Consider the following 455,045-nt stretch of genomic DNA (forward strand, 5'->3'; position numbering starts at 1 on the left):
CGGCACCGCGCACGCCGAGGTCGACGCCCTCTCGAGGTTGTCGCCGGATGCCGCGCGCGGCGCCACCGCCGTCGTCACCCTCGAGCCCTGCAATCACACCGGTCGCACCGGGCCCTGTGCACTCGCGCTCATCGAGGCCGGCATCGGCCGCGTCGTCTACGCCCTCGACGACCCCACCGACGCCGCGTCGGGTGGGGCAGACCGACTGCGCGCGGCCGGGGTCGACGTCGAGAGCGGGGCGGAGCGCGAGGCGGCGGAAGCGCTCGTGCACGACTGGGCCGTCCTCAAGCGCACCGGTCGCCCGCACGTCACCGTCAAGTGGGCGCAGAGCCTCGACGGCCGCGCCGCCGCCGACGACGGCTCGAGCCAGTGGATCACCGGTCCCGCCGCGCGTCGCGACGTGCACGCCCGACGCGCCCGGGCCGATGCGATCGTCGCCGGTACGGGAACCGTGCGAGCCGACGATCCGGCACTGACCGCGCGCGCCGATGACGGTTCCCTGCTCGAGACCCAGCCCGTGCCCGTGGTCGTCGGCCGCAGCGAGACGGCCCCGGATGCCGCCGTCCGCCGCCACCCGCGCACGCCCCTGTTCTACGACTCGCACGACCTGGCCGCCGTGCTCGCCGACCTGGGCGAGAAGGGGATCCAGCGGGTGTTCGTGGAAGGCGGGCCGACGCTTGCGAGCGCCGTCGTCCGCGCCGGTCTCGCCGACGAACTGCTGGTCTACCTCGCCCCCGTGCTGCTGGGCGGGTCGCGTCTCGCCCTCGGCGACGTGGGGGTGCCCACCATCGCGGATGCCCGTCGGCTGGCCGTGGCATCCGTCCAGAACCTCGGCGATGATCTGCTGATCGTCGCCCACCCCAGCTCGGATCGAGAGGGAGAATCCTGATGTTCACCGGAATCGTGGAAGAGATCGGTGCCGTCACCGCCGTCGAACCCTCGGGCGACGGCGTGCGGCTGACGTTGCGCGCCCCCCTCTCGGTATCGGATGCCGGCCACGGCGATTCGATCTCGGTCAGCGGCGTGTGCCTCACGGTCGTCGAACAGGGCGAGGACTGGTTCACCGCCGACGTCATGAAGCAGACCCTCGACATGTCGACCCTCGCCGATGTCGCTCCGGGGCGCCCGGTGAACCTCGAGCGGGCCACCGCGGCCCACGGTCGCCTGGGGGGTCACATCGTGCAGGGGCACATCGACGGCACCGGCGTGGTGCGCGACGTGCGGCCCGGAGCCCAGTGGAGCGTCGTGCGGGTCGGCATCCCGGCCCACCTGGCTCCCCTCGTGGTCGACAAGGGGTCCATCGCGATCGACGGTGTCTCGCTCACGGTGAGCGCCGTCAGCGAGGCCGACGAGGTCGAGCCCTGGCTCGAGGTGTCTCTCATCCCCGAGACCCTCGAGGCGACGACGCTCGGCCGCGCCGAGGCCGGCACCCCCGTCAACCTCGAGACCGACATCCTCGCGCGCCACGTCCAGCGCATGCTCGCCTTCCGTACGACAGAGAATCCCGCGGCGACCGCCGCACAGACCGAGAGGGGCTCCCGATGAGCCTGTCCACCATCCCCGAGGCCCTCGAGGCCCTTCGTCAGGGTCGCCCGATCCTGGTCGCCGACGACGAGAACCGCGAGAACGAGGGAGACGTCATCCTCTCGGCGCAGCTGGCCACCCCCGAGGCCCTCGCGTGGACCGTGCGGTGGTCGAGCGGGTACGTGTGCGCGCCCATGCCGGCCGAGTGGGCCGACCGCCTCGACCTGCCGCCCATGGTCGAGGTCAACCAGGACGCCCGCGGCACCGCGTACACGGTGAGCGTCGACGCCGCGACCGGTGTGACCACCGGCATCAGCGCTGCCGACCGCGCGCGCACGCTGAACGTGCTGGCCGACCCCGAATCGGTCCCGACGAGCGTCATCCGCCCGGGTCACGTCCTGCCGCTGCGCGCCGTCGACGGCGGCGTCCGCGAACGCGCCGGTCACACCGAGGCCGCGGTCGACCTCATGCGCCTCGCGGGCCTGGAGCCCGTCGGCGCGATCGCCGAGGTCGTGGCCGAGGACGGCAGCATGATGCGCCTGCCCGGGCTCTTCGAGCTCGGCGAGCGCGACGGCATCCCGGTCATCACGATCGAGCAGCTCATCGGTTACCTGAACGACACCGATCCGCTGCCGGCGACCGCCCCCGCGCGACGCCGCGTGAGCCTGCGCGCCGAGTCGAACGTCCCCACCTCGCACGGCACGTTCCGCTTCCTCGCCTACAAGGACCGCATCACCGGCACCGACCACCTCGCGGTGGTCTCGGGCGACCTCACCGAGAAGGCTCCTTTGGTGCGCGTGCACTCGGAGTGCCTCACGGGCGAGGCGTTCGGCTCGCTCAAGTGCGAGTGCGGTCCCCAGCTCGAGGCGGCGCTCGACACGATCGACCGCGACGGCGGCATCGTCATCTACATGCGCGGTCACGAGGGTCGCGGGATCGGCCTCATCAACAAGCTGCGCGCGTACAACCTGCAGGAGCGCGGCCTCGACACCGTCGACGCCAACCTCGCTCTGGGCCTGCCCGCCGATGCGCGTGACTATGCCGCGGCCGCCGGCATCCTGTCGGACCTCGGGGTCGACAAGGTGCGCCTGCTGACCAACAACACCGACAAGGTCGCGCAGCTGCGCGGCTTCGGTCTGGACGTCGTCGAGCAGGTTCCGCTGCTCGTGGGCGTGGGACCCAACAACCACCAGTACCTCGAGACGAAGCGCGACCGCATGGGCCACGTCATCGCCGAGGACGACCTGCGCGACGCCCTCGCGCACATGAAGGAAGAGAGCGCCTGATGGCTGGCAGTGGAGCACCAGAGACCGGCGGCATCGATGCGTCGGGCCTGAACGTCGTCGTGATCGCCGGCACCTGGCACGAGGTCATCACCGACGGGCTGATCGCCGGCGCGAAGCGGGTGCTGGATGCCACGGGCGCGACGTACCGCGTCGTGCGGGTGCCCGGTTCGTTCGAGCTGCCCGTGGCCGCTCGCGCGGCCTTCGAGGGCGGGGCGGATGCCGTGGTCGCCCTCGGCGTGATCATCCGGGGCGGGACGCCGCACTTCGAGTTCGTCTCGTCTGCGGCGACCGACGGTCTCACGCGCGTGGCGATCGACGCAGGCAAGCCCGTCGGCTTCGGGGTGCTGACCCTCGACGACGAGCAGCAGGGTCTCGACCGCGCGGGCCTGGCCGGCTCGAAGGAGGACAAGGGCGCCGAGGCCGCCGACGCGGCCCTGCGCACGGCGTTGGTGCTGCGCGACCTGCGCGGCTGACGCGCGGCGGCGGCGGCCGCCCCTCGTCTCATTCACCGATGATTTGTCTTTTCGTTTTCTGGACGCCGTTCAAAAAACGAGGCATGCGTCTTAACTTCTTCTCGTCAGTGTTCGCCGGCGACCCGAGCACGACCCGGGCTCCGACGGACTCATCGCCCACGAAGGAGAAGAAACCATGGTGGAACTGAGTCGACGCGGTCTGATCCTGGGGGGCGCAGCGAGCATCGCCGGCGCTGCTGCCCTCCCGCTCTTCGGACCGCCTCTCGCGGCCAACGCCGCCGCGGAATACCTGGAATGCACGTTCTCGGGATTGCCGGGCGGCGACACCCTCACCTTCACCAACTACGGCGTCGACCGGGTCATGGCGACCTGGACCCGCGACGGCCAGATCCTCGAGCAGAACCGTCTCGATTGGAAAGGCGACGGCACCGACCTCCGGTGGTGGAACCGAGACCCGCACCAGGGGCGCGTCCTGCCGTCGTACCCGATCGACCCGCAGACCGGGATCTTCAGCGAAGCCCGCGGCGACGAGCAGTACCGGATCAACGTCAACGGCTTCGGCATCATCGTCATGCGGGGCGCCGGACAGATCGTGCGCTTCCAGGTCGTCGGCAACAACGGACGCCACCACTACGGCGAGGCTCCCCGCAACGGCTCGCCCGCTGCGGTCTCACGCCTGCTCGACACATTCATCGATCAGACCCACACGCTGAACAACCAGTTCACCGCCTACCAGACCGCCGTACGCCAGTACGTGGGGATCGGCATGGCGTCGCTGGCGACCGGCATCGCACTGCTGGTGGTCAACGGCGCGAACCCGGTCGCGGCGATCGCCTTCGTCGCCACCGTGACCGCGGTCGGCATCAACGGCATCGCCAACATCCGCAACGCCCAGAACGCCTACATGGGCACGTACAACAACATGATCACGACGTTCAACCGGATCACCGAGGCGCTCGGGTTCGGGGCCGTCGACATCCCCTACTTCAACATCGGCGCCGTCACCTGGAACAACGCCGCACAGCAGCGCCGGCCGTCGCCCAGCTACGTGCTCTTCCCCGCTTCGGGGTCGAACGGCTGAGACGCTCCGGCGCGTCGATGGCGCGTCGCCTCGGCGGCGCGCCATCGCGCCGGGCGGGCGGGGCGGGCACCACGGCCGCAGCCCCCGGATGCCATGGCGCTGAGGGCGGCCTTGCTGGCGACGGCACCGCGGTTTCTCTAACGTGACGGACATGGAGATCCTGCGCAGCGTCGTCGTCCTCGTCCACCTCGTCGGCTTCGCCATCCTCTTCGGTGCCTGGGTCGTCGAGGCCGTGGCCCGCCGCGTACGCGTGACGCCGGTGATGAACTACGCGCTCGTCATCTCCCTGGTCACCGGTCTCGCCCTCTCCGCGCCATGGGGCCTCGACCATGACCTCAATTACGCCAAGATCGGCATCAAGCTGGTCGTGCTGATCGTGATCGGCGCACTGCTGGGCATCGGATCGGCCCGTCAGAAGCGCACGGGCACGCTTTCCCCCGCGATCTTCTGGCCCATCGGCATCCTGACGCTGCTCAACGCCGGTCTCGCGGTCGTCTGGCACTGACGAGACCGGCATTCGGCGTCCGCTCAGCGCGCGCATAGACTGGAGGGTCTAGACGCCCCTCACTCGGGGACGTTCCCGGTGCTCCTTCGCGCACCCGCTCACACACACCCCCGTGATCGCGGCGCGCCACCGCTGCGCCCCATCCCGGACGCGATTGATCGACCTTCTCGTCAGGCAGTCATGACCACCTCCTCTCCCTCCACCCGATCGGCCTCAGCACCCGCGAACCCCCGTTCGCGCGTCATCACCGCGAGCCTCATCGGCACCACGATCGAGTTCTACGACTTCTACGCGTACGCCACCGCCGCGGTCCTCGTCTTCCCGATCCTCTTCTTCCCGACCGGCAACGAGACCACCTCGCTGCTGCTGTCGTTCAGCGTCTTCGGCGCCGCCATGGTCGCGCGCCCCCTCGGCGCGATCGTCTTCGGTCACTTCGGAGACCGCTTCGGCCGCAAGGCCACCCTCGTGGCCTCTCTGCTCACGATGGGTGTCGCCACCTTCCTGATCGGCTGCCTGCCCACCTTCAACGAGATCGGCGTGTGGGCCGCCGTGCTGCTGCTGATCATGCGTCTCGCGCAGGGCTTCGCGCTCGGCGGCGAATGGTCGGGCGCGGCCCTCGTCGCGACCGAGAACGCCCCGAAGGGCAAGCGCGCCCTGTTCGGCACGTTCCCCCAGCTGGGCGCCCCGATCGGCTTCATCATCGCCAACACGGTGTTCCTCGTCATCAACTTCGCGCTGCCGCACCCCGACGGCACGGCGCAGCGGTCGGTGGAGTTCCTCACCTGGGGCTGGCGCGTGCCGTTCCTGTTCTCGGCCGTGATGGTCATCGTGGGCCTCTACGTGCGCCTCAAGCTCGTCGAGAGCGAGTCGTTCGCCAAGGCCGAGAAGAGCGGCGCGATCCGCAAGTTCCCGCTCGGCGAGGTCATCCGCCGCAATTGGAAGCAGCTGATCCTCGGCACCTTCATCATGCTGGCCACCTACGTGCTCTTCTACCTGATGACGAGCTTCACCCTGTCGTACGGCACCAAGCCCACCGCCGAGGGCGCGGCCGCCGCGGCTGAGAAGGCCGGCACCGCGTTCAACGCCGCCACATACGTTCCCGGCCTCGGCTTCGGCTACACCGATTTCGTCATCATGCAGATCATCGGTGTCGTGTTCTTCGGTGTCTTCACGATGCTCTCCGGCCCGGTGGCCGACGCGATCGGTCGCAAGCGACTGCTGATCGGCGTGACGATCGGCATCATCGTGTTCGGTCTGCTGTTCTCGGTGTTCCTCCTGCCCGCCGCCGATGCGAAGTTCACCGGCGCCCTCGTGCAGGCGTTCCTCGTCTTCGGGTTCCTGCTCATGGGTGCGACGTTCGGCCCGATGGGCGCGGTCCTGCCGGAGCTGTTCCCGACCAACACCCGCTACACCGGCTCGGCCATCTCGTACAACGTCTCGTCGATCCTCGGCGCGGCCCTCGCGCCGATCGTCGCCGTGGCGCTGTGGGCGGCCGGAGACGGCAACCCGTGGCTGGTGGGCCTGTACCTCTCGGCCATGGGCGTGCTGACCCTCGTCGCGCTCGTGCTCTCGCCCGAGACGAAGGACGTCGACTACGACGACAACATCGCCGCCGGAGCGACCGCGCCGTAACGCGTCCGCCTTCGACACACCGGATGCCACGGGGCCTGTGCCTCGTGGCATCCGGCTTTCTGCTCATCGCCGAGAAAGGCGACCGACGGGGTCGGTGGCGCGAGGTACGGTCGAAGCAACCCCATTTTCTTCCCGAGGTGAGCATGTCCGTTCCCGCTCCCGCGCGCGGTCGGCGCGGCCGCCGTGTGCCCGAGGGCCCGCGCGCGTCGTTCCGTCAGCTGCTGCCCTTCCTTCTCGAGCACAAGCGCACGCTCGCCGTCGTCGGGGTGCTCAGCGTCCTCGGCGCCGCCGCCACCCTCGCGCAACCCCTACTCGTGGGCCAGGTCATCTCCCGCGTGCAGAACGCCGTCCCGCTGGGAGCCCTCGTGTGGCTGCTGGTTGTATTCGTCGTGCTCTCGTCGGTCATCTCGGGCTTCCAGCACTATCTGCTGCAGCGCACGGGCACCGCGGTCGTCTTCTCGAGCCGGCGCCGGCTCATCGGACGCATCCTGCGCCTGCCCATCAGCGAGTTCGACGCCCGCCGGACGGGCGACCTCGTCTCGCGCGTGGGCACGGACACAACGCTGCTGTATGCCGTGCTCACGCAGGGATTCGCGGATGCCGTGGGCAACGCGCTCATCCTCGTCGGGGCGGTCATCGCGATGGCGTTCATCGACCCGCTGCTTCTCGTGCTCATCGTGGTGGTCGTGGGCGCCTCGCTCGCGGTGGTCGTGCTGCTGAGCACACGCATCCGCGCGGCCTCCGCCGTCCAGCAGGCCAAGGTCGGCGAGCTGTCGTCGGGAGTCGAGCGGGCGGTGGGCTCGATTCGCACCATCCGCGCGTCGGGAGCCACCGATCGCGAGATCGCCGCCGTCACCGAGGACGCCACAGCCGCCTACGCGGCGGGGGTGCGCATCGCGCGCGTCTCGGCGCTGATCGTGCCGATCGCCTTCGTCGCCCTGCAGGTGTCGCTGTTGGTCGTGCTCGGCGTCGGCGGGTACCGCGTGGCATCCGGGGCCATCGACGTCGCCTCTCTCGTCACGTTCGTGATCTTCCTGTTCCTGCTCGTGCAGCCGCTCGCCTCGGCGATCGGTGCGATCACCTCGGTGAACCAGGCGCTCGGCGCGCTCGGTCGGATCCAGGAGGTGCTCGACCTCCCCCTCGAAGACGACGACGACCGGCCCTCGACGGCCACCCCGGTGCCGCATGCCGCCGCCCTCGAGTTCCGCGACGTGCACTTCCGCTACCCCGATCACGTCGTGAAGGCGCGAGAGGCCGCCGCGCAGGAAGCGCGCTCGGTGCTCGCCGAGGTGCACCTGGATACAGGCGATGCGGAGCCGGAGAGCGACCACGAGGTGCTGCGCGGGGTGTCGTTCACCGTCCCGCGAGGAGCGCGCGTGGCGCTCGTCGGCCCCTCGGGCGCGGGTAAGAGCACGGTCCTCTCCCTCGTCGAGCGCTTCTACGACCCGACGAGCGGGGCGATCCTCGTCGACGGGACCGACGCCCGCGATCTCGCGCGCGCAGACCTGCGCGCCCGCTTCGGCTACGTCGAGCAGGACGCCCCGACCCTCGCCGGCACGATTGCCGACAACCTCCGCCTCGCCTCGCCCGACGCCACGGATGCCGAGTGCGAGCGGGTCCTTCGCGCGGTGAACCTGGGCGACGTGCTCGAGCGCAACACCCTCGGCATCGACGCCCCCGTGGGCGAGGACGGCGTCATGCTCTCCGGTGGAGAGCGTCAGCGCCTCGCGATCGCGCGCGCCCTGCTGGCCGCTCCCCCGGTGCTGCTGCTCGACGAGTCGACCTCGTCGCTCGACGGCGTCAACGAGCAGCGCATGCGCGAGGCGATCGACGCGGTCGCGACCGACCGCACGCTGCTCGTCATCGCGCACCGTCTGTCGACCGTCGTCGACAGCGATCTCATCGTCGTGCTCGAGAACGGCCGGGTGGTGGGCCAGGGCACGCACAGCGAGCTCGTGGCATCCACTCCGCTGTATCGCGACCTCGCGAAGCATCAGCTGCTGGTCTGAACGACGGCTCAGTCGCGCACGACCTGATTGAGAGCGGCCCAGCCGAGCGCCGGCGACGACGGGGCGACGCTCTCCGGAGCGCTGAACATCGTCGACGCCCAGTCGTGCGCGACGCTGTAGGCGGCCTCGGCGATCGCCGAGCCCGCGCTGACGCGACTTGCTCCGGCACGGGCAAGCTCGCCGATCGACAACGTCCCGGGCCCGAACGCGACGTTGACCGGCAGCGTTGTCGCCCCCACGAGGGCACGGACGGTCGCTGCCGACAACGCGCCGAGGACGAAGATGCCACTCGCCCCCGCGTTCGCGTAGACGGCCGCACGCGACAGCGTCTCCGCCATCCAGTCGTCGCCTCCCGGCTCTCCCAGGCGGTGTGTGTCGATGCGGGCGTTGATGAAGAGCGGTATTCCGGCGTTCTCTGCAGCGGCGCGGGCCGCGCTGATGCGTTGCTCCTGCTGCGCCATCGGCATAAGAGAATCCTCGATGTTCACGCCCGAGACGCCCATCTCAAGGACGGAGGAGATGGTGGCGGCGACGTCGCTCGCCGTCTCACCGTAGCCACGCTCGATGTCGACGCTGACCGGGACGTTCACCGCTGCCACGATCCGTCTCAGGGAGTCGATCGCCCCGTCGCCGGTCAGCTCGTTCCCGTCCCGTTGGCCCCGCGACCACGCGACACCGGCGCTGGTCGTGGCGATCGCCCGCGCCCCGGCAGCGAGGACCACTCGTGCCGATGCAGCATCCCAGACGTTGGGCAGGACGATCGGCACGCCGGGCACGTGCATCGCGTGGAATTCCCGGGTGCGCTCGAGGTGCGTGGTCATCTCACAATCTCAGCACACCCCTTCATCACTCCTCGGACGATCGGATCCGCGCACGAATCCCGGTCTGTCATCCAGCCGAACGGTGATCTGGGAGAGGGGATCGACATTCGATGCGTCCCCTCCGCCATCGACGCCGGTGTCCCCCATCGAGAACGGGAGGGGCGTCGATACGAGGGCTCGCCCCGTCCGCACGAAACGGGCGGGGCGAGCAAGCCGGTCTCAGGACCGCTGCAGGCGGTACCGCAGGGCGGCGAGCTCGGCGCGCAGGGCGGCCGGCAGGTGCGCACCGAAGGTGTCGTAGAACTGTTCCGTCAGGTCGGCCTCGGCGAGCCACGAGGCGCGGTCGATCGAGAACAGCTCTTCGAGATCCGCAGCGGGAAGGTCCAGACCCGACAGCTCGAGGTCCTCGATCTTCGGGAGGCGTCCGATCGGGCTGTCGACGGCGTCGACCTGGCCGTCGACGCGACGGATGATCCAGTCGATCACGCGGGCGTTGTCACCGAATCCGGGCCAGAGGAAGCGTCCGTCGTCGCCCTTGCGGAACCAGTTGACCTGGAAGATGCGCGGTGCGCGGTCGAAGCGCAGCTTCTGGCCGACCTTCAGCCAGTGGCCGAAGTAGTCGCCCATGTTGTACCCGCAGAAGGGCAGCATCGCGAACGGGTCGCGGCGGAGCTCGCCGACCGTGCCCTCCTGCGCCGCCGTCTTCTCGCTCGACACGGTCGAGCCGATGAACACGCCGTGCGACCAGTCGGTGGCCTCGACCACCAGCGGCACGTTGGTGGCGCGGCGACCGCCGAACAGGATCACATCGAGCGGTACACCCTCGGGGGCCTCCCAGTCCTCGGCGATCTGCGGGCACTGCGCGGCCCCCACGGTGAAGCGCGAGTTGGGGTGCGCGGCGGGGCGGCCCGACGCGGGGGTCCAGGGCTTTCCCTCCCAGTCGATGAGGTGCGGGGGCGCCTCGTCGGTCAGGCCCTCCCACCAGACGTCGCCGTCGGGGCGGAGAGCGACGTTCGTGAAGATCGTGTTGCCCCAGAGCGTCTCGATCGCGGTGACGTTGGTCGACTCGCCGGTGCCGGGCGCGACGCCGAAGAAGCCGGCCTCGGGGTTGATGGCCCACAGGCGCCCGTCCTCGCCGGGGCGGATCCACGTGATGTCGTCGCCGAGGGTCTCGACGCGCCAGCCGGGAATCGTCGGCCGCAGCATCGCGAGGTTCGTCTTGCCGCAGGCCGAGGGGAACGCGGCAGCCACGTGGTACGCCTTGCCAGCCGGGTCGATCACGCGGATGAGCAGCATGTGCTCGGCGAGCCAGCCCTCGTCGCGCGCCGATGACCGAGGCGATGCGCAGGGCGAAGCACTTCTTCGCAAGGATCGCGTTTCCGCCGTACCCCGAGCCGAACGACCACACCTCGAGCGTGTCGGGGAAGTGCACGATGTACTTCTCGTCGTTGCAGGGCCAGGCGACGTCGTCCTCGCCGGGGGCGAGCGGCGCCCCGACCGAGTGCACGGTCTTGACCCAGGGCGCTCCGTTCGCGATCTGCTGGGTGACCGAGGTGCCGACGCGGGTCATGACACCGATGGATGCCACCGCGTAGGCGCTGTCGGTGATCTGCACGCCGATGTGGCTGAGGGGCCCGCCCACCGCGCCCATCGAGAAGGGGACGACGTACATCGTGCGCCCGCGCATCGAACCCTCGAAGACGCCGTCGAGGGTCTCGCGGATCTCGGCGGGTGCGATCCAGTTGTTCGTGGGGCCCGCATCTTCCTCGCGATTCGAGGCGATGTACGTGCGCGACTCGAGACGGGCGACGTCGCCGGGGTGCGAGCGGGCGAGGTACGAGCCGGGGCGCCATTCGGGGTTCAGCTTGATGAGCTTGCCCTCATCGACCATCTCGCGAAGGAGCGCATCGTTCTCGGCCGCCGAGCCGTCGATCCAATGGATGCGGTCGGGCTGGGTGAGGGCGGCCACCTGGTCGACCCAGGCGATGAGGGCGGCCAGACCGGGGCCCTCGACGGCGGGGCGAGCGCCATGACCGGCGCGGTGCGCGCGGTCGACGCGTGCGGTGGGCGCTACGGTGCGCGGGGTGGAGTGGAAGATGTCGGCGAGTGCCATGTCGTTCTCCTCGGTTGAGAGCGAAATCGGTGGTCTTCCTCCATGTTGGGCGCCTGCGCCGGTTCTTTCTGAGAAAAAGTACGTTAAGAATCGCGTATTTTTCGATATGGTCAAGGAATGGCATCGTCGTTCGAGCTCACGACCCTCGGTCACCGCATCCGGCACCACCGTCTCGCCCGCGGCTACACCCTCGACGAGCTCGGCGCGCTGGTCGGGGTCGCCGGCAGCCAGCTGAGCCTCATCGAGAACGGCAAGCGCGAACCCAAGCTCTCGCTCCTGCAGGAGATCGCCCGCGCCACCGAGACCGAGGTCACCGAACTGCTCTCGCGCGAACCCCCGAATCGCCGTGCCGCTCTCGAGATCGAGCTTGAACGCGCCCAGACCAGTCCGTTCTTCCGGCAGCTCGGCATCCCTCCCGTCAAGGTCACCAAGGGAACGAGCGACGACACGATCGAAGCCGTGCTGGGTCTGCACCGCGAACTCCAGCGGCGCGAGCGCGAGACGATCGCGAGCCCCGAGGAAGCCCGCCGCGCCAACACCGAACTGCGCCTGCGCATGCGCGAGATGTCGAACCACCTGCCCGAGATCGAACGACTCGCAGAGAAGCAGCTCAAAGCCGCCGGGCACTCGACGGGCGCCCTCACCCACCGCACGGTCAGCATCATGGCGGAACAGCTCGGCTTCGAGCTCATCTACGTCAGCGACCTGCCGCACTCGGCCCGCTCGGTCACCGACCTCGAGAACGGGCGCATCTATCTGCCGCCGGCCTCGATCCCCGGGGGACACGGACTGCGCTCGATGGCGCTGCAGGCGATGGCGCACCGACTGCTCGGACACCGCCCGCCCACCGACTACGCCGACTTCCTCCAGCAGCGGCTCGAGATCAACTACTACGCCGCGTGCTGCCTCATGCCCGAGACGAGCGCGGTCGCCTTCCTCACCCAGGCGAAGAAGGATCGCAACCTCGCCGTCGAGGACTTCCGCGACGCGTTCGGGGTGACCCACGAAGCCGCGGCCATGCGCATGACGAACCTGATGACGGTGCACCTCGGCATCCGCCTGCATTTCATGCGCGTGGACGGCGACGGCGCCATCTCGCGCGCGTACGAGAACGACGACCTGCCGCTTCCGACGGACGTCACCGGTTCGGTCGAGGGCCAGATCGTCTGCAAGAAGTTCTCGGCGCGGTCGGCGTTCGACGAGCACAACCGCACCACCGAGCACTACCAGTACACCGACACCCCCGCCGGAACCTACTGGTGCTCGACCCAGACGGGCAGCACCTCGAGCGGCGACTTCTCGATCACCGTGGGCGTGCCGTTCGACGACGCCCGGTGGTTCCGCGGACGGGAGACCCCCACACGCGGTGTCTCCCGCTGCCCCGACGAATCGTGCTGCCGCCGCCCCGACACCGAGGCCGCGGAGCGCTGGTCGGGCAAGGCGTGGCCGAGTGCCCGCGTGCACCAGTACATGTTCTCGCCGCTCCCCCGCGGCATGTTCCCGGGCGTCGACGACGCCGAGGTGTTCGCTTTCCTGGATCGGCACGCGAACGGCTGATTACCGTTCGGTGGGTCCGGGTGAGCCAAACTCCTGACAAACAGGGCTGGACCGCCGCAGATCGCCCCACACCACGCTCCACTCCCCGGAGACTCAGGAGCCTCGGGCGGTCGAGGGGACGAGAACGACGGATGCCACGACCCCAGCCCTCGCGGGGCGCCGGGATCGCGGCATCCGGTGTCGTCAGGCGTAGGGGTTCGCCGTCAGCGTGTACTTCGTCTGCAGGTACTCGTGGATGCCCTCGTCGCCGCCCTCGCGGCCGAGGCCCGACTGCTTCCAGCCGCCGAAGGGGGCGGCAGCGTTGGAGACGACGCCGACGTTCAGGCCCATCATCCCCGTCTCGAGCTTGTCGATCATGCGCTGTCCGCGCGCGAGCGACTCGGTGAAGACGTACGAGACCAGGCCGTACTCGGTGTCGTTGGCGAGGCGCACGGCGTCGTCCTCGTCGTCGAAGGCGACGATCGCGAGGACCGGTCCGAAGATCTCCTCACGCAGGATGTCGCTGCCGGGCTGCACGTCCGCCACGACGGTCGGCTCGAAGAAGGTGCCGGGGCCGTCGACGGGCGCGCCGCCGGTGGTGACGGTGGCTCCGCGCTCGACGGCATCCCCCACGAGGGTCTTGGCCTTGTCGACGGCACGGTCGTCGATGAGGGGGCCGATCTGCACGCCCTCCTCGGTGCCGCGGCCGATCCTCATCGCCCGCACGCGCTCGGTGACCCGCGCGGTGAACTCCTCGACGATCGAGCGCTGCACGATGAAGCGGTTTGCGGCGGTGCACGCCTGGCCGATGTTGCGGAACTTCGCGAGCATCGCGCCCTCGACCGCCTTGTCGAGGTCGGCGTCGTCGAACACGACGAAGGGCGCGTTGCCGCCGAGCTCCATCGAGGTGCGTAGCACACCGGGTGCGGCCTGCTGCAGCAGCTTCACGCCGACCGGGGTCGAACCCGTGAACGACAGCTTGCGCAGCCGCGGGTCGGAGATGATGCGCTCCGAGACCGGGCCGGTGTTCGTGGTCGTGACCACGTTGACGACTCCGGCGGGCAGCCCCGCGTCCTGCAGGATCTGCGCGAAGAACAGCGTGGTGAGCGGGGTGAGGGTGGCCGGCTTGATGACGACCGTGCACCCGGCGGCGAGCGCGGGCGCGATCTTGCGGGTGGCCATCGCGAGGGGGAAGTTCCACGGGGTGATCAGGTAGCAGGGCCCCACGGGGTGCTGCGTCACGATCATGCGACCGGTGCCCTCGGGGTTCGCGCCGTAGCGACCCTGGGTGTGCGCGGTGACCTCGCTGAACCAGCGGAGGAACTCCCCTCCGTAGCCGACCTCGCCGCGCGCCTCGGCGAGGGGCTTGCCCATCTCGAGGGTCATCAGCAGCGCGACGTCTTCCTTGCGCTCCTGCAGCAGGTCGAAGGCGCGGCGCAGGATCTCGGCACGCTCACGAGCCGGGGTCGCCGCCCACGACGGGAACGCCTCGGCCGCGGCATCCATCGCGGCGACACCGTCGTCGACGCTCGCGTCGGCGATCTCGCGGATGACCTCGCCGGTGGCGGGGTCGTTGACCGCGACGGTCTTGCCCCCTTCGGCTGCGCGCCACTCGCCGTTGATCAGCAGACCGGTGGGCACGGATGCCAGCAGCTCGCTCTCGCGCGAATCAGTCATGAATCCTCCTGGATCGGGGCGGGGGTATACCGCCCATTCTTCTCAGCACGCGGGTGCGTGCCGATATACCTGGCGTACAAGGGGGTGGTTGCGGTCGCCGTCACGGCGAGTCCATACGCCGTATGGATGCCCGTTTCGTGTGCGCACGGCCGGCGGGCCGGCGTTACACGCACGCAGAAACGCTTCCCGCACGCGGAAACACGAGGTGCTCGCGTTTCTGCGTGCGGATCGCGTTTCTGCGTGGGTGGGGCGGATGCCTCACGACGCCGGGCTGCGAAATCCGGGCGGCTTCGGCATCCGCGCACCGCCGGCGTCACGCATAAACGCTTCCCGCACGCGGAAACACGAGGTGCTCGCGTTTCTGCGTGCGGATCGCGTTTCTGCGTGGGTGGGGCGGATGCCTCACGACGCCGGGCTGCGAAATCCGGGCGGCTGCGCAACCCAGGCGCTCCGGCATCCGGGCGCTGCGGCATTCGGGCTCCGGCATCCGGGCGGCTTCGGCATCCGCGCACCGCCGGGTCCACGCAAAAACGCTTCCCGCACGCGGAAACGCGAGGTGCTCGCGTTTCTGCGCGCGGATCGCGTTTCCGCGTGAGGCAGGGCGGATGCCGGGCCGGGGCGTCAGCGCGATGCCGCGGCCATCGGCGCCGCCATCGCGCCCGCCAGGAATCGCTCCAGCCCCGCCGCATCGCCCAGCGCGAGCACCTGCGCGACGTACTGGTCGGGACGCACGAGCACCACGGCCCCCGCAGCGCCGATGCCGCGCTCGGCGAAGACGTCGCTGGTCGTCCAGGCCGAGGGCGCGGCGGCGAAGACCTTCTCGAGGTCGGTGAGACCCAGCGGCCCCGACCGGGGGCGAAACAGCGAGGGGACCTCGACCACGTCCTCCCAACGCCCCGGGAACACGACCTTGACGTCGAACACCGCGTCGGGGTCGGCCCCTTCGGGGGTGAACCGCTCGACGACGGCCCGCGCGGCCTCGCCCCACTCCCGCAGCGCCGAGCCCTCGGCATCCGCGAAGGCATACAGACGCCACCGCCCGTCGGCTTTCGCGTGGTGGCCCAGGTGCACGGCGTTGCCGTCGCACACCCGCACGACCTCGACGCTGTGGAAGCGCTTTCCGACGGGGAATCCGGATGCCAGCTCCTGGGCCGCGTCGGCGGCGACGATCCGCGACGAGGCGTAGTGCGTACCGAAGCCCGAGGGGAACTCCGCGGTGGCGAGGTAGTAGGTCGCGAGCTCGTCGGGGTCGGTGATCTCGCCGGGCTTGCGGGCCATGAGCGAGGACCACTCGCGGTCGAAGTCGATGAGCTGCTGGGCGACGGGGCGGCGCTCGGCGTCGTAGGTGCGCAGCAACTCGGTGGGGGCGAGACCGGTGAGCACATGACCCAGCTTCCAGCCGAGGTTGAAGCCGTCCTGCATCGAGACGTTCATGCCCTGGCCGGCCTTCGCGCTGTGCGTGTGGCAGGCGTCGCCCGTCAGGAAAACCCGGGGGTTCTGCAGGTCGTCGACGAACTGGTCGGTCACCCGGTGGCCCACCTCGTAGACGCTGCTCCACGCGACCTGCTTCACATCGATCGAGTACGGGTGCAGGATGTCGTTCGCTCGCCGGATGACCTCGTCGATCGGCGTCTGGCGCACGCGATGGTCGTCGTCCTCGGCGACCTCGCCGAGGTCGATGTACATGCGACTGAGGTATCCGCCCTCGCGCGGGATGTGCAGAATGTTGCCGGCCGCGGCGTTGATCGCGCATTTGATGCGCCAGTCGGGGAAGTCGGTCTCGACGAGGACGTCCATCACGCCCCAGGCGTGGCGGGAGGCCGCGCCGACGTGCGTGCGGCCGATCGCCTGACGGACGCCGCTGCGCGCGCCGTCGCACCCGGCGACGTACTTCGCGCGAACCGTGCGCTCCCCCTCGTCCGTGCGCACGCGCACCTCGACGTGATCGCCCTGCACCTCGAGGCCGAGGAACTCCACGCCGTAGTCGGGAACGATGCGCGCGGGGCCCTGAGCCGCCGCCTCGGCGAAGTAGTCGAGCACGCGCGCCTGGTTGACGATGAGGTGCGGGAACTCGCTGATCTTGTAGCCGTAGTCCTCGGTGCGACTGGTGCGGACGATGCGCTCGGGATTCTCGGGGTCGGGCGCCCAGAAGTTCATCCAGCCGATGTTGTAGGCCTCGGCGGTGATGCGGTCGGCGAACCCGAACGCCTGGAAGGTCTCGACGCTGCGCGGCTGGATGCCGTCGGCCTGGCCGAGAGCCAGTCGCCCCTCGCGCTTCTCGATCAGGCGGGTCGTGAGCTGCGGGAACTGCGACATCTGGGCCGCGAGCAGCATTCCGGCGGGACCGGAGCCCACGATGAGCACGTCGACCTCGTCGGGGAGGCGTTCGGGCCGATCGATGCCGGTCCCGGCGGCATTCTGCACGCGCGGGTCACCCGAGACGTAACCGTGGTGGTGGAACTGCACTGTTTCTCCTGACGTCGATGTCGGGGTTGCTCACGGGAACGTCGTGTTCTATATTCGAACGCGACGTTCCGGTATCGAACGAGAGGTTAGTCGAGCCATGTCATCGCGGCAAGACGCAACGCCCGCCTCGCAGACGCTCAGCCGCGGCATCCGCCTGCTCGAAGAACTCGCCGACGCCCGCACCCCGCTGACGATCGACGACCTGGCCACCCGCGTCGGGCTTCACCGCTCCGTGGCCTATCGACTCCTGCGCACGCTCGAAGACCACGGACTCGTGACGAGGGATGCCGCGGGCGCGGTGCGCCTGGGAACGGGCCTGGCGGCTCTCGCCGCGGGGGTCGCCGCCGACCTGCAGGCCGAGGCCCTGCCCGAGCTCACGGCCGCGGCGAACGAGCTGGGCATGACGTGCTTCCTCGTCGTGCTCGACCACGACGAGTGCGTGACCCTCACGAGCGTCGAACCGCGTCACGCGACGACGACCGTCGCGCAGCGGCCGGGGACGCGGCATCCGGTCACCCGAGGGGCCCCGGGGCGGGCGATCCTCGCACTGCTGCCTCCGCGCCGCTGGCCCGACGCCGTCGACGCCCGACTGGCGGCCGAGGTCGCCGATGCCGCCGAGCGCGGCTGGGCGACCAGCCACGACGAGGTGATCCCGACCCTGCGCGCCGTCGCCGTGCCCCTCAGCGTGCAGGGCCGCGAGCCCGCCGCCGTCGCCGCGGTGCACGTGGCGACGGACCGCGACGACGGGGAGATCGCCGCGCGACTGCAGGCGGCGGCCGAGGCCATCCGCCGCGCGCTCTAAGACATCAGCCCGTCAGGCCGGTCCCGCACGAGGAACAGAAGCGCGCACCCGCGGGATTCTCGGAGCCGCACCCACCGCACGACGCGACCACCGCGAGCGGCGAGCCGCACTCACCGCAGAACTTGCCGCCGTGGGACTGGGCGCCGCACGCACCGCAGCGCGGGCGGGCCTGCGTCTTGAGATCGGCACCACCGAGCAGGTCGACGGTTTCGAGCCGCTCCTGCACCTGGCGGCGTCGCGCCTCGGCCTGCAGCTGAGCGAGCTCTTCCGTGGCGTTCGGCGAGCAGCGCACGCACTGGCCCACCCCGTCGTTCCAGCAGCCGTCGCCGCAGACCCAATCGCTGCAGCCCCGACACTGGTGGAACCGCGGCGCGATCTCCGCCGTCGCGGCGCGGAGAGCCTCGTCTTTCGCCGGCGAGTTGGTGCCGCGGTCGAGGAACCGGTCGGCCATCGACGCGAACTGCGACACCGGCCCGCCGAAGAGGTTTCCGATGCCGCGGGCGAGCTTCTGTCCCGCGGCCCGCGGGTCGGGCCGGAACGCCGAGCGATAGCCGTTGCCGCAGCGTTCGCAGCGGAACTCGAACTGGAACCCGTCCATGTTGGACAGGTCGGTGAAGTTGTCGGTGAACGGGACGAGGTCGCTCATGTCACTCCTGATCGAGGCGAGGGGCGCCGTCGGCGCCGTGGGGGGGATTCGGGCCGCGGCCCGAAGACGAGGTCGACGAGAGGTCCGAAGTCGTATCGATCGCCGAAGTCGGGAGCCTGCATGAGGAGCAGGTTGTTCATCAGCATTCCGCGGCCCATAAAGGCCCACAGATCGAGGTCGGAGGCGCCGGCCTCGCGCAGCGTGCGATAGACCTCGTCGAACTGTCGACGCGACTCGACACCGATCTCGGGCTCCGCCGTGGCGGCCGAGAACGCGTGCGCCCAGACGAGAACCGCGTCCGGTCGCGACAGGACGAGCGAGCGGTACGCACCGCCCAAGCGGTCCGGGTCGAAGCCCTCGCCCGTCGCTTCGCGGAAGACACGCGTGATCTCCGCTCCGGCGTGCGCGTGCGTGCGCACGAACAGCTCGAGCTTCGACCCGAAGGTGCGGATGACGTAGGGCTGCGACACCCCCATCTCGCTCGCGACCTGAGCGGTCGAGGTGCCGAAGTATCCGCGAGCGGCGAAGGCCCGGACGGATGCCGTGAGCAGCTCGTCGTCGCGCGCGGTACGGCGGCGGGGGCTCGGCATCCGTTCTCCTTACGAGAGGTTATCGCTTGATAATACTGGGGCACGCCGCCCGCACCAGCGGATCCTTCCGCGGTGACGGGAGAGGTCGCCCCGCGCCCCTATACTCGATCCCGTCAGGCGCACGGGGCCGTGCGTCGCTGCTCGAAAAAAGGGCACGTAGCGGAGTACCCGCGAGACACATACGGCAACCATCCGTCCCGTCTCGAAAGGCTTCCTCTGTCATGCCCACCGTCTCCGCGCACGTCGCGCACACCCTCGCCCGCCACATCGACACCGTCTTCGGCGTCATGGGCAACGGCAACGCCTACTTCCTCGATGCTCTCGGGCGCGAGACCTCGTCGCGCTTCGTCGCCGTGCGCCATGAGGCCGCGGGAGTCGTCGCCGCCGACGCGCACTACCGCGCGTGCGGGCGTCTGGCCGCCGCCACCGCCACGTACGGCGCCGGCTTCACCAACACGCTCACGGCGCTGGCCGAGGCCGTGCAGGCGCGCACCCCTCTCGTGCTGATCGTCGGCGACGAGCCGACCTCGGGCCCGCGCCCCTGGGGCGTCGACCAGATCGCCCTCGCCGCCGCCGTCGGCGCGCGCACCTATACGGTCGGCCACCGCGACGCCGCGGCCACGATCGTCATCGCGATCGAGCACGCCCTGACCTATCGCCTGCCCGTCGTGCTCGGCATCCCCTACGACGTCGCGACCCGCGAGGCGGGACCGGTCCCGGATGCCGACGCCCCCGGCGCCGCACCCCAGGTCACGCCCGAGCACCCCCCGCTCGGCGCCTACGCCGACGCGGTCATCGACCAGATCGTCGACGCGTTGGCATCGGCCGAGCGCCCCCTGCTGCTCGGCGGTCGCGGGGCGTGGCTCGCCGGCGCGGGAGCGGCCCTCGACGGCCTGGCCGAGACCGCCGGGGCGCTGACCACCACGAGCGCCCTGGGCCGCGGCCTGTTCTCGGACCCCGAGCGAGACCTCGGTGTCGCCGGCGGCTTCGGCGCCCCCGGTGCGATGGAGCTCGTGCGCGAGGCCGACGTCGCCGTCGTCTTCGGCGCGGGTCTGAACCAGTTCACGATGCGCTTCGGCGAGCTCTTCGCCCCCGGCACGCGCGTCTTCCAGGTCGATCTCGCGCCGACCGCGACGCACGCGAACATCGGCGGATACGTGCGGGGGGATGCCGCCGACGTGGCGACCGAGATCACGCGACGCCTGCACCAGCGCGGTGCGACCGGCTCGACCTGGGGCCGGGGCCTCGACCTCGCCGCGGCCCGCCGACAGCCCGAGGGACAGGGCACGGGCCCCGACGGACGCCTCGACCCGCGCACCGCCGCCGCCCGCATCGCGGAACTCCTGCCCGAGGACCGGGTGATCGTCTCGGACGGCGGGCACTTCCTCGGCTGGTCGAACATGTACTGGCCGGTGGCCTCGCCCGACCGCATGATCATGGTCGGAACGGCGTACCAGTCGATCGGCCTCGGCTTCCCGAGCGTCCCCGGCGCCGCGGTCGCCCGCCCCGACTCGACGATCGTGCTCACCACCGGCGACGGCGGCGGGCTCATGGCCCTCGCCGATCTCGAGACCGCGGTCCGGATCGCGGGCGGGCGCGGCATCGCGGTGGTCTGGAACGACGCGCAGTACGGCGCCGAGGTCCTCAACTACGGGGTGAAGGGACTGCACCCCGACCCCATGCTGATCCCCCAGGTCGACTTCGCCGCGGTCGCGCGCGGGTTCGGCGCCGAGGGCGTGGTCGTCGAGTCGGTCGACGACCTCGAGGCCCTGGCATCCTGGGTCGCTCGCCCGGCCTCCGAGCGGGGCTTCCTGCTGCTGGACCTCCGCGTGAGCGCGGCGGTCGTGGCGCCGTACTGGGAAGAGATCGCGGCGCGCTGAGCGCGCGGGTACGGGCCTCCGGACACTCCGGCGCGTCCGGGGACTACCGGACCGCGAGAAGCCGGGGCGGGCACCCGCCCCGACTCGTACCCAACTCCTGAACATCTCGGGCTGCGAGGTCCGGAGAACGGCCGCCTGAGGCGCGGCGGCCCGGATCTCAGGAGTTCGGTACGGCCGCAGAACCCGGGAGCCGAGGCACCTCCCCCATGCCGAAGGCCCCGCCGCGCCGGAGCGCGACGGGGCCGAACCGGACGGACTCAGACCTTCGAGAACCCCCGCACCGGACTGACCGCCTGCTCGGCCTCGTGGTCAGGGCCGAGCGGGATACCGCTGCGATCGCGGAGCACGAGCGTGGCGATCGCGCCGAGAACCACCATGCCCGCGAGGTACCAGGTCACCGACGCGGTCGACCCCGTCTCACGCACCAGCGCCTCGGCGATCGTCGGGGCGAACGCACCGCCCAGGATCGCGCCGAGCGCGTACGAGATCGACACCCCTGAGAAGCGGATGGATGCCGGGAACAGCTCGGCGTACAGCGCCGCCTGGGGCCCGTAGGTGAGGCCGAGGCCCACGGTCAGCACCACGAGCCCCAGGGTCAGCAGGCCGATGCTCGCGGTGTTGACCAGGGGGAACAGCAGGAAGACACCGACCAACAGCGCCGCCCACCCGATGAGGTAGGTGGTGCGACGACCGATGACGTCACCGATCCACCCGCCGATCCAGGTGAAGACGAGCCACGACACGGCCGAGATGGTGACGGCTCCCAGCACGTCGGCCGTCGCCAGGCCCACGGGGCCGTCGGGGTTCGTGGCGTAGCGCTGGATGTAGCCGCCCGTGGTCATGTACCCCACGGCGTTGTTGCCGGCGAAGACGAGCGCGGCGATCAGCACGAGCAGGGCGTGCTTGCGGAACAGCTGCACGATCGGCATCCGCGTCTTCTCTTTGCGCTCGGCCAGCTCGAGGAAGACCGGGCTCTCCTCGACCTTCCGGCGCACGTAGTACCCGATGAGGATCAGCACGAACGACAGCAGGAACGGCACGCGCCAGCCCCACGCGAAGAAGGCGTCGCCGGGGGCGATGACCGCCATGAGTGCGAGCATGCCGCTCGCCAGCAGCAGACCCAGGGGAACGCCGAGCTGCGGAGCGGCGCCGAAGAGGCTGCGCTTGGCCTTGGGGGCGTGCTCGACGGCCATGAGCACCGCGCCGCCCCACTCGCCTCCGGCCGAGACGCCCTGCAGCACGCGCAGCAGGATCAGCAGCACGGGGGCCGCGACGCCGATGACGTCGAAGGTCGGAAGCACTCCGATCAGGGTCGTCGAGGCGCCCATGAGGATCAGCGTGATCATCAGCACCACCCGACGGCCGTACTTATCGCCGAGGTGGCCGGCGAGGAAGGCGCCGAGGGGGCGGAAGAGGAAGCTCAGCCCCACGGTGAGGAACGACAGGATCTGTGCGACCCCGGGTCCGGCCGGGGCGAAAAAGAGCTGGCCGAAGACCAGACCCGCCGCCGAGGCGTAGAGGAAGAAGTCGTACCACTCGACGGTGGTTCCGACGACGGTGGCGAAGACCACGCGGCGGCGATCGCCGGAGGTCGAGATGGTGCCGGTCGGCGTGAAACCGTCCGAGGGGCGAGGAGATGCGGTGGACATGGGTGGGCTCCTTTGACGTCATCGTCGAGACCGCGACGTCGCTGTCGAGAGGGGGGCGGGGCCGTGCTTGCCCCCGCCTTTCGGATCATATACGATTTCGAATACGACGCAAGGGAGCTTCATGAACGACACCACCGACCCCCGGTTCGCCGCTCTCGGCGCCCGTCCGGGCAAGATCGTGGCCGTCCACCTGTCGTACGCCTCGCGCGCCGATCAACGCGGCCGACGCCCCGCCGCCCCCTCGTACTTCTTCAAGCCGTCGAGCTCACTGGCCCCCTCGGGTGTCGACATCGAACGCCCCGCGGGTACCGAACTCCTCGCGTTCGAGGGCGAGATCGCGCTGGTCATCGGCACCCCCGCGCGGTGGGTGACTCCGGATGCCGCGTGGTCGCACGTGGCATCCGTCACCGCCGCGAACGACTTCGGCCTCTACGACCTCCGGGCCAACGACAAGGGCTCGAACGTCCGGTCGAAGGGCGGCGACGGCTACACGCCGCTCGGCCCCGCGCTCATCGATGCCCGCGAGGTCGACCCCGAGAACCTGCGGCTGCGCACCTGGGTCGACGGAGAGCTCGTTCAAGACGACTCGACCGCGGGCCTCATCTTCCCCCTCGCCCGGATCGTCGCCGACCTCTCGCAGCACTTCACCCTCGAGACCGGAGACGTCGTCCTCACCGGCACCCCCGCGGGATCCTCGGTCGTCACGCCGGGCCAGGTGGTCGAGGTGCAGGTCGATGCCGGTGCCCTCTCGACAGGGAAGCTCCGCACCACGGTGGTCCAGGGCGACCGGGCGTTCGACGCCGCGATCGGCTCGCTGCCCGCGGCGGACGACACCCAGCGCATCGAGGCATGGGGGTCGGCCGAGGCCGCGGCCGCCGCTGCCACGGGAACAGGGGATGCCACCGGAACAGGGCGATCCGCCGCGAATCAGCCTGTCCCCGCCGAATCCCCTGTTCTCGTGACCGCCACGCCCCCCTCCCTCTCCCCCGCCCTACGCGACAAGCTCTCGCGCGTCCCCGTCGCCGCCCTCAGCGGGCAGCTGCGCAAGCGCGGCCTGAACGACGTGACCATCGACGGGGTGCACCCGCTGACCCCGGGCAGCCGCTTCGTGGGCACGGCCCGGACCCTGCGCTTCGTCCCGCACCGCGAAGACCTCTTCGCGGCCCACGGCGGCGGCCAGAACGCGCAGAAGCGCGCCTTCGACGCGGTCGAAGCGGGCGAGGTCATCGTTATCGAGGCGCGCGGTGAGACCGGATCCGGGACGCTCGGAGACATCCTCGCCCTCCGCGCGCACGCCCGCGGCGCCGCAGCGATCGTGACCGACGGGGGCGTCCGCGACGCCGAGGCCGTGGCCGCCGTCGGAATCCCCGTCTTCACCGCGGGCCCCCACCCCGCCGTCCTCGGAAGGCGCCACGTGCCGTGGGAGACCGACGTGGCCGTCGGCTGCGGCGGCACCACCGTCGAGCCCGGCGACATCCTCGTGGGCGACGGCGACGGGGTCATCGTCATCCCGCCCGCCCTGGCCGACGAGGTGGCCGACGCAGCCCTCGCACAGGAAGAGGAAGATGCGTGGATCGCCCGCCAGGTGGCATCCGGGCATCCCGTCGAGGGCCTCTTCCCGATGAACGCCTCCTGGCGCGCCCGCTTCGACAGCGAGAAGAACGCCTGATGGATGCCAGCACCTCGGCTCGCACGCAGAGCAAGTCGCAGCAGGCGTACCGGTGGATCAAAGACCGCATCGCCTCTCAGGAGTTCACCCCCGGCTACCGGCTCGTCCTGGGCTCGATCGCCGGAGAACTCGACATGAGCGTCGTGCCGGTGCGCGAAGCGATCCGTCAGCTCGAGGCCGAGGGGCTCGTCATGTTCGAGCGCAACGTCGGCGCCCGCGTCTCGATGGTCGACGACACCGCCTACCGCTTCAGCATGCAGGCGCTCAGCCTGCTCGAGGGCGCGGCGACCGCGCTGTCGGCCCGCGCGCTGACCACCGACGACGTGCGACGCGCGCGCCAGGTCAACGAGCTCATGGTCGAGACCCTCGAGCACTTCGATCCGCGGTCCTTCACCGCGCTGAACCAGGAGTTCCACGCGATCCTGTTCGCCAAGTGCGCCAACCCGCGCATGCTCGAACTCGTGCAGGCCGAGTGGGCGCGCCTCGGCCACCTGCGCGACTCCACCTTCAGCTTCGTGCCCGGTCGCGCCGCCGAGTCGGTGCGCGAGCACGAGAACATCCTCGTGCTGATCGAGAACGGCGCCCCGCTCGCCGAGATCGAGAAGGTCTCGCGACGCCACCGCTCGGCGACTCTCGACGCCTACATGATCCACGAGCACCCCGACCAGGTGCTCGGCCTGCCCGCTTTCTGATTCCGGATGCCATCGGCATCCGCCCCCTCCGAAGAAGGAGCATCAATGACCCGCCGTATCCCCGCCGAGCTGCCCGAGCGCATCCAGCACTACATCGGCGGCCGGTTCGTCGACTCCGTCGACGGCGACACGTTCGACGTGCTCGACCCGGTGACCAACCAGACCTACGTCTCGGCCGCCGCCGGCAAGAAAGCCGACATCGACCTCGCGGTCGCCGCCGCCCGCACGGCCTTCACCGAGGGCCCCTGGCCGCGCATGCTCCCCCGCGAGCGTTCGCGCGTGCTCCACCGCATCGCCGACCTCGTCGAATCGCGCGACGAGCGTCTCGCGGAGCTCGAGTCGTTCGACTCGGGGCTCCCGATCACGCAGGCGCTCGGCCAGGCCCGCCGCGCGGCCGAGAACTTCCGCTTCTTCGCCGACCTGATCGTGGCGCAGACCGACGACGCCTTCAAGGTGCCCGGACGCCAGCTCAACTACGTCAACCGCAAGCCGATCGGCGTCGCCGGCCTCATCACGCCGTGGAACACCCCCTTCATGCTCGAGTCGTGGAAGCTCGGTCCCGCCCTGGCCACCGGCAACACCGTGGTGCTCAAGCCCGCGGAGTTCACGCCCCTGTCGGCGTCGCTGTGGGCGGGCATCTTCGAGGAGGCGGGGCTTCCCGAGGGCGTGTTCAACCTCGTCAACGGCCTCGGCGAAGACGCCGGCGATGCCCTGGTGAAGCACCCCGACGTGCCGCTCATCTCGTTCACGGGCGAGAGCAGCACGGGCCAGCTGATCTTCGCCAACGCCGCCCCGTTCCTCAAGGGCCTGTCGATGGAGCTCGGGGGCAAGAGCCCGGCGATCGTCTTCGCGGATGCCGACCTGGACGCCGCGATCGACGCGACCATCTTCGGCGTGTTCTCGCTCAACGGCGAGCGCTGCACCGCGGGGAGCCGCATCCTCGTCGAGCGCTCGGTGTACGACGTCTTCGTCGAGCGCTACGCCGCGCAGGCCGACCGCGTGAAGGTCGGTTATCCCGACGACCCCGCGACCGAGGTCGGGGCGCTCGTGCACCCCGAGCACTACGAGAAGGTCATGTCGTACGTCGAGCTCGGCAAGAGCGAGGGGCGTCTCGTCGCCGGCGGCGGCCGGCCGGAGGATTTCGCGGAGGGCAACTTCGTGCGGCCCACGGTGTTCGCCGACGTCGCGCCCGACGCGCGCATCTTCCAGGAGGAGATCTTCGGACCGGTCGTCGCGATCACGCCCTTCGACACCGACGAAGAAGCCCTCGCTCTGGCGAATAACACGAAGTACGGCCTGGCCGCCTACGTCTGGACCAACGACCTGAAGCGCGCGCACCTGTTCGCCCAGAACGTCGAGGCGGGCATGGTGTGGCTGAACTCCAACAACGTCCGCGACCTGCGCACCCCGTTCGGCGGCGTGAAGGCCTCGGGCCTCGGACACGAGGGCGGCTACCGCTCGATCGACTTCTACACCGATCAACAGGCCGTGCACATCACCCTCGGCCCCGCCCACAACCCCACCTTCGGCAAGGCTCCGAGCCCGGCCCACTGAGCGAGACCCCGCCCCGCGCACGCAGACGCAGACACACACGCAAGGACGCGACCCCATGACGAAGCACACCGAAGAAGAGAAGACCTCCTCCGGGTTCTGGGTGACCCAGGAGGCCCCGATCGTCTCCAACGACCCGATCCCCACCCCGAAGGCCCCCGCACCCGACATCCTGCGCTGCGCGTACATGGAGCTCGTGGTCACCGATCTCGCGGCATCCCGGGTCTTCTACGTCGACGCGCTGGGACTGCACGTCACCGCAGAGGACGACGAGGCGATCTACCTCCGCTCCACCGAGGAGTTCATCCACCACAACCTCGTGCTGCGTCAGGGCGATGTGGCCGCGGTCGCCGCATTCTCGTACCGTGTGCGGTCACCGCACGACCTCGACAAGGCGGTGGCGTTCTACGAGGAGCTCGGCTGCGACGTCCGCCGCGAGCCGGGCGGGTTCACCGAGGGCATCGGCGATTCCGTGCGCGTGGTCGACCCGCTCGGCTTCCCCTACGAGTTCTTCTTCGACACCGAGCACCAGGAGCGCCTCTCGTGGCGCTACGACCTGCACTCCCCCGGTGAGCTCGTGCGCCTCGACCACTTCAACCAGATCACGCCCGACGTCCCCCGCGCGGTGAACTTCATGCAGTCGCTCGGTTTCCGCGTGACCGAGGACATCCAAGACGAGGAGGGCACGGTCTACGCCGCCTGGATGCGCCGCAAGCCCACCGTGCACGACACCGCCATGACCGGCGGCGACGGCCCCCGCATGCACCACGTCTGCTTCGCGACGCACGAGAAGCACAACATCCTGGCCATCTGCGACAAGCTCGGCGCGCTCCGCCGCTCGGATGCCATCGAGCGCGGTCCCGGCCGCCACGGTGTTTCGAACGCGTTCTACCTGTACCTGCGCGACCCCGACGGGCACCGCGTCGAGATCTACACGCAGGACTACTACACCGGCGATCCCGACAACCCCGTCATCACGTGGGACGTGCACGACAATCAGCGCCGCGACTGGTGGGGCAACCCGGTGGTCCCCAGCTGGTACACCGACGGCTCGCTCGTGCTCGACCTCGACGGCAACCCCCAGCCGGTCCGCGCGCGCGAACACTCCAGCGAGATGGCCGTCACGATCGGAGCCGACGGCTTCAGCTACACCCGTGCTCCGGAGGAGCCGGCATCCGCCCCCTCCGCCGAGTTCAAGCTCGGCAACCAGCTCTGACATGCTCACCGACGCACAGATCGACGCCATCGCGGCCGAGCTCGCCGAGGCCGACCGCACGCACGCGGTCATTCCGCGCATCACGGCGAGGTACCCGGATGCCACGGTCGACGACTCGTACCGGATCCAGGGCCGCTGGCGCGACACGCAGCTCGCCGGCGGCCGCACGCTCGTCGGGCGCAAGATCGGGCTGACGTCGAAGGCCATGCAGCAGGCGACCGGCATCACCGAGCCCGACTACGGCGTGATGTTCGACGACACCGTGTACCGCTCGGGGGCCGAGATCCCCGTGGATCACTTCTCGAACGTGCGTATCGAGGTCGAACTCGCCTTCGTGCTGAAGAAACCGCTCGAGGGCCCCGACTGCACGCTCGACGACGCACTGGCCGCGATCGACTACGCCGTGCCGGCCCTGGAGGTGCTCAACTCGCACATCGAGCTCGAGGGCCGCACGATCGTCGACACCATCAGCGACAACGCGGCCTACGGCGCGATGGTGCTCGGCGAGGTGCACAAGCGCCCCGACGAGATCGACCTGCGGTGGGTGCCGGGCGTGCTCAGCCGCAACGGCGAGATCGAGGAGACCGGGGTCGCGGCCGGCGTCCTCGGCCATCCCGCCACCGGCGTCGCCTGGCTCGCGAACAAGTTCGCCCAGCACGGCGCGCGCCTGGAGGCGGGCGAGATCATCCTGGCAGGATCGTTCACGCGCCCGATGTGGGTGTCGCGGGGCGACGACGTCCTCTGCGACTACGGACCGATGGGAACGATCTCGTGCCGCTTCGTCTGACCCCGACATTCCGCGCCGCGCTCGCGGCGTCCGATCGACCTCTCGCGGGGATGTGGGTGTGCTCGGGCAGCACCGTCAGCGCCGAGATCGCCGCGGGCTCGGGCCTGGACTGGCTCCTGCTCGACATGGAGCACTCCGCCACCTCGCTCGAAACCGTGCTCGCGCTGCTGCAGGTGAGCGCCGCGTACCCGGTGACCCCCGTCGTCCGCGTGCCGTGGAACGACCCGGTCGTCATCAAACAGGTGCTCGACCTCGGCGCGCAGAGCCTCATCGTCCCGATGGTGTCCTCGGCCGACGAGGCCCGCGCCGCGGTCGCCGCCACCCGCTATCCGCCCGCCGGGGTTCGCGGGGTCGGGAGCGCCTTGGCCCGCAGCGCGCGCTGGAACCGGATCGACGGGTACCTCGCCGACGCCGCCGAGCACGTCTCGCTCACCGTGCAGATCGAGACGACCGACGGCGTCGCCGCCGCGGCCGATATCGCCGCCGTCGAGGGGGTGGATGCCGTCTTCGTCGGCCCCTCCGACCTCTCGGCATCCATGGGTCTTCTCGGACAGCAGACGCACCCCGACGTGGTCGCCGCCGTGCACGCCGTGTTCGCCGCGGCCCGGGATGCCGGAACCCCGGTCGGCGTGAACGCGTTCGACCCCGCGGTGGCCGAGGCCTACCTCGACGCGGGCGCCGACTTCGTCGCCGTCGGGGCGGACGTCGCCCTGCTCGCGCGGGCTTCCGAGGCGCTCGCTGCGCGGTTCGTCACCGCGCGGGTGGCCTCGGGCGAGCGCGACAGTTACTGACGGCTCCCCGCGAGGCTAGGGAACCCGAGACGCACCCAGCGCCACGAGTTCCGCCCGGGTCGCGACCCCGGCTTTGCGCAGCAGGTTGGACACGTGGAACTTCACGGTGTTCTCGCTGATCCCCAACTGCGTCGCGATGGCGCGGTTGCGCGAGCCGACGATGACGAGCGTGAGCACTTCGCGCTCTCGCGGGCTCAGGTCCACCGCGTCGTCGAGGAACTCGGGGCGCGCCGGCGGGTCGAGAGGAAGCCGCACCGACACCTCCGAGCCCCACCCGGGCGTCGAGGCGACGTCGAAGGCCCCGTTCAGCGCGCTCACCCGTTCAACGATCGGGCGCAGCGAGTCGTCGTGCGCGGTCAGCCGCCCCTCGCCGTCGTCGCGGATCCCGATGAGCAGGTTCAGGCCGTCGCAATCCCACTGGATGCGCACGCGGTGCGGCGCTCCACGGTCGAGCAGGGCCAGTACCGCGCTGCGGACGATCGCGCGCGCTTCGTGCGCGACCTCACCGGGAAGAGCACGCCCGGTGGTCGGCGGCTCGACGAACTGCACGTCGAGGTCGCCGTGGCGCACGAGCGGACGCAGGTCGCTGCGCAGGCGCGCGAAGGCACCGGTGACCGGCTCGAGCAGAACGCCGTGCTGCTGGTCGGTCGAGGTGCGCAGCACCACCAGAGCCGCGGCCGCGGTCTCGGTGGCGAGGGCCCGGGCAGCTCGGTCGTCGAGGCGCGATGAGCGCAGGACCGCGAGCACGGACTCGAGCGTGACCGCGTGCCGATCGGCCTGTTCGGCGACGATGCGTTCGTGCTCGGTGACGAGCGCGCGGGATGCCGGGGAGGCGAGGGCGGGTACGGACGTCACGTGTTCAACCTAGACCACGGCGTGCACCTACCCATTCGGGTAGGTGGCCCCCTGCGGTCGACCGGCCCGTGCGGCGTCCGCACCGGCGCAGCATGGGGTCATGATGTCCCGCGACGACGCCACCGTCGAATCCTCCCTCTCCCGCATCGCCGGAGAGCTGGCATCCGTCGTCGATCGCCTCGCCTCCGAGCCCGGCGATCTCGACCGCGTGCTCGACGTCCTCACCGGGGCCGAGCGCGTCTTCGTCCTCGGCGCAGGACGCTCGGGGCTGGCGCTGCGCATGACCGCGATGCGCCTGATGCACCTCGGCCTCGAGGTGCACGTCGTCGGCGAGACCACGACGCCCGCGATCGGCGCGAAGGACGCCCTGCTGACCGCCAGCGGCTCGGGCACCACCGGAGGCATCGTCCGCGCGGCAGAGACCGCGGCCGATGTCGGCGCCCGCGTCGTCGCGATCACCACCGCGCCCGAATCGCCGCTGGGGCGCGCCGCCGACGCCCTCGTCACCGTTCCCGCCGCCGCCAAGCTCGACCGCTCCGAGGCCGCCTCGACCCAGTACGCGGGCAGCCTCTTCGAGCAGGCCGTCGTGCTCGTGGGAGACGCGATCTTCGACGCCCTCTGGCACCGCTCGGGCCTCTCGGCCGATGAGATCTGGCCGCGCCACGCCAACCTCGAATGACCCACCCCGCAGAGAAGAAGGACCCCCTCATGAAGCTGCAGTTCGCCATGGACACCCTGTCCACCGAAGCCGCCCTCGACCTCGCCGCCGCCGCGGCGCCGCACGTCGACATCCTCGAGCTCGGCACCCCGCTCATCAAGAGCGAGGGCCTCTCCGCCATCACCGCGATCAAGCGCGCGCACCCCGACAAGATCGTCTTCGCCGACCTCAAGACGATGGATGCCGGCGAGCTCGAGGCCGATATCGCCTTCAGCGCCGGTGCTGACCTCGTCACCGTTCTCGGTTCGGCCGGCGACAGCACGATCGCCGGCGCCGTCAAGGCCGCCAAGAAGCACGGCAAGGGTGTGGTCGTCGATCTGATCGGCGTCGCCGACAAGCCCGCCCGCGCCAAGGAGGTCGTGGCCCTCGGCGCCGAGTTCGTCGAGATGCACGCCGGCCTCGACGAGCAGGCCGAGGAAGGCTTCACCTTCAGCACGCTGCTGCGCGACGGCGAGGCGGCCGGTGTGCCGTTCTCCGTCGCCGGAGGCGTCAACACCTCGAGCATCGCCGACGTGCAGAAGTCGGGCGCCCAGGTCGCCGTCGCCGGGAGCGCGATCTACAGCGCCCCCGACGTGGGTGCCGCGGCGGCCGCGTTGCGCGCCGCGATCGTCTGATCGCAGGGCCTCAACGAGAGAGGGACCGGGCCGAAACGGCCCGGTCCCTCTCTGACGTGGAGAGGATCACTCCTCGTCGTCGTCGTCCTCGTCGTCGTCACCGATGATCTCGATGTCCTCGACCTCGAGCTCGGGGGTGAGCTGCACGTGCACGAGGGCGTCGGGGAACGAGGTCTGCCCGGCGAACACGACGATGATCGCGTCGGCGAAGACGCCCACGCCGATCGCCTCGAGGTCGGTGCGCAGGTCCACATCGGTGTCGAGCTCGTCGTCGTCGAGGGCGTCCTCGATGTCGCTCGAGATCTCCTCGACGATCGCGCGCCAGCGCTCCTCGCCGACCGAGAGCACGTCCTTCAGGTTGCTCATGATCGCGTCGAGATCGGGCTCTTCGTCTTCGTCGAGCTCGGGGTCGAGGTCGACCTCCACCTCGACGCCGGCGGCATCCAGGTGTCCGGAACCGATGACGCTGTCTTCGTCGATCTGGGCGTCTTCGAGCAGGCCGCTCTCGGTGACGCGGCGGAGGAGGTCGTTCAGCACAGACTCAGTCATGAGAAAACCTTGCCACGTCGGTCGCGCTCGCGCCTCCCCATTGCGTGCGACGCTCCGTCTGTTCAACCGGCGGCATGCCGCGGTTCACCATCAGACGGCGGTGGCGCGCTCCGCGGCCTCGACGACGTTGGTCATCAGCAGGGCGACCGTCATGGGGCCGACTCCGCCCGGGTTGGGCGAGACGAAGCCGGCGACCTCGGCGACGTCGGGGTGCACGTCGCCGTACACGCGCGACTTGCCGGTCTCGGGGTCGGTCTCGCGCGTGACGCCCACGTCGAGCACCGCGGCGCCGGGTTTGACGTCGGCGGCGCGCACGATGTGCTTCACGCCCGCGGCGGCGACGATGACGTCGGCCTCGCGCAGGTGCTTCGCGAGGTCGGCGGTGCCGGTGTGGGTGAGGGTCACGGTGGCGTTGATCTCACGGCGCGTGAGCAGCAGGCCGATCGAGCGACCGATGGTGACACCTCGACCCACGACGACGACCTCTTTGCCCTTCAGGTCGTAGTCGTTGCGCAGCAGCAGCTCGATGACCCCGCGCGGCGTGCACGCAAGCGGCGTGAGGATCGGCGCGTTGACGTTGAGCACGAGACGCCCGAGGTTGGTGGGGTGCAGGCCGTCGGCATCCTTCGCCGGGTCGATCCGCTCCAGGATCGCGTCGGTGTCGAGGTGCTTCGGCAGCGGCAGCTGCACGATGTAGCCGTGGCAGGCGGGATCGGCGTTGAGGCGGTCGATGACGGCCTCGACCTCTCGCTGCGTCGCCTCGGCGGGCAGCTCCACCTGGATCGAGTTCATGCCGATCGCCTCGGACTGCTTGTGCTTCATGCCGACGTATAGCTGCGAGGCGGGATCCGCGCCCACGAGCACGGTGGCGATCCCGGGCACGATGCCCCGCTCGCGCAGAGCGGCGACACGCTCGGCCAGCTCCGCCTTGATCGCCGCCGACGCGGCCTTTCCGTCGAGAATCGTCGCCGTCATGGCATCCCTCTTCCTGGGTATCGATCGGGGTCGTGCGGGTGAGGTGTCGCACGCATAAACGCTGTCTGGTCGCATAAACGCGCTCTCCTCGCGTTTATGTGCGCAAATCGCGTTTCTGCGTGGGGTGGGGCGGGCGGGCGGGCTGCGATCCGGCGCCGCAGGGACGCTGCGGCAGGTGCCCGGACCGGGGCCATCCGCTGTCACGCATAAACGCTATCCAGTCGCAGAAACGCGTTCTCCCCGCGTTTTCGTGCGCGGATCGCGTTTCTGCGTGGAGTGCACGGGCCGGGCTCGGCGCCCTGGGGCGACCGGACGGGGCGGATGCCGAGACCCCGCGCGGACGCGGGGACCGGGCACCGAGACCCCGCGCGGACGCGGGGACCGGGCACCGAGACCCCGCGCGGACGCGGGGACCGGGCACCGAGACCCGGCACGGACGCGGGGACCGAGGACCGGGACGGGGCCGCACGCGCGACGCCCGCCCCGGCCGGGCTCACTGCTGCAGGTCGGGGTAGAGCGGGAAGGCGTCGGCCAGCTTCGCGACGCGTGCGCGCAGGGCCTCGACGTCGGCGCCGGGGATCAACGCGAGCGCGATGATGTCGGCCACCTCGGTGAACTCGGCGTCGCCGAAGCCGCGGGTCGCGAGCGCCGGGGTCCCGATGCGCAGGCCCGACGTCACCATCGGCGGGCGCGGGTCGTTCGGCACGGCGTTGCGGTTCACGGTGATGTGGATGTCGTGCAGCAGGTCTTCGGCCTGCTTGCCGTCGATCTCGGCTTCGCGCAGGTCCACGAGCACGAGGTGCACGTCGGTGCCGCCCGAGCGCACGGCGATGCCGGCGTTCTTGACGTCGTCCTGGGTGAGGCGGTCGGCGAGGATCGAGGCACCGCGCAGGGTGCGCTCCTGGCGCTCCTTGAACTCGGGCGTCATGGCGAGCTTGAACGCGGTGGCCTTGGCGGCGATCACGTGCATGAGCGGGCCGCCCTGCTGGCCCGGGAAGACCGCGGTGTTGATCTTCTTCGCGAGGGCCTCGTCGTTGGTGAGGATGAGGCCCGAACGGGGACCGCCGATCGTCTTGTGCACGGTGGTCGAGACGACGTGCGCGTGCGGGATCGGCGAGGGGTGCACGCCCGCGGCGACGAGACCGGCGAAGTGCGCCATGTCGACCCACAGCAGCGCGCCCACCTCGTCGGCGATCGCGCGGAAGGCGGCGAAGTCGAGCTGACGGGGGTATGCCGACCAGCCGGCGATGATGACCTTCGGCTTGTGCTCGACGGCGAGGCGGCGCACCTCGTCCATGTCGATGATCGAGGTCTCGGGGTCGACGCCGTAGGCGACGATGTCGTACAGACGACCCGAGAAGTTGATCTTCATGCCGTGGGTCAGGTGACCGCCCTGGTCGAGGGCGAGACCGAGCAGCGTGTCGCCGGGGCGGGCGATCGCGTGCAGCACGGCGGCGTTGGCCGACGCACCGGAGTGCGGCTGGACGTTGGCGAACTCGGCGCCGAACAGGGTCTTCGCCCGCTCGATCGCGAGCGACTCGGCGACGTCGACCTCTTCGCAACCGCCGTAGTACCGGCGACCGGGGTAGCCCTCGGCGTACTTGTTGGTCAGCACCGAGCCCTGCGACTGCAGCACCGAGACGGGAACGAAGTTCTCGGACGCGATCATCTCGAGGAAGCCGCGCTGGCGGTTGAGCTCGCGCTCGAGGACCTCGGCGATCTCGGGGTCGACCTCCGAGAGAGGGGCGTTGAAGTACGGATCGGTCATGCGATCTCCTTGACGATGGTTCCGGATGCCGCGGGCTCGGCGAGCCCGCGTAGATACCGCACCGACCCAGGCGTGCGGTCGAATACCGTCAAGCGGTCGCTCCCCGGTGGTTCCCCACCTCAACGCCAGTCGCGACGGTGCCACTTTAGCGGGTAAACCCGCCGCCGCCCCACGCATCTCGGCATCCACCGTTCCTCCACAGGGGGATCTCGGAGCGCGCGGTCCACTCGACACCGAGGCATCGCGGATGCCGGGCTCCGAGGCCCGCGTAAAATGGCGGAGTGACCGACTCCCGCAACGTCCGCGCCCAGGCGCCCCTCGCTCCCGGCATGCGCCCCCGGCCGTCGGCATTGGAGATCGGCAGTGTCATCTGCGGCCTGTTCGCCTTCGTGACCCTCGCCATCTGGGGCTTCCTGGCGTGGCCGTTCCCGTGGAACATCGTCGCCGGCATCGGCGCCCCGGCCCTGGCGATCCTGGTGTGGGCACTGTTCGTCTCACCGCGGGCCGTGCTCGCCGTGCACCCCTTCGTGCGCGCGCTCGTCGAGCTGTTCGTCTACGCCGCCGCCACCGTCGCGTGGTGGAGCATGGGTCAAGCCTGGATCGGCCTGGTCTTCGCGATCGTCGCCGTCGTCCTCGGCGCGCTGAACGGGCGACGGCGCCTGGCATGACCGCCGAGGTCGTCGCGCTGCTCCGGGCCGAGCTCGGCGCGCGCGTCGACACAGACCCCGCCGCCCTCGAGGCGGCTCGCGCCGACAAGTCGGGCCACGCCGCCGAGGGCCTGCCCCTCGCCGTCGTGCACGCGGCATCCGTCGCCGATGTCCAGGCGGTGATGCGCATCGCCACCGCCACCCGCACCCCCGTCGTCCCCCGCGGAGCCGGCACCGGACTCGCGGGCGGAGCGAACACCGGCGGCGGCGAGATCAGCCTCTCGGTGCGCGGCATGGACCGTGTGCTCGAGGTCCGCCCCGACGACCTCCTGGCCGTGGTCGAACCCGGCATCCTGAACGCCGAGCTCAACACGCGCCTCGAACCGCACGGCGTGTGGTGGGCCCCCGATCCGGCGAGCCGCGAGATCTCGACCGTCGGCGGCAACATCGCCACCGGCGCCGGCGGACTCCTGTGCGCCAAGTACGGCGTCGTGCGCGATGCGGTGCTCGGCGTCGACGTCGTCCTCGCCGACGGACGCCTCATGCGTTTCGGTCACCGCAGCGTCAAGGGCGTGACCGGCCTCGACCTCACCTCGCTCGTCATCGGCTCGGAGGGGACCCTCGGGGTCGTCGTGGGCGCCACCCTCAAGCTCCGCCGCCTCGTCGAGGGCGAACGCGTCACTCTCACCGCGCTGTTCGACGGTGTCCGCGCCGCCGCCGTCGCGTCCGCCGCGGTCACAGCCTCGGGAGTGCAGCCCGCGATCATGGAGTTGATGGATGCCACCAGCCTCGCCGCCGCGCATCGCCTGCTGTCCCTGCCCGCTCCTCCCGAGGGCGCCGCGCAGCTGACCATCCAGACCGACGGCCCGGTCGCCGCCGACGAGGCGGCCGAGATCGCCGAGGTTCTCCGCGAGGCGGGCGGCGCTGTCGCCGTGGCGGCGGACGCCGCCGAGGGCGAGGCGCTCCTGGCCGTCCGCCGCGCCATGCACCCCGCGATGGAGACGCTCGGCACCACCCTCATCGAAGACGTCTCGGTGCCGCGCAGCGCTCTGCCCGACATGTTCGACGAGATCGCGCGGATCGAACGGCAGTTCGGTCTGGTCATTCCCGCGGTCGCGCACGCCGGCGACGGTAACCTGCACCCGAACTTCGTGTTCGAGGGTCCCGAGGTGCCGCCGGTGGTGTGGGAGGCGGCCGAGGAACTGTTCCGCGCCGCACTCGCGCTCGGCGGAACCCTCACCGGCGAGCACGGGATCGGCGTGCTGAAGCGCCGCTGGTTGATCGACGAGCTCGGCGACGACCAGTGGGCCCTGCAGCGCGACATCGCGCGAGTGTTCGACCCGCTCGGCATCCTGAACCCGGGGAAGGTCTTCAGCGTCTGACCTCCGCCTGGCGCGCAGGCGACGTGATCAGACCGTGATATTGCTCAAGGCGTATCCGCAAGATCCGCTCGTAGCATAAGAAGACTGACTATCGGGGGGTTTGACTCATGACCGACGGCGCACCTGGCACCGACGGCGCAACCTACGCCTGGGCACCGCCCGAGCCGACGAAGCGCAAGAACCGTTCCGGCCTGTGGATCGGCATCCCCGCCGGTGCGACGGCCGTGGCTCTCATCGCCGCCTCCCTCGTGCTGATCGCGCCGGGCGCCTCGGTCGCGGGTGTGCAGATCGGCGGTCTCACCGCCGGTGCCGCGGCCCAGGCCATCTCGAACCGCCTCGCCGAGACCACGGTCACCGTCGACTCCCCCGCCGGCGCCGTCACCGTCACCGGTGCCGACCTCGGCGCGACCGTCGACGCGGCGGCCCTCGCCGACAAGGCCTTCTCCGACAACCCGATGTGGAAGCCCGCTTCGTGGTTCCCCGAGGGCACCGGGGTGCAGGTGCAGGTGAATGCCGACCAGGCCGCGACCGCGCTGAAGAACCGCGCCCCCGGCACCTACCGCGCCCCCGTCGACGCGACCATCGCGTACGACGCCGGCTCGCAGGCGTACGTGACCACTCCCGCCGAAGCGGGCGAGGGCATCGACGTCGCCGCCGTGATCTCGGCGCTGCAGTCGGCTTTCGACGCCGGCCAGCCCGCCACCACCGTCGACGCCACCCTCGTCCCCGTCGATGCCCCCGTATCGACCGACGAGGCGAACGCCGCCGTGGCCACGCTCAACGGCATCCTCGACTCGGCAGGCTTCTACGTCGGCGAAGAGCGCACCGTCCCCGTCGACCGCGCGACCGCCGCATCGTGGCTCACCGTCACCCCCGACGGCAAGGGCGACTTCGCCATCTCGGCCGACGCCGCCGCGATCCAGTCCGCCGTTGCCGGCCTGCCCGGTGCGGTCGACCGCGCTCCCGTCAACGCCGACGTCATCGTCGACACCGGCGGAGAGGTCATCAAGGCGCTCACCGAGGGCCAGACCGGTCGCACGCTCGGTGACACCAGCGGTGTGGCCGCGGCCTTCGCGAAACAGCTCGCCGAGGGCAACGGGCGTTACGCCCTCCCCGTCACCGAGACGGCCTTCGACACCACCAAGACCGAGCGCCGGATCGACGTCAACCTGAGCACGCAGACCACGACGCTCTGGCAGAACGGCCAGGTGTACCGTACGTACACGATCTCGTCGGGCGCGGGCGACCACGCCACCCACACCGGAAACTTCCGCATCGGCTGGAAGACCGCGATGCAGGACATGGGCTGCGTTCCCGGCTACGACTACTGCACCAAGGACGTCCCCTGGGTGGCGTACTTCAACGGTGACGAGGGCTTCCACGGCACCTACTGGCACAACAATTTCGGGACGCCGATGAGCCACGGCTGCATCAACATGACGATCCCGCAGGCCAAGGAGCTCTACGACTGGGCCTACCGCGGTACCGAGGTCTCGGTCCACTACTGAGCCCGGGTCTTCGAGGGGGTGGATGCCATCGGCATCCGCCCCCTCTTCCGTTTCCGTGGCCCTTGCCGGCGTCTCGCGGAGCGTGAGCAACCGCGAAGTGCTGTTCGGGCTCTCGTCCGGTGTCCTCCGTAAACGCGAAAGGGGCGGATGCCATCGGCATCCGCCCCTTTCGGGTTCCGGCTCAGCGCAGGGCGTCGACCACCGCGTTCAGCGTGGCCGAGGGGCGCATGACCTTCTCGACGAGTTCCGTGTTCGGGCGGTAGTACCCGCCGATCTCGGCGTGGTGCCCCTGGACGGCGTTCAGCTCGGCGACGATCGTCTGCTCCGAGGCTTCCAGCTTCTCGGCGACCGGGGCGAAGACCTCGGCGAGGGCGGCGTCCGTCGACTGCTTCGCCAGCTCCTGCGCCCAGTACAGGGCGAGGTAGAAGTGGCTTCCGCGGTTGTCGATCGTGCCGAGGGCACGGCCGGGCGACTTGTCGTTCTCGAGGAACGTGCCGGTCGCCGCGTCCAGCGTCTGCGCGAGCACGCGCGCGCGCTCGTTGCCCGTCGTGTCGGCGAGGTGCTCGAGCGAGGCCGCGAGTGCGAAGAACTCGCCCAGCGAGTCCCAGCGGAGGTAGTCCTCTTCCACGAGCTGCTGCACGTGCTTCGGGGCCGAACCGCCCGCACCGGTCTCGAACAGGCCGCCGCCCGCGAGCAGCGGAACGATCGAGAGCATCTTGGCGCTCGTGCCCACCTCGAGGATCGGGAACAGGTCGGTCAGGTAGTCGCGCAGCACGTTGCCGGTGACCGAGATCGTGTCCTCGCCGCGGCGGATGCGCTCGAGCGAGTACGTCGTGGCCGCAGCGGGGGCGAGGATCTCGATCGTGAGGCCCTCGGTGTCGTGGTCGGCGAGGTACTCGTTGACCTTGGCGATGAGGTTGCGGTCGTGCGCGCGGGTCTCGTCGAGCCAGAACACGGCCGGAACCCCGGTCGCGCGGGCGCGGGTGACGGCGAGCTTCACCCAGTCGCGGACGGCGACGTCTTTGGTCTGGGTCGCGCGCCAGATGTCACCGGTGTTCACCTCGTGCTCGAGAAGCACGTCGCCGTTCGAGGCGACGACCTGCACGCGGCCGGGCGCGGGGATCTCGAACGTCTTGTCGTGGCTGCCGTACTCCTCGGCCGCCTGGGCCATGAGGCCGACATTCGGAACCGACCCGATGGTGGCCGGATCCAGCGGACCGTTGGCGATGACGTCCTCGATCGTCGCCTGGTACACCCCGGCGTACGAGGAGTCGGGGATCACGGCGAGGGTGTCGTCCTCTCCCCCGTCGGCGCCCCACAGCTTGCCGCCGTTGCGGATCAGCGCCGGCATCGAGGCGTCGACGATCACGTCGCTCGGCACGTGCAGGTTGGTGATGCCCTTGTCGCTGTTGACGTACGACAGGCGGGGGCCGGATGCCAGCGCATCGCGGATCTCGGAGGCGATGGCGTCGCCGCCCTCGACGTTCGACAGACCCGAGAGGATCGAGCCGAGGCCGTCATTGGGGGTGAGGCCCGCGGCGGCGAGAGCATCGCCGTGGCGGTCGAACACGTCGGCGAAGAACGCCTTGACGACGTGACCGAAGATGATCGGGTCGCTGACCTTCATCATCGTGGCCTTGAGATGCACCGAGTAGAGCACGTCGTCGGACTTCGCTTCGGCCAACGTGTCGGCGAGGAAAGCGTCGAGGGCCGCGGCCGAGAGGAAGGTGGCATCCACGATCTCGCCCTGGAGGACCTTCAGGCCCTCTTTGAGCGCCTTCGTGGTGCCGTCGGCCGCCACGTGCTGGATCGTGAGCACGTCGTCGTCGGCGAGGACGACCGACTTCTCGTTCGAGCGGAAGTCGTCGTGACCGAGGGTCGCGACGCGGGTCTTCGAGCCCTCGGCGAACGCCTTGTTGCGGTGCGGGTGCTTCTTCGCGTAGTTCTTCACCGCGAGCGGCGCGCGACGGTCGCTGTTGCCCTCGCGCAGCACGGGGTTCACGGCGGATCCCTTGATGCGGTCGTAGCGGGCGCGCACGTCCTTGTCTTCGACGCTCGACGCCTCGTCCGGGTAGTCCGGGATGTCGTAGCCCTGCGACTGGAGCTCGGCGATGGCCGCCTTCAGCTGCGGGATGGATGCCGAGATGTTGGGCAGCTTGATGATGTTCGCCTCAGGCAGCGTCGCGAGACCGCCCAGCTCGGCCAGCGCGTCGCCGACCTGCTGCTCGGGGGTGAGGCGCTGCGGGAAGGCCGCGAGGATGCGGCCGGCGAGCGAGATGTCGCGGGTCTCGACGTCGACACCCGCCTGCTTCGTGACGGCCTGCACGATGGGCAGGAACGACGCGGTGGCAAGTGCCGGCGCCTCGTCGGTGTACGTGTAGATGATGGTGGAATCGGGCACGTCAGATCTCTCCGTAGAGGCGGCCAGGGTTGTGTTTCAGCCTATCGCACGTGGGCAAAGTCTCTTGATATCGAGATAGTTCACGGATGATCCCCACCCCGCGGGAAGCCGCATCTCAGGCGCGGATGCCGTGTTCTCGAGCGGTCTTCGGATGCGCCAGGGTGTCACGGGTGAGATCCGCAACGCGCATCCACCCGGGCCCGTCGATGCGGATACCGCCGGCGACGAGGGCGTCGATCGCGGCGTCCACTTCCCGCGGGCGCAGCGAGGGGACAGGAGGCTCCCTCGACGCATGCGGGGGCATGAGCTCTTGGGGGCGCGGTGGCGGCGCGCTAGCCTGGGCCCATGGCTGACCTGCGTCTCGTCGAACTGTCCGCCGCCACGATCGTGGCGGTGAACACCCTCTCGCTCAAGCCCGGGCAGGAGCAGTTCCTCGCTCCGGTCAGCTACGGCATCGCCGCGACGGTCAGCAACCCGCAGACCTCGTGGCAGCGCGTCGTGCTCGACGCCGACGAGGTCGTGGGCTTCGTCAGCGCCAACTTCGACCCCGAAGCACCCGAGGAGCACTTCCGCTCCGTGCTGTGGCGCATCAACGTCGACGCCGACGAGCAGGGCCGCGGCGTCGGGAGCTTCGCCATCGCCGCCGTGCTCGAAGAGGCCCGCGGTCGCGGCATGGATCACGTCGACGTCATCTACGAGCCCGGTGTCGGCGGACCCGAGGCCTTCTTCCAGCGCGTGGGCTTCGAGCCCGTCGGCGAGACGGAGTACGGCGAGATCGTCGCCCGCGTGAACGTCTGACGGCGGTCGCACCCGCTTTCGTGCGCGGCGCCACCCTTGCCGCGCGAGCGACCCCGGTGGTGGCACACAGAACCGGAGAATCGCACCGCGATCGGATCGGCGGGGACGCGGCATTCGATGTCGGCGCGGTTCTCCGCTCACGGTCAGCACGTCTGAACCGCCGGCTCAGCCGACGGAACAGACGGCAGAAGCACCGGATGCCACGCCCCCGAGGGAACGTGGCATCCGGTGTGCGGAGTCAGACCAGAGACTCCCGCCACGCCGCGTGAAGCTGGGCGAACTTGCCCGTGCCGGCGATGAGGGCGTCGGGAGCGTCGTCCTCGATGATGCGGCCGTGCTCCATGACCAGGACGCGGTCGGCGATCGCCACCGTGGACAGGCGGTGGGCGATGATGATCGCCGTGCGGTCGGCGAGGAGCGTCTGCAGGGCGTTCTGGATCTGACGCTCGCTGGGGATGTCGAGCGAGGCGGTGGCCTCGTCGAGGATCAGCACGGCCGGGTCGGCGAGGAACGCGCGCGCGAACGAGATCAGCTGACGCTGACCCGCCGAGACGCGGCCACCGCGCTTGTTCACGTCGGTGTCGTAACCGTCGGGCAGCTTCGAGATGAAGGCGTCGGCGCCCACGGCGCGGGCGGCGGCGCGGATCTCGTCCATCGTGGCGTCGGGCTTGCCGAGCGCGATGTTGTCGGCGACCGTCCCGCTGAACAGGTATGCCTCCTGTGTGACCATCACGATCGCTCGGCGGAGATCCTTCGGGTGCAGGCGACGCAGGTCGACGTCATCGAGGGTCACCGAACCCTTCGTCGGGTCGTAGAAGCGCGAGATGAGCTTGGCGAGCGTCGTCTTGCCGGCGCCGGTGGTCCCGACCAGGGCGATCGTCTGCCCCGCGGGGATGTCGAGCGTGAACTCCGGCAGGATGACGCGGCCCTCGGTGTAACCGAAGGTGACCTCGTCGAAGCGGACGTGCCCGCGGGCACTCCACAGGTCTACGGGGTCGATCGGGTCGGGAACCGTCGGCTCCTCCTCGAGTACGCCCGACACCTTCTCGAGCGCCGCCGTTGCGGATTGATAGGAGTTCAGGAAGAACGCGACCTCCTGCAGCGGCGAGAAGAAGTTGCGCACGTAGAGGACCGCCGCCGTGAGCACACCGATCTCGAGCGGCCCCGCGATCACTCGTCCACCGCCCCACAGCAGCACGACCGCCACCGAGACCGCCGCCACCGCCATGATGCCCGGCTCGAACGTTCCGAAGAGCCTGATGGAGCGCATGTTGACGTCGCGATAGTCGGCGGCGAGCTTGCCGAACTCCTGGTCGTTGCGGGGTTCTTTTCGGAACGCCTTGACGGCGCGGATGCCGGTCATGGACTCGACGAACTTAACGATCACCTGCGCGCTGATGACGCGCGACTCACGGTAGATGACCTGCGAGCGCGAGTAGAACCACCGCATGAGCAGGTACATCGGGATGCCCATGACGGTCAGGATCAGGCCCGACTGCCAGTCGATGAGGAACAGAGCGCCGAGGGTGAAAAGTCCGTACAGGACACCCGAGACGAGCTCGTTCAGACCGCCGTCGAGCAGCTCGCGGATGGTGTCGAGATCGCTCGTCTGACGCGAGATGATGCGGCCCGACGTGTACGACTCGTGGAACTCGAGGCTGAGCTTCTGCGTGTGCAGGAAGATGCGCTTGCGGAGGTCGAGCATGACGGCCTGCGTCAGACGCGCAGCGACGACGACGTACCACCCGATCAGGACGGCGCCGCCGATCCCCGCGAGCAGGTACACGCCGACGACGCCGATGGTCGGCATCCAATCCGATCGCTCGATGACGGCCGGCAGGGCGTTGTCGATGCCGAACGCGATGAGGGCGGGACCGGCGACGCGGAGCGCCGTCGATACGACGAGTACGGCGCCGGCGAGGACGAGCTGCCAGCGCAGGGGCGAGACGAGCGAACCGAGAAGGCGCAGCGAACGCTGGCGGATGGAGCGGCTCTCGTCGCGCGTGTAGTCGGAGCGGTCCTCGCCGCTGGTCCCGGAGACGGTGGCGGTGCTCATCGGGTCGCCTCCTTTCCGGCGAAGGAATCATCGTCGATGACGGGGATCGCCCCCGTTCGCGCTTCGCGCTCAGCCTCTTCGAGGCTCGAGATCACGTAGCGGTAGTGGTCGCTCTGCCGGAGCAGGTCGGAGTGCGTGCCGACTGCGGTGATACGCCCCTCCTCCAGAAGGGCGACGCGGTCGGCGAGGGTGACCGTCGAGGGCCGGTGGGCCACGATCAGGGCGGTCGTCTCGCTGAGCACCTCGCGAAGGGCATCCTCGACGAGCGCCTCGGTGTCGACGTCGAGCGCCGAGAGAGGGTCGTCGAGAACGAGCACGGCCGGGCGGGCGGCGACGGCGCGCGCAAGGGCGAGACGCTGACGCTGGCCACCGGAGAGGCTGAGCCCTTCCTCCCCGATGACGGTGTCGAGGCCGTCGGGCAGGTCGTACACGAAGTGGGCCTGGGCCACCTGCAGCGCCTCGCGCAGGATCTCTTCGGCCTCGTCGGACCCGGGCGTGAGGTCCTCGCGACCGAGCAGCACGTTGTCGCGCACGGTCTGCGAGAACAGCGTGGCGTCTTCGAATGCCATGCCCACGTGCCGGCGCAGCTCCGCGAGGGTGAGATCGCGCACGTCGACACCGTCGATCAGCACGCGACCGCCGGTGACGTCGTAGAGGCGGCCGGGAAGCGTCGTGAGCGTCGTCTTGCCCGAGCCGGTCAGACCGACGAGGGCCATGGTCTCGCCCGGGTGCAGCACCAGGTCGACGCCGTCGAGCAGGTCGCGCTCCGTGTCCGCGGCATCCTGGTAACGGAAATGGGCGCTCTCGAACGTCAGCTCTCCGCGAGGCTGCGCGATGGTGCGCGGGTTCTCAGGGTCGACGATCGTGTTCTGCTCGTCGAACACCTCGAAGATGCGATCGGTCGCCGTCCGCGCGTCAAGCAGGAAAGAGAAGAGAAAGCCGATCGATTCCATCGGCCAGCGCAGCACGGTCGCCATCGCGAAGAACGCGACGAGTTCGGGCACCTGCAGCTGCCCCAGCTGGGTCAGCACGATTCCGGCGCCCAGGCAGACCGCGAAGGCGATGTCGGGAAGCAGCACGAGCCAGAACCAGATCCACCCGACCGCGCGGGCCTTGTCGATCTCGGTCTCGCGCAGCGACTCGGCCTGACGGGTGAACTTCTTCAGGGCATGTGCGCCGCGGCCGAAGGCCTTGAGGACGCGGATGCCGTGAACGCTCTCTTCCACGGAGGTGGCGAGGTCGCCCGCCTGGTCCTGGCTCTGCCGCGTGAGCGCGCCATAGCGCTTCTCGAACCGGAACCCGACGTAGATCACCGGGGCGGAGGTGACGAGGAAGAGCGCGCCGAGCACCCAGTGCCAGCGGAACAGCAGCACGGCGCCGATGGCGATCGTGAGCATGTTGACGACGAGCAGGATGACGCCGAAGGCCAGCCAACGACGGAGCATGCTGATGTCCTGCATCATGCGCGAGAGCAGCTGGCCGGACTGCCACCGGTCGTGGAAGGCGACCGGCAGGCGCTGCAGGCGCGAGTAGAACGACTGGCGCAGGTCGTACTCGACCTTGGTTGCGGGCGCGAGGACGAACCAGCGCCGCAGCCACACCATCGCGGCTTCGGCGAGGCCGAGACCGAGCACGGCGAGGGAACCCCACACCAGGGCGGTGGGGTCGAGGGAGGCGATGGGGCCGGCGACGATCTGCTCGAGCACCAGGGGGATGGCGAGCGCCAGAAGGCTGGCGATGAGCGCGGTGACGGCACCGGCGATGAGGCGCGGGAGTACCGGGCGCGCGATGGGGAGAAGCCGCGCGAGCGCGCGCGGCGTCGAAAGACGGGGCGGATGAACGGAGGGAGTCATGATCCTCGTGGGGTCGAAGCGGGCGCCGGGATCGGGCGCAGAAAGGGGTGCCGGAGGCGCGACGAAAATCGTCAGTCGGGGCGAAGCGGTGCGTCGAAACGCGAACGCGGAGCCCTAGAGGCGTCGGCCGGGTCGTGAGACGGCGGAGGGCGCGACGACGGCCGGGGCGACGAAGGCGTCGGTCTGGTCCATGGCATCCTCCTTGTTCGATGAAGCTTCCGCGGGGGGACGGCAGCCCTCCAGAATATGCCTGAGAGAACGCTGGAAGCAAGAGTCTCTTCCCCAATTCCCGCCGGTCAGGTCGCCGATTCGCGCGACAGCAGACTCTGCTTCACTCGCGTTCCCCAGGCGAAACCCCCCATGGATCCATCCGCGCGCAGGACGCGATGGCAGGGAACGAAGAGCGCTACCGCGTTCCGCGCGCAGATGGACGCGGCCGCCCGCACAGCCGTCGGAGACCCGAGCGCTGTGGCGAAGCCCGTGTAGGTGAGGGGCGTCCCGGGCGTGATGGCGCGCAGCGCCTCCCACCCGGCGAGTTGCAGGCGCGTCCCCCGCTGAGAGACGACGACGGAGTCGATCGCACCGATATCGCCCGCGTAGTACGCACGGACGGCATCAGCGGCCGCCGTCGTGCCCCGACGGATGTCGGCTGGACGCTGATCCGGTCGGAGCCGTGCGAGAACGGCGTCGGTGTCATCGGTCCACCCCGACACGATCACCCGGTCGGCCTCATCGGCGAGGATCGCGAACGCACCGTCGGGGGTATCGACGAACTGGAGGGTGGCGGCGGTCATGCGGGGTTCTCGCTCTCTGTGACGGAATCGGGTGAGGGGGTCAGGACGACGTCGGCGCGCATGCCCGAGGCTCGCCGACGGGTGGGGGACGCCGCGACTGCGGCCGCCGTCTCGGCCGGTGCGCGCCAGGACTGGGTCACCGGAGCGGCATACCAGTAGTGCGCCATCGCGTAGCTGCGCCAGGGCGCCGATCGCTCCGACCACGCGGTGAAGCCCGCCGGATCGGAGGGGAGTCCGAGGGCTGCCGCACCGGCGCGGGCCGCGACGTCGCCGGGAAGCAGGACATCGGGATCACCGAGCACGCGCATGCGCACGTAATCGGCTGTCCACGGGCCGATCCCCCGCATCGCCAGCAGCCGCTCGCGCTGCTCCGCGCCGTCGTCGCCGGCGCCGAGCTCGAGGCGGCCGTCGGCCAGCGCTGCCGCCGCCTCGACGATGGCCCGCATGCGCGCCGCGGGCCCGCGAAGGACCTCGAGCCCGTGCTCGGCGATCACCGCCGGCGTGGGGAAGAGAGTGAGCGGCCTCGGGCCGATGGCGGTGGGTTCGCCGAGTTCGGCCGTCAGCCGGCCCTGCATGGTCCGGGCCGACGCCACGCTGATCTGCTGCCCGATCATGGCCCGCAACAGCATCTCGTGGGCGTCGACCGCACCGGGAACCCGCACACCGGGGATCGCCGCCACGGCGGGGGCGAGCTCGGGATGCCGGGCGAGAGCCTCGTCGATCGCGAGGGGATCGGCGTCGAGATCGAACAGTCGGCGAACGCGGGCGATGAGCGTGCCGAGGTCGGCCAAGGCCGACAACCGCGCGCGCAGTCGGAGCCGACCGTCGTCGGCGAGGCGCACCTCGAACCATGCCGGGCCGCCCGGGAGGCGAGCGACACGCGCGAACGAGCGGTCGCCGCCCTCCTCGACGCCCGGAATCGCATGAGCCCTCATCCACCCGAAAAGGCCGACGGTGTCGATCGGCCCTCGCACCGGCAGGGCGAGGTCGATCTCGCCCGCCGCGGCTTCGACACCCGAGGTGTGGGAGCGTCGCGCACGGAGATCGCGCGGCGGCATCCCGAACACCTCGCCGATGGTCTCGGTGAACTGACGGATGCTCGAGAACCCGGAGGAGAACGCCACGTCGGCCGAGGGGAGGTCGGTCCCCACCAGCAGCGCCCGTGCGGTGTGCGCGCGCTGCGCGCGGGCGAGCGCGAGAGGCCCGGCCCCGAGCTCGGCGGTGAGGAGCCGGGTGAGGTGCCGCGACGAATAGCCGAGGCGCCGCGCGAGCCCCGGAACCCCCTCGCGGTCGACGACGCCGTCGGCGATGAGGCGCATGGCCCGCGCGGCCACGTCCTGGCGGACGTCCCACAGGGGAGAGCCGGGAGCGGCCTCGGGCAGACACCTCTTGCAGGCGCGATAGCCCGCCTCGTGCGCCGCGGCGGAGGTGGCGTAGAAGGTGACGTTCTCTTCCTTCGGCGTGCGCGCGGGACAACTCGGACGGCAGTAGATGCGCGTCGAACGCACCGCCGTGACGAACTGCCCGTCGAAGCGGCGGTCGCGCGACTGGATCACGCGATAGCGCTCGGCGAAGCCCGCGGGCTCGGAGACGGAAGTGGTCATGGCATCCACCCTGCCATCGACCTCCGACATCGACTGGCGGAAATCGGACACGGCCGTGCGGGCCGGCTCGACCGTCCCCTCCCGGTCGTCGGGCCTGGGCGCAACCCCCGTGCGATGTCGGAGGTCGTGGGTAGCGTGAGGATCATGAGCGAACGCGAATACGACCTCATCGTCATCGGCGCCGGCCCCGTCGGCGAGAACGTGGCCGACCGGGCCGTGCAGGCCGGTCTCACCGCCGCCATCGTCGAATCCGAGCTCGTCGGCGGCGAGTGCTCGTACTGGGCGTGCATGCCCTCGAAGGCTCTCCTGCGCAGCGCCGCAGCCCTGCGCGCCGCCCGCGACGTCGACGGTGCGAAGCAGGCCGTCACCGGCGACCTCGATGTCGACGCGGTGCTCCGCCGTCGCGACACCATGACCAGCGACTACGACGACTCCGGTCAGGTCGAGTGGCTGCAGGGCGCAGGCATCGACCTCGTGCGCGGCCACGGCCGCCTGATCGGCGAGAAGCGCGTACGCGTCACCGCCGAAGACGGCGCGACGACCGACCTCCTCGCTCGGCATGCGGTCGCCGTCTGCACCGGCTCCGCTGCCCTCCTCCCCGATATCCCGGGTCTCGCCGACATCTCACCGTGGACCAGCCGCGAGGCCACCGCCGTGCAGCGAGTCCCCGGTTCTCTCGCGATCATCGGCGGCGGCGTCGTGGGCGCCGAAATGGCGACCGCGTTCCAGAGCCTCGGCACCACCGTCACCCTCATCGCCCGCTCGGGCCTTCTCGGGGGCAACGAGCCGTTCGCCGGCGAGCTCGTCGCATCCTCGCTCCGCGACCGCGGCGTCACGATCAAAGAGGGAGCGGATGCCACGTCCGCCCGCCGCGACGACGACGGGCGCGCGGTGCTCGAGCTGTCCGACGGCACCACCGTCACCGCCGACGAGGTTCTCGTCGCCGTCGGTCGCACTCCGCGTACCGGCGATCTCGGTCTGGATGCCGTGGGCCTCGACGCCGACACCTGGCTCGACGTCGACGACACCCTCCTCGTCCGCGGTTTCGACTGGCTCTATGCCGTAGGCGACGTCAACCACCGCGCCCTGCTCACCCATCAGGGCAAGTACCAGGCCCGGGCCGCGGGAGACGTGATCGCCGCTCGGGCGAAAGGCGACGAGGTCGACGACGCTCCCTGGGGCGCGCACGTCGCCACCGCCGACCACGACGCGGTCCCCCAGGTGACGTTCACCGACCCTGAGGTGGCATCAGTCGGTCTCACCGCACAGAAAGCGGAGCAGAAGGGCCTGAACGTGAAGGTGCTCGACTACGACCTCGCAAGCATCGCCGGGTCGAGCGAGCAGTCCGACGCCTACGTCGGCAAGGCCCGTGCGATCGTCGATCTCGACCGGGGTGTTCTCGTCGGCGCCACCTTCGTCGGGCCCGATATCGCCGAACTGCTGCACTCCGCCACGGTTGCGATCGTCGGCGAGGTGCCGGTGAAGCGTCTGTGGCACGCGGTTCCCTCGTACCCGACCGTCAGCGAGGTCTGGTTGCGCCTGCTCGAGACGCTCGGGCGCGGCTCCGCCTGAGACCGGGGCCCGCGCGATCGCCGAGAAACGCTCGGCCCCGCCCCCGCTCGAGGCGGGGCTCCGACGTGCGCCGAGAAGCGCGCGAACGAAACGGGCTCGCTGCGTCACGTTGTCCCACTCAGCGCGGTGTTGTTGGCGGCGGTTTCGTCCTCCACGCCCGCGCCCGCACGGCGTAAGGTCGCCTCATGCCCCGCATCGTCGCCCTCCTTCGTGGCGTCGGCGGACCGACGGCGCTGAAGATGCCCGCGCTGCGTGAGGTGTTGGCATCCGAGGGTCTGGGTGAGGTCGAAACGCTGCAAGTCGCCGGCAACATCGTGCTCGACGACGGCGGGCGCTCCCCCGTCGAGATTGCGGGCGTGATCCGCGGTGCCGTGCGCACGGCGTTCGGCTTCGACCTCCCGGTCATCGTGCGCACCCACGATGAACTCGCGGATGCGCACGCTCGGAATCCGTTCGCCGGCGCGGCCGAGGGTCGGTGGGTTCAGACCGTGTTCCTCGCGGAACCTCCGGCTTCGGGAACAGAGATCGTCGTCCCGGCGGATTACCCCGAAGAGGCGTTGCTGGATGGTCGCGAGGTGTTCGTGCGGTATCCCGAGGGAATCGGCGGCTCGAAGCTGCAGGCAGCCTGGTTCGAGAAACGCCTCGGTGTGACGGGCACCGCGCGCAACGCGAACACGGTGGCCAAGCTCGTCGCGCTGAGCGCCTGACCGCGGCCGCGCACCCGACCGCAGGCGCGAGCCCCGCTCGGGGCGCACTCCGCCGTTCGGCGAATCCCGTCCACCACCGCCGCGAAACGCGCCCCACAGCGCACACCGCGCCACCCCGACCACGCATAAACGCCATGTGCGCGCAGAAACACGAGCACCACGCGTTTCTGCGCGCGCACCGTGTTTTTACCCCGCACCCGCACCGACACCCGCCGCGCAACCCCCGCAACCCGCACCCGCTCCAAACCCCCGCAGCCCCGGACCCCGCGCAGCCCGCAGCCCCGGACCCCGCGCAGCCCGCATCCCCGCATCCCCGCGCCCTGCAACCCGCGTCTCCGCGCCCTACAGCGCACACCGCGCAACCTCGACCACGCATAAACTCCGTGCGCGCTCAGAAACACGAGCACCACGCGTTTCTGCGCGCGCACCGCGTTTCTGCCCGAAGCCCGCGCCGGCAACCGCCCCGCACACGCACCGACACCCGCCCCAAACCCCAGCACCGCCCCCGCACACGCGACGACGCCGCCGCAGCCGAAGCTGCGACGGCGTCGAACGCACCGAGAGGTCTCAGTGGAAGAAGTGGCGCTCCCCGGTGAAGAACATGGTCACTCCGGCGGCGCGCGCGGCGTCGATGACCTCGGCATCCCGAACCGAACCGCCGGGCTGGATGATGGCCGAGATGCCCGCGTCGATCAGCACCTGGGGGCCGTCGGCGAAGGGGAAGAACGCATCGGATGCCGCGATGGAGCCGCGCGCACGGTCACCGGCGCGCTCCACCGCGAGGCGGCACGAGTCGACGCGGTTGACCTGGCCCATACCGATGCCGACGGTGGCCGACCCCTGGGCGAGCACGATCGCGTTCGACTTCACCGCGCGGCACGACTTCCAGGCGAAGATGAGGCTCTCCATGTCTTCGTCCGCGGGACGCTCACCCGAGACGAGCTCCCAGTTCTTCGCGACCGACTCGATGTCGTCGGGGAAGCGGTCCGCGTCCTGCAGGAGAAGCCCGCCCGAGACGAGGCGCACGTCCATGCGCTCCTGCTGCCAGTCGGCGGGCAGGCGCAGCACGCGCAAATTCTTCTTGAGCTTGAACACCTCGAGCGCCTCGGGCTCGAAATCGGGGGCGATGACGACCTCGGTGAAGATGTCGCGCAGGTTCTCTGCCATCTTGAGCGTGACCGTGCGGTTCGCGGCGATCACGCCGCCGAACGCCGACACGGGATCGCACTCGTGCGCGCGCAGGTGCGCCGAGGCGATCGGGTCGAGGGCGTTGGGGGCCGCGACCGCGATGCCGCAGGGGTTCGCGTGCTTGATGATCGCCACGGCCGGCTTGACCATGTCGAAGGCGGCGCGCAGCGCAGCGTCGGCGTCGACGTAGTTGTTGTACGACATCTCTTTGCCCTGCAGCTGCGTGGCCTGGGCGATGCCGTGTCCGCCGACGCGCGTGTAGATCGCGGCGCGCTGGTGCGAGTTCTCGCCGTAGCGCAACGTCGACAGACGCTCGGCCTGGATCGTCAGGTGCGCGGGCAGATCGATGTCGTCGGCGAGGGTGCCCTCGGCGAACCACGTCGACACGGCGGTGTCGTAGGCGGCGGTGTGCGAGAACGCGCGGGCCGCGAGCTCGCGGCGCTGCGCGAGGGTCGTGCCGCCCTCACCCTGCAGCGCGTCGATGATGGCGGGGTACGACTCGGGCGAGACGACGATGGCGACGTTCGCGTGGTTCTTCGCCGACGCGCGCACCATGGCGGGGCCGCCGATATCGATCTGCTCCACCACGTCGTCGCCCTGGGCACCGGATGCCACGGTCTCGACGAACGGGTAGAGGTTGACGACCACGAGCTCGAAGGGGCGGATCTCCAGCTCCTCGAGCTGCGCCTCGTGCGAGGCCAGGCGCAGGTCGGCGAGCAGTCCCGCGTGCACGCTCGGGTGCAGGGTCTTCACGCGCCCGTCGAGCGACTCGGGGAAGCCCGTGACGGCCGAGACGTCGGTGACGTCGTACCCGGCGTCGCGCAGCAGAGTCGCCGAGCCCCCGGTCGAGACGATCTCGACACCGGCGGCGGCGAGTGCTGCGCCGAGGTCGAGCAGACCGGTCTTGTCGCTCACCGACACCAGCGCGCGGCGGATCGGGACGACGTCGCGGGGGCGGTAGTCGGCGGGGTCGTGGCGGGGTCCGGCCATGGCGTTCGGCTCCTGTGTCTCGAGTCGGGTTCGGATGCGCGACGGGCCGACGCCCGTCGGGCGGGTCAGGCGGTTCGGGATGCCGCGGCGGCGAGGTCGAGCTCGCCCTCGGCGATGCGGCGCACGACGTCGATGAGCAGACGTCGTTCGACGGGTTTGATGCGATCGTGCAGAGAGTCCTCGTCGTCGCCGGGGAGCACCGGGATGCGCTCCTGCGCAAGGATCGGGCCGGTGTCGACGCCGGAATCGACGACGATCACGCTCGCTCCGGTCTGCTCGACGCCCGCGGCGAGGGCGTCACGCACCCCGTGCGCCCCGGGGAACTCCGGCAGGTACGCGGGGTGGGTGTTGATGATGCGCGGTTCCCACGCGGCGACGAGATCGGCCGGCAGCAGCCGCATCATGCCGCTGAGCACGACGAGGTCGGGATTCCACACCGACAGCTGCGCACCCAGCTCGGCGCCCCACTCCTCACGAGAGGCGAACGCACCGAAGGGGACGAGGAAGGTCGGGATGCCGAAGTGCTCGGCGTGGGCGAAGCCGTCGGCCTCGCGATCGGCACCGACCGCGATCACGCGCGCCGGGAAGCCGGGGGCCGAGGCCGCCTCGAGCAGGGCGCGGAGGTTCGAGCCGGTGCCGGAGATGAGGACGGCGACCGTGAGCACGCGCTCAGTCTACGCAGGTGCGTCCGCGCGCGCGGGCCCTCGAGAGCAGCCGGGGACCGCCGGCTCGGAGCCTGCCGTACCGGCCGAGCGGGTCGGGCCCGGGCCGAACGCCCCGGGGCGGCCGGCCCGATCGCGTGGTGGTCAGCGCCTGTCGTCGGGCTCGCCGCCGTGCTCCGACCAGGCGGCGCGGATGCGCGCACGTACCTCGTCGTCGCTGAGTTCGTCGGGTGCGCCCCCGCTCGCGCCCGCCACGGGGCTCTCGGAGACAGGTGGCGCAGAGACGGGCGGCGAAGACACGGGCGACGCTGAAGAAGGGGATGATCCCCGAGCGCTCCCCCGTACCCCCAGCGCGGTGTCGGTCGCCACGGCATCCGGATCGCGGTACGAGCTCGGCCAGACGTCGTGCGAGATGCCCGCGCCGGCGGGCGAGCCGGTCGGGGTCGGGCCGGTCCAGTGCTCGTCGCGGTCGAAGGGCGTGTGCTCGCGCGCGGAGAACGAGAAGCCCCGGTCGTCGCGCTCCTCGTACCGGTCGTCGCCCTCGTACCCGCCGAAGCGCGGGCTGAGCAGCAGGATCGCGAGCCCCACCAGCACCTCGAGGCCGAGCGTCAGGGCGAGCGGGCCCGGCTGCGGGCCCGTATCGGCGAGGCGGCCGGGACCGATCGACCCCGACGAGACCACGGCGGCGAGGGCACCCATGCCGCCGGTGAGCGCCGCGACTGCGACGGCCAGGACCAGCCGGGGTCCCAGCGGCTCGGGGCCGGTGGTCGATGGCATCCGGGATCGCAGGATCCATCCCGTCAACGCGCCCACGGCGATCGGCAGCAGCACGAGCAGCAGCAGCCACGACGAGGTCGAATCGGGCACCGCACCCAGCACCGGGATGCCGGGGAGCGCACCGACCTGCGTCGCGGCCGGGGTGACCGCGGTGTCGGCGCCGAGGGCGAAGCCCGGCCCGGCGGCGAACGACATGGCCCAGAGCACGAGCGTGGGGAGGTAGAAGAGCTGACCGAGGGCGATGACGGTCGCGCCGATACCGTCGGCGTTACTGGCCTGGTACAGCCCGATCACCTGCGAAGCGCGAGCGATGAGACCCGCCAGCACGACCACCGCGCCCACCGAGACGAGCCCCAGAGTGGTGATCGCCAGGCCCCGCAGCGCGAGCGCGGGAACGGGCGCCCAGGCGCTCGGCATCCGCTCGATCCATCCGCGCACGGCATCGACCGGCCCGTCGTCGCCCACGCGCCAGGCGCCCACGACGGCGCCGATGAGCGAGGGCACGAGGAAGATCAGCGTCGGCAGCAGGATGGCGAGCCAGGTTTCGGATGCCACGAGCGAGGCCTGTGAGGTGAGCGCGATGCCCGCCGAGAGAGCCGCGAAGACGAGAGAGCCCGAGAGCCACCCGGTGAGACCGGCGCCCGCCTCTGCGGCGCGAGAGCCGGAACGGGCGGCGAAGAGGCCGGTGAAGGCCGCGAAGGCCAGGGGGGCGAGAGACAGCGTGAAGGTCGCGAACGTCGGGTCGATGCCGGTCGCGGCGAGGTAGGCGTCGGGCAGGGTGATGGTCACCGGCACGAGGTGGCCGAGGTGCCAGATCGCGGCCGACGCGGGCCACAGAGCGCTCCAGTCGGGGTCGCCGACGCCGAACACCCACAGCAGCGTGAGCGGTGCGAGCACGACGGCGATGCCACCGGCGGTCGCCAGGACGGCGTCGAGGGCGGCGAGGAGAGCGATGAGGAGGCGATGCATGGGCGAGAGGAACCCTACCCGCGCCGCCTCAGCCCGCCCCTCAGGCGCGGCGGCGAGCGCCCGAGACGAGCCTGCGCAACGCGGTGAGCCAGGCGCGCGAGGTCGTGTCGAGCTCGGCGGGCGCGTCCGTCGTTGCGTCTGAGGAGCGCAGATCTGCCCCGGCGAACGGGGCGACGCGCGCACCGCGCCATCGCTCCCACACCACCGCCGCCAGGCGCGGGTCCGCACCGATCGGGGCGGTGGTCAGATCGGCCTGCGCCTTCTCGATCACGCGCGAGAAGTGCCCCGGTGCGAGGACGTAGCTCGCGGCGACGGTGCGTCGGCCGTCCGCGCGTGCTGCGGCCACGGCATCCGGGATGCGGGGATCGGATGCCGCGGCGTAGGCCGTCACGACGGGGCCGGTGACACCGGCATCCGCCATCAGCTCCGCCATGCGTTCGACGTCGACCACGGCGCCCGGGCGGGTGGAGCCGGCCGCGGCGAGCACGACGGTGTCGTCGGGACCCGCCCCGGCGGCGCGGACGCGGTCGGCGAGGATCTCGGCCAGCACCGGGTGGGGCCCGAGAGCGGGGGCGACGGGCAGTCCGCCGGCGGCCTCCACCAGGTCGACCTCGGTGTGGTAGCCGGTCGACAGCAGCAGGGGCACGATCACGATGTCGTCCGTGCGCTCGCGAGCTTCGGCCACGACGTCGGTGACGGAGGGACCGTGCACGTCGACGTACGCCTCGAGCACGTCGACGCCCGCCGGAGCGGTGGCGCGCAGCACCTCGAGCAGTTCGCGCACGACGACGCGGCCCTCTTCGAACCTCGTGCCGTGGGCGCAGGCGATCAGTACGGCGGTCATGCGTCCTCCTCGTCGATCACGTCGAGCCGGTATCCGCGCTTGTAGACGGTGCGGATCAGGTCGAGCCCGCCGAGCGCGTCGCGGGTGCGGGCCACGGCGACCTCGACGGCGTGCCCACTCGCCTCCGAGCTCGACAGCGCGGCGATCAGATCGGCGCGCGAGACCACCGCCCCCGGCGCGCGCCCGAGCGCGCGCAGGATCTCGACGCCGGTGCGCGGCAGGGGTGTGAACTCCCCGTCGAGCACGATCCCCGATGAGCGGATGCCGAGGCGCCCGACCGTCGTGGGGATCAGCGCCGCGTCGGCTCCGCCGTAGTGCGTCACCACGGCGCGCACGAGCGCCCCGAGACGTCCGCGGTCGGGGATGAGCGGAGTGATGCCCGCCTCGAGGAGGGGACCGGCGGTGATCGGCCCGACGGCCGCGACGAGGACGTGCCCGCGGGCGGCTCGGGAGGCCACTCCGTCGAGCGCCTCGGCCCGTTCGGCCGCGAGGATCCACTCGCGCGCAGCGGGAGCGGAGGTGAACAGCACCGCGTCGATCTCTCCGCGTGCGACCTGCTGGGTAGACGCGGCGACGACCTCGGGATCGGGCGGCGGCCCCCAGCGGTAGATGGTGAGGCTGGTCACGCGGGCTCCGGCGGCTTCGAACGCCTCGTCGAGGCCGTCGGCCCCCGAGCCGTGGTGCTGCACCGCGATGTGCAGTCCGTCGATCCCCTCGGCCACGAGGAAGTCGCGCAGTTCGGCGGCCGTCTCGCTCTCGGCGACCCAGTCGGCCTCGAAACCGGCCTGCTGGATCGCGCCGCGCGCCTTCGGGCCACGGGCGACGATCCGTGCGCCGTCGAGCACGGGAGCGAGCGCATCGTGCAGGCCCGCCTCGTCGGCTGTCTCCATCCACGCGCGGAACCCCACACCCGTCGTCGCCACGACGACGTCGGGCGGGTCGGCGATGAGCGACCGCGTCTGCGCGATCAGCTCGTCGTCGTCGACATGCGGGATGATCGTGAGCGCCGGCGCGACGCGCACGCGCGCGCCGTGCCGCTCGAGCGCGGCCGACAGCTCCCCCGACCGTCGGTCGACGGGGAGCAGCACGGTGCACCCCTGGAGCACCGTGCTGATCGTCCGCGCGGGTGTCGTCACCCGATGCCCTCCGGGTGCGCCGCGACCCGGACCGGAGCGTGAGCGGGCTGGAGCGATACCGCAGCTGCCGCGGGCGACGCGGCCGGCAGCAGAAGATCGGCCCGGGCGACCTCGCCGAACACCAGCACCGCGGGATTCGCGAGGCGGTGGGTCTCGGCATCCTGGATCGCCGTACCGAGCGTGGTGCGGATCGTGCGTTGAGCGGGTGTGTGGCCGTTCTCGACGAATGCGACGGGGCGCGTCTCGGGAGCGCCGGCGGCGCGGGCCGCGGCCACGAACCGCGGCAGGGCGCTCACGCCCATCAGCGCGACGACCGTGGCGCTGTCGTCGCGCAGGGCGGCGAGGGTCGCGTCGCTCGGGGTTTCCTGACCGTTCACGACATGCAGGGTACCGGCGACGCCGCGGTGCGTCACGGGCACCCCCGCGGCCGAGGGCACGGCGATCGCGCTCGAGATGCCGGGCACGACCTCGACCGCGATGCCGGCCTCGCGGCACGCGATGACCTCCTCACCGCCGCGGCCGTACACGAACGGATCGCCGCCCTTGAGTCGCACGACCCGCAGGCCCTTCGCCGCTCGATCGACGAGGAGGGCGTTGATCTCGTGCTGCGGCACCGGGTGATGCTGCGGGCGCTTGCCGACGTCGATCAGCTCGACGTCGTCGCCGAGCTCGGCGAGTACGCCGGTGGGTCCGAGCCGGTCGTGCACCACGACGTCGGCCTCGGCCAGCAGAGCGCGGGCGCGCACCGTCAGCAGGTCGATCGGGCCGGGACCGCCGCCGACGAGTGCCACGCTCCCCACGAGCGGGCGGCGTCGGCGGCGGAGCGGAAGGGCGCCTTCGGCGAGGCGCTGTGCGATCGCGTCGCGCACGGCGACGCTGCGGCGAGGGTCGGCACCGGCAGTGGAGACCACGCCCACCATGACGTCGCCGCTCGTGGTCTCGGCGGCCAGGCGCGCGGTGCCCTTGCCGCCGTGACCCGCGTTGACGCACCAGACGCGGCGGGCTTCGGCCGCCGCGACGACGGCGGCGTCGACGGATGCCGCCCCCGTGGCCGTGTGGCAGAACCAGGCCTCGTCGAGATCGGTGTCGGCGAATCCTCTGTCGATCCACTCGATCTCACCCGCGGCGGCGAGCGCGGCGAGCCCCGGCGTCGCGACGGGGGCGATCACCCGTACCCGGGCGCCGGCGGCACGCAGCCGCGCGATGCGCTTCTCGGCGACGGAGCCGCCGCCCACGCACACGACGAGCTTGTCGGTGAGGTCGAGGCCTGCGAGAGCGATCATCGGGGGTCCCCTTCGAGCTTCACGAATACATCCCCTTCGGCGACCGCGACCGGGTGCACGGCCACCGTCAGCGGGTCCTTGCCCTGCGTGTCGAGACAGGTTCCCGTGCGCAGGTCGAACACCTGCTTGTACATGGGCGAGGCGACGGTGGGCACTCCTCCGCGGTCGCCGACGATCCCACGCGAGAGCACCGCCGCCCCGCTGAACGGATCGATCTGGTCGGTCGCGAAGATCCGGCCGTCGAACGTCCGGAACAGCGCGACCTGCCGGTCGCCGAGGAGCGCCGCGGCCCCGCGCTCCACGAGCAGATCGTCGACGCGGCAGACGCGGATCCACCCGTCGCCCTGTGCCGATGCCAAGCCCGTCGTCGCGGCCGGGGTCCCGGCATCCGGAGTCGTCTCCATCAGAGTCATGACCGCACCGCCAGCGTCGTTCCGCCGATGAGCACCGCGCCCGACGCGCGTTCTTCGGCCGTGGCGGGTCGGGCCTGACCGCGCTCGGCGACGTAGGCAAGAGAGGGGTCGGCCTTGTCGGGAGCATTGACGAAGCTCTGGAAGCGCTTGAGCTTCTCGGGGTCGGCGAGGGTGGCGGCCCACTCGTCTTCGTAGGCGTCGATGTGGGATGCCATGGCCCGGTCGAGGTCGTCGGCGATGCCGAGGGTGTCGTCGAACACGACGCCCTTCAGCGCCTCGAGACCGCCCTCGTACTCCGCCGCCCACGGGGCCGTGCGCTGCAGCCGGTCGGCGGTGCGGATGTAGAACATGAGGAATCGGTCGATCGCCCGCAGCAGCCCGTCGTCGTCGAGACCCTCGGCGAAGAGCACCGCGTGACGCGGGGTGAAGCCGCCGTTGCCGCCGACGTACATGTTCCAGCCGGCCTCGGTCGCGATCACCCCGATGTCCTTGCCGCGCGCCTCGGCGCACTCGCGGGCGCAGCCCGAAACCCCGAACTTGATCTTGTGCGGCGACCGCAGGCCGCGGTAGCGCAGCTCGAGCTGCACGGCCATGCCCACCGAATCCTGCACGCCGTAGCGGCACCAGGTCGACCCGACGCACGACTTCACCGTGCGCAGCGACTTGCCGTACGCGTGGCCCGACTCGAACCCGGCGTCGACGAGGCGCTTCCAGATGTCGGGAAGCTGGTCGAGGCGGGCACCGAACATGTCGATGCGCTGCCCGCCGGTGATCTTCGTGTAGAGCCCGAAGTCGCGGGCGACCTCGCCGATCACGACCAGGCCTTCGGGCGTGATCTCGCCGCCCGGAATGCGCGGGACGACGCTGTAACTGCCGTCGCGCTGGATGTTGGCCATCACGTGGTCGTTGGTGTCCTGCATCGTCGCCAGCTCGCCGTCGAGCACGTGCCCCGAGTACAGGCTCGCGAGGATGCTCGCCAGAGCCGGCTTGCAGATGTCGCAGCCGCGCCCGGTGCCGAAACGCTCGACGATCGAGGTGAAGGTACGCAGCCCCGAGACCCGGACCGCGTCGAACAGCTGCGCCCGGGTGAACGAGAAGTGCTCGCACAGTCCGTTCGAGACTTCTTTTCCGGATGCCGCCAGCTCAGTCGCCACGAGCTTCTTCACGAGCGTGAAGCACGAGCCGCACGCCGCCCCGGCCTTGGTGCACGCCTTGACCTCGGCGGCATCCGCGCACTGGTGCTCGGTGACGGCCTCGCGCACGGTTCCGGCGGTGACGCCGTTGCACGAGCACACGATCGCGTCGGCGGGCAGGTCGCCCTGCGGAGCCGGGGCGAGGCCTTCGGGCATGAGGTAGGCCGCCGGATCGCCGCCGAGCGCTCGACCGACGAGCGGGCGCAGCGCGGTGTACGCCGAGGCGTCGCCGACCAGGATGCCGCCGAGCAGCGTCTGCGCGTCGTCGCTCAGCACGAGCTTCTTGTAGACGCCCGACACCGGGTCGGCGTAGGTGACGTCGAGCGCGTTCGGCGTCTCGGCGAATGCGTCGCCGAAGCTCGCGACCTCGACGCCCGAGAGCTTGAGCTTGGCCGAGGTGTCGAAGCCGGGGAAGGCGGCCGCGCCGCCCAGCAGGCGGGTCGCGGCGACCTCGGCCATCGCGTACCCGGGGGCGACGAGACCGATGCACTGCCCGTCGAAGCTCGCGACCTCGCCGATCGCCATGATCGCGGGATCCGAGGTGTCGCAGCCCTCGTCGATCACGACCCCGCCGCGGGCGTCGACGCGCAGCTCGGCCGCACGGGCGAGCTCGTCGCGGGGCCGCACGCCGACCGTGAAGACCACGATGTCGACGGCCTCCCACGTGCCGTCGCGCAGCTCGAGGCCGCATACGGCGCCGGTCTTGTCGGCATCCACCCGGGTCGTCACCGAGCTCGTGCGCACCTCGATGCCGCGCGCTTCGATGAGCCGCTGCAGGGTGCGCGCCCCGCCCAGGTCGAGCTGGGCAGACATCAGGCGCTCGTTCGACTGCAGCACGAACGGCGAGACGCCCTCGGCCTGCAGCGCCCCCGCGGCCTCGAGCCCGAGGAGACCGCCGCCGACGACCGCGCCGCGCAGGGGCCGGCCGAGCTCGGCCGAGCGCTTCGCGACCCAGGCGCGCATGCCGGCGACGTCGTCGAGCGTGCGGTAGACGAAGCACCCCTGGTGGTCGAAGCCGTCGAGGGCCAGGCGGGCGGCGAACGAGCCGGTCGCCAGCACGAGACGGTCGTACGCGTGCGTCGAGCCGCCCGCCGTGGTGACGGTGCGTGCCGCGCGGTCGATCTTCGTGACGCGCGCGTCGGTCTTCACCCGCACCCGTTCGTGATCGAGAACCGCGGGGTCGAGGGCGAGGTCGTCGGGGGTCTTTCCGCTGAAGATGCCCGTGAGACCGACGCGGTCGTACGGCCCGCGGGCTTCATCGCCCAGCACCGTGACGGACCAGCGGCCCTCGGTGTCGCGGCTGGTGAGGCTCTCGACGAAGCGGTGGGCCACCATCCCCGCACCCACGACCACGACGGACCCGGATGGGGCGGGGTGGAGCATGCCGTCACGGTACGCGGCGGAGTTTGCCGCGGCGTCAGCGGCGTGTTTCGTTCCGGTTGCGGGGTTCGAGCGGGCCATGCCCCGACGCTAGGCAGCCGAGGTTTCCCCCGCCCTCGCGCCCGCGTTACCCCCGGCGAACGTTTCTCTCACGCGGGCGCGGGGGTGGTGTGAGCTTTCGCCCGCGGCATCCGTCTCCGACTCTCCCGTGCCCGTACGGCGAGCGTCGTTCCGCTCCCCCGCTGAGTGTCCAAAACACCCGGACAGATTTTCGCGACGTCCGGGTGTTTTGGACACTCGATGCCGGTCGACCGGGTGGCGACGGGCGCCACGGACCGGTGTCAGTCGACCGGCTCGAGCACGAACAGCTCAATACGGCGGTCGGTCTTCTTCTGGTACTCGTCGTAGTCGGGCCAGACCTCGGTCGCGTAGCCCCACCACTCCTCGCGCTCGGCGCCCTCGGCCTGGTGCGCGTCGTATTCCTTCTTCGTCTCGCCGTCCTGCAGGGCGACGCGGGGGTTCTTCACCAGGTTGTAGAACCACGCCGGGTGCTCGGGAGCCCCGCCCTTGGATGCCACGACCGCGTACTTTCCGTCGTGCTCGACGCGCATGAGGGCCGTCTTGCGCAGACCACCGGTTTTGGCGCCGACGGTGCTGAGGACGATGATGGGTACGCCCCGCATGTCGGCGGACTCCTTGCCCCCCGTGGCTTCGAAGGTTTCCGCCTGCTGACGGGCCCATTCGCTGGTGCTGGGTAGATACTCGCCTGAGAGTGACATAGCTCACACGATACGTCGGCGTCTTCCCCTCCGGTCTAGCCCCTCCCCCTTTTTCCTGGAGCCTTCATGAGCGCTTCCGCTCCCGAGACCACGGCCGTCCCCGAACCGAAGAACGGCCTCGACCGCTTCTTCGAGATCACCGCCCGCGGCTCGACCGTCGGCGGAGAGATCCGCGGCGGCGTCGTCACCTTCGTCACGATGGCGTACATCGTCATCCTGAACCCGATCATCCTCTCGGGCACCCCCGACGTCGCCGGCAACGCTCTCGGCTTCTCGCAGGTCGCCGCCGTCACGGCGCTCACCGCGGGTGTCATGACGATGTTGTTCGGTCTGGTCACGCGCCTGCCGTTCGCGTTCGCCGCGGGCCTCGGGATCAACTCGTTCCTCGCGGTCGGCATCGTCGGGCAGGTCACCTGGCCCGAGGCCATGGGCCTCGTCGTCATCAACGGCCTCATCATCGTGCTGCTGGCGGTCACGGGCCTTCGCCGCATGATCTTCGAGGCGGTGCCTCTCGCCCTGAAGACCGCGATCACGGTCGGTATCGGCCTGTTCATCGCCTTCATCGGCTTCGTCGACAGCGGCCTGGTCACCTCGACCGGGCTCAGCTCGCCCCCGGTCGGCCTCGGTGTGGGCGGCTCGATCACGACGATCCCCACCGCGCTGTTCGTGCTGACCCTCGTCATCACCGCCGTGCTGCTGGTGCGCAAGGTCAAGGCCGCACTGCTGATCGGTCTGCTCTCGGGCACGGTGATCGCGGTCATCGTCCAGGCCGTCACGGGTCTCGGCGCCAAGGCCGACGGCAACCCCGGCGGCTGGGGCCTGAGCGTTCCGACGCTGCCCGCGCAGTGGGTGAGCCTCCCCGACCTGTCGCTGGTCGGCCAGGTCGACCTGGTCGGCTCTTTCGGTCGCATCGGCGTGCTGGCGGCCCTCATGCTCGTCTTCACCCTCGTCTTCACGAACTTCTTCGACGCGATGGGCACGATGACCGGCCTCTCCCGCGAGGCGGGCCTCGCCGCCCCCGACGGCACCTTCCCGCGACTGCGCTCGGCGCTGGTGATCGAGGGCATCGGCGCGGTGGCGGGCGGCGCGACCTCGTCGTCGTCGAACACCGTGTTCATCGAGTCGGGCTCCGGCATCGGCGAGGGCGCCCGCACCGGGCTCGCCAACGTCGTCACCGGCGCGCTGTTCCTGCTCGCGATGTTCTTCACCCCGCTGACGAGCATCGTCCCCACCGAGATCGCCGCCGCGGCCCTGGTCATCGTCGGTGCGCTGATGATGGCGCAGATCCGCCACGTCGACCTCAGCGACATGTCGGTGCTCATCCCCGTCTTCCTGACCGTCACCGTGATGCCCCTGACGTACTCGATCGCCAACGGCATCGGCGCGGGCTTCGTCAGCTGGGTGCTGATCCAGGCCCTGTCGGGTCGCGCGCGTCGCATCAGCCCGCTGCTGTGGATCGTCGCCGCCGGCTTCGTGGTCTTCTTCGCCCGCGGTCCGGTCGAGGCCCTGCTCGGCTGACGCCGGTGCGATGGAGGGGCCCGGATGCCACGGCATCCGGGCCCCTTCTCTGTCGCGGTGCTCCGCACGGCGCGCACTTTCTCTGTCGCGGTGCTCCGCCCGGCGCGCAATGCGGCCCCGGCGGCGGCGCCCGGCTGTCAGATCACGTGACCTCGCGCGGCAAGCCCGGGCCCGGCCGCCGAGATCACGTGATCGGGGCGAGCGCACACGCCGGGGCATGTGTTCTCGGCGGAGTCACGTGATCTCGCGCCCCGTCGTCGCACGCACGCAACCCAGCCGCGCGCGAGGCCGGCCGCACCCCGCCCCCGCCGGACATGCGAAAGGGCCCGGATGCCATGGCATCCGGGCCCCGAAGAGAGTGCTGGTTACAGGCTCTCGATGATCTCGCGCATCAGGGCGGCGGCCTCGGACGGCGTCTTGCCGACCTTGACCCCGGCGGCCTCGAGGGCCTCCTTCTTCGCCTGGGCGGTACCGGCGGAGCCGGAGACGATGGCGCCGGCGTGGCCCATGGTCTTGCCCTCGGGAGCGGTGAAGCCGGCGACGTAGCCGACGACCGGCTTGGTGACGTTGGCCTTGATGAAATCGGCGGCGCGCTCTTCGGCGTCTCCACCGATCTCGCCGATCATGACGATGGCCTTGGTCTCGGGGTCGGCCTCGAACGCCGCGAGGGCGTCGATGTGCGTGGTGCCGATGACGGGGTCGCCGCCAATGCCGATGGCGGTCGAGAAGCCGAGGTCGCGCAGCTCGAACATCATCTGGTACGTCAGGGTGCCCGACTTCGACACGAGGCCGATGGGGCCCTTGCCGGTGATGTTCGCGGGCGTGATGCCCACGAGCGCCTCGCCGGGCGTGATGATGCCGGGGCAGTTCGGGCCGATGATGCGGGTCTTCTCGCCCTTGGCCTTCGAGTACGCCCACGCCTCGGCGGTGTCGCCGACGGGCACGCCCTCGGTGATCACGACGAGGAGGGGGATCTCGGCGTCGATGGCCTCGACCATCGCGTCCTTCGTGAAGGCCGGGGGCACGAACGCGATCGACACGTCGGCGCCGGTCTCGCGGATGGCCTCTTCGACCGAGGCGAAGACGGGGAGCTCGACGTCGTTGCCGGACGCGTCCTTGTGCGAGACCGTGGTGCCGGCCTTGCGGGCGTTCACGCCACCGACGACCTGGGTGCCGGCCTTGAGCATGAGGGCGGTGTGCTTGGTGCCCTCGCCGCCGGTGATGCCCTGGACGATGACCTTGGAATCCTTGTTGAGGTAGATCGACATGTTTCTGTCCCTATCCCTTACGCGTTGGCCAGTTCGGCGGCCTTGTCGGCGCCCTCGTCCATACCGGCGGCGAGGGTGACGAGCGGGTGGTTGGCGGCGGCGAGGATCTGACGACCCTCTTCGACCTGGTTGCCGTCGAGGCGGACGACGAGCGGCTTGGTCGCGGCGTCGCCGAGGATCTCGAGAGCCTTGACGATGCCCTCGGCCACGGCGACGCACGAGGTGATGCCGCCGAAGACGTTGACGAAGACGCTCTTGACCTGCTCGTCGCCGAGGATGACGTCGAGACCTGCAGCCATGACGGTCGCCGAAGCGCCGCCGCCGATGTCGAGGAAGTTGGCGGGCTTGACGCCGTTGTGCTTCTCACCGGCGTAGGCGACGACGTCGAGGGTCGACATGACCAGACCCGCGCCGTTGCCGATGATGCCGACCTGGCCGTCGAGCTTGACGTAGTTGAGGTCGTGCTGCTTGGCCTTGGCCTCGAGCGGGTCGGCCGCGTCCTTGTCTTCCAGCGCCTCGTGGTCGGGGTGGCGGAAGCCGGCGTTCTCGTCGAGCGAGACCTTGCCGTCGAGGGCGATGATGTCGCCGTCTTCGCTCTGGATGAGCGGGTTCACCTCGACGAGGGTGGCGTCCTCGCCCTTGTAGACGTTGAAGAGCTTGACGAAGACGTCGGCGACCTTGGGGGCCAGCTCGTCGTCGAACTTCGCGGCCTTGGCGATCTCGAGAGCCTTCTGGGGCGTGATGCCCTCGATCGGGTCGACCTCGATGCGCGCGAGCGCCTCGGGACGCTCGACGGCGAGCTCTTCGATCTCCATGCCGCCCTCGACGCTCGAGAGCGAGAGGTAGGAGCGGTTGGCACGGTCGAGCAGCACCGAGAAGTAGAACTCCTTGGCGATGCGGGCGCCCGCTGCGACCATGACGCGCTTGACGACGTGGCCCTTGATGTCGAGGCCGAGGATGGCCTGGGCCGCCTCGAACGCCTCGTCGGGGGTCTTCGCGACCTTCACACCGCCGGCCTTGCCGCGGCCTCCGGTCTTGACCTGAGCCTTGACGACGACAACGCCACCGAGCTTCTCAGCGGCCGCCTTCGCCTCCTCAGGGGTGTCGGCGATGATGCCGGCGAGTACCGGCACCTCGTACTTTTCGAACAGGTCACGTGCCTGGTACTCGTAGAGATCCACGGACAATCCTTCGCTGGGCGATCGGTGGTGGGAGGAGGCGAACTCTCTCGATATCAAGAGATCTTCGCCAGTCGACAACCCTACTAGACGGGGCTGAAGACCCCCGACCCTCGAAGAGAGGCATGCGCCTAGTCTGGCGATGACCCCCGACATTCGCCTCGCCGTCAGGAGCCCCCATGCCCTCTGCCGTCACCCTCATCCGCGCCGCCGCCCTGTCGGACGCGGCCGAATATGCGTACGCCGCCACCGCTCCCGCGAACGCCCGACTGATCTTCCTCGCCGGATCGTGTCCGCTGAACACCGACGGCTCGACCGCCGGCGTCGGCGACTACGCCGCGCAGGCCGCGAGCTGCATCGAGAACATGACGGTCGCGCTGCGCGCAGCCGGCGCGGAGCTCACCGACGTGATCAGCACCCGCGTGCTGGTGGCATCCACCCGTCAGGCCGATCTCGTCACCGCGTGGGAGGTCGTGCGCGACGCCTTCGGCGACCACGACGTGCCGAGCACGCTGATGGGCGTCACCGTCCTCGGCTACGACGATCAGCTGGTCGAGATCGAGGCGGTCGCCGCGGTCGTCGACTGACCGCGAGGATCACCCCACGACCGCGAACCGCTCCAACACCACCGACGTTTCGTCGTCGACGACGAAGGCACTCCCGAGCTCTTCACGCATGGCATCCGAGGTCCAGAACCGCACGTGACCGCGGCGCCAATCCGCGACGGACGCGTACCCCTCGCCCTCGTCGAGCGCATGGGCGAGCGAGACGTCCCGCAGAGCGACGATCTCCACTCCGGTCGTCTCGATGACGCACACCGGCTCACCGGCCGAGTCGACCACGGCGCCCCGATCCCCGACCGCCGGCAACGGCTCCCCCGCGACGAGATACTCCCGCACGAGCGAGCTGGTCGCCGTCTTCTCCCCCGCGCGGATCGCCGCGACGATCCGGTCGCGTCCCGCCCCGGGGAACATGAACTCGATCGGGGGCAGGTCGCCGGTCATACCGGCATCCGCTTCTCGAACCGGAACATGCGGTCGGGGCCGGGGTGATCCCCCTCGCTCCCGGCCTGGGGGCGGTGCCCCGGGTGGAAGAACTCCACGATCTGGAAGCCGCAGCGGTTGACGTAGAAGTGGATGTTGCGCTGGTCGAAGTACGGCGTCTCGGTCTCCCACACCTCGGTATCGGCGTAGCGCGCCTCGATCGCCCGCCACGCGGACGCACCGATCCCGCCACCGTGGTGACCGGCATCGATGAAGAAGAGTTCGAGGCTGCGGCGCCCGTCATCCGGTGCTGTCACGGCGGCCCCGCCGATGACCAGGTCGTCGCGCACGATCTGAAGGGTCTCGGTGCCGGGTGCGTCCAGCACCCTGTCCATCTCGTCCGCCCGGGGAATCGGCTGCTCTCCCGGCTTCAGCCCGGCATCGCGCAAGCCCGCCGCAAAGGCCGTCTCCATCCGCGCCAGCCACGCGGGGCGATCGGCCGCCTCGAGCTCCACCAAGCGAACCTCGCCCATCAGATCCATCCCCTCTCGCGCGAGTGCGTCGTCGCACGGTTCCGACCCGCGCGTCCCCGCTGTCGACCACCGACGATACGGGGTCGCGTGCCGCTCCCGTCACGGCGCGGCTGCCCCTTCCGCCCTGCGCGGACGGTCGCACCCCACTCGTCCATCGTCTCGGAGGCGCGTTCCCCTGGCCCGCCGAGTCGACGCTGCACTCGCGCGAAGACGAGGCAGAAGCGATCGTCGCCTCCGCACGAGACCCGCGCGGGCTCGACGGTCGTCGACTAGATCCAGCCCCGCTCGCGCGCGTGGATCGTCGCCTGCTGCCGGCTCGCCAGCCCGAGCTTGCCCAGCACCGACGAAACGTGGTTGCGCACCGTCCCCGCCGACAGATGAAGGGATGCCGCGATCTCCGCCACCGTCTGCCCTCGCGCTCCCGCGCGCAGCACGTCGAGCTCCCGGTCGGTAAGCGGACTCCGCTCGTCGCTCAGCGCGTCGGCCGCGATCTCGGGGTCGACGTACCGGCGCCCCGCCGCGACCTCGCGGATCACCGCCGCCACGTCATCCGCCGGCCGCGACTTCGGCAAGAAGCCGTTGACTCCCGCACCCAGAGCCCGTCGGAGCACCCCCGGGCGCGCGTGCCGCGTGACGATCACGCAGCGCGAGGGCACGCTCCGCAGGATCTTCGCGGCCGTGTCGACGCCGTCGAGCCCGGGCATCTCGAGGTCGAGCAGGCAGACGTCCGGCCTCAGCCGCTGCGCCTCGATCACGGCGCTCTCGCCGTCGCGGCATTCGGCGACGACCTCGAGGTCGTCCTCCAACCGCAAGAGAGCTGCGAGCGCGGTACGGATCATGTCTTCGTCATCGGCAATGAGTACGCGGATCATGCCGTCACCTCCTCGGGCACGCGAACGGTGATGCGGAATCGGTCGCCGAGGCGGGTGGCATCCATCGTCCCTCCCACCGGGCCCACGCGCTCGACGATCCCCGACAGTCCCGCCCCATCTCCGACCGGAGACGCGGCACCCCGCGAGTCGTTCTCGATGACCAGCACCCACGATCCCTCGTGACGGGAAAGGGAGAGGGATGCCGACACCCCGCCGCCGTGTTTCAGCACATTCGTCGTGGTCTCGCGGACCACCGGCCCGAGCACGTCGGCGGGCGCACGCCCGGCCTCGGTATCCACCAGCAGGTCGACGGTCAGGCCCGCGGCGCGCAGCAGATCGGCGGCGTTGGCGAGTTCGTCGGGCAGGGGCACGCCGCGGAATCGCGAGGCCAGATCGCGCGTGCCGCGCCGCGCCTCATCGACGCTCACGCGAGCCGCGCGGACCTGCTCGCCAGCGGCATCCGGATCCCGCCCCATCATCTTCTCGGCGAGTTCGAGTTGCAGCGCGATGACCTGCAGGTGGTGGCCCTGCAGATCGTGGAGGTCGCCAGCGAGACGTAAGCGCTCTTGAGCTGCGGCAAGGCGCCCCTCGGCGCGGCGGGCGCGGTCGAGCTCGCGCACGATGTCCCACCACCAGAGCGAGGTCGCCGTGAGCGGCGCGAGCATCGTGACGAACAGCGGCAGCGCGAAGGTCAGCGAGACGTAGCCGTCGGGGTTGAGGCGCGTCGCCTCGATCACCCACGAAGCGACCACCACGACGAGCATGAGAGCGACGAGTCGCCCCCGGATGCCGCCCCGCCACCTCACCGTGCACAGCGCCTGCGCGACGAGAGCCACGGCGACGAGGAGCGACCCGGCCCCAACGCCGAACAGCACCGCCGACGCGATCCCCAGAAGCACGAGCGTCCAGACCAGCCGCCTTGCGGAGTCGTCTGCGTCGTCGAACGGCTCGCGCCGGTAGTGGAGGAGAAGGAGGACTCCGGATGCCACGGAGCCTGCCGCCCCGACCAGGGCGAGGACGACGTCGAGCGGCGTCCCCCGCATCACCACGACGAACGCCCAGAGGAAGACCGCGAAGACGTGCAGGAACATCACCGACGCGGCCGTGTACCACCAGGTGACGCGGACGTCGCGGGCGTACGTGGCCGCGGGGCTACGGACAGGTGCGGGAGCGCTCACCCCCGCCACAGTACGGGCATGACATTCGTCACGGGCGGGGCCGGGATTCGTCCCCCGGTGCGCGCCCGCGCGCGTCAGCGGTAACTGTCGGGGAGCTCCGGCGGCACGCGATCGCGGTTCTGGGCCGTCTCGATCGAGGACGACTCCTGCTTCAGGTGCATCGAGGTCGAGGGCGTCCAGCCGTAGAACGCCGACTCGACCGCACCCGCATCGATGACGGGGCGAATCGCCTGCCGCACCGCGTCCTTCCGCCGACCCGAGCGACGCCGACCGAGCGCGACGCCGAGACGCACGAGCAGCCCCACCGCGATGACCACCCAGAAGAGGTATTCGATCCAGACAAGGCCATAGGGCATGGGTCCTCCTTCGGATCGGCCGCGGTCTTCCGCGGGGCTTGAGACGATACGCGACGTACGCGGCGCCGGGAACCCTGACATTCATCACGGGTGGGCCGTTGCATCCTCACGCTTGGTCGTGACACCACGGCACTGCCGCGAGGACTCGCACGCCGATGGGATGGAATCACCGCGGTAGACGCCGCGCCCTCATCACCTAGGAGTCCCCGTGTCGAACCCCGTCTCCGACCTCGTCCTCGGCTTCCAGGGTCTCGTCGCCGACGTGCCCGACCTCGTCCAGCCGCTCATCGTCGCCCTCGCCGGGGCCGTACCGTTCATCGAGGGTGAGGGTGCTGCGGCGATCGGCATCCTGGGTGGCATCCATCCGGTCGTCGCCGCATGTGCCGCCGCGATCGGCAACTTCCTCTGCGTGGCCGTCGTCGTGCTCGCGTCGTCGCGCGTGCGCACCGCCGTGACCGGCCGCCGAGGGGCGGTCGTGAAGCCCCCGACGGCCCGGCGCGAGAAGTTCGAGAAGGCGTACCACCGCTACGGGACCCCTGGGGTGAGCCTGCTCGGTCCCCTGCTGCTGCCGACGCAGTTCACTGCCGCGGCCCTCACCTCGACGGGCGTGCCCCCGGTGCGCGTGCTCGCCTGGCAGGCCGCCGCGATCGTTCTGTGGACGACGGTGGTGACGCTGATCATCACGGGGGTGATTCGAGCGGTGGCGTGAGGAGTGCACCGGACCGGGATGCCGCGGCTGGACGCCAGCACTTCGTTCGTCACCCGGTCAGCGAGGTCATAGAGAAGACCTCGGTCCGCGCAACCTTCGTCCGGGGCCCGCATGCCTGGATAGAGAAGACCCCGCCCGCATGCGAGAGGACACCATCCCGATGCCAGAGCAGACCGTCACCCTGACCCTCGGACAGCCGATCTACGCGCAAGCCCTCTACTACACGGCCATGTTCTCGCAGAAGCCGTTCCGCGAAGCACTGCTGGTCTACCGCCACGGTGGGACCTACACGATCCTCTCCCCCGGTGAGGATCATCACGGGTGCTGGGTGTCCGCCACGGCCCCGCTCGATCCGCCACGTCACGTGGCGTTCATGTCGTGGCCGTCGGCCGACTGGGACCACGACATCGCCGCGCACACCCTCACGTTTGCGCCCGATACGGGGGCCTTCACGCAGGAGCTGCGGCTGCCCGGCGAGGCGGTTCCGCGGGCTCAGCACGGGTTCGCCGTCGTGGTTCCCTCTCCCGAGTCGATCGACCCGAGTATCGGGTGGGAGGCCCTCCGGGAGCAGCACGAGGCGAGCTTCTGTGCCCTGCACGATCTCGCTGGCGTGCAGCGGTCCGGCAGCCGACACGACCGAACCTGACGCAGAGCTGGGCGGTGAGCGCCCGTCTCGTCATCCTCGACTTCACACGCTGACCGCGCCGTTCTGATCGCCGCGAGAGGGCGCATGAGAGCAGACGTCGCGCGAGGCCCGGACAGCTAGTCTCGACACATGACCTGCGCCGCTCGTCCCACCTACACCGAGATCCACGAGTGGGTCACCGAGTACGAGAAGCACGACCGTGTCGCGCACGCCACTGTGCACGTCCTCCGCCAGGACGACCCCGAGCACCTCGAATCCGGCATGGTCGCGATCCACCTCAACCACGGGCCCGCGTCGATCTCGCTGAACGTCGACTGCGAGCGGAAGTGGACGGCATCCCTCTCCGAACGCTCCGGCGAGTTCCCGCTCTCGGGCAGCCACCTCATCGCCCTCGGCGAAGAACTCTTCACAACCGGCAAGCTCTGCGAGTACCTGCAGTCGCGCACCGACGGCGCGGTCAGCACGGCTCCTGCCGAATTGTCGTGAAGACCGATGGCAGCGAGCCGGCGGATATCGAACCCGGCATCTACGAGCACTTCAAGGGCCAGCGCTACGAAGTCTTCGGCACCGCGAAGCACTCGGAGACCGAAGAGGTCTTCGTCTCCTACCGCATGCTCTATGGCGATCACTCGTCCTGGGTGCGCCCGATAGAGATGTTCACCGAGCACGTGGAACGCGACGGCTACTCGGGCCCGCGGTTCCGGCGGGTCGGCCCGTCGAGCTGACGCGACGCGAACCCGCCATCGGTCACGGCGGAGCGTTTATTCAAGGCTCCCTCGGCCGAACCACTCCCGTGCGAGAGTGACGGCGTGAAACTGTATTCCGACTTCGCCGTGCAGCGCGCGCGTCAGGTGACCGCCGACATCATCGCGCTCGCGCTCATCGCGCTGAGCGTCGTCACGGGGATCGCCGTCTTCTCGGCCGTCGACCAGCTCGCGCAGTTCGGCCGCCAGCTACAGACCACCGGCGTGGACTTCCGCACGTCGATGACCGACGCCGGCGCCCGCCTCGGAGGAGTCCCCTTCATCGGCGAGGGCATCAGCAGCCCGTTCACTACGGCGAGTTCCGCGGGCGACACTCTCGCGGCCGTCGGACAGACGCAGCAAGATCTCGTCCGGCAGGCGGCCATCGCCCTCGGTGTGGGAGTAGCGGCCCTGCCGATCCTCATCGTTCTGCTGGTCTGGCTCGTCCCGCGCCTGCGCTTCGTCTCGCGCGCGACGCGCACCCGCGCTCTGATGCGCGCAGGGCTCACCACCGACCTTCTGGCGCTCCGGGCACTCACCCATCAGAAAGTGGGCGCGGTGACCAAGGTCGATCCCGACGCGGTGAGCGCCTGGCGCCGAGGCGACCCGGTCGTCTTGCAACGCCTCGCCGGGCTGGAGCTGAAGTCGGTCGGCATCCGGGCTCGTTGACGTCAGGGGGGGTGAGCGGCCTCGAAATCCGTCGGACGCCGTACCTATTTCTCCATTGCTAACAAGACGTGAAACCCGTCCGGGTCGGCGAAGGCGAGAGCATTCGTCCGCCAGTAGGGGTTCGACGGCGACACCTCTCGTCCGGCAAGACGAGCCGCGATCCGCTGGCGTTCGAGGTCATCGTCGAAGTACAGAACGAGTATCGTCTCGGCATCCGGCATCGGCGCCGAATGACCGCCGCCGGTGGTGAACTCCAGATGCGCGCCCGTTCCGGGAAGGTCGAGAAACACCCCGTCGTATCCCGCGTGATCGCGAAAGCCGCCGAGTACGCGGAGCCCGACCCCGTCGCGATAGAACCGGACGATTTCCTCGAGTCGGTCAGTATGACGCGCGAAACGAACCTTCATTCGAACCATGTTCGCAGCAGAGACGCACCGACGCGCCACCGCATTCTCGCCGACATGATCAACTCGCCCAGAGCCCTGTCGCACGGCGACCTGTCACGCGTACCATCGCCGGTACGCCGGAGTCCCTCCGCGGCATCCGGTCCCTCCGTCACAACGAGCACACGGGAGAAGCAATGGACACGATGGCCATGATGAAGTCGATGGACATGGGCGAGATGACCATGGACATGGATGCCATGCAGGAATGCATGCAGTCCCTGAACGCGTGCGCGATGGCCGCGGCGATGTGCGCCGGCAGCGACATGATGCACGGCGCCGAGATGGCGACCTGCTGTGCGATGTGTTCGAACATGGTCGAGATGGCTCAGGCGACGATGCACATGATGATGCGTCCGGCCGGGATGAACATGGACGTGATGAGCGCCATGATGACCGCCTGCATGACCATGGGCAAGGCGTGCGCCGCCGAGTGCCGCGCGCACGGCGACATGGACGAGATGTGCCGCTACTGCGCCATGGCCTGCGACGACATGGTCATGAAGTGCGAGGCCATGATGGCCTCAATGACCGCCTGAGTTCTCTTCTCGAACTACTCGGCGCGCGCGGTCGTGACGACCGTCGCCGCGCTGAGCAGCTCTGCGACCGGGTGGTACGCGACCGGCTCCCCCGACGTGATGTCGACCGCCGGACCGATGACACGAAGCCGTACCGTCGCGCCACTCAGCAGCGCAACGGTCAGGGTCGCGCCGTCGACGCCGGCCACGAGGCCGTCCGACCAGGCGGCGGGGTTCGAGGCTGCCATGCAGCGCTGGATCGGGTGGACTGTCGACGAGATCGTGCGGGACATGGCTTCACCTGCCTTCGAGGGGTTTCGGTGAGACGAAGCTACGGGATGCCGGCAGTCCGGGAGCGGGGAGCGTAGCGGGGCGTAACACCTCGCCGTGCAGTTCGTCGCGAGACAGCCGGAAGACGGGCCGCACATCCTCGAGGCGGTGCCCGACGGTGTTGCGCCTCAGCCCTCGACGCGGGGAGCGGCCGTCGCCATTTGATGCCTGAGCCCGTCGAGGACGGCGCGGACGTTGACGCCGTCGCGGCGCGCAGAACGCACGGTCACGGCGATCTCGCGAAAGGCGGTCTCGTCGACGAGGCGCACCGCGACGGTGCCGGCAGGAAGGCTCCCCCGCCCGAGGCGCGGGAGAGCGGCGATGGCCAGCCCCTGCTCGACGAAAGCGAGGAGGGACTGAAACTCCGCTGCCTCGTAGACCGTCCCGGAGCCTCGGTCGAGTCCCGTGGTCGAGTCGAGCCACCGTCGGTAGGGATCGTCTTCGGGGGTCACCGCCCAGTTCTCATCGACGAGGTCGAGCCATCGCAGGCTGGTGCGGCCGGCGAGCGGGTGGTCACGCGCGAGGATGATGTCGACGGCATCGTGTCCGAGGACGATCCGGTCCAGGCCGGGGTCGTTGCGACTGGCCGATGCGTCGCCCCACGACTTCACGATGGCCACATCGGCGAGACCGAGACGCACGTGCCGGAGCCCCTCCGCGGGCTCGCGCTCGACCGGCTCGATGCGAAGAGCAGGGTGAGCGACACGCAGGGCGGAGATGAGGGGAACGACCAGCCCCCTCAGCGCCGTCGGGAAGGCGGCGATGCGCAGGAGCCCGGAAGGGCGAGCGGATGCCGCGACCTCGGCCAGATCGTCCAGTCGCAGCACGGCGGGTCGACCCTCGTCGACGAGCCGGCGAGCGAGCTCGGTGAGGACGACGCCGCGCCCCACCCTCTCCAGTAGCGGCGCGCCGACGGAGTGCTCCAGGCGTTGCACGCGCTGGGTCACGTTCGACGGGGTGTAGTGCAGGAGCCCGGCCGCTGCGGTCACCGACCCGGTGTCCGCCACCGCGATCAGGGCGCGAAGCCCCTGCACATCGATCATTCACCGATCCTAAATCCTGAGCACGACTAATGCTCGATTGTGCTTCAGGGTCATTGCCGCAAGCATCGAGAGGTGACCCAGACGACGCCCCTCGCCACCGGCATCCGCTCGCCCCGCAACCCGCGCACACGCGCGAGTGTGCTGTTGGCGCTCGCGATGGCCGGGTGGGGCACGATCGGGCTGTTCAGCATCCAGGCGGGCACCGACGCGATCACGACCACCGCGTGGCGCTGCGTATTCGCGGCGGCAACACTGCTGGTGCTGTCGCTCGCGACGCGGTCGTTCCGCACGTCGGTGTGGACGCGGCGCGCGGTCGTGTTGACCGTTCTCGGCGGTCTCGCACTGGTGGCGAACTGGGCGTTCCTCTTCTTCTCGTTCAGCCAGACGACGATCACCATCACGACCGTCGCGTATCACCTGGAGCCGTTCTTCCTCGTCGCACTCGGCGCCCTCGCCGCCCGCAAAGCCCCACGGCGTCGCGACATGGCGTGGCTTCTCGTGGCCTTCTGCGGACTCCTGCTCGCGACGCAGTTCGTCGGACTCAACGGCATCCAACCGCTCGACACCGCACAGTTACTCGGGGTCGGCGCAGCACTCGCCGCCGGCGCGCTCTACGCCGTCGCGACGTTCGCCGCGCAGCACACCCGCGGCATCCGCCCCTACCCGATGACGCTCATCCAGTGCGTGGTGGGTGCCGCGATCCTGCTCCCGTTCGCGCGAGCGCTGGACTGGAGCGACCCCTCGTGGGGGTGGATCGCGGTGATGGGCATCGTGCACACCGGCCTGCTGTACTCGATCCTCTACAGCACCGCCCGCGTGCTCTCGACCATCACGATCGCGGCCCTGTCGTTCGTGAACCCGGCCGTGGCCGTGCTCGTCGACGTGATGGTCTACGGGCACCTGCCCGATGCCCTGCAACTCCTCGGGATCGCGATCATCACCGGCGCGACGTTGGCGATGACGGTCCGCAATCGCTGACGGGCCGGCCCTCAGCGGGACGCCGGAGGAAGGTCGTCACCGTGGCGGAGTCCCCCCTCTATGCGGGCGAGCAGGGCAGCCGCCGCCTGCACTCCGGCTTCATCGCCGCCGAGCGCCTCTCGCAAGCGGTCCGCCCAATACGCATGAAGCTTCTGCACGCTTTTCTCCGCCAGAGCGGTGGGATGCAGACGCGTCACTCGAGCGTCATCCGGGGCGGTCTGACGCTCGATCAGGCCCTTCGCAACCAGCGAGCGCAGCGCGACGCTGCAGTTGCTGCGCTGCAACGCCGTCGCTTTGGCGACGGCGCTCGGTGAGGCGCCGGGATTGTGGTGCACCCATCTCATGACCAGGGCTTCCGTGCCGGTGAGCGTCACGATGTCGGGCGCCTGAGGTGCCTTCGGATCGATCTCGCGCGCGACGCGCATTACGACGTCGGCGAGCTCTGCGAGAGCACCGTCAGAGACCGAGGGGGGCACGGCTCGACTGTAACAGCCGCGCTAATCGGTTATGCTTTCATAACCATGACGATCGACACCGGTTCCCTCCGCACCCAGGCGGCATCCCTTTCCCCTCAGTCGAAGGGCATCACGACGCCGCTTCTGCTGGTGCTCGGGCTTCTGAGCGCCGTCGCCCCTTTCGCCACCGACCTCTACCTGCCGGCGTTCCCGCAGATGACCGTCGAGCTGGCGACCTCGGCCACGACCGTGCAGCTCACACTTACGGCGTTCCTCATCGGCGTGACCGCCGGGCAGCTCGTCTTCGGCCCGCTCTCCGACCGCTTCGGTCGCGTCCCGCCGCTCGTCGTCGGCGCCGCTCTCTGCGTGCTCGCGAGCGCCGTCGCGGTGTTCGCCCCCAACGTCGCCGTCCTCGTCGCCGCGCGTCTGTTCCAGGGCCTCGGCGGGGCCGCGGGAATGGTCATCGGTCGCGCGGTCATCTCCGACCTGGCGACCGGCAAGGCCGCCGCGCGCGCCTTCTCGCTCATGATGATCGTCGGCGGCGTCGCCCCGGTCGTGGCCCCGCTCCTCGGGGGCCTGCTCACCGGATCGATCGGCTGGCGCGGCCTGCTGACGATCGTTCTGGGACTGTCGGTGGTCATGCTCGTCGCCGTGCTCGCCGTGGTGCGCGAGACGCATCTGCGCGCCCGCCGCGACATGCTGCGCGCCGAGCGGGTGGCATCCGGGTCTCCCCTTCGCGCACTGCGATCGCGGACCTTCATCGGGTACACGGCGGTGTTCGCCTTCGGCTTCGCGGTGATGATGGCGTACATCTCGGCGTCTCCGTTCCTGTATCAGAACATGCTCGGGCTCGACACGGTTGCCTACGGCCTGCTCTTCGGCCTGAACGCGCTGGCGCTGGTGGTCGTGAGCGCCCTTTCACCCAAGCTCACCGCCACCCGTTCGGTCGAGAGCGTCTTGACGCTCGGGATCGCGCTGGTCACCGCATCTGCCGTCGCGTTCGCCCTGCTCGTCCTCTTCGACGCGCCGGCTTTCTGGCTCACGGTGCCGCTGTTCACTGCCGTCGGGTCGCTGGGTCTGGTGTTCGGAAACGCCACCGCCCTGGCGCTCAGCGCCGTCCCCCAGATCGCCGGGAGCGCCTCGGCCGTGCTCGGAGCACTGCAGTTCGGCCTCGCCGCGCTGGTTTCGCCGCTGGTGAGCCTGGGCGGAGAGGGCACCGCCGCACCGCTGGCGGTAGTCATGGTTGTCGCTGCCGCGATTGCGGCCGTAGCCCTGGCGGTTACGCGGCGCTCGAGGGCGGGCACCTCGGCGTCTTGACGGAGGCGGTGACGGCGAACTGCATTCCCGGCACCGAGGCCCTCTACTCGCTCGCGAGCCCGCGGACTACGTGACCCTGCTATCAGAAGTCCTTGACGATGCGACTGCGTGGATGCAGGACACGAGAGATGGTGAACCCGCCGGTTGGGTGCGGCTCACGCCCCTTGACGACGCTCTTCGCCTCGGACCGCTGATCGTCTCACGCACCGCCCACGGTCAAAGGCGGGGCGTCGCCGAATTCGGACTACTTGCAACGAACAGTCATGAACGTTGCTAGCCGCATACTCAGCAACATTCCGTTCAAGCTGATGAGCGCGATCTCAACGATGACGATGCCGAACCCGATGAGACGGCTTCCCCCTACGCAACTTCGAAGCGAAGCACGTCCCGATGCCCGATTCCCGACACAGCTTCGGTGAGCTCGGCTCCTGCTGGCGCACATGAATGCCACACTGGCGACGTGGACGAGAAGAGACGACGATGGCTCGGATCCCCGCTCGGCTGGGGCTGGCTCGCGTTCAGCGTCGGAGCCGCCCTGGCGGGAGGCGCCTTCCTCGCGTATGTCGTCGTGCTCTACAGCACTGGATGCCGACGTCCGTCGACGGGCTGGGGCAACACGAGGACGTCCTTCTGCGACGACTTTCTGGGACGCTTCATCTGGCCCTCGCTGCCGTGGGTGGTTGTCGTGTCCTTGGGCATCAGCGTCCTCGCCGGGCTCGTCGGAGGCGCGGTGGCCGCGGCGCGTCTCGAACGCCGCATGCCGGGTGTCTGGCTCGCGAGCACGGCCCTCATGTACGGCGGGTGCTTCGGCGTCCTGGCCCTCGCGCCGAACGGCGGCGACGTGGCGCCCGATGTCGCCTTCTCGGTTCTGCCCCTCACAGCGCTCGTGTCTAATGGGTTCCTTGCCGCGTGGGTGGGAATCACCGGCGGCCTCTGGGCAGTCGTGTGCGCTATGCGGTCGCGCCCGCGCAAGCGGCCGGACCGCGAAGGCGACATCGACATACCCGTTGTAGCGCCTTGACGATCGAACACGCGCGCAGGGCGTCCCGTGCGTGCAGCGGGGGTCTTGGCATCCAAGGCACCAGCCCGCCGACTCTACGAATCGGTGGGACTCATCGCCGACCCCGAGACTCTCGACGCCCCCATCGTGTTCATGGCCCCCGAGGCCTGAACCCGCCCCCGAAAGGTCGAGGCATGCGCACCGTCGTCGCGCTCGTCCGTTCAGCCGCTCTGGCCGACGTGCGGAGTACGCGTACGCCGCCACAGCCACCGGCGCATAGAACCTGTCACCGGGCGCGAAGGATCGACTCCTTCCCCGATCCGACCTGGAAGATCACCGAACCTGTCTCGACGCGTCACCTCGGCGCCGCAAGCACCGCTGCCAACCCCTCCCGCAGGTCGCGCACGAACTCCCCCGGCACCTCCAGCGCAGGAAAATGGCCGCCCGCCTCCGGCGCCCGCCATCGCACGATGTGACGGAACCGCTCCTCCGCCCAGGGCCGCGGATGCTTCTCGATGTCGTGCGGATACGTGGTGAGGGCCGCGGGCACCGCCACCCGCAGATCGGGGTCGAGCGACTGATGACTCTCGAAATAAATGCGTGCGGCTGACGCCCCGGTCCCGGTGAGCCAGTACAGGGTCACGTTGTCGAGGAAGCGGTCGCGCGAGATGGTCTCGAACGGCGAGTCGACCGTGTCACTCCACTCGAAGAACTTCTCGAGGATCCACGCGAGCAGCCCCACGGGCGAGTCCACCAGCGAGTAACCGATCGTCTGCGGAGCGGTCGCCATGACCCTCGCGTAAGCGAGACGGTTCCTCTCGAAGGCGCGGGTGTGCTCGACCCACTGCCGTTCGGTGGCGTCGAGGCCGTCGAGGCTGAGGCCGGGCGGCGCACTCGGCATGGTCGTGTGGATGCCGATGACGTGCTCGGGAAACCGGCCACCGAGCGCGATGGTGATCGGCCCGCCCCAATCGCCCCCGTGGGCGAGGAACCGGTCGTACCCGAGCCTGCTCATGAGCTGGACCCACGCGGCCGCGATGCGCTCGGTGCCCCACCCCTCTTCGGCGGGCTTGTCGGAGAAGCCGTACCCCGGCAGCGACGGGACGACGACGTGGAACGCAGGGGTCTCGGCGTCCTGAGGCTCGGCGAGCTCGTCGATGATGTCGACGAACTCGGCGACGCTCCCCGGCCAGCCGTGGGTCAGGACGAGCGGGGTGGCATCCGGCCGCGGCGAACGGCGGTGGAGGAAATGGATGCCGAGACCGCCGATGACCGTGCGGAACTGGCCGATCTCGTTCAGCCGGCGCTCGAACGGCCGCCAGTCATACCCGGTGCGCCAGTACTCGATCAGCTCGGCGATGTCGGCGAGGGGCGGGCCTTGCTCCCACCGATCGCGGCCTCGCGCGTCGCGAGGTGTCGTCGCGCGTTCGGGGAGTCGCGTCGATTCCAGGCGTGCGCGCAGTGCGGCGAGGTCTTCGTCGGTGGCGTGCGGCTTGAAGCGCTCGATCCGGTCCGTCATCATCTGGTCGCTCATCGAGGCTCCTCGTCGACCGGCGGCCGGAACCGCCTATGAAGGTTCTAACACCTCGATCGTCGAAGCGGAACCGCCTATGCTGGTTCCATGACTTCTCGCGACCCGGATTTTCGTCTCGGTTCCGTGCTCGCCACCACCTTCACGGGGACGCTCACCGAGCGGTTCGGCGCACCCGTAGAGCGGATTCCGACCCCCATACGTCTCGCGGATTGGCTGCGGGAGGTGGACCTCCCTGTCGACGCGTGCTCGCCCGCCGACCTCGCCGCCGCGGTGGAGCTGCGCGAGGCGATCCATATCGCGGCGTCGGCTCAGGCCGTCGGGCAGCCTCGTCCTCGCGACGCCGTCGAGGTCATCAACCGATTCAGCGCTCGCGGCGGCGCCGTGGCGGTGCTGGCCGAGAACGGCCGCCGACGATGGCTCCTCGGGCAGCCCGCGACCGTCGCGGCAGCCCTCGGAGTCGTGGCCGCCGACGCCATCGAGACCCTCGCCGGCGTACGCCCCGGCGCCCTCGCGCTGTGCGCCTCCCCCACCTGCCGCGCGGCGTTCTTCGACACCAGTCGCAGCCGGACGCGGCGGTGGTGCGACATGAACACGTGCGGCAACCACGAGAAGAAGGCGCGGTTGCGGGCGCGGCGGGGGTGAGTGGGGGGTCCCGTACACCGCGCCCTTGAGCCAGACATCTGAGCGCCCCACGGACCGGCGCTAAGATGCGCCTGGGACGACAAGTCAGTCGGACACCGGGCAGGTCTTCAATATGTCGGCTCCGGGAGCCTGGTCGGCTAGGACCACTTCAGGTACGAGTAAGCGCGGCCGTTTTCGAAGCCTCACCCGCGGTCCGTGAGACAGACCACGACCTCCGGAATCCCCAGCACAATGAGACCACCAAGCAGAAACTACGCGGTGGCCCAAAGTCGAAGGACGGCTCGGCTGGGTTGTAAGGCCAGCACCGCCTATGTGTGACCACAGACGCAATTCCGCTCATACGCGGCGACTTACAGCTGTCGTTTGCAAACGCAGGAGTACAAATACTCCCGGGGCGCGAGTAGCAATTTTCCGTCTCTCCGCATCCGGGGCCATCTCAAATTGAATGTAGCACTAGGGGAACCGCAGTTCGACTCCCAGCCAGCGGCAATTCGCCTTCTTCCCTAATCCCAGACGAGTTCGCGATTTGCACGCACTCCAGCCAACAGCAGCAAACATTGCGCCATGGCAAGTCGAGCCTCGGTCGAGGCGCCGTCGACGCCGTTCATAGGCCACTGCGTGACTTTGCCGCCGAGGCGCCGCCGAGTGAATGGCCCCAGTGGCGCGTCTCCCGATTGACGGAGCCATCGCGCAAACTCAACACTGCGTGAGTGGTCGTGTCGAATCCACAACCATCCGACCGCAGCCCTTCCGTCCGAGTACCGCTCGCACGCGTATCGCTCCGACTCGACTTCAACGTGTGACGCCAAGGCTGAAAAATCGTCCTCGACACCAGCAGGCAGGGCGAGCGTCGGTGACAGCTCGCGGGCCCCCGCCCCCGAGGACACGAAAGCCGTGGCCAATCGAGGCGAATCCGCAGAGGTAATAATCCACGAGGTCGTTGTAGGCCAATAGCGGCCCCAACGACCCGGAAGCGCCAGGTTTACTCCGAACTGCAACTTGCCATCCGCTGTAGTGCGCGCATCTTCGATTGCCGGGTCGAGAAGGAGGGCGGAGCACAGGGCTGCGGCGAGTAGGTGGCTATCACCTGGACGTGCGTCTTCATATCCCGCCAAGGCAAAACCTTCCGACTTCCGGTCCACGTGGAATTTGGAGAGGCAGTACCGCTCGATCTTGTCGATCTGTGACATTGGGTCGGGGTATCTACAGCCAATCGGTGCCAGCACGAAGCGAGTGCTCGCAGTGCCGTCGTCCTGCCCACTGATTCGCGTAGTACCAGCTCGCAGCTTTGCAACCGCCTGACTCGATGGATCCGCCGCAGGAACCGCCAGCGAGGCAACGCGAGGGAGCGGCGGCGGAAAGGTCGCTCCCGAAGATCCCCTTTCGAAATACGTCTCATCTCCGTAGTCATCGAACAGCACCGCGTGCCTCGGCTCACGCGCATAATTTCTATCCACCCGAAACGTATCCTCAGACGTCGGCCACCCGTAGTCGGGGGAATCCTGAAGTCGCTCGAACCACACGCCCGGACCAATAGCCGCGGTGAGTGGCAACTGGTTCCACAGATATGTTCGGGCATGTGCATCAGCGGGTTTGAATGTACCAAGGGCGAGTAGAGAGCGACGGAAAAATAATGATCTTTGCATACGTTCCCAAACGCGCTCGGGCATCGACGAGAATGTCATGACTTCCGCAGAAGACATCATTTCACGCACAGTCGGGCGAGTATATCCTGATGCCAAATCAATCGATCTGAGTGCGGTCAAGATGTCGCTGTACTCAACTCCGGCGCGGACGGTTTGCGTGGAGGACTCGATGCGACGACCAGTCTCGGGTGCGAATGGCCCTTGACTAACCTCAGTCATCTCGTCTGTGCGCGGCACAATTATCCCGCTGTGCATGCGTGATGATGCGTTTCCGTTCAGCCATAGCCAGGTTAGAATCCGCCAGCGCACCAGACGGAAGTGCCTTGACGGCATCACCAGCACCACGGGGCCGATTTGCGGATCACGGTCACCCCATCGCGCCGTGACGGTCAAGGCGTATACCCGATCCGCCAGCCCGAGTACCAGTCTCGGCACAGTGTCCCTAAGGAACCAGCGAACCGCGTGGGGGAGTTTCCCATCCGACATACCTCGACCTCTCCCCAGCCAAGAATTCATACTTCCCCCACAGCTTCTAGCTGCATCCTTCTTCGTGATTCGAGCTCGAGTACCTCATTATGGATTCACTTACGTAGTCCGCGAACTCCGAGTCGTGCGTGAGCTCACCCCCACCGGCGAAGTAGGTGCGCTCCCGCCCGCCGCGGTATCCCAGCCAGTCGAATGATGACCGAACGGTGGTGTTGTCATAGACAAGAGCGCGTGGCGCATTGCGTTTCTCCACGACTCGCAAATTTGCGAACCGCTTTGCTAAAGCCGTCAATTCGTCCCACGCCGGTCGATCAACGAAAGCCGGGTCGGATGTGTGAAGCGCGACGTGGACGAGTACATCGTCGCGCAGGCGCTGTTCTAGCAATGTCGTGAATTGCTTGCCAACTATGGACCTACGCAAGGACCCGGTGGATAGCACGATCCTGCGCTCTGCCTTCAAAAGTGCGTCGGCGAGGTGCAGGGGGTGGTCCAACGCACTAATCACCGTCGTAGATTCGGCTGGAGGCGACACTTCTGGACTTCGAACAGCTCGCATGCTGGCAGGAGCATCGCGTCGAAGACTCATGTTGAATGCCGTCGCTCCGCCAGCTTCGTCCAGTCTGTCGTTGTGACTGAAGCTTTCTTCACCTTCAACAAGGGCTAGGAGTTCCGGCCGCGCACTCACCTCGTCGGCATATAGGAGCAGTCGTATTGGTAGATATCGGTGCTTCGTCGCCCTCGTCCGTATCACGGAGAGCAATTGCATCCTCCGGGAACGAGCCCGGCCCGTGCCGACCAGGTGCTCCAGGTCGGCCAGTCGCAGGTCCCTTCGCTCAACGTGCTGAGTTCGGAGCGCGGGCAATAGCAACATTCCCCGCTCAACGGCGTCGTGACGCGAGATCAGATCTCGCTCAACGTATTCCGCCACCCTCCATATTGCTCGATCAAAGCACGCCGGTATTTCGAGCTCAACCGGCGCGAGCCCGACCATCTCGGCGGCGGTCAGCCGACCGCGGGATGTGAGATCGATGTCACCGGACTCGTCGCTGTAGGCGAGGTTTCCAGACAGCACGAGCGACGCCGCCGCGTCGGCAAGGCTCTCTCGATCAAGACCGAGTATCGGAGCGATTGCAGCCAGGTTGCCGAGACCAACCTGCACCGAGCGCAACGTGAACTCCTCCAACAATGGGAGGGGCTTCTCCTCCTGGGCCGAAACCAGGACGCGCATGGCTGTGACCGGCAGTGCAGCATGCTCAATCGCTATCAGAACCCGCCCCGGCCGCGCATTTGAGAATCGGGCGCGAATATCCTCGTCCGAGAGCGGGATCATCCTCGCATCTCGCAATCGTCGGGGTTGGCTCGCACGTACTCGACTACTTTCTTCAAGCCACCAGGTGACATTTCACAGAACTGAGCGTCCCCTACCACTGTGAGGCCATACCGCGCCCGCGAGAGCGCAACGTTGATGCGCCTCCAGTAGCTCTCGCCCAAGAAGCCGAGGCGGCCGTCCGTGTTACTCCGAGTGACCGAAAAGATCGCGAAGTCGCACTCTCGCCCTTGCACCGCATCAACTGACTCCACCTCGATGTCAAGGTGAACAAATCGCCCCCGCATGCGAGAGATTCGGCGCTCGAGCTCGTCTATCTGGCTACGGTACGGGGCGACGACCAGGAGCCGGTAGTTTCCGCGACGCGAAGGCACCAGCACGCCGCGCTTCACGGCGTCCTCCAGAAGCGTCAACCTTTCCATCACGAGCTGGGCCTCAAAGTGGTTCACGAAGCTCCCCGGCCCACGCACGTCACGGGTCTCAAAGCGCTCGGGACTAGATGAAGTAGTGATCCAAGTCACTGGTTTTCCTAGCAAGTGCGCGCCGTTAGGCAACTCCTTTGGTTCCGACTCCAGCGCACCTTCGTAGAAGCATGACGAGATCAGGTTACCGATGGCGGGAACCATCCGGTACTGGCGCCTTAAGGTAACGTGGTTGCTTTCAGGCAGATGCCTCACCAGCCGGTCGAAGAGCGTTTCCCGCACCATCTCCGGTGTCAGGTCAGAGTCCCGAAGAATGCCCGGCTCGCGTAGCAAGTCCTCATCGAGCGGGGGCAGCTGATTGGTGTCGCCAACGAGCATGAATTTGCGCGCTCTTACTAGTGGGACCAGGACCTCGGTACTCGTCGCCTTCGAAGCTTCATCCACGATACAAAGGTCATATGTGAGGTCGCGCGCTGCGCGGTGGGCAATAAAGCCGAGACATGTGCCAGCGACGACCCGACTATTGGCTAAGTACACGGAAGCGAGTCGGTCGTCGGAGGCAACGCGCTGAAGCCACTCCGACTGGAGCTTCATCAGTTCAACCAGTCGACTCGCTTCAGGCGACTGCCCGAGTATGAGGTCGATTGCAGCGCGAACATCCTCTGCCGACGCGCTTTGATCGATTTCGAGCCCGTCTCCAAGGTCTTCGCGGGCCGCGCGGAGTAGCGACTCTTCGCGTGCCTGCGCTAGGGTCACCTTCTCCTGAATAGATTCAGGGTCATCAACCAGTTCCATTCTGCTGGCGGTTGTATCTTCCGTCACATGTGCATCTGTGAGTCGTTGTAAGAGGTACTCGGTCGCGTCGCGAGCCGCAAGCCAGTCTTGGAGGTGCACCGCGGCACGGAGTTGCTGTGCCGTAAGTCCGGCTGCACTGGCTTGAGTAGCGAGCTCTGCTTCGGCTCGCGATCTCACACCTGCCGCCCATGTGCGCAACTGCACGTCCAGGAGTAGTTTCTTCGAGCCATCGGCAACGCGGTCATCATCCCGGCCCATCCGGACAACACCGGTGACCCCTATTTCTTCGAGGCGCTGAATCGCATTATCGAGCGCAACATGAGTTTGGCTCACGAGGAGAATTCTTGAGTTGGGCCGACGCTCAAGCTCCTGCCCAACGAGCTCGGCAATCATTCGCGTCTTGCCAGTCCCGGGCGGGCCGGACACGACGGTACAATCGCGGGAGCCGAGGGCTGCGCGCACCGCGTGACGCTTGCTCTCATCGATCTCCGAAATCCACCTTGGCTCGTCAATCTCGGCCGGGGTCTTCGATTCGGACGGGTCCGCCAGAACACTCAGTAACTCAGGTAAAGCGACGTTGCCGCTTTCAAGACGCTGGATTGCATCTCGCTGCCTATCGAGCGCAACCTGAGTGGGCCCGAGGTACGGCGTGAGGGTTCCACGCCCAGGAAGTTCTCTGTCATCTCGGCGCACCCACCTGATTGTCAGCTCGTCGTCCGATTGTTGGACTGCAACGCCGCGGGCCCTAGTTCTGCTCCTCTCATCGACGATTTTCCACTCACTCCCGATGAGGTCCTCGTCGATAGGTACGAGCATTTCGAAGCGTGTCTCCGCGCGACCTCGATCGACCAGTGCGCGGTAGTCCTGCGAGCCGAGCTTAGAAACACCCATCGTTTCGCGAGCAGTCAGCAATCGCCGCCAAACGCCGAGCATCTGGTTCGCGAGCGCCTCCTCCAACGTAGATGACTCATCGGCGTTCTCGTGAAAGTCCAGGAGCCGTTGGAGCAGGTCCCGCTGTCCCCGCACCGCCGCAACGGGGTTGAGCGGCGGTCGCAGCGTCCAAGCGAATAGTGAGTCGAGCCGTAGTGACGATTCCCGCTGACGTTCGAGATCCTCGTACTCAGGTAGACGGATCGAGATAATCACCAGTTGATTCGCCCCGCTGTCCAAACCCACCTTCAACCGCATCGAATCTCCGCACAGAACAAACACTGTGGGGTCGTACGCTTGCGTTTCGGGGTTCAGATGCAGCGACGCGTAAGTCACCGAGGCAAGGTCGGTCTCAACTAAGCGCTCTGCAGCCTCCTTGGTGAGGCTGGGGTCGCCGAGGTGCTCCTGCGCTCGTCGCGTCAGACGTAGGACAACTGTCGTATTGCGTGGACGGGGCGCTTCCGCATCTATCGCTTCGTCAAGCATCCGCGCAAACTCCGCGCCATTCCGCGGCCGGTCGAGCGGAGTAATGGAGATACTCGCCCTCAAGAGTCGATCGACTGCGTCGGGGAGTTGGAGAGCATCCAGGCACGGCAGCAGTTCGTGCAAGCTCTTCGCCCGCTGTTCCACCGGAGTCAGCGCTTGTATAGCGAGAACTCCAAGTGAGTAGACATCCCGTACGTAGCGAGGTCCGCGGCTCAGCTCTGGGGGAGCATAAAGCGGCGTGCCGGCCTGACCAACGGTGAGAGAGGTGTCATCGACAGCTCGTTCTTGCTTCGCAATACCGAAGTCCGCCAATACCGGGCGAGCAGACGCATCCCAAAGAACGTTCGAGGGCTTGAGATCGCGATGCTCGACCTGCAGGACGTGCAGATGTTTGATGACCTGCGCCAGGGGCCTGAGGACCTCGCGTCGAAAGTCCGACCAGGACATCGGCGGGTCCACGTCGATCACATCTTGAAGGTTCTGCTCGATCCACTTGAGCACAACGAAACGCGTTCCCGTGTCGTCAACGCCGTGATCGACGTATTCAACGATGTTCGGATGCGCCGCACGCCGAAGTAGCTCAACTTCTCGTTCGTGAAGCTTCTGCACTAGGTGGTCAGCGCCGGACACGAACTTGACCGCCACCGATCCCCCTGACTTGAGATCGACTGCTTTGTACACCGACCCCGAACCGCCTGTGCGCGCCTTCTGGTCAGGCAGAATTACGTACTGCCCCGCGATAATCTCGGGCTGCCCCATTGCCCACTGCTCCGTTCCGTTTCCCAATAGCGTCTGCGCTAATTTGACCACAACACTGCGAGTGCACTGCCCAGCAGATGCGACACCGGCACCTGCCCCGCTAGTGAACTGGTAACGAGGTGATCGCTTGATTTCAGCCTCGTCGCGTTTGGAGCCGATGATCAGAGACATGTCAGTCATGCTCGCCGCTGAGTTCCGTACTCCGTCTACGCGCGCTCCCGTGTAACGCCCACGTAAACTCCCCCTCTCCCCCACCCCCTCCGCGGGTGAAACAACCGTTACCTCCTCGCCCCCGACGACGCCGTCACGGGTAACGCCCTCTTCCTACGCTGGGCCACACGCTCCGCCGATGCGGGGCGCTGCACCTCCCCAACTTCGCCCGACGGAGGACTCCGTGACCGTAACCGACCCGCGCCCCGCAGCCGCAGGGGCCGCCGCGACTGCAACAGAGCAGGACGCGCAACTCACCCACCGCCCCGGCCGCTGGATCGACAACTGGAACCCCGAGAACCCCACCCAGTGGGCGAACGAGGGCAAGGCCATCGCCTCCCGCAACCTGCGGTGGTCGATCTTCGCCGAGTTCCTGGGCTTCGTCGTCTGGCAGCTGTGGTCGGTCGTCGTCGTCTCGCTGCCCGCGGCGGGCTTCCAGCTGTCGACGGGTGAGATCTTCTGGCTCATCTCCATGCCGAGCCTCGTCGGCGCGACGCTGCGCATCCCCTACACGTTCATGGTTCCGCGCTTTGGCGGCCGCAACTGGACGATCGTCTCGGCCGGCCTCCTGCTCATCCCGAGCATCGGCCTCGCCATCGCGGTCAGCAACCCCGCGACCCCGTTCGGCCTGCTGCTCCTCATCGCCGCCTTCGCCGGCTTCGGCGGCGGCAACTTCGCCAGCTCCATGGCGAACATCACGTTCTTCTACCCGGCCGCGCAGAAGGGCTACGCCCTCGGACTCAACGCCGCCGGCGGCAACCTCGGCGCCTCGGTCGCACAGTTCGTCGTCCCCATCGTCATCACGGTCGGCGCCGCCGCAACCCTCAACCTGCCGCTCGCGGGTCTCATCTGGGTGCCGCTCATCATCGTCGCGATGGTCGGCGCATATTTCCGCATGGACAACCTCTCAAGCGCGAAGGCCGACATCACGGCATCCCTCGCCGCTCTGAAAGAGCCCCACCTGTGGATCATGGCCGTCCTCTACATCGGCACCTTCGGCTCGTTCATCGGCTTCGCCGGTGTCTTCCCGAAGCTGCTCGCCGACACGTTCCCCGACTTCAAGGGCTTCGCGATCGGCACCGCCACCGTCACGCTCGCGTTCCTGGGCGCGCTCGTCGGCTCGCTCGCCCGCCCCTACGGCGGCAAGCTCGCCGACCGCTTCGGCGGCACCGTCATCACGATGGGCGCATTCACGGTGATGGGTCTCGGCATCCTGGGCGTCATCCTCACCCTGCCGATGCAGAACTTCGCGATCTTCCTGCTGTGCTTCCTGGTGCTGTTCGCCGCCGCCGGTATGGGCAACGGCTCGACCTACCGCATGATCCCGACCATCTTCGCCCTGCGCTCCAACAGCGGCATCGGCGCGCAGCGCAAGGCGGCCGCGGCCCTCGGCCTCATCTCGGCGATCGGCGCGTACGGCGGGTTCTTCATTCCGCAGCTGCTCGGCTTCTCGAAGACCACGTTCGGCTCGTACACCCCCGCCCTTGGCTGGTTCGCCCTCGCGTACGTCGCCTTCCTCGCTCTCACCGCGGGCGTGTACCTGCGCATGTCGAAGAAGAGCGGAACCCGCATCTGATGTCCGTGAGCTCCGCCGACACCCACTGCCCCTACTGCGCGCTGCAGTGCGCCATGACCGTGACCCACGAGGGGTCCACCACGGTCGCCGGCCGCGACTTCCCCACCAACAGGGGCGGGCTCTGCGCCAAGGGCTGGACGTCGGCGGAGCTCCTGGCATCCCCCCACAGACTCCGGATGCCATTGACCCGCCAGTCCGACGGAACCCTGGCCGAGACCACCTGGGATGAGGCACTGGATGCCGTCGCGGCGGCGTTCCGCGACACGAAGGCCACGTACGGACCCGACGCCAACGCCATCTTCGGCGGCGGCGGACTCACCAACGAGAAGGCGTACCAGCTCGGCAAGTTCGCCCGCGTCGCGCTCGGCACCTCGCGCATCGACTACAACGGCCGGTTCTGCATGTCGTCGGCGGCCGCGGCATCCAATCGCGCGTTCGGCATGGACCGGGGGCTGCCCTTCCCGATCTCCGACCTCGATGACGCCTCGACGATCCTGCTGCTCGGCTCGAACGTCGCCGCGACCATGCCCCCGTTCCTCGCGCACCTCGCCGGGGCCCGCGCCGCGGGCGGACTGATCGTCGTCGACCCGCGCCGCTCGGCCACCGCGCGGCTCACCGAAGACGGCGCCGGCACCCACCTGCAGCCCGCACCCGGAACCGACCTGCCCCTGCTGCTCGGCCTCACGCACATCGCTTTCGCCGAGGGTCTCGCCGACCGTGCCTATGGTGAGGAGCGCACGACGGGCTTCGACGCGGTGCGGCGATCCGTCTCCGCGTGGTGGCCGGAGCGAACGGCATCCACCACCGGTGTTCCTGTCGCCGAGCTGCGGGCCACCGCCCGGCGCCTCGCCGCGGGCCGCGCGTACATCCTCACCGGACGCGGAGTCGAGCAGCACGTCGACGGCACCGCCACCGCGACCGCCGCGATCAACCTCGCGCTCGTGCTGGGCCTGGTCGGCCGCGAGGGCTCGGGGTATGGCACCCTCACCGGCCAGGGCAACGGCCAGGGCGGACGCGAGCACGGCCAGAAGGCCGACCAGCTGCCCGGCTACCGCTCCATCCGCGACCCCGAGGCGCGCCGGCACGTCGCCGGGGTGTGGGGCGTCGATCCCGACGAGCTTCCGGATGCCGGCATCCCGGCCACTGCCCTGCTCGGCGAGCTCGGCGGGCCGGTCAAGACCCTGCTGGTCGCCGGATCGAACGTCGTCGTCTCGGCTCCCGACGTCGAGGCCGTGCGGGCGGGGCTCGACGCCCTCGACACCCTGATCGTCTGCGACTTCTTCCTCAGCGAGACCGCGGAGCTCGCCGACATCGTGCTGCCCGTCCTGCAGTGGGCCGAGGAAGAAGGGACCATGACCTCGCTCGAGGGCCGGGTCATTCGCCGACGGCGAGCGCTGCCGGGACCCGAGGGTGCCCGCAGCGAGCTGTGGATCCTGGCCGAGATCGCGCGGCGCCTGGGCGCGGCATCCACCTGGTCGGTGAATCCGGCCGAGGTGTTCGACGAGCTCGCCCGGGCGTCGGAGGGCGGGGTCGCCGACTACTCCGGCCTCTCGCACGCCCTGCTCGACACCGGCGTCGAGGCGTACTGGCCGTATCGCTCTTCGAGCACTCCGCGTCCGTTCATTCAACGCTTCGCCCACGCCGACGGGCGGGCGCGTCTGGTGCCGGTGGATGCCACTCCCCCGGCGCCGACCGACCGCGGCGGCGAGCTGACCCTCACCACCGGCCGTTATCTGCAGCAGTACCAGTCGGGCACCCAGACCCGCCGCGTCGCCGAGCTGAACGGCGCCCGCCCCGAGGCGCGGCTCGAGATCCACCCCGCGACGGCGTCGCGGCTCGGCATCCGCGAGGGTGCGCTGGTCGCCGTGTCGAACGAGCGGGGCGAGGTACGGGCACGGGCGACGGTGACCACCGACATCCGCCACGACACCGTCTTCCTGCCGTTCCACTACGCCGGCGACGAGTGCGCCAACCGCCTCACCGAGGCCATCGTCGACCCGACCTCGGCCATGCCCGAGTTCAAGCGCACGCGGGTGCGGGTGCAGGCGATCCCGGATGCCACGACCCCGCCGATCCCTCACGCCACGGCCTTGCCGGTCGTCGTGGCGGAGCACCCGGGTGTGGGGCCCGCGCTCGTCGGGGTCGCGAGAGGTTCGGCGCCGAGCACTCCGCCGTCGAGAACTCTGTCGTCGAGCACCCTGTCGCTGAGCACAGCGTCGTCGCGCACGGCGTCGTCGCGCACACCGTCTTCGCGCACCGAGGAGGAGACCCGTGTCTGAGCGTGTGGTGCTGGTGGGCTACGGCCCCGTCGGGGCGCGGCTGGTCGAGGGGCTCCTGCCCGCGGTGCGAGAGGGGCGGATCGACCTGACCGTCGTCGGCGCCGAGCCGCACGACGTCTACAACCGCGTGCTGCTCGCCGAGTACGCCGTCGGCCGCACCGACCGCGACGGGCTCGACATGGGCGATCGCCGCGTCGCCGAAGAAGCGGGAGTGCGCTTCGCGCTCGGGACGACGGTGGTCGGCGTCGACCGCGACCTCGGGGTGGTGCGCCTGCATGACGGCATCCGTGTTCCCTACGACCGGCTCGTGCTCGCCACCGGGGCGCGAGCGAACGTGCCGACGCTCGCCGGGCTCGAGCGGGCGCAGCGGCACCGATCCGCGCGGCCGGCCGACCCTTCTGCTCTCGATCAGGGCACTGCGCCACTCCCCCGCGGTGTCGTGGCCCTGCGCGACCTCGCCGACGCCGAGCACGTGCGCGCGGCGGTCTCGGCCGGTCAGCGCATCGTCGTGCTCGGCGCGGGAGTGCTCGGCATGGAACTCGCCCTCGCCGCCGCCGAAGCGGGGGCCGAGGTGGTCGTGGCGTACCACTCCGCCGCGCCGATGAACCGGACGCTGGATGAGAACGGCGGACGCGTGCTCGCCGCCGCGGCGAGCGCCGTGGGCGTCGAGATGATGCACCACGCGCGTGCCGAGAGCATCGTGCAACGCTACGACGACCACGGTCAGGCCTGGTTCGACGGACTCGTGTGCGCCGACGGCAAGGTGCTCGCGGGCGACCTGCTGGTGTTGTCGTGCGGCGTCGGGGCACGGACGGAGCTCGCATCGCTCTGCGGTCTCGCCACCTCGGCCGGCGTGCTCGTCGACGCAGCGTCGCGCTCGTGGACCGACCCGAACGTCTTCGCCATCGGTGACTGCGCGCACGTCGCCGACCCCGCCGGAGCCGGTGCCGACGGCCGCGTGCCGGGCGGTCCGAGCGGACTCGTCGGACCCGGCTGGCGGCAGGCCGACAGGCTCGCGGCGTTGCTGTCGTCGGGAGTCGTGGAACCTGTCGCCGTCGAACGCCCCGGCGTCGTCATGCTCAAGGCCGAGGGAATCGACGTGGTCGCCGGAGGCGCGATCGACGCCGACCCCTTCGCACACGCTCCCGGATGCCACGGCCCCCAGGTCACGCTCTGGGCCGACCCGGCCCGCGGCGCGTACGTGAAGCTCGTCACCGTCGAGGGTGTGCTGACCGGCTTCGTCGCGGTCGGGATGCCGCGGACCGGGGCCGAACTCACGCTCCTCTTCGAGCGCGGGTCGGAGCTGCCCGCCGACCGCTCGTCTCTGTTGCGCCTCGACGCACCGGACGCCGGGATGGCACTGGTGGCCGACCCCTTCGCCGCGGACGCCACCGTGTGCTGGTGCAACGGCGTGAGCGCCGGGGCGATCCGCGAGGCGGCCGCGGCGGGCGAACCCACGGTCGCGTGCGTGAAGTCCGCGACCCGCGCCGGCACCGGCTGCGGCGGCTGCGTCGGGCGGATCAGCGAGCTGCTGGCCCGCGAGGCCGTGCCGGCGTGAGGCCGCGGCCACCACGTCCGGCGGCCTCGGCGGCGGCGGGTCACGGCGGCGGCCGGGCCGAACTCCTGAGAAACCGCGTGATCACCCTCCTCTGAACGCGTCCGCGGCCACCGGCATCCTGAATCTCAGGAGTTCGGCCCGCCGCGACGCGCGCACCACCTGCCAGACGCGGGTACGAATTCTGGCCTCGGCGCGCCGCCCCGCCGCCTGCCGACGCCGGACCCGGCTGAGGCGAGGCGAAGCCGCCGGGCCAAACTCCTGAGAAACCGGGCGATCACCCCGCCCTGCGCGCGTTCACGGCCACCGGCATCCCGAATTTCAGGAGTTTCGCCCGCTGCCACGCGCGATACCGTCCCGAAACGCGACGGCAGTACAGTCCACGCATGCCTCCGATCGAGAACCTCGTGGCCTTCGTCGCCGCGTCGGTCGTCATCATCGTCATCCCGGGTCCGAGCGTGCTCTTCGTGATCGGACGATCCATCGCGCTCGGCCGCCGTGCGGGGGTGCTCAGTGTCGTCGGAAACGCGCTGGGCACCGTGCCCGCCGTCATCGCGGTGGCCTTCGGCGTCGGGGCGATCGTCGCGTCGTCGATCGTCGCGTTCACGGTGCTCAAGATCGTCGGGGCGATCTACCTCGTGTGGCTCGGCATCCAGGCCATCCGTCATCGCCACGCTCACGTCGCCGGGGCGAGCCGCGCGCCGTCGTCGTCGTGGACCCTGCTGCGTCAAGGTTTCGTCGTCGGGCTGACCAACCCCAAGACGATCGCCTTCTTCGTCGCGGTGCTGCCGCAGTTCGTCGACCCGCACGCGGGGGCGGTGTGGCTGCAACTGCTCGTTCTCGGCCTGATTTTCCAGATCATGGCGCTCACCTGCGACAGCGTGTGGGCCCTGGCCGCCGGCACCGCCCGCGAGTGGTTTGCCCGCTCACCCAAGCGCATCTCGACCCTGTCGGGCACGGGCGGTGTCATGATGATCGGCCTCGGCGGCGCGCTCGCGCTGTCGGGCGCGAAGAGTTGACCGGCCCGAAGAGCTGACTCGGGCGGTCGTCCAGGTGGCGGCCGTCGAGGTGGCGGCCGTCGAGACGGCAACTCGCTGACAACTCCGCGTCAGCCTGCAACCGGTTTGTCGCGAGATGCAGTCTCGGCGCGGCCGAGCCGAGCCCCGCCACGCCCGACGACCTCAGCGCACACCCAGATCCGCGGATGCCGCGCCCTCGAGCCGAGCCTCGCCAGGCCCGACGACCTCAGCGCACGCCCAGATCCGCGGATGCCGCGCCCTCGAGCCGCGTGCCGTCCGGGGCGTAGCGCGAGCCGTCGACGGGGCTGTCCCACGAGCGCTCCGCGTCGTTCCAGGTGAGCGGGGCCGGGGCCACCACCGCGCGCGTGCGTCCCTCGATCGTCGACACCGCCGCGGTCCGCAGCCCCTGCCGCGACACCACCCCGGCTCCCTCGGCCGGTCGCTTGACCGGTGCGGGCGCCGCCGCGGCGAAGGCGCCCGCGGCCACGCCCACCCGACGCGCGGCTTCGCCGACGCCCCGGCCGAGGTCGGCGGGAACGGTCATGCGCGTGCCGATCGTGCGCATCCACTGCGGCCGGTCGCTGCGCGAGACGCCGCGGATCTCGTCGGTCAACCGCATCGCGGCGGCGGGGGCGTTGGTCAGGCCCCACCCGGCGTATCCGGTGGCGAAGCGCAGGCGTCCGAGGCCCCTCGGCATCCCTCCGACGAAGGGCACGAGGTTGTGCGACTGGTAGTCCTGTCCCGACCAGCGGGCGATCTCCGCGCCCACCGGGAGCGTGCGGCGTGCCCAGGCGGCGAGCCCCTCGGCGAGCGCGACCTCCGAGGGAGCGGAGCCGACCGGATGCCGTGCCCCGGTCACCAGCAGGACCCCGCGCCCGAACGACGACGGTGCCGCGACGATGCTGCGCCCGTCGGCGCCGACCTCGCTCCACATGCCGCCGGGGGCCTCGGCATCCCCCTCCATCTCGAAGGCGATCGCCCAAGAACGCAGGGCGCGGGTCTTCAGGTCGTACAGACCGCGGCGGGCGATGGGCGTGCCGGTGGCGAGAACGACGGTGTCGCCGAAGATCGTGCCGTGGTCGGTGTCGGCGCGACCGGCGGGCAGAGCGTGCACGTCGGTCACGCGGACGCCCGTGTGCAGCGTCGCCCCGGCCGCCAGGGCCGCCTCGGCGAGGGAGCGCGAGAGCGCGACGGGGTCGAGGGCGAGCTGGTCGTCGAGGGCCAGGGCACGCACAGCGGTGCGGCCGCCGAGGTCTGCGGGGCCGTCTTCGCGGATGGGCAGCCCGGCCTCGCGCGCCACATCGCGTACCGCGTCGAGAGCGGTGTCGGTGGCGAGACCCCGCCCGAAGGTGAAGGCGGTGCGCCGATCGGCGGCGGCGCCGGCGCGCTCGGCGAGCCACTCCTGCCCCGCACGGTTCGCGTCGACATACGCCTTCACGAGTCCGGCCGGGTGGTGGGCGCGGAGCGCCGCGAGGGTCGTCCCCTGCAGAAGGGATGCCATACCCACCGACGCCCCGGTCGCCCCCTGCCCCACGTCGCCTGCGTCGACCACCGCGACATCGACCCCCGCCTCGGCGAGCATCACGGCGACCGAAAGGCCGGTGATCCCGGCGCCGACGATGACCACGGCGTGCCGGGCGTCGGGTTCGAACGGCGTCCCGTCGACGGACGTCTGGTCGCGGTGCCACAGGGAGGAGGTCATGCGTTCATCCCATCGCGGGCGCGAGGGTCTCGGTATGCGGTTGCCACCGACGCCCCGATCATCTACGCGACGCCCGCGTAACCCGACGCCGCGCGCGGGCGGCCCGCGGATAGGCTCGGGGCGTGACCGACAGCGCCGCCCCCTCGAGCCGCACCGCCGTCGTGTCCGCGGCTATCGACCTCTTCGTCGAGCACGGCTACGACCAGACCTCGGTCGAGCAGATCGCGCAGGCGGCCGGGGTGTCGCGGTCGACGTTCTTCCGGCAGTTCGGCGGCAAAGAAGACGTCGTGTTCGCCGACCACGAGGTGCTTCTCGCCGAGACGCGCGCGTATCTCGCCCAGCCGCACGACGATCCGTGGGCGGCCGTGTGCGAGGCGTCGGTGCGCGTGTTCCGGCACTTCGCCGCCGACCCCGAGGTCGCCCGACGCCGCTACGCCATCGTGCGGCAGATCCCGGGCCTTCGCGACCGCGAGATCGTCACGGTGTTCCGCTACGAACGCCTCTTCGACGAGTACCTGCGCGAAGCGCTCCCCGGTCTCGACCCCCTGGATGCCGTCGGCTTCGCGGCCTCGGTCACGGCGGTGCACAATCACGTGCTGCGCCGATTGATGCGGGGCGCTCGGGTGCCGGCATCCATTCTCCGTCGCGCTCTCGACGACGTGCTGCGCCGCTACGGCGTGCACCCCGACGGCGATGACGCGGCCGGCGACGACCTGATCGTCGCGGCCTTCCCCCGTCGCATGCCCGCCGCGGAGGTCACGCGGCGCCTGCGCGGGGCGCTGGGCGACTGACGCGCGGGCTTCGCGGGGGCCGTCCCTCGCGTGCCCGCCCGCCCGCCCGCCCGCCCGCCCGCCCCACCCGTTGAGTGTCCAAAACACCCGGACGTTGCGAAAAATCGTCCGGGTGTTGTGGACACTCAACGTCCAATCACGCACCGCCACCGCGGGACTCGACGTCGAATGACGCACCGCCATCGCGGGGCGGGGCCCCTGCGTTGAGTATCCAAAACACCCGGACATTTTGAAAAATCGTCCGGGTGTCGTGGACACTCGACGTCGAAGCGGGCCCGGTCATCGCGGGGCGCGCGACACGGCGCCGCGCGCACCCGGGCACCCGGGCACCCGGGCACCCGGGCACCCGGGCACCCACCCGAGCATCCGCCCGAGCGTTCGCCGCGAGTCTCTCCCGGCACGTGACACCCAGTATCAACATGCGCGATACTGGGACCCATGACCATCGACGCCGATGCCCGCGCGCTCCCCGGAGAGCGCGTCGCCCGCTACGACCTGCTGGGCCGCCGCGACACCGACTACTACGCGGTGTTCGCCGACATCCCTGACGCCGACCGCGCGATCTGGGACACCGCCAAGGTTTTCGCCGACGAAGTCGGCACGCGCATGCAGGGCGAATGGGATGCCGCGAGCTACCCGATCGACCTCGTCCGGCGCATGGGCGAGCTCGAGCTGTTCACCGACGGCATCGAGCACGACGAGCTGCCCTACACCTCGCCGCTGGCCGCGGGCCTGGTCAATATGGAGATCTCGCGCCACGACGGCTCGCTCGCCACGGCCCTCGCCGTGCAGGGCGGACTCGCGCTGCGAACGCTCGCGCTCTACGGCTCGCCCGAGCAGCAGCAGCGCTGGCTGAAGCCCCTCGCCGACGGCACCGTGCTCGGCGCCTTCGCGCTGACCGAGCCCGACCACGGCTCCGACTCCGTCTCTCTCGAGACCACCGCCACCCGCACCGACGAGGGCTGGTCGCTCAGCGGTACGAAGAAGTGGATCGGCAACGGCGCCTCCGGCGGCATCACCTTCGTCTGGGCGCGCGTCGAGAACGAGGGCGGCGACGACCACGGCAACGTGCGCTGCTTCCTCGTCGAGCAGGACACCCCGGGCTACACGGGCACCGTCATCACCGGAAAGGTGTCGCTGCGCGGCATCCACCAGGCTCACATCGCGATGGACGAGGTGCGTCTTCCCGCGGATGCCGTGCTGCCCGGCACGCACACCTTCAAAGACGCATCGGTAGTTCTGTTCGCCACGCGATCGGGCGTCGCCTGGTCGGCGCTCGGCCACGCGACCGCCTGCTACGAGATCGCCCGGACATATGCCACCGAACGCATGCAGTTCGGCAAACCCCTCGCCAAGTTCCAGATGGTGCAGGAGCGGCTCGCGCAGATGCTCGACGAACTCACCGCGATGCAGCTCTACTGCCGCCGCCTGGCCGACCTCGAGTCCAGCGGAGGCCTGCGTCCCACCCAGGCGTCGCTCGCGAAGTACCACAACACCCGGGCGGCCCGCCGGGTCGCCACCATCGCGCGCGACCTGCTGGGCGGCAACGGCATCCTGCTCGAGAACGGCGTCATGCAGCACATGGCCGACATCGAGGCCATCCACACGTACGAGGGGACCGAGAGCGTCCAGGCCCTCCTGCTCGGCCGCGACATCACCGGAATGAGCGCGTTCGTCTGAGCCCGGATGCCGGCACCCCGGCGCCCGCGCGTCGAGGGGGCTACGCGGACGCCACCGCCTCCGCTGCGGGAGCCGGGCCCGTGCCGAAGCGCGTCGGCAACACCACCGTCACCGTCGTCCCTAGCCCGGGGGCGCTCTCTATCGCGATCTCCCCGCCGTGGGCGTCGACGATCTTCTTCACGATGGACATGCCGACGCCGATTCCCTGGATGGCGTCGTCTCGCACGACCTGAGCCCGATAGAAGCGGTCGAACACGCGCCGTCGAACGTCGGCGGTCATCCCGATCCCGGTATCGGCCACCGAGATCGACAGTTCCTCGTCGCTTCGTCGCCGCGCGCTGACCGTGACGAGTCCCCCGCGCCCGGTGAACTTCGTCGCGTTGCCCACGAGATTTTCGACCACCTGCGCCAAACGGGTCGGATCCGCCTCGATGAGAAGATCGGCGGACACGTCGGTCCGCAACTCGATACCGGCGCGCCCGGCCAACACGGTGAACGGTTCGACCGCACGCCCGATGATCGATGCGACGTCGACCTCCCGAACCTCGAGCTGCACCTGCGAATCGGCGACCGTCAGCAATTCGCTGACACGATCGAGCAAGGTGTCGGTGTTGCGCAGGATCGTCGCCAGCCACGAGTCGATCCCGAGCCTCTTCGCGTCTTCCCCGAGGACGTCGACGATCTCTTCCGTGTAGCCGATGATCGATGTGAGCGGAGTACGCAGCTCATGCGACACCGTCGTCAAGAACTCCTCGCGCACCTCGATCGCCTCTACCAGCTCGGTCACGTCGTACGCGGCGATCACCGTGCCGAGGAGGGTGCCGTCTTCTCGGTGCACGCGGCGCGACGATGCCATGATGGCGATCTGGCTGCCCGGGCGGCCGAGCCATTCGATGTGATTCGCGATGATCTCGCCCCGCAGGGCACGCGGAATGATCTGGCGCTCGAGCGGAATCCTCGTCTTCCTGTCGGCCATCAATGCGTCGGGTCCTGCATACGGGGGAACGTCGAGACGGAATCCGACGACATCGACCATCTTCGCGGCGGTCGCATTGGCGAGCACGAGCTCGTTTCGCGCGTTGTAGTACGCCACGGCTCCGCTGACGGTGTCGAACACAGAACGCAGGAGCAATTCCGCCTCGTGCGACTGCTCCAAAGCGGTGCGAAGCCTCGCCGTCGCTTCCTCCGACATTCGACGCCGCATTTCGAAGTTTCGCGAGCCCAGATGGATCGCGACCGATAACCCGGTCGCGATGAAGGGGAGGGTCAGAACATTCACGAGCGCGAGGAGAGTCGTCACGGGTCGTCCGCCGAGAAGAAAGGGAAGACCGGCGATGACGATGCCGGACACGAGGATCAGCGCGAGTCCGGGCCACCCGAACCGGTACGCGATCCACGCGAAGGGGACGAGGGACAGCAGTCCCACGGACGGCAGGTACGGCAGGAGGGCGGTGCGCACGAACGCGATACTGACGATGTCGAGCACGGGGATGACGATGATCCACCCCGTGTGCATCCACGTCTGCCGCGGCGAGAGGAACAGTGCCGAGGCAGCCGCCAACACCCCCAAGCCCAGCCACAATTCCGCCGATCGTTCGAGTTCGGGAACGGCGATGAGCATGACCACCGAGAGCAGTGTGACCCCGAGCAAGAAGGGCAACTGCAGACGCACGAACAGCTGACCAGGAAGAAGGGGCGTCCAAATTGATCGATCGGGCATGCCGCCCCCTTCCGCGCGCCACAGGACGGCGCTGCCTCGTGCGATTTTGCCAGCATCTGGGATGAGGTTTTCTGCGCCGACCGTCGCGGTACTTTCCGGGCAAGATATCTCATATGGGAGCTTCGGTTGTGGTTGTGGACGACGACGATGACATCGCCGATCTGTTGCTGATGGGTCTCGACCGAGCAGATATCTCAGCCGTTCGGGCGAGCAACGGGGAGGAAGGCGTCGACGCCGTGCTGCGCGAACGGCCGCGCGTCGTTCTTCTCGATTGGATGATGCCCGTCATGGACGGCATCCGAGCGTGCGAGAAGATCAGGGCGACGTGCGGTATCGAGCAGCCCCGCATCCTCATGCTCACCGCCCGCGCGCAGTCGGAAGATCAGTGCCGAGCGCGCGAGTCGGGCGTCGACGCGGTCATCTCGAAACCTTTCCGACCGCGGGCGGTCGTCGCCCAGGTCCGGGAGATCCTCGAGGGTTGACCGAGGACTCCGGCGGAGCCGCGTCGCCGCGCCCTAATCCGCCTCGTCACCCGGCGCAAGACACACCGGCCATGTCGGAGGTCCCCAGTACCGTGTGAGCATGGGCCTGTTCTCCCGCCACCCCGCGCCGCACGACACCGTCCGTTCCGTCCCCCCGGCGGCACAGACGCCACCGAAGAGTCTGTGGTCCGACGGCTTCGGGCGTCTCGCCATCCGCGCCGTGCAGATCATCATCGTCGTGGTGCTGGTGACCGGGCTCATCTGGGGCATTCGACAGGTCACGCTGGTGATCATCCCGCTGGTCCTCGCCCTCATCTTCGCGTCGGCCTTCGGGCCGGTCACGATGTGGATGAGGCGAAAGGGCGTGCCCGCCGTCTTGGCGACGCTGCTGACGCTGCTCGCGGTCGTCGTCGTTCTCGGAGCGCTCGGCTGGCTGGTGGCGAACGCCGTCATCAATCAGTGGGACTACCTCAGCTCGCAGGCCACGCAGGGCTTCGAGCAGGCGCAGGACTGGTATCACACGCTCCCCTTCGCCGTCTCGCCCGACCAGGTGAATCAGGCCGCTCCAGGGGGTCCAGAGCTTCGTCACGAGCTCGGAGTTCGGCACCGGCGCCCTCGCCGGGGTCAGCGCTGTCGCATCGTTCGTCACCGGCTTCGTGCTCATGGTCGTCATCCTGTTCTTCTTCCTCAAGGACGGCCCCCGCATGTGGGAGTTCGTGCTGCGCCCCTTCCGCGGCAGCGACTACGAGCGCGCACGCCGGATCGGAGACAAGACCGTCACCGTGCTGGGCTCGTACGTCCGCGGCACGGCATCCGTGGCCGCCGTCGACGCGATCGGTATCGGCATCGGGCTGGCGATCCTGCAGGTGCCCCTCGCCCTCCCCCTGGCGGTCCTTGTCTTCCTTCTCGCTTTCATCCCGATCGTCGGCGCCGTCACCGCCGGGATCTTGGCCGCGCTCGTCGCCCTGGTCACCAACGGGCCGATCGTCGCCCTGATCGTGGTCGGCATCGTGGTGCTGGTCAACCAGCTCGAGGGCAATTTCCTGCAGCCGGTTCTCATGGGTCGCTCGATGAAGCTGCACTCCTTCGTCGTCCTGGTGGTGCTCGCAGGTGGCACCGCGATCGGCGGCATCCTGGGCACGCTTCTGGCCGTCCCGCTGACCGCCGTGGTGTGGGGCGTGATCAGCGTCTGGAACGGCGATGACAAGCCGGCCGAGTGGGCGCGCCGCAAGAAGCGTCGCAACCCCGTTCCGCTCGCCGGGGGCGAGAGCGAGGACTGACGCCGTGGGCTACGACATCCCCGCACCGATGCTGGCGAAGTCGGTGCCCCAGGTGCCCGAGCACGCCAAGGTCGCGGGCGGGTTCAGCTACGAACCCAAGTGGGACGGCTTCCGCGCGCTGGTGTCGTGGGACGGCACCGACGTCGAGATCGGCAGTCGCGGGGCGAAGCCCCTCACCCGGTACTTCCCCGAGCTGGTCGCGGCGTTCGCCGAGATCCTGCCCGAGCCGTGCCTCATCGACGGAGAGGTCGTGGTCGCCCGCGGCCAGGCCGGCGCGCAACGCCTCGACTGGGAGGCCCTGTCGCAGCGCATCCACCCCGCGGCCTCGCGCGTGGCCCTGCTGTCCGAAGAGACGCCGGCGATGTTCATCGCGTTCGACCTGCTCGCCCGCGGCGACCGCGACCTGCAGAACGAGCCGTTCTCGGAGCGCCGTGCGCAGCTCGAAGACCTGTTGGGCACCGTGCCGCACCCCGTTCACGTCACCCGCACGACCGACGACCCCGACCTCGCGCGCCGGTGGCTCGCCGAGTTCGAGGGCGCGGGCCTCGACGGCGTGATCGCCAAGCCGCTCGCCCAGCCCTACGCGCCGAACAAGCGCACGATGTTCAAGATCAAGCACGCCCGCACGGCAGACGTCGTCGCCCTCGGCTACCGCATCCACAAGTCGGGCGAGGGCGTGGGTTCGCTGCTCGTCGGTCTGTACGACGACGAGGGTCGCCTGCACGGCGTCGGCGGTGTCTCAGCATGGACCGACAAGAAACGGCGCGAGCTCATCGACGAACTCGCCCCGCTCGTCGAGCGAGATGCCGACGGCGCCGCCGTCGTCGGCGAGACCGACCGTTCACGCTTCTCGGCGTCGAAAGACGTATCGTTCGTCCGGCTGCGCCCCGAGCTCGTGCTCGAGGTGCGTTACGACCAGCTCGAGGGCATGCGCTTTCGCCACACCGTGCAGTTCGACCGCTGGCGCCCCGACCGCGACGCCCGCTCCTGCACGTTCACGCAGCTCGAGACGGTGTCGTCGTACGACCTGGGCGACGTGCTGGACTGAGTCCGGCGACTCCCGCACTGTCGCTCAGCCGGTGGGAGCGGCATCCCCTTCCCGCTCGGCCCGCCGTGCGATCACGACGACCCCCGCAGCCGCAGCGGCGAACATCGCCGCGAGAATCGCCCACCCGCCCGTGCCGAGATCGATCGCCGTGAGCGTCACCACGGCGGGGGCGATCATCGCGCCGACCGCGTATCCGGTGCCGTAGACGCCCTGGTAGCTGCCCATACGTTCCTGCGGGGCGAGGTCGAAGCTCAGGCTCCAGCCTGCAGCGCTCGAGGTGATCTCGGCGAGGGAGTGCACGACGGCCGCGACCAGCAGCACCACGATCACCGCCGCCACCGGGCCCCACCCCTCGCCGCCGATCCAGCCCGCGCCCGCCCAGAGCGCGCACGCCGCGACCATGAGCCACCCTGCCCTGCTCATCGCGCGTCCGGCCCCGGCGAAGGTGCCGGTCCCGCGACTCATCCGCACCTGCAGCAGCACCACGACGACCGTGTTGACGAGCAGCAGTGGGCTGACGACCACGTCGGGGGCGATCGTGTGCGCGACGACCCACAGCGGTACGCCGATCTCGAACACACCGAATTGGATGCCGAACACTCCCATGAGAGCGGTGAGCCACAGGAACCGCGGGTCCCGATAGGGACTCCGGCCTGCCTCGGCGGGGGCGTCCGGCGCGGGTTCGGCGGTGGAGACGTCGACGCGAGCCGGGTCGAGTCCGGCCACGAGCAGCGCGGACAGCAGGAAGAACGATCCCGAGACGGTCATCGTCACGTGGAAGGCGAACGGCGTGCCGAGGGCGAGCGGGATCGCCGCGACCGCGGTGCCGATCCCGATCCCGACATTGGTCACGGTCCGCATGGCGGCGCGGATGCGTACGCGGTCGTCTCCGCGGAACGCCCGCCCGACCACGGACGAGCGCACGCTCCCGCCGCCCTGTTGTGCGAGCAGCACGAGCGAGGCGACGATCACGAGCGAAGCAAGATCCCTCACGAAGAGGTAGCCGATGAGCGCCGTGCCCTGCACCACGTGCAGCACGATCAGCATCATCCGTGCGCTGACGCGGTCCGAGAGGTGACCGAAGGCGAGCGAGCTGGCCACGCCGACCGCGCCGGCGATGGTCAAGCCGATACCGACCGTCACGGGCTCGAGTCCCACGATGAGGGTGAGATACAGCGTCGTCAGAGTGAAGAACGCGCCGCGTCCGAGGGTGTCGACCAGCGTGATCGTCAGCAGGCGGCGCAGAGTCTTGTCCGTCTGCACGAGAACTTTCAGGGGGACGGCGGGGATCGTGCTGGTCACCCCTCCATTGATCCAGTCGGCGGAGAGGCGTTCAATCGATGTAGCGTGGGGCTTCATGATCCGGTACGAGCTGGAGGCCGCCGACATCTCGGCGATCCGTTTCGGTATCTCCCCGTTGTCGGAGCTGGGGCTCGGACTCCGCGCCCTGTCGCAACCGGAGGGGTACCCGCTGCAGGCTCCGTGGCTCCGGCAGATCGCAGACGTGCGCCCGCTCCTGGATCTCGAGGTGCTGCTCGCGCTGATCAACGACCGCAAGTGGACGGCCGACTTCGTCAACCCGCGGCCCGCCTCCCCTCTTACGTCGTTCGACGACGAACTGGCGGAGCTCGGCCGCATCTCGCGGGCGCGCTTGCACACCGATCTCGAGCGGGTGCACGGGGAGGTGCCGACGGTTTTCCGCGGGCGCCACGATCTCGTCGTCGCTCGTCTGCAGCGAGCGCTCGCGACCACGTGGGACCTCTGCTTCGCGCCGCACTGGGCGCGCATGAGCGCGGTCCTGCGCTCCGACATCGCCTACCGTGGGCGCATCGCCGCGCAATCCGGCATGGGTACGGTCCTCAACGGCCTGTCGGATGCCGCGCGCTACGACGGACGACACCTCGACGTGCGGTTGTGGAACCCCGAGATCCGCCGCCGACCGGTCCTCGGCGAAGGCCTCACCCTCGTCCCGTCGATCTTCACCGTCCGCGTCTCGACGCCCATCGACGACGACCTCCCTCCCACGGTGATGTACCCCGCGCGCGGGCAGGGGGCGATGTGGTCCACCAGCGCGCAGCCCGCACCCGACGCCGTCGTCGACCTGCTCGGTCGCACGCGCGCGACACTTCTCGTGGCGCTGGGTGAGCCGGCATCCTCCACCGATCTCGCCCTGCAGCTCGGTGTCTCCACCTCCGCGATCAACCAGCACCTGCGCGTGATGGAACGCGCGGGGCTCTTGAACCGCACGCGATACGGACGCGCCGTGCTCTACTACCGCAGCGCCGCGGGCGACGCGCTGAACCCCTAAGCGCCTGGGGACTTCGCCCGCGAGGGCTGCACGCGCGGCGGCTCGCCCGGCATCTTCGGGAACTCGGGCGGGAACGGCAGCTCGCCCAGCCCGGCGTCGAGGTCGCGTTGCCACCATTCCAGCAGCGTGTCGATGCGTCCGGGCTTCTCGCTGAACCCCGCCCACGGATCCCCGATAGTGCTCAACCGCTCGGGAATCGAGCGCACGGTGAAGGCGAGCGGGTCGATGTCGTCGAGTTCGTCCCAGGTCACCGGCGTCGACACGGTCGCGGTCGGCAGCGCTCGGGGCGAGTAGGCACCCGCCATCGTGCGGTCGCGGTTGGCCTGGTTGAAGTCGACGAAGATGCGCTGACCCCGCTCTTCCTTCCACCAGCTCGTGGTCACGGCATCCGGCATCCGTCGCTCCAGTTCGCGCGCGGCGGCGATGACCGCGTGCCGGACGTCGAGGAACTCGTGCGTCGGCTCGATCGGGCAGAACACGTGCAGGCCGCGGTTGCCGCTCGTCTTGATCCAGGCCTCGAGGCCCGCTTCGCGAAGGACCGTGCGCAGTTCGTGCGCCGCGCTGACCGCCTCGGCGATACCCGTTCCCGGCTGCGGATCGAGGTCGATACGCAACTCGACGGGGTGGTCGGCATCGCTCGCGAGAGAGGCCCAGGGGTGGAACACGATCGTGTTCATCTGCGCGGCCCACACCGCCGACGCGATCTCGCCGAGGAAGAGCTGCGGATGCCGGCGCCCGCTGTTGTACGTCACGGTGACGGCCTCGACGAAGTCGGGCGCCCCCTTCGGCGGGTTCTTCGAGAAGAACGCCTCGCCACCCACCCCCTCGGGAAAACGCTCGAGCGACACCGGCCGATGCCCGTTCGCCGCGATGAAGGGGTCGGCGACGGCGATGAGGTACTCGGCGAGCTCGCGCTTGGTGATACCCACCTCGGGCCACAGCACGCGATCGGGGTTGGAGATGCCCACCTCGCGATTACCCTCGGGGCCCGGCACGGTCAGCGTGATGCGGGGGGATGCCATGTCCCGACGCTAGTGCGCGGGCGACGGTCGTGTCTGCCGGGTTGCGCGAGAGGGCGGAAGCCGTGTTACCCCGGAGACGTCTTCGAGCAGAGCGGGCGCCGCCTCGCTGTCCAGCCCGAGTCCTGGCATCCGGCAGCCGTTTACGCTCGGACCATGACCTCCGCAGCCGCCCGGACCGCCCTCGACATCGCCGACTGGCGCCGACGCGTCTTCGCGCTGTACGACGCGGTGCGCGAAGCCGACGATCCCGAAGACGCCCACGAGCTGTGGCGCATCGAGCGCGACGCGCTGTTCGCCGATCACCCGGCCACTCCCCTGCTCCCGGAGCAGCGCGAAGGGTTCGTCGGCCTGCCACTCGCACCGTACGACGCCGCGTGGCGCTTCGAGGTACCCCTGCTCGACGCCGACGAGGCCTCGTTCGTGGCCACGACCGGCACCGACGGCGAGGTCGGCTTCGAACGCATCGGTCGTGTCGAACTGCCCGAGACCGGATCCCTCGACGTGTGGCGGCTGACGTCGTACGGCGGCGGGCTGTTCGTGCCGGTTCGGGATGCCGCGGCCGGCCGCCCCGGGGGCACCTACGGCGGCGGGCGTTATCTGCTCGACACCATCAAGGGCGCCGATCTCGGCCGGGGTGCCGCGCCCGACACCCTCGTCATCGACTTCAACTTCGCGTACAACCCCTCGTGCGCGTACGACCCGATGTGGGCCTGCCCGCTGGCCCCGGCCGGCAACGTGCTCCCGGTCGCGGTGCCGGTCGGCGAGCTGTACGGGGTCTGACACGGACGACGGCGGGCCGCCCCGAGAGGGAGCGGCCCGCCGTCTTGTCGTCGAGTCAGGCGGTGGGCTCGGAGCCCTCTTCCGCCAGAGCGATCACCGGAGCGAGCTCGTCGCGGTCGATGCGGATCCACGGGCCGGCAGGATCGATCAGGATGCCGGTCAGTGCGGCGTCACCGGCCAGAGCCTTCGCGAGCTGTGTGCGCTGGATGGGCAGCGGCTGGTCGCCACGTCCGAGGGCGAGGAGCTCGAGCGGGTGCGTGAAGACCTCGAGGAAGCGCTCACCCGTGACCGACCGCGACTCGGCGACACCGATCGGGCCGCCCTCCTCGGAGCGGTTCACGCCGATCCACAGGGGAGCCTCGGCGACGATCGCGTCGACGATCCTCGACGCGGTGGAGTCATCGCGCGTCTCGCACAGGGCGGTCTTGATGCGCAGTTCGGGGTCGACCTCGGCGACCATGCGCTCGAGGAGAGCCTTGGGCAGCACGGCGCGGTTCGGCTGGGAGGCGGGGTCGAGGATGATGCCCGCGTAGGGACCGGCGAGCACGTGACGCAGCAGCGCCATGACGGGCTGGCCCATCGCAGACGTGTCGCGGTCGCCGTCGGCATCGACGCTGGCACGCAGGGCGAGTCCGCCGCTGTAGGCGAGGACGAGCTGCTCGTCGCCGTTGTTCGCGACGGCGAGCGGGAGGTCCTTGCCCTCGGCGAGGAGCGCTCGGGCGTCGCCCTTCACGCGGAGGAAGACGTGCCCCTGCAGCAACTGCCGCGCGATGTTGAGCAGCTGAGCGGGCTCGGGCTGCCCGTCGACCTCGGCGAGGGCATTGCCGAGCAGGACGTTGTCGCGAAGGCCCGGGACCGTCTCGGGTGCCTCGGGGGCCTCCATCGCGCCGGGCTGGCGTGCCGAGGGACGAGCTGCCACGGGCGGAGCCGACGAGGGCTCGGGAGTGTCGGGGCCGGCGCCCACCCCGCGGAACGACGACATCGAGATGCCCACGGTCGGGGCGGCTTCGGCCGGAACCTCCGCAGCCGGAGCGGCATCGCTCGGGCCCGCGGGATCGACGGGCTGTTCGCCCGGCTCGATCGCGGTGTCGGGCCGGTCGGCCGATACGTCGTCGGAGTCGGACTTCTTGCGGCGCGAGAAGAGAGCCATTGCGCAAGCCTATCCGGGCGGTCCGCGGGCCGGGCCCGGCGGGGTGCCGCGAACGGCGTCCGCGCCCCGGTCGAGGCCGCGACCGCATCGCGTTCCTGCGCGGGACGGCGCCCTCCGGGCACCGATAAACACGATCAGCGCCCATAAACGCGAGGAGCACGCGTTTCTGCGAGTGGATCGCGTTTATGCGTGGGAGGGACCCGCGCGAGCGCCACGCCGCCGCGCCCACGCCCGCCGCACCCGCGCCCGCCGCACCCGCGCCCGCCGCACCCGTGCCCGGCCCGCGCCCGGCCCACACCCGCGGCACCCCGCCCGCGCCCGCGCCCGCGCCCGTGGCACCCCGCCCGCGCCCGCGCCCGTGGCACCACACGCCGGGCGCGGCACGCCGACGGCCCGGGCGAGGAGCCCGCCAACCGCCTCGCGACGCGTTCTACAGCTTGGTGATGGGCGCGATCTTGACGAGCAGCTTCTTCGGCCCGACCGTGTCGAAGCGCACGTGCGCCACGCGCTTGGCGCCTTCGCCGGTCACGGCGTCTACACGGCCCTCGCCGAAGTCGTCGTGACGGATGCGGTCGCCCGACGCGAGCTGCATGTCGCCGTTGTCACGGACCTTCGCGGGGATGCGGTTGGGGAACTTGCTCGGGTCGGCCGGCGCGCGCTTGGGCAGCGGCACGAGGTCGTCGCCGTAGCGGTTACCCGCGCTCCCGGCCTGGCCGGGGCGTCGTCCGCGGGCGTTGAGCGCACGCGACTGCGAGCCCCCGCGGCCGTTGACGTCGCCGGGCGACTGCCGCCAGTCGATGAGGTCGGCGGGGATCTCCTGTAGGAACCGGCTAGGCATCGCGACCGTGACCTCGCCGAACTGCGCGCGGGTCATCGCGAGCGAGAGGTGAAGACGCTTGCGGGCGCGGGTGATGCCGACGTAGAACAGCCGGCGTTCCTCCTGCGGCCCGCCCGGCTCGTTCGCCGAGATGCGGTGCGGGAGCAGGTCTTCTTCGACGCCGGTGAGGAACACCGCGTCGTACTCGAGGCCCTTCGCCGTGTGCAAGGTCATGAGCGACACCGAGCCCGACGCGTCGTCGAGGTCGTCGGCATCTGCCACGAGGGTGACCTCGGTGAGGAAGTCGATGATCGTGCCCTCGGGGTTGTTGCGCGCGAACTCCCGCGTCACCGCGACGAGCTCGTCGAGGTTCTCGAGACGCGCCTCGTCCTGCGGGTCTTTGCTCGTGCGCAGGGCGTCGAAGTACCCGCTCTTGTTCAGCAGCAGCGTGAGACCCTCGGTGACCGACGTGGAGGGAGCGAGCTCTCCGGATGCCGGGAGCATGACCGCCGTGGCCTCGGTCAGCACCGCGTCGAGCTGGTCGATGGCCTTCTGCAGCTTGGGGCCGACGCCGATCTGGGCCGAGTTGGCCAGGGCATCGCGGAAGGTGATCCCGTGCTCGGCGGCGTAGCGGGCGATGGCCGTCTCGGTGACGTCGCCGATACCGCGGCGCGGCCGGTTGAGGATGCGCCGGAGGGCCATCGAGTCGGCGGGATTGGCCACGGCGACGAGGTATGCGAGGGCGTCTTTGATCTCGGCGCGCTCGTAGAACTTGGTGCCGCCCATGATCTTGTAGGGCACGGCCGAGCGGATGAAGATCTCTTCGAGCGCACGCGACTGCGAGTTGGTGCGGTAGAACACCGCGACGCCCGAATAGTCGACGCCCTTCTTGTGGAGTGCCTCGATCTCGTCGGCGACGAACTGCGCCTCATCGTGCTGCGAGTAGCCGGTGAAGCCGATGATCGGATCGCCGGCACCGACGTCGGTCCAGAGCTTTTTGTCTTTGCGGTCGAAGTTGTTCGAGATCACCGCGTTGGCCGCGGAGAGGATGTTCTGCGTGGAGCGGTAGTTCTGCTCGAGCAGCACGACCTTGGCGCCCGGGTAGTCGCGCTCGAACTCGCTGATGTTGCGGATGTCGGCGCCGCGGAACGCGTAGATCGACTGGTCGGAGTCACCGACGACGGTGAGGGATGCGGCGTCTTCGCCCGCCGGCTCGGCGTCGAAGATCATCATGCCGCCCGACGAGAACGGCTCGGCGTCGGCGCCCGGAGGCCGTGTCAGCTCGTGGATGAGCGCGTATTGCGCGTGGTTGGTGTCCTGGTACTCGTCGACCAGGATGTGCCGGAACCGCTTGCGGTACCGGTCGGCCACCTGCGGGAACGCCCGGAACAGGTAGACGGTCTGGGCGATGAGGTCGTCGAAATCGAAGGCGTTGGCGCGCTGCAGCTCACGCTGGTACGAGCCGAAGATCTCGACGAACACGCGCTCAGCCGGGTCGCTCATGTTCGTGGATCGCGCGTAGGACTCGGCATCCGCCAGCTCGTTCTTCAGCTTCGAGATGCGGCTCTGGGTACCGGCCGGGGTGAGGCCGAACGAGTCGCCCTCGTGCTCTTTGACGAGACGCTTGATGAGGGCGCGGGAGTCGCCGGAGTCGTAGATGGTGAACGACTTGGTGAAACCGAACTGCTCGGCCTCGCGGCGGAGAATGCGCACGCAGGCGGAGTGGAACGTCGAGATCCACATGCCGTCGGCCTTCTGACCGATGAGCTGGTGCACGCGCTCGCGCATCTCGCCCGCGGCCTTGTTCGTGAAGGTGATCGCGAGGATTTGGCTGGGATACGCCTCGCGCGTGCGCAGCAGCGAGGCGATGCGCCGCGTGAGCACGCTCGTCTTACCGGAGCCGGCGCCCGCGACGATGAGCAGCGCCTGGCCGCGATAGGTCACGGCCTCGCGCTGCGGACCGTTCAGCCCCTCGAGGAGGTCGGCGTCGGGTCGGGATGCCGACGGTCCGGGACCGTCGACGATGAGGGGCGTGGAGGCGTCGGTCATGGCGGGGTCAAGTCTAGGCGGGGCCTCCGACATCGGCCCCGTCGGGCTCAGCTCCGCGCCTCCCCCGCCGCACCCGACGACAACAGCGACTGCGCGCGCGAGAAGTGCTCGGCATCCACCGTCACGTCCCAGCGCTCGGCCTCGAAGCCCTGCACCGACGAGAAGTCGCGGCGTCCGCCCGTGAACGCGTGCCCGGCGAAACCGAAGACGGCACCCCAGACGGCTCCGAGCACGAGGCCCAGCAAGACGAAACCGAGGAAGCCGTTGACGCTGAGCAGACCGATCAGCACGCCGATCATCAGGCCGAACCAGGCCCCCGACGCGGCACCGAGCCCGGCCGCGCGACCGCGCGTGAGGCGGCCCGTCACCTGCTCGACGATCCGCACGCCGGTTCCGACGATCGCGGTGTGCTCGACGGGGAAGCCCGCGTCGGACAACCGGTCGACGGCGGCTTGTGCCCCGGTGTAGTCGGTGAAGCTCGACAGGACGCGGCGTTCGGGCGTGGCCCGGGTGATGTCGGACATGGCGGTTCCTTCCCTCGGTGGCCCCACGCTAACGGCGCCTCCCGCTCGCCGCGGGGCGGTTGCGCGTCGAAGGAGCCCGGGTTAGGGGCCGAGAGTCAAACCCGCACGCCATTCAGCCGACACCTGGACGATGGAGGCATGCGCCTGATCCTCAACGTCCTCTGGCTCGTCCTCTCGGGCTTCTGGCTCTTCCTCGGCTACCTCGCCGCGGGGGTCGTGCTGTGCATCTTCATCGTCACGATCCCCTGGGGCATCGCGTCGTTCCGTATCGGTCTGTACGCCCTGTGGCCGTTCGGTCGTGAGATCGTGGCGAAGAGGTCGGCGGGAGTCGGCTCGTTCCTCGGCAACGTCGTCTGGGTGATCCTCGCCGGATGGTGGCTGGCCCTGGGCCACGTCTTCACCGGACTGCTGCTGTGCGTCACGATCATCGGCATCCCGCTCGGGATCGCGAACTTCAAACTGGTCCCGGTGTCGCTCATGCCGCTGGGCAAAGAGGTGCGTGAGATCGGTCGCGGCGGGCCGTTCGACCAGACCCTGGGACGCTGACGCTCAGCGCCCGTACACGCGGCGCGGCAGAGCGAGCAGGATGCCGACCACCAGCGCGACCCCGCCGATCACGGCCGTGGTCGTCATGATCTCGAGGGGAAATGCCCCTTCGCGTGCTCCGCTGAAGCGCGCGAGATCCCAGGGAAGCACTCCGATCTGCTCGTTCCAGGAGCGGAGCGCGTCGTGCGCCCCCATCACCGCGATGGTCGCCGCGGGCAGGGCGTAACCGACGCCCATCCCGGCGAGGGCGACGCCCGCAGCGCGGCGGCGGCCGAGCTGCGCCGAAAGCGACCACCCGGCCACGACGAACACCCACGCCACCAGCGCGAAGGCGACCGCGAGGTAGACGATGCGCACCCCCGGCTGCGCCCAGATCGTCGACCAGACGCCGTCCGGCCCCGACAACGACACGGCCGACAGCGCGACCACGCACCGCAGTACGAGGGCCCCGCCCACCGCCGCGGTGATCGGCCAGGGCGAGCGGCGCCCGAGCAGCAGACGCACCGTGGCGGCGAACACGAGCCACCCGGCGACGGCGATGAGGATGCCCCAGAGCCCATCGCGCGGCGTCTGGACGACCCGCGTCATCACGAGGAGCGCACCGGGCACGAGGATCATGAGCCAGCGGTCCAGCGGCAGCAGGCCGAGGCTCGACTCCCGCGACCGCCACGGCCGGGTGGAGGCGATCCACGACGCGCGTGCGGCAGCGGCGCCGGGTCGTCGAACCAGACGCGTGCGCGCGGCGATCGCACCGATCAGCAGCCAGACCACGCCGAAGACCAGCAGCACGCGCGCGACCCATTCCGCCGTCGGGTCGACCGTCACCTGCTCGCGCGTGAACGGATCCACCAGCACGGCCAGAACCGTGCCGACGGCGAGGAGGATCACGGCGACGCTGAGAGCCAGGATGCCTCGCCCCGCCGTCGTCGCCATGTACCCACGTTACCCGCCCGTTCCTGGGCTTCCGCCCGGCCGGCGGCGGGCATCGGAGCGGGTGAATTCGAGCGTGGGCCGGGGTGACGGCATCCGTTCCGCTCGAGCATCGCCGTCCCGCGGTGCCCACCGCCGACACGCCGTCCCTCGCCCCCGGGAACCGGCGTGTCCCGCCCCGACTCCGCCGGACGGTCCCGGATGCCGGGAACCCACCGCCCCGCCCGACCGAAGAACCCGCCGCCCGACACCGCCCCCGACCGACCCTCACGCGGAGTCCACCGCCGACACGCCGTCCACCGCCCGTGGAGACCGGCGTGTCCCGCCCCGACTCCGCCGGACGGTCCCGGATGCCGGGAACCCACCGCCCCGCCCGACCGAAACACCCGCAGCCCGACACCGCCCCCGACCGACCGTCCCGCGGAGTCCACCGCCGACACGCCGTCCCCAAGCCACGGCAACCGGCGTGTCCCGCCCCGACTCCGCCGGACGGCCCCGGATGCCGGGAACCCGCCGCCCCGCCCGGCCGAAAAACCCGCAGCCCGACACCGCCCCCGACCGACCCTCCCGCGGAGTCCACCGCCGACACGCCGCCCCCCAGCCACGGCAACCGGCGCGTCCCGCCCCGACTCCGCCGGACGGTCCCGGATGCCGGGAACCCACCGCCCCGGGCTCACCCCCTGTCGTGCACGGTGACGTGGTAGCCGTCGGGGTCGGCGAAGGTGAAGGTGCGGCCGAAGGGGCCGTCGATCGGAGCCGTGACGATCAGGTGTCCGGCGGCGGCGAGGTCGTCGTGCATCTGTTGCACCTCCGTGGCGTGGAGCCAGACGGCGACGCCGACTCCGGGCTGGGCGATGCCGGTGAGGTCGGTGCCCGGCGCGAGGTCGCGCAGGGCGAAGGCGATCGGCGCGGTGTCGAAGACGACGGCGTGGGGAGGGCCGGCGGGCGAACGGCGCAGGCCGAGGTACTTCTCGTAGAAGGCGTGGGAGGCGGCGAGGTCGCGCACCTGGAGTGAGATGAAGTCGGGTCCGGTGACGGGCATGAGGCGCTCCTTGTGTGTCAGTTATCTGACACGAAGCGTATGTCAGAATACTGACATGGCGCAAGAGTCCATCGACCTGAACACTTCGCTCGGCTACCTGCTGAAAGAGGCGGCGAGCGCTCTGCGTGCGGCGATGGAAGACGTCCTGCGCCCCCTCGGAATGACGATCACGCACTACTCCTGCCTCGAGCTGCTCGCCCAGCGGCCCGGCCTGTCGAACTCCGACCTCGCACGCGGCGCCTTCGTCACCCGGCAGTCGATGAACGTGCTGCTGCAGAGCCTCGAGCGCGACGGCATCGTCGAGCGACCGGACACCGCCCCTGTCGGCAAGGCGCTCCCCACCCGCCTCACCGAGAAGGGTCGATGCACCCTCGCTGCGGCGAGCGCCGCCGTCCGGTCCGTCGAGAAGCGCATGCTGAGCGCAATGACGGATGCCGAGCAGGCCGCCGCCCTGCACGCGTTGCGATCGATGGTGACGGCGCTTCGCGACTGAGGCGCGCGGCGACGCGAGGATTGTGTAACAATCCATGCATGCTTCCCGCCCTCGCGATCCTCGCCGCGGCACTGTGCTTCTCCACCACGGGCACAGCGCAAGCGCTCGCGGGCGTCGATGCCTCACCCCTCGCGGTCGGGGCGGCGCGGATCGTGGTGGGTGGCGGCATCCTGGGCCTTCTGGCCCTGACCCGCCGAACGCCGATGCGGGCGGCGGGCGGCTCGCGCGGGTCGACGTCCGCCCTGATCGCCGTGGCAGCGGTCGGGGTCCTCGCCTACCAGCCCCTGTTCTTCCTCGGCACGCGCGAGAACGGTGTCGCGATCGGCACGGTCGTCGCCCTCGGCTCGGCGCCCATCGCCACCGGGATCGCGGATGCCGTGCGCCTGCGCCGCGCCCCGTCACCGCGCTGGATGCTCGCGACCGCCGTCGCCCTGCTCGGGGTCGTTTTCGTGTCGGGCATGACCGGCGGCGCGACCGCGCTCGCCCCGGCGGGCCTGCTCGCCTCGGCGGGCGCGGGAATGTCGTACGCCCTCTATACGGTGTGCGGCAAAGCGCTGATCGAGAGGGGGTGGAACTCCACGCGCGTCATGGGGGCGGTGTTCGGCGTCGCCGCCGTGGCGAGCCTGCCCGTGCTCCTGCTCGCCGGAACGTCATGGCTCCTCACCCCGAACGGTCTTGCCCTCGCCCTGTGGCTCGGGGTGGTGACGACGGCGATCGCGTACCTGCTGTTCGGGTGGAGCCTGGCGCGCTTGAGCGCCGTCACGGTGTCGACGCTGACGCTGGCCGAACCCCTCGCCGCCACCCTGCTCGGCCTCTTCGTGCTGCGCGAGCAGCTCACGCTGGTCAGCGGCATCGGCCTGGCCCTCATCGCGGTGGGCCTCGCCGTGGTGTCGGCTCCGTCTCGTCGCGGTGAGGAGGTTCCGGATGCTGCGGCACGGGCCTGACGCGAACGAAGGCGCTGGGGCGGGCCGCACCCCGCCGGGAGAGGCCGAGCGCATCGCCGCGGACGCCGCGGCACTCACGACCGCAGCCGTGCGCCGATCTTCGCTGTCCGCCCCCGGCCCCCGCACCGCCGACGCGGTCGCCGCCGCCGTCCGCTCCGAGATCCTGTCGGGCGAACTCGCGCCCGGCACCCCGCTGCGGGAAGAGGATCTCAGCGCGGCTCACGGCGTCTCGCGGCACACCGCGCGCACCGCTCTCGCCACGCTGACCGCCGAGCGCCTCACCACCGCCGAGCCGTACCGCGGAGTCCGCGTGTCCCTTCTCGACGACGACGCCCTGACCGCCCTGCAGCAGTTGCGGTGCGCCCTCGAGACCGAGGCCCTGCGGATCGTGCGCGATCGCGGCATCCGCCCCTCCGCCGTCGGCGCCGCGCTCGATGACCTGGCCGTGGCCGAGGCCGCGGGCGACTGGCCCGCCACCCTCGATGCCCACGCTCGCGTGCATCTCGCACTCGTGGACGCGTCCGGCTCTTCGCGCATCGCGGAGGAGTACCGCCGCCTCGACGGCGAGATGCGGCTGCTGCTCACGCACGTGCGGCCGGCTTACGCACCGGGGGCATTGACGGAGGAGCACCGCGCGTACGTCGAGGAGGCGTTGCGAGACCCGGAGCGGGTGGTCCGCGCGCACCTCGAGCACTCGACGCGGGCGATCATCGACGGGCGCGCCGGTCGCTGACGGGCGCCCCGAGCGCCACACGACGACACATCGCGTCACGCCGCGCAACGCCTCTTCGCCCATCCCGCACCCCGGGTTAGCGTGGGGACACATCGCGGCGATCCGGGCGGTCCCGGGCCTCGGCTCATAACCGAAGGCGTGGCGGGTTCGACTCCCGCCGTCGCGTCTACGCCTCAGCGGAGACCGCGCCAGCATCGCGCACGGCCGGCCGACGCTTGCGCACCTCGCGCAACACGATCTGCTCCGGGCACACCGTCGACAGGAAATCACCCACCGACAGCGCCAGCCGTTCGCCGACGAGCGAGTACAGGATGCGGTTCGCGTCACGCCGCTCCGAGATGAGACCGGCTTGGCGCAGCACGCCGAGGTGCCGCGAGATGGTCGGCCCACTCGCGTCGAACCGCGCCGCGATCTCACCCGCGGCCATCTCGCCGTCTTTCAGATCTTGCAGGATCTGGCGCCGTGTGGGGTGCGCGAGAGCCGCGAAGATGTCGGATGCCGTGTCGGTCACGAAACCCAATCTAGCACTGTAGCTAAATTGCGTGTAGCTTCTTCGCTAAATAGCGAAGGATGACTCATGACCGAGCAGACGAACACGCGGGTCCGAAAGAACCCCGCATCCCGCCTCCCGCCGATGGCCGCGACGATCGCCCAGCGCGTGCTCGTCAACTACCGCGTCGACCCCGACGTCGCCGGGTCTCTGCTACCTCAGGGCCTGCGCCCCCAACTCGTCGCCGGCAGCGCGGTCGCGGGCGTCTGCCTGATCCAGCTCACGGCTTTACGCCCCACATGGTTCACCCCCGTGGTCGGACACCGCAGCCGAAATGCCGCGCACCGCGTAGCGGTCGAGTGGAACACCGCAGACGGCCCGCGAACCGGCGTGTACATCCCCCGCCGTCACAGCTCCTCGCGCCTCGTCCGACTCGTCGGCGGTCGCGTCTTCCCCGGAACGCACGCCCCGGCGAGGGTCGACTTCCGCACCACCTCCGACGACCTCGCGGTCAGCGTCGACGCCGACGACCTGCGCGTGCGCGTCACGGCTCGCCGGGGTCCCGGCATCCCGTTCCACAGCCGCCTCTTCGAGACGCTCGAAGACTCGTCGGCCTTCTTCCGGAAGGATGCCGTGGGGTGGTCCCCCACGCGCTCCGGCCCGCTCGAGGGCCTCCGGCTCGACACCGACGCGTGGCGCGTGGAGCCGCTCGCCGTCGCCGACCTCTCGTCGACCTTCTTCGAGACCCTGCCCGCCGGCGCCGCCGAGTTCGATCACGCCCTGCTCATGCACGACGTCCCGACGCGGTGGAGCAGCGTTTCCGAACCCGCACCGGCCCCGTGACTGCTGCCAGACTGGACGCATGACCTCCCCCGAGCCCCAGGACGTACCCGTCGGCAGCGAGGGCATCCGCCTCGGCCAGTTCATGAAGTTCGCCAGCATCCTCGACTCCGGCGGAGACGTGAAAGAGGCGATCATCGACGGCTACGTCGAGGTCAACGGCGAGGTCGACCGCCGCCGCGGCCGCCAGCTGCAGGTCGGCGACGTCGTGACCTTCGAGGGGCGTTCGTTCCGCGTGCAGGCCTGAGCCGCAGCGCGACGCGAAAGGCCCGCCACCCCGAAAGGGGAAGCGGGCCTCGAAGCACCCTGCGCTCGTGACACAGGATGCCGCTCGAGCTCAGTGCTCGTCGTAGTGATCGGCGTGCAGCGCGTGACGGTGTCCGTCGTGCACGTAGTCGGCGTGGCCGTCGTGCTCGACCTTCTCGTGACCGCAGTCATCGCCGTGAGCGTGCTCGTCGACGGTGTGCTCGGCCTTCGACTCGTGCTCGTCGTAGTGGTCGCCGTGGAGGGCGTGGTGATGGGTCCCGTGCACGTAGTCGACGTGGTCGCCGTGCTCGATCTTCTGGTGGCCGCAGTCGTCGCCGTGCGCGTGCTCGTCGACGGTGTGCTCGGCGTGGGTCTCAGCGATGCTCATTGTTCGTTCCCCTGGTCGTTCGGTTCCTGGACGTGGGCGATCGCATCGAGCACGACATGAGCGACGTGCTGGTCGGCGAGGGCATAGCGGATCTCTTTGCCCTCGCGTTCCGAGCTGACGAGCCCCGACTGCCGCAGGGTCCGCAGGTGCTGTGACACCAGCGGCTGCGAGAGTCCGGCGCGCTCGGCGAGCGCGCCGACCGTGAGCGGTTCGCGGCTCAGCAGCCAGACGAGCGCCAGACGCGACTCGTTGCCGAGAACCTTGAACAGCTCGGCGGCCTCGTCGAGCCCCGCGATCTTGTCCACGACACCTAGATCACCACACACATGCACGGATTGCAATGTGTTCACCTATCTGGGAACGGTTCTCGTTTCCGTTATCGCAGCGACCCGGCGATCACCCCTGCCGACCCTTGAAGCGCGGGTTCAGCTTGTTGATCACGAACACCTTGCCGCGCCGACGCACGACCTGCGCACCGGGCTGTTTCTTGAGGGACTTGATCGACGCTCGGACCTTCATGGCATCCTCCTTGTTGATAAGCGTTATCAATAACAAGCTAGAGTGTCCCCACTCCCCTGACAAATGAGAGGTGGATGCCATGCCCCGCACGATCGCCATCATGGGCGTGTGCGCCCCCGAGCGCCGGACCTACGCGGAACGGACCGCCGTCGCCCTGTCGCGGCCCCTTCATCTGCTGCGGTACGCCGACCTCCGCGTGCCCCACGCGCTCCCGCTCCCCCGGCCGCGCGCGGACGACACCGCGTCCGTGGTCGATCTCGGCACCGACGTCGACCTCATCCACTCGATCGCGGCCCGCGGCGGATCCGAGGTCGAAGCGGTGTGCGTCGTCGACGCCCGCCACATGATCGGCGACCTCCTCGACGACGCCCCCCTGTCGGCATCCGCGAACCACGGTGACACCCGCGGTGACGTCGGCGCGCGGGCGCGTCAGGCCGCCCTCGCGCTGGAGCTCGCGACCCGCATCGTCTGGGTGAACTGGGAGCAGGTGCCGACCCCGGCGCTGGCGGTGCAGATGGCACTGGCCTCGCACCTGAACCCGACAGCGGTCGTCCGGCTGTCGCGCGACCCGGTGAGCGACCTGCACTCGACCGCGACGCACGAGGGCGAGATCCTGGAGCGCGCCGGATGGGTGCACGCCCTCAACGGCGAACACGACCCCTACATGCGCGACAACCGCGTGATGACGCTCCGCTACGAGCAGCTGCGGCCGTTCCACCCCGCGCGCCTCTCGGCGGCACTCGACCGGCTGGACGCGGGCGCTGCCGGACGCCTGGTGCGCTCGGCGGGCTTCTGCCGCCTGGCGTCTCGCCCCGGCATCCTGGCTCGGTGGGAGCACGTGGGCTCCGCGATGTGGATCGAGCCGCTCGGCACCGACGACGGCCGCATGGGTATGGGCCAGGAGATCGTCTTCACCGGGCTCGATCTGTCGGCACCGAAGCTCGCGCACGTCCTCGACCACGCGGCCCTCACCGACGACGAGCTCGCCGCCGGGCCCTCGGCGTGGCTGGCGTTCGATGACCCCCTGCCTGCCTGGCCCGCGGTGGATTCGTCGATCCCGGATGCCACCGACTGACCGTGTCAAGCCGGTCGCCCGCACCGCACCGGAGGAGGAACGTGAGCGCATGAGCACTCCTGACATCCCCTCCCGCCACTCCGACGACGCTCGCGCCGACTCGGCCGCCCCCACCGACGCCGTCACCGACGAGGTCCGCGAAGACGCCGCCGAAGCCGAGGAGCACGTGAGCCTCGACGACCACACCGGCGACGCCCTCGACGGCGACGACGCTCCCGCAGCCGACCCCGGGTTCCCGGCGGCCGAAGGACACGCCTGAGTCTCGCAACGAACCGGAGGGGCGCTCATCCTGATCCAGGAGGGCGCCCCCCGCCCGTTCACGCGGACACGGCCACCGTGAGCCATGACCGGTGGCACGCCCAGCGGGCGACGGCGGCCGGCGGCCCGCGCTAGGCGATGCGCGTCCCGGGCGGGAGCCTCTTCGCGGGCGTGCGCGTGCGGGCGACGCCCCATGCGAGCAGACCGCCCGCCAGCAGCAACTGGACGAACAGCCCGACGAACCAGCTCGGCGCGGTGCCCGCGACTCGCTGCTCGGTGCTCGGGTAGGCATCGACGTTCCACCCGCGGGATTGAGCGCATCCGTCGAACGACGTGGTCGCGTCGGGAGCGATCTGCGCCAGACGGACGCCGGAGGCGATCTGCGAGAACAGGTCGGTCGGGTAACCGTCGACGTACGTCGGCGGAGTCGCGTCGGCGAGGATCACGAAGGGGTTCGCCGCGAGGATCCACCACACGCGATCGAAACGCGGCTGCTCGGAGAGGGTGCGGGACTCGACGCACGGCAACTGGTCGTAACTCGGGCAGTCGGTCGAGCGCACCGGGGCGCCGGGGTCGCACCCGGCAGGGATGGCGTTCCAATCGACCTCACGACTGATCGTCGTCGTCTGGGTGCGCAGAGCCGCACCCCCGAGCCCGAAGGCGATCAGCGTCCCCACCGTCAACGCCGCCACCAACAGATACGTCGACGCGACGGAGAAGATCGGCCGGGCGATCACCGCGCTCAGCCCCACCCCGATCGCTGCGACGACGCCGACCTCGATGATCAGGATGCCGAGCGACGTCACGATCGCACCGGGGTTGAGCGCTCCGGCGAGGGTCGCAACGACGAGGAACGGCAGCGCCACCACGAGGAATGCCAGTCCCGAGATCCACGCGGCGAGGAACTTGCCGATGACGATCTCGGCCGTCGTGACGAGAGTGACCTGGACGGGGGCGAGGGTCGCCGCATCCCGATCGCCGTTCACCGCGCTGCCGCTCAGCGTCGGTGAGACCAGCAGCGTGAGCAGCAGCACGAGCATGATGACGAGCGAGAAGAACCATTCGCTGCCGCCCGTCGTGAGCGAGAACGCGGCGAACGAGAGGCTCAGCAGGGCGATGAGGATGACCGCGAAGATCCCGAGCAGCACGTACCAACCGACGGAGCGCACGCGCTGACGCAGCTCGATGCCGATGATGGTGCGAAGGCGATGCAGGTTCACGAGGCGCTCCCGTCGTCGGTACGGTCGGCGGGCGGCTGCCAGGAGCCGGGTGGTGCGGGATCGACCACGGGCGTGGAAGGGCCCTCGGGGGCGGAGGCACCCTCGGGGGCGGACGGCGATGCGTCGGCCCGCAGATCGAGGAACGCGTGCTCGAGATCGCCGACGGCCGGGGCGAACTCGACGATCGGCAGCCCCGCGCTCACGAGCGAACGCAGACCCGCGACGGCGCCCGCCTCGTCGACGAAAGGCACGAGCACGTCACGCCGGTCGACGCGCACCTCGCCGGCCGTGCGCCCGAGGGCGGCCGCGACGTCGTCGCGCACGGCGTCCGGGGAACGCGCGACGTCGGCGGGGACCCGCACCCGCCACACCCGCACGCGGGTCGCCGCGGCCGCGACGCGGTCGGTGCCGACGGTGCGCCCGTCGACCAGGAAGACGGCGTCGTCGACGACCTCTTCGAGCTCCGCGAGCACGTGGCTCGAGATGAGGATGGTGCGCCCCTCGGCCGCCAGCCGCCGCAGCAGCACGCGCAGTGCGATGCGCGCTTGAGGGTCGAGGCCCGAGGCGGGCTCGTCGAGCAGCAGCACCCGGGGGTCGTGCACCAGAGCACGCGCCAACGCCAGTCGCTGCTTCTGCCCCCGTGACAGCACCCGGGCGGGAGAGGCGGCGAGCGCGCCGAGGTCGACGAGCTCGAGCAGGTGGTCGGCCCGGGCCCGCGCGTCCTCGCGCGAGAGGTCGTAGAGCTGCGCGGTCGCCACCAGCACCTCGCGCGAGGTGAGGCTCGGCCAGGCGCCGAGGGAATCCGGCATCCATCCCAGAAGACGACGCGCGCCGGCGGGGTCGGACACGGGATCGATGCCACCGATGCGCATCTCGCCCTCGTCGGGTCTCAGAAGCGACGCGAGCATGAGCATGAGCGTCGTCTTGCCCGAACCGTTGGGCCCGACGAGTCCGGTGACCCGGCCGGGCAGGGCCGTGAACGTCACCTGCTGTACGGCGTGCACCGCTCCGAAGGAACGTTTGACTCCCGCGACGTCGATACCGGCATCCATAGCCTCACCATAGAGGGAGCCTCCGACACCGCCGAGGGCTCTCGTCGTCGAGCGGCCGTCACGCGCCGATGATGGCGAGGTTCACCAGGGTTTTCGCTCGGTCGCCGCCCGCGCGTGTCCTCGATGCGCTTCAGGATGCCGCGAGCGCCCGCCCCAGCGCGTCGCCCGAGGTCCACGCGGTGCGGACGGCGGCACTGTCGCCCCACGCGTCCCCGCAGGCCGAGAGCCCCGGCGAGCGGAAGAACGGTTGCCCGGTCGTTTCGACCGGCCGGGCGAAGGTCCAGCGATGCGCGTGCGTCGACACCGGATCGACATCGATGCCGAGCAGCCGCCGGGTCGCCGCGAGCACCGGGGCGATGGCCGCCTCGGGGTCGTCGAGGTGCTGTCGGGCGCGGTCGGCCGTGGTGTGGACGACGAGCACGGCAGCGTCGTCCCCGCGGCGGTCGCCGTCGTCGGCGAGGAACGACACGTCGGCGTCGCCGTCGGCGAAGGCGCCGTGCAGGTCGGCATCCCACCGCCGCTGATCCCACCGCAGGACGACGGCGATCACCGGGCCCCACTCCTGGGCGCCGCCGGGCGCCTCACCGGTCAGCCGCGCCGCCTGCGGAGCCGGCATCGCCAGGACGACCTCGCCCGCATCCTCACCGTCGACCCGGAAGGGCCCCGCACTTTCGACGACACGCTCCGACGAGACCTCGAGCCCCTCGGCGAGGTCGAGAGCGAGCGAGCGCAACCCGGCGGGAGCGGCCCACCGCATCGGTCCGGGCTTGGGCGTGCACCCGCCATCGGGGTCGATCACCTGGAACGTGTCGGTCCACGGCCGCGCGAGCCCGCGCTCCTCCCAGTCGGCGACGACGTGGGCGAAGCCCTCCGCCTCCCCGACCACGAAGTACGACGCCCCGAGATCCACGGGCCGCCCGTCGATCGTGCGGCTCGACAGACGTCCACCCACCCGGCGCCCGCGATCGAGCACGCGCACCGCGCGACCGGCCTCGTGAACCGCCCGCGCGCACGCGAGACCCGAGATCCCGCCGCCGATCACCGTCACATCCATCGTCATGCGGCCATCCTGTCGGCTGCGCGCGCGCCGGGCGTCGGGGTTGCGCGGGGCGAAACTCCTGAGAATCGCCGCCTCGACGCGGTCCAGCGACCGAAACGACCGACACGCGAGTCAAAACTCAGGAGATTCGTCCCGCCCCGAAGAACTCGACGCCCAGATCGGGATGATCCACGAACACCCCGTCGAGTCCGGCGTCGCGCAACACGGTCCACTCGCGTCGCCAGTCGCCGAACGCGGCGTCGCCGCCCGGCCCCCGATGGGCGGGCAGCAGAAAGGCGTTCTCGGGGCGGCACGTCCACGTGAAGACCCGCAGGCCCCGACCCTGCGCCTCGCGCACGAACCGCGCCGGTCCGCGCGCGACACCACGCTCGTCGGGCGCGAGCACCGAGCGCTTGTCGGGGCTGATCCCCTGCACCTCGCCGGCGAGGACATCGAGACCCGCCGCAGTCAGCATCGAGGCGTACGAGGCGGCGTCCGCCCCGTCGCGCTCGCGCAGATCCCACGGCGCCCCCTGCGCGTCGATGAGCTGCACGAGCGGAATCCGGATGCCGCGCTCTCGCAGCCGCGCCAGGACCAGGGGCTCGAACGACTCGATGACGAGCTCGTCCTCGGCATCCCGCCATCCCGCCGCGCGCAGCTCGGCGTCGACGAGCTCGGCCAGGTCGAACCCGAGTCGGGCGAAGAACGCCGCGTGCTTGATCTCGAGCACCACGCCCACCCCGCCCTGCCGGGCGAGGTCGAGGACGTCACGAAGGCGCAGCAGCGGTTCGGTGTCGTCGTGGGCGGCGCTGGCGGGGCGGAGGGCGGGAATCCGCTCGCGGCAGTGCAGCGTCCGCAGCTCCTCCCACGTGAAGTCCTCGACGAACCAGCCGGTCAGCCGCTCCCCGTCGACGATCTTCGACGTGCGCCGCGCGGCGAATTCCGGTCGCGTCGATACGTCCGTGGTGCCGGAGATCTCGTTCTCGTGCCGCACGACCAGGACGCCGTCGCTCGAGGGGACGACGTCGGGCTCGACGGCATCCACCCCCTCCGCGATCGCCCGCAGATACGAGCCGCGGGAGTGCTCGGGCAGATATCCGGGGGCACCGCGATGACCGATGACGACAGGCACCTCGACACGCTAGCGAGACCGGGTGACGAGCGGGTGCGCTCAAAGCAGAATCCCAGTCAGCACAAGGAATCTGCCGCCCTGCTCGGCTAGTGTTGTCTGACAGCACGGTGCTGTGATCACCATCTTTGGAGTGTGAGTTCCCGTGGCCCTCAACAACCCGGCATTCAACAACCCGGCGTTCCAGGACCCTCGAGCCGGTGGCGCGAATACGCGCTACAGCCCGCCCCCGGCCGTCGATCCCGCCGCCGCCGCCTCGATCGAAGGCGCGTACGCCGCCCCGTCGGCGAGCGCCGTCGACACCGGCCGCATGACGGTCGAAGACACCGTCATGAAGACGCTCGCCCTGTTCGGCATCCTCGTCGTCACGGCCGTCGTCGGCTGGATCTGGTCGATGGCCGGCGTCAGCGCCGCCAACCCGAACCCCAGCGCTGCGCCGATGATCGTCGGTGGCCTCGTCGGCTTCGTGCTGGCGATGGTCGCAACGTTCAAGAAGAAGCCCTCCGTCCCCGTCTTCATCGCCTACGCGGCGTTCGAGGGCCTGTTCGTCGGTGGCATCTCGGCGTTCTTCGAGTTCATCTTCCCGGGCATCGTCCTGCAGGCGACCCTCGGCACCCTGTCCGTCGTCGGTGTGACCCTCGCCCTGTTCGCGAGCGGCAAGATCCGCGCCTCGGCCCGCGCCACCAAGATCTTCATGATCGCCATGGTCGGCTACATGGTCTTCGCGCTGCTCAACCTGGGCCTGATGCTGTTCAACGTCCCCATCGCGGGCGGTGCCTTCGGCCTGTACAGCATGAAGATCGCGGGTATCCCGCTCGGTCTGGTCATCGGCGTCTTCGTGGTCATCATGGCCGCGTACTCGCTGGTGCTCGACTTCGACCAGATCCAGCGCGGCGTCCGTAACGGTGCCGCCCGCGTCTACGGCTGGGTCGGCGCCTTCGGCATCATGGTCACCGTCGTGTGGCTGTACGTCGAGATCCTGCGCATGATCGCGATCCTCCGCGGCAACAACTGACGCACCGCTTCACACGAAGGGCCGTCCCGTCTCGGGGCGGCCCTTCGTCGTGGGGTGCCGGCATCCGGGATCACTCCTCCCGCGCTGGGGCCCCGCGCCGCGCCTGCCCGCCTCCGCGCGCCTCATCCCCGCCCGCCTGCACCCCACCCACCTGCACCCCACCGTCGAGTGTCCAAAACACGCGGACGCCTCGAAAAATAGCCCGGGTTTCCTGGACACTCGACAACCCCGCGACCACCCGGTATCCCGCCGCAAGGGGTGCCGCCCGCCGACGCCCCGGCGCTAGCCTCGCGCCATGAGCCCCGCGAAGACGCCGCCCGAGATCCTCGACATCGACGGCCACGAGGTGCGCGTCACGAGCCCGGGCCGCGTCGTCTTCGCCGAGCCGGGCCTCACCAAGCTCGACCTCGTGCGCTATTACCTCTCGGTCGCCGAGGGCGCCCTCCGCGGGGCCGGCGGCCGGCCGATGGTGCTCAAGCGGTTCTCGAAGGGCCTCGACCAGGAGCCGTTCTTCCAGAAGCGCGTCCCCGAGAACCATCCCGCCTTCATCGACACCGCCACCCTGCACTACGCCTCCGGCACCTCCGCCGAAGAGACGGTGATCCGGGATGCCGCGGGACTGGCGTGGGTCGTGAACCTCGGCTGCCTCGACCTCAATCCGCATCCCGTACGCGCCGAAGACCTCGATCATCCCGACGAGCTCCGCGTCGACCTCGACCCGATGCCGGGCGTCGACTGGTCGCAGATCGTCGATGTCGCCTTCATCGCCCGCGAGGTACTCGAAGACCACGGTCTCGTCGGCTGGCCGAAGACCTCCGGCTCGCGCGGGCTGCACATCCTCGTGCGCATCCGCCCCGAGTGGGGTTACGCCGACGTGCGCCTGGCCGCCGAGACCCTCGCCCGAGAGGTCGAGAACCGCGCACCCGGTCTCGCGACCGCCCGGTGGTGGAAAGAAGAGCGCGGCGAGAGCGTCTTCGTCGACTTCAATCAGAACGCCAAGGACCGCACGGTCGCCTCGGCGTACTCGATCCGCGCGCTGCCCGACGCCCGCGTGTCGACGCCGCTCACCTGGGACGAGGTGCGCGACCGCCGTCCCGAGGAGTTCACCGTGCTCACGGTGCCCGACCGCTTCCGCGCGATCGGCGATCCGCACGCGGGGATCGACGACGCGGCGGGCTCCCTCGACGCCCTCCTCGCCCTCGCGAAGGAGCTCGGCCCCGCCGAGAAACCCCCGCGCGGCTCCGACGGCTCCGGCCGCCGCGCTTCGACCATGCCGCTCATCGAGGTCGCGCGAACGAAGACCAAGCCCGAGGCGATGGAGTCGCTCGAGACCTGGAAGTCACGGCATCCGGCAGCCGCCGCCGAGCTGCACCCTGCCGACGTCCTCGTCGACGGCATGCGCGGATCGAGCTCGCTCTGGTACCGCGTGCGCGTGAATCTCCAGCACGTTCCGGATGCCGCCCGCCCGGCGCAGGAAGAGCTGATCGCCGACTTTGACCCCTGGGCGGGCCGTTCTGCGTCCTGACCCGACGTGAGCGACGCGACGAGATGGTTCCGTCCGTAACGGTAGGCCTCGTCGAGATCACCGCCGAGGCGGAAGGCGCCCGCGAGCTCCATCGTGACGAACCCGGTGGCCCAGGCCGTCAGCAGGCGGGCGGCGTCGAGCGCGTGCCCCTCCCCCACGGCCGACGTCGTCGCGCGCAGCACCGGCGCGCTCGTGGAGGCGAGGCGGTCAGCGCCGCCGCGGCCGTCCGAGCGCCTCTCGGGCGACGGCGGCGAGCGTGCGCATCGCGCGCGCCGGGCTCACGGCATCCGCCGCCTCTCGCGCCTCGTCCGCGAGGCGCTCTCGCAACGGGTCGTCGGTGAGCACCCGGCGCAGAGCGTCGACGAGGGCGTCGTCATCACCGTCGGGCACCAGGATGCCGCCACCCGAGGCGAGCATGTCACGCGGGCCGTAGCGGATGTCCCAGGCGACCACGGGCGTCCCGTGCGCGAGCGCCTCGGCGAGGGCCAGCCCCTGCCCCTCGAAGGCGGAGGTCGTGAGGTACACCGCCGCTCGGTCGAGCACGGCGCCCGGTTCGGTGGTGAGCCCTGGCAGCGAGACGGCGTGCCGCAGTCCGCGCTCGGCGACGAGGGCCTCGAGCGTCTTCCGCTGCGCTCCCTCTCCCCACAGCTCGAGTCGGGCGTCCGGCACACCTTCGAGCACGCGGGCGAAGGCCTCGATCGCGCGGTCGAGGCGCTTTCCCGGGGCGAGCCGCCCCAGGACCACGACGACGCCGCGCTGCCGCTGCGACGCCGGCACGACGGCATCCGGAGCCTTCACGCCGTGCGGCGCGACCACGTCGTTCGCCCCGGCACCGAAGCGCGCCCGCACGTCGTCGCGCTGGTAGGCGGTCGGCCAGAGCACGGCGTCGAAGCGCGGCGCGACCTCGAACCAGCGCGTCCACAGCGGGTTGAGGTCGGAGTCGGCCTGGAACGGTGGCTCGAGGTGGATCGTGTGCACCGCGTGCACGATCCGCACGTCGTCATCGCCCCAGCCCGCGATGAGCTCGCCGAGCTGCCGCGACTCGCAGATGACGACGATCGGCCGGTCGTTGTCGACACGGAGCCGGTCGGCCAGGTGCGTCAGCCACGTGCGGTACAGCGCCCCGAATCCGTCGATCACGCCGACGGGTCCGCCCGCGGCATCCCGGATCACGATCGGCGCGGTCGCGAGGTGCCAGTCGGGGTCGATGACCACGGGGAGCTCGACCGCTCCCCCGGCCACGAGGCGGTACTCCAGCGCCGGGTCGGCGTCCCCCGCGTGCGCCGCCTCGCGCAACCACGCCGCGGCTCCCCCCTCGGCGTCGACGGCCTCGTCGAAGAGGTTGCGGAAGATCCCGGATGCCGAGGCCGCCCCCCGCTCGACGAAGGTCGCGCGCTGCGCAGAGTGAGCGTCGGCGTCACCCGGGTCGACGGTCAGCAGGAGGGGGTCCGCGCCGGCCAGGGCCATCTGCCGCGCCCGCGCGAGGGTGGCGATCGTGTACCCGCCGTCGAGGTCGGGTATCAGCCGGCTCGACAGGATGAGGTACCACGCGTCGGGGAAGTCGCCGGAAGTCACGCCCCCATCCTCCCCCACCCGCCGCGTCCCCCTCGGCACGCCGGAGGCGCGGCAGCCCTGTCCTTCTTTCCGCCGGAAGCGGCGGAGCGCACGCCCAGCCGCGAACGCGAGGACACGTGACACGCCCTCCCGGGTCGATCGGGCCAGCGTCCCGGTTTTGCATACCCTCCGCGGACAGACGGAGCGCCGCCGACGCCGGACGGCGAAGGGGCACCGTCTTCGGGTCGATCGGGGTAGGGGCCCCGCTCTCGACCCGAAGGCGGTGCCCCGAAGCCGGCCGACGACGTCGGCGCGGGAGCGGGCTAGACGCTCACTCCCATTCGATCGTCCCCGGCGGCTTCGACGTCACGTCGAGCACCACGCGATTGACGTCGCGTACCTCGTTGGTGATGCGGTTCGAGATCTTCGACAGCACGTCGTAGGGCAGGCGCGTCCAGTCGGCGGTCATCGCGTCTTCGCTCGAGACCGGGCGCAGCACGATGGGGTGTCCATAGGTGCGGCCGTCGCCCTGGACGCCCACCGAGCGCACGTCGGCGAGCAGCACGACGGGGCACTGCCAGATCTCGTTGTCGAGACCCGCCTTGGTCAGCTCGGCGCGGGCGATGGCGTCGGCCTCACGCAGGATCTCGAGACGGTCAGCGGTGACCTCACCCACGATGCGGATGCCAAGGCCGGGCCCCGGAAAGGGCTGACGGCCGACGATGGCTTCGGGCAGGCCCAGCTCGCGTCCGATGGCGCGGACCTCGTCCTTGAAGAGGGTGCGCAGCGGCTCGACGAGCTCGAACTGCAGATCGTCGGGCAGGCCGCCGACGTTGTGGTGGCTCTTGATGTTCGCGGTACCGGCTCCGCCACCCGACTCGACGACGTCGGGGTAGAGCGTTCCCTGCACGAGGAAGCGCACCTGCTCTCCCTCGGCCTTGGCCTCGGCGACGAGGTCGGCCTGCACCTTCTCGAAGGCGCGGATGAACTCGCGGCCGATGATCTTGCGCTTCTGCTCGGGATCGCTGACCCCGGCGAGGGCGTTCAGGAACGTCTCACGCGCGTCGACGGTGATGAGCTTCACACCGGTGGAGGCGACGTAGTCGTTCTCGACCTGCTCGCGCTCGCCCTGGCGGAGCAGACCGTGGTCGACGAACACGGCGATGAGCTGGTCGCCGACGGCCTCGTGCACGAGCGCGGTCGACACGGCGGAATCGACGCCACCGGACAACGCCGAGATCACGCGGCTGGTGCCGACCTGCTGGCGGATGCGCTCGACCTGCTCGGCGATGACGTTGCCGCTGTTCCAGTCGGCGGGGAGGCCTGCGGCCTTGTGCAGGAAGTTCTCGAGCACGCGCTGACCGTGGTCGGAGTGCTTGACCTCGGGGTGCCACTGCACGCCGTACATGCGACGCGCGTCGTTCGCGAAAGCGGCGACCGGGGTGTGGGCGGTGCGGGCGAGCACCACGAAGCCCTCGGGAGCGCGGGAGACCTGGTCGCCGTGGCTCATCCAGACGTTCTGCTCGGCGGGCTGACCCTCGAGCAGCGTGCCCTCGGTGACGACCGTGGCATCCGTCGCCCCGTACTCGCGGAGACCGGTGTTCGCCACCTCTCCGCCGAGCGCCTTGGCCATGACCTGGAAGCCGTAGCAGATGCCGAGCGTGGGTACGTCGAGGTCGAAGACGTCGGCGTCGAGGCTGGGCGCTCCCTCTTCGTACACCGACGACGGGCCACCCGACAGGATGATGCCGACGGGGTTCTTCGCGGCGATCTCTTGCGCCGACGCGGTGTGCGGCACGATCTCGCTGTAGACGCCGGCCTCGCGGACGCGGCGGGCGATCAGCTGCGCGTACTGGGCGCCGAAGTCGACGACGAGGACGGGGCGCTGGGACGTTTCGGTCTGTTCGGTCACCGGTTGCCTTCCGGGGCGGGAACGGGAGCGGCGGCCTTCGCGGCCTCACGCTCGGCGAGATAGGCGCGCACGCGACGGGCGGTGCGCACCTCGAGGATGAAGGAGAGGAACGGCACCACGCCACCGAGGGCGAGGAAGACGAACCGGCGGAACGGCCACCGCATGAGGCTCCACACGCGGAAGCACGAGATGAGGTAGACGACGTAGAACCAGCCGTGGACCACCAGGATCGCCAGCGAGACGTTCACGCCGTCGCCGGTCGACAGGATCGAGCAGCCGTTACCGCCGGGGACGAAGAGCGAGAACCACTGGCAGTCGGGGCCGGGCACGGCATCCGCGAACCACAGGAATCCACCGGATCCGCCGAGGAACAGCTCCACGTGAATGGGCGTGTACTTCAGGATCATCTCGGCGACCAGCAGCAGCAGGCCGATACCCGTGATGATCGAGCAGATCTGGTAGAACTTCAGGGCTCCGCGGATCGCCGGGAAAGAGGCGAGCTTGGGGGCGCGGGGCATGGAGGCCAGTCTAGTCGCGGGATTCCGCGGCGCCCGCCGCGAGGGCCTCGGACTGTTCGTCCTCGAGATCTTCCACTTCTTTCTCCCAGGCGTCGCGCGCGAGGCGATACCAGAGGTACAGCGCGAAGCCGGCGAAGATGGCCCACTCGGCCGCGTAGAAGATGTTGAGCCAGTTGACGCGCGAGCGCTCATCGGGAGCGGGCGATGCGATCGCGTCGAGCGGGCCGATCGCCGTCTGCGACGCGATGTACTGCCGGTAGACATCGAGACCCTGCGTGTCGTGCCAGCGGCCCAGCAGCATGGCCGGCGACATCTTCACGAGCGTCAGAGGATCGGCGTCGGCGGGCGGAATGGACGCCCCCTCGTCGGAGATGAGACGGCCGGTGACCTCCACCACCGCGGTGGGATCGGCCTCGGCCTCGGCGCGCAGCTCATCGGCTGCTGCATCGGCCTGATCGCGGCTGCTCGTCCACCCGGTGGCGATGGCGATCGACGTCGGCTGAGCCGCGCCGGCGACGCGCAACTGCCCGGTCACCCAGTAGCCCTGGACGTCGTCGTTGTACCGCGAGGAGACGACGATGAAGTCGGATGCCACCCAGGTGCCGCTCGTCTCGACCCGCTGTCCCACGAGGGGCTCGGCAAGGTAGTCGCCCGGCTGGACGACGTCGGCGAGCGGTCGCACGACCTCGGTCTGACCCGGCTCGGGGGGTGCGGTGTCGACCGCGCGCCCCAGCTGCCACTGCCCCAGCCACGCCAGCGCGCCCGCCACGATGAGCGAGAACGCCAGCAGCGCGATCCAGCGCGGCCGCAGCATGACCTCCCGCAGCGTCGGCGGAAAGATCTGCGGCGGAGCCGGCTCGGTCGTGGGGGTGGAGGTCATGGGGCTCCGGGATCAGTGCCCGTAAGGGGCGACGACGACCTCGACGCGTTGGAATTCCTTGAGGTCGGAGTACCCGGTGGTCGCCATCGACTTCTTGAGGGCGCCGATGAGGTTGGCCGTGCCGTCGGCGACCGGCGCGGGGCCGTAGAGGACCTGCTCGAGCGGACCGACGCGGTCGACCTCGACGCGACGACCGCGGGGAAGCTTGGGGTGGTGCGCTTCGGGACCCCAGTGGAAGCCGCGGCCGGGGGCATCGGTCGCGCGGGCGAGCGCGACTCCGAGCATGACCGCGTCGGCGCCCATGGCGAGCGCCTTGACGATGTCGCCCGAGGTGCCCACCCCGCCGTCGGCGATCACGTGCACGTAGCGTCCGCCCGACTCGTCGAGGTAGTCGCGGCGAGCGCCGGCGACGTCGGCCACCGCGGTGGCCATCGGGGCGTGCAGGCCGAGGGTGGCGCGCGTGGTCGAAGCCGCTCCCCCGCCGAACCCGACGAGCACGCCCGCGGCACCGGTGCGCATGAGGTGCAGAGCGGCCGTGTAGGTGGCCGCCCCGCCCACGATCACGGGGACATCGAGGTCGTAGATGAACTTCTTGAGGTTGAGCGGCTCGGCGACCTTCGACACGTGCTCCGCCGACACCGTGGTGCCTCGGATCACGAACAGGTCGACGCCCGCGGCGACCACGGTCTCGTACAGGTCCTGCGTGCGCTGCGGCGTGAGGGCGCCCGCGACCGTGACGCCCGCGGCCCGCACCTCGGCGAGGCGATCGCGCACGAGCTCGGGCTTGATGGGCTCGGCGTAGAGCTCTTGCATGCGACGTGTGGCATCGGCATCCGCGAGCGTGGCGATCTCGGCCAGCAAGGGCTCGGGGTCGTCGTAGCGCGTCCACAGCCCCTCAAGATCGAGCACGCCGAGTCCGCCGAGGCGGCCCAGCTCGATCGCCGTGCGGGGGCTGACCACGGAATCCATGGGGGCGCCGAGCACGGGGATCTCGAAGGGGAACGCGTCGATGGTCCACGCGGTCGAGACGTCTTCGGGGTTGCGCGTGCGCCGCGACGGCACGACGGCGATGTCGTCGAAGGTGTACGCGCGGCGGGCGCGCTTGGCGCGGCCGAGATCGATCTCCATGGTCACCCCCTCAGCCTACCCGCGCCCTCCGACATCCCCGTCGGGATCGTCCACCGACGAATGTCGGCCACCCAGCGCGCGTGACAGCGGACCGTCGACGATGTACAGCAGGAACGCCCAAGAGCCCAGCCACGGGCTGAGCGCGACGACACCCGCACCGACGACGACGGCGGTGAGACCGGCCCGCCCGGCGGCGCGCGTCTCGACAGCGGAGAGGTCGGCCACGGCGCCCGACCGCGCCGCCCACAGCCATTGCAGCCAGCTGAAGAACAACGACACCAAGAACACCCCGGGCAGCACGAGTTGTCCGAGTCTCAAGTTCTCGCCGCCGTAGTTGACGGATGCCGCGAACGGCACCAGCACGACGAACAACAACCGCAACGTGTTCAACCACATGCCCAGGGTGTCCACCCGCACGATGTGCTCGAACTGTTCGACGTGCGTCATCCACAAGCGGCAGAGCACCAGGAACGCGATGACGAACGTCGCGAGCGTCGGGGCGAGCTCGGCCAGCGCGGTACCGAGCGCCGCGTCGGAATCCAGCGCCCCCACGGGGTGGTCGGTGAGCCCGAGAACGAGCAGGGTCGCGGCGATCGCGAACACGCCGTCGGTGAAGGCCTCCGTCCGGCGCGCCGACACCGAAGCTCGGGGGTGACTTCTGCGTCCGATCATGCCGTCAGCGTAACGGCGGGCGATCGGGCCCACCTCGTGACGCCCTCCCGGGTCGCAGAAGGGCCGGGCACTCGTGCACCCGGCCCTTCGCTGCGACGCTTACTTCTTGTAGTTCGGCGCCTCGACCACGATCTGGACGTCGTGCGGGTGCGATTCCTTCAGACCCGCCGACGTGATGCGGACGAACCTGCCCTTGGACTTGAGCTCCTCGACGGTGCGTGCACCGACGTAGAACATCGACTGGCGAAGGCCCCCGATGAGCTGGTACGCCACCGCGGCGACCGGCCCGCGGTACGGGACCTGACCCTCGATGCCCTCGGGGATGAGCTTGTCGTCGCTGGGCACATCGGCCTGGAAGTAGCGGTCCTTCGAGTACGAGGTCTTCTTGCCGCGCGTCTGCAGAGCACCGAGCGATCCCATCCCGCGGTACTGCTTGAACTGCTTGCCGCCCTGGAAGACGATCTCGCCCGGCGATTCGTCGGTACCGGCGAGGAGCGAGCCGAGCATGACGGTGTCGGCGCCTGCCACGAGGGCCTTGGCGATGTCGCCCGAGTACTGCAGACCGCCGTCGGCGATCACGGGCACCCCCGCGGGGATCGCGGCTTGCGCGGCCTCGTAGATCGCGGTGACCTGCGGCACGCCGACGCCCGCGACCACGCGCGTGGTGCAGATCGAGCCCGGGCCGACGCCGACCTTGACGGCATCCACCCCGGCGTCGATGAGCGCCTGGGCGCCCTCGCGGGTCGCGACGTTGCCACCGATGACGTCGATGTGATCGAACGAGGAGTCGGCCTTGAGACGGCTCACGATGTCGATGACCCCGGCCGACTGCCCGTTCGCCGTGTCGACGACGAGGACGTCGACGCCCGCGTCGCGCAGGGCCTCGGCACGCTGCCACGCGTCACCGAAGAAACCGATGGCCGCTCCCACGCGCAGTCGCCCCTGGTCGTCCTTGGTGGCGAGGGGGTACTTCTCGCTCTTGTCGAAGTCCTTGATCGTGATGAGGCCGGCGAGCTTGCCGTCGTCGTCGACGAGGGGGAGCTTCTCGACGCGGTGCTTCGCGAACGTCGCGATGACGTCGTTGGCGTGGATGCCGACGTGCCCGGTGATCAGGCCGTCCTTCGTCATGACGTCCTTGACCTTGGTCGTCTGGCGCTCGAAGCCCGAGACGAAGCGCATGTCGCGGTTCGTGATGATGCCGACCAGAACGCCGTCGGGATCGACCACCGGCAGACCCGAGATGCGGTACTGCGCGCACATCGCGTCGACCTCGGCCACCGTGGCATCCGGATTCGTGGTGATCGGGTTCGAGACCATGCCCGACTCGCTGCGCTTGACCTGGTCGACGATGCCGGCCTGGTCCTCGATCGAGAGATTGCGGTGGACGATGCCGATACCGCCCTGACGCGCGATGGCGATCGCCATGCGCGCCTCGGTGACGGTGTCCATCGCGCTCGAGAGCAGGGGTGTGGCCACCGTGATTCGGCGGCTCAGACGCGACGACGTGTCGGCCTCGCTCGGGATGACGTCGGTGTGGCCGGGAAGCAGCAACACGTCGTCGTAAGTCAGTCCGATGAAACCGAACGGTTCGTGCTGCTCCATGAATCCTCCTGCGCGCGCGGCGCCTGCTCGAAAAGGGACGTCGTCGGCCGGGGCGCGTGCGGCGCGCTCCGCCTGAAAGTGTAAGCGCCGTAGGGACCTCTTTTCTTCCCCGCTCGCGCGGTATACCCCACATCCCACGCCCGCCACTACCCCCGTTGCGCAGGGGTGAAGACGCCCCGAATGCGCAACGCACAGCGAATACATCGCGTCCGGGTATCGTTCTCGCATCGACTGCTGCAATGGAAACAACGCGGCAATAATCCCGGACTACGGTGTCCGGGCGGCGACGGTCCACGTCGTCGAACGACCAGGAGGTTTCGTGACCACTCGGCAAGCATCTCCACGGATGCCTCGCCGTCGACGCTCGATCCTGACGCTGCTGTCAGGACTCTTCGCTGCCGCTCTGGTGCTCGGGTTCGCCCCCGCATCGACGGCAGCCGTCAACGACGAGGATCTTCCCTATTCCATCACGGTGAACGTGCGCTCCGAGGGAGAGCCCGTCGCTCAGGCCAAGGTTACCGCCACCGACGGTTCCTTCACGGGCGAGGCCACGACAGACGAGCGCGGTCGCGCGACAATCAAGGTCCCCACCAAAGAGGGGTCCTGGACAGTGGACCTGGATCGCAACTCCCTCCCCTCGGGCGTGACTGTTCCGGACGGCCAGGAGTTCGAGCGGCAGGTGCAGTTCGGTAGCTCCAGCACCGTCTCGAGCAACTTCACCCTCGGCGCCGCGGAACGCCAGACGGTCGGTTTCATGGACCAGCTGCTCTCGCGCACCGTGAACGGCCTGAACTTCGGCCTCATGCTCGCCCTCGCCGCGATCGGACTCTCGCTCGTGTTCGGCACGACGGGCCTGTCGAACTTCGCCCACGGCGAGATGGTGACCTTCGGCGCCATCGCCGCGTTGTTCCTGAGCGCGGGCACCGGATGGTCGATCTGGATCGCGATCCCCCTCGCGGTTGTCCTCTCGGGGGTCTTCGGCCTCGCGATGGATGCCGGGATCTGGAGGCCCCTTCGAAGGAAGGGCCTCGGCATCGTCCAGCTCATGATCGTCTCGATCGGTCTGTCACTGGCGCTGCGCTACGTCTTCCAGATCTTCATCGGCGGCGGCACGCAGCAGCTCCCGGGCGCGTCGAGCGACATCATCCCGGGCCTCGGATCGATCCGCATCAGCGTCACCGACCTGACGAGTATGGGCATCTCGATCGTCGTCATCGCGGCGTTCGCGTGGTTCCTCACCCGCACGCGCCTCGGCCGCGCCACCCGTGCTGTGTCGGACAACCCGTCGCTCGCCGCGGCGAGCGGTATCGACGTCGACAACGTCGTGCGCATGGTCTGGATCCTGTCGTCGGCACTGGCCGGTCTCGCGGGAGTCCTGTGGGCATACTTCCGCCCCGGCATCCGCTGGGACATGGGTTCCGGCATCCTGCTGCTCATGTTCGCCGCCGTCGTGCTCGGCGGACTCGGTACCGCGTTCGGAGCTCTTATCGGCTCCATCGTGGTCGGCCTCCTCGTCGAGGTGTCCACCCTGTGGATCCCCTCCGACATGAAGTATGTGGGCGCCCTCGTCGTGCTCATCGTCATCCTCCTCTTCCGACCGCAGGGCATCCTCGGTCGCCGAGAGCGAATCGGGTAGGTAAACCATGGACTTCCTGCAGATCCTCTCGAACACGGCCTCGCAGATCCTCGCGCCGGCCACGTTCGGTTACGCCCTTGCGGCCATCGGCCTGTCGATGCACTTCGGCTTCGCCGGCCTTCTCAACATGGGCGTCGCCGGCTTCATGGCCATCGGCGCCTACGGCTTCGCGATCTCGATCCTGACGTTCGGCCTTGCGTGGCCGCTCGCCGCTCTGATCGGTTTCGCAGCGGCCGTCGTGTTCGCGCTCATCATGGGCATCCCGACGCTTCGACTGCGAGGCGATTACCTCGCCATCGTCACGATCGCGGCCGCCGAGATCCTCCGACTGGTGTTCCTCACCTCGACCTTCCGTGGCGTCACGGGCTCGGCCGACGGTCTGTTCAACTTCCAGTCGGGCTGGCGCGGCGAGAACAACCCGCTCCCCGCGGGCGATTATGGCTTCGGCCCGTGGACTTACAACGCCAACCGCTGGTACGTCATCCTCATCGGACTCGTGGCGGTCGCGGTCGCCGTCCTCCTCGTCTGGATGCTCATGCGCAGCCCCTGGGGTCGCGTCATCCGCGGCATCCGCGAAGACGAAGATGCGGTGCGCGCACTCGGCAAGAACGTCTTCGCCTTCAAGATGCAGGCGCTCGTCATCGGCGGCGTGATCATCGCCGCCGGCGGCATCATCACGGCGATGGACACGAACGTCAACCCGAACGTGTACGTCACCTCGCAGACGTTCTTCGTCTACACGGCGCTGCTGCTGGGAGGTGCGGCCACGATCTTCGGTCCGGTGCTCGGCGCCGTGCTGTTCTGGGTCGTGCGCGCGTTCCTGTCGAACCTGCTGCCGGCGCTGTCGTCCATCGGGCTGCTGCCGTTCCTCACCGCCGACCAGTCCCAGATGCTCGTCTTCGTCATCGTCGGCGTCGCGCTCATGCTGCTCGTGATCTTCCGCCCCCAGGGCATCCTGGGCAGCAAGAAGGAGATGACCTTTGTCCGATGAGTCCACGCCGGTCGTGCCCGGCGCTTCGGCGCCGCGGGTGAAGGCGACCGGGCTGCACAAGGGCGACATCGCCCCCGGCGTCGCGAAGGTCGATCCGATCATCATCGCCGACAACGTCCGCCGCGACTTCGGCGGCAACACCGCCGTCGATGTGAAGCACCTTGAGATCCCACGAAATGCCATCACGGCGCTGATCGGGCCCAACGGTGCCGGCAAGACGACGCTGTTCAACCTCCTGACCGGCTTTGACAAGCCCAACAGCGGCCAGTGGTCGTTCGACGGCCGCAACCTCGCCGGTATCCCCGCGTTCAAGGCGGCCCGCATGGGTCAGGTGCGCACGTTCCAGCTCACCAAAGCGCTGGGTCTGCTCACCGTCCTCGAGAACATGAAGCTCGGCGCGACGAAGCAGAAGGGCGAGAACCTGCTCTCGAGCATCCTCCCGTTCGTGTGGCGTAAGCAGGAGACCGATAACGACGCCAAGGCGCGCGAGCTGCTCAAGCGTTTCAAGCTCGACAGCAAAGAGACCGACTTCGCGGCCTCCCTCTCGGGCGGCCAGCGCAAGCTCCTCGAGATGGCGCGAGCGCTCATGAGCGATCCGACGCTGGTCATGCTGGACGAGCCGATGGCCGGGGTCAATCCCGCGCTGACGCAGTCGCTGCTCGACCACATCCTCGACCTCAAGGACCTCGGTATGACCGTGCTGTTCGTCGAGCACGACATGCACATGGTCCGCCACATCGCCGACTGGGTCGTCGTGATGGCCGAGGGCAAGATCGTCGCCGAGGGACCGCCCGACACCGTCATGAAGGACCAGGCCGTGATCGACGCGTACCTCGGCGCACACCAGGACGTCGACCTGGGTGTTGTCACCGGCCGCCACGAGGGCACGGTCGACTCGACCGCAGCCGCCGAGCTGCTCGAGACCGCGCAGCAGGTCGACGCCGCGATCGACGCAGAGTCGTCGCACGAGAAGGAGGACGGTCGATGACCGCCAACGTTGTCGAGCTCCGCGACGTGCATGCCGGGTACCTGCCGGGCGTGAACATCCTCAACGGCGCCAACCTGACCGCTGCTCCCGGCGAGCTCATCGGCATCATCGGCCCCAACGGCGCCGGAAAGTCGACGATGCTCAAGGCGATCTTCGGCCAGGTGAAGGTACGCTCGGGGTCCGTTCTGCTGCAGGGCGAAGAGATCACGGGCCTGCGGGCCAACAAGCTCGTCGCCAAGGGCGTCGGGTTCGTCCCGCAGACGAACAACGTGTTCCCCAGCCTGACGATCGCGGAGAACCTTCAGATGGGCCTGTATCAGCGACCGAAGGGGTTCAACGAGCGCGTCGACTTCGTCACGAGCATCTTCCCCGACCTCGCCAAGCGCCTGAAGCAGCGCGCCGGCTCGCTGTCGGGCGGTGAGCGCCAGATGGTCGCCATGGGACGCGCGCTCATGATGGACCCGAAGGTACTGCTGCTCGACGAGCCGTCGGCCGGCCTGTCTCCGGTTCGTCAGGACGAGGCGTTCATCCGCGTCTCCGAGATCAACAAGGCCGGGGTGACCTGCATCATGGTGGAGCAGAACGCCCGCCGCTGCCTGCAGATCTGCGACCGCGGCTACGTGCTCGACCAGGGTCGCGACGCCTACACGGGAACCGGTCGCGAGCTCATGGACGACCCGGCTGTGATCGGTCTGTACCTGGGCACGCTCGGCACCTGAGCCGAGCCCCCGCCGGAAGGCCCGAGTCCCCCAGGGGCTCGGGCCTTCCGCTTTGCCGCCGAGGTGCGCCCGCTCGGCTTCCCCGCCCTAACCGCTTCGAAGGTGACGACGTGCCCTTCTCGGAGGTCAGTGTGCGCCGTCGTCGGGACGCTCGTTGCAGCGGACGCGCTGTCCCGCCCGGGCGAGGCGGGAGAACGGATGCAACGGACCCGAGGCTTCTCATTCGCTCTACGGTCCGCGCCGACTAGCTGGGCCCCTCCGACGCAGCCTTGTGCTGACGACCGCGGAGGGTCTGCGCCTGCCACGAGGCCGCGGTCAGAGCCTGTGGACGCCTCACCGTCCGGGCCTTTTCGAATGCGGACGAACGCACCCCGCCCGGAACCTTCGCGGCCGACGTTCGAGGTGCGCGCCGCCCGCAGGGAGCTGAAGGCGCGTGGATGCCGTGGCCGCGCCGCGGAACGGTCTCCCCCGCGCACGGGAAAGGGCCCCGGGACCGAAGTCCCGGGGCCCTTCACGGGGAATCGATCAACCGGCGCGGAGCCAGCTGTAGTTGTTGTCGTCGCCGTACTCGAAGACACCGATGGTGGCCTGCGTCGGGTCGCCCACGTCGTTGAACGTGATCGGGCCCGAGACGCCGTCATAGTCGGCCTCGCCACCGCCGATGATGATGTCGGCGCACGCGGCGTAGGTGGTGCACTTCGTGCCACCGCCCGTACCGCCCGAGACCGCCTGCATGTTGGCAGCCACGTCGGGACCGGCCGCCGAGCCCGCCTTCAGCGCCGCGAGGGCGAGGAGGATGACCGAGTCGTACGACTCGGGGGCATAGGTGAAGTCGTCGAGCTTGGGGTTGCCCTTACCGGTCCAGAACGACTCCAGCGTGCTGCGGAAAGTCGCCGTCGAGTCGGGATCGACGCTCGGGTAGGTCCCCTTGGCGCCGGTGAGGGTGCCGTTCGGGAACTGCGTACCGAAGTTCTTCAGGTTGCCGTCGACGAAGAACAGCTTGTCCTTCGCGAAGCTGGCAGTCAGGTCGGGGATGATCGTCGAGACCTCGTCGAACGTGATCAGCGCGATCGCATCGGGCTTCTGGGCCAGGACGTCCTCGATCTGTGCCGAGAAGTTCGTGTCACCGGTGTTGTAGAGGCTGGTGGCCACGACGGATCCGCCGGCACCCTCGAACGCCTTCTTGGTGAAGCACGCGAGACCGGTGCCGTACGAGTCGTTCAGCACGATCATGCCGAGGGTCTCGTTGCCCTCGGAGGCGATCAGGTTGCCGAGGACCTCGCCCTGGAGCACGTCCGAGGGAGCAGTCCGCCAGTACAGGCCCTTGTCGTTGTACCCGGTGAAGGCCGCCGAGGTGTTGGCAGGCGAGATCTGCACGGCGTTCGCCGCGATGACCTGGTCGATGAACTGCAGCGAGGTTCCCGACGATGCGGCACCGACGATCGCCGTCGCACCCGCACCCAGCAGGCGCGGGATCTCGGTCTCGTAGGCCTTGTTGTCGGTGTCACCCGAGTCGCCCTGGAGGAGGTTGATGTTCACGCCCTTGGCGGCGGCGTTGACATCGGCGGCCGCGAGCTCGGTGCCGGCGATCTCGGGCGGGCCGAGGAAGGCGAGGTTACCGGTGACGGGCAGCGCCGTGCCGATGTTGTACGTGAGGTCTTTGGCGGGGCCGGTCGAAGTCGACGAGTACTCGGGCGTGTACGAGGCGGGTTCGGCGGCGTTGCAGTCGATCGGGAAATCGCCTCCACCGGCGGCGTTGCCGGAGTCGGACGGAGTGCTGGTACCGGTACAACCGGCGAGGACGAGCGCGGTGACGCCGACCACGGCGAAACCGCCGATGACCTTCGCCGCACGCGAACGGGAGAGGACACTCATATGGGTGCTCCTTGGTGAGTTGGAACCGCGCGGATAACCCGCTCGGATTGTGACAAACCTAATGGCGCACTTGTAGCCGCGATGTTGCAATGTGTTAACGGTCGATTACGCGACCTAATCGTTACTTTTGCGCGGCAATTCCGAGCCGCGAAACGAAAGAAACAGGTCAAACGGGCTCGGACACGTCCACCGCAGCCCGGCGATGACGCCGCGAGGCGACGACGGAGTCGACGCTGAGGATTACGAGCGCCGCCCACACGAGTGCGAACCCGATCCACCGTTCGAGGGTCATGGGTTCGTGCAGCACCCATACGCCGATCCCGAACTGGATGATGGGCGCGACGAACTGCAGCAGGCCGATGACGGTGAGCGGTACGCGCCGTGCCCCCGAGGCGAACAGCAGGAGGGGGACGGCGGTGACGGCTCCCGCGAGCAGGAGCAGAACGGTGTGCAGTGCTCCCGCCGTGCCCAGGGTGATGCCGGTGAGGTTCGCGACGAACACCAGCTGGATCGCCGCGACCGGCAGCAGCCACAGCGACTCGAGGGTCAGCCCGCTCACGGCATCCACCGCCGGTCCGATCTGCTTCTTCACCAGGCCGTAGAAGCCGAACGAGAAGGCGAGGGTCAGGGCGATCCAGGGGAAAGCCCCATAGCCGATCACGATGACCGCGACCGCGACGACCGCCAGGCCGATGGCGATCCACGGCACGACGCGCAGCCGCTCACGGAGCACGATCACCCCGAGCAGCACCGTCACGATGGGGTTGATGAAGTAGCCGAGGCTTGTCTCGATGACGTGGTTCGTCAAAGCGCCGTAGAGGTAGGTCTGCCAGTTGATGTAGATGAGCACGCCCGCCAACGCGGTGAGTCCCATGAGCCGCGGCTGCCGCACGATCGCGAGGAACGGCCGCCACGTGCGCAGCACCGTCAACAGCAGCAGGCAGAACGCGAACGCGAGGATGATCCGCCAGGCGACCACCTCGAACGGGCCGGTGGGCTTGAGCTGCAGGAAGTAGAGGGGGAGGACGCCCCAGAGCAGGTACGCGCCGAGCGCGTACAGCGCCCCGCGGGTGCTCCCGCCGGTCGGAGCGGGAGGAGCGGGGGTCACCGCTTTAGCCTAGGGGTCCCCTCGACGACTCGGAGCGCCGACCGTCGCGTCTTTCCTGCCACATCGGACTCCGGCGGCGGGTACGAAGAAGGCCCCGGATGCCGTGGCATCCGGGGCCTTCGAACGATCTCACTCGATCAGCGGACGACGACCGCCAGGACGTCGCGAGCCGAGAGCACGAGGTACTCGTCGGCGCCGAACTTGACCTCGGTGCCGCCGTACTTGCTGTAGAGCACGCGGTCGCCGACGGCGACGTCGAGGGGGACACGGTTGCCGTTGTCGTCGATGCGGCCGGGGCCGACGGCGACGACTTCGCCCTCCTGCGGCTTCTCCTTGGCGGTGTCGGGGATGACGAGACCACTCGCAGTGGTCTGCTCAGCCTCGACCTGCTTGATGACGATGCGGTCCTCGAGCGGCTTGATGGAAACCGACACGGTCTACCTCTTCTTTCTCGTTACAGAAGACTTGTCAGCACTCACGCGGGGAGAGTGCTAATTCGAGTGTAGAGAAGCGCTGGCACTCACGCAACGCGAGTGCCAGCAAGAACCCCCGCCTAGGCTGAATCAGTGGATACCAGCGAGCTGACCGCCCTGCTCACGCCCGAGGGCCTGCGCCTCCTCGACGAGGTGGGCACCCTCGATTCGATCGATGAGGTCGCCCGGTCGGTGTCGCGCCTGCGGGCCGCCGGCCACTCCCCCGATCTCGTGTCGGCCGTCGTCGGCCAAGCACGCCTGCGGGCGCGCGCGACGGCGAAGTTCGGACCCTTCGCCGACCGCATGCTCTTCACGCGCGCCGGCCTCGAGCAGGCCACCCGCCTCTCGATCGCCGCCCGTCACGCCGGCCGCTTCCGCGCCGCGGGGATCGACAGCGTGGCGGACCTCGGGTGCGGGATCGGCGGTGACGCCCTCGGGATGGCGGGTCTCGGCATCCGGGTGCACGCCGTCGACGCCGACGAGGTGACCGCGGCCCTCGCGGCCTACAATCTCGCCCCCTTCGGCGACGCGGCGACGGTGCGGCACGCCCGCGCCGAGGACGTGGACCTGAGCGGGACGGATGCCGTGTGGCTCGACCCCGCGCGACGCACCGCCGGTCATGCCGAGACGCGACAGGTGTCGTCGGCCGACTGGTCGCCCTCGCTCGAGTGGGTCTTCGAACAGTTGAGGAAGACGCCGGGCGGCGTGAAGCTCGGGCCGGGCTTCGACCGCTCGCAGATCCCCGACGAGTTCGAGGCGCAGTGGATCAGCGCCGACGGTTCGACGATCGAGCTCGTGCTCTGGGCCGGCGCTCTCACCCGCGAGGGCGTTCGCCGCGCGGCACTCGTCGTGCGCGCCGACGACGCGTGGGAGCTCACCGCCCCGGGCGACAGCCCCGACGTCGAGGAGCGCGAGCTCGGCGAGTTCGTGCACGAACCCGACGGGGCCGTCATCCGCGCGCGTCTCATCGGCGAGGTCGGTCGAGCCCTGGATGCCGGCATGCTCGCGCCCGGCATCGCCTACCTCACCTCGGATGCGGCGTTGACGAGCCCGTTCGTGTCGTCGTTCCGGGTGCGCGAGCAGCTGCCCGCCGACCCGAAGAAACTCGCGCAGGCGTTGCGCGCGCGGGGCATCGGCACGCTGGAGATCAAGAAGCGCGGCGTCGACGTCGACCCGGCGGTGCTGCGGAAGAAGCTCGCTCTGCGCGGCGGTTCCTCGGCCACGCTCATCCTCACGCGCGTGGGGTCGAAGCGTCTCGCGCTGCTGGCCGACCGCGTCTGACGGCTCCGCTCACCCGACGGCGAGCTGCGAGAAGCCCCAGACCAGCCAGCCGACGCTGAACGCGACGGAGAGCAGCGCGAGCGCCAGGGCCCACACGGCGACCCGGCGGCTGTCGTGGGCCCGCCGGAGCGAGACGATCGCGAGAGTCGAGCCGATCACACCGACCGGAAGCAGCCAGCCGGTGAACAACGCAGCCGCCAGCGCGATGACCGCCACGCCGAGGGCCCAGGGCGCGACGGACGGCGGCTTCCGAGGGACAGGCGGCGCATACGGGATCAGGTGATCGCCGAACGCCGCCATCTCGAGCTGGGCGGTGGGCAGACGGTCGTCGTCGTCCACCTCGGGGGCGACGATCTCGGACCCCGCGGCGCGGACGCCGGCGGGCAGGGACGGCACGGGGGGAAGGTCGACCGCGGGGCCGGCCTCTTCCTTGCGTGCGCGGCGCGTGGGCGGCGGCGTGTCGGTCACGGCGTCGTTCCTGCGCGTGGCGCCGGGGCGTCGGCATCCGGATCCTCCGCCACCTGGATCTCGGTGACGGGCAGCGTCGAGTCCGCTCCGAAGGCGAGGGTCGAGGGGCGGCGACCCGACGAGATGAGCTCCGCGGCGAGAGCGGCGATCATCGCGCCGTTGTCGGTGCACAGGCGCAGCGGCGGGATGCGCACGGCCACACCGGCGGCCGCGGCCCGCTCGAGGGCGACATCACGCAGGCGCTTGTTGGCGATGACGCCTCCGCCCAGCAGCAGGCGGGGAACGCCGTGGCGCTCGCAGGCGTCGAGGGCCTTGGTCACGAGCACATCGACGACGGCCTCTCGGAACGAGGCGGCCACGTCGGCGACCGGGACGAGCTCGCCGGCGGCCTCGTGCTGTTCGACCCACCGTGCCACGGCCGTCTTCAGGCCCGAGAACGAGAAGTCGTAGCGGTGGGATGCCATGTCGGAGGCCCGCGAGAGCCCGCGCGGGAATCGAATCGCGGTGGGGTCGCCCGAGGCGGCGGCCCGATCGATCTCCGGCCCGCCGGGGTACGGCAGCTTGAGCAGGCGCGCGACCTTGTCGAAGGCCTCGCCCGCTGCGTCGTCCATCGTTTCGCCGAGGAGCTCGACATCGCTCGTCAGGTCGCGGACCAGCAGGAGCGAGGTGTGCCCACCGCTGACGAGAAGGGCGACGGTGGGGTACTCGAGTTCTCCCGCGTCGGCGTCGAGGATGTCCGCGGCGATGTGCCCGACCAGATGGTTGACGGCGTAGAGCGGCTTGTCGAGGGCGACGGCGAGCCCTTTGGCGGCGCCCACCCCGACCATCAGGGCCCCCGCGAGACCGGGCCCGCTCGTCACGGCCACGGCGTCGAGGTCGCCGAGGGTGACGCCGGCCTCGGCGAGCGCCGCGTCGATCGAAGGCTGCAGCGCCTCGAGGTGGGCGCGCGCGGCGACTTCGGGCACCACCCCGCCGTAGCGGGCGTGCTCGTCCATGCTCGAGGCGATCGTGTTGCTGAGCAGCTGTCGGCCGCGGACGATGCCGATGCCCGTCTCGTCGCAACTGGTCTCGATACCGAGTACGAGGGGCGCGTTCATCAGCACCAGCCCTTTCCGGAGGCGGTCGGTGGCGTGGATTCGGACGAGGGCAGGGGAATCGCCTCTCCCGGCGCCTCCGAACCGATTCCGTGAGACCGGTCCGGTCCTTCGAGACCGGATGCCGGGATGCCCGCGGTCTCCGCCCGCCGCCCGGCCCACCCGCGCAGATCGAGCTGCATGACGATCGCGTCGACGTCGTCGGGTTGGTAGTACCGGGGGCGGCGACCGACCTCGGCGAAGCCCTCGGAGAGATACAGCTTCTGCGCGACGGGGTTGTCGGCGCGGACTTCGAGGAACACGTCGTGCACCTCGCGGCGAACGGCCTCCTCCAGCAGAGCCGTCAGCAGAGCCCGGCCCCGCCCCCGGCCGCGCGCGGCCTCGGAGATGGTGATCGTCTGGATGTCGGCATCCCGGGCCCCGCGCACCGCGCGAAGCCCCGCGTAGCCGACGAGTCGACCCGCCTCTTCGACGACGACGTACCAGCCGTGCGGTGAGGCGAGTTCTTCGCGCATCATCGCCGGGCTCCACGCATCCGTCGGGAACGAGGCGCGCTCGAGCGCCATGATGCCATCGAGATCGGCGACGGTCGCGGTGCGGGTCGCCATCAGCTCACCCGCTTGGGCGCGTGCGCGGCGACCACATCGGGGCTGCGCAGGTAGAGGGGCTCGGAGTCCGCGAGCGTGCGGCCGGCGTCGAGGGCTCGCGCCGCGGCGAGCGCGATCATCGCGGCCGACACGGTGGTGGCGTCGTATCGACGGGCGCCTGCGGCAACCAGCCGGGCGTCGAGGCCGTCGCGAGGGCTCAGCTGCGCGTCCGACACCCGCACGGGAAGACCGTCGTCGTCGATGCCCTCGTAGACGCTGTAGGCGAACTCCCTGCGCCGCGCGTCGGTGACGACGGCGAAGCGACCGGTGTCGGTCCCCGTCAACGCGTCAGCGAGGAGGAGACCGAGGGCGATGCCGTCGTGGCTCGGCACGGGGACGGCGGGGATGCCGCGGCCGAGGGCGTACACCCGAGCGGTGGCGATACCCACCCGCAGCCCGGTGAAGGGACCGGGGCCCATGCCGACAGCGACGTGCGTGGGGGCGGGGGCTGCGACCGTGGCCCGGCGCAGGAGATCGCCGATCACCTCGGCGTGGCCGAGCGGGTTGGAGCTCTGCTCGTCGGCGAGCACCTCTCCGTCGCGGGCGATCGCGGCGACGGCGGTGCCGAGGGAGGTGTCGATGCCGAGAATCACGCATCCAGCGTATCCGGCCGCTCCTCGGCGGCATCCGAACTCCCCCTCCGCTCCGAAGAAGGGGCATGGATCATGACGACCTCGGCCTCCGCCGCGTCGTCGTCCCCACCGGGGCGGCGCCGATCGTGGTGCACGCGGGTCGGCGGTCGGGGAGCCCCGTCGCCACGATCCTGCTGCACGGCGCGGCCGGGTCGTGGCGCACGTGGCGTCCGATGATCGCGGCGAGCGACCAGCTCCGCCTCCCCCTGTCGGACATCGTCGCGGTCGATCTGCCGGGCTGGGGCGAGACGCCGGGGCCGGTGCCGGAGCCGGCCGAGATCGCGGTGGCGGTAGCCGGCGTCGCCCGCGCACTCGGCTACCCGAGATGGCGCGTCGTCGGGCACTCGCTCGGGGGCGTGATCGCTCTCGACGTCGCCGCCCGCTTCCCCCGTGAGACCGTCGCGGTCGGGGTGGTCTCCCCCAGCGGCGCCGGTGCGCGCGCCGTCGCCCGGCGGCCGTTCCGTCAGGCTCCGAGGCTGCCGTGGTTGGCGGGGATGGTTCTCGCCATGCGGGTGTTGCGCGGTCTCGGCCCCCTCGCCCGCCCGCTGCTGCGCCTGCTGCGCCGCACGGGAGCGTTGCACAGCCTCTCTCGCCCGCTGTTCCGGCATCCGGAGAGCGTCAATCGGTCGGTGACCGACGATCTCGCCGACGAGATCCGTCCCTCGGCCTTCCTGTCCGCGGCCCACCTCTCTCGCGCGCACGACGACGGCGTGTGGCGACGCATCTCGTGCCCGGTACGCTCCGTCCGGGGTGCGGGCGATGTCTTCGTCGCCGAGCGCGACGCCCGCCAGTGGGAGCGACTGATGCGCGACTACGACGACCGTGTTCTGGAAGAGAGCGGGCACTTCGCCCACGTCGAGCAACCGGTCGAGACCCTGCGCGCGCTGCGCGAGGTGTGGGCTGCGGACCGCGCCCCGGCATCGCGCGGAAGAGGAGGAAGATCCGGCGGCTCCTCTGCGCGTCGAACGGGGTTCAGGGCAGACGCGAGATCGTGACCCGCCGCGGGGCGTCGGCGTCGAGTTCGACGGTGTGCACGGCGATCTCGCCGCAGGCGTTGTCGACCCCGCGTCCCCCGACCTGACGGTCGATCTCGATCTCCCACCACGTGTCGGCGAGGTACTCCGCGACGCCGCGGCCCCACTCCACGATCACCGCGGAACCCGCGACGTCGATGTCGAGGTCGTCGAGCTCGACCGCGGCCCCCAGTCGATAGGCGTCGACGTGCACGAGCGGGGTGCCCCCGACCAACGAGGGATGGGTGCGGGCGATCACGAAGGTGGGGCTCTGGACGGGACCCCGGATGCCGAGCCCCTCGCCGATCCCCCGGGTCAGGGTCGTCTTGCCGGCGCCGAGGGGCCCGGTCAGCACGACCACGTCGCCCGGGGCGAGTGCGCGGCCGATCTGCCGGCCCAGCTCCTCCATGTCGCTCGGACTCTCGATCACCCGCTCGCCGAGCAGTGCGTCGGGAACACTCACGCGCGGACCTCCCGTCGGGGCACGCGAACGCCCACGCGCGTGACGATCTCGTAGTCGATGGTGTCGGCGGCATCCGCCCAGTCCCGCGCCGAAGGCACGCCCAGGGTCGGGTCTCCGAAGAGGACGACCTCGTCGCCCACCGCGACCGGGTGGTCGCCCACGTCGACGACGAACTGGTCCATCGCGATGCGTCCGGCCACGGTGAACCGGCGGCCGTTGATCGAGACCGGCCCCCGACCCGAAGCCTGCCGGGGCACGCCGTCGGCGTAGCCGAGGGGGACCAGCGCGAGCGTCGTCTCGCGGTCGGTGCGGTAGTCGTATCCGTAGGACACCCCCGTGCCCGCAGGAACCCGCCGGACGGCCGCGACCGCGCCACGCAGGGTCATAGCCGGGCGCAGGCCCAAGTCGGCCGACGAGCGATGCTCGAACGGGGAGATGCCGTACAGACCGATGCCGATCCGCACGCACCCGAGCCGGGTCTCGGGTAGCGCGATGGCCGCGTTCGTGGCCGCGATGTGCCGCAGCGGCGGATTCAGCCCCACGGATGCCGCGAGCACCACTCCTTCTTCGAACCGGGCCAGAGCGGCGCGATCGTCGGCCTCGCTCGTGTTCGACAGGTGCGAGAACAGCCCGACCACGCGCAGCCGGCCGATGCGCTCGAGACGCGCGGCCTCGGAGAACACCATGCGCCAATCGGCGGGGGCGATGCCGTTTCGAGACAGCCCGGTCTCGATCTTGAGGTGCACGGTCGCGGGCCGCTCACCGTGAGCGGCATCGGCCGCACGGAGCAGCTGGTCGATGTCGGAGATACCGAGCTCGATCTCTTCGCGCACGGCCTCGACGAACGATGCGCCCGGAGCGTGCAGCCAGGCGAAGAGCGGGGCGGTGATGCCGGCGCGGCGCAGAGCCAGCGCCTCGTCGATGTCGGACACGCCGATGCGCGTCGCCCCTCCGCGAAGCGCGGCGACGGCCGTGCGGTGGGCTCCGTGCCCGTACCCGGCGGCCTTGACGACCGCGATGATCTCCGACCCCGTCAACGCGCGCAGATGACGGACGTTCTCGGTGATCGCATCGACGTCGATCACCGCCTCGCGCAGCACTCCCGGTGCCATCGTCATGCGTCGTCCTCTCGAGTGGGCGGATTCACGGATGCCGGGGCCTCGGCGCCCGCACGGGATTCGGCGATGACATACGCCGTCGCCAGCCCCGCGTCGTGCGACATCGACAGATGCAGGGCCGTGATCCCCCGGCGGGCGACCGTGGCGGCCGTCTCGCCGCTGAGCGAGAAGACCGGACGTCCCGACGCCTCCGAGGTGACCTCGATGTCGATCCAGTGCACGCCGTCGGACCCGCCCAGCGCCTTGATCAGGGCTTCTTTCGCCGCGTACCGCGCCGCCAGGGAGCGGGGCTTGAGCGTCCGCTCGGTCGCCGAGAATAGGCGGGGAATCAGCCGAGGGGTACGCCGCAGATGCTCCTCGAACCGCGGAACGTCGACGAGGTCGACGCCGATACCGACGATCACGTGCGCTCCCCTCTCGACTTCCCTCTTATTCTGCCGGTGCCCGCAGACACCGAGACGACGAAGGGGCCGGATGCCACGGCATCCGGCCCCTTCGATGCGGTATTTATTCGACCGTCACCGACTTGGCGAGGTTGCGCGGCTGGTCCACGTCGAGCCCCTTCGCCTCGGCCAGGCCCATCGCGAAGATGTGCAGCGGCACGACGGCCAGGAGCGGCTCGAACATCGGCGCCGCCAACGGGATGCGCAGCACCTCGTCGGCCGCGGGGAGCACGGCGACGTCTCCCTCTTCGGCGATCGCGATGACACGGGCACCGCGGGCGCGGATCTCCTCGATGTTCGAGACGACCTTCTTGTGCATCTCGCCCGAGCCGCGGGGGCTGGGAACGACGACGAAGACCGGCTGACCGGGCTCGATGAGCGCGATCGGGCCGTGCTTGAGCTCACCGGCGGCGAAACCCTCGGCGTGGATGTAGGCGAGCTCTTTGAGCTTGAGCGCTCCTTCGAGCGCGATCGGGTAACCGACGTTGCGGCCGAGGAACAGCACCGATCGGGTGTCGGCCATCCAGTGCGCGAGCTGCTCGATCCGGGCCTGCTCGGTCTCGAGCACGCGCGCGATCTTGCCGGGCACCGCCTCGAGCTCGGTCACGGCCTCGACGGCGACGACCGGATCGACCGCACCGCGGACGCGGCCGACGTGCAGGGCGAGCAGGTAGAGCGCGGTGATCTGCGCGACGAATGCCTTCGTCGAGGCGACGGCGACCTCAGGACCCGCGTGCGTATAGACGATCGCGTCGGATTCGCGCGGGATCGTCGCCCCCTGGGTGTTGCAGATCGACAGGGTCTTGGCACCGCGCGAACGGGCGTACTTGACGGCCATCAGGGTGTCCATGGTCTCGCCCGACTGACTGATCGAGACGACCAGCGTGCGGGGGGTGAGCACGGGGTTGCGGTAGCGGAACTCGTGCGCCAACTCGACGTCGACGGGGACACGGGTCCAGGTCTCGAGGGCGTACTTGCCGACCATGCCCGCGTACGCTGCCGTGCCGCACGCGATGACGAGGATACGGTCGATGTCGGCGAGGAAGTCGTCCATGCCGTCGAGCTCGGGGATCTCGACCCGGCCCTCGTGGATGCGACCGCGGATGGTGTTGGCGACGGCCTCGGGCTCCTCCGAGACCTCTTTGGCCATGAACGATGACCAGCCGCCCTTCTCCGCGGCCGAGGCGTCCCAGGTGACCTCGAAAGCCTCGACCTCGACGGGGGCGCCCGAGAAGTCCGTGACCTCGACACCCTCGGGGGTGATGGCCACGATCTCGTCCTGGCCGATGGCCAGAGCATTGCGCGTGTGCTCGACGAAGGCGGCGACGTCGGAGCCGAGGAAGTTCTCTCCCTCGCCCAGACCGATCACGAGCGGCGAGTTGCGGCGGGCACCGACGACCAGGCCCGGGTGATCCTCGTGCATCGCGAGGAGCGTGTACGCCCCCTCGAGTCGCGACACGACCGAGCGGAACGCCTGCACCAGGTCTTTGGTGCGCGCGTACTCGCGACCGATCATGACCGCGGCGACCTCGGTGTCGGTCTCGCTGCGGAACGCGAAGCCGTCGCCGACGAGCTCGCTCTTGAGCTCGGCGAAGTTCTCGATGATGCCGTTGTGGATCACGGCGAGCTTGTCGTCGTCGGCCAGGTGCGGGTGGGCGTTGGCGTCGGTGGGTCCACCGTGCGTCGCCCAGCGCGTGTGACCGATGCCGGTGGTGCCGTTCGGCATGGGCGTGGACTCGAGGTCGTCACGCAGCACGGCGAGCTTTCCCGCGCGCTTGCGCATGTCGAGCCGCCCGTCGCCGTCGATCACGGCGATCCCGGCGGAGTCGTACCCCCGGTACTCCAGACGCGACAGACCCGCCAGAAGGATGTCCTGGCTCTGCCGAGGACCCACGTACCCGATGATTCCGCACATGGATTCGAGTCTACGTGGCGGGGCTGAGCAAACCCCTCCGCGGCCACTCGGGAGCCGGGCCCGAGCGATTCCGGAGCCGCACGACGGAGACCGGGTCGCTCCCGGGCCGGCCCGTTCAGAGCTTGCGGAGCAGCACGGTCTCGACCGTGTGGTCGGCACCCTTCTGAAGCACGAGCTTCGCGCGATGGCGCGTGGGCAGCACGTTCTCTTCGAGGTTCGGCAGGTTGATCTCGCGCCAGTATCCGAGCGCACGCTCGACGGCCTCTTCGTCGCTGATGTCGGCGAAGACCTTGAAGAACGAGGTCGGATTGGTGAAGGCGTTGTCGCGCAGCGCGAGGAAGCGGTCGACGTACCAGCGTTCGATGTGCGCGGCATCGGCATCGACGTAGATCGAGAAGTCGAACAGATCGCTGACGGCCACCTCGTTCGGCGACGGCGGCGGCTGGAGCACGTTCAGCCCCTCGACGATGACGACGTCGGGTCGATGAACCGTGACGTGCGCGTCGGGCATGATGTCGTATCGCACGTGGGAGTAGAACGGAGCCCGCGCCTCCTCCGCACCCGACTTCACCTCGCTGAGGAACTCCACGAGCGCCCGCCGGTCGTACGACTCCGGGAAGCCCTTGCGGTCCATGAGACCGCGCCGTTCCAACTCGGCGTTCGAATAGAGGAATCCGTCGGTGGTCACCAGCTCCACCCGAGGGGTGTCGGGCCAGCGGCTCATCAGCTCGCGCAGCAGACGCGCGATGGTCGATTTGCCCACCGCCACCGACCCGGCGACTCCGATCACGAAAGGAGTCGTGGCGTCCGGCTCCCCCAGGAAGGTGCTCGTGTCGGCACCGAGCCGACGGGTGGCCCGCGCGTAGAGGCTCAACAGACGACTCAACGGCAGGTAGACCTCGGCGACCTCGCGGGGGTCCAGCCGGTCTCCGATGCCGCGCAACTGCACGATCTCGTTCTCGGTCAGCGGCTGCTCCAGCCCACCGGCCATGCGAGCCCAGTCGTCGCGGTCGATCTGACGGTAGGGGCTCAGCGACGGCGCGGGAGCTGCGGTCTCGGTCTCGGCGGCGGACACCCGCTCATGCTACCCGGGGCGTCACCCTCCCCCGCCGACCCCGGCCGTCTCTCCGCGGCCACTACGCTCGGGTCGTGCGCCTGGGAGTCCTCGACATCGGTTCGAACACCGTCCACCTGCTCGTCGCGAACGCCCGGGCGGGAGGACGACCGACCGCCACCACCTCGCACCGCTCCGTGCTCCGGCTGATGCGCTACCTGCTGCCCGACGGGTCCATCTCGCAGGAGGGCGTGCGGGGACTGGTGGATGCCGTGACCGCAGCGCGCGATCGCGCCCGCGCCGAGCGGGTCGACGAGCTCCTCGCCACGGCCACCTCCGCGGTGCGCGACGCGGCCAACGGAGAGGAGGTCATCGCCCTCATCGAGGAAGCGCTCGGACAGCCCCTCCAGGTTCTGGGCGGAGAGACCGAAGCCCGCTTCACCTACCTCGCGGTGAGGCGCTGGTTCGGCTGGTCGGCGGGGCAGATCCTGCTGTTCGACATCGGCGGCGGCTCCCTCGAGATCGCGGGCGGCGCCGACGAGCTCCCCGATCTCGCCGAGTCCGTGCCGCTCGGCGCGGGACGCTCCACGGTGCAGTTCCTCCCCCACGACCCTCCCAGCGGCGAGGAGATCGACGCGCTGCGTCAGCACGCGGCATCCGTCCTCGCCCCCGTCGCCGAGCGCTTCGCCGCCCTCCCGCGCCCCGACCACGTGGTGGGGTCGTCCAAGGCCATCCGATCGCTCGCGAAACTGGCGGGCTATCCCGTCCCCGGCTGGTCGGGCATCGACCGCATGGTGCTGCCTCGCAGAGAGCTGAAGGACTGGATCCCGCGGCTCGCTCGCATCCCCGCCGACGCACGCGAGGCCCTGCCGGGCATCACCGCCGACCGCACGTTCCAGATCGTGGCCGCCGCGGTCGTCGTCGAGCGCGCCATGAAAGCGCTCGATGTCGAGGAGCTCGAGGTCTCACCCTGGGCGCTGCGCGAAGGCGTCCTGCTGCGCTACATCGAATCGCTCGAGTACTGATCACCGCGGCACCCCTTCGACGGGACCTCCGCGGACGCCAGCGCCGATCGAGGACGGGGCGGGCGCGCTCGACGCACGTCCGCCACGTCCTCCGGGGTCAGAGGGCGAGACGCTCCCGCACGACCTCGGCCAGCCGATCGGCGTGTGCGCGGGCGTCCTCTTCAGAGGCCGCTTCGACCATCACTCGCACGAGCTGCTCGGTGCCCGACGCGCGCAGCAGCACACGACCGGAGTCGCCGAGCTCGGCCGTCGACGCGGCCACGGCTCGCTGGACGCCCTCGTCGCTCACGCCGTCGCGATCCACGCCGCGCACGTTCACCAGCACCTGCGGGTAGACGGTCATGATCGAGGCGAGCTCAGCCAGCGTCTTGTCCTGACGGGCCATCTCGGCCACGAGGTGCAGACCGGTCAAGAGGCCGTCACCGGTGGTGGCGAACTCGCTCATGATCACGTGTCCGGACTGCTCGCCGCCGAGGGAGTAGCCGCCCTCGTTCATCGCTTCGAGCACATAGCGGTCACCCACGCCGGTCTGCAGAACCCGGATGCCGTGGGCCTGCATCGCACGGTGGAGTCCCAGGTTGCTCATGACCGTCGCCACGAGCGTGTCATCGGCGAGCGCCCCGCGCTCCTTCATCGCGACCGCGAGGATCGCCATGATCTGATCGCCGTCGACGATCTTGCCCTGCGCGTCGACGGCGAGGCAGCGGTCGGCGTCGCCGTCGTGGGCGATGCCGACGTCGGCGCCCAGACGCACGACGGCCTCGGCGAGCACGTCGAGGTGCGTCGAGCCCACGCCGTCGTTGATGTTCAAGCCGTCGGGCTCGGCTCCGATGACCGTCACCTGGGCGCCCGCGTCCTTGAAGGTCTCGGGCGACACGCCCGCCGCCGCGCCGTGGGCGCAGTCGAGGACGACATGGATGCCGTCGAGACGGTGCGGCAGAGACCCGAGAAGGTGCAGCACGTAGCGGTCCTCGGCGTCGGCGAAACGACGAATGCGCCCGACTCCCGCGCCGGTGGGCTGCAGCCGCTCGCCTTCGAGGGCGCTCTCGATGCGCTGCTCGACGATGTCGGGCAGCTTGGTTCCGCCACGGGCGAAGATCTTGATGCCGTTGTCAGGGGCCGGGTTGTGCGACGCCGACACCATCACGCCGAAGTCGGCGTCGTGGTCGGCGATGAGGAACGCGGTGGCTGGGGTGGGGATGACGCCGGCGTCGAGAACGTCGACACCGGAGGAGGCCAGGCCTGCGGCGACCGCGGCCGAGAGGAACTCCCCCGAGACACGCGGGTCGCGCGCGACGACGGCCGTGAGGCGACGGCCCTCGGCCTTGCGCGCTTCCGCAGAACGGCCCTGGCCCAGGACGACAGCAGTCGCCTGGGCCAGGTGCAGCGCGAGTTCGGCGGTGAGGAGGCCGTTGGCCAGCCCCCGCACCCCGTCCGTGCCGAAGAGAGGCATACGGAGGATCGAACTCAGCGCTTGGAGTACTGAGGCGCCTTGCGGGCCTTCTTGAGACCGGCCTTCTTGCGCTCCTTGACGCGAGCGTCACGCGAGAGGAAGCCGGCCTTCTTGAGGGTCGGGCGGTTGTTCTCGGCGTCGATCTCGTTGAGCGCGCGAGCGATGCCCAGGCGCAGCGCGCCGGCCTGACCCGAGGGGCCACCACCGGAGATGCGCGCGATCACGTCGTACGAGCCGGCGAGCTCGAGCACCGTGAACGGGTCGTTGATCAGCTGCTGGTGCAGCTTGTTCGGGAAGTAGTCCTCGATCGTGCGGCCGTTGACCGTGATCGTGCCCGAGCCGGGAACGAGACGCACGCGGGCGATTGCCTGCTTGCGACGGCCCACGGCTGCGCCGGGAACCGAGAGCACGGGGCGCTCGGTGGCGACGACCGACTGCTCGGCCGGCGTCTCGGTGCTGTAGTTGCTGGAGTCGATGTTCGACACTGTTTCGTCCTTATCCGGCGGCGCTTACTGGGCGACCTGGTCGAAGGTGTATGCCGTGGGCTGCTGAGCACCGTGGGGGTGCTCGGCGCCGCGGTAGACCTTGAGCTTCTTGAGCTGCGCCGCGCCGAGGCTGTTCTTGGGCAGCATGCCGCGGATGGCCTTCTCGACCGCGCGGACAGGGTTCTTCTCGAGGAGTTCGTCGTAGGTGACGGACTTCAGTCCGCCCGGGAAGCCCGAGTGGCGGTAGGCCTTCTTCTGAGTGAGCTTCTGGCCCGTGAGCGCGACCTTTTCGGCGTTGATCACGATGACGAAGTCACCAGAGTCGATGTGGTTGGCGAAGGTCGCCTTGTGCTTGCCGCGGAGGAGGACCGCCGCGTGCGAGGCCAGACGGCCGAGAACGACGTCGGTGGCGTCGATAACGACCCACTCGCGCGTGACCTCAGCGGCCTTGGGGGTGAAAGTGCGCGTCACAGTAGTGCTGCTTTCTTGATCGAACGGAGGAGTTCGTGAATCCCGCTCCGGTGGTCCGTTACCCCGCCGATGGCGGGAGAACAGGGCCGGTGGAGGGCTCACGTTCGGGCGACCCGCTCGCAGAGAGGCGGGCACCAAAGATCGAGACTACGCCATTCGGATGCGATGACCAAACGCTGCCGCCTCCGCCCGGCGGGAATCGCGCCCCTCACTCCGCCCCGGCACGGGACTCCTCCTGCGCCCTCACGCGCAGATGCCCCGCCACCGATCGGGTGGCGGGGCATCTCGGCATCCGTCGCGTCCTCCGCGGGTGCGGGCGAGAGTGGGGACGCGCGCGGCGGCGGGGTCAGCGCTTCAGGAAGTCGATCAGCACGCGGTTGAACTCGTCCGCGTGACTGACGTTGACGCCGTGGGGCGCTCCGGCGACCACGTGCAGCTCGCTGCCGGCGATCGCCTCGTGGGTGCGCTTGCCCGACCCCTCGAAGGGCACGGTTCCGTCGCTGTCACCGTGGATGACGAGGGCCGGCACCGTCACGTTCGGCAGGTCTTCGCGGAAGTCCGTCGTCGCGAAGGCCTCCATCGACTTCAGGGCGGCGTGGTGGTCGGCCTGGTTGGCCAGCCGCTCGGCCTCGGCGCGCTCGGCCTCCGGGACGGCGAGAGTGCCGTCGACGGAGAAGAAGTCGGTGGTGAACTGGTGATAGAACGCCTTCTCGTCGCCCTTCAGACCCTGCTTCATCTCGTCCGCGGTCGCGTCGTCGAGCGGACCCTCGGGGTTGTCGTCGGTCTGGGCCAGGTACGGCGGAACCGCGGCCGCGAAGACGACGCTGTGCACACGGTCGGATCCGTGACGGGTCAGGTAGCGGGCGACCTCACCACCGCCCATCGAGAAGCCGACGAGCGTGACGTCGCGCAGGTCGAGAGCCTCGAGCACAGCCTCCAGGTCGTTGCTGAAGGTGTCGTAGTCGTAACCGGTGTGCGGCTTGTCGCTGCGCCCGAAACCGCGACGGTCGTAGGTCACGACGCGGTAGCCTGCGGCTTCGAGGGCGGGCACCTGGTGAGCCCAGGACTCACCCGAGAGGGGCCAGCCGTGGATGAGGACGACGGCGCGGCCCGTGCCGCCGGTGTCGTCGACGTGGAGGTCGATGTCGGTCAGAAGTCCGTGGTGTGCGGTGATCTCGCTCATGGCAGCCATGGTTCGAGTCGAAGCTGGACGCAAGGGAGCGGTTGACGCACCGCGGCCGGCTTGGTATTGACCGCGACGGCAGCGTCGGCTGGCAGAACCGCGCACTCGGCGCAACCCCGAACGAACACCGAAGCGAGACGGGGCGCTCTCACTACACTCGGTGCATGAGCCACGCCTCCGACGGTCATAGTCCTGGCGCCCGGGTGACCCCGGGCGATGTCCTCCCCCTCGTCACGGTGGTGCCCCGGTGAACGATCTCGCGCTCAACATCGTGCTGGTCGTGGTCTTCGTTCTGGTCGGCGGCGTCTTCGCGGCGACCGAAATGGCCCTGGTCACCCTTCGCGAGAGTCAGGTGAACGCCCTCGCAGCCCGCGGTCGGCGTGGCCAGAAGGTCGCCGACCTCGCGCGCAACCCCAACACGTTCCTCTCCGCCGTGCAGATCGGGGTGACGGTGGCCGGGTTCGCCTCCGCAGCGTACGGCGCGTCATCGATCGCCCCGTCCGTCACGCCCCTCTTCACCAACCTCGGCCTCGACCAGGGCGCCGCCGCCACGATCGCCACGATCACGTTGACCCTCGTCATCGCGTATCTGTCGCTCGTGCTCGGCGAACTGGTCCCCAAGCGCCTCGCCATCCAGCGCAACGCCGCGTTCGCCTACGCCGTCGCCCCGGTGCTGAACGGCTTCGCGAAGCTCATGCGACCGGTGATCTGGCTGCTGTCGATCTCGACCAACGTGCTCGTCCGCCTGCTCGGAGGCGATCCGAACAAGACCGGCGAGGAACTGACCGACGAGGAGTTGCGCGACATCGTCTCGAGCCACGAAGGGCTCCCCGCCGACGAGCGCCGCATCCTCGACGACGTCCTCTCGCTCCGGGACCGCCACGTCAGCGAGGTCATGCGCCCTCGACCCGAGGTCGTGACCCTCGACGCCGGCGGCACGATCGCCGACGCCTACGAGCAGGTCCGCGACCTGCCCTTCTCGCGCTATCCGGTGGCGGAGCAGACCATCGACGACGTCGTCGGCTTCGTCCACGTGCGCGACCTCACCGACGACCCGGAGCGCGCCCTGAGCGCGGTCATGCGTGAGATCCGCTACATCCCGTCGACCGCCCGCGTTCTGCCGACGCTCACCGCGATGCGCGCCGAGGGCAGCCACATCGCCGTCGTCGTCGACGAGTACGGCGGCACCGACGGCATCGTGACCCTCGAAGACCTCGTCGAGGAGGTCGTGGGAGAGATCTTCGACGAGTACGACACGGATGCCGAGCAGCCCCTGTCGGAGGGAGAGCACGGGACCGTCGAGGGGCGGCTGAACCTCCAGGACTTCGAGGAGGCGACGGGTGTCGCACTGGCGCGCGGAGCCTCCGACACCGTCGGCGGGTTCGTGGTCGAGCGTCTGGGTCGCCTCGCCCACGTCGGCGATGTCGTCGAGGTGGACGGCGCGACGCTGCAGGTGAGCGCGGTCGACCGACGTCGCGTAGCGGAGCTGCTGGTGACCCGGCATCCCGTCGATGCAACCGGTGACGGCGGCGAGCGCACCGATCGAGCATGATCATCCCGGCGTGAGCCGACGGCACGAACCCGTCGGCTCGCGCGCAGAGGGCGACCAGGCGCGGTCGCCGCTGAGGGGAGCGCTCGGTGCACCGGGCTCGAGATGGTGCCCGCCCAACGAGGAAGCGGCCTCGTCGCTGCGATGGGTCACGCGCCTCCTGTTGCGATGTCTCGCGGCCGAGTGTCCGGGCCTGACATCCTCGATCCACCCGAGCGATTGCGGGCAATTTGGTTGTGCACAACCAAGTTGTGTGCAATAGTTTCCTCATGCCCGCCGTCGATCAGCTCGTGTGCTTCGCGCTCTACGCCGCCAACCGCACGACGACGCAGGCCTACCGCGCACTCCTCGAACCGTGGAACCTCACCTACCCGCAGTACATCGCCCTGGTCACCCTGTGGAGCGACGGAGAGCAGACCGTCGGCAGCCTCGGCGAGGCGCTGCAGCTCGACTCCGGCACGCTCTCCCCCATGCTCGCCCGCATGGAGAACGCCGGGTACCTCACCCGTACGCGCCGCACCGATGACGAACGCGTGGTGACCGTGTCGCTGACCGAGCGAGGCATCGCCCTGCGCACCGAGCTGGCCCACGTCCCGCGCTGCATCGCCGCGGGCTCCGGCCTCACCGACGCCAGCAGCGCCCGTGAACTGATCGATGCGCTGCATCGACTCACCGACGCCATGAAAGACCTGCGCGATCACCCCGATGACGTGCGCGACGCCGACGCGGCGCGCCACCCGGCCTGACGACCGCACCCCCACCGTCCCTAGAAAGGAACACCATGGACGTTCTCTACACCGCCGAAGCCGTCTCCACCGGCCAGGGCCGCCTCGGCCACGTGACCGCCGGCACGTACATCGACCTCGACGTCGCTCCCCCCAAGGAGCTCGGCGGCTCCGGCGCCGGCACCAACCCCGAGCAGTTGTTCGCCGCCGGGTACGCCGCATGCTTCCACGGCGCCCTGCACTCCGTCGCCCGCGCGCACAAGGTCAAGATCGAGGACTCCTCGGTCGGCGGCCGCGTCCACATCGGCCCCAACGGCCAGGGCGGCTACCAGCTGGCCGTGCTGCTCGAGGTCGTTCTGCCCGGTATCGAGAGCGATCTCGCCCAGCAGCTCGCCGACGAGGCCCACCAGGTCTGCCCCTACTCGAACGCGACGCGCGGCAACATCGAGGTCACCGTCACCGTCTCGGAGGACTGACCTCTCCCGAACCCCGGGGCGAGGCGCTGAGCCCCACGTATCGCGCCTCGTCCCGGCCTGCCGCCCCTCACCCCGGGGCGGCTTCGTCGTCTCGGCGTACAGTGACTGTCGTGATCCGGGTGATTGTCGTCGACGATGAGGCGCTCGTCCGTTCCGGCTTCGCCTTCATCCTCAACGCGGCGGACGACATCGAGGTGGTCGCCGCGGTCGGCGGACCCGACGCTCTCGCCGCCATCCGCACCCTCCATCCCGACGTCGTCCTCCTCGACATCCGGATGCCGGAGCTCAGCGGCCTCGACATCCTCGCCGCACTGCGAGACGACCCGGATCGGCCCGTGGTCGGCATCCTGACGACGTTCGCGGCCGACGAGTCCATCACCCGGGCCCTGCGAGACGGTGCTTCCGGCTTCCTCGTGAAGGACACCGATCCCGCCTGCCTCGCGGCGATGGTGCGCTCTCTCGCCGCGGGTGGGGTCGTCCTGTCGCCGGAGGTCTCCCGCGCTCTGGTCGACGGTTACGCGGGAAGACCCGACCTCGACGCCGCGCGTCGTGTCGCTCTCCTGACCGACCGCGAGCGCGACGTCCTCGAGTGGCTCCCCACCGGCGACTCGAACGCCGACATCGGTCGTCGGCTGCACCTGAGCTCCGCGACGGTCAAAGACCACGTCAGCTCGATCCTGGGCAAGCTGTCGGTGTCGTCGCGGGTCGAGGCCGCCCTCATCGCGGAACGGGCCAGCTCTCCGGCTGAACGACGCTGACGCGAGCAGGGACGGCTCAGATCAACCGGAGCTCGCCCTCCGTCATGCCGTACGAGCGACGCAGCCACTGCCCGAAGCCCGGTTGGGCGAGGCAGGCCGCTGCGGTGTCGCACGTGACCACGGGGTCCTGCGCCGCATAGGTCGCGTAGACCTCGACCTTCGCATCGAGGACCTCCCCCTCGACGTTGATCGGCTCGTGCTGCGAGGGATAACCGATGTAGTAGGTGACGGCCCCCGGCGCGATCCCGACGACCGGCGCCACCGCTCGAACCAATGATCCGACGCACGAGTGGTCGGGGTGGTCCCCCCGCGCGAACGCGCTCTCGTGCGGGATGTTCGTCGTGACGTGGTCGGGGCGTGCGGCGTGGATCAGCTCCGCGACGGTCTCCGAAAGACGGCGCGCATCGAGCGTCGGACCGTCGTCGATCGGAGCGAGGGCGGGCACCGTGCCGTTGATGAGCTGGGTGAGACCGGCCTCGCCCGTCGTCGCGAAGCCCTTCCCGCTGAGGTTGCCGTCCGGCAGACGCAGAACGGTGATCGACAGACGAGGATCGTCTGCGGGCACGAAACGCGTGACCCGCGCGCCGCTTCGAAGCGTCAGCTGGGTGGTGTCCCACGGTTGGGTGCTGCCGCGCATCTCGTCGTACGCGGCTCGGATGCCCGCCTCGCGCTGTTGCGCATAAGCGAGGCCCCGGCCGGCGTCGCCCGCGGTCACGAAGATGGTGCGCAGCGTCGCCCCCGAGCCGATGATCCCCGCGAGGTGGGGGTTGGCGAAGATGATGTCGTCGTCGGCGTGGGCCCAGACCGCCACGGTCGTGTCGTCGCCGGGCTCCTCGAAGGCGGGAGAGACGGGACGCGGCGAAGCATCGGGCACCGGCACGATGGGGCTGAGCTTGACCCAGGTCCCCTCCGGAGGCGCCGAGCGCCGGATCTCGCGATAGACGAGAGCTCCGCCCCCGAGCACGGCGAGTCCGCCGACGGCGACGCCACCGAACACCAGCGCTCTCCGGGATATCCCGGACCGACGCGGCGTTGCCGATTCACCGGGTGCCCGATCGGCACCCGAAGGCTCGTCGATGTCACTCACGGCGACTCCGTCCTGTACTTCGCCCCCCGGCGACGGATTGCGGGTTTTTCCACGCCCTCGGGCGCCCTCCGACGTTATCGCGGCGGTCGGTCTTTACGAACTCGAAACCCCGCAGCCCCGCCACCCGGCGGGGTGGGGCGAACCCCTTCGGCGGATCACGTTCCCACGTCACCGACAGGCACATCGGCGTCACGCACCAGACGCATCGGCGATGCTCAGCGCGCACCTAACGAAGGTGACAACACTCCCCCTATGCAGACGTCCACACCGCCGCGGTCACTGTCGCCCGTAGCCCTGCGCATCCGCGCCGTCCTGAACGAGTGGGATCCGATCGGAGTCCATCACATCGGTCAAGGATGGCCCGACGACGAATACGACGACCTGATCCTGCCCATCCTCGAAGCCCTCGACGCACGCCCCTCCGTCGACGAATTGGCCGCTGAACTGCGCACCGTCGTCGAGAACGACTACGGCCTCCCCGCTCCCGAGGGCTGCCGGGAGACCGCGCGCTCCCTCCTCCACCTCCGCCTCTGACCGATAAACCCCGGCGCGGGCGGATGCAAGCCCTGCCGTTCGGTCACCCCGCCGTCATAACGTCCCCTCCATGGCAGATCTCTCCCGCCCGCAGACGCCCGATCCGTACCCCCTCCTTCCGTCCGTCCCATCATTCGACGTGGTCAGCGATGACGTCACCGATGGACAACCGCTCGCGGACGACCAGGTCGCCGACAAGGGCAACACCTCGCCCCAGCTCAGCTGGTCGAACGTCCCCGAAGGAACCAAGTCGTTCGTGATCACGGGCTTCGACCCCGACGCTCCCACCCCGAGCGGCTTCTGGCACTGGGTACTCGTCGACGTCCCGGCGGACGTGCGCGAGCTGGCATCCGGGGCCGCCTCGGGCGACCTCCCGGGCCACGCCTTCCACGTCCGCAACGACGGCGGCGAGGCAGGCTTCCTCGGAGCCGCTCCCCCGCAGGGCGACCAGCCCCACCGCTACTTCTTCGTCGTGCACGCCGTGAGCGAGGAATCGCTCGGCGTCGACGCCGATGCCACCCCGGCCGTCGTCTCGTTCAACCTGGCGTTCAAAACGCTCGGTCGGGCGATCCTCCACGGCACCTACCGGCACTGAGGTTCGGATCATGACCGAGCGCGGCGAGGGTTTCGACAAGGACCAGACCATCACCGGGGTCGAGGAGCGCCTTCGAGCGCGCTTCCCCGATGCGGAACCGGGAGTGGTGCACGAAGAGGCCGTCGTCGCGGTCGACAAGTACGCCGACGCGCCCGTGAAGGACTTCGTCGACATCATCGCCGAGCGCGAAGCACGAGCAGCGGTCGAGGATTCGCTCTCGAGCGAGTCCTGAACCCGCGGCGAACGCCGGTGCGGCTCAGCCCATCTGGAGTTCGGCTTCGGTCTTGGGGTAAGACCTCTGGAGCCACTCGCCGAACTTGCGGGTCTTCAGACACGCGTTGCGATCCGCGCAGCGGATCACCTGATCCTGCTGCGTGTAGATGCGGTACGTGTCGACCTTGGTGTCGAGCACCGCCCCTTCCAGGTTCCGAGGCAGGTTCTCGGAGGGGTACCCCACGAAGTACCGGATGCCGGGGCCCACGGCCGCGTCCGACGTCAGCGTGTCACGGACGAGAGCGCCGACGGCCGAATGATCGGGGTGGTCTCCGGGGGCGAAAGCGCTGCCCCGGGGGATATGGGTGAGGGTGCTCTGCGGAGCGAACGCGGAAGCCAGTTCCCGGATCGAACCCACGAGCTGATCCCGCGTCACCGCCGCTCCCCCGTCGACCGGGGCGAGCGAGGCCTCGGTTCCGTCGTAGAGCTTGCTCAGGGTTGCGTGCGCGGTCGCATCGAACCCGGCGCCCGTGATGTTGCCGTCCGGCAGCCGCAGATAGAGCACCGATAGACGCGGGTCGTCCCTCGGCGTCAGCCGCCGCACGTGCACGCCGGTACCGAGGGCGATCTCCGTGGCATCCCACTCACCGTCCTTGCCGCGCATGGCGTTGTACGCGCGCAGGATGCCGAGCTCCCGTGCCCGCACGTAGTCCATGCCCTTCCCCGCGTCTCCCGCCGTGACGAACACGGTGCGCACGCACCGGCCGGCGACGATCGCATCCGAGATGGTGGGGTTGGCGAAGATGATGTCGTCGTCGGGATGCGCCCAGATCGTCATCAGCGTCGACGACCCCTCGCATCCCTGGGCGGCCGGCGAGACCGGCGGCGGCGGGGGCGGGGTGGGGGTCGCCGACGTCGACGGCGACGGCGCGGAGGAAGAGGTCGTCTCGGGAGCCGGTGCGGGCGACGGGGTCGCCGCCGGCTCGGGCCGAAGCAGCGCGAACGCGAAGACACCGGCGACGGCGGTCACCACGAGAGCGGCGATCGCGATCGCCGCGATCAGACCGGCCTGCACCCGGAGAGGGCGACGCGGCGGCGACGCGGTGCGGGGCATCGGAACCTTTCGTGCGGGCGGCAATGGCGACCCCGCCGTGCGGCACGATCTCGCGGCAGCCGATCACGGCTGATCCGCGCCCGAGTGTAGGGGAACGCCCACCGCCCGACCAACCTGTCATCGGCCGATACGAGCCCGAACCACGAACGTTCACGTTTCCCGCGTATGACGAGAGAAACAGGGTGAGTTGACGGGTGAATTTTGCCTGTTACTGTTCGCGGGAGAGTCCCCGCGCACGCGTGGGATGGGGAGAAGGGCACACATGGCGAAATCTGGCCTACGCCCCGGTGCGTCGCCCTCCGACGCCGACCCGGACGGAACCGCCCCCGCACTCGACCTGAACCCCGCGGAGGAGTCCGTGCCGACCATGACACCGGTGCCCTCCGCGACCCCGACGCCCCCCGCGCACGTTCGCGACCCCTGGCGCGGACGATACCGACGCAACCTCGTGCTCACCGACTTCGCCGCCCTCGTCTGGGTCGTCTACGGCACCCAGCTCCTCTGGTTCGGGCTGGGGAATGCGCAACTCGCCGCGGGGCGTGACAGTCGCATCAGCGACCTGTCGTACTGGGCCTTCTCCGCGATCCTCATCGTCACCTGGATGTGGGCCCTCGCCTTCGTCGATTCGCGCAGCGACCGCGCTATCGGCACGGGTTCCACGGAGTACGTGCGCATCGCCGACGCCAGCTTCCGGCTGTTCGGAACCATCGCCATCATCGCCTTCCTGACGCAGATCGATGTCGCGCGGGGCTATCTGCTGGTGAGTCTGCCGCTCGGCATCCTGGTCCTCTGTTTCACCCGCTGGATGTGGCGACAGTGGCTCGTGGTCCAACGCTCCCGTGGTCGGTACTCCGCGCACGTGCTCCTGGTCGGGTCGCTCCCCTCCGTGACGCAACTCGCCAGGGAGTTCGCCCGCAACCCCAGCGCGGGATACCGCGTCGTCGGCGCCTGCGTACCGAACGGAAGGATCGCCGACACCATCCCCGGCTCGATGGTCCCGATCATGGGACATGTCGGCGACGTGACGCGCGCACTGCACGCGACGGGGGCCGACACGGTCGCGATCACCAGCGCGGACGAGCTTCCCGCCGAGAAGGTGAAGGAGATCTCGTGGAGCCTGGAGGCCGGTCGTCAGCATCTCGTCCTCGCCCCGAGCATCGTCGACATCGCCGGCCCGCGCCTGCACACCAGGCCCGTCGCCGGCCTGCCCCTCATCCACGTCGAGACGCCGAAATTCTCGAGGGGGCAGAGCTTCCTGAAGAGGTCCGTCGACCTGGTGGCCGCGAGCATCGGACTGGTGCTCCTCAGCCCGGTCCTGCTGTTCCTGACCGTCGCGGTGCGGCTGTCGAGCGAGGGTCCGGTCCTCTTCCGCCAGATCCGCGTCGGCTTTCGCGGGCGGGAGTTCACCATGTTCAAGTTCCGCTCGATGGTCGTCAACGCCGAGGAGCTGCGCGCGCAGCTGACCGCCCAGCAGCGGGATTCCGGCAACGAGGTGCTGTTCAAGATGAAGAACGATCCGCGGGTCACGCCTATCGGGCGCGTGATGCGGAAATTCAGCCTCGACGAGCTCCCCCAGCTCTTCAACGTGATCGGCGGCTCGATGTCGCTGGTCGGACCGCGTCCCCCCTTGCCGTCAGAGGTGGCGGTCTACGCCGACCACGTCCACAGACGTTTCCTCGCCAAGCCCGGTATCACCGGCCTCTGGCAGGTCAGCGGGCGATCATCCCTCTCCTGGGAGGATTCGGTGCGACTCGATCTGTCGTACGTGGAGAACTGGACGCTTCTGGGCGATTTCGTCATCCTCGGCAAAACGGCTCGCGCAGCGCTCGCTCCCGGCGAGACCGCTGCGTGACGCGGTCTGCGCCGCCCGCTCCGGCCCTGCTTCTATCGCCGTCGGTTCTCTCCGCGGAAATCTGAAAGGCTCTCATCGTGCGTCTGTCTGTCATAGGTTGCGGATACTTGGGAGCCGTCCACGCGGCGGCGATGGCCTCGATCGGCCACGATGTGGTGGGAATCGACGTCGACGAGCGGAAGATCGAGACGCTGTCGAGGGGCGAAGCGCCGTTCTTCGAGCCCGGGCTGCAGGAGATCCTCACCGAGGGCATCGCCTCGGGGCGGTTGTCCTTCACGACCGACATGTCGGCTGCGCAAGGGGCGGCGGTGCACTTCATCGGCGTCGGCACGCCGCAGCAATCCGGCGGGCACGCGGCGGATCTGACCTACGTCGATGCGGCCGTCGACGCGCTCGCTCCTTTCCTCTCCCCGGGTGATGTGGTCGCCGGCAAGTCGACCGTCCCGGTCGGCACCGCCGCTCGTCTGGCACCGCGGGTGGCCGAGCGCGGCGCGGTGCTCGTGTGGAACCCGGAGTTCCTGCGGGAAGGATGGGCGGTCCAAGACACCGTCGACCCCGATCGATTGGTCGCGGGTGTCCCCTCGAGCGACGGGTCTCCCACCGACGAAGGCGAGCGCACCGCCGAGATCCTCCGCGAGGTCTACCACCCGTCCATCGCCAAGGGGACGCCCTTCATCGTCACCGACTACGCGACGGCCGAACTGGTGAAGGTCGCCGCGAACGCGTTCCTCGCCACCAAGATCAGCTTCATCAACGCCATGGCCGAGATCGCTGAGGTGACGGGCGCCGATGTGACCACCCTGGCCGACGCGCTCGGTCACGACGTCCGAATCGGGCGCCGCTTCCTCGGCGCGGGCATCGGTTTCGGGGGCGGGTGCCTCCCGAAGGACATCCGAGCCTTCTCGGCGCGCGCCGAGGAGCTCGGCCGCGGAGCTTCCGTCGCTTTCCTCCGCGAGGTCGACGCCATCAATCTCCGCCGCCGAGACCGCGCTGTCGAGCTCGCCACCAGCGCGCTGGGCGGCAGCGTCTTCGGTGCGAAGATCGCCGTCCTGGGAGCCGCTTTCAAACCGCACAGCGACGACATCCGCGACTCCCCGGCGCTCGACGTCGCCGTCCGACTGCACGGCCTGGGGGCCCGGGTCACCCTGACGGACCCCGCGGCGATCGACAACGCCCGCCGTATGCACCCGCAACTCACCTACGATGCGGACCTCGATGCCACCCTTCGGGACGCGGACGCGGTCATCGTCGTGACCGAGTGGGACGAGTACCGTCGGCACCTCAGCCCCGAACACGCGGCCTCGTTGGCGCGCGGCCGCATCGTGATCGACGGTCGCAACTGCCTCGATCCGGTGGCGTGGCGCGCCGCGGGATGGACCTATCACGGCATGGGTCGCCCCTGACGACGCAGAACGACCGGCGCCGCTCGCACGAGACCGACCCTCGCCGCCGTTCCTGACTTTTCGGCGATCCCTCGTGACGAAACCCCCGTGCGGCACGTCTTCGTCGTGACGGATCTCGCGTCGCGGCCCCCGGCCGCCCAAACCCCGAGGTCCTGATCGACAAGGAGGATGCCATGCGCAACAAGCTCATCGTGATCGGTGCCGTCGCCCTGCTCGCCTACGTGATCGGCACCCGCAGCCCGCGCGTCCAGGTCAAGAGTCGCGAATCGGTGGGCCACCAGGTGGTGCGTCTGTGGAACGACCCACGCGCCCGCAAGCGCCGCCACAAGGCCGCGAAGAAGGCGGCCGGCGCCGCTGAGAAGCGCGCCCGGAGGACGCTGCGCGATCTGCGGAAGTAGCCCCGGACGCGACCGGGCACGGCCACTGCGGGGTAGGACCGGGCAGGGGGCTCCTCCTCGCGCCCACCCGGTCTGTGCCGTCGCGCGCGGCGGCGTGTGGACCCGAGCGGGGTCGTCGCGGCGATCGCCGTCGCGGCCCACCACTCATCGCCTCTGTCGGAGCCGCCCTTCGGCAGCGTTGCCGTCACTCATCCGTGCCGGATCGTCTGTGGATAACCGGCTGGTGCCTCACGTGCGCATGTATAAATAGGCATGCTTGCGATAACACCCCGCCTCGCTCCCGCCACCGACCCCGACGACCTCCTCGCAGGATTCGCACCACCATGCCGGTCGTGCGGGGGCACCGTCGAGCCCCTCCAGCGGGGACGCGCAGCCTGGTGGCACTGTCCTCGATGCGGCCTCGCTCGAATCGACTGAGCCGCACCCGGCTACGCTGACCACGTGATGGCCAGCATCCTGATCTCGATCACCGCCGTCGTCTCGGCGGTACTCGTCGGGTTCGTCGCGCGTCGGGTCCTCGGGACCGCGGTCGGTTGGCCGCGGAGCATCGTCGTGGGGCTCCTGGTCTTCCTCCTGGGAGTGCCGTCGGCGGGGTGGACCCTGCGACAGACGGGTCTGCCCGATGCCTCGGCATCCATTCCCTCCGAAGACGTGTGGATCTGGGCGGGATTGATCACGCTCTCGCTCGCGTGGGTCTTCGCCCTCGGGGTCGCCGCCCTCGTGGCGAGCGAGGCGATCTTCCCGACCCGCCCGCTGCCCAACCCGATCGATGTGGTCCGGGCCGCGCTCCGCCAGCGCAAGCGGACCCGACGGTATCTGGAGATCCTCGCGATCGCGTCGCGCCACGGCGTCGGTTGGCTCTTCCACGGCGGCCGCGCCCGCGTGGAGGAGCAGCTCAGCACCTCCGAGGAACGTGCCCGCGCCATTGTGGCGACCCTGAACGACGCCGGCGTCAGCTTCGTCAAGCTGGGCCAGGTGCTGTCCACCCGACGAGACCTCGTGCCGGAGCCGTACCTGAGCGCCCTCGCCTCTCTGCAGACGAATGCGACGACCCTCCCCTGGGACACCGTGCGATCGGTCATCGAAGCAGACCTGGGGCGATCCATCGACTCCGTGTTCGCCGAGGTCGATCCCCTTCCCCTTGCCGCAGCCTCGGTCGCACAGGTGCACCGGGCCCGACTGCTCGACGGCACGGCCGTGGTCGTCAAAGTGCAGCGACCCGCGGCTCGCGCGCAAGTGGAGGCGGATGCCGACATCATCGGGCGTCTCGCTCATCGAGCCGAGGCGCGCACGCGCGTCGGTCGCGACCTCCGGATCGAGTCCGTCGCCCGCGGGTTCACCGCCACTCTGCTCGAGGAGCTCGACTATCGCATCGAGGCACGCAACACCCAGATGATCGGATCGACCCTCGAACTGATCGATCGCGCGGAGCCCGACCGACGAGGCCTCATCACCGTCCCGGACATCTTCTCCGAGGCCTCCGGCCAGCGAGTGCTCACGATGGGGCTCGTCGACGGAACGGCTCTGAGCGACTCCGCGGCTCGAATCGCCCTCCTCGACCCCGCCCAGCGCGATCGCCTCGCGGAGACACTGATGGCGACGGTCCTCGAGCAGATCCTGGTCTACGGGGTGTTCCACGCCGACCTGCACCCGGGCAACGTCGTGCTGAAGACCGACGGCACCCTCGGCCTCATCGATTTCGGCGCCGTCGGCATCATCGAGCGGAGCCGACGCCAGCACATGACGGCTTTCCTCCTCGCCGCTCTCAGCGAGAACGATGTCGCGGCCACCGACGCGCTCCTGCTCATCGTCGATGCGCCCGAAGACGTGGATCTGGAGGCCTTCCGGCATGACATCGGCGTCGTCCTGACCACGGAGCATCTGCGCACGAGCGGTCACGGCTCGATCTTCACCCGGATGGTCGATGTGATCCGCCAGCATCACATCGCTTTGCCGGGCGAGCTGGCTTCCGCCTTCCGCAGTTTCGCCACCCTCGAGGGCTGTCTCCGGGTCATCGTCGACGAGTTCGACATGGTCGGTCGGGCGCTTCCCCTCATGCCGACCCTGCTGCGCCGGACGGTGTCGGTCAAACGCATGGCCACCGACGCCCAGGCCCAGGCGGTGATCGCCCTCGCTCGTCTCGAACAGATACCGCGCCGCCTCGATGCGCTGCTCACCGGGGTTGAGAAGGGCTCCATCGGCATCACCCTTCGCAGCGCCGACGGAGAGGACGTCAGCGGCATCCTCGGTCGGGCCACGGGCGAGATCGCCTCCACCCTGGTCTCGATCGCAGCGGTGGTCATCGCCGTGGTCCTGGTGATCGCGGGGGGAGGCCCCGTCCTCGGGGGATCCATCACGTTGTTCGCGGTGCTCGGCGCGGTGGTCGGGCTCTTCGGCTTCCTCGGTCTCCTTCGTATCGTGCGCAGAACGTTCGGCCGCCGCGGCTGAGGCCTGCGCACCCGGGGGCACTCTCTCGGAACGGGCGGCGCGTGTCTACAGTGTTCCGTGCCCACCGATCGATCGTCTTCCCGTCGCCGCTACGTCGCGACGGCGGTGACGGCCGTCTATCTCGCCGCCCTGGGCGTCATCCTGCTCTGGCCCGACCATCTCGACCGCAACGCGGGCGCCGCGTACGCCGTCCTCTACGAGCTCTTCCCCGGGGCGACCCCCCGAACCATGGACTTCGGTCTCAACGTCGTCCTGTTCGTCCCTTTCGGCGTCGTCCTGGGGGTGGTCCTGAGAGGACACCCATGGCGGCTCCTCGGTATCGCCTGCGCCGTCCCGCTTCTCGTCGAGATCTTCCAGGGGGTCTTCCTCCCCGGGCGTACGAGCAGCGCTGTCGATGTGGTCGCCAACGCGCTGGGTGCTCTCATCGGGGCGGCCGCGATGGCTCTGGGGCGGAGACTGCTCATCGACCGACGCACTCGACCCCGTCGCTGACTTCACCGGGGTCAGTCGATGTCGCGCTCCGGTCCGAGGAGGCCGCTGATCTCGGCGTCGCTCCGGACACCGGCCACGAGCGCGCGGGCGGCATGCACCGGGACGGACACGGATACGCCGACACCGGTCTCCACGACGACCCAGGTCTCGACGTCTGCGGCTCGCCGCAGCAGGCCGATCTCCACCTCGGTGGCGACGCCGACGCCGTGCACCTCGGAGTCGCGCACGCGAGCGCTGACCCCGATACCCGCACTGCGGTGGTCTTCATCGTCGGGATGAACGGTTGCGCCGTGCTCGGTGACGCACCAGGCGAAAACACACCCCCGGGCGTCTCGGTTCTGTTCGTTTCGCCGTGCAGTCATGCGTGACACCTCTCTGTCGGGGCCGTCGCTGTCGGCGACCCTGAAACCGGTGGGCACGAACGCATTACATCGCGAACCTCCGACACCGCCCTCACCGACCGGGAGGGAGACCCTTCGGCGGGGTGGGGATCAGGTCACGAAGCGGGATGCCGAGCACGTCCGAGAGCGCGACGAGGGTCCGAAGGCGCGGATTCGCGGCGGTGCCGGGATTGGACTCGCCCTTTTCGAGCTTCCGATAGGTGAAGGTCGCGAGGCCCGCCGCGTGGGCGACCTGCTCCTGGGACATTCGCTTCTCGGCGCGGGCGCGGATCATTCGCACGCCCAGCTCGCGGGCGAACTCTGTCCAGGGGTCGGGCGCGTCGTTCATGAGACCAGCTTGATCGGCGGTCAACGCTCACGTGAACATGTTTACATGCCTCCCATCGACACGCGGGGCTCTCCGTCGCGGTGACCCGAACGGGTGGCACGCCTGCGCAACCAGGTGAGGTGGCGGGTGAGCATCGGGGCGCCGGGGGCTCGCTGTCTCGGGGCGAACGCGCGGACGACCCGCGACGGCATGCGGCTTTCGCCGGTTTCACCCGACACCGCACGACCAGGCGCCGGGGCCGGGCACCCGACCGAGGCACAAGAGTCCCGCCGCCCATCGGCCTCCCGTCCGCGGAACAGGGCTCCCGAAGAGCCCTCCGAGCGGCGAACGGGGAGCGCTCAACGCTGTGCGTCTCACTCACCGAGTCGCCCGAACCCCGGCCGCGGCTCACCCCCTAACGGCGCCGTCTCCGCGCCCCGGACATCGACGCCCCTCGGCTGGGTCGCGGGTGCCGACGCTCGGTGGGCGCGTCCGCCCACACCCCCAATCCGCCGGCCAGATCCACACTCCCCTGCTTCCGGGAAGGACAGAGAGCGACCTGGAGAGGGTGATGCGGAAGGGGTGAGAAGGGGATGACGCGGGGGGTGAAAGAGGTCGCATTCGCCACCTCGTCGCGCGCATCACCCCCAGGATCGTGTCGACGAGGCGTCGCTTCGCCACGTCGACCGCCGACCCACCCGAAGGGGCGGCGGTCCTTCCCCACATGGAGGTTCGAATGTTGATCGATGCGGATGCCGCTCCCGCCGGCGCACGAGCCGCCCGCCGCACGAGCCGGTTCTGGGCGCCACGCCCTGAGGCACTGGACCGCCTCGGAGCAGCCTTGGGCAGTGACGTCGTCCTGCTTCGCGGCCCGGCCGGCGTCGGGAAGACGTCGCTTCTGCGTCAGTTCGCGGCAACGCTCGAGGCAGACCCGGAGCGCGGCGTCCAATCCATCGACGGCAGCCTCACCTCACCGGAGGCCCTCCCCCGCATCGTCGAAGCCTTCGCGGACGGGCCCGCCTCCCACGTCCTGCTGATCGACAATCACGTCGAGGGACTCGGACTCTCGACCGATCACCTCCTCCACCTCCTGCGTGCCGACAGCAGCCTTCGAATCGTGGTCGCCACCCGTCAGCCGACCGGCCTCGAGAGCCCGCTCATCGCTCTCGAGTTCGATGTGCAGGTGCTGCCCGCGTGCGACTTGCTCATGACCCGCGACGAGGTGGCATCCGTCCTGACCCTGAACGGGGTCGAATCGACCGAGATCGCCGTCGACGAGCTGGTGGCGCTCACCCACGGGTGGCCCGCCCTCGTCCAGCTGGCGAGCGCACGACTGCGCCTGGAGGGCCTCCCCCTGCGCACGCGAGCCGAAGCCGCCGCCGCGGCGGCGTATGCGGGCACCACCTTCACCCACGACATGGAAGAGCGTCTGGCCATGCCGGTGACAGACGACGTCCGCTTGCTGGCGGTCGCCCCTTATGTCACCGAGTCGCTCGCGGACGCCCTGGGCCTCGACTCGACGACGGGTACGACGCGTGATCTCCTCGACCACCTCCAGAGCGCGGGCTTCGTCTGGCCCAGCGCGACGCGCGTTCTCCTGGCCGAGCCGGTTCGCGAGCGCTGGCTGGAGGAGATCTCCGCTCGGCAGCCTGCGCTCGTGTCCGCGGCGAGGCTGCGTCTGCTCGACCATCTCATGTCGGGAGGGGAGCCGCTCCTCGCGGCCCAGCTCGCGGCAGACGCACAGCAGTGGACGACCCTGGCCCGCGTCCTTCGACGGTCGGGGCCGGAGATCTGGGCGCGCAACGCCGACGGCTTCTCGCGCATGCTCGGCCAGCTGAGGTCCAACTCTTCGGTCTCGCCGGTCGTCGTCGACGCATTGCTCGCGCTCGACCCCGATACCGCAGCGTCCCCGGAGACCCCGTCGCTCGCCGCCTCCGTCCTCAGTGACCTTCCCGACGCCAAGAGCGTCGCCGTGGGGGATGCCGAGGCCCTCATCATCCGCGCGGGCCTGCACCGCGCCGCGGGGCGGTTCGCTCTCGCCGGCGAAGCGTCCGGCATGCTGTCCGACGCCCTCCGCGGAGCGCAGGACCTCGATCCCGAGACGGCGGCGGAGGGGTGGTATCAGGTCGCGATGACCTTCCTCGCGATGGGCAGACTGCGGGACGCGAGCGTGTCCATGACGCTCTCCGATCGAGTCGCGCCGCCCGCCCACAGGCTCCGTGCTCGCGGAGCGCTGGCCGTCATCGCCCTCCTCGAGGGCGACGTCCGCACGGCGCGCTCCATCGTGGAGGAGAACAGCACAGACAGCTGGGTGGCCTCGCCGTGGGGAGAAGGGCTCCGACTGGCATCCGCGTGGGTTCTGCTCGAAGCCGGAGAAGCCGGAGAAGCCCGCGCCCTTCTCGACGCTCTGCCCGCGACCGCCGCGGCTCGGGAATTGTGGCCCTTCGCTGCCTCGACCCACATCCTGTCGTGCCTGCTGTCGGGCGCAGCGTCCGACGCACTCGGGCTCTTCCGCACCTGGATGGCACGAGCCCGAAGCACCCCGCCATCGCACTATCAGTCGGTGCAGATCCTCATGACGCGGGCGAAAGTGCTGATCGCGCTCCGGCAGGCACGAGAGGCGCTCGCGCTGTTCGAGGGCCCTTTCGCGCTCTCCTCTCTCACCGCTCCCGCTATCGCCCTGTCGCAGCTGTACGCCGGGCGATCACACGAGGCGTTCGTCATGAGCGTCAAGTGGGGGCTCCACCACGAACCCTCCCCGCGGGCTGCTCTCGAAAGCTTGGTCGTGAGCGTCGTGGCGGACGTGCGACTGAACGGCGTCAGCTCACACCGCTCCACCGTTCAACGCGCCGAGGCCTTGAGCATCCGGCATGATCTGTGGAGCCCGTGGAGCGCTGTCGCGCCCGAGGACCGCGCACGGGTCATCAAGATCCTCTCGTCTTCGTCACGCGAGCAGATCGAGGCGAGGACGTCGTTGTTCGCGTCCTCGGTCAGCGTGCCTCGTCTGACCAAGCGCGAGCATGTGGTGTTGAGCCAGCTCACTCCGACCTCGACGATCGCCGACATCGCGCGTGCGCTCGTCGTGTCGCCGAACACCGTCAAGACGCAGCTGCAGAGTCTCTATCGCAAGCTCGAGGTGTCGGACCGCTCGAGTGCGATTCGCGCCGCACACGCCTGGGGGCTCATCGAGAACGACCTGGACGCGTGACGGTACGGTCTCGCCGCCGTCGGCGTGACCGCCCCATCATCAGGCGCGCGGCAGCGAGCAGCACGACGACGACCAGGATGCCGGGAACCGACAGCGGCACGCCCGCTCCCCGAAGGACGGCGAGGATGACGACGAAAGCGGCCACGGGCGCCAGCCAGGCGAGGACGCGGAGCAATCGTCGGAGGGTCACGGCTCCCACGCTAATGCGTCACACGTCGGGCATCTTCGCGCGGGCTCGTCGTTCGTCGGCGGCGACCTGCAGACCGAACACCCCGAACCACGCGATGGCCAAGGTGGCGGCGGTGAACTCGAGGTTCCCACCGAGCGTCGTGTCGCCCCGGGAGAGAGCGATCATCGCGCCACTGAACGATGTCAGACCGACAGCGACGAGCGTGACGACGGAAGCCGCGCGCATCCAGGGGCGCCGCCGGATGGCGGCGACCTGCCCCATCGCGACGATCGCCAGGACGAACCCGAGGACGGCGAAGGAGATGTGGATCAGATCCTGAGGGAGGGCTCCCTCCGTGAAGGGAATGGGGCATCCGGGCGAGCAGGTGACGACAGATGCCACCCCGAAGCACAACCCGCACACGAGCAGCGTCGTGGCGACGGGCCACCCGACGACATATCCCCCGCCCCGAAGCACCAAGGACCGGTCGACGAGGACGGCGGCGATCGCGAGCAGGAGAAGAGCCGTGTTGAAAAGGGGCGCGGTCGGCATCGCCGTGGCGCCGAGCTGGCTGACGTACTGCACGCTCGGCTCCCACAAGCGACAGACCCAGATGAGCACCGCGCTGAGGAAAGCCGCGATACCCCCGGCCGTCGCCAAGCGGACGACGGGTGCGGTTCGCGTCCGGGCTACCCGCGTGACGGGCCGCTCGACGGTCTCGGTCATCGGCTCCTCCTCCAACGGGCTCGGCCACACTATCGTCTCGCCCTCGCTGCACCCGGCATCGGGGTGATCTGTGGGCCTGCGGGGGTGATATCCGGGCGCTGAAGCCGACGATCACCGTCAATGGGGCTGATGCTGTTCTGTGCGGGCAGAGAACAGCCTCACGTGCGTGCCGGGGGGCCGCACTGTTCGACGCTGATTCTCTGCCCGCGCCTCATCGCATCGCGTATCCGTCACAGGGAAGACCACACACCTCTTCCGCGTGACAGGTAGAGCGGACACGCGGGGCGGCACCATTGCTCACCCACCGCCTCTGCGCGATGCTCAATCGCCGCGACGCCGACGGCGTCCTCGCGAGATGACGAAGACCGCGCCGACGACGATGACGGCCGCCGCCAGGAGCGGGATCAAGACGAAGGCGAACCGCCCCGCCTCGGCTTCCGGGGCGGGCTCCTCCTGCACCGCGCCCGCGACAAGGGACTCACCCGAGCTGATCGAGATGCTGATTCCACGCGCCGTCGGGCTCGCCGTGCTGTCCTCGTGGAGCGACGCGGTGCCGCTGTCGCGGACGACCTGCGTCGGAACCACGGCATCGGCAGGCCCCGAGGGAAGGAGGAACAGCGCAGCGATGAGGGCGGTGGCGGACAGTGCGGTGGTGATGGAGCGCACGGACGGATCCCTTCGTCGGAGCCGCTACGGTAACCAGCGACGGCCCCTCCCGAGCGGTGGTAGACGCGGCCGCCCGCAACCGGTATGACCTTCGCAGGCACTCCGCGCATAGGCTGTCGACAAGCCCGCAACCGGAGGAAGGGGTGCGATGGACTCGCGGTCTCCACGCCCGATCGGGTTCGCGCTGTGCGTCGTCGCGGTGATGGTGCTGGCCGCCCCGACGCTCGTCCTTCCCGCCGATTCCCCGACCGAGCCCAAGCTCGTCTTCGCCGCCGCCGGAGCGATCATCTTCGCTGTCGCCGTTCTACGGATTCGCCGAGAGCCCGCCGCGCGGGCCCCGGAGGCGCGTTCAGACGACGACGTCAGCGATCGCTGAGAGCGGCGATCTCTTCAGGGCTGAGGATCGAGATCGGTTCGGTGGGTACATCCCACGTCGGAAGGGTCTTCACATCTGCTCCTGTGACGGATTCGAGGGCGTGAGCCGAGAGCTGAGGGCTCGGAGTACCCGAGACCAGGACACGGTGCAGGATGCGCGCCGAGACGAGGCGGACTCGCCCAAAGCCGACCGAGCGGTGGCCGCGTCGGCGTACGTGCCGACGTATCGCGCGTGACAGTCGAACACGAAGAACGCCTCGGGCGAGCGGCGATCCACGTAGCCGGCGAAGTCCCCGTCCCGCCGGGCGACCGAGAGGTCGTCGTCGAGCCGCGACCAGACGATCGCCCCGACGAGGGGACGGGGCGCCGACAGGATCACGCCGCGCGGACGAGGGAGCGCGTCGGCTTCGACGTCGCAGCCGTCCGCACCGGAGCGGACGCCGCGGCGGGCTCGTCGAGAGCGATGTCGAGGCTGAGACCGCGCGACGAGTTGGCGTCGTTGGCCATGCGCTTCAGCAGGTTCTGATCGAGCGCCTCGGGCTGTTCCGAATCGAAGACGAAGCGCAGGGGAATCGACGGCTGCAGCCAGATGGTCGAACGACCGGTCGGCTCGTCCTGTCCGTGGACCCACGACAGGGTGAAGCTCTCTCCCCGGCGGAGCTTGGTCGCGACGACGACCTTGACGTGCGCCAACATGCGGTCGTCGATGCTGATCGGCTCGGTTGTCGTGCCGTAGTAAAGCTTCGCCATGATGTACCCCTCTGATCGTTGCTCGCAATTTAACTTACTAGGTAGACTAGCGAATAGGCAAGCGAGATATTAGGAGCCCGATGTCGATCGAGAAGACGGCACCTCCGTCGTACTGGTACAGCGACAGCACCGACGATGAGCGTGGAGCGCGGGTCATGGAGGCGATGCGGGCCTACCGTTCGGCCGAGATGGCGATGCGCCGGCGCACGCAGGGCTCGATGGCCATGGGAGAGAACGAGCTGCTCGTGCTTCGGTTCCTGACCAGGGCCACCTCCTCCGGCCGCGATGTCACTCCGGTCGATCTGGCGCGTCACCTCGGTGTCTCCACGGCCTCCGTGACCGCCCTCCTGGACCGACTCGAGCGATCCGGGCATCTGGAGCGCCGCCCGCACCCCTCCGACCGGCGGAAGGTTCTCGTCTCCACCACCTCCCACGCCGATGAGGAGATGCGGGACACCCTCGCCTCCATGCACGACCGCATGATGCAGGCCACTCGCGGTATGACCGAGAGCGAGACCGTAGCGGTCACCGCTTTCCTTCAGCGCATGCGATGCGCCGTCGCCGACGTGTGCGACACGGCGGGCCCGTCGTGCTGTGCGCTGATCGCGGAGCGGGCGGACGCTCCCATCGTCCGTTCCGCCGGGGACATCGCTCCCCCGAACGCCGCCTGACGGGCGGTCACTCCGCGACGCGGATCACCTCGGCGATCACGCGCGGGTCGGCGAGCACGCGGAAGTGCCCGCCTCCGGCGAGCACGACGTTGCGGGCACCGGCGAGCTCGCTTCCCTCGGGGATATGCGGGTCGAACGGACCGAACACCGAGACGATGCGCGTATTCACCGCGGCCGACGCGGCGAGCGCCTTCATCGTCGCGTCGCCCGAGGCGAAGGCACGCAGCGAAGGCGTCGGCATGAGGCGGCTGTACCGAGACCCGCCGAACGGAGTGGCGACCGCAACCATCGCACGCACGCGCTCACCGGCAGGGCTGAAGGCCATGACGTGCTTGCCGATGAGTCCGCCCTTGCTGTGCGCGACGAGCACCACGTCGTCCAGACCCCGAGAGAGCAGCAGGGCGGCAACCCGTCCGGCGGATTCCGCGATCGGTCGCCGGTTGCCGCCGAGTTCCGTCACGACGTGCACGGGGTGGCCGCGTTCGTGGAGGGCCCGCGCGAGCGGCTCGAGGAAGCGCCAGGTCTCGTAGATGCCCGGGAGCAGGACGACCGGCGTGCCTTCGCCCTCGGCGAGGAGGTCCGCGGCGTCGCGGCCGAGAAGAGCCCGTGCCTGGGCGCGAATCGCGTAGACGTAGTCGCGCGCCCACCATCCCGCGTCGCGCAGAACGGTACGGATCCGCTGCGGCACGGTGGTCACGGCGTCCTTCGACATTCCTTCATCGTGCCGCGCCGACGCACGCGGGCCGGGCGGGTTGCCGCACACATCGAGCCGTGCGATGCAACCCCGGGATCAGCGAATCGGGGTCGACCGTACCGTGTGGCCATGGACATCTCAGACATCCGCTGGAACGAGCCCGCCCGCCAGAAGATCCTCGACGACGCCGACGCCGTGCTGCGCGAGGCCGTCGTCGCGATCGCCCGTGACAGCGACGGGATCTCGTCGGACGAGGCGTTCGCGCAGATCAATGCGCGCATCAAGGATCGCTTCATCGACTACGAGCCCGGCCCGGACATCCGTACGTACGCGGACGCCATCGCGGCGGGCGAGATCCCCACGGACTCCTGAGCCGCGGACGAGAGGAGACCCCGTGCGCATGCACGGGGCCTCCTTCGCATTACCTGAGAGGACGCTCGGCACCGTCGGCAGCGGCGTAGCCTTCCGGTACCCGGCCCCGGCATCGCCGGCGCGGACGACGTCGATCTCGGCGTCTCCGACGACTCCCGCCCGTCGAGCCCGCCCCCCATACGGGGCTCCGGACGGGAGTCGTCGTCCGGGTCAGCTGTCTTCGCCGTAGCCGCGGATGCTGCGGATGTCGTCTTCGAGCTCTCGCTGCGCGGGGTCGTCGTCCTCGTGGACTGCGGCGTCGGCGGCACCGCTGCTGCTGCGCGCCCGCCTTCTTCTCTTCCACGCCCGCGTCGGTCGCGCCGTCCATGACGGGGGCGTCCTGCGTCTCTTCGCGATCGGTCATCGTGGTCCTCCTCGAACAGGTCGTTTCCGGCATCCTGCGGCCTCGAGGGCGTCAGCGGCCGGGGCTTGCGCTCCCCCGGCCGCGGATGCTCACTGCCCGTGGTGTCCCGGGTGGCGACGCTCGAGCGCCGAGCCTTCGACGTCGACGTTCGGCACGATGCGATCGAGCCACTTGGGCAGCCACCAGGCGGCGCCGCCCAGCACGTGCATGATCGCGGGCATCAGCAGCATACGAACGATGAACGCGTCGAAGAGCACTCCGAGGCCGAGCCCTAGACCGAACGATTTGATGATGACGGCCTCCGAGGTGATGAAGCCCGAGAACACCGAGATCATGATGATCGCCGCAGCGATCACCACGGTGCGGCCCGCCCGGAAGCCCTGCGCCACGGCCAGCCGCGGAGCGGCGCCGTGCGCCCAGGCCTCACGCATGCCGGTGGTCAGGAACAGCTGGTAATCCATCGCCAGGCCGAACAGGATGCCGACCAGGATCACCGGCAGGAAGCTCAGGATCGGTCCGGGGTTGTGTACCCCGAACAGGCCGCCGAGCCATCCCCACTGGAAGACCGCGGTGACTGCTCCGTACGTCGCGAACAGGGACAGCACGAAGCCGAGGGTGGCGATCAGCGGTACGAGCAGAGAGCGGAAGACCATGACCATGATGAGGAACGACAGACCGACGACGACCACGAGGTAGATCGGCAGAACGTCCGCCAACCCCTCGGAGATGTCGATGTTGATGGCCGCCGCGCCCGCGACGCCGAGGTCGATGTCTCCGTCGACAGGGGGGAGCGACCGCAGGTCGCGCACCAGCCGATCGGTGGACACCGCGTTCGGCCCCTCGGCGGGGATGACCTGGAAGGCGGCGAGCGTGCGGTCCTCGGACACCGCGACGGGTGCCACCGCCACCACGTCGTCCTGAGAGAAGAGCTCGCGGGCCACGTCGAGCTGCAGGCCCTGGACGTCGGCCTCGGCGGTACCGGCGGGGAGCGCGGCCGTCACGAGAAGCGGGGCGTTGGATCCGGCGCCGAAAGCCTCCTCGCTCCAGGTGAAGGCTTTGTACCCGGTGGAGTCCTCGGCTTCGCTACCGCCGTCGGGCAACCCCAGGCGCATCGAGAGAGCGGGGATGGCGATCACGAGAAGCACCACGGTCGCCACGAGCATGGTCACGGTGGCGCGCACCGTCGACATCGGGCGCACGGCCCGTCCGTTCGTCGCGACCGGGCCGGTCTCGGCTCGGGCGGCGCGGCGCGGGTGCTCGACGGCGCCGGATGCGGCGGTCGCGCGAGCGCGCGCCTTGCGGCCGAGGATGCGCATGCCCGCGAGCCCGAGCAGGGCGGGAGTCAGCGACACGGCGATCAGCACCGCGACGAGGACGCTCACCGCCCCCGCGGTTCCCATCAGGCCGAGGAACGGGATGCCGGTGATGTTCAGCGCCAGCAACGCGACGATGACCGTGGACCCGGCGAAGACGACGGCGTTGCCCGCCGTCCCGTTGGCGAGCCCGATCGATTCGCGGACATCCGCCCCCGACAGAAGCTGCTTGCGGTGGCGGTAGAGGATGAAGAGCGCGTAGTCGATGCCGACCGCGAGCCCCAGCATCACCCCGAGGAAGGGCGTGACGGATGCCATCTGGATCACACCCGAGAACGACAGCGTCGCCATGGCACCGATCGCCACGCCGACGATCGCGGTGGCGATCGGGAACGAGGCCGCCAGGAGCGATCCCAGCACGACGACGAGGACGATGCCGGCGATGGCGACGCCCACGACTTCGCCGACCCCGAAGATCTCGGGCACGCCCTGCGAGATCTCGGTGTTGAACGCCACGCCGACACCGGGAACCGGGTCGGCGGTGAAGTGCTCGACGACCGCTTCCTTCGACGCCTCGGTGAGTTCAAGTCGGGGCTTGTCGAACGAGACGTTGACGATCGCCGTCGAGCCGTCTTCGGACACCAGACGGATGGCATCCGCGAAGCCGAGCAGCTCGGCACCGTCGTCGAGCTGGGTCTGCTGGGCGTCGATCTGGGCGAGGCCTTCGGTCAGCTGCGCCTGCTGCTGCTCGAGAGCGGAGCGCTGCTGGTCGATCTGCTGCTGCTGCGCCTGGAGGGCGGACAGCTGCCTCTGCTTCTGGGCAGCGGGCAGCGGCGCGGCCTCGACCTGCGCCTTCCCCTGGTCGAGCTGCTGCTGGCCGGCCTCGAGCTGGGCCTTGCCGGCGTCGAGCTGCTGCTGGCCCGATTGCGCCTGGCCTCGAGCCGCATCGAGTTTCTGCCGGCCGTCGACGACCTGCTGACGCTGGTCCTCGAGCTGCTGCTGAGCGCTGAACGGGTCGGTGACGCGAGCCACGTCGGGCAGGTCGCTCGCCGAGGACACCAGGGCCGAGATCGCGGTCCGCTGGTCGTCGGTGAGGCTCGAGCCGTCATCGGTGCGGAAGACCACGGCCCCGGAGGCGCCGGAGAAGTCGGGAAGCTCGCCCTGAAGTTCGGAGATCACGTCTCCGGATGCCGTTCCCGGGATGTCGAAACTCGAGCTGAGCCCCTTGTACCCGACGAGGAAGCCGCCCACGACGACGCCGAGGATCACGGCCCAGGCGACGATCACCGTCCACGCGCGGCGCGCCGCGAACGTTCCGAGGCGGTGCAGCAGTTCAGCCATGGGGATGTTCCTCTCGTGCGGTGCACGCGAGGGAGCACCGTCGGCTCCGACAAGTCCGGGCAAAGATAACACGCACCGTCTCGTCTCGTTTTGCCGCGCGATCGTTCAGAATGTGTGTCATGACCCTTCCGCGCAGTGGACCCGTCCGCAGCGAGGCGGCACGCCTGGCGATCCTCGACGCGGCCGTCGCACTGTTCGTCGAGCGCGGCTACGACCACCTCACGATCGAGGGCATCGCTCGACGTGCGGGCGTGGGCAAACAGACCATCTACCGGTGGTGGGCGAGCAAGGGCGACGTCATCGCCGAGGCCATCCTCGAGGGGCGCATCCTCGGCGGTCAGCGAGAGCTGCCCGACACGGGCGACCCCCGAACCGATCTCGCCGCCTGGCTGACGGACCTCTTCACCCTGCGAGCGAGTCCCGACGGAGAGGGGTTGCTGCGATCTCTCGTGGCCGCCGCGGCGGGCAGCGCCGAGACCGGTCGACGGCTCCGGGCCGAGATCCTCGCCGCCCCGCTCACCGAGAGCCTCTCGCGGGCCATGGGCGGCGTCACCGGCCCCCGACTGCACGCCGCCGCCGACGCCCTGCTCGGAGCCGTGATCCTGCGGGCCCTCAGCCGCGAGGAGTTCGACGCAGAAGACATGCTCACCCTCGTAGACGCGATCGTGGGCAGCGCTCCCCCGCACTGAGAGATCGGCCGGGTCACGGCATCCGGATACCACAACGGCGAAGCCGACGTCCAGACCGGGCGCGCACAGTCGCATGACGTACAATCGTGTTCAGCAAGGGGAGTACTCCCACCGCGACGTTCTCGTCAATACGGATCACGCCATCGTGAGCCCGGGACGTCGGCCCGTTTCCGGGTGGAGGAGACCTTGGTGTCTTGTCGCACACCTACTCACCCTTGGAGGTCGCCATGGGCGTAACCCCTTTGATCTGGATCATCACGATCGCGATCACCATCGCGTTCTTCGTGTTCGAATTCTTCGCTCACGTCCGCAAGCCCCATGAGCCCTCGATCGCCGAGTCAGCCCGCTGGTCGGCTTTCTACATCGGTCTGGCCCTGCTGTTCGGCGTCGGGATCGGCGTGTTCTCCGAATGGACCTACGGCGGGGAGTACTTCGCCGGGTACCTGACCGAGAAGGCCCTCTCGATCGACAACCTCTTCGTGTTCCTGATCATCATGACGGGGTTCGCGGTGCCGAAGATCTACCAGCAGAAGGTGCTGATGATCGGCATCGTCATCGCGCTGATCATGCGCGGCGCGTTCATCGCGGTGGGCGCGGCGCTGATCGAGAACTTCTCCTGGATCTTCTACATCTTCGGTGCCCTGCTGCTCTTCCTCGCCTACCGCCAGGCCTTCTCGCACGGCGAGAGCGACCCCGCCAACGGCAAGTTCATGCGCTTCGTCCGTCGCGTCCTCCCCGTGAGCGAGGAGTACAACGACGACAAGCTGACCGTCCGCAAGAACGGAAAGCGCTTCGTCACCCCGATGCTGCTGGTCATCATCGCGATCGGCTTCATCGACCTCGTCTTCGCCGTCGACTCGATTCCGGCCATCTACGGCCTGACGAACGAGGCATACATCGTCTTCACCGCCAACGCCTTCGCACTCATGGGACTGCGCCAGCTGTACTTCCTCATCGGCGGCCTGCTGGAGCGTCTCGTCTACCTTGCACAGGGCCTCGCCGTCATCCTGGCGTTCATCGGCGTGAAACTCGTCTTCCACGCTCTCCACGTCAACGAGCTGCCCTTCGTCAACGGCGGGGAACCGCTGCTGTGGGTTCCGGAGATCCCCATCTGGTTCTCGTTGCTGTTCATCGCGGGAACGGTGGCCGTGGCGACGTTCCTCAGCCTCCGCAAGACCCGCAACGACGACAAGAAGAAGGATCGCGAGACCTTCGACGGCGAGAAGGTCATCCACGCCCCCGAGGACTGACGTCCGAACGAAGGGCCCGCGGCGACGGCCGCGGGCCCTTCGTCGTTCCTGCCGCATCCCCGCGGTGAGCGCAACCCCGGCGATCGGCGGGCACCGCCGCCCTACCGTGGCCGACATGACGCGATTCGGCTACACCCTCATGACCGAGCAGAGCGGCCCCAAAGCCCTCGTCGACTACGCCGTCGGCGCGGAACGCGCCGGCTACGACTTCCTCGTCTCGAGCGACCACTACTCCCCGTGGCTGACCAGCCAGGGCCACGCCCCTTACGCCTGGACCGTGCTCGGAGCGGTCGCGCAGGCCACCACCGATGTCGAGTTGATGACCTACGTCACCTGCCCGACGGTCCGGTATCACCCCGCCGTCGTCGCTCAGAAGGCCGCCACCCTGCAGCTGCTGTCCGACGGCCGCTTCACGCTGGGGCTCGGGTCGGGTGAGAACCTGAACGAGCACGTGGTGGGCGAGGGATGGCCGGCCGTCCACGCGCGGCAGGACATGCTCGTCGAGGCGATCGAGATCATCCGTGCTCTGCACACCGGGGATCTGGTCACCTACGACGGCGAGTACTTCCGCGTCGACTCGGCTCGCGTGTGGGACGCCCCCGAGGGCGGCGTCCCGATCGGTGTCGCCGTCTCCGGCGAGCACTCGATCGCGCGCTTCGCCCCTCTCGGCGACCACCTCATCACCACCGAGCCCGACGGCGAGCTGATCCAGGGCTGGGACGAGCACCACGAGGGCGCGTCCCGCAAGATCGGTCAGATCCCCATCAGCTGGGACCCCGACAAGGAGACCGCGATCGCCCGCGCCCACGACCAGTTCCGGTGGTTCGCGGGCGGGTGGGCCGTGAATGCCGATCTGCCCACGCCGGCCGGCTTCGCGGGCGCGTCGCAGTTCGTCCGGCCGGAAGATGTGGCCGAGTCCATCGCGTGCGGTCCCGACCTCGACGAGCTCGCCGAGAGCGTGCGTCCCTTCATCGACGCGGGCTTCACCGACATCGCCATCGTTCAGGTGGGTGACGCGCAGCAACAGCGCTTCGTCGACGAGATCGCCGCACCCCTGCTCGAGAAGCTTCGAGCTCTCTGATGGTTCGGGGTGCGCTCCACGCGCACCCCGAACTCACCGACGGCCGACGTATCCCGCCTCGGCGACCCACCGTTCGAGCTTCCACACGGGAAGACGGAAGATCCGCGCGACGGTGACGACCGAGTGGCCGGCCTCGGCGGCGGCGGCCACCGCGAACTCGCGGAGCGAATCGAAATCACGCCCCGCGAGGATCCCCTCACGCAGATCCGAGAATGTGCGAGGTTCCCGCGGTGCGGCGGCAGTGCTCGGCGCGACGAGCACGTAGCGGGGACTCCCCTTCCCGCCCTGGTGGGACGCGGAATCGTGAACCCCCGAAGCTGCGGCTGACGGGGCCGGAGGCTGATCGGTATCCGATGCGTGCACGACGGTGGCGTCTGCTTCCGCGGCCCACGGCGCCGGCGGAAGCGGGCCTCCCCCGATCTTCTGGGTCGACGGGATCGGTGCCGGATCGGGCGCGCTCGGCTGCGCGAGACCGATCGGCTCCGGCATATCGGCGCCGGCCCTCGCTGTGGTCCATGAAGCGGCGGGGAGTTCGTCGCCCCACACCACCTCGCTCGGAACCACGTAGGGGCTCGGCGCGGGGACTTCGGAAGAGGCGGACATCCATGGCGCGGGCGGAAGCTCCCCGCCCCACGTCACCTCGTGCGACACGTCAGGACGGCTCGACTCATCGCGATCGAAGCCGCCTCGCGCGGTCTCGCCGAAAAGCTCCGAGAGTTCGATCTCGAAGGTCTCCGCGAGGGCCACGAGGGTCGCGAGCGATGCCGTCGAGCGCCCGGACTCGATCGCGCGTACGCGGGATTCCGAGATCCCCGCCTCGAACGACAGGGCGACGACGCTGAGATCGCGCTCGCGCCGCAGCTCGCGCACGCGATCGGCGAGCGCGTTCAGCACAGCATCGAGGCGGACGTCGGTGGCCACGTGGGTCATCGCTCCCCCGCGGAACGATCTGACGAGGTGTACGGCCCCCGTTCGGCGATCCGCGCGCCCCGAATGCTCGTTCCCTCGACGAGATACTGACGGCGGACCGGGGGACGTGCGTCCCCCGCGCCGAGCGCTTCTGCCGACACCGTGCTCCCTCTCGGACGTAGATACGTCGATTCGTGTCCGGGGGAGACACTGAACACTATCGCGTCCGACGCTCGCCCGACGGCCCGACCTGCCGAATAAGGTGGGCGCATGCGCCGCCCCTCGCTCCTCGCCGGGGTCATCACCGGGGTCGTGGCCCTCTCCTCCTGCTCGGCTGAGGTCCCCTCCGTCCCGCCCTCCGCCGCTCTCCCACCCCGAGCCGCAATCGACTACCAGCTGGGCGGCCCCTACGACCCGCCGGATTCCGTACAGATCGTGGTTCGCGACCGCACCGCGCAGCCGGCCGAGGGGGCGTACTCCATCTGTTACGTCAACGCCTTCCAAACACAGCCTGGCGAGCAGAGCGACTGGCCCGCGAGCACCACACTGTCTCGCAGCGGTGCACCCGTCATCGACCCCGCCTGGCCCGACGAGGTCATCCTCGACACCTCGACCGCCGACAAGCGCGCCCTCATCGCCCAGACCGTCGCTCCGTGGATCCGAGGGTGCGCGGCATCCGGATTCCGCGCGGTCGAATTCGACAACCTCGACACCTTCACGCGCACCGACGGCGCGATGAGCTTCGACGACAACGCGGCTCTCGCTCGAGTGCTCGTCGACCTCGCGCACTCCTCGGGTCTGGCCGCGGGGCAGAAGAACGCCGCGGAGTTCGCGGCCGCGCTGAAAGACGCGGCGGGCTTCGACTTCGCCGTCGCCGAGGAATGCGCCGCTTTCGCGGAGTGCGACGCCTACACCGGGGTGTACGGCGACCAGGTCATCGATATCGAGTACGCCGATCGACTCCCGCGAACCTTCGCCGACGTGTGCGCGGATGCCGCGACCCCGGCTTCGACGGTCCTGCGCGATCGGAAGCTCTCGACACCGACGGATCCCGACTACGTCTTCGCCACGTGCGCGGATCGGTCGGGCTGACCGGCGGCTCTCGCACGCCGGTCAGCCGCTCTCACACGCCGTCGCGCAGGTCGCGGAAGAACGTGTCGACGTGAGTGCGCAGCGCCTCCACCCGGCGGTCGCGAGCCGCAGCCGCATCGTGACCGAGGTAGGCCGGTGGATCCAGACGCCGCGCGTTGCGGGAGCATTCGAACCGCGCGCACACCAGGGTGCCGACGGTGTTCCCCGCGCGTCCGGCCTTGCCCGCCCGACGCGCGGAGAAGAACACGACGTCGTTCGGCAGCGTGACATCGGAACACCATGAGCACTGCGGGCGCGTGCGTGTGGGCTGCTCGGTCTGCCGAAGTTGCAGGCCGACGGGGCTTCCGTCGATCTCGGCGATCACGAAGCCGAGCAGCGGGGTCTTGGCGTCGCGCCAACCGAAGTAGTCGAGACGGTCCCACGCGGTGGCGTCGAGGTCGGCGGGAACGACGATCGAGCTGCGTTCGCGGAGCGAGACGTTCACGAAGCTGGATCGAATGGCGGAAGAAGAGAGAGCGTGCATGGGACGTCCAGTCGATGGGCCGCGGCGCGCGCGGCGGCGCGGCGGCGCGCGCGGCGGCGCGGCGACGAACGCGCGATCGGATCGCGCGGCGATGCGCCCGTCACGAAGAGGACGAGCGAGGAGGGCGCTCACCCGGCAGAGCGGGGCACCCGCGCCGGTCACCCGGCGAGGAAGACGGCCTGGACAGTGCCTGTGCCGTCGGCGCTCCACGCGCCGACGACCCCCTCACGCCCGGAGGGCATCGACGAGGTGATGGGGGACATGGCCCCAGGATACGCCGATCAGGCGCGAAACGCTGCCGAACCGAGCACACGCTCGACGGCCATCTCGAGGACGACGCGGTCGGGGTTGGGGCGCGGCTGACGGTAGCGCGCCGCGTACAGCTCGACCGCGTGCGCCACGGCATCCGGATCATCGCTCACCCGAGCAGCGCCCTCGAAGCTGATCCACTGCGCGCCGTCGACAGAGCAGATCGAGGCGCGGCCGCTGCGCTCGGCATTGACGAACTTCTGCGTCCCGCGCGATCCGATCACCCGGACGACACCGTCCTCGTAGGTGAACCCGACGGGCACCGCGTGCACGCGACCCGAGCGCCCCACGGTCGACAGGGTGGCCAGGTGGTACTCGCGGAGGAAGGAGAGGGCGTCGTCGGTCAGCACTGTTCCAGGGTGCCACGTCCGACGAGGTCGGTGACCGTCTTGTCGGCGGCATCCCATCGTCGAATCCCGACGGCCCGGCCCGAGATGTCTCTCCCGCCGTTGTCCGCGAGGACACCCAGCGCCTCGCCCATGCGCTCCAGCGGAACCCGCCGAGCCAGGGTGACATGCGCGGTCCACGCGCCCGGCACCGTGTGGTCGACGTCGGAACCGGGTCCGGCGAGCTCGTGGATGCGGGTGTGCAGAGCCAGCAGCGCCAGCGAGGGTACGACCGTGCGAGCGATGACACGATGCCGTCCCGCACCGAAGAGCACCGGGGCACCGAGCACGAGCGAGAGGGGGAAGATCTCTTGCAGGACGGCAGCGTCGAACGGTGCCAGTGCGGATCGGACGAGCAACGTCACGTGGGGCCGGTTGCTCTCTCCCCGATGCCGCGCCTGGCTCGGCAGATCCGCGGCGAGCAGGGCATCCCACTCCGCGCGGACGGCGGCGTCGGTCTCGTGATCGAAGACGAGCTCGAGGCTGACGACGTCCGTCATCGAGGAGTCACCGGGTCGACCACCACGCGGCCGCCACGAGCAGCGGCTGGAAGAACAGCCGCCCGAAGCGCTTCTTGTCGGTGTCGAGCCCGAACGCCGAGCGTCCCTTACGCCATTGATCGATGTTGCCGGGGAAGATGGCCACGAAGAAGGCCGCGAGCGCAGCACCGATGCGGCGCCGCTCTTTGGGAAGGACCAGCAGCGACAGTCCGAATGCGGCCTCCACGACCCCGGATGCCACGACCACGGCGTCGCGATCGAGAGGACCTTTCTCCACGAGAGCGTCGGGCACCTGCGCCTGGAAGTCCCGACGCGCGAAGGTCAGGTGTGAGACACCGGCGAACACCATCGCCAGGGCGAGAGCCCAGCGCACAACAGATTTCATGGACTCACCGTAGGGTGCCCGTCTGTCGCACAGGTCGGGCTTGACGGCACCCGCCACGGAAGTCCCGCCCGGCCATCGCCGACCGCTACGACACACGTCCCGATTGCGCAACCCCAGGCCTCCCACGTCGCGCGGCGATTGACTGTCACCAGACGAAGGAGGTGCACCGTGACCATGACCGACCCCGCCACCCGCGAGAGCCGGGAGCAGGACCTGGATGCCCTCCTCGTGCGCGCGGCGATGGGCGACTGCGACGCTTTCGTGGAGTTCTACGACGCGACGGCACCGCGGATCTATGCGGTGCTGTTGTCGCTGACGGGTGTCGCGGGGATCGCTGACACTCTGCTCGAGGGAATCTACGTCGAAGCGTGGGAGCGCATGCGAGGGCGAACCGCTCCCCCGTGCCCGGGTGTCGAGTGGGTATCGTCGATCGCCCACCGGCACGCGCGAGCGCACCGCTGAGAACTCGACGATTCAGCGCGCGTCGGAGGTGACGGCCTCGGTGACGTCGTCGAGCTCCAGAGTCAGGCCTCCGGAAGAGTTCGCGGAATTCGCGAGCGAGTGAAGGAGCGCCGGGTCGAGGACCTCGGCTTCCGCGGAGGCGAAGACGAATCGCAGCGGAATGGACGGCTGTATCCACAGGGTGCTCCGGCCGGTCGGTTCACCGGAGGGATGCCGCCATGACATCGTGAAGCTCTCCCCGCGCCGCAGCTTGGTCGCGACGACGACTTTGATGTGAGCGAGGATGCGGTCGGGCATGCGGATCGGACTCGCGGAAGACCCGTAGAACAGTGAGCCCATCGGCCTCTCCTTCCCGGGTGCGTCCTGCCGGAAATGATACGAGATCACGACCGTCGTGCATATGAACCGAGAAAGAAGTCTCGACGCGACCCCAGGTTGTTGGACTGGAGCCGGAATAAGCCGGTCGGCTGGAATCTCGGCAACCTAACTAGACTGCTCAGACGGGGCCCAACCCCGAGGAGACCTATGACGCTCGAGACCGAACACGATCACGCGAAGACGGCAGCGCGCGCGGTAGAACGGCTCCGCTTGGCGGAAGCGCGGCTTGCTCGTCGCCGGCAGTCCGATTGCGGCCCCAGCGAGAATGCCCGCGCGGCGATGAGGCTCATCCTGGAACGCGCGGATGCCGGGGGGAGCCTGACGCCGACCGAGATCGCACAGTCCTTGGGCATCTCCACAGCGTCGGTGACAGGAATGCTCGACCGCCTGCGCGCGGGCGGCCTCGTCGACTTCGTCGCCAACCCGTCGGACCGCCGGAGCAAGTTCGTCGTCCCGTTCGATCGCGACACAGACCCGGATGCGATCGATCCTGTGACCGCCCGCGTCCGCGAGTTCGCCCTGGGACTGCCCAGCGACACCGCCGACCAGATCGCCGCATTCCTCGACCGTGTCCGAGAGGTCGTCGACGCCGAATGCGCCTGAGTCGGCTCAGCCCGACGACGTCAGGACGGACTCGGGGTCGGGCTCGGCCGTGACGCTGAGTCCTTGCGGGGAGCTGGCTTCGTCCATGAGGTCCTCGATCCACCGACGATTCAGCTGCGGCGCACGACTGCCGTAGAAGTGAAAGACGAGCGGGATGGACGGAGAGATCCAGAGCGTACGCGTGCCGCTGCCGTCGCCCATCGGGAAGTGGAACATGAACGACTCGCCTCTACGCAGCTTGTTCATGAAGACCATGCGAAGGTGGGAGAGCGTCCGATCTTCGATATCGAACGAATGACCCGCGGTGTTGTAAACCAGTTTTCCCACGAAGTGAGTCTATATCGCTTCACCCGATTAACTACCTCGACCCCGGCGGGTGCCACCTCGACTAGAGTTCCGAACGTGGCGAGATCATCTCGGCCGAAGCGGCCCCGACGACGGCTCCCCCGCGCGCTTCTCGTCGCTGGCGCAGTCGTCGCGATCGTGGCGGTCATCGCGGGAATCGGCGTCGTCGGAAGCCTGGTGACCACTCTCTTCCAGACCCTGTCGGCGAAACCACCGGCCGTCGACACCCGGATCGTCGCACCGAACGAGTCCAAGGCCGCCCAGGCCGCTCGCTCGGGCGGTGGCGACGCCGACGAGGTCGCCGCCGCGCAGTGGCTCTCCTTGCAGCCCACCACCTACTGGCTCACCCCCGAGATCGACCCCGTCGACGAGGTGTGGGATCGCATCGCACACCTCGCAGCGGAAGCTCGCGATCAGAAGGCGTCGCTCTCGATAGCGGTCTACGGGCTGCCCGACCGCGACTGCGGAAACCACTCGGCCGGAGGCCTCGACCCCTCGTCATACGCGCAATGGACGAAACGCATCGGCGATGCCCTGCGCAACGCGTCGGACCTCCAGAAGATCGTCGTGCTCGAACCCGACAGCATCGCTTTGTCCTCCTCGTGCGGGTCCGTGAGCGATCGCGCCGGGTACTTGCAGCAAGCTGTCGAGAGCATCCGTGGCACCAACACGTGGATATACATCGACGGCGGCCACTCCGCCTGGCACCCTGCCGCTGAAATGGCGGGGCTCATCCGGGCGATGGGGATTCTGCCCGAAGTGCGCGGCGTCGCCCTGAACGTCTCGAACTACCAGGACACCGCCGCCGAGTTCGCCTACGCGCACGCCCTGTCCGATCTTCTCGGAGGCACTCACGCCGTGATCGACACCTCGCGCAACGGCGCAGGGCCGGCGGGCTCGGAATGGTGCAATCCCTCCGACCGCCTGGTCGGCAGCCCGGGCGGCTCGTACGGCGACGACGTCGTCGACACCAACCTGTGGATCAAGCCTGCGGGCGAGAGCGACGGCGAGTGCAACGGCGGTCCCGCCGCGGGCGTGTGGTGGCCCGCCGCGGCAGCGGAACTGACACGCGAACAGCGCTGAGCTCCGAGTCGACCGCGTCGCAGCCGCGATGTGTGCCAAAATTGCGCTCGTCGCGCTGCGACGCCGCGACTCGGGGAAGAACGCGGGCACGGTCCCGTGCGAAGCCGGAAGAGTGGGTGACATGAGCGACAGCACCGAGATGCTGAAAACAGCCGTGATCGTGGAAGACGATCCCGATATCCGCCACCTGCTTGTCGAAGTGCTCGAGTCTGCGGGGTTCTCGACCGTCTCCGTCGGGAACGGCATCGACGGGGTTCGCGCTGTCATCGCGTATCAGCCGCTGATCACCACGCTGGACGTCAACATGCCGGGCATCGACGGCTTCGAAGCCGCGCGTCGAATTCGTCAGAAGAGCGACACCTACATCATCATGCTCACCGGTCTCGAAGAAGAGGCCGACGTCGTGCTCGGCCTCGGCGCCGGCGCCGACGAGTACGTCGTGAAGCCGTTCCGCCCCCGCGAGCTTCGCGCGCGCATCGAAGCGCTGCTCCGCCGCCCCCGCGCCGGGGAGTCCGCCGCTTCCTCGGCCCCCCGCCAAGACAGCGTGGGCCCGTCCTTCCCCGCCGGGCGCCCCGAGGCACCCGTCGCACCGCAGGCGGCGAATGCCCCTTCCACGGCGGCCGTCATCGTGCCGTCCTCCCAGGGCCCGGAGCCGCGCGAGGCTGCGCCGGGTGGCGAGATCGTCCCCCGCTCGGCGGCCGGAGAACTCACGCCCACCGGTGGCGCCTGGGTGGCTCACCGAGATCTGCTGCTCGATCCCGACAGCCGCCTCGTGCGCGTCGGCGGGGAGGAGCTGGAACTCACCCGCACGGAGTTCGACCTGCTCGCGACCCTGATGGAGTCCAAGCGGCGGGTGCGCAGCAAGGCCGACCTCACTCTGGTCCTGCGCGGCGAGTCGTACGTGACGAGCTACTTCGTCGGAGAAGCCGACAAGCGGGCGATCGAAGCGCACATGACCAACCTGCGCCGCAAGCTCGGCGACAACCCGGCCAACCCGCGTTACATCGAAACGGTACGCGGGGTGGGCTATCGCCTCACCTCGGAGTTGCTCTCCACTCCCTGACGCCCCTAGACATGACGGATGCCTCGACCCTCCCCAGGGCCGAGGCATCCGTGTTTCTGATGCGTTCGGGCGTATCAGATCTTGCGTCCGTCAGACCTTGAAGCCGTGGTGGCGACGGACGAGCTTGGAGAACATGAGGAGCGTCTGAAGAACGGTCACGACGCCGACGATGGGCCAACCGATCCACAGGATCGACGACTGCACCATGGGGCCGACCATGACCCAGATCACCGCGAGGGCGATGGCGACGGCGATGAGCACGACCATCGGCGTCCAGTGTCCGAGTCCCCCACCGCGCTCGGCCTTGGCCTGCATCGCCCAGTTGTCGACCTTCTTGCGCGAGAGGAATCGGGTCCACGAGCGGACGAAGTGACTGATACGGATCCACATGAAGATCTCCGCGGGGAAGAACAGCACCGCGAACAGGACGTCTGTGCGGTCGACGTTCTTCATCGTGCGGGCGATGCGGAGGTTCAGCAGCATGGCGATCACCGGCGGGATGAGCCACAGCGGCGAGAAGACGAAGGCGTGGATCGTCAGCGACCCGGCGAGAAGGGTCAGGAAGGCCACGCGGACGAAGAGGTTCGTGAGCATGCCGAAGTTCTCGAACCAACGCAGACGGAGATTCGGGTGGAACGGTTGCCCCTTGGTGTCGCCGCGCTGTCCGGGCCACATCAGCTCGATGGCGCCATAGGTCCACTTCACCTGCTGGGCGTCGTAACCGGAGAGCGTGGTCATGCCGCCCACATCGGCGCGGGCGTACGGGCTGATCTTGGTCAAGTAGCCCGCGCTCTTGATCTGCAGGGACAGCAGGGAGTCCTCGACCTCGGAGTCCTTCACCCACGGGGTGCTCTGGTGGTTCTGTTTCATCGCGTCGCGCAGGGCGTTGGTGGAGAAAATCGAGAACTGACCGCCGAGCACCGCCATGTTGCGACCGCGCAGCATGTTCTGCAGGTTGAACGCCGCGAACTGCGTGCGCTGGCCGGCGGTGAGGAACCGGGCGACGAGGCCCTTGATGGGCTTGTCGTCGATCGTGTAGATCGCAGAGATACCGCCGATGCGGGAGTCGGAGATCGCCTCGGTCTCGAGGTACTCGACGGCCTTGCTGTCGGCGATGGTGTCTCCGTCGACGCCGAGGAGGTAGTCGTACCCCTCGACGAGGGAGTACCCGTAGTTGAGCGCGCCGACCTTCTTGTCGGGGTTCTTGCCGATGTCGTGGACGAAGACCTCGGTGAACTGCTCCCCGAGCTCGGTGCTCAGCTCGTGCGGGCCGCTGTACTCGGAAGCGATCTTCACCGTGGCGTCGGAGGTGTTGTTGACGACCACGTGGATGACGTCCGGCACGCGGGTCTGAGCGAGCAACGCCTCGATGACGTCAGCGATCGACTCTTCCTCGTTGTAGGCGGGGATGACGCAACCGATCGTGGAACGGTGCACCGACGTGTTCTCGAGCACCGCGGCGAAGTCATCGGCGAAGCCGTGCTCGCCTGCGGCTCCCAGCGCGCCCGGGTGCATATCGAAGTCCCGGGTGTGGGGGGTGAAGCTGCGCGCATCGGTCATGGCGGTGTCTTCCTGTCGGTTCTCGCGGCGTATCGGCCGAGTTCCACTCTGGTAGGTTCGCCGCAAGACGACCGCTGCACACGACCACCGTCCCCGCAAGATTTCCGCAAGATTGCGACGGGCACCTGAAGGAGACGACCGTCCGTGATCGTCCTCGCTCTGCTGGCATCCATCGCCGCCGCGGGCGTCGCCCTCACCATGCTGTTCCTGGCGCACGGGCGACCCGAGGACGACCGCGGCGGACCACGCGCGGACATGGTCCGGTATTTCGGCATGGCGGCCATCGCCGCTTTACTGTGCGGGGCGCTGAACGTGATGGAGACCGCGTGGGACTCCGTGGCAGCCGCGGCCGCCGGGAACGCGACCAACGTCATGGCGGTCGGTCTTCTCTGGGCGGGCGCGCGACGACTGAACGGTCGGCGCGCAATCGGCGCGATCAGCACCGGCGCCGGTGGCATCCTGCTCTTGGGCCTGACCTTCCTCGTGCCCCTCGACGATGCAACCCTCCTGAAGACGGCCGGCCTCGTCGTGTTCTCGGCTCTCGGCGCGCTCGAGTGCGCTCGCTCTCCCGTGGGGCGACTGAGCGGAGCTCGTCTGCTCTCCTGGACCCTGAGCCTGTACGCGCTCTACAACCTCGCCCGTCTGCTCGCCGCCGCCGTCTCCGGTATGGCGCCGCTGCTGCGTCACGGCCCCGTCTCCCCCGAGACCACGGCTGCGGTCAGCGCAATCGCGATCGCGCTGGTCTCGGTCGGCGCCGTATGGATCGGTCGCCAGCTCGACGACGACCCCGCTCCCGGCACCCGTGCGCACGACCGTGGCACTCTGCGTCGCGAGACCGCACGGCTCATCGTCGAGCACCCCGGTGTGCGGGCGACCCTCGTGCGCGTTCCCGAGATCGATCTGATCCGCGCTGCCCACAGCAGCGAGCGCGGCGAAACGATGCTGCGCACCGTGTCGGACGCCGCCGCCGACGTCCTACCCGATGTCGTGACCGGGATGCCCACCCGCGACACGGTCTTCGTCGTCCACCCCGCCGCGACAGCTGCGGCAGAGGTCGAAGAGTCTTTGCGACGCGCATTCGCGCGACGCATGCCCTCGATCGACTACGACGACGTCCCCGACCTCGTCTTCGAGCACTACCTTCTGAGGGACGTCGATGATCTCTCCTGGCTCATGGAGAGCCGCCGGGCACGGCCTCGCCTGCGGCAGCCGAGAGCCGACTGAGGCGGGTCAGCCCTGGTCGGTCGACGTGCCCCAGCCCGGAGCGCGCCCGGTCGAGCTCGATGTGCCCGTGCTGGTGCCGCTCGACGACTGTCCCTCGTCCGCGAAGATCGCGATGGGGAGGTACTGGTACACGGTCTGCTGGCTGAAGGAGGAGTCCGTGTTCGCGGCGCCCTCGACAGCCACGTTCAGTGCGAACTCCAGCGTGATGCCGTACGTGTCCGCCGGGAGCTGGCGGATGGACGTCGTCGGCACCAGGAGTCCGCCCTGGAAGCTGTTGAGGAGAAGCCCCCGGTCCGAACGCAGGGTGTCCGAAGGGACCAGCGTTCGCGGATCGGCGCTGAACTGGAACGGGCTCGAGACCTGGCCGCCGGTCTGAGCGGTCTGCGAGGTGATGGAGATGGACGACACGTAGACGCGCCGCTTCTGCGCGAGGACCGCCTTCTCGTCGACGCGATCGTCGACGATGTTGACGGCGAAACCGAGCTGCTTCTCGTTCGTCGCGGTCCACTCCATCGTGCGCTTGGGGTCGACCGCCCAGACATCGAGGCGCAGCTCGAGGCCATCGGCGACCTCCGAGGTCAGCCGCACCGACCCGTCGTAGGTGAACTGGGAGTCGAAAGGCTTGGTCCCCGCCGAGGCCTGCGGCGCGGGCGTCGCCACGACGACGGACTGGTTGCTCCCCGCTTGCCCGGGGAACGCACCGAGCACATCGGTGATCTGACTGCAACCGGACAGGACAGTCGGCAGGGCGAGGGCGAGGGCGACGGTCGCGGCTGCTGCGCGCACACGACGGCGAGGGGGCATGCTCACAGGTGTCTCCTGAGGAAGGGCGCGGAACGCGCGGGAGGTCGATGATCGACCATCACACTGCGGGATGCAGGCCTCAGGGGGAGTCTGACCGGACGGCGTGATCGGGACCACGCGGGGCGAGCAGAGACAGGATGGCGCGCAGAAGACTACACCACTCTCTATACACTCGGAGAATGGCATCCATGAGGAGTGTTCCTCCGGCGATTCCTTCGGAGGGCACCCCCGACGACGACGCGACCAACCCGGGCAGCCGCACCCGGTCGATTTGGCTTCTTCAGCTCGTGCTGGGGGCGAGCGTCGTCATCACGGTCCTGCTGGTCCAGGCCCTCGAGCCGTCCCTGTTCTCCCTGTGGCCGTTCTCCTCCGGCGTGGGCGTCATCATCGCCCTGACGGCGATAGCGATCGTCGTGCCCTGGCAGAAGATCCCCCGGTCCGTGGTCGCGGCCGTTCCGTTCGGCGACATCCTCGGCATCGGTCTTCTGAGCTTCGGCACCGATCTGCGCTTCGGTTTCTTCTGGGTCTTTCCCATCATCTGGATCGCCACCCACTTCACCCTCGTGTACCTCATCTCCGCGCTCAGCACGGTCGGCATGATCATCGTGGTGGACGCCACGGTGAACGCCTCCGGCCCGGCGACAGCGCTCAGGCTGATCGTCGTTCTGCTCTCCCTGACGTTCATCGGCATCACCTCCTTCCTCTCAGCGCGGCAGACGAGGGCGTTCAAGCAATTGCTGCGGCGCCAGGCCAGCCGACTCCAGGGGACCCTCCAGCGCGTGTCGGGCCAGGAACGCCGGGTGTCGCAGATGCTGAACGGGCTCGACACCGGCATCGCCCGCCTGTCCGCGGACGGCGAAGTGCTGGCGCTGAACGACACGTATGTCGCCCTGTACGGGGTCGAACGCGACGAACCGCAGCGTCCGGGGGCGGCGGTCGAATACGCGACGCTCCGCGGAGAGCCCCTCCCCGAGGCCGAGCGTCCCTTCGCGCGGGCATCGCGCGGAGAGCAGTTCGACGACGAGCGCGTCTGGCTCTTCGATCCCCATGGCGAATGGCACGCACTCTCGGCATCGACACGCCGACTCGTCTCCTCCGACGAGCCCGAGAGCACGCTGCTCATCGTCCACGACATCACCGCGCTGATCGAGTCCGAACGTGCGCGCGAGCGCCTCGCGGCGACGGTGTCTCATGAGTTGCGTAACCCGCTGACCGCCATCATCGGCCACGCCGATCTCGCCCTCGACGACCCCGACCTCTCCCCCAAGGTGCGAGAGCAGCTCGAGGTGATCGCCGGCGCCGGCGAGCGCATGCAGAAGCTCATCTCCGAGATCCTCGCCACCTCGAGGGGGGTGTTCCGCGAATCCTCCTCCCCCGCCGCCGCCGATGCCAGCCGCATCATCGCCTCGTCGCTGGCGTCTTTCCGCCCCGCCGCGGCAGCACGCCGCGTGAGCGTGATCGACGAGCTGCCCGACACCGCAGAGGTGGTGGGGGATGCATTCCGCCTTCGGCAGGCGTTCGACAACATCCTGAGCAACGCGATCAAGTACACGCCCGCGGGAGGCACGATCCGCATCTCCGGCGAACTCTCGCCAGACGATGTCGTCCTCCACTTCGCCGACACCGGCATCGGAATTCATCCCGACGACCTCGAGCGGGTCTTCGACCCGTACTTCCGCGCGCAGTCGGTGCGAGAGAGTCCCACTCCCGGCACCGGGCTCGGCATGGGCATCATCCGGAGCATCGTCGAGGAACAGGGAGGTTCTCTCTTCCTCGAGAGCGAGTTGGGTGCCGGCACGACGGTGACGGTCATCCTCCCCTCCCGCATCGAGGCCGGAACACCGTGATGCCGTCCGATGTCCTGACGAACCTGGGTTTGGCTCAGGCCACGGTCGCCACTCTCGGCAGCCTCATGATCATCGGCCTGGGATTTCTGCACCGCCCCTCCCGCTCCGCCCTTCTGTGGTCTCTGGCGTTCGTTCTGGCGATGTCGAGCACCTGGGTCTCGGTGACAGGCGGGGTCATGAACGATGAGACGGTCCGCCGCGCGGGTCTCGGCCTTATGCTCGGCGCGCCCGCACTGATCTGGTCGGGTTTCCGCGCGCGTCGCGGTGCACCTGCCTTTTCCTGGGTGGGCGCGGTCCAAGCGGTGACGACCGCCGCCGTCTTCGTGCTCGTGGACGAGATCAGCGCCTACGGCCTCGCGTTCCGCTTGGCTTTCCTCGGTTCATCCGTGTTCGCAGGGCTCACCGTGTGGGAGCTGCGACGTGCGGCCGACCGTCTCGAGAGGCTCGCCCTGCCTCTGACGGTGGTCTCGTCCGGTTTCGTCGCACTCGGCATCGGCACGCTCGTGTCGGGGCTCGCCGCGCCCACGACCCTGGGCGACCTCGAGCTACCTCGAGTGCTCAACGGACTCGGAATGCTCATCTTCCTGGTGTGCGCGACCGTATCCCTTTTGTACTTCACGTCGGTATCGCCCAGCGGGCGTCGCGCGGCATCGAGTTGGCCGCACTTCATCGTCACCGCGTCAGACCGTCTGGCTCGAGCCCGCCGCGCACGGGAAGAGTCGTGGGCCGTGCTGACGGTTCGCCTCGACAACCCCGCTCAGCTGCGCAGCGCCGCCGGCGAAAGCGGTTGGCTACGTCTCGTAAGTCAGTTCGAGGCCCTCGTCGCCGACACTTTCCCCGCCGAGGCGGACCTGGGCCGGGAGGTCCGAGGACGAGTGGTCGTCGTCGTCTCACGCCCCGACTCGGTGTTGCGCGAGCACGTGCGTACCCTTCTTCGACAAATCACGGAGCTCGATGTCTCCTCCTGCATCGACATCCAGCTCTCGGCGAGCATCGGGTGGGTGCCGGCGGAGACAGCCGACTACGATCTCGCTGCGCTCATCGTCGATGCGGATGCCGCGGCCGGTGAAGCCACCCGTCAGGGCGGCGATCGCTGGGAGCGCGTCCGACCCTGATCAACCGGCGGCGCCACCGCCGGCGATCGCGACGGTCAGCGTGTCACTCGCCGTCTGCTTCGCGAACTCGTTGGAGGTCGGGGTGGTCTGCACGAGGAACTCGAACGTGAACTGCAAGGTGACGAACGTCGCTTCCGCGGGCACCTCGCCGACGTTGAAGGTCTGCGAGTAGCTGTAGGGCGACAGAACGAGGTAGCCGGGCGCATCCGTCTGATCGCTCTGCGGGGCGAGCGCCGAGAAGGACTGCGACGCGTTCCCCGGAACAGCTGTCATCGTGGCGCGCTGGAGATACACCTTCTGCCCGTCGTTGGGCGTCACCGTCGTCTCCATCGACAGGTTCACGGGTTTGAGAGCCGTCGCCGTCCAACGATCCATCGACAGGGTCGACCAGTAGTTCACCGTTGCGGCCACCGAGCCGGCCGTCAGCGCACGCTGCGTGGATCCACTCGACAGGTCGTTACGGACAGGCTGCGGCGCGGCCGTCACCGTCGCCGACGGCGAGGGCGACTCCGGGGACTCACCGCCACCCTGGGCCCACGGCGGCGCTCCACATCCGGTGAGACCGAGGAGGGCCGACACCGCCACGGCAACGCCGATCACTGCCCTGCCGCGACGCCCTGCGAGCACCATGAATCCTCCCCCGGATCGTTTCCCCCAGTGTAGGTGGCCGGAGGATGAGGGCGGTCGGTCTCCCCCGCGGTCTCTCCGTATGCAACACCCCGGGCCGACGGGTCGGTCCGCTAACGACGGACGAGGGGAGCATCCTGACGGCATTGGCGGGCGGAGCCCACGGGCGCACCGGACCTCAGACGGTCCCGGGCCCGCGTCCCTGCGTCACGTCGGCGGTGATGAGGATCGGTAGGTGGTCGCTGAGTCCCTGAGGCAGTGTCTTGATGTGCGCGATGTCGAACCCGATGGACGTCGCGAAATCGTAATGTCCTCGGAAGAACCGGTAGCGCGTGTAGGTGCGGGTATCGCTGAGCGTCAGCTCGTAGCCCTGATCACGGACCTTCTGACCGAGGTTCTCCTTGAAGACCGGGTAGTTGTAGTCCCCGACCATGAGCGCGGGAAGACCCGGTCCGAGGTTCTGCAGCTCCGACAGCGCGGTGCGGATCTGGTGTCGGCGCAGAGAGTTGAGCGCCGTCAGTGGCGCGGCGTGGAACGATGCCACGATGACGTCGCGCCCGTGGTCGATGTCGCGCAGCCGCACGCCGAGCATGCGCTCCTCCGCGGGCTTGAGCACACGGTCGTGCAGAGACTTCTTCAAACCGATCGCACGGACGTCCTCGGCCCGGAACGTGTTCTCCCGGTAGTAGAGGGCGAGGCCGAGACGATTGCGCTGCGTCGCCTCCGCCAACCGGAGCCCGCCGATGTGATCCGGGATGTCCGTACTGTCGCATTCCTGCAGGCAGAGAACATCGGCCTCGTGATTCTCTACGAGGGCGACGAGCTCACCGGCGGCCCGGTGCTTGTTGAGGTTGTACGAGATGACCTTCATGGCGATGTCAGCATACGTCCGCCCGCAGCAGCATCGCCGAGGGGTTGCACATGGTTCTCCCGACGAGATCAGGGAGCCGTGTCCTCGGCATCGCGACGGTTCCGCGTCTGCTCCGCGCGAGCCGCGAGCAGCTCGTCCGCGGGATAACCCACTTCGGCGAGAACCAGGCCCCGCGCGGCCAGGACCTTCGTCTCCGGAATCCGCATGCGCGCCTCCCGGATCGCGACCACGTCGTCGATCCCGATGCGCCCCTCCCCCACCGCGACACACGCACCCACGAGAGCGCGCACCATGCTGTGACAGAAGGCATCGGCCCGGACGTTCGCCACCAGCACCCCGGTGTCGTCCCGACGCCAGTCGTATTCGAGAAGCGTGCGAATGGTCGTCGCGCCCTCGCGGGCCTTGCAGTAGGCGGCGAAATCGTGGAGGCCGATGAGGCGTGAGGCCGCGGCATCCATCGCCTGCCCATCGAGGATGCTTCGAACGTACGTCGTCCGCTGCCTTTCGAGCGGGTCGTATCCCGCCGTGGCGTCGGCGAGACGATAGCTGTACCGCCGCCAGACGGCCGAGAACCGCGCATCGAATCCGGCGGGGGCGAGCGAGGTCCGTAGGACCGTCACGTCGGCGTACCCGCCCAGGATGCCGCGAAGACGACCCGCGAGGGCCGCGATCGCGTCGAGTTCGTCGTTGTCCCGACGGCGCCGCGGCAGACGGCCCGCCTGCTCCTCATCGAGGTCGAGATGGGCGACCTGGCCCGTAGCGTGCACTCCCGCATCGGTCCGCCCGGCGACGACGAGTCGCGGATCGCCTCCGACGACGCGAGCAAGGGCGCTCTCCAGCTCTCCCTGCACGGTCCGTAGCCCCGGTTGACGGGCCCATCCGCGGAAATGCGAACCGTCGTAGGCGATGTCGAGTCGGATGCGCACGGGTCAAGCCTAAGAGCGCGCGCACAGCGAAGACGACGAAGCCCCCACCCGAGTCGGGTGGGGGCTTCGTGCGAGCGAGAAAGCTCAGGCCTTGGCGTCGTCCTGGACGGCGTCGTCGGCTGCAGCCTCGGCGGCGGCGCCTTCCTCGGGCGACTCGGCGCCGGCGTCGGCGGCCTCGTCCGTGGAGGTCTCCTCGGCGGCGGCCTCATCCGCGACGGGCTCCTCGGCGGCCGGCGCAGCCGCCGCGGCGGGAGCCGTAGCAGCCTTGTTGGACGCCTTCTTCGCGACGGGCTCGAGAACGAGCTCGATCACGGCCATGGGAGCATTGTCGCCCTTGCGGTTGCCGACCTTGGTGATGCGGGTGTACCCGCCGTCACGCTCGGCCACCAGCGGCGCGATCTCGGTGAAGAGGGTGTGCACGACCTCTTTGTCGCCGATGACGCTCAGCACGCGACGACGCGCGTGGAGGTCGCCACGCTTGGCGAAGGTGATGAGGCGCTCGGCGAGCGGACGCAGGCGCTTGGCCTTGGTCTCGGTCGTCTTGATGGACTTGTGCGTGTAAAGAGCTGCCGCGAGGTTCGCGAGAAGCAGACGCTCGTGGGCCGGGCCGCCTCCGAGGCGGGGACCCTTCGTGGGCTTAGGCATGTCGTATTACTCCAGGAGAGGTTCGGTCGGGTCCGACAGGGTCAGACGGTTTCTTCGTCGTAGCCGCTGTAGAACTGGGCGCCGTCGAAGCCGGGCACCGAGTCCTTGAGCGACAGGCCGAGGGAGGTGAGCTTGTCGCGCACCTCGTCGACCGACTTCTGACCGAAGTTGCGGATGTTCATCAACTGCGTCTCGGAAAGGGCGACCAGCTCCGAAACGGTGTTGATGCCCTCGCGCTTGAGGCAGTTGTACGAGCGGACCGACAGATCGAGATCCTCGATCGGCATCGACAGCTCGTTGGAGAGGACGGTCTCGACCGGCGCGGGGCCGATCTCGATGCCCTCGGCCTCGACGTTCAGCTCACGGGCGAGGCCGAAGAGCTCGACGAGGGTGCGACCGGCGGAGGCCACGGCGTCGCGCGGGGCGATCGAGGCCTTCGACTCGACGTCGAGGACGAGCTTGTCGAAGTCGGTACGCTCACCGGCACGGGTGGCGTCGACGCGGTAGCTGACCTTGAGCACGGGCGAGTAGATCGAGTCGATCGGGATCTGACCGGCCTCGGCGTACTCGTTGCGGTTCTGGGTCGCCGAGACGTAGCCGCGGCCACGCTCGATGGTGAGCTCGAGCTCGAACTTCGCCGTGTCGTTCAGCGTGGCGATGACCAGCTCGGGGTTGTGCACCTCGACACCCGCGGGAGCGGAGATGTCGGCGGCGGTGACCTCACCGGCGCCGGTCTTGCGCAGGTACGCCGTGATGGGCTCGTCGCGCTCGCTCGAGACGACCAGCTGCTTGATGTTCAGGATGATCTCGGTGACGTCTTCCTTCACGCCCGGGATCGTGCTGAACTCGTGCAGGACGCCGTCGATGCGGATGCTCGTGACGGCCGCGCCGGGGATCGACGACAGGAGGCTGCGACGCAGCGCGTTGCCGATCGTGTAACCGAAGCCGGGCTCCAGCGGCTCGATGACGAAACGGCTGCGGAACTCCCCGATCTTCTCCTCGGTCAGAGTGGGACGCTGTGCGATGAGCACTATGTGTTCCTTTCGATCACGTGCCCGCTATATGACACGTGTAATGGGGTGAGGTGTTGAGTTGTACTCGCGGGATGCCGTGAACCCCGACGATGGCGTCGAGGGTGCGTCGCGGCATCCGGAAGTCTGAGGTCGCGCGTGAGCGCGGCGTTCCCGGGGAGCGGCGAGCACTCCCCGGGAACGGATCGCGTCAGACGCGGCGACGCTTGGGCGGACGGCAGCCGTTGTGGGCCTGGGGCGTCACGTCCTGGATCGAACCGACCTCGAGGCCGGCCGCGGTCAGCGAACGGATCGCGGTCTCACGACCCGAACCCGGACCCTTCACGAAGACGTCGACCTTCTTGACGCCGTGCTCCTGTGCCTGGCGAGCGGCCGACTCCGCGGCCATGCCTGCGGCGTACGGCGTCGACTTGCGCGAGCCCTTGAACCCGACACCGCCGGACGAAGCCCAGCTGATGACGGCACCCGAGGGGTCGGTGATCGAAACGATGGTGTTGTTGAACGTCGACTTGATGTGGGCCTGACCCACGGCGATGTTCTTCTTCTCTTTGCGACGCGGCTTGCGCGCGGCGGACTTGGCCTGTGCCATGTGCGGTTCTCCTGAATCCTGCGCCGGCGGAGGCCTAGCGCGCCTTCTTCTTGCCGGCGACCGTGCGCTTGGGGCCCTTGCGGGTACGCGCGTTCGTCTTCGTGCGCTGGCCGCGCACGGGGAGGCCGCGGCGGTGGCGCAGGCCCTCGTAGGAACCGATCTCGACCTTGCGGCGGATGTCGGCGGCGACCTCGCGACGGAGGTCACCCTCCACCTTGTAGGTGCCTTCGATGTGGTCGCGCAGAGCGACCAACTGGTCGTCGGTGAGGTCCTTGACGCGGATGTCCTGGCTGATGTCCGTTGCGTTCAGGATCTCGACGGAGCGGGTGCGACCCACGCCGTAGATGTAAGTAAGTGCGATCACCACGCGCTTATCGCGCGGGATGTCGACGCCGGCAAGACGTGCCATGCGGCTCTCCTCAGAGTGTGTTGGAGGTGTGGAGCAGGACCGGTGCTCGGGCCTCCGACCCGAGGTGTCCCCCAACCGCGCGAGCGGATGGGATCTGATCCTGCCGTTGTGTATTCAGTTGAAAAGGTGTCGAGCTGGAAGCTCAGCCCTGGCGCTGCTTGTGGCGCGGGTTGCTCTTGCAGATCACCATCACGCGCCCGTGACGACGGATCACCTTGCAGTGGTCGCAGATGGGCTTGACGGAGGGGTTGACCTTCATGATGTTCCTGATTTCGCTGTCTTCGACTCGCGGTTGCGGTCGTTACTTCTCGGCCGGACTCAGCGGTAGCGGTAGACGATACGACCACGAGTGAGGTCGTAGGGGCTCAGTTCGACGACGACGCGGTCCTCCGGGATGATGCGGATGTAGTTCTGCCGCATCTTGCCCGAGATGGTTGCGAGCACTTTGTGCCCGTTCGTCAGCTCGACACGGAACATCGCGTTGGGCAGTGCTTCGGACACCGTGCCCTCGATCTCGATGACACCGTCTTTCTTCGCCATAAACTCGCTCACGCTCAGTTGCAGACCGGCCGGTCTGCGGTGGATGGGGGTTCGATACGTCGACACGCCAATGAAGGCGCAACGCACCAAAGATCAAGCATACGTGGTAATGCCCGACCCGGCAACTCGCCGGGAGCCGCGTCAGCCGTTCAGGCGCGCGACGATGTCCTTCTGCGGGTCACCCGAGAGGTCGGTCTGGTTCTGCAGGACGGTGCCATTCACCGCGATCGTCGGGGTGGCCACGCTCGTCGCGTTCGGCTGCAACGGGGTCTTCTGCGTCATCGCGGTCACGAACTTCGTGTAGGTGCCCGACGTGATGCACGAGGACACGGCATCCGATGCCCCGGCCGACGTGGCGATGGAGGCGAGGGTGGCGTCGTCGAGTCCCGCGGTGTTCTCCTTGGGCTGCTGGGCATACAGCGCCTTCACGAAGGCGGGGATGTTCGCGGAGTCGTCCACCGCGACGCAGTAGGCGGCATTGGCCGCACGTGTCGAGTACTGCGTCCCCTGGGACAGCCGGTCGAGGATCGCGATCGGGTGGATCTTCAGCGTGATGGTGCTGTCATCGACGAGCTGCTGCAGGGTCGGACCGTAGGCCTGCTCGAACGAATTGCACACGGGGCACATGAAGTCGATATAGGTGTCGACGGTCTTGTCTCCGGTACCGACGGAGATCGCCCCGGTCTCGGTGTCCACGGCCGAAGCCTGCGGCAGCGTACCCGGCGAGGTGGCCTGGCTGTTGGCGAACCACACCACTCCCCCGACGATCAGAACCACCACCAGCGCGGCAGCGGTCACCCCGATCGCGAACCAGTTCGTGGTCTTGCGCGCGGCGGCCATCATCATCAGTCGATCTCCTTCGGCACCACACCGAAAGGCGCCAGTTTCTCGGCACCGCCATCGTGCGCGGTGAGGACCCAGATGCCTCCATCATGCACGGCGACACTATGTTCCCAGTGGGAGCCGGCTGTGCCGTCCACCGTCGAGACGGTCCACCCATCGTCCTCGGTGAACGTCTCTTGGTCACCGATGACGACCATCGGCTCGATCGCCACGGCCAGGCCGGGGCGCACCTCGGGGCCGCGATCGGCGACGGCGTAGTTGAAGATGCTCGGGGATTCGTGCATCTTCCGGCCGATGCCATGACCCACGTAATCGCGAAGGATGCCGTAGCCCCCCTCGGGGGCGTTGTCCTCGATGTAGTGCTCGATGGCGGCGCCGACCTCGGAGAGATGGCTCGCCCGACTGAGCGCGGCGATGCCGGCCCAGAGCGACCCCTCGGTCACCTCCGAGAGTCTCCTGCGCGGAGCCACGAGCGCCTCGGGAGCCTCACCTGGCACGATGACCGTGAAAGCGGAGTCGCCGTTCCACCCCTGGAACTCGGCTCCCGCGTCGACCGAGAGGATGTCGCCCGCCTGCAGCGGGCGGTCGTTCGGGATGCCGTGAACCACCTGCTCGTTCACCGAGGCGCAGATCGTGTGTCGATAGCCGCGAACCATCTGGAAGTTGGACTTCGCCCCCCGCGCCGCGATCAACGCGGACGCGGCCGCGTCGAGTTCGAGCGTCGTCACGCCGGGCGCGATGAGCGATCGCACGGCAGCCAGAGCATCCGCTGTGATCAGACCGGGTTCGATCATCGACCGCAGCTGTGCGGGCTTCTTGTAGATCGAGGAGCGCAGCCCCACGTCAGGTGGCCGGGGTCGCGGCGAGACCGCGCGCTTCGAGCGCGGCGAAGATCCGGGCCGTGACCTCGTCGAGGCTGCCGACGCCGTCGATCTCATCGACGATCCCGCGCGTGCCGTAGACATCGAGGATGGGAGCCGTCTCACGCTCGTAGATGCCCAGGCGGGTGGCGATGGCCTCTTCGGTGTCGTCGGCGCGCCCCTGCTCGGCGGCGCGCGCGGTCAGCCGTGCCAGAGACTCCTCACGCGGCACGACGAGTGCGATCACGGCATCGAGCGACTCGTCGCGTCCCTCCAGGAACTCGTCGAGGTGCAGCACCTGAGCGAGGTTGCGGGGGTACCCGTCGAGCAGGAAGCCCTCTGCAGCGTCCGCCTGCGCGAGGCGATCGCGGACGACAGCGCTGGTCAGTTCGTCGGGGACGAGATCTCCGGCGTCGATGATCGACTTCACCTGGAGGCCGAGCTCCGTGCCGTCCTTGACGTTGGCGCGGAACACGTCGCCGGTCGAGACGACCGGGATGCCGAAGGCTTCGCCGACACGGACGCCCTGCGTCCCCTTGCCCGAGCCCTGTGGGCCGACGATCAGAAGGCGAGCGGTCATCGCAGCAGCCCTTCGTAGTGACGCTGCTGAAGCTGCGCGTCGATTTGCTTCACCGTCTCGAGACCGACACCCACGATGATGAGGATCGACGCTCCGCCGAACGGGAAGTTCTGGTTCGCGCCCACGGTGGCCAGGGCCACGAGAGGAAGCAGCGCGATCAGACCCAGGTAGATCGAGCCCGGGAGCGTGATGCGCGTGAGCACGTAGTCGAGGTACTCGGCGGTCGGGCGGCCGGCGCGGATACCGGGGATGAATCCGCCGTACTTCTTCATGTTGTCCGCCACGTCGACCGGGTTGAACGTGATCGCGACGTAGAAGTACGCGAACCCGATGATCAGCAGGAAGTAGACGAGCATGTAAAGCGGGTGGTCCCCACGCGTGAGGTACTGCGAGATCCACGTGACCCAAGCGGCCGGCTCCTGGCCAGCCTGAGGCTGATTGAACTGCGCGATGAGCGCCGGGATGTACAGAAGCGACGAGGCGAAGATCACGGGGACGACGCCGGCCATGTTGACCTTGATCGGAATGTAGGTGTTGGTGCCGCCGTACGTGCGGCGACCGACCATCCGTTTGGCGTATTGCACCGGGATCCGTCGCTGAGACTGCTCGACGAACACCACGAGGGCGACGATCACGATGCTGACGGCGAGCACGAGGAGGAAGACCTCGACACCGCGGGCGTTGAGGATCGAGATCATGGCGCCGGGGAAGGTGGCGGCGATCGAGGTGAAGATCAGGATCGACATGCCGTTGCCGACGCCGCGCTCGGTGACGAGCTCGGCGAACCACATGACCAGGCCCGTACCGGCGGTCATCGTGATGATCATGAGCAGCTGGGCCCACCAGATGTCGTTCGTCAGGAGCTGCTGGCACTCGGGCACTCCGGCCGAGCCGAAGAGCTGACCCGAACGGGCAACCGTGACAAGCGTCGTCGACTGCAGGAGTGCAAGCGCGATCGTGAGGTAACGGGTGTACTGCGTGAGCTTGGCCTGACCCGCCTGGCCCTCTTTGTACAGGGTCTCGAAGTGCGGGATCACCACGCGCAGCAGCTGCACGATGATGGTCGCCGTGATGTACGGCATGACGCCCAGGGCGAAGATCGACAGCTGCAGAAGCGCGCCACCGGAGAACAGGTTGACCAGGGACAGCAGGCCCTCGGTACCACCCGACTGGTTCAGACACTGCTGAACGTTCGGGAAGTCGACGAACGGTGTCGGCACGTGGGCACCCAGCCGGTAAATGGCGATGATGCCCAGCGTGAAGGCGATCTTCCGCCTCAGGTCGGGCGTGCGGAAAACCCGCGCTATGGCGCTGAACAAGGGGATTCCTCCAGAACGATCTCGGCACGCGACAGGGCGCACACCAAATCAGACTAACCCAGAAGGGGCCGACGGCCGTAAGGCCGCCGGCCCCTCAAGGGTCGGGCGTCAGTTGACGGAGCCGCCAGCGGCGACGATCTTCTGCTCAGCGGAGCCGGAGACCTTGTCGACCGAGACGGTCAGCGCGACCGAGATGTCGCCGGTGCCGAGCACCTTGACCTTCTCGTTCTTGCGGACAGCGCCCTTGGCCACCAGGTCGGCGACGGTCACGTCGCCACCCTGCGGGTAGAGCTCGCCGAGCTTGTCCAGGTTCACGACCTGGTACTCGACGCGGAACGGGTTCTTGAAGCCACGGAGCTTCGGGGTGCGCATGTGCAGAGGCATCTGCCCACCCTCGAAGCCCACACGGACCTGGTAACGAGCCTTGGTTCCCTTGGTACCGCGACCGGCCGTCTTACCCTTGGAGCCCTCACCGCGACCGACACGGGTCTTCGCGGTACGAGCTCCCGGGACGGGACGCAGGTGGTGGACCTTGAGCACGCCGGGGCGCGCCGCGGGCGCTTCGTTCTTCTCGGCCGTCTTACGGGCCGATGCCTTCTTCGGGGCGTCGACCGTAGCGGTCTCGTCCTTCTTGGCAGCCATTAGTCGATCTCCTCAACCTTGACGAGGTGGGCGACGGTCTTGACGTAACCGCGCGTCTGCGCGTCGTCGGGACGGACGACCGAGTCGCCGATCCGCTTGAGACCGAGCGAACGCAGCGTGTCGCGCTGGTTCTGCTTCTCGCTCACCTTGGACTTGATCTGCGTGACCTTCAGACGCTCGGCCATCAGGCACCTACCTTCTGAGCAGCGGCCTCGGCGCGCACGAGGCGGGCCGGGGCTACCTGGTCGAACTCCAGGCCACGGCGAGCAGCCACGGCGCGGGGCTCTTCGAGCGACTTCAGCGCCTCGACGGTCGCGTGCACGATGTTGATCGTGTTCGACGAGCCGAGCGACTTCGAGAGGACATCGTGGATGCCGGCGCACTCGAGGACGGCGCGGACGGGACCACCGGCGATAACACCGGTACCGGCGGCGGCGGGGCGCAGGAGCACCACACCGGCAGCGGCCTCGCCCTGGACGGGGTGAGGGATGGTCGAGCCCGAGCGGGGGACGCGGAAGAAGTTGCGCTTGGCCTCTTCGACACCCTTCGAGATGGCGAGGGGGACTTCGCGGGCCTTGCCGTAACCGACACCCACGACGCCGTTGCCATCGCCCACGACGACGAGCGCCGTGAAGCTGAAGCGACGGCCACCCTTGACCACCTTCGACACGCGGTTGATCGTCACGACGCGCTCGAGGAACTGGCTCTCGTTGCGGTCGCGCGAACCACGGTCGCGCTGGTTGGTGTTGCGCTCGCGACCACCGCGACGCGGCTCGCGCTCACGCTCGGCGGGGGCCTGAGCCGCAGCCGCACCCTCAGCCGGTGCAGTCTGCTCGGTCACTTCGGTCTCCTTGTTGTCACTCACAGGTTCAGCCCTCCTTCGCGAGCTCCGTCGGCGATCGCGGCGACACGACCGGCGTAACGGTTACCGCCGCGGTCGAACACGACGTCGGACACGCCAGCGGCCTTGGCACGCTCGGCGACGAGCTCGCCGACCTTGCGGGCCTTGGCGGTCTTGTCACCGTCGAAGCCGCGCAGGTCGGTCTCGAGGGTGGAGGCGGAGGCCACGGTGTGGCCCTTGCTGTCGTCCACGACCTGGACGAACACGTGGCGGGCGGAACGCGTCACCACGAGGCGGGGGCGCAGCTCGGTACCGACGATCTTCTTGCGAAGACGCAGGTGGCGACGCGAGCGGGCGACGGACTTTGTCTTGACAGCCATGGCTACTTACCACTCTTTCCGGCCTTGCGGCGCACGACCTCGCCCGCATACCGCACACCCTTGCCCTTGTAGGGCTCGGGCTTGCGGATCTTGCGGATGTTGGCGGCGGCCTCGCCGACGGCCTGCTTGTCGATGCCGCTCACGGTGAGCTTGTTGTTGCCTTCGACCGTGAGGGTGATCCCTGCGGGCGGGTCGATGAGAACGGGGTGCGAGAAGCCGAGGGCGAACTCGACCGAGCTGCCCTTCTGCGCCACGCGGTAACCCGTACCGACGACCTCGAGGCCCTTGGTGTAGCCCTGGGTGACACCGATGATGTTGTTGTTGATGAGCGTGCGGGTCAGGCCGTGGAGCGACCGCGACTCGCGCTCGTCGTCGGGGCGGGTGACGAGAACCTGGTTCTCCTCGACCGACACCTCGAGAGGCTGTGCCACGGTGAGCGCGAGCTCGCCCTTGGGGCCCTTGACGGAGACCTCCCGGCCGTTCACCGAAACGGTGACGCCGGCGGGGATGTCGATGGGAAGACGTCCAATACGCGACATGTCAGATCACCACACGTAGGCGAGGACTTCCCCGCCGACGCCCTTCTGCTCGGCCTGACGGTCGGTGAGGAGACCGGAGGAGGTGGACAGGATGGCAACGCCGAGGCCACCGAGGACCGTGGGGACCTCGGTCGACTTGGCGTAAACGCGGAGGCCGGGCTTCGACACGCGCTTGATGCCGGCGATCGACCGCTCGCGGTTCGGGCCGTACTTCAGCGTCATGTTGAGGGTCTGGCCGACACGAGCGTCTTCGACGTTCCAGTCGGCGATGTAACCCTCCTGCTTGAGGATGGCGGCGATGTTCGTCTTGAGCTTCGAGCTCGGCATCGACACGGAGTCGTGGTGCGCCGAGTTCGCGTTGCGCAGACGGGTCAGCATGTCTGCGACCGGGTCTGTCATCGTCATGTGTTGCTTCTTTCGGTCATGAGGTTTCGGCTGCCGTTACGCGACAGTCGACCTTCGATGAAGGGCCCCCGGAAACCCCGGGGGCCCTGGGGATCAGGCCTGCGCGTCGGCCGACTGGAACGGGAAGCCGAGCTGACGCAGCAGCGAGCGGCCCTCGTCGTCGGACTTCGCGGTGGTGACGATGGTGATGTCGAAACCACGCACGCGGTCGATGCGGTCCTGGTCGATCTCGTGGAACACGGACTGCTCCTGGAGACCGAAGGTGTAGTTGCCGTTGCCGTCGAACTGCTTGGCCGACAGCCCGCGGAAGTCGCGGATGCGGGGCAGAGCGAGGTTGACGAGGCGGTCGACGAACTCCCACGCACGGTCACCACGAAGGGTGACGTGCGCACCGATGGCCTGGCCCTCACGCAGCTTGAACTGCGCGATGGACTTGCGGGCCTTGGTGACGATGGGCTTCTGACCGGTGATCTTGGTGAGGTCGTCGACCGCACCATCGATCACCTTGCTGTCGCGAGCTGCCTCGCCGACACCGGTGTTCACGACCACCTTGACCAGACCGGGGATCTGCATGACGTTCTCGTAGCCGAACTCGTCCTGCAGCGCCTTCTTGATCTCGGCGTTGTACTTCTGCTTGAGGCGGGGCTGGATCTTGCCAGCCGCCGCGGCAGTCGAGGTGCTCATGTTCAGAGGTCCTTGCCTGACTTCTTCGCGAAGCGCACACGGACGGTGCGCTTGACGCCGTCCTTCACCTGCTCCTCGACACGGTGGCCGACACGCGTCGGCTTCTTGGTCGAGGGGTCGACGATCGCGACGTTGGAGATGTGGATCGGGGCCTCGAAGGTCTCGATGCCACCGGTCTTGGTTCCGCGCTGGGACTGGCCCACGCGGTTGTGCTTGGTGACGTAGTTCACGCCCTCGACGATGACGCGGTTCTGCTCGGTGAGGACCTCGAGGACCTTACCCTGCTTGCCGCGGTCGCCGCCACGCTCGGGCTTGGCGCCCGAGATGACCTGAACCAGGTCGCCCTTTTTGATTTTCGCCATGATCAGATGACCTCCGGGGCGAGCGAGACGATCTTCATGAACTTCTTGTCGCGAAGCTCACGACCGACCGGCCCGAAGATGCGGGTGCCGCGGGGCTCCCCGTCGTTCTTCAGGATCACGGCGGCGTTCTCGTCGAACTTGATGTAAGAGCCGTCGGGACGGCGGGTCTGCTTCACGACACGGACGACGACGGCCTTGACCACGTCGCCCTTCTTGACGTTTCCACCCGGGATCGCGTCCTTGACCGTGGCGACGATGACGTCGCCCAGGCCGGCGTAACGACGGTTGGAGCCGCCGAGCACGCGGATGGTGAGCAGCTCCTTGGCGCCGGTGTTGTCGGCGACCTTCAGCCGGGATTCGTTCTGAATCACTTTTTACTCCTTGGATTCCAAGTAAGCCGCGAGGCTTACTTGGCCTTCTCGAGGATCTCGACCAGGCGCCAGCGCTTGGTGGCGCTGAGCGGACGGGTCTCGTTGATGACGACGAGGTCGCCGATGCCCGCCGAGTTGGACTCGTCGTGCGCCTTGACCTTCGAGGTGCGGCGGATGACCTTGCCGTAGAGCGGGTGCTTCACGCGGTCCTCGACCTCGACGACGATGGTCTTGTCCATCTTGTCGCTGACGACGTAGCCACGGCGCGCCTTGCGGTAACCGCGGGCGTTCTCGTCGCGAACGTCGTTCTCGGCGTGCTCGTGACCGGCGACCTGCGCCTCGGCCTTCTTCGCGGTAGCCATTACTCCGCCTCTTCCTTCGCGGCGTCGTCAGCGGATTCCGCCTTCTTCGCCTTGCTCTTCTTCGCCTTCGTCGCCTCGACCGGGGCCGGGGTGGCGCGGATGCCGAGCTCGCGCTCACGGATCACGGTGTACAGACGCGCGATGTCGCGCTTGACTGCACGGATGCGACCGTGGCTCTCGAGCTGGCCGGTGGCCGACTGGAAGCGCAGGTTGAACAGCTCTTCCTTGGCCTTACGCAGCTCCTCGACGAGGCGCTGGTCTTCGAACGTGTCGAGCTCGCTCGGGGCGAGCTGCTTGGTGCCGATCGCCATTACGCGTCGCCCTCCTCGCGCTTGATGATGCGTGCCTTCAGGGGCAGCTTGTGAATTGCTCGGGTCAGGGCCTCACGAGCGAGCTGCTCGTCGACACCCGCGACCTCGAAGAGGACGCGGCCCGGCTTGACGTTGGCGACCCACCACTCGGGGGAACCCTTACCCGAACCCATGCGGGTTTCGGCGGGCTTCTTGGTGAGAGGACGGTCGGGGTAGATGTTGATCCACACCTTTCCGCCACGCTTGATGTGACGCGTCATGGCGATACGAGCGGACTCGATCTGACGGTTGGTCACGTAAGCGGGGGTCAGCGCCTGGATCCCGAACTCACCGAACGACACCTGGGTGCCACCGGTGGCCTGGCCCGAACGGCCGGGGTGGTGCTGCTTGCGGTACTTGACCTTGCGGGGGATGAGCATTACGCCGACGCTCCTTCTGCCACGGGGGCCTCGTTGCGAGGGCTACGACGACGGTCGCCACCGCGGTCGTCACGACCGCGCGACTTGGGCGCGTTGGCCTGCTCGCGGGCGAGCTCCTTGTTGGTGAGGTCGCCCTTGTAGATCCAGACCTTCACGCCGATGCGGCCGAAGGTGGTCTTCGCCTCGTAGAAGCCGTAGTCGATGTTCGCGCGAAGGGTGTGCAGGGGCACACGGCCTTCGCGGTAGAACTCCGAGCGGCTCATCTCGGCGCCGCCGAGGCGGCCCGACACCTGGATGCGGACACCCTTGGCGCCGGCACGCTGCGCGCCCTGCAGACCCTTGCGCATCGCGCGGCGGAAAGCCACGCGAGCGGTGAGCTGCTCGGCGACACCCTGAGCGACGAGCTGAGCATCGGCCTCGGGGTTCTTCACCTCGAGGATGTTCAGCTGGATCTGCTTTCCGGTGAGCTTCTCGAGGTCGGCACGGATGCGCTCGGCCTCGGCGCCGCGGCGACCGATCACGATGCCCGGGCGGGCGGTGTGGATGTCGACGCGGACACGGTCACGCGTGCGCTCGATCTCGATGTTGCTGACACCGGCGCGGTCAAGCGAGGTGGTCAGCAGGCGACGGATCTTGATGTCCTCGGCGAGGTAGTCGGCGTAACGCTGACCAGCCTTCGTCGAGTCCGAGAACCACCGCGACACGTGGTCGGTCGTGATGCCGAGGCGGAAGCCGTACGGGTTGACTTTCTGTCCCATTACTTGCTCGCCTTCTTGTTGGCGCGAGCCGGGGCCGCCTCAGCGGTCTCGGGCGTCGCGAGCACGACCGTGATGTGGCTCGTGCGCTTCTTGATCTGGAAGGCGCGACCCTGAGCGCGGGGCTGGAAACGCTTGAGCGTCGTGCCCTCGTCGACGTACGCGTTCTTCACGTACAGGTCGGCGTCATCCAGGTACTCGTTCGTCTTGTCAGCCGTGACGCGAGCGTTCGCGATGGCCGAGGCGACGAGCTTGTAGATCGGCTCGCTCGCGCCCTGCGGCGCGAACTTCAGGATCGCGAGGGCCTCTTCGGCCTGCTTGCCCTTGATGAGGGCGACGACGCGACGAGCCTTCTGAGGGGTCACGCGGATGTGTCGCACACGTGCGATGGACTCCACCATTTCTCTCTCCTCCTCGGTCGCCTTAGCGGCGACGGCCCTTCTTGTCGTCCTTCACGTGGCCGCGGAAGGTGCGGGTGGGCGAGAACTCGCCCAGCTTGTGGCCGACCATGGTCTCGGTCACGAACACGGGGATGTGCTTGCGTCCGTCGTGCACGGCGATGGTGTGTCCCAGCATGGCGGGGATGATCATCGAACGGCGCGACCAGGTCTTGATGACGTTCTTCGAACCGGCTTCGTTCTGCGAGACGACCTTGCGAAGCAGGTGCTCGTCGACGAAGGGGCCCTTCTTAAGGCTGCGAGGCATCTTCCTCTACTCCTACTTGCGCTTCTTGCCGGCGGTGCGACGGCGGACGATGAGCTTGTCGCTCTCCTTGTTCGCGTGGCGGGTGCGGCCTTCGGCCTTACCCCACGGCGAAACAGGGTGACGACCACCGGAGGTCTTACCCTCACCACCACCGTGCGGGTGGTCTACCGGGTTCATGGCGACACCACGCACGGTCGGGCGGACACCCTTCCAGCGCATACGGCCGGCCTTGCCCCAGTTGATGTTCGACTGCTCGGCGTTGCCGACCTCGCCGATCGTCGCGCGGCAGCGCACGTCGACGTTGCGGATCTCACCCGAGGGCAGACGAAGCTGCGCGTAGGGGCCGTCCTTCGCGACCAGACGCACGGATGCGCCGGCCGAACGGGCCATCTTCGCACCTCCTCCGGGACGCAGCTCGATCGCGTGGATCACGGTACCGGTGGGGATGTTGCGCAGCGGCAGGTTGTTACCGGGCTTGATGTCAGCGCCGGCTCCCGACTCCACGACGTCACCCTGCGACAGCTTCGCCGGGGCGAGGATGTAGCGCTTCTCGCCGTCCGCGTAGTGCAGCAGCGCGATGCGCGCGGTGCGGTTGGGGTCGTACTCGATGTGAGCGACCTTGGCGTCGATGCCGTCCTTGTCGTTACGACGGAAGTCGATCAGACGGTACTGACGCTTGTGTCCACCACCGATGTGACGCGTGGTGATGCGGCCCTGGTTGTTGCGGCCACCGGTCTTCGACAGCGGGCGCAGCAGCGACTTCTCAGGCGTCGATCGGGTGATCTCGGCGAAGTCGGCCACCGACGAGCCGCGGCGACCGGGGGTCGTGGGCTTGTACTTGCGAATAGCCATTGTTCTTGTCCTCTATCCCGACCGTCAGCCGACAGACGTGAAGATGTCGATGGTGCCCGACTTCAGCGAGACGATGGCGCGCTTGGTGTCCTTGCGCTTGCCGATGCCGAAGCGGGTGCGACGGGCCTTGCCCACGCGGTTGATCGTGTTGACCGAAGCGACCTTGACGCCGAAGATCTTCTCGATCGCGAGCTTGATCTCGGTCTTCGACGAGCGGGGGTCCACCAGGAAGGTGTACTTGCCCTCGTCGATGAGCGAGTAGCTCTTCTCGGAGACGACCGGCTTCAGGATGATGTCGCGCGGGTCCTTGTTGACGGTGGTCATGCCGAGACCTCCTCGGTGGCGCCCGACTTCGACGCGACGAAGGCGTCGTAGGCGGCCTTGGTGAAGACGATGTCGTCGGAGACGATCACGTCGTAGGTGTTCAGCTGGCCGACGGTCAGCACGTGGACGTACGCGAGGTTGCGCACGCTCTTGATCGTCAGCTCGTCATCGCGGTCGATGACCACGAGCACGTTCTTGACGGCACCGAAGGCCTTCAGCGCGGCGGCAGCGGCCTTGGTCGAGGGGGCACCCTCGATGGCGAAGCTGTCGACGATGTGCAGACGCTGTCCGCGAGCACGGTCGCTGAGCGCGCCCAGAAGGGCGGCAGCGATCATCTTCTTGGGGGTGCGCTGGCTGTAGTCGCGGGGCTTGGGACCGTGGACGATGCCACCACCGGTCATGTGCGGCGCGCGGATCGAGCCCTGACGGGCGTTACCCGTGCCCTTCTGCTTAAAGGGCTTGCGGCCGGCACCCGAGACCTCGCCACGACGCTTGGTCGAGTGCGTGCCCTGGCGAGCCGCGGCGCGCTGCGCGACGACGACCTGGTGGATAAGCGGGATGTTCGTCTTGACGTCGAAGATCGCGGCGGGCAGCTCGACAGAGCCGGCCTTGTTGCCGTCGGCCTTCACGACGTCGAGCGCGAGAGTCGAGTCAGCCATGATCAGGCACCCTTCACTGCGTTGCGGACGTAGACGATGCGGCCACGGGCACCGGGGACGGCGCCCTTGACGAGCATGAGTCCCTTCTCGGCGTCGACGGCGTGCACCGTGAGGTTGAGGACGGTCACGCGCTCGCCACCCATACGGCCGGCCATGCGCATGCCCTTGAAGACGCGGCTCGGAGTCGACGACGCGCCGATGGAGCCGGGCTTGCGGTGGTTGCGGTGCGAACCGTGCGAAGCGGACACACCCTTGAAGTTGTGACGCTTCATGACACCGGCGGTGCCCTTGCCCTTGCTGGTGCCGACGACGTCGACCAGCTGACCGGCTTCGAACAGACCGTCGACGGTGAGCTCCTGGCCCAGCGCGTAGTCTGCGGCGTCAGCCGTGCGCACCTCGGTGAGGTGGCGGCGAGGGGTGACACCCGCGGCGTCGAAGTGCGCCGTGAGGGGCTTGTTCACCTTGCGGGGGTCGATCTGGCCGTAGCCGATCTGAACGGCGTTGTAGCCGTCCTTCTCGAGCGAACGCAGCTGGGTCACGACGTTCGGCGCGACCTCGATGACGGTGACGGGAACGAGCTTGCCGTTCTCGTCCCACACCTGGGTCATGCCGAGCTTGGTGCCGAGGAGGCCCTTGGAGATCTTGGAGTTGATGTCAGCCATGTCGAACCTCAGAGCTTGATCTCGATGTTGACATCGGCAGGAAGGTCGAGGCGCATCAGCGAGTCGACGGCCTTGGGCGTCGGGTCGATGATGTCGATGAGGCGCTTGTGGGTGCGCATCTCGAAGTGCTCGCGGCTGTCCTTGTACTTGTGGGGCGACCGGATGACGCACACGACGTTCTTCTCGGTCGGCAGGGGAACCGGGCCCACCACGGTGGCGCCGGCACGGGTCACGGTGTCGACGATCTTGCGGGCCGACGAGTCGAGCCCAGCGTGGTCGTACGACTTCAGGCGAATGCGGATCTTCTGTCCCGCCATTGTCTGCTCTCTCTCTTTCTCGCGTCTTACCCGACCTGGGGCATTGGACGCACGGTGGCGCTATCGCGCCCTGGCACTTCCCCTCGCTCGCGCGAGGGATGCTGCACCCTGTTCAGCTGTCAAACCGGAAGACTCGGCATCCGGCCCGCCCCTCGCACGCACGCGCACGAATCCCACAAGGGGATGAAGGGGTTTCGGTGTGTGTTCTGCTGCCCGCGGCCCAGGACCCTGCGCTCTCGCGCCGCCTGTGCACTGCCCTGACAGTGATCCTGGCGCGCGCCGAGCGCGCACCGGAATGTGGAACTGGACTAGTCTACGTACGCCCCGGGCATGTCGCAAACCCGGGCGTGTCGCGCGCGGCTGATCCTCAGCAAACCCCCCCCGACAGCAGCGGCGCCGCCCCCGAAACAGGGAGCGGCGCCGATGACTTCGCCTCTGGTCACGCGTTCCCGATGTGCTTGTCCACGTTCGCGCGCGTCTCGTCGACCTTCGCGTGGTGTTCCGCCGGAACGATCTTCTTGATCGCGTCGGCCGCTCCGTCGAGCACCTTGTCGCTGACCTCTTCGGCCTTCTCGCTCTTGAGCGCCTCTTCGATCTTGTCGCGGTTCTCGTCGAGGAGCTTCTTGCCCTTGGCGATGATGTCGTCCACTCCCATGTGCGTCTCCTTCGCAGACTCGGTCGGCTGGCACGCCGACCCCGGTTCGATTCTGACCGCGGGGTACCGGCAACCGAAACCCCCGCGGGCGTCAGGTGCGACTGGTGTAGAGCACATCCGGGAACGACAAAGGCCGGGCCCGAAGGCCCGGCCTGTGCCGAGTGAAGTCTGGAAGGACTTACTTGAGGATCTTGGTGACGGTACCGGCACCGACGGTGCGGCCACCCTCACGGATCGCGTAGCCGAGGCCCTCTTCCATGGCGATCGGCTGGATGAGCTCGACCGACATCTCCGTGGTGTCACCGGGCATGACCATCTCGGTGCCCTCGGGCAGCGTGATGACGCCGGTCACGTCGGTGGTGCGGAAGTAGAACTGCGGGCGGTAGTTCGTGAAGAACGGGTTGTGGCGGCCGCCCTCTTCCTTGGACAGGATGTACGCCGTGCCCTCGAAGTTGGTGTGCGGGGTGACCGAACCGGGCTTGACGACGACCTGGCCGCGCTCGACGTCGTCACGCTTGGTGCCGCGAAGGAGCAGACCGCAGTTCTCGCCGGCCCAGGCCTCGTCGAGCTGCTTGTGGAACATCTCGATACCCGTGACCGTGGTCTTCTGCGTCGGGCGGATGCCGACGATCTCGACCTCGGAGTTGATCGCGAGGGTACCGCGCTCGGCGCGGCCGGTGACGACCGTGCCACGACCGGTGATCGTGAAGACGTCCTCGATGGGCATGAGGAAGGGCTTGTCCTTGTCACGCACCGGGTCGGGGATCGACTCGTCGACGGCTTCCATGAGCTCGACGATGGCGTTGACCCACTGCTCGTCGCCCTCGAGAGCCTTCAGGCCCGAGACGCGAACGACGGGGGCGTTGTCGCCGTCGAAGTCCTGCGACGACAGCAGCTCGCGAACCTCGAGCTCGACGAGCTCCAGGATCTCCTCGTCGTCGACCATGTCGCTCTTGTTCAGCGCGACGAGCAGGTAGGGAACGCCGACCTGCTTGGCGAGCAGAACGTGCTCACGGGTCTGAGCCATCGGACCGTCGGTGGCGGCGACCACGAGGATCGCGCCGTCCATCTGAGCGGCACCGGTGATCATGTTCTTGATGTAGTCGGCGTGACCGGGCGCGTCGACGTGAGCGTAGTGACGCTTCGGGGTCTCGTACTCGACGTGCGAGATGTTGATCGTGATACCGCGCTGACGCTCTTCCGGCGCCGAGTCGATCGACGCGAAGTCACGCTGAACGTTGGTGGCCGACGGGAACTTGTCGGCGAGCACCTTCGAGATGGCAGCGGTGAGCGTGGTCTTGCCGTGGTCGACGTGACCGATCGTTCCGATGTTCACGTGCGGCTTGGTCCGCTCGAACTTGGCCTTAGCCACTGGGTCCTCCTCAGGACGTTGGTTGCGAGGTCTCGGGCACTGGATTGCGACCGGTTCTTCGCGGGGATGGTTCTCAGATTACTAGAGAGTCGGTATTCAGTTTGAGCGGATGCCGGGAACCTGAGCAGAACCCGGGGTTCCCGGCATCCGTGAGAGCGGTTTTACTCGCCCTTGTTCTTCTGGATGATCTCGTCGGCGACAGCCTTCGGGACATCGGCGTAGCTGTCGAACTCCATGGAGTAGACGGCACGGCCAGAGGTCTTCGAGCGCAGGTCGCCGATGTAGCCGAACATCTCGGACAGCGGCACGTTGGCCCGGACGACCTTGACGCCGGCGGCGTCCTCCATCGACTGGATCTGGCCACGACGCGAGTTCAGGTCGCCGATGACGTCGCCCATGTACTCCTCGGGAGTACGGACCTCGACGGCCATGATCGGCTCGAGGATCGTGGGGTTCGCCTTGCGGACGGCCTCTTTGAAGCCCATCGAGCCGGCGATCTTGAACGCCATTTCGGACGAGTCGACGTCGTGCGAAGCACCGTCGAGGAGGATCGCCTTGACGCCCACCATGGGGTAGCCGGCGAGCACGCCGACGTTCATGGCGTCCTGGAAGCCCTGGTCGGTCGGCGAGATGTACTCGCGCGGGATACGACCACCGGTGACCTTGTTCTCGAACTCGTAGGTCTTGTCGGCCGTGACCTCGAGAGGCTCGATCGCGAACTGGATCTTCGCGAACTGACCCGAACCACCGGTCTGCTTCTTGTGGGTGTAGTCGTGACGCTCGACCGACTTGCGGATGGTCTCGCGGTACGCCACCTGGGGCTTTCCGACGTTGGCCTCGACCTTGAACTCGCGCTTCATGCGGTCGACCAGGATGTCGAGGTGGAGCTCGCCCATGCCCTTGATGACGGTCTGACCGGTCTCGGAGTTCTGCTCGACGCGGAACGTCGGGTCCTCTTCGGCGAGCTTCTGGATGGCGACACCCAGCTTCTCCTGGTCGGCCTTGGTCTTGGGCTCGATGGCGACCTCGATGACCGGCTCCGGGAACGTCATCGATTCGAGGACGACCTGGTTCTGCGGGTCGCAGAGGGTGTCACCGGTGGTGGTGTCCTTCAGACCGATGACCGCGTAGATGTGGCCAGCGGTGACGGAGTCGACCGGCATCTCCTTGTTGGCGTGCATCTGGAAGATCTTCCCGATGCGCTCCTTCTTGCCCTTGGTCGCGTTGACGACCTGAGCACCGGAGTCGAGGTGACCCGAGTACACGCGGATGTACGTGAGTCGACCGAAGAACGGGTGCGTCACGATCTTGAACGCGAGAGCCGCGAAGGGCTCCTCACGGTCGGCGTGGCGCTCGATGACGATCTCTTCGTCCTTGGGGTCGTGCGCCTCGATGGCGGGCACGTCCAGGGGCGAGGGCAGGTAGTCCACGACCGCGTCGAGCATCGGCTGCACGCCGCGGTTCTTGAACGCCGAACCGCAGAGCACCGGGTAGAGCTCCGAGTTGATCGTCATCTTGCGGATGGCGCCCTTGATCTCGGCGACCGTGAGCTCCTCACCGCCGAAGAACTTCTCGAGGAGGGCGTCGTCGGACTCGGCGACGGTCTCCAGGAGCTGCTGGCGGTACTCGGCGGCCTTGTCGGCGAGGTCGGCCGGGATCTCCTGGATCTCGTACTTCGCACCCATGGTCACGTCACCCTTGGCGTCGCCGGGCCAGACCAGTGCGCGCATCTCGACCAGGTCGATGACGCCGACGAAGTCGTTCTCGGCACCGATGGGCAGCTGGATGACCAGCGGCTTCGCCTTCAGGCGGTTGACGATGGTGTCGACCGTGAAGTAGAAGTCGGCGCCCAGCTTGTCCATCTTGTTGACGAAGCAGATGCGGGGGACGTCGTACTTGTCAGCCTGACGCCACACCGTCTCGGACTGGGGCTCGACGCCCTCCTTGCCGTCGAAGACGGCGACCGCGCCATCGAGCACGCGCAGCGAGCGCTCGACCTCGACCGTGAAGTCGACGTGGCCGGGGGTGTCGATGATGTTGATCTGGTTCTTGTCCCAGAAGCAGGTCACAGCAGCGGAGGTGATCGTGATGCCACGCTCCTGCTCCTGCTCCATCCAGTCGGTCGTAGCCGCACCATCGTGCGTCTCGCCGATCTTGTGGTTGACGCCCGTGTAGAACAGGATGCGCTCGGTCGTCGTGGTCTTGCCGGCATCGATGTGGGCCATGATGCCGATGTTGCGGACCTTATGAAGGTCGGTGAGCACGTCTTGTGCCACGGGTGTCTTCCTTACCTGTTGGGAGGTTGATGCCGGGCCCATCGGAGGGTCCGCGACCGGGGTCGGTCACGGGCCCTCCGCGGGTTTTACCAGCGGTAGTGCGCGAAGGCGCGGTTCGACTCGGCCATCTTGTGGGTGTCCTCGCGGCGCTTGACCGCGGCACCGAGGCCGTTCGAGGCGTCGAGGATCTCGTTCTGCAGACGCTCGGTCATCGTCTTCTCACGACGACCCTTGGCGTAGCTCACGAGCCAGCGCAGCGCGAGGGTGTTCGCGCGGTGCGGCTTGACCTCGACGGGAACCTGGTAGGTCGAGCCACCGACGCGGCGGCTCTTGACCTCGAGGGTGGGACGGACGTTGTCGAGCGCCTTCTTCAGCGTGGCGACGGCGTCCTGGCTGTTCTTCGCCTCGACACCCTTGAGGGCGTCGTAGACGATCGACTCGGCGATGGACTTCTTGCCGTCGACGAGGATCTTGTTGACCAGCTGGGTGACGACGGGAGCGCCGTAAAACCGGGTCGTTGACGACGGGACGCTTCGGGGCAGGACCCTTACGAGGCATGTTTCTCAGCCCTTCTTCGCGCCGTAGCGGCTACGAGCCTGCTTACGGTTCTTGACAGCCTGGGTGTCGAGCGCACCGCGGACGATCTTGTAACGGACACCGGGGAGGTCCTTGACGCGACCACCGCGGACGAGCACGAGCGAGTGCTCCTGCAGGTTGTGGCCCTCGCCGGGGATGTAAGCGGTGACCTCGGTGCCGTTGCGCAGCTTCACGCGGGCGACCTTGCGCATCGCCGAGTTCGGCTTCTTGGGGGTCGTGGTGTACACGCGGGTGCACACGCCGGCCTGCTGGGGGTTCGACTTCAGCGCGGGAGCCTTGGTCTTCGAGACCTTCGGCGAGCGGCCCTTGCGAACCAACTGCTGAATGGTTGGCACGTTCTCTCCTTGATTGGCTGGGCGTTCCTCGCGGTGACGCCCAGGGTGCTGCACGGTGACAGCGTCGTGTCTCCCCCGTCATGTCGCTCATCTTGCGATTCGTGACGTGTCGGGCTCACGTGTGATCCACCGCGCGACAGAATGATCTAGCGCGATTCGTGGTGGATATGCCGTGGGGGCGACCTGTTCGCAGGCCGATCCCTGAGATGGTGCGAGCGTTGATCCGAGCGACTCACCCGAGGGCACGACGCACGGCGCGCGTGAACGCACACCCGGTCAATGATACGCGTTCCCCGGGACGCGGGCAAACGTGTGCGGGACCGGTCACTGGGAGTCTCCCGGATGCCGCGTTCGTCATCCGAGCAGCAGCAGCGCTGCCCCGATGGCCGACGCGACGAGCACGACGACGATCACCGCCACGAGCACGATCACGCGGGCCGCGCCCCGGCGCGCCCGGGGGCGAACCGCCGCGGCATCCTCGGATGACGGAGCGCGGACGACGCGGGCACGCTCGACGCGTGCGGGCCCCTCGTGACGGGCGCCGTACGACTCGCGGCTCAGCGTCTCGGGGACGCGTGCTTGCCGGACGGCTCCCTCTCCGACGGGGCCGTCTGCGGCCTCGGCGACTTCTCGGCGACGGCGGCGGGAACCCGATGCCGTGTCGTCGTCTGGCACCGGGACGGGCCGTGCGCGCGTGGCCTCGTCGACGGCGGGTTCCGCCGAAGGCCGGCGGCGGGTGGTCTCGTCGACCTCGGTGCCCCCTCCCCCGCCCGCGGGACGTCGACGGGTCTCTTCGTCAGGGGCGGGGGTGGCGAGCGTGGTGGTCGGAACGGGGGGCGCCGCGCTCCGAGGAGCGGTCGTACCCAGCTCCTCGTCGAAGAAGACTTCTGCCACCGGTGCCCCCGCGGGCATCGGGCGGGAGGAGACGGCACCGTCGTGAGGCGTGTCGATGCGTGAGATCACGGTCTCGTCGTCGGGGACTTCGACCCGGGAAAGCAACGTGTCGTCCTCCGGCACGATACGACGCGAGATCACCGTCTCGTCCGCGGGAGCCTCGGCCCCGGAGCGCAGCGTATCGTCCTCCGGCACGATACGACGCGAGATCACCGTCTCGTCCGCGGGAGCGTCGGTCGCGGACACGGTCTCGTCGTCCGCAGCGTCCCGGCGCGTCAGGATCGTCTCATCGTCGTCCTCGACGGCGGGCGGCGTCGGCCAGGCCCGCAGGCGACCCGCCCAGAGGGTCACCTCGTCGGGATCCTCGGCGCGGTCGTACGGGCCGCTCACGCGTCGCTCCGCGAGAGGCGCACCTCCGCGTCACCGAGGAAGAAGCGCTCACCGGCTTCGATCTCCTCGCCGGGAGGCGCCTCGACCTCGGTGCCCATGAGCGTGGCGAACAGCACGCCGTTCGTGGAGTGCAGGTCGGTGACGTACCAGGTGTCACCGCGAAGCTCGAGTCGCGCGTGGGTCTTCGAGACCGTTCGCGTCTCGTCCGAGATCGGGACGAGCTGCGCGTCGGGGTATGCGGAGTCGGGCCCCGGGCGGCGCCCCAGGATGACGACCGCAGAGGTGAGGTCGATCGGCGTCCCGCTCGGAGGAACGAGCGCCCACGGAATGCGTTTGCGCCGTGTGACGACGGTTCGGTCGAGAGCATCGAAGTCCTCATCGGCCGCGACCGAGGGGACCTCGGGCTGCGTGTAGAGCGCGGACACCGAGGTGCGGGCGGAGCGCGGGGAGCCGGCATCCGGCGCCTCTGCCACGGCGGAGACCGCCTCGGACAACTCGGGGAACTCGTCGATGGACGCTGCCACCGAGGGACGGGGAGCCGGAACGGCCTCGGGCGCAGGCCGGGTGAGGGGCACATCCGCTATGGGCGCGGGACCGGGATCCGCCGTCGTGCGACGCGGTGGGTTCGCCCAGGGCGCGACGACGTCGGAATCCTCCTCGGCGTCCTCGGCGGGCGGCTCGGAGGACGCCCGCGCCTCGGGGGCTGCAGGGGGCGCCACGGGAGGCGCCCAGATCGGTGCGGGAGCCGCCGCGGAGGGCGCGTCGAGAACGTGGGGGCGCGGGGGCTCCGACGCAGCGGGCGCAGCGGGACGGTGGTCGTCCTCGGGGGACCCGTCGCGGAGGGCGTCGAGCACGGCGAAGACCGAGGTGGCCGGAGCGACATCCCGTGACTCGGCGCGATGCTCTTCGTCCGCCCGGGCCCGCTCGGGGGCGGCAGGCGGGACGTGCGCCGGAGGAGCCCAGTCGCTCGCCGAGGGCACGGCGTCCGCGAGCGAGGGGGAGGGCGCGGCGAAGGGGACGGCGACCGGCGCGGAAACGGGCGCGAGCGGCGGGAGGGGGGCGGCGGCATCCGGAGAGGAGTGCTCGGGAACCTGCTCGGGTGTCCATCCGCCGATCAGCGGCACATAGGGACCCTCGTAGTCCTTGCCGCGTCGGACGGGCGCGGAGTTCTCGTCGAGAAGTGCGGTGCGGCGTTCCCCGTGCCAGCGCGCGGAGCCGAAGCCCAGGATGCTCGCCCACACGACCGGGAAGAGGGCGCCCACGACGGTGAGACCCGCCCCGACGCCGAAGCCGGTGTTGATGCGGTGGATCGCGACGATGAACACCGCGACGAAGGCGACGAAGCCGAAGATCGGAACGAGGTTCAGCAGGACCAGCCACGGTGAGAACCCGCCGGCTTTGAGCACGGTCGCCACGTTCAGGACCGGAACCCAGGCCTTCCAGGCGGGTTCGCCGATCTTGCGGAAGAGCGCCGCGAGGGCGATCGCGAGCCAGACGTACAGCACGACGACGAGAGCGAACGAGGTCGCCCCGAGAACCACCATGGTCGAATCGGTCATGTCGTGTCGCGGTCCACCAGGGCGGTGGAGCGCTTCCCCCTCTCGTCGCGGTGCGGCGACCCCCGCCGCGAGGGGCGTGGGGCGAGGAACCGCAGGAACGATCTCAACGATACGGCCGCGCGCAGGCGCAGCCAGAAACCCCGCTGACGGGCCAGCGCGCGTCGTTCTTCGTCGACGATGCTCCAGAAGGCCCCGACCTCGTCGGGGTCGACGTCCTCGGACGAGAACACCGCGCGGTCCGCTCCATCCGCCAGGACGGTCCCGGACGCAGTGGCGAAGGCCTCGGCCACCTCGCGTCGGGTCGGTGCGCGCGGAACGGTACGTCCCGCGTCGATCCCCGCATCGACGTACTCGTCCCAGCCTCCGGCGATCGCCGAACGGGGATCCGGATCCCGGCGACGTCCACGGCGGCGGAGAGCCTTGGCGATCACGACGGCGAGGAAGGGGCCGAAGAGGACGAGCAGGATCAGCAGCGAGATGCCCGCGATACGCAGGCTCGCCCACAGCCAAGCCAGGTCTACGCCGTCGTCGACGCGCGGATCGTCGTTGGTGGAGTTGTCCTCCTGCACCGGCTCGGGAGGCACGACCTCCTCGACGGTATCGGGGCGGACCTCGGTGACGTTCTCGGGATCCTGCTGCTGGGTGACCTCGAGGCTCGGCGACTGCTCCCACTGGGGGGTCACATCGACGGGCGCCCACCGCCCGTCGGAACCCTGAACCTCCGTCCACGCCGTCAGGTCGCGCGCCCGGCACTCCCCCGACTCGCACGTGGCGAGGTTCGGATCGCTGGAGACCAGCCGCGTCCCCACCACCACACGGGCGGGGAAGCCCAGCTCGTGAGCGATCAGGGCCGTGGCGACGGCGAACTGCTCATCGTCGCCGACGGCCGCGACGAAGTTGCCCGAGGCGGCGGCACGGGGGTCGTCCTCTCGCTCGAGCAACCGCTCGAACATGCGGTCGATGCGCGCCAGCGAGTGACCGGAGGCACTGGGTTGCAGCTGGTAGCCCGACAGGGCGGAGGCCCACTTCGGCGTCGGCCCTCCCTCCGGCGCCAGGCTGTGGCTGAGGTATCCGCGCTGGCGGAGCATCTGAACGAGGCTCTGGAGCGCCGCCCCGTCGTTGCCGGTCGCGTGCTCCTGAACCCAGCGGCGAAGGTTGTCGCCGCCCGCGACCCCGTCGCCCGCACCGGGCGGGGTCATCGAGGCGAGGTCGACGGGGGCGGGCTCGACGGCGTCGAGCCGGTAGCGGTCACCCGCGACGAGTCCGCCGTCGGCGGTCTGCACTCCCGCGTCGGCGTCGGAGCTGTAGTAGAAGCGGTCGGCGAGGACGCCACGACGGTCCCCCTCGAACGTCGCCGAAGCGAGGCTGCCGGCCGTCGGCATCCAGATGCCCCCGAGATCGACGATCTCGATGTCCGCCTCGACGGGGCGTCCCTCCCCCGCATCCCGCGTCGACGGCAGGCGCACGAAGCCTGCACCCTCGTCACCCGACGCGCGGAAGATCTCGCCGTCGTAGGTGTCGAGGGTGGCGATCCGGATGCGATCGGGCTCGGCACCCGTACCGCCGACCCGGAAGAGCACCTCGTCTGATCGCGCGTCGGAGAACATCGAGCGGTACTGCGAGAGCGGGCTCACGGCCTCGGCGATCAGCCGCTCGGGCCCCGCCGCCGATCGGAGCACCTGACGGTCGGCGTTCCGAGCGGCCGCGGGCACGACGGCGACGGTGACGGCCACGGCGACGAGGAGCATCGCCGCGCCGAGCACCAGCCTGCGGCGATCCGCCCGCGAACGGCCCGGCGCGACGGGAACGGCCGAGACGTCGCTCGCCCGGCGCAGGGCGCGTCCGCGTTCGTCCTGCGCGCGCCACGCCAACCACAGCACCGCTGTCAGGAGAGCGCCGATCCCGATGGCGGTCTCTGCGGGGGCCGGGAGGTCGACCGGCCCGATCGACAGGGGCGCGCTCGTCGACGCGCGTCCGAAGAACAGCCCGAAGCCGGTCATGCCGAGACCGCCGACGACCGCGAACGGCGCCCAGCGATCGCCCCGGATGGCGAGAGCGGCGGTGACGGCCGTGCCGACGAGGAAGATCACGAGCGCGGGGATCAGCAGGTTGCGGTAGGCCCCGACCGGCAGATCGACGGTGACGAGGTCTTTCCACGCGACGACGACCCCGGCGAAGGACTCCCCGAGCCCGCGCAGGACGTCGAGGGGAGACGTCAGACGCGACGGAACGGCGAGCGGTACCGCCAAGACGGTGAAGGCCCCCAGCAGACTCGCGGCGAGGGTCCAGCCGCTCCACCGGCGCCACGACACGACGCCGACGACGGCACCCGCGACCACGACCGAGACGATCACGAGCAGAAGGAAAGACCACGACGCGTAGACCGGCCACGCGGCAATGGTGGCGAGCACGACGGATACCGCCGTGTAGATGGCGGCGGCCGCGTACCGCGGCAGGTTGGTCTCGCGGCGACGGGCTGTCGCGCGCGAGCTCCGACGATCGCTCATGAGGTCGCTCCCCGGACCAGGAGACCCGAGAGGTCGTCGAGGGTGCCGATCGTCAGCACCGTCAGTCCCGCGATGTTCTGCATCCTCGGGTGAGCGCGCTCGTCGCAGATGACGGCGGCGACCGCGGTGTCGGCGGGGAAGGCGAGGGCAGCCTGACGCAGGCGGGTGAGAGGGACGGTCGCGCCGACGACCACGAACGCGATCGAGAGGCGTTCGTTCGCCTCGGATGCCAGACGGCAGACGTCTTCGACGGGCATCGTGTTCTCGTGTCGATCGATGGCGCTGAAGCCGTCGAGCATCGTGCGCGGTGCGACGACCGGGATGTGACGGATCGCGCGCAGGCGCCCCTTGACGACCCGCGGGATCTCCGACCCCGTGACGATGTCGATGTCGCGCGCGTCGCGGACGGCGCGCAGACCGAGCGAGGCTGCGGCCGAGACGGCGAGCTCGTACTCGTCGGCATCCGTGTACTCCTGTGTCGCCGCGGCGAGCACGACGGCCATGCGCGAGCGTCGGGATTCCTCGTACTGCCGCACCATGAGTCGACCCGTCTTGGCCGTCGACTTCCAGTGCACCTGCCGGCGCGAGTCGCCGGGGACGTACTCGCGGATCGCGTGGAAGGACATGTCCGCATCGACGAGGCGGCGGGTGGCGTTGCCCTCGAGGTCGCGGACGAGACCGGCGCTCGTGGAGGGGAGCCCCACCGTGCGAGGGTGCACGAAGAGATCGTGGACGTCGTCGAAGGCGTGCTCGCGCCGGAGGAGCCCCACCGGGTCGCTGCGCACCGTCGTCACGGGGCCGACGCGGACGACGCCGCGCGGTAGCGGCGGGATCTCGAGCGGCTCGGCGGAGCTCTGCCCGGGGCGGAGGAACGGCACCCCGAACTCCACGAGGCCACGACCCACGGGGATGTCGAGGCGACCGGGCAGGGCGGGTCGCGAACTCTCGTTGCGCACGACGATCTCGCCCGTGACGCCGTTGCCCGCCGTCACGCGCTCGTGATCGAGGGCCAGGTCGACCTCGTACGCCCGAGCACCGAAGAGGAAGGGCACGCTCATGACCAGCAGCAGCAGGGCCGCGCTTCCGGCGACCATCCACTCGACCCACCCGAACAGCACACCGAAGAGCAGGCCGATGGTCGCGGCGACCACGACCACCGCTCCCGCGGGGCGTACCGTTCTGCCGGCCCATCTCACGGCGGCGGAGATGGCCTCGGTCGTGACACGCCACCATTCGGCGACCTGGACCACCGCGCGCACGATGCGACGTTGTCGACGCACCGCGGTCGAGGTGACGGAGGTGCGCGAACCGGTCGCCATGGTGCCCGCGGAGGTCCGCGTGAGACGCGACTCGGTCAGATTCAGATCGGGCACGGCTCACCCCCCGAGCGGGGCGCGGCGGCCACGGGACGAAGCATCGTCAGGCGCTCTCGCGCTGCGAGGGCGGCTGGGTGTCGAGCAGGACCTGGCCGATGACGGCCTCCTGGGTGACACCGTCGAACTCGGCCTCGGGGTGCAGGATGAGGCGATGCGCCAGCACGGCGACGGCGAGAGCCTTGACGTCGTCGGGCGTCGCGTAGGTGCGCCCCTGCGACGCCGCGCGAGCGCGGGTGGCTCGCGTGAGGGCGAGAGCCCCACGGATGCTCACACCGAGGCGGACCTCATCGGCCGTGCGGGTGGCATCCACGAGACGGGCGATGTAGTCGAGGACGAGGGCGTCCACGTAGACGGATGCCGCGAGGTCGGCCATCCCGACGAGGGCCTGAGGCGTGATGATCGCACGCAGTTCCGCCGTGGCCACCGGCGCTCCGTCGAGGATCCGGACGGTCGCCGCGTGGTCGGGATAGCCGAGGGAGGTGCGCAGCAGGAAGCGGTCGAGCTGAGCCTCGGGGAGACGGTAGGTGCCGGCCTGCTCGACGGGGTTCTGCGTGGCCAGCACGAGGAAGGGCACACCGACCTCTCGCGAGACGCCGTCGATGGTGACCTTGCCCTCTTCCATGACCTCCAGCAGAGCCGACTGCGTCTTCGGGCTCGCACGGTTGATCTCGTCGGCGAGGACGATGTTGGCGAAGATCGGGCCGGTGTGGAACTCGAAGGTTCCCGTCTTCTGGTCGTACACGGTGATGCCCGTGATGTCGCCCGGAAGCAGATCGGGGGTGAACTGGATGCGCGTGTTGGTGCCCTGGACGGACGACGCGACGGCGCGGGCGAGCGAGGTCTTGCCGGTACCCGGGACGTCCTCGAGCAGGACGTGGCCGTCGCTGAGCATGGCGGTGAGCACCAGCTCGACCACGTGCCGCTTGCCGAGGACGGCGCGCTCGACGTTGTCGGCGATCTGCGAGAAGGTCTGGGAGAACCAGGTGGCCTGCTCCTGGGTGATCGTCATGTCGGAATCCTTCGGTGGGCGAGAGCGGGAAAGGGGCTGCCGGGAGGGCTCAGGACGAGGGGTTCGTTGTCGGGGTGCCGGGCTTGCACTCGCCGCCGAAGTCGTCGGACGCGGAGTCGAGGTTCCACCCCTGAGCGGACCAGTCGACGGTGACGCGGATGCGATCGACACGGGTGGCGCCCACCGGAACGTCCGTCGCGGCTGCGCCTTCGGCCCGCGGCAACTGGGCGTTGTTCTTGTCGAAGTAGCGCGCGTTGTCGTAGTTGAAGGTGATCTTGGCTTTGTCGTTGCTCGACGAGCCACTGGCGCTGAGCGTCTTGCCGCCCTCGCAGCTCGCGACCTTCCACGAAGCCTGCACCTGGTAGGGCGCGCTGCCGCTCGCAGGTGTCACGGGGGCGTACTCCGACTGAGTCCCCCAGACGTCGTGCTGGAAGTAGACCTGGATCCTGGGGTCGCTGTCGAAGATCGAAGGGTTCGGCCAGTTGACGTACTTGACGCTGTTGTACCGCGGGGGCGGATTGCCTTCGTTGATACGGTCGACGCGCCAGCGTGCGGTGTTGTCGTCGCCGATGTCGGCCCTCGACCCGACGCGGAAGGTGTAGCCCTTGGGGGCCGCCTTGCTCTGCTCGGCGTTGATCTGCTTGTCCTGGCTCACCGATCCGTAGGCGCGGCCGTTGAACCACGACTCGGCGCACATGGTGAACGTGTAGGTCTCGCCGTCGCCGAGGGTCGTGAACTTCTGGGTGTCGCCGCCGCTACGGGGGACGCAGGGAAGACCCTTCTGGACGATGTTGAAGCGCACCTCGGAATCGGTGCCGTTCTGCTGCGCGGTCGCATGGGCATCCACGGTCGACGTGCCGTTGCCGTTCGACGTCGAGGTCAGCGTGAGGTTCGGATTGGTCGGTGCACCGACGCCGTGCGCGGTGCCGGTGTACACGTTTCCGGCCGTCGCACCGCCGAGCCCCGGAGGCACGGTGAAGCGGGAGATCGGCGTGACGGTGACCTGCGTCGCCGCATTCGAGCCGACGCGGAACCGCGCCACCTGCACGACGTCCTGGTTGCGTCCGACGCTCACCTGGATCTTGTCGCCCGCGGCGCTGGCGATCTCGAGCGTGCCGGTCTCAGCGCTGTCGACGTCCTTGATGACGAGGTCGGCGAGGTTTCCCTCTCCCCCGGTCTGCGTGGGCGTGAAATCCATTCCCTTCGGGGCGTTCGGGGGTCGGTACGCCCATCCGGTCGTACGCACGGCCATCTTGGATTCGCCGACGCTGTTCACCGCGTTCACGACGTATTCGCGCTGCTCACCGTTGGGCGCCGAGATGGGCGGGCAGCTGCCGTCGGCGCCGCACTGGCCCACGACAGCGCCGTTGTAGCGCACCGTGAAGCCCGAGATGGCGGGATAGGCGCGTCGCGCCTCGCCGGGGTCGACGCGGAGCGTGACCGAGCCGTCGGCGTACGCCGTCTGGCGCACGCTCCCCGGCGGGCGCGGGAATCCGAGCAGGTCGAGCACGACGCGCGCGTCGCGCGTCGAGGCCGTCGTGCGGCCCTGCGCGTCGCGGAGCGTGACACTCGCGCTACAGGTGGCACCGGGAGCATCGTCGCTCCACGAAGCCACCACGCTCGAGGTCGAGGCCACGCCGAAGGTGACGCCGGCGCACGCCGCGGTCGGTCGCACGTCGACGACCTCGAGGGGCGTGCGCGGCAGCGGGTTGACCTCGCCGCTGGTTCCGATCACATCGATCGAACAGCTGGTTCCGCTGGCTTGAGAACACTGGCGCGAGGTCGTCCCACCCTGCGGCAGGGTGGACGGAGCCGCGCCCACACGCAGCACGAGTCGCGCCGGAGCGACCGCGTTGTGGCTGGTGACCGAGATGATCGCGGCATTCTCGGTGCCCGGCACCGAACGGTCGTTACCGGTGACCGTGACGATCGACCCGTCCAGCGAGACGCTGAAGGCGGATCCGCCGTAATCGAGGGCGTAGCGGATGCCGTTCCAATCCTCGCGCCCGAGCTGCCAGCTGGTCATGTTGCGCAGATCGAACGTGGCGGTCTCACCCGGGCCGACAGTCAGGGCGGCGGGCTTGAGCTCGGGCTGCGGATCGCGGGCGACGATGCCGATGGGAACGGAGACCACCGTCCACTCCTCGGTGCCCGCGATGCGCACCGGCACCTGGCACGCGTCGGTGTAGGGGGATCCGGCTCCGGCGTCGTAACGAACGGTCGTCCCCGACACCGAGCACCGGCCCTCGGCGCGGACGCCCGTCGCGGACACGTCGGTCCCCACCTCGAGGGTGGCTCGGCGCGGGAGGGCGACGAGGTTCGCCATGTCGAAGTCGACCGACGCCAACTCGTCGACGCGCTGCGCTGCGCCCGGGCGCAGCGAGAGGCTGAGATCGTCGTCTCCGGGGACACGCAGGAAGGCGTACGTGGTCACGTCGGTGTCGCCCACGCGGCCGGTGACGGCGAACGGGATGACACGACGAGTGGCGGGCAGGGTGCCCGAGATCTGCCGGCCGCTCAGAGTGACGTCGGTGGGCTGGCCCCACAGCGACACGCCGAGGTCGGCGACTTCTCCGCCGGACCACGTGGCTTTGCCCGCGAGCACGTCGATACCGGTCGTGAAATCGTCACGGTTCTCGACGGTCAGCACGGTGTCGGTGACGACCGGGTAGTCGGGGACGTTCTCGCGCACGACCTTGACGACGATGAGTCCGCGGCCCGTGTTACCCGAGTCGGATGCCACGTCGTAGAGGAACGACATCGTTCCCGGCTGTTCGCCGGCTTCGATCACCACGCCGGTGTCGGACACCGAGTCGATGTAGCCCTTCAAGCGCGCGTACTCGGGGTTGTCGCTCTCGTCCACGAGCTTCTCGGGCAGGTCGGGACGTACACCGGTGAGGGTGAGGCGGCCCTGCGTGGGGTCGATGTCGTTGGCCAAGGGGCTCACACGGATCGTGCGATCGACGCCGGCCTGGACCTGCACGTAGTCGGTGAAGGTGATGGGGCTGGGGTTCGCCTCGGCGTCCAGCACACCGATGCGAACGGTGCCCTCGCCCGTTGCGCCCGAGGAATCGGACACGCGGTAACGGAACGAGACCTGGCCGCGGTCACCGGGCACCGACGAGTACAGGATGCTGGAGCCGTCGGCGGAGATGGATGCCGTACCCCTGTTCGGCTGCGCGACGATCCTGTCGAGCGTGACGGCGTCGCCGTCGGGGTCGACACCGAACCCATGGAAGTCGATCGAGGTGGTGCCGCCGCTGAGAACCCGTCCCTCGAGGGTGTCGGGCAGCGGCGCGCGGTTGGCCTCTCCGCCCAGGACGGTGATGTGCACCGTCGCTTCGTCCCACAGGGCGGGAGTACCCGTCGTGTAGACGCGGTACGTCACTTCGTACGAGCCCGCCGTGGTGGGGGCGAGGTAGCGGAGCACACCCCCGGAGGTGAAGGCGAGGGCATCGCTCGCCGGTTGGGTCTGCACGCTCGAAGGATCGAGGGTCGGGCGTCCCCCCGCGGGCGAGATGTCGTTGTCCAGGACGGGGATGTCGATCTGAGCTCCGACGCGGACCGTGACGTTGTCGTCCACCGCGATCGGGGCGATCTCGGGCGCGGGCGGCAGGAGGTACACCGTCGCCTCGCCGGCCACGCGCGAACCCTCGTCGTCCGTCCCGTCGCTCACCGTGTAGGCGACGGTTCCGAGCAGCCCGGCCGAGCCGTCGGCGGTGCTTCCCGACACGCGCAGGTCGTTCTGGCCCACGGTGTCCACCGTGAGCGAGGCGCCCTCTTGGGCGTTCGCCGCCACGTCGCTGAGCAGCAGCACACGGCCGGTCGGGTTGGACACGGCGCTGAAGACGTCGAGCGTCGCGTCTTCCTGCGGCCGGACGAAGGCCACCACCGGCGAGGTCGCGAGCTGGGCGGGAGCGTCGGCGGGAAGTAGCGTGATCCGCGCCGTGCCCGTCGCGTCGCGGCCACCGCCGTTGACCGTGAAGTCGACGCGATACACGCCGGGCTGGTTCGCCGCGAAGTCGAAGGTGGTGGTGCCGCCGACGGCCGTCGCCGTGGCCGCCGCGTCGTCGAGGACGCGCACCGAGGTGAGGCTGACGTTTCCGGCCGTGCCCGTCACGTGCGGGCCCACATCGACCGCGACGGTGGATCCGACGGTGTCGATCTTCGCGAACGACTGCACCGCGAGCGTGGGGTCGGGTGCCACCCGGATCACGAGGGGTTTCGTCGTCACCGCGCCCCGGGTGTCGGCGACCGTGACGTCGAGCTGGATGTTCTGCTCGCCGCCGGAGCCGTCGTCGGCGTGCTGGTAGACCACGTCACCGCCGGGCGTCGCGGCGACCGTGCCGACGCCGCCGGGGTTGTCGACCGAGAGCAGCAGCAGCGGGTCGCCGTCGGGGTCCACCCAGCCGGGGAGCACGGGGACCGTGATCGTGCCGCCGCGGGCGACCTCAGGGGTCGGCCACGGCTGCAGGCACTTGTCGACGCCGCACCAGACGGGCGCCGCGTTGGACTGCGAAGGCGAGACCGTGAGCGTCACCGTGGCCGGCGCAGAATTGAGCCCGTCGGCGGCGGTGCCGTCGGTCACGGCGTACGAGAACGTCGCGCTGCCGGTCGCGCCCGGAGCGACCCGCACCGCGAGACGCTGACCGGAATCGGTGACGGTGAGGCTGCCGAAACCCGGATCGAGGCCGGTGACGCTCTCGGAGATGATGCTGAGGACGTCCTCGTTGGGGTCGTGATCGTTCAGAAGGACGGGCAGCGTCGTGAGCCGACCGGGCCGGACCCCGAACGCGTCGGGCTCGGCGATGGGCGGCTTGGGGTCGAGCACCACGCTGAGCTTCTCGTCGCTTTGGACAGCCGTCTGCTCGGTGCGATCGTCGAGCGACCAGTTCTGGCTCGAAGCGACGAGCGCACCGTCGGGAACGGTCCACACCCAGCCCGTGCGCGTCTCGTTGAGGATCACCGCGTGATCGGTGGCCACGAAGACCGGTCGACGCTGGTCGGGCATGGTCGCCCCGCCGTAATCGAGATTCGTCTCGCCCTGGTCGGAGCGCCAGAGCGTTCCGCGCGCATCACCGGGAAGGAGCCAGGCGGCGTAGGCGACACCCTGGTGCGAGAGGGGGCGCGCGGGCTGACCGAGCACGTTGCCGCCGCCGCCGACCTCGCGCCTCGGCTCGGAGCCGTCGGCAGGGATGCTCCAGAGCGACTGGTCGTCCGCCACGTACACCGCGCGCGCGTCGGCGTCGGCGTCGGCCACCACGAGCTGGTCCGCCGCCTCGATGGTGACGGGATCCTCTCCGCGCACCCACACGCGTCCGGCGTCGGCATCGACGAGGACCCAGGTGTCTCCGGCGGCGGACAGCACGGGTGCGGCCACGTCCGCGTCGAGGGCGTCCCGCCCCCGCAGTTCGTCTGCCTCGATGTCGTAACGAATGACGGAGCCGTCGGCGGACGAGTACGCGAAGAGCATGCCGCGGGCGTCGAGGGCGATGGCATCCGCGGTGTACGAGGGGGCGTTCTCGTCCTGTGAGGTGTCGAAGGGGTCGAGCTCGGTGGGCTTCTGCCCCGCCTGGCTCAGTCGGCTCGCGAACAGGGTGCCCGTGTCGGTGCGATAGACCGCGTAGTCGCCCGCCGTGGCCACGGAGGTCGTGCCCGGCGGCGTGTCGGGGGCGGCCTCGAGCTGGTCCTCGGAGAGATCGACGGGCTGCGCCTCGTTGATGCGGGTGAGCTTGCTGAAGCTGTCCGTGAAGAGGTAGGCGCCGTCACCGCTCTGCGCGACCTGGCTGGGGTTGCCGGCGGTGCGCACCGTGTCGAGCTCGCCGACGGTGGTGTTCACGCGTGCGTAGCGCTGACCGTCGCCGGTCTGCAGTGCCCACACCGACGTGTCGACCTCGGGGGTCTGCTGGGCGTCGAGCCCGGGCCACACGATGCTCGCGGTGATGACCAGTGCCCCTGCGGCCAGGGTCGAGGCCAGACCCACGATGGTCCTGCGCTTCATCGGAGCACCCCCGTCGCGAACAGCGCCGCCACGACGACGGCTCCGGCGGTCACGAGGGTGGCCGACGCCAGTATCCACGGCAGTGCCCTGGATCCGCTCGAGACCGGTGTGGCGATGTCGGTGTCTTCGTCTCGGACGTAGCCCGCCATGCCGGACGTTCCACGGAGCTTGCGCGCACCCTCGCGCTCGATGCGCGACCGCGCGGGACCGCGAAGGGTTCCGTCGGAGAAATCGACCGATCGAGCAGCCGGCGCCCACTCCGCGGCGGGCACCTCGAGCGGCGTCGCGGGCAGGCCGCTCTCGACCTGCACCGCTTGAACGGCCTCGCCGAACTCGCGCGCGCTGGCGTAACGGTCGGCCGGGTTGCGCGACATCGACTTCGCGAGCACCGCCTGCAGCGAGGCCGGGACATCGCTGCGGGAGATGTCGGTGTACGTGGCGCGCGCGATCCGGCGGCGCAACTGCTCGCGCGAGTTCTGCCCCTTCTCGCGTCGCTCGAACGGGCTCTGTCCCGCGAGCAGTGAGTAGATCGTGGCGCCCAGGCTCCACACCTCGCTCGACACGGTACCCGCGGTCTGTTCGGCGACGACCTCGGGCGCACTCCACGGCACCGACATGGCGAGCATCTCGTCTGCTCCCTGTCGCACGAGGGAGGAGGAGATCCCGAAGTCGGCGAGCACCGGCGCCCCGAACGTCGTCACGAGGATGTTGCTGGGCTTCACGTCACGGTGGATGAGCCCGGCGTGGTGCGCCGACTCGAGGGCTCCCGACATGCGGACGCCGATCGACAGCACTTCGGCGACGGGGATGCGCTCGACGCGGTATCGCTGCGCGAGGGACCCCGGGCAGAACTCCATGACGATGTACGGTCGGCCATCGGCCGAGATCCCGGCCTGGTAGACGGTGACGATGGACGGGTGCGCCGACAGGTGCGCGAGAACGTCGGCCTCGGCGTTGAACATGCGCAACAGGTCGGCGTCGCGCACGTCGCTCGGGAGCACCTTGACCGCGACGTCACGACGCGGCATGTCCTGCCCGTACAGGAAGACATCGGCGAACCCGCCCGACCCCAAGGGCCGTATGTACGCCAGGCCCGGAAGAATGGGCGGCGAAGACGGCAGACGCTGCGGCATCGAGCCCCCTCCCCCGTGAGATTGTTCCGCGACTCGATAAGCGGACAACCCGTTGATGCTAACAAAAGCGCGGCACCTCACCGTGCCCGTGTGGACAGAGCTTCAGGATGCCGGCGGCTCCGCGTCACGCGGATCGAACGGCGCATCGAGGGATCGGGTGAGATCGTCGAGCAACGCGGCGATCTGCGGCTCCACGAACTCGGCCACCGCCGCCTGTATGCGCAGTCGGTGGTGGAGCAGGATCGTACAGACCTCGCGCCCGATCATGTTCGCGTAATCGTCGGCGAGACCGACCTCCTGGCGCAGGGCTGCCTTCGCGGCATCCGAGAGGGGAGGAAGTGCGGGGAGGGCGGCGTCCTCTTCTGCGGCGAGGCCCGACAGCGTGAAGAGGAACGGGGAGCCGGGCTCGGGGTCGGGGTCCAACGGCATCCCGTCGAACTCGGGTTCCAGGCCCTCCGCGGGACGGTACGAGCGCCTCCGGTTTCGCTCAGCCTGCTGGTCGAGCTCGGCCTGGAGCATGGGGAGGTTGCGGGAGGTGTAGTCGGCGACGGCGTGATCGACGATGGTCTTCACGCGCGTCGACAGTCCATGCTGCACGCCGTGCGGAACGTCGGAACCCAGACCCGCGGCCGACAGGACCGGGGAGCCGAAGCACCGACGGCACGGGGCGACTCGGCCACGATGGTTCGCGGGCTCCCACCGGGGCAGCCAACGCAGCCAGGCGTCCACCGCCTGACCGACCTGGCTCTCGAGCGACCGCTCCACGCCCCTACGCTAGCCCGACACGCCCGGGAACACGCGGATGCCCACGGACCCGCGCGTCACAATCGCGTCAAAGGTCGTCGGCGTCGTCTTCCCAGCGCCATCGCGGGCCGTTCGTCCGCGCCCGGACGAGCAGGATTCCGAACAGAGCCGCGAGCAACGCCGCGACGGCGACGACCGGGCCCGGGAACCCGAGGGCGACACTGCCGGCCGCAGCGACACCGCGAGCCGGGTCGGCGCCGCTGACGAGGGCGCCGACGACGATCCCGAGCACCTCGCCCAGGTAGGCGGCGATCGCGCAGGGGACGGCGATGAGATAGCCGGGCGGGTCGGCGCGAAGGCCCCAGCGCAGCGTCGCGGCGAAGGCCCCCAGAGCCAGGAGCTGACCGACCACGCCCGGGATGGCTCCGAGACCTCGGACGGGGATGACGTCGGCGTCGACGATCAGACTCGCCACCCCGAGACCCCCGATCGAGAGGGCGATGAAGACGACGGCCGCGAAGACGACAGCGACCGGCGGGGAAACCCCCGCCGGTCGCTGTTCGTTCGTCATGGACCCCGGTTCAGCGCTGCGAGAGCTGAGGACCGGCCTCCAGGGTGCGCTCGTACTCGCGCTGGGCCTCGGCGTTGATCTCGCTGACGCGCCGACCGCGCGCCGACACCCAGGACCCGAACCAGATGGTGAGTTCGCGACCGAGGACGAAAGCCACGATCGCCAGGGGCGCGAGGACGTTGTTCTGCAGCAGATCGAAGGACTCACGGGCGGTGATCATCCAGAACGGGGCGGCGAAGAGGACACCGAGCAGATGCCCGGCCCACGCCACCACGCCGACGACGAGGCCCCAGACCACCCAGTGACCCCAGCGGCCTCGATTGATGAGCGCACCGAGGAACCAGAAACCGAGGTAGAAAGCCACGGTCGGAACCCACAGACCCCAGGTCGTGAGGGCCGAGAGAGCCGCCTGGCCGAGGTCGGCGGACGCGACCCTGCCGGTGAGCAGCGCCAGACCGAGGGTGGCGGCCAGGTAGAGCGCCGCGAAGACGAGGGCGGCGAGAAGGCCGATCGCGCCAGCCGCACCGCGGTTGTTCCGCGGACGGGGGGCTTCGGGGGCCTGGACGAAGATGGGCTGCGCACCGCCCACGACGCGAGTGGGCTCGTCGGTCACGGGCGTGGCCGTCGCCGCAGCGGCGGCGCCGGCACCGGCGGCCGCGGGGTATGCCGTGGTGTGCGCGTCGTCGTAGCGCGCGGTCGCGGCACCGTCGTCGGCTCGAGCGTCATCGTGACGCACGTCGTCGCGGGCCGGCTCCGCGGACGCGGCGTACGCGGCCCACCGGGCGTCCTCGTCGTCGAGGTCGACGGATCCGGTGGACGCCGAGGAGTCCTGGGGCGCCACGGGAGACGCGTCGTGCACGACCGGGGCCGTGTGCTCACTCCGGGGCGTCTGCGACGTCCCGGATTCGTGCTCGTGCGCGTCGCGCTCGTCCCATGCGGCCTCGGCGGCGGCGGGGTCGACGGCGTCGCGGCGAGCGGCCTCGGCGTCGGCGAGGCCCTCGTGGGCTCGGCCGACGACATCCTGCGCTTCGTCCTTCGGCTCGACGACGGGGTCGCCGTACGAGTCCTTCGGTTCAGCGACGGGGTCGCCGTACGACTTGTTGTCGCTCATGGGGTCTCCTCACGCGGTGCTTGCGGCGCAAGGCTAACCCGGGTATTGCGCAGCATCGCGCAGGCGTGCCGCCGGATGTCTTTCTCGACCGTGTCGGTGGTGCGGCTTAGGGTGTTCCCATGCCCCGTCGTCTGCTCCGTCCGGCCGCAGCCGCGGCTTTCGCCGGCGCCGTGCTCCTCGCTCTGACGGCCTGCGCCCCCTCCGAGGAGCAAGCCGCCCCCGCGCCGTCGACGTCCGTCGCGACCGAGAGCCCGACTCCGATCCCCACGATCACACAGACGGCGCCCGCGGTACGTATTCCCGCCGACTGCCGCGCCATGCTCTCCGCCGATGTCCTGTCCCAGCTGGGCACCACGCCGCTGAACGACCCTTCGCTCGGGGCGTCGGGGGTGCAGTCGGATGGGTCGCTGATCTGCATCTGGCGCGACCCCGCCGCCGACACCACAGGACTCGTCACCCACATCTCGCGTATGGACCGCGGACCCGCCCTCGACATGCTCAACGGCCTGGTCGACACGCAGGGCTTCAGTTGCTACACCCCCGATGCGGGCACCCGCTGCGAGAAGACCTGGATCAATCCGACCTACCCGGTCAACGACGGGCGCACGCTGTACTGGCGCGACGGCGTGCTGATCGACACCCAGTACTCCAACCTGGCTCCCACCGGGTACACCGGGAGCATCATCGCCTCCGTGTTCGGCGGCTGAGCGCGAGTCGTCTCGGACCGCGTCACTCGCCGAAGAAGGCGTGGGATGCCACGATCGCTGCGTAGTCGTCCGGCATCCATCCCGAGAGTGTCGACGACACCCAGCGGTCCGCTCGAAGGTCGTGGACCTCGAGGAGCTCGCCGGCCGCCCGCTCGCAGTGGGTCGTGTCGGCGACGACCGAGCACGCGAAGCCTTGGGCGGCGAGCGTGGTGGTGACGGCCGCGGCGCCCTCGGGGGTGACGGTGGAAACGGTCGTCTCGATGAAGCGACCGGCTTCCCCTCGCCAGTGACACGTGACGACGACCGTCGGCCCCGCGGCAGCCACGGCTTCGGGCGTCGAGGCGGGGGCCGTGTGCCGTTGCGACAGCAACGCCTGCGGCGACCACACCAACGACGACCACAACGGCTGGGAGTACAGGTGGCGGCAGTCGGCGGCCGGGGTGGGCGGAGGCGTATCGGCGACGACGTGCCTCCCGGTCGCGGCCCGCAGCGTGTCGCCCACGAAACCCACGGCCAGCGGCACGCCGGGAGCGGCGATCACCGCCAGGGCAGCCACGGCGGCCGCGCACAGCAGACCCGCCGGCCAAGCCAGCCACAGACTGCGTCCCCCGATGCGGGCCATGCGTTCCTCCACGACAACGGTAGGCGCACCGACGCCTTCGACCCGTCACCCGACACGCCGCGAGCACGACGAAGGCCCCCGGCGCGAGCCGGGGGCCTTCGAGGAACGGGATGCCGCACCGGGGCGTGGCATCCGTCGATCATGTCTCGGGGGAGCGAGCGGGCCCGCTCCCCCGAGGCACGATCAGTTGTACGTACCGGGCGTGAAGTCGTCCGTCGAGAAGCTGTCGAAGTCGACGTAGCTCAGGTCGGCGTCGCTGTACGCGCCGTCCGAGGCGAAGATGCGGTTGGGGTACCGCTCGCTCTTGGCCTCTTCCGTCGCCTCGACCGTGACGTTGCGGTACTTCGCAAGTCCGGTTCCGGCGGGGATGAGCTTTCCGATGATGACGTTCTCCTTGAGGCCGACGAGCGGGTCGCTCTTGCCCTCCATGGCCGCCTGCGTCAGGACGCGGGTGGTCTCCTGGAACGACGCGGCCGACAGCCACGACTCCGTCGCGAGCGACGCCTTCGTGATACCCATCAGCTCGGGACGACCCGACGCGGGACGCTTGCCCTCGCCGACAGCCTCGCGGTTGATGGCCTGGTAGCGCTTGAAGTCCACCAGCTCACCCGGGAGCAGATCGGTGTCGGCGTGGTCGACGACGGTGACCTTGCGGAGCATCTGTCGGACGATGACCTCGATGTGCTTGTCGTGGATCGGCACACCCTGCGAGCGGTACACGCCCTGGACGCCGTTGACGAGGTACTTCTGCACCTCGCGGGCACCCTGCACGCGCATGACCTCCTTGGGGTCGAGCGTTCCGACGAGGATCGGCTGACCGACCACGACGTGCTGCCCGTCCTCGACCAGGAGCGTGGCGCGCTTCAGGACGGGGTAGACCACCGGCTCGTCGCCGTTGTCGGGCGTGAGGATGACCTTCTTGGCCTTGTCCGTCTCGTCGATCGTGATGCGGCCGTCGGCCTCGGCGATCGGCGACGCACCCTTGGGGGTACGGGCCTCGAACAGCTCCTGCACGCGGGGAAGACCCTGCGTGATGTCGTCTGCCGAAGCGGAACCACCGGTGTGGAAGGTACGCATCGTCAGCTGGGTACCGGGCTCACCGATCGACTGGGCCGCGATGATGCCGACAGCCTCTCCGATGTCGACGATCTTGCCGGTGGCGAGCGAACGGCCGTAGCACTTCGCGCAGACGCCGACGGCCGAGTCGCACGTCAGGACGGAGCGGACCTTGATGGTCTCGACGCCACCCTCGACCAGCTTGTCGATGAGCACGTCGCCCACGTCGTCGCCGGCCTCGGCCAGCACGGTGCCCTGCGCGTCGACGACCGCCGTGGCGAGCGTGCGAGCGAACACCGAGTTCTCGACGTTGGCGTCCTTGACCAGCGAACCGGTCGAGCCTGCCGCGGCGATCGGGAGCTCGAGGCCCTTCGACGTGCCGCAGTCCTCCTCGCGGATGATGACATCCTGCGAGACGTCGACGAGACGACGCGTCAGGTACCCCGAGTCGGCCGTACGGAGGGCCGTGTCGGCCAGACCCTTACGGGCACCGTGCGTCGCGATGAAGTACTCGGCGACCGACAGACCCTCGCGGTACGAGGAGATGATCGGACGCGGGATGATCTCACCCTTGGGGTTGTTCACCAGGCCTCGCATACCCGCGATGTTGCGGATCTGCAGCCAGTTACCACGGGCGCCCGACGAGACCATGCGGTTGATGGTGTTGTCGGCGGGGAAGTTGTCCCGCATCGCCTTCTGGACCTCGTCGGTGGCCTCGGTCCAGATCTTGATGAGCTCCTGACGACGCTCGGCGTCGGTGGTGAGACCCTTCTCGTACTGGCCCTGCACCTTCGCGGCCTGCTTCTCGTAGCCGGCCACGATCTCCGCCTTGTTCGGCGGGGTGAGGATGTCGCTCAGCGCCACGGTGACACCCGAACGGGTGGCCCAGTAGAAACCGGCGTCCTTGATCCGGTCGAGCGATGCCGCGACCTCGACCTTGGGGTACTCCTCGGCCAGCTTGTTCACGATCTGCGACAGCTTGCCCTTGTCGGCCTGTTCGCGGACGAACGGGTAGCCCTTGGGGAGCGTGTCGTTGAAGATCGCCTGACCGAGCGAGGCGTCGACGAGACCGTGCTTGTCGTAGCCCTCGGGCGCCTGGCCCTCGAGGAACGTCAGGCCGGGGATGCGGATGCGCGCCTTGGCCTGCAGGTCGAGGGTGCCCTCGTCCTTGGCCAGGATCGCCTCGCCCACGGAACCGAACGCACGGCCCTCGCCCACGGCACCCTCCTTGAGGGTGGTGAGGTGGTGGAGGCCGATGATCATGTCCTGCGAGGGCAGGGTGACCGGGCGGCCGTCCGACGGCTTGAGGATGTTGTTCGAGGCGAGCATGAGCACGCGCGCCTCGGCCTGAGCCTCGACCGACAGGGGCAGGTGGACGGCCATCTGGTCACCGTCGAAGTCGGCGTTGAACGCCGCGCAGACGAGCGGGTGCAGCTGGATGGCCTTGCCCTCGACGAGCTGGGGCTCGAACGCCTGGATGCCGAGACGGTGCAGGGTGGGTGCACGGTTCAGCAGCACGGGGCGCTCGCGGATGATCTCCTCGAGCACGTCCCAGACCTCGGGACGGTAGCGCTCGACCGCGCGCTTGGCGGCCTTGATGTTCTGCGAGTGACCGAGGTCGATCAGACGCTTGATCACGAACGGCTTGAACAGCTCGAGAGCCATCTGCTTGGGCAGACCGCACTGGTGGAGCTTGAGCTGGGGTCCGACGATGATGACGGAACGGCCCGAGTAGTCCACGCGCTTTCCGAGCAGGTTCTGGCGGAAGCGACCCTGCTTTCCCTTGAGCATGTCGCTCAGGGACTTCAGGGCGCGGTTGCCGGTACCGGTGACGGGGCGACCACGGCGGCCGTTGTCGAACAGCGCGTCGACGGCCTCCTGCAGCATGCGCTTCTCGTTGTTGACGATGATCTCGGGAGCACCGAGGTCGATCAGGCGACGGAGGCGGTTGTTGCGGTTGATCACGCGACGGTAGAGGTCGTTCAGGTCGGAGGTCGCGAAGCGGCCACCGTCGAGCTGGACCATCGGACGCAGCTCCGGCGGGATCACCGGGACGACGTCCAGCACCATCGAGGCCGGGCTCATGCCGGTCTGCAGGAACGAGTTGACGACCTTCAGGCGCTTGATCGCGCGGATCTTGCGCTGGCCCTTGCCCTCGGAGATCTGCAGGTGGAGGCTGTCGGCCTCGGCCTGCAGGTCGAAGGCCTCGAGACGACGCTTGATCGACTCCGCACCCATGTGGGCCTCGAAGTACTGACCGAAGCGGTCCTGGAGCTCGTGGAACACATCGTCCTCGGGCTTCAGGGCGCCGACCTCGAGCGTGCGGAAGTCCTCCCACACGCGCTCGAGCTTGGCGATCTGCTCGTCGGCGTTCTTACGCGCCGACGTCATCTCCTTCTCGGCGGCGTCCTTGACCTTCTTCTTCTGGTCGGCCTTGGCGCCCTCCGCCTCGAGGGCGGCGAGCTCCTCCTCGAGCTTGGCGAGGCGAGCGGCGATGCGGGCATCGCGGCGGTCGCCGAGCGTCTTCAGCTCGAGACGGATGTTGTTCTCCTGGGTGGCCAGGTCGCGGTGACGAGCGTCTTCGTCGACCGAGATGACCATGTAGGCGGCGAAGTAGATGACCTTCTCGAGGTCCTTCGGCGCCATGTCCAGCAGGTAGCCGAGACGCGAGGGCACGCCCTTGAAGTACCAGATGTGCGTGACGGGCGCGGCGAGCTCGATGTGGCCCATGCGCTCGCGACGGACCGAGCTCTTGGTGACCTCGACGCCGCAGCGCTCGCAGACGATGCCCTTGAAGCGCACACGCTTGTACTTTCCGCAGGCGCACTCCCAGTCGCGGGAGGGTCCGAAGATCTGCTCGCCGAAGAGGCCGTCCTTCTCGGGCTTCAACGTGCGGTAGTTGATCGTCTCGGGCTTCTTGACCTCACCGAAGGACCAACGACGGATGTCGTCGGCGGTGGCCAGACCGATACGGATCTGATCGAAAGTGGTTGATTCGAGCACTGGTTCTCCTGTGTCGGAATTCTCTGAAATCTGAGCTGGGTCGCTGAGCTGGAAGCTCAGATCTCGTCGATCGACGAGGACTCGAAGCGGCTGGAGATGTTGATGCCGAGCTCTTCCGCGGCGCGGAAGGCGTCGTCATCCGTGTCGCGGAGGTTGACCGCGGTGCCGTCGGCCGAGAGGACCTCGACGTTCAGGCAGAGCGACTGCATCTCCTTCATGAGCACCTTGAACGACTCGGGGATGCCGGGCTCCTGGATGTTCTCGCCCTTGACGATCGCCTCGTAGACCTTCACGCGGCCGAGGATGTCGTCGGACTTGATCGTCAGGAGCTCCTGGAGCGCGTATGCGGCGCCGTAGGCCTCGAGGGCCCACACCTCCATCTCACCGAAGCGCTGACCACCGAACTGCGCCTTACCACCGAGCGGCTGCTGGGTGATCATCGAGTACGGGCCCGTCGAACGCGCGTGGATCTTGTCGTCGACGAGGTGGTGCAGCTTCAGGATGTACATGTAACCGACCGAGATGGGCGCCGGGAACGGCTCGCCGGAGCGACCGTCGAACAGCAGCGTCTTACCCGTGGAGTCGACCAGACGGTCGCCGTCGCGGTTCGGGATCGTCGAGTCGAGCAGACCCGCGATCTCGGCCTCGAACGCGCCGTCGAACACCGGGGTGGCGACCTTCGTGCCGGGGGCGGCCTCGCGGGCGACCTCGGGGAGGTTGGCCGCCCACTCGGGGGTGCCCTCGACCTTCCAGCCCTGCTGGGCGATCCAGCCGAGGTGGAGCTCCAGGACCTGACCGAAGTTCATTCGACCGGGGATGCCGAGCGGGTTGAGGATGATGTCGACCGGCGTGCCGTCGGACAGGAAGGGCATGTCCTCGATCGGAAGGATCTTGGCGATGACACCCTTGTTGCCGTGGCGGCCGGCGAGCTTGTCGCCCTCGGTGATCTTGCGCTTCTGGGCGATGTAGACCACGACGCGGCGGTTGACGCCCGAGCCGAGCTCGTCGTCGCCGTCCTCGGCGTTGAACTCCTTGACGGCGATGATCGTGCCCTGCTCGCCGTGGGGCACCTTCAGCGAGGTGTCACGGACTTCGCGGCTCTTCTCGTTGAAGATCGCGCGCAGCAGGCGCTCCTCGGCGCTCAGCTCGGTCTCGCCCTTGGGCGTGACCTTGCCGACGAGGATGTCGCCGGGGCGAACCTCGGCGCCGATGCGGATGATGCCGCGGTCGTCGAGGTCCTTCAGCAGGTCGGGGCTGACGTTGGGGAGGTCACGGGTGATCTCCTCCTTGCCGAGCTTGGTGTCGCGCGCGTCGACCTCGTACTCCTCGATGTGGATCGACGACAGCGTGTCGTCCTTCACGAGGTCCTGGCTGAGGATGATCGCGTCCTCGAAGTTGTGGCCTTCCCACGTCATGAACGCCACGAGGAGGTTCTTGCCGAGGGCGAGCTCGCCGTTCTCGGTCGCGGGACCGTCGGCGATGACCTCGCCGGCCTCGATGCGCTCGCCGGCCGAGACGACCACGCGCTGGTTGTACGAGGTGCCCTGGTTCGAACGGTCGAACTTGCGCAGGAAGTAGTCCTGCGTACCGCCCTCGTCGAGCTGGATCGTCACGACGTCGGCCGAGACCTCCAGGACGACACCGGACTTCTCGGCGGTGACGACGTCACCGGCGTCGATGGCCGCGAAGCCCTCCATACCGGTACCGACGACGGGCGACTCGCTACGGACGAGCGGGACGGCCTGACGCTGCATGTTCGCACCCATGAGGGCGCGGTTGGCGTCGTCGTGCTCGAGGAACGGGATGAGCGAGGTCGCCACCGACACCATCTGGCGCGGCGAGACGTCCATGTAGCCGATCTCGTCGTTCGGGAACAGGTCGACCTCGCCACCCTGACCACGGCGGGCCAGGATGCGGTCCTCCACGAAGTGGCCGTCGGCCTGGAGGGCGACACCGGCCTGAGCGACGATGTGGTCGCTCTCTTCGCTGGCGGTGAGGTAGTCGATCTGGTCGGTCACGCGGCCGTCGACGACACGACGGTAGGGCGTCTCGATGAAGCCGAAGGCGTTGATGCGCGCGAACGAGGCGAGCGAACCGATCAGGCCGATGTTCGGGCCTTCCGGCGTCTCGATCGGGCACATGCGGCCGTAGTGCGAGGGGTGGACGTCACGGACCTCGACGCCGGCACGCTCACGCGACAGACCACCGGGGCCCAGAGCCGACAGACGACGCTTGTGGGTCAGACCCGCGAGCGGGTTGTTCTGGTCCATGAACTGCGACAGCTGGCTGGTTCCGAAGAACTCCTTGATCGCGGCGACGACGGGGCGCACGTTGATCAGGGTCTGCGGCGTGATCGCCTCGATGTCCTGCGTGGTCATGCGCTCGCGGACGACGCGCTCCATGCGGGAGAGACCGGTGCGGACCTGGTTCTGGATGAGCTCGCCGACGGCGCGGATGCGACGGTTGCCGAAGTTGTCGATGTCGTCGGTGTCGAGACGGATCTCGGCAGCCTGGCCGCCACGGACTCCGTCGAAGGTGACGTCGCCGCGGTGCAGGCGGACGAGGTACTTGATCGTGGCGACGATGTCGTCGACGGTCAGCACCGAGTCGCTCAGCGGCTTGTCGAGACCGAGCTTCTGGTTGATCTTGTAGCGACCCACCTTGGCGAGGTCGTAGCGCTTGGAGTTGAAGTAGAAGTTGTCGAGCAGCGCGCGGGCGGCCTCGGCGGCGACCTGCTCGCCCGGACGGAGCTTGCGGTAGATGTCGCGGAGGGCGTCTTCCTTCGTGAGGATCGTGTCCTTGGACAGCGTCTCTTCGATGGAGTCGAAGCCGGAGAACTCCGCGAGGATGTCCTCGCTGGTCAGGCCGAGAGCCTTGAGGAAGACGGTGACCGACTGCTTGCGCTTGCGGTCGATGCGCACGCCGACCTGGTCGCGCTTGTCGATCTCGAACTCGAGCCAGGCGCCGCGCGAGGGGATGACGCGCGCCGACACGATGTCCTTGTCGGAGGTCTTGTCGGGCGTCTTGTCGAAGTAGACACCGGGCGAACGGACGAGCTGCGACACGACGACACGCTCGGTGCCGTTGATGATGAACGTGCCCTTGTTGGTCTGGAGCGGGAAGTCGCCCATGAAGACCGTCTGGGTCTTGATCTCACCGGTCTGGTGGTTCATGAACTCGGCCTCGACGTACAGCGGGGCGGCGTAGGTCTTGCCGCGCTCCTTGCACTCTTCGATCGAGTACTTCTCGGGCTCGAGGTACGGGTTCGTGAACGAGAGCTGCATCGTCTCGCTCAGGTCTTCGATCGGCGAGATCTCCTCGAAGATCTCCTCGAGTCCGCTGATCTCGGGGACGTCGGTGCGACCGGCGGCCTGAGCCTCGGCGACGCGCGCCTTCCATGCTTCGTTACCGACGAGCCAGTCGAACGACTCGGTCTGCAGCGCGAGCAGATCGGGAACGGTCAGCTTGTCGGAGATCTTCGCGAACGAGAGGCGAGATGCGCCGCGTCCGCTCTTCGGGGTGGTGGTGGTGGATGCGTTGCTCGCAGCAGCCAAGGGAATAACCTCCAGAAGCCCGGGCGAGGGGCTCGTGATTCCTTGTCGTCAGGTGGAGTGCGTTCCTGCCCCGATAACCTGCACGTCGCACACCGCGGTGAAGCGGGGACGGGCAAGCTCAGCCGACCACCATATGAGGGCAGGGGGAATCGAGGAGCGCAAAGTCCAAGCATACGCGGGAGGACTCGCCGTGTCCAGTCCAATTCTTGACGCGTTCTCGGACCTGCGGTATAAACGCGTGCGCTCGTCGCGGATCCCCGCTCCCGCTCTCGTCAGACCCGCCGGAATCGCACCCGGTCTCCCGGCCTCGCCTGGGCCAACGCCTCGGTACCGGCCTCGGTGGCCACCGCGATCACCGGGTACCCGCCGGTCACCGGACCGTCGGCGAGCAGCACCACCGGCCGCCCGTGCGGGGGGACCTGGAGGGCGCCCGGGCGCATGCCCTCGCTCGCGAGCTCACCGGGATGAACGCGCTCGAGGGCGGGGCCGTCGAGACGGACCCCGACACGGTCGAGGTCGGAGGAGACGGTCCAGATCTGCGTGACGAGCGTCGTCAGAGCCTCGGGTGCGAACCAATCGGCACGCGGACCCTCGCCGAGAGGGACCTCGATCAGCGAGGGCGGCACCGTCCAGGGAAAGACATCGACGGGGGGAATGGCGGATGCCGGCACCCCGGCGTGGACGAGGTCACCGGCGCGGAGCGGGGCGGGGCCGAGGCCCGCGAGCGAATCGTGGGCGCGCGAGCCCATCGCCGAGTGCCCCTCCACGCCGCCGCGGACGGCCAGGTAGCTGCGCAGGCCCGCCCGCGCGACCCCGATCGACAGCTCGCTCCCGGCGCGCACGAGGACAGGTGCGTACAGGTCCACCGCCCGCTCGTCGACCCGCACCTCGGTGAGCGCGCCGGTGACGCCGACCCAGGTGTCGGCCTCGGCGCGGGCGCGGAAGCCTCCGAGCAGGATCTCGAGCCCCGCCGCCCCCTCGTCATTGCCGACCAGCCGGTTGGCGACGCGCAGGGCTTGGCGATCCAGCGCCCCCGAGCGCGCGACCCCGAGGGCGGCGAGACGGGGGCGCCCCAGGTCCTGCACGGTGGTTCCGACGCCGGCGTCGACGACGCGGAGCGCGGGCACCCCGCAGCTCGCGGGCGCAGGCGCCATGCCGACGCGGGCGCTCATGCCCGTTCCGGCCGCCGAGCCGGACCGACTCGACCCCACGACCCGCGGGCGCTCCGGCACGAACCGCACGCGGGCGCGCGGCGGGAGCAGCGCCGGGTGGGCGGCATCCGGATCGAAGAGAACCGCATCGGTCGAGGCGATCAGGCGCCAGCCGCCGGGGGTCTGTCGGGGATAGGCGCCCGTGAAGCCGGCGGCGAGCCCGACCGCGCCCGCGGGGACCCGCGTCCGGGGCCGATCGAGGCGGGGCACGTCGAAGGGCCAGTCCGCGCTGACGAGATAGGCGAAGCCCGGCGCGAAGCCGGTGAAAGCGACCGACCATTCCGCTGCCGCGTGGCGGGAGACGAGGTCGGAGACCGGGATGCCGAGGAGCGCAGCCGTGTCGTCGAGATCGGCGCCGTCGTAGCGGAGGGGCACGTCCACGACGGGTCCGGGTTCGGGGTCCTCGGCGTGCGCCGAGGCGGTCGAGCGAACCCACGCGCGAACGGCCGCCGGAGGGGTGCGCGCGGGATCGAAGCACACGAGGACGGTGCGCGCGGCGGGGACGAGGTCGTCGATTCCGGCCGGCGGGTCCGCGGCGAGCGCCGCGTGCAGGCGGACGGCGGCGGCGAGGTCGGCGACCTCGGCGAGAACGGCCCGCTCCCCCATCGGTCGCAGGACGATCACCACGCCCGGCGGAGTCACCACGGAGCGCGCACCTCGATGCCGGCTCCGTCGAGCGCCGAGCGCACCGCGCGGGCCATCGCGACGGCGGCCGGCGTGTCGCCGTGCAGACACAGGGAGGCGGCGTCGACGCACACGCGCGCTCCGTCGACGGCTTCGAGCTCGCCGTCGCGGACGAGCCGCACGGCGCGGTCTGCGGCGGCGGCGGGGTCATGGACGAGATCACCCGGCTCGCCGCGGGGCACGAGAGCACCGTGCGCGGTGTACCCGCGGTCGAGGAACGCCTCGTGCACGAAGGGAAGACCCGCGGATGCCGCGGCCTCGGCGATCGCGCCGGCCAGACCGAGGATCGGCAGAGCGCGTCCGAGCCGAGCGGAGTGGTCCGCCACCGCCGCCGCGACCGCCCCGGCCTGCCGGGGGTCGGCGGTGACGGCGTGATAGAGCGCCCCGTGCGGCTTCACGTAGCGCAGGTCGGCACCGGCCGCGGCCAGAGCGGACAGCTGAGCCGCCACGATCGCGCGGAGCTCGGCGGGCTCGATCGAGCGGGCGACCCGACCGAAGTTCTCGCGATCGTCGTACGAGGGGTGGGCGCCGACGGCGACCCCGTATCTCGCCGCCGCCTCGACAGACGCGCGCATCGACACGGCATCCCCCGCGTGCCCGCCGCAGGCGACGTTGGCGCTGGAGACCACCGCGAACATGGCGTCGTCGTCGGCCGTCGCAATCCCGTCGACGGTCTCGCCCAGGTCGGCATTGAGGTCCACCCGCATGCGGCCACGGTACCGCCGCCCGGAGGGCCTAGCGTGGGGGCATGGCCCGCATGCGCATCGAACCCGACGACGCCCCCACCACGCGGCTGTCGGACGGCTCTCTCGCGCGCGTCTCGCCCTCGGGGTTCGTCTCGGGGTGGGAGCTGGTCGTCGACGGCACCCCCCAGTCGCACGTCGACCTCGATGATCCGACGCACCTGCACTTCGAGTACGTGGCCCGCATGGGCGCCGTGATCGATCGACTCCGGATGCCGGGGCAGCCGCTCACCGCGGTCCACCTCGGCGCGGGCGCGCTCACCCTGCCGCGCTACGTCGAGGCGACCCGACCGGGCTCGCGTCAGCAGGTCATCGAGCTCGAACCCGCGCTGTGGGATCTCGTGCGCGAGAACCTGCCGCTGCCGCGCGGTGCCTCGGTACGCGTGCGCATCGGCGACGCGCGGGCAGGGCTGTCGAGGCTGCCCGCCGGACTCACCGGCGCCGTCGACCTGCTGGTGAGCGACGTGTACTCCGGCGCCCAGACCCCGGCCCATCTGACCACGGTGGAGTTCTACCGCGAGGCGGCGGCGCTGCTGGCGGCGGACGGGGTGCTGTTGGTCAATGTGTCCGACGGTCCGGGGCTGGCCTTCGCCCGCCGTCAGGTCGCCACCATCCGCGACGTGCTGCCCGAGGTCATCGTCCTCGCCGAGGTGCAGGTGCTCAAGGGGCGCAGGTTCGGCAACCTCGTGGTCGCCGCCTCCGCCGCCCCGCTGCCGGTCGAGTGGCTCCCGCGTCTCATGGCGGCCGGGCCCCACCCGGCCAAAGTCGCCCAGGGCGCCGAGATCGAGGAGTTCATGCGCGGGTCCCGAACGGCCACCGACGCCGATGCGACCGCGTCGCCGAAGCCCTCGGCATCCCTCTTCGAGAGATGATCCTCGTGTCTTCGCTCCCCGACCGCGTGGCGCTGCGGCGCTCGACGCCCGGGCGACGCAGACTGGAAGTCCTGCCGGAACGAGAGGAGCGATGGTGAGCTACATCCACGGGTACGACCCCGATACCTTGCGAGAGGTCACCGACTCCCGCGAGTGCGCGGAGCGGCTCGAGGAGATCGGTTCCCAGCGCAGCCTCCACGCCCTGCTCGAGCGGGTCTGGCTCCTGAAGGTGCTCGATCGATTCGACGAGGCGCTCGCCATCTCGGAGCAGTCGGTGCGCGTCGCCCGAATGGCCGGAACCCGTCGCGATCTGCTGCGCGCGCGCATCCTGCACGCCACGATCATGCAGTGCCGCGGGGCCTACGCCGCCGCCGAGCAGGAACTCACCATGTGCGCCGAAGAGGCCGAGGGCCAGGGCTGGGCGAGCATCGCCGCCTTCGCGCTCCAGCACCGCGGCAAGGTGCATTACGACGAGGGCGACTTCGACGCCGCCCGCCGCGACTTCAAGCAGGCACTGTTCCTGCGTCAGAACGCCGGCGCCACCGACGCACAGCTCGAATCGACCCTGCTCGCGATCGACGCCGCGGAGCGTCGGCGCACGCGCGAGGTCGTCGCGAGCTGAGTGTCGTCGGTCCCACCTAGGCTTCCGCTCATGTCCGACCTGCAGCGCGTCCGCATCTGGGCCGAGGCGCTGATCGCCCTGCACCTCGACGACTCGTGGACGTTCGCCTTCGACAACGCCAAGCGGCGCGCGGGCCTGTGCGACTACGGCCGTAAGCGCATCAGCGTCTCGCGGTATCTCTCGGCACGCTACGACGACGACACCAACCACCAGACGCTGCTGCACGAGGTCGCGCACGCCGTCGCGGGAGCGGCGGCCGGGCACGGTCCGGTGTGGAAGCGCACCGCGCGCGGGCTCGGCTACGTCGGCGGCACGACGCATGCCGGCGAGACCGCGAACGAGCTCGCGCCCTGGGTGGGCACGTGCCCGGCGGGGCACGTCGCCTACCGCCATCGCCGCGCGACCCGCCCCACCTCGTGCGCGAAGTGCGCTCCGTCGTTCGATCCGCGGTTCGCACTGTCGTGGGTGCATCGCGACATCAGCCGCGCGACGCGGCTGGCGGCGTCGCTGCCCCGCTAGAGGGGCTCAGGCGGCGACGATGATCCCGTCTCGGAGGACGGGGACGACGGATGCCGCATCGCGTGCGGCCGCGGCCAGCACCGCCTCTCGCGCCCCTTCGGCCCCGAGGACGCGGCCCGTCCCACTGGCCGTCAGCAGGTGCCGTACGGCGCCCCCGAGGGCGCGGAACCCCTCTCCGGCCACCGCGGCGTCGGGAGAGCCGTGGTCGATGCCCAGGTCGCCGAGCGCGGCGACGACGGCGCCCGCCCCCAGCAGGTCCTCGACCGCGAAGCGGAGGCTGTCGGCGTCCGGGGAGCCGGCGGCGATGACCGAGATGCTGGTGCGCTCCCCGCGGGTGCGCTGCACCTCGAGCACGTGGGCCGCGACGGCGGCCGCGTTGCGCAGTCCGCCGATGACGACGTGGGCGCCCTCGTTCGCGGCGGCGAGCGCGAGCTGCGCGGCCGGATCGCCCTCGAGGAGATGGGACCCGCCGTTCTCGGTCGCGGCCAGTGCCCGCATCGACAGTCCCAGCGTCTGCACGACGATCACGACGTGGGACGGGGCGAGGCGATCCAGCCCCGCGCGTCCCCAATCCAGACGCACCTGGTAGTCGGACTGCGCGAGAGCGGGAGAAGACGGCATCCCTCGATCGTAAAACGCCCGGAACGGACTCCCCGCGTCAAGCCGTGCCCGCCGATCACCGGGATCGGGCACGATCGACTCATGCGCATCCTGCTGAAGTTCGTCATCGACTGCGACCCGGATGCCGCCTGGCGCGCCCTTCACTCCCCGCGCGCGGTGGCGGAGTTGTACGGCCCCCTCCTCGACGTCGAGGCCCTCGGTGAGATGCCGACCTCGTTCGAGTCCGGCGACGACGTGCCCGTGCAGATGAGCGTCGCGGGCCTGCTGCCGGTCGGGCGTCAGCTCATCTCGGTCGCCGACCGTGAGACCAGCGATGCGCACGGGCGCGTGCGCGTGTTCCGCGATTGGGGTGTTCCGCTGACCGGGCCGCTCTCGGTGCTCGACGTCTGGGACCACCAGATGGCGGTGTCGGAGGCTCCGGGAGAGCCCGGCCGCACGCTCTGGCGAGAGCGTCTCACGATCGGCGGGGCCGCGGCTCCCGCGCTGTGGCCGGCGCTGTGGGCGACGTGGCAGTGGCGGGCGGCGCGCATCAAGGCACTCGCCCCCACCTGGGCGCACGACCCCGAGAACGACGCCGACTGACCCGGCAGCGCCTCAGGCGAGGCCGTGGCGATAGGCGAAGACGACCAGCTGCACGCGATCGCGCAGGGCGAGCTTGGTGAGGATGCGGCTGATGTGCGTCTTGACCGTGGCCTCGGACAGGAACTCGCGCTCGGCGATCTCGGCGTTGCTGAATCCCGCCGCCGCGAGCGCGAAGATCTCGCGTTCGCGATCGGTGAGCGCCCCGTAGGCGGCCGGCACCGGCTCCCCGCCTCCGCCGTCGGCGATGTGGGCGAAGAGCTCTCTCGTGGCCTCGGCGGCGATGACCGCGGAACCCGCGTGGACCGTCCGCACCGCGGACAACAAGAACTCCGGCTCGGAGTCCTTGAGCAGGAACCCGCTCGCCCCGCCCTGGATGGCCCGAGCCGCGGCCTCGTCGAGGTCGAAGGTCGTCAGCACCACCACGCGCGGAGCGTCGGGCTCGCGCAGGATCTCGGCGGTGGCCGCGAGCCCGTCCAGGACCGGCATCCGCACGTCCATGAGCACCAGGTCGGGGCGCGTCGCTCGCACGACCTCGATGCCCTCGCGTCCGTCGGAGGCCTCCCCCACCACCTCGAGGTCGGGCTGGGAGTCGATCACCATGCGGATACCGGCACGGAACAGGGCTTGATCGTCGACGAGGACGATGCGGACGGGGGCGGTCACGATGACGGCTCCTCTCGCGGTTCGGGGGTGGCTCGGCATCCGCTCTGCCGCGGCGAACGGCCGCTCACAGCGCAGCACCGATCGGCAGGGTGGCTCGGACGACGAACTCTCCATACTCCGGTCCGGCCGTCAGGTGGCCGCCGACGAGCTGCGCGCGCTCGCGCATGCCGATGAGACCGTGACCGCCGGGCGCGGAGCTGGAAAGGACGGGGACGGATGCCGTGGCACGGGCGTTGCGCACCGAGACCACGACGCGGTCGGGCCACCACGCCAGATGGACGCGCACGCGCGGGTCGACACCGTGGCGCAGGGCGTTCGTGAGCGCCTCCTGCATGATGCGGTACACCGCGAGCTGGATGGCCGCGGGGGGCTCGCCGGGAGGGAGCGGATCGACCCCGACCTGGAGGTCGACGCCCGCGGCACGCATCCGCTGGAAGAGGACTTCCAGATCGGCGAGGGTGGGCTGCGGCCCCTCGGCCTGAGAGTGCCGGAGCTGGGTGAGGAGGAGCCGAACGTCGGCGAGCGCCGCGCGCGCGGTCGACGAGATCGTCGTGAGCGCCTCGGAGGTGGCCCGGGGATCCGAGGCCGCGGCGTAGCGGGCCCCGTCGGCTTGGGCGATGACCACTGCCAGGGAGTGGGCGACGACGTCGTGCATGTCGCGGGCGATGCGGACGCGCTCCTGCTCCGCGATCGTCTCGGCTTCGGCCGCGCGCTGGGCGCGACTGTTCGCCGCGGCCCGCATCGCCGTACGCACGAGCGCGCCCGAGACCCAGGCCAGCATGAGGGCGAAGCCCGCGGCGAGGAAGAGGGCGATGACCGCGAACCAGTCGTTGCCGTTGGGCGGAGCCTGCAGCCCGCGACCCACGAGGTAGATCGGCACCACGGCCGCGCCGACGATCGCCGAACCGAACCCGAACCAGAACACGCGCCGCGTCCCGTACGCGCCCGTCGTGTACAGCACGGCGAAGATCGCGAGGTCTGACGGCGACGGCTGCCGGCCGAAGCCCATCTGCACGAGGGCGGCTGCCCACGCGACGCACAGGGCGAGTCCCGGGTGCAGGCGCCGCAGGCCCACCGAACTCGCGAAGGCGAGTGCGACGAAGAACGCGGCGACGCTGTCGACCGGGGTGGCACTCGCGACGAGCTCGATGGCGATCGCCACCAGGAAGAAGATCACGGCGATGCCGAGGTCGGTGACCAACTGGTAGCGGGTGAGCGGGCGGAGAGCGAACATCACCGCCACGCTACGCGGGCGGCCGTGGTCACGGCATCCGTCCCGGGGTGTATCTGTGTCGGCCGTCGGGGGGAGCCTCGAGGCGAGGGCGGATCAGGCCGGGAAGTCGGCCGGCTCGATCGGACGCGCCTCGAAGAAGGTCTGCAGCACGACGGTCGTGCGGGTGTTCACCTGGGCCGCGGCGCGGATGTCGCGGATGAGCGCCTCGAGGTCGCGCGGCGTCGGCACGCGGACGAAGAGCATGTACGCCGCCTCGCCCGCGATGGAGTGGCAGGCCTCGATCGGCGTCAGGTGGGCGAGCAGCTCGGGAGCGTTGTCGGGCTGCGCGGGGTCGAGCGGCGTGATCTCGACGAAGGCCGCGAGCGGCCGCCCCAGCGCCTCGGCATCGAGGATCGGGCGGTAGCCCTTCACGATCCCTCGAGCTTCGAGACGGCGCAGCCGCGACTGGACGGCCGAGACCGAGAGGCCGACGCGCTCCGACAGGTGCGACAGCGTGGCGCGCGCGTCGAGTGAGATCTCGCGGACGATCGCTGCGTCGACGGAGTCCTCGAGGCGAGGAGCGCGGGAGGAGGCCTCGGTCATGCGGTCGACAGTATCAGCGGCGGCAAGTCCCCCTCTGGCGGGATCTGTAAGTTTTCCGTTAGCATCCACATTCAGCAGGAATATTTACAGCATCGAATGGAGGATGCCATGACCACCGCCGCGCCTACCCGTGCCGCCGACGATCTGATCGCCGGACACGGCGTCGATACGGTCGAGCAGACCCCCGCCTGGGCGAAGCTCAAGGGCGCCGCCACCGCACTGCAGGCGCTGCAGGCCAAGGACGGCTCCATCGAGGACATCGTCGCTGCGCGCCCCCTGCTCGACGACCTGACGGCGGCGATCGAGGCGCTCGCGCCCCTCTTCCCGCACGACGCGGCCTACCTCGCGGCATCCGTCACGGACTTCCGCCGCTGGCGAGACGAGGGGCTCGGGGTTCCCGACTTCCTCGACTCCCTGGTCGCCTTCCACCCGCAGGAGCACCGCGTCGACGGCATCCGTCACCTCGTGGTCTTCCCGATGTACACGCAGAACGGCTCGAGTGAACGGCACGTCGAGGCGGTGATCGTCGAGGCGATCTGGCCGGAGTTCATCGCGCGGCTCGAGACCGAGTACACCAACCGCCTCTTCGTCTCGTTGCGGCTGGTCGATTTCACCTCCGGCTACGACACCAACTCGGCCGTGCTCTTTCCCGAGACCGTCGCGATGCGCGAGGTTCCCGCGTTCACGTGGGGCGCGATCTTCCAGGACCGCGAGGCCGCACGCTATCGTCGCGTGACCCGCGCCGCCGCGGACACCACGAAACTCCGACTCCCCGATGCCGCAGCACGCCTGCTCGACGACCAGGACCTCGCCGAGCGGACGTTCGTGATGTGGGATCTCATCCATGACCGCACGCACATGCGCGGCGACCTGCCGTTCGACCCCTTCATGATCAAGCAGCGGATGCCGTTCTTCCTCTACTCGCTCGAAGAACTGCGCTGCGACCTCACCGCGTTTCGCGAGTGCGTGTCGCTGCAGGCGCGCCTGGTCGCCCGCGACGACCTCGACGACGCCGAGGCAGCGATGCTCGAGCACGCCGAGCTCGTGCAGTACGCCGTGATCTTCGACCGCATCTTCCGCTTCGCCATCACCGGCTCTCGCGTGCGCAACTATGACGGTCTCGGCGGGCAGCTGCTGTTCGCCTGGCTGCATCAGCGACGCGTGCTGCACTGGACCGACACCTCGCTCGCCTTCGACTGGGACGAGGTACCCGCCGCGGTCATCGCCCTCGCGGATGCGATCGACGAACTGTACTGGCGCTCGATCGACCGCCCCAAGGTCGCCCACTGGCTCGCCGCCTACGACCTCGTGCGCTCGGTCGTCACACCCCACCCCGCTTCGGTGTGGGCACGAGGCCTGCCCGACGAGGTGCTCGCGGGATTGCCCAAGGGCTACACCGATGCGGTGCTCGACGACGAGTTCCCCCTGTCGATGTTCTTCGAGGCACTGGAGAAGAAGATGCGTCCCGTCATCGCATCGACCGAGGGAATTCGCGGAACGGACTGAGCACCCGGATGAGCGAGGTGACAACCGACCCCGCGGTCGAGCCGCGGGAGCGGGTACGCGGGCGACTCGTGCTGCTCGCGGGCGGAACGAGTGCAGCCGGCCGCGCCTGTGCTCGCGTTCTCGCCGAGGCGGGAGCGCGGGTCGTGGTCGTGGGTTCGAACGCCGCCCGCCTGAGCGAGGCCGCCGAGTCCACGCCCGCGGCGGCGACGGAGCTGTGCGATCTGACCGACCCGGCCGCCGTGTCGGCTCTGCGCGACCGCGTGCACACCGCCCACGGGACCGTCGACGGTGTGATCCACCTCGTCGGCGGCTGGCGCGGTGGAGGGGGGCTCGCCGGACAGAGCGACGAGGACCTCGCCGTTCTGCTGCGGTCGTTCACGGCTCTGCGTCACATCAGCCGCACATTCGATGACGACCTGCGCACCTCGGATGCCGGGCGGCTCGCCATCGTCTCGTCGACCGCCGTCGTACGCCCCCTCGCCGGAGGCGCGAACTACGCCGCGGTGAAAGCGGCGAGCGAGGCGTGGACGCGGGCCGTCGCACAGGGGTACGCGAAGTCCGCGCGCGATACGGGGCGAGAGCTGTCGGCCGCGGGCGTGATCTTCCGCGTGCGCAGCCTCGGCGGACTCGAAGATGCCCTGGCATCCGCCGTCGTCGCACTGTGGGACGACGAAGCCGCGGCGTGGAACGACGTCGTCGTCGACATCGACACGGGCGGTTAGCTCGACCCCACCCCGGCGTGGACCTCAGCCGTGCGGTACTGCCGCGAGAGCGTGCGATACGAGCGCGTGAGGAACGCCATCGCAGCCGCGATCACCATCACGACGCCGGAGACGGCGAAGACCAGCGCGATGCCGCGCGAGTCTCCCTCGCCGAGCAGCCAGCCCCACGTCGAGCGCCCACTCTCACCATCCATGTAAGGGATGATCAGGAACTGCGCGATCGGCGCGATGAGGAACGACGTCACGGGTGCCGCGGCCGATTCGAACGCCGCGGCGAAGCCGAAGACGCGACCCTGGGTCTCGAAGGGCACCACCTTTTGAATGACCGTCTGCTCGGCCGCCTCGACCGGCGGGATGAGGGCCATGTAGACCCAGATGCCGAGCACGTACAGCCACCACCACTCGCGGAGAGTGAACAGCGCGCCGAGCGCGCCCATCGCCATGACGATCCAGAGCATGGTGCGAATGGGGTTCTTGCCGAGGCCGAACTTCGCGACGAGACCGCCGCCGATGATGAAGCCGGTCGCGGTGATCCCGAGGACGATTCCCCAGACCTTCACATCGAACATCTCGAGACCGTAGGGGTCCATGAGCGCCATGTAGACGCCGCCGATGAGGTTGTTGAACGTCGAGAAGACGATGAGGGCGAAGAGCCCCGGCGCGAGGCGCACCGCTCGGATCGCCCCGCGCAGATCGACGATCGGACCGGGGCTCTGCCCGGCGGCGGGGCGCTCCTCGGGGATGCGGATGGTCAACAGGTGCGCGAGAGCGAGGGCGGTGAGCACGAGCGAGATGGCCAGCGTCCACCCCATGCCGAGAAAGCCCACCGAGAGGCCACTGAAGACGCTGGTCACGACGAAGGCGAGCCCCTGCACCGTGCCGACGAGCCCGTTCGCGTTGGCATGACGCTCGACGGGCACGAGGAGCGTCACGGTCGTCGACAGCGCGATACTGCGAAGGTTCTCGATCACGGCCCCGGCGAGGATGACGCCCGCGAACAGCCAGAACCACGGCCCGCCGAGGTCGAGGAGCACGGCCTCGGGGAATGCCAGCCAGAGCGCCCCCGCCAGCAGGAACGCCACGAGCGTCACGAACCCGGAGACCACCATGACCCGGTGCTTGCGGTGACGATCGACGAGCGAGCCGAACACCATCGCGAACACGGCGAGCAAGAGCATGTACGCACCACCGACGATGCCGGTAGCGAGCACCGAGCGGGTTTCGAGGTACACCCAGAACGTGAGAGCGAACCAGAGGAAGCTCGTCGTCACGTTGGCCGCGGCCGTGTTGACGAGCACCGCGAGGAAGGTGCGGCGCCGGGCGGACGCGGCAGCGGCGGGCGGTGCAGCAGAGGCCGGGCTCTCGGACATAGCGCCACGGTAGACCGGGGGTCCGACATTGACCAGGGTCTGGTCGATCGACGGCACGCCCCCGGGTGCGATCGAGTTCACGGCTGCGTCAATCGATGAGGCTGCGGATGTCCGCCGCCGTCAGGCGGGTGCCCCCGCCGAAGGTCTCACCCTCACCCCCGTCGAGAACGCGGGAGAACAGCTCCGCCTTGGTCTCGCGCAAAGTGACGACCTTCTGCTCGATGGTGTCGGCGGCCACGAGACGGTAGACGATCACCGGGCGCGTCTGACCGATGCGGTGCGCACGGTCGATGGCCTGGTCTTCGACCGCGGGGTTCCACCACGGGTCGAGCAGCACCACGTAGTCGGCCTCGACGAGATTGAGGCCGACCCCTCCCGCCTTGAGCGAGATGAAGAACGCCGGGTCGTCGCCCTCGCGGAAGCGGTCGATCTCAGCCTGCCGGTGCGTGGTGGCACCGTCGAGGTAGCCGGTTGGGAGGCCCGCCTCGGTACACCTCTCGCGAGCGGCGCGCAGGAACCGCGTGAACTGGCTCAGGACGAGGACGCGGTGCCCCTCGGCGGCGGCCTCGGCCACCAGTTCGACCAGAGCGTCGAGCTTGGCGGAGGGCGCCTCTCCCTCGTCGACGAGCGCCGGGTCGAGGGCGAGCTGACGCAGCATGGTCAACGACCGGAAGATCGCGAAGCGATTGCCTTCCGCATCGTCGAGCAGACCGAGGAGACGTTGACGTTCTCGATGGAAGCGCCGGTCGTACAGCTTGCGATGCGTCGGATGCAGGGTGACCTCGACCACGGTCTCCTGCTTCGAGGGCAACTCGGCGGCGACTCGTTCTTTCGTGCGCCGCAGCAGGAACGGGCGGATGCGACGACGGAGAAGGTCGAGCCGGGCGCTGTCGGAGTGCTTCTCGATGGGGGTGCGGTACATGGCGGTGAACGACTCGCGGGTCCCCAAGAGCCCCGGCGCGACCAGCGACATCAGAGCCCAGAGTTCGAGGAGGTTGTTCTCCATGGGGGTGCCCGTGATGACGAGGGTGAACGGCACCGAGAGGGCCCGAGCGGCGCGGTAGCCGCGCGACGAGGGATTCTTGATCTGCTGCGCCTCGTCGAGCACGAGACCCGACCACTCGAGCTCGGCGTACTGCTCGTGCTCCAGACGGAACAGCGCGTAGCTGGTCACCACGACATGCGCGCCGGCCGCTTGCTCGGCGATGAGGGTCGAACGGCGCGCCTGCGTAGCGGTGATGGTTTGCACCCTGAGCCCCGGTGCGAACTGGGCGCACTCGCGCGCCCAGTTGCCGACCACACTCGTCGGCGCCACGATCAGGAACGGTGCCATCTCGGGATCGGATTCGCGCGCGACCTCCATCATCGCGATCGCCTGCACCGTCTTGCCGAGTCCCATGTCGTCGGCGAGCACTCCCCCGAGTCCCTGCGTGCGAAGGAAGTGCAACCAGTCCAGACCCGTGCGCTGATAGTCGCGCAGAGTGGCCCGCAGTCCCGTCGGAGGCGCCACGGGGGCGATGGCGGCCTCGTCCGTGAGGCCGCGGACGCGCAGCCACCACTCGGCCTCTTGCGCCGCGAGCAGTCCCAGTTCGGAGAGGTCGTCCCACAGACCGACGTTGTAGCGGTTGAGCTTCATCTGGCCGTCCGGGCGATCGGCGAGAGTTCGCGCCTCGTCGATGACGGCTCGCAGGCGGTCGAAGGCGGGGGTGTCCAAACGCACATAGGACCCGTCTGCGAGGAAGAGCGCGCGGTCGCCGACGACGAGCGCGGTGTAGAGATCGGAGAAGTCGACCTCGGCGTCACCCACCGTCACGCGCGCGTGCAGGTCGAACCAGTCGCTGCCGTCGTCGTCTCCGGTGCGCAGCTCGACGGAGGCCGGCTCGGCAGCCGCACGGTAGGGCGTAGCCCCAATCGGCCACGGTCACCCGGACGTCTTCGAGAGCCCGCAGGCGCGGCATCGCCTCGACGACGAAGATCGCCGCCTCCGCGGGAGCCCATATGCGCGGCGGAGTGGTGCCCGAGGGAAACGGCTGCGGCAGCTCGAGACGCAGCTCCGACGCGATGGCCGACACAGCCTCCCAGGTAGACGCCTCGTACGCCTCGTCACGTCGGCCGTTGGTCGATGACCGGTCCCACCGTACGGCGACGGACGCGCGACCGGCCCGATGGTCGACGACGACCTCGAGGACGGGACGGGGCGGGGGCGGCACATCGATCGTGCCCCTGGGAGAGACCACGGGCGCCTCGAGCTGCAAGCGCGGAAGGTAGTCGCGGAAGAAGGCGTCCGAGCCCCCGTCGACCGCGAGCGCGCCCGTGCGCGCCAGCAACCCGCGGAGGGCGCCCGCCGCCGGGGTCGAGAGACGCGCCAGGGTGAATCGCTCGTCGTCACCGTCACGATCCGCGACGAAGGCCACCGCCACGGCGGGGTCGCCCACCACCCACGACGGCGAGGAGGCGACCTCGTCATCGAGGCCCTCGACGATCCCCCGGACGTGCAGGGCCGAGCCGCGACGGTCGACGGCGACCACGGCGGTCCTTTCCCCCTCGAGGATCTGCACCGGGTGATGCACGCCGGAAGCGGCCACGAGCGGCACACCGGCCGCGATGACAGCCTCGAGCTGCATCCAGAGCGAGTGCGGCGGAACGGCGGAGAGCGGCATCCACTCATCGGAGAGGTATGCGCCGTTGCCCGAGCGGCCGAGGCGGCCCAGACTGTCGAGCGCGGCACGCGCGCGCGGGTCGGCGGACAGCAGGGACAGGCCCGACCACCCCGCGCGCCCCTTGATCCAGGTGCCGCGCGAGCCTCGCATACCGGGGCGGGCGGTGAGCGTCAGGGCGGTGCTGCGGCCGTGACCCCCACCGCGACGGATGGCGAGGAAGAGACACAGATCGACCGGGGGTTCGTCGGGGAACCGTGCGTCGACCGTCAGCAGTTCATCGAGGGTGCGCTGCCACTCGGGGCGCGGGGGCCGACCCGCCGAGATCATGCGGTCGAAGAGCAGGACAGCCGCGGCGCAGGAATGCTCGCACTCGGGGCCGCGGCCGCACGAGCACCAGCCTGAGACGCGCGTGAAATCGGTGGGCACGCGCAGTTCGAGATGCTCGTACCCCGCCGCGCCGAACGACTGCGCCGAGACGACGAGTACTCCGTCGAACGTCTTGACGTCGCCGACCTCGACGGAGCCGTAGATCAGGAGCCGATCGGCGCGCGTCATGGCCGCCGGAGAGAAGATCTCACCGGCGATGCTGAGCGCCTCGGGGTCCATGTGCATGACGCCATTCTCCCCGGCCCCACCGACACTCGGGGGCCGGACGGGGGCGGAGTGGGGACAACGCGCCGAGATCTGCCGCCGGGGAGGAGGCGTCGAGTCGGCCGGTCGTTACGCTGGAAGAGTGACCACCCTCCACGACTCCTCGGTGCGCGGTTTCGCCTCCGACAACTACTCCGGAATCCACCCCGACGTGCTGGCCGCGATCGCCGCTGCCAACGACGGCCACCAGGTCGCCTACGGCGAAGACGTCTACACCGCCCGCCTGCAGGACCTGTTCGTCTCGCTTCTCGGCGAGGGTGTCGAGGCCTATCCGGTCTTCAACGGCACGGGCGCCAACGTCGTCGGGCTGCAGTCGATGCTCCCCCGTTGGGGCGCCGTGATCTCGGCATCCACCGCCCACATCAACGTCGATGAGGGCGGGGCGCCCGAACGGGTCGGCGGGATCAAGCTGCTCACCGTGCCCACCGATGACGGAAAGCTCACCCCCGAGCTCGTCGACCGCGAGGCCTGGGGGTGGGGCGACGAGCACCGCGCGCAGCCGCTCGTGGTCTCGATCACCCAGTCGACGGAACTGGGGACACTTTACAGCGTCGAGGAGATCCGCGAACTCGCGGCCCACGCCCACGGGCACGGCATGCGCCTGCACATGGACGGTGCGCGCATCGCGAACGCCGCCGCCGCCCTCGACGTGCCCCTTCGCGCCTTCACCCGCGATGCGGGTGTCGACGTGTTGAGCTTCGGCGGCACCAAGAACGGCGCCATGATCGGCGAGGCCATCGTCGTGCTCGATCCCGAGGCGTCCACGGGCCTGACCTACCTCCGCAAACTCGACATGCAGCTCTCGAGCAAGATGCGCTTCGTGTCGGCGCAACTCGTCGCCCTGCTCGAGAACGATCTCTGGTTGCACAACGCCCGCCATTCGAATGCCATGGCGCAGCGCCTTCGCGCCGGCATCGAGGCGGGTCTCGCCGACGGGTCGATCCAGGGTGTCGAGTTCACGCAGCCCACCCAGGCGAACGGCGTCTTCGCAACTCTCCCCGCCGGTGTCGCCGATCGGCTCCGCCAGAGCTTCCGCTTCTACGACTGGGACGAACTTCGTCGCGAGGTGCGATGGATGTGCTCGTTCGACACGACCGAGACCGACATCGACTCGTTCGTCGCCGCGATCGCGCGAGAGACGACCGCCTGACACCTCACGGACCGGGTGGGCCGCGGCACTCACAGGAGGAGCCGCGGCCCGCTGCGGCCGTCAGGCCCCGGCGAGCCAGTCGCGGTAGGCGTCGAACGTCGACTCGCGGCCGAGGAACCTCTCGACGAGCTCCCGCGCGTCCCGTGTGCCGCCGGGCTCGAGGATCTCACGGCGGTACCGGGTGGCCGTTTCGACGTCGAACAGGTCGTCGCCGAAGGCCGAGAGCAGATCTCTCGCGATCACCAGACTCCACTGGTAGGTGTAGTAGCAAGCGCCGTAGCCGGTGAGGTGGCCGAATCCGGCGTAGGAGTGCGACCCGTCGAGCGGCGTGATGGGACTCGCGGCCCGGTAGTACCCGTCGACGGCGGTGGCGAGATCGTCGGGCCGGTCGACGTGCAAGCGGTACGACGTCGTGGCGTGGCCCAGCTGACGCGTGACCTCGAGACCCCGCCCGAAGGCGTCGGCGGTGCGCATGCGGGCGACGAGATCGGCGGGGATCGGCTCGCCCGCGTCGTTCACGGCGAAGGCCGCGAGGGCCTCGGCATCCCACGCCCACTCCTCGAGCAGCTGGCTCGGGGCCTCGACGAAGTCCCACTCGGTCGCCACTCCCGTCCAACGCGCCCAGGTCTGGTGACCGCCGAGGATGTCGTGCACGAGGTGACCGAACTCGTGGAAGAACGTCACGACCTCGTCGTGCTCGAGGAGTCCCCGCGAGAAGTTGCAGAGCAGGACCGATTCGGGAAGCGACCGGCCGACGATGCCCGGGGCGAGGCCGAAGCACGCCGCGTGGTTGTACTTCCCGTCGCGCGGATGAAGGTCGAGGTGGATGCGTCCGAGGCGATCCTCGCCCCGGACGACGTCGTAGGTGCGGACGTCATCGTGCCACGAGGGTGCCTCGACCGGCACGTAGCGCACGTCGAGCAGGCGAGCGGTGGTGTTCAACACGCCCTCGAGCACGCGATCGAAGCGGAAGTACGACCGGACGAGCTGCGCATCGACGTCGTACTCCTCGCGTTTGAGAGCGCCGAGGATGTACCAGAAGTCGGCGATCGTCACCGCGTCGGCCTCGGAGTCGTCGCGACGCAGGCGCTCGAGAACGCGCTCGTACTCGCCCGACGCCGCCGGTGCGACCGCTTCGGCCACGCGATCGAGGAAGGCGCGCACCGCCGCGCTCGAACCGATCATGCGCGTCTCGGTCTCGTAGTCCGCCCAGTCGCCGTACCCCAGCAGCGCGGCCCGCTCCGCACGCACCGCCAGCAGCTCGGCGAGGACGGCTTCGTTCACGGGCCAGGCGAGATCGTTGTACGCGCTCATCATCGCGTGGCGCACGGACCGGTCGCGGGCATATTCCCGGACCGGCATGAGGTCGGTGTACTCGGTGGTCAGCGTGATCATCCCCTCCTCGTCGACGGGACGCTCGGCGAGGAAGTCGGCGGGTAGACCCTCGAGCGAATCCGCCGAGACGCGGACCTCGCGTCGGCCCTCGCGGATGTTGCGAGAGAAGGTCAGCGAGAGCTCGGTGTCGCGATCGGTGAGCTCGCGGACGCGGGCGCGATCGGCATCGGGAAGGTCGACGCCGCCGCGGCGGAAATCTCGGCGCACCTGATCGAGGAAACGCTGCTCGTCGCAGGAGAGTCCGGACGGCTCGGCATCCGCGAAGACCCGCCACAGAGCGCGGTCGAGGAGCCGGCGGGACTGCACCGCATCGACGGCCTGCACCTGCTTCTCGGCGGCGTCGCGAACCTCGGCATCCGGGTGCGATTCACTGACGAGGTGCGAGGGCGCCGCCGCCTCGGCGAGCGCGATGTCCGCCTCGTTCCAGAGGGCGAGACGGTCGCTGATCGACAGATCGCTCTCGGCCACCAGACGAGCGTCGATCGCGGCCACACGCGCCAGGCGTTCGGCCGGACGTTCACCGGCGAAGGTCTTCCAGCCGTCGAGATCGCGAGGGAGGGAGAGGGGTTCCAGGGAAGGATGCGCCATGCATCGACCCTAGGCAGGGCCGACGACACCGGCAACGGCGCGGGGGATGAATTCGCCGTGGATCCGGCCGGGGACGACGGTCAGCGCAGAGCGCCCACCGACGCCAGCGCCTGACGGATGAGGGTGCCGCGGCCGCCCTCCATCTCGTCGGAGAGGGCGTCCGATGCCGCCTCCTCGGGAGACAGCCAGGTGACCTCGAGCGCATCTTGACGCGGCTCGCAGGTACCGGTCACCGGGACCACGAAGGCGAGGGCGACGGCATGCTGCCGGTCGTCGTGGAAGGCGCTGACACCGGGAAGCGGGAAGTACTCCGCCACCGTGAACGGCGTCGGCGAGGGCGGCAGCAGCGGGAAGGCCATGGGGCCGAGGTCGTTCTCGAGATGACGGAACAGCGCGTCGCGCACGGTCTCGCCGTAGCGGACCCGGCCTGAGACGAGCGTGCGGGTCATCTCGCCGAGGGGCGTGGCACGCAGCAGGATGCCGACCTGGGTCACCGCGCCCATGCCGTCGGTGCGAACGGGCAGAGCCTCGACGTAGAGCATCGGCAGACGACGTCGCGCCTCGGCCAGTTCGACCTCGCTCAGCCACCCGGGGTTGGGGTTGGGGCCTCCCTGCGCTCCTGAGAAGGACGCCGAGAGCGGCTCGCGCTCATCGCCGTTGTCGCCGGGTTCGGGATCGGGAGTGCGCACGGGCATGCTCCCTGTATATCAACCGTCCGCCCAGGATGCCGCGTGTCCCGCGCGGACGGTCCACGTGCCGGTCGTGTTCTCCGCCACTCGCGGGAGGAGATTCGGTCCTCGGAGGTCCTGGGCGGTCGCGAATCCTCCGCTCCCGGTATTCCCTCCCCTCCGCCTCGCCGCGATGCCCCCTGCTCTCGGGAGGAAATCCGGTCTCGGGAGGATCCACGGGCGGCGGAGAATCCTCCGCTCCCGGAATCTCCTCCCCTCCCCCCTTCCGCACCCGCACCCGCACTCGTTCCCGCTCCCGCACCGCACCCGGCGGAGAGCGCCGAGCTCCGATCCCGCCGCGATGTCGGAGGCCTTTGCCACAATGGCGATATGAGCCACTCCTCCCTCGATCCGTCCGTCGTGCGGTGGTCCGTGTCGCCTGCCGAGCGGGGCGACCGGCCGGTGCTGGTGCTGCTGCACGGCTACGGGTCAGACGAACACGACCTGTTCGGCCTGGTGCCGTATCTGCCCGATTCCTTCGTCGTCGCGAGCGTGCGGGCTCCGCTCGCGCCACCGTGGCCCACTCCCGGCGCCTCGTGGTACCCGATCGAGGGACTCGACGGGCGCGACCCGGCGGCCGTCACGCTCGCCGCTCAGGCGGTTCTCGCCTGGGTGCAGGATGCCGTCGGCTCGGCGCGCGTGGGCCTGCTCGGTTTCTCTCAGGGCGGCGCTGTCGCGCTGCAGACCCTGCGCGTCGATCCCGACGCGGTGTCGTTCGCCGTCGTCCTCGCCGGCTACGCGGCGGGCGGCGAGCTCCCGGGCGATGCCGTTCTCGCTCAGCGCCGGCCACCGGTGTTCTGGGGCCGCGGCGCAGCCGACGACGTCATACCCGCACCGTTGGTCGACCTCACGTCGCAGTGGCTGCCCGGTCACAGCGAACTGAGCGGACGCGTGTACCCCGGGCTGACCCACTCCATCTCGCAAGACGAACTCGACGACGTTCGGGCGTTCCTCGACGCGCGTCTGGCCGACCAGGTCGGGGCCGCCGTCACCTGAGGCGGGGTACCGCAGGGGACGCCCGTCGACTATCGTGGTCACTCCCCCGCCCCCGAGAACGAGGTCTCCTCCGGTGAAGAACGTCGACGCTTCCGCGCCCCTGTCCGCGCGCTGACCCGTCGACCCGCCGTTTCCTCGGCCGCCCTCCGCTGACGCGGACGGGTCCGGTGTCCGCGCATCCCGCGCCATCGGAGTCCTCTCGTGTCCTCCCCTCGTTCTTCCCTCCTTTTCGACCGTGTCCGCCTGGTCTGGCCGGACGGCAGCGTCGCGCTCGACGACGTGTCGGGCACGATCGGTGTCGGCCGCACGGGCCTTGTCGGCCGCAACGGCGCCGGCAAGTCGACGTTGCTGCGCGTCGCCGCCGGGCTGATCGCCCCCACGTCCGGGCAGGTGTCGGCCTCCGGACCGGTTGCGATCCTGCCGCAACGCCTCGCCGTCGACCCCGCCCGTTCCGTCGCCTCCCTCCTCGGAGTGGAGGAGCCCCTTCGTGCCCTGCGCGCCATCGAGGCCGGCGACGTCGATCCGCGACATTTCGACGCCGTCGGCGACGACTGGGACGTCGAAGCGAGAGCGGAGGCACTGCTGTCCGACGCGGGCCTTCCGGCGCAAGCGCTCGATCGGACGGTCGGGCAGTTGTCGGGCGGCGAGGCCGTGCTCGCCGCGCTCCTCGGCCTGCGCTCCTCCCGTGCGGCCGTGACTCTGCTCGACGAGCCCACGAACGACCTCGACCGCGAGGCGCGTGCGCGCGTCGGCGAGCTCGTGCGCTCCTGGCCGGGCGCGCTCGTCGTCGTCAGCCACGACGTCGGCCTTCTCGAGCTGATGGATGCCACCGCCGAGCTGTACGCCCACTCCCTGAGCGTCGTCGGCGGACCGTACAGCGCGTGGCGAGCGCATCGAGACGCGGAGCAGGAGGCCGCCCTGCGCGCCGAACGCGACGCCGCCCAGGCGTTCCGCCGCGAGCGGCGCGAGCGCATCCAGGCGCAGGACAAGCTCGCCACCCGCACCCGCGTCGCGCACAAGGCCGAGATCGAGAAACGCGTTCCCAAGATGTTCGCGGGGATGCGCGCGAACGCCGCACAGATCAGCGCGGGGCGTCTACGCACGCAGATGCAGGGAAAGGAGGATTCAGCGCGCTCGGCCCTCACGGAGGCCTCCGCGCGCGTTCGCGACGACGACGTGGTGCGCGTCGACCTGCCCGACCCGGACAACGCCGCCGCGCGTCGGGTCCTCGCGGTGGGGGACGGCGAGCGCGAGTGGATCGTCACGGGACGCGAACGCCTCGCCCTCGTCGGCCCCAACGGCGCCGGCAAGACAACACTGCTCGAGCGCCTCGTCCACGGCACCGACGACCCGGCATCCCTCCATGGCCGCGTGTACGTGGACCGGGTCGGCTACCTGCCGCAGCGCCTCGACGGCCTCGACGATGACGCGTCCGCGCTCGAGAACGTCCGGGCTGCGTCACCCGCCGCGCCTTCCGGAGAGGTGCGTGACCGCTTGGCACGGTTCCTCCTGCGGGGAGACACGGTGACGCGGGCGGTGTCGTCGCTGTCGGGGGGCGAGAGGTTCCGCGTGGCGTTGGCCCGACTGCTGCTGGCCGACCCGCCGCCCCAGCTGCTCGTGCTCGACGAACCGACGAACAACCTCGACCTCGACACCGTCGACGCGGTGGTCGCCGCGGTGCGCGCCTACCGGGGCGCTGTGGTGGTGGTCAGTCACGACGATGCGTTCCTGTCGCGACTCGATCTCGATCTGCGGCTCGAGCTGCGAGAGGGACGGCTGCGAGAGCTCCCCGAATGAACGACGGGTCTCTCCGCAGTCGGACCGGCCGACGGAAACCACGTACGACGAGGACGTTCCGCGGCGGGCGAACGTCAACCCCGACCCGATGTCGGAGGTCCGGGAGAAGATGTCGACATGGCCGACGTGCTGGAGAGATTCGGTCCTGCGACGCAGGACTGGTTCCGTGGCGCCTTCTCGGCGCCGACCAACGCGCAGAAGGGCGCGTGGGAGTCCGTGTCGTCGGGGCGGAACGCCCTCGTCGTCGCGCCTACGGGTTCGGGCAAGACGCTGTCGGCGTTCCTCTTCGCGATCGATCGGGTGTTCCGCGAGAAGGGCCCCGAGACTCCGGATGCCGCTCCCTCGCCGCGCGGCAAGCGTTCGACGCCGAAGGTCCCCAAGGCGGTCCCTACAGACACCCGCATCCTCTACATCTCCCCGTTGAAGGCGCTCGGCGTCGACGTCGAGCGCAACCTCCGCTCGCCTCTCGTGGGTATCGGACAGTCCGCTCGCCGCCTCGGCATCGAGGTGCCCTCGGTGACCGTCGGCGTGCGCTCGGGCGACACGAGTTCGAGCGATCGTCGCAAGCTCGTGACGGCGCCGCCCGACATCCTCATCACGACGCCCGAGTCGCTGTATCTCATGCTCACGAGCCAGGCGGCAGAGACCCTGCGCGGTGTGCACACCGTCATCATCGACGAGGTGCACGCGGTCGCGGCGACCAAGCGGGGCGCTCACCTCGCCGTGAGTCTGGAGCGCCTCGACGCCCTGCTCGACAAGCCCGCCCAGCGCATCGGACTGTCTGCGACGGTTCGACCCATCGACGAGGTGGCCCGTTTCCTCGGCGGAGCACAGCCCGTCGACATCGTCGCCCCCAAGGCCACGAAGGCGTTCGACCTCTCGGTCGTCGTGCCCGTCGACGACATGCTCAACCCACCGCCTCCTCCGGGCTCCCCCGCCCCCGACGACGCCAGCGACGCAGAGTGGTTCTCCGATCGTCCCGAGAGCACCGAGGTCTCGGGTTCGGTCTGGCCGCACGTCGAAGAGGCCATCGTCGACCGCATCCTCGAACGCCGCTCGACCATCGTGTTCGCCAACTCGCGGCGCTTGGCCGAGCGCCTGACGGGTCGCCTGAACGAGATCTACGCCGAACGACAGGGCATCGACGTCCCCGAACCCACGGTGCCCGCGGCCACGATGGCGCAGGCGGGTTCCTCGGCGGGTGTCGCGGCCATCCTCGCGAAGGCCCATCACGGCTCCGTGTCGAAAGAGCAGCGCGCGCAGGTCGAAGACGAGCTCAAATCCGGCGCCCTGCGCTGCGTCGTCGCCACGAGCAGCCTCGAGCTCGGTATCGACATGGGCTCCGTCGACCTCGTCATCCAGGTGGAGTCGCCACCCAGTGCGGCATCCGGTCTGCAGCGTGTCGGCCGTGCCGGCCACCAGGTCGGCGAGGTCAGCCGGGCCGCCCTCTTCCCCAAGCACCGCAGCGACGTCCTGCACACCGCTGTCGTGACCGAGCGCATGCTGGCGGGGCGCATCGAGGCCATCTCGGTGCCGCAGAACCCGCTCGACATCCTCGCGCAGCAGACGGTGGCCGCCTCGGCCCTGGGCTCTATCGACGTCGAGGAGTGGTTCGAGACGGTCAAGCGCAGCGCGCCCTTCCGCTCTCTCCCCCGCTCCGCGTACGAGGCCACCCTCGACCTCCTGGCCGGTCGGTACCCCTCCGACGAGTTCGCCGAACTGCGCCCCCGCCTCGTCTGGGACCGCGACGCCGGCACCCTCACCGGGCGCCCGGGCGCGCAGCGCGTGGCCGTGACCAGCGGCGGAACCATTCCCGACCGCGGTCTGTTCGGTGTCTTCGTCGCGGGAGAATCGCAGAACGCGCGCGTCGGAGAACTCGACGAAGAGATGGTCTACGAATCCCGCGTCAACGACGTCTTCACGCTCGGCACCACGAGCTGGCGCATCGTCGAGATCACGCACGACCGTGTCAACGTGCTCCCCGCCTTTGGCCAGCCCGGCAAGCTGCCGTTCTGGCATGGCGACGGCATCGGTCGCCCCGCCGAGCTGGGCGAGGCGCTCGGCAAGTTCTCGCGCGACATCGCCGCGGCCGACCGCGGCAAGGCCGAGGAGCGCCTTCGCGAGTCGGGACTGGACGACAACGCGATCACCAACCTGCTCGCGTACCTGGCCGAGCAACGCGAGGCGACCGGGAGCCTCCCCACCGATCGCACGCTGACCGTCGAGCGCAGCCGCGACGAGGTCGGCGACTGGCGCATCATCCTGCACTCGCCGTACGGCATGCAGGTGCACGCGCCGTGGGCGCTCGCGGTCAATGCACGCATCCGCGAACGCCTCGGCGTCGAGGGGGCGGCGGTCGCCAGCGATGACGGCATCATCGCCCGGGTCCCGGATGCCGCGGCGGAGCCGCCCGGGGCCGATCTCTTCGTCTTCGAGCCCGACGAGCTCGAACAGATCGTCACCGACGAGGTGGGCGGATCCGCTCTGTTCGCCTCGCGCTTCCGCGAATGCGCCGCTCGAGCGTTGCTCCTGCCCCGGCTGAATCCGAACCGCCGCTCCCCGCTCTGGCAGCAGCGCCAGCGTTCCGCGCAGTTGCTCGAGGTCGCCAAGAGGCACCCGGCGTTCCCGATCATCCTCGAGACGCTGCGCGAGGTACTGCAAGATGTCTACGACCTTCCGGCTCTCCTCCGCCTCACGCGACAGATCGGAGAGCGCAAGATCCGCCTCGTCGAGATCACGACGTCGCAGCCCTCCCCGTACGCTCGCGATCTGCTCTTCGGTTACGTCGGCGCCTTCATGTACGAGGGCGACTCCCCTCTCGCGGAGCGACGTGCGGCGGCGCTGTCGGTCGACCCGGCGCTCCTGAGCGAGCTGCTCGGCAAGGTCGAGATGCGCGAGCTTCTCGACCCCGACGTCATCGCCCAGTTCGAGCGCGAAGCTCAGCGCCTCGACCCCGATCGCCGAGTCCGCGGCGCCGAGGGAGTGGCCGACCTGTTGCGTATCCTCGGCCCCCTCGACGCGGCCGAGGTGGCTGCGCGAGTCGACACCGAGGGCGACGCACTGACCGAGGCCGAGCAGCACCTCGCCACCCTCGTCGACGACCGGCGGGCGATCCGCGTGACGATCGCCGGAGTCTCGCGCACGGCCGGGATCGAAGACGCCGGTCGCCTCCGCGATGCCCTGGGCGCGGCACTGCCCGTCGGCATCCCCAACGCGTTCCTCGAGCCTTTCCCCGATCCCCTGGGCGATCTCGTCGCCCGCTTCGCGCGCACGCACGCGCCCTTCACGACGGATGCCGTAGCCGAACGCCTGGGCGTGGGGGTAGCGGTTGCCCGGCTCACGCTGCAGCGCCTCGAGTCTCAGGGGCGCCTCGCCAGTGGGTTCTTCCTTCCCGAGGCGTCGGGCGGTGTCCGCGGCGACGAGACCGAGTGGTGCGACGTCGAGGTGCTGCGACGCCTGCGTATGCGATCGCTGGCGGCCATCCGCGGCAGCGTCGAGCCGGTCCCTCCGGCCGCGTACGCCCGGTTCCTGCCCGTATGGCAGCATCTGGGTCGCCCCCTCGAGGGCATCGACGGGGTGCTCGCCGTGATCGAGCAGCTCGCGGGCGTCCCCATTCCCGCGAGCGCGTGGGAGTCGCTCATCCTGCCCTCGCGCGTGGCGGACTACTCCCCCGCCTTGCTCGACGAACTCACCGCCACCGGAGAGGTGGTCTGGTCGGGCCACGGCACCCTGCCCGGTCGCGACGGGTGGATCGCGCTGCACCCGGCCGAGGCGGCGCCGTTCACCCTGCAAGACCCCGAGGACGCCGACGATCCCGCGCCCGATTCGCTCGAGGCGCGCCTGCTCTCGGCCCTGGAGAGCGGGGGTGCGTACTTCGCCACCCAGCTGAGACAGCTCGTCGGCGCCGAGAACGAGCAATCCGTCAACGACGCCCTCTGGGCGCTCACCTGGGCGGGCCGGGTGACGAACGACACCTTCGCCCCGGTCCGCACGCTGCTCAGCGGTGGGGGCCAGTCGCACCGTGTCGCCCGCCGCGCACCACGCGCACGTATGTACCGCGGCGCGACCATGCCGCGGGCCACCTCCGCGCCGCGTCCGCCGTCCCTGGGCGGTCGGTGGTCGCTCCTCCCCGAGCGCGAGGAGGACCCCGCCGCCCGCGCCACGGCCTCGGCGAGCCTCCTGCTCGATCGGTACGGGGTGGTGACGCGCGGCGCCGTGCAATCCGAGGGCGTGCCCGGCGGCTTCGCCCAGGTGTACCGCATCCTCGCCGGCTTCGAAGAGGCCGGACACTGCCGTCGCGGGTACGTGATCGAGAAGCTCGGCGCCGCGCAGTTCGCAGCCTCGGCCACGGTCGATCGGCTGCGCGAGTTCGCCGCGGTCGCCGACCCGCCGCCCCTGCGCACGGTGACGCTCGCCGCCACCGACCCCGCCAACCCCTACGGCGCCGCGCTCGGCTGGCCCGCGATCGAGGGGGTCACGCACCGGCCGGGCCGTAAGGCCGGAGGTCTCGTCGTACTCGTCGACGGTGAGCTCGCGCTCTACCTCGAACGCGGCGGTCGCAGCGCGCTCGCTTTCACCGGCGACGAAGCGGTGCTGCAGGCGGCGGCCCGACACCTCGCCGAGACCGCGAAGAAGAGGCGTCTCGAAACACTCACCGTCGAACAGGTCAACGGGGAGTTCGTCTACGGCACCGCGGTCGGCCGAGCCCTGCGCGAGGGCGGGTTCGTCGAATCGCCCAAGGGCCTGACGTTGCGCAAACTCACCGCCGGCGACACCCTGCGCGAGGCCGCCCGTGCCTGAGGGCGATACCGTCTACCGCGCCGCGGCGAAGCTGTCGGCGGCCCTCGCCGGCAAGGTGGTCACACGGTTCGACATCCGTGTGCCGGGGAGCGCCACCGCCGACCTGCGCGGGGAGACCGTGCACGAGGTCGCCGCTCGCGGCAAGCACCTGCTGCACAGGATCGGCGGCTTCACACTGCACTCGCACCTGAAGATGGAGGGCCGATGGGACCTTTACCGCCCGGGCGAGCGCTGGCGACGACAGGCGTTCAAGGCGCGGGCGGTCGTCGGCGTCGCGGGTGCGGACGCCGTCGGTTTCGACCTCGCGATGGTCGAAGTCCTGCGCACGAGCGACGAGCACACCGTGGTCGGACACCTCGGCCCCGATCTGCTCGCCGACGACTGGGATGAGGCCGAAGCGGTCCGTCGCGTCTCCGCCGACGACAGAGCTGCACACGTCGCGCTGCTCGACCAGCGCAACGTCGCCGGCTTCGGCAACGTGTACGCGAACGAGCTGCTCTTCGTCCGAGGCATCGCGCCGACCACCCCCGCCACGGAGATCGACGTGCAGGCGACCATCGCGCTCGGCGAGCGCATGATCCGCGCCAACCTGCCGCGCCCCGAGCGCACCTTCACCGGCGACAGCCGGCCCGGGCGTCGCTTCTGGGTCTACGGTCGCGAGGGCGCCCCCTGTCGCCGCTGCGGAACCCCGATCCGTGCGACCTCGCTCGGCGCCTCCGCGACGAGCGAGCGCAACGTCTATTGGTGCCCCACCTGTCAGCCCGGCTGAGACGGGCCGCCGCGGCGTCCGCCTCCTGGGCTGCGGCGCATCCCGGCCGACCGGGTCCACACCGCACCCGCGTCGACCCGCCGCGCAGCACGCGAGAGGGCGCCGCGCAGAACCAACTCTTTCCGCGCCCCGTGTCAAGCCGCCCGGCGCCCTTCGTCCGGCGTGCGAAAACAGGGGGACAACTCCACGCCGCGCTCCGCGCTTCGCGCTTTCCTCGACATCGAGGAAACCGATGACGGTATCGGCGACGAAGAAGCATTCGAGGGAATGAACGTCATTCCCGGCCCGTTGTGATACATGTCGGCTCAACCCGATGGCCGACCGGAGGGGATCGTGGGAAAGAACTACATCGACATCGAAAACGACCACGGCGAGACACTGCGTTACCGCAAGCACGTCAATGGTCGCGGACTCGTCGCGCACGGCGCGAAGGTCCACCCGTCGGCGCTGGTCGAGAACGGCGCCTACGTCGAACCCGGCGTGCAGATCGCCGCGGGTGTTCGTGTCGGCCGCGGTGCCTGGATCGAGTCAGACGCCGTGATCGGCCCGGAGGCGCACATCGAGCCGCACGCGCACATCTGCGCGGGAGCGGTGATCGGCGCGGGCGCTCACATCGGCGTCCGCACGCAGGTCGGCCACAACGCTCGCATCGCGATGGGGTCGCTCATCGGCGACGACGAGATCATCAACGACGGCGAAGCCGTGGCGACGGATCGACGAGGACTGCGGCTGGCAGCCTGACGAGGTCGTGCCCACCGCGGCATCCATGACCCGCACGACTCGACTGAGCGTGCGGGTTTTCGCTTGTCCGAGCTCTGGCGGCCTCAGGCGAAGATCGCCAGGACCAGCCCGATCAGGGGCAGGGTTCCCTGGATACTGGCCGGGCGCAGGTACTTCGCACCCGAGGTAACCAGGACGAGTGCCGCGGCGAGCATCGACCCCAGCGAGAAGATCAGCAGCGTGCGGCCGACGGCATCGCCGACCCCGTTCACCGTCCAGAACACGATGCCGACGACCGCTCCGATCGCGAGGAACAGGTTGTAGAAGCCCTGGTTGTAGGCCATGGGCCGCGTGGCATCCGCCGTCTGCTGGTCGGCGATCCCGAAGACCTTCCACGTCTTCGGCTGCGTCCAGCGCACGCTCTCCAGCACGAAGATGTAGACGTGAAGCAGGGCCGCGAGTCCCGCGAAGACAAGCGCCAGGATGCCGATCATGCCTCCCACGTTAGTGCCGCGGCTAGCCTGGAGCCATGGCGAAAGGCAACGGGTCCCGCGGGCGCACCGGCGCACCTCGACGCAGCGGGGCAGCGAAGCCCGCCGCGGCAGGGCGTTCACGCGCGGCGAAGCCGAAGGCGAAGGCCGAGCGACCGACCCCGCCGCGCGAGGAACCGCGGGACTTCGTGCTCGGCGCGATTCCCGGAGCAACCCCCGGCAAGTGGATCGGGCTGTGGCGCGAACGCATGCCGCACGTCGCTCTCGAGCTGCGTGAGATATCCGTCGCCACCCAGCTCGAAGCGCTCGACGAGGTCGACGCGGCGCTCATCCGCCTTCCCGTTGAGGAGTCAGACGACGTGAACGTGATTCCCCTCTACGAGGAGGAACCCGTCGTGGTCATGTCCGCAGACTCCGACCTGACCGCGGCCGACGAGCTCGAGATCGCCGATCTGCGGGGCGAGGTCGTCATCGCGGCCGCCGACGACGTCTTGCACCTGTCGATCCCGGACGCCGTCGCCCCGGCGTTCGCACCCCCGGCCGACACCGCCGAAGCCATCGCGACGGTGGCTGCGGGCGTCGGCGTCGTGATCGTGCCGATGTCTCTTGCTCGCGCTCATCAGCGCCGCGACGTCGAGTACCGCATCCTGCGGGACGGTCCGCGATCCCGGGTCGCTCTCGCGTGGCTCCGCGAGCGCACGACCCCCGATGTCGAGACGTTCGTGGGCGTCGTGCGCGGCCGAACCACGCGGTCCTCGCGCTGACCGGGCGTTGGTGCACCCACGTTTCGCTCCGTGTCACCCCCTGACGGTGCGGAAAGTCGCCCGCGTAGAATCTCCGGGTGACCGCTTCCCTGCTCTACGTCTGCGTTCGCCCGCAGCGTGAGGCGGCCGTGGCCGAGTGGGCCTCGTTCCGCGACGGTCTCGGCGTGCGAGACGACGACCTCGTGCACCACGACCTCGTTCGCGAGCCGCTGCCGGCGGACCTCGACCGGTACGCCGCGATCGTCGTCGGCGGCAGCCCTTTCAACGTCACCGACCCCGGCAAGACCGACGAGCAGCGCCGCCTTGAGCGCGACCTCGAACGCCTGGCGGGCGCGGCCATCGAGGGTCGCACGAACGCGCTGTTCACGTGCTTCGGTATCGGTGTCGTCACGCGTCTGCTCGGGGGCAGGGTGAGTTTGCTGCACCCCGAGGGCACGGGCCCCACCGACATCGTGCTCACCGAGGCGGGCCGCGACGACGAGCTGTTCGGCATCCTGAATCCCCGCTTCGAGGCGCTGACCGCACACAAGGAAGGCACGGCGATCGTCCCCCCGGGCGCGACGCTGCTCGCCGAAAACGACGCGTGCCCCGTGCAGGCCTATCGCGCCGGGTCCGGACTGTGGGCCACGCAGTTCCACCCCGAGCCCACGACCGAGGCGTTCGTCGCGCGCATGGTCGTCTACCGCGACGCGGGGTACTTCGATGCCGACGCGTTCGACGAGGTCTCGGCACACGTGCGCACCGCGTCGGTCGAGCAGCCCACGCGCCTTCTGCGCTCCTTCGCCGCCCGATCCGTCGCGGCCTGAGCCGCGCCCGTCGGCGTCGGCGCCCCCGACTCGGGTCTGCCCGGGGGGATCACCCGCCGTCAGAAGTCAACCCCGACTGCCATATTTACCTAGCTTTTCTAGTGTTCTAGGTATGAACGCAGCAACGCAATGGCGGGGAAGCGACCTCGCACGTCAGATCGTCGTCCTCTCCACGGTGTCGTTCATGCTGATCGCCGCCGTGATCGGGGCGGGCGCCTTCGGCAACTCGGCCGTGCAGGATCAGCAGGGCGGCGCCCTCAACACCGACGGCTCCTACCTCGCCCCGGCGGGTCCGGCCTTCTCGATCTGGTCGGTCATCTACCTCGGCCTGATCGCGTATGCGATCTGGCAGGCTCTCCCCGGCCAGCGCACAAATCCGCGCCAGCGCGCGCTCGGCTGGCTGATCGCCCTCACGATGAGCCTCAACGGCCTGTGGCTGGTCGCGGCCCGCTTCGGCACGCTGCTGCTCACGGTCGTCGTGATCGTCCTCTTGCTCGCGGCTCTCTGCTGGACGTTCCGCGTGGCCGTGGCGACGCGCGAACCGCGTGACGGCGTCGTCGATTCCGTCCTCATCGACGGGGTCACGGGCCTCCACCTCGGCTGGGTCACCCTCGCCACCGTCGCCAACGCCGCCGCCTGGCTCACCACCATCGTGCCGGCGGAGTGGGAGAACGCGGCGGATGCCATCGGTATCGCCGTCCTGATCGTGGTCGCTCTCATCGGTCTTTCGATCGCCTGGCGCAGCGCGTGGCGCGTCACACCCGCGCTCGCGCTGGCCTGGGGGCTCAGCTGGCTGGCCGTCGAGCGCTTCACGGGCGAGCCCCAGAGCGCGCCGATCGGCGTCACCGCATTGATCGTCGCCGCGGTCGTGCTGCTGCCGCCGGTGATCGTCAGCGTGCTGCGCCTCATCCGCCCGAGCGTCGACTGACCGCCTAGGCCCTCGGCATCCGTCCCGCAAGAGGGGCGGATGCCGAGGGTTCCGGGAGTTCAATCGGGGCGTGGACTCCCTCCCCTTCGCCCTGCTCGTCGCCCTCTTCGTCGCAGCCGCCGCCGTGGTGTGGGTGGCGGGGATCCACCTGTCCAAGGCCACCGACGTCCTGGACGCGCGCCTGCACCTGGGGAGCGCGCTGGGTGGTCTGATCGTGCTGGCCGTGGCGACCAATCTCCCCGAGATCGCCATCACCGTGTCGGCCGCGGTCTCGGGGAACCTCGAAGTGGCCGTCGGCAACATCCTCGGTGGAATCGCCCTGCAGACCGTGGTGCTCGTCATCCTCGACGCCTTCGGCAAGCGTGGGCGCGGGGTGAAGCCGCTCACCTACCGCGCGGCATCGCTCACTCTCGTTCTCGAGGGACTGATCGTCGTTGCCGTGCTGGCCGTGGTGATCGCCGGAAGCCAGCTGCCGGACGGACTCGAGTTGCTGCGGCTGACCCCCGACGTCGTCCTCATCGCCGCGCTGTGGATCGTCGGACTGATCCTGGTGAAACGCGCCGGAAAGCACCTGCCCTGGCACGAGGACGGGCATGCTCCGAATGCGAGCCCTAAGCCGTCGAAAGCGGACAACGGCAAGAAGATGAGCACGACGAAGGCGGCGATCGTCTTCTCGGTCTCCGCTCTCGCGACGCTCGTGGCCGGAGTCGTCCTCGAACGCGCGGGAGATGCGGCGTCGTCGCAGATCGGCCTGTCCGGGGTGCTGTTCGGCGCGACCGTTCTCGCCCTCGCGACATCGCTCCCCGAGATCTCGACGGGCCTTCAGGCGATCAGGCAGGGCGACGACAGCCTCGCGATCAGCGACATCTTCGGCGGCAACGCCTTCTTACCCGTGCTGTTTCTCCTTGCGACCGTCATCTCGGGATCCGCGGTCCTCCCGCGCGCGAACGGAGCCGATATCTACCTGACAGCGCTGGCGGCGCTCCTCACGCTCGTGTACGTGGTCGGGCTCATCTTCCGCCCGCAGCGGCGGATCATCGGGATGGGCGTGGACTCGTTCGTCGTCCTCGCCCTTTACGCGCTGGGTATCGCCGGCCTGTTCGCGGTCTCCGGCTAGCGCGCCGGGCTGCTAGGACCGGCCGAGATCGATCTGCCGCTGGATCTCGTCGCGCGCGCGCGGCCGAGTTCGCTGTCGGGAAGGTGCCGAGGAGCACCCCACCCTCCGCCGGAGCGTCGAACCGCGGCAAGGACCACCACACACGCAGCGATCATCACGAAACCACTGGTCGACAGGACAGCGACGAGTCCGGCATCCATGATCTGCTCCTTCGTGAGGTGCACTCCACGCTCCCACCCGCGGCGAGAGCCGTCAACCCCACGCGCAAGGCGTGAACGACGAACGGCCCCGCCCCTTGCGAGGTCGGGACCGTTCGTCATGACGTCAGAGGGCGGGGCCGACGATCGCGCTCGCCCCGGCCGGCACCGTCACCTCGGAGCCATCGAGCACGACGCCCTCCGCCGTCGCCAGCAGCACACGAGCACCGGATGCCACCGACGCCAAGGCCGCGGCCTCCGAGAGGTTGACGATCACGACGAGGTCGCGGCGACGTAGTTCGTAGACCCGGCCGCCGTCGGCCTCCCTGGCCTCCGCGGACAGCCCCTCGCGCGACGGGTCGGTCAACTCGGGGCGCTCGCGCCGCAGCTTCGCGAGCTCGCGGTACAGACCGAGCAGCTGGGCGTGATCGCCCTCGCCCGCCTCGTCCCAGTCGAGCCGGGAGTTCTCGAACGTCGAGGGATCCTGCGGGTCGGGGACGGTGGACTCGTCCCAGCCCATCTTCTCGAACTCGGCGATGCGCCCCTCGGCGGTGGCCTTTCCGAGCTCGGGCTCGGGGTGAGAGGTGAAGAACTGCCAGGGCGTCGTCGCGCCCCACTCCTCGCCCATGAAGAGCATCGGAGTGCCCGGAGCGGTGAGCGTGAGCACGGCGGCGGCGGCCAGGCGGTCGTAGCCGAGCGTCTGCGACAGACGGTCGCCCGCGGCCCGGTTGCCGATCTGGTCGTGATCCTGCGCGAAGGTCACGAGGCGCCAGTTCGGCACGTCCTCGGGAATGGGCTTGCCGTGCTTCTCCTCGCGGAACGACGAGTACGTGCCGTCGTGGAAGAAGCCGCCCTCGCTGACCTTTCGGAAGGCCTCGACGTCGGCGAAGTCCTCGTAGTAGCCGATCGTCTCGCCGGTCAGGGCGACGTGCACCGTGTGGTGCCAGTCGTCCGACCACTGTGCGGTCAGGCCGTAGCCGCCGGCCTCGCGCGGGAGGATCAGCTTCGGGTCGTTCATGTCGCTCTCGGCGATGGTGGTGAGCGGGATGCCGCGGTGCGCCGACAGGGCGTCGGTGCGTTCGGCGATCTCCTGCAGCACGTGCGGATCGCGATGGTCGAGCAGAGCGTGCACGGCATCGAGGCGCAGGCCGTCGACGTGGTAATCGCTCATCCACATCAGTGCGTTCTCGACGATGTACGCGCGGACGGCGTCTTCATCGAGATTGACCGAGTCGCCCCAGGTGTTACGGCTGCCTTCGCGCAGGTACTCCCCGAACTCGGGCAGGTAGTTGCCCGAGGGACCGAGGTGGTTGTAGACGACGTCCTGGATGACGGCGAGTCCGGCCGCGTGGGCCGCATCGACGAAACGCTGGTACGCCTCGGGTCCGCCGTAGGCCTCGTGCACGGTGTACCAGAGCACCCCGTCGTAGCCCCAGTTCCACGTACCGTTGAAGCCGTTCACCGGCAGCAGCTCGACGTGGGTCACCCCCAGGTCGACGAGGTGATCGAGGCGGCCGATCGCGGCATCCAGTGTTCCCTCGGCGGTGAAGGTTCCGAGGTGCAGCTCGTAGATCAGGCCGCCCGCGAGCGGTTTGCCCGTCCACGCGGCGTCGTTCCAGGCGTACACCGAGGGGTCGAACCACGCCGACGCCTCGTGCACGCCGCCGGGCTGACGCCGCGAGCGCGGGTCGGGGCGGAGGTCGTCGCCGTCACCGAGGACGAAGCCGTACCGCTCGCCGTCGGCGAGGTCGACCGGGGCCGTCCACCAGCCGTCTTTCGCGGATGCCATCTCGACGTCTTCGACGACACTGTCGCCGCTGTCGTCGAGCCGGCGCAGCCGCACCCGCTCTGCCTTGGGTGCCCAGACGTCGATGCTCATGAGGGGTGTTCCTTCGCGTGAGGTGCCGAGGTTTTCGCTGAGGGAGGGCGTGAGGCGACGATTCCCGACGCCTCACGCGATCGGGGGTCAGAAGATCAGCAGGGCCACCGGGTAGACAGCCAGCAGGTCGGCCAGGGGCACGGCGCCGCCGGCGAACGAGCGTCCGGTCAGCACGTCGACGACGGGGGTGTCCGGCAGCAGCACCACCGTGTCGCGCCAGCCTCCCGCAGCCGCCAGGCCGTGCGGCAGACGGGTCGCGACCGCGAACACACCGCCACGATCGAAGGCGACGACGTGGTCGGCCGCCACGCCCGCTGCCTCCAGCGGGCGGTAGATCGCGAGCGGGTGCTCACGGCGAAGGCGCAGCGCGCGCGACGTCACGAGGAGCTTGGCCGCTCCCGTGGCATCCACGGCCGGGGCCGCAGCCCCGGGGGCGTCGATCGCGGCAAGCAGCCGGCGACGCTCCGCGAAGTCGACCGCGCGACGATTGTCGGGGTCGACGAGCGACTGCTCCCACAGCTCCGAGCCCTGGTAGACGTCGGGGACGCCCGGGCCCATGATCTGCAGCAGCTTGGCCGAGAGACCGTTCGACCATCCCGCGGGCGAGATCTGGTCGACGAAGGCGCGCACGCGCTCGGCGGCGGGGCCGGTGGCCGCGTCGACGACCGCGTGCATGCGCTCCTCGAAGGCCTCGTCCTGCTCCCACCAGCCGGTGACCTCGGACGCCTCGCGCGCCGCCTTCTCGGCGTACGCGTGCAGACGTTCGCGGTAGACCTTCAGCCCCTCGGGGGTGGATGCCGAGGCGGGCCACGCTCCCACGATCGCCTGCCACAGCAGTGCGTCGAAGGGGCCGTGACCGGTCGAGGCGATCCCGCGGAACTCTTCGAGTCGTTCGGCCCAGGTCTCGGGGATCTCGGCCAGCACCGCGATGCGGGCACGCGTGTCCTCGCCGCGCTTGGTGTCGTGCGTCGACAGCGTGGTCATGGCGGTGGGCCACGACGCGTGGCGCAGGGCCTGCGCGGTGTGGAAGCCGGTGACGTCGAGGGAGAACTCCCCCGGGTCGCCGCCCACCTCGGTGAGCGAACCCAGCCGGGTGTAACGATAGAACGCGGTGTCCTCGACGCCCTTGGCCATGACGGGACCGGTCGTCTGCTGGAAGCGCCACGCGACCTCGAGGCTCGTGTCGGCGAGCACCGGGACGAGCTTCTCGATCACGTCGCCCAGTTCGGGACGACGCACTTCGGCTTCGCCCGCGGCGGCATCGAGGTGCGTGCGACCGGCGGGGAGGTACGAGCGGTACACCGGGAAGCACGCGAGGATCTCGGCCAGCGCGTCCTGCAGCGCATCGGCCCCGAACTCCTCGCGCAGTCCCGACGGAAGACCGCGCACCAGGCGACGGATCTCCGACACCTGGATCGAGTCGGCGATCTTGCGCTTGGTGTCGTGGATGAGGTCGTGCCAGCCGGTGAGCGGCTCGAGATCGCTGTCGGTGCGCAGGCGCGCGTCGAGGGCATCGAGCGCCGCCTCGCCCGCCGGGTCGGTCAGCACACGGTCGATCTCGGCGAGAGCGTCGTAGCCGGTGGTCCCGGCGGTCTTCCACCACGACGGCAACGCCTCGCCGTGTTCGAGGATCTTCTCGCCGAGCACGTAGCCGACCTCGCCCTCGCCGGCCTCTTCGAGCGCGACGGCGAGCTGATCGAAGTACCCACCCGGATCGACGAGACCGTCGGGGTGGTCCACGCGCAGACCGTCGGCGAGGCCCTCGCGCACCCAACGCAGGATCTCGGCGTGGGTCGCCCGGAACACCTCCGGCACCTCGACGCGCACGCCCGCGAGGGTCGTCACGGCGAAGAAGCGGCGGTAGTTCAGGTCGGCCGCTTCGTCCTGCCAGTAGCGCAGTTCGAAGTTCTGCGCGTCCAGCAGAGCGCGGATGTCCGAGGTACCGGTACCGGGGGCCACCGGGAAGGCGTGGTCGTAGTAGCGGACCAGCCCGTCGGGAGCATCGTCGGCCGGCGTCGGGTCGTACGAGATCTCGTCGATGACCGCGTCGAGGTGGTCGCCGAGCACCGGCACGCGCACCTTGCCGGCGCCGAACTCCCAGTCGATGTCGAAGGAGTCCGCGTGCGCCGAGGCACGACCCCGACGCAGCACGTCCCACCACCACGCGTTCGTGCGGGGTTCCGAGACGCCCATGTGGTTCGGCACGATATCGATCAGGATGCCGAGCTCACGGGCCCGAGCAGCCTCGACGAACCGGTCGAGTCCCTCGGCGCCTCCGCGGGCGGGGTCGACGCGCGTGACGTCGACGACGTCGTACCCGTGGTCCGAACCAGGCGTGGCCTCGAGGATCGGCGAGAGGTAGGCCCACGAGACCCCGAGGTCACGGAGATACCCCGTGACCTCGGCAGCGTCGTCGAGGGTGAACGCTTCGCGGATCTGCAGGCGATAGGTCGAAAGCGGATGCCGCATCTCGCTCACAGCTCCGGCTTGGGCGCCTGGCCGGGCAGGTCGTCGTTGCCGATCACCTGGATCTGCGCGGTGAGCGAGGCCGACACCGAATGGTCGACCTCGGGCTCGGGCAGGTGATGCTCGCGCAGCACGATGAGCGACTTGGGCTCGAGCGGGAGAGTGGCGCCCGGGTCCAGCGGTTCGGTGTTCGCCTGCTCTCCGGCGGTGTCGACGTACGCGTCCCACTTGGGGGCGTACTCGAAGTCGGGGAGGAGGAAGTCGACCTTGTCGTCGCCCGCGTTGAACAGCACGAGGAAGTGGTCGTCGCTGATCGACTCGCCACGACGGTCGCGCTCGCGGATGCCCTGCCCGTTGAGGAAGACGCCCACCGCGAGTCCGAAGCCGTTGTCCCAGTCCTCGGGCTGCATGAGCGAGCCGTCGGGACGCAGCCACACCACGTCGGGGATCGGTGCCCCCTCTTCCATCTTCACGGGGCGACCGTCGAAGAAGCGGCTGCGACGGAAGGTGGGGTGCTGCTTGCGCAGTCGGGCGAGGGCCGCGGTGAACTCGATGAGGGGGGTGTCGATGTTCGACCAGTCCACCCACGTGATCTCGTTGTCCTGCGCGTAACCGTTGTTGTTGCCGCCCTGCGTTCGACCGAGCTCGTCGCCGTGGAGCAGCATCGGCACGCCCTGGCTGAGCAGCAGCGTCGCGATGAAGTTGCGCTGCTGCTGCGCACGGCGCTTGAGCACCTCGGGGTCGTCGGTGGGACCTTCGACGCCCATGTTGCTCGAGCGGTTGTGCGATTCGCCGTCGTTGTTGTCTTCGCCGTTGGCCTCGTTGTGCTTCTCGTTGTACGACACGAGGTCGCGCAGCGTGAAGCCGTCGTGGGCGGTGACGAAGTTGATGGATGCCACGGGGAATCGACCCGAGTGCTCGTAGAGGTCTGCCGAGCCGGTGAGGCGCGAGGCGAACTCGGCGAGCGCCTGCGGCTCGCCGCGCCAGAAGTCGCGGACCGTGTCGCGGTACTTGCCGTTCCACTCGGTCCATTGGGGCGGGAAGTTGCCGACCTGGTATCCGCCGGGGCCCACGTCCCACGGCTCGGCGATGAGCTTGACCTGCGAGACGATCGGGTCCTGCTGCACGAGCTCGAAGAAGGCCGCGAGGCGGTCGACCTCGTAGAACTCACGCGCGAGCGTCGAGGCGAGGTCGAAGCGGAAACCGTCGACGTGCATCTCGAGCACCCAATAGCGCAGCGAGTCCATGATGAGCTGCAGCGTGTGGGGGTTGCCCACGTTCATGCTGTTGCCGGTGCCGGTGTAGTCGGTGTAGTAGCGCTTGTCGTCGTCTTCGAGGCGGTAGTACGCCTCGTTGTCGATGCCGCGCATCGAGAGGGTCGGGCCCATGTGGTTGCCCTCGGCGGTGTGGTTGTAGACCACGTCGAGGATGACCTCGATGCCGGCCGCGTGCAGCGCCTTGACCATGGCCTTGAACTCCTGCACCTGCTGACCGTGGTCGCCGGTGGACGAGTACGTGTTCTGCGGGGCCAGGAACGCGATGGTGTTGTAGCCCCAGTAGTTCGACAGACCCTTCTCTTCGAGGGTGGAGTCGTTCACGAACTGGTGCACCGGCATGAGCTCGATGGCCGTGATGCCCAGCTTCTTGAGGTGGTCGATGACCGCCGGGTGGGCGATGCCGGCGTAGGTGCCGCGCAGCTCTTCGGGGACGTCGGGGTGCAGCTGGGTGAGGCCGCGCACGTGCGCCTCGTAGATGAAGCTCTCGGCGTAGGGGATCTTGGGCTGACGGTCGCCCGACCAGTCGAAGAACGGGTTGACGACCACGCCCTTCATCATGTGCGGGGCGGAGTCCTCGTCGTTGAAGGAGTCGGGGTCGCCGAACTCGTAGCTGAAGACGGGCTGCCCCCAGTCGATCTGCCCCTCCACGGCCTTGGCGTAGGGGTCGAGCAGCAGCTTGCTCGGGTTGAAGCGCTTCCCGTTCGCCGGGTCGTACTCGCCGTGGACGCGGTAGCCGTACCGCTGCCCGGGGAGGATGTTGGGGAGATACCCGTGCCAGACGAAGGCGTCGACGTCGATCAACTCGACGCACGTCTCCGTTCCGTCTTCGTCGAAGAGGCAGAGCTCTACCTTCTCCGCTCCTTCACTGAACAGGGCGAAGTTCGTCCCGTTACCGTCGTAAGTGGCCCCGAGGGGATAACTGGATCCTGGCCATACCTGCTGCACGTCGCTCACGATAGACCAGCGTTGTTTCCGCGAACGGCCGCGATGACGCCTGTTGACAGGCGGTCTACCCCCGGCTAAGGGCGCAGGTGCCTACGCCCGCTCCGGCGGATGCCGCAGAAGCTCGATGCGCTCGTCGAGGTACCGCCCCAGCGGCATAAATCCTCCGGCTGCGCTCCACCGCACGAACGGCTCTCCGTCGCGGACGGATACCGGCGTCGAGGACGCCCCGACCGCGGCGGGGTCGATGACCTCCCACCCGATGTGCACGCTCTCGCCCTCCGGCACCCCCGCCTCTCGCCGCTGCGGCCGAGAGCTCGGCGCGACGGCGCTGCGACTCCGCGGCGAATCCGCGTCGGACCTCCGGGCGCGAGCGCACGATGTCGCCCGTCGCGAGAAGCGCGTCGTCGGTCAACAGGAGGACCCCCAGGTGCCAGGCCGTGCCGCGCGGCAAGACACGGGCGGCACGCGGGATACCGAGCAGGCGGCGCCCCTCCTGCAGCTCGCCGAGTCGCTCGCGGGGGGCGCCGGCCAGGCGTGCGCGAGCGTCGTCGAGGATCGTGGAGAGGGAGGAAGCGCTCATCGATCGGACCCTTCGTGACGTGCGGCTTCAGCGCGCTGGACGGCCTCGATCGCGGCCCGCACGGCATCACGAGCGCGGATCTGCGCGTTCGTGCGCTGGGTCAGTACGTCCTCCGCTTCGGCGACGTCCTTCTCGGCGCGTTCCAGATCGGCGCGAAGGCCCTCCACACGCTCGCGGGCGCGCGTCGCTCGCTCGGTCGCCGAGTCGACACGCCGGTCGGCAGCGGCGTTTTCGCGGTCGGCGTCGGCCTTCGCACGCTCCGCTTCGCGCACGGCCCGTTCCGCCGCCTTGCGCGCTCGACGGGAGGCGAGATCGTCGCGAGTGGGAGCGGGCCGCGAGAGCTCGCCCGGGGCGGAACCGGCCACCGCTTCGCCGAGCGCCCCGTCCCGCAGTTCGGCGAGGTCGATCGCCGACACCAGACGCCCCGTGAGCACGGCGGCCGCCGCCGTGGCATCGACGACCGCGGCGTTGACGGTCTTCTCGACGGCATCCGACATCGCCCCGCTCAGCGGGCTCCCCGCCTCGGCGGCGAGCTCTCCCGCCCGACGAGCGAGGGCGACGACCAGGTGCCGGCGCTGACGCCCCAGTCTCCCGAGCTCGGCGGCATCCAGATCCTCCTGCGCCTCGTGAAGGGCGCGCGAGAGTTCCACGGCCTCGCCGAGCTGGCCGTCGCGCACGAGCAGGTTGACGGCCCAGGCGGCGACGGTGGGCTTGCGCAGCTTCGCCACCCTGCGCCCGACGGCCCCGCCTTCGGCGGCAGCGCGTTCGTTACGCGCGGCGGTGAAACGCGAGGGCGGGAGGCTGAGGAGTTCGGCGGCGACCTCGTCCACTCGGGAGTCGTCGTCGCTCATCGCTCCATTGTGTCGCGCGCGTCAGAGCGAGACCACTCCGGGGTGCGCACCGCGGATCTCGCGGTGGAGCCGCTCCATGCGGGTGTCGAGCTCGGCGGCGGTGTCGGCGGCGTTCTTGAGCTCGGCGAGCAGATCGTCGGGGACGAGGCGGTCGTACTTGTAGTAGATCTTGTGCTCGAGGCTCGCCCAGAAGTCCATGGCGATCGTGCGAAACTGCACCTCGACGGGCACGTCGACGCGACCGGTCGACAGAAAGACCGGTACCTCCACGATCACGTGCAGGCTCTTGTAACCGTTCGCCTTCGGCTGGGCGATGTAGTCCTTGACGTCGCGCACGGTGATGTCGTCTTGGCGGGTCAGCAGGTTCGAGAGCCGATAGGCGTCGTCGATGAAGCTGCACGTGACCCGGATGCCGGCGATGTCGGTGATCGAGGCACGGATGGAATCGAAGTCGGTCTCGATGCCCTTGCGGCGGACCTTGTCGACCAGGCTGTCCGGCGACTTGACCCGGCTCGAGACGTGCTCGATCGGGTTGTAGGCGTGCATCTCTTGAAACTCTTCGCGCAGGATCGAGATCTTCGTCTCGACCTCGGCGAGCCCGAAGCGGTACTCCATCAGGAACCGCTGGAACTCGTCGCGCATCGCTCGCAGGGCCGCACTCGAGACGGTGATCTGCTGTTCGTCCAGCGGGTCCGACATGCGCACGAACGTAACGGACACGACTACGAGGCCGCTGAGAGCCTCACGCCCGGGGTGGTTCCGCCGAGGCGCGCGGGACCAGCTCGCCGTCGATGACGTCGATGCCGATCAAGCCCTGGAACACGTCCGGAAGGTCATCCGGGTCGTTCCCCGATTCAGGATGCCGAGGCGTGGGGGGATTGGTCACGGCGCCCTCCTTCCGCGCTCTTTCCTCACTGTGGCAGGCGGACCCGCCACGCCCGGCGGTCTTGACACGTGGCATCCCGCCGCGTATCCGCGACACGCTCTGGCGTATCGTGGGCCGCATGGGGACCATTCACTACGGCGGCAGCGGCACGACCGTGCACATCGAGGACCGCGCCCTGGCTCACCTGAAAGTCGTCATCTCGACCAAGCTCCGCCGCGGCGAGAGCTTCACGTTGTCGTGGCGACACCGCGACGACGAAGAGCGCGGCCGCAGCACGCTCTGGCTGCACCCGGCGATTCCGCTGCGTTTCGTCTTCGATGACAGCGAACCCACCACGCTCAGCCGGGAGTGGATCGAACGACTGGCCGACTCCGCCAACTCGTCGGGCGGGATCATGCTCGTACCCGAGGACATCAGCCCGACTGCCGAGGCCGAGAAGAGCTGACGCTCACCCCTCTTCGACGAGGGCGTCCTCGCTCGGCTCGGGCGTGATCGCCAGGCCGTTCGGGCCGGACGCCGCGAGCATGAGGTCTTCGACCCAGACCCGGTTGATGCGCGGCTGACGGCTGCCGTAGAAGTGGAACTGGATCGGCACGGAGGGGTGCATCCAGAAGCTGCGCCGACCGCTGCCGTCGCCGACCTCGACGTCGAACATGAACGACTCGGAACGCCGAAGCTTGTTCATCACGACGATGCGCAGGTGTGCGAGCGTACGGTCGTCGATGTCGACCGCGTTGGCAACGGTGTCGTAGATGAATCTACCCATGCCGTCGAGCCTATCCGAGGAACGCACGTCGAGCCGCTTTCCGGGATGCCACGTCGCGTCGCGCGAATCAACCCCGGTGGGCGCCTCGTTCGGGCACGACTAGCGTGCCGGTGTGGGAACGCTTTACTACGGCGACGTCGCGTCGCCGATCGAGATCGAGGATCGCGCCCTGGCGCACGTCAAGGTGGTCATCGCGACCAAGCTCCGCCGCGGCGAGAGCTTCACCTTGTCGTGGACGCACGGACCCGGCCAGGAGGTGGGGCGCAGCACCGTGTGGCTGCATCCTTCGATTCCGCTGCGCTTCGTCTTCGACGAGCCGGAGCCGGCTCTGTTGAGCCGAGCGTGGATCGAGGCGCTGGCGACGTCGGCGAACTCGTCGGGTGGGCTGCTGCTCGTCGACGAACCGGACTCGTCCGGCTCCTAGATCAGACGACCGTCTGGTCGAGGATCTCGCGCGCACCCTCTTCGACCGCGGTGGGTACTACGAGGGGACGACCGGCCGAGAAGGCCTCCCACTCGCGGAGGACGATCGCCTCGACGTGCGTCGGATCCTCGAGCGGGTAATCCGCCCGCAGGCGGGCCACCACAGCTCGGAACGAGGCGACCTCGATCCCGTCGACTTCGCGCAGGTTCTCAGCGTGGGCGCCGGCCGCTGCGGGCGCGACGACCGCCGCGTCGCTCACCGGATCGTCCATGGCTCCATGGTTTCACGCCGCGAATGCGCCGCCTAATGTTTCGGCGGTAAGTAGGCGGACTACCTACCTAGCGACGACCCGTCAGCGACCGGGCTCGGCCTCGACCGGGTGCGGGTCGACCTGATCGACGGCATCCTGGAGCCGGCCGAGGCACGCGATCACGGCCGCGCTGTCTTCGGGGCTCATGTCGACGACCGCCGCCATCATGCGGGCGTGCATCGACCCGAGAGTCGCACGCACCTCTTCGTCGCTCACTTCGGTCGCGACGATGAAGATGCTCCGCCGATCGGTGGGGTGAGGGACACGGGTGACGTGGCCCGTCTTCTCGAGGCGGTCGACGATCGCCGTCGTCGAGGCCGTCGAGACCCCGAGATATCGGGTCAGCTCGCTCGGAGATACCTGCCGGCCCTGCCCCGCCGCCTTGATGAGGTAGCGCAGCACCAGGAGCTCGTTCTCGCCCATCGACATCGACTCGCGCGTTCGGCGACGCATGGCGACCTCGGCAGCGCGATAGACGCGAAAGGCCTGGAGGACGTCGACGGCTCGGCGACGACGATCCTCATCGCTCGCGCCGTACCAGTAGCGCGACTCGGACCCTGTTTCCACCTGGGCATCTTATGCCAGGCTCCGCGATCAGCCCCCTGCCGATGCATCGAATGGACGGGTACCATCGAAGTACAACGGTCAACTACTTTATTGGCCTCAAAGACACTAGCTCATCGAGAGAACCGAGGAGGACAGATGAATGACGCGACGACCGCCGACGACGTGGTCAGAGCTCTCAACGACCTCACCGACTCCGGCGTCGCATCCGAGCGGCAGGCTCTTCACTCCCTCGGTATCGGTCCGAACGACGCCAAGGTTCTGCGGTTCCTCTTGCAGCGCTCCCCCGAAGACGAACCCGTGACCCCGCGGATCCTCGCATCGATGCTGGGCATCTCGTCCGCGGCCACGACCGCGCTGATCGATCGACTCGCGGATGCCGGATGGGTCGAACGCGAGCCGTACCCGGGCGACCGCCGGTCCATCGTGGTGCGCGAGACGATCGACGCCGATTCCCCCGCCCGACGCATCCTGTCGGTGCGGAGCACGTCGGCGGCGGCGGCCGCCGAACGACTGGGACCCGCGGAGCGACGCATCGTCGCCGACTTCCTCGACGACATCGCCCGCGGGGAGCGTCAGGACATCGACGGCATCTCAGCACACGAAGAGGCGTCCCGCGCGTCCTGACGAAGGGACGGCGGGACGCCTCAGAAATCACTCGGTGGCGCGACCGGTCTCGTTCTGCAGTCGGTCGATCTGCTCCGATGCCTCGGCCTTCGTCAGGTCGGCGGGGATCTCTTCGCCGGCTTCGCGAGCGAGCGTGTCGAGGTAGCTGCGCTGGGGAGCGGTCATCGGCTCGTCGCCGGTCACCCAGTCGGACGGATCTTTCTCGGCGGGGTTGTCGCCCTCGCGGACGGCACCCAGGGTCTCTTCTTCACGGGAGGTATCGCTCATGCAGGAAGGCTAAGCGGGGCTCCCGACACCGGGACCGGGATTGACAGGTCACCCAGGCGGGTAGGGCATCCTGGGGCGGTGCCCGAAAAATCGCGTCCCGCCGACGTCGACGTCCAGACGTATCGCCGTGGCCCGTCCCGCACGCGCGTGACGCGCGTGCCCACGACCGCGGACACCGGGCGCTCCTTCGTGCTCGTCGCCGGCATCGGAGTCGCGTCGACGTACTTCGAGTTCCTCGCGCCCCTGCTGGCCGAGGAGGGCGAGGTGTACGCGCTCGACCTCCCCGGATTCGGCGGGGTCCCGGCATCCGGAGAATCCCCCACCGCCGCCTACTTCGCCGATCAGGTCGAGGGGGTGCTCGATCACTACGGCCTGGACGACCCCGTCCTGATCGGGCATTCGATGGGGACGCAGGTGGTCACCGAGGTCCTCGCGCGCCGCCCCGGCCTCTCGCACGCGGTGCTGGTGAGCCCCGTCGTCGACGAGGCGGAGTCCACCGCGATCGTGCAGGGCGTGCGATTCGTGCAGTCGACCGTGCGCGAGTCGATCCACATCGCGCTGCTCGCCGTGTCGGCCTATCTGCTGTGCGGGTTCCTCTACTTCTTCGAGGCGCTGCCGCACATGCTGCGCTACCGCATCTCGGACCGCATCGGCGCGGGACGAGCGACCCTGCTGCTCATCCGGGGCGAGCACGACCGCCCCTCGCCCCGTCGCCTGCACTCGAGACTCGTCGCCCGCGCGCACAGGGCTCGGCGGTGGGAGATCGAGGGCGCCGCTCACTGCGTCGTGAACAGCCACGCCGTCGGGGTCGCTCGGCTCGTGCTGCAGCACATCGACGACGACCTGGCGCCGAAGGGACGGATGCCGGCGTCGGAGGCGGCGGTGCCTCCCGCCGCTCACGCCGACCTGAGCATGGTGCTGGGAGCCGTGGCGAGCCGCCTCGCGGAATGGATCAGCGCGGCCCGTCACGACGAGGACGGGGTCGAGCGCGCGAAGGCCCGCCATGCGCGCGTCCTCTGGGATGCCTACCGCCCCGGGCGCTGAGTCCTAACCCGGCGACCCGAGCGGGGCAACCCCCACGACGGCTCGGTCGCCGACATCGAGCATGGGAGCGTGTCGACTCGCCCGCGCACCCCCCGCTCATGACCGTCCCCGCCGCCCTCGACCCCCGCCGATGGTGGTCCGACGCGATCACCGCCGACCGCCTGCTGCTCGCCGCCAAGACCGCCGCGGCGGCGGCGCTGGCCTGGTACCTCGCCCCTCTCGTCCCCCTCGCGCAGAGCGAGTACTCGTACTACGCGCCGCTCGGAGTGCTGGTGAGTATGTACCCGACCGTCGCGCGCTCCGCCTCGAGCGGGGTCCAGGCCGTGGTCGGTCTGGCACTCGGAATCGGCCTGGGCCTGGCGAGCCTCGCCGTCGTCGGCGCGGGCCTGCCCCGCATCGTCGCGGTGGCCGCCGTGATCCTGATCGGCGTGCTGCTCGCGGGGGTGCGCGCCCTCGGCGTCGGGCGCGACTGGGTGGCCATCGCGGGACTCTTCGTGCTGCTGCTGGGCGGCGCCGACCCCGACGGGTACTCCGTGTCGTACCTGGTCACGATGGCGTTCGGCGTGGTGGTGGGCGTCGTGGTGAATCTGCTCGTCGTTCCGCCGCTCCGGGTGAAGAAGGCCGACGACCGACTGAGTCGCCTTCGCGACGCCCTCGGCGAGGCGCTCGGGGCGATGTCGACCTCGCTCGCGGGCCGCTCCTTCGACCCCGAGGCCGCCGACCGGGCCGCCGCCGCGCTGGAGGACACCCTCGTCGAGGTCCGCGAAGAGGTCGACCTCGCCGACGAGAGCCGTCGTTACAACCCGCGCGGCCGTCGGCTGAAGACACCGCGCGACCTCGATCGACGCCGCCTGGACGCCTTGACCGGCACCGCGGATGCCACCCGTGAACTGGCCGCGGCACTGGCACGACTCACCGCGGGTCCCGACGTCGACACCCGTCTTCCTGCCGAGGTGCGCCGCACCCTCGCCGACGCGATCGACGCGGTCTCGCCCCTGGTCACGACGCCACCCGGACCCGAGGCCGACGCGGGCAGCCTGCGCGCGGCGGAGGAGTCCCTCACGCGCTACACCGAGAGCCTGCGCGCCCTCGACGCGCACGAGGAGCCCCTCGACGCGTGGGAGGCCGCCGTCAGCCTCCGCCGCGTGATCGCGGCGTGCGGGCCGTTCTCGGACCCGGATGCCGACACCGCGGCGCGTTGAGAGATCCGGGGCCGCGCCAGCTCAGCCCGGCGCGCCGCCCACGGCGTCGAGGGCCCGATCCAGAGCGGCCGCGGTCGCGTGCCGCGCAGCGGCCGGTACGGCCGCCAGGAAGCCGCCGACGAACGTGTCCCCCAGGCCGATCGTCGTGGGATCGGCGGTGTCGACGAGGTACGCCGGCACGCCGACCGCCCTTCCGCTCCGCTGCAGGGCAGCGACCACCGCCGCTCCCCCGGGATGGCGCGCGAATCTCGCGGTGGCATCGAGGTCGGCTGCCGTGCACGCGTCGCCGAGCCGGTAGCGCGTCGCCGCGGTGCGCACGGCGCTCTCGAGTCCCGTTTCGTGCCGCGCCGCCGAGGGACCGACGGCGAGCGCCCAGTACTTCGTGTGCACCACCAGCGCCCGCGCCGGAATGAGCCCGTGCGCCTCGGCGAGGGCCGCCTCGACGTCGTCCGGCGAGAGCAGATCGACGGAGCGCCCCAGGTACTCCTGCAGTTCGTCCTCGTTCATGCCGTACACGTCGATGCGCTCGAGCAGTCGCCTCCGTACGCGAGCGGAGAGCTCGCGCTGGTAGAACCCCGCGTCTTCGTAGTACACGAGGGCACCGGCGGGAAGACGGCGCATCGCGCTCACCAGGTCGTCGAGCCGGGCCTCGAGCAGATCGGCATCCTGCATGGTGTTGAAACCCGAGACGAGGAAGGCCGCAGCCGACTCGAGAGCGTCGCCGAGTCGGTCGGCGATCGCCATCTCGCGGTTGGGCGCGTCGTTGGCGAAGATCAGGCGATTGGAGGCCGTGGCCGTCACCGCTCCGTCGACCACGCGCACGGTCGTGCCCTCGGGGTACTGCACGATGAGGTGCGGGTCGAGGGTGTCACGCGTCGCCGACGAGACGATCCTCATCGACGACGGCAGGAGCCGCCGGACATTGTCGTCGATGCTGACGAGGTGCTGCACCGTCGGGATGCCGATGCGATCGAGCGCGATCCCGGCCCGCACCCCCGTGCCGCCCAGGGTGACGTTCTTGTCGAAGTGCGCCGCGAAGCGCTCCACGATCTCCGACGAGAGCACGAAGCGCTCGCCTCCCCCGCCCGTGGCGAGGAAGGCGAGCACCGTCACGATGAGCGCGCGCTCGTCGATGATGGGCGTCGTGGTGGTCAACTCGTCGAGCCGGATGCCGTGCTCCGCCGCGAGGGCGGTGAGCACCTCGGCATCCCACCGGATCTCGTAGTCGACGGTCCCGCCGAGCCCGAGGACGAGGTCTTCCCCCATGGCGCCGGTCTCCTTCGATCAGTACAGGTCGGCCTTGCCGGCGGCGCCGAACAGGTCGATCTTCTCAGCGGCGGTGACCTTCATCGCCGCGATGCACTCGGGCTGGATGGCGTTGGGCTCGCGCAGGCGACGGTCGGTGCCGAGCACCTCGCGCATGCGGTCGTGATAGGCCACCTTGATGTCGCTGGAGATGTTGATCTTGTTCACGCCCAGCTCCACCGCCCGGCTCAGCTCGCCGTCGGGGTTGCTCGACCCGCCGTGCAGCACGAGCGGGATGCCGACCGCCGCCTTGATCTGCTCGAGCAGGTCGTGGCGCAGCTCGGGGTTCTTCTCGGCGGGGTAGAGCCCGTGCGAGGTGCCGATGGCGATGGCGAGGCTGTCGACCCCGGTCTGCTCGACGAAGCGCACGGCGTCGTCGACGTTGGTGTAGATGATCTCGGCGGCACCGGACTCGCCGTAGCTGTCGTTCGCGCCGATGGTTCCGAGCTCGCCCTCGACCTGCACGCCGACCGCGTGGGCGGCCTCGACGACCTTGCGGGTCAGGGCGACGTTCTGCTCGAAGGGCTCGAGCGAGGCGTCGATCATGACCGAGGTGAAGCCGGCCTGGATGGCCTGGACGATCTGCTCGTACGTTCCGCCGTGGTCCCAGTGGATGGCGACGGGAACGCTCGAGCGGTGCGCGCGGGCGTGCATCGCGGGGATGAGGTCGGTGGTGATGTGCGAGACCTCGTCGGGGTGGATGGCGATGATGACCGGAGCGTTCTTCTCCTCGCTGATGTCCATGATCCCGGTGAACATCGCCCAATCGCTGATGTTGAAAGCCGGGATGGCGAAGCTGTGGGCGTTCGCCACGTCGAGGATGGACTTGCCGGTGTAGAGCACGGATTTCTCCTTGTTCGGGGTTGGGTGTGCGGAGGTCAGCTCTTCACTGAGCCGGCCGTGAGGCCGCTGATGAAGAAGCGTTGGAAGAAGAGGAAGAGCAGCAGCACCGGGATCGAGCCGAGGATGCTCATCGCCATGATCTGGTTCCACTCGTAGGAGTGCTGGCCCATGAGCAGCTGGATGCCGATCGGCACGGTGCGCATGTCGATGGTGCGCGTGAGGGTGAGGGCGAAGAGGAACTCGTTCCACGCGATCATGAAGGTGTAGATCCCCACCGAGACGATCCCGGGGATCGAGATGGGCACGAGCACCCGCCAGAGGGCGGTGAACGAGCCCGCGCCGTCGACTCGGACGGCCTCGTCGAGTTCCTTCGGCAGGGTGTTGAAGTACCCAGTCATCATGATGATCGCGTAGGGCAGCGTGAACACCATGTAGGTGAAGATGAGCCCCGGATAGGTGTTGTAGAGGCCGAGCCCCACCATCAGACCGAAGTACGGGATCAGCAGCGTGATCGGCGGGACCGCCTGGACGCTGACGATGATGACGTTGACGACGCGCTTGCCGCGGAACTCGAATCGGCTGAAGGCGTACGCCGCCTGGATCGCGACGAGCAGCGTCAGGATCGTCACCGCCCCCGCCACGACATAGCTGTTGATGAAGAAGCGCACCGTCTCGGGGTTGGTGAAGATCGAGATGTACGCGTCGAACGAGAAGGTGTCGGTGATGAGGCGCGGGGGGAGCTCGAAGATCTGCGTGTTCGACTTGAACGAGCTCGAGAGCATCCACAGCACGGGACCGGCGGCGAAGACCGCGCCGATCAACAGGCCGATGAGCACGCCGGTCTTGGCGAGCCGGCGGCGCGCGATCGCGCTGGTGGCGCGCGGGCGCGCGGTCGTGGTCGAGGCCATGGTCAGTCCCTCGCCTTCTGGTGGCGGACGTAGAGCACCGCGATGATCATCGACATCGCCAGGACCAGCACCGCCGAGGTGGAGGCCATCGAGAAGTCGTACTTCGCGAATGCGAGCTTGTAGGTGAAGGTGCTGAGCATCTCGGTGACGTCGATGGGACCGCCGCCCGTGGTCAGCCAGATGAGGGCGAACTGCTGCGAGGTCCAGATGAGGTCGAGCAGCAGCAGGCTCACGATGATGGGACGCAGCTGGGGGACGGTGACGTTCCAGAAGCGCTGCACGGGGCTGGCACCGTCGACGGTCGCGGCCTCGTAGAGGTCGCTCGGGATCCCCTGGAGACCGGCGAGCAGGCTCACCATGAAGAACGGGTAACCGGCCCAGATGTTGATGAAGGTGACCGTCCCCAGCGCCAGTTGCGGCGAGGCGAGCCACTCGATGTTCGTGTGGAGCAGGAAGTTGACGATGCCGTTCGGGGCGAGCAGCATGCGCCACAGCACGGCGATGACGGCGACCGTGAAAAGCCACGGGAGCACGTAGAGCCCGCGGAAGATCGCCCGGGGGACCGCGCCGATGAGCCGGCTGTTGAGCAGGAGGGCGAACGAGAGTCCGAGCACGAGGTGCGCGGCGACGCTCGTGAGGGTGAAGAAGAGGGTGTTGCCCGTCGCCTTCCAGAAGCCGGAGTCGGTGAGGATCGCGATGTAGTTGTCGAGACCCACGACCTCGGGGCTCTTGTTGAGGATGACGTTGTCCTGGAACGAGTACCCGATCACCATGACGATCGGGACGATCATCAGGACGAACAACAGGATCAGCGTCGGAGACAGGAACGCGTAGGCCTCGCCGGCCTTGCGCAGCTGCCGGGTGCGGCGGGAGGCGGGTCGTCCGGTGACGATCACCTCGGTGTCGGGGGGTGTGAGAGTGCGCATGGTCATGATGTGCGGCTTTCGCTGAGCGGGATGCCGCACCGCGGGCGGTGGCGGTGCGGCATCCCGGTGCGGGGTCGGATCAGAACTCCGACGTCCATTCGTCCTGCGTCTTGGTGAGCGCGTCGCTCATCGACTGCTGTCCGTCGAGAGCCGACTGGAACTGGGTGCCGAACTGTCGCATGAGCTCCTCGGCGACGGGCAGACCCGTGAACTCGTTCGCCGGGTAGCCCTTCTTGTAGATGTCGAACGCCGTCTTGAACAGCTCGTCGTCCGCGACGAATGTCGGCACGCTCTCGGTGTTGCCGGGGAACGCCTTGGCCATCGTCGACAGCTCGCTGTTGACGTCCTTGCCCATCAGGAACTGCACGAGCTTGAAGGCGGCATCCTTGTGCTGCGAGTTCTCGGCCACGCCGATGCCCCACGAGGCGTAGGGGATGCCGCGCTCTCCGGTGAAGCCGTCTTCGGCCGGGATCGCCGAGATCGAGAACTTCAGGTCGGGGTTCGACTGTCGGATCAGATTGATGTGGGCCAGCGAGTCGATCATCATGCCGACACGTCCGTTGGTGAACTCCTCGACCTTGTCCTGCTCCTTCATCGTGAAGGATCCGGGAGCGATGACCCCGTCCTCCCAGAGCTGCTGGATGTAGTCGGTGGCCGAGGCCACGTCCTGGTTCGTCAGGTCGGGCTTGCCGTCCTTCAGCATCGACCCGCCCGAGGCCCACACCCATGACATGACGTCGTTCTGCACGCCGTTGGGGGCTTCGAGCGAGAGCGGGAGGACCCACCCCGACACGTCTCCGCCGAGGGCCTTGATCTTCTTCGCCGCGTCGGCGAACTCGGTGCGAGTCGACGGCGGAGAGCTGACACCGGCCTGCGAGAGCAGCCCGTCGTTGGTGAACATGGGGTAGACGAAGTTGACCACGGGGATCATGTAGGTGCTGCCATCGACCTTGATCTGGCTGGCGAGCTGGCTGTCGTCGTAGCCGGAGTCGCTCATCAGCTTCGACAGATCGGCGATCACGCCCTGCTTGGCGAAGTCGCTGACCCACGCACCGTCGAGGCCGACGACGTCGGGCATGGTGCCGGATGCCGCCCCGGCGAAGAGCTGCTCCTTCGTGGAGGCGTAGGGCCCGCTGACGAGGTCGACCTTGATACCGGGGTTCTCCTTCTCGAACTCGTCCATGAGTCCGCGGAACGCTCCGTCGCCGAGCTCCGGCTCCCACCACTGGGCGAACTCGATCGTGACGTTCCCGTCCGACGACGCTCCCGAACCGTTCGACGAGCACCCCGCCATCGCCAGGAGGGTCGTGGCCGCTGCCGCGGCACCGACGAGCTTGATGGCGTTCCGACGCCGGCGCCCGCTGTTGTCCATCATTTCTCCTCGTTGAGATTTGCCGCATTTCGCGCTGTTCTGCGCGTTCTTGCGTCTTTCAGCACGAGTATGCGCCCCTTTGCAAGAAGCCGCAAGAGCTCGATGCAGATCCGTGATAATTCCGGCAGGAGGCCGCGCCAATGTCAGCAAACAACGGGCTTGAAGTGCTGTTCTCTGCCGTTTTCGCACAAATTCTGCGGACCGACATGCCGCTCTGTGCTAGAGATGACGGCATGGACGCATCCACCGCCACGGTCAAGCGACGGCTCCCCGCGGGCCGCAAAGCCGAGCTGGCCGCCTACGTCGCCGAGTCGGGCCAGGTGACCGTCGTCGACCTCGCCTCGCACTTCGGCGTCTCGATCGACACGGTCCGCCGCGACCTCGACCAGCTCGATCGCGAAGGGATCGTCGTGCGCACCCACGGCGGCGCCGTCAGCGCGATGTCGGTCCCCGGCCGTGACCGCGGCCTCGACGTACGCCTGCAGATGCAGATCTCCGAGAAGGAGCGCATCGCCGCACTCGCCGCCGATCTCATCGAGGACGGATCCGTCCTCATGCTCAACGCCGGCACCACGACCTTGGCGGTCGCCCGAGCCCTGCGCAATCACCGGAACCTCACGATCGCGACGAACAACCTGCGCATCCCCGCCGAGATCTCCCCCAGCGTGTTCCGTGATCTCTACATCTTCGGCGGCGCGGTCCGCACCATCACCCAGGCCACGACCGGCCCGGTGACCCTGGCGATGAACTCGCACACCCCCGAGGTCGGCATCCGCTGCGACTACGCCCTCATCGCGGTCGGCGCGGTCGACGGCTCCGGCTTCTCGACCAGCAACCTCGGCGACGCGACCATGATGAGCGAGATGATCCAGCGCGCGGATCGCACCGCGATCCTGGCCGACTCCTCGAAGCTCGACCGACGCTTGTTCGCCCAGGTGGGCCCCCTCGAGAAGGCCGACTACCTCATCACCGACGCCGAGCCGTCACCCGAGCTGTCCGCCGCCCTCGCCGAGGCCGGCGTGACCGTCGTCACTCCCTGATCAGCGCGTTCACATGCGGGCGTACCGGGCCCGGGCGAAGCAGAAGAGCCCGTACACGACGAGCCCCGCGCCCACGAGCCACAGGACGACCTGCCCGAACGGCAGGCTCGCGAGCGAGCGCAGCGCCGAGTCGATACCGCCGGCCGCGTTCGGATCGTGCGAGAAGGCCGCGACGATGAAGAGGATGCCGGCCACGCCCACCGCGATCCCCTTGGCGACATAACCGATCGTCCCGAAGGTCCGGATGCCACGCCCCGCCGTCCCGCCCGGGCTCGACAGGTTCTTCATGAAGGCCTTCGTGACACCGCGCACGACGAAGGCGACGCCGATCACCGCCACCGCCAGACCGACGACGACCAGGAGGACGATGCCCCCGGGCATGGCGAGAAGCTGCGCGCTGAGAGTGCGCGACGACTGCGAGGAGTCCGAGTGTCCGCCCGAGACGATCGTGAAGCCGGTGACGGCGATCGCCCCGTAGGCGACGGCCGTTCCCACGTATTTCGCGCGGTGCGCCCAGCGCTTCTTCTCGTCGGGGTCGCGCTCGGCGACGGCATCCACGACCTGCCAGACGGCAAGCGCGACGAGCCCGACGACGACGACCCACAGCAGCACCTTGCCCGCCGGAGCCTCGGCCACCTGTTGCAGGGCTCCGCTCTGGTCGGCGCTGTCGCCGCCGCTCCCGGTCGCAAGAGACACCGCGATCACCCCGATCAGCAGGTGCAGAAGCCCGAGGACCACGTAGCCGACGCGTGCGGCGACGCGGAAGGCGGTCGAATCCTGGGCTTTGTCGGCGGCGGCGGAGGCGCTGGTCATCCGGGAACCCTAGCGCTCAGCCGGACACCGCCACCAGGCGTTGCGCGCGGCGCACACGCCACACCTCGACCAGCGCCCAGACGAGGGTGGCCACCGCCACTCCCTCCAGGAAACCCGCCGTGACGTCACTGAGCCAGTGCGCGTGCAGGTAGGTGCGGCTCCACATCATCAGCAGCACCCAGACGGCGCCTGCCGCCCAGATCCACCCGCGGCGGAGGATCAACGCGAGCGTCACCGCGATCGTCGTCGCGACGGCGGTGTGGCCCGAGGGGAACGAGGTCGCCTGGGTCTCGGCCAGCGAATCCATCGGTCGGGCTCGTGCGATGACAGCGGCGAGGGGCGCGCCGATGAGCACGACCAGGGCGATGGATGCCGCGACGTTCAGCGCATCCCACGGGCGCTTGACCAGGACGAAGACGACGGCGGTCGTGATGCCGATGACGATCATTCCGATCGTGCCGCCCACGATGGCGGGGATCCACGCGACGATGACCGCGACCGGGTCGGCGAGCGCGGCCATCGTGTCGTCCCACCACTGGTCGAACGCCAGCGGCGCTCCCCCGTCGAGATCGACGGCCAGTCGCAGCGCCACGAAGAGCACGGTCGCGACGACGCCCACGACCAGGGCGACCGGACGGCGCGCGTCGGACCGCGGCCGGTCGGGGAGGATCGCGGGCTCGTCCGTGGTGGCATCCATCCCGGAATCGTCCCAGGTCGGGATCACCTCGAGCCAGGACTTGCCCTGCGCCCGAATACGGGTTCGGCGTCAGCGAGGCCGTGCGGAGGCGATCAGCATATCGAGCCCGAGCTCGAAGGCGCGGGTGGCCACGGGGTCCTCCGGGTCTTCGTCGGCGAGGGTGTCGAAAGCCGCCGAGAAGCGCGGGAACGCCTCCTCCTGGCCCGTGGGGTCGAACACCACGGAGGGCCCCGACATGTCGAGGACACTGCCGAGGATGAAGGACTCGAAGGCGGTCAGCAGCGGGATGACATCGCGCAGCGTCCACCCGGCGGCCTCGGCGGCCGCCGCGAAGTCCTCGTACTGCGCGAGGAGGACAGGGGCCCGACGCGCGCTCCGTCATCAGCAGCGGCACGACGCGGGCATGCCGGGCGAACGCGCGACGGTACGAGCGTCCCCAGGCGCGGAGCGCGTCTTCCCAGGGCAGCTCCCGCAGCGGCTGCGAGTCGATGGGCGCCGACACGAGGGCACGGACGTCCTCGACCATGGCCGCGCGGTTGGGGACGTGGTTGTACAAAGACGCGGGGTTGACCCCGAGGCGTGCGGCGACGCGACGGATGCTCGCCCCGTCGGGTCCGTGGCGGTCGACCAGGGCGAGGGCGGTTCGCGCGATCAGATCGCGGCTCAGCAGCGGCGTGTGCGGTCTGGCGATGGCGGCCTCCCGGGTCGATGGGAGCCGACGGGCGCGGGCTCCGAGTCCACTCTCGCACACATAAAACAAACGGTGTATGTTTACCGCCATGACCACCGAGGACTTCACCGTCGTCGAAGCCGACGTCGCCCGCCTGCGCGCCGCCCTCGACTCCGGAACCGTCACGAGCGTCGAGCTCGTGGCCCGCTACCTCAACCGCATCGCGGCCTACGACCGGGCCGGCATCCGCCTCAACGCCGTGCCCGTCCTGAACCCGCGCGCGTTCGCGCAAGCCCGCGATGCCGACCAGCGCCGAGCCCGGGGCGAGACACTCGGCCCGCTCGACGGCATCCCGTTCACCGCGAAGGACAGCTACCGCGTCACCGGATTGACCGTGGCCGCGGGGTCACCGGCCTTCGCCGACCTGGTGGCGGGCGACGACGCCTTCGCGATCGAGCGACTGCGCGCGAGCGGGGCGGTGTTCCTCGGACTGACGAACATGCCCCCGATGGCCGCGGGCGGCATGCAGCGCGGCGTCTACGGCCGCGCCGAGTCGGCTTACAACGCCGAGTTTCTGCCGTCGGCGTTCGGGTCGGGCTCTTCCAACGGGTCGGGCACCGCCACCGCGGCCAGCTTCGCCGCCTTCGGCCTCGGCGAAGAGACGTGGTCGTCGGGCCGCGCCCCCGCCTCGCACAACGCGCTCGTCGCGTACACCCCGTCGCGCGGGGTGATCTCGGTGCGGGGGAACTGGCCGCTCGTACCGACCATGGACGTCGTCGTGCCGCACACCCGCTCGATGGACGACCTGCGCATCGTGCTCGACGCGATCGTGGCCGACGATCCGGTGACCGAGGGAGACCTCTGGCGCTCGCAGCCCTGGATCGCCCTGCCGCGTCCCTCCGAGGTGCGCCCCGCGTCGTTCAGCGAGCTCGAGCCGCTGCCGCTCGCGGGGCTGCGCCTCGCCGTCCCGCGCATCTACATCAACGGCGACCCCGACAACGCGTCACCGATCGTCACGCGAGACAGCATCCTGCGACTCTGGACCGCGCTGCGGGCCGACCTCGAGGCCGCGGGTGCCGAGATCGTCGAGACCGACTTCCCCGTCGTCGACCGCTACGAGAAGCTGCACCCGGGCGACGAGGATTTCGTCGACCGCGGCTTCGTCTCGCGCGAGTTCCTCGACGACGAGGTCGGAGACCTCGCGGTCTGGGCCATGGATGCCTTCCTCCGCCAGAACGGCGATCCCGCGCTGAACCGTCTCGCCGACGTGGAAACCGCACGCATCTTCCCGCACCCCCCGGGCGCCCTCCCCGATCGCTACGGCATCCAGCACTACGACATCTCGTACGACATCGGCGAGTATGTGGCCCGGGCCCGCCAGTGGGATCCCGACTGGCGCGCCGTACCGAGCCTCGAGGCGGGCCTGCGCGGGCTCGAGCACACGCGGAAGGTCGACTTCGAGGACTGGCTCGAGGCCGAGGGCTTCGACGCCGTCATCTTCCCCACGCAGTCCGACGTGGGCCCCGCGGACGCCGATGTCACCCCCGGCTCGGCCGACATCGCGTGGCGTAACGGCGTCTGGGTGTCCAACGGCAACCTCGTCCCCCGCCATCTCGGCATCCCGACCGTGACCGTGCCGATGGGCACGATGGACGACACCGGGATGCCGGTGGGCCTGACCATCGCCGGGCCCGCGTACAGCGACTCGCGGCTCATCCGGCTGGGATCGGCCGTCACCGCTCTCGGCGAGCGCCGCACGACGCCCCCGCGCACGCCGGCGCTGCCCGACGAGGTCGTCTTCACCACGACGCGACCGGTCGCCGCGGGAGGCCTGCGCGTCGTCGTCGATGCGGTCGAGACCGAGACGGACGGCGACGAGACCGTGGTGCGCTTCAGCGCCACCGTGACGGGCGGATCGGCTCGCGACACCGCCGCCTACGTCGACGGCGCCCGCGTCGAGGCGAACCTGGACGGAAGCCGCCTCCGCGGCACCGCCCGCGTCTCTGCCGCGGCGCACGCGAGCGCCGCGAGCCCCTGGATCGCCCCCTACGGCCCCCTTGTCGTCGTGGTCGTCCGCGACGAGGACGGCGCCGTCGCCGGCGACCTCGCCACCACCGCCACCGCCCCGCTCTGACACCGCACCCCAGAAGGAACACCACATGTGGCGCATGCCCGCAGAATCCGCCCCGCACGAGCGCACCTGGATGGCGTTCCCCCGAGAAGGCATCACCCTCGGGGAGGGCGCGGAGTTCCGCGAGCAGGGCTACCGGGCCTGGACCGACGTCGCGCACGCCGTGCGGCAGTTCGAGCCGGTGACGATGGTCGTCGACCCCACCGAGGTGGCTCGGGCCCGCCGCATGCTCTCCGCCGACATCGATATCGTCGAAGCCCCGCTCGACGAGTTCTGGATGCGCGACGTGGGGCCCACCTTCGTCGTCGACCCCGACCGCCCGGGAATCCTCGGCGCCGTCGACTGGATCTTCAACGGGTGGGGCGCACCCGACTGGGCCGAATGGCAGAAGTCCGCCGGCATCGCCCGCGTCGTCGCCGAGCACGCGGGAGCCGAGCGCATCGACTCTCTCCTCGTCGCCGAGGGCGGCGGGCTCCACGTCGACGGCACCGGCACGGTCCTTCTCACCGAGACCGTGCAGCTCGACCCGCGCCGCAACCCCTTCGCCGACCGCGCCCGCGTCGAGGCCGAGATGACCCGGACGATCGGAGCGACGGATGCCATCTGGCTCTCGCGCGGCCTGACCCGCGACTACGACGACCTCGGCACCAACGGGCACGTCGACATCGTCGCCACCTTCGCCGCGCCCGACCATGTTCTCCTCCACGAACAGACGGATGCCTCCCACCCCGACTTCGCAGTGTCGCAGCTCGTGCGGCGCGAGCTCGAGACCGCGTTCGCCGAGCGGGGCCGCCGCGTCACCCTCACCGGAATCCCGGCCCCCTCCGCGCTTCGCGACGACGAGGGGTGGCTCGACTGGAGCTACATCAACCACCTCGTCACCAACGACGGCGTCGTGCTGTGCGGCTTCGGCGACGACTCGGCCGATGCGCGCGCTCGCGAGATCATCGCCGACGCCTACCCCGGTCGGCGTGTGGTGACGGTCGACTCGCGGCCCATCTTCGACCGAGGTGGCGGCATCCACTGCATCACGCAGCAGCAGCCGCGGGTGTGATCCGCCCGGGCGGCGGGTTCGCGGTGATCAGCCGCGCGAAGAGCCGCCGTGGCGCGCGCCGCGCAGCGGTGAGAGGGCGATGACCAGCGCGGCGAGCACGAACAGGCCTGCGCCGATGCCGAGCGTTGCCGGAAGACCGAGCGAGGTCATGAGCACGCCCGCCATCAACGCACCGACGAAGAAGACACTGCGGTTCATGGTGCGGCGACTGCCAAGGGGCAGGACTACCGAGCGGCGACATCCCCCGCGGGGATGCGGAACTCGTCCACGGTGCCCCGGTGTCCGCAGCCGCCTCGATCTTGGTGGCACTGAATGGGCTCGTCTCCGCGGAACCCGTACGGCGGGTCGCCGATGCGGCCGGGCGCGTGGGCGGTGATCGACCGCGCGGATCCGGAGATGTCGAGGTCGCCGTCGAGCACCACGCTGACGGTGATCTGGACCGCGAACGCCCTCTCGTTCGAGCAACGCGGGCAGCGGACGCCGGCGAGGCGCTCTGTGCTCTCCCCCGCGGCGCTCTCCGCCTCGGCTGCGGCGATGGCGTCGGATTCGCCCTCGGGCTTTCGATACACCGTGAGCTCGTCCGCGCAGTCGTAGGTGAATCGGGTGATCTGCCCCGAGGGATGCCGCTCGGAGATGCGGCGCGTCCACGGGCTCTCGGCATCGATCCCGACGACCTCGGAATCGGTACCGACCACCACATCCCCCGTTCGGAGGTCGAACACCGGAAGAGTCACGACGGGGTAGGTGCGGTACTCGTGGGCGGCGGGGACGGTCATGCTGCAGCTCCGATCGGAACGGGGGCGTGGACGTCGCGGGTCAGCGGCTTCGCGCACCATCGGGGTGGCCGGAAGGGTCCACCCCGACTATCGGGTCATCGGCACGCCTGCGTAACGAGCCGTCGGCGACCTGAGCCGGTGGGGCGCGCGGGGCACAGCGGTTGCACTCGGCTGCTCCGCGCTCGCAGCTAGTCCTCGGGGTGCACCCGCTCCGGAACCACCGACCACATGTATCGCGCGCGCCGCAGATCGCCTTCCTCGGAGCGATCGGCGCTCAACGCCTCGAACTCGTCGAACACCTCCTGAACGCGCTCCTGCAGAAGGCCCACTTCGTCAGGGCTCAGGAGGAGCTGACCGGTCGCCATCACCATGTACACGATGTCGGCGTCCGGTGCGCGGACCGACCGGGCCGCCAGCAGCTCCTCCATCCGCTGCCGCACCGGCATCAGACGGGAGTCGATCAGCACCATCCGCTGTACCGCGTCGGACTCGACGCTGGCCACGAGCGAGTAGCTCGGAGCCGCGGGCACCCACGGCCGCTCGCGCGCATCCGTCGACTCACCGCGGCGGATGAGGCCCGTCGACTCCACCGCGCGGAGGTGATAGCTCATCGCGCTGGGCGTCAGACCCACGAGGTCAGCGAGTTCGGTGGCGGTGGCCGGCCCCTGTCGACGGTAGAGCTCGTCGACCGCCACCAGGCGAAGCGGGTTGGCCATGGCCCGCACCGCGCGAGGGTCGGAGATGATGAGGGTCTGACCGGCCATGAGACCACAGTCTGCCGCCTCGGCGAGCGCCGCGCACCCCGAGGGGGGCGCGACGCTCGCGACAGAGAGGCTCACTCTGGGCGACGGCGGCGCCGGACCAGGACGGCGCCTGTCCCGACCGCGGCGGCAGCGACGGCCGCGAGCAGCGCGAGCGCTGAACCGTCCAGACCCGTGGATGCCAGGCCCGGGCGCGACGGGCTCTGACCGGAGGCGTGGGTCGCCCCGTCCGTCGGCGACGGTGCGGAAGGAATCGGCGCCGACGCAGACGGCTCCGGCGTCGGGGCGCCCGCCGCGGTGGGCGTCACGATCTCGGCGCGCGCGTCACCGTCACCGAGCAGGTGCAGCACGAGCACCCGGGGCAGCGTGTCGCCCGTCCGGCTGACCGTGAGCGAGCCGGGCTCATCGGCGAACAGCGCGGTCCCGGTGTCGCCGAACGCCATCTCCGGCGCGTAGGCGTCGATCGTGGCCGCCGACGTCTGGTCGACGAGCGCGCTGCGGTATCCGCCGTCGAACGCCGGGTTGTAGAACGAGCGCGTCTGCGCCAGGTACCGGATGGTCGTCTGCGTCGTTCCCGCCGTGTAGCCGAGAGCTTTCAACGATGTCGACATCGTCACGACGCTGTTGTCGTAGACGTTGGTGCCCTGGTCACCGAACAGGCCGTTCACCGGACGCTCCTCGACCACATTGCCCGTGACGGCATCCACGGTCATCGCGACGGGCATGTCGCCGTCGGCGCCGGGCTGCACCTGCACGACGAAGTCGGCCCGCGTATCGCCATTCAGGTCGAGTTGCACCATGGGCCACGTGAGGGGAGACAAGCGCGCCCACTCCCCGTCCATCTGCACGCCGAAGGTGAGGACGCCTTGCGTCGGATCAGCCAGCAAAGGAGCCGTCGACGACGCGCCCACCGCGAGGATGTCGGCGCTCTCGAGGGTGCGCTGTGCCGAGGTCGCGGGGAAGGTGTCGTCGGGGTCGGTCGCACCGAGGATCAGAGGCACCATGACCGACCGGTAGCGCTCGGTCCCCTGCCCCTGGTCGAGCCCGCGTCCGGTGATCGCGAGTGTGCCCGCCGATCCGTCGAAGGTCACACCTGCGGTCCGGGTCTCGGAGTACGGACGCGGTGCCGCGTACACCGAGAGACGCACGGGGAAGGTGCCCCTCGGACCGGTGGCCTCGACGACGCCGGACGCATCGGCGAGGTACTGTCGCGGGGCGCCGCCCGTCTGAGCGGACATGGTGGGATCGAGGGTGCGGCGAAGGGCGCCGGGGTCGGCGATCCGTAGCGTCAGCGTCACGGCGACGCTCCCGCCCGCGGGGACCGTCACGGTCGCGGGACTCACGTCGTACGCGACGCCCGGCGTCTCGGTGCGCGGGGAGTAGCGCAGGTCGAGGGTCGTGGCATCCGTCCCGTCGTTGCCGACGCTGACCGTGCGGGTGAGGACGACCGGCTCGGTTCCGACGTCGACCACGCCGAACGAGGCGCTGAGCAGCTCTCCGTTCTCGTCCGACCGGAGGCTCACACCGCTCTCGACGGCCGCGAGCGCGTCGACGCGGCCTGTGCCCACGCGCGCGGGTCCGTACGCCCGCGGGTCGGCGCCCGCCGTGACGATGTCGTGAGCGGCGGTGTTCATCACCTGCTGCTTGACGCGTTCGGCCGACCAATCGGGGTGCTCCTGGACGACGAGCGCCGCCACACCGGCCGTGTGCGGTGAGGCCATCGACGTGCCGCTCATCACCTCGCGGCCGGACCCCGTGCCGTTGCCTGCGGACACGATCGAGACGCCCGGCGCCGAGACATCCGGCTTGAGGACGTCGTCGATGGATCCGTGGGTTCCCCGGGAGGTGAAGGATGCCGCGGTGTCCACGCGGGACGAGTCGAACACCTCGACCGTGCGACGCAGGTCGGAACGCAGCTCGATGGTCAGGCGGTCCTGTTCCATCGCCGGTCGCAGCGCGTCGGTGTCGGAACGGGTGAGCTGGGCACCGGGGATGTCGGTGTTCCCGGCGATTCCGTTCTCGAACGAGTCGGCCTGACTGGTGAGCACGACGCCGACTGCTCCGGCATCCGTGGCGTTGGTGAAGCGCACGGCGGACCCGCAGGCCACGTCGGCGTCATCCCACTCGAGCCAGACGATCTGACCCGCCACCCGCTGCCGATCGACGGCGCTGAAGGCACGGCATCCGTCGGCGTTGTCGGGGTCGGTCAGTGCGGTGACGTGCGCCGTCACGTCGAAGGCCCACGAGTACTGCTGCGCGTACTGCACGCGGATCTGTTGCGCGGGATTCTGGGCCGGGTCTCCGATGACGGCACGCGCGGCGTCGGCGAGGCCGTACCCGCTTGCGGAGGCGGCGACGGTGAGCGCGCCCATCGCGGTGCCGGGGCTGCCGCCGACATCGACGACGTCGCCCGAGTTCCCTGCCGCGACGACGGGGAGCACGCCCGCATCGACCAGCACCTCCAGCTTGGCGTTGTCGGGATCGTCGATAGCGCCGTAGTTCGTGCCCAGCGAGAGGTTGACGACGTCGATCTCGGTTCCGGATGCCACCTTCTCCGCGATCCACTCCAGAGCCGCCCCGGTGAGAGACGTGCTTCCTCCGCCGTCGCCGAAGACCTTCAGGGCGATGAGACCCGCCTCCGGCGCCGATCCCGGGCCGATGGAGAACGACGAGCGCACGCTCTCGGACGACAGCGAGGAGTAGTCACCCTGAAAGGTTCGGGAGTCGCGGTCGACGCCGAAGCCGACGGCGGTTCCCGCCACATGCGTGCCGTGGTTGCCGCCGGGGCCGTCGATCGGGTTCGCGTCGGGCACGGGAACCGGGTCGTAACCGGGGGTACCGGTAGCGCCGTTGTAGCTCGCGCCGGCGAAGTCCCACCCGCCGAGATACTTGTTCGCGTCGTACCACTCCGGTCTCGGGGCATCGGTAGAGGCGAGGGCCCGCGCGTAGACGTCGGTGGTCCCCGGACCGCCGAAATCGGCGTGCGTGTAGTCCACGCCGGTATCGACGACCGCGACGGTCACGCCCTTTCCGGTGCGCCCCGTCTGCTGCCAGGCGTCGACGGCGCGGGTGAGGGCGTCGGACGCCGCGTTGGCCGGATCGGTGCCGACCGCGGGGAACTCGATGGACTGCGGGACGATGCGGGAGATCTTCTCGACGTCGGGCCGCTCCGCGAGCTGACGCAGGGTGTCGACGTCGGCGCTCACCGCGACGCCCGGCACCGAGTACGTCGAGGTGTAGAGCACGGTGGCATCCGGATCGATGTCGGCCAGATCGCTCGCGACCTCGTCGGTGACCGCGGCGTTGCGCTCCGCGGTGTCGTCGGCGGCGACCCGCGCGGACGTCTCGGAGCCGCCCGCCTCCTCGGTCTTCGTGCGCGCTTCGAGGGCACTGTCGCCCCGCGTCTGCACGAAGACGTCGACGGGTCCGTCGGCCGAGAGGATCGAGTCGGGGAGGGCGACCGTGCTGCCGGGGCTGGCCGGGGCGAGAGCGATCTCGTCGAGACCGGTCGGCGCGGCACTGACTGGGGCCGCGGCGCCGAACGAGAGAGTCGTCGCGAGGATGCCGACTCCGGCGAGGGCGCAAGCGCGCGAGCGCGCTGAACGTGGAGGGATCATCGTGTTCTTCCTGAACTCAGAGGGCGGGGACGCCGGGGACGGGGAGCGCCGGCGAGAGCATGTCGTCGTCGAAGGGGCCGGGCGCGGGGGTTGCCGTCGGTGACGGCGTCGGTGACGGGGCCGGGGGCGTCTCGGGGCGAGGCTGCGGCAGCGCGGGCGCCTCGGTGACCGGCGCGAGACGCGTCTCGGACGCTGCCGGGGGCGGGGTCGTGGCCATCGGGGCCGGCGCCGTCGTCTCGGACGCGGCCGCTGATGCGGTCACCTGCAGAGGAAGCAGCAGGTTGTACCCGATGACTCCCCCACCGGCCTCCACCCACACCGTGTACCCACCGGGAGCGATGACCTCGAGGGTCACGAGACGGAGAGACAAGCGCCCATCGTCGCCGACCGTGGCATACGCGTCGGCCCCAGCGGTGAGCGGCTGTCGATTCCACCCGGCATCCCGCAACGAGACCCGGAACGAGGTACCGGGTGCGATGCTGCTCCCGGAGACGACGACGCCCTCGGCGGCGAGCGCGTCGGCCGCGACCGTCGCCGGTGCCAGCGCGATGTCGGAACCGGGGAGCGTAGGGCTCCCCGTGACGCGGAAACGGCCGACCGCGTAGTCACCGGTGGTCGTCGATCGCGCCGTGAGGGTGTACTCCCCCTCCGGAACGGACTTCGGGCTCGTGATCGCGTTGTCCTGGTGTCCCTCTCCGTTCGTGCGAGATACGCCCAGCGGAGCGTTGTAGCCGCGCGAGGTCGTCAGCGTCAGTTCGTACGTGTCGAATGGGAGGAATCCGTCCACCGCGAACCGCAGGCCCGGGTCGACCGAGAAGTCCGCGACCGAGATCTCGCCGACGGCCGGGGTCAGCGTCTTGTCTCGAACGCGCTCAGCACCCGCGGTCACCGTGAACGACCCCCCGCCTGCGAGCGCTCCGTCGAAAGACTGGAAGCTCAGCAGCCACGTGCCCACTTGAGCGTTCACGCTGGCCATCTGGAGTTCGTAAGAGAACTCGCCGTTCTCGTCAGAGTGCAGACCTTCGTCCTCACCGACGGCGATCATGCTGGTGTCGGGCATGCCGAGGTTGAAGAACACCTTCGTCATCGGGGGGAACCCGCTGGCGTGGATGACGACCGGACTGTCGAGGAAGGCGTCCTGGCTGATGGTCGACGGGTCGCTCGAGACGCTCAGACTCGGGTGGGCATTCGCGGTCACGCGCAACAGCGCCGAACCCGCCTCCCCCGTCGACGACGCCACGGTGATCTGAGCGAGACCGGCCTCGGGGTGCGTGTTCTCGGGGTCGACGTCGAGCGTCCGCACGCGCGTGACGATGGTGCCCTCGGCGTCGGCCGTGAGCGGCGCCCAGTGCTTGGCGTCGCCCGACGCGAACGTGATCCCCACGCGCACCGTGGAGCCGGGCGTCAGCCCGTGCGCGGTGACCTCGACACCGTACGCCCACAACCAGTACTGCTCGATCTCGCCCTGATCGAGCGACACGGGGATGTCGGACACACCGTCGGGCGCGGCCGCGATGACGCGAGCGCCATCGATCGCGACATCTCCATCCCGCTCGGCGAGGGTGAACGACTCGGACCGGTCGAGATCCCACAGCGACGCGCTCACCGCGGACGCATCGGGACGAGCGTCGGCAGACGGCGGGTTCTGTGCGGCGGTGACCGTGCCGGCGACGCTGCCGACCAGTGCCACAGCGACGAGCGCGGCGGCGGCGGCGATCCAGGTTTTCTTCATGAGGGCCTCACGTGAGGGGACGGAATGCCCTTAGTGAAGCACGATGTGAAGGATTTTTTCAGATATTTTTTTCCTCGCGGTGCATTGTTTACACGCCCGACATAAGTGGGAATGACCTGACGTGACTCCCCGGCGACGGACAGACCGAATCGCGCCCATCTCGGTACGCAGCCCCCTCGAGCCGGTTGCCGCACTGTCACCGCGCATAGACGACCGAACAAAAAGAAGGCCCCGAATCCCGCATTTCTGCGGGAGTCGGGGCCTGCCCTGGGGTTCGAGAATCAGGGGGACGGCACCAGTTGAGCGTCGGTTCGTTGCTGCAGGTATGCGCACAGCTGACCGGCCGCTCCGACTTCGGCGCCGAGGGCGATGAGGTCGAGCGACGTGCCGGTGAGATCGTTGGGCCGCTCGGTGAGGGTCGCCGCCCACCGCATGCTCTCGTCGAGCTGCAGGTACACGGCGGCGGGCGCGTGCCGCAGATGGACGAGGACGATGAAGGCGTCGGCGTTCTCCTCGTCGTCCTGGGGCAGGACGAGCGGATCACCGAGCGCGGGGACACCCGTCGCCACGAAGCGCGCGACCCACTCGGCGACAGTCGTCTGCGAGGGGCGCTGCGGGGCGGTCATACTCTGCCCGAATCGAGAAGGAGCCCCTGGAGACCGACGGCCGCGTGCACCATCTGCGCCTCGATACGAAGGTGCGAGAGCCTCCGACCTTCGATCCCGGAGAGGTGTCGCTTCTGGTAGACGACTCGGCCCATTTGCTCTCCTGGCGGGGTGGTTTTCGAAGGGTGGCGTGGCGCCGCTCCCCGGGCGGGACAGGCTGCGACCCGCCTCTTGAGGATACCGCCACACCGGTGGCCGACGGCGGGCCACGGGGCACGTCTCGGCGCGTCCGGAGGCGCCGATTCGGCCCCTTCCATCCCGTGGATGGCGAGGTGAACGTGTCGACGCACCGCGGCACCGACACGGTCCACACCCGAGTGCCGGTGGTTCCTGCAAAGCGGGCGCGGCCATTGCTCCGTGGACCGGCAGCGCGACCCCCTTCACACACGGACGCGTGCGCTTCTCGTCCGAGTGCCGTGGAGCTCTCAGCGTGCGGCGTCCTCCGAGCATGCGAGGTCCGGGCCGCCCGAGACAAATCGTCGTGGCCACGGGATGTCCCGCAGAGTTCAGGGGCCTTCGTACTTCCCCCGACGGGGCGGCCAAGAGGAATGACCTGACCGGTTCCCCGGGGACCGACAGCCCCATCACGTCAACCTTGGTAGACGGCCTTCTCGAACCGGTTGCCGCAGATGGTCGACCGGAAAAACGAAAGCCCCGATTCCCAGCATTTCTGCGGGATTCGGGGCTTTCGTGGTGGCGGTGACGGTGGGATTTGAACCCACGGTAGGGGTGAACCTACACAACATTTCGAGTGTTGCACCTTCGGCCGCTCGGACACGTCACCGCCGAATAGCTTACGACAGAAGACCGGATGCCGCGAATCGGTGGCCGACACGAGTCACCGCGGCTTCCGCTCGACGCGTGCCGAACTCCTGACAACTGACCCCGCAGGAGAGGGACCCGACCCCGCGGGGCCGACGGACCCCGGAACCTCCGGGTCCCGGCGCGGCGCGCACCGCGCCGCACCACCCGAGAACTCAGGAGTTACGCACACCCCCGCCGCACATACCGCGACCCCACGCATCCGTTCATCCACCGTCGAACGACCGCGGTGGAGGCCGCCGTCCCCCGCTGCCAGGATCGAGCCATGAGCGTGATCGAGAACTCGAAGCTGACGGTCGTAGGAGCAGGAAGCGTGGGCGCGAGCGTCGCGTACGCCGCCCTCATCCGCGGGTCGGCGCGGCACGTCGCGCTCTACGACATCGCGGCCGAGAAGGTCGAGGCCGAGGTGCTCGATCTCGCCCACGGCACGCAGTTCACCGGGTCGAGCGACATCACGGGCGGCAGCGACGTGTCGGTGGCCGAGGGCTCCCACGTGGTCGTCGTCACCGCGGGCGCGAAGCAGAACCCGGGCCAGACCCGCACCGAGCTCGCGGCGACGAACGCCGCGATCGTCCGCGACATGATGCCCAAGCTCCTCGAGGTCGCGCCGAACGCGATCTACGTGATCGTGACGAACCCGTGCGACGTGCTGACGGTCCTGGCGCAGGAGGCGACCGGCCTCCCCAGCCGGCGCATCTTCGCCTCGGGCACCGTGCTCGACACCTCGCGCCTGCGCTGGAAACTGGCTCAGCGCGCCGGCGTCGCGACCTCGAGCGTGCACGCCTGGATCGTCGGCGAGCACGGCGACACCGAGTTCCCCCTGTGGTCGACCGCCACGATCGGTTCGGTGCCGATCACCGAGTTCGAGCTTCCCGATGGTACGCGCTTCGACCGCGAGCAGTTGGATGCCATCGCCGTCGACGTGCGCGACGCCGCCTACAAGGTCATCAAGGGCAAGGGCGCGACGAACTACGCCATCGGCCTATCGAGCACCCGGATCGTCGAGGCGATCCTGCGCGATGAGCACGCGATCCTGCCGGTCAGCACGGTGCTGCAGAACTTCCGCGGCATCGACGGCATGGCGCTGTCGGTCCCCTCGATCGTGTCTGCCCGCGGTGCGGTGCCCCTGACGGGCACGCCGTTCTCCGACGCCGAGCTGACGCTGCTGCGCCGCTCCGCCGACGCGCTGACGACGGTCACGGAGTCGCTCCGCGACTGAGCAGATCCCGGATGCCGAGACCCCGACGCGGCGATGTCGGAGCTCCCACGTAGCCTGAGCACATGGCATCCCGACGTCCCGCTGCAGCCCCCGCCCCGTACCGGTGCACCGAGTGCGGGTGGACGACGCTGAAGTGGGTCGGCCGCTGCGGCGAGTGCCAGTCGTGGGGCACGGTGGTCGAGGCCGCCGAGCAGACCGGGATCGTTCGATCGATCGTGCCCGTCGCACCCGGGGCCGCCCGCGCTGCCCGCCGCATCACCGAGATCGACACGCAGGACGCCCCGCGCCGCACGAGCGGAGTGGGCGAGTTCGACCGCGTGCTGGGCGGCGGCATCGTGCCCGGTGCCGCGATCCTGCTGAGCGGCGAGCCCGGCGTCGGCAAGTCCACCCTGCTCCTCGAGGTCGCCGCCCAGAGCGCACGCGCGGGCCGACGCGTGCTCTACGCCAGCGGCGAGGAGTCCGCGGCGCAGGTGCGCCTTCGCGCCGAGCGCACCGGCGCCCTGCATGACGAGCTCTTCCTCGCGGCCGAGACCGACCTCGCCACGATCCTCGGCCACATCGACCAGGTCGAGCCGGGGCTGCTCATCGTCGACTCCGTGCAGACGGTGTCGTCGGCACACAGCGACGGCGCGGCGGGCCAGCCGGCGCAGGTGCGAGAGGTGGCATCCGCTCTCATTCGCGTCGCGAAGGAGCGAGGGCTGCCCGTGATCCTCGTCGGACACGTGACCAAGGACGGCTCGATCGCGGGTCCGCGAATCCTCGAACACCTGGTCGACGTCGTCTGCCACTTCGAGGGCGACCGGCAGACCTCGCTCCGCTTCGTGCGGGCCCTCAAGAACCGCTTTGGCCCGACCGACGAGGTCGGCTGCTTCGATATGACCGGCACCGGCATCGCCGAGGTCGCCGACCCGAGCGCGCTGTTCCTCGGTCACGGTGAGCCCGAGCCCGGCACGTGCGTCACCATCGCGATGGAGGGCCGCCGCGCCCTCCCCGTCGAGATCCAGGCACTCGCCGTGCGACAGACCGCCCCGAACCCTCGGCGTATCGTCAACGGCGTCGATTCTTCGCGGGTCGCCATGGTGCTGGCGGTCCTCGAGAGCCGCATGGGTCTGACGCTCTCCGATCGCGATGTCTACGTCTCCACCGTCGGCGGAGTGCGCCTGGTCGAACCGGCCGCCGACCTCGCGATCGCGATCGCCGTGGCCAACGCCGTCAAGAACCGCAAGGTCTCGAAACGCCTCGCCGCAATCGGCGAGCTCACCCTCACCGGCGAGATCCGCAACGTCACGCAGGCCGCGCAGCGCGCATCCGAAGCAAAGCGCCTCGGGTACCACACGGTGCTCGACTCCTCATCCCGCAAGCTCGCTCAAGCCCTCAACGAGCTGCAGGTGCGCGGGGCACCGCGCGACGACAGCGAACCGGGGTTCTGACGCGGGGCAACGTCGGCCTGCACGATCGAGTACCAGGGTTCTGACGCGGGGCAACGTCGGCCTGACCGATCGAGCTGCTGCACCCTGTCGTCCCGGTCGCGGTGGAACGACCGGCGTGATCGATGTACCCGGCGCGTTCAGCGAGCGTCGATCGCCCCGGCGCATCCCATACGCACACGGCACACGGGTCGCGTTCGCGCAGAGGCGGCGTGATCAGCGACCGGGAGGTGCGGAACGACGGCGGCGGTGCGGCGAGGTCATTCCCAGGACCGCGGGGATGACAAGTCCGGCGGCGCACACGGCACCGGCGATCAGGTACTCCATGGCTTCGAGTCTTGCACGCGTTCTTCACCCGCGCGAGTTGCACCCCTCACCCCGGGCCGTTTCGCTCCGCGCCAGCGCCCCATCCGTCATTCGAGTGTCCAAAACACCCGGACGAAATTCGAAACACTCCGGGTGTTTTGGACACTCGACGACAGACCAGACCTCCCCCCGCGGCGTGGGCAGTGCGAGCCCGCGCGTGGGGGCATCTCAGGCGTCGAGCGCGGCGATCAGGTCGGCCGGCGACGCCTGGATCGGGTGGGGCCCCGCGATGTCGATGAACACCGTGGTGATGGCATCCTGATGCGTTCCGAGGAACGTCCGCAGCCACTGCGGCGACTGCAGAGCCACGTGGGGCGGCAAGCTCTCGGGCTTGTGCGCCGCATCGCTGAAAAGCAGCAGCGCGAGCTGCCCCGTGTTCGGATCGCGGTAGGTCCATACCTCGCCGACGCTGAGCGGGTTGTCGGCGTCGCCCGGGGTCATCAGCGGCACGACCGTCGGTCCGTGACGCAGGGCGAAGGCGATCGCCGCCATGTCCTGGGTCTGCAGGGCATCGGTGAGCGCGGTGTTCTTGAAGTCCACGTCGAGCTTCTTCCCCTTGCGCTTCTTGCCCGCTGCCATCCTCCGAGCCTATCCGCGCGGCGCCGCGCACGCCCGCGCGACGCCTGACGACGGGAGAGTCCCCGACCGGAGGATCGAACGCCCGCGCCGCATCGTCCGCTCGCGACTTTGCTCCGCTCGGGGCCGCCGCCCCGCCCCGCGATCTCGCGCCCCGCCGGGCGACCTTCCACCCGCGGCGCGCGCTGCGCCCCGCGATCTGCACCCCCGCACCGCACCCCGCGAGAGCCCTACGCCAAGAACCCCCGCAGCAGCGCCTCGGATCCCGCGAGATGATCGCGCATGGCCGCGTGGGCGGCATCCGGCCTCCCGGCGAGGATCGCCGACACCACCGCGGCGTGCTGCGAGGTGGAGTGCTCGATGTTGCGCGGCAGCAGGGGGAACGTGTCGAGCCAGGCGTTCACGCGCGCGCGGTTGTCGGCCACGAGGGGAACGAGAGACGGGATGCCGGCGAACTCCGCGATCGTCAGGTGCAGGAGCGTGTCGAGCCGGCGGTAGTCCTCCCCCTCGGCGAGCGCGGCCGCTTCGTGCCGTGCCCACAGCACATCCCGTTCCTCCGCCGACAGCGACCGTGCGGCCGCCGCCCACGCCGCTCCGGGTTCGAGGACGCCCCGCAGCGCGATGACGTCGGAGAGCTCGGCGGCCGACACGACCGCCGGCTGCGAGGGCCGGGGCACGGGGTCGACGACGAAGGTGCCGCCGTAGCGACCCCGTCGCGTCTCGAGCCAACCGGCGTCCGACAGCTCTTTCAGAGCCTCCCGCACCGTGTCGCGACTCACCCCGTACAGTGCGGCGAGCTCGCGCTCCGCGGGGAGCGACTCCCCCGGTGCGACGAGCCCGAGCCGCACGGTCTGCACGATGCGCGCCGTGGTGTCCTCGAGCGCGTTGCCGCTGCGCACGGGCCGGTACACGGCCCGGCGCAGGTCGTCGAGCGGCGCGTCTGTCACACTCTCAGCCTGTCACGTCACCGGTTCACAGGGGCGTGACGTAGGCGTTGGTGATACCCCCGTCGACCACGAACGCCGTCGCGGTGATGAAGGACGCGTCATCGGATGCCAGGAACGCCACGCTCGCGGCCATCTCCTCCGGCTCTGCGAAGCGGCCCATCGGCACGTGCACGAGTCGACGCTGCGCACGCTCGGGGTCTTTCGCGAACAGTTCCTGCAGGAGCGGGGTGTTCACCGGTCCGGGGCAGAGGGCGTTCACGCGGATACCCTGACGCGCGAACTGCACGCCGAGTTCGCGGGTCATCGCGAGCACACCGCCCTTCGACGCCGTGTACGAGATCTGCGAGGTGGCCGACCCCAGCAGCGCCACGAACGACGCCGTGTTGATGATCGAGCCCCTGCCCGCGGGCACCATGTGCCGCAGGGCAGCACGCGAACATAGGTACACGCTCTTGAGGTTGACGTCCTGCACCTTGTCCCACGCGGGCAGCTCGGTCGTCTCGATCGAGTCGTCGTCGGCGGGCGAGATACCGGCGTTGTTGAAGGCGATGTCGACGCTGCCGAGCTCGGCCGCGACCCCGTCGAAGAGGGCGTTCACCGACGCCTCGTCGGCCACGTTCACCTGCCGGAAGACACCGCCCACCTCGGTGGCGGCAGCGAGCCCGGTGGTCTCGTCGAGATCGGCGATCACGACGCGGGCCCCCTCGGCGGCGAAGCGGCGAGCGGTGGCGAGGCCGATCCCGCTGGCCCCTCCGGTGACGATGGCGACGCGGTCGCGCAGACGCTGGGTGAGGTCGATGGTCATGGGTGGTGGTTCCTTTCGAGCAGTACCGCGTCCCCCGTGCGGCCGCCCGAGGGCGGCCTCGACAGCACGAAGTGGGACGTCACGTGAGAGAGGGGGGCATGGAGGTCGTCAGTCGGTGGCGTAGAACACGTTCTTCACCTCGGTGAAGTGCTCGGCGGCATCCGGTCCAAGCTCTCGTCCGAGACCGGAGGCCTTCATGCCGCCGAAGGGGGTGGCGTACCGCACCGACGAGTGCGAGTTCACCGAGAGCACGCCGCTGCGCACGCCGCGCGAGACCCGGATGCCGCGCCCCAGGCTCTCGGTCCAGATCGAGCCCGCGAGACCGTAGGCGGTGTCGTTGGCGAGACGGATGGCATCCGCTTCGTCGTCGAAGGGCAGCACGGCCAGCACGGGTCCGAAGACTTCGTCGCGCGCGATGCGGTCGCCGGGCTGCGCGAGCACGACGGCCGGCGCGAACCAGAAGCCCTCGCCCTCGGGGGCCGCACCGCGGAAGGCGACATCGACCCCGTCGAGGAAGCCCTGCACGGTGGAGCGGTGGGATGCCGAGATGAGCGGCCCCATCTGGGTGTCCTCGCTCGTGGGGTCGCCGACTCTCCACGCGGTCACGGCGGGTTCGAGCATCTCGAGGAAGCGGTCGAAGACGCGGCGCTCCACGAGCAGACGGCTGCGCGCGCAGCAATCCTGCCCGGCGTTGTCGAACACCGAGCCGGGGACGCCCGCGGCGGCCTTCTCCAGATCGGCGTCGGCGAAGACGATGTTCGCGCTCTTGCCGCCGAGTTCGAGGGTCACGGGCTTGAGCATCCGCGCGCAGCCCGCGGCGACCTCGGTGCCGACCTCGGTGGAGCCGGTGAAGACGACCTTGTGCACGTCGGGGTGCGAGACGAAGCGCTGTCCGACGACCGAGCCCGACCCGACGATCACCTGGAAGAGGCCGTCGGGAAGACCCGCTTCGAGAGCCAGCTCACCGAGGCGAATGGCCGTCAGCGGCGTGAGCTCGGCGGGCTTCAGCACCACGGCGTTGCCCGCGGCGAGCGCCGGCGCGAACCCCCACGCGGCGATCGTCATGGGGAAGTTCCACGGCACGATGATCCCGACCACGCCGTAGGGCTCGTGGTAGGTCACATCGAGTCCGCCGGCGACCGGGATCTGCGAGCCGATCAGGCGTTCCGGCGCCCCGGCGTAGTAGTTGAGCACCTGCGCGACGTGCTGCGCCTCCCAGCGGGCCGAGCCGATCGGGTGGCCCGAGTTCTTCACCTCGAGCGCCGCGAGCTCCTCGACGTGCGCCTCGACGACCCGTCCGAAGGCCCGCAGCGCGTCGGCGCGGGCGACGGGAGCGAGGGCTGCCCACGCGCCCTGGGCGCGCACGGCGGCCGCGACCGCGGCATCCACCTCGTCGATCTCTGCGTGTTCGAGCGTGGTGATGGGCGACCCGGTCGAGGGGTCGATGACGGTGAAGGTGCTCATGCGGGGACTCCCTGGTGCGCGGAGGAGGTGGGGGCGGGGGCGGCCGATGCGGGCACGACTCGGGACGCACGATGGGCCGCCGCCGCGGCGACGAGTCCGAGGAACAGTCGCCGATCCTCGGCGTTCTCCTCGGGATGCCACTGCACGGCGACGAGGTAGTCGTCGCCGACGGTCTCGACGGCCTGGACGAGACCGTCGTCGGTGCGTGCGGTGACCCGCAGGCCCTCGCCGACCCGGTCGACGCCCTGGTGGTGGTAGCTGTGGACGGTGAGGGGGCCGGCGCCGACGAGACCGGCGAGCCGGGTCTCGGCATCCACCTCCACGGTGTTCTCGGCGAACACGCCCCCGCCGATCCGGTACCTCTCGGTGCCGAGCGCTTCGGGCAGATGCTGATGCAGGGTGCCGCCCATCGCGACATTGATGAGCTGCAGACCGCGACAGATCCCGAAGACGGGGATGCCGCGCTCTCGTGCCCCCGCGAGCAGCGCGATCTCCCACGCGTCCCGGTCGGCACGAGCGGGGTCGGTGAGCGGGTGACGCTCCGCCCCGTACAGCTCGGGCTGCACGTCGAGGCCGCCCGTGAGGATCAGCCCGTCGAGCCCGTCGAGCACCGCCGCCGCGGCCTGCTCGGGTCGCGGTTGGGGCGGCAACAGCACGGCGGTGGCGCCCGAGCCCGTCACGGCATCGAAGTACTGCTGCGGGAGGAACGACGCACGGACGTCCCACACGCCCTGTTTCGCGCGCTCGAGGTAGGTCGTGAGTCCGACCACGGGCGTACGGGTCGGATCAGAGACGCTCGAAACCACGCACCCGCTCCCAGTCCGTCACGGCGGCGTCGTAGGCCTCGACCTCGATACGCGCCTGGTTCAGATAGTGCTCGACGACCTCGTCGCCGAAGGCCGCGCGGGCGATCGTGGACTCCGAGAAGAGATGGGCCGCCTCGCGGAGCGTCGTCGGCAGGGTGTCGACGCCGGCGGCGTAGGCGTTGCCGGTGAGCGGGGCGGGCAGTTCGAGCCCGTTCTCGATGCCGTGCAGGCCTCCCGCGATGATCGCCGAGATCGCCAGGTACGGGTTCACGTCGCCCCCGGGCACGCGGTTCTCGACGCGCAGCGACGACCCGTGGCCCACCACGCGCAGCGCGCAGGTGCGGTTGTCGACGCCCCACGCCACCCCGGTGGGCGCGAAGGAGCCCTTCGCGTAGCGCTTGTACGAGTTGATCGTGGGGGCGTACAGCAGCGTGAACTCGCGGAGGGTGCTCAGGATGCCGGCGATCCAGTGCCCCATCAGGGGGCTGAACCCGTGCTCCCCGTCGCCGGCCATCACCGCCGCACCGTCATCGCCGCGCACGGAGAGGTGGATGTGGCAGCTGTTGCCCTCGCGCTCGTTGAACTTGGCCATGAAGGTCAGCGACTTGCCGTGTCGGTCGGCGATCTCTTTCGCGCCGTTCTTGTACAGGGTGTGGTTGTCGGCGGTCTCGAGCGCCTCGGCGTAACGGAACGCGATCTCCTGCTGGCCGAAGTTGCACTCGCCCTTCACGCCCTCGCAGTACATGCCCGCGCCGTCCATGCCGAGGCGGATGTCGCGCAGCAGGGGCTCGAGCCGCGTCGTGGCGAGCAGGTTGTAGTCGACGTTGTAGTCGGTGGAGGGGGTCAGTCCCGTGTAGCCCTTCGCCCAGGCGTCGCGGAACGAGTCGTCGAAGACGATGAACTCCAGCTCCGTCCCGGCGTAGGCGGTGAGTCCACGCTCGGCGAGACGAGCACGCTGGGCGTTCAGGATGCCACGGGGCGACTGCGCGACATGCGCGCGATCTGCCCACGCGAGGTCGGCGAAGACGAGCGCGGTTCCGGGCTGCCAAGGGATCGTCCGGAGGGTCTCGAGGTCGGGGACGAGCAGCATGTCGCCGTAGCCCTTCTCCCAGCTCGACATCGCGTACCCGTCGACGGTGTTCAGGTCGACGTCGACCGAGAGCAGGTAGTTGCACGCCTCCGCGCCGTGGCCGCGCACCTCGTCGCGCCAGAAGCGCGCCGCGACGCGCTTGCCGACGAGTCGGCCCTGGGCGTCGGGGAAGGCCACGACGACGGTGTCGATCTCGCCCGCCTGGATCGCGGCATCCAATTCTTCGCTGCTGAGATTGCCCGCCATGGTCTCCCTCTCGCGGTGTCGACGTCTCCTCGTGCGAAGGACGTAACGAGGAACTTACACGTCAAAGGTAGACAGGTCGACCAATAGAAGGCCATGATTTCCGGCAAGGCGACCCCGAAGCCTGTCCGCATCCATCTGGAGGCCCCATGTCCACGTCGAGCAACTCCCGCAAAAAGGTCGCCGGAGCCACCTATACGGCCACCGATGCCTCGTACTTCGAAAAACGCACGCTGAAACGCTCGGCCGGCGTCTGGGGCCTGTGGGGTCTCGCCGTCGCCGCCGTCATCTCGGGAGACTTCTCGGGCTGGAACTTCGGTATCGGATTCGCCGGTTTCGGCGGCATGCTCATCGCGTTCGTCATTCTCGTGGTGATGTACTACGGCCTGACGTTCTCGATCGGCGAGATGGCCGCCGCCATGCCGCACACCGGCGGCGCCTACTCGTTCGCCCGGTCGGCGATGGGGCCGTGGGGCGGCCTGGCGACAGGGCTCGCCGAGACGATCGAGTACGTCGCCACCACCGCCGTCGTCGTCTACTTCTCGGGGCAGTATGCCGACTCGGCGCTCGAGCTGCTGACGGGGGTGAGCCTTCCCTCGTTCGTCTGGTGGATCATCCTGTACGCGCTGTTCATCGCCCTCAACGCCGCCGGCGCGAACATCTCCTTCGGTTTCGCGATCGTCGTGTCGATCATCTCGATCGGCATCATCGTGGTCTTCGGCGCCATGTCGCTTCTGACGGGCGCGTTCGACTGGAGCTCGCTCTGGAACATCGCCCCCACCGACGGCAACACCGAGTTCCTGCCCTTCGGCGTCGGGTCGATCCTGTTGGCACTCCCCTTCGCGATGTGGTTCTTCCTGGGCATCGAGGAGCTCCCCCTCGCCGCCGAGGAATCGCACGACCCCGCTCGCGACATCCCCCGCGCCGGTCTATGGGCCCGCGGCACGCTCATCGTCACCGGCCTCATCGTGCTGTTCCTGAACACCGGTGTGCTCGGCGCCGACGCCACCGGCAGCTCGCTCGAACCCCTGCTCGACGGTTTCCGCGCGATGGTCGGCGACCAGGCCGCGGCCCTTCTCTCGCTGCTCGCTCTCGTCGGGCTCCTGGCATCCCTGATGGGCATCATGTTCGCCTACGGGCGCAACATGTACTCGCTCTCGCGCGCCGGCTACTACCCGCGCTGGTTGTCGCTCACGGGCGCACGCAAGACACCCTGGGTCGCGCTGGTGTTCGGCGCGGTTCTCGGCTTCGTCGCACTCGTCGTCGTACAGGCGGCCGGCGGCGACACCAGCCCGGCGGGCGCGATCGTGCTGAACATCGCCGTGTGGGGCGCGGTGCTGGCGTACTTCCTTCAGATGGTGTCGTTCATCATCCTTCGACGGAAGTTCCCGAACGCGGTGCGGCCCTACAGAAGCCCCTGGGGTCTGTTCGGCGCCTACTCGGCGGCGATCATCGCCGCGGTCGTCTTCTTCGGCCTGCTGCTGAACTCCGCGTATCTGCTCGCGATCGTGGCGATCATCGTGGTCTACGCCGTGATCTTCGTCGCCTTCGCGGTCTACGGTCGCCACCGCCTCGTCCTCTCCCCCGAGGAGGAGTACGCCCTGTCCGGCGGCCTGCACGGCGACCCGCAGACGGAGGGCTACGACGCCATGCAGAACGAGGTGTTCGGCAAGAAGCCCGGCGCCTGAGCCGCGAACGCACGAGGGGCGGATGCCGACCGGCATCCGCCCCTCGTCCGGTTCAGCGCAGAATGAACGACGCCGTGCCCGACGACGGGATGCCGCCGATGGACACGCTCAGGTGGTAGGTCGCTCCCCCACCGGGCGCGTAGGGCCGCTCTCCGCCGCACGAGTTCACCGAGGAGCGCGTACGGTCCCAGGTCAGCGGTGCGGAGCTGGTGACGACCTGGCCCGCGGCCAGCGTCACCTCCATGTCGCTCGGCTCGGCCTGGCAGTCCGTCGACCGCCACCACACGTCCGACCCGCTGGTCACGGTGAACGACTGCGCGCTCGTCCCGACGTTCATGGTGCAGGGGTTCGCGCTCGTGTTCGTGAGCTTGATCGACAGCTGAGGGTTCTCACCCTGGGCGTACTCGCTCTTGTCCGACAGTGCCGCGACGGTGATGTCGGATGCCGTGCACTCGACGGGCCCCGCGGGCGCGGTCGGAGTGGGCGAGACGGAGGGAGACGCCGAGGGGGCGCCGGACGCCACCGGCGCGGTCGTCGTCGCCGTGGCAACGGGAGCGCTCGCAGCGGGAGCAGGAGTCGCCTCGGCGGTGGGGGCGGCACGCCACGGGGGAGCCGCGACGAGCCACACGACGAGGCCGATCACCAGCAGGGCGAGGAGCCCTGCGGCGAGACGACGACGACGGTAGACCGCCGGGGACTGCCTCCGCCTACGGGGGGCATCGGTCATGGTTCCAGGGTAGGCGGCGCGGCTGTGCGCTCACGCCACGGCACGCTCAGGAGCGCAGGCTCACAGCTGCTTCAGCATCCGGGTGTTGCCCAGGGTGTTCGGCTTCACGTGCGCGAGGTCGAGGAACTCCGCAACGCCCTCGTCGGGGCTGCGCACCAGCTGCGAGTACACGTCGGGGTCCACGACCTGCTCGCCGATCTCGGCGAAACCGCGACGGGTGAAGAAGTCGACCTCGAATGTGAGGCAGAACAGTCGCGAGACGCCGAGCTCGCGCGCGCGGTCCTCGAGAGTCTCGACGATGGCGCGACCCACGCCATGGTGCAGCCAATCGTCGTGGACGATGAGCGTGCGGATCTCGGCGAGGTGCTCCCACATCACGTGCAGAGCGCCGCACCCGATGACCACGCCGTCCGCCTCTGCGACGACGAACTGCTGCACGGAGCCGTAGAGCACGACCAGGTCTTTGCCCAGCAGGATGCGCTTCTGCACGAACGGCTCGAGGAGCTCGTGGATGCGTCGGACGTCGGCGGTTCCGGCGGGGCGGACGACGAACGGCGCGGATGAGGTCATGATCCCAGGGTACGCCGGTCGGGTCGGCGGTCCGCGGAGAAGCGGCGTCCACGCCGAGTGCGGAGCTGTGTGTTCGACGCATAGCCCGCTCAGAGGCGAGGCAGGGGAAAGCCTCGAAGACGGGAGTAGCGTGGGCGATGGTGACGCGCGATCGTCACGAGCGGTCGCGCGATTCGTCCCCTTCTTCGATGAAAGGACTGCCTCGTGCCTACCGTTGCCGAAAACATCGTCTCCGCCCTCCGCCATCACGGCGTGCAGCGCATCTACGGCCTGCCCGGCGATTCCCTGAACGGTTTCACCGACGCGATCCGTCGAGATGGCGGAATCCGCTGGATGCACGTGCGGCACGAAGAGGCAGCGGCCTTCGCCGCCTCGGCCGAGGCGGAGCTGACGGGGGAGCTCACCGTCTGCGCGGGAAGCTGCGGGCCGGGCAACCTGCACCTCATCAACGGTCTCTACGACGCGAACCGCTCGCGCGTGCCGGTTCTCGCGATCGCCGCGCACATCCCCACCGCGGAGATCGGATCGACGTACTTCCAAGAGACGCACCCGCAGGAGCTCTTCCGCGAGTGCTCGGTCTACGTCGAATACGTCGCCGACCCGGTGCAGATGCCGAGACTGCTCGAGATCGCCATGCGAGAGGCGATCGAGAAGCGCGGTGTCGCCGTGCTCGTCATCCCGGGCGACGTGCTGCTCGCCAAAGCGAAGAACGACCGCGTGGCGACCGTGTCGCGCGCGACTCCGCGCATCCTTCCCTCCGACGACGAACTGCGCCGCACCGCCGATGTCTTGAACGCCGCCGAGAAGGTGACGATTCTCGCCGGAGCCGGTGTCGCCGACGCCCACGATGAGGTCGTCGACCTGGCACGCCGCCTGCAGGCACCGATCGTTCACGCGCTGCGTGGCAAGGAACACATCGAGTGGGACAACCCGTTCGACGTGGGGATGACCGGGCTTCTCGGCTTCTCGTCGGGGTACCGGGCGATGGAAGATGCCGATGTCGTCCTGATGCTGGGCACGGACTTCCCGTACCAGCAGTTCTACCCGAGTCGCGCGACGCACATCCAGGTCGACGTCCGAGGAGAACAGCTCGGACGCCGCCATCCCGTCGACATCGGACTCGTCGGCACGGTGCGCGACACCGCCCGCGCGCTCCTCCCGCTGCTGGCCGAGGGGCGATCGACGCGGCACGCCGACGACGCCCGTTCCCACTACCGGACCACGCGCGCGAAGCTCGACGACCTCGCGGTCCCCGCAGCCTCCGGCAAGCCGCTGCACCCGCAGTTCGTCGCGCGCACGCTCGACCGTCTCGCCGCCGATGACGCGGTCTTCATCCCCGATGTGGGGTCGCCCGTGGTGTGGGCGGCGCGCTATCTCACGATGGCGAAGGAGCGCCGTCTGATCGGATCGTTCGCGCACGGCACGATGGCGAACGCCGTCTCCCACGCGATCGGCGCGCAAGCGGCCTTCCCCGACCGCCAGATCGTCGCTCTCGCGGGCGACGGCGGGCTGGCGATGCTGCTCGGCGAGCTGATCACGATCGTCCAGAACGACCTTCCCGTGAAGATCGTCGTCTTCGACAACTCCTCGCTCAACTTCGTGGAGCTGGAGATGAAGGCGGCCGGGTTCGTCAACTACGGCACCGACCTGCGTAACCCCGACTTCGCGGCCGTCGCCGAAGCCATCGGCATCACGTCGTTCCGCGTCGACGAGTCCGCAGACCTCGAGACCTCTCTCGCCGCGGCCCTCGCGCACCCCGGCCCCGCGCTCGTGTCGGTGAAGACGGCTCGCCAGGAACTGTCGATGCCCCCGTCCGTGACTCTCGAACAGGCCAAGGGCTTCACGCTGTACGCGATCCGAACGGTCCTCTCCGGTCGCGGCGACGAGCTGATCGACCTCGCCGCGACGAACGCGCGCCAGCTGTTCTGACCAGCCGCGGCACACAACGACAAGGGGCCCGGATGCCATGGCATCCGGGCCCCTTCTTGTTCTACGCGATCAGCTGCCCGCGAGGGTGTCGGGGGTGGCGGCGATCTCTCCCGCCGTTCCGACGCCGATCGCGACCTTCTCGCCGCGCGGGCTGGTCTCGAACGAGAACTGACCGTTCTCGACGCCGACCTTCACGTGGTCGCCCGACTCGAGCTCGCCGTGCAGGATCTTCTCGCTGAGCCGGTCCTCGACCTCGCGCTGCATGGCGCGGCGCAGGGGGCGAGCTCCGAGGGTCGGGTCGAACCCGATCTCGATGAGCTTGTCCTTCGCGTCGTCCGACAGCTCGACAGTCATGTCGCGATCGAGCAGGCGGTCGGCCAGGCGCTTCACGAACAGGCCGACGATCTGGCGGAGCTCGTCCTTGTTCAGCTGCGGGAAGACGATGACATCGTCGACACGGTTGAGGAACTCGGGCTTGAAGTGACGCTTGAGCTCCTCGTCGACCTTGCCCTTCATCCGCTCGTACGAGGTCTGCGCGCTGCCCTCGACCTGGAAGCCGACCGGGCCACCGGCGATCGCCGACGAACCGAGGTTCGTCGTCATGATGATCACGGTGTTCTTGAAGTCGATGACGCGACCCTGACCATCGGTCAGACGACCCTCTTCGAGGATCTGCAGGAGCGAGTTGAAGATGTCCGGGTGGGCCTTCTCGATCTCGTCGAAGAGCACGACCGAGAAGGGCTTGCGGCGCACCTTCTCGGTGAGCTGGCCGCCCTCTTCGAAGCCGACGAACCCGGGAGGGGCACCGAACAGACGCGAGACCGTGTGCTTCTCGCCGAACTCCGACATGTCGAGGGAGATCAACGCGCCCTCGTCGTCGAACAGGAACTCGGCGAGCGCCTTGGCGAGCTCGGTCTTTCCGACACCGGTGGGGCCGGCGAAGATGAACGAGCCCGAGGGGCGCTTCGGGTCCTTGAGACCCGCACGCTGACGACGGATCGTACGCGACAGGGCCGCGATCGCCTCTTCCTGGCCGATGACGCGCTGGTGCAGCGCCTTCTCCATGAACATGAGGCGGCTGGACTCTTCTTCGGTGAGCTTGAACACCGGGATGCCGGTCGCCTGCGCGAGGACCTCGGCGATCAGGCCCTCGTCGACCACCGCGTGCGAGGCGACGTCGCCCGAGCGCCACTGCTTCTCGAGACGCAGGCGCTCCGCGAGGAGCGACTTCTCCTCGTCGCGCAGCGCGGCGGCCTTCTCGAAGTCCTGGTCCTCGGAGGCCTGCTCCTTCTGCTCGCGGACCTTGGCGATCTTCTCGTCGAACTCGCGCAGCTCCGGCGGGCTCGACAGGATCGACAGACGCAGGCGGGCGCCGGCCTCGTCGATCAGGTCGATGGCCTTGTCGGGGAGGAACCGGTCGCTGATGTAGCGGTCGGCCAGGTTCGCCGCGGCGACGATGGCGCCGTCGGTGATCTGCACCTTGTGGTGCGCCTCGTAGCGGTCGCGCAGCCCCTTCAGAATGTTGATCGCATGGGGCAGGCTCGGCTCGGCGACCTGGATCGGCTGGAAGCGGCGCTCGAGAGCGGCGTCCTTCTCGAAGTGCTTGCGGTACTCGTCGAGCGTGGTGGCGCCGATGGTCTGGAGCTCACCGCGCGCGAGGAGCGGCTTGAGGATGGATGCCGCGTCGATCGCGCCCTCTGCGGCGCCCGCGCCCACGAGGGTGTGGATCTCGTCGATGAAGACGATGATGTCGCCGCGCGTGCGGATCTCTTTCGTGACCTTCTTCAGGCGCTCTTCGAAGTCGCCGCGGTAGCGGGACCCGGCGATGAGGGAGCCGAGGTCGAGCGAGTAGACCTGCTTGTCCTTCAGCGTCTCGGGGACATCGCCCTTGACGATGGCCTGCGCGAGTCCCTCGACGACGGCGGTCTTGCCGACGCCGGGCTCTCCAATGAGGACGGGGTTGTTCTTCGACCGGCGCGACAGGATCTGCATCACGCGCTCGATCTCTTTCTCGCGCCCGATGACGGGGTCGAGCTTGTTGTCGCGCGCAGCCTGCGTGAGGTTGCGGCCGAACTGGTCGAGCACGGCCGACCCGCCCTGGGCCGCGCCCTGGGTCTGCTCGCCGGCACCCGAGGCGACGCCCGCGGGCTCCTTGCCCTGGTAGCCCGAGAGCAACTGGATGACCTGCTGGCGCACCTTGTTCAGATCGGCACCGAGCTTGACGAGGACCTGGGCGGCGACGCCCTCACCCTCGCGGATGAGACCGAGCAGGATGTGCTCGGTTCCGATGTAGTTGTGGCCGAGCTGGAGCGCTTCGCGCAACGACAGCTCGAGGACCTTCTTCGCACGGGGCGTGAAGGGGATGTGGCCGGTCGGCTGCTGCTGACCCTGGCCGATGATGTCCTGCACCTGCTCGCGGACGGCATCGAGCGAGATGCCCAGCGACTCCAGCGCCTTGGCAGCCACACCCTCACCCTCGTGGATGAGGCCCAGAAGGATGTGCTCCGTGCCGATGTAGTTGTGGTTCAACATCTTCGCCTCTTCTTGGGCGAGCACGACCACACGACGAGCACGATCGGTGAATCTTTCGAACATCCTCAGTCCCTCCAAAAATGGGCTGACAGGCACGCCTCCGCGCGCCGTACATCGAGAGTAACCAGCGGCCGGATGCCAGAGCCCCGTGTTCGCCGTGGGCATACCGCCTCGCCGGTCGGCATTGCAAAACCCATCGACAGTCGATAACTTATCGAACATCGATAACAACGATCATCGATAAGGAGTCTCCATGACACCCACGCGTACGCAGCCGCGCATCCTCTCGCGCGGCGACACCATCGGCTTCGCCCTCTTCCTCATCGGCGGTGTCGCCATCGCCGTGTCCGCCGTCGTGCAGACGATCATCGACCTCGCGAGCGTCCTGCCGAATCGCGACATCACACTGCTCGCGCCGTTCGTCGCGACCGAGGCACATGCCCCGCTCGGTCCCGGCGGATCGCCGGTGACCGTTCAGCTGGACTCCGCCTCGGTGACGGTGGCGTCGCTGCAGCCCGCACCTCTCGCCGCGCTCGTCATCAGCCACGTCCTGTTCGCCGTCGCGATGGTGACGGTGGTCGCCCTGCTGCTCGTGCTGTGCTTCGGCATCCTGCGCGGCCGCATCTTCTCGCGCGCACACACCGTGCTCGTGACCACCGCGGGCCTCGTCGCCCTCGCGGGGATGTATCTCGTGCCGTTTTTCCACAACATGGCCGTGAACGGTGCCCTCGCACGAGTGTCCGACGGCACGTACGACCGTGCCGTCGTGGGAACGGTCGACGTCTTCACGATCTTCGCCGTCGCTTTCGTCGTCGCCCTCGCCGGCACCGTCTTCGCGGTCGGCGACCGCCTCCAGCGCGACACCGAAGGCCTCGTATGACTCCGGCCGCCACGGACGACGGGCCCACCGGCATCCACTGTCGCCTCGATGAACTCCTCGAGGCGCGGGGCATGACGTTGACGCGACTCAGCGAGCTCGTCGGGGTGTCGGTGGTCAACCTGTCGGTGCTGAAGAACGACCGCGCCCGCGCGATCCGTTACTCGACGCTGTCCGCGATCTGCCGCGTGCTGGAGTGCGAGGTCGGCGACCTCCTCGTCGTGGAGCGCTGACGCCCCGCCGCGGTCAGCGCGTGCCGAGTACGGGGACGGGCGCGCTCGCATCGACGCCACCGCCGGAGAGCACGAGCGACACCGCGCCCGAGCCGGCCTCGCGGCCGATGTCGGCGAGTGTCACGCGCGGTGCGATGTCCATGGTGCAGATCTGATCGGCCGGCGGCGTCGCGAACTGCACGGCGACATCGCCGTCGGCGGCGGTGATCGTCTCGACGGAGGGGACGCACGTGGAGCTGCCGTAGGTGACGATCGCGACCAGTGAGTCGTTCACCCAGCCCGCGGAGGGAGCGAATTCGCTCGGGGCCGCGGGCGTGGTCGCAAGCCCCGCGAGGTTCGCCTCGCCCTGCGCCGCGCCCGTCACCGTGACGGTGAGGTCCTTGGCGGGGTCGACGCCCGCGGGCAGCGCGACCAGCGTGGCCCGCGGAGCCATGTCGCGCGTGCACTCCTGCTGAGAAGACTCGGCGAGCTGCACCGTGATCGCGGCTCCGGCGACGCTCGGCTGGCCGCTGACGACCGGCGGGCACGAGGAGCTTCCGTTCGTGACCACGGCGATCGACCGGCCGCCGTCGACCCACGCGGCCCCGATCTCGGCGGACGGCGTCGCGCTCGTGGCATCCGGACTGGGGGACACTCCCCCCGACATCGAGGGCGATGACGCGCCCGTGGCGCATCCGGCGAGAGCACCGGCGACGACGAAACCGGCGCCGATCATTGCGATCAGGGTCAAGCGGGGACGTGACATGAGAACCTCCGGGGGCGAGTTCTGCCCCATGATGTCGGAGAATCCTGGATGCCGGCGGCGAACGCCGCGGCGCGTCACTGCAGGGCCGAGGTGAGGCGGGCCAGGTTGTCGAGGATCGTCGAGCGCAACGGCTGGCGGCGCCACTCCTCGATCGTCAGCTGCCGGCTGAGGGTGCGGTAGGCGTCCTCGACGTCGCGCATGTCACGGACGAACTCCTCGCCCCGGACGAGCAGCGACACCTCGAGATTCAGACCGAACGATCGCATGTCCATGTTGCTGGAGCCGATGACGGCGACCTCGTCGTCGATCGTGACGCTCTTGCTGTGCAGGATGTAGGGCTTGCGGTACATCCAGATCGTGACGCCCGCGTGCAGCAGAGCCTCGTAGTAGCTGCGCTGCGCGTGGTAGACCATCGCCTGATCGCCCTCTTCCGAGACGAAGAGCTCGACGTGCACGCCGCGCTGGCACGCGGTCGTGATCGCAAGCAGCAGCGCTTCGTCGGGGACGAAATAGGGGCTGACGATGATGATGCGTTCTTTCGCGGCGAACAGCAGGCCGAGGAACAGCTTGAGGTTGTTCTGGAAATCGAATCCGGGGCCCGAGGGCACGACCTGACAGTCGAGATCGCCCGGGCCCGACGTCACGCTGAACAGATCGATCTCGTCGCGGAGGGTCTCGTCGGTCTCGCTGTACCAGTCGGAGAGGAACACCGCGTTGATGCTCGCGACGACGGGACCCTCGACGCGGACCATCAGGTCCACCCAGTGCAGACCGCGACGGATGTTCTTTCGCAAGTTGTACGACGAGTCGGTGACGTTCTGCGAACCCATGTAGGCGACATCGCCGTCGATCACGAGGAGTTTGCGGTGGTTACGCAGGTCGGGACGCTGATAACGGCCGCGCAGCGGTTGGACCGGCAGCATGAGGTGCCAGTGAGCCCCCATCGCATCGAGGCGTCGAAGCGTCTGCCGGTAGAACGGCTTGCCGCGGTTCGCCCAGTGATCCAGCAGGACGCGCACGACGACGCCGCGCTGCGCGGCTTCTTCGAGGGCGCGGAAGAAGTTGTCGGTCGAGTCGTCGGTCTGCAGGATGTAGAACTCGACGTGCACGTAACGCTGCGCCTGCCGGATGGCCTCGGCCATGGCATCCAGGCTCTGCTGGTAGTCGGCGATCAGGGTGGCGGCGTTGTCTCCTGCGATCGGCATGGCCCCCAGATTGCGGTTGAGCTGAACGAGCGCGCGGAACCACTGGGGGGCGTTGGGGCGGAGGGTGCCGAACTCGAGCGAAGCGCTCGTGTCGTGGATGTACTCATTGATCGCCGCCTGCTTGCGACGGCGCTTTCGCGGCAGCCGCGGGTTGCCGATGAGCAGGAAGAGGAAGACCCCCACGAAGGGGATGAAGTAGATCGCGAGCAACCAGGCCATCGCGGCGGTGGGCCGCCGGTTGCGCGGAACGATGATGATCGCGGCGATGCGCACCACCAGGTCGACGACGAAGAGCGTGATGACGAGCCAGCTCGCGTCGAACGTGGCGTTGAGCACGGGTCCTCCTGCACGGGTTGTGGACCCAGCGTAGCGACGGCCTCCGACAGGGGCCGCCGGGTTGTCAGGCCGCGGGCCCCTCGCCCGTGCGCGCGACGGGGGGAAGACCGCGCTTGGCACGCTCCTCCGCTTCGATGCGCGCGTAGGCCTTGCGCTCGGTGCGATCCATCCGGATGACGTTGCGGAGGATGAAGAAGAAGACCACCGACACCACGAGGGTCGGCAGGATCGCCCACAGCATCGCAGTCCAGGTCTCGTCCATGGCTTCGAGGATACCCGCGCTGCCTGAGCGCGCGGTCTCAAGGGACTCCTCCCCAGGCCGCTGATGCTCGGATTCATCCACGATCGAGCTATTCCGCACGGCGGGAGGGTGACCGTTTTGGCCACCCTCGAGGCATGACACCCGCCGTCGTCCCCGTCACTTCGTCCGCCTCGTTCCTCGCCCTCGTCCCACGCCTGCTCGAATGCACCCCGCGCCAGAGCCTCGTCCTCGTGCCGTTCGCCGAGTCCCGCTCGCTCGGGGCGATGCGCGTCGATCTCCCCCCGACCGACCGGTCCGTTTCGGATGAGAGCATCGCCTCGACGGTCATCGGCATGGCGTGCAAGGTCGCGCGAACGGATGCCGTGGCGATCGTCGTCTACGCCGACGGCGCGCTCACCGACCTCGCGGACCTGCCGCACCGCGCGCTCGTCGATGCAGCCATCGCCCGGGCCGACATCTGCGGGCTCCGTGTCATCGACGCCCTCGTCGTCGGCGCGGACGGCTGGAAGAGCTACCTGTGGCCCTCGTCAGCGGTGCCGCACCCGCTGAGCGAGCTCACCGTGCCGCCGCTGGGCGAACCCGAGTTTCCGTTCGACGACGACCAGTTCGCCGCGGCGGGTCTCCCGCAGGTCGATCCCGCCGTCTCCCGCGGCATGCTCGCCGTGCTGCGGAAGATCGAGCGCGTACTCGGCGGCGCGCACGAGCGGCGCGCGCTCCCCCTGTTGAAACGTGCCGCCACAGCCGACCCGGCCGCAGCGTTCATCGCGGATCCACCTGTGCTTCTCGAGGACGCTCTCGCCTGCGCGCCGTCCGACCTCGACGCCGCACAGCTCGCCGCCGTCGCCTTCTGCCTCGCCCGCCCTTCGCTGCGCGACGTGGCGCTCATGCAGTGGGCGGCCGACCTCGCCACGGGTGACGCCGTTCTCCACGCGCAAACGGCGTTCCACCGCGGGAAGCCGTTCCCCGACGACCTCGCTCGGCCGATGTGGGGAGAGGGAGCTCACCCCGACCCCGATCGTCTTCGCCGCGCCCTCGAGCTCTGCCGGTTCGTGGCCGCAGCCCTCCCCCGGGAGCGTCGCACGGGTGCCCTGTCGGCGTGCGCCTGGCTCGCATGGGCGCGGGGAAGAGGCTCCCACGCCGCCACCTACGCCGAGACCGCTCTCGAGATCGACGCGGACCACGGCCTGAGCGCGATCATGCTCGACATCATCGACGCCGGGCGCCTCCCGGAGTGGGTCTTCGAGCGCCCTACTTCACCAGCGGGAACAGGATCGTCTCCCGGATTCCCAACCCGGTGATCGCCATGAGCAGACGGTCGATTCCCATGCCCATGCCGCCGGTGGGGGGCATGCCGTGCTCGAGAGCGCGCAAGAACTCCTCGTCGATGGGCATCGCTTCGACGTCGCCCCGAGCGGCCAGCTTCGCCTGCTCGGTGAAGCGGTGACGCTGGATCACGGGGTCGACGAGCTCGGAGTACCCGGTGGCGAGCTCGAAGCCGCGCACGTAGAGGTCCCACTTCTCGACGACGCCCGCGATCGAGCGGTGCTCGCGCACGAGGGGGCTGGTGTCGACGGGGAAGTCCATGACGAAGGTCGGCCGTGTCAGGCCGCCCTTCACGAAGTGCTCCCACAGCTCTTCGACCCACTTGCCGTGGGTGTCCTGGGGCGGGGCGTCGACGCCGGCCTCGCCGCCGAGTGCGCGCAGCTCGTCGAGCGAGGTCTCGGGGGTGATCTCACGACCGGACGCCGCCGACAGCGATTCGTACATCGAGATGCGGTCCCACTCGCCGCCCAGGTCGTACTCGGTGCCGTCTGCCCACGTGACGGTGGTCGACCCCGCCACGGCGACGGCGGCGTCCTGGATCAGGGTCTGGGTCAGGTCGGCGATGCCGTTGTAGTCGGTGTAGGCCTGGTACGCCTCGAGCATCGCGAACTCGGGGCTGTGCGTCGTGTCGGCACCTTCGTTGCGGAAGTTGCGGTTGATCTCGTAGACCCGGTCGATGCCGCCGACGACGGCGCGCTTGAGGTAGAGCTCGGGCGCGATGCGCAAGAACAGCTCGGTGTCGAAGGCGTTCGAGTGCGTCGTGAACGGACGGGCGCTCGCACCGCCGTGCTGCACCTGCAGCATGGGGGTCTCGACCTCGACGAAGTCGCGCTCGGTGAAGGTGCGACGCAGGCTCGCATTCACCTTGGCACGTGCCAGGACCGTCTCGCGGGCGCGGTCGCGCACGATCAGGTCGAGGAAGCGGCTGCGAACGCGGCTCTCCTCGCTGAGCTCCGTGTGGAGGTTCGGCAGGGGCAGAACGGCCTTGGCGGCGATCGTCCACTCGGCGACCATGATCGACAGCTCGCCCCGGCGGCTCGAGATGACCTCACCCGAGACGAAGACGTGGTCGCCGAGATCGACGAGCTCCTTCCACGCCTGGAGCGACTCCTCCCCCACGCTCGCGAGCGAGATCATGGCCTGGATGCGGCTGCCGTCGCCGGACTGCAAAGACGCGAAGCAGAGCTTGCCCGTGTTACGGCTGAACACCACGCGGCCGGCGACCCCGGCCGTCTCGCCCGTCTCGGCGCCGGCTTCGAGATCGCCGAAACGCGCGCGCAGCTCGGGGATCGTCGTGGTGACGGGGACGACGACCGGATACGGGCCGCCCGCGGCGTCGACACGTTCCGCGAGCAGGCGCTCGCGCTTGGCCAGGCGCACCGCCTTCTGTTCGAAGACCTCGTCTTCGGTCGGTTCGGCAGCGTCGTTCGCGGGCGCGTCGGTCATCAGGGAGGCTCCTCGGGGTCACCCCCAGTCTATTCGTCGTCCCCGACCGCCCCGGAGTCGCGGCCGGGGCGACCGCCGTCAGCGCAGCGAGATCTCGGCGTTGTCGATGAATCGGTGGCCGCCCACGGTAGCGGCGATGAGGGCGAACGCGCGACCGCGGTGCCCGTCGTCCACGGGCAGGAACGTCTCGGGATCGACCACGCTCAGGTATTCCAGGGTGATGCGTTGCTCGCCCATCAGCGACGACTGAGCCGCCGCGATGCACGCATCGACCCCGAGATCGGAGTTCGATGCCGCCGCCTCGAGGGCGCGCGGAAGAGCCGCGGCCGCGCGCCGATCGGCCGCATCGAGCAGCGCCACACGGCTCGACACGGGCAGGCCGTCGTCGGTCCGCACGGTCGGCACCGTCGCGATGTCGACCGAGAAGTCGAGATCGCGCACCATCCGACGCACGAGGAAGATGCGCTGCAGGTCGCGCTCGCCGTACACCGCGACGTCGGGGCGCACGAGGTGGAAGAGCTTCGCTTCGACGGTAAGGACCCCGTCGAAGTAGAACGGGCGCACGCGACCCTCGTAGCGCAGACCGATATCGCCCGCCGAGACGCGCGTCGTGGCCGTCCCCGCCGGGAGGAACCCCTCGATCGTGGGAGCGAAGACGACATCCACGCCCAGGTCGGCGAGAACCCGCGCGTCGGATTCCGGCGAGCGGGGATAAGCCGCCGTGTCGTCGGCCGTGCGGAAGCGCAGAGGATTGACGAAGGTCGACACCACGACCACGTCGGCGAGGTCGCGGGCTTCGCGGATCAGGTCGACGTGACCGTCGTGCAGAGCACCGAGAGTCGATACCAGGGCGACGCTCGGGCCGGCGTCCGATCGATCTGCGCCTCGGATCTGTCCGAGTCGGGTGCGCAGATCCTCGAGGGTGCGGATCATCCGTCGATCGTAGCGGTGCCGTCGAGGTCGTCGCGGCGCCCGCCCTCGACCAGAGCCTGGTCGACGCTCGATCGGACGAGCGCAGACAGGTACGCGCCGGGATTCTCGACCCCGATGCGATCCAAGAGCGCCGACGACTGGCGCACGATCGAACGCGAGAACTCCGTCGCCGTCGCGATGGCCTCGGCGTACGTCGCCCGATCGTCGTCGGCGACCACGACCGGTTCGCACCCGAGCTCGACCGCGAGCGCTTGCGCGATCGGCAGCACCGGAGCGGGGGCCGTGACGGCGGCATACGACTGGGCGAGTTGGCGCAGATCGATCGACGACACTCCCGTGAAGACCATGGCGGGATGGATGGCCAGCGGAATCGCACCGCTACGGGCGGCGGGATCCAGCACCCGCGACCCGTACGCGGCGTCGGTGTGCAGGACCAGCTGGCCGGGCTGCCAGGCGCCGACCTCGGCGAGACCAGACACCAAACCCGGAAGCTGGTCGTGCGGCACCGCCACGACCACGAGCTCGCTGCGTCGCACGACCTCGTCGGCCGTGAGCACCGGGAGTCCCGGCAGGATCGCCTCGACGCGGTCGTCGTCGGAGCCCGACGTGATCCCCGTCAGGGCGTGGCCCGCTCCCGCCAATGCCGCCGCGATGACCGGCCCGACGCGTCCGGCCCCGATCACCCCGACGCCGAGGCGTCCGTCACGACCGGGGCTCATCCGGCCCACCGGTGGGTACGGTCGATCGCCGCCGCATCGACGCCGGCTCGAGCCGTCCGCTCGAACAGCCCCAGGGCGTCGTCGCGGTCGAGAACACCGACCGACGTCTGCACGGTGCCGGCGATCACGTGGGCGATGAGGGTGGCTGTCCCCGTGGCGCGGGCGAGCGGCCCCTGGTGCAAGCCGATCGACTGCAGCCGAGCGAGGGGGACGATGCTCAGCGCACGCCACACCCACCCGCGACGCATCAGCAACGCGTCGGTGGTCAGCAGTGCTCCGTTGCGGCGCCAGGACAGCGGGCGTAGCCACCGAGCGCGTCTCGGGGTCGTCACGTACGGGTCGTCATCCACCGGACCCAGGATGCCGTCACGGAACACGAGTGTCCATTCGTCGGCCGACAGGCCGGGGGCGAGGATCCGCAGGACGCGCTCGACATCGGCGCGCGTTCCGATCGGGAGCACCGCCGCCAGCTGATCGTTGCTCGTGTCGGTCGAGGCCCGCCCCGAGAGGCGGTTCACCGAGATCGCCCACCATCCGAACGGGCGCCACATCAGGGGCTGTCGCACCTCGATCGCGTGCACGCGGCCGGGCGGCACGACCTCCGAAACCGTCGTGAACAGACCGAACGTCACGCGGACGCCGTCGGCGGTCGGGGCGATGGAGTACCGCAGCCCCTGGGCGATCGACCGCACGTAGTACGCGCCGAAGGCAAGGAACATCGGAACGATCGTGAACAGCAGCCACAGCGTCGACACCGACGCGGCCACGACGATCCCGACGACGAAGGCGATGAGGATGAGGCTCGATCCACTCAGAACACGGGATGCCACGAGCCGGCCGAACGGAATACGCACGATGCTCTCCGGCTCGGCGTCGGAGAGGTCCTCCCCGTCGACGATCCCCTGCAGGCCAGATCCCACGGCCTCGGCCGCCTGCCGAGCGAGGGAGGAGCGTCCACCGGGTTCTGCTCGCGCTTCGGCGAGACGCCGCCCCGACGCGAGGCGGAGGATGTCGCCGCGGATGGCCTCGGCATCCTTGCCCGAGAGGTACTCCAGCTTGACGTTGGCATCGAGGCCTGCGCCGACCACCTCGAGCTTCGCGAGCCCCAGGAGACGGGCGACCATCGGACGCGTCAGGTTGACCCCCTGCACGCGGTCCAGCGGAGCGCGCCGGTGTGTGCGGAACAGCACACCCGAGCGCACCTCGACGTCGTCCTCGCCGATGCGCAGGGTGTGGAACCGCCATGACAGCCGGAACAGCACCAGCAGCACGATGAGCACGACGAGAGCCGCAGCCGCCGCGATGAGGATCAGATTGTTCGCGAGGAGGAAATCGACCGGGTCTGGGGGAAGCTCCCCCGGGGGCAGATCGGTGAAGACCGGGAAGATCCACTCGACGAGACGCTCCCGCAGGTTCGCCACGATGACGCCCACGAGCACGAGAAGCGTCAGCCCACCGCGCAACAACGGCGTCAGAGGGTGGAGCCGATGCCACTCCCCGTCGCTGTACGGCGACCGGACGATCGTCCGTTGCCGAGGCTGCGACTCCGGGGGCGAGCCCGTCGTGTCCGGATCGGTCACAGTCCGGTCCGGCGGGTCTCGGCGACGGCCACGAGCGTGTCGCGCAGCTGTTCGGCCGCCTCCTGGGTGAGCCCGGGGATGGTCACACCCGTCGACGCCGCAGCGGTGACGAGCTTGAGCTGGGCGATGCCGAAGCCCCGGTCGAGAGGGCCGTGGGTGATGTCGACGAGCTGCATGCGGCCGTACGGCACCGCCACCACCCGCTGCCACAGGATTCCTCGACGGAACACGAGGTCGTCGCGACGCAGTTGATAGCCGAAGGATCGCGCCTGACGCGGCGTGATGACGAGCCCGATGACGGTGACGAGCAGAACCACTCCCGCCGGAATCCACTGCCACACGAACCCCGTGAGCGCCTGCACGACGACGGCGGCAGCCAGCACCAGGACGAACACCGCCCCCTGCGAGATCAGCTGCACCCGCACGTACGCGCGGGCCAGCTGATGCCATGTGCCCTCTCCGAGGGGCAGACGACGCTCCGAGCGCGGTTCGAGGATGCGATCGTACGTGCCCACGCCGAGGACGGCCTCGTCGGCCGCTGGATCGCCCTCGGCGGGTCGTCGAGCGTCGGAGGGTCGTCGAGCGTCGGCGGGTCGTCGAGCGTCGGCGGGGCGAGCGTCGGCCGGGCGAGCGTCGGAGGGGTCCCCATCCGCACGAGGAGCACGAGATCGCTCGGCCGCGATCCCCTCCGAGACCCCCGCCTGCGTCTGCGGAACGTCAGATCCCCACGGGTCCTGCGGGGGTGTTCCCTGGGGCGTCGTCATCGTCGTCCTTCCGGATGGTGCAGAGCTGCTCGGCCACGAGTCCCGCGACGACGAGGATGACGGCGCAAACGAGTGTCGCGATGATCGATCCCATCGAGCCTACCGAGGGCACCACGGGCCGACTCACCAGGAACGCGAGCAGACCGCCCGCGAATCCCGCCGCGGCTGCCCCGAGGATCGACGACGCTTTCGCCAGCATCGCGATCCGCAGGGCGCGGAACGGATCGATCCGACGGGGGCTCCGGCCGCGCGTCGACCGATAGACCGGCACGGCGAGGACCACGATCACGGCACCGAGCAGGGCGAGGATCGTCGGCAAGCTCGCCGCGGGAGCGAACGTCGAGCGCCCCATGGCGGTGAGCGAGGTGTCGAGCAAGAACCCCACGACCAGCCCGACGATGACGGCGATCGTGAGGATGCCGGCGCCCGTGCGCTTCATGCGACTCCTCCGCTCAGCTTCTCGAGCAGATCGGCGACGCGTCCGCGGCCGGGGAGCTCGGCATCCGGATCCACGTCGAGCCACGGCGCGAGCACGAACTCCCGCTCGTGCGCGCGAGGGTGCGGGACGACGAGGTCGTGGCGGTCGATGCGTTCGTCGCCGTAGGCGATCAGGTCGAGATCGAGGGTCCGGTCGCCCCAGCGCTCCCGCCGGACGCGGCCGTGCCGCGCCTCGATCCGGTGCAGCGACGCGAGCAGCTCGCCCGGCGACAGACGCGTCTCGAGGACGGCCACCGCGTTCAGATACCGAGGCGCGTGCTCGTCCTCGCCCCGGAGCGTCACGGCCACCGTCTCAATCGGAGCGGAGACGCGCACGTGCGTGGTGAAGGGTCAACCGCCGCAGTTCGTCGACAGCCGCCGCGAGGGTCTCCTGTCGCTGCCCGAGATTGGCTCCGAGCGCGACGACCGCGTGCACGGGCGTGGGACGCGGAGCCCCGTCGATCCCGTGTGCCAACCGCACGTTCACGATCGGGACCTCGAGATGGTCACGGCCACATCACCGAAGGCGACGGTGATGGGCGCCTGCGGCTTGTGGACGGTGATCGTGACGGCATCCACCCGCTCGTCGGCGAGAACCGCGTCCGCCAACCGCTGGGCCAGCGTCTCGAGCAGGTCGACCGGATCGCCCTCGACGATCTCGACGAGCCGCTCGGCGAGCTCACCATAGTGCACCGTGTCGGCGACGTCGTCGGTCTCCGCCGCCCGTCGCAGCGACAGGGAGAGCGTCGCGTCGACCACGAACTCCTGCCCGTCGCGCTTCTCGTCGGGGTAGACCCCGTGGTGACCCACGGCGCGCACCCCCGTCAGTGTGATCCGATCGGCATCCATCAGGCCTCCCAAGCGTGGGCGACGGCGAGCGCGTCGCGGGTGGTCGGCACATCGTGCACGCGGACGGCCCACGCACCGGAGCGAGCGGACAGCGCACTCGTGACGGCGGTGGCGAGATCGCGACGGGCGAGGTCGGCGTCGTCGCCGATTACCTCCGCGAGGAACCTCTTGCGGCTCGTCCCCACCAGGACGCGGATCCCGAGCTCGGCGATCTCGGGCAGCGCGCGCAGCGTCTGCCAGTTCTGCGCCCCCCGCTTGCCGAAACCGATACCGGGATCGACGACCAGTCGCGACCGGTCGATGCCCGCGGACACAGCAGCTTCGATCCGCTCGGCGAGTTCCGCCGGGACCTCTCGAGCGACGTCCGCGTAGTCGGCCCGCGCGTACATCTCGGCCGACGGTCCGCGCCAGTGACCGAGGGCGATCTCGGCCTCCGTCTCGGCGACCGCGGCGAGCATGTCGGGGTCGGCGAGTCCACCCGAGACGTCGTTGACGAGGCGAGCTCCAGCCCTCACGGCGGCGACCGCCGTGGCGGCGTTCATCGTGTCGATGCTCACGAACGAGCCCTCGGATGCCAGTGCCTCGACGACCGGCAGCACGCGCTGCTGCTCGACGCGCGGCACCACCCGCTCCGCGCCGGGTCTGGTCGACTCCCCGCCGACGTCGAGGATCTCGGCGCCCTGCTCACGGAGGAGCCGCGCGTGAGCGAGGGCCGCATCGGGGTCGAGGAAGCGTCCCCCGTCGCTGAAGGAGTCGGGGGTGACGTTGACGATCCCCATGATGAGGGTCACGCGCGCGCCCCGATCAGCGCGACGAGCTCGGCCCGGGCGACGGGGTCGCCGTACGCTCCGCGCGCGGCGATCGTCACCGTAGAGGCGTCGAGCTGGCGCCCACCGCGCATCGTGACGCACTCGTGCACCGCGTCCAGGACGACGAGCACACCGCGCGCGTCGAGAGCCGAGGCGATCGTGTCGGCGACCTGCTCGCCCAGACGCTCCTGCACCTGCGGGCGGGCGGCAAGGATGTCGATCACCCGCGGCAGCGCCCCGAGGCCCACCACTTCCTCACTCGGAAGATAGGCGACGTGCGCGCGGCCCCGGAACGGCAGCAGGTGATGCTCGCACATCGACCGGAAGGCGATGTCGCGCAGCATCACGGCTCCCGAGGGGAGGGTGTCGGGCGCCGGCCCGCGCGACACCGAGATGGTGTGTTGCAGCGGGGCGCCGGCATCCTGATTCACTCCCCCGAAGAACTCGGCCCAGGAGTCGGCGACGCGCGTCGGAGTCTGGCGGAGCCCGGGGCGATCGGGGTCCTCCCCGATCGCCTCCAGGAGCTCTCGCACCAGGACGGCGACGCGTTCACGATCGACGGCCACGGCGCCTCAGGCGGTAGCCGGGCGCGTCTGTCCGCTCGGACGGGCCTGCGCCTTCGTCGCGGCCTGCGATTCCGCCTCGGTGGATGCCGCGATGCCGGCGGGCTGCTGACGACGGGGCACCTCGATCGGCGGCTGGTCCGACACCGGACGATCTCCCGACGACAGCCACTGCGGGCGCGGCGTCAGGCGCTTGACGTCGGTGAAGATCTCGGCCAGCTCGTTGTGGTCGAGGGTCTCCTTCTCGAGCAGCGCCAGCGCGAGACGATCGAGCACCTCGCGGTTGTCGTTGATGACCTGGTAGGCCTCGTTGTGCGCCTGCTCGATCAGCGCCCGCACCTGCGCGTCGACGCGCTCGGCGATGCGCTCCGAGAAGTCGCGGCCGTGGCCCATGTCGCGACCCATGAAGACCTCGCCCGACGAGCCGCCGAGCTTGACCGGGCCGACCTCGTTGGTCATGCCGTACTCGGTGACCATCTTGCGAGCGATGCTCGTCGCCTTCTCGATGTCGTTCGATGCACCCGTGGTCGGGTCGTGGAAGACGATCTCCTCGGCCACTCGGCCGCCCATCGCGTACGTCAGCTGGTCCTGCAGCTCGTTGCGGGTGACGGAGTACTTGTCGTCGAGGGGAAGCACCATCGTGTATCCGAGCGCCTTGCCGCGCGGGAGGATCGTGACCTTGGTGACGGGGTCGGTGTGGTTCATCGCGGCGGCGGCCAGGGCGTGGCCTCCCTCGTGGTACGCCGTGATGAGCTTCTCTTTGTCCTTCATCACGCGGGTGCGACGCTGGGGACCTGCGATCACGCGGTCGATGGCCTCGTCGAGGGCGCGGTTGTCGATCAGCTGCGCGTTGGAGCGGGCGGTCAGCAGGGCCGCCTCGTTGAGCACGTTGGCCAGGTCGGCGCCGGTGAAACCGGGCGTCTTGCGGGCCACGACCTCGAGGTCGACCGAGTCCGAGAGCGGCTTGCCGCGACCGTGCACCTCGAGGATGCGCTGGCGACCCTTCAGGTCGGGAGCATCGACACCGATCTGACGGTCGAAGCGACCGGGGCGCAGCAGGGCGGGGTCGAGGATGTCGGGGCGGTTGGTCGCCGCGATGACGATGACGTTGACCTTCGGGTCGAATCCGTCCATCTCGACGAGCATCTGGTTCAGCGTCTGCTCGCGCTCGTCGTGACCGCCGCCCATGCCGGCGCCGCGATGGCGGCCGACGGCGTCGATCTCGTCGATGAAGATGATGGCCGGAGAGCTCTCCTTGGCCTGGTTGAACAGATCGCGGACGCGACTCGCACCGACGCCGACGAACATCTCGACGAAGTCCGAGCCCGAGATCGAGTAGAACGGCACGCCGGCCTCGCCGGCGACGGCGCGGGCGAGCAGGGTCTTGCCGGTTCCGGGAGGGCCGTAGAGCAGAACACCCTTCGGAATGCGGGCGCCGACCTCCTCGAACTTCTTCGGGTCCTTGAGGAATTCCTTGATCTCGTCGAGCTCTTCGATGGCCTCGTCGGAGCCCGCGACGTCCTGGAACGTGACGGTGGGGGTTTCTTTCGTCACGAGCTTTGCCCGCGACTTGCCGAACTGCATGACCTTGCTACCGCCGCCCTGGGCGCTGGAGAGCAGCCACCAGAAGAGCAGACCGAGGAGGACGAGCGGCAGCATCAAGCCGAGGATGCTGTCGAACCAGCTGGGCCTGGGCACGACGTCGTTGAAGCCGTCGGAGGGGTTCGCCGCGTCGATCGCGCTCGCGACCTCGTTCGCACGGGCCTGGCTGAAGTAGAACTGCACGTCGTTGGCGCCCTCGAAGGGCTGCGACAGCTTCAGGTCGACGCGCTGATCGGGATCGTTCGTCACGACCTGGCTCACGGTGCCACCCTTGAGCAGGTCGAGGCCCTCCTTGGTGGAGACCTGACGGGCACCACTCAGGTTGGAGATGAGGGAGAAACCGATGACCAGAAGCAGACCGACCAGCAGAACGTAGATGATCGGATTTCGCGTGATCTTCTTGAAATTCATGGTGGGCGAGCCCAGCCCTTTCGTGATCCTCCGCAGAAATGCGGTCGCAACAGGCTAACGCCCACGGACTATGCCGGGCCTGTGCGTTCGTCATGGGCGTACAAGGCTCGGGATGCCACCCGCCCGGCGACGCGCGGTCGAGGTGCTCTCAGGAGTAGACGTGAGGGGCGAGCACCGCGACGTCGCGGAGGTTGCGGTAGCGCTCGGCGTAGTCGAGGCCGTACCCGATGACGAAGTCGTTGGGGATGTCGAAACCGACGTAACGGCAGTCGACCTCGACCTTCATGGCTTCGGGCTTGCGCAGCAGCGCGAGCACCTCGACGGACTCGGCACCGCGCGAGGCGAAGTTCTCGAGCAGCCAGCTGAGGGTGAGGCCCGAGTCGATGATGTCCTCGACGATCAGCACGTGCTTACCCGTGATGTCGGTGTCGAGGTCCTTGCGGATCTGCACCACACCGCTCGAGCGCGTACTCGCGCCGTACGAGGACACGGCCATCCAATCCATCGACACGTGGATGGGAAGGTGACGCGCGAAGTCGGCCATGACCATGACCGCACCCTTGAGCACACCCACGAGGACGACGTCGCGCCCCTCGTAATCGGTGGCCACCTGTTTCGCGAGTTCCCCGAGCTTCTCGTGGATCTGCTCCTCGGTGAGGAGGACTTCGCTGATGTCGTCGGAGATGTCGGCGGCGCGCATTGGGAAAGTCTACGTCGGCGGAATCAGGATGCCGTCCGCGCGACCACCTCGATACGCGCACCGACGCGTCGGGCGAGGCATCCGGGAAGATCGATGGGCCCCTGCCCCGTCCAGTCGGTGGCGAGGCGGGCGACCTCGAGAGTCTGCGCGCGGGACAGGGAGACGCCGAACTCGCTGTCGACCACGTAGCGGACGATCCTGTTGCGCAGGGCTGCCGGGTTCGCAGCGAGCGCGGCGACCGAGATCGAGATGCCCGCCTCGGCGTGCTCGACGATGTCCTCGATGGTCTCGTCGATCATGTCCTGGAACGCATCGGCGTCCTCACGCAGCTGCTCGGCGGTGCGGGCGAGGGCCTCGGCCACCCCGGGTCCGAGCTCGGACTCGAGCACCGGCATCACCCGGTCGCGCACGCGCACCCGGGAGTACGCCGGGTTCGCATTGTGCGGATCGGTCCACGGCTCCAGTCCCTCGGCGGCACAGGCCGCGACGGTCGTGCGCCGGCGCACCGAGAGCAGGGGGCGCACCCAGGCCGGGCCCGTGGCATCCCGCCTCTGCGTAGGCATTCCGGCGAGGCTCAGCCCCCCGGAACCGCGCGCGAGACCGAGCAGGACGGTCTCGGCCTGGTCGTCGAGCGTGTGCCCGAGCAGGACGACATCGGCCCCGATCTCGGCGGCCGCTACAGCGAGACCCGCATAGCGCGCCGTCCGCGCCGCTGCTTCGGGGCCGCCGGTCGACCCGACCTCGACGCGGACGACGCGGGCGCCGAGACCGAGAGCACGCGCCTTCTCGGCGGCGGCCGCCGCCACGGCATCCGACCCCTCTTGCAGTCCGTGGTCGACGACGACGGCCTCGGCCAGAATGCCGGCGCGGGCCGCCTCGAACGAGGTGGCCGCCGCGAGGGCCAGCGAATCCGGGCCGCCCGACAGCGCCACCACGACGGGTCCGTCGACGCGACCGAGAGCGGCACGGACGGCGCGGCGCACCTCGGCGACGGACGGGTCGAGTCCTGGGCGGTGATCCATGTCTCCACGCTAGCGGGGGTCCGACTCCGGTCCGCGGCGGCCTCCGACTAGGCTGGGCCGCGGAAATCCACAGATCTAAGGAGCACGAGTATGGGCGCGTACGACGCCGTCATCGAGATCCCCCGCGGCAGCCGCGTGAAGTACGAGGTCGACCACGGCACCGGCCGCGTCTACCTCGACCGCATCCTCTACACGGTGTTCGGCTACCCCGCGAACTACGGCTTCTTCGAGAACACCCTCGGCGAGGACGGCGACCCGCTCGACGTGCTCGTGCTGCTCGACCGCGAGCTGCACCCCGGCATCCTCGCGAAGGTGCGCCCCGTCGGCGTGCTGAAGATGAGCGACGAGGCCGGCGGCGACGACAAGGTCGTGGCCGTGCTCGCGAAGGACCCGCGCTGGGACCACATCCAGGACGTAGACGACATCGACGAGTGGACCAAGAAGGAGATCACGCACTTCTTCGAGCACTACAAGGACCTCGAGCCCAACAAGTGGGTCAAGGTCGACGAGTGGGCCGGTGCCGCCGAGGCCGAGCGCCTGGTCGGCGAGGCGTTTACCCGCTTCGACGAGCACGACGCGCAGACCAAGACGCAGGGTTCGGGCGAGGCTCCCAACACGCTCTGACCAGCTGCATCTCAGAGAAAACCCCCGGTCCGAGGACCGGGGGTTTTCTCGTGCGCCCGTCAGACGTCGACGCCGCGCCAGCGCAGCCAGGGCGCGGGGTCGGTGGTCCCGCCCCACGGCGGGTAGACCTCGAAGTGCAGGTGGCAGCCGAAGGAGTTGCCGGTCTGACCGGTGGCGGCGATCTGCTGGCCCGCTTCGACGCGCTGACCGTATGAGACGTAGATGCCGCCGTCGACGATGTGGCCGTAACCGGTGCCCGAGCCGTCGTCGTGAGCGATACGGATGTAGTTTCCGAAGCCGCCGTTGCGGCCGGCGTAGGTGACCCGGCCGGAAGCTGCCGCGTAGATGGGCGACCAGCAGCTCGCGCCGAAGTCGAGGCCGAGGTGCCAGGTGCTCGCGCAATAGCTCGAGTTGCACTGACCGGAGCGGGGGCCGTAGCCCGACGACGTGTAGGCCGACGAGGGGCGAGCCCAGCCGGAGCCGCCGACGCTTCCGCCGCCTCCGCCTCCGCCTCCGCCGCCACCGCCACCGCCACCGCCGCCACCGCTGTTGTTGTTGCTCTGGTTGTTGCGGGCTTCCTGCTCGCGGCGCGCGCGCTCAGCCGCGTCACGGGCCGCAGCCTCTTCCCGCGCCTTGCGCTCGCGCTCTTCGCGCGCCTTGCGCTCAGCCTCAACGCCCGCCTGGTACTCGGCGACGGTCTTGGCGGTGGTGTCCTGGAGTGCGGCGAGCTGCGCCTCGAGCACGGCCTGGTTGGCCTGCTGGGCGGCGAGGGCTTCCTGCGCGGCCTGGGCCGCCTGCTGAGCCGCGGCCATCTTGTCTTCGGCGATCGTCTTCAGACGGTCGCGCTCGGCGCGGGCGTCGTTCGCCTGGTTGCTGAGGTTCTTCGCGCTGTCGCGGGCCGCCACAGCCGAGGCGTACACCGACTTGTTGCGCTCGAGGAGCTTGTCCATCGTGCCGAGCTTGGCCAGCAGGTCGTCGGCCGAAGCGGCGGAGCCCGAGAAGAACAGGTCGAGAGAGGTGTCGTCGCCGCCGGAGCGATACAGCTGGGCGGCGACCTTGCCGGCCTTGCTGGCGGCATCGGTTGCCTTGGCGGCTTCGGCATCAGCCTGCTGCTGGATGAGCTGGGCGCGGTAGTCCGCATCCTGGTAGGCCTGCTGCGCGGCGTAGTACTCGTCGGAGCGCGCCTGCACCTCGGCCTGCGTGCGGGCGACCTCGGACTGCAGTCCCTGGATCAGCCCCTGGATGCGCGAGATCTCGCCGGCCTTCGCGGCCTCGTTGGCCTTGGCGGCCTGAACGTCGTCCCACGAGGGGTAGTCGGCGGCCACGGCGGGCGAGTTGAAGCCGGACGTCGCTGCGCCGAAAGCGCCGAGGGCGACCGCACCGAGAGCGCCGTACTTCAGAGCACTGCGTCTGTCGAAGGTGGGCCACAAACGCCGCTGCTCACTGGCCGTGGGGGCGCAGCCGCAGTCGTCGGTCTGATCAGGGGGTACGAGCGTCACGGGCTACCTCATCTCACCGGGTCGCAACTCGGCTAACAGTAGCAACACGAGTCACACGTACAACAGGGCGAGTTCCCGCTGTCGCGGCCCATCCTGCGCCCCCGACACGCGCGGAGGGGGGACGCCACGCCCTCGATTGGCAATCTCGAAGTTTGTGAAGTAGGCTCGGTCGTCGGCAAGCGAGGATGAAATCGCAAGGTTTCAGGCTCATCCGGCCCCATCGTTTAGCGGCCTAGGACGCCGCCCTTTCACGGCGGTAGCACGGGTTCGAATCCCGTTGGGGTCACTCTCCGGTGAAGTACAATTGAAAATGCATGGCCCTGTAGCGCAGTTGGTTAGCGTGCCGCCCTGTCACGGCGGAGGTCGCGGGTTCAAGTCCCGTCAGGGTCGCTCCATAGCGACGGGCCTTCTTTCGAGGAGGCCTTTCGTCTAGGAAGCGGCAGACATGTCGCTCGGCTCTGTAGCTCAGTTGGTAGAGCGCACGACTGAAAATCGTGAGGTCACGGGATCGACGCCCGTCGGAGCCACACGGACCGTCGTTACAACGGTCCCAGAAACCCTCGCCTAGCTTCTACATGGCGGGGGTTTTGCTTTGCCCTGGTGAGGGGAAGGCGGATTTCTTTCGAGTGTCGGCTGATCTCTCAGCCTCACCGTTGGGCGACCCGTGCTGCCGCAAACTGCGCGCCGCCGTGAGCAAGACGGCCGATGCCGCCATCGGGGTGGGCCGGTCGCGCGGTGGTTCTCTCCACCCGTCCAATTCTGAACGATGCGACCGATCGGCGAAGTCGCTACGCGACGCTCACCCGGGCGGAGTCAGGTCGGCCTTGTGCGTGCAAGTCGAGGGGCGATGCACGAATACCGCTACCCGTTCAATACGCTTACCCTCGTGACTCCCGCATCACGCATAGAAGCGACTCTCACCATCGAGGAAGTGCGAAAGCACGCCCGCGTCCTGGTGATCGACGATCATGTCTTTCCCGCCGAGAAGACGTTCACTCGAGATGGGTATCACCTCGAGCGCTGGCCATACGTCAAGAATCTGTCGCAGCTGACGGACGGCCACTACCAGCTGATCCTCCTCGACGTGCAGGGGGTCGGATTGGCCGAGAGCCCCGACAAGCAGGGGCTCGGCATCCTGGAGCACATCAAGAAGACCAACCCTGCGCAGGCAGTGATTCTCTACTCCTCGGACACATACAGCGTTTCCTCAAGCCGATACATCATGCTCGCCGACGCATTTCTGGATAAGAGTTCGTCCTACGTCGACTACAAGGACGAGGTCGATCGACTTCTGCTGACGCAGTCCTCCCCGGGCTACTTCATCGCGCGCATGAACCAACAACTGGGCGCCAGCGCTGGAATGGTTCCGAAAGCGGTCCGCTACGCCAACTCCGCTTTCAAGTCAGGAAAAACTGCTCGGTTGGAGCGTTACCTCCGTGGCCGACTGCCGGACGCAGCTCAAGCAGACACAGCGCTGAAGATCGTGTCCATTGGCATCTCCATTATCGCTCTGTTCCTCAAATGAACGACGACGTATGGCAGCTGTTCCCGTTTCCCACGCTCGCGGATGAATCCCTAACCGACGGCACACTGCTCGACGCGCACACTGATTGCAAACGGTGCCCGACTCGAATGTGCTCCAGCAATGACAGGGCAGTGGTCGGCGAGTTGCAAATATGTCGCTACGGGCTGACATACGCGCGGGTCGATGACAGCCGATTGCTGGTGGGGGCTGTCGCGGCGGACGGTGTGAGCCAAACCCCGAAGTCTCGAGGCCGTCTGCGGCGGGAGCCAGACAGACGCTTCTCGGCAAAACGCATAGTGGCCTCCATCGAAAAAGCTCGCAGCTTGGGCGCTGGCATCACAACCGACCTGAACATCCTGAAGACCGAGGTCTTGAAACGTCTGGAGCAGGAGCCGGAAATGCACCGGGTCCTTGTCGAGCAGCTACGCCAGGACTTCGAAAAGAATGTCCAACAGAGTCACGATTTTCTTCAGTTGGCGAAACTCGTTCAGGGTCACGCGGAGGCGCTTCTCGCAGAGAAACTTCCCGGAGTTCCGCCGCAGGACGCGGCTGAGCAGCTGGCAACCGAAGGATCCATCTTCTTCACAACCCAGTTGATGGTGCTCAAACTCGACTCATTGATCTTCCTCCAGGATCCCCAGCGCGCGAACGAACGACCAACATCTTTCAAGATCCATCGGCTGATCTTTAAGTATGCCCGCATCTATCGCTATCAGGCAGGCCAGAAGGAACTGAGTATTCGCCTCGAAGGAGAATGCTTCGACAGCGCCACGTACAACCCGCAGGCGATCGGGGCCGTAGTTCAAGGGGTACTCGACAACCTCGTGAAGTATGCCCCAGCCGGATCGGATGCGGTGATTCGCTTCGAGCAGCACGGCTCCGACGTGGAAATCAGCTTCAACTCCCTTGGCCCCCGAATCGAAACCAGCGAACGTCAGCGCATTTTCCTTCCCGGTTTTCGCGCCGACGCAGCACGAAGAGTGGAGAATACCGGACAGGGAATCGGGCTAGCAACCGCCCAACAAATTTCTGAGGTGCTCGGACTGCAGCTCTCAGTGGAACAATCCGATAACGAGCCCCGACGATTTCCCGGCACATACAGCACCACATTCAAAATCACCTTGCGCGTTCACGGGTGACCGCGTCCTATCGGGTAGGCCTGAGCCAATGCCGTTGCGGCGGGTGACAGCAGTCAGCTCCGCGAACTTAACCGCGACGCGTCATACGGCTGAAAGTCGAGCGACGGCAGCGACTGTGGCCCGGAACGCTCAGACCGACCCTCACCGCGACTGCGGTCCAACTCGCGAGGACGTTACGAGAGACATCCCGCTTCCACTCCCATCCGACCGCCGAGGGATCCGACCCGCCGCGATTACAAACCAGACGCCTCGGAATGCGACCACCACCAGGCTTCACGTAGTGGATACTGCCACCTGCTCGGCAGGTACCGAAGGCAGCCCATGAAAGGATCAGGACGAGTATGGCGATCCACCACAAGCGACGGAACAGCATGCCGATCTCGTTGCCCCAGCTGCGCAGCTCTCGCGGCACAGCGAAGCGCATTACGCGGCTCCTCGAGGCTTCATCTCGGGTGGGGAGCGAGTAGGCGACGCGAGGACGCCCCTGCCTTTCCTTGACCAATGGCCTAACCGTGAGCCCCTCACACGGCCGGGCGGAACGGCAGCCCGTTGAGCTCAGGAGGCAGCTGGGTCTCAGAGATGCTCGCGATCTTGACAAGAATCTCCGCCCTGCCCCTTCCGCGCATCGGGGTCGGCATCGACAACGCGAATCTGCTAATGGGGGTGGCCAGAGTTCTTTTCGAGATCCTGCCCCTGCCGTTCGCCGTCGTCGGACGCTTGACGATCAGCTCGACCTCACCAATGACGAACGCCCCTCGGGGGAAGAACGCGTCTAAGCTGACCGGGTTTGCTGACTTGATTGACACTTGTCTGTGCTATCTAGTTAGCTAGATACCTTGCGATAAGCAGCAACTGGATAGAAGCGAATATAGCCAGCGTCGCACTTATCTAGATAGGCTGTTAAACCTAGATAGTTTCAGTTGAAGTGACTGGCCATGAGCCCGAGCAGATGCCAGCGCTCGCGACACCCATGTAGTTCGCCGACCGGAACTCACTCATCTAGACAGGGTATCCCTCGCCCCACCCCGACCTGTGAGAACTTTCTTTACTCGTTCAAGGCCGGCCTGACGGCCGGCTCGCGAGCGGGGGACGCTCGCGTACACGTCGGCGCTCAATAGTTCGAGGCGACCGTGCCCCGATAGAGATCCTCTGCGCTCGCGGCAGTCTGAATCGCCTCACGGACGTGTTCCTCGGTGAGGTCAAGCACACGTAGCGTCTCGTCGACCTTCGAGATCGCCTCGATACGGTGGAACGCGCCAGCATACTCCTCGGCGTAACGCGCGAGACCTCGGAGTTTCGGGAGCGTGTCAGGGAGGTCATGCCAGTGCGGATCCACAATCGACGGCCGAACCTCCGCGCCAACCTCGTTGAAGAACACCAGGTCAGGAAAAAGCCGCCGCCATGCGCCCCTCTTGTCGGTATATGCGACCGCGAGCGCATCGTCGGAGCGAGGCGGGTTCCGGTACCAGGCAACTGCATGAGGCAGCTCTCTATCGAGCACCTCGCGTTCCCAGCTGCCGAGCGACCCGATCGGAAACTGTCCCTCCTCGTCTGCCATCAGGTGTCCGGCGCGCGTCGACATGAGGTTGCCGTCAACGTCCCTCGACGACTCGGTACGAACCTTGGGTCGCAGGATCGGGATGGTCTGAGGTACGCCGGTCATTGCTGTCAGCTCGGCATAGACAGCGCGCCGTTCGTCCGGGAGCGCCTTGATCGCGATCCGATAATCCCGGAGCCAGTCTTCGGCGAGCTTGTTCGCAGCACGATCAAGTTCCTCGCCCACGCCGGGGACGCGAGCGAGCGCGGCGACTGTGAGGTGCGCGGTGAAGAACCCGTCGTCATCGTCTCCGAGGCGATCGGCGATCCGCTCGGCGTAGCGCGAAGCGAGCTCGCGGCCGAGGACACGTCCCGCCGCGCGGTACTCAGCTTCGACAGCGCGATCGTCGGCAATCTCAGAGGACTTCTCCGTGCCGGCGATCAGTCCGGTACGGACGGAGGCCACGATGGTGGTTCCGTCGACGGTCCGGATGTCGTCGCTCGCGGCCGCCAGTTGCTTCTCGTAGCGCGCTGCGACGCCATCAAGGACGCCGAGCAACTCCGTGTAGGCGGCCTTCGTGGCATTCGGAAGAATCCCGTCAAACGCCAGTGCCTGCGCCAGCCCTGACAACCGCGACGTTGGCCGGGCACCCTTACGGGGAAGCGTCTCCGACGGCAACTGATCGAAGACGTCCCAGACGAGGTCGATGACGGTGTCGTTTACGAGCATGTCGACCGGCGCGACAAGCACACGTCGACCCTCGCCACCGCCAGAGCCGCCGCTTTGGCCGGTCTCATCGTCAGGCTCGCTGCCGTCGGTCGTGCCGAGCAATAGTCGGACCACGCGAGAGGCGGTCTGCCGTTCGAAGAACGGCAGTATGCACTCGACGGAGTTCAGCAGGTCGTTGCCGGGTACACGGCGTGCTAGGGGCGTGCGCACCATACGTCCCAGCAGCTGCGTGATGTGCGTGTCGTCGCTCGCGGGGCGGAACGAGACAAGCACCTCGGCGCGAGGACAATCCCATCCGGTGCTGATCGCGTCCTTTGCCAACAGTACGCGGACGGCAGTGCGCTCCTGGACATTCTCGGGGCTGATGTACGGAATGACGTGCCCGGCGACGGCGAGGTCGCTGTGCTCACCAAACACGTGAGCGATGTTCGCATCAGACAGCTGCGGCCACTCCTCCACGATCGCTTGGATTGCATCGGTGAGCATCGCCTGCGTCGGCGTATTCGGCACCTGCACGACCAGCAGCGGAACCACGGGGTCATCCGTGGACGACTGCGCCTGGTGGTAGTCCGACCAAAGCTTCGTGGACTCCTTCACCTGGCGCACGCCCCGTCGCAGCAGCACAGTGTCGAACGTGCCCGCTTCCGCCGGGAAATGCAGACGGATGTCGTCCTTGAGGAGCCCGGATTCCTGCACGCGCCCCGGATCGACTTCCACGTTGGGCAGGATCACCCGCCCCGCTGATTCCGCAATCGCCTGGTTGAAGCGATCCACGGTCGCACTGATGCCGAGCACGATCGGCACCGGCGGCGCACCGGCCTCACCGTTGATAAGCTGCCGGACTATCGTCGATTTCTCGGCGCGCTCGTTGCGGGACTGCTTCCGCATGCCACGATGAGCCTCATCGAGAATCACGTAGAGCGTGAGCTCAGGATCCTGGATCGTGTTGCGCAGCACATCCCAGAACGTCTGGGCCTGGTTGTCCGGCGGGATCAACATGTCCTCGGCGTTTGTCTCGGTGCCACCCCGCACGAGCCATGAACGGGCGGACAATTTCTGCGAGTTGAGGAAGTAGACATTGCCCGGGTCGAGGCGGGGCTCGGAGAACGTACTGCCGATCACGCGCAGACGCGAGTACGGGACCTCGTCGGTGGCCTGCAGGATCCGGAACCTAGTCTGCTCGTTCAGCGACGGATCGCTGGTGAACCACAGTACGACCGCACCCGGGTCTGCGGCGAAGTCGAAGTCCTCGTTGCCGTTGAAGAGCGCTTCGATGACCGCGGCTGCCATCACTGTCTTACCTGCACCGGTGACCGCCGAGAGGGAGAACGCGGAGCGTCGCGGCCGCGCACGGTGGAAGTCCTCGCGGGCGTCAGCAAGGTTGGCCAGGACGTCTCGGACGGCATCTTCCTGGTAGTCCTTCAGGGTGAACTTCACCGGTCGCCTCCGACGTTGATCGTGAAGTTGGTCAGATACGACTCGTACAGCCGCACCGGCTCGACATACTCAGGAAGCCCTGCGCACACGAGCTGAAATGCCCGATCATCGTCGGTGACGATGAACGCCATCCTGGCATTCGGCCGAGCGCTGAGCTGGTCCACGAACGGGCGCGATTGGTCGACCTCGAACAGCACCCCGTACACGTCCGCAACGGCAAAGCCCTCCTCGACGATCGCATCGATGCGCGCGCCCTCAGCGCCGGCCCGGAGCCAAAGCAGCGGGGCAATCGCCGAGAACGCGCGATTGTGCACGACCATCCTGGGTGTCTCATAGGTGAGCGTGAAGAACTCCACGTTCTCCCCGAGACCGTCAGCCATCGAGAACTCGTCGATGAACTTGTAATCTCCCTTGATCGCCTCGCCGTCCGGTGTCTTGCCTGTAATCGCGGCACGGATTCGAGGCTTGGTGATGTGGTCGCAGATCCCCCACTGTTCCCACTCGGCGTCACCGGGGCGTAGCCACTCAGCGCTTAGACGGCTCTGCTCCTCCATGCCCACTTCGTTGTTGGTCACGCTGATGGACGACCTGCTCCCACCGTCCTGCCGGTTCAGACGCATAACCGCGTGCGTAGTTGTTCCTGAGCCGGCGAAGAAGTCGAGCACGACAGCGTCCGGTTTGTCGGCGATCACGAACCGCAGCGAGTCCTCTACTGCGTAGAGAGATTTCGGGAATGGGAATCGCCGACCTGGCAGGAGCTTGCCGATCAGGTTCGAGCCGTGATCTCGAGCGAAGTGACTGGTACGGCTCCATACGGTGCGAGGCGCCACAGCCTTTACCCTTTGCCCGAGCCCAAGCTCAAGGGCACCCTCTCCGGTGCGGCCAAGCACCTCAAAGGTGCCGTTAGCGATGTTCGCCAGAGTGCCGGGCTGCAGATAGGTCACGGGGCGCAGGCCTGTGAGCGGATCCCGCCGGCCCAAACGTGCAGTGCCGTTCGCGAAGTGGCGTCGCATCGCGTCCGCCGAAAATCGCCATCGGTTCTCGCGCCCGTCGGTGGTGAGGGGCCAGATGGCCAGCTCTCCAGGAGCAAGCGGAAAGTCATGCCTCGAGCTTCCGTGGGGTAGCGGGTCTCCGACCCGGATGAAGGCTCCTGTCTCGGCGTCGATGACAACGGGGTAGAAGCTCGCTTTACCGGACTTCTTGTCCTCACGGGCGGAGCCGCTGCCTCGCCGGACGGCCGTGAACCACACCGTCGGCATCGGGGTCGTCGCCTCATCTTCACCGAGCATTGTCGACGTCCACGGGGTCACCGCAGCCTCGCCAATAAAGACGTAGTAGATGTACTCGTCGACGCGTGAAAATCGCCCCGCGCGCGGGGAGCCGGCGCGATTGATGACATCGCTGACCATTTGGATGTCTGCCTCGGGGAACACCTGCGAGAGCAGCAGGCCGAGGCGGAGGTATTCCTTCTCGTCGATGGTCACAATGAGCACGGAGTCGAGCGGGTTAAGGAGGCGCTTGGCTAGCTTGAGGCGCCGTTCCATAAAGGCGAGCCACTTGGAGTGCCGGTATATGTCCTCACCGTCGACGTAGTCGTTGTTGTACTTCCAGTCGCGGGCGCCGGTGTTGTAGGGCGGGTCGATATAGATCGCGTCGACCTTGCCTTCGTGGGTGTAGAGCAGCGTTTGGAGCGCATGGAAGTTCTCGGCGTTGATGACGGTGTGAAACGGCTTGTCGCCCCCGCGCTCGACCTTCCCGGTCGAGACCAGGCCGGGGTAGATCGGGTCGCGGAACTCTGCGATGACGACGAGGTCTTCGACTTCGCGCTGCGCGGTCTCGAGCTCAACCATCTCGTCGGCATCATCGGCGACGTGCAGGACGAGCAGCGCGACCGGCTGGGCGCCCGATCGGTCGATGCGCGTGACACGCCAGACTCGTTCGTCGACGGTCGACGCTGCGGCACCGCGCGCGGGAATGAACCGTACCTTGTCGCCTACCCGCACGGGCCGTCCGGGCAGTTCGACGGTCTCGGGAGCGTGCCGCTCGAAGTTCAGGCCGAAGGCGCGCCGCCCGCTGACGGCGTCATACTCGCGGGCGAGATCCGCTGCGAGCTGAGGGTTGAGCTGTTCGACATGCTTGACCAGCTGAGAGAAGCGCGACACTGCACAAGACTATTCGCTTCGAAGCAGTGCCTCGAAGCCGGCCTCCGCGTCAACAACCGTTGAATCTCGCATCAGTTCCGACGCGCGATGGCGCGTGCTCAGCTCGGTGGCGTCCAGCGTCGGTGGTTATCGTCCCAGGTGCTGGTAGACGCCTCAGGCTCGGAAGTCGCGGAAGTGCGACGGCCATCCTGCAGGAACTCGGTGGCGACAGCATCAAGCGCCTCGATCGCGCGCTGGGCCACCTCGACATCGGCAGTTGTTACAACCGTCCGGAGCGACCGACTGCCGTCAGCGATCTCAATACTCACCGTGGTCGGAGTGCTGGAGTCAGCACCCGGCGGAGTTCGCCGACGCGCGATGAGCACCTTGATTCCGTCCCAGATCGCACTTGCCCCGACGGAGATCAAGACCGAAGCGGCAACGTCGATGTAGATCTGTGGGTCCGGCACCATGGCGAACTGGTACGCGCGCTGGACCAGCAAGCTGTCAAACTGTGCTCCGCGCTGGACCAACCGTGCCTCAGCATCGATGAGTGCTTCGTCTGTAAACCAGGCGTGGTCGGCACTCAGCTGCAACGGGGCACCAGGCTTTCCAGGCGAGTGCTCATCGCGCGCGAGCGGTGTCATCACCGTCGCGGACACCCCTGGACGCGAGTCGATGAAATGTAGATCGTCTACGTGCATCTCCGCTCGGAAGCGCAGCTCGGTGATGCCGTCGTCCCTGTCATGTGCAAATACCTCGACGTCGCGCACTCGGATCGGCTTTGTCAAGTCGTGGTCGAGATGGAACGGTAGTGGCCCCCCGTCCATTCGTTCAGCGAAGCTCCGAAGGAGCGCCGACGGGAAGGCGACCCCGCCATACGCCTCGATCGGCTCGCTCGTCATTAGGACGCCATGGACTGCTCTCCACTCTGCGTCGATCATCGGACAATGGTGCCACACGGCCACGCAGCGGATTGCCGAACGCTCCGGGCGGCCTCATGCTTCTCAACTGGCGCCCAGACCACCAGAGTTTCCCGAGCCGAGCTTCGTGTTCAAGTCTCGGGCCGCGCGCCCGGTAGGGTTGCATTTGTCGAAGGGGGCATTGTGAGCACTGGCGGGCTTTTCACTGGTTTCGAGCATTTCCGAATTCTTGGATCCGCTGATATTCGGGATGCTCTGCAGTCGGGGATGGTGGTCCTCGATACGAATGTCCTGCTCAATCTGTACCGGTACAACGACAAGACTGTAGACGACCTGCTCAATGTCACCTCGGCCGCAAACGAGCGCCTCTTTGTTCCTCACCAGGTAGTGCGAGAGTTCTGGCGGAACCGCCAATCGGTGATCGCTAGCCTTGGCGGCGCGTCGAAGGACGCTCAAGCAGCTCTCGCAAAGAACACCAGTTCAACCAAGGACGCCATCAGCCGGTGGGCAAAGAGCGTGGCTATCCCCGATGAGGAGCGCGACAAGCTCCTAGACGAGGTCGAACAATTCTTCACAGCGCTGAAGACACGCATTGGTGATGAGCCCGTACGCGTGTCAACCCACACGCCAACCGACCGAGACTCGCTGCTCGCCAAGCTGGAGGCGCTCATCGACGGTTCTGTCGGATCGGCGCTCTCCGAGGAGGAATGGGATAAGGCAGTCGCCGAGGGAGAGCGGCGGGTGGAAAGCTCGATTCCTCCGGGCTACATGGACGCCGAGAAGCTCGAATCCGACCTACCGGAAGGCGCCTCGGGCGACTACATCGTTTGGCACCAAATCCTTCTCGAGGCTCGCACACGCGGGCTCGATTGCGTCCTCGTGACCGCCGACACCAAGGAGGATTGGTGGAACCGGGGCGAGCGCGGAGCCGCGATTGGTCCCAGACGAGAACTGATCGAGGAGTACCTGGACGCGACTGGGCGCCGATTCTTCCTACTCGAGCCAGCGGATCTCGTACGACACTCGAGTGTGCTAGGCGTCGGAACGAGCCCGGAGTCGTTGCAAGACATCGAGCGCGTTCGAGATGAGACGCCCGACGCGCAGCCGTGGACGTTGGATTCAGTCCGGGCAGTTCTTCGAGAGCTCGACGCGCAGGGTCAGATCCAAGCAAGTGTCATTCGCGAGGCGATTGAACTGGGAGGTCGCATCTCGCGAGCTCGGGTTTACGAACTCGACGGACGGGATGAGGGCCAAATGCTGCGGGGGTTCACCCGCCCAGTCAAGCGCGTCGCCTCTGAGTTGGAAGCGAGGGGCGACATTCCGACCGGCCTGCCGCCGCTGCTCGACGCAATATATGAGACCGGCGTTAAATCATCGCACTTCGCCGTGCCCAGCGAGGTAGTGGCACTGTTCGACACCGGTCGAGAGTAGACGGGCCGGTCCTGGGCCTGGAACCCGGCTGAAACCATCCAGAACCAGCCATCACTAACGAGCACGATTTCCGCGGAATCACGCGGCAAACGAGCACTCATGAGCACCCGTGAACGCGGCGCATACGACTGAAAATCTTGAGGTCACGGGATCGACGCCCGTCGGAGCCACACGGATGATCATTACAGTCATCCCAGAAACCCTCGCCTAGCTTCTACATCGCGGGGGTTTTGCTTTGCCTTGGCGAGAGCGGGTTTCTACCGCCGCTGATGCGGGCACGCTTTTCGCCCCCGCTCTGGGTCTCTGCCCCGCGACGGAAACACGGCCCGCCGCGAGAACCGGCTGTTCACGGCGATTTCCCCTGCCAGCGCGACACCCCTGCCCCGGTGTCCGCAAAGACGACGAACGCCGCGCACATAGCCTCCCCACAGCCACGAGTGGTTTCGGACACCCACAGACAGCGCTACTATTTGTTGACTTTTAGCAAACACCTGGCGCCCGACTGAGCCACCCCGAGCCGTCCGCCAGGCCTTCTCCTGAAGAGGCCTCCGATGTCAGACATCACTCGAACCAGACGCGCCCATACGGCAGCGACCGACACGGTCATGACGCACCGCATGATCATGTTCGTGATCTTCGGCCTCATGGCCGGCATGTTCCTCTCCGCCCTCGATCAGACCGTGGTCGGCACCTCGATCCGCACGATCGGCGACGACCTACAGGGCCTGAGCCTGCAGGCGTGGGTCACCACGGCCTACCTGATCGTGTCGACGATCTCGACGCCCATCTACGGCAAGCTCTCCGACATCTTCGGTCGGCGCCCCCTGTTCCTGATCGCCATCCTGATCTTCATCATCGGTTCGGTGCTCGCGAGCTTCTCGACCTCGATGGTAGAGCTCGCCGCCTTCCGCGCCATCCAGGGCCTCGGCGCCGGCGGCCTGATGTCGATGCCGCTCGCGATCATGGGCGACATCCTCGCCCCGCGCGAACGCGCGAAGTACCAGGGCTACTTCCTGGCCGTCTTCGGCATCTCCAGCGTCATCGGCCCCCTCGTCGGCGGACTGTTCGCGGGCGCGAGCCAGATCCTGTTCATCACCGGATGGCGCTGGGTCTTCCTCATCAACGTGCCGATCGGCATCGTCGCGTTGGCGATCGTCTGGCGGTTCCTGCACATCCCGAAGCAGCCGCGTCACTCGGTGCGCATCGACTGGTGGGGCGCGACGACAGTCATCGTCGCCCTCGTCCCGCTCCTGCTCGTGGCCGAACAGGGTCGCGAATGGGGCTGGGGCTCGCCGATCGCGATCGCTTGCTACGTCGTCGGTGCTCTCGGCATCCTGGCCTTCGTCATCGCCGAGACGGCAATGAAGGACGACGCGCTCATCCCGCTCAAGCTCTTCCGCTCCCCCACGTTCTCGATGGCCACCGTCATCGGCGTCCTCGTCGGATTCGGCATGTTCGGCGCAATGCTCACTCTGCCGCTGTACCTTCAGCTCGTGCTGGGCTCGTCGCCCACGCAGAGCGGGTTCGAGATGCTGCCGATGATCCTCGGCCTCATGATCGCCTCGATCGCGAGCGGCCAGATCATCGCCCGCACGGGCCGTTACCGCATGTTCCCGATCCTCGGCACGGCCCTGATGTCGATCGGCTTCTTCCTGCTGACCTTCCTGAAGTACGACAGCCCCTACTGGCACGTCGCGATCGCGATGCTCGTGATCGGACTGGGCCTCGGGCAGCTGATGCAGACGCTCACGATCGCCAGCCAGAACTCGGTGGGTCTACGCGACATGGGCGTGGCCACGAGCGGCTCGACCTTCTTCCGTCAGATCGGTGGAACGCTCGGTACCGCGGTGCTGCTGTCGCTGCTGTTCACGCTCATGCCGTCGAACATCACCGGCTCGTTCGCCGACCGCGCGACGCTCACCGACGCCCTCGACGCCGCTCTCGATCCGACAGTCGCCTCGGCGCCGGCGAACGAGAAGATCATGTCGAGCATCTACACCCCGATCGTGTCGAAGATCGTCGACGGTACGACGTCGCAGCTGCAGGCGGGTGTGCAGCAGGCTCAGGATGCCGCGACCCAGGCCGTCTCGGAGCAGGTCGCCGCCGGCCGTATCCCCGCGTCGGCTCAGGCCGCCGCGACCCAGGCCGCGCTCGCTCAGGCCGTCACCGCCGCCACGGCGCAGATCCAGCAGCAGGTGCCGGTCGCGCGCGTCGCCGCCGACGGCACGGTGAGCCTGGACTTCTCGGATGCCACGCAGCGCGCGGCCTTCGTCGATACGGCGGCCACGACGATCGAGGATCAGTTCGCCGCGGGTGACGAGAACACCTCGGTCGGCGACTCGACGCTCGACGACACCTCGTTCCTGGTCGGCGCCGACGCGCGTCTGACCAAGCCGTTCCTCGTTGGCTTCAACTCGTCGGCGACGACCGTGTACTGGACCGCGATGGGCGTCGTGCTGCTGGCCTTCGTGCTGTCGCTGTTCTTCCGCACCCCGCCGCTGCGGGCGAAGTCGGCCCTTCAGGAGGCCGCCGACGAGCGCCGCGGCAAGGACGAGGAAGAGAAGCGCGCCGAAGAGGCCGCCGCCCAGGCCGGAGCGCTCATCGCCCCGTAAGAGAACAGCGAAGAAGGGCGGGGTCGTCGGAAGACGCCCCGCCCTTCTTTCGTGCCCGCGCGGAATCGCCGACTCAGGCGGCTTCGCGCGCCCGAAGGTCTTTGCGCAGGATCTTGCCCGACGTCGACTTGGGGATCACGTCGATGAACTCGACTCGGCGCACCTTCTTGTGCGGGGCGACCTCGCCGGCGACGAAGGCGATCACGTCGTCGGCGGTCAGTCCCGAGTCGGGGGCGGCCACGACGAACGCCTTGGGGATCTCCTCGCCGTCGTCTCCGCGCACACCGATGACGGCGGCATCCTGGATCTTCGGATGCGAGAGCAGCAGCGCCTCGAGCTCCGCGGGAGCGATCTGGTAGCCGTGGTACTTGATGAGTTCCTTGAGACGGTCGACGATGGTGAAGAAGCCGTCGACGTGGTGCACGCCGATGTCGCCGGTGTGCAGGAACCCCTCGTCATCGAGCGTCTCGGCGGTCGCGTCGGGGCGGTTCAGATACCCGAGCATCACGTTGGGTCCGCGAACCCATATCTCCCCGGGGGCGGTCAAGCCGTCGTCGCCGTGCTCTTCGAGGTCGGCGCCGGTCTCGGGGTCGACGAGCCGCGCCTCGCAGCCCGGGATGAGCACCCCCACCGAGCTGACGGGCATGTCCGAGCCCGCCGGGATCGCGTGCGAGACGGGGCTCAACTCGCTCATCCCGTAGCCCTGGTAGAAGCGAGCGCCGATCCGTCGGCCGGCGGTCTCGGCCGTCTCCCCGTCGAGAGGGGCCGCGCCCGAGAACACGCTGTGAACGCGGGAGAGGTCGAACTCGTCGACGGCGGGGTGCTTGGCGAGCGCGACGGCGATGGGCGGGGCGATGAAGAGGAAGGTGCAGCGGTGCTCCTGCACGGTGCGCAAAAACTCCCTCAGGTCGAATCTCGGCATGGTGACGAGGGTCGCGCGCTGGCGCAGCGCCAGGTTCAGCAACACCGTCATGCCGTAGATGTGGAAGAACGGCAGCACCGCGAGCACGCGGTCGTCGCGTCCGATCTCGATGACCGGGCGGCACTGGTGCACGTTCGCGACGAGGTTGCGGTGCGAGAGCATGACGCCCTTGGGCACTCCGGTGGTCCCCGACGAGTACGGCAGCACGGCGACGTGGGTGGCGGGGTCGAAGCTCACCTCGGGCGGGGTACGGCCCTCCCCGAGCAGCGAGCGCAGGTCGGGGTGCCCCTCCGCTCCGTCGAGCACGATGACCTGGTCGTCCGGGATGCCGACGGCTCGCGCGGCCTGATGCGCCTGCGGCAGCAGCGGTGACACGGTCACGAGCCAGGTGGCCGCGGCATCCCTCAGCTGCTTCTCGATCTCGTTCGCCGTGTAGAGCGAGTTGATCGTGGTGATGATCGATCCCGCGCGGAGGATCCCGTGGAACACGGTCGCGAAGGCGGGGACGTTGGGGCAGAGCATCGCCACGACCGTCTCGGTGCCGGCGCTGCGGGCGGCCAGGGCCCCGGCGAGGGCGTCGACCTGCGCGCGCAGGGTGCGATACGTGGTCTCGGCCCCGGTGATGGGGTCGATGAGAGCGGCGCGATCGAGATCGGACTCCTCGAGGGAGCCGAACAGATAGTCGTAGATGCTCTGGTCGGGGATCTCGATACTCGGGTACGGACTCTGGAACACGGCTTTCTCCCTCGAAAACTGCGGCGGCGACGGTGCCGTGCGCTCATCCTGGCATCCGTGGGACGCGGTGTCATCCCGGACGGGACCGGCTCTCGGTCGCCGCTCAGGTGAAGACGAGCCCCACTCCCCCCGCGGCCCCCACGATCACGACCGCCCACGCCGGAACGCGGAACGCGGTGAGCAGGACGAATCCGACCGCGGCGAGCAGGAACGACCCGGGCCCGGTGACGGCGGTCGTGAAGACGGGCGTGTAGAGGGCAGCACCCAGGATGCCGACGACCGCCGCACCCGTCCCGCGCATGGCGGCCCGCACGCGGGGCCTGTCGCGCATCGCGTCCCAGAACGGCAGCACGCCGACGAGCACGAGGAACCCGGGCAGGAAGATCGCGACGAGAGCGATCGCCGCACCGGCGATGCCGCCAGGCCCGACGGACGATTCCGCGCCGAGGTAGGCGGAAAAGGCGAAGAGGGGTCCGGGCACCGCCTGTGCGGCGCCGTAGCCGGCGAGGAACGCCTGGGGCGAGACCCAGCCGGTCTCGACGACCCCGGCCTGCAGCAGGGGGAGCACGACGTGACCTCCCCCGAAGACGAGGGCGCCGGAGCGGAAGAAGGCATCGACGAGCGCAGCTGCATCCGACCCGGTCGTCGCCGCGAGGAGCGGGAGTCCCACCAGCCCGATCGCGAGGAGGACGAGGCACGTCACGGCGACGACGCGGGGAACGCCGAACGAGGGCAGAGACGGCGCGGGTGTCTCGGACGCGCCGCGCAGCAGGACGATCCCGCCCAGGAGGCCGACGGCGAGGGCACCGAGTTGCCCCGGCGCTCCGGGAACGAGCAGTGCGAGAGCCAGGCCCGCAACGGCGATGCTCGCACGCGGGGCATCGGGGGCAAGGGTGCGCGCCATGCCCCACACCGCCTGCGCGACGATCGCCACCGCCGTGATCTGCAGGCCCGAGATCACGCCCGCGGCGACCGGTCCGCCGAGCAGGGCCGCTCCCCCGGCGAACGCGACGAGGAGGATGGCGGAGGGCAGGGTGAAGGCGACGAAGGCGGCGAGCGCCCCGAAGAAACCGGCGCGTTGCAGGCCCATCGCGAAACCCACCTGGCTCGACGCGGGGCCGGGGAGGAACTGGCAGAGCGCCACCAGGTCGGCGTACGCGCGGTCGTCCATCCACTTCCGCCGCACGACCAGGTCGTCGCGGAAGTAGCCGAGATGCGCGATCGGCCCGCCGAACGAGGTGACACCGAGGCGCAGGAACGCGAAGAACACCTCGCTCACTCGACCGGGTCGCTCCACCCGCCCATCCTCACCCCGCGGGGGAAACGGCGGGTGAATCGTCACACCGACGCGGCACCCAGGATCTCGTCCACGAGACGCAGCGTGAGGCCGGTGAGACGCTGGTCGTCCGCGATGTCAGCACCGGCGACGGCGTCGCGGAAGCGCTCGACCTCTCCCACCATCGGGTTGGCCGAGGCCTCGACCTGGATCCGTTCGACATCGCCCTCGCGCGGCGACAGCGTCAGGCGCCGGGGTGCGTCGATCGCGTCGATGGACAGCGACGCCTCCTCCCCTTGGATCTCACTCGGCAGGGCGGTGTCGGTGATCTTCGACCACGCGATGTCGGCGAGGAAGCCGTCGTAGGCGGCGAGCGCGCTCCCCAGCCCGTCCGTACCCGAGGCGATGCCCACGCGGACGCCTGCGATCGAGCGCGGGGCGCCGAAAAGCCGTACCAGGGCGTGCAGCGGGTACACCCCGAGGTCACGGAGCGCGCTTCCGCCCAGAGCGGGATCGAAGATGTTCGTCTGCTCCCCCGCGAGAACGTGGTCGTAACGCGCCGACCGCTTCTCGTAGCGGAAAGAGACCCGGCGGAGCGTCCCCAGCCGCGGCAGCAGCCCGCGGACCGCCTCCAGGCCGGGGTCGTATCCCGAGCGCATCGCCTCGAGCACGACGACGCCGCGCTCGCGAGCGTGCGACACCGCGGCATCCCACTCCTGCGCCGACAGGACGGCCGGCTTCTCGACGAGCACCGGGATGCCGGCATCCACGGCTTCGCGCACCTGCTCCGCGTGCAGCGCGTTGGGGCTGGCGAGGTACACGGCATCGACGTCGGGAGCGGCGAGGAGCTCCGTGAGGCCGAGGGCGGTGTGCGGCGCCCCGATCCTGTCGGCGAAGGCTTTCGCGCGCGCGGCGTCGCGAGAGGCCACCCGCGCGATCTCGACGCCCTCGACGACGGCCACCGCCTCCGCGAAGCGCTCGGAGATGGAACTGGTCCCGACGATGCCGATGCGAGTCATGCCTTCATCATCGCGCGAGCGCCGCGCCGGGCGACGCCTCGTTCACGGAGCGGGCACGTCGCGTCGATAGGATCGCGCCGACTCACCCGTCCGACCCGAGGCACCATGAACACCACCCGAGCCGAGCACCGCCGCCGTGCCTCCCGCCGTCTTCGTCGCAAACGCACCATCAGCGCCGTCATCGCCGTCGCGCTGATCGGAGCCGGCGTCGCCGCCGTCGCCCTGACCCGCATCCCCGAGGCACCCCCCGTCACCGAGGACACCTCGGCGAGCGCGACGCCCTCGGAAACGCCGACGCCGACGCCCACACCCCTCACTCCCGCCCAGGCTCTCTTGGCCACCTCGACCGATCCGCAGTCGTGTGCCGTGTCGTTCGCGGGCGACGGGATCACGCTTGCTCCGCAGTTGCAGACGCAGGGCGTGCGCTACCAGAACCTTCCGATCCCCCGCGCCGACGGGCGCGTCTTCGCCGGGTGGTACGACGCGGCGACCGACGCCACCGCGATGACGCAGAGCGCGCGGCTGAACGGCGCCGACCTCGTCACGTGCACCGACCGGCAGCGGACGCTCCACGCGGGGTGGACGACTCCCGAGGCGAACGCTGCGGAGGCCGCCGGCATCCCGATCCTGATGTATCACCAGTTCACGCGGAACCCGAAGGGCGAGGACAACTGGCTGCGGCTGAACTACGCCTACATCGGCGACTTCGACGCGCAGATGGCGCACATCCAGCAATCGGCGTTCTATCTGCCGACCTGGGATGAGCTGAGCGCGTTCATCGACGGGCAGCTGTACCTCCCGAAGCACTCGGTGATCATCACCGACGACGATGCCGACAGCACCTGGCTCGAGATGGCGGCCCCGATCGTCAACGACCGGAAACTGCTCACCACCTCGTTCGTGATCACCTCGGCGCGTACCGAGGGGACGCCCAATCCCTTCGTCCTCCAGCGCTCGCACACTCACGACATGCATCGCGCCGGCGCCAACGGCAAGGGGCGGATGGTCAACGACGATGCCGACACGATCGCCGCGGACCTGAACCGGTCGGCTCAGATCCTCGGGGCGAAGGAAGTCGTGGCCTATCCCTTCGGTCACTACAACGACACGACGAAAGAGGGGGTACGTCGTGCGGGCTTCGAACTCGGTCGCACCATCGAACACGGGTACGTGCGCATCGGGACCGATAAACTCGCACTGCCCGTCATCCGGATGAATTACGGAATGACGGTCGACGATCTGAGAAAAGAGATCGGCTGACCCGCCGAATAGCGGAGGGCACCGCAGAAAATCCCCGCGTCACGGGCCATTTGCTAGGGTCCACCGAGGCGGGCATCCGTGATCTCCCAGGTAAGTGCGCCAGACTTTCAGATCGGGCACGCGCCGGCCGGTCCGCGCTGTTCACTTCCGTCTCACCGAGAAAACGCGAGCATCTATGGACCTTTCCGTCATCGTTCCGACCTTCAACGAGGGTCCGAACGTCGCCGAGCTCGTCCGACGAACGACCCACGCGCTGCTCGGTCGCACCATCGAGATCATCTTCGTCGACGACTCGACCGACGACACCCCCGACATCATCCGGCAGGTCGCGGCTGCAGCCGACATCCCCGTCCGTCTGATCCACCGCGACGATCCGATGGGCAGCCTCGGTGGTGCGGTGGTCGAGGGAATCCGCGCGGCGGAGTCCGAGTTCTGCGTCGTCATGGACGGCGACCTCCAGCACCCGCCCGAGGTCATCGCCGACATGCTCGCGCGCGCCGAGGTCGGCGACGCCGATGTCGTCGTCGCCTCGCGCTACGTCGCCGGTGGCACCTCCGACGGACTCGCCAACGCCGTTCGCACCACGGTCTCGCGCGCATCCACGCTGCTGACCAAGGCGATGTTCCCGCGCAAGCTCAACAACTGCACCGACCCGATGACGGGCTTCTTCCTCGTCGACCGCCGCACGCTCGACATCGAGACGCTGCAGCCGCGCGGCTTCAAGATCCTGCTCGAGATCCTCGCCCGCAAGCAGATGCGCGTCGTCGAGGTCCCGTTCTCGTTCGCACCCCGATTCGCCGGCGAGTCGAAGGCATCGTTCAGCCAGGGCATGCGCTTCCTGGTGCAGCTGACCATGCTGCGCTTCGGGCGCATGTCGGCCTTCGCCGTGGTCGGCGGCCTCGGCGCCCTGGCCAACCTCGCGATCATGTGGGCGCTTCAGGCGTTCGGCGTGCAGTACCTGCTCGCCGCGGTGATCGCGAGCATCGTCACGATCGTCGCGAACTTCATCGCCCTCGAATACCTCGTCTTCGCCGACATGCGGGCCGAGTCGGGGCTCATGCGGCATCGCTTCATCAAGTCGTTCACGTTCAACGGCGTCGAGGCGATCATCCGCATCCCCGTGATCTGGGTCCTGGTCAGCCAGGCGCACATGCCCAGTGTCATCGCGGCGGCCCTCACCCTCATCGCCGCCTTCTTCGTGCGCTTCGTCTTCCACGCCCTCGTGGTCTACGCACCCAAGAAGAGCCGTGTCGGCAAGGCCGTGCGTGCCATCGAGCCCCTCGAAGACGAAGTCACCGCCTGACTCGCGGCGCTGCTCGCCGCCCCGCGGCGTACGCTGGGAGCATGTCCTCCGACGCAACCATCCGTATGTTCGGCGCCGACTGGTGCCGTGACTGCATCCGCACGAAGAAGCAGCTCGACGAGCTCGGCATCGACTACGAGTACATCGATCTCGTGGCCGACCCCGCCGCCGCTGACGTCGCCAAAGAGATCTCCGGGCGCACCAGCATCCCCGTGGTCGTCTACCCCGACTCCAGCCACCACGTCGAGCCGTCGAACGCCGACGTCGAGACCAAGCTGCGCGAGCTGTCGCTGATCTGATCGCGCCGGTGTGACACTCTCCGCCGCGTGGCACGTGCGCCGCGCGCTCACCGCCGAGGCGGGAACCGCGTTGCCCGCGTTCGTCGATCACCACGTGCATCTGCACCTGATCGACTCCACCTCGCTGGCTCGGCGGGGGATCGCCGCCGTCGTTGACCTCGGCGGCGATCCCTTCGCACTCGCTCGACGGCCGCAGGGCCTTCCCCGCACCGCGTTCGCCGGGGCGTTCCTCACCGTTCCCGGTGGGTACCCCGACGGCCGGTCCTGGGCTCCCCGGTCGATCGTGAGATTCGTCACCGACGCCTCACGGCATCCGGGGATCGAGGGCGGCGCGCGCACCGCGGTGGACGAGCAGGCGGATGCCGGGGCCTCGGTCATCAAGGTCGCGCTCCATGCCGACGCCGGACCGGTGATCTCTGACGACGCCCTCGCCGCCGTGGTCGCCTCGGCCGCCGAACGGGGTCTGCCCGTCGTCGCGCACGCCCAGGGACCCGGGCAGGTGGACCGCGCGATCGAGGCGGGCGTCTCCGTGCTCGCGCACACGCCCTTCGACGCTCCGGTCGCGCGGCGCACCCTGGCGCGAGCCGTCGCCGCGGGACAGGCCTGGATCTCGACGCTCGACATCCACCGCGGCGCCGACCGTGAGCGCGCGATCGCCAACCTGCGCGCCTTCGCGGCGCGGGGCGGACGCGTGCTCTATGGAACCGACCTGGGCAACGGCTCCCTCCCCGTCGGCGTGAACCGCCGCGAGCTGCTCGCGATGACCGAGGCGGGTGTGCGCGGGGACGCCCTCGTGGCCGCGCTCACCGACCCCTGGCCCCGCACCACCCCCATCGACGCCGTGTCGAGCTTCGTCGCCGGCGACACCCCCACCGACGACGAGGTCGCGACGTGGCTGAGCCGCGCCAGCGTCGTACCGACCGAGGAGCTGACCCGTGTCGACTGACCCCTCCCCCGACTTCGGCTCCGTGGACCCGCTCGAGCCTCCCCACCACAGCTTCCGGGCCGAGGCGCAGCGCCTCGACGCCGCCGACCCCCTGGCACCTCACCGCGACGCGTTCGTCGGCAGCGAGAGCCCGCTGGTCTACTTCGACGGCAACTCGCTGGGTCGCCCGCCCCGCGCCACCGCCGACCGGCTCGCGCGCTTCGTCACCGACGAGTGGGGCGGCCGCCTCATCCGCGGGTGGGATGAAGCGTGGATGGAGCTCCCCTTCGTCATCGGCGATCGGATCGGAGCACTGGCGCTGGGCGCGGCATCCGGTCAGACCGTCATCGGCGACTCGACCACCGTGCTGCTGTACAAGATGCTGCGCGCGGCCCTCGACGCGCAGACGGCCCGCGACCCCGAGCGCGTCGAGATCGTCGTCGGGCGAGACGACTTCCCCACCGATCGTTACCTCGTCGAGGGCATCGCCGCCGAGCGGGGAGCGCGCGTGGTCTGGATCGACGTCGACACGACACGGGGAGTGGATGCCGACCTGCTCCGCGCCGCGGTCGGATCCCGCACCGCGGTGGTCCTGCTGAGCCACGTCTCGTACCGTTCGGGCTTCCTCGCCGACGGCGCCGAGCTCACAGCGATCGCCCGCCGCGCCGGCGCGCTCGTCCTGTGGGACCTCTGCCACTCGGCGGGTTCGGTCCCGGTCGAGCTCGACGCGTGGGGCGCAGATCTCGCGGTCGGCTGCACCTACAAGTACCTCAACGGTGGACCCGGGTCGCCCGCCTTCGCCTACGTCGCCGCGCGTCATCACGCCACGCTGACCCAGCCCGTGCAGGGGTGGATGGGTGCCGCCGACGTCTTCTCGATGGGCCCGCGATACCGCCCCGCCGAGGGCATGCGCCGCTTCCTCTCCGGCACCCCTCCCGTGCTCGCCATGATCGCGATGCAGGACACCCTCGACCTCCTCGCCGACGCCCGTATCGCGGCGGTACGCGCGAAGTCGGTTGCGCTCACCGAGTTCGCGGTGCGGGTGGCCGATGGCATCCTGAGTCCGCTCGGCGTGCGTCTCGCCTCGCCGCGCGACCCGGCAGAGCGCGGCGGACACGTGACGCTCTCGCACCCCGCGATGCGGGCCGTGACCGCACGCCTGTGGAAGGACGATGTCATCCCCGACTATCGCGACCCGCACGGGCTTCGGATCGGTCTCTCGCCGCTGTCCACGAGCTTCACCGAAACCCTGGCGGGAATGCAGGCCGTGGCTGCGGCGGTGCGCGCCGAGAGCTGAGTCTCAGCCTGTTGCCACCTCATCGATCGGGGCCGCCACGCACGGACGGCTAGCCTCGGAGGATGATCGATCCCCTCCTCCTCGTCCTCGCCGGGGTGGTGGTCGTCGCTCTCGCCACGGTGATCGGGCCGCGTTTCAACGTCGCCGGGCCTCTCGTCCTGCTCGCCATCGGCGCGGGGGTGAGCCTGCTGCCGTTCGTCGCGCCCTTCTCGGTGAACCCCGAGGTCATCCTCGTCGGAGTGCTTCCGCCGCTGCTGTACTCCGCGGCGGTGCAGGTGCCCGCCATCGAATTCCGCCGCGACTTCGCGCCCATCGCCGGACTCTCGGTGCTCTTGGTCGTGTTCAGCTCTCTCGTTCTCGGCCTCTTCTTCTGGGCCGTCATCCCGGGTCTCGGCCTCGCCCTCGCCATCGCCCTGGGCGCGATCCTGAGTCCCACGGATGCCGTAGCCACCTCGATCGCCAAGCGCTTGGGCATCTCGCCTCGCGTGGTGACGATGCTCGAGGGCGAGAGTCTGCTCAATGACGCCACGGCGCTCGTCCTCCTGCGCACGGCCGTGGCCGCCGTGGCATCCGGTTTCGCGTTCGGCGACGCCCTCGCCGACTTCGCCTGGGCCGTCGTCATCGCGCTCGTGCTCGGCGCGGTGATCGGGTGGGTGAACCTGCGCGTGCGGGAACGTGTGTCGAACTCCGCGGCGAACACGGCGCTGAGCTTCACGATCCCGTTCCTCGCCTATCTGCCGACCGAACACCTGGGTGGGTCGGGCCTGGTCGCGGCGGTGGTCGCGGGCATCGTCACGGGTCAGGGAGCCGCGCGGCGGTTCACGCCCGAGCAGCGCATCAGCGATCGCCTGAACTGGCGCACCGTCGAGTTGATCCTCGAGGGCGGCGTCTTCCTCGTCTTCGGTCTCGAGCTGAAGGACATCGTCGTCGCCAACCTCCGAGAGCACGAGGGGCTCTGGCACGGCACCTGGTTGGCGCTGTCGGCTCTCGGCATCGTGCTGCTCGTGCGCGCGCTCTACGTCGCGGGCCTGATCGGCCTCCAGGCCCGACGCAGCCGCCGCCACGCCCGCCACCAGGACCGGATCGAAGGCGCGCAGGATCGGCTCGATCGTTTCGAACAGGCCTACCGCGAAGCGCCCGAGCAGTTCGGCGAGCGCGGCGCCGACCCCGCCCGGACCGAGCGGCGCATCGGGTGGATGCGCTCGCGCATCTCGCGCACGATGGCGGATCTCGATTACTACCGCGACTCCCCGCTCACCGCGCGCCACGGCGCGGTGATCGTGTGGGCCGGCATGAGGGGCGTCGTGACGCTGGCGGCGGCTCAGACACTGCCGGAGGGCACGACGCAGCGTCCCCTGCTGATCTTCGTCGCGTTCCTCGTGGCGCTGTTCAGCCTGGTGCTGCAGGGGCTGACACTGTCGCCGGTCGTGCGGTCCGTCGGCCTCTCCGGCGACGGCGGCGAGGGCCCCTCGCACGACGAGCAGCGGGCCCTCACGTCGGAGCTCCGAGATGCCGCGAGTGCGGCCGTGCAATCGGGTTCGCTCGCCCGGCGTAACGGCGACCCCTTCCCCGCCGACCTGATCGAGCAGGCCGGCGCGCGTCTCGTGCAGCCACCCGACGACGACGCGACCGTGCGTCGTCGCGACCTGCTCGAACTGCGGCTCGCCTCGATCGAGGCGATGCGCAAGCGACTGCAAGACGTGAGCCGAGACGGGCGCTTCAGCACCGCGGCCCTGCGTCACGCGCTCGCCGAGCTCGATGCCGATCAGCTGAGCCTCGAGCTGCGCCTCGGCGACGACGACGGCGACTGAGGCGGAATACCGCGCGCCCGGGGATCGTTTTCATTCACGCGCATGCGGTCACCGCGAAAGCCGGGGCGACTCGACGGCGAGAGAGAAGCACCCATGAGCAGGTTCACTCGGAAAGTCGCCCTCGTCACCGGCGGAGGAAGCGGAATCGGAGCCGCGATCGCGCGGCAGCTCGGCCGGGAGGGCGCGTCGGTGGTCGTCACCGATATCAACCTGGATGCCGCGGAGCGCGTCGCCCAGGAGATCACCGTCGTCGGAGGTAGCGCCACCGCGTTCGCCCAGAACACCGCGAAGTGGCAGGACTCCGAGTCTGCCGTCGAGTTCGCGAAGAAGACCTACGGCGCTCTTCACCTCGCCGTGAACAACGCCGGCATCGGCGCCGCGCCCCAGAACATCGGCGACTACGACATCGAGGCGTGGGATCGCGTGCGCGCCGTCGACCTCGATGGCGTCTTCTACGGGCTCCGATTCCAGCTCCCCGCGATCGTGGCCTCCGGGGGCGGAGCGGTCGTGAACATGGCATCCGTGCTGGGTTCCGTGGGCCTCGCCCAGAACGCCGCATACGTCGCGAGCAAGCACGCCCTCGTGGGCCTGACGAAGGTCGCGGCCCTGGAGTACACCGCCCAGGGCGTCCGCACGAACGCCGTCGGCCCCGGCTTCATCGACACCCCTCTCGTGCGTTCGGGGCTCTCGCCCGAGGCGCTGACCCACCTGGAGGGCGAGCACGCGACGGGCCGGCTCGGCACCGACACCGAGGTCGCCGCGCTCACCCTGTTCCTCCTGAGCGACGAGGCCTCGTTCATCTCGGGCAGCTACCACCTCGTCGACGGCGGCTACTCCGCCCACTGAGCCGACCGCGTGCGGGCCCGGCGCGCACACGGCGGGCCCACCGTACGTTCCGGAGTCCGTGTCCCACTTCGTGCCGCCTGCGGCGGCGGGGCCGCACCTCGTGGGACATGCCAGCGTCAGGGGGCGCATGAGCGTCGCAGGCGAGCCGTGCCCCTTTGCGCCGCCGGGAAGGTGGCAGGCCGCACCTTGCGCGACATGCCGGCGACGGGGAACGGTACATCGCTCCCCGAAGCAGCGGGCGGGACGTTTCGCAGGATCATGCGGCAGAATGAACGCGGAGGTTTCCATGAGCGATCCGATCCCGACGATGCCGTCATCTGCGGATGCCGCCGGGACCAGCCCCGTGCCGCTCGCGCACGCGGCGGCCGAGTGCCCGAAATGCTTCACCGAGCTGCAGAGCGACCGTGATTGGTGGCGTGCGCGGCCCGCGGGCTCACGCCTGGTCGGGCTGGTGGTCTCGCGCCCCGACATGGAGACCGTCAAGCAGCAGCGCGACGACCTCACACGTTTCGGCGTGCCGATCGAGGGCTTCCGTCACCCCGCGCCCGAGACGCTCGAGGGCTGGGCGAACCGGCTCGACCGCTTCTTCGGGACGCTGACCCGTGGCGATGTGCTCGTCGTCGCGAGCATCCACGCGCTCGGGCTGACGCGCGAAGACGAGACCCGCGCGGTCGCCGATCTCCGTCGGCGCGGCGTCATCGTCAAGGTGCTCTCGCACGGCGACCGTCACCTGCACGACGCGACGCTTCCCCCGCGCGGCTGAGGGCCGGCGCGCCGTCGACCCCGGGCCGTCAGGCGGAGTCCGGGCCGAAACGCCGGGCCCATGGCATCCTGAACCGGTGCGTCGGAACCGCACTCCGCGAGACGGCACGCGACCCGGCCCCGGCGGCCACGGCATCCTGAACCGGTGCGTCGGAACCGCACTCCGCGAGACGGCACCCGACCCCGCCCCGGCGCCCACTTCACATGACCGTCCGTAGACGCGACGGTGCCCCCGTGGACGAATCCACGGGGGCACCGAGAAGCAGGGATCAGCCCTGGGCGCGACGGTTGGTGCGGGGGCTGCGTGCTCCCACGACCATGCCCGTCGTCGGGCTGCCGGGATGCCGAGCGGCCCGCACCCTGTGAACGCGAAGCGCCCGCACCGGCACGCTGTCCGCCACCGGCACCCGCACCGCGACCGGCGCCGGAACGCTGGCCCTGTCCACGGCCGCCCTGGGGCGCGTGACCGGCTGCGGCGGGAGCGTCGGTCGACTGGCCACCGGCACCACGGCCACGACGACGGCGTCCGCCACCGGCGGAGGCGGCATCCCCACCCTGCGCGCGCTCGGCGCGCTTGCGCTGAGCGTTGGCGCCCTGCGAGCGTCCCCCACCCTGCGGCTGAGCGACGACCGGCTCGGGCTTGACGTACGGGGCGACCTCGCCGACGAGGGCGACGACCTCGGGAGAGGTCGGGGTCACCGCGGTGGGCGTGGCCGAGATCTTGGCCTTGCGGAGGATGTCGAGGGTGTCACGACGCTGCTCGGGGAGCATGATCGTGACGACGTCGCCGGCGGTACCGGCGCGCGCCGTACGACCCGAGCGGTGCAGGTACGCCTTGTGCTCGACGGGCGGGTCGACGTGGACGACGAGCTCGACGCCGTCGACGTGCACGCCGCGGGCGGCGACGTCGGTGGCGACGAGGACCTTGGCGCGGCCGTCGCCGAAGGCGGCGAGGTTGCGGTCGCGCTGCGGCTGCGACAGGTTGCCGTGCAGGTCGACCGAGGGGATGCCGGCTGCGGTGAGCGCCTTGGCGAGCTTCTTGGCCTGGTGCTTGGTGCGCATGAAGAGGATGCGACGGGCGGTGCCCGAGGCGAGCGTCTGCACGAGGTCCTTCTTCGCGTCGGCATCGGCGGGGGCGAAGACGTGGTGGGTCATGGCCGCGACGTGCGAGTGCGCCTCGTCGACCGAGTGCAGGACCTCGTTGCGCAAGAAGCGCTTCACCAACTTGTCGACGCCGTTGTCGAGCGTCGCCGAGAACAGCAGACGCTGTCCGCCGGCGGGCGTGCGCGACAGCAGGCGCGTGACGCCCGGCAGGAAGCCGAGGTCGGCCATGTGGTCGGCCTCGTCGAGCACGGTGATCTCGACGTCATCGAGGCTCGCGTGGCCCTGACCGATGAGGTCTTCGAGGCGACCGGGGCACGCGACGAGGATGTCGACACCGCCGTTGAACGCGTCGACCTGACGCTTCTGGTTGACGCCGCCGTAGACGGTGGTGGTGACCAGGCCATAGGCCGCGGCGAGGGGCTTGATGACCTCGTCGATCTGGTTCGCGAGCTCACGGGTGGGGGCGAGCACGAGCGCGCGGGGCTTGCGGCCACGGCGACGGTCGTTCTTGCCGGCGAGACGCGCGACGAGGGGCAGGGAGAAGGCGAGGGTCTTTCCCGAGCCGGTCTTGCCGCGACCGAGCACATCGCGCCCGGCGAGCGTGTCGGGCAGGGTGTCGGCCTGGATGGGGAACGCGTCGTTCTTGCCCTGCGAGGCGAGAACGTCGACGAGGGGGGCGGGCACGCCGAGGTCGGCGAAAGTCTGGGACGTCATGAATACTCCAGCCGCGGCGCACGCGCGCACGGCGATTCGGGATGCCGCGATGCTGCGGCTGCATGGGCGAAGGCGCCGGGTGGCGCATCCGTTCGCCGTGAAGGTCAAAGGCCCGAGAAGAAGGGGCCGGTGCGTTCGACGACGCTGGGAGCGAAAGCTCCACGTTGCAGTCTACCCGTGCGAGGCGGCCCGGAGCACATCGACCCCGCCGAACCGGTCAGGAGGCGGCGGCGCGCCAGCACCCGGCGACGTGGTCGTCGACCATGCCCGAGGACTGCATGAGCGCGTACATGGTGGTGGGACCGACGAACCGGAAGCCACGGCGACGCAGTTCTTTGCTCATCGCGGTCGACTCCGGTGTCACCGCGGGAACCTCGGCGAAGGTCGCCGGCGGCGTGTGCTCCGCGGGCGCGAAGGACCACAGCAGGGCATCGAGCTCGCCCTCCCCCATCCCGGTGACCAGGGCGGCGTTGCCGATCACGGCCTCGATCTTCGCGCGGTTGCGGACGATGCCGGCATCTTGCATCAGACGCTCGATGTCATCGGACCCGAAAGCCGCGACCGCCGCGGGGTCGAAGTCGAGGAAGACCTCGCGGAAGCGCGGGCGTTTGCGAAGGATCGTGATCCAGGCGAGACCGGCCTGAAAGCCCTCGAGACTCATCTTCTCGAACAACCTGCGGTCACCGCGAAGGGCGGTGCCCCACTCTTCGTCGTGGTACCGCTGGTACTCGGCATCGGCACCTGCCCACGCGCAGCGAGCGGTGCCGTCGACGCCGATCAGAAGGTCGCTCATCCCCCCAGGCTAGAGCGGAGCTCCGACATCGCTCTGCGCGAGTCGGAGCGCGAAGCGGACGGCGGTGCCCCCCTCTGACCACCGCCCGCCTCGCGCGTCACTTGGCGGGCTTCTTCTCCGGGATCGGAGCGGTGCCCGCGGCCTTCTGCGCGGCGTAGTACGCCGCAGCCTCGTTCTGACGGTCGTTCTCGACACCCGATGCGATGGAGGCGCGGATGTGCTCGGGACCGTAGCCGAAGGCGTCGACGAGGTCCTGCGCGTGCGGGCGGAGACGAGCGCAGAGCCGGTCGATGTAGCTCGACACGGCCGCACCCCGCTGCGCCGAGAGGCGCCCGTTGATGAGGTACCAGGCGAGGTGCTTCTCGACGAGCTGGAGGCCGAAGAGATCGCGCAACCAGGTCAGCACCGTGAGGGTGTCGCGGTCGGTGACGCGGTTGATGGCGTCGGTGAACGCCTCCCATTGCAGCAACTCACCGTGGGCACGCGCGGCCTCGATCAGCTGCGCCTGGTTCTCGTTGAACAGCGCGGCCGCGTCTTCACGGGAGAGCTTGGATGCCGGGCGCAGACGCCCCGCGATGTCGGCGATCATCTGCTGCACGCGACCGGCGAGCAACTCGTGCTGCTGTTCGGCACGCAGGCCCTTCTCGACGGAGCGGGCGGTCGAACCGAAGTCGCTGACGGCCTGACCGAGCTGGCGCATTCCGGCACCGTGGAAGAGCTTGCCGGCGGTCTGACCGACCGCGAAGGCGGCGAGCTGCTTGGCATCCTTGCCCTTGAACTGCTTCGCGTAATCGGCGAGCAGTCGCTTGCCGACGAGCTGCAGCAGGATGTTGTTGTCGCCCTCGAAAGTGACGTAGATGTCGAGGTCGGCGCGCAGGCCCACAAGACGGTTCTCGAAGAGGAACCCCTGGCCGCCGCACGCTTCGCGAGACTCCTGCAGTGTGTCGAGGGCGTGCCAGGTCGACAACGGCTTGAGAGCGGCGGCGAGCGTCTCGAGGTCTTCGCGATCGGCGTCCGTGTCGAGGCGCCCGCTGAAGACCCCGTCGAACTTCTGCAGGAACTCGTCGTGCGCGAAGATCTCGGCGTAGGTCGTCGCCAGACGCGGCAGCAGCCGACGCTGGTGCTTGCCGTAGTCGAGCAGGGTGACCTCGGGGGTGCCGTTGCCCGAGTCGAACTGGCGCCGCTGGTTGCCGTAGGTGACGGCGATGATGAGGCCGATGGCCGAGGCCCACGCGGCGGCCCCGTCGAGCGAGACGCGGCCCTGGACGAGCGTGCCGAGCATGGTGAAGAAGCGACGGCCGGGGCTGGCGATGTCGCTCGAGTACGTTCCGTCGGCGGCGACGTCACCGTAGCGGTTGAGCAGGTTCGTGCGGGGGACGCGCACCTGGTCGAAGTGCAGGCGTCCGTTGTCGATGCCGTTCAGCCCGCCCTTGAGGCCGTCGTCCTCGCCGCCGATACCGGGGAGGAAATCGCCTTCTTCGTTGCGCAGGGGCACGTAGAAGCAGTGCACGCCGTGGTTGACGCCCCGCGTGATGAGCTGGGCGAACACGGTGGCCGCCTTGCCATGGAGGGCGGCGTTGCCGAGATAGTCCTTCCACGCCCCGCGGAACGGCGTGTGGATGACGAACTCCTCGGTCTCGGGGTCGTACGTCGCGGTGGTGCCGATCGCCGAGACATCGGATCCGTGACCGGTCTCGGTCATCGCGAAGGCGCCCGGGATCTCGAGGCTCATGATGCCCGGAAGCCACTTGTCGTGGTGCTCGCGGGTACCGAGCTGGAGAACGGCCGAACCGAAGAGTCCCCACTGCACGCCGGACTTGATCTGCAGGCTGGGGTCGGCGGCGACGAGCTCCTCGAAGCCCGCGATGTTGGCACCGTTGTTCTCTTCGCCCCCCAGGCGCTTGGGGAACGCGCGGTGCACGGCCTTGTTCTGAACGAGCAGGTGCAGCTGGCTGAGCGTGCGCTCGCGGTGCGCGTCCATTCCCAAGCTGTCGTCGCGCCACAGCGCGGGGTCCTTGATCATCTCGCGCGCCTGGCGGCGGGTATCACCCCAGGTACCGAGCAGGAGGTCGGTGACACGCTCGGTGTCGATGCGGCCTTCGGCCGCTTCGGCGGCGGTGTGCGGCGCGGTGGGCGCGCCTCCGACGGGAGTACGCGTGCTCGTGGCGGGCGTGGTGGGACGGACGGCGGCGTCGGTCATTCTCGGCACCTTTCGACGTTGCAAAGGACGCTTCATACGGTAGGTCTTCCACAACGTGCACCCAAACAACCTGTGAGATGTGCACAACGACCCCGCGTCCCGTTTCGACGAGTCGTTGTGGGTGGTCAACATTCCCGTGAGCGCGCTGAGCGCGGCGGACGCCGTGGGGCCGGCGCGTACCGCGCGCCCGGGTCGCGCGGTCGAGCCCTCGAGACTGCATCTCGCTGACGAGTCGGTGGCGAGGTGTCGCCGGTTTGTCAGCGAGATGCCGTTTCGCAGTAGCTCGCGGCGGGAGCAGGGCCCGAGCGAAGGCGCGCGACCGCGGCGGGATCCGGGCCGCCCGGTACGGGGCGTCCAGACCACCCGGGCGCGGCGCCGTCAGTTCGCGGCGACCACCGTCAGGATGCCGTCGCCATACGCCTCGCGCTTCTTGGCGCCGATGCCGGTGATCCCGTCGAGGTCGCCCACGGAGCTCGGGCGTGCGGCCGCGATCGCCCGCAGGGTGGCGTCGCCGAACACGATGTACGCGGGGACGCCCTGCTCGCGCGCTTTCTCGGCACGCCATGCGCGCAGCGCCTCGAACAGGTCGCGGTCACCGGCGGCCACGTCGTCGGCGCTGCTTTTGCGTGCGCGACTCGAGCCACCGCCGCCGCCCGTGCGACCGAGGGCATCGCGACGAAGCGGCACCGCGGTCTCACCGCGCAGGACACCGGCGGATGCCTCGCTGAGGGCGAGGGTGCCGTAGTCGCCCTGGGCCGCGATGATCCCGCGCGCCAGGAGCTGACGGATGACGCTGCGCCAGTCCTGGTCCGACAGGTCGGCCCCGAGCCCGTAGGTGCTGAGCCGATCGTGTCCCTGCTGGGCGATGCGCTCCGTCTTCGCACCGCGGAGGATGTCGATCAGATGGCCCGCGCCGAAGGCCTGACCACGCTCGCGCTGGAGGCGCACGATCGTCGACAGCAGCTTCTGCGCCGCGACGAGGCCGTCCCACGTGTCGGGCGGGGTGAGACAGGTGTCGCAGTTGCCGCACGGCTCGGATCGCTGCCCGAAGTAGTCGAGGAGGTTCTGCCGTCGGCATCCGACCGTCTCGCACAGGGCCAGCATCGCGTCGAGGTGCTGCCCGAGCCTCATCTTGTACGAACGGTCGCCGGGCGACTGATCGATCATGCGGCGCTGCTGTACGACGTCGCCGAGCCCGTAGGCCATCCACACGGTCGACGGGTCGCCGTCGCGGCCGGCGCGACCGGTCTCCTGGTAGTAGCCCTCGACGGACTTGGGCAGGTCGATGTGAGCGACGAAGCGCACGTCGGGCTTGTCGATGCCCATGCCGAAGGCGATCGTGGCGACCATGATGACGCCGTCGTCGCGGAGGAACCGTGACTGGTTCGCTGCGCGCACCGAGGCGTCGAGACCCGCGTGATACGGCAGGGCGTCGAGACCCTGCGAGCTGAGGTAGGCCGCCGTCTGCTCGACGCTCTTACGGCTCAGGGCGTAGACGATGCCCGCAGAGCCCTCGGGCTGCGACCGGATGAATTGGACGAGCTGGCGACGCGGATCGACCTTGGCGTCGATGCGGTACTGGATGTTGGGGCGGTCGAAGCTGGCGACGAACCCGCGGGCGTCGCGCAGGCGCAGACGCTCGACGATCTCTTGGGCGGTGGCCGGGGTGGCCGTCGCCGTGAGCGCCATGCGCGGGACGTCGGGGAAGCGGTCGGCGAGGTCGCCCAGGGCGAGGTAGTCGGGCCGGAAGTCGTGGCCCCACTGCGACACGCAGTGCGCTTCGTCGATGGCGATGACGCTGAGGCGACCGCGAGCGAGAAACGCGAGGGTCTGCGCGCCGTTGAGCCGCTCGGGGGCGACGTAGAGCAGGTCGAGTTCTCCGGCGAGGTAGGCCTGCTCGACGGCCTGCCGCTCGGCGGGCGCCTGTGTCGAGTTGAGGTAGCCCGCGCGAACGCCGTTGGCGATCAGGGCCTCTACCTGGTCGTGCATGAGCGCGATCAGCGGGCTGACCACGAGGCCGGTGCCCGGCCGCACGAGCGCGGGCACCTGGTACGTGACGCTCTTGCCGCCGCCGGTCGGCATGAGCACGACGGCGTCTCCGCCGCCGACCACGTGCTGCACGATCTCGGCCTGGTCGCCGCGGAAGGCGTCGTACCCGTAGACCTCGTGCAGGACCTCGCGCGGGTCGCGACCCGTGAAGTCGCGGACGGCGGGGAGCTCTCGTGCGGTGCCGGTGACCGCGGCGGCACGAGCGAATGACGACGACGGGTCGACGGGCGGCGGCGGCGCGTCGAAGTCCTCGGGAGGTGCGAACTGGTCGGGGTCCCAATCGGCCCCGGCATAGGGATCTTCGGGGAGGTCGTACGGCTCGGGCGGCGCGTCGGCGTACGACTCGGATGCGGCGCCGGGATAACTCACCCCCCAACGGTAACCCGGGCCACCGACACGCACACCGCCCCGGCATCCGTCGGGGGATGCCGGGGCGGGAATCGCTCCTGGGGAGGAACGACGGATCAGTGCGACGGCGGGGAGAACACCAGCTGGGAGGCGAGCAGTCCCTGCTCGCGGCTGACGATCTGGGCACGGCCGGGCGCCGCCCGCTCCGGCTTCACGCGGCCGATGAGCGCCCCCTCTTCCGGGTTGCCGCCGAGCAGGATGCCGGTGACGCCCAGGTCGGTGAAGCGCTGGATGATCGGATCGTACGCGGCACGGCTCGCCCCACCCGACCGACGGGTCAGGATGACGTGTAGCCCCAGGTCGCCTGCCTGCGCCAGCAGCGGCTGCAGCACCGCGATCGGGTTGCCCTGACTGGTGGCGACCAGGTCGTAGTCGTCGATGAGGATGAAGCCCTCGGCGCCCTTCCACCAGCTGCGCTCGCGCAACTGGGTCGGCGTGACGTCGGGCCCGGGGATGCGCGTCGCGAAGTACTGCGACAGGTCGTTCATGCCGCCCGTGGCCAGGTCGTGAGAGGTCAGGTACGCGCCGAGATACTCGTCGGGGATCTCGCCGAGCAGAGCGCGCCGGTAGTCGACGACGAAGATCTTCGCCTCGGCCGGGGTGTACAGCCGCTGGATCTCTTTGGCCACACCGCGCAGGAACGACGACTTGCCCATCCCCGAGTCGCCGTAGACGAAGAGGTGCGGCTCCACCCGCGGGTCGATCCCGAAGGGCGACAGCTGCGCCTCCTCGATACCGAGGAGCATGCGACGATCCCCCGGTTCGGCGAGAGCGCGCACCTCGTCGAGCGAGATGTTCTCGGGCAGCAGGCGAAGCTTTGGACCCGGCTCCCCGTGCCAGGCGTTCGTGATCTTGCCGATCATGTCGGCGACGCCGTCCGCGATGGTCGAGGGGTCGTCCGACCCGTCGATGCGAGGGACCGAGGTGAGCATCTGCAGCTTCGACGTGGCGAGCCCGCGGCCCGGTTGCCCCACCGGCACGTTGGCCGCCTGCTTGCGGTCGACGTCGGAGTCCGTGGGATCTCCCAAGCGCAGCTCGAGGCGCGTCTGGATGAGGTCCTTCAGGTTGGCGCGGATTTCGAGCCACCGGTTCGCGGTGACGACGACGTGCACGCCGAAGCTCAGGCCGCGCGCGGCGATGGTCTGCACGCGCGCTTCGAGCGGTTCGAACTCCGACCGCAGCGTCGACCACCCGTCGATGATGAGGAAGACGTCGCCGAAGCCGTCGTCGAGACGCCCCTCGCGCCGACGCGAGCGGTAGGTCTCGATCGAGTCGACCGCATTGCGGCGGAAGTACTGCTCGCGCGCATCGAGCACGGCCTCGACCTCGGCGATCGCACGGCGGACGGCCTCGGGCTCGGTGCGGGTGGCCACACCGGAGATGTGCGGGTGCTGCTGCATGGCGGTGAAGCCACCGCCGCCGAAGTCGAGCACGAAGAACTGGAACTCCTGCGGGGTTCCCGTCAGCGCCAGGGCCGAGACGAGCGTGCGCGCGAGGGTCGACTTGCCGCTCAGCGGCGAACCGACGATCGCGACGTGACCGGCCGCACCTCCGAGCGATACCGTGAGGTGGTCGCGGCGCTGCTCGAGCGGGATGTCGACGACACCGATCGGCACCGTGAGGGCGCCGGCGTCGCGCCAGCGTCGCGAGACGAGACCGAGGGCGGGGTCCTCCGCGAGGTCGGGCATGAGCTCGTCGAGCGGGGCGGGGTCCGCGAGCGGCGGGAGCCACACCTGGTGCGCCTCGGGGCCGCGGTCCTTCATGCGGTCGACGGCGATCTGGAAGGTCGAACGCTTGTCGGTCGCCGGGGTCGCGATCGCTGCGGGGCTGGCATCCGTCGTCTCTTCGACCGGGTCGTCATCGGGCTGGGCGAGAGCGGTGAAGACCTCGACGCGTGCGGGCCCCGTCGCCTCCGACTCGGGGTCGTCGATGTTCAGACGGGCGTTGCCCTTCGGCCGCCCGGAGACGTACGCCGCGCGGAACTGCACGAGGTTCTCGGTGTCGCTCTTGAGGAAGCCGACGCCGGGCTCCTGCGGCAGCGTGTACGCATCGGGGGTGCCGATGATCGTGCGCGATTCGGCGGCCGAGAAGGTGCGCAGACCGATCCGGTACGACAGGTACGTGTCGAGACCGCGCAGTTTGCCCTCTTCGAGACGCTGGGATGCCAGCAGCAGGTGGACGTGCAGAGATCGACCGACGCGACCGATGTTGAGGAAGCTGTCGACGAACTCGGGCTTGGCCGTCAGCAGCTCGGAGAACTCGTCGACGACGACGAGGAGGGCCGGAAGCGGAGCGAGGTCGGACCGACCGCCCAAACGTGCGGTCTCGTACTCGCCGACGTTCGCGAAGTTGCCCGCGGCGCGCAGCAGCTCCTGCCGCCGCACCACCTCGCCCTGGAGGGCGTCCTGGAAGCGGTCGACGAGAGCCAGCTCGCTGCCGAGGTTGGTGATGACCGCCGACACGTGCGGCATCTCGGCCATACCGGCGAAGGTCGCACCACCCTTGAAGTCGACGAGCACGAAGTTGAGCTGTTCGGGAGAGTGCGTCATGGCGAGGGCCAGCACGAGCGTGCGCAGCACCTCGGACTTTCCCGAACCGGTCGCGCCGACCATCACGCCGTGCGGGCCCATGCCCTGCGACGCGGACTCCTTCAGGTCGAGGACGAGGGGCGTGCCCGAAGGCTCCTGGCCGATCGGCACGCGCAGGCGGTCGCGCTCGAGACGGCGCGTCCACGCCTGGTCGAAGTTCACCGTCCGCACATCGGGCAGGCCGAGGAGCTCGGTGAGCTCCAGCTGACCCTGCGTGGTCGGCGCATCGACGACGACCATGGGCGCCGGCCGCAGCGGCATGAGCCGTCGGGCGGTGGCCTCGGCCTCGGCGACGGTCATGGCATCCGGGATGAAGGTCTGGGCCCGACCCGCTCCGTCGATGAATTCGGCGGGGGCAGCAACGGGCTTCTTCTCGGTGCGGCGGCCTCGCGCGACCACGGGTGCCTCGGCGAGCGCGACACGGGCGACGTGGGGGTCGTCGAGTTCGTCCCAACGCGTGGGGAGGTCGATCACCGTGACACCCTGCGCACCCTCGAGCCCGACGAGCGGGCTGTTCGTGGGGGTCTCGACGCCGTCGACGATCAGCACCACGTGCGGTGTCACCCCGCCACCGGGCGTGAATCGCGGACGCGTGGAGAGCTGCGGCGGCAGCATGTCGACGAGTTCGTCGAGGGATGCCGAGATCATGCGCGCGGGCCCGAGCCGGTCCTGCACGCGCGACGACATCGCGTGCGGGAGCCACTTCGCCCAGTCCCACGCGGGCATCTGCGCGGGACCGGCGAGGATCGCGATGATGACGTCCTCGGGGTCGTGCAGAGTAGCCGCGGAGGCCACGAGCGAGCGAGCCAGGCTGCGGACGGCGTCTTCGTCGGAGCCCACGAGCTCGATGCGCGAGTAGTCGCCGAGGGGGAAGCCCAGCGGCAGGTCGCGCTGCATCTCGTGCGTGAGCATGAAGCGGTGCGCGGCCGAGGCGGCGACCGGGTCGAGCTGGGCCAGCGGCGGGAGCTCGGGCGCCTCCAGCGTGAGGCTGAGCGGCTGGTCGGTCACCCCGATGCGGGCGAGGAGGAAGGTCTCGTCGCCGGGCTGGCGCTCCCAGACGCGCGAGCGCTCTTCGGCGATGAAGGGCAGCGCGGCCGGAGCCGGCATGATCCACCCACCGTGACGGCGCTGCTTGCGGGCGGCGACGCGCACGGTGTCGCGCAGGTCGGAGAGGTAGGCGAGGTACTCGCGCCGGTTGCCGAGCACCTGCGCGTTGCGCTGGGCGCGCTGACGCCACCCGTTCACCGCGACGAAGCCGAGCGACGACAGCAGGAACATGCCGCCGATGAGAAAGCCCGTCGGCCCGCTGTTCGAGATGGTCACCATCACAATGGCGCCCACGCTGCCGAGCATCGGCAGGAGGGAGGTCAGGATGCCGCTGCCGCCCTCGTTCGGGACGAGCTCGGGCGGCGGCTGGAGCACGATCCGCCCGTTGGGCAGGGACGGCGGGGCGATGCGCGGACCCGTGCTCACACCGGACCTCCGATCAGACGACTCAGGGTGAAGACGCGTTCGCTGAGGCGCACGCGGGTGCCCTCCTCGAGCAGGGTGCGCGAACCGGGGCGGAGAACGTGGACGGTGCCGTCGTCGTCGATCAGCTCGGATCCGTTGGTGGACCCCGCGTCGGTGACCCACGCCGTCTCGCCGTCGTGCTCGAGGCGCAGGTGCGTTTTCGAGATGAGGCGGTCGGGATCGTCGACCGAGATGAGCACGTCGTTCGGCTGATCGGCCACGGGGGCGCGACCGAAGTTCACGGCCGCGGGCAGGTCGAACTGCTCGCGCTGCCCCGTGTCGAAGACGACGAGCAGCTGAGCACGGCCGACACCCGGGGTTCGCACCGGGACGCTCGGCGTCGGGGCGGCGGGCTCGGGGGCGATGGTCGCGGGCCGCTCACCCGCGACGCTGGGCGCCTCGATCGCGACGATGGGGGCGTCCCAGGCCGGCGCGAGAGGCAGGGCCGCCGCCGAGGCGTCCATCCGCAGGGGCTCGCGGGAAGCGCCGGTGCGTTGCACCGTCGGCTCCGACAGGGCGCGGGGCTCATCGGCATCCGGAGCCTGTCTTCCGCGGGGAACGGACAGCAGAACGGTTCCCGCGGCACGATCGGCCCAGGAACGCCGACGGCCCGATCTGTCGAACGCCGCAGAGGCCACGACGACCCATGCGCCGGCCAGCAGCACGAAGCCGCCGAGCACCACGAGAAGGCCGCGGACGAAGGCCCGGCCGGCGCCCGGGACGACGGGCTCCTCGACGCGCGCGGTGCGCAGACCGAAGAGCAGGGCGCCGGGGGTGAGGCCGCGTCGCGCCTGCAGGATCCACAGACCGAGTAATGCCTCGGCGGCGACCGCCGCGCCCAACACGGGAGATGCCAGGAGGGATGCCACGACCGAGACGATGACCACGAGGGCCGCGTCGACGCTGAAGGCTCCGATGCGCACCCCCACCGTCGCGGGCGCGCCGAATGGCGTCAGCTGCGTCATGTCGCCATCATCGCACGCGCGATCTCCACCGCTCCGGCGGCGAGCATGCCCGCCGGAAGAGACAGGGCCGTGGCCAGCGCCTCGAAGATGTCGCCGGTGCGAGACCAACCGAGAGAACGCAGGCCGCGACCCACCGGGACGACCAACAGGGAAGACCCGAGACCGACCAGCAGAAGGATGCCGGCGAAGACGACGAGCATGTCGGAGGACACCCTCGGCAACAACGCCATCAGCACGGCGACCACCACGGCGGCAGCCCCCAGACGTTCCACCCAGCGCAGGAACGGCACGGTGCTGCGACGCGAGCTGAGCAAGAGAGCGAGGACGACCGTGGCGGCGAGCCCGATGCGCCCGCCGAGCACGACCGGGTTGTCGGTGTCGAAGGTCGGCAGCGCGGTGAAGGCACTGGCAGCCCCGGCGGCGATCAGGAGCACCACGCCTATGGTGAGGCGGGCCGTGGAGCGCTCGACCAGCGCGTCGGCGTCGTCGGCTTCGATCGTGCGCACCTCGTCGGGGAGGTTCTGCCGCACCGTCCACCGCGTGCTCTGGAAGCGGCCGTAGTCGATGAAGGTACCCGGGGCCACGTCGACGAGGCTCGACTGCAGCACGCGTTGCGCGACCGGCACGAGGCCGAGAGTCACGGCCGCCGGCGCCGATGGATCGAGGTGCATCAGGAGCGAGAGGCCCCACACGGCGGCGAGCACCGCGAGGACGATCGTCGCGGTACGGCTCTGCGCGCGCAGCGTCTCGGTGGCCCCGAGCACGCCGATGACTCCGACGACGACGGCGGCGGCGAGCAGCCCCGTGAAGACCGCGACGAGGGGGGCGGCGGCAGCAAGGCCCGGGACGACGGCGACACCGCCGCCGAACGCCAACGCGATGACCCCCACGACGGGGGCGAGGATCGCCGTTCGCGAGCGAGCGCGCAGGGCGAAGACGGCGCCCGCGACGAGAGCCGCGAGAAGGGCCAGCATCGCAACGGGCAGGCGCACCGAGGGGGACAGACCGTCACCGCCGACCAGACGAAGCAGGGCCAGGATGCCGCCTCCCGCCGCGAGCACCCACCATACGGCCGAGACACGCCTGGCGTTCGGCGCCGCGGCGGCGCGAGCGACGGCGTCGGGCAACGAGGCGCCGGGGTCGACGAGGACGAGGATGACGCCGTCGTCGAGCGAGGTCATCACGGTCGCCCGGTCGATCTCGCGGCCGGAGATGCCCACCACGCGAGTGCCGTGGGCGGTGTCGGAACCGGCGGCGCGCAGCACGTCGTCGACGCGGGCGCGCAACGGAACCACCAGATCGAAGCGGGAATCACCGTCGATCAACGCGACGCGTCGCCCCTGCATCACTTCCGCGCTCAACGGTCCCCCTCGTTCTCGCGCCCTCCGGCCCACGGGCCGCAACCGCACCAGCGTATCCGGCTCGCGCGGGCCCGTGTTGCCCTTTCCGCGGTTCACCGGGGATAAAGATGAGAGTTTTGTCATCTTTCAAATTGCGCAAGAGGCTTGAACCGGGGGGCCGGTTTACGTATGTTCGAAGTCCGGTGGGGGGCTCCGGTTCCTCCGCCGACGCCGTGTGCGGGTCCTCTATTCCCGTGCGCGTAACCGATCCGCAACGCCCGGGCGCGCCCGGAGGAACATCGAGGAGACACAGTGGCAGATCTCATCGCAGCCCAGGAGGGTGCGCTTCGTCGAGGGGCCGAAGCGGTCAACACCGCCAAGTCGGGCATCGACGAGCAGGTGCGCAAGGTTCGCACCGAACTCGACCAGGTGGCCGGCTTCTGGACCGGCGCAGCCGCCGGTTCGTACACGCAGCTCATGCAGCGTTGGAACGAAGAGACCACCAAGCTCAACAACGTGCTCGTCACGCTCGAGGACGCCCTCCGCGGCACCGAGCGCGACCAGGCCGCGTCGGAAGAGTCGCACCAGCAGACCATCGGCAACCTGGGCTCCCTGCTCGGCTGACCCCGCTCGACACGAAAGAAGGAACTCTCATGCAGTCCATGTCCGTTCGTCCCGAGCAGGTCATCGCGCTCTCGGGTCAGATCCGCAACGGTGCCTCCGGCATCCGCACCCGCCTCGACGAGCTCGAGTCGCAGGTCAACGCCCTCCGCTCCTCGTGGGATGGTGACGCCCAGACCGCGTACGACCAGGCCCAGGCCCAGTGGACCCAGTCCATCACGCGTCTGAACGAGCTCCTGCAGCAGATCGCCGGCAAGACCGACGAGATCGCCCAGGGCTACACCTCGACCGACAAGTCCGCCGCCGGCCGCTTCGTCTGAGTCGTCTCGAGCCGGCGGTCGCTGAGGCGGCCGCCGGCTCTTGCGGCCCGCGAGGGCCGCCGCAAGTTTTCCGCGCGGCAACATCGTCGCGTGCTCGCCGCACGCGCGTGAAGAAATGAGTGAAGTATGGGCTCCGTCATTCGGCTCGACAGCGAGTTCGTTCGCGCGAACGTGAGCAAAGTCGTTCAAACAAGCGACGAGCTCCCCGCAGCGACCATCATCGGCGTCGTCGACGGCAATGGAACCGAGCCTGCGGCCTCCCAGTTCACGCAGCTTCTCCGCACCCGTGCCGAGACACTCGGTGCACGCGTCGAAGAGGTGAGGCAATACATCGCGCAGAACGCAGCTGCCCTCTCGCAGGCCGTTCAGACGTTGGAGGAGCGGGACGAGATGAATGCGAGCGACGCACAACAGGTCACGGCGATCATCGACGCGGCATCGACGGCACCTCCGGCGGGCGTCTCGCCGGGTGCCTCTGCCGGGGGGCAGGCCGGCGTGCGCGGCGCCCTTGGCCTGCAGTGAAGCGGCATCCGCTCCGAACGTTCGGAGCAGTTCTCCTCGTCGCCGGGTTCATATCTCTGAGCGCTGCGACCCCGGCTTCGGCGGCGACGACCTCAGGGACGACCGGCCTCGACTTCTGGTGGGACAAGTACGGCGTTGATGCCGCGCATTCGGAGGGCATCACCGGCCGAGGCGTGAAGGTGGCCGTGCTGGAAGAGCAGATCAACCCGTCCCTTCCGGTGTTTGAAGGGCAGAACTTGCGCATCTCGGACAAGCCGGTATGCAAGGACCACCCTTCGATGACGTCTACCAACCCCGACAAGGGCACACGTCACGGCACGACAATGACAGCTTTGCTCATCGGCAACGGCACAGGATCCGGGGGAGTTCGCGGGATCGCTCCCGACGCTGAGGTCACTTTCTATGGGTACGGCCCGGACGATCGCCCGTGCTACCCAGATTCAGCGACCGAGACGGATATGACCGCGTGGGGCTATGGCGTCAAGCTCGCGGTCGATGACGGCGCGAAGATCGTTTACACGGCGGTAGGCATGGAGCGGCGCGAAGCGGACGCACCTGCCATCGCGTACGCCATCGCCCGGGGAGTGGCACTTGTTTCTGCGACGGCCAATCCCAGCGCCGCTGACTTGCTCGGCGCACCGATCACCGATGGCGGAGACTCGCTGAATGGGGTCGTCGCCGTATCTGCGATCGGACCGGACGGAGCCCTCCAGACCAGCGCGGACGGATCACCCTGGATCATTCCACAAACGACCGTGGTCGCCGGGGGCGACCGGTTCCCAGAGATCGGGACCGAATCCGGGTGGGACGGATCAGCGACGGCCACCGGGTCGTCGAATGCATCTCCCATAGTCGCAGGCATGCTTGCGCTCGCGGCTCAGAAGTTTCCGGAGAGCACGGGAAATCAACTGATCCAGGCGATGCTCGCGACGACGAACGGCGAACGACACGAGCCCTCTCGGACGGAAGACGGTTTCGGCTACGGAGCGGCGTGGCTCCCGACCCTGCTCGCCGTCGACCCGACGACGTTCCCCGATGAGACACCTCTCATGAATAAGAGCGCAGGGTTTCCGACAGCCGATCAGATCGCGGCAGCTAGGACGAACGGATATGTGGCCCCGGATCGAGGCCGAAGCTTCGACCAATACGCCGATGACAGCCCGACCAGCGGTTTCGATTTCTCATCCCTCGTGATGTGGGCCGTCATCGGGATCGTGGCCCTTGTCCTCATCGCGGCGGTCATCACCGTGCTCATCATCGTCACTCAACGCCGTAAGGCGAGAAAGGGGACATCGCCGTGACCGGTACCTGGGAACAGCGTTTGACGAACTTCGCCGAGGGAGGCCAGCCGTGGGACGTTCCCACGCGAGGCTCACTCGTCAACGGCTTGAACGCATTGCGGGAGGTTCTGAACCGCGTCGCAAGCGACCCCGGCATCACAGGAGAGGCCGGATCTGCCGCTCAGGCGAGATTCAGTGCCGCTGCGAGACAGATCGCTCAGCAAGTCACCTACGTCGAGGACGAGCTCGCTCAGCGGCTTGATCAAGCCAACGACGTTCGATCACGCGCGCGAGATGCGCTCGACACACTCCCCTCCGGCTCGCTCTCCGGGGGTCAGGAAGCTGCGGTCCGTGGCGCTGCTACCGGCGCGACTCTCATGCTGGGACCGATCTCCTTCCTCGCGGGAGAGGGGGCCGTCGGGCTGATCAACGGCTATCTGTCCGATCAACGGGAGGCCGCCGCGCGCTCCGCTATGGAGGGTTTCTCCGACGAGATGGATGCCGTCCAGGTCAGCGACCCCCCACCACTCAACTTCACCTTCTCCGAAACTGACACCGTCGAGCCAACCGGAGGCGGTACCGGTGGGGGCGGGGGTGGAGGCGGCGGACGCTCCGGTGGACGCAGTTTCGAGCAGTACCCCGACTGGGACACGTCCCCCGTCGCGACCCCCGGTGGCAACGGCGGCGGCAACTCGCAGCCCGAGTACAACGCGATGCCACAGCCGGGGGTCATCGGGCCACGACCTGACGGCCCGATCCACGGCAACACCCCCATCATCGACCTCGACACCATCAAGCCCGAGCCGACTCCGGACGGCTCGATCATCGGCACCCCGAACCTGCCCGGGGTCATTCCCTCGGCACCCGGAGGCGGTTCGCTCGGAGGTTCCGGCGGCGCCGGAGCGGGCATCGGATCCGGTCTAGGTGCGGGCCTGATCGCCGGCGGCGGCGGCGCGGCCGCACTCGGCAGCATCGCGCGTGGCGCGGGTGCTCCCGGAGGCAGCCTGTTCAGCGGTGCGGGCGGCACGGCAGCATCCGGCGCAGCCGGGCGATCGGGCGGCCTGCTCGGCAAGACCGCAGCAGCCGGCTCCGGCCTCGGAACCCGCGGCGTCGGCGGAATGGGCGGTGCCGCCGGCGGCGGCGCACCCGCGGCATCGACGGCCAAGGGTGCCGGTATGCGTGCTGGCGGCACGGCTGGCGGCGGCGCAGCAGGCGGCGGAGCCGCTGGTGGCGGCGCCCGCGGCGCCGGTTCGGGCAGCCGCGGCGTCGGCGGAATGGGCGGGCCCGGCTCGCGCTCCGACCGTCGCGACGAAGCATCTCGTGGGCTCGGCGGTCCCATCGCGCCCCGCATGGAGGACGATGAAGAGATCGGCCCCCGGTCCGAGAACGCCCAGGCCGGCGGACGCGACGAGTGATCACGTCCTTCGACACACTGAACGGTTCCGACAGGAGAACACGACATGTCTGACCGCATTTCCGCGGAAGAGGGAGCCCTTGCCCGGGGCTCCGAGGTGGTGAACGGCGCGCATGCCGACATCGCCGACAGCACCAGGCGGGTGCTCGCGGAACTCGACGAGCTGCGCGGCAACTGGTCGGGCGACGCGGCGAGCTCGTACGGCATCCTCGTCGAGGAGTGGACGGCGGGCGCGCGGAAACTGAACGACGTGCTCATCACCCTCAGTGCCGCGCTGCAGGCCACGGCCCGCGACCAGGACGCCGTCGAAGAAGAGCACCGCACGACCATCCACGGTCTCGGAACGATGCTGGGAGGCCAGTCGTGAGCGACTTCCGTGTCACGCCCGAATCGCTGCACGCTGCGGCTGCCCGACTCCGCTCCGAGAGTGCGCGTATCGACGCGACCCTGGGCGGCCTCGACAGCGAGGTCGCTCGCCTACGGGGACAGTGGGAGGGCGCCGCGCAGGCGGCGTACAACAACGCCCAGCAGCAGTGGAGCGCCACGCTCGAGCAGATGCGCGACGTGCTCCAACGCATCTCGAACGCCACCGACTCGATCGCGGACGACTACGTCTCCGCCGATCGTGCATCGGCGGCGCGTTTCCACTGACATCCGACCCCTGACCCACCGATAGGATTTCGGGGTCTGACCGCAGGGGGCTTCGGTCCGGAAAGAGGGGGCCGCAGATGGCTGACGTCATGAATGCGACACGAGCGCTGCTGCGGTTGTCGGTGCAGAGCGAGGGACGCAGGCTCGACATCGCGATTCCGGCGCAAGTGCCGGTGATCGAGTTCCTCCCGGGCTTCGCCCGGTCCCTCGGCGTGCTCGACCCGTCGATGACCTCGGCGGGATACGCGCTCCAGCGCTCGGACGGCACCAGCGTCGACCCGTCTCGCGGGGCCGCGGCGCAGGGCATCGTCGACGGCGAAGTGCTGACCCTCGTGCGCGGAGGTCTCGTCGCCCAGCCGCGCGTCTACGACGACATCGTCGAGGCCGTCATCGACGCCACCAGCCAGCAGAACCGTCCCTGGACCACCCGCGACAACGCGCGCACAGCCCTCGCGGTCAGCCTCGCGCTGCTCGGCGTGTGCGCCGTCCTCCTGCTCGCGGCCGGTCGCGCCCTCCCCTTCGGCGCTCTCGTCGCGGGCGGCGGAGCCGTCGTGCTGCTCGTCGTCTCGGCGGTCGTCTCACGACTCGGCCAGCGCGAGGCAGGTCAGGGCCTGGGGATGGCGGCATCCCTCTTCGCCGCCGTCGCCGGCTTCATCGCGATGCCCGCCTCCCTCGACATGTGGGGATTGCCGATGGCCGCCGCCGGCGGCGGAGCCTTCGTCATCGCCGGTGTCTCGCTCGCCCTCACCCGGGAGCGGGCCGAGCTGCAGCTCGCGCCCCTCGTGGCCGGCGGAGCGTTGGGCGTCACCGGAACCCTCGCCGCCTTCTTCCCCGCCCCCGCCGTCTGGACCCTCATGGTCGGGGTCGTCGCCACCCTCGCGGGGGCGCTGCCCTGGCTGGCCATCGGCACCACGCGTCTTCGCGTGGTGTCGCCCCAGAGCGACGCCGAGATGTTCGCCGACCCGCAGCCGATCGACGCCGACGACGTGGCCGCCCGTGTGGCACAGGGCAAGCGCGTCCTGATGGGCCTGCGCCTGGCCCTGGCCGCCGCCATCCTGGTGGCGACTCCTCTCGTCGCCGCGCAGAACGCCACCGGCGCTCTCGTGTGTGCCCTGGCGTTCGCGGGCATGATGTTCCCCTCGCGCCAGACCTTCGCCCGCTCCGGCGTGCTCACCGTCATGGCCACCGGCATCATCGGTCTCGTCGTGGCCGGGGTCGTGGCCTCGCTCGCCCAGCCGGGTCTGCGTGTGGGCATCCTCGTCGTCCTGGCCATCGCCACCGTCTGCGTCGTCACGGTCACGTTGCTCGCCCCCAAGACGCGCCTGCGGCTGATCCGCCTCGCCGACACCGCCGAGCTGCTCGTCCTGGCAGCGCTCCTGCCCCTCGCGGTCATCTCGTCCGGTCTGGCCTGACGCATGGCCACCAAGGGCGACCTGATCGAGGCGCAGAACTTCTCGCGCCGCCGCCTCCTCACCGCATTCGTCAGCGGCGCCCCCGGCGGTAAAGAGCTGCAGCCGAGCTCACCGCTGCGCGCGGTCATCGCCGCGATCGCCCTCACCGTAATCGTGGTGCTCGTCGGCGTCTTCTACGGGCTCATCCGCCCCGGCCTGCCGACCGGCTGGGAGAACGGCAAGCTCGTCCTCGTGTCCGACACCGGTGCCCGCTTCGTCACCGTCGACGGCGTGCTGCACCCCGTGATCAACACGGCCAGCGCCCGCCTGCTGCTCCCGGCGAACGAGTACGGCGTGATCTCCACCGACTCCTCGACCCTCGGCGGAACCCCCGTCGGCGACACCGTCGGCATCACCGGGGCTCCGGACGAGCTGCCTCCGGTTTCAGGGCTCATCAACACCGGCTGGAGCGCCTGCGTCTCCGACGACGCCGGTCTCGACGTGCGCATCTCCTCGGCCGCGGGCCCGACCCCCGCCACCGACCGCGCGGTCGTCGTATCGGTCGACGGCATCCTGCACGTGGTGCAGGGCGGCCGGAGCTTCGCGGTCTCGAGCGAGGTGGCGGACGCCGTGCTCCGCGCCGCCGGGATCTCGTCCCTCTCCCCCGTGACCGTGCCGGCGTCGTGGCTCGACCTGTTCACGGCCGGTACGGCCCTCACACCGATCACGCTGCAGAACTACGGCCAGCCCGTCGCGAACACCTCACTACGCGTCGGCCAGGTCATCCGACAGGCCGGCGCCGCCGAAGACGAGCGTTTCCTCGTGCAGACCGGCGGCGTGCTCGAATCGCTCTCGCCCCTCGCCTGGCAGCTGTACCAGTTGGGCAGCGGCGAAGCTCTCAAGGGCAAGGTGACCGAGGTGACCGCGGATGAGATCCGCAGCCTCCCCACCGCGACGCAGGGCCTCGGCGACGAGTGGCCCCGGGTCGGATTCGAGACCGTCCCCTCGGGTCAGCGTCCCTGCGCCGTGCTCACCGCCGGCGAGGGCCAGGCCACGACGACCCTGGCCACGCAACCGACCTCGACCGCCGTCACCGCCGGCATCCGGGTCGATCCGAGCCACGGGGCTCTCGTGCGCGCCGGCGGACGAGGCGCCGACAACACGAGCATCCTGACACTGGTGGATGCCACGGGCACGGCGTTCCCCCTCCCGGGTGCGACCGACGACACCATCGCGCGGCTCGGCTACTCGACGAACGACGTCGGCTCGATCCCCGACGGGTGGACTGCTCTCCTGCGCACCGGCCCCTCGCTGAGCGAGAGCGCGGCGCAGCAGACGCCGGAGACGAAGTGACCCTGCGCTCCCGCGCCGCTCGCCTCGCAGCCCTCGCTGCCGCGGCGGGGGTGGTGCTGATGGGCATCCCGTCGCCGGCGTCCGCCGTCGGTCCCTCGACCGGCGTGTTGGCGGCGACGACGCAGAGCCAGTGCACCGCTTCGACGCGTATCCCCGACGCGCCCACCGCGCTCGCGTCGCTGCAGAGTTCGTCGGCGTGGCCCCTCACCCGCGGGGCGGGCGTGACCGTCGCCGTCGTCGATTCGGGCGTCGCGGTCAACCCGCACCTCGACGCGTCGGTGATTCCGGGCGTCAACCTCGTCCCCGACGGCACCGACGCCTCCGGACGCACCGACAACTACGCGCACGGCACCGTGATCGCCGGTCAGATCGCCGCCCAGCTGATCTCCGGTTCAGGAGTCGAGGGGCTGGCACCCGACGCGAAGATCCTGCCCGTGCGGGTCTACGCCGGCATCGAGAAACAGCTCGTCGAGGCGGGGTTCGGCCCGAACACTGCGCGGATGGCCGAGGGCATCCGCTACGCCGCCGATCAGGGCGCGCAGATCATCAACGTCTCGATCAGCACGAGCGAGAAGAACGCGGCCCTCGCGGATGCCGTGGCCTACGCGCAGCAACGCGGCAGCCTGGTCGTCGCGAGCGCCGGCAACCGCTCGAACAACGACTCCCCCGAGCAGGACGACAAGGACGGGGCGCGTTACCCCGCGGGCTTCTCCGGCGTCATCGGGGTCGCCGCCGTCGGCTCGGGCGGCGTCGTCACGAAGGCGAGCATCCACGGCCCCCACGTGAGCCTCTCCGCTCCCGGTCAGGCGGTCGCCTCGTCATGGCCTCTGGGCGGCGATTGCGTCGTCGGGGCCGACGAACCCGCGACGAGCTGGGCCACGGCCTACGTATCGGCCGCCGCGGCGCTCGTGGCGTCCGCGCACCCCACCGAGACCCCCGCCCAGTGGGCGTACCGGCTCGAGGCGACCGCCGTCCGCGCGCAGCCCGACACGCGCTCCAACATCTCCGGATGGGGCGTCGTGCAGCCCTACGACGCGATCGTGATGGTTCCGGGGACGGGCCTGCGGGGTCCGAAGAGCCCCTTCGTCGCCGCCAGCCCCTCCGCCTCCCCCACCGCGACCCCCGAGGCGGTCTCGGTGGTCATCGGACCGGGACCGGATGCCGCGGCCATCACGACCGCGACGGGCATCGGCGTGGCCGGACTCGTCGCACTCGGCGCGATCGGTGCTCTCGCGATCTACGTCAGTCGTCGCCGCGAAGAGGCGACTCCCCGCCGCGCCGCCCCCACGGGCCGCGGGCTCTACGGGCCCGAAGAGCAGGAATAGCTGAGCGGCGGCAGGAGCCCACCGGCCGCGAGCCCTATCGGCACGATCCGTGAATCGGTCGCCGTCGCACTCAGACGGTCGCCGGTCGCAGCTCGACACGCGCGTCTCCGAGACGGAAGCGCGAGGTCGCGATCGCGGAGGCACCTCCCGGAACGCGCTCGGTGCGCCCGTCGTCGTGGATGAGGGTCACCCCGTTCGTCGAGTCGAGGTCGATGATGCTCCAGCCGGTGACCGTCCACTCGAGTCGTGCGTGCTGCTTCGACATCGTCCGGGTGTCGTCGGCGACGGCGATGTATTGCACCGCGTCTTCGCCGTTCCCCGGCTTGCGCCCCAGAATCACCGTGCGACTGGTCAGCGCGACGCGGCTGCCGTCGGGCAGGGCGAGGGTCCACTCGCCGCGCCGGCGCGAGCGCGGACGGGCCGTCTGCGTCAGCTCGTCGAGGGGAGCCGCCGCCGCATCGCCATCGGTCTGAGGGGCGGCCGTGGCGTCCGTGGTCTCGGCCACATGGTCGAAGCCGGTGTCATCGGGCGAGGGCGCCGCAGACGCGTCGGACGAAGCCTGCTGCGCGGGCGCAGCGGCCGGAACGGGCGACGAGGTCGCGGCGGGAGCGGCCTCTGCGGGCGCGGAAGCCGTGGGCGCCTGCTTGCCGGGAGCGGCTGCGGAAGCCGGCTGAGCTGCAACCGGAGACGCCGGAGCAGGTGCCGACGCAGACGGGGGAGCCGCAACCCCCGCCGCCCCCGTGTCGAGGGCCGCGGCAGCGATCGGTGTCGCCGGTGCGCGGGTCAGCGCCGGCTCGGACCCCCCGTTCGACGCGGGCGTCTGCGCCGCGCCCGTCGGAACGACGCCCGGATCCGCCTCTTCTGCAGCCGCCGACCGACGTCGCGAGGGGTGGAGGGACGTGCGCTCGAGGTCCTCGTCGATGTCGACCGGCCCGGGCAGCACGGGCACCGCGACCGGCTCGACCACGGCGGCGGTCGAGCGGCGCCGACCGGCGGTCGCGACCTCGGCCGCGCTCGTCCCGGGAATGGTGGTGATCGGGCCGGATGCCGTCTCACTCAGAACGATCGGACGTTCGTCGGCAGTGTCGCCGGCAGGCGCGGCATCCGTTCGAGGACGCGCCGAGAGGATCGTGGCCCACACGGGCGGAAAGATCACGGCGAGAGCGGTCGTGCCCGCTCCGCGCCCCGCAGCCTGCCCGATGCGGTGGGCAGCGGTCGCCTTGAGGACGAGACCGTAGACGTTGACGCCGGGAACCACGAGGAGGACAGCGCGGACGGGGTCGAGGCGACCGAGGCGGAAGATCTCGGCCTCGTTGAGCAGCGGGATCCAGGCGCGCCAGGGCTCTCCCCCGTGCGCGGCGAAGACGCGCGACAGTCCGATGGCGTACCAGACGTACAGCGCGATCACCGGCACGAGAATCGCGCCCGCGATCGCGGCGATAAGGCTCAGAACAAGCATGCGTCCCCCGTCGGCAGTCTGCTTCGACGCTACCGTGCGGTGCGGCGCCCCGTCAGCCGATTTCGCGCGTCAGCGCGCTCGGGGGAACGACCGACGCCGCGTCGATGTCCACGCGCCGCGCGCAGCAGCGCGTGCACCGCACGTACCGCAGGAGTCCCTCGCTCGTCCGGTGCGTCGACTCCGTGAGCCAGGCGTGCTCGTGGAGGGATGCCGGGGCGATTACCGGGAGGGTGCGCGAGGAGGTCATGACCCCAGCGTGATGTAATGCCGTTATGCATCTCAACCCTTACGGCGAGTACGCGGTCCTGCTCGCCGCCTCGCTCGCGAACGACTGGCCCGCCGATCGCGACGGGATCGAGCGCCGCACGATCGAGATGGGGATGACGATGACGTTCCCCGTGGCATCCGACGATCACGAGCGCACCCGGGCCGTCATCGACGACTGGCTGCACGTCGTCGACGAGACCAATCCCGACGCGCGGGCGGCCCTGCTCAACGCCCAGATGGCAGCCGTCACCGCCTACCCGCGCCTCACCGATCACGACGGCGAGGGGTGGCACCTGCACTATCGCGACAGCGACGAGGCCCTGCCCCGCGTGCTCGCCGCCGTGATCTCGGTCGGCACCTCGCTGCACCTGGTCACGCGCGGCATGAACCGCCTCTCCCGCTGCGCGGCCGATCCCTGCACGAACGTCGTCGTCGACGTCACCCGCAACGGTCGTCAGCGCTATTGCTCGGTGCGCTGCGCCAACCGCGCCGCCGTGCGGCGACACCGCTCGCGCGAGGCGTCGTAGCAAACTCCCTCGGGTATTCCGAGGGGATGGCGGAACACCCGCACGCGCACGTACGTTGCTGTCGTTACCGACGACAGGAGACCCCATGGCCGACGAACTGACCGTGACCCGCAACGACGACGCCCGCCGCTACGAGATCCACGTGGGCGACGAGCTCGGCGGCTTCCTCGAGTTCCGCGCGATCGACGACGACCGCACCGTGCTCCCCCACACCGAGATCGACCCGTCGTTCAAGGGACGCGGCCTCGGCTCGGCCCTCGCCGGCGAAGCGCTGTCCGACCTCGCCCGACGCGGCGGCAGCGTCATCCCCTCGTGCCCCTTCGTGGCGCACTACCTGCGCGAGCACGACGTGGCCGGCCTGGTGGTCGAATGGCCGAACGACGACGACGCCGCCGACTCGGCGGCACCCGGCGAACCCGCGTGACCCGGCTCGACGTCGCTCCCCCCGAGGCCGAGGGACCTGTCGACTGCGACGGCCCACGCGCCCTCGTGGTGGCGGCGCGAGAGGTGCCGCTGGGCGGCGTGCGCGGCATGGAGGTGCACCGCACCCTCCCCCACCGCGCGCTGCCCATGGTCGGCGCGTGGTGCTTCCTCGACCGCTTCGGCCCGCAGGACACCCTCATGCGCGTCGAACCGCACCCGCACATCGGCCTGCAGACGGTGACGTGGCCGATCGTCGGCGAGGTGAGACATCGGGATGCCGTGGGCAGCGACGTCGTCGTACGCCCCGGGGCCCTCAACCTCATGACCAGCGGCGCCGGCATCGCGCACTCCGAGTACTCGGTGGGCAAGGGTCCGATCCCGCTCGACGCCCTGCAGCTCTGGGTGGCGCTTCCCGAGTCGCGTCGTCACAGCGAGCCCGCGTTCGAGCGCCACGAAGACCTCCCCGTGCTCGATCTCGGCGAGGGCGCCGACGCGGTCGTCGTGATGGGCGAACTCGGCGGGACCACTTCGCCCGCGACCGTGCACACCCCCCTCGTCGGCGCCGAAATACGCCTGCCTGCGGGAGTCGCGGTGCGCATCCCCCTCCGTCTCGACTGGGAGTACGCGGTCTACGGCATGACGGGAACCGTCGAGGCGGTGACGGGAATGGATGCCGTCGACGCCGACGCGGCGAGACGCCCGGGCTCTGCGCCGGAGGCGGGACCCACGGCATCCATCGATCACACCCGACTGGTCTACCTCGGAAAGGGCCGCGACCACCTCGAGCTGCGCAGCGAAGACGATGCGCGCGTGTTCCTGCTCGGTGGGGAGCCGTTCGAGGCCGACATCGTCATGTGGTGGAACTTCGTGGGCCGATCGCACGACGAGATCGTCGCAGCTCGCGAAGCCTGGGAAGCGGGTACGGCCCGCTTCGGGCCCGTGATCGACCACGGGCCCGAGCGCATCCCGGCCCCGCCGCTGCCGGCGGTGAAGCTCACACCGCGTCGGCGCCGCAGCTGATCCGAACGACACCGCGGCGCCCGAGCCGAAGCCCGGGCGCCGCCGCGTCGATCGATGGCTACCGCAACACGATGAACGCGCTGCTCGCGCGTGACGACTCCACCGTCGCGCTGCCGCCGTAGACCGCCTTCACGAGCTTGACCCCGCGCGTCTGCGGATCGAGGGCGATGGTCGCCTTCCCGTCCTGCAGGGTTGCGACGTAGTCCTTGCCCGCCACGGTGACGGTCACATCGCCCTGGGGTGCGGGACCGCTGAGCGGCCGCACCTTGACGGTCAGCGTGTACGCGTCGCCGGTACGGCCGACCCAGGGGTCGACGGTGACCGTCGTGAACGAACCGACCACGACCGGCACCCCGGCGCTGTCGGCGGTCGCCGTCAGCCCGTTGGCCGGAGACGTCGCCGTGACTCGCACGGCGAGTACGCGCCCGAGGTCGGTGCGCTGCACGCGGTACGACGCCGACGTGGCGCCGTTCACGGGCTCGCCGTCGCGCAGCCACTGGTACGTCGTGGTGACGTCGGCCGGGTTCCACGTGCCGGGGGTGACCGTGAGGGTGCGTCCGAGCTTCGCCGTGCCCGAGATCGTCGGGGCATCGACGATCGCCGGAGCGGCTTCGCCCGAGTCGACGGTCAGCACCGTCTGCACGTCGGAGTCGCCGTACCGCACGAGGCCGAGGTAGCGGGTCTGCGCCGCGAGCCCCTGCCACGACAGGTCGTACGACACCGCCGCGCCCTGCTCGACGGGGAGCGGGTTCGGCGTCGCCGTCAGCTGCCCCTCTCCGCCGGGGGTGACGTTCGCGTAGGTCATGTCCCACGTGAACGGTCCCGTGGACGAGTACAGGTTGGCCTCGATGAGGTACGTCCCCGCAGTGGGGTTCGGCAGCGTCACCCGCTCGTCGGCCGAGGCCGTCGCCGAGGTGAAGCGCTCGTAGTACCGCAGGTCGTCGGGGCTGACCACGCGCGAGACGAACAGATCGAGGTCGCTCCCGGTGTCGTCCGACGAGTCGAGGTCGAAGCGCGAGAGAGTCGTCCCCTCGGGCACGTCGACGGTCCACCGCACGTAGCCGTCGGCGTCACCGGAATCTTGGTTTCCGGTGTGACCCTCGACGGGATTGCCCGGGTCGGTCAGCAGCGTCTGAGCCGCGAGGCCCGATACCGTCAGCGGCAGCTCCCCGCCGACGCCCGGGAGGATCTCGACCTTCGTCGAGCCGGACAGGCCCGTACCCGAGACCTCGGCCGGAGCCTCGGCGGTCGCGGGGCGGATGACGATCGGCGAGCGCACCTGCGTGCCGTCGCCGGCCCAGGTGAGGAAGCCGCTCGTCCACTGCTCGGCCGCGGCGTCCGTGCGCGAGAACGTCACGGTGAACGTCTTCTGCTCCCCGGCCGCACCGAACTCGAGCGTCGACGGCTCGACCGTGGCATCCACCCCGGGGACGTCGACGGATGCCGAGAACGTGCCGGCCTTCGTCGAGGTGACCGTGCGGGTGACGGTCTGCGGCTTCGCGAGCGAGCCGATCGAGATCGACGCGAGATTGAGGTCGCTGCCGTCGATCGGGGCGACGCCGAAGTCCTCGAGGCCCTTGCCCTGCAGGAACGCCGCCCAGTCGGCCGGACCGTTGAGGTACAGCAGGCCGGGATCGAAATACTTCGTCGGGTCCACGTGCCCCGCGCCCTGCGCGAAGGGATCCTGTGCGGGAGCGCCCTCGGCGTCGACGGTGTCGTACGCGGTGGTCATCATCGCGGACTTCACCTCGGCCGGGGTCGCGAGCGGACGCTCGCCCAGGTACAGCGCGCCGAGACCGGCGACGTGCGGCGACGACATCGACGTCCCCGAGAGGAACTCGAAGGTCGGAGCGGCGCCGGGGGCGTTCGCTGCGGCGGCGAGGATCGCGACACCGGGAGCCGACACGTCGGGCTTCAGGATGTCGCTGCCGTCGGCGAGCATGGGACCGCGGCTCGAGAAGCCGGCGACCTGCGGCGTCGGCGTCGTCTGACCAGTCACGTTCTCGCCGACGAGGGTCGCCGTGGCATCGGCCGTGCCGCGCACGTAAGCGAGCAGGGCGTCGCGATACCGGGCGTCGATGTGCACGGTGGGCACCGAGTGGAAGTCGTTGTCGACCGAGGCGGGGGTTACGTTGACGAGGATCATGCCCACACCGCCGGCGTCCTTGACGGCCTGCGACTTCTCGACACGCGCGTTCTGACCGCGGTCGCACACGACGATCTTGCCCGCGGCCTTCGCGGGGTCGAGCGATCCGATCAGGCACAGCGCAGCGCCCGCGGGATCGGCTCCGGATGCCGCGATGTCACCCGCGTAGACCACGGGGGCCGTCACGTCCTGACCTTCGCGGACCGACACCGTGGCACCGGCGGCCTGGAAGCCGTCGGCCAGCTTCACGGTTCCCTCGTAGGTGGGGATCGTCGAGGCTGCGACCGTCGTGTACCAGGGCGAGGCGTGGTCGGCGGTCGAGGCGCCGGGACCGGAGTTGCCCGCCGAGACCGAGACGAAGACGCCCGCCGCGGCGGCGTTGAAGAACGCCTGGTCCTCGAGCGAGAGGGTCGTGGTGGCGGCGCCACCGCCGATCGAGTAGTTGATGACGTCGACGCCGTCGGAGACCGCGGCGTTGATCGCGCCGAGCAGGTCGCTCAGGGCGCAGACGTCGTCGGTGGTGACGAGGGGGTCGGGCCCCGCCCAGCACGCCTTGTACGCGGCGACCTTGGCGGCCGGAGCGACCCCCGAGATGGCGCCGAAGTCGACGCCCTCCACGCTGGCGTCGACACCGTTGTTGCCCGCCGCGGTGCTCGCGGTGTGGGAGCCGTGCGCGTCGCCGTCGCGCGGCGAGCGGTAGTCGGCCTCGAAGGTGAACCCGGTGGCCGCGGCACCCTGGTCGAAGTAGCGCGCGCCGACCAGCTTGGTCGAGTAGTCGGAGAGCGACCAGCCGTTGCCCTCGGCCACGCGCGGCGAGCGGAAGTCGGTGCCGTCGCCCTTGCGGAAGACCACGTCGTTGCCGTCGAGGTAGGGCTGGGAACCGGCGGCGGTGCCGAGCGGCTCGCCCGCGAACGCAGGGTTCTCGGGCGCGATGCCGGTGTCGACCACGCCGACGACGACGCCTTCGCCCGCGGAGCCGATGCCGCCGATCCGGTTCCAGACGCCGTTGTCGCCCTCGAGGCCGAGGAACTCGGTGGAGGGAACGGCGACCGGGTGGCGGATCTCGTCGGGGACGACCTTCTGCACGCCCTTGGTCGCGGCGAGCTTGGCCGCCTGGTTCGGGTTCATGCTCGCGCTGAAGCCGTTGACGGCGATCGTGTAGGAGTTGTCGGGGCGGACCCCCGCCTCGTCGGCGACGTTCTGCTGCCGATCCTCGAGGAAGGCGGAGTACTTCCGCACCTGCGGCGAGTCGGTGTCGAGCCGCGCGTCGTCGGACTTCGTGGCATCCAAGCCGGGCTCGCCGCCGTCGTAGGTGGCGACGGGGGCCTCGTCGAGCACGACGATGTACCGGCCGGTGGCCGATTCGATGGGTGTGGGGGGCGTCACCCCCTCGCCCACTTCGGCAGCCTGAACGGCTGTGGCTCCGGCAACGGTGAACAGTCCGGCCAGGGAAATGGCCGCGACCGAACGCAGGGTTCGACCCATCGTGCGCTCCAAACGGGGGGATGAATTGAGCGATCTGCGCGGCAACGGTGGCGCGCGTTGCACAAACATAACTCAGAGCGCTTTCATCACCAACGTTCAGTTTGAGGGCGTCCGGAAACGGCGTGATCCGCCGCCGTACGTCGCACCGCGGCGCGGGGGTGACGGCATCCGGCCCCCCTAGACTCGACGAAACCTGAGGAGGAGCTATGCCCCGGCGCCGCCGCACCGTCGCGCAGCACGCCCGTCTGCGATCGCCCCACCCGCTCGGTCAGCTCGCCAAGCTCCTCGCCGTCGCCGCGGTGGTCGGTGTCGTGTCGACCGTCGGGGTGGTGTCGTACACCGCATACGACCTCACGGCCGACTTCGTCGAAGAGGCCGTCGTCGTCGAGAATCAGCCCCCCGTACCGCCCGACTTACGTCAGCTCGCGGGCGGGGTGAACATGGTGCTCGTGGGTATCGACGCGTGCGAAGAGGAGCTCGTCGCCCTCCTCGGCGAGCGCTGCGAGGGCGCGGACGCCGGTGGACGTCTGAACGACGTGACGATCCTCGTCCACATCTCCGAGGCGCCGCGAAAGGTCACGGTCGTCTCGTTCCCACGCGACCTCATCTTCGAGGCACCGGCGTGCGACACCGCCGACGGAGGACGCTTCGGCGGCGGCACCTTGCAGATCAACCAGCTCTACACCTACGGCGGGCTGTCCTGCGTGATCACGGCGGTCGCCGACATCAGCGGACAGTCAATCCCGTTCGGTGCGATGGTCACCTTCGGCGGCGTCATCGAGATCACCAACGCGATCGGCGGCGTCGAGGTGTGCCTCGCGAGCGACATGCGCGACCGGAACACCGGCATCGACTGGAAGGCCGGCCCGCGCACGATCCAGGGCGTCGAGGCCCTGCAGTTCCTGCGCACCCGCTACGGGGTCGGCGGGAGCGATCTGGCCCGAGTGGGAAACCAGCAGCAGTACATGTCGCGTCTGGCGCGCAAGCTCGTGAGCGAAGACGTGCTGTCGAACCCCTCGACGGTGCTGAGACTGGCATCCACGGGTCTTCGCAACGTCACGCCGACCCAGAGCCTGACGAACCCTCTGACGCTCGTGCAGGTGGCATCCGCCGTGAAGGACGTGCCCTTCGAAGACATCGTGTTCGTGCAGTACCCCACCGTCACCGCCGGTTCGGATGCCAATCGCGTGGCCCCCGACTACGCGGCCGCCGAGGTGCTCTGGGATGCGCTGCGCGAGAATCGCTCGATCGAGGTGACCGGCAGGGTGTCCGTCAACGACGGCACCGTGGTCGCCGATCCCGCCCCCGGCGAGGAGGCTCGCCCGACGCAGAACCCCTCGGTCGAGCCGGGCGAGGTCGACCCGGACACGGGCGCCGTCGCCCTGCCGTCCGCGATCACCGGCTCGAGCGCCGCCCAGCAGACCTGCAGCGCGGGCGTCGTGAACTGAGTCAGTAGGTCGGCGCCGCGGACAGCCCGAAGAACTCCTCGAGGGTCGTGAAGCCGCCCTCGTGATAGGCACGGGCGAGCTCGGGACCGATGTAGCGCAGATGCCACGCCTCGGGCTCGTAGCCGCTGACGCTCTCGCGCCCCTCGGCGTAGCGGGTGATGAAGCCGTACTCCCAGGCGTGCTCGCGCACCCACGCGCCCTGCGGCGACCCGGCGACGTCGTCGAGCGTGCGGCAGGAGCCGTTGCAGGGGACGATGTCGACCGCCATCCCGGACTGGTGCTCGCTGAACCCCGGGCGCGCGCTCTCTCGATCAGCCTCGGCGACGCCCCCCACGGCGACTCGTCCCGCGTAGGTGGACTTCTGGGTCGTGTACGAGCGGTAGGCGCTGAGGTAGCCGATCTCGCCGACTCCGGCGTCGGAGGCGGCCTTCACGAGCGAGGTGAGGGCGGCCGCGGCGGGGGCCCGAAGCGCGGAGTCCTCGAGGGCGCGCACGTTGGCGGGCATGACGAGGTCATTCGGCCGGTAGTCGACAGGGTCGTAGGGGCGCTGCTTGTTGACGACGAGCCACTCTCGGTTCGGGTCCGAGAGCGAGACGCAGGGAGCGATCCCGGATGCCACCGCTGCGCGGAACGCCTGACCGCCACCCGCCGCCTCGATGGTGGCGGCGTCGTCGCTCGACGCGAGGGCGGCGGTGAAGGCGGGATCGTCACAGGGAGTCGCCGTAGCGGCGACGGCGGCGAGCTGAGGAACGGGGATCCCGTCATCGGCGACGAGAGGCGGGCCGGCGAGCTGGGCGACGGCGTCGGATGCCGCGTCGGATTCTCCGCCGGATGCCGCGGCGCCGATCGCCACCGCACAACCGGCGGCGACGACCACGGCCGCGACGACCACGGCGAGACGGCGCCTCAGCAGCACCGGGGAGAATCGACGGATGCCGCGCGGCCCGGGCGCGGCGGCATCGAACGCGCCGATCCGGCCACGACGCCGGCCGCGGGTCGGAGCCTGCTCGGCGGGGGGCGCGCTCGTCGAACACGGCGGGGAGGGTGAGCGCCGCGGTCGCGAGCCTTTCGGCCTCGGCGCGCGCGGCGCGGCGTGGCGAAGTCTCGGGATCGTGGCTGGTCATCGACTCCATTCTCGCGCGCGCATCCTGAGCGGTCGACCCGGGTGACGGCGGGCTCGGCGAAACTCGTGCACGTTGACGATTCTCGTGGCCGCGGCGTTGCCATTTCGTCGAACATGTGTTCGACTATTCTCATGAGATGGCAGGGGCAGCAGCTGGGCGTCGACGACACAGCCGCGCTCCCGGGCATGGAACGAATGGACGGCCTCGTCCGCTCGGTGACGACCCCGGAGTTCGCCGGGATGACGTTCCACGAGGTGCTCTGCAAAAGCGCACTGAATCGCGTCCCTGGCGCCTCGGCCATGCCGTTCGACTGGACGGTGAATCCCTACCGAGGCTGCAGTCACGCCTGCTCGTACTGCCTCTCCCCGGACACCCTCATCTTAAAAGCGGTACGGCCGACAGGTCCCCCTGTCGGATATCCGCGTCGGAGACGAGATCATCGGCACCGAGAGGGGATCGCGATACCGCCATTACGTGCGAACAACCGTTCGCGCGAAGTGGACCACTCGCAAACGCCTCCATCGCGTCACCCTCGCGGATGGTACCGAGATCGAGGGCAGCGCAGACCACCGGTTCCTGACGGAGCGCGGGTGGAAGCACGTCACCGACTCCCCCGTCGCGGGCCGACAGCGCCCTCATCTCACCGTGTCGAACCGTCTGCAGGGTTTCGGAACGGGTGCCCACACCTCCGTGGAGGCGTCGGGTCCGGACTGGCGCCAAGGGTATCTGACCGGCATGGTGCGCGGTGACGCGATGATCTTTCACAAGACCTACGACGACGGGAATCGAGCCCGCGAGATCCACCGATTCCGCCTCGCCCTGGCCGATCGAGAGGCGCTCGATCTCGCAAAGGAGCTTCTCGAGCAGATCGGCATCGTCACGATGATCCGCCCCTTCTCCGTGCCCGCGCATCGCCGGCCCATGACGGCTCTTCACACGGCAAAAATGCAAGATGTCGCGCGTCTCGAGGACTACATCGCGATACCGCGCTTGCGAAGCCGGGAGTGGATGGCTGGTTTCCTCGGGGGCATCTTCGACGCGGAGGGCTCGTGTTCGCGCGGGATCGTGCGAATAAGCAACGCGAACGAGGAACTTCTCTCGCTGACCGAAGAAGCTTTCGCCGCATTCCGCTTCGACGCTGTTCGCGAACCCGCTCGTCCGAACGGTGTGTCGAGTATCCGCCTTCGCGGAGGGCTCACCTCGAGACAGCGATTCTTCGATACCGCCCGACCGTCCATCACGCGCAAACTCGATGTCTGCGGAACAGCGGTCAAGACCAGCGCGGACCTGAGAGTCGTGAACGTCGAGGACATCGGCTACGACATCGACATGATCGACATTACGACGGACACCGAGGACTTCGTCGCGAACGGCGTCATCAGCCACAACTGCTTCGCTCGAAAAACTCACGAGTACCTCGACCTGGATTACGGGGCCGACTTCGACTCGCAGATCGTGGTGAAGGTGAACGTGGCCGACGTGCTACGCACCGAGTTGCGCCGGGGGTCGTGGGCGCGCGAGCCCGTGATGCTCGGGACGAACACCGATCCCTATCAGCGGGCGGAGGGGCGCTACCGGCTCATGCCCGACATCGTCGGGGCCCTCACCGACAACGGCACCCCGTTCTCGATCCTCACCAAGGGCACGCTGATTCGGCGAGACCTTCCTCTGCTGTCCGAGGCCTCGCAGCACGTCAAAGTAACGCTGGCGATGTCGATCGCCGTCTTCGACGAGACGCTGCAGCACTCGATCGAGCCCGGGACGCCGAGCGCCGATGCGCGGCTCGAGACCGTGCGCGCGGCGACCGCCGCGGGATTCCGGGTGACGGTGTTCCTCATGCCGATCATGCCGCACCTCACCGACTCGGTCCCCGCTCTCGACGACGCTCTGGCGCGCATTCGCGAGGCCGGTGCGGCGCGTGTCGTATACGGCGCACTACACCTGCGCCCCGGCGCGAAGCAGTGGTTCTTCGAGTGGCTCGAACGCGAGCACCCGAACCTCATGTCGTCGTACCGCGGGCTCTACCCGGGAGTCTCCACCTCGGCGCCGAAGGCCTATCGCACGTGGCTCGGCAAGCGCATGCGACCGCTGCTGCGCATGCACCGCCTCGACGGGTGGGACGAAGACGATCACCCGCGCGGCCGCCCGCAGCCGGGGTTGGCCGCCCGCACACCGCCTGTCAGCAGCCTCGGACCCGTTCGCCGCACCGGGGTCCCGGCATCCGTTCGCCCCCGCGTCGCGCCTGCAAGCGAGCCGACCCTGTTCTGACCTGCCGATTCTCGGCGCGGGAAACGCGCAAAGCCCCCGTCGCGGAGGCGACGAGGGCTTTGCGGGAGGGATCTACGCGTCGACGTTGGCCAGCTGACGACCCGACAGCTCTTCGAGCACGTCGTCTCCCAGCTGGGTCTCTTCGAACGGCGCCTCGATCTCGGCACGGTCGAGCAGTTCGGTCATACGACGGCGGCGCTGGCGCGTGATCAGAGTCACCACCGTGCCGCTGCGGCCGGCGCGGCCCGTGCGGCCAGAACGGTGCAGGTACGTCTTGTACTCGTCGGGAGCATCGGCCTGGATGACCAGGTCGATGTCATCGACGTGGATGCCGCGGGCGGCGACGTCGGTGGCCACGAGCACGTTCACCCGACCCGAGGTGAGCTTCTCGAGGTTTCGTGTGCGCTTCTGCTGGTTGAGGTCACCGTGCAGAGCGACCGCGGCGATGCCGGCGTCGTCGAACTGCTCGGCGAGCATCTCGGCGTACGCGCGGGTGCGGGCGAAGACGAGCGTCTTGCCCTCGCGGTCGACGAGCGAGTCGAGGATCTGCGCTTTGTCGCGGTGCTCGATGACGAGAACGCGGTGCTCGATGGTGCTCGAGTCCTGGTCCTCGCCGGCGACCTCGTAGACGGCCGGCTCGACGAGGAACTCGTCGACGAGAGCCGCGACCTCGCGGTCGAGCGTGGCCGAGAAGAGGAGCTTCTGGCTGTCCTTCTTGGTCGCGCGGAGGATGCGCTGCACGGGCTCGAGGAAGCCGAGCTCGCACATGTGGTCGGCCTCATCGAGGACGGCGACCTGCACCTGCGAGAGGTCGAGCTTGCCCTGGTTCAGTAGGTCTTCGATGCGGCCGGGGGTGCCGATGACGATGTCGACACCCTTCTTGAGCGCACCGACCTGGCGCGCCTGGGGCACGCCGCCGTAGATCTGCGTGGTGAACAGGCCGACGCTGCGCGCGAGCTCCTGCACCGTGCGGTCGATCTGCAGCGCGAGCTCACGCGTGGGGGCGAGGATGATCGCCTTCGGGGCGCGACCGAACTCGCGGCGCTGACCCGCCTGCGAGCGCAGGATGCTCTCGACGAGCGGCGCACCGAAGGCGATGGTCTTACCCGAGCCGGTGCGGCCTCGGGCGAGGACGTCGCGGCCCTCGAGGATCGGGGCGACCGTGGCCGCCTGGATCGGGAAGGGGCTCGCCGCCCCCAGACCGGCCAGGGCGCGGACGAGGTTGTCGCCCAGGCCCAGCTCGGCGAAGCCGGCACCGGTCACGGTCGCGGCGTCCACGGCCTGCGCCTGCAGACGCTCGTGCACGACATCGACGCGCTGCTCGTGCTCTGCGGTGCGCTGGGGGCCACCGTTCCAATCGCTGCGGCTCGGGCCGTCGTTACGACGGGGACGGTCATCGCCGTTGAACGAGCGGGCCGGACGGTCGCCGCGGTCGAACGAACGCGCCGGGCGCTCACCCGCGTCGCGACGAGGACGCTCGTCCCGATCGAACGAACGGGCGGGACGCTGCTCGAACGAACGGGCCGGACGGTCGCTGCGGTCGAACGAACGCGCCGGGCGATCGCTCCGGTCGAACGAACGCGCCGGACGATCACCACGGTCGAATGAACGGGCGGGACGCTCACCCGCGTCGCGACGAGGACGCTCATCACGATCGAACGAACGCGCCGGACGGTCGCTGCGGTCGAACGAACGCGCCGGACGATCGCTGCGGTCGAACGAACGGGCGGGACGCTCACCCGCGTCGCGACGAGGACGCTCATCACGATCGAACGAACGCGCGGGACGATCGCTACGGTCGAACGAACGCGCCGGACGGTCGCTCCGGTCGAACGAACGCGCGGGACGCTCACCCGCGTCACGACGAGGACGCTCATCACGATCGAACGAACGCGCCGGACGATCGCTGAAGTCGCGGCGCGGACGCTCGTCGAACGAACGCGCGGGGCGGTCGTCGCGGGCCGAGGCACGGATGCCGCGAGCCTCGTCGCGACCGGCGCGCTCTTGGGGGCTCCAGCGACGCTTCTCGGACGAGGCCTCCGCCTCGGGGCGATAGCCGCGGTGACTCGGGCTCTTGCTGCCGGGTTTGGCCGGCGCCTCGGTACCGGGCCGACGCTTGCGGTCCTGGAACGAGGTCTTGGCGCCGTAGCGGGGCTCGAAGTTCTTGGCGGCGCGACCGCCGGCGGGCTTCTTGTTCTTGGGCATGGGGAAACTTCCTGGGTTCTGTTCGCGCGAAACAGCAGCGCCGCTCGTAGCGGTGCGATACCCGGACTTCCGTCGGCCGGGGGCCATTCACTAAAGATGGTCGAGGCCGCGATCGCGTCCTGTCCATCGGCCCCTTGGACTCACAAACCCATCCGCGCATCACGCGCGGTGCCCAGAGCCGACCGGCCAACTGTACAGCCCACGCCTGTGAACGGCATCCATGTCCCCATCCGCGCGAACTCACCGCCCCACAGCCGCACAACGTGGGGGGACATGCCTGCTTCGCCCCCGGCAGACACCCGCCCTGCACGAAGATGGATGCATGGCAGATACCGACGCCCACCCCATCACGGTGGCGATCGAGCGGCGCATCGACCCGACGCGCACCGCCGAAGCGACCTCCTGGATGCAGGCCGGCACCGACCTCGCGACCGCCTTCCCGGGTTTTCTCGGCTCCGGCTGGGTCCGCGCGGGAGAAGACAGCGACCTCTGGTACATGCTGTACCGCTTCCGCGACATCACCACGCTCGAGGAGTGGGAGAGCTCTCCCCAGCGACAGTGGTGGCTCGACTCGGGCCGCCCCTTCGCTCGAGAAGAGCGCAGCGAGCGCCGCACCGGCATCGAGGGCTGGTTCGACGCACCCCATGGATCCGTCCTCGAGGCGGCGACGGCGACGGATGCCGGAACGCAGCCGATCCATCAGCCGCTGCCCGCGGCTCCCCCGCGTTGGAAGCAGGCCGTGACGATCTGGGTCGGATTCTTCCCCACGAACCTCGCGGCGTCGTGGCTGCTGGGGTTCGTCCCCGGGTTCGCCGAGATCCCGCTCGTGCTGCGCGTGCTCGCCACGACTCTCATGCTCACCCCCGTCATGACCTACGCGGTGCTCCCGTGGGTCACCCGTATGCTGCGGCCGTGGCTGCAGCGTCCGCCCCGCTCGCGAAAGGCCTCTTCATGACCGCCGACCCCACCGGACACCGCTTCCACCTCCGCGGCGAGCACTCATCGGCCGAGATCGCACAGGTGGGCGCAGCGTTGCGCGCGCTCACGGTCGAGGGCGTCGATCTCGTACCGCGCTATGCCGACGACCTCCCCACACCCGCGGCATCCGGGGTCGTCCTCGTCCCGTGGCCGAATCGCATCCGCGACGGCAAGTACTCCTTCGGCGGCGAGGATCTGCAGCTCGCGATCAGCGAGCCGAAGTTCGGCAACGCCAGCCACGGGCTGCTGCGCTTCGGCACTTACCAGCCGATCGAGCACACCGACGAGCGGCTCGTGCTCGCAGCCGACGTCGTACCGCAGACGGGTTACCCCTTCCACCTGCGCACGCGTGTCACCTTCGCTCTCGAGGCCGACGGCCTGCACGTGACCCACGACATCGAGAACGTCGGCGCGAAGACCGCTCCCCTGGCGCTGGGCGTCCACCCCTATCTGCAGATCGGCGGGGTCCCCACCGAAGACCTCGTGGTGCACTCGACCGGTACGACCACGCTGGTGCTCGACGAGCGAAACATCCCCGTCGACGAGGTACCGGTCGGTCCCGCCGACGACCTGCGCGATGGTCGACGTCTCGGCGATGCGTCGCTCGACAACGGGTACCGCGGATTGGAGAGGGATGCCGAGGGTCGTGCGCACCACACCCTCACCGCTCCCGACGGCCGGAGCGTGCAGCTCTGGCAGGACGCGGGCTTCCGCTGGGCGCAGGTGTTCACCACCGACCGGTACCCCGGTCATCCCCTCGCCGTCGCCATCGAGCCGATGACGGCACCCGCGAACGCGTTCGCCACGGGGATCGACCTGGAATCGCTCGAACCGGGCGGGAAATTGACCCGGGAATGGGGCATCCGCTTCACCTCCTGACCATTCTTGTCCCCCAAATGGGGGACAAGAAAATGCCCATATGACCTGGGACTTTCTCAGACAAGCCCTTTCCCGATTGGGCGGCGCGAACGATACCATGAGCCCTGACGGTTTCCGTCAAGGCCGGGGGCGGCAATGGACCGAGGTTTTCCCCTGGTTCATACCCGAATGAGCCGACGGGGGCCGAGGGTCCCGCGATGTGGGGGGATTCTCGTTCCGTCCTGAGGAAAGATCCCCCACATGAGCACCGCGCTCCGCTCCGCCGTCCCCTTTTCACTCCCGGTGCCGCGTCTGGGTGGCCTGGCACGCCGCCTCGATGCTGTTCCGACGGTGCACGTCGGCGCGGCGGCTCTGATCGTCCTGGTGAGCGGCCTGCTCCTGTCGATCGCGACGACGAGCGACCCGCTGTGGTGGCAACTGCACTTCAGCCAGCTGGGGATCTTCGGCGATCTGTCGAGCGCATTCTTCAACACGACGCTCAAGGTCAGCGGAATGATCGTCGTGGTGTTCGCCTTCCGCGTCCGGCGCGATGTGCGACGCGTGGGCCGTGGCCCGGTCCGTCGCGGCGCGGCCACGGTCGCTTTCATCTGCCTGAATGTCGTCGGCGTCAATCTCGCCCTCGTGGGCTGCATTCCCCTGAACACCGACAAAGACCTTCACGACAAGGTCGCAGGCTCCATGGTCCTCGGCTTCCTCGCCCTACTGCTGAGCGCGCCGTTCCTGTTCCACCGCCTCGGAAAACGCATGGCCATCGGCACCGGGATCGCCACCGTGTGGCTGATCATTTCGATCGCCCTGTTCGTCTCGGCGACCATCAACCTGGCCCTGTTCGAGACCATCTCGTGCGCGGCGATGTTCGCGTGGTCGGGGATGTTCACGCACATCCTCGCTTCGGCGACGGCGGCCACGTCGAAGCAGACGACGACCCCGCTCGCTTCCGCGCGGCACACGCCCGTCCGTCGCGCGCGGCTGTCGCGCGCGCGGGGCGCCGCCCTCACCTCGACGACGAGCAGATCGCCACGTTCCAGGCCGACCTGGCCGCTCTCGGCTACGCCTTCCAGTTCATCACGCTGGCCGGTTTCCACGCCGTGAACCACTCGATGTTCGACCTCGCCCGCGGCTACGCCGAACGCGCCATGAGCGCGTACGTCGAGCTGCAGGAGGCCGAGTTCGCCGCCGAAGCCCACGGGTACACCGCCACGCGCCACCAGCGCGAAGCGGGCACCGGCTACTTCGACGTCGTCTCGACCGCCCTCAACCCCGCCAGCGCCACCCTCGCCCTGGCCGGCTCGACGGAAACCGCCCAGTTTCACTGACCCCCTCTTCCCTTCCCCACCCCTTCCCCGCCCCGCCCTGGTCGCGATCCGGGCTTGAGTGTCCAGAACACCCGGACCTTTCGAGAATTCGTCCGGGTTTCTTGGACACTCAGCACGGGTCGCACCGGACAGCGGGCGGGGAGAGCGGGCGCCACGCACAGAAAGCCACGACCATGACCCTCATCACCTCTCCCCCGCCCACCGCCACCGAAGGATCACGGATGCCGGGCACCCCGGCATCCGCCCCGCACCTGCGTCTCGAGCGCTCGCTCGAAGGGCGCGACGGCGAGATCCTCACGCCCGCGGCCCTCGCCTTCCTCACCGAGCTGCACGACCGTTTCGCGCGGCGCCGGCACGACCGCCTCGCCGCTCGCGAGCGCCGCCGCTTCGAGATCGGCACGGGCGACGACCCGCACTTCCGCGCCGACACCGCGCACATCCGCGATGACCCGTCGTGGCGTGTGGCGGGGGCCGGTCCCGGACTGGAAGACCGCCGCGTCGAGATCACCGGCCCGACCGACCCGAAGATGACCATCAACGCGCTGAACTCCGGCGCGCGGGTGTGGCTGGCCGACCAGGAGGATGCCACCTCCCCCACCTGGCGCAACGTCATCGGCGGTCAGCTCTCGCTGTTCGACGCGATCCGCGGGCAGCTGTCGTTCACGAGTCCCGAGGGCAAGCGCTACGAAGTGACCGCCGAGCGCACACCGACCATCGTGATGCGCCCGCGTGGATGGCACCTGCCCGAGAAGCATCTGACGTTCGTCGATCGCGCGGGGCGCGAGCTACCGGCATCCGGATCGCTCGTCGACTACGGGCTGTACGCGTTCCACAACGCCCACGCGCTGATCGCCGCGGGTCGGGGGCCGTACTTCTACCTGCCGAAGATCGAGTCGGCCGAAGAGGCTCGGCTCTGGGACGACGTGTTCTCGTTCACCGAGGAGCGTCTCGGCCTCGCCTACGGCACGATCCGCGCGACCGTGCTCATCGAGACGCTGCCCGCGGCCTTCGAGATGGAGGAGATCCTCTTCGCCCTGCGTGACCACTGCGCGGGACTGAACGCCGGGCGCTGGGACTACATCTTCTCGATCATCAAGACCTACCGCGGACGCGGGGCGCGGTTCGTCCTACCCGACCGCAGCGAAGTGACGATGACGGTGCCGTTTATGCGGGCCTACACCGAGCTGCTCGTGCGCACCTGCCACAAGCGGGGCGCGTACGCGATCGGCGGCATGAGCGCGTTCATCCCCAATCGCCGCCGACCCGAGGTGACCCAGGCCGCGTTCGAGAAGGTCGCCGCCGACAAGCGGCGCGAGGCCGGCGACGGCTTCGACGGCACGTGGGTCGCGCACCCCGACCTCATCTCGGTGGCCCGCGCCGAGTTCGACGCGGTGCTCGGCGAGCGCGAGAACCAGCTCGACCGCCTGCGCGAGGACGTATCGGTCGAACCCCGGCAGTTGCTCGACCTGCGCATCGGCCTGCCGGTGACCACGGCGGGTGTACGCGGCAACGTCTCGGTGGCGATCCGCTACATCGAGGCGTGGCTGCGGGGGCTCGGCGCGGTGGCGATCGACGACCTCATGGAAGATGCCGCGACCGCCGAGATCTCGCGCTCGCAGATCTGGCAGTGGATCCACCAGGATCGCGAGACCGCCGAGGGCACCGCGATCACCCGAGCGTTCGTCGAAGGGCTGCTCGACGAGGTGCTGGCCGAGGTGCCCCGCTCGAACGGCGACCGCTTCGACGACGCCGCAGCGGTGTTCCGCGAGGTGGCGTTGCGACCGGAGTTCCCGGCATTCCTCACCCTGCCGGCGTACGCGAAGTACCTCGACTGACGCCGGCCGCGTCGCGCGAGCCCCCGCCCCGCTTCGAAAAGGGGGCTCGCGTGGCGCGGCGACCGGTTCTAGGGGCGAGCCGGATCCATCGGCGCGAAGCCGCGCAGGCTCTCGCGCGAGGTGAGCCGCGAAGCGGCGAGCGAGCCCGCGACGGCCAGGAAGATCGGCAGCAGCAGCGTGAAGCCGGTGTCGGTGAACTCGATGATCAGCGCGATCGCGGTGAACGGCGCTCTCATGTTGGATGCCAGGAACGCCGCCGCCGCGACGATCGCCAGGGCCGTGCCGTCGGCACCCGGCCAGATGACCGCCCACCCCGCGGCGGCCGCCGCCCCCAGTGCCGCGCCGATCGCGACGGAGGGCTGCAGCGTGCCGCCGATCGCGCCGGAGCCGAGTGAGACGGTGGTCGCGACGTACTTCAGCACCGCGAGGGCGAGCAGGAGGAGCGCCGGTTGCGACAGGTCGAAGCCCGCGGTCGCCAGTGCCCGGCCGTTGCCGAGGATGAGCGGAAAGGCCGCGCCCAGCGCTCCCACCGCGGTGAAGGTGAGCGGCAGCACCACGAGCAGCTTCCAGCCCGTGGGCCGGAACCTCGAGAGCTTCTTGGTCACGGCCGCGAAACTCGAGGCTCCCCACCCCATCAGCGGCCCGATGAGCAGGGCTGCGACCAGGAGGGACGGATTCACCTCGAGGGATGCCACGTGGTACAGCGACTCCTCGCCGACGAGGGGGCGGGCGACGAGGGTCGCGATCGTGCTGACGCTGAGGGCGACGACGGCCGCGCCCACGCTGAACTGGGCGAGGAGGATCTCGACCGCGAACAGGGCGCCCCCCAGCGGCACGTTGTAGACGGCGGCGAGACCGGCGCCCGCGGCGGAGGCGATGAGGATGCGGCGCCAGCGCGCGTCGAGGCGGAACCAGCGGACGATCTTCGATCCCGCCATGGCCGAGAGCTCGCGCGGGGCGACCTCCTTGCCGATCGAGGCTCCCATCGCGACCGAACCGACCTGGAGGACGGTGTCGAGGAGTGTCTCCCAGAACGGCATCCGGGATCCGTCCACCCCCTGCTCGACGGTGGCGAGCTTGCGCCCGAAGCGACGGAGCAGGTACCACCCGAGGGCGGCCACCACACCCGCGCCGCCGACCGTCACGATCGGGAGCCACCAGACCGAGGGGTATGCGAGACCGTCCAGGAACGGGCCCTCCTCGTGGCCCCATACGAGGTGTTCGAGGGAGTGGACGATGAAGACCAGGAGCAGCACCGCGAGACCGGTCGCCAGACCGACGATGAGGGTCGCCACCCCCAAGCGGACGAGCGTTCCCAGACCTCGTCGACGAGAGGGCAACAACGTGGGGGTTTCAGCGATCACCCCGCCACGGTAGTGGACCCGTGTTTCGTCTTCCGCACGCAGCGCTCGAGGTCATACCCCTCGGCGGGAGCGAGCGTGAACAGTAGGCTCGGAACCGTGACTTCCCGCGCCCCGCTCTCCCGCAAGCTGTCCGCCATCGCCGAGTCCGCGACCCTGAAGGTCGACGCCAAGGCCAAGGCCCTCCAGGCCGCCGGCCGACCGGTCATCTCGTACGCGGCCGGAGAGCCCGATTTCGCCACCCCGTCCTTCATCGTCGACGCCGCGGCGAAGGCGTTGCAGGACCCCAAGAACTACCGGTACACGCCGGCCGCCGGTCTTCCGGTGCTGCGTGAGGCGATCGCCGCCAAGACGCTGCGCGATTCGGGCCTCGAGGTCGCGCCGTCGCAGGTCATCGTCACCAACGGCGGCAAGCAGTCGGTGTACCAGGCGTTCCAGACCGTGGTGAACCCCGGCGACGAGGTGCTGCTGCCGGCTCCCTACTGGACGACCTACCCCGAGGCCATCGCCCTCGCCGAGGGCACTCCCGTCGAGGTCTTCGCCGGTGCCGACCAGGACTACAAGGTCACGGTCGCCCAGCTCGAGGCCGCGCGCACCGACAAGACGACGACGCTCGTCTTCGTGTCGCCCTCGAACCCCACGGGCTCGGTCTACACCCCCGAAGAGACGGCCGAGATCGGCCGCTGGGCCCTCGAGCACGGCATCTGGGTCATCACCGACGAGATCTACCAGAACCTCACCTACGAAGGCGCACGGGCCGTCTCGATCGTCGAGGCCGTCCCCGAGCTCGCCGAGCAGACCATCCTCGTCAACGGCGTCGCGAAGACGTACGCCATGACCGGATGGCGCGTGGGCTGGATGGTGGGACCGGCGGATGCCATCAAGCTCGCCGGCAACCTGCAGTCGCACCTGTCGAGCAACGTCAACAACGTCGCCCAGATCGCCGCGGCCGCCGCCCTCGACGGACCGCAGGACGAGGCGGAGCAGTTCCGGCTCGCCTTCGACCGCCGTCGGAAGCTGATCGTGTCGGAGTTGGCGAAGATCGACGGCGTCGAGGTGCCCAACCCGCTCGGCGCGTTCTACGCCTACCCCGACGTGCGCGGCCTGCTGAACCGTTCGTGGGGCGGCGTCACCCCCACCACCTCGCTCGAGCTGGCCGACCTGATCCTCGAGCAGGCCGAGGTCGCCGTGGTGCCCGGCGAGGCCTTCGGCCCGAGCGGCTACCTGCGTCTGTCGTACGCCCTGGGCGACGACCAGCTCCTCGAGGGCATCCAGCGCCTCCAGCGCCTGTTCGCCTGAGTCCTGACGTCCGGCGGTGCCGGTCGCCCGTCGTGGTGACCGGCACCGCTGTTCGTCGACCATCGCGCGGCGTTCGCGGGGACGCCGCGCCGGCGCTCTCACTCCGAACCGTCGCGCGGAGATCGCCGCCGACACGCCGATCTCACGGCATCCGGACCCGGCACGTCACCCACGAACTCCGCCGGACGGCACAGCACGACCGGGCCAGCAGGAATCGAGGCGGACCGGACCGTTCCGCGGAGACCGAGACGGACACACCGACCCCACGGCATCCGGCCCGGCACGTCACCCACGAACTCCGCCGGACGACACAGCACGACCGGGCCAGCAGGAATCGGGGCGGACCGGACCGTTCTGCGGAGACCGAGACCGACACGCCGATCTCACGGCATCCGGACCCGGCACGTCACCCACGAACTCCGCCGGACGGCACAGCACGACCGGACCAGCAGGAATCGGGGCGGACCGGACCGTTCCGCGGAGACCGAGACGGACACACCGATCCCACGGCATCCGGCACGGCACGTCACCCACGAACTCCGCCGGACGGCACAGCACGACCGGACCAGCAGGAATCGGGGCGGACCGGACCGTTCCGCGGAGACCGAGACCGACACGCCGATCTCACGGCATCCGGACCCGGCACGTCACCCACGAACTCCGCCCGACGGCACAGCACGACCGGGCCAGCAGGAACCGGGGGCTAGAGCTCGACGTTCACCAGGACGGGCTCGGGCTGCAGCACGAGGCCGAACTCCGAAGCCACACGGTTCTGCACGAAGCGGGCGAGCTCGGCGATCTCGGCCGCCGTCGCCTCGCCGCGGTTCGTCAGGGCGAGCGTGTGCTTGGTCGACAGGCCCGCGCGCGAGCGCGGGAACCGGAAGCCCCGGCGAAGCCCGGCGTTCTCGATCAACCACGCCGCGCTCACCTTGACGTCGCGCGACACGATGGGGGGCGGGGGCAGGATGCCGTCGAAGGCGGCGAGGGGGATGACCGTCACGGGATCGAGCACCGGCGCGAGGGGCCACTTCGGGCATTCCGCGGGAAGGGTGCGAGCGAAGGCCTCCGACACGATCGCGTTCTGGAAGAACGAGCCAGCGCTCCAGGTGTCGGGGTCTTCGGCGTCGAGCACCATGCCCTTGCGGGCGCGGGTCGCGAGCACGTGGTCGCGGATCCACCGCAGCGACACCGCCTGATCGGCCTCGAGGCCCAGGGCACCGCGCAGTTGGTCTCCCGCGATGGGCCGCTCCTCTGCGCCCACCCGCTCGAGCTCGAGCGTCACCGACAGGATGACCGCGGGCCGCTCGGGCACGGACCCGTAGTGGTGCTTCAGCACCGAGGTGCGAAAACCCAGGCCGAGCTGCGTAGCCGGCACGGTCGAGACCTCGCCCGTCGACTCGTCGATCAGCTCCACCTCGACGAGGGTCTGCACGATCTCTTGGCCGTAGGCTCCGACGTTCTGCACGGGCGCGGCGCCGACCGTGCCGGGGATGCCCGACATCGCCTCGATCCCCGCGAGCCCGCGTTCCACCGTCTCGGCGACCAGGGCGTCCCAGTCGTGGCCGGCCTGCACCCTGAGGCGCACCGTGTGCGCGCTCGACCCCGGAAGCTCTTCGATGCCGGTCGTCCGCACCCGGATCACGGTGCCCTCGAACGGCTCGTCGCCCACGAACAGGTTCGACCCGCCGCCGAGGACGAACCACGGTTCGCCCTGCATCCACACCTCGCGAAGGGCACCGACCAGTTCGTCGGGCGTCGTGGCCTCGATGAGACGGGCAGGTTCACCCCCCGTGCGGAGGGTGGTCAACTGCGAAAGGGGAACGGGGGCGACCTCGGGCATCAGGACAACCGCACCCGCACCTGCGCCTTGCCGAGAACGGTGGTCTCGGCGAACGTCACGGTGAGGTCGATGCGCGCGGTCTCGTCGTCGACGGCCGCGACCTTGGCGCTGACGTGCAGGTCGGCTCCGGTCTCGGGGTCGACCACGACGGGACGAGTGAAACGCACGCCGTACTCGGCGATGCGTCCGCTGTCGCCCAGCGCCTCGGCGAGGGTGCCCACCGCGATCCCCATCGTGAGCATGCCGTGCGCGAGCACACCGGGCAGGCCCACCGCTGCGGCGACGTCGTCACGGTAGTGGATGGGGTTGAAGTCGCCCGAGGCGCCCGCGTAGCGGACGAGCGACTCCCGGGTCAGGTGCACCGACCGCTCGGCGATGACGTCTCCGACGGTGAACGCGCTCATGCTCCGGCCTCCCCGGCGAGAAGGACACTGGTGGTGGTCACGACGTGGGCGCCGTCGGCATCCACGATCTCCGCCTCGCTCGTGATCATGGCGTTGCCGCCCATGGTGCGGATGCCGGTGACCGACTGCGTCGCGACGAGTTCGTCGCCCGCGACGATCGGTCGCGTGTAGCGGAAGCGCTGCTCCGCGTGCACGAGACGCGACAGCTCGATGCCCGAGTCGGGGTCGGCGAGCAGTTGCTGGAGCGCGAGGTCCTGGACGACCATCGCGAAGGTCGGCGGAGCCACCACATCGGCGTACCCGAGGGCACGGGCGGCCTCGGGGTCGGAGTGCTGCGGGGCATCGGCGAAGACGGCGCGGGCGAACTCGCGCACCTTCTCGCGGCCGACCAGGTAAGGAGCGGTCGGCGGGAAGACTCGACCGACGAGTTCGGGGTTCACGGGCACGCCCCCAGTCTACCGAGCGGGCCCGTGGGGCCGGGGTGGGTCAGCGCTGGTGGCGACCGCGCACGGCCTTCACGGCGATCTGCGAAGCGATGAACACGAGGAAGATCGAGAACAGCACGTTGGCGACGAAGGGGTCGACCGCCTTGGCGATCTGCGCGCCCACGGCGGTCGTGGCGCAGGCGGCGAGCCCGACGCAGAGCGCCGCCGGCAGGTCGACGTTCGACCGGCGGAGGTTGCCGACCGTCCCCGACACCGCGGTCGGGATCATCATGAGCAGCGAGGTGCCCTTGGCGACCAGGTCGCTCGTTCCGAAGAACAGCAGGAGGGCGGGGACCACGATGATGCCGCCGCCGACGCCGAGCAGCCCCGCGAGGATGCCGGTGATCACACCGAGCACCGCGAGCCCGGGGCCGGTGATCCAGGTGAGTTCGAGCTCGGCGTCGCGAGAGGGGATGACGAAGTAGAGGCTCACGATGACGGCGAGGAGGAAGGCCACGAACGACCAGCGCAGGGCCGTCTGCGACAGCTTCGGCAGCAGCCACGTGCCGATCTGCGCCCCGCCCACGGCTCCGGCGGCGAGGATGAGGGCCGGCAGCCAGGCGACGTGGCCGTCGACGGCGTAGGTGATGACGCCGACCGACGCCGTGGGGACGATCGCGGCGAGCGAGGTGCCCGCGCCGAGACGCTGGTCGAAGCCCAGCAGGAGCACGAGCAACGGAACGATGACCGTGCCGCCGCCCACACCGAAAAGGCCCGACATGAGCCCCGCGAGTAGACCGACGCCGACGCAGACGACGTAGAGGCGAGCGGTGCGGGGCGGGCGGATGGCGGTCGTCACGGAGCGATTCCTCGAGGGTCGGGGCGAGACCGATCCCGCCGGCATCCAGTGTCCCACCGGTGCGCCCCGTCCCGAACGCCGCGGGAGAAGAAAGCGGCCCCCGGTGGTCCGAAGCCGCGTCCACCGGGGGCCGTCGCCCTCACAGATCAAGCAGGACGGTGACCCGAACACCGGACTGCGACCACTCGCGTGAGGGTGCGACAAGATGACGATAAATCCCGCCGTTCCCGGGCGGGGACCGGTTGACACTGATAACTCGCCCTGCTAGTTATTTAAGCCGCTGAATGTTCAGCGAGGCCCCGGGAATGCGATGGCATCCGAATCGGTTCTGAGCCTCCATGACTACCGTAGGAATCATCGGAGCAGGACACATCGGCTCGGCCCTCGCCAAGGGCTTCGCGAAGAACGGCTACGACGTCGTGATCGCGAACTCCCGCGGACCGGAGACCCTCGCCGACCTCGTCGCCGAGGTGGGCGACAAGGCGCGCGCCGCCACGGCACAGGATGCCGCGGAGGCCGGCGACATCGTCGTGGTCACCGTCCCGCTGAAGGCCATCGACGCCGTGCCCGCCGCTCCCCTCGCCGGCAAGACCGTGCTCGACACCAACAACTACTACTTCGAGCGCGACGGACACATCAACGAACTCGACGAGAAGAAGACGACCACGTCGCAAATGCTGCAGGAGCACCTGCCCGAGTCGATCGTCGTCAAGGCGTTCAACCACATCCCCGCCGCCGACATCCTCACCGACGGCTCCCCCGCCGGCACCGAGAACCGTCGCGCCCTCGCCACCTCGAGCGACTCCGACGAGGCCGTCGCCCTCGTGACCCGCATCTACGACGAGTTCGGTTTCGACACCGTCAACGTCGGACCTCTCAGCGAGAGCTGGCGCGTCGAGCGCGACCAGCCGGCGTACGTCGTCCGTCAGAACGCCGACGAGCTCACGCAGAACCTGGCCCGCGCCGAACGCTGACCCGCTTCTCTCCCGGACGAGGCACACGCATAAACGCGATCCGCGCCCGTAAACGCTCTCTCCACGCGTTTATGGGCGCGGATCGCGTTTATGCGTGAGTACCGGGCCGGCGCGGCGCCCGCGGCAGGCGCATGCGGAGGCAGGCACACGCGGAGCCAGGCGCACGCGGAGCCAGGCCCACGCGGAGCCAGGCCCACGCAGAGGCCGTCGCACGCGGAGCCATGCCCACGCAGAGGCCGTCGCGTGCGAAGGCAGGCGCGCACAAAGAGACGCGCGCCTGGAGCGGTCCCGCTCAGAGGGAGGCGAGCGCCTGGTCGACGTCGGCGACCAGGTCGTCGACCGACTCGATCCCCACCGACAGGCGCACGATCGTGTCGGGCACCGCGAGTTCGGTACCGCGGACGGAGGCGTGGGTCATGGCATCGGGGTAGTTCACGAGCGACTCGACGCCGCCCAGCGACTCCGCGAGCGTGAACAGACGCGTCGACTCCGCGAAGCGGCGGGCGGTCGCACCGTCGGCGAGAGCGAGGGAGACGATGCCCCCGAAACCGCTCATCTGGCGCGCCGCCAGCTCGTGCCCGGGGTGCGAGGGCAGACCCGGGTAGTACACCTGCGCGACACGGTCGTGGCCGGCGAGGTGCTCGGCGACGGCCTGCGCGTTCGAGCTGTGGCGCTGCATGCGCACGGCGAGCGTCTTGATGCCGCGCGTGGTCAGGTACGCGTCGAACGGACCCGACACCGCTCCCGCGGCGAACTGCAGGAACTGCACCTTCTCGGCGAGCTCCGCGTCGGCGAAGGCCAGCGCCCCACCCACGACGTCGCTGTGCCCGCCGAGGTACTTGGTCGCCGAGTGCACCACGACATCGGCGCCGAGCGACAGCGGTCGCTGCAGGGCCGGCGAGGCGAAGGTGTTGTCCACCACGACGATCGCCCCGGCCTCGTGCCCGAGCCGGGCGAGACCGGCGATGTCGGTGATCCGCAGCATGGGGTTGCTGGGGGTCTCGACCCAGACCATCCGCGGTGCGCGCTCCGCGATGGCGGCGGCCACGGCATCCAGGTCGCTCATGTCGACGACGCGGAGGGTGATCCCCCAGGGACCGAGCACCCGCGCCAGCAGCCGGTAGGTGCCGCCGTAGACGTCGTTGCCGAGGAGGACCTCGTCTCCCGGGACGAGCGCGGCGCGCAGCAGGGCATCCTCACCGGCGAGACCGGAGGCGAACGACAGCGCCCGGGGGCCGCCCTCGAGAGCAGCGATCTGCGTCTCGAGCGCGGTGCGCGTGGGGTTGCCGCTGCGACCGTACTCGTAGCCGCCGCGGAGGCCGCCGATCCCGTCCTGCGCGTACGTCGTCGAGACGTGGATCGGCGGGATCACGGCGCCGGTGGTCTCGTCGGGCGCCTGTCCGGCGTGGACGGCGAGGCTGTCGAAGCCGCGGGCGGCGTCGTGGGTGCTCATGCGGAGTGCTCCTCGGAAGGGGTCGGAAGAAGGGATGCCACGGGTGCAACGTCGTAGCCGCGCTCGATCATCCAGTCGTCGTCGAAGATCTTGCTGAGATAACCGCGACCGTGGTCGGGAAGCACGACGACGACCACGGCGTCGGCCGGAAGATCCCGCGCGACCCGGAGGGCTCCGACGACGGCCATTCCGCTGGACCCGCCCACGAGCAGGCCCTCTTCGCGGGCGAGGCGACGGGTCATGGCGAAGGACTCGGCATCCGAGACGCGCTCGTAGCCGTCCACGAGAGTCGGATCGAAGGCCGGGGGCCAGAAGTCCTCGCCGACGCCCTCGACGTCGTAGCCGTGGATGTCGCCGCCCGAGTAGATCGAGCCGACCGGATCGACGCCGACGATCCGAACGGCCGGGCCCGCGACCTCGCGGAGGTAGCGGCCGGTGCCGCTGATCGTGCCGCCCGTGCCGACGCCCGCGACGAAGTGCGTGAGCCGACCGTCGGTGTCGCGCCAGATCTCGGGACCGGTGGTCTCGTAGTGACTGCGCGGGCCGTTCGGGTTGGCGTATTGGTTGGGCTTGAACGCACCCGGGATCTCGCGCACGAGACGGTCGGACACGCTGTAGTACGAGTTCGGGTCGTCGGGCTCGACGTTCGTCGGCGTCACGACGACCTCGGCGCCGTAGGCGCGCAGCACCGCCCGCTTGTCCTCGGCGACCTTGTCGGGCACCACGAAGACGCAGCGGTAGCCGCGCTGCTGCGCGATGAGCGCGAGCCCGACCCCGGTGTTGCCGCTGGTGGGCTCCACGATCACTCCGCCCGGTTGGAGCAGGCCGTCGCGCTCGGCGGCGTCGACGATGTTGGCCGCGATGCGGTCCTTGGCTGAGCCGCCGGGGTTGAAGTACTCGATCTTCGCGAGGACCGTGGCGGCGATGCCCTCGGTGACACGAGAGAGACGGACGAGGGGGGTGTTGCCGACGAGGTCGGCGACGCTCTGGGCGTAACGCACGATGGAGTCCTGGGGGTTGATGCGCCCGATACGGGCGCGGCTGACGGGGTCGTCGAAAGAGAACGCGGAGCGTTCAGCGACAACAGCGACAGGTCAGCACGCCGCCAGCATAACCGAGGGACACCCGGTCATGACACGGCGCCGAGAAACTCCTCGAAACTCTGCGCGGGGCGGCCGGTGACGCGCTCGACGTCGTTCGAGACGGCGGCTTGATCGCCGCTCGCGATGGACGTGTACGTGCTCACCCACGCGTCGACCTGCCACCGCGGGGCCCCGAACGCCGCTCGCGAGGCATATGCCTCGTCGACCGTCTCGTCGACGAAACGCACCCGGTGGCCGCGCACCGCCGAGATCTTCTCGGCGACCTCGGTCAGGGTCAGGGCCTCGGGCCCGGTCAGGTCGTAGGTGACCTCGGCATGCGCATCGGGATCGAGCAGCACCGCTACCGCCGTGGCCGCCACATCGGCGCGCGAGACGAGAGAGCAGCGCCCGTCTCCGGCGGGACCCCGGATGACCCCGTCGTCACCGGCGAAGAGCTCCATCATGTCCATGTAGAAGTTGTCGCGCAGGAAGGTGTGCCGCATGCCCGAGGCGCGGATGATCTCCTCGGTCGCTGCGTGATCGCGCCCCAGCGTGAAGACGGCGTCCGGCGCGGCGGCGAAGAACGAGGTGTAGACGATCGATCGGACGCCCGCGGCCGCGGCGGCCTCGACGAAGGTGCGGTGATGCTCGACGCGGTCGGCTGTCTCGGACGCCGACACCATGAAGAGCGTGTCGACCCCCTCCAGGGCCGCGCGGGTGGCATCCGCGTCCGAATACCGGGCCACGTGCACCTCGGCTCCTTCGAGCGAGGGAGCCCGAGAAGCGTCTCGAACGAGCAGACGCTGAGGGATGCCGCGGGCGGCGAGGTCTCGCGCGACCCGGCCCCCTACGGCTCCGGTGGATCCGGTGACGGCGATGACGGGCGGCGTGGACATTCGGCCTCCGGGGACGAGTGGGCGGTGCCTCCAGCGTAAGCCGGTTGACCGCTTCTCGGCCGGAACCCGCTCAGGAAGGCGGGGCGACCAGGCGCGCTACGCGGACCCGGATCGAAGACGGGGTCTCGTCCTCGCCGGCGCCGCGCGCCGCGGTGGCGACGGCGGCCGCGACCACGGCGGCGTCGTCGTCGGAGGAGACGCCGATACAGACGGTGATGGCACGGGTGTCGCCGGATTCCTCGACCTGGGCGAGAGAACCCTCGACGTCGGCGAGGTGCTCGACGGCACGGGCTACGACCGGACGCGCCGAATAGCACTCGCGCACACCTTCGACGGCGGTCACGGCCAGATCGATGCGGGGCGCCAGCTCCGCTGCGGAGATGGTCGTCATGAATCTTCCCCCTCGTCGAGGTGGACGTCGCCGACGGTGACGTCCACGCGTCCGACCCGAAGGTCGCCGTGTCGCTGAATGGCCGAACGGATGCCTTCGCGCATCTCCTCGACCGCGGGGCTCATCGCGCGACCGAAGCGCACGCTGACCGTCACGCGGACGTCGAGAGGAGCGTCGGGTTCCGGCTGATCGAGTCGGACGCGTCCCATCAGCAGCCCTTCGATTCCGTCTCCGACCGTGCGGATGAGCTCGTAGAGAGCACCTTCGGTCACGACCAGCTCGGTGCCGTCGTCGGCGCGTGCAAGCGGGATGTCTCTGCCCGCTCGGAACTCGCGCATAACCTCGCGCATGATGCTGTCGTACCAGGACTCCGAGATCGGCTCCGCCGCCTGCTCGGCCACGATCTCGCGGGAGAGTCGCCCCATCCGCTCCATCGACGCCAGAACCGCCTGGCACTGCGCGTTGCGCTCGATCGCGGAGATCCGGGGGATGCGTCCGCGATCGAGGTAAGCGGAGAGGTCTTCGAGGGAGTAGCCCGACCCGCCGATGTCGTCGTTGTTCTGGCTCACTGGGGTCACCTCCACTCCTCCATGCGTTCCAACACCGTTCTTCTCGCTCGCGCGAGGCGTCCGCGCACCGTGGCGGCGGATTCGTTCAGCTCGACGGCGATCTCGTCATAGCTGTGTCCGCCGATCTCTCGAAGGACCCACACCACGCGCAGGTCTTCGGGAAGCTCGGCGAGGATCTTCTTGAGCGCATCCATCTGAGAACTTGCCACAACCGCGCGCTCCGGGTCGTCGCGACCCGAGACCATCTGCTCGTCGATCTGCTCCGAGATCTTCCGCGAACGCAAGCGGTCGGTGGCCTTGCGCGACACGATGGTCGTGAGCCAGCTCCGCACCTTCTCGAGATCGGTGAGATCCGGAAGACGCCGCCACGCCGTGATGAGCGCCTCCTGCACGCAGTCGTCGGCATCGGCCCGCGAGCCGGTCAGCCTGGTCGCGAACGCGACGAGGAACGGCGCGTGCCGTCTCACCAGCACCCCGAAGGCGATCTGGTCGCCGTCAGCCGCGCGCGACGCGAGAAACGCGTCGGTGGCGGAGGACAAAGAGGGCATCGAGGTTCCTGTCGGCGATCGTTCCGCGTCGGACCGTGACATTTCACGAACCGACAGCGTCCACATAGCGAAACACCCCGGGCCCCCACGGCGCCGGGATCTTGACGAATGGACCTTCCTCGTGGCAGGACGTTCCGCCTGCGGGGTCGGTACACGCCGACCTCGCGGCGTCTTCGGTCGGGGCGGTCAACCCACCCGCCCGTTGTCGGTGGGCGCCGATATCGTCGATCCCACCCCGACCCCGAAGGACACTCATGCGCATCGCCCTCACCGGTTCGTCCGGAAAGCTCGGCACCGTCGTCGCACGCGAGCTGCGTTCCGCCGGCCACGACGTCATCGGCCTCGATGTCCGCGGCGAGCGCGGCCCGGGCTTCGTGCAGGTCGACCTCACCGACTACGGCCAGGTCGTCGACGCCCTGACCGCGGTGAACGACCAGCACGACGGCTTCGACGCCCTCGTTCACCTCGCTGCGATCCCGGCGCCCGGCATCCGCTCCGACATCGCCACCTTCCACAACAACATGGCGAGCACCTTCAACGTCTTCTGGGCGGCCACGCGTCTGGGCATCCACAAGATCGTCTACGCCTCGAGCGAGACCGTGCTGGGCTTGCCCTTCGACGTGCCGCCTCCGTACATCCCCGTCGACGAGGAGTACGCGCCGAGGCCCGAGTCGGTCTACTCCCTCGTGAAGACCCTCGAGGAGCGCCTGGCGGTGGAATTGGTGCGCTGGAACCCCGAGCTGTCGATCACGGCACTGCGATTCTCGAACGTGATGGTCCCCGAGGACTACGCCGAATTCCCCTTCGACGACGACGCGCGCACCCGTAAGTGGAACCTGTGGGGCTATATCGACGCCCGCGACGGAGCGCAGGCCGTGGAGAGCGCTCTCCAGACCGCCCCGGCCGGCTTCGACACCTTCATCATCGCGGCGGCCGACACGGTCATGACGCGCCCCAACGCCGAACTCGTGGCCGAGGTGTTCCCGGGGGTCGCGATCCACGGCGACCTGGGCGAGAACACGACGCTTCTCTCGATCGACAAGGCACGCCGCCTGCTCGGGTACGAGCCGCAGCACTCCTGGCGAGACGGGCGCTGACGGCGCACGCCCGGGCTCGCCCCGGCCCCGCGCCCCTCCCCGCGTGACAGACTCACCGGATGGACGCCGACGCACGCACCCCCTCCTCTTCGCCGACGCCCGCGACGGATGAGCCGGTCATCCCCCTGCCGAACGCGCGAGAGAAAGAAGTCAGCTTCGTCGCGCGCAGCGGCGCCGTGGTCACACTGCGCCTCATCGACACGGGACGCTTCGAGCTCAAGCTCGATACGCGAGGGGACTACACGGCCGTGCTCCTGCACGACGGCCATACCTTCGAGCTGCACCCCGCACCCGGCGTCCACGCCCTGGGCGGCACGGGCCTCACGCCCACCCAGATCTACGAGGGGTTCTGACCCGCGGCGCAAGCCCCGAGGTCAGGTCGTCGGCGCGGGATTGACTGGGGCTCTCGACCCGGGAGGACCACCGTGAGCCACGACGCCGACAGCTATGACATCGCCGTGATCGGAGCCGGTCCCGCCGGAACCGCCGCCGCCCTTCGCTCCGCAGAACTCGGCGCATCCGTCGTCGTCCTCGAGGCCGGTCGTGTCGGCGGTACCTGCGTCAACACCGGGTGCGTACCCACGCGCGTCCTCGCGAAGGCCGCGCGCCTCATGCGCGAGACCCGCTCCGCCGACGACTACGGCATCGTGGTGGAGGAGCCCCGCGTCGATTGGTCGGCCGTGGTCTCGAGGGTGCATGAGCGGGTGGATGCCGTGCGCTCGATCAAGCGAGAGGCCGAACGCTTCGCCGAGGCCGGGGTGGATCTCGTGCAGGAGGGACGTGCGCGCTTCGCGGACGAGCACACTCTCGTCCTCGACAGCGGTCGACGAATCCGCGCGGACTCGATCCTCGTCTGCGTGGGCGGCCATTCCCGTCGCCTCCCGATCCCCGGGGCCGAGCTCGCGACGGTTCCCGAAGACGTGCTCACCCTCGCCGAGCTGCCCCGGCGCGTCGTGGTCATCGGTGCGGGAAATACCGGCGCACAACTGGTGACGGTGTTCCGCTCGTTCGGCTCGGAGGTCACGCTGCTCGATGTCGCACCTCGGGTGCTCATGGCATCCGACGCCTCCATCTCGCGCGTGATCGCCGAATCGCTCACGGAGCACGGGGTCGACGTACGCACGGGGATCGAGACGGTCGAGCGCATCGACCGCGCCGAGGACGGCTCGCTCACCCTCGCCTGGCGCGAGGACGGCGCATCGCGCACCGTCGATGCCGAGGTCGTCATCATGGCGACCGGATGGCCCGCCGATGTCGAAGACCTCGGCCTCGAGAACGCCGGGGTCCAGGTCGAGCGCTCCGCGATCCCGGTCGACCGCTACTTCCGCACGATCGTGCCGCACATCCTCGCCGTCGGCGACGCGAACGGCCGCGACATGCTCGTGCAGGCGGCGCAGTTCGAGGGCGAAGCGGCGGCCGAGAACGCCGTGCTCGGCGCCAACCGGCGAACGCCCCACCACCTTCTCCCCGCGGGCGGTTTCACCGACCCCGACTACGCGGGCGTCGGCCTCACCGAGGAGCAGGCGCGTGACCGCGACCCCTCGTGCGTCGTGGCGACCGCGCGTTTCGCCGATCTCGACCGTGCGGTGATCGACGACCGGGAACGCGGGTTCCTCATGCTGATCTCCGATCGTCGCCGCGAGCTCGTGCTCGGGGCTCACGCGGTGGGCGAGAACGCCGTGGAGGTCATCCAATCGGTGACCACCGCGATGGCGGCCGGCATCGATGTCTCGACCCTCGCCGGTGTGCGCTTCGCCTACCCGACCTACAGTGCCGTGATCGGAAACGCGGCGCGTGCTCTGCTGCACGCGGACTCCCCCGCCCTGCTGGAGTGACACACTGAATCCGTGCCCGCCGATCCCGTGACGACGCCCGCGACCGCCGACGACTCCGGCGCGTCCACCGAGGCCCCCGCGCGCCGGGGGCGTCCGGGCTACGACCGCGAGGGTCTGCTCGCCGTGGCCGTGCAGCTCTTCAACGAGCAGGGGTACGACGCGACGAGCGTGTCCGACCTCGCCCGCCGACTCGGGCTGACGAAGTCCGCGCTGTACCATCACTTCTCCTCGAAAGAGGAGTTGCTGGCCGTGGCGCTCGAGGCGGCTCTCGGCGGGCTCGAGGCCGTGCTCGATCAGCCCGGCGCCCGCGAGGGCGCGGCATCCGATCGCCTCCGCTTCGTGCTCACCGGGGCGACCGACGTCCTGGTGGCGCAGCTTCCCGCGGTCACCCTGCTCCTGCGGGTCCGGGGCAACAGCGAGGTCGAGCAGGCCGCCCTCGAGCGGCGGCGTCTGTTCGACCACCGCGTGACCGCCCTGGTCGCCGAAGCGCAGGCCGAGGGCGACGTGCGCGACGACGTCGACGCGGCGGTCGCCGCGCGTCTGCTGTTCGGCATGATCAACTCGGTCGTGGAGTGGTACCGCCCCGGCGGCGGCGTCGACGGCGACCGTCTCGGCGCCGACATCGTGCGCATCGCCCTCGACGGCCTCCGTACCGCCTGACCCGGTGCTCTGCCCCGCCGGGTCACGCCGCGGCAGGCGCACATCCCTGGTCCGTCCTGCGGATATCGTGGCGGCACGCCGCCACCGGCGACCCGGCATCCCGACGGCGGGCGACGAAGTCCGCGGTACGGCGCACCGTCCCCTTGGCCGACGCCGACGAACTCCTCCCGGCGGCGCGCGACGGGGCCCCTCGCCGACGCGAAGGGCCCCGTCACGGCATCCGGGATCACGCCCGCAGATCGACGCCCTTCGTCTCTTTGATGAGCGAGACGGCACCGAGAGAGACGACTGCGGCGACCGCGATGTAGAGGCCGATCGTCCACGAGGCGCCCGTGGAGCGCAGCAGCGCCTCGGCGATCATCGGAGCGAAGGCCCCACCCATGATGGCGCCCAGCGCGTAGCCGATCGAGACGCCCGAGTAGCGGACGTTCGCGGGGAACATCTCGGCGTAGAGCGCCGCCTGCGGCCCGTACGACAGCCCGAGGCCGAGGGTCATCACGAACAGCGCGACGAAGTACCAGAAGATGTTCGCGGTGTCGATGAGGAACCACATCGGTACGGCCCAGATCGCCAGCAGCAGGTAGCCGAGCTGGAAGGTGCGGATGCGCCCCAAGCGGTCCGACAACCGGCCACCCCACAGGGTGAAACCGAGCCAGCCGAAGGATGCCAGGGTCGTCGCCAGCAGCACCGTCGGGCGTTCCATCCCGAGGGTCGAGACCGAGTAGGTGGCGAAGAACGCGATGAGCAGGTAGCCGGCGGCGTTGTTGCCGATGAACACGAACGCCGTCAGGGCGACCTCGCGCCAGTTCTTGCGGAAAAGCTGCCCGAGCGGGGCGGAGGACTCCTTGCGGCGGCGCACGAGGTCTTCGAACACCGGGCTCTCCTCCACCGCGCGGCGGATGAGATAGCCGACGACGATGAGCACGATCGAGAAGAGGAACGGCACACGCCACCCCCAGGCGAGGAAGGCCTCGGCCGACATCGACGAGGTGAGGATCCACAGGGTCGCGGTGGCCAGGATCATCCCCACCGGGACGCCGATCTGCGGGTACGCCCCGAAGTACCCGCGGCGGTGGACGGGGGCGTGCTCGACCGAGAGCAGCGCCGCACCACCCCACTCGCCGCCGGCCGAGAAGCCCTGCAACACCCGCAGCAGGATGAGCAGGACGGGGGCGGCGACACCGATCGCGGCGTAGGTCGGCAGCACCCCGATGAGGGCCGTCGACACGCCCATCATGACGAGCGTCAGCACGAGCATCTTCTTCCGGCCGAGGCGGTCGCCGAGCCATCCGGCGACGACGGCGCCGAGCGGGCGGAAGAGGAACGAGATACCGATCGTGGCGAACGAGAGCACCTGGGCGATCGCGGGGTCGCTCTGCGCGAGGGGCGCGAGGAACAGGGGCGCGAGCACGAGCCCGGCCGCCTGGGCGTAGATGAAGAAGTCGTACCACTCGATCGAGGTGCCCACGAGGGTCCCGGCGAGCACACGCCGTTCCTCTCGTTTCATCCCGGTGGCAGGGGCGGATGCCGAGGTCAGCGAGGCCATGAGAACTCCGTCGTTCTGTGGGGCAGGTGAAAAACTCGTTCGGCACCGTTACCGACCGAGCGTTCAGTAATAGTGTCAGAGGGATGCGCCCCCGACAAGAGGGCGCCGGAAGGAGCCTCCATGACGCCCTGGACCATCACCCCCGGCGCCCTCGACGAACGTCTCGGCATCATCGTGACCGAACAGTCCGCGGATCGGGTCTGCGCATCGATGCCCGTCCGAGGGAACACGCAATCGCTCGGTCGTCTGCACGGCGGCGCGACGGCCGCACTGTCCGAGGCGGTGGGATCGTGGGCGGCCATGATCCATGCCTCGACCCAGGGCATGGTCTGCGTCGGTGTCGACCTGAATATCACGCACCATCGCGGGGCGAAAGACGGCCGCATCCACGCCGTCGCCACACCCGCCCATCGTGGTCGGCGCCTGGCCACCTACGACGTCCGCGTGGTCGACGACGAGGACCGCCTGATCGCCACGGCGCGGATCACGAACCTGCTGGTCGATCCCGCGTGATCGACGACTGTCGTCTCACGGCGCGCACCGTCTCTGCCATTGTGGATCGCATGGAGAAGATCCGAGGGGTTGCGCCACCCCCAAGCGGCGCAACCCCTCGCCCGTCGCCGTCAGACCCGAACATCGGACGACGGGCGTATGGGTGCCTTCTCGAAGCCGGAGTCGGCACCCACCCCCGCATATGTCGTGTCGGTCGTGGGCCGTTCCTTACACACCGACCCAGAATTCTTCTCCCGCGCGCCTCGGTAAGGTTCGCCACCTCACCGACACAGCCCCGGTACACGCACGAGGAAAGACAGCGGTGACGGACGACGCAGATTTCGTGGCGCTCTTCCGTGAGCACTACACCGCCGTTCGGCGATTCGTCGAGCGGCGAGTGTCTGACCGCGAGGCCGCCGACGACCTCACGATGGAATGCTTCGAGATCGCGTGGCGCAAGCGCGACCCGCGCGAGCCGTTCGGTCTTCCGTGGCTGTACCGCACGGCGCGCAACCTCATCGCGAACGAGTACCGACGACGAGACCGGGAGGGGGCACTGTGGACGCACATCGAGGACCAGGTGCGCACCCTGTCGAACGAGTCGGAGGGCGAGATGATCGAGCGGCTCGTGGACGCGATCCGCGGACTCTCCGAGAAGGAGCGCGAGATCCTCTGGCTCACGTACTGGGAAGACCTGCCGGCCGCCGACGTCGGTGTCGTCGTCGGGGCGAGCGCGGGTACCGTGTGGACGCGGTTGAATCGTGTGCGCGCCAAACTCCGCCCGCTCCTTTCCGCAGCGCCCCTGTCCGCGGAGGAGGTGTTCGATGAACGACGATGAGCTCACCCGCGCGGTGCGCCGGCTCGACCCGGCACGTACGCCCCTGGACGCCCCCATCCCCCTCGACGCCGAGCGCCGGGCTCGCGCTTTCGCCCGCACCGCGCGTCCGCCGCGCCGCCGACCCGCCTACGCCGCCTGGGGCTCAGCCGCTGCGGTCGTCGTCCTCGTGCTCGCGATCGTCACCGGAGTCCTGTGGATGCCGGGCAGCCCGGCATCCGCCCTCACGCCTGAACCTCTCACGTTCACCTCGATCTCCGAGGATGCGCCGCAGGTGATCGCGCAGGCGCAGGAGCGTTTGACCGACGGTTCCGGGCCCACCGAACCCGAGCGACGCTCGCTCTCGCTCGGCTGGTACTTCAGCGGGTCGCCCGATGAGGCCGAGGCGACGGTGTTCCGCCGCGAGTGGATCGACGTGCGGTGGAACGAGAACCTCTCCGGCTCGGTCGTGACGACGGCCGCGGAGGCGACCAACGCAGCGGGCGACACCGTCCCCACCGGCGATCCGACGCCCGGAACCGTGGTGGGCGACCTGCAGTTCGTGCAGAACCAGTTCTCGCCGCTCTCGCGCAACGCCCCCGAGCCCACCGTCGAGGCGATGCGGGCTCTCGTGCTCACCTCGACCGGTGCCGGCGAGCAGTTGACGGCGGGCGACGCGATGCTCGGCGCCCGGGCGCTCCTGGGCGAGTGGACCCTCACCGGTGCCCAGCAGGCCGCTCTGCTCGAGGTGGTCGCTCAAGCCCCCGGGCTGCGCGTCGTCGGGACGGCGTTCGACCGACTCGGCCGCCCGGTCGTCGGTCTCGCCGCGGTACCGTCCGGGCTCACCACCTCCGAGGCGACGCTGCTGCTGTCCGCCGACACGGGCCGCATCGTCGGATTCGAATCCGAACTGCTCGCCGACAACGAGAACCTGAAACTGCCTGCGGGCTCGATCACCGACTACACCCTCTGGGACGTCCTCGACAGAAAGGCCGAGACCGAATGACCTCGACAGACGAACTGCACCCCGACATCGCCGCGGCTCTCGCCCAGATCCCCGGCGGGGTCGTCATCGACTCCCATCACGCGGAATGGCCGGAGCTGGGCATGACCATCGACGTCCCCTCCGAGCACGAGGACGCCGTCGGCAGCTGCGCCACCGGGAACGTGTGCGCATTCAGCGGGTCGAGCCTGTCGGGCACGCGGGTGTCGTACTCGACGTGCGGCACGTACTCCCCCAGCATCACCGTGCGTTCGATCGCCAACGCGCGCTCCGCCGGCTACCTGCAGGCCCGGTCCTCGTCGGGGTCGGTGCTCGCCACCGCGATCGCCACGTCATGGGCGAACGTCTCGGGCTCGGTCGCGACGCTGAACTGCGTGCCCTGACCCCCGGTCAGCGCCAGGGGCGCTCCGATCGGCGCTGCCAGTAGTCGACGGGGTCGGTCGCGAGCCTCCCCGCGGTGTCGACCGGTCGTGCACGCGCGCCTCGGCGCAGGTGCGCGAGCGTGGTCGCACCGCTCAGCACGATGTCGGCCCAGGGCTGCGCCAACGCGGCACCGAGGGCGAAGACATCGGACGGCATTTCGGATGCCAGGGCCTCGAGGCGACTCCCCGATTCGGCGCGGGCGAGCTCGCCGTTGGCGAGGGCCTCTTTGACGACGATCGTCCACCCGGCGTCGTGGGCGTTCTGCAACGCGGGGGCGACCGAGGGCTCGAGGAGGTTCCACGTCGACTGCACGACCGTGAACGGGGAGTCCTCGAGCGCGAGGGCGGTGCGGATCACCTCGCCCTGGTGCGGGCCGCTGGTCGACAGGCCGACCCGCACGCCGCCGGCCCGCAGCCCGCGCAGCCGATCGAGCAGCTCGGTGTCGGCGAGAGCCGTGCTCTCGGGCGTCACCGAGTGGATCAAGTAGAAGTCGGGGGCCGACCCCAGGGCCTCGAGCGTCTCGGGCCACTGCCGGTCGAACATGGCGACCGAGTGCTCTTTGCGCTCGTGCACGGCGGCATCCATCCTCCATTCCCCGACGTAGGCGTAGCCCCACTTCGACCCCACGATGAGGTGCTCGCGCCGGCCCGGGTGGGCCGCGAGCCACGATCCCAGGAACTCCTCGGCCAGACCGTAGGAGCGGGCGGCGTCGATGTATCGGATGCCGAGCGCCCATGCCTCGTCGAGCAGCAGGTGCGCGCGCGCTCGCATCGCGTCGACCGTGCGCTCGACGGGGTCACCGAGGTCGCTGTCGCGCGCGGTGGTGATGTAAGCCGGGCGGCCGACGGCGGCGAGGCCGAGACCCAGACGGGCGGAGGTGACGTGCATGCCTCGACGCTAGCGTCCGCGCGTGTCGCTCGCTTCAGCGGCGACGCTGCCGGTGCACCTCGACCGCGCTGAGCAGGATGGCCGACCCCGAGAACACCACCGACACCGCGAGGGCGAGGGTCAGCGCGCGGGCGAAAGCGCCCGGGTCCCCCGCCGGAGACCCGGGGCCCGTGGCCTGCGCCGCACCCATGACCGCGAGCGCGAAGGTCGTCCCCAGCACCGTCTGTCCGATGGACGATCCCACCCGCTGAGCCGTCTGGACGACTCCGCCGGCGACGCCGCCTCGGCGGGGGTCGACATCGGCGAGGGTCAGCGTCTGGTTCGGGGTGACGATCGCCCCGCCCGCGACCCCGAGGACGAACAGGGGCACGCACAGGCGCAGGATGACTCCCACCGGGTCGGTCGCGTCGGCACCGGACTGCACGAGGAGCCCCAGCACGATCGTGACCCCGGTGAACACCGCGACCGCGCCGACGAGCAGCGGACGGCCCACGCGCGAGACGAAGCGCCCTGCCACGGGTGCTCCCACCACCGAGCCGATGGCGTAGGCCGTGACTCCCAGACCCGACTGCAGAGCGGTGAAACCGAGGCCGTTCTGGTAGTACAGCGCGAGCACGAGGGGGATCCCGGTGTTGCTGCAGAAGAAGACGACGGCGAAGACGACACCCGTGACGAACGAGCGGACGCGGAACAGACGCAGATCCAGCAGGGGCCCGGCATCCGCCTTCGTCAGGCGAGCTTCATGCCGCACGAGCGCGAAGAGGAACCCCGCGGCGGGGAGCAGGAGCAGGAGCGTCACGGGGCCGCCGCCCTGGCCCGTCTCGACGATGGGGAACAGCAGGCACAGCACACCCGCGCCGAGCAGGAGCGCGCCGAGCAGATCGATGTGGCGAGCGGATGCCGTGGGAGACGGCTCATCGGCGGGAACCCACCGGCGAGCGAGCAGCACGGCCGCGATCCCGACCGGCACGTTGATGAAGAAGACCAGCCGCCAGCCGATGTCGGGGCCACCCGCCGAGATGAGCAGACCCGCGATCACCGGACCGAGCGCCGTCCCCGCACCGACGGTGAGGCCGAGCCTGCCGAAGGCCCGCCCTCTCTCCCACGCGGGGAAGGCGTTCTGGATGAAGCCCGACACCTGCGGGCCCATCATGCCGCCGAACAGCCCCTGTACGACCCGGGCCGCGATGAGGAGCCCCGCGTTCGGCGCCAGACCGACGGCCGCGCTGGCGGTCACGAACCCCAGCACGGCGATCGTGAAGATGCGCCGCCGACCCCGCTGGTCGCCCAGTCGTCCCCCGATGACGGGGACCAGTGCGAAGGCGAGCACGTAACCGGTCACGATCCACTGCAGCTCGTTCGAGCCCGCCCCGGTGGAGCGCCCGATCGAGGGCAGGGCGACGTTGGTGACACTGACGTCGAGGAGGGCGGCGAACTGCCCCATGAGCATGACCGACAGCGCGCTCCAGCGGCGAGGGTCGGGAGCGGGGATGGATGCCGTCATGCGGCCTCCGCCACCGGAGCGGAGCCCGCGGCGACGCGAGGGATCGGCATGGGCCGAGCCTATGCCTGAGGCGACACGTCGGGGCCCGCGGCCTCTCCGGGGGAACACCGCGGCGACGCGGGGAGTTGTCCTCAGCAACGACCGACGAGTGGAACGCGATGACGTACAGAGACCCCTACGACGACACGGCGCAGCCGATCTGCCCCTCGTGCGGCGTGACGATGCACCCGCTTCTCGAGCAGGGCGGCGGTGCCGACGAGTGCCGCGAGTGCGGGTTCCAGCTGGAGTGGTCCGCCCCGGGGCACGCCCGCGACGAAGACGACGACCGACCCCGCGACCGCTGGGCCGACGAGTCCTAGCCCCGAGCGACGCGTGTCGTCGCCGGAGCGGGGCGGGCGACGAGAGCAGGCCGATTCCGTGCGGATCCACCTGCGCCCAGGGCAGCGCCCGTTCTCGTGGTGCGGATGCCGCGGCGGCGGCCTCAGCGTTCCAGGACGACCGCGAGACCCTGCCCGACACCGATGCAGATCGCGGCGACCGCGACACCCCCGCCTCGGCGCTTCAGCTCGTGCGCCGCGCGCGCGATGATGCGCCCGCCCGAGGCCCCCAGCGGGTGGCCGATCGCGATCGCTCCCCCGTTCTCGTTGAGGCGGGCGGGGTCGAGCTCGGTCCACAGCTTCGCGCACGCCAGGGTCTGCGACGCGAATGCCTCGTTGAGCTCGACGAACGACACGTCGGCCCAGGTCTTGCCGGCGCGGGCGAGAGCGCGGTTGGCCGCCTCGACCGGGGCGACACCGAACACATCGGGGTCGTTGCCGAATGCGGCCCGACCCGCGATGCGCGCGAGGGGCTCGGCATCCAGGATCCCCTCCGCTCCCAGCAGCACGGCCGAGGCCCCGTCGTTGATGGGAGAGGAGTTCCCCGCCGTGACCGTGCCGTCCTTGCGGAATGCCGGACGCAGCCCCGCGAGCACCTCGGCGCTCGAATCGTCGCGGATGCCCTCGTCGCGCGCGAGCGCGTGCCCCTCGACCTGCACGATCTCGCCGTCGAAGCGTCCCTCTGCCCACGCAGCGGCAGCGAGACGGTGGCTGCGCGCGGCGAAAGCGTCCTGCTGCTCTCGGGAGATGTCGTAGATCTCGGCGAGCTTCTCGGCGCTCTCGCCGTTCGAGATCGTCCAGTCCGCCCTCAGACGCGGGTTGGTCATGCGCCAGCCGATCGAGGTGTTCCACATCGTCTGATTCGCCGCGGGGAAGGGCCGTGGGCTCTTCTCGACCACGAAGGGGGCACGGGTCATCGACTCGACGCCGCCGGCGAGGATGACGTCGGCATCGCCGGCCTCGATCGCGCGGGAGCCCTGGATCACGGCATCCAGCGACGATCCGCACAGCCGGTTGATCGTTGTCCCCGGCACCGAAGAGGGAAAGCCCGCCAGGAGGGCGCCGAAACGCGCGACGTTGCGGTTGTCCTCCCCCGCCTGGTTCGCATCGCCGAAGATCACGTCTTCGATGCGCGCGGGGTCGATACCGGTGCGCTCGACGACGGATGCCATGACGGTGGCCGCCAGATCGTCGGGGCGCACGTCGGCGAAGGCCTTGCCGTGTCGCGCGAAGGGGGTGCGGACGGCGTCGTAGACGAAGGATGCGGGCATGTCTCAGGCCTCCAGGCTCAGACCGAGCAGGGACTCGATCTCTTCGTGCGTGTTGTCGCCGAAAAGCTCCCGCACGCGGAAGCCGTCGGGGGTGACGTCGAAGACGCCGTGGTCGGTGTAGACCCGCGAGACGCAGCCCACTCCCGTGAGGGGATAGCTGCAGGCGGCGACGAGCTTGGGCTCGCCGCCCTTGGTGAGCAGGTCGGTCATGACGTAGACGTCTTTCGCGCCGATCGCGAGGTCCATGGCGCCGCCCACCGCGGGGATGGCGCCGGGCTCGCCGGTCGACCAGTTGGCGAGGTCGCCGCCGGCCGACACCTGGAACGCCCCCAGCACGCACACGTCGAGGTGCCCGCCGCGCATCATCGCGAACGAGTCGGCGTGGTGGAAGTACGCGGCCCCCGCGAGCGCGGTGACCGGCTGCTTGCCCGCGTTGATGAGGTCGGGGTCGATGCGCCCGCGCTCGGGAGCGGGGCCCATGCCGAGCATGCCGTTCTCGGTGTGCAGGACGATCTCGAGTCCCGCCGGCAGGTAGTCGGCGACCAGGGTCGGAGCACCGATGCCGAGGTTGACGACCGCGCCCTCGGGAATGTCGGATGCCACGCGGGCGGCGAGATCGCGCCGCGAGATGCGAGTTGTCATTTCTCCTCCTCGGATGCCAGAGCCCGGCCCTCGATGTCGACGCCTCCCACGAACGCGCCGTCGCGGAGCCATGCGCGCTCCCCCACCGCGACCACGCGATCGACGTAGAGACCCGGGGTGACGACCGACTCGGGATCGAGCGAGCCGAGCTCGACGATCTCGTCGACCTGGACGATGGTGGTGGCCGCAGCCGCGGCCATGATGGGGCCGAAGTTGCGTGCGGTCTCGCGATAGACGAGGTTGCCCCAGCGGTCGGCGGCGCGGGCGCTGACCAGGGCGGCATCCGCACGGATGGGGTATTCGAGCACGTAGTCGCGGCCGTCGATGCGCCGCGTCTCCTTGCCCTCGGCGAGCTGCGTCCCGAAACCAGTGGGGGTGAAGAACCCGCCGATGCCGGCGCCGGCGGCGCGGATGCGCTCGGCGAGATTGCCCTGCGGCACGAGCTCGAGCTCGACCTTGCCGTCGCGGTACAGCCCGTCGAAGACCCACGAGTCGCTCTGGCGCGGGAAGGAGCAGATCATCTTGCGCACCTGCCCGGCCGCGAGCAGGGCGGCCAAGCCGGTGTCGCCGTTGCCCGCGTTGTTGTTGACGACGGTGAGATCGCGCGCGCCGTGCGCGATGAGCGCGTCGATCAGCTCGACGGGCTGACCCGCGCGGCCGAAGCCGCCGATCATCACGGTCGCGCCGTCGGCGATCCCGGCGACGGCCGACGCGAGGTCGGGGACGGTCTTGTCGATCATGCGGAGCATCCTTGCTTGTTCGCCCTGCGTACACACGTACGTTATGCGAACAGGATACGCCGACCACCGCGAAGACGGCAAGGGAGGACAGCTATGGGCCCGCTGCCGGGATTCAGACCAGGCGGAGGTCCGCGTCGATCTCGGCCGCGGCGGCCCGCAGTGCCGGCAGGCACCGCTCTCGCCACTCGTCGGCGCCACCGCGGGAACTGGCCGAGATGTTCACCGCCGCAACCACCGCCCCGGAGCGGTCGTGAACGGGCGCCGCGAGGGAGCGCAGCCCCTCTTCGAGCTCGCCGTCCACGAGAGCCCACCCCTGAGCACGCACCGCCTCGAGCTCGACAGCGATCGCATCGACGTCCGTCCGCGTGCGCGGGGTGAGGGGGGCCGGATGCGAGGCGGCCACGATCTCTCGCGCGTCGGCGTCGGGAAGCGCCGCGAGCAGCACGCGCCCCATGCTGGTCGCGTAGGCGGGAAAACGCGTGCCGATCGTGATGCCGACGCTCATGATGCGACGCGTGGGGACGCGGGCGACGTAGACGATGTCGGCCCCGTCGAGCACGGCCGACGAGACGCTCTCGCCCACCTCGCGCGACAGACGCTCGAGATGCGGCTGGGCCAGCGCCGGCAGCGACAGCGCGGAGAGATAGCTGAAGCCGAGCTCGAGAACGCGCGGCGTCAGCGAGAAGACCCGACCGTCGGCGCGCACGTAACCCAGGGTCTCGAGCGTCTGGAGGAACCGGCGGGCCGCGGCACGGGTCAGATCGGCGCGGCGGGCGACGTCGCTGAGGGTCAGCGCCGGGTTCTCGGCGTCGAAGGAGCGGATCACCTCGAGACCGCGAGCGAGGGATTGGACGAACTCTCCCGAATCACTCACGCGGCTCACCCTATCGGGGCGCCGTGAGGACCTCGTGCGGGAACGCGTCGGAGAAAAGCGAAAGCCGCCCCGGGGGACGGCTTTGCGGCGAATCTGTAGCGGGAGCGGGGCTTGAACCCGCGACCTCACGTTTGGGTTTCCAACCAAATCGGCGGATTTCGCGGGTTATCAGGCGATGCAGTGGCCAGGCGCAGACTGATCAGGGGATATCAGCGGGCCGCGATTACGATCGCGAATTATGCGGGATAAGTGTGGGGTTCCAGTCGAGTCGTGAGTGTGCTCGTTCATTGATCGGTGGCCACCGAGGCCCGTCAGATGTCGGTGGTGCGTCCTAGCCTGGGGTTTTCTCGGCCGGGGGAGGGATCCGGCGACTGTGAGCGAGTGGCACCCCATAATGGCGGCCGTCCAAGGCCCCACCGGGACGTGGCGTATGATCGACGCGCAAGGCCGCGAATACGGGGTAATCGAGATCCGTCGCGTGATGAACGGCGAACAAGTCGCCTACCGGGCGAACTTTCGAGTTGAAGTCATCGGATCGGCGCACACCCTCCGTCTTGCCTGTCACAAGATCCACGTCGCCTACCTCGCAACGATGGGCAACCCCGGGCCGCCGGCCGCTGACTGGGGCGAAAGGCGCCTAGACCAGTAAGGCAGTGAACTGCCACACTAGTTCTGCCGGCGAAAAGAGATCCAAGGGACCTCTTCCCTTAAGGGGGATAGCCGGCACATTTCTTTTACGGGCCCTTGCCCCACGGTAGGAATCTAGATTCCAGGCTGGGTTTCACGCAATCGGTAAACCATTGCCCGCCCTTGCCAACGAGTTCTCTGTGCGTGCTCCACAGGCCGCAGTCGGACTTGGGGCTATGCCGAGCAACTCGACATGGGGGCAGTCTTTGGAGCGATAGCTCACGCGACAAACTTTACCTAGGTCAACTAATCGGGATGTGAATTTCTTGCTCTTTTAGGAATAGGAAATCACGCGACGTCCCCCGAAAGGGGGACAGACTTTCTGGCGCCCACCGTGCAGTGTTGAAAGTGCTCAAAACACGAAAGGAATTCACCGTGGGGGAAAAGAAAAATCTGACGTCTATTCGCGTCGCGACCGTGGGAGTCGCCGCAATGGCGATGGTCGCCAGCATGGGAATGGCGTCACCGGCGACGGCTGTAGACAATGCCTCAGCGAACGAGGCCGTCGAAGCAGTTGCCAACGCCAACCCGGAGGTGTTCGAGACCGCAAGCCGTTCTACGGCGGACGCGGTAGCGACAAGCGACACTGGCAAGGTCACCATTAGCACCGAGAATGGCGACGCGGTCATCGACGTCACGCTGCCGGAGGCATCGGCCCGAGCGTCGGTCGTCAACGGTGTGGCGGTTCTCGACCAGAGTGACAACAGCGCCATCGTTCCGGTCCCGCAGGACAATGGGTCCGTTGCAATTCACTCGGTTCTGAACGATTCGTCGGCACCGGACTCCTACGCTTACACATTTGACCTCAACCCCGGCGACGAACTCGTCTCGGCGGGCGAGGGCGGTGGGTTCGGGATTTTCACGGCAGACGGCGGAATTCGCGTCCTCGGCGCCGCGCCGTGGGCGAAGGATGCCAACGGGGTTGAGGTGCCCACCAGGTACGAGCTCGTCGGCAACCAGGTGGTTCAGCACGTCGACCACCACGCCGCGGAGTACGCCTACCCGATCGTTGCAGACCCCTACATGGGCAACGCACTCGTCCAGGGCCACCGATGGGAGACTTCCACGCGAATTCTCGTCACGCCGACCACCTACGCACGCGGCTGGGCCGGCAACTTCCACTGGGTCACGGTCGGTGAGGCGGGATTCAGTGAGCTCGTGTCGAAGCAGATCGGCTCGCAGGTCGGGCGGCTGAACAATGCCGCCAAGGGCCAGTACATCTGCCACGTCGGCTATGCACCGTTCAAGGACACGTGGAACCTCGAGACCAACAAGGCTGACAGAGCACTGCAGAACTGGGTCGTCAGCGGCTGCAACTGACAGACTAACGCCATGTCTGACACCATCGTTCGAGAGAAACTCACCCGGCTGCAGATGGCCGCAGTTTTGAGCGGAGTGATTTTCGCGGTTGCTTTTATCGGCGCTGCGGTGAGTTACTACATCGGTTTCTCCGAGGCAGAAGAGACGCTGGCCTTGCCGCACCCCCCGGGTGTCTTCGAGATAGTTATGCTTGCAACCGCTATCGCATCGGCAGTTTTCGGGATTGTGGCAATTCGGCGTTACCGGAAGCTCGCAAACGAACACAAATAGGCAACGCCGCGGAGCCCCCTTCCGTCGTTAGACAGGAGGGGGCTCCATCGCTTCGGGCATCGCAAATTAAGTCGCAACGCCCCCAATCGAGCATCGGGCTGTGCGCGGGCCGTCGTCGCCACCTGCGCCCATCCCTGGCAAAGCAGCCAAGGCCGTAACCGGCTCAAGGGCCGCAAAGTCTTGCCTCAGCGTGAAGGTGATCGACGGGTGCGAATTACCGGATATCGTAAATCAATTGTAGAGGAAAATAAGGTCGCAGGAATGCTTACGCCAGATAATGATGCCGGTCAAAAGCCGCCGCCTGGCTTTACCCGTAGATCCGCCTTGATCGCAATAGGCGCTGTAGCCGGGATGGGCGTCGTCGGATTCGAGGTCGCCACGCCTGCCTCCGCCGAGATTATGTGGGGGCACCCGTTCACGTTTTACTCGTCACGCTCGCGTGGTTTCACCGGCCAGTGGCCGCAAGGACATGCCGGAATCGACTACACACCCGGAGCCAGCACACCAATCCATGCGGTCGCTGACGGGTACATCTACTACAGCGTGCCTGATCACCCGAACTACGGGCACGCCATCTTTATGGACCACGGCGGCGGCTACACGAGCCGCTACGCACACATGGAGGCCGGAACGCGGGTCCAAGGCGCACAGTGGGTCGCTCGAGGCACCTACCTCGGCAAGGTCGGCAACACGGGCCACTCCTTCGGTGCGCACCTGCACGTGGAAGTGCTCCAGGGCGATACTGCACTTAACCCCGACCCCCTCATCGATAGAAATCGCACGGCACCGCTCGCGGGATCCGCGGGATCAACACCACCCATCGCACCCGGACAAACACAGCAGGAGGACGACATGCCCAAGATCATCTATCGTCAGGACACCGGAGGCACGTACATGATCGGTGAGGGAGGTGTCTCGAGGCTGGTGAACGCACGCGCCAACGAGATGCTGAACTACATCGGCATCCCTGGAAGCCAGTGGGTCAACCAGCTCGGCAAGAACGACTTCCGTCAGGTCGTGGAGGCTTTCGGATTCGACTACGGACAGGTCGCCGCCCTCGCTCCCGGACAACGTGTGCGTGCAGACGGTGCAGTCGTGAACGCCGGTGGGGCTGGCTGGCCGCCCTCGTGGGCCTAGCAGCCGCGTAAGCAGCAACGCCCCCTCGCCAGCCTTAGGGCGGGCAGGGGGCGTTGTCGTTTTTCAGATGCCGGCGCGGCGCCGCTACCGACATCCCCGATGCAAGCTGATCCACCTGGGTAAGGGGCGAAGACCCGTGAGCGAGCGCCAATCCGGGGTTTATGCGGGATGACGGACCCCTTAAAAGCAGAAGCCCCGGTGAAAACCGGGGCTGATCTGGAAAATCTGTAGCGGGAGCGGGGCTTGAACCCGCGACCTCACGATTATGAGTCGTGCGCTCTCACCAACTGAGCTACCCCGCCGCACGGCATCCTGGATTCAGATGAGGATGCCTTGAGCCCCGAGTCAGGATTGAACTGACGACCCCTTCCTTACCATGGAAGTGCTCTGCCACTGAGCTATCGGGGCGTACCCGGATCGCTCCGGGCAACTAGAAGAGAATATCAGACCTCGACACTCTCTTACGAATCGAGCCTCAGCCGCCGGCGTGCTGACGCAGCCACGCGATCGGGTCGATGGGGGTCGTGCCGTTCTGGAGGATCTCGACGTGCGTGTGCGCGCCGAACGATCGACCCGTGTTGCCGGTGCGTCCGAGGAACTGGCCGACGTGCACCTTCTCGCCCGGGGTGACCTGGAGCGAGCCGTACTGCATGTGGCCGTAGCGGCTCGAGACGAGCTGTCCGTCGATCACGTGGTCGATCAGCACGGTCACACCGAAGGCGCCACCCTGCTCGGTCGCGATGCGGACGGTGCCGTCGGCGATCGCCTGCACGGGCGCACCCTCGCCGGGCACGAAGTCGGCACCCTCGTGGAAGCCGCCGTCGCGCATGCCGAAGCCGTACGAGATCGAGACGCCGACCGCGAAGGGCCATTGGATGGGCGACGTCGGGTTGTTGACGTAGAAGTTGGTGGGGTACTTGATGCCCGAGTCGACGGCCATCTTGGAGTACGTGGTGGCGCTGTAGCCGTCGGCGCGGTCGACGACCGCTGCCTGCGACTGGGCCGGGGCGACGTACGCCTGGATCGCCCCGTCGGACGAGGCGACGTCTCCGCCGACCGCGAGACGCGTGGTCGCGGTGTCGGCGACCGGAGCGGTGATGCTGTCGGTTCCGCTCGCCGAGGCGATGGCGCTGACGGGCATGGTCATGCCGACCGTGAGAAGACCGACGACGCCCATGACACCGACCGAGAACGAGGTCGCGGCGATGCGGCGGACGTTGCGGCGGGTGCGGGGAGCGGCCGCGGCGGGCAGCCCCTCCGACACCGGCTCGGGAGCGGGGGCGACGGGAGCCGCCTGCTGCGTGGGCGTCTCGCCGGTGAAGGAGAACAGGCGCGCGGCGGTGGCGAATTCATCGGCCACGGTGTCGTCAGCGGGGAACGCGGCGGCGGCGACGGGCTGCTCGATAGCAGCCTGTTCGAGCGGCTTCGACGCGCGCGCCGCGGCCGGCTCGGCGGCAGCGACGACCGGCTCGGCCACAGCCTCGTCGGCGGTCGAGTCGAGGATGACCGACGCCTGGGGGCGACGGCGCGACCGACGGCTCACGGGAAGCGTGATGGGCGAGGTCGGGAGGGTCACCGGGGTGGTGGCGACGGCGCCGTCCGCGCTCTGCAGGATGACGGCGACGTCGTCGGCACGACGCTGCTCGTCGACGACGGTGACGTCGAGGGCGTCGGAGGCCGCGGCATCCGGAGTCTGCTCGGCGGGAGCCGCGGCGGCGGCGCGAGGCGGCAGCGTGGGCTCGATGGTCGCGGCGATGACGGTGCCGACGACGGCAGCGGCGACGCTCTCGATCAGCTCGGACTGAGAGGCGGCGTCGGCGTCGACCGGGGCGGGGTCGGCGCCCTGCGGCTCGGCGGCGGGGGCCTCGAGCGTGGCGACGGGGGTCTCGCTCGCGGAGCGACGGCGCATCTCGGCTCGGGTCAGCCGGGGGGTCGTCTCGGGAGCGGGCGTGGGGAGGGGGCGACGAGACCGTCGGGTGACGGCGGGCTCAGTCTCAGAGGCTTCTGACGGCAACGCGGAAGGGCTCTCGTGTCGTGTCGCGAACGCGACGGCTTCGGGCTGTAGGGGCTTGGCCATCTCCGCAGGTTCGGGTTGCGAAAGATAACGAACTGGTAAACACCCTACCTCGGCTGGTCTGGGAATGCCATGGGCGCGACCTCTGTCACCGCTCGTAGTCGAGGAGCGGCTCGAGACGGCGGTAGAACTCCGGCCCCGCGGCGATCACCATGCCGTTGCCGGGACGACCTCCGGGGGCTCCCCCGACGACTCCACCCGCTTCGGCGACCAGCAGCGCGCCGGCGGCGTGATCCCACGGCTGCGTGCCGCGCTCGTAATACGCGTCGACGCGACCGGCGGCCACCGAGGCCAGATCGAGAGACGCCGCGCCGATACGGCGCACGTCACGGGCGATCGGCATGACACGCGACAGCTGCTCCAGGGCCGGACCGTGGGTCTCGGGGTTGTACCCGAAACCGGTGGCGACGAGTCCCCCGGCGGGGCCCACCTCGGCGACCGACAGGCGCTGGTCACCGAGCCAGGCACCTCCACCGCGCGAGGCACGGAAGAGCTCGCCCGTCACGGGGTTGAAGACCGCCCCGGCGAGCGCGGTCCACGACGCGGTCTCAGCGGTGCCCTCGACAGCGGCGATGCTCACGGCCCAGGCCGGGATTCCGTAGGCGTAGTTGACGGTGCCGTCGATCGGGTCGACAACCCACGTGATGCCGCTCGTTCCCTCTTCGGCCCCGGATTCCTCGCCGAAGAAGCCGTCGTCCGGACGCTCTCGCGCGAGCTCCGCGCGAATGAAGGCCTCGACCTCGCGGTCGGCGGCGGTGACGATGTCGGCGGCGGCCGATTTGGTCGCGGCGACCGTCACGCCCTCGCGACGGCGACGGTGGGCGAGTTCACCGGCCTCCCGAGCGATACGCGTGGCGATCTCGAGCAGGTCGGCTGCGGAAGTCATGGCATCCAGGCTACGTGCGCCACCCCTTTCGGCGAATTCGCCGCTGTCGTTAGCGTGGGCTCATGACCGCTTCGGATTCTCGCCGGTACGACGTCGTCATCGTGGGGGGCGGGCACAACGCCCTCGTCGCCGCGGCCTATCTCGCCCGGGCAGGGCGCAGCGTGGTGGTGATCGAGAGATCGGATGCCGTGGGCGGCGCCGCCGTGTCGGAGCGCCCGTGGGCGGGTGTCGATGCGCGCCTGTCGCGCTACTCCTACCTCGTCAGCCTGCTGCCGCAGAAGATCATCGACGACCTGGGTCTGCGCGTCGACCTGCGCCGCCGCCGCTACTCCTCCTACACACCCGACCCGGCCGATCCCACGCGCGGGATCCTTGTCGATACGCGGGATGCCGAGGCGACGGCCGCCTCGTTCGCGCGCACCCTCGGCGACGCGGAGGAGGCCGAGCGCTTCGCGGCGTTCGGCGAGCGCCTCGCCCCGGTGGCCCGGGCGGTCTTCCCGACGATGACCGAGCCGCTGCCCACGGCGGACGAACTGCGCGAACGCGTGGGCGACGACGAGCTTTGGGACGCCCTCACCACCCGCCCGCTCGGCGACCTGCTGCGCTCCTCGCTGCGCAGCGATCTCGCGCGGGGCATCGCGTTGACGGACGGCCTGATCGGCACCTTCGCCTCGTCCGACGACCCCTCCCTCGCGCAGAACCGCTGCTTCCTCTACCACGTGATCGGCGGCGGGACGGGAGATTGGGACGTCCCCGTGGGTGGCATGGGCGCGGTCACGGCCGAACTCGAACGCGCCGCTCGCGAAGCGGGGGCCGAGATCGTCACCGGCGTCGAGGTCATCTCGATCTCGCCCGACGGCGACGTGCACACCATGACCGACCGCTCCGACGTCTTCCACGGCGACCTCGTGCTCAGCGGGGTCGGCCGCGCCGTCCTCGACCGCCTGCTGACTGCGGGCGGCGCCGCCACGACGGGGGCGGAGGAGCCGGAGGGTGCGCAGGTCAAGGTCAACATGCTGCTCTCGCGGCTACCGCGACTGCGAGACGAATCGGTGACCCCCGAGGCCGCCTTCTCGGGCACCTTCCACGTCAACGAGACCATGACCCAGTTGGATGCCGCTCACGTGGCGGCATCCGGAGGGCTCATCCCGGAGCCTCTCCCGGTCGAGATCTACTGCCACTCGCTCACCGACCCGTCCATCCTCGGTGAGGAGCTGCGCGCGTCGGGCGCGCAGACGCTCACGATGTTCGGTCTGCAGGTGCCGCACCGGCTCATCGCCGACACCGACCCGGTCGCCGCGGGAGCACGACTGCTGGCCGCCGCCCAGGCCTCGCTGGAGTCGGTGCTCGCCGAGCCGCTGCGCGACTGCATCCTGCGGGCGCCCGACGGCCGGCTCTGCATCGAGGCACGCACGACCAGCGACCTCGAAGCCACGCTCAACATGGCCGGCGGCGACATCTTCCACGGCGCCCTGTCGTGGCCGTGGCTCGACGCGCCCGCCGACTCCCCCGCCGCGCGCTGGGGAGTGTCGACACCGCACGCGCGGGTCTTGCTGTGCGGTTCGAGCGCTCAGCGCGGTGGAGCGGTGAGCGGCATCGGCGGTCAGAACGCGGCGATGGCGGCGCTGGAGATCCTCGGTCGGTGAGGGCTGGGGCCGGGGCCTCGC

The 455,045-nt window shown here is 69.4% G+C and carries 420 protein-coding genes, 7 tRNA genes, 9 pseudogenes and 1 riboswitch (1 of these 437 cut by a window edge); of the genes and pseudogenes, 179 read left to right on the top strand and 257 right to left on the bottom strand.

Annotation, left to right across the window (positions count from 1 at the left end):
* From ribD to QE454_RS00770, 8 genes are all read left to right on the top strand, one after another.
* Positions 1-889: the 3' portion of a bifunctional diaminohydroxyphosphoribosylaminopyrimidine deaminase/5-amino-6-(5-phosphoribosylamino)uracil reductase RibD gene (ribD, locus tag QE454_RS00735; RefSeq protein ID WP_210072163.1), read on the top strand. It extends 143 nt beyond the left edge of the window; 889 of the gene's 1,032 nt are visible here — the last part of the coding sequence; its start codon lies off the left edge, out of view; its stop codon occupies positions 887-889.
* On the top strand, positions 889-1,545 hold the full coding sequence (locus tag QE454_RS00740; RefSeq protein WP_210072164.1) for a riboflavin synthase: 657 nt from the start codon (positions 889-891) through the stop codon (positions 1,543-1,545). The genes ribD and QE454_RS00740 overlap by 1 nt, the downstream gene beginning before the upstream one ends.
* On the top strand, positions 1,542-2,810 hold the full coding sequence (gene ribA / locus QE454_RS00745) for a GTP cyclohydrolase II (protein WP_210072165.1): 1,269 nt from the start codon (positions 1,542-1,544) through the stop codon (positions 2,808-2,810). The genes QE454_RS00740 and ribA overlap by 4 nt, the downstream gene beginning before the upstream one ends.
* Entirely contained in the window at positions 2,810-3,283 is a 474-nt protein-coding gene (gene ribH, locus QE454_RS00750; protein ID WP_210072166.1) for a 6,7-dimethyl-8-ribityllumazine synthase, read from the top strand. Before ribA ends, ribH begins: the two co-directional genes overlap by 1 nt.
* A gap of 175 nt (positions 3,284-3,458) precedes the next feature.
* Positions 3,459-4,364 (top strand): hypothetical protein, encoded by a 906-nt coding sequence (locus QE454_RS00755; protein ID WP_210072167.1) that lies wholly within the window; start codon positions 3,459-3,461, stop codon positions 4,362-4,364.
* Positions 4,365-4,515: 151 nt separating this feature from the next.
* Positions 4,516-4,869 (top strand): Fe-S protein, encoded by a 354-nt coding sequence (locus QE454_RS00760; protein ID WP_210072168.1) that lies wholly within the window; start codon positions 4,516-4,518, stop codon positions 4,867-4,869.
* Between the two features lie 180 nt (positions 4,870-5,049).
* Positions 5,050-6,501 (top strand): MFS transporter, encoded by a 1,452-nt coding sequence (locus QE454_RS00765; RefSeq protein WP_210072169.1) that lies wholly within the window; start codon positions 5,050-5,052, stop codon positions 6,499-6,501.
* Positions 6,502-6,644: 143 nt separating this feature from the next.
* Positions 6,645-8,510: an ABC transporter ATP-binding protein gene (locus tag QE454_RS00770; RefSeq protein WP_307461201.1), complete on the top strand. Its 1,866-nt coding sequence runs from the start codon at positions 6,645-6,647 to the stop codon at positions 8,508-8,510.
* 8 nt (positions 8,511-8,518) lie between these two features.
* Here the strand turns inward: QE454_RS00770 and QE454_RS00775 are convergent, their stop codons facing one another.
* Complete coding sequence (locus QE454_RS00775) at positions 8,519-9,331, bottom strand: isocitrate lyase/phosphoenolpyruvate mutase family protein (protein WP_307459039.1); 813 nt, start codon at positions 9,329-9,331, stop codon at positions 8,519-8,521.
* A 219-nt stretch (positions 9,332-9,550) separates the two neighbouring features.
* Positions 9,551-11,444: pseudogene (locus QE454_RS00780) on the bottom strand (phosphoenolpyruvate carboxykinase (GTP)).
* Positions 11,445-11,561: 117 nt separating this feature from the next.
* Here QE454_RS00780 and QE454_RS00785 point away from each other — a divergent pair.
* Positions 11,562-13,001: an XRE family transcriptional regulator gene (locus QE454_RS00785; protein WP_210072173.1), complete on the top strand. Its 1,440-nt coding sequence runs from the start codon at positions 11,562-11,564 to the stop codon at positions 12,999-13,001.
* Between the two features lie 183 nt (positions 13,002-13,184).
* On the opposite strand, the gene QE454_RS00790 is transcribed toward QE454_RS00785, so the two are convergent.
* Together QE454_RS00790 and QE454_RS00795 are read right to left on the bottom strand one after the other, a co-directional pair.
* On the bottom strand, positions 13,185-14,657 hold the full coding sequence (locus tag QE454_RS00790; protein WP_307459032.1) for an NAD-dependent succinate-semialdehyde dehydrogenase: 1,473 nt from the start codon (positions 14,655-14,657) through the stop codon (positions 13,185-13,187).
* A gap of 621 nt (positions 14,658-15,278) precedes the next feature.
* Entirely contained in the window at positions 15,279-17,123 is a 1,845-nt protein-coding gene (locus tag QE454_RS00795) for an FAD-dependent monooxygenase (protein WP_307459028.1), read from the bottom strand.
* Positions 17,124-17,220: 97 nt separating this feature from the next.
* On the opposite strand from QE454_RS00795, the gene QE454_RS00800 reads away from it, so the two are divergent.
* Positions 17,221-17,925 (top strand): IclR family transcriptional regulator, encoded by a 705-nt coding sequence (locus QE454_RS00800; protein ID WP_307459025.1) that lies wholly within the window; start codon positions 17,221-17,223, stop codon positions 17,923-17,925.
* A 4-nt stretch (positions 17,926-17,929) separates the two neighbouring features.
* On the opposite strand, the gene QE454_RS00805 is transcribed toward QE454_RS00800, so the two are convergent.
* Both QE454_RS00805 and QE454_RS00810 read right to left on the bottom strand, forming a co-directional pair.
* Positions 17,930-18,571 (bottom strand): zinc ribbon domain-containing protein, encoded by a 642-nt coding sequence (locus tag QE454_RS00805; RefSeq protein WP_103206579.1) that lies wholly within the window; start codon positions 18,569-18,571, stop codon positions 17,930-17,932.
* The gene (locus QE454_RS00810) at positions 18,568-19,161 is read right to left on the bottom strand and encodes a TetR/AcrR family transcriptional regulator (protein ID WP_307459022.1); all 594 of its coding nucleotides are present in this window, start codon (positions 19,159-19,161) and stop codon (positions 18,568-18,570) included. The genes QE454_RS00805 and QE454_RS00810 overlap by 4 nt, the downstream gene beginning before the upstream one ends.
* Before the next feature lie 221 nt (positions 19,162-19,382).
* On the opposite strand from QE454_RS00810, the gene QE454_RS00815 reads away from it, so the two are divergent.
* The gene (locus tag QE454_RS00815) at positions 19,383-21,041 is read left to right on the top strand and encodes a thiamine pyrophosphate-binding protein (RefSeq protein ID WP_307459019.1); all 1,659 of its coding nucleotides are present in this window, start codon (positions 19,383-19,385) and stop codon (positions 21,039-21,041) included.
* A 257-nt stretch (positions 21,042-21,298) separates the two neighbouring features.
* On the opposite strand, the gene QE454_RS00820 is transcribed toward QE454_RS00815, so the two are convergent.
* Positions 21,299-22,690 (bottom strand): MFS transporter, encoded by a 1,392-nt coding sequence (locus tag QE454_RS00820; RefSeq protein ID WP_307459016.1) that lies wholly within the window; start codon positions 22,688-22,690, stop codon positions 21,299-21,301.
* Between the two features lie 121 nt (positions 22,691-22,811).
* Between QE454_RS00820 and QE454_RS00825 the strand changes: the two genes are divergently transcribed.
* The 6 genes from QE454_RS00825 to QE454_RS00850 are packed head-to-tail and all read left to right on the top strand — an operon-like array spanning position 22,812 to position 29,396.
* The gene (locus QE454_RS00825) at positions 22,812-24,359 is read left to right on the top strand and encodes a fumarylacetoacetate hydrolase family protein (RefSeq protein ID WP_307459013.1); all 1,548 of its coding nucleotides are present in this window, start codon (positions 22,812-22,814) and stop codon (positions 24,357-24,359) included.
* Positions 24,359-25,051, top strand: coding sequence for a GntR family transcriptional regulator (locus QE454_RS00830; protein ID WP_307459009.1), 693 nt, complete (start codon positions 24,359-24,361; stop codon positions 25,049-25,051). Before QE454_RS00825 ends, QE454_RS00830 begins: the two co-directional genes overlap by 1 nt.
* 45 nt (positions 25,052-25,096) lie before the next feature.
* Complete coding sequence (gene hpaE, locus QE454_RS00835) at positions 25,097-26,605, top strand: 5-carboxymethyl-2-hydroxymuconate semialdehyde dehydrogenase (RefSeq protein ID WP_307459006.1); 1,509 nt, start codon at positions 25,097-25,099, stop codon at positions 26,603-26,605.
* 55 nt (positions 26,606-26,660) lie between these two features.
* Positions 26,661-27,818, top strand: coding sequence for a 3,4-dihydroxyphenylacetate 2,3-dioxygenase (hpaD, locus tag QE454_RS00840; protein WP_307459002.1), 1,158 nt, complete (start codon positions 26,661-26,663; stop codon positions 27,816-27,818).
* Position 27,819: 1 nt separating this feature from the next.
* On the top strand, positions 27,820-28,605 hold the full coding sequence (locus QE454_RS00845; protein ID WP_307458998.1) for a fumarylacetoacetate hydrolase family protein: 786 nt from the start codon (positions 27,820-27,822) through the stop codon (positions 28,603-28,605).
* Entirely contained in the window at positions 28,590-29,396 is an 807-nt protein-coding gene (locus QE454_RS00850) for an aldolase/citrate lyase family protein (RefSeq protein ID WP_307458994.1), read from the top strand. The genes QE454_RS00845 and QE454_RS00850 overlap by 16 nt, the downstream gene beginning before the upstream one ends.
* Positions 29,397-29,411: 15 nt before the next feature.
* Here QE454_RS00850 and QE454_RS00855 read toward each other — a convergent pair whose 3' ends face one another.
* On the bottom strand, positions 29,412-30,251 hold the full coding sequence (locus tag QE454_RS00855) for a LuxR C-terminal-related transcriptional regulator (RefSeq protein WP_307458991.1): 840 nt from the start codon (positions 30,249-30,251) through the stop codon (positions 29,412-29,414).
* A 100-nt stretch (positions 30,252-30,351) separates the two neighbouring features.
* Here QE454_RS00855 and hxlB point away from each other — a divergent pair, with 100 nt between their 5' ends.
* Complete coding sequence (gene hxlB / locus QE454_RS00860; protein ID WP_307458986.1) at positions 30,352-30,930, top strand: 6-phospho-3-hexuloisomerase; 579 nt, start codon at positions 30,352-30,354, stop codon at positions 30,928-30,930.
* A gap of 29 nt (positions 30,931-30,959) precedes the next feature.
* Positions 30,960-31,583 (top strand): 3-hexulose-6-phosphate synthase, encoded by a 624-nt coding sequence (gene hxlA / locus QE454_RS00865; protein ID WP_210072196.1) that lies wholly within the window; start codon positions 30,960-30,962, stop codon positions 31,581-31,583.
* A 66-nt stretch (positions 31,584-31,649) separates the two neighbouring features.
* On the opposite strand, the gene QE454_RS00870 is transcribed toward hxlA, so the two are convergent.
* From QE454_RS00870 to glyA, 3 genes are all read right to left on the bottom strand, one after another.
* Positions 31,650-32,132 (bottom strand): cytochrome C5, encoded by a 483-nt coding sequence (locus QE454_RS00870; RefSeq protein ID WP_210072197.1) that lies wholly within the window; start codon positions 32,130-32,132, stop codon positions 31,650-31,652.
* Positions 32,133-32,222: 90 nt separating this feature from the next.
* Positions 32,223-33,107: a bifunctional methylenetetrahydrofolate dehydrogenase/methenyltetrahydrofolate cyclohydrolase gene (locus QE454_RS00875; RefSeq protein WP_307458981.1), complete on the bottom strand. Its 885-nt coding sequence runs from the start codon at positions 33,105-33,107 to the stop codon at positions 32,223-32,225.
* A 493-nt stretch (positions 33,108-33,600) separates the two neighbouring features.
* Positions 33,601-34,875 carry a serine hydroxymethyltransferase gene (gene glyA / locus QE454_RS00880; protein WP_307458977.1) on the bottom strand — a complete coding sequence of 425 codons (1,275 nt, stop codon included), beginning with the start codon at positions 34,873-34,875 and terminating at the stop codon, positions 33,601-33,603.
* Positions 34,876-34,932: 57 nt separating this feature from the next.
* Positions 34,933-35,018: riboswitch (ZMP/ZTP riboswitch) on the bottom strand.
* Between the two features lie 138 nt (positions 35,019-35,156).
* Between glyA and QE454_RS00885 the strand changes: the two genes are divergently transcribed.
* The 3 genes from QE454_RS00885 (at position 35,157) to QE454_RS00895 (ending at position 38,412) form a co-directional block, all read left to right on the top strand.
* Positions 35,157-35,543 carry a YrdB family protein gene (locus tag QE454_RS00885; RefSeq protein WP_267786283.1) on the top strand — a complete coding sequence of 129 codons (387 nt, stop codon included), beginning with the start codon at positions 35,157-35,159 and terminating at the stop codon, positions 35,541-35,543.
* Complete coding sequence (locus QE454_RS00890) at positions 35,540-36,904, top strand: FAD-binding oxidoreductase (protein ID WP_267786282.1); 1,365 nt, start codon at positions 35,540-35,542, stop codon at positions 36,902-36,904. The genes QE454_RS00885 and QE454_RS00890 overlap by 4 nt, the downstream gene beginning before the upstream one ends.
* A 107-nt stretch (positions 36,905-37,011) precedes the next feature.
* Positions 37,012-38,412, top strand: a complete 1,401-nt coding sequence (locus QE454_RS00895; RefSeq protein WP_267786281.1) for a L,D-transpeptidase family protein — start codon at positions 37,012-37,014, stop codon at positions 38,410-38,412.
* Positions 38,413-38,593: 181 nt separating this feature from the next.
* Here the strand turns inward: QE454_RS00895 and QE454_RS00900 are convergent, their stop codons facing one another.
* Together QE454_RS00900 and QE454_RS00905 are read right to left on the bottom strand one after the other, a co-directional pair.
* Entirely contained in the window at positions 38,594-40,813 is a 2,220-nt protein-coding gene (locus QE454_RS00900; RefSeq protein WP_309668493.1) for an NADP-dependent isocitrate dehydrogenase, read from the bottom strand.
* Positions 40,814-40,928: 115 nt separating this feature from the next.
* A complete protein-coding gene (locus QE454_RS00905; RefSeq protein WP_307458970.1) occupies positions 40,929-41,063 on the bottom strand; it encodes a hypothetical protein in 135 nt (44 codons plus the stop codon).
* Positions 41,064-41,158: 95 nt separating this feature from the next.
* Between QE454_RS00905 and QE454_RS00910 the strand changes: the two genes are divergently transcribed.
* Complete coding sequence (locus QE454_RS00910) at positions 41,159-41,611, top strand: N-acetyltransferase (RefSeq protein ID WP_210072204.1); 453 nt, start codon at positions 41,159-41,161, stop codon at positions 41,609-41,611.
* 238 nt (positions 41,612-41,849) lie between these two features.
* Here the strand turns inward: QE454_RS00910 and QE454_RS00915 are convergent, their stop codons facing one another.
* The 4 genes from QE454_RS00915 to QE454_RS00930 form a co-directional block, all read right to left on the bottom strand.
* Positions 41,850-43,667, bottom strand: coding sequence for an ABC transporter ATP-binding protein (locus QE454_RS00915; RefSeq protein ID WP_307458967.1), 1,818 nt, complete (start codon positions 43,665-43,667; stop codon positions 41,850-41,852).
* Positions 43,664-45,520, bottom strand: a complete 1,857-nt coding sequence (locus QE454_RS00920) for an ABC transporter ATP-binding protein (RefSeq protein WP_309668494.1) — start codon at positions 45,518-45,520, stop codon at positions 43,664-43,666. Before QE454_RS00920 ends, QE454_RS00915 begins: the two co-directional genes overlap by 4 nt.
* A 296-nt stretch (positions 45,521-45,816) precedes the next feature.
* Positions 45,817-46,314, bottom strand: a complete 498-nt coding sequence (locus QE454_RS00925) for a methylated-DNA--[protein]-cysteine S-methyltransferase (protein WP_307458965.1) — start codon at positions 46,312-46,314, stop codon at positions 45,817-45,819.
* Entirely contained in the window at positions 46,311-47,918 is a 1,608-nt protein-coding gene (locus QE454_RS00930; protein ID WP_307458962.1) for an AlkA N-terminal domain-containing protein, read from the bottom strand. The genes QE454_RS00925 and QE454_RS00930 overlap by 4 nt, the downstream gene beginning before the upstream one ends.
* A gap of 144 nt (positions 47,919-48,062) precedes the next feature.
* Between QE454_RS00930 and QE454_RS00935 the strand changes: the two genes are divergently transcribed.
* Together QE454_RS00935 and QE454_RS00940 are read left to right on the top strand one after the other, a co-directional pair.
* Entirely contained in the window at positions 48,063-49,490 is a 1,428-nt protein-coding gene (locus QE454_RS00935; protein WP_309668495.1) for an NAD(P)/FAD-dependent oxidoreductase, read from the top strand.
* Positions 49,491-49,675: 185 nt separating this feature from the next.
* The gene (locus tag QE454_RS00940) at positions 49,676-50,197 is read left to right on the top strand and encodes a DUF1697 domain-containing protein (protein WP_307458959.1); all 522 of its coding nucleotides are present in this window, start codon (positions 49,676-49,678) and stop codon (positions 50,195-50,197) included.
* Between the two features lie 567 nt (positions 50,198-50,764).
* Here the strand turns inward: QE454_RS00940 and purH are convergent.
* The 9 genes from purH to QE454_RS00985 all read right to left on the bottom strand — a co-directional run bounded on the left by purH (position 50,765) and on the right by QE454_RS00985 (position 61,811).
* Positions 50,765-52,375 (bottom strand): bifunctional phosphoribosylaminoimidazolecarboxamide formyltransferase/IMP cyclohydrolase, encoded by a 1,611-nt coding sequence (gene purH / locus QE454_RS00945; protein ID WP_307458956.1) that lies wholly within the window; start codon positions 52,373-52,375, stop codon positions 50,765-50,767.
* A 65-nt stretch (positions 52,376-52,440) separates the two neighbouring features.
* Entirely contained in the window at positions 52,441-53,040 is a 600-nt protein-coding gene (purN, locus tag QE454_RS00950; RefSeq protein ID WP_307458953.1) for a phosphoribosylglycinamide formyltransferase, read from the bottom strand.
* Positions 53,041-53,181: 141 nt separating this feature from the next.
* On the bottom strand, positions 53,182-54,783 hold the full coding sequence (locus QE454_RS00955) for a DUF6350 family protein (RefSeq protein ID WP_307458950.1): 1,602 nt from the start codon (positions 54,781-54,783) through the stop codon (positions 53,182-53,184).
* A gap of 40 nt (positions 54,784-54,823) precedes the next feature.
* The gene (locus QE454_RS00960; RefSeq protein ID WP_307458947.1) at positions 54,824-55,627 is read right to left on the bottom strand and encodes a sirohydrochlorin chelatase; all 804 of its coding nucleotides are present in this window, start codon (positions 55,625-55,627) and stop codon (positions 54,824-54,826) included.
* Complete coding sequence (locus tag QE454_RS00965) at positions 55,624-56,763, bottom strand: uroporphyrinogen-III synthase (protein WP_307458944.1); 1,140 nt, start codon at positions 56,761-56,763, stop codon at positions 55,624-55,626. The genes QE454_RS00960 and QE454_RS00965 overlap by 4 nt, the downstream gene beginning before the upstream one ends.
* Positions 56,760-58,046 (bottom strand): uroporphyrinogen-III C-methyltransferase, encoded by a 1,287-nt coding sequence (cobA, locus tag QE454_RS00970; RefSeq protein WP_210072215.1) that lies wholly within the window; start codon positions 58,044-58,046, stop codon positions 56,760-56,762. Before cobA ends, QE454_RS00965 begins: the two co-directional genes overlap by 4 nt.
* Positions 58,043-58,459 (bottom strand): nitrite reductase small subunit NirD, encoded by a 417-nt coding sequence (gene nirD / locus QE454_RS00975; RefSeq protein ID WP_307458942.1) that lies wholly within the window; start codon positions 58,457-58,459, stop codon positions 58,043-58,045. Before nirD ends, cobA begins: the two co-directional genes overlap by 4 nt.
* Complete coding sequence (gene nirB / locus QE454_RS00980) at positions 58,456-61,035, bottom strand: nitrite reductase large subunit NirB (protein WP_307461198.1); 2,580 nt, start codon at positions 61,033-61,035, stop codon at positions 58,456-58,458. The genes nirD and nirB overlap by 4 nt, the downstream gene beginning before the upstream one ends.
* Positions 61,036-61,373: 338 nt before the next feature.
* The gene (locus QE454_RS00985) at positions 61,374-61,811 is read right to left on the bottom strand and encodes a nitroreductase family deazaflavin-dependent oxidoreductase (RefSeq protein ID WP_307458939.1); all 438 of its coding nucleotides are present in this window, start codon (positions 61,809-61,811) and stop codon (positions 61,374-61,376) included.
* A gap of 66 nt (positions 61,812-61,877) precedes the next feature.
* Here QE454_RS00985 and QE454_RS00990 point away from each other — a divergent pair, with 66 nt between their 5' ends.
* On the top strand, positions 61,878-63,329 hold the full coding sequence (locus QE454_RS00990; protein WP_307458936.1) for an NCS2 family permease: 1,452 nt from the start codon (positions 61,878-61,880) through the stop codon (positions 63,327-63,329).
* A gap of 365 nt (positions 63,330-63,694) precedes the next feature.
* On the opposite strand, the gene sucD is transcribed toward QE454_RS00990, so the two are convergent.
* Positions 63,695-64,597: a succinate--CoA ligase subunit alpha gene (gene sucD, locus QE454_RS00995; protein ID WP_056226628.1), complete on the bottom strand. Its 903-nt coding sequence runs from the start codon at positions 64,595-64,597 to the stop codon at positions 63,695-63,697.
* 17 nt (positions 64,598-64,614) lie between these two features.
* Complete coding sequence (gene sucC / locus QE454_RS01000; protein ID WP_307458933.1) at positions 64,615-65,778, bottom strand: ADP-forming succinate--CoA ligase subunit beta; 1,164 nt, start codon at positions 65,776-65,778, stop codon at positions 64,615-64,617.
* A gap of 176 nt (positions 65,779-65,954) precedes the next feature.
* On the opposite strand from sucC, the gene QE454_RS01005 reads away from it, so the two are divergent.
* Positions 65,955-66,362: a RidA family protein gene (locus tag QE454_RS01005; protein ID WP_307458930.1), complete on the top strand. Its 408-nt coding sequence runs from the start codon at positions 65,955-65,957 to the stop codon at positions 66,360-66,362.
* 9 nt (positions 66,363-66,371) lie between these two features.
* On the opposite strand, the gene QE454_RS01010 is transcribed toward QE454_RS01005, so the two are convergent.
* The 5 genes from QE454_RS01010 to QE454_RS01030 all read right to left on the bottom strand — a co-directional run bounded on the left by QE454_RS01010 (position 66,372) and on the right by QE454_RS01030 (position 69,697).
* A complete protein-coding gene (locus QE454_RS01010; protein ID WP_307458927.1) occupies positions 66,372-66,779 on the bottom strand; it encodes an ASCH domain-containing protein in 408 nt (135 codons plus the stop codon).
* Positions 66,776-67,291 carry a GNAT family N-acetyltransferase gene (locus tag QE454_RS01015; protein ID WP_307458923.1) on the bottom strand — a complete coding sequence of 172 codons (516 nt, stop codon included), beginning with the start codon at positions 67,289-67,291 and terminating at the stop codon, positions 66,776-66,778. Before QE454_RS01015 ends, QE454_RS01010 begins: the two co-directional genes overlap by 4 nt.
* A gap of 269 nt (positions 67,292-67,560) precedes the next feature.
* Positions 67,561-68,163, bottom strand: a complete 603-nt coding sequence (locus QE454_RS01020; protein WP_307458920.1) for a DNA-binding response regulator — start codon at positions 68,161-68,163, stop codon at positions 67,561-67,563.
* Positions 68,160-69,341 (bottom strand): sensor histidine kinase, encoded by a 1,182-nt coding sequence (locus QE454_RS01025; RefSeq protein WP_307458915.1) that lies wholly within the window; start codon positions 69,339-69,341, stop codon positions 68,160-68,162. The genes QE454_RS01020 and QE454_RS01025 overlap by 4 nt, the downstream gene beginning before the upstream one ends.
* A 74-nt stretch (positions 69,342-69,415) precedes the next feature.
* Complete coding sequence (locus QE454_RS01030; RefSeq protein WP_307458912.1) at positions 69,416-69,697, bottom strand: hypothetical protein; 282 nt, start codon at positions 69,695-69,697, stop codon at positions 69,416-69,418.
* Between the two features lie 208 nt (positions 69,698-69,905).
* Here QE454_RS01030 and QE454_RS01035 point away from each other — a divergent pair, with 208 nt between their 5' ends.
* From QE454_RS01035 to QE454_RS01055, 5 genes are all read left to right on the top strand, one after another.
* Entirely contained in the window at positions 69,906-70,406 is a 501-nt protein-coding gene (locus QE454_RS01035; protein WP_210072226.1) for a small multidrug efflux protein, read from the top strand.
* Between the two features lie 160 nt (positions 70,407-70,566).
* A complete protein-coding gene (locus QE454_RS01040) occupies positions 70,567-71,052 on the top strand; it encodes a hypothetical protein (RefSeq protein ID WP_210072227.1) in 486 nt (161 codons plus the stop codon).
* A 129-nt stretch (positions 71,053-71,181) separates the two neighbouring features.
* A complete protein-coding gene (locus tag QE454_RS01045) occupies positions 71,182-71,538 on the top strand; it encodes a hypothetical protein (protein ID WP_210072228.1) in 357 nt (118 codons plus the stop codon).
* On the top strand, positions 71,535-71,777 hold the full coding sequence (locus QE454_RS01050) for a DUF1653 domain-containing protein (RefSeq protein ID WP_307458906.1): 243 nt from the start codon (positions 71,535-71,537) through the stop codon (positions 71,775-71,777). Before QE454_RS01045 ends, QE454_RS01050 begins: the two co-directional genes overlap by 4 nt.
* Before the next feature lie 84 nt (positions 71,778-71,861).
* Positions 71,862-72,464: a hypothetical protein gene (locus QE454_RS01055; protein ID WP_210072229.1), complete on the top strand. Its 603-nt coding sequence runs from the start codon at positions 71,862-71,864 to the stop codon at positions 72,462-72,464.
* Between the two features lie 44 nt (positions 72,465-72,508).
* Here the strand turns inward: QE454_RS01055 and QE454_RS01060 are convergent, their stop codons facing one another.
* A complete protein-coding gene (locus QE454_RS01060; RefSeq protein ID WP_307458903.1) occupies positions 72,509-72,871 on the bottom strand; it encodes a VOC family protein in 363 nt (120 codons plus the stop codon).
* Between the two features lie 173 nt (positions 72,872-73,044).
* Here QE454_RS01060 and QE454_RS01065 point away from each other — a divergent pair, with 173 nt between their 5' ends.
* The gene (locus QE454_RS01065; protein WP_260979682.1) at positions 73,045-73,446 is read left to right on the top strand and encodes an aldehyde dehydrogenase; all 402 of its coding nucleotides are present in this window, start codon (positions 73,045-73,047) and stop codon (positions 73,444-73,446) included.
* A gap of 14 nt (positions 73,447-73,460) precedes the next feature.
* Here the strand turns inward: QE454_RS01065 and QE454_RS01070 are convergent, their stop codons facing one another.
* A complete protein-coding gene (locus QE454_RS01070) occupies positions 73,461-73,718 on the bottom strand; it encodes a nuclease (protein WP_210072231.1) in 258 nt (85 codons plus the stop codon).
* A gap of 165 nt (positions 73,719-73,883) precedes the next feature.
* Positions 73,884-74,798, bottom strand: coding sequence for a LysR family transcriptional regulator (locus QE454_RS01075; RefSeq protein WP_210072232.1), 915 nt, complete (start codon positions 74,796-74,798; stop codon positions 73,884-73,886).
* 72 nt (positions 74,799-74,870) lie between these two features.
* Between QE454_RS01075 and QE454_RS01080 the strand changes: the two genes are divergently transcribed.
* Positions 74,871-75,776: a DMT family transporter gene (locus QE454_RS01080; RefSeq protein ID WP_210072233.1), complete on the top strand. Its 906-nt coding sequence runs from the start codon at positions 74,871-74,873 to the stop codon at positions 75,774-75,776.
* An 11-nt stretch (positions 75,777-75,787) separates the two neighbouring features.
* On the opposite strand, the gene QE454_RS01085 is transcribed toward QE454_RS01080, so the two are convergent.
* Positions 75,788-76,252, bottom strand: a complete 465-nt coding sequence (locus QE454_RS01085) for a MarR family winged helix-turn-helix transcriptional regulator (protein ID WP_267786235.1) — start codon at positions 76,250-76,252, stop codon at positions 75,788-75,790.
* A gap of 45 nt (positions 76,253-76,297) precedes the next feature.
* Here QE454_RS01085 and QE454_RS01090 point away from each other — a divergent pair, with 45 nt between their 5' ends.
* Complete coding sequence (locus tag QE454_RS01090) at positions 76,298-77,548, top strand: multidrug effflux MFS transporter (RefSeq protein ID WP_307458893.1); 1,251 nt, start codon at positions 76,298-76,300, stop codon at positions 77,546-77,548.
* A 460-nt stretch (positions 77,549-78,008) separates the two neighbouring features.
* Positions 78,009-78,569: a hypothetical protein gene (locus QE454_RS01095; protein ID WP_307458890.1), complete on the top strand. Its 561-nt coding sequence runs from the start codon at positions 78,009-78,011 to the stop codon at positions 78,567-78,569.
* Between the two features lie 334 nt (positions 78,570-78,903).
* On the opposite strand, the gene QE454_RS01100 is transcribed toward QE454_RS01095, so the two are convergent.
* Positions 78,904-80,082 carry an epoxide hydrolase family protein gene (locus QE454_RS01100; protein ID WP_307458885.1) on the bottom strand — a complete coding sequence of 393 codons (1,179 nt, stop codon included), beginning with the start codon at positions 80,080-80,082 and terminating at the stop codon, positions 78,904-78,906.
* Positions 80,083-80,169: 87 nt separating this feature from the next.
* Here QE454_RS01100 and QE454_RS01105 point away from each other — a divergent pair, with 87 nt between their 5' ends.
* Positions 80,170-80,724, top strand: a complete 555-nt coding sequence (locus QE454_RS01105; protein WP_307458882.1) for an ABATE domain-containing protein — start codon at positions 80,170-80,172, stop codon at positions 80,722-80,724.
* Positions 80,725-81,227: 503 nt separating this feature from the next.
* Here QE454_RS01105 and QE454_RS01110 read toward each other — a convergent pair.
* From QE454_RS01110 to QE454_RS01120, 3 genes are all read right to left on the bottom strand, one after another.
* The gene (locus QE454_RS01110) at positions 81,228-82,763 is read right to left on the bottom strand and encodes a hypothetical protein (RefSeq protein ID WP_309668496.1); all 1,536 of its coding nucleotides are present in this window, start codon (positions 82,761-82,763) and stop codon (positions 81,228-81,230) included.
* Between the two features lie 139 nt (positions 82,764-82,902).
* Positions 82,903-84,186 carry a hypothetical protein gene (locus QE454_RS01115; RefSeq protein WP_307458874.1) on the bottom strand — a complete coding sequence of 428 codons (1,284 nt, stop codon included), beginning with the start codon at positions 84,184-84,186 and terminating at the stop codon, positions 82,903-82,905.
* A complete protein-coding gene (locus QE454_RS01120) occupies positions 84,183-87,575 on the bottom strand; it encodes an AAA domain-containing protein (protein ID WP_307458871.1) in 3,393 nt (1,130 codons plus the stop codon). The genes QE454_RS01115 and QE454_RS01120 overlap by 4 nt, the downstream gene beginning before the upstream one ends.
* 394 nt (positions 87,576-87,969) lie before the next feature.
* Between QE454_RS01120 and QE454_RS01125 the strand changes: the two genes are divergently transcribed.
* From QE454_RS01125 to QE454_RS01140, 4 genes are all read left to right on the top strand, one after another.
* Positions 87,970-89,361, top strand: a complete 1,392-nt coding sequence (locus QE454_RS01125) for an MFS transporter (RefSeq protein WP_309668497.1) — start codon at positions 87,970-87,972, stop codon at positions 89,359-89,361.
* Positions 89,361-91,640, top strand: a complete 2,280-nt coding sequence (locus QE454_RS01130) for a molybdopterin oxidoreductase family protein (protein ID WP_307458869.1) — start codon at positions 89,361-89,363, stop codon at positions 91,638-91,640. Before QE454_RS01125 ends, QE454_RS01130 begins: the two co-directional genes overlap by 1 nt.
* On the top strand, positions 91,633-93,198 hold the full coding sequence (locus QE454_RS01135; protein WP_307458866.1) for an FAD-dependent oxidoreductase: 1,566 nt from the start codon (positions 91,633-91,635) through the stop codon (positions 93,196-93,198). The genes QE454_RS01130 and QE454_RS01135 overlap by 8 nt, the downstream gene beginning before the upstream one ends.
* Positions 93,199-93,581: 383 nt before the next feature.
* Positions 93,582-94,214, top strand: coding sequence for a LysE family translocator (locus QE454_RS01140; protein ID WP_210072240.1), 633 nt, complete (start codon positions 93,582-93,584; stop codon positions 94,212-94,214).
* Positions 94,215-94,440: 226 nt separating this feature from the next.
* Here QE454_RS01140 and QE454_RS01145 read toward each other — a convergent pair whose 3' ends face one another.
* The gene (locus QE454_RS01145) at positions 94,441-95,916 is read right to left on the bottom strand and encodes an FAD-dependent oxidoreductase (RefSeq protein WP_307458863.1); all 1,476 of its coding nucleotides are present in this window, start codon (positions 95,914-95,916) and stop codon (positions 94,441-94,443) included.
* 122 nt (positions 95,917-96,038) lie between these two features.
* Between QE454_RS01145 and QE454_RS01150 the strand changes: the two genes are divergently transcribed.
* Both QE454_RS01150 and QE454_RS01155 read left to right on the top strand, forming a co-directional pair.
* Entirely contained in the window at positions 96,039-96,707 is a 669-nt protein-coding gene (locus QE454_RS01150; RefSeq protein WP_210072242.1) for a TetR/AcrR family transcriptional regulator, read from the top strand.
* A gap of 438 nt (positions 96,708-97,145) precedes the next feature.
* Entirely contained in the window at positions 97,146-98,387 is a 1,242-nt protein-coding gene (locus QE454_RS01155) for an acyl-CoA dehydrogenase family protein (protein ID WP_307458858.1), read from the top strand.
* A 40-nt stretch (positions 98,388-98,427) separates the two neighbouring features.
* Here QE454_RS01155 and QE454_RS01160 read toward each other — a convergent pair whose 3' ends face one another.
* Positions 98,428-100,107, bottom strand: coding sequence for a cell wall metabolism sensor histidine kinase WalK (locus QE454_RS01160; RefSeq protein WP_210072244.1), 1,680 nt, complete (start codon positions 100,105-100,107; stop codon positions 98,428-98,430).
* Positions 100,108-100,241: 134 nt separating this feature from the next.
* Between QE454_RS01160 and QE454_RS01165 the strand changes: the two genes are divergently transcribed.
* The 4 genes and pseudogenes from QE454_RS01165 (at position 100,242) to QE454_RS01180 (ending at position 102,917) form a co-directional block, all read left to right on the top strand.
* Positions 100,242-100,589, top strand: a complete 348-nt coding sequence (locus QE454_RS01165) for a response regulator (RefSeq protein WP_267786222.1) — start codon at positions 100,242-100,244, stop codon at positions 100,587-100,589.
* A 100-nt stretch (positions 100,590-100,689) separates the two neighbouring features.
* Positions 100,690-101,079, top strand: a pseudogene (locus QE454_RS01170) (AI-2E family transporter); the annotation flags it as partial.
* Between the two features lie 166 nt (positions 101,080-101,245).
* On the top strand, positions 101,246-101,869 hold the full coding sequence (locus QE454_RS01175) for an AI-2E family transporter (protein WP_396652945.1): 624 nt from the start codon (positions 101,246-101,248) through the stop codon (positions 101,867-101,869).
* 4 nt (positions 101,870-101,873) lie between these two features.
* Positions 101,874-102,917: an ATP-dependent DNA ligase gene (locus QE454_RS01180; protein WP_307458853.1), complete on the top strand. Its 1,044-nt coding sequence runs from the start codon at positions 101,874-101,876 to the stop codon at positions 102,915-102,917.
* 24 nt (positions 102,918-102,941) lie between these two features.
* Here the strand turns inward: QE454_RS01180 and QE454_RS01185 are convergent, their stop codons facing one another.
* Positions 102,942-104,219, bottom strand: a complete 1,278-nt coding sequence (locus QE454_RS01185; RefSeq protein ID WP_307458851.1) for an MFS transporter — start codon at positions 104,217-104,219, stop codon at positions 102,942-102,944.
* Positions 104,220-104,274: 55 nt separating this feature from the next.
* Here QE454_RS01185 and QE454_RS01190 point away from each other — a divergent pair, with 55 nt between their 5' ends.
* Positions 104,275-105,225, top strand: a complete 951-nt coding sequence (locus QE454_RS01190) for a helix-turn-helix domain-containing protein (RefSeq protein ID WP_307458849.1) — start codon at positions 104,275-104,277, stop codon at positions 105,223-105,225.
* On the opposite strand, the gene ligD is transcribed toward QE454_RS01190, so the two are convergent.
* Positions 105,222-106,247 carry a non-homologous end-joining DNA ligase gene (gene ligD / locus QE454_RS01195; protein WP_307458845.1) on the bottom strand — a complete coding sequence of 342 codons (1,026 nt, stop codon included), beginning with the start codon at positions 106,245-106,247 and terminating at the stop codon, positions 105,222-105,224. The genes QE454_RS01190 and ligD overlap by 4 nt on opposite strands.
* Positions 106,248-106,400: 153 nt before the next feature.
* On the opposite strand from ligD, the gene QE454_RS01200 reads away from it, so the two are divergent.
* Positions 106,401-107,027 (top strand): DUF1684 domain-containing protein, encoded by a 627-nt coding sequence (locus QE454_RS01200; RefSeq protein WP_307458841.1) that lies wholly within the window; start codon positions 106,401-106,403, stop codon positions 107,025-107,027.
* 55 nt (positions 107,028-107,082) lie between these two features.
* Here QE454_RS01200 and QE454_RS01205 read toward each other — a convergent pair whose 3' ends face one another.
* From QE454_RS01205 to QE454_RS01215, 3 genes are all read right to left on the bottom strand, one after another.
* The gene (locus QE454_RS01205; protein WP_307458838.1) at positions 107,083-108,177 is read right to left on the bottom strand and encodes an SseB family protein; all 1,095 of its coding nucleotides are present in this window, start codon (positions 108,175-108,177) and stop codon (positions 107,083-107,085) included.
* A gap of 430 nt (positions 108,178-108,607) precedes the next feature.
* The gene (locus QE454_RS01210; protein ID WP_307458835.1) at positions 108,608-111,043 is read right to left on the bottom strand and encodes an ATP-dependent helicase; all 2,436 of its coding nucleotides are present in this window, start codon (positions 111,041-111,043) and stop codon (positions 108,608-108,610) included.
* A gap of 47 nt (positions 111,044-111,090) precedes the next feature.
* The gene (locus QE454_RS01215; protein ID WP_307315242.1) at positions 111,091-111,567 is read right to left on the bottom strand and encodes a general stress protein; all 477 of its coding nucleotides are present in this window, start codon (positions 111,565-111,567) and stop codon (positions 111,091-111,093) included.
* Between the two features lie 138 nt (positions 111,568-111,705).
* On the opposite strand from QE454_RS01215, the gene QE454_RS01220 reads away from it, so the two are divergent.
* Positions 111,706-112,113 carry a YccF domain-containing protein gene (locus QE454_RS01220; RefSeq protein WP_210072255.1) on the top strand — a complete coding sequence of 136 codons (408 nt, stop codon included), beginning with the start codon at positions 111,706-111,708 and terminating at the stop codon, positions 112,111-112,113.
* Between the two features lie 3 nt (positions 112,114-112,116).
* Here the strand turns inward: QE454_RS01220 and QE454_RS01225 are convergent, their stop codons facing one another.
* Together QE454_RS01225 and QE454_RS01230 are read right to left on the bottom strand one after the other, a co-directional pair.
* Positions 112,117-113,046 (bottom strand): hypothetical protein, encoded by a 930-nt coding sequence (locus QE454_RS01225; RefSeq protein WP_309668499.1) that lies wholly within the window; start codon positions 113,044-113,046, stop codon positions 112,117-112,119.
* 670 nt (positions 113,047-113,716) lie between these two features.
* Entirely contained in the window at positions 113,717-114,085 is a 369-nt protein-coding gene (locus tag QE454_RS01230) for a VOC family protein (RefSeq protein ID WP_210072257.1), read from the bottom strand.
* Between the two features lie 55 nt (positions 114,086-114,140).
* Here QE454_RS01230 and QE454_RS01235 point away from each other — a divergent pair, with 55 nt between their 5' ends.
* The 4 genes from QE454_RS01235 (at position 114,141) to QE454_RS01250 (ending at position 116,421) form a co-directional block, all read left to right on the top strand.
* On the top strand, positions 114,141-114,578 hold the full coding sequence (locus QE454_RS01235; RefSeq protein WP_307458824.1) for a MarR family winged helix-turn-helix transcriptional regulator: 438 nt from the start codon (positions 114,141-114,143) through the stop codon (positions 114,576-114,578).
* A gap of 38 nt (positions 114,579-114,616) precedes the next feature.
* Complete coding sequence (locus QE454_RS01240) at positions 114,617-115,522, top strand: DMT family transporter (RefSeq protein WP_307458820.1); 906 nt, start codon at positions 114,617-114,619, stop codon at positions 115,520-115,522.
* The gene (locus tag QE454_RS01245) at positions 115,503-116,255 is read left to right on the top strand and encodes a GntR family transcriptional regulator (RefSeq protein ID WP_210072260.1); all 753 of its coding nucleotides are present in this window, start codon (positions 115,503-115,505) and stop codon (positions 116,253-116,255) included. Before QE454_RS01240 ends, QE454_RS01245 begins: the two co-directional genes overlap by 20 nt.
* Before the next feature lie 93 nt (positions 116,256-116,348).
* Positions 116,349-116,421 (top strand) — tRNA-Met (locus QE454_RS01250).
* On the opposite strand, the gene QE454_RS01255 is transcribed toward QE454_RS01250, so the two are convergent.
* Positions 116,422-116,766, bottom strand: a complete 345-nt coding sequence (locus tag QE454_RS01255) for a metalloregulator ArsR/SmtB family transcription factor (protein ID WP_210072261.1) — start codon at positions 116,764-116,766, stop codon at positions 116,422-116,424.
* A gap of 66 nt (positions 116,767-116,832) precedes the next feature.
* Here QE454_RS01255 and QE454_RS01260 point away from each other — a divergent pair, with 66 nt between their 5' ends.
* Both QE454_RS01260 and QE454_RS01265 read left to right on the top strand, forming a co-directional pair.
* Positions 116,833-117,588, top strand: coding sequence for a DUF2071 domain-containing protein (locus tag QE454_RS01260; RefSeq protein ID WP_307458813.1), 756 nt, complete (start codon positions 116,833-116,835; stop codon positions 117,586-117,588).
* Positions 117,589-117,607: 19 nt separating this feature from the next.
* Complete coding sequence (locus QE454_RS01265; protein ID WP_210072263.1) at positions 117,608-117,832, top strand: RNA-binding S4 domain-containing protein; 225 nt, start codon at positions 117,608-117,610, stop codon at positions 117,830-117,832.
* 90 nt (positions 117,833-117,922) lie between these two features.
* Here QE454_RS01265 and QE454_RS01270 read toward each other — a convergent pair whose 3' ends face one another.
* The 3 genes from QE454_RS01270 to ykgO form a co-directional block, all read right to left on the bottom strand.
* Positions 117,923-118,219, bottom strand: coding sequence for a hypothetical protein (locus QE454_RS01270; RefSeq protein ID WP_267786196.1), 297 nt, complete (start codon positions 118,217-118,219; stop codon positions 117,923-117,925).
* Complete coding sequence (locus tag QE454_RS01275; protein WP_267786195.1) at positions 118,216-118,524, bottom strand: helix-turn-helix transcriptional regulator; 309 nt, start codon at positions 118,522-118,524, stop codon at positions 118,216-118,218. Before QE454_RS01275 ends, QE454_RS01270 begins: the two co-directional genes overlap by 4 nt.
* Before the next feature lie 91 nt (positions 118,525-118,615).
* Positions 118,616-118,738, bottom strand: coding sequence for a type B 50S ribosomal protein L36 (gene ykgO, locus QE454_RS01280; protein WP_056226526.1), 123 nt, complete (start codon positions 118,736-118,738; stop codon positions 118,616-118,618).
* A gap of 79 nt (positions 118,739-118,817) precedes the next feature.
* Between ykgO and QE454_RS01285 the strand changes: the two genes are divergently transcribed.
* Positions 118,818-119,813 (top strand): GTP-binding protein, encoded by a 996-nt coding sequence (locus tag QE454_RS01285; protein ID WP_307458811.1) that lies wholly within the window; start codon positions 118,818-118,820, stop codon positions 119,811-119,813.
* A 49-nt stretch (positions 119,814-119,862) separates the two neighbouring features.
* Positions 119,863-120,072: a hypothetical protein gene (locus tag QE454_RS01290; protein WP_210072266.1), complete on the top strand. Its 210-nt coding sequence runs from the start codon at positions 119,863-119,865 to the stop codon at positions 120,070-120,072.
* Positions 120,073-120,202: 130 nt separating this feature from the next.
* Here QE454_RS01290 and QE454_RS01295 read toward each other — a convergent pair whose 3' ends face one another.
* The 4 genes from QE454_RS01295 to QE454_RS01310 all read right to left on the bottom strand — a co-directional run bounded on the left by QE454_RS01295 (position 120,203) and on the right by QE454_RS01310 (position 124,514).
* On the bottom strand, positions 120,203-121,291 hold the full coding sequence (locus tag QE454_RS01295; protein WP_210072267.1) for an ABC transporter permease: 1,089 nt from the start codon (positions 121,289-121,291) through the stop codon (positions 120,203-120,205).
* Positions 121,288-122,343, bottom strand: a complete 1,056-nt coding sequence (locus tag QE454_RS01300; RefSeq protein WP_307458805.1) for an ABC transporter ATP-binding protein — start codon at positions 122,341-122,343, stop codon at positions 121,288-121,290. Before QE454_RS01300 ends, QE454_RS01295 begins: the two co-directional genes overlap by 4 nt.
* 130 nt (positions 122,344-122,473) lie before the next feature.
* On the bottom strand, positions 122,474-123,403 hold the full coding sequence (locus QE454_RS01305) for an NAD(P)/FAD-dependent oxidoreductase (protein ID WP_307458803.1): 930 nt from the start codon (positions 123,401-123,403) through the stop codon (positions 122,474-122,476).
* A 118-nt stretch (positions 123,404-123,521) separates the two neighbouring features.
* Positions 123,522-124,514, bottom strand: a complete 993-nt coding sequence (locus tag QE454_RS01310) for a glycerophosphodiester phosphodiesterase family protein (protein WP_307458800.1) — start codon at positions 124,512-124,514, stop codon at positions 123,522-123,524.
* Between the two features lie 142 nt (positions 124,515-124,656).
* Between QE454_RS01310 and QE454_RS01315 the strand changes: the two genes are divergently transcribed.
* Both QE454_RS01315 and QE454_RS01320 read left to right on the top strand, forming a co-directional pair.
* Positions 124,657-125,526 (top strand): Bax inhibitor-1/YccA family protein, encoded by an 870-nt coding sequence (locus QE454_RS01315; protein WP_307315215.1) that lies wholly within the window; start codon positions 124,657-124,659, stop codon positions 125,524-125,526.
* A 295-nt stretch (positions 125,527-125,821) separates the two neighbouring features.
* Positions 125,822-127,051: a DNA polymerase domain-containing protein gene (locus QE454_RS01320; protein ID WP_307458796.1), complete on the top strand. Its 1,230-nt coding sequence runs from the start codon at positions 125,822-125,824 to the stop codon at positions 127,049-127,051.
* A 95-nt stretch (positions 127,052-127,146) separates the two neighbouring features.
* Here the strand turns inward: QE454_RS01320 and QE454_RS01325 are convergent.
* From QE454_RS01325 to guaB, 8 genes and pseudogenes are all read right to left on the bottom strand, one after another.
* A pseudogene (locus QE454_RS01325) lies at positions 127,147-127,233 on the bottom strand (TetR family transcriptional regulator); the annotation flags it as partial.
* Between the two features lie 25 nt (positions 127,234-127,258).
* Positions 127,259-128,626: a glycosyltransferase gene (locus QE454_RS01330; RefSeq protein WP_307458793.1), complete on the bottom strand. Its 1,368-nt coding sequence runs from the start codon at positions 128,624-128,626 to the stop codon at positions 127,259-127,261.
* 310 nt (positions 128,627-128,936) lie between these two features.
* Positions 128,937-130,517, bottom strand: a complete 1,581-nt coding sequence (gene guaA, locus QE454_RS01335) for a glutamine-hydrolyzing GMP synthase (protein ID WP_307458790.1) — start codon at positions 130,515-130,517, stop codon at positions 128,937-128,939.
* Positions 130,514-131,035, bottom strand: coding sequence for a DUF3817 domain-containing protein (locus QE454_RS01340; protein WP_210072275.1), 522 nt, complete (start codon positions 131,033-131,035; stop codon positions 130,514-130,516). Before QE454_RS01340 ends, guaA begins: the two co-directional genes overlap by 4 nt.
* Positions 131,036-131,045: 10 nt before the next feature.
* Positions 131,046-131,915, bottom strand: a complete 870-nt coding sequence (locus QE454_RS01345; protein WP_210072276.1) for an SURF1 family protein — start codon at positions 131,913-131,915, stop codon at positions 131,046-131,048.
* Positions 131,916-131,927: 12 nt separating this feature from the next.
* Positions 131,928-133,043, bottom strand: coding sequence for a GuaB3 family IMP dehydrogenase-related protein (locus QE454_RS01350; protein WP_210072698.1), 1,116 nt, complete (start codon positions 133,041-133,043; stop codon positions 131,928-131,930).
* Between the two features lie 15 nt (positions 133,044-133,058).
* Positions 133,059-133,715, bottom strand: a complete 657-nt coding sequence (locus QE454_RS01355; protein ID WP_307315193.1) for a TMEM175 family protein — start codon at positions 133,713-133,715, stop codon at positions 133,059-133,061.
* Between the two features lie 99 nt (positions 133,716-133,814).
* Entirely contained in the window at positions 133,815-135,317 is a 1,503-nt protein-coding gene (gene guaB, locus QE454_RS01360; RefSeq protein WP_307458782.1) for an IMP dehydrogenase, read from the bottom strand.
* A 346-nt stretch (positions 135,318-135,663) separates the two neighbouring features.
* Between guaB and QE454_RS01365 the strand changes: the two genes are divergently transcribed.
* The 4 genes from QE454_RS01365 to QE454_RS01380 are packed head-to-tail and all read left to right on the top strand — an operon-like array spanning position 135,664 to position 139,651.
* On the top strand, positions 135,664-136,953 hold the full coding sequence (locus tag QE454_RS01365) for an ABC transporter permease subunit (RefSeq protein WP_210072279.1): 1,290 nt from the start codon (positions 135,664-135,666) through the stop codon (positions 136,951-136,953).
* Between the two features lie 7 nt (positions 136,954-136,960).
* On the top strand, positions 136,961-137,944 hold the full coding sequence (locus tag QE454_RS01370; protein WP_210072280.1) for a branched-chain amino acid ABC transporter permease: 984 nt from the start codon (positions 136,961-136,963) through the stop codon (positions 137,942-137,944).
* A 13-nt stretch (positions 137,945-137,957) separates the two neighbouring features.
* The gene (locus QE454_RS01375; protein WP_307461196.1) at positions 137,958-138,932 is read left to right on the top strand and encodes an ABC transporter ATP-binding protein; all 975 of its coding nucleotides are present in this window, start codon (positions 137,958-137,960) and stop codon (positions 138,930-138,932) included.
* Complete coding sequence (locus QE454_RS01380; RefSeq protein ID WP_056226465.1) at positions 138,929-139,651, top strand: ABC transporter ATP-binding protein; 723 nt, start codon at positions 138,929-138,931, stop codon at positions 139,649-139,651. Before QE454_RS01375 ends, QE454_RS01380 begins: the two co-directional genes overlap by 4 nt.
* Positions 139,652-140,176: 525 nt before the next feature.
* Here QE454_RS01380 and QE454_RS01385 read toward each other — a convergent pair.
* The 3 genes from QE454_RS01385 to groES form a co-directional block, all read right to left on the bottom strand.
* Positions 140,177-141,526 (bottom strand): ABC transporter substrate-binding protein, encoded by a 1,350-nt coding sequence (locus QE454_RS01385; RefSeq protein ID WP_210072281.1) that lies wholly within the window; start codon positions 141,524-141,526, stop codon positions 140,177-140,179.
* A gap of 166 nt (positions 141,527-141,692) precedes the next feature.
* The gene (gene rarD / locus QE454_RS01390) at positions 141,693-142,634 is read right to left on the bottom strand and encodes an EamA family transporter RarD (protein ID WP_307458779.1); all 942 of its coding nucleotides are present in this window, start codon (positions 142,632-142,634) and stop codon (positions 141,693-141,695) included.
* Between the two features lie 137 nt (positions 142,635-142,771).
* The gene (gene groES, locus QE454_RS01395) at positions 142,772-143,068 is read right to left on the bottom strand and encodes a co-chaperone GroES (RefSeq protein WP_039394204.1); all 297 of its coding nucleotides are present in this window, start codon (positions 143,066-143,068) and stop codon (positions 142,772-142,774) included.
* A gap of 132 nt (positions 143,069-143,200) precedes the next feature.
* On the opposite strand from groES, the gene QE454_RS01400 reads away from it, so the two are divergent.
* A complete protein-coding gene (locus tag QE454_RS01400; protein WP_307458776.1) occupies positions 143,201-144,388 on the top strand; it encodes a THUMP-like domain-containing protein in 1,188 nt (395 codons plus the stop codon).
* Positions 144,389-144,397: 9 nt separating this feature from the next.
* Here QE454_RS01400 and QE454_RS01405 read toward each other — a convergent pair whose 3' ends face one another.
* The 4 genes from QE454_RS01405 to tsaB are packed head-to-tail and all read right to left on the bottom strand — an operon-like array spanning position 144,398 to position 147,190.
* Positions 144,398-144,856, bottom strand: coding sequence for a hypothetical protein (locus tag QE454_RS01405; protein WP_307458773.1), 459 nt, complete (start codon positions 144,854-144,856; stop codon positions 144,398-144,400).
* Complete coding sequence (tsaD, locus tag QE454_RS01410) at positions 144,853-145,953, bottom strand: tRNA (adenosine(37)-N6)-threonylcarbamoyltransferase complex transferase subunit TsaD (RefSeq protein WP_307458771.1); 1,101 nt, start codon at positions 145,951-145,953, stop codon at positions 144,853-144,855. Before tsaD ends, QE454_RS01405 begins: the two co-directional genes overlap by 4 nt.
* Positions 145,953-146,558 (bottom strand): ribosomal protein S18-alanine N-acetyltransferase, encoded by a 606-nt coding sequence (gene rimI / locus QE454_RS01415; RefSeq protein WP_307458767.1) that lies wholly within the window; start codon positions 146,556-146,558, stop codon positions 145,953-145,955. Before rimI ends, tsaD begins: the two co-directional genes overlap by 1 nt.
* On the bottom strand, positions 146,558-147,190 hold the full coding sequence (tsaB, locus tag QE454_RS01420) for a tRNA (adenosine(37)-N6)-threonylcarbamoyltransferase complex dimerization subunit type 1 TsaB (protein ID WP_307458764.1): 633 nt from the start codon (positions 147,188-147,190) through the stop codon (positions 146,558-146,560). Before tsaB ends, rimI begins: the two co-directional genes overlap by 1 nt.
* 65 nt (positions 147,191-147,255) lie before the next feature.
* Between tsaB and QE454_RS01425 the strand changes: the two genes are divergently transcribed.
* A complete protein-coding gene (locus QE454_RS01425; protein WP_210072287.1) occupies positions 147,256-148,224 on the top strand; it encodes an alpha/beta fold hydrolase in 969 nt (322 codons plus the stop codon).
* Here the strand turns inward: QE454_RS01425 and tsaE are convergent.
* From tsaE to coaA, 5 genes are all read right to left on the bottom strand, one after another.
* Positions 148,202-148,705 carry a tRNA (adenosine(37)-N6)-threonylcarbamoyltransferase complex ATPase subunit type 1 TsaE gene (gene tsaE, locus QE454_RS01430; protein ID WP_267786164.1) on the bottom strand — a complete coding sequence of 168 codons (504 nt, stop codon included), beginning with the start codon at positions 148,703-148,705 and terminating at the stop codon, positions 148,202-148,204. The genes QE454_RS01425 and tsaE overlap by 23 nt on opposite strands.
* Entirely contained in the window at positions 148,702-149,823 is a 1,122-nt protein-coding gene (alr, locus tag QE454_RS01435) for an alanine racemase (RefSeq protein ID WP_210072288.1), read from the bottom strand. The genes tsaE and alr overlap by 4 nt, the downstream gene beginning before the upstream one ends.
* On the bottom strand, positions 149,820-150,227 hold the full coding sequence (locus QE454_RS01440) for a holo-ACP synthase (protein WP_210072289.1): 408 nt from the start codon (positions 150,225-150,227) through the stop codon (positions 149,820-149,822). Before QE454_RS01440 ends, alr begins: the two co-directional genes overlap by 4 nt.
* Positions 150,228-150,330: 103 nt before the next feature.
* A complete protein-coding gene (gene glmS, locus QE454_RS01445) occupies positions 150,331-152,181 on the bottom strand; it encodes a glutamine--fructose-6-phosphate transaminase (isomerizing) (protein ID WP_307315150.1) in 1,851 nt (616 codons plus the stop codon).
* A gap of 115 nt (positions 152,182-152,296) precedes the next feature.
* Positions 152,297-153,256: a type I pantothenate kinase gene (gene coaA / locus QE454_RS01450; protein ID WP_210072291.1), complete on the bottom strand. Its 960-nt coding sequence runs from the start codon at positions 153,254-153,256 to the stop codon at positions 152,297-152,299.
* Between the two features lie 74 nt (positions 153,257-153,330).
* Between coaA and QE454_RS01455 the strand changes: the two genes are divergently transcribed.
* Positions 153,331-154,260 (top strand): Ppx/GppA phosphatase family protein, encoded by a 930-nt coding sequence (locus tag QE454_RS01455; RefSeq protein WP_307458759.1) that lies wholly within the window; start codon positions 153,331-153,333, stop codon positions 154,258-154,260.
* A gap of 97 nt (positions 154,261-154,357) precedes the next feature.
* Here the strand turns inward: QE454_RS01455 and glmM are convergent, their stop codons facing one another.
* The 4 genes from glmM to QE454_RS01475 all read right to left on the bottom strand — a co-directional run bounded on the left by glmM (position 154,358) and on the right by QE454_RS01475 (position 157,852).
* Positions 154,358-155,713 (bottom strand): phosphoglucosamine mutase, encoded by a 1,356-nt coding sequence (gene glmM, locus QE454_RS01460; RefSeq protein WP_307315145.1) that lies wholly within the window; start codon positions 155,711-155,713, stop codon positions 154,358-154,360.
* A 14-nt stretch (positions 155,714-155,727) separates the two neighbouring features.
* The gene (gene rpsI, locus QE454_RS01465) at positions 155,728-156,198 is read right to left on the bottom strand and encodes a 30S ribosomal protein S9 (protein ID WP_013583923.1); all 471 of its coding nucleotides are present in this window, start codon (positions 156,196-156,198) and stop codon (positions 155,728-155,730) included.
* A 24-nt stretch (positions 156,199-156,222) separates the two neighbouring features.
* Positions 156,223-156,669: a 50S ribosomal protein L13 gene (gene rplM / locus QE454_RS01470; protein ID WP_094734663.1), complete on the bottom strand. Its 447-nt coding sequence runs from the start codon at positions 156,667-156,669 to the stop codon at positions 156,223-156,225.
* A 346-nt stretch (positions 156,670-157,015) separates the two neighbouring features.
* Positions 157,016-157,852, bottom strand: a complete 837-nt coding sequence (locus QE454_RS01475) for an alpha/beta fold hydrolase (protein WP_210072710.1) — start codon at positions 157,850-157,852, stop codon at positions 157,016-157,018.
* A gap of 247 nt (positions 157,853-158,099) precedes the next feature.
* Here QE454_RS01475 and QE454_RS01480 point away from each other — a divergent pair, with 247 nt between their 5' ends.
* The 4 genes from QE454_RS01480 to QE454_RS01495 all read left to right on the top strand — a co-directional run bounded on the left by QE454_RS01480 (position 158,100) and on the right by QE454_RS01495 (position 161,360).
* The gene (locus tag QE454_RS01480) at positions 158,100-159,404 is read left to right on the top strand and encodes a hemolysin family protein (RefSeq protein ID WP_210072294.1); all 1,305 of its coding nucleotides are present in this window, start codon (positions 158,100-158,102) and stop codon (positions 159,402-159,404) included.
* A gap of 266 nt (positions 159,405-159,670) precedes the next feature.
* Positions 159,671-160,147 (top strand): MarR family winged helix-turn-helix transcriptional regulator, encoded by a 477-nt coding sequence (locus QE454_RS01485; protein ID WP_307458758.1) that lies wholly within the window; start codon positions 159,671-159,673, stop codon positions 160,145-160,147.
* 35 nt (positions 160,148-160,182) lie between these two features.
* On the top strand, positions 160,183-160,602 hold the full coding sequence (locus tag QE454_RS01490) for an organic hydroperoxide resistance protein (RefSeq protein WP_210072296.1): 420 nt from the start codon (positions 160,183-160,185) through the stop codon (positions 160,600-160,602).
* 110 nt (positions 160,603-160,712) lie between these two features.
* A complete protein-coding gene (locus QE454_RS01495) occupies positions 160,713-161,360 on the top strand; it encodes a response regulator transcription factor (RefSeq protein ID WP_307458755.1) in 648 nt (215 codons plus the stop codon).
* Between the two features lie 16 nt (positions 161,361-161,376).
* On the opposite strand, the gene QE454_RS01500 is transcribed toward QE454_RS01495, so the two are convergent.
* On the bottom strand, positions 161,377-162,447 hold the full coding sequence (locus QE454_RS01500; RefSeq protein WP_210072298.1) for a PIG-L family deacetylase: 1,071 nt from the start codon (positions 162,445-162,447) through the stop codon (positions 161,377-161,379).
* A 252-nt stretch (positions 162,448-162,699) separates the two neighbouring features.
* Between QE454_RS01500 and QE454_RS01505 the strand changes: the two genes are divergently transcribed.
* From QE454_RS01505 to QE454_RS01515, 3 genes are all read left to right on the top strand, one after another.
* The gene (locus QE454_RS01505) at positions 162,700-162,981 is read left to right on the top strand and encodes a hypothetical protein (protein ID WP_210072299.1); all 282 of its coding nucleotides are present in this window, start codon (positions 162,700-162,702) and stop codon (positions 162,979-162,981) included.
* A gap of 70 nt (positions 162,982-163,051) precedes the next feature.
* Complete coding sequence (locus QE454_RS01510) at positions 163,052-163,576, top strand: YbhB/YbcL family Raf kinase inhibitor-like protein (protein WP_210072300.1); 525 nt, start codon at positions 163,052-163,054, stop codon at positions 163,574-163,576.
* Positions 163,577-163,586: 10 nt separating this feature from the next.
* On the top strand, positions 163,587-163,808 hold the full coding sequence (locus tag QE454_RS01515) for a three-helix bundle dimerization domain-containing protein (protein ID WP_210072301.1): 222 nt from the start codon (positions 163,587-163,589) through the stop codon (positions 163,806-163,808).
* 24 nt (positions 163,809-163,832) lie between these two features.
* On the opposite strand, the gene QE454_RS01520 is transcribed toward QE454_RS01515, so the two are convergent.
* Positions 163,833-164,903 (bottom strand): PIG-L family deacetylase, encoded by a 1,071-nt coding sequence (locus QE454_RS01520; protein ID WP_307458749.1) that lies wholly within the window; start codon positions 164,901-164,903, stop codon positions 163,833-163,835.
* Positions 164,904-165,270: 367 nt separating this feature from the next.
* On the opposite strand from QE454_RS01520, the gene QE454_RS01525 reads away from it, so the two are divergent.
* The 5 genes from QE454_RS01525 (at position 165,271) to QE454_RS01545 (ending at position 171,496) form a co-directional block, all read left to right on the top strand.
* Positions 165,271-166,755 (top strand): sugar transferase, encoded by a 1,485-nt coding sequence (locus tag QE454_RS01525; RefSeq protein WP_210072712.1) that lies wholly within the window; start codon positions 165,271-165,273, stop codon positions 166,753-166,755.
* A gap of 77 nt (positions 166,756-166,832) precedes the next feature.
* Positions 166,833-168,158, top strand: coding sequence for a UDP-glucose/GDP-mannose dehydrogenase family protein (locus QE454_RS01530; protein WP_210072303.1), 1,326 nt, complete (start codon positions 166,833-166,835; stop codon positions 168,156-168,158).
* A gap of 173 nt (positions 168,159-168,331) precedes the next feature.
* Complete coding sequence (locus tag QE454_RS01535; RefSeq protein ID WP_210072304.1) at positions 168,332-168,556, top strand: hypothetical protein; 225 nt, start codon at positions 168,332-168,334, stop codon at positions 168,554-168,556.
* A gap of 444 nt (positions 168,557-169,000) precedes the next feature.
* Entirely contained in the window at positions 169,001-171,004 is a 2,004-nt protein-coding gene (locus QE454_RS01540; RefSeq protein WP_307458743.1) for an AarF/ABC1/UbiB kinase family protein, read from the top strand.
* A 57-nt stretch (positions 171,005-171,061) separates the two neighbouring features.
* A complete protein-coding gene (locus tag QE454_RS01545; RefSeq protein WP_307458740.1) occupies positions 171,062-171,496 on the top strand; it encodes a VanZ family protein in 435 nt (144 codons plus the stop codon).
* 11 nt (positions 171,497-171,507) lie between these two features.
* On the opposite strand, the gene QE454_RS01550 is transcribed toward QE454_RS01545, so the two are convergent.
* Positions 171,508-171,858, bottom strand: coding sequence for a hypothetical protein (locus QE454_RS01550; protein ID WP_307458737.1), 351 nt, complete (start codon positions 171,856-171,858; stop codon positions 171,508-171,510).
* Positions 171,859-171,949: 91 nt separating this feature from the next.
* Positions 171,950-172,225 carry a helix-turn-helix transcriptional regulator gene (locus QE454_RS01555; RefSeq protein WP_210072308.1) on the bottom strand — a complete coding sequence of 92 codons (276 nt, stop codon included), beginning with the start codon at positions 172,223-172,225 and terminating at the stop codon, positions 171,950-171,952.
* A 715-nt stretch (positions 172,226-172,940) separates the two neighbouring features.
* On the opposite strand from QE454_RS01555, the gene QE454_RS01560 reads away from it, so the two are divergent.
* The gene (locus tag QE454_RS01560; protein ID WP_307458734.1) at positions 172,941-175,412 is read left to right on the top strand and encodes a LuxR family transcriptional regulator; all 2,472 of its coding nucleotides are present in this window, start codon (positions 172,941-172,943) and stop codon (positions 175,410-175,412) included.
* Here the strand turns inward: QE454_RS01560 and QE454_RS01565 are convergent.
* From QE454_RS01565 to QE454_RS01575, 3 genes are all read right to left on the bottom strand, one after another.
* The gene (locus QE454_RS01565) at positions 175,387-175,602 is read right to left on the bottom strand and encodes a hypothetical protein (protein WP_210072309.1); all 216 of its coding nucleotides are present in this window, start codon (positions 175,600-175,602) and stop codon (positions 175,387-175,389) included. The two genes, QE454_RS01560 and QE454_RS01565, sit on opposite strands and share 26 nt — an antisense overlap.
* 18 nt (positions 175,603-175,620) lie before the next feature.
* Complete coding sequence (locus QE454_RS01570) at positions 175,621-176,307, bottom strand: DUF998 domain-containing protein (protein WP_307458730.1); 687 nt, start codon at positions 176,305-176,307, stop codon at positions 175,621-175,623.
* A gap of 321 nt (positions 176,308-176,628) precedes the next feature.
* The gene (locus QE454_RS01575; protein WP_307458727.1) at positions 176,629-176,973 is read right to left on the bottom strand and encodes a hypothetical protein; all 345 of its coding nucleotides are present in this window, start codon (positions 176,971-176,973) and stop codon (positions 176,629-176,631) included.
* Between the two features lie 148 nt (positions 176,974-177,121).
* Here QE454_RS01575 and QE454_RS01580 point away from each other — a divergent pair, with 148 nt between their 5' ends.
* Positions 177,122-177,349: a hypothetical protein gene (locus QE454_RS01580; RefSeq protein ID WP_210072312.1), complete on the top strand. Its 228-nt coding sequence runs from the start codon at positions 177,122-177,124 to the stop codon at positions 177,347-177,349.
* A 374-nt stretch (positions 177,350-177,723) separates the two neighbouring features.
* Here the strand turns inward: QE454_RS01580 and QE454_RS01585 are convergent, their stop codons facing one another.
* Entirely contained in the window at positions 177,724-178,098 is a 375-nt protein-coding gene (locus QE454_RS01585; RefSeq protein ID WP_307458723.1) for a hypothetical protein, read from the bottom strand.
* 80 nt (positions 178,099-178,178) lie between these two features.
* Here QE454_RS01585 and QE454_RS01590 point away from each other — a divergent pair, with 80 nt between their 5' ends.
* Positions 178,179-178,769, top strand: coding sequence for a MarR family winged helix-turn-helix transcriptional regulator (locus QE454_RS01590; protein ID WP_210072315.1), 591 nt, complete (start codon positions 178,179-178,181; stop codon positions 178,767-178,769).
* 7 nt (positions 178,770-178,776) lie between these two features.
* On the opposite strand, the gene QE454_RS01595 is transcribed toward QE454_RS01590, so the two are convergent.
* Positions 178,777-179,481, bottom strand: coding sequence for a triacylglycerol lipase (locus tag QE454_RS01595; protein WP_307458720.1), 705 nt, complete (start codon positions 179,479-179,481; stop codon positions 178,777-178,779).
* A gap of 111 nt (positions 179,482-179,592) precedes the next feature.
* On the opposite strand from QE454_RS01595, the gene QE454_RS01600 reads away from it, so the two are divergent.
* Complete coding sequence (locus QE454_RS01600) at positions 179,593-179,835, top strand: hypothetical protein (protein WP_103206749.1); 243 nt, start codon at positions 179,593-179,595, stop codon at positions 179,833-179,835.
* Between the two features lie 492 nt (positions 179,836-180,327).
* Here the strand turns inward: QE454_RS01600 and QE454_RS01605 are convergent, their stop codons facing one another.
* The gene (locus tag QE454_RS01605; protein WP_309668500.1) at positions 180,328-182,892 is read right to left on the bottom strand and encodes an MMPL family transporter; all 2,565 of its coding nucleotides are present in this window, start codon (positions 182,890-182,892) and stop codon (positions 180,328-180,330) included.
* Positions 182,893-183,011: 119 nt separating this feature from the next.
* Between QE454_RS01605 and QE454_RS01610 the strand changes: the two genes are divergently transcribed.
* From QE454_RS01610 to QE454_RS01620, 3 genes are all read left to right on the top strand, one after another.
* On the top strand, positions 183,012-183,581 hold the full coding sequence (locus QE454_RS01610) for a TetR/AcrR family transcriptional regulator (RefSeq protein WP_210072319.1): 570 nt from the start codon (positions 183,012-183,014) through the stop codon (positions 183,579-183,581).
* Between the two features lie 227 nt (positions 183,582-183,808).
* Positions 183,809-184,831, top strand: a complete 1,023-nt coding sequence (locus tag QE454_RS01615; RefSeq protein ID WP_210072320.1) for a TerC family protein — start codon at positions 183,809-183,811, stop codon at positions 184,829-184,831.
* A gap of 115 nt (positions 184,832-184,946) precedes the next feature.
* A complete protein-coding gene (locus QE454_RS01620; RefSeq protein ID WP_267786138.1) occupies positions 184,947-185,912 on the top strand; it encodes an LLM class F420-dependent oxidoreductase in 966 nt (321 codons plus the stop codon).
* A gap of 33 nt (positions 185,913-185,945) precedes the next feature.
* Here QE454_RS01620 and QE454_RS01625 read toward each other — a convergent pair whose 3' ends face one another.
* Complete coding sequence (locus tag QE454_RS01625) at positions 185,946-186,842, bottom strand: helix-turn-helix domain-containing protein (protein WP_307458710.1); 897 nt, start codon at positions 186,840-186,842, stop codon at positions 185,946-185,948.
* A 249-nt stretch (positions 186,843-187,091) separates the two neighbouring features.
* Between QE454_RS01625 and QE454_RS01630 the strand changes: the two genes are divergently transcribed.
* Entirely contained in the window at positions 187,092-187,913 is an 822-nt protein-coding gene (locus tag QE454_RS01630; protein WP_307458706.1) for an endo alpha-1,4 polygalactosaminidase, read from the top strand.
* Between the two features lie 31 nt (positions 187,914-187,944).
* Here the strand turns inward: QE454_RS01630 and QE454_RS01635 are convergent, their stop codons facing one another.
* The 4 genes from QE454_RS01635 to QE454_RS01650 form a co-directional block, all read right to left on the bottom strand.
* Complete coding sequence (locus QE454_RS01635) at positions 187,945-188,436, bottom strand: FBP domain-containing protein (protein WP_210072324.1); 492 nt, start codon at positions 188,434-188,436, stop codon at positions 187,945-187,947.
* A gap of 281 nt (positions 188,437-188,717) precedes the next feature.
* The gene (locus tag QE454_RS01640) at positions 188,718-189,095 is read right to left on the bottom strand and encodes a PPOX class F420-dependent oxidoreductase (RefSeq protein ID WP_307458703.1); all 378 of its coding nucleotides are present in this window, start codon (positions 189,093-189,095) and stop codon (positions 188,718-188,720) included.
* Positions 189,089-189,631, bottom strand: a complete 543-nt coding sequence (locus tag QE454_RS01645; protein ID WP_210072326.1) for a 2'-5' RNA ligase family protein — start codon at positions 189,629-189,631, stop codon at positions 189,089-189,091. Before QE454_RS01645 ends, QE454_RS01640 begins: the two co-directional genes overlap by 7 nt.
* A 7-nt stretch (positions 189,632-189,638) precedes the next feature.
* On the bottom strand, positions 189,639-190,016 hold the full coding sequence (locus QE454_RS01650) for a hypothetical protein (RefSeq protein WP_210072327.1): 378 nt from the start codon (positions 190,014-190,016) through the stop codon (positions 189,639-189,641).
* A 168-nt stretch (positions 190,017-190,184) separates the two neighbouring features.
* Here QE454_RS01650 and QE454_RS01655 point away from each other — a divergent pair, with 168 nt between their 5' ends.
* Positions 190,185-190,478: a hypothetical protein gene (locus QE454_RS01655; protein ID WP_210072328.1), complete on the top strand. Its 294-nt coding sequence runs from the start codon at positions 190,185-190,187 to the stop codon at positions 190,476-190,478.
* Positions 190,479-190,490: 12 nt separating this feature from the next.
* Here the strand turns inward: QE454_RS01655 and QE454_RS01660 are convergent, their stop codons facing one another.
* Positions 190,491-190,817 (bottom strand): hypothetical protein, encoded by a 327-nt coding sequence (locus tag QE454_RS01660; RefSeq protein WP_210072329.1) that lies wholly within the window; start codon positions 190,815-190,817, stop codon positions 190,491-190,493.
* A gap of 318 nt (positions 190,818-191,135) precedes the next feature.
* Here QE454_RS01660 and QE454_RS01665 point away from each other — a divergent pair, with 318 nt between their 5' ends.
* Positions 191,136-191,459, top strand: coding sequence for a MarR family transcriptional regulator (locus QE454_RS01665; protein WP_210072330.1), 324 nt, complete (start codon positions 191,136-191,138; stop codon positions 191,457-191,459).
* Between the two features lie 6 nt (positions 191,460-191,465).
* Here QE454_RS01665 and QE454_RS01670 read toward each other — a convergent pair whose 3' ends face one another.
* The gene (locus QE454_RS01670; RefSeq protein WP_210072331.1) at positions 191,466-191,786 is read right to left on the bottom strand and encodes an ATP-dependent DNA ligase; all 321 of its coding nucleotides are present in this window, start codon (positions 191,784-191,786) and stop codon (positions 191,466-191,468) included.
* 75 nt (positions 191,787-191,861) lie between these two features.
* Between QE454_RS01670 and QE454_RS01675 the strand changes: the two genes are divergently transcribed.
* Both QE454_RS01675 and QE454_RS01680 read left to right on the top strand, forming a co-directional pair.
* On the top strand, positions 191,862-192,887 hold the full coding sequence (locus QE454_RS01675) for a glycoside hydrolase family 6 protein (RefSeq protein WP_307458694.1): 1,026 nt from the start codon (positions 191,862-191,864) through the stop codon (positions 192,885-192,887).
* A gap of 121 nt (positions 192,888-193,008) precedes the next feature.
* A complete protein-coding gene (locus tag QE454_RS01680; protein WP_210072333.1) occupies positions 193,009-193,950 on the top strand; it encodes a response regulator transcription factor in 942 nt (313 codons plus the stop codon).
* A gap of 90 nt (positions 193,951-194,040) precedes the next feature.
* On the opposite strand, the gene QE454_RS01685 is transcribed toward QE454_RS01680, so the two are convergent.
* Complete coding sequence (locus QE454_RS01685; protein WP_210072334.1) at positions 194,041-195,510, bottom strand: glycosyltransferase; 1,470 nt, start codon at positions 195,508-195,510, stop codon at positions 194,041-194,043.
* 144 nt (positions 195,511-195,654) lie between these two features.
* Between QE454_RS01685 and QE454_RS01690 the strand changes: the two genes are divergently transcribed.
* Positions 195,655-196,734 (top strand): hypothetical protein, encoded by a 1,080-nt coding sequence (locus tag QE454_RS01690; protein WP_307458689.1) that lies wholly within the window; start codon positions 195,655-195,657, stop codon positions 196,732-196,734.
* A gap of 6 nt (positions 196,735-196,740) precedes the next feature.
* Here QE454_RS01690 and QE454_RS01695 read toward each other — a convergent pair whose 3' ends face one another.
* Positions 196,741-197,538 carry a fructose 1,6-bisphosphatase gene (locus QE454_RS01695; protein WP_210072716.1) on the bottom strand — a complete coding sequence of 266 codons (798 nt, stop codon included), beginning with the start codon at positions 197,536-197,538 and terminating at the stop codon, positions 196,741-196,743.
* A 179-nt stretch (positions 197,539-197,717) separates the two neighbouring features.
* On the opposite strand from QE454_RS01695, the gene QE454_RS01700 reads away from it, so the two are divergent.
* A complete protein-coding gene (locus tag QE454_RS01700; protein ID WP_307458686.1) occupies positions 197,718-199,385 on the top strand; it encodes a cell wall metabolism sensor histidine kinase WalK in 1,668 nt (555 codons plus the stop codon).
* Positions 199,385-200,500, top strand: a complete 1,116-nt coding sequence (locus QE454_RS01705) for a hypothetical protein (protein WP_307458683.1) — start codon at positions 199,385-199,387, stop codon at positions 200,498-200,500. The genes QE454_RS01700 and QE454_RS01705 overlap by 1 nt, the downstream gene beginning before the upstream one ends.
* On the opposite strand, the gene QE454_RS01710 is transcribed toward QE454_RS01705, so the two are convergent.
* The 48 genes and pseudogenes from QE454_RS01710 to QE454_RS01945 all read right to left on the bottom strand — a co-directional run bounded on the left by QE454_RS01710 (position 200,501) and on the right by QE454_RS01945 (position 241,860).
* Positions 200,501-201,130 carry a hypothetical protein gene (locus QE454_RS01710; RefSeq protein WP_307458679.1) on the bottom strand — a complete coding sequence of 210 codons (630 nt, stop codon included), beginning with the start codon at positions 201,128-201,130 and terminating at the stop codon, positions 200,501-200,503.
* A gap of 175 nt (positions 201,131-201,305) precedes the next feature.
* Positions 201,306-201,998, bottom strand: a complete 693-nt coding sequence (locus tag QE454_RS01715; RefSeq protein WP_210072337.1) for an endonuclease/exonuclease/phosphatase family protein — start codon at positions 201,996-201,998, stop codon at positions 201,306-201,308.
* Positions 201,999-202,066: 68 nt separating this feature from the next.
* A complete protein-coding gene (truA, locus tag QE454_RS01720) occupies positions 202,067-202,924 on the bottom strand; it encodes a tRNA pseudouridine(38-40) synthase TruA (protein WP_307458674.1) in 858 nt (285 codons plus the stop codon).
* Between the two features lie 84 nt (positions 202,925-203,008).
* Positions 203,009-203,569, bottom strand: coding sequence for a 50S ribosomal protein L17 (gene rplQ / locus QE454_RS01725; protein WP_210072339.1), 561 nt, complete (start codon positions 203,567-203,569; stop codon positions 203,009-203,011).
* Positions 203,570-203,610: 41 nt separating this feature from the next.
* Positions 203,611-204,600 (bottom strand): DNA-directed RNA polymerase subunit alpha, encoded by a 990-nt coding sequence (locus tag QE454_RS01730; RefSeq protein ID WP_056226291.1) that lies wholly within the window; start codon positions 204,598-204,600, stop codon positions 203,611-203,613.
* 190 nt (positions 204,601-204,790) lie between these two features.
* The gene (gene rpsK / locus QE454_RS01735; RefSeq protein WP_013583990.1) at positions 204,791-205,189 is read right to left on the bottom strand and encodes a 30S ribosomal protein S11; all 399 of its coding nucleotides are present in this window, start codon (positions 205,187-205,189) and stop codon (positions 204,791-204,793) included.
* Positions 205,190-205,223: 34 nt separating this feature from the next.
* Positions 205,224-205,598 carry a 30S ribosomal protein S13 gene (rpsM, locus tag QE454_RS01740; RefSeq protein WP_056226287.1) on the bottom strand — a complete coding sequence of 125 codons (375 nt, stop codon included), beginning with the start codon at positions 205,596-205,598 and terminating at the stop codon, positions 205,224-205,226.
* 142 nt (positions 205,599-205,740) lie between these two features.
* Positions 205,741-205,857, bottom strand: coding sequence for a 50S ribosomal protein L36 (gene rpmJ, locus QE454_RS01745; RefSeq protein WP_005050492.1), 117 nt, complete (start codon positions 205,855-205,857; stop codon positions 205,741-205,743).
* 59 nt (positions 205,858-205,916) lie between these two features.
* Entirely contained in the window at positions 205,917-206,138 is a 222-nt protein-coding gene (gene infA, locus QE454_RS01750; protein ID WP_013583992.1) for a translation initiation factor IF-1, read from the bottom strand.
* Positions 206,139-206,279: 141 nt separating this feature from the next.
* Positions 206,280-206,984 carry a thioredoxin domain-containing protein gene (locus QE454_RS01755; RefSeq protein WP_307458669.1) on the bottom strand — a complete coding sequence of 235 codons (705 nt, stop codon included), beginning with the start codon at positions 206,982-206,984 and terminating at the stop codon, positions 206,280-206,282.
* Positions 206,984-207,823 carry a type I methionyl aminopeptidase gene (gene map, locus QE454_RS01760; protein WP_210072341.1) on the bottom strand — a complete coding sequence of 280 codons (840 nt, stop codon included), beginning with the start codon at positions 207,821-207,823 and terminating at the stop codon, positions 206,984-206,986. Before map ends, QE454_RS01755 begins: the two co-directional genes overlap by 1 nt.
* Before the next feature lies 1 nt (position 207,824).
* A complete protein-coding gene (locus QE454_RS01765; RefSeq protein ID WP_210072342.1) occupies positions 207,825-208,421 on the bottom strand; it encodes an adenylate kinase in 597 nt (198 codons plus the stop codon).
* The gene (secY, locus tag QE454_RS01770) at positions 208,418-209,740 is read right to left on the bottom strand and encodes a preprotein translocase subunit SecY (RefSeq protein WP_094736370.1); all 1,323 of its coding nucleotides are present in this window, start codon (positions 209,738-209,740) and stop codon (positions 208,418-208,420) included. Before secY ends, QE454_RS01765 begins: the two co-directional genes overlap by 4 nt.
* Before the next feature lie 108 nt (positions 209,741-209,848).
* Positions 209,849-210,382, bottom strand: a complete 534-nt coding sequence (gene rplO, locus QE454_RS01775) for a 50S ribosomal protein L15 (protein WP_103206777.1) — start codon at positions 210,380-210,382, stop codon at positions 209,849-209,851.
* A complete protein-coding gene (rpmD, locus tag QE454_RS01780; RefSeq protein WP_013583998.1) occupies positions 210,382-210,567 on the bottom strand; it encodes a 50S ribosomal protein L30 in 186 nt (61 codons plus the stop codon). The genes rplO and rpmD overlap by 1 nt, the downstream gene beginning before the upstream one ends.
* On the bottom strand, positions 210,567-211,247 hold the full coding sequence (gene rpsE, locus QE454_RS01785; protein ID WP_056226274.1) for a 30S ribosomal protein S5: 681 nt from the start codon (positions 211,245-211,247) through the stop codon (positions 210,567-210,569). The genes rpmD and rpsE overlap by 1 nt, the downstream gene beginning before the upstream one ends.
* Positions 211,244-211,603 carry a 50S ribosomal protein L18 gene (rplR, locus tag QE454_RS01790; protein ID WP_056226271.1) on the bottom strand — a complete coding sequence of 120 codons (360 nt, stop codon included), beginning with the start codon at positions 211,601-211,603 and terminating at the stop codon, positions 211,244-211,246. The genes rpsE and rplR overlap by 4 nt, the downstream gene beginning before the upstream one ends.
* Positions 211,604-211,605: 2 nt before the next feature.
* Positions 211,606-212,142: a 50S ribosomal protein L6 gene (gene rplF / locus QE454_RS01795; RefSeq protein ID WP_058623966.1), complete on the bottom strand. Its 537-nt coding sequence runs from the start codon at positions 212,140-212,142 to the stop codon at positions 211,606-211,608.
* A 6-nt stretch (positions 212,143-212,148) separates the two neighbouring features.
* Positions 212,149-212,547 (bottom strand): 30S ribosomal protein S8, encoded by a 399-nt coding sequence (gene rpsH / locus QE454_RS01800; RefSeq protein WP_094736305.1) that lies wholly within the window; start codon positions 212,545-212,547, stop codon positions 212,149-212,151.
* A 93-nt stretch (positions 212,548-212,640) separates the two neighbouring features.
* Entirely contained in the window at positions 212,641-213,231 is a 591-nt protein-coding gene (gene rplE / locus QE454_RS01805; RefSeq protein WP_210072344.1) for a 50S ribosomal protein L5, read from the bottom strand.
* Positions 213,232-213,233: 2 nt separating this feature from the next.
* Entirely contained in the window at positions 213,234-213,593 is a 360-nt protein-coding gene (rplX, locus tag QE454_RS01810) for a 50S ribosomal protein L24 (protein WP_058623967.1), read from the bottom strand.
* A gap of 2 nt (positions 213,594-213,595) precedes the next feature.
* A complete protein-coding gene (rplN, locus tag QE454_RS01815) occupies positions 213,596-213,964 on the bottom strand; it encodes a 50S ribosomal protein L14 (RefSeq protein ID WP_013584005.1) in 369 nt (122 codons plus the stop codon).
* Positions 213,965-213,999: 35 nt separating this feature from the next.
* Positions 214,000-214,326, bottom strand: coding sequence for a 30S ribosomal protein S17 (gene rpsQ / locus QE454_RS01820; RefSeq protein ID WP_144829716.1), 327 nt, complete (start codon positions 214,324-214,326; stop codon positions 214,000-214,002).
* A complete protein-coding gene (gene rpmC / locus QE454_RS01825; RefSeq protein WP_210072345.1) occupies positions 214,326-214,637 on the bottom strand; it encodes a 50S ribosomal protein L29 in 312 nt (103 codons plus the stop codon). The genes rpsQ and rpmC overlap by 1 nt, the downstream gene beginning before the upstream one ends.
* Positions 214,637-215,056: a 50S ribosomal protein L16 gene (gene rplP, locus QE454_RS01830; RefSeq protein ID WP_056226254.1), complete on the bottom strand. Its 420-nt coding sequence runs from the start codon at positions 215,054-215,056 to the stop codon at positions 214,637-214,639. The genes rpmC and rplP overlap by 1 nt, the downstream gene beginning before the upstream one ends.
* Positions 215,056-215,814: a 30S ribosomal protein S3 gene (rpsC, locus tag QE454_RS01835; protein ID WP_210072346.1), complete on the bottom strand. Its 759-nt coding sequence runs from the start codon at positions 215,812-215,814 to the stop codon at positions 215,056-215,058. Before rpsC ends, rplP begins: the two co-directional genes overlap by 1 nt.
* Positions 215,814-216,212, bottom strand: a complete 399-nt coding sequence (gene rplV, locus QE454_RS01840) for a 50S ribosomal protein L22 (RefSeq protein WP_013584010.1) — start codon at positions 216,210-216,212, stop codon at positions 215,814-215,816. The genes rpsC and rplV overlap by 1 nt, the downstream gene beginning before the upstream one ends.
* 22 nt (positions 216,213-216,234) lie before the next feature.
* Positions 216,235-216,516 (bottom strand): 30S ribosomal protein S19, encoded by a 282-nt coding sequence (gene rpsS / locus QE454_RS01845; RefSeq protein ID WP_013584011.1) that lies wholly within the window; start codon positions 216,514-216,516, stop codon positions 216,235-216,237.
* 12 nt (positions 216,517-216,528) lie between these two features.
* Positions 216,529-217,368, bottom strand: coding sequence for a 50S ribosomal protein L2 (gene rplB / locus QE454_RS01850; RefSeq protein WP_013584012.1), 840 nt, complete (start codon positions 217,366-217,368; stop codon positions 216,529-216,531).
* A 24-nt stretch (positions 217,369-217,392) separates the two neighbouring features.
* On the bottom strand, positions 217,393-217,692 hold the full coding sequence (rplW, locus tag QE454_RS01855) for a 50S ribosomal protein L23 (protein ID WP_056226248.1): 300 nt from the start codon (positions 217,690-217,692) through the stop codon (positions 217,393-217,395).
* Positions 217,689-218,351, bottom strand: a complete 663-nt coding sequence (rplD, locus tag QE454_RS01860) for a 50S ribosomal protein L4 (protein ID WP_307458663.1) — start codon at positions 218,349-218,351, stop codon at positions 217,689-217,691. The genes rplW and rplD overlap by 4 nt, the downstream gene beginning before the upstream one ends.
* 2 nt (positions 218,352-218,353) lie before the next feature.
* Entirely contained in the window at positions 218,354-219,013 is a 660-nt protein-coding gene (rplC, locus tag QE454_RS01865; protein ID WP_055959336.1) for a 50S ribosomal protein L3, read from the bottom strand.
* A gap of 8 nt (positions 219,014-219,021) precedes the next feature.
* Entirely contained in the window at positions 219,022-219,330 is a 309-nt protein-coding gene (gene rpsJ / locus QE454_RS01870; protein ID WP_013584016.1) for a 30S ribosomal protein S10, read from the bottom strand.
* A 439-nt stretch (positions 219,331-219,769) separates the two neighbouring features.
* Positions 219,770-219,985, bottom strand: coding sequence for a hypothetical protein (locus QE454_RS01875; protein WP_210072347.1), 216 nt, complete (start codon positions 219,983-219,985; stop codon positions 219,770-219,772).
* Between the two features lie 178 nt (positions 219,986-220,163).
* Positions 220,164-221,357 (bottom strand): elongation factor Tu, encoded by a 1,194-nt coding sequence (gene tuf, locus QE454_RS01880; protein ID WP_056226238.1) that lies wholly within the window; start codon positions 221,355-221,357, stop codon positions 220,164-220,166.
* A gap of 161 nt (positions 221,358-221,518) precedes the next feature.
* A complete protein-coding gene (gene fusA, locus QE454_RS01885) occupies positions 221,519-223,633 on the bottom strand; it encodes an elongation factor G (protein ID WP_210072348.1) in 2,115 nt (704 codons plus the stop codon).
* Between the two features lie 86 nt (positions 223,634-223,719).
* Positions 223,720-224,191, bottom strand: a pseudogene (gene rpsG / locus QE454_RS01890) (30S ribosomal protein S7).
* Positions 224,192-224,196: 5 nt separating this feature from the next.
* Positions 224,197-224,565, bottom strand: a complete 369-nt coding sequence (gene rpsL, locus QE454_RS01895) for a 30S ribosomal protein S12 (RefSeq protein ID WP_013584051.1) — start codon at positions 224,563-224,565, stop codon at positions 224,197-224,199.
* Between the two features lie 354 nt (positions 224,566-224,919).
* Positions 224,920-225,849 (bottom strand): hypothetical protein, encoded by a 930-nt coding sequence (locus tag QE454_RS01900; RefSeq protein ID WP_309668501.1) that lies wholly within the window; start codon positions 225,847-225,849, stop codon positions 224,920-224,922.
* Positions 225,846-227,408, bottom strand: coding sequence for a DUF5684 domain-containing protein (locus QE454_RS01905; RefSeq protein ID WP_210072350.1), 1,563 nt, complete (start codon positions 227,406-227,408; stop codon positions 225,846-225,848). Before QE454_RS01905 ends, QE454_RS01900 begins: the two co-directional genes overlap by 4 nt.
* Positions 227,405-229,915, bottom strand: coding sequence for a transglutaminase domain-containing protein (locus tag QE454_RS01910; protein WP_210072351.1), 2,511 nt, complete (start codon positions 229,913-229,915; stop codon positions 227,405-227,407). Before QE454_RS01910 ends, QE454_RS01905 begins: the two co-directional genes overlap by 4 nt.
* Positions 229,912-231,288, bottom strand: a complete 1,377-nt coding sequence (locus QE454_RS01915; protein WP_307458649.1) for a DUF58 domain-containing protein — start codon at positions 231,286-231,288, stop codon at positions 229,912-229,914. Before QE454_RS01915 ends, QE454_RS01910 begins: the two co-directional genes overlap by 4 nt.
* A 46-nt stretch (positions 231,289-231,334) precedes the next feature.
* Positions 231,335-232,300 carry a MoxR family ATPase gene (locus QE454_RS01920; protein ID WP_103206788.1) on the bottom strand — a complete coding sequence of 322 codons (966 nt, stop codon included), beginning with the start codon at positions 232,298-232,300 and terminating at the stop codon, positions 231,335-231,337.
* 49 nt (positions 232,301-232,349) lie between these two features.
* Entirely contained in the window at positions 232,350-238,301 is a 5,952-nt protein-coding gene (locus QE454_RS01925; RefSeq protein WP_307458646.1) for an Ig-like domain-containing protein, read from the bottom strand.
* On the bottom strand, positions 238,298-239,434 hold the full coding sequence (locus QE454_RS01930) for a serine/threonine-protein kinase (RefSeq protein ID WP_267786091.1): 1,137 nt from the start codon (positions 239,432-239,434) through the stop codon (positions 238,298-238,300). The genes QE454_RS01925 and QE454_RS01930 overlap by 4 nt, the downstream gene beginning before the upstream one ends.
* 102 nt (positions 239,435-239,536) lie before the next feature.
* On the bottom strand, positions 239,537-240,199 hold the full coding sequence (locus tag QE454_RS01935; RefSeq protein WP_210072354.1) for a spermidine/putrescine ABC transporter substrate-binding protein: 663 nt from the start codon (positions 240,197-240,199) through the stop codon (positions 239,537-239,539).
* Between the two features lie 67 nt (positions 240,200-240,266).
* Positions 240,267-240,749, bottom strand: coding sequence for a hypothetical protein (locus tag QE454_RS01940; RefSeq protein ID WP_307458643.1), 483 nt, complete (start codon positions 240,747-240,749; stop codon positions 240,267-240,269).
* A gap of 10 nt (positions 240,750-240,759) precedes the next feature.
* Positions 240,760-241,860: an ABC transporter gene (locus QE454_RS01945; RefSeq protein ID WP_210072356.1), complete on the bottom strand. Its 1,101-nt coding sequence runs from the start codon at positions 241,858-241,860 to the stop codon at positions 240,760-240,762.
* A 119-nt stretch (positions 241,861-241,979) separates the two neighbouring features.
* Between QE454_RS01945 and QE454_RS01950 the strand changes: the two genes are divergently transcribed.
* Positions 241,980-242,567 (top strand): hypothetical protein, encoded by a 588-nt coding sequence (locus tag QE454_RS01950; RefSeq protein ID WP_307458638.1) that lies wholly within the window; start codon positions 241,980-241,982, stop codon positions 242,565-242,567.
* Between the two features lie 22 nt (positions 242,568-242,589).
* Here QE454_RS01950 and QE454_RS01955 read toward each other — a convergent pair whose 3' ends face one another.
* The 5 genes from QE454_RS01955 to pxpA form a co-directional block, all read right to left on the bottom strand.
* On the bottom strand, positions 242,590-243,189 hold the full coding sequence (locus tag QE454_RS01955; RefSeq protein WP_307458635.1) for a hypothetical protein: 600 nt from the start codon (positions 243,187-243,189) through the stop codon (positions 242,590-242,592).
* A gap of 183 nt (positions 243,190-243,372) precedes the next feature.
* Positions 243,373-247,248 (bottom strand): DNA-directed RNA polymerase subunit beta', encoded by a 3,876-nt coding sequence (gene rpoC, locus QE454_RS01960; RefSeq protein WP_210072359.1) that lies wholly within the window; start codon positions 247,246-247,248, stop codon positions 243,373-243,375.
* A gap of 56 nt (positions 247,249-247,304) precedes the next feature.
* Entirely contained in the window at positions 247,305-250,802 is a 3,498-nt protein-coding gene (locus QE454_RS01965; protein ID WP_210072360.1) for a DNA-directed RNA polymerase subunit beta, read from the bottom strand.
* Between the two features lie 272 nt (positions 250,803-251,074).
* Positions 251,075-252,658: an urea amidolyase family protein gene (locus tag QE454_RS01970; protein WP_307458631.1), complete on the bottom strand. Its 1,584-nt coding sequence runs from the start codon at positions 252,656-252,658 to the stop codon at positions 251,075-251,077.
* Positions 252,652-253,404, bottom strand: a complete 753-nt coding sequence (gene pxpA / locus QE454_RS01975; RefSeq protein ID WP_307458629.1) for a 5-oxoprolinase subunit PxpA — start codon at positions 253,402-253,404, stop codon at positions 252,652-252,654. Before pxpA ends, QE454_RS01970 begins: the two co-directional genes overlap by 7 nt.
* A 41-nt stretch (positions 253,405-253,445) precedes the next feature.
* Between pxpA and QE454_RS01980 the strand changes: the two genes are divergently transcribed.
* The 3 genes from QE454_RS01980 (at position 253,446) to QE454_RS01990 (ending at position 255,453) form a co-directional block, all read left to right on the top strand.
* Entirely contained in the window at positions 253,446-254,312 is an 867-nt protein-coding gene (locus tag QE454_RS01980; protein WP_210072362.1) for a spermidine synthase, read from the top strand.
* A gap of 94 nt (positions 254,313-254,406) precedes the next feature.
* Entirely contained in the window at positions 254,407-254,934 is a 528-nt protein-coding gene (locus QE454_RS01985; protein ID WP_056228266.1) for a hypothetical protein, read from the top strand.
* A gap of 30 nt (positions 254,935-254,964) precedes the next feature.
* Positions 254,965-255,453: a SprT-like domain-containing protein gene (locus QE454_RS01990; RefSeq protein ID WP_210072363.1), complete on the top strand. Its 489-nt coding sequence runs from the start codon at positions 254,965-254,967 to the stop codon at positions 255,451-255,453.
* Positions 255,454-255,459: 6 nt separating this feature from the next.
* Here the strand turns inward: QE454_RS01990 and QE454_RS01995 are convergent, their stop codons facing one another.
* Positions 255,460-256,074, bottom strand: coding sequence for a 2-phosphosulfolactate phosphatase (locus QE454_RS01995; protein WP_210072364.1), 615 nt, complete (start codon positions 256,072-256,074; stop codon positions 255,460-255,462).
* A gap of 81 nt (positions 256,075-256,155) precedes the next feature.
* Here QE454_RS01995 and QE454_RS02000 point away from each other — a divergent pair, with 81 nt between their 5' ends.
* A complete protein-coding gene (locus QE454_RS02000) occupies positions 256,156-256,656 on the top strand; it encodes a hypothetical protein (RefSeq protein WP_210072365.1) in 501 nt (166 codons plus the stop codon).
* Between the two features lie 12 nt (positions 256,657-256,668).
* Here the strand turns inward: QE454_RS02000 and QE454_RS02005 are convergent, their stop codons facing one another.
* The 3 genes from QE454_RS02005 to QE454_RS02015 form a co-directional block, all read right to left on the bottom strand.
* Positions 256,669-257,358 carry a response regulator transcription factor gene (locus QE454_RS02005; RefSeq protein WP_210072366.1) on the bottom strand — a complete coding sequence of 230 codons (690 nt, stop codon included), beginning with the start codon at positions 257,356-257,358 and terminating at the stop codon, positions 256,669-256,671.
* Between the two features lie 25 nt (positions 257,359-257,383).
* Positions 257,384-258,553 carry a sensor histidine kinase gene (locus tag QE454_RS02010; RefSeq protein ID WP_307458616.1) on the bottom strand — a complete coding sequence of 390 codons (1,170 nt, stop codon included), beginning with the start codon at positions 258,551-258,553 and terminating at the stop codon, positions 257,384-257,386.
* Between the two features lie 93 nt (positions 258,554-258,646).
* Positions 258,647-259,135, bottom strand: coding sequence for an Lrp/AsnC family transcriptional regulator (locus tag QE454_RS02015; RefSeq protein ID WP_210072368.1), 489 nt, complete (start codon positions 259,133-259,135; stop codon positions 258,647-258,649).
* A 108-nt stretch (positions 259,136-259,243) separates the two neighbouring features.
* Here QE454_RS02015 and QE454_RS02020 point away from each other — a divergent pair, with 108 nt between their 5' ends.
* Together QE454_RS02020 and QE454_RS02025 are read left to right on the top strand one after the other, a co-directional pair.
* Positions 259,244-260,641, top strand: coding sequence for a DUF6421 family protein (locus tag QE454_RS02020; RefSeq protein ID WP_307458612.1), 1,398 nt, complete (start codon positions 259,244-259,246; stop codon positions 260,639-260,641).
* A gap of 8 nt (positions 260,642-260,649) precedes the next feature.
* Positions 260,650-261,363 (top strand): SDR family oxidoreductase, encoded by a 714-nt coding sequence (locus QE454_RS02025; protein WP_307458609.1) that lies wholly within the window; start codon positions 260,650-260,652, stop codon positions 261,361-261,363.
* Here the strand turns inward: QE454_RS02025 and QE454_RS02030 are convergent.
* The 3 genes from QE454_RS02030 to QE454_RS02040 form a co-directional block, all read right to left on the bottom strand.
* A complete protein-coding gene (locus tag QE454_RS02030; protein ID WP_307458607.1) occupies positions 261,360-262,733 on the bottom strand; it encodes an MFS transporter in 1,374 nt (457 codons plus the stop codon). The two genes, QE454_RS02025 and QE454_RS02030, sit on opposite strands and share 4 nt — an antisense overlap.
* Positions 262,734-262,821: 88 nt before the next feature.
* Positions 262,822-264,546 carry a DEAD/DEAH box helicase gene (locus tag QE454_RS02035; protein ID WP_309668502.1) on the bottom strand — a complete coding sequence of 575 codons (1,725 nt, stop codon included), beginning with the start codon at positions 264,544-264,546 and terminating at the stop codon, positions 262,822-262,824.
* Positions 264,533-266,005 carry a hypothetical protein gene (locus QE454_RS02040; RefSeq protein WP_309668503.1) on the bottom strand — a complete coding sequence of 491 codons (1,473 nt, stop codon included), beginning with the start codon at positions 266,003-266,005 and terminating at the stop codon, positions 264,533-264,535. The genes QE454_RS02035 and QE454_RS02040 overlap by 14 nt, the downstream gene beginning before the upstream one ends.
* Before the next feature lie 121 nt (positions 266,006-266,126).
* On the opposite strand from QE454_RS02040, the gene QE454_RS02045 reads away from it, so the two are divergent.
* Positions 266,127-267,194: a low specificity L-threonine aldolase gene (locus tag QE454_RS02045; RefSeq protein ID WP_210072373.1), complete on the top strand. Its 1,068-nt coding sequence runs from the start codon at positions 266,127-266,129 to the stop codon at positions 267,192-267,194.
* A gap of 60 nt (positions 267,195-267,254) precedes the next feature.
* Here QE454_RS02045 and QE454_RS02050 read toward each other — a convergent pair whose 3' ends face one another.
* The gene (locus QE454_RS02050) at positions 267,255-269,177 is read right to left on the bottom strand and encodes a M3 family metallopeptidase (RefSeq protein ID WP_307458603.1); all 1,923 of its coding nucleotides are present in this window, start codon (positions 269,175-269,177) and stop codon (positions 267,255-267,257) included.
* A gap of 80 nt (positions 269,178-269,257) precedes the next feature.
* On the bottom strand, positions 269,258-269,872 hold the full coding sequence (locus tag QE454_RS02055) for an NUDIX hydrolase family protein (RefSeq protein WP_056226157.1): 615 nt from the start codon (positions 269,870-269,872) through the stop codon (positions 269,258-269,260).
* A gap of 363 nt (positions 269,873-270,235) precedes the next feature.
* On the opposite strand from QE454_RS02055, the gene QE454_RS02060 reads away from it, so the two are divergent.
* From QE454_RS02060 to QE454_RS02080, 5 genes are all read left to right on the top strand, one after another.
* On the top strand, positions 270,236-270,901 hold the full coding sequence (locus QE454_RS02060) for an alpha/beta hydrolase (RefSeq protein WP_210072375.1): 666 nt from the start codon (positions 270,236-270,238) through the stop codon (positions 270,899-270,901).
* Between the two features lie 201 nt (positions 270,902-271,102).
* Positions 271,103-272,698 (top strand): ABC-F family ATP-binding cassette domain-containing protein, encoded by a 1,596-nt coding sequence (locus tag QE454_RS02065; protein ID WP_307458601.1) that lies wholly within the window; start codon positions 271,103-271,105, stop codon positions 272,696-272,698.
* Positions 272,699-272,815: 117 nt separating this feature from the next.
* The gene (locus tag QE454_RS02070) at positions 272,816-277,498 is read left to right on the top strand and encodes an ATP-dependent helicase (RefSeq protein ID WP_307458599.1); all 4,683 of its coding nucleotides are present in this window, start codon (positions 272,816-272,818) and stop codon (positions 277,496-277,498) included.
* Positions 277,491-278,267 (top strand): Fpg/Nei family DNA glycosylase, encoded by a 777-nt coding sequence (locus QE454_RS02075; RefSeq protein ID WP_210072378.1) that lies wholly within the window; start codon positions 277,491-277,493, stop codon positions 278,265-278,267. Before QE454_RS02070 ends, QE454_RS02075 begins: the two co-directional genes overlap by 8 nt.
* A gap of 333 nt (positions 278,268-278,600) precedes the next feature.
* Positions 278,601-279,008: a transferase gene (locus QE454_RS02080; RefSeq protein ID WP_103207095.1), complete on the top strand. Its 408-nt coding sequence runs from the start codon at positions 278,601-278,603 to the stop codon at positions 279,006-279,008.
* An 83-nt stretch (positions 279,009-279,091) separates the two neighbouring features.
* Here the strand turns inward: QE454_RS02080 and QE454_RS02085 are convergent, their stop codons facing one another.
* A complete protein-coding gene (locus QE454_RS02085) occupies positions 279,092-279,481 on the bottom strand; it encodes a DUF1304 domain-containing protein (RefSeq protein WP_307458596.1) in 390 nt (129 codons plus the stop codon).
* Positions 279,482-279,516: 35 nt separating this feature from the next.
* Between QE454_RS02085 and QE454_RS02090 the strand changes: the two genes are divergently transcribed.
* The 4 genes from QE454_RS02090 to QE454_RS02105 all read left to right on the top strand — a co-directional run bounded on the left by QE454_RS02090 (position 279,517) and on the right by QE454_RS02105 (position 283,093).
* Positions 279,517-280,242, top strand: coding sequence for a LysR substrate-binding domain-containing protein (locus tag QE454_RS02090; RefSeq protein ID WP_307458594.1), 726 nt, complete (start codon positions 279,517-279,519; stop codon positions 280,240-280,242).
* A 77-nt stretch (positions 280,243-280,319) separates the two neighbouring features.
* Positions 280,320-281,048 carry a glutamine amidotransferase-related protein gene (locus tag QE454_RS02095; RefSeq protein WP_210072381.1) on the top strand — a complete coding sequence of 243 codons (729 nt, stop codon included), beginning with the start codon at positions 280,320-280,322 and terminating at the stop codon, positions 281,046-281,048.
* Between the two features lie 112 nt (positions 281,049-281,160).
* A complete protein-coding gene (locus QE454_RS02100; RefSeq protein ID WP_307458590.1) occupies positions 281,161-281,976 on the top strand; it encodes a tryptophan-rich sensory protein in 816 nt (271 codons plus the stop codon).
* A gap of 70 nt (positions 281,977-282,046) precedes the next feature.
* Positions 282,047-283,093: a sodium:calcium antiporter gene (locus QE454_RS02105; RefSeq protein WP_307458587.1), complete on the top strand. Its 1,047-nt coding sequence runs from the start codon at positions 282,047-282,049 to the stop codon at positions 283,091-283,093.
* 324 nt (positions 283,094-283,417) lie between these two features.
* On the opposite strand, the gene treZ is transcribed toward QE454_RS02105, so the two are convergent.
* From treZ to QE454_RS02140, 7 genes are all read right to left on the bottom strand, one after another.
* Entirely contained in the window at positions 283,418-285,169 is a 1,752-nt protein-coding gene (treZ, locus tag QE454_RS02110) for a malto-oligosyltrehalose trehalohydrolase (RefSeq protein ID WP_373459402.1), read from the bottom strand.
* Positions 285,170-285,256: 87 nt separating this feature from the next.
* Complete coding sequence (treY, locus tag QE454_RS02115) at positions 285,257-287,638, bottom strand: malto-oligosyltrehalose synthase (RefSeq protein ID WP_307458581.1); 2,382 nt, start codon at positions 287,636-287,638, stop codon at positions 285,257-285,259.
* A 5-nt stretch (positions 287,639-287,643) separates the two neighbouring features.
* A complete protein-coding gene (gene glgX, locus QE454_RS02120; RefSeq protein WP_307458577.1) occupies positions 287,644-289,866 on the bottom strand; it encodes a glycogen debranching protein GlgX in 2,223 nt (740 codons plus the stop codon).
* An 81-nt stretch (positions 289,867-289,947) separates the two neighbouring features.
* Positions 289,948-290,142, bottom strand: coding sequence for a hypothetical protein (locus QE454_RS02125; RefSeq protein WP_309668504.1), 195 nt, complete (start codon positions 290,140-290,142; stop codon positions 289,948-289,950).
* A gap of 291 nt (positions 290,143-290,433) precedes the next feature.
* Positions 290,434-291,288 carry a transposase gene (locus QE454_RS02130; RefSeq protein WP_307458571.1) on the bottom strand — a complete coding sequence of 285 codons (855 nt, stop codon included), beginning with the start codon at positions 291,286-291,288 and terminating at the stop codon, positions 290,434-290,436.
* A gap of 21 nt (positions 291,289-291,309) precedes the next feature.
* Positions 291,310-291,987, bottom strand: coding sequence for a GTP pyrophosphokinase family protein (locus QE454_RS02135; RefSeq protein ID WP_210072388.1), 678 nt, complete (start codon positions 291,985-291,987; stop codon positions 291,310-291,312).
* Between the two features lie 43 nt (positions 291,988-292,030).
* Positions 292,031-292,174 (bottom strand): hypothetical protein, encoded by a 144-nt coding sequence (locus QE454_RS02140; protein ID WP_210072389.1) that lies wholly within the window; start codon positions 292,172-292,174, stop codon positions 292,031-292,033.
* Between the two features lie 118 nt (positions 292,175-292,292).
* On the opposite strand from QE454_RS02140, the gene QE454_RS02145 reads away from it, so the two are divergent.
* A complete protein-coding gene (locus QE454_RS02145; RefSeq protein WP_210072390.1) occupies positions 292,293-292,619 on the top strand; it encodes a hypothetical protein in 327 nt (108 codons plus the stop codon).
* A gap of 3 nt (positions 292,620-292,622) precedes the next feature.
* On the opposite strand, the gene QE454_RS02150 is transcribed toward QE454_RS02145, so the two are convergent.
* On the bottom strand, positions 292,623-292,940 hold the full coding sequence (locus QE454_RS02150) for a hypothetical protein (protein ID WP_056226105.1): 318 nt from the start codon (positions 292,938-292,940) through the stop codon (positions 292,623-292,625).
* Positions 292,941-293,052: 112 nt separating this feature from the next.
* Between QE454_RS02150 and QE454_RS02155 the strand changes: the two genes are divergently transcribed.
* Positions 293,053-293,364, top strand: coding sequence for a hypothetical protein (locus tag QE454_RS02155; RefSeq protein ID WP_210072391.1), 312 nt, complete (start codon positions 293,053-293,055; stop codon positions 293,362-293,364).
* A gap of 1 nt (position 293,365) precedes the next feature.
* On the opposite strand, the gene QE454_RS02160 is transcribed toward QE454_RS02155, so the two are convergent.
* Together QE454_RS02160 and QE454_RS02165 are read right to left on the bottom strand one after the other, a co-directional pair.
* Complete coding sequence (locus tag QE454_RS02160; RefSeq protein WP_307458569.1) at positions 293,366-293,635, bottom strand: three-helix bundle dimerization domain-containing protein; 270 nt, start codon at positions 293,633-293,635, stop codon at positions 293,366-293,368.
* A gap of 81 nt (positions 293,636-293,716) precedes the next feature.
* The gene (locus QE454_RS02165) at positions 293,717-294,241 is read right to left on the bottom strand and encodes a MarR family winged helix-turn-helix transcriptional regulator (protein ID WP_210072393.1); all 525 of its coding nucleotides are present in this window, start codon (positions 294,239-294,241) and stop codon (positions 293,717-293,719) included.
* A gap of 135 nt (positions 294,242-294,376) precedes the next feature.
* On the opposite strand from QE454_RS02165, the gene QE454_RS02170 reads away from it, so the two are divergent.
* The gene (locus QE454_RS02170; protein WP_210072394.1) at positions 294,377-294,865 is read left to right on the top strand and encodes a MarR family winged helix-turn-helix transcriptional regulator; all 489 of its coding nucleotides are present in this window, start codon (positions 294,377-294,379) and stop codon (positions 294,863-294,865) included.
* Between the two features lie 27 nt (positions 294,866-294,892).
* Here QE454_RS02170 and QE454_RS02175 read toward each other — a convergent pair whose 3' ends face one another.
* Entirely contained in the window at positions 294,893-295,132 is a 240-nt protein-coding gene (locus QE454_RS02175; protein ID WP_115915964.1) for a DUF3072 domain-containing protein, read from the bottom strand.
* A gap of 78 nt (positions 295,133-295,210) precedes the next feature.
* On the opposite strand from QE454_RS02175, the gene QE454_RS02180 reads away from it, so the two are divergent.
* Together QE454_RS02180 and QE454_RS02185 are read left to right on the top strand one after the other, a co-directional pair.
* Complete coding sequence (locus tag QE454_RS02180) at positions 295,211-296,176, top strand: alpha/beta fold hydrolase (protein WP_210072395.1); 966 nt, start codon at positions 295,211-295,213, stop codon at positions 296,174-296,176.
* A gap of 98 nt (positions 296,177-296,274) precedes the next feature.
* Positions 296,275-297,378 (top strand): FUSC family protein, encoded by a 1,104-nt coding sequence (locus QE454_RS02185; RefSeq protein WP_307458566.1) that lies wholly within the window; start codon positions 296,275-296,277, stop codon positions 297,376-297,378.
* 21 nt (positions 297,379-297,399) lie between these two features.
* Here the strand turns inward: QE454_RS02185 and QE454_RS02190 are convergent, their stop codons facing one another.
* The 5 genes from QE454_RS02190 to QE454_RS02210 all read right to left on the bottom strand — a co-directional run bounded on the left by QE454_RS02190 (position 297,400) and on the right by QE454_RS02210 (position 302,735).
* A complete protein-coding gene (locus tag QE454_RS02190) occupies positions 297,400-298,644 on the bottom strand; it encodes an ADP-dependent glucokinase/phosphofructokinase (protein ID WP_307458564.1) in 1,245 nt (414 codons plus the stop codon).
* A gap of 18 nt (positions 298,645-298,662) precedes the next feature.
* On the bottom strand, positions 298,663-299,526 hold the full coding sequence (locus QE454_RS02195; RefSeq protein WP_210072398.1) for a ketose-bisphosphate aldolase: 864 nt from the start codon (positions 299,524-299,526) through the stop codon (positions 298,663-298,665).
* 35 nt (positions 299,527-299,561) lie between these two features.
* Positions 299,562-300,434 (bottom strand): carbohydrate ABC transporter permease, encoded by an 873-nt coding sequence (locus QE454_RS02200; protein ID WP_116238707.1) that lies wholly within the window; start codon positions 300,432-300,434, stop codon positions 299,562-299,564.
* A 2-nt stretch (positions 300,435-300,436) separates the two neighbouring features.
* The gene (locus QE454_RS02205; RefSeq protein WP_307458560.1) at positions 300,437-301,366 is read right to left on the bottom strand and encodes a carbohydrate ABC transporter permease; all 930 of its coding nucleotides are present in this window, start codon (positions 301,364-301,366) and stop codon (positions 300,437-300,439) included.
* Positions 301,367-301,439: 73 nt separating this feature from the next.
* Positions 301,440-302,735 carry a sugar ABC transporter substrate-binding protein gene (locus QE454_RS02210; protein WP_307458557.1) on the bottom strand — a complete coding sequence of 432 codons (1,296 nt, stop codon included), beginning with the start codon at positions 302,733-302,735 and terminating at the stop codon, positions 301,440-301,442.
* A gap of 230 nt (positions 302,736-302,965) precedes the next feature.
* Between QE454_RS02210 and QE454_RS02215 the strand changes: the two genes are divergently transcribed.
* Positions 302,966-303,772, top strand: coding sequence for a DeoR/GlpR family DNA-binding transcription regulator (locus tag QE454_RS02215; protein ID WP_307458554.1), 807 nt, complete (start codon positions 302,966-302,968; stop codon positions 303,770-303,772).
* A gap of 9 nt (positions 303,773-303,781) precedes the next feature.
* On the opposite strand, the gene QE454_RS02220 is transcribed toward QE454_RS02215, so the two are convergent.
* From QE454_RS02220 to QE454_RS17225, 4 genes and pseudogenes are all read right to left on the bottom strand, one after another.
* Positions 303,782-304,585 carry a DUF1206 domain-containing protein gene (locus tag QE454_RS02220; protein ID WP_307458552.1) on the bottom strand — a complete coding sequence of 268 codons (804 nt, stop codon included), beginning with the start codon at positions 304,583-304,585 and terminating at the stop codon, positions 303,782-303,784.
* A gap of 16 nt (positions 304,586-304,601) precedes the next feature.
* A complete protein-coding gene (locus tag QE454_RS02225; protein ID WP_307458549.1) occupies positions 304,602-305,282 on the bottom strand; it encodes a phosphatase PAP2 family protein in 681 nt (226 codons plus the stop codon).
* A 69-nt stretch (positions 305,283-305,351) separates the two neighbouring features.
* A complete protein-coding gene (locus QE454_RS02230; RefSeq protein WP_309668505.1) occupies positions 305,352-305,519 on the bottom strand; it encodes a hypothetical protein in 168 nt (55 codons plus the stop codon).
* 289 nt (positions 305,520-305,808) lie between these two features.
* Positions 305,809-306,063, bottom strand: a pseudogene (locus QE454_RS17225) (TetR/AcrR family transcriptional regulator); the annotation flags it as partial.
* Here QE454_RS17225 and QE454_RS02235 point away from each other — a divergent pair.
* Together QE454_RS02235 and QE454_RS02240 are read left to right on the top strand one after the other, a co-directional pair.
* A pseudogene (locus QE454_RS02235) lies at positions 306,062-307,735 on the top strand (amidase); the annotation flags it as partial. The pseudogenes QE454_RS17225 and QE454_RS02235 overlap by 2 nt on opposite strands.
* A 376-nt stretch (positions 307,736-308,111) precedes the next feature.
* A complete protein-coding gene (locus tag QE454_RS02240; RefSeq protein WP_309668506.1) occupies positions 308,112-309,137 on the top strand; it encodes an agmatine deiminase family protein in 1,026 nt (341 codons plus the stop codon).
* Between the two features lie 27 nt (positions 309,138-309,164).
* On the opposite strand, the gene QE454_RS02245 is transcribed toward QE454_RS02240, so the two are convergent.
* The 7 genes from QE454_RS02245 to QE454_RS02275 all read right to left on the bottom strand — a co-directional run bounded on the left by QE454_RS02245 (position 309,165) and on the right by QE454_RS02275 (position 317,472).
* Positions 309,165-309,335: a hypothetical protein gene (locus QE454_RS02245; protein ID WP_307458544.1), complete on the bottom strand. Its 171-nt coding sequence runs from the start codon at positions 309,333-309,335 to the stop codon at positions 309,165-309,167.
* A 26-nt stretch (positions 309,336-309,361) separates the two neighbouring features.
* Positions 309,362-309,913, bottom strand: a complete 552-nt coding sequence (locus tag QE454_RS02250; protein WP_307458540.1) for a hypothetical protein — start codon at positions 309,911-309,913, stop codon at positions 309,362-309,364.
* 188 nt (positions 309,914-310,101) lie between these two features.
* Entirely contained in the window at positions 310,102-310,677 is a 576-nt protein-coding gene (locus tag QE454_RS02255; RefSeq protein ID WP_210072407.1) for a helix-turn-helix transcriptional regulator, read from the bottom strand.
* A 71-nt stretch (positions 310,678-310,748) separates the two neighbouring features.
* Positions 310,749-314,291 carry a S8 family serine peptidase gene (locus tag QE454_RS02260; protein WP_307458535.1) on the bottom strand — a complete coding sequence of 1,181 codons (3,543 nt, stop codon included), beginning with the start codon at positions 314,289-314,291 and terminating at the stop codon, positions 310,749-310,751.
* A 16-nt stretch (positions 314,292-314,307) separates the two neighbouring features.
* Positions 314,308-316,023: a hypothetical protein gene (locus QE454_RS02265; RefSeq protein WP_307458532.1), complete on the bottom strand. Its 1,716-nt coding sequence runs from the start codon at positions 316,021-316,023 to the stop codon at positions 314,308-314,310.
* Between the two features lie 281 nt (positions 316,024-316,304).
* Positions 316,305-316,649: a hypothetical protein gene (locus QE454_RS02270; protein ID WP_210072410.1), complete on the bottom strand. Its 345-nt coding sequence runs from the start codon at positions 316,647-316,649 to the stop codon at positions 316,305-316,307.
* Between the two features lie 733 nt (positions 316,650-317,382).
* A tRNA-Ser gene (locus tag QE454_RS02275) sits at positions 317,383-317,472 on the bottom strand.
* A gap of 303 nt (positions 317,473-317,775) precedes the next feature.
* Between QE454_RS02275 and QE454_RS02280 the strand changes: the two genes are divergently transcribed.
* Together QE454_RS02280 and radA are read left to right on the top strand one after the other, a co-directional pair.
* Positions 317,776-318,729: an L-lactate dehydrogenase gene (locus QE454_RS02280; protein ID WP_307458528.1), complete on the top strand. Its 954-nt coding sequence runs from the start codon at positions 317,776-317,778 to the stop codon at positions 318,727-318,729.
* Positions 318,730-318,791: 62 nt separating this feature from the next.
* Complete coding sequence (gene radA, locus QE454_RS02285) at positions 318,792-320,159, top strand: DNA repair protein RadA (RefSeq protein ID WP_210072412.1); 1,368 nt, start codon at positions 318,792-318,794, stop codon at positions 320,157-320,159.
* A gap of 531 nt (positions 320,160-320,690) precedes the next feature.
* Here radA and QE454_RS02290 read toward each other — a convergent pair.
* The 6 genes from QE454_RS02290 to QE454_RS02315 all read right to left on the bottom strand — a co-directional run bounded on the left by QE454_RS02290 (position 320,691) and on the right by QE454_RS02315 (position 326,456).
* On the bottom strand, positions 320,691-321,101 hold the full coding sequence (locus QE454_RS02290; RefSeq protein WP_210072413.1) for a dehydrogenase: 411 nt from the start codon (positions 321,099-321,101) through the stop codon (positions 320,691-320,693).
* Positions 321,102-321,328: 227 nt separating this feature from the next.
* A complete protein-coding gene (locus tag QE454_RS02295; protein ID WP_210072414.1) occupies positions 321,329-322,045 on the bottom strand; it encodes a FadR/GntR family transcriptional regulator in 717 nt (238 codons plus the stop codon).
* Between the two features lie 25 nt (positions 322,046-322,070).
* A complete protein-coding gene (locus tag QE454_RS02300) occupies positions 322,071-322,850 on the bottom strand; it encodes a 3-oxoacyl-ACP reductase (protein ID WP_210072415.1) in 780 nt (259 codons plus the stop codon).
* Positions 322,851-322,958: 108 nt separating this feature from the next.
* Positions 322,959-324,314, bottom strand: a complete 1,356-nt coding sequence (locus QE454_RS02305) for an aldehyde dehydrogenase family protein (RefSeq protein WP_210072416.1) — start codon at positions 324,312-324,314, stop codon at positions 322,959-322,961.
* Positions 324,311-325,120, bottom strand: a complete 810-nt coding sequence (locus QE454_RS02310) for a gamma-glutamyl-gamma-aminobutyrate hydrolase family protein (protein ID WP_210072417.1) — start codon at positions 325,118-325,120, stop codon at positions 324,311-324,313. Before QE454_RS02310 ends, QE454_RS02305 begins: the two co-directional genes overlap by 4 nt.
* The gene (locus QE454_RS02315; protein WP_307458519.1) at positions 325,101-326,456 is read right to left on the bottom strand and encodes a glutamine synthetase family protein; all 1,356 of its coding nucleotides are present in this window, start codon (positions 326,454-326,456) and stop codon (positions 325,101-325,103) included. Before QE454_RS02315 ends, QE454_RS02310 begins: the two co-directional genes overlap by 20 nt.
* A 146-nt stretch (positions 326,457-326,602) precedes the next feature.
* Here QE454_RS02315 and QE454_RS02320 point away from each other — a divergent pair, with 146 nt between their 5' ends.
* Positions 326,603-328,141, top strand: coding sequence for an amino acid permease (locus tag QE454_RS02320; RefSeq protein ID WP_210072419.1), 1,539 nt, complete (start codon positions 326,603-326,605; stop codon positions 328,139-328,141).
* 52 nt (positions 328,142-328,193) lie between these two features.
* Here the strand turns inward: QE454_RS02320 and QE454_RS02325 are convergent, their stop codons facing one another.
* Positions 328,194-328,868 carry a hypothetical protein gene (locus tag QE454_RS02325; RefSeq protein ID WP_210072420.1) on the bottom strand — a complete coding sequence of 225 codons (675 nt, stop codon included), beginning with the start codon at positions 328,866-328,868 and terminating at the stop codon, positions 328,194-328,196.
* Positions 328,869-328,928: 60 nt separating this feature from the next.
* A complete protein-coding gene (locus tag QE454_RS02330; RefSeq protein WP_307458517.1) occupies positions 328,929-329,438 on the bottom strand; it encodes an amino-acid N-acetyltransferase in 510 nt (169 codons plus the stop codon).
* 204 nt (positions 329,439-329,642) lie between these two features.
* Here QE454_RS02330 and poxB point away from each other — a divergent pair, with 204 nt between their 5' ends.
* Complete coding sequence (gene poxB / locus QE454_RS02335; protein ID WP_307458515.1) at positions 329,643-331,367, top strand: ubiquinone-dependent pyruvate dehydrogenase; 1,725 nt, start codon at positions 329,643-329,645, stop codon at positions 331,365-331,367.
* Positions 331,368-331,436: 69 nt separating this feature from the next.
* Here the strand turns inward: poxB and QE454_RS02340 are convergent, their stop codons facing one another.
* Complete coding sequence (locus QE454_RS02340) at positions 331,437-333,962, bottom strand: ATP-dependent Clp protease ATP-binding subunit (RefSeq protein ID WP_103206859.1); 2,526 nt, start codon at positions 333,960-333,962, stop codon at positions 331,437-331,439.
* A 190-nt stretch (positions 333,963-334,152) separates the two neighbouring features.
* On the opposite strand from QE454_RS02340, the gene QE454_RS02345 reads away from it, so the two are divergent.
* Positions 334,153-334,779, top strand: a complete 627-nt coding sequence (locus QE454_RS02345; protein WP_307458513.1) for a hypothetical protein — start codon at positions 334,153-334,155, stop codon at positions 334,777-334,779.
* On the top strand, positions 334,776-335,009 hold the full coding sequence (locus tag QE454_RS02350; RefSeq protein ID WP_267789301.1) for a helix-turn-helix transcriptional regulator: 234 nt from the start codon (positions 334,776-334,778) through the stop codon (positions 335,007-335,009). The genes QE454_RS02345 and QE454_RS02350 overlap by 4 nt, the downstream gene beginning before the upstream one ends.
* 13 nt (positions 335,010-335,022) lie before the next feature.
* Here the strand turns inward: QE454_RS02350 and QE454_RS02355 are convergent, their stop codons facing one another.
* From QE454_RS02355 to QE454_RS02365, 3 genes are all read right to left on the bottom strand, one after another.
* Complete coding sequence (locus tag QE454_RS02355) at positions 335,023-335,739, bottom strand: hypothetical protein (RefSeq protein WP_307458510.1); 717 nt, start codon at positions 335,737-335,739, stop codon at positions 335,023-335,025.
* 89 nt (positions 335,740-335,828) lie between these two features.
* On the bottom strand, positions 335,829-337,295 hold the full coding sequence (gene cls / locus QE454_RS02360; RefSeq protein WP_267789299.1) for a cardiolipin synthase: 1,467 nt from the start codon (positions 337,293-337,295) through the stop codon (positions 335,829-335,831).
* A gap of 64 nt (positions 337,296-337,359) precedes the next feature.
* Entirely contained in the window at positions 337,360-337,557 is a 198-nt protein-coding gene (locus QE454_RS02365) for a hypothetical protein (protein ID WP_103206864.1), read from the bottom strand.
* Positions 337,558-337,691: 134 nt separating this feature from the next.
* Here QE454_RS02365 and QE454_RS02370 point away from each other — a divergent pair, with 134 nt between their 5' ends.
* Positions 337,692-338,855, top strand: a complete 1,164-nt coding sequence (locus QE454_RS02370; protein ID WP_307458506.1) for a DUF4192 family protein — start codon at positions 337,692-337,694, stop codon at positions 338,853-338,855.
* On the opposite strand, the gene lysS is transcribed toward QE454_RS02370, so the two are convergent.
* The 13 genes from lysS to tilS all read right to left on the bottom strand — a co-directional run bounded on the left by lysS (position 338,806) and on the right by tilS (position 350,755).
* Positions 338,806-340,326 (bottom strand): lysine--tRNA ligase, encoded by a 1,521-nt coding sequence (gene lysS / locus QE454_RS02375; RefSeq protein WP_307458503.1) that lies wholly within the window; start codon positions 340,324-340,326, stop codon positions 338,806-338,808. The genes QE454_RS02370 and lysS overlap by 50 nt on opposite strands.
* 78 nt (positions 340,327-340,404) lie before the next feature.
* Complete coding sequence (gene panC, locus QE454_RS02380) at positions 340,405-341,259, bottom strand: pantoate--beta-alanine ligase (protein ID WP_307458499.1); 855 nt, start codon at positions 341,257-341,259, stop codon at positions 340,405-340,407.
* Positions 341,256-341,978, bottom strand: coding sequence for a DUF2520 domain-containing protein (locus tag QE454_RS02385; protein WP_309668507.1), 723 nt, complete (start codon positions 341,976-341,978; stop codon positions 341,256-341,258). Before QE454_RS02385 ends, panC begins: the two co-directional genes overlap by 4 nt.
* Positions 341,975-343,558 (bottom strand): PH domain-containing protein, encoded by a 1,584-nt coding sequence (locus QE454_RS02390; RefSeq protein ID WP_307458491.1) that lies wholly within the window; start codon positions 343,556-343,558, stop codon positions 341,975-341,977. The genes QE454_RS02385 and QE454_RS02390 overlap by 4 nt, the downstream gene beginning before the upstream one ends.
* Complete coding sequence (locus QE454_RS02395; RefSeq protein ID WP_307461189.1) at positions 343,555-344,073, bottom strand: PH domain-containing protein; 519 nt, start codon at positions 344,071-344,073, stop codon at positions 343,555-343,557. The genes QE454_RS02390 and QE454_RS02395 overlap by 4 nt, the downstream gene beginning before the upstream one ends.
* Positions 344,074-344,275: 202 nt before the next feature.
* Entirely contained in the window at positions 344,276-344,761 is a 486-nt protein-coding gene (locus QE454_RS02400; RefSeq protein WP_267789294.1) for a DUF3180 domain-containing protein, read from the bottom strand.
* Positions 344,758-345,108 (bottom strand): 2-amino-4-hydroxy-6-hydroxymethyldihydropteridine diphosphokinase, encoded by a 351-nt coding sequence (folK, locus tag QE454_RS02405; RefSeq protein WP_396652946.1) that lies wholly within the window; start codon positions 345,106-345,108, stop codon positions 344,758-344,760. The genes QE454_RS02400 and folK overlap by 4 nt, the downstream gene beginning before the upstream one ends.
* Positions 345,109-345,282: 174 nt before the next feature.
* A complete protein-coding gene (folB, locus tag QE454_RS02410; RefSeq protein ID WP_210072433.1) occupies positions 345,283-345,648 on the bottom strand; it encodes a dihydroneopterin aldolase in 366 nt (121 codons plus the stop codon).
* Complete coding sequence (gene folP / locus QE454_RS02415; protein ID WP_307458482.1) at positions 345,648-346,439, bottom strand: dihydropteroate synthase; 792 nt, start codon at positions 346,437-346,439, stop codon at positions 345,648-345,650. Before folP ends, folB begins: the two co-directional genes overlap by 1 nt.
* Positions 346,436-347,023: a GTP cyclohydrolase I gene (gene folE / locus QE454_RS02420; RefSeq protein WP_307458479.1), complete on the bottom strand. Its 588-nt coding sequence runs from the start codon at positions 347,021-347,023 to the stop codon at positions 346,436-346,438. Before folE ends, folP begins: the two co-directional genes overlap by 4 nt.
* A gap of 6 nt (positions 347,024-347,029) precedes the next feature.
* A complete protein-coding gene (ftsH, locus tag QE454_RS02425; RefSeq protein ID WP_307458476.1) occupies positions 347,030-349,033 on the bottom strand; it encodes an ATP-dependent zinc metalloprotease FtsH in 2,004 nt (667 codons plus the stop codon).
* Positions 349,034-349,181: 148 nt separating this feature from the next.
* Positions 349,182-349,733 carry a hypoxanthine phosphoribosyltransferase gene (gene hpt / locus QE454_RS02430; protein WP_210072437.1) on the bottom strand — a complete coding sequence of 184 codons (552 nt, stop codon included), beginning with the start codon at positions 349,731-349,733 and terminating at the stop codon, positions 349,182-349,184.
* Between the two features lie 23 nt (positions 349,734-349,756).
* Positions 349,757-350,755 (bottom strand): tRNA lysidine(34) synthetase TilS, encoded by a 999-nt coding sequence (gene tilS / locus QE454_RS02435; protein ID WP_307458473.1) that lies wholly within the window; start codon positions 350,753-350,755, stop codon positions 349,757-349,759.
* Positions 350,756-350,845: 90 nt separating this feature from the next.
* Here tilS and QE454_RS02440 point away from each other — a divergent pair, with 90 nt between their 5' ends.
* Positions 350,846-351,379: an inorganic diphosphatase gene (locus QE454_RS02440; RefSeq protein ID WP_210072439.1), complete on the top strand. Its 534-nt coding sequence runs from the start codon at positions 350,846-350,848 to the stop codon at positions 351,377-351,379.
* Between the two features lie 59 nt (positions 351,380-351,438).
* Here QE454_RS02440 and QE454_RS02445 read toward each other — a convergent pair whose 3' ends face one another.
* The gene (locus QE454_RS02445) at positions 351,439-352,878 is read right to left on the bottom strand and encodes a M23 family metallopeptidase (protein ID WP_307458469.1); all 1,440 of its coding nucleotides are present in this window, start codon (positions 352,876-352,878) and stop codon (positions 351,439-351,441) included.
* A gap of 213 nt (positions 352,879-353,091) precedes the next feature.
* Here QE454_RS02445 and QE454_RS02450 point away from each other — a divergent pair.
* From QE454_RS02450 to QE454_RS02470, 5 genes are all read left to right on the top strand, one after another.
* Positions 353,092-353,164 (top strand) — tRNA-Glu (locus QE454_RS02450).
* Positions 353,165-353,194: 30 nt separating this feature from the next.
* Positions 353,195-353,268 (top strand) — tRNA-Asp (locus tag QE454_RS02455).
* A 64-nt stretch (positions 353,269-353,332) separates the two neighbouring features.
* Positions 353,333-353,405, top strand: a tRNA-Phe gene (locus QE454_RS02460).
* 320 nt (positions 353,406-353,725) lie between these two features.
* Complete coding sequence (locus QE454_RS02465; protein WP_309668508.1) at positions 353,726-354,403, top strand: hypothetical protein; 678 nt, start codon at positions 353,726-353,728, stop codon at positions 354,401-354,403.
* Positions 354,400-355,542: a sensor histidine kinase KdpD gene (locus QE454_RS02470; RefSeq protein ID WP_307458462.1), complete on the top strand. Its 1,143-nt coding sequence runs from the start codon at positions 354,400-354,402 to the stop codon at positions 355,540-355,542. Before QE454_RS02465 ends, QE454_RS02470 begins: the two co-directional genes overlap by 4 nt.
* Positions 355,543-356,653: 1,111 nt before the next feature.
* Here QE454_RS02470 and QE454_RS02475 read toward each other — a convergent pair.
* The 3 genes from QE454_RS02475 to QE454_RS02485 all read right to left on the bottom strand — a co-directional run bounded on the left by QE454_RS02475 (position 356,654) and on the right by QE454_RS02485 (position 362,330).
* Positions 356,654-359,245 carry a DEAD/DEAH box helicase gene (locus QE454_RS02475; RefSeq protein ID WP_307458460.1) on the bottom strand — a complete coding sequence of 864 codons (2,592 nt, stop codon included), beginning with the start codon at positions 359,243-359,245 and terminating at the stop codon, positions 356,654-356,656.
* On the bottom strand, positions 359,242-361,407 hold the full coding sequence (locus tag QE454_RS02480; protein WP_307458456.1) for a site-specific DNA-methyltransferase: 2,166 nt from the start codon (positions 361,405-361,407) through the stop codon (positions 359,242-359,244). The genes QE454_RS02475 and QE454_RS02480 overlap by 4 nt, the downstream gene beginning before the upstream one ends.
* A 98-nt stretch (positions 361,408-361,505) precedes the next feature.
* A complete protein-coding gene (locus QE454_RS02485) occupies positions 361,506-362,330 on the bottom strand; it encodes a hypothetical protein (protein ID WP_307458452.1) in 825 nt (274 codons plus the stop codon).
* Positions 362,331-362,492: 162 nt separating this feature from the next.
* Between QE454_RS02485 and QE454_RS02490 the strand changes: the two genes are divergently transcribed.
* Both QE454_RS02490 and QE454_RS02495 read left to right on the top strand, forming a co-directional pair.
* A complete protein-coding gene (locus tag QE454_RS02490; protein ID WP_307458449.1) occupies positions 362,493-363,740 on the top strand; it encodes a PIN domain-containing protein in 1,248 nt (415 codons plus the stop codon).
* 605 nt (positions 363,741-364,345) lie between these two features.
* The gene (locus QE454_RS02495; RefSeq protein ID WP_307314752.1) at positions 364,346-366,352 is read left to right on the top strand and encodes an MDR family MFS transporter; all 2,007 of its coding nucleotides are present in this window, start codon (positions 364,346-364,348) and stop codon (positions 366,350-366,352) included.
* A gap of 73 nt (positions 366,353-366,425) precedes the next feature.
* Here QE454_RS02495 and QE454_RS02500 read toward each other — a convergent pair whose 3' ends face one another.
* The 3 genes from QE454_RS02500 to QE454_RS02510 all read right to left on the bottom strand — a co-directional run bounded on the left by QE454_RS02500 (position 366,426) and on the right by QE454_RS02510 (position 370,304).
* Positions 366,426-368,009 carry an AMP-binding protein gene (locus QE454_RS02500; protein WP_307458446.1) on the bottom strand — a complete coding sequence of 528 codons (1,584 nt, stop codon included), beginning with the start codon at positions 368,007-368,009 and terminating at the stop codon, positions 366,426-366,428.
* A 103-nt stretch (positions 368,010-368,112) separates the two neighbouring features.
* A complete protein-coding gene (gene chrA / locus QE454_RS02505; protein ID WP_307458443.1) occupies positions 368,113-369,306 on the bottom strand; it encodes a chromate efflux transporter in 1,194 nt (397 codons plus the stop codon).
* Between the two features lie 41 nt (positions 369,307-369,347).
* Positions 369,348-370,304 carry a Gfo/Idh/MocA family protein gene (locus QE454_RS02510; RefSeq protein ID WP_307458440.1) on the bottom strand — a complete coding sequence of 319 codons (957 nt, stop codon included), beginning with the start codon at positions 370,302-370,304 and terminating at the stop codon, positions 369,348-369,350.
* A 105-nt stretch (positions 370,305-370,409) separates the two neighbouring features.
* Here QE454_RS02510 and QE454_RS02515 point away from each other — a divergent pair, with 105 nt between their 5' ends.
* From QE454_RS02515 to QE454_RS02550, 8 genes are all read left to right on the top strand, one after another.
* On the top strand, positions 370,410-371,564 hold the full coding sequence (locus QE454_RS02515; RefSeq protein ID WP_307458436.1) for a polysaccharide deacetylase family protein: 1,155 nt from the start codon (positions 370,410-370,412) through the stop codon (positions 371,562-371,564).
* Positions 371,565-371,739: 175 nt separating this feature from the next.
* Positions 371,740-372,867 (top strand): glycosyltransferase family 2 protein, encoded by a 1,128-nt coding sequence (locus QE454_RS02520; RefSeq protein ID WP_307458432.1) that lies wholly within the window; start codon positions 371,740-371,742, stop codon positions 372,865-372,867.
* Between the two features lie 41 nt (positions 372,868-372,908).
* On the top strand, positions 372,909-373,166 hold the full coding sequence (locus tag QE454_RS02525) for a glutaredoxin domain-containing protein (protein ID WP_144783037.1): 258 nt from the start codon (positions 372,909-372,911) through the stop codon (positions 373,164-373,166).
* Between the two features lie 10 nt (positions 373,167-373,176).
* Positions 373,177-374,112, top strand: coding sequence for a hypothetical protein (locus QE454_RS02530; RefSeq protein WP_210072446.1), 936 nt, complete (start codon positions 373,177-373,179; stop codon positions 374,110-374,112).
* A gap of 22 nt (positions 374,113-374,134) precedes the next feature.
* Positions 374,135-375,388, top strand: coding sequence for an aminotransferase class V-fold PLP-dependent enzyme (locus QE454_RS02535; RefSeq protein WP_309668782.1), 1,254 nt, complete (start codon positions 374,135-374,137; stop codon positions 375,386-375,388).
* Positions 375,389-375,450: 62 nt separating this feature from the next.
* Positions 375,451-377,199 carry a sodium:proton antiporter gene (locus QE454_RS02540; protein WP_210072447.1) on the top strand — a complete coding sequence of 583 codons (1,749 nt, stop codon included), beginning with the start codon at positions 375,451-375,453 and terminating at the stop codon, positions 377,197-377,199.
* A 93-nt stretch (positions 377,200-377,292) separates the two neighbouring features.
* Entirely contained in the window at positions 377,293-378,045 is a 753-nt protein-coding gene (locus QE454_RS02545) for an SDR family NAD(P)-dependent oxidoreductase (protein ID WP_307458425.1), read from the top strand.
* Between the two features lie 286 nt (positions 378,046-378,331).
* Positions 378,332-378,808, top strand: coding sequence for a dehydrogenase (locus QE454_RS02550; RefSeq protein WP_210072449.1), 477 nt, complete (start codon positions 378,332-378,334; stop codon positions 378,806-378,808).
* Here the strand turns inward: QE454_RS02550 and QE454_RS02555 are convergent.
* The 7 genes from QE454_RS02555 to QE454_RS02585 all read right to left on the bottom strand — a co-directional run bounded on the left by QE454_RS02555 (position 378,772) and on the right by QE454_RS02585 (position 392,501).
* On the bottom strand, positions 378,772-380,625 hold the full coding sequence (locus QE454_RS02555; protein ID WP_309668509.1) for a DEAD/DEAH box helicase: 1,854 nt from the start codon (positions 380,623-380,625) through the stop codon (positions 378,772-378,774). The two genes, QE454_RS02550 and QE454_RS02555, sit on opposite strands and share 37 nt — an antisense overlap.
* A gap of 217 nt (positions 380,626-380,842) precedes the next feature.
* Positions 380,843-381,418 (bottom strand): DNA-3-methyladenine glycosylase I, encoded by a 576-nt coding sequence (locus tag QE454_RS02560; RefSeq protein ID WP_307458422.1) that lies wholly within the window; start codon positions 381,416-381,418, stop codon positions 380,843-380,845.
* Between the two features lie 97 nt (positions 381,419-381,515).
* A complete protein-coding gene (locus tag QE454_RS02565) occupies positions 381,516-383,618 on the bottom strand; it encodes an acyl-CoA dehydrogenase (RefSeq protein ID WP_307458420.1) in 2,103 nt (700 codons plus the stop codon).
* Positions 383,619-383,996: 378 nt separating this feature from the next.
* Positions 383,997-386,036 carry a DNA helicase RecQ gene (gene recQ / locus QE454_RS02570; RefSeq protein WP_210072453.1) on the bottom strand — a complete coding sequence of 680 codons (2,040 nt, stop codon included), beginning with the start codon at positions 386,034-386,036 and terminating at the stop codon, positions 383,997-383,999.
* A gap of 95 nt (positions 386,037-386,131) precedes the next feature.
* A complete protein-coding gene (gene eccCa, locus QE454_RS02575; protein WP_307458415.1) occupies positions 386,132-390,136 on the bottom strand; it encodes a type VII secretion protein EccCa in 4,005 nt (1,334 codons plus the stop codon).
* Positions 390,133-391,140: an RDD family protein gene (locus QE454_RS02580; protein ID WP_307458412.1), complete on the bottom strand. Its 1,008-nt coding sequence runs from the start codon at positions 391,138-391,140 to the stop codon at positions 390,133-390,135. The genes eccCa and QE454_RS02580 overlap by 4 nt, the downstream gene beginning before the upstream one ends.
* On the bottom strand, positions 391,137-392,501 hold the full coding sequence (locus QE454_RS02585; RefSeq protein ID WP_307458409.1) for a hypothetical protein: 1,365 nt from the start codon (positions 392,499-392,501) through the stop codon (positions 391,137-391,139). Before QE454_RS02585 ends, QE454_RS02580 begins: the two co-directional genes overlap by 4 nt.
* Positions 392,502-392,792: 291 nt before the next feature.
* Between QE454_RS02585 and QE454_RS02590 the strand changes: the two genes are divergently transcribed.
* The 10 genes from QE454_RS02590 (at position 392,793) to QE454_RS02635 (ending at position 401,357) form a co-directional block, all read left to right on the top strand.
* On the top strand, positions 392,793-393,104 hold the full coding sequence (locus QE454_RS02590) for a WXG100 family type VII secretion target (protein WP_055831852.1): 312 nt from the start codon (positions 392,793-392,795) through the stop codon (positions 393,102-393,104).
* 29 nt (positions 393,105-393,133) lie between these two features.
* Positions 393,134-393,421 (top strand): WXG100 family type VII secretion target, encoded by a 288-nt coding sequence (locus QE454_RS02595; RefSeq protein ID WP_246078051.1) that lies wholly within the window; start codon positions 393,134-393,136, stop codon positions 393,419-393,421.
* Between the two features lie 126 nt (positions 393,422-393,547).
* On the top strand, positions 393,548-393,943 hold the full coding sequence (locus QE454_RS02600) for a hypothetical protein (protein WP_116238739.1): 396 nt from the start codon (positions 393,548-393,550) through the stop codon (positions 393,941-393,943).
* Positions 393,940-395,244 carry a S8 family serine peptidase gene (locus QE454_RS02605; protein WP_307458404.1) on the top strand — a complete coding sequence of 435 codons (1,305 nt, stop codon included), beginning with the start codon at positions 393,940-393,942 and terminating at the stop codon, positions 395,242-395,244. The genes QE454_RS02600 and QE454_RS02605 overlap by 4 nt, the downstream gene beginning before the upstream one ends.
* Before the next feature lie 356 nt (positions 395,245-395,600).
* Entirely contained in the window at positions 395,601-396,638 is a 1,038-nt protein-coding gene (locus tag QE454_RS02610) for a hypothetical protein (RefSeq protein ID WP_309668510.1), read from the top strand.
* A gap of 45 nt (positions 396,639-396,683) precedes the next feature.
* Positions 396,684-397,004 carry a WXG100 family type VII secretion target gene (locus QE454_RS02615; protein WP_307458399.1) on the top strand — a complete coding sequence of 107 codons (321 nt, stop codon included), beginning with the start codon at positions 396,684-396,686 and terminating at the stop codon, positions 397,002-397,004.
* Complete coding sequence (locus QE454_RS02620; protein ID WP_103206899.1) at positions 397,001-397,288, top strand: WXG100 family type VII secretion target; 288 nt, start codon at positions 397,001-397,003, stop codon at positions 397,286-397,288. The genes QE454_RS02615 and QE454_RS02620 overlap by 4 nt, the downstream gene beginning before the upstream one ends.
* A 77-nt stretch (positions 397,289-397,365) precedes the next feature.
* The gene (gene eccD, locus QE454_RS02625) at positions 397,366-398,700 is read left to right on the top strand and encodes a type VII secretion integral membrane protein EccD (protein ID WP_210072460.1); all 1,335 of its coding nucleotides are present in this window, start codon (positions 397,366-397,368) and stop codon (positions 398,698-398,700) included.
* 3 nt (positions 398,701-398,703) lie between these two features.
* Entirely contained in the window at positions 398,704-400,032 is a 1,329-nt protein-coding gene (eccB, locus tag QE454_RS02630; RefSeq protein ID WP_210072461.1) for a type VII secretion protein EccB, read from the top strand.
* The gene (locus QE454_RS02635; RefSeq protein WP_307458394.1) at positions 400,029-401,357 is read left to right on the top strand and encodes a S8 family serine peptidase; all 1,329 of its coding nucleotides are present in this window, start codon (positions 400,029-400,031) and stop codon (positions 401,355-401,357) included. The genes eccB and QE454_RS02635 overlap by 4 nt, the downstream gene beginning before the upstream one ends.
* Before the next feature lie 70 nt (positions 401,358-401,427).
* Here the strand turns inward: QE454_RS02635 and QE454_RS02640 are convergent, their stop codons facing one another.
* Positions 401,428-402,816: an FHA domain-containing protein gene (locus QE454_RS02640; protein WP_307458391.1), complete on the bottom strand. Its 1,389-nt coding sequence runs from the start codon at positions 402,814-402,816 to the stop codon at positions 401,428-401,430.
* 52 nt (positions 402,817-402,868) lie between these two features.
* Positions 402,869-403,063, bottom strand: coding sequence for a hypothetical protein (locus QE454_RS02645; protein WP_210072464.1), 195 nt, complete (start codon positions 403,061-403,063; stop codon positions 402,869-402,871).
* 25 nt (positions 403,064-403,088) lie between these two features.
* Between QE454_RS02645 and QE454_RS02650 the strand changes: the two genes are divergently transcribed.
* From QE454_RS02650 to QE454_RS02660, 3 genes are all read left to right on the top strand, one after another.
* On the top strand, positions 403,089-403,610 hold the full coding sequence (locus tag QE454_RS02650) for a CGNR zinc finger domain-containing protein (protein WP_307458386.1): 522 nt from the start codon (positions 403,089-403,091) through the stop codon (positions 403,608-403,610).
* A gap of 85 nt (positions 403,611-403,695) precedes the next feature.
* Positions 403,696-404,034 (top strand): GNAT family N-acetyltransferase, encoded by a 339-nt coding sequence (locus tag QE454_RS02655; protein WP_210072466.1) that lies wholly within the window; start codon positions 403,696-403,698, stop codon positions 404,032-404,034.
* Positions 404,031-405,053 carry a pirin family protein gene (locus tag QE454_RS02660; protein WP_307458383.1) on the top strand — a complete coding sequence of 341 codons (1,023 nt, stop codon included), beginning with the start codon at positions 404,031-404,033 and terminating at the stop codon, positions 405,051-405,053. The genes QE454_RS02655 and QE454_RS02660 overlap by 4 nt, the downstream gene beginning before the upstream one ends.
* A gap of 58 nt (positions 405,054-405,111) precedes the next feature.
* On the opposite strand, the gene QE454_RS02665 is transcribed toward QE454_RS02660, so the two are convergent.
* A complete protein-coding gene (locus QE454_RS02665; RefSeq protein WP_309668511.1) occupies positions 405,112-408,684 on the bottom strand; it encodes a S8 family serine peptidase in 3,573 nt (1,190 codons plus the stop codon).
* A 206-nt stretch (positions 408,685-408,890) separates the two neighbouring features.
* Between QE454_RS02665 and QE454_RS02670 the strand changes: the two genes are divergently transcribed.
* Positions 408,891-410,132 (top strand): LCP family protein, encoded by a 1,242-nt coding sequence (locus tag QE454_RS02670; RefSeq protein ID WP_307458378.1) that lies wholly within the window; start codon positions 408,891-408,893, stop codon positions 410,130-410,132.
* A gap of 1 nt (position 410,133) precedes the next feature.
* Here the strand turns inward: QE454_RS02670 and QE454_RS02675 are convergent, their stop codons facing one another.
* The gene (locus QE454_RS02675; RefSeq protein ID WP_309668512.1) at positions 410,134-411,048 is read right to left on the bottom strand and encodes a M15 family metallopeptidase; all 915 of its coding nucleotides are present in this window, start codon (positions 411,046-411,048) and stop codon (positions 410,134-410,136) included.
* Positions 411,049-411,387: 339 nt separating this feature from the next.
* Here QE454_RS02675 and QE454_RS02680 point away from each other — a divergent pair.
* Positions 411,388-411,630: pseudogene (locus tag QE454_RS02680) on the top strand (radical SAM protein); the annotation flags it as partial.
* A 1,015-nt stretch (positions 411,631-412,645) separates the two neighbouring features.
* Positions 412,646-413,524 (top strand): annotated as a pseudogene (locus QE454_RS02685) (radical SAM protein); the annotation flags it as partial.
* Between the two features lie 72 nt (positions 413,525-413,596).
* Here QE454_RS02685 and QE454_RS02690 read toward each other — a convergent pair.
* Positions 413,597-415,729, bottom strand: a complete 2,133-nt coding sequence (locus QE454_RS02690) for a DEAD/DEAH box helicase (RefSeq protein ID WP_307458368.1) — start codon at positions 415,727-415,729, stop codon at positions 413,597-413,599.
* Between the two features lie 322 nt (positions 415,730-416,051).
* Between QE454_RS02690 and QE454_RS02695 the strand changes: the two genes are divergently transcribed.
* The 5 genes and pseudogenes from QE454_RS02695 (at position 416,052) to aceB (ending at position 420,737) form a co-directional block, all read left to right on the top strand.
* The gene (locus tag QE454_RS02695; protein ID WP_210072472.1) at positions 416,052-416,684 is read left to right on the top strand and encodes an antibiotic biosynthesis monooxygenase; all 633 of its coding nucleotides are present in this window, start codon (positions 416,052-416,054) and stop codon (positions 416,682-416,684) included.
* Entirely contained in the window at positions 416,642-417,586 is a 945-nt protein-coding gene (locus tag QE454_RS02700) for an aldose 1-epimerase family protein (RefSeq protein WP_307458366.1), read from the top strand. Before QE454_RS02695 ends, QE454_RS02700 begins: the two co-directional genes overlap by 43 nt.
* Before the next feature lie 240 nt (positions 417,587-417,826).
* Entirely contained in the window at positions 417,827-418,678 is an 852-nt protein-coding gene (locus QE454_RS02705) for a DUF998 domain-containing protein (protein ID WP_307458361.1), read from the top strand.
* Positions 418,582-418,902: pseudogene (locus QE454_RS02710) on the top strand (isocitrate lyase); the annotation flags it as partial. The gene QE454_RS02705 and the pseudogene QE454_RS02710, both read left to right, overlap by 97 nt.
* 221 nt (positions 418,903-419,123) lie before the next feature.
* Positions 419,124-420,737, top strand: coding sequence for a malate synthase A (gene aceB, locus QE454_RS02715; protein ID WP_373459421.1), 1,614 nt, complete (start codon positions 419,124-419,126; stop codon positions 420,735-420,737).
* 68 nt (positions 420,738-420,805) lie between these two features.
* On the opposite strand, the gene QE454_RS02720 is transcribed toward aceB, so the two are convergent.
* Complete coding sequence (locus QE454_RS02720; protein ID WP_267787946.1) at positions 420,806-422,101, bottom strand: chloride channel protein; 1,296 nt, start codon at positions 422,099-422,101, stop codon at positions 420,806-420,808.
* Positions 422,102-422,197: 96 nt separating this feature from the next.
* Between QE454_RS02720 and QE454_RS02725 the strand changes: the two genes are divergently transcribed.
* Positions 422,198-423,397, top strand: a complete 1,200-nt coding sequence (locus QE454_RS02725; RefSeq protein ID WP_267787948.1) for a pyridoxal phosphate-dependent aminotransferase — start codon at positions 422,198-422,200, stop codon at positions 423,395-423,397.
* 703 nt (positions 423,398-424,100) lie between these two features.
* Here the strand turns inward: QE454_RS02725 and QE454_RS02730 are convergent.
* Genes QE454_RS02730 through QE454_RS02745 form a run of 4 tightly spaced genes read right to left on the bottom strand, consistent with a single transcriptional unit; the run spans position 424,101 to position 426,925 of the window.
* Positions 424,101-425,237, bottom strand: a complete 1,137-nt coding sequence (locus QE454_RS02730; RefSeq protein WP_307458353.1) for a UDP-N-acetylmuramate dehydrogenase — start codon at positions 425,235-425,237, stop codon at positions 424,101-424,103.
* Positions 425,237-425,641: a MaoC/PaaZ C-terminal domain-containing protein gene (locus QE454_RS02735; protein ID WP_210073257.1), complete on the bottom strand. Its 405-nt coding sequence runs from the start codon at positions 425,639-425,641 to the stop codon at positions 425,237-425,239. Before QE454_RS02735 ends, QE454_RS02730 begins: the two co-directional genes overlap by 1 nt.
* Complete coding sequence (locus tag QE454_RS02740) at positions 425,638-426,087, bottom strand: MaoC family dehydratase N-terminal domain-containing protein (RefSeq protein ID WP_115919535.1); 450 nt, start codon at positions 426,085-426,087, stop codon at positions 425,638-425,640. Before QE454_RS02740 ends, QE454_RS02735 begins: the two co-directional genes overlap by 4 nt.
* A gap of 40 nt (positions 426,088-426,127) precedes the next feature.
* On the bottom strand, positions 426,128-426,925 hold the full coding sequence (locus QE454_RS02745) for a sulfite exporter TauE/SafE family protein (RefSeq protein ID WP_307458346.1): 798 nt from the start codon (positions 426,923-426,925) through the stop codon (positions 426,128-426,130).
* 338 nt (positions 426,926-427,263) lie between these two features.
* Here QE454_RS02745 and QE454_RS02750 point away from each other — a divergent pair, with 338 nt between their 5' ends.
* A complete protein-coding gene (locus tag QE454_RS02750; protein ID WP_307458343.1) occupies positions 427,264-427,899 on the top strand; it encodes an NADPH-dependent F420 reductase in 636 nt (211 codons plus the stop codon).
* Positions 427,900-428,191: 292 nt separating this feature from the next.
* Here the strand turns inward: QE454_RS02750 and QE454_RS02755 are convergent, their stop codons facing one another.
* The 6 genes from QE454_RS02755 to QE454_RS02780 all read right to left on the bottom strand — a co-directional run bounded on the left by QE454_RS02755 (position 428,192) and on the right by QE454_RS02780 (position 432,838).
* Positions 428,192-429,352: a cystathionine gamma-synthase gene (locus QE454_RS02755; protein WP_307461180.1), complete on the bottom strand. Its 1,161-nt coding sequence runs from the start codon at positions 429,350-429,352 to the stop codon at positions 428,192-428,194.
* Positions 429,349-430,353, bottom strand: coding sequence for a pyridoxal-phosphate dependent enzyme (locus tag QE454_RS02760; RefSeq protein ID WP_210073249.1), 1,005 nt, complete (start codon positions 430,351-430,353; stop codon positions 429,349-429,351). The genes QE454_RS02755 and QE454_RS02760 overlap by 4 nt, the downstream gene beginning before the upstream one ends.
* Before the next feature lie 128 nt (positions 430,354-430,481).
* Entirely contained in the window at positions 430,482-431,330 is an 849-nt protein-coding gene (locus QE454_RS02765) for an SDR family oxidoreductase (protein WP_307458341.1), read from the bottom strand.
* Between the two features lie 70 nt (positions 431,331-431,400).
* Entirely contained in the window at positions 431,401-431,721 is a 321-nt protein-coding gene (locus QE454_RS02770) for a hypothetical protein (RefSeq protein WP_210073245.1), read from the bottom strand.
* The gene (locus QE454_RS02775; RefSeq protein ID WP_210073243.1) at positions 431,718-432,299 is read right to left on the bottom strand and encodes a hypothetical protein; all 582 of its coding nucleotides are present in this window, start codon (positions 432,297-432,299) and stop codon (positions 431,718-431,720) included. The genes QE454_RS02770 and QE454_RS02775 overlap by 4 nt, the downstream gene beginning before the upstream one ends.
* The gene (locus tag QE454_RS02780; protein ID WP_307458338.1) at positions 432,296-432,838 is read right to left on the bottom strand and encodes an RNA polymerase sigma factor; all 543 of its coding nucleotides are present in this window, start codon (positions 432,836-432,838) and stop codon (positions 432,296-432,298) included. The genes QE454_RS02775 and QE454_RS02780 overlap by 4 nt, the downstream gene beginning before the upstream one ends.
* Before the next feature lie 254 nt (positions 432,839-433,092).
* Between QE454_RS02780 and QE454_RS02785 the strand changes: the two genes are divergently transcribed.
* The 4 genes from QE454_RS02785 (at position 433,093) to QE454_RS02800 (ending at position 436,430) form a co-directional block, all read left to right on the top strand.
* Positions 433,093-433,935: an NAD(P)-dependent oxidoreductase gene (locus QE454_RS02785; RefSeq protein ID WP_210073239.1), complete on the top strand. Its 843-nt coding sequence runs from the start codon at positions 433,093-433,095 to the stop codon at positions 433,933-433,935.
* A gap of 59 nt (positions 433,936-433,994) precedes the next feature.
* Positions 433,995-434,288 carry a hypothetical protein gene (locus QE454_RS02790; RefSeq protein WP_210073238.1) on the top strand — a complete coding sequence of 98 codons (294 nt, stop codon included), beginning with the start codon at positions 433,995-433,997 and terminating at the stop codon, positions 434,286-434,288.
* A gap of 72 nt (positions 434,289-434,360) precedes the next feature.
* Positions 434,361-435,770 (top strand): NAD(P)/FAD-dependent oxidoreductase, encoded by a 1,410-nt coding sequence (locus tag QE454_RS02795; protein ID WP_307458334.1) that lies wholly within the window; start codon positions 434,361-434,363, stop codon positions 435,768-435,770.
* A 12-nt stretch (positions 435,771-435,782) separates the two neighbouring features.
* Positions 435,783-436,430, top strand: a complete 648-nt coding sequence (locus QE454_RS02800) for a TetR/AcrR family transcriptional regulator (RefSeq protein WP_307458332.1) — start codon at positions 435,783-435,785, stop codon at positions 436,428-436,430.
* Positions 436,431-436,656: 226 nt separating this feature from the next.
* Here the strand turns inward: QE454_RS02800 and QE454_RS02805 are convergent, their stop codons facing one another.
* Positions 436,657-437,976, bottom strand: coding sequence for an MFS transporter (locus tag QE454_RS02805; protein ID WP_307458329.1), 1,320 nt, complete (start codon positions 437,974-437,976; stop codon positions 436,657-436,659).
* Positions 437,977-438,096: 120 nt separating this feature from the next.
* Here QE454_RS02805 and QE454_RS02810 point away from each other — a divergent pair, with 120 nt between their 5' ends.
* From QE454_RS02810 to QE454_RS02825, 4 genes are all read left to right on the top strand, one after another.
* Positions 438,097-438,489 carry a PaaI family thioesterase gene (locus tag QE454_RS02810; RefSeq protein ID WP_210073232.1) on the top strand — a complete coding sequence of 131 codons (393 nt, stop codon included), beginning with the start codon at positions 438,097-438,099 and terminating at the stop codon, positions 438,487-438,489.
* Positions 438,490-438,790: 301 nt separating this feature from the next.
* A complete protein-coding gene (locus tag QE454_RS02815) occupies positions 438,791-439,306 on the top strand; it encodes an RNA polymerase sigma factor (RefSeq protein WP_210073230.1) in 516 nt (171 codons plus the stop codon).
* Positions 439,293-440,288 carry a hypothetical protein gene (locus QE454_RS02820; RefSeq protein WP_210073228.1) on the top strand — a complete coding sequence of 332 codons (996 nt, stop codon included), beginning with the start codon at positions 439,293-439,295 and terminating at the stop codon, positions 440,286-440,288. The genes QE454_RS02815 and QE454_RS02820 overlap by 14 nt, the downstream gene beginning before the upstream one ends.
* Positions 440,285-440,668: a hypothetical protein gene (locus tag QE454_RS02825; RefSeq protein ID WP_210073226.1), complete on the top strand. Its 384-nt coding sequence runs from the start codon at positions 440,285-440,287 to the stop codon at positions 440,666-440,668. Before QE454_RS02820 ends, QE454_RS02825 begins: the two co-directional genes overlap by 4 nt.
* 7 nt (positions 440,669-440,675) lie before the next feature.
* Here the strand turns inward: QE454_RS02825 and QE454_RS02830 are convergent, their stop codons facing one another.
* Together QE454_RS02830 and QE454_RS02835 are read right to left on the bottom strand one after the other, a co-directional pair.
* Positions 440,676-441,596: an aldo/keto reductase gene (locus tag QE454_RS02830; RefSeq protein WP_210073224.1), complete on the bottom strand. Its 921-nt coding sequence runs from the start codon at positions 441,594-441,596 to the stop codon at positions 440,676-440,678.
* A 34-nt stretch (positions 441,597-441,630) separates the two neighbouring features.
* Positions 441,631-443,100: an MFS transporter gene (locus tag QE454_RS02835; RefSeq protein WP_210073222.1), complete on the bottom strand. Its 1,470-nt coding sequence runs from the start codon at positions 443,098-443,100 to the stop codon at positions 441,631-441,633.
* Between the two features lie 158 nt (positions 443,101-443,258).
* Here QE454_RS02835 and QE454_RS02840 point away from each other — a divergent pair, with 158 nt between their 5' ends.
* Positions 443,259-443,459, top strand: a complete 201-nt coding sequence (locus tag QE454_RS02840) for a zf-TFIIB domain-containing protein (protein ID WP_210073220.1) — start codon at positions 443,259-443,261, stop codon at positions 443,457-443,459.
* Between the two features lie 122 nt (positions 443,460-443,581).
* Here QE454_RS02840 and QE454_RS02845 read toward each other — a convergent pair whose 3' ends face one another.
* The 4 genes from QE454_RS02845 to QE454_RS02860 form a co-directional block, all read right to left on the bottom strand.
* Positions 443,582-444,748 carry a thiolase family protein gene (locus QE454_RS02845; RefSeq protein WP_210073218.1) on the bottom strand — a complete coding sequence of 389 codons (1,167 nt, stop codon included), beginning with the start codon at positions 444,746-444,748 and terminating at the stop codon, positions 443,582-443,584.
* Between the two features lie 3 nt (positions 444,749-444,751).
* Positions 444,752-445,390 carry a 3-oxoacid CoA-transferase subunit B gene (locus QE454_RS02850; RefSeq protein ID WP_210073215.1) on the bottom strand — a complete coding sequence of 213 codons (639 nt, stop codon included), beginning with the start codon at positions 445,388-445,390 and terminating at the stop codon, positions 444,752-444,754.
* Positions 445,387-446,130, bottom strand: coding sequence for a 3-oxoacid CoA-transferase subunit A (locus QE454_RS02855; protein WP_210073213.1), 744 nt, complete (start codon positions 446,128-446,130; stop codon positions 445,387-445,389). Before QE454_RS02855 ends, QE454_RS02850 begins: the two co-directional genes overlap by 4 nt.
* A gap of 112 nt (positions 446,131-446,242) precedes the next feature.
* Positions 446,243-447,004 (bottom strand): IclR family transcriptional regulator C-terminal domain-containing protein, encoded by a 762-nt coding sequence (locus tag QE454_RS02860; protein WP_267787982.1) that lies wholly within the window; start codon positions 447,002-447,004, stop codon positions 446,243-446,245.
* A gap of 430 nt (positions 447,005-447,434) precedes the next feature.
* On the opposite strand from QE454_RS02860, the gene QE454_RS02865 reads away from it, so the two are divergent.
* The 4 genes from QE454_RS02865 (at position 447,435) to QE454_RS02880 (ending at position 450,418) form a co-directional block, all read left to right on the top strand.
* Positions 447,435-447,653 (top strand): hypothetical protein, encoded by a 219-nt coding sequence (locus QE454_RS02865; RefSeq protein ID WP_307458314.1) that lies wholly within the window; start codon positions 447,435-447,437, stop codon positions 447,651-447,653.
* 413 nt (positions 447,654-448,066) lie between these two features.
* Positions 448,067-449,011 carry a DUF2599 domain-containing protein gene (locus QE454_RS02870; RefSeq protein ID WP_307458311.1) on the top strand — a complete coding sequence of 315 codons (945 nt, stop codon included), beginning with the start codon at positions 448,067-448,069 and terminating at the stop codon, positions 449,009-449,011.
* Between the two features lie 12 nt (positions 449,012-449,023).
* Complete coding sequence (locus tag QE454_RS02875) at positions 449,024-449,281, top strand: hypothetical protein (RefSeq protein WP_210073205.1); 258 nt, start codon at positions 449,024-449,026, stop codon at positions 449,279-449,281.
* Positions 449,282-449,680: 399 nt separating this feature from the next.
* On the top strand, positions 449,681-450,418 hold the full coding sequence (locus QE454_RS02880) for a M23 family metallopeptidase (protein ID WP_309668783.1): 738 nt from the start codon (positions 449,681-449,683) through the stop codon (positions 450,416-450,418).
* A 228-nt stretch (positions 450,419-450,646) separates the two neighbouring features.
* On the opposite strand, the gene QE454_RS02885 is transcribed toward QE454_RS02880, so the two are convergent.
* From QE454_RS02885 to QE454_RS02900, 4 genes are all read right to left on the bottom strand, one after another.
* Positions 450,647-450,720: transfer RNA gene (locus QE454_RS02885), tRNA-Met, on the bottom strand.
* Positions 450,721-450,754: 34 nt separating this feature from the next.
* Positions 450,755-450,826: transfer RNA gene (locus QE454_RS02890), tRNA-Thr, on the bottom strand.
* Between the two features lie 67 nt (positions 450,827-450,893).
* Positions 450,894-452,327: a M23 family metallopeptidase gene (locus QE454_RS02895; protein WP_307458305.1), complete on the bottom strand. Its 1,434-nt coding sequence runs from the start codon at positions 452,325-452,327 to the stop codon at positions 450,894-450,896.
* A 253-nt stretch (positions 452,328-452,580) separates the two neighbouring features.
* Positions 452,581-453,378, bottom strand: a complete 798-nt coding sequence (locus QE454_RS02900) for an inositol monophosphatase family protein (protein WP_210073201.1) — start codon at positions 453,376-453,378, stop codon at positions 452,581-452,583.
* A gap of 62 nt (positions 453,379-453,440) precedes the next feature.
* Here QE454_RS02900 and QE454_RS02905 point away from each other — a divergent pair, with 62 nt between their 5' ends.
* Positions 453,441-455,024 carry an NAD(P)/FAD-dependent oxidoreductase gene (locus tag QE454_RS02905; protein WP_307458302.1) on the top strand — a complete coding sequence of 528 codons (1,584 nt, stop codon included), beginning with the start codon at positions 453,441-453,443 and terminating at the stop codon, positions 455,022-455,024.
* Positions 455,025-455,045 lie beyond the last annotated feature (21 nt).

It is taken from the genome of Microbacterium sp. SORGH_AS_0454 (assembly GCF_031453395.1).
Lineage (GTDB): Bacteria > Actinomycetota > Actinomycetes > Actinomycetales > Microbacteriaceae > Microbacterium.

What these genes read in the sequence shown, in the direction of transcription:
- QE454_RS02270 (WP_210072410.1), bottom strand. Translation starts at nt 316,649, where the DNA reads ATGACCGCCCCGCAGCGCCCCTCGCAGACGACTGTCGCCGAGTGGGTC.
- QE454_RS02755 (WP_307461180.1), bottom strand. Translation starts at nt 429,352, where the DNA reads ATGAGCACCCACGACGCCGCCCGCGGCTTCGACAGCCTCGCCGTCCAC.
- QE454_RS00985 (WP_307458939.1), bottom strand. Translation starts at nt 61,811, where the DNA reads ATGTCACTCTCAGGCGAGTATCTACCCAGCACCAGCGAATGGGCCCGT.
- QE454_RS01920 (WP_103206788.1), bottom strand. Translation starts at nt 232,300, where the DNA reads ATGACGATCACCCAGGAGCAGGCCACCTGGTTCTCCCAGACCTTCTCG.
- QE454_RS01345 (WP_210072276.1), bottom strand. Translation starts at nt 131,915, where the DNA reads ATGACCTCCACCCCCACGACCGAGCCGGCTCCGCCGCAGATCTTTCCG.
- QE454_RS02315 (WP_307458519.1), bottom strand. Translation starts at nt 326,456, where the DNA reads ATGGCGGGCAATCTCAGCAGCGAAGAATTGGATGCCGCGATCCAGGCG.
- QE454_RS02820 (WP_210073228.1), top strand. Translation starts at nt 439,293, where the DNA reads ATGAACGACGATGAGCTCACCCGCGCGGTGCGCCGGCTCGACCCGGCA.
- rplW (WP_056226248.1), bottom strand. Translation starts at nt 217,692, where the DNA reads ATGACCACCGTCAACAAGGACCCGCGCGACATCATCCTGAAGCCGGTC.
- QE454_RS01925 (WP_307458646.1), bottom strand. Translation starts at nt 238,301, where the DNA reads ATGAAGCGCAGGACCATCGTGGGTCTGGCCTCGACCCTGGCCGCAGGG.
- QE454_RS02770 (WP_210073245.1), bottom strand. Translation starts at nt 431,721, where the DNA reads ATGACGACCATCTCCGCAGCGGAGCTGGCGCCCCGCATCGATCTGGCC.
- QE454_RS01285 (WP_307458811.1), top strand. Translation starts at nt 118,818, where the DNA reads ATGCCCCGCACGATCGCCATCATGGGCGTGTGCGCCCCCGAGCGCCGG.
- QE454_RS01955 (WP_307458635.1), bottom strand. Translation starts at nt 243,189, where the DNA reads ATGGCCCGCATCGGGGGACGCAGTCTGTGGCTGGCTTGGCCGGCGGGT.
- QE454_RS02220 (WP_307458552.1), bottom strand. Translation starts at nt 304,585, where the DNA reads ATGACCAGCGCCTCCGCCGCCGCCGACAAAGCCCAGGATTCGACCGCC.
- QE454_RS01365 (WP_210072279.1), top strand. Translation starts at nt 135,664, where the DNA reads ATGCCTCGCCGTCGACGCTCGATCCTGACGCTGCTGTCAGGACTCTTC.
- QE454_RS01225 (WP_309668499.1), bottom strand. Translation starts at nt 113,046, where the DNA reads ATGGCGACGACGGCGGGGCGAGGCATCCTGGCTCTCAGCGTCGCCGTG.
- radA (WP_210072412.1), top strand. Translation starts at nt 318,792, where the DNA reads ATGGCATCCCGACGTCCCGCTGCAGCCCCCGCCCCGTACCGGTGCACC.
- QE454_RS02705 (WP_307458361.1), top strand. Translation starts at nt 417,827, where the DNA reads ATGAGCACCGCGCTCCGCTCCGCCGTCCCCTTTTCACTCCCGGTGCCG.
- QE454_RS01610 (WP_210072319.1), top strand. Translation starts at nt 183,012, where the DNA reads ATGACCCTTCCGCGCAGTGGACCCGTCCGCAGCGAGGCGGCACGCCTG.
- tilS (WP_307458473.1), bottom strand. Translation starts at nt 350,755, where the DNA reads ATGGATCACCGCCCAGGACTCGACCCGTCCGTCGCCGAGGTGCGCCGC.
- QE454_RS02540 (WP_210072447.1), top strand. Translation starts at nt 375,451, where the DNA reads ATGATCGATCCCCTCCTCCTCGTCCTCGCCGGGGTGGTGGTCGTCGCT.
- folB (WP_210072433.1), bottom strand. Translation starts at nt 345,648, where the DNA reads ATGGATGCCGATCGGATCACACTGACGGGGGTGCGCGCCGTGGGTCAC.
- QE454_RS02225 (WP_307458549.1), bottom strand. Translation starts at nt 305,282, where the DNA reads ATGGATGCCACCACGGACGAGCCCGCGATCCTCCCCGACCGGCCGCGG.
- QE454_RS00990 (WP_307458936.1), top strand. Translation starts at nt 61,878, where the DNA reads ATGAGCGCTTCCGCTCCCGAGACCACGGCCGTCCCCGAACCGAAGAAC.
- QE454_RS01995 (WP_210072364.1), bottom strand. Translation starts at nt 256,074, where the DNA reads ATGCCGTCTTCTCCCGCTCTCGCGCAGTCCGACTACCAGGTGCGTCTG.
- rpsC (WP_210072346.1), bottom strand. Translation starts at nt 215,814, where the DNA reads ATGGGACAGAAAGTCAACCCGTACGGCTTCCGCCTCGGCATCACGACC.
- QE454_RS01265 (WP_210072263.1), top strand. Translation starts at nt 117,608, where the DNA reads ATGACCTCCCCCGAGCCCCAGGACGTACCCGTCGGCAGCGAGGGCATC.
- QE454_RS02290 (WP_210072413.1), bottom strand. Translation starts at nt 321,101, where the DNA reads ATGGCAGCGGGCAAGAAGCGCAAGGGGAAGAAGCTCGACGTGGACTTC.
- QE454_RS02230 (WP_309668505.1), bottom strand. Translation starts at nt 305,519, where the DNA reads ATGTCGGGGCCCTCCGTGGTGTTCGACCCCACGGGCCAGGAGGAGGCG.
- QE454_RS00765 (WP_210072169.1), top strand. Translation starts at nt 5,050, where the DNA reads ATGACCACCTCCTCTCCCTCCACCCGATCGGCCTCAGCACCCGCGAAC.
- QE454_RS02780 (WP_307458338.1), bottom strand. Translation starts at nt 432,838, where the DNA reads ATGCCCTCTTTGTCCTCCGCCACCGACGCGTTTCTCGCGTCGCGCGCG.
- QE454_RS01230 (WP_210072257.1), bottom strand. Translation starts at nt 114,085, where the DNA reads ATGCCCGTCACCGGACCCGACTTCATCTCACTCCAGGTGCGCGACCTC.
- QE454_RS02385 (WP_309668507.1), bottom strand. Translation starts at nt 341,978, where the DNA reads ATGAGCCCCGGTCGTGACGGACGCCTCGGCGTCGGGGTGATCGGGGCC.
- QE454_RS01705 (WP_307458683.1), top strand. Translation starts at nt 199,385, where the DNA reads ATGCCGTCCGATGTCCTGACGAACCTGGGTTTGGCTCAGGCCACGGTC.
- QE454_RS01710 (WP_307458679.1), bottom strand. Translation starts at nt 201,130, where the DNA reads ATGGTGCTCGCAGGGCGTCGCGGCAGGGCAGTGATCGGCGTTGCCGTG.
- rplP (WP_056226254.1), bottom strand. Translation starts at nt 215,056, where the DNA reads ATGCTCATCCCCCGCAAGGTCAAGTACCGCAAGCAGCACCACCCCGGC.
- QE454_RS02850 (WP_210073215.1), bottom strand. Translation starts at nt 445,390, where the DNA reads ATGACAACTCGCATCTCGCGGCGCGATCTCGCCGCCCGCGTGGCATCC.
- QE454_RS02250 (WP_307458540.1), bottom strand. Translation starts at nt 309,913, where the DNA reads ATGACCGTCCCCGCCGCCCACGAGTACCGCACCTACCCCGTCGTGACT.
- rimI (WP_307458767.1), bottom strand. Translation starts at nt 146,558, where the DNA reads ATGGCGACCCGCACCGCGACCGTCGCCGATCTCGATGGCATCATGGCG.
- rplD (WP_307458663.1), bottom strand. Translation starts at nt 218,351, where the DNA reads ATGGCTGACTCGACTCTCGCGCTCGACGTCGTGAAGGCCGACGGCAAC.
- QE454_RS01305 (WP_307458803.1), bottom strand. Translation starts at nt 123,403, where the DNA reads ATGACGATGGATGTGACGGTGATCGGCGGCGGGATCTCGGGTCTCGCG.
- QE454_RS01015 (WP_307458923.1), bottom strand. Translation starts at nt 67,291, where the DNA reads ATGGGCGAGGTTCGCTTGGTGGAGCTCGAGGCGGCCGATCGCCCCGCG.
- QE454_RS02260 (WP_307458535.1), bottom strand. Translation starts at nt 314,291, where the DNA reads ATGATCCCTCCACGTTCAGCGCGCTCGCGCGCTTGCGCCCTCGCCGGA.
- QE454_RS02905 (WP_307458302.1), top strand. Translation starts at nt 453,441, where the DNA reads ATGACCGCTTCGGATTCTCGCCGGTACGACGTCGTCATCGTGGGGGGC.
- QE454_RS01210 (WP_307458835.1), bottom strand. Translation starts at nt 111,043, where the DNA reads ATGACCGACGCCTCCACGCCCCTCATCGTCGACGGTCCCGGACCGTCG.
- QE454_RS00790 (WP_307459032.1), bottom strand. Translation starts at nt 14,657, where the DNA reads ATGACTGATTCGCGCGAGAGCGAGCTGCTGGCATCCGTGCCCACCGGT.
- QE454_RS00895 (WP_267786281.1), top strand. Translation starts at nt 37,012, where the DNA reads ATGACCGACGGCGCACCTGGCACCGACGGCGCAACCTACGCCTGGGCA.
- QE454_RS01755 (WP_307458669.1), bottom strand. Translation starts at nt 206,984, where the DNA reads ATGATGATGGCCGCCGCGCGCAAGACCACGAACTGGTTCGCGATCGGG.
- QE454_RS00770 (WP_307461201.1), top strand. Translation starts at nt 6,645, where the DNA reads ATGTCCGTTCCCGCTCCCGCGCGCGGTCGGCGCGGCCGCCGTGTGCCC.
- QE454_RS02550 (WP_210072449.1), top strand. Translation starts at nt 378,332, where the DNA reads ATGAGCGATCCGATCCCGACGATGCCGTCATCTGCGGATGCCGCCGGG.
- QE454_RS02025 (WP_307458609.1), top strand. Translation starts at nt 260,650, where the DNA reads ATGAGCGAGGTGACAACCGACCCCGCGGTCGAGCCGCGGGAGCGGGTA.
- QE454_RS01910 (WP_210072351.1), bottom strand. Translation starts at nt 229,915, where the DNA reads ATGAGCGATCGTCGGAGCTCGCGCGCGACAGCCCGTCGCCGCGAGACC.
- QE454_RS00805 (WP_103206579.1), bottom strand. Translation starts at nt 18,571, where the DNA reads ATGAGCGACCTCGTCCCGTTCACCGACAACTTCACCGACCTGTCCAAC.
- QE454_RS02730 (WP_307458353.1), bottom strand. Translation starts at nt 425,237, where the DNA reads ATGCCCGAGGTCGCCCCCGTTCCCCTTTCGCAGTTGACCACCCTCCGC.
- nirB (WP_307461198.1), bottom strand. Translation starts at nt 61,035, where the DNA reads ATGCTCCACCCCGCCCCATCCGGGTCCGTCGTGGTCGTGGGTGCGGGG.
- QE454_RS02465 (WP_309668508.1), top strand. Translation starts at nt 353,726, where the DNA reads ATGCACGAATACCGCTACCCGTTCAATACGCTTACCCTCGTGACTCCC.
- QE454_RS02340 (WP_103206859.1), bottom strand. Translation starts at nt 333,962, where the DNA reads ATGTTCGAAAGATTCACCGATCGTGCTCGTCGTGTGGTCGTGCTCGCC.
- QE454_RS02400 (WP_267789294.1), bottom strand. Translation starts at nt 344,761, where the DNA reads ATGAAGCGCACGGGCGCCGGCATCCTCACGATCGCCGTCATCGTCGGG.
- QE454_RS02245 (WP_307458544.1), bottom strand. Translation starts at nt 309,335, where the DNA reads ATGAACCGCAGTGTCTTCTTCGTCGGTGCGTTGATGGCGGGCGTGCTC.
- QE454_RS02495 (WP_307314752.1), top strand. Translation starts at nt 364,346, where the DNA reads ATGACGCACCGCATGATCATGTTCGTGATCTTCGGCCTCATGGCCGGC.
- QE454_RS00845 (WP_307458998.1), top strand. Translation starts at nt 27,820, where the DNA reads ATGCTCACCGACGCACAGATCGACGCCATCGCGGCCGAGCTCGCCGAG.
- QE454_RS02190 (WP_307458564.1), bottom strand. Translation starts at nt 298,644, where the DNA reads ATGGGGGAAGACCTCGTCCTCGGGCTCGGCGGGACCGTCGACTACGAG.
- QE454_RS02160 (WP_307458569.1), bottom strand. Translation starts at nt 293,635, where the DNA reads ATGGACGATCCGGTGAGCGACGCGGCGGTCGTCGCGCCCGCAGCGGCC.
- QE454_RS02070 (WP_307458599.1), top strand. Translation starts at nt 272,816, where the DNA reads ATGGCCGACGTGCTGGAGAGATTCGGTCCTGCGACGCAGGACTGGTTC.
- QE454_RS01645 (WP_210072326.1), bottom strand. Translation starts at nt 189,631, where the DNA reads ATGACGGACGTCGTCAGCCTCGAGCTCGTCTTCGATCACGAGACCGAC.
- panC (WP_307458499.1), bottom strand. Translation starts at nt 341,259, where the DNA reads ATGATCCGCACCCTCGAGGATCTGCGCACCCGACTCGGACAGATCCGA.
- QE454_RS00820 (WP_307459016.1), bottom strand. Translation starts at nt 22,690, where the DNA reads ATGTCCACCGCATCTCCTCGCCCCTCGGACGGTTTCACGCCGACCGGC.
- QE454_RS01260 (WP_307458813.1), top strand. Translation starts at nt 116,833, where the DNA reads ATGACCGAGCAGACGAACACGCGGGTCCGAAAGAACCCCGCATCCCGC.
- alr (WP_210072288.1), bottom strand. Translation starts at nt 149,823, where the DNA reads ATGACGATGGCACCGGGAGTGCTGCGCGAGGCGGTGATCGACGTCGAT.
- QE454_RS02330 (WP_307458517.1), bottom strand. Translation starts at nt 329,438, where the DNA reads ATGACCTCATCCGCGCCGTTCGTCGTCCGCCCCGCCGGAACCGCCGAC.
- QE454_RS01585 (WP_307458723.1), bottom strand. Translation starts at nt 178,098, where the DNA reads ATGGCGAAGCTTTACTACGGCACGACAACCGAGCCGATCAGCATCGAC.
- QE454_RS02485 (WP_307458452.1), bottom strand. Translation starts at nt 362,330, where the DNA reads ATGATCGACGCAGAGTGGAGAGCAGTCCATGGCGTCCTAATGACGAGC.
- QE454_RS02785 (WP_210073239.1), top strand. Translation starts at nt 433,093, where the DNA reads ATGCGCATCGCCCTCACCGGTTCGTCCGGAAAGCTCGGCACCGTCGTC.
- rpmC (WP_210072345.1), bottom strand. Translation starts at nt 214,637, where the DNA reads ATGGCGATCGGCACCAAGCAGCTCGCCCCGAGCGAGCTCGACACGTTC.
- QE454_RS01200 (WP_307458841.1), top strand. Translation starts at nt 106,401, where the DNA reads ATGACCTCCGCAGCCGCCCGGACCGCCCTCGACATCGCCGACTGGCGC.
- QE454_RS00935 (WP_309668495.1), top strand. Translation starts at nt 48,063, where the DNA reads ATGAGCGAACGCGAATACGACCTCATCGTCATCGGCGCCGGCCCCGTC.
- QE454_RS00785 (WP_210072173.1), top strand. Translation starts at nt 11,562, where the DNA reads ATGGCATCGTCGTTCGAGCTCACGACCCTCGGTCACCGCATCCGGCAC.
- QE454_RS00775 (WP_307459039.1), bottom strand. Translation starts at nt 9,331, where the DNA reads ATGACCACGCACCTCGAGCGCACCCGGGAATTCCACGCGATGCACGTG.
- QE454_RS01635 (WP_210072324.1), bottom strand. Translation starts at nt 188,436, where the DNA reads ATGCACGCTCTCTCTTCTTCCGCCATTCGATCCAGCTTCGTGAACGTC.
- QE454_RS01620 (WP_267786138.1), top strand. Translation starts at nt 184,947, where the DNA reads ATGACGCGATTCGGCTACACCCTCATGACCGAGCAGAGCGGCCCCAAA.
- QE454_RS01570 (WP_307458730.1), bottom strand. Translation starts at nt 176,307, where the DNA reads ATGACCGAGACCGTCGAGCGGCCCGTCACGCGGGTAGCCCGGACGCGA.
- QE454_RS02000 (WP_210072365.1), top strand. Translation starts at nt 256,156, where the DNA reads ATGCGCATCCTGCTGAAGTTCGTCATCGACTGCGACCCGGATGCCGCC.
- QE454_RS01990 (WP_210072363.1), top strand. Translation starts at nt 254,965, where the DNA reads ATGTCCGACCTGCAGCGCGTCCGCATCTGGGCCGAGGCGCTGATCGCC.
- QE454_RS01630 (WP_307458706.1), top strand. Translation starts at nt 187,092, where the DNA reads ATGCGCCGCCCCTCGCTCCTCGCCGGGGTCATCACCGGGGTCGTGGCC.
- rpsQ (WP_144829716.1), bottom strand. Translation starts at nt 214,326, where the DNA reads ATGGCTACCGCGAAGAAGGCCGAGGCGCAGGTCGCCGGTCACGAGCAC.
- QE454_RS02370 (WP_307458506.1), top strand. Translation starts at nt 337,692, where the DNA reads ATGACACCCGCCGTCGTCCCCGTCACTTCGTCCGCCTCGTTCCTCGCC.
- QE454_RS01525 (WP_210072712.1), top strand. Translation starts at nt 165,271, where the DNA reads ATGACACCGGTGCCCTCCGCGACCCCGACGCCCCCCGCGCACGTTCGC.
- QE454_RS02130 (WP_307458571.1), bottom strand. Translation starts at nt 291,288, where the DNA reads ATGAGCGACGACGACTCCCGAGTGGACGAGGTCGCCGCCGAACTCCTC.
- rpmD (WP_013583998.1), bottom strand. Translation starts at nt 210,567, where the DNA reads ATGGCCGAGCGTCTGAAGGTCACGCAGATCAAGTCCAAGGTGAGCGAG.
- QE454_RS01100 (WP_307458885.1), bottom strand. Translation starts at nt 80,082, where the DNA reads ATGAGCGACCAGATGATGACGGACCGGATCGAGCGCTTCAAGCCGCAC.
- QE454_RS02650 (WP_307458386.1), top strand. Translation starts at nt 403,089, where the DNA reads ATGCATCTCAACCCTTACGGCGAGTACGCGGTCCTGCTCGCCGCCTCG.
- QE454_RS00740 (WP_210072164.1), top strand. Translation starts at nt 889, where the DNA reads ATGTTCACCGGAATCGTGGAAGAGATCGGTGCCGTCACCGCCGTCGAA.
- rpsK (WP_013583990.1), bottom strand. Translation starts at nt 205,189, where the DNA reads ATGGCACAGGCCAAGTCCGCCGCGCGCAAGCCGCGTCGCAAAGAGAAG.
- QE454_RS01145 (WP_307458863.1), bottom strand. Translation starts at nt 95,916, where the DNA reads ATGACCTCCTCCCTGTGGCACCGCGACCAGACGTCCGTCGACGGGACG.
- QE454_RS01320 (WP_307458796.1), top strand. Translation starts at nt 125,822, where the DNA reads ATGAGCCCCGCGAAGACGCCGCCCGAGATCCTCGACATCGACGGCCAC.
- QE454_RS01550 (WP_307458737.1), bottom strand. Translation starts at nt 171,858, where the DNA reads ATGACTGCACGGCGAAACGAACAGAACCGAGACGCCCGGGGGTGTGTT.
- QE454_RS00830 (WP_307459009.1), top strand. Translation starts at nt 24,359, where the DNA reads ATGGATGCCAGCACCTCGGCTCGCACGCAGAGCAAGTCGCAGCAGGCG.
- QE454_RS02440 (WP_210072439.1), top strand. Translation starts at nt 350,846, where the DNA reads ATGGGCGCGTACGACGCCGTCATCGAGATCCCCCGCGGCAGCCGCGTG.
- rpmJ (WP_005050492.1), bottom strand. Translation starts at nt 205,857, where the DNA reads ATGAAGGTCAACCCCTCCGTCAAGCCCATCTGCGACCACTGCAAGGTG.
- QE454_RS00910 (WP_210072204.1), top strand. Translation starts at nt 41,159, where the DNA reads ATGGCTGACCTGCGTCTCGTCGAACTGTCCGCCGCCACGATCGTGGCG.
- QE454_RS02050 (WP_307458603.1), bottom strand. Translation starts at nt 269,177, where the DNA reads ATGGCGCATCCTTCCCTGGAACCCCTCTCCCTCCCTCGCGATCTCGAC.
- QE454_RS01045 (WP_210072228.1), top strand. Translation starts at nt 71,182, where the DNA reads ATGACCTGCGCCGCTCGTCCCACCTACACCGAGATCCACGAGTGGGTC.
- QE454_RS01205 (WP_307458838.1), bottom strand. Translation starts at nt 108,177, where the DNA reads ATGGCTCTCTTCTCGCGCCGCAAGAAGTCCGACTCCGACGACGTATCG.
- QE454_RS01660 (WP_210072329.1), bottom strand. Translation starts at nt 190,817, where the DNA reads ATGGGCTCACTGTTCTACGGGTCTTCCGCGAGTCCGATCCGCATGCCC.
- QE454_RS01700 (WP_307458686.1), top strand. Translation starts at nt 197,718, where the DNA reads ATGGCATCCATGAGGAGTGTTCCTCCGGCGATTCCTTCGGAGGGCACC.
- QE454_RS01595 (WP_307458720.1), bottom strand. Translation starts at nt 179,481, where the DNA reads ATGTCGAAGGACGCCGTGACCACCGTGCCGCAGCGGATCCGTACCGTT.
- QE454_RS02240 (WP_309668506.1), top strand. Translation starts at nt 308,112, where the DNA reads ATGTGGCGCATGCCCGCAGAATCCGCCCCGCACGAGCGCACCTGGATG.
- treZ (WP_373459402.1), bottom strand. Translation starts at nt 285,169, where the DNA reads ATGAGCATCGACGTCTGGGCACCCAAGGCAGAGCGGGTGCGGCTGCGC.
- QE454_RS01490 (WP_210072296.1), top strand. Translation starts at nt 160,183, where the DNA reads ATGGACGTTCTCTACACCGCCGAAGCCGTCTCCACCGGCCAGGGCCGC.
- QE454_RS00890 (WP_267786282.1), top strand. Translation starts at nt 35,540, where the DNA reads ATGACCGCCGAGGTCGTCGCGCTGCTCCGGGCCGAGCTCGGCGCGCGC.
- QE454_RS02345 (WP_307458513.1), top strand. Translation starts at nt 334,153, where the DNA reads ATGACACCCACGCGTACGCAGCCGCGCATCCTCTCGCGCGGCGACACC.
- ykgO (WP_056226526.1), bottom strand. Translation starts at nt 118,738, where the DNA reads ATGAAGGTCCGAGCGTCGATCAAGTCCCTCAAGAAACAGCCCGGTGCG.
- QE454_RS02510 (WP_307458440.1), bottom strand. Translation starts at nt 370,304, where the DNA reads ATGACTCGCATCGGCATCGTCGGGACCAGTTCCATCTCCGAGCGCTTC.
- QE454_RS01605 (WP_309668500.1), bottom strand. Translation starts at nt 182,892, where the DNA reads ATGGCTGAACTGCTGCACCGCCTCGGAACGTTCGCGGCGCGCCGCGCG.
- ribA (WP_210072165.1), top strand. Translation starts at nt 1,542, where the DNA reads ATGAGCCTGTCCACCATCCCCGAGGCCCTCGAGGCCCTTCGTCAGGGT.
- QE454_RS02555 (WP_309668509.1), bottom strand. Translation starts at nt 380,625, where the DNA reads ATGACGTCCCAGACTTTCGCCGACCTCGGCGTGCCCGCCCCCCTCGTC.
- rplE (WP_210072344.1), bottom strand. Translation starts at nt 213,231, where the DNA reads ATGAGCACCTCGACTGCCGCGGCGGCTGGCAAGATCCAGCCCCGCCTC.
- QE454_RS01680 (WP_210072333.1), top strand. Translation starts at nt 193,009, where the DNA reads ATGAGCGACAGCACCGAGATGCTGAAAACAGCCGTGATCGTGGAAGAC.
- QE454_RS02520 (WP_307458432.1), top strand. Translation starts at nt 371,740, where the DNA reads ATGGACCTTTCCGTCATCGTTCCGACCTTCAACGAGGGTCCGAACGTC.
- QE454_RS01155 (WP_307458858.1), top strand. Translation starts at nt 97,146, where the DNA reads ATGACCATCGACGCCGATGCCCGCGCGCTCCCCGGAGAGCGCGTCGCC.
- QE454_RS02060 (WP_210072375.1), top strand. Translation starts at nt 270,236, where the DNA reads ATGAGCCACTCCTCCCTCGATCCGTCCGTCGTGCGGTGGTCCGTGTCG.
- QE454_RS02325 (WP_210072420.1), bottom strand. Translation starts at nt 328,868, where the DNA reads ATGACCGATGCCCCCCGTAGGCGGAGGCAGTCCCCGGCGGTCTACCGT.
- QE454_RS01115 (WP_307458874.1), bottom strand. Translation starts at nt 84,186, where the DNA reads ATGATCCCGCTCTCGGACGAGGATATTCGCGCCCGATTCTCAAATGCG.
- QE454_RS01040 (WP_210072227.1), top strand. Translation starts at nt 70,567, where the DNA reads ATGCCAGAGCAGACCGTCACCCTGACCCTCGGACAGCCGATCTACGCG.
- QE454_RS02055 (WP_056226157.1), bottom strand. Translation starts at nt 269,872, where the DNA reads ATGCCCGTGCGCACTCCCGATCCCGAACCCGGCGACAACGGCGATGAG.
- QE454_RS02525 (WP_144783037.1), top strand. Translation starts at nt 372,909, where the DNA reads ATGTCCTCCGACGCAACCATCCGTATGTTCGGCGCCGACTGGTGCCGT.
- QE454_RS02545 (WP_307458425.1), top strand. Translation starts at nt 377,293, where the DNA reads ATGAGCAGGTTCACTCGGAAAGTCGCCCTCGTCACCGGCGGAGGAAGC.
- QE454_RS02185 (WP_307458566.1), top strand. Translation starts at nt 296,275, where the DNA reads ATGACCGTCCCCGCCGCCCTCGACCCCCGCCGATGGTGGTCCGACGCG.
- treY (WP_307458581.1), bottom strand. Translation starts at nt 287,638, where the DNA reads ATGCGGCATCCGCTTTCGACCTATCGCCTGCAGATCCGCGAAGCGTTC.
- QE454_RS01520 (WP_307458749.1), bottom strand. Translation starts at nt 164,903, where the DNA reads ATGCCCCGCACCGCGTCGCCGCCGCGTCGCCCTCTCCGGGTGCAGGCC.
- QE454_RS02020 (WP_307458612.1), top strand. Translation starts at nt 259,244, where the DNA reads ATGACCACCGCCGCGCCTACCCGTGCCGCCGACGATCTGATCGCCGGA.
- eccD (WP_210072460.1), top strand. Translation starts at nt 397,366, where the DNA reads ATGGCTGACGTCATGAATGCGACACGAGCGCTGCTGCGGTTGTCGGTG.
- QE454_RS01160 (WP_210072244.1), bottom strand. Translation starts at nt 100,107, where the DNA reads ATGCCCGATCGATCAATTTGGACGCCCCTTCTTCCTGGTCAGCTGTTC.
- QE454_RS02880 (WP_309668783.1), top strand. Translation starts at nt 449,681, where the DNA reads ATGTGGGGGCACCCGTTCACGTTTTACTCGTCACGCTCGCGTGGTTTC.
- ftsH (WP_307458476.1), bottom strand. Translation starts at nt 349,033, where the DNA reads ATGAATTTCAAGAAGATCACGCGAAATCCGATCATCTACGTTCTGCTG.
- QE454_RS01120 (WP_307458871.1), bottom strand. Translation starts at nt 87,575, where the DNA reads ATGGGGCAGCCCGAGATTATCGCGGGGCAGTACGTAATTCTGCCTGAC.
- QE454_RS01535 (WP_210072304.1), top strand. Translation starts at nt 168,332, where the DNA reads ATGCGCAACAAGCTCATCGTGATCGGTGCCGTCGCCCTGCTCGCCTAC.
- hpaE (WP_307459006.1), top strand. Translation starts at nt 25,097, where the DNA reads ATGACCCGCCGTATCCCCGCCGAGCTGCCCGAGCGCATCCAGCACTAC.
- QE454_RS02135 (WP_210072388.1), bottom strand. Translation starts at nt 291,987, where the DNA reads ATGTCGGACCCGCTGGACGAACAGCAGATCACCGTCTCGAGTGCGGCC.
- QE454_RS02365 (WP_103206864.1), bottom strand. Translation starts at nt 337,557, where the DNA reads ATGGACGAGACCTGGACTGCGATGCTGTGGGCGATCCTGCCGACCCTC.
- rplC (WP_055959336.1), bottom strand. Translation starts at nt 219,013, where the DNA reads ATGGCTGACATCAACTCCAAGATCTCCAAGGGCCTCCTCGGCACCAAG.
- QE454_RS01290 (WP_210072266.1), top strand. Translation starts at nt 119,863, where the DNA reads ATGAGCACTCCTGACATCCCCTCCCGCCACTCCGACGACGCTCGCGCC.
- QE454_RS00800 (WP_307459025.1), top strand. Translation starts at nt 17,221, where the DNA reads ATGTCATCGCGGCAAGACGCAACGCCCGCCTCGCAGACGCTCAGCCGC.
- QE454_RS01070 (WP_210072231.1), bottom strand. Translation starts at nt 73,718, where the DNA reads ATGTCCCGCACGATCTCGTCGACAGTCCACCCGATCCAGCGCTGCATG.
- QE454_RS02810 (WP_210073232.1), top strand. Translation starts at nt 438,097, where the DNA reads ATGACGCCCTGGACCATCACCCCCGGCGCCCTCGACGAACGTCTCGGC.
- hpt (WP_210072437.1), bottom strand. Translation starts at nt 349,733, where the DNA reads ATGCGCGCCGCCGACATCTCCGACGACATCAGCGAAGTCCTCCTCACC.
- QE454_RS01350 (WP_210072698.1), bottom strand. Translation starts at nt 133,043, where the DNA reads ATGGAGATCGATCTCGGCCGCGCCAAGCGCGCCCGCCGCGCGTACACC.
- QE454_RS01540 (WP_307458743.1), top strand. Translation starts at nt 169,001, where the DNA reads ATGGCCAGCATCCTGATCTCGATCACCGCCGTCGTCTCGGCGGTACTC.
- QE454_RS02205 (WP_307458560.1), bottom strand. Translation starts at nt 301,366, where the DNA reads ATGACCATGCGCACTCTCACACCCCCCGACACCGAGGTGATCGTCACC.
- QE454_RS02580 (WP_307458412.1), bottom strand. Translation starts at nt 391,140, where the DNA reads ATGACGCAGCTGACGCCATTCGGCGCGCCCGCGACGGTGGGGGTGCGC.
- QE454_RS02200 (WP_116238707.1), bottom strand. Translation starts at nt 300,434, where the DNA reads ATGGCCTCGACCACGACCGCGCGCCCGCGCGCCACCAGCGCGATCGCG.
- QE454_RS02690 (WP_307458368.1), bottom strand. Translation starts at nt 415,729, where the DNA reads ATGCCCAAGAACAAGAAGCCCGCCGGCGGTCGCGCCGCCAAGAACTTC.
- QE454_RS01105 (WP_307458882.1), top strand. Translation starts at nt 80,170, where the DNA reads ATGACTTCTCGCGACCCGGATTTTCGTCTCGGTTCCGTGCTCGCCACC.
- purH (WP_307458956.1), bottom strand. Translation starts at nt 52,375, where the DNA reads ATGGCCGGACCCCGCCACGACCCCGCCGACTACCGCCCCCGCGACGTC.
- QE454_RS02645 (WP_210072464.1), bottom strand. Translation starts at nt 403,063, where the DNA reads ATGACCTCCTCGCGCACCCTCCCGGTAATCGCCCCGGCATCCCTCCAC.
- QE454_RS02515 (WP_307458436.1), top strand. Translation starts at nt 370,410, where the DNA reads ATGAACACCACCCGAGCCGAGCACCGCCGCCGTGCCTCCCGCCGTCTT.
- QE454_RS02655 (WP_210072466.1), top strand. Translation starts at nt 403,696, where the DNA reads ATGGCCGACGAACTGACCGTGACCCGCAACGACGACGCCCGCCGCTAC.
- cobA (WP_210072215.1), bottom strand. Translation starts at nt 58,046, where the DNA reads ATGATCGCTCTCGCAGGCCTCGACCTCACCGACAAGCTCGTCGTGTGC.
- QE454_RS02790 (WP_210073238.1), top strand. Translation starts at nt 433,995, where the DNA reads ATGGACGCCGACGCACGCACCCCCTCCTCTTCGCCGACGCCCGCGACG.
- QE454_RS00870 (WP_210072197.1), bottom strand. Translation starts at nt 32,132, where the DNA reads ATGACTGAGTCTGTGCTGAACGACCTCCTCCGCCGCGTCACCGAGAGC.
- QE454_RS01220 (WP_210072255.1), top strand. Translation starts at nt 111,706, where the DNA reads ATGCGCCTGATCCTCAACGTCCTCTGGCTCGTCCTCTCGGGCTTCTGG.
- rpsJ (WP_013584016.1), bottom strand. Translation starts at nt 219,330, where the DNA reads ATGGCGGGACAGAAGATCCGCATTCGCCTGAAGTCGTACGACCACGCT.
- QE454_RS02735 (WP_210073257.1), bottom strand. Translation starts at nt 425,641, where the DNA reads ATGAGCGCGTTCACCGTCGGAGACGTCATCGCCGAGCGGTCGGTGCAC.
- sucD (WP_056226628.1), bottom strand. Translation starts at nt 64,597, where the DNA reads ATGTCGATCTACCTCAACAAGGATTCCAAGGTCATCGTCCAGGGCATC.
- QE454_RS01590 (WP_210072315.1), top strand. Translation starts at nt 178,179, where the DNA reads ATGTCGATCGAGAAGACGGCACCTCCGTCGTACTGGTACAGCGACAGC.
- QE454_RS02875 (WP_210073205.1), top strand. Translation starts at nt 449,024, where the DNA reads ATGTCTGACACCATCGTTCGAGAGAAACTCACCCGGCTGCAGATGGCC.
- rplQ (WP_210072339.1), bottom strand. Translation starts at nt 203,569, where the DNA reads ATGCCTAAGCCCACGAAGGGTCCCCGCCTCGGAGGCGGCCCGGCCCAC.
- QE454_RS01020 (WP_307458920.1), bottom strand. Translation starts at nt 68,163, where the DNA reads ATGATCCGCGTACTCATTGCCGATGACGAAGACATGATCCGTACCGCG.
- QE454_RS02830 (WP_210073224.1), bottom strand. Translation starts at nt 441,596, where the DNA reads ATGCACGTCACCTCCGCCCGTCTGGGTCTCGGCCTCGCCGCCGTCGGC.
- QE454_RS01060 (WP_307458903.1), bottom strand. Translation starts at nt 72,871, where the DNA reads ATGAAGGTTCGTTTCGCGCGTCATACTGACCGACTCGAGGAAATCGTC.
- QE454_RS01505 (WP_210072299.1), top strand. Translation starts at nt 162,700, where the DNA reads ATGCAGACGTCCACACCGCCGCGGTCACTGTCGCCCGTAGCCCTGCGC.
- QE454_RS01300 (WP_307458805.1), bottom strand. Translation starts at nt 122,343, where the DNA reads ATGGATGCCGGTATCGACGTCGCGGGAGTCAAACGTTCCTTCGGAGCG.
- QE454_RS02090 (WP_307458594.1), top strand. Translation starts at nt 279,517, where the DNA reads ATGGCGAAAGGCAACGGGTCCCGCGGGCGCACCGGCGCACCTCGACGC.
- QE454_RS01940 (WP_307458643.1), bottom strand. Translation starts at nt 240,749, where the DNA reads ATGACGAACGAACAGCGACCGGCGGGGGTTTCCCCGCCGGTCGCTGTC.
- QE454_RS00825 (WP_307459013.1), top strand. Translation starts at nt 22,812, where the DNA reads ATGAACGACACCACCGACCCCCGGTTCGCCGCTCTCGGCGCCCGTCCG.
- QE454_RS01560 (WP_307458734.1), top strand. Translation starts at nt 172,941, where the DNA reads ATGTTGATCGATGCGGATGCCGCTCCCGCCGGCGCACGAGCCGCCCGC.
- QE454_RS02150 (WP_056226105.1), bottom strand. Translation starts at nt 292,940, where the DNA reads ATGGGTAGATTCATCTACGACACCGTTGCCAACGCGGTCGACATCGAC.
- QE454_RS00755 (WP_210072167.1), top strand. Translation starts at nt 3,459, where the DNA reads ATGGTGGAACTGAGTCGACGCGGTCTGATCCTGGGGGGCGCAGCGAGC.
- QE454_RS00960 (WP_307458947.1), bottom strand. Translation starts at nt 55,627, where the DNA reads ATGACCGCCGTACTGATCGCCTGCGCCCACGGCACGAGGTTCGAAGAG.
- QE454_RS01240 (WP_307458820.1), top strand. Translation starts at nt 114,617, where the DNA reads ATGCTTCCCGCCCTCGCGATCCTCGCCGCGGCACTGTGCTTCTCCACC.
- QE454_RS01765 (WP_210072342.1), bottom strand. Translation starts at nt 208,421, where the DNA reads ATGACCGCTCGCCTTCTGATCGTCGGCCCACAGGGCTCGGGCAAGGGG.
- QE454_RS02265 (WP_307458532.1), bottom strand. Translation starts at nt 316,023, where the DNA reads ATGAAGAAAACCTGGATCGCCGCCGCCGCCGCGCTCGTCGCTGTGGCA.
- QE454_RS02895 (WP_307458305.1), bottom strand. Translation starts at nt 452,327, where the DNA reads ATGCGCCGTCGCTCCGCGAGCGAGACCCCCGTCGCCACGCTCGAGGCC.
- ribH (WP_210072166.1), top strand. Translation starts at nt 2,810, where the DNA reads ATGGCTGGCAGTGGAGCACCAGAGACCGGCGGCATCGATGCGTCGGGC.
- QE454_RS02560 (WP_307458422.1), bottom strand. Translation starts at nt 381,418, where the DNA reads ATGAGCGACCTTCTGATCGGCGTCGACGGCACCGCTCGCTGCGCGTGG.
- nirD (WP_307458942.1), bottom strand. Translation starts at nt 58,459, where the DNA reads ATGACTCTGATGGAGACGACTCCGGATGCCGGGACCCCGGCCGCGACG.
- QE454_RS02040 (WP_309668503.1), bottom strand. Translation starts at nt 266,005, where the DNA reads ATGCACATGGACCCCGAGGCGCTCAGCATCGCCGGTGAGATCTTCTCT.
- QE454_RS00940 (WP_307458959.1), top strand. Translation starts at nt 49,676, where the DNA reads ATGCCCCGCATCGTCGCCCTCCTTCGTGGCGTCGGCGGACCGACGGCG.
- QE454_RS02610 (WP_309668510.1), top strand. Translation starts at nt 395,601, where the DNA reads ATGCTGGGACCGATCTCCTTCCTCGCGGGAGAGGGGGCCGTCGGGCTG.
- QE454_RS00925 (WP_307458965.1), bottom strand. Translation starts at nt 46,314, where the DNA reads ATGACCGCCGCCACCCTCCAGTTCGTCGATACCCCCGACGGTGCGTTC.
- QE454_RS02145 (WP_210072390.1), top strand. Translation starts at nt 292,293, where the DNA reads ATGGGGACCATTCACTACGGCGGCAGCGGCACGACCGTGCACATCGAG.
- QE454_RS01075 (WP_210072232.1), bottom strand. Translation starts at nt 74,798, where the DNA reads ATGATCGATGTGCAGGGGCTTCGCGCCCTGATCGCGGTGGCGGACACC.
- QE454_RS01235 (WP_307458824.1), top strand. Translation starts at nt 114,141, where the DNA reads ATGGCGCAAGAGTCCATCGACCTGAACACTTCGCTCGGCTACCTGCTG.
- QE454_RS00930 (WP_307458962.1), bottom strand. Translation starts at nt 47,918, where the DNA reads ATGACCACTTCCGTCTCCGAGCCCGCGGGCTTCGCCGAGCGCTATCGC.
- QE454_RS02835 (WP_210073222.1), bottom strand. Translation starts at nt 443,100, where the DNA reads ATGACGGCATCCATCCCCGCTCCCGACCCTCGCCGCTGGAGCGCGCTG.
- QE454_RS01695 (WP_210072716.1), bottom strand. Translation starts at nt 197,538, where the DNA reads ATGCCCCCTCGCCGTCGTGTGCGCGCAGCAGCCGCGACCGTCGCCCTC.
- QE454_RS00760 (WP_210072168.1), top strand. Translation starts at nt 4,516, where the DNA reads ATGGAGATCCTGCGCAGCGTCGTCGTCCTCGTCCACCTCGTCGGCTTC.
- glmM (WP_307315145.1), bottom strand. Translation starts at nt 155,713, where the DNA reads ATGCCTCTCTTCGGCACGGACGGGGTGCGGGGGCTGGCCAACGGCCTC.
- QE454_RS01950 (WP_307458638.1), top strand. Translation starts at nt 241,980, where the DNA reads ATGCCCCGTCGTCTGCTCCGTCCGGCCGCAGCCGCGGCTTTCGCCGGC.
- rplF (WP_058623966.1), bottom strand. Translation starts at nt 212,142, where the DNA reads ATGTCGCGTATTGGACGTCTTCCCATCGACATCCCCGCCGGCGTCACC.
- QE454_RS01245 (WP_210072260.1), top strand. Translation starts at nt 115,503, where the DNA reads ATGCTGCGGCACGGGCCTGACGCGAACGAAGGCGCTGGGGCGGGCCGC.
- QE454_RS02320 (WP_210072419.1), top strand. Translation starts at nt 326,603, where the DNA reads ATGTCCACGTCGAGCAACTCCCGCAAAAAGGTCGCCGGAGCCACCTAT.
- QE454_RS01475 (WP_210072710.1), bottom strand. Translation starts at nt 157,852, where the DNA reads ATGAGCGAGATCACCGCACACCACGGACTTCTGACCGACATCGACCTC.
- infA (WP_013583992.1), bottom strand. Translation starts at nt 206,138, where the DNA reads ATGGCGAAGAAAGACGGTGTCATCGAGATCGAGGGCACGGTGTCCGAA.
- QE454_RS01340 (WP_210072275.1), bottom strand. Translation starts at nt 131,035, where the DNA reads ATGCCCCGCGCCCCCAAGCTCGCCTCTTTCCCGGCGATCCGCGGAGCC.
- pxpA (WP_307458629.1), bottom strand. Translation starts at nt 253,404, where the DNA reads ATGCGGGTGGACCTCAATGCCGACCTGGGCGAGACCGTCGACGGGATT.
- QE454_RS01515 (WP_210072301.1), top strand. Translation starts at nt 163,587, where the DNA reads ATGACCGAGCGCGGCGAGGGTTTCGACAAGGACCAGACCATCACCGGG.
- QE454_RS02085 (WP_307458596.1), bottom strand. Translation starts at nt 279,481, where the DNA reads ATGATCGGCATCCTGGCGCTTGTCTTCGCGGGACTCGCGGCCCTGCTT.
- QE454_RS01030 (WP_307458912.1), bottom strand. Translation starts at nt 69,697, where the DNA reads ATGCCCTATGGCCTTGTCTGGATCGAATACCTCTTCTGGGTGGTCATC.
- QE454_RS02695 (WP_210072472.1), top strand. Translation starts at nt 416,052, where the DNA reads ATGGCAGATACCGACGCCCACCCCATCACGGTGGCGATCGAGCGGCGC.
- QE454_RS01485 (WP_307458758.1), top strand. Translation starts at nt 159,671, where the DNA reads ATGCCCGCCGTCGATCAGCTCGTGTGCTTCGCGCTCTACGCCGCCAAC.
- QE454_RS01625 (WP_307458710.1), bottom strand. Translation starts at nt 186,842, where the DNA reads ATGACCCACGTGGCCACCGACGTCCGCCTCGATGCTGTGCTGAACGCG.
- QE454_RS01140 (WP_210072240.1), top strand. Translation starts at nt 93,582, where the DNA reads ATGCCTCCGATCGAGAACCTCGTGGCCTTCGTCGCCGCGTCGGTCGTC.
- QE454_RS00810 (WP_307459022.1), bottom strand. Translation starts at nt 19,161, where the DNA reads ATGCCGAGCCCCCGCCGCCGTACCGCGCGCGACGACGAGCTGCTCACG.
- QE454_RS00815 (WP_307459019.1), top strand. Translation starts at nt 19,383, where the DNA reads ATGCCCACCGTCTCCGCGCACGTCGCGCACACCCTCGCCCGCCACATC.
- QE454_RS00920 (WP_309668494.1), bottom strand. Translation starts at nt 45,520, where the DNA reads ATGACTCCCTCCGTTCATCCGCCCCGTCTTTCGACGCCGCGCGCGCTC.
- QE454_RS01715 (WP_210072337.1), bottom strand. Translation starts at nt 201,998, where the DNA reads ATGAAGGTCATCTCGTACAACCTCAACAAGCACCGGGCCGCCGGTGAG.
- rplR (WP_056226271.1), bottom strand. Translation starts at nt 211,603, where the DNA reads ATGGCTGTCAAGACAAAGTCCGTCGCCCGCTCGCGTCGCCACCTGCGT.
- QE454_RS02255 (WP_210072407.1), bottom strand. Translation starts at nt 310,677, where the DNA reads ATGGCCGGTCAGACCCTCATCATCTCCGACCCTCGCGCGGTGCGGGCC.
- QE454_RS01945 (WP_210072356.1), bottom strand. Translation starts at nt 241,860, where the DNA reads ATGAGCGACAACAAGTCGTACGGCGACCCCGTCGCTGAACCGAAGGAC.
- ligD (WP_307458845.1), bottom strand. Translation starts at nt 106,247, where the DNA reads ATGGCATCCCCCCGCATCACGCTGACCGTGCCGGGCCCCGAGGGTAAT.
- QE454_RS01615 (WP_210072320.1), top strand. Translation starts at nt 183,809, where the DNA reads ATGGGCGTAACCCCTTTGATCTGGATCATCACGATCGCGATCACCATC.
- QE454_RS02010 (WP_307458616.1), bottom strand. Translation starts at nt 258,553, where the DNA reads ATGTTCGCTCTCCGCCCGCTCACCCGCTACCAGTTGGTCACCGACCTC.
- QE454_RS02640 (WP_307458391.1), bottom strand. Translation starts at nt 402,816, where the DNA reads ATGCTTGTTCTGAGCCTTATCGCCGCGATCGCGGGCGCGATTCTCGTG.
- QE454_RS01065 (WP_260979682.1), top strand. Translation starts at nt 73,045, where the DNA reads ATGGACACGATGGCCATGATGAAGTCGATGGACATGGGCGAGATGACC.
- QE454_RS02825 (WP_210073226.1), top strand. Translation starts at nt 440,285, where the DNA reads ATGACCTCGACAGACGAACTGCACCCCGACATCGCCGCGGCTCTCGCC.
- QE454_RS02805 (WP_307458329.1), bottom strand. Translation starts at nt 437,976, where the DNA reads ATGGCCTCGCTGACCTCGGCATCCGCCCCTGCCACCGGGATGAAACGA.
- glyA (WP_307458977.1), bottom strand. Translation starts at nt 34,875, where the DNA reads ATGACCGATCCGTACTTCAACGCCCCTCTCTCGGAGGTCGACCCCGAG.
- QE454_RS02280 (WP_307458528.1), top strand. Translation starts at nt 317,776, where the DNA reads ATGAGCGTGATCGAGAACTCGAAGCTGACGGTCGTAGGAGCAGGAAGC.
- QE454_RS02670 (WP_307458378.1), top strand. Translation starts at nt 408,891, where the DNA reads ATGCCCCGGCGCCGCCGCACCGTCGCGCAGCACGCCCGTCTGCGATCG.
- QE454_RS02030 (WP_307458607.1), bottom strand. Translation starts at nt 262,733, where the DNA reads ATGTCCGAGAGCCCGGCCTCTGCTGCACCGCCCGCCGCTGCCGCGTCC.
- QE454_RS00915 (WP_307458967.1), bottom strand. Translation starts at nt 43,667, where the DNA reads ATGAGCACCGCCACCGTCTCCGGGACCAGCGGCGAGGACCGCTCCGAC.
- QE454_RS01130 (WP_307458869.1), top strand. Translation starts at nt 89,361, where the DNA reads ATGTCCGTGAGCTCCGCCGACACCCACTGCCCCTACTGCGCGCTGCAG.
- rplX (WP_058623967.1), bottom strand. Translation starts at nt 213,593, where the DNA reads ATGGCGAAAATCAAAAAGGGCGACCTGGTTCAGGTCATCTCGGGCGCC.
- QE454_RS02600 (WP_116238739.1), top strand. Translation starts at nt 393,548, where the DNA reads ATGGGCTCCGTCATTCGGCTCGACAGCGAGTTCGTTCGCGCGAACGTG.
- hxlA (WP_210072196.1), top strand. Translation starts at nt 30,960, where the DNA reads ATGAAGCTGCAGTTCGCCATGGACACCCTGTCCACCGAAGCCGCCCTC.
- QE454_RS02100 (WP_307458590.1), top strand. Translation starts at nt 281,161, where the DNA reads ATGAACGCAGCAACGCAATGGCGGGGAAGCGACCTCGCACGTCAGATC.
- QE454_RS01875 (WP_210072347.1), bottom strand. Translation starts at nt 219,985, where the DNA reads ATGGGAGTGGACGACATCATCGCCAAGGGCAAGAAGCTCCTCGACGAG.
- QE454_RS02665 (WP_309668511.1), bottom strand. Translation starts at nt 408,684, where the DNA reads ATGGGTCGAACCCTGCGTTCGGTCGCGGCCATTTCCCTGGCCGGACTG.
- QE454_RS02300 (WP_210072415.1), bottom strand. Translation starts at nt 322,850, where the DNA reads ATGACCATCGACCTCACCCAGCGTCTGCGCGACCGCGTCGCCATCGTC.
- rpsH (WP_094736305.1), bottom strand. Translation starts at nt 212,547, where the DNA reads ATGACGATGACAGACCCGGTCGCAGACATGCTGACCCGTCTGCGCAAC.
- guaB (WP_307458782.1), bottom strand. Translation starts at nt 135,317, where the DNA reads ATGGAGCAGCACGAACCGTTCGGTTTCATCGGACTGACTTACGACGAC.
- tsaD (WP_307458771.1), bottom strand. Translation starts at nt 145,953, where the DNA reads ATGAACGCGCCCCTCGTACTCGGTATCGAGACCAGTTGCGACGAGACG.
- QE454_RS01090 (WP_307458893.1), top strand. Translation starts at nt 76,298, where the DNA reads ATGACGATCGACACCGGTTCCCTCCGCACCCAGGCGGCATCCCTTTCC.
- QE454_RS01665 (WP_210072330.1), top strand. Translation starts at nt 191,136, where the DNA reads ATGAGGCTCATCCTGGAACGCGCGGATGCCGGGGGGAGCCTGACGCCG.
- QE454_RS02170 (WP_210072394.1), top strand. Translation starts at nt 294,377, where the DNA reads ATGAATGACGCGACGACCGCCGACGACGTGGTCAGAGCTCTCAACGAC.
- aceB (WP_373459421.1), top strand. Translation starts at nt 419,124, where the DNA reads ATGCCGGGCACCCCGGCATCCGCCCCGCACCTGCGTCTCGAGCGCTCG.
- rpsM (WP_056226287.1), bottom strand. Translation starts at nt 205,598, where the DNA reads ATGGCACGTCTTGCCGGCGTCGACATCCCGCGCGATAAGCGCGTGGTG.
- lysS (WP_307458503.1), bottom strand. Translation starts at nt 340,326, where the DNA reads ATGACCGACGCGCCCGCGAACGACGCTGCCGAACCGACCGAAGACGAG.
- eccB (WP_210072461.1), top strand. Translation starts at nt 398,704, where the DNA reads ATGGCCACCAAGGGCGACCTGATCGAGGCGCAGAACTTCTCGCGCCGC.
- QE454_RS01425 (WP_210072287.1), top strand. Translation starts at nt 147,256, where the DNA reads ATGGATCATGACGACCTCGGCCTCCGCCGCGTCGTCGTCCCCACCGGG.
- hxlB (WP_307458986.1), top strand. Translation starts at nt 30,352, where the DNA reads ATGATGTCCCGCGACGACGCCACCGTCGAATCCTCCCTCTCCCGCATC.
- QE454_RS01650 (WP_210072327.1), bottom strand. Translation starts at nt 190,016, where the DNA reads ATGAAATCTGTTGTGCGCTGGGCTCTCGCCCTGGCGATGGTGTTCGCC.
- QE454_RS01380 (WP_056226465.1), top strand. Translation starts at nt 138,929, where the DNA reads ATGACCGCCAACGTTGTCGAGCTCCGCGACGTGCATGCCGGGTACCTG.
- QE454_RS01190 (WP_307458849.1), top strand. Translation starts at nt 104,275, where the DNA reads ATGATCCGGTACGAGCTGGAGGCCGCCGACATCTCGGCGATCCGTTTC.
- QE454_RS02305 (WP_210072416.1), bottom strand. Translation starts at nt 324,314, where the DNA reads ATGAGCACCTTCACCGTCATCGACCCCTCGACCGGGTCGCCCATCACC.
- QE454_RS01010 (WP_307458927.1), bottom strand. Translation starts at nt 66,779, where the DNA reads ATGACCGGCGACCTGCCCCCGATCGAGTTCATGTTCCCCGGGGCGGGA.
- QE454_RS02005 (WP_210072366.1), bottom strand. Translation starts at nt 257,358, where the DNA reads ATGCCGAGCCACCCCCGAACCGCGAGAGGAGCCGTCATCGTGACCGCC.
- QE454_RS02865 (WP_307458314.1), top strand. Translation starts at nt 447,435, where the DNA reads ATGATCGACGCGCAAGGCCGCGAATACGGGGTAATCGAGATCCGTCGC.
- QE454_RS01215 (WP_307315242.1), bottom strand. Translation starts at nt 111,567, where the DNA reads ATGTCCGACATCACCCGGGCCACGCCCGAACGCCGCGTCCTGTCGAGC.
- QE454_RS02750 (WP_307458343.1), top strand. Translation starts at nt 427,264, where the DNA reads ATGACTACCGTAGGAATCATCGGAGCAGGACACATCGGCTCGGCCCTC.
- QE454_RS01355 (WP_307315193.1), bottom strand. Translation starts at nt 133,715, where the DNA reads ATGATCGGACGCAGAAGTCACCCCCGAGCTTCGGTGTCGGCGCGCCGG.
- QE454_RS02350 (WP_267789301.1), top strand. Translation starts at nt 334,776, where the DNA reads ATGACTCCGGCCGCCACGGACGACGGGCCCACCGGCATCCACTGTCGC.
- QE454_RS02900 (WP_210073201.1), bottom strand. Translation starts at nt 453,378, where the DNA reads ATGACTTCCGCAGCCGACCTGCTCGAGATCGCCACGCGTATCGCTCGG.
- QE454_RS02765 (WP_307458341.1), bottom strand. Translation starts at nt 431,330, where the DNA reads ATGTCCACGCCGCCCGTCATCGCCGTCACCGGATCCACCGGAGCCGTA.
- QE454_RS01270 (WP_267786196.1), bottom strand. Translation starts at nt 118,219, where the DNA reads ATGAGCATCGCTGAGACCCACGCCGAGCACACCGTCGACGAGCACGCG.
- glmS (WP_307315150.1), bottom strand. Translation starts at nt 152,181, where the DNA reads ATGTGCGGAATCATCGGGTACGTGGGTCCTCGGCAGAGCCAGGACATC.
- QE454_RS01980 (WP_210072362.1), top strand. Translation starts at nt 253,446, where the DNA reads ATGGCCCGCATGCGCATCGAACCCGACGACGCCCCCACCACGCGGCTG.
- hpaD (WP_307459002.1), top strand. Translation starts at nt 26,661, where the DNA reads ATGACGAAGCACACCGAAGAAGAGAAGACCTCCTCCGGGTTCTGGGTG.
- QE454_RS02595 (WP_246078051.1), top strand. Translation starts at nt 393,134, where the DNA reads ATGCAGTCCATGTCCGTTCGTCCCGAGCAGGTCATCGCGCTCTCGGGT.
- QE454_RS01385 (WP_210072281.1), bottom strand. Translation starts at nt 141,526, where the DNA reads ATGAGTGTCCTCTCCCGTTCGCGTGCGGCGAAGGTCATCGGCGGTTTC.
- QE454_RS02615 (WP_307458399.1), top strand. Translation starts at nt 396,684, where the DNA reads ATGTCTGACCGCATTTCCGCGGAAGAGGGAGCCCTTGCCCGGGGCTCC.
- rplO (WP_103206777.1), bottom strand. Translation starts at nt 210,382, where the DNA reads ATGGCTGCCAAGAAGGACGAGACCGCTACGGTCGACGCCCCGAAGAAG.
- QE454_RS02215 (WP_307458554.1), top strand. Translation starts at nt 302,966, where the DNA reads ATGGACGCATCCACCGCCACGGTCAAGCGACGGCTCCCCGCGGGCCGC.
- QE454_RS02210 (WP_307458557.1), bottom strand. Translation starts at nt 302,735, where the DNA reads ATGATGGACAACAGCGGGCGCCGGCGTCGGAACGCCATCAAGCTCGTC.
- QE454_RS01685 (WP_210072334.1), bottom strand. Translation starts at nt 195,510, where the DNA reads ATGACCGATGCGCGCAGCTTCACCCCCCACACCCGGGACTTCGATATG.
- QE454_RS01005 (WP_307458930.1), top strand. Translation starts at nt 65,955, where the DNA reads ATGCCCTCTGCCGTCACCCTCATCCGCGCCGCCGCCCTGTCGGACGCG.
- QE454_RS02470 (WP_307458462.1), top strand. Translation starts at nt 354,400, where the DNA reads ATGAACGACGACGTATGGCAGCTGTTCCCGTTTCCCACGCTCGCGGAT.
- rplV (WP_013584010.1), bottom strand. Translation starts at nt 216,212, where the DNA reads ATGGTGGAGTCCATCGCACGTGTGCGACACATCCGCGTGACCCCTCAG.
- QE454_RS01600 (WP_103206749.1), top strand. Translation starts at nt 179,593, where the DNA reads ATGGACATCTCAGACATCCGCTGGAACGAGCCCGCCCGCCAGAAGATC.
- QE454_RS02845 (WP_210073218.1), bottom strand. Translation starts at nt 444,748, where the DNA reads ATGCCCGCATCCTTCGTCTACGACGCCGTCCGCACCCCCTTCGCGCGA.
- QE454_RS01510 (WP_210072300.1), top strand. Translation starts at nt 163,052, where the DNA reads ATGGCAGATCTCTCCCGCCCGCAGACGCCCGATCCGTACCCCCTCCTT.
- QE454_RS01580 (WP_210072312.1), top strand. Translation starts at nt 177,122, where the DNA reads ATGGACTCGCGGTCTCCACGCCCGATCGGGTTCGCGCTGTGCGTCGTC.
- QE454_RS01555 (WP_210072308.1), bottom strand. Translation starts at nt 172,225, where the DNA reads ATGAACGACGCGCCCGACCCCTGGACAGAGTTCGCCCGCGAGCTGGGC.
- QE454_RS01370 (WP_210072280.1), top strand. Translation starts at nt 136,961, where the DNA reads ATGGACTTCCTGCAGATCCTCTCGAACACGGCCTCGCAGATCCTCGCG.
- rpsS (WP_013584011.1), bottom strand. Translation starts at nt 216,516, where the DNA reads ATGCCTCGCAGCCTTAAGAAGGGCCCCTTCGTCGACGAGCACCTGCTT.
- QE454_RS01930 (WP_267786091.1), bottom strand. Translation starts at nt 239,434, where the DNA reads ATGCCGCAGCGTCTGCCGTCTTCGCCGCCCATTCTTCCGGGCCTGGCG.
- QE454_RS02175 (WP_115915964.1), bottom strand. Translation starts at nt 295,132, where the DNA reads ATGAGCGATACCTCCCGTGAAGAAGAGACCCTGGGTGCCGTCCGCGAG.
- QE454_RS02565 (WP_307458420.1), bottom strand. Translation starts at nt 383,618, where the DNA reads ATGACCGACGCCGCCGTCCGTCCCACCACGCCCGCCACGAGCACGCGT.
- QE454_RS01905 (WP_210072350.1), bottom strand. Translation starts at nt 227,408, where the DNA reads ATGACCGATTCGACCATGGTGGTTCTCGGGGCGACCTCGTTCGCTCTC.
- QE454_RS02015 (WP_210072368.1), bottom strand. Translation starts at nt 259,135, where the DNA reads ATGACCGAGGCCTCCTCCCGCGCTCCTCGCCTCGAGGACTCCGTCGAC.
- rplB (WP_013584012.1), bottom strand. Translation starts at nt 217,368, where the DNA reads ATGGCTATTCGCAAGTACAAGCCCACGACCCCCGGTCGCCGCGGCTCG.
- QE454_RS02855 (WP_210073213.1), bottom strand. Translation starts at nt 446,130, where the DNA reads ATGATCGACAAGACCGTCCCCGACCTCGCGTCGGCCGTCGCCGGGATC.
- QE454_RS00875 (WP_307458981.1), bottom strand. Translation starts at nt 33,107, where the DNA reads ATGACGGCGACGATTCTCGACGGAAAGGCCGCGTCGGCGGCGATCAAG.
- QE454_RS00955 (WP_307458950.1), bottom strand. Translation starts at nt 54,783, where the DNA reads ATGCATCGCCTCCTCATCGCTCTCCTCGCCGCCCTCGACGCCGTCCTG.
- QE454_RS02840 (WP_210073220.1), top strand. Translation starts at nt 443,259, where the DNA reads ATGACGTACAGAGACCCCTACGACGACACGGCGCAGCCGATCTGCCCC.